Source organism: Streptomyces sp. NPDC090083 (assembly GCF_044747445.1).
In the GTDB taxonomy this organism is placed as follows: domain Bacteria; phylum Actinomycetota; class Actinomycetes; order Streptomycetales; family Streptomycetaceae; genus Streptomyces.
In genome coordinates this window covers 1-461373 of the sequence record NZ_JBIVED010000006.1, presented here as the reverse complement: position 1 = coordinate 461373, position 461373 = coordinate 1, and the positions used below count along the sequence as shown (strand labels likewise).

At 71.0% G+C, this 461373-nt stretch carries 404 protein-coding genes, 17 tRNA genes, 1 rRNA gene, 1 other RNA gene, 1 pseudogene and 2 riboswitches; of the genes and pseudogenes, 208 read left to right on the top strand and 216 right to left on the bottom strand.

The features are described 5' to 3' along the window. The first annotated feature begins 170 nt into the window (after nt 1-170). The 4 genes from ACIPTO_RS24050 to ACIPTO_RS24035 all read left to right on the top strand — a co-directional run bounded on the left by ACIPTO_RS24050 (nt 171) and on the right by ACIPTO_RS24035 (nt 9395). On the top strand, nt 171-5705 hold the full coding sequence (locus ACIPTO_RS24050; protein WP_401195370.1) for a glutamate synthase-related protein: 5535 nt from the start codon (nt 171-173) through the stop codon (nt 5703-5705). A 5-nt stretch (nt 5706-5710) separates the two neighbouring features. Next, nucleotides 5711-7435 carry a sulfite reductase flavoprotein subunit alpha gene (locus ACIPTO_RS24045; RefSeq protein ID WP_401195498.1) on the top strand — a complete coding sequence of 575 codons (1725 nt, stop codon included), beginning with the start codon at nt 5711-5713 and terminating at the stop codon, nt 7433-7435. A 2-nt stretch (nt 7436-7437) separates the two neighbouring features. Continuing rightward, nucleotides 7438-8370: a hypothetical protein gene (locus tag ACIPTO_RS24040; RefSeq protein ID WP_401195368.1), complete on the top strand. Its 933-nt coding sequence runs from the start codon at nt 7438-7440 to the stop codon at nt 8368-8370. 173 nt (nt 8371-8543) lie between these two features. After that, nucleotides 8544-9395: an alpha/beta fold hydrolase gene (locus ACIPTO_RS24035; protein WP_401195365.1), complete on the top strand. Its 852-nt coding sequence runs from the start codon at nt 8544-8546 to the stop codon at nt 9393-9395. 42 nt (nt 9396-9437) lie between these two features. On the opposite strand, the gene ACIPTO_RS24030 is transcribed toward ACIPTO_RS24035, so the two are convergent. Next, nucleotides 9438-10277, bottom strand: a complete 840-nt coding sequence (locus ACIPTO_RS24030) for an SDR family oxidoreductase (RefSeq protein WP_401195363.1) — start codon at nt 10275-10277, stop codon at nt 9438-9440. Nucleotides 10278-10369: 92 nt separating this feature from the next. Here ACIPTO_RS24030 and ACIPTO_RS24025 point away from each other — a divergent pair, with 92 nt between their 5' ends. Both ACIPTO_RS24025 and ACIPTO_RS24020 read left to right on the top strand, forming a co-directional pair. Then, entirely contained in the window at nt 10370-10744 is a 375-nt protein-coding gene (locus ACIPTO_RS24025; RefSeq protein ID WP_401195360.1) for a winged helix-turn-helix transcriptional regulator, read from the top strand. Between the two features lie 189 nt (nt 10745-10933). Next, nucleotides 10934-12319, top strand: coding sequence for a lipase family protein (locus tag ACIPTO_RS24020; RefSeq protein WP_401195357.1), 1386 nt, complete (start codon nt 10934-10936; stop codon nt 12317-12319). A gap of 46 nt (nt 12320-12365) precedes the next feature. On the opposite strand, the gene ACIPTO_RS24015 is transcribed toward ACIPTO_RS24020, so the two are convergent. The 6 genes from ACIPTO_RS24015 to ACIPTO_RS23990 all read right to left on the bottom strand — a co-directional run bounded on the left by ACIPTO_RS24015 (nt 12366) and on the right by ACIPTO_RS23990 (nt 18242). Next, nucleotides 12366-13565, bottom strand: a complete 1200-nt coding sequence (locus tag ACIPTO_RS24015) for a cytochrome P450 (protein WP_401195354.1) — start codon at nt 13563-13565, stop codon at nt 12366-12368. After that, entirely contained in the window at nt 13562-14323 is a 762-nt protein-coding gene (locus ACIPTO_RS24010; RefSeq protein WP_401195351.1) for a ferredoxin, read from the bottom strand. Before ACIPTO_RS24010 ends, ACIPTO_RS24015 begins: the two co-directional genes overlap by 4 nt. Nucleotides 14324-14386: 63 nt before the next feature. Then, nucleotides 14387-15382, bottom strand: coding sequence for a 3-oxoacyl-ACP synthase III family protein (locus ACIPTO_RS24005; protein WP_401195349.1), 996 nt, complete (start codon nt 15380-15382; stop codon nt 14387-14389). Nucleotides 15383-15487: 105 nt separating this feature from the next. Further along, on the bottom strand, nt 15488-16723 hold the full coding sequence (locus ACIPTO_RS24000) for a beta-ketoacyl-[acyl-carrier-protein] synthase family protein (protein ID WP_401195346.1): 1236 nt from the start codon (nt 16721-16723) through the stop codon (nt 15488-15490). Continuing rightward, nucleotides 16723-16956, bottom strand: a complete 234-nt coding sequence (locus tag ACIPTO_RS23995; protein ID WP_366318481.1) for a phosphopantetheine-binding protein — start codon at nt 16954-16956, stop codon at nt 16723-16725. Before ACIPTO_RS23995 ends, ACIPTO_RS24000 begins: the two co-directional genes overlap by 1 nt. Nucleotides 16957-17150: 194 nt before the next feature. Continuing rightward, entirely contained in the window at nt 17151-18242 is a 1092-nt protein-coding gene (locus tag ACIPTO_RS23990; protein ID WP_401195343.1) for a beta-ketoacyl-ACP synthase 3, read from the bottom strand. A gap of 478 nt (nt 18243-18720) precedes the next feature. Between ACIPTO_RS23990 and ACIPTO_RS23985 the strand changes: the two genes are divergently transcribed. Then, complete coding sequence (locus tag ACIPTO_RS23985; RefSeq protein ID WP_401195340.1) at nt 18721-19104, top strand: antibiotic biosynthesis monooxygenase family protein; 384 nt, start codon at nt 18721-18723, stop codon at nt 19102-19104. 53 nt (nt 19105-19157) lie between these two features. On the opposite strand, the gene ACIPTO_RS23980 is transcribed toward ACIPTO_RS23985, so the two are convergent. Beyond that, complete coding sequence (locus tag ACIPTO_RS23980; protein ID WP_401195338.1) at nt 19158-20702, bottom strand: PH domain-containing protein; 1545 nt, start codon at nt 20700-20702, stop codon at nt 19158-19160. A gap of 150 nt (nt 20703-20852) precedes the next feature. Here ACIPTO_RS23980 and ACIPTO_RS23975 point away from each other — a divergent pair, with 150 nt between their 5' ends. The 3 genes from ACIPTO_RS23975 (at nt 20853) to ACIPTO_RS23965 (ending at nt 25272) form a co-directional block, all read left to right on the top strand. Then, nucleotides 20853-21845: a nitrilase-related carbon-nitrogen hydrolase gene (locus tag ACIPTO_RS23975; protein WP_401195335.1), complete on the top strand. Its 993-nt coding sequence runs from the start codon at nt 20853-20855 to the stop codon at nt 21843-21845. 107 nt (nt 21846-21952) lie between these two features. After that, nucleotides 21953-23086 (top strand): acyltransferase family protein, encoded by a 1134-nt coding sequence (locus ACIPTO_RS23970; RefSeq protein WP_401195332.1) that lies wholly within the window; start codon nt 21953-21955, stop codon nt 23084-23086. Nucleotides 23087-23331: 245 nt separating this feature from the next. Further along, on the top strand, nt 23332-25272 hold the full coding sequence (locus ACIPTO_RS23965) for a YncE family protein (protein ID WP_401195330.1): 1941 nt from the start codon (nt 23332-23334) through the stop codon (nt 25270-25272). A gap of 72 nt (nt 25273-25344) precedes the next feature. On the opposite strand, the gene ACIPTO_RS23960 is transcribed toward ACIPTO_RS23965, so the two are convergent. Continuing rightward, nucleotides 25345-25989, bottom strand: a complete 645-nt coding sequence (locus ACIPTO_RS23960; RefSeq protein ID WP_366318495.1) for a TetR family transcriptional regulator — start codon at nt 25987-25989, stop codon at nt 25345-25347. Between the two features lie 158 nt (nt 25990-26147). Between ACIPTO_RS23960 and ACIPTO_RS23955 the strand changes: the two genes are divergently transcribed. Together ACIPTO_RS23955 and ACIPTO_RS23950 are read left to right on the top strand one after the other, a co-directional pair. Next, a complete protein-coding gene (locus ACIPTO_RS23955; protein WP_401195327.1) occupies nt 26148-27782 on the top strand; it encodes an FAD-dependent monooxygenase in 1635 nt (544 codons plus the stop codon). A 10-nt stretch (nt 27783-27792) separates the two neighbouring features. Further along, nucleotides 27793-28164 (top strand): DUF6479 family protein, encoded by a 372-nt coding sequence (locus ACIPTO_RS23950; protein ID WP_366318499.1) that lies wholly within the window; start codon nt 27793-27795, stop codon nt 28162-28164. Between the two features lie 69 nt (nt 28165-28233). On the opposite strand, the gene ACIPTO_RS23945 is transcribed toward ACIPTO_RS23950, so the two are convergent. The 7 genes from ACIPTO_RS23945 to ACIPTO_RS23915 all read right to left on the bottom strand — a co-directional run bounded on the left by ACIPTO_RS23945 (nt 28234) and on the right by ACIPTO_RS23915 (nt 35514). Next, the gene (locus ACIPTO_RS23945; protein WP_401195324.1) at nt 28234-29346 is read right to left on the bottom strand and encodes a sensor histidine kinase; all 1113 of its coding nucleotides are present in this window, start codon (nt 29344-29346) and stop codon (nt 28234-28236) included. 3 nt (nt 29347-29349) lie between these two features. Continuing rightward, nucleotides 29350-30114 (bottom strand): response regulator transcription factor, encoded by a 765-nt coding sequence (locus ACIPTO_RS23940; protein ID WP_366318503.1) that lies wholly within the window; start codon nt 30112-30114, stop codon nt 29350-29352. A 129-nt stretch (nt 30115-30243) separates the two neighbouring features. Further along, a complete protein-coding gene (locus tag ACIPTO_RS23935) occupies nt 30244-30756 on the bottom strand; it encodes a hypothetical protein (RefSeq protein WP_401195322.1) in 513 nt (170 codons plus the stop codon). Between the two features lie 72 nt (nt 30757-30828). Next, nucleotides 30829-32190 (bottom strand): hypothetical protein, encoded by a 1362-nt coding sequence (locus ACIPTO_RS23930; RefSeq protein ID WP_401195320.1) that lies wholly within the window; start codon nt 32188-32190, stop codon nt 30829-30831. Between the two features lie 47 nt (nt 32191-32237). Beyond that, nucleotides 32238-33593: a dipeptidase gene (locus ACIPTO_RS23925; RefSeq protein WP_401195493.1), complete on the bottom strand. Its 1356-nt coding sequence runs from the start codon at nt 33591-33593 to the stop codon at nt 32238-32240. A 5-nt stretch (nt 33594-33598) separates the two neighbouring features. Beyond that, nucleotides 33599-34036 (bottom strand): hypothetical protein, encoded by a 438-nt coding sequence (locus tag ACIPTO_RS23920; RefSeq protein ID WP_366318509.1) that lies wholly within the window; start codon nt 34034-34036, stop codon nt 33599-33601. Beyond that, on the bottom strand, nt 34033-35514 hold the full coding sequence (locus ACIPTO_RS23915; RefSeq protein ID WP_401195317.1) for an APC family permease: 1482 nt from the start codon (nt 35512-35514) through the stop codon (nt 34033-34035). The genes ACIPTO_RS23920 and ACIPTO_RS23915 overlap by 4 nt, the downstream gene beginning before the upstream one ends. Nucleotides 35515-35696: 182 nt before the next feature. On the opposite strand from ACIPTO_RS23915, the gene ACIPTO_RS23910 reads away from it, so the two are divergent. Continuing rightward, nucleotides 35697-36941 (top strand): threonine/serine exporter family protein, encoded by a 1245-nt coding sequence (locus ACIPTO_RS23910; protein ID WP_366318513.1) that lies wholly within the window; start codon nt 35697-35699, stop codon nt 36939-36941. A gap of 32 nt (nt 36942-36973) precedes the next feature. Here ACIPTO_RS23910 and ACIPTO_RS23905 read toward each other — a convergent pair whose 3' ends face one another. Then, the gene (locus ACIPTO_RS23905; protein WP_401195313.1) at nt 36974-37672 is read right to left on the bottom strand and encodes a DUF6445 family protein; all 699 of its coding nucleotides are present in this window, start codon (nt 37670-37672) and stop codon (nt 36974-36976) included. Nucleotides 37673-37871: 199 nt separating this feature from the next. On the opposite strand from ACIPTO_RS23905, the gene ACIPTO_RS23900 reads away from it, so the two are divergent. Together ACIPTO_RS23900 and ACIPTO_RS23895 are read left to right on the top strand one after the other, a co-directional pair. Next, entirely contained in the window at nt 37872-38345 is a 474-nt protein-coding gene (locus ACIPTO_RS23900) for a carboxymuconolactone decarboxylase family protein (protein WP_366318517.1), read from the top strand. A 259-nt stretch (nt 38346-38604) separates the two neighbouring features. Then, the gene (locus ACIPTO_RS23895; protein ID WP_366319158.1) at nt 38605-39345 is read left to right on the top strand and encodes a DUF4142 domain-containing protein; all 741 of its coding nucleotides are present in this window, start codon (nt 38605-38607) and stop codon (nt 39343-39345) included. 5 nt (nt 39346-39350) lie between these two features. On the opposite strand, the gene ACIPTO_RS23890 is transcribed toward ACIPTO_RS23895, so the two are convergent. Further along, nucleotides 39351-41000, bottom strand: coding sequence for a glycoside hydrolase family 13 protein (locus ACIPTO_RS23890; RefSeq protein ID WP_401195310.1), 1650 nt, complete (start codon nt 40998-41000; stop codon nt 39351-39353). 198 nt (nt 41001-41198) lie between these two features. Here ACIPTO_RS23890 and ACIPTO_RS23885 point away from each other — a divergent pair, with 198 nt between their 5' ends. Next, nucleotides 41199-42134, top strand: coding sequence for an LAETG motif-containing sortase-dependent surface protein (locus tag ACIPTO_RS23885; RefSeq protein ID WP_401195308.1), 936 nt, complete (start codon nt 41199-41201; stop codon nt 42132-42134). Between the two features lie 84 nt (nt 42135-42218). Here the strand turns inward: ACIPTO_RS23885 and ACIPTO_RS23880 are convergent, their stop codons facing one another. The 3 genes from ACIPTO_RS23880 to ACIPTO_RS23870 form a co-directional block, all read right to left on the bottom strand. Continuing rightward, nucleotides 42219-43178, bottom strand: a complete 960-nt coding sequence (locus ACIPTO_RS23880; RefSeq protein WP_366318523.1) for a nucleoside hydrolase — start codon at nt 43176-43178, stop codon at nt 42219-42221. A gap of 112 nt (nt 43179-43290) precedes the next feature. Beyond that, nucleotides 43291-44511 carry a threonine--tRNA ligase gene (gene thrS, locus ACIPTO_RS23875; protein ID WP_401195305.1) on the bottom strand — a complete coding sequence of 407 codons (1221 nt, stop codon included), beginning with the start codon at nt 44509-44511 and terminating at the stop codon, nt 43291-43293. A 347-nt stretch (nt 44512-44858) separates the two neighbouring features. Next, nucleotides 44859-45791, bottom strand: coding sequence for a LysR family transcriptional regulator (locus ACIPTO_RS23870; protein WP_366318527.1), 933 nt, complete (start codon nt 45789-45791; stop codon nt 44859-44861). A 135-nt stretch (nt 45792-45926) separates the two neighbouring features. Between ACIPTO_RS23870 and ACIPTO_RS23865 the strand changes: the two genes are divergently transcribed. Continuing rightward, a complete protein-coding gene (locus tag ACIPTO_RS23865) occupies nt 45927-46742 on the top strand; it encodes a 3'(2'),5'-bisphosphate nucleotidase CysQ (RefSeq protein ID WP_401195302.1) in 816 nt (271 codons plus the stop codon). Nucleotides 46743-46791: 49 nt separating this feature from the next. Next, nucleotides 46792-47388 carry an NAD(P)-binding domain-containing protein gene (locus ACIPTO_RS23860; RefSeq protein WP_366318531.1) on the top strand — a complete coding sequence of 199 codons (597 nt, stop codon included), beginning with the start codon at nt 46792-46794 and terminating at the stop codon, nt 47386-47388. On the opposite strand, the gene ACIPTO_RS23855 is transcribed toward ACIPTO_RS23860, so the two are convergent. Continuing rightward, a complete protein-coding gene (locus ACIPTO_RS23855) occupies nt 47389-47886 on the bottom strand; it encodes a pyridoxamine 5'-phosphate oxidase family protein (RefSeq protein ID WP_401195299.1) in 498 nt (165 codons plus the stop codon). A gap of 156 nt (nt 47887-48042) precedes the next feature. Here ACIPTO_RS23855 and ACIPTO_RS23850 point away from each other — a divergent pair, with 156 nt between their 5' ends. Then, nucleotides 48043-49803 (top strand): RecQ family ATP-dependent DNA helicase, encoded by a 1761-nt coding sequence (locus ACIPTO_RS23850; protein WP_401195297.1) that lies wholly within the window; start codon nt 48043-48045, stop codon nt 49801-49803. A 176-nt stretch (nt 49804-49979) separates the two neighbouring features. Beyond that, a complete protein-coding gene (locus ACIPTO_RS23845) occupies nt 49980-50759 on the top strand; it encodes a hypothetical protein (protein ID WP_401195295.1) in 780 nt (259 codons plus the stop codon). A gap of 54 nt (nt 50760-50813) precedes the next feature. Here the strand turns inward: ACIPTO_RS23845 and ACIPTO_RS23840 are convergent, their stop codons facing one another. From ACIPTO_RS23840 to ACIPTO_RS23830, 3 genes are all read right to left on the bottom strand, one after another. After that, nucleotides 50814-51605, bottom strand: a complete 792-nt coding sequence (locus tag ACIPTO_RS23840; protein WP_401195491.1) for a TIGR03943 family putative permease subunit — start codon at nt 51603-51605, stop codon at nt 50814-50816. Next, complete coding sequence (locus tag ACIPTO_RS23835; protein ID WP_401195488.1) at nt 51602-52603, bottom strand: permease; 1002 nt, start codon at nt 52601-52603, stop codon at nt 51602-51604. Before ACIPTO_RS23835 ends, ACIPTO_RS23840 begins: the two co-directional genes overlap by 4 nt. A 181-nt stretch (nt 52604-52784) precedes the next feature. Continuing rightward, on the bottom strand, nt 52785-54128 hold the full coding sequence (locus ACIPTO_RS23830; protein WP_366318541.1) for a tetratricopeptide repeat protein: 1344 nt from the start codon (nt 54126-54128) through the stop codon (nt 52785-52787). 291 nt (nt 54129-54419) lie between these two features. Between ACIPTO_RS23830 and ACIPTO_RS23825 the strand changes: the two genes are divergently transcribed. Next, the gene (locus ACIPTO_RS23825; RefSeq protein ID WP_366318543.1) at nt 54420-54737 is read left to right on the top strand and encodes a DUF6401 family natural product biosynthesis protein; all 318 of its coding nucleotides are present in this window, start codon (nt 54420-54422) and stop codon (nt 54735-54737) included. 305 nt (nt 54738-55042) lie between these two features. Here ACIPTO_RS23825 and ACIPTO_RS23820 read toward each other — a convergent pair whose 3' ends face one another. Continuing rightward, nucleotides 55043-55867, bottom strand: coding sequence for a mechanosensitive ion channel family protein (locus ACIPTO_RS23820; RefSeq protein ID WP_366318545.1), 825 nt, complete (start codon nt 55865-55867; stop codon nt 55043-55045). A 423-nt stretch (nt 55868-56290) separates the two neighbouring features. Between ACIPTO_RS23820 and ACIPTO_RS23815 the strand changes: the two genes are divergently transcribed. Together ACIPTO_RS23815 and ACIPTO_RS23810 are read left to right on the top strand one after the other, a co-directional pair. Further along, nucleotides 56291-57055, top strand: coding sequence for an NPP1 family protein (locus ACIPTO_RS23815; protein ID WP_401195291.1), 765 nt, complete (start codon nt 56291-56293; stop codon nt 57053-57055). Nucleotides 57056-57114: 59 nt separating this feature from the next. Then, nucleotides 57115-58353: an amidohydrolase gene (locus ACIPTO_RS23810; protein WP_366318549.1), complete on the top strand. Its 1239-nt coding sequence runs from the start codon at nt 57115-57117 to the stop codon at nt 58351-58353. 22 nt (nt 58354-58375) lie between these two features. Here the strand turns inward: ACIPTO_RS23810 and ACIPTO_RS23805 are convergent, their stop codons facing one another. The 6 genes from ACIPTO_RS23805 to ACIPTO_RS23780 all read right to left on the bottom strand — a co-directional run bounded on the left by ACIPTO_RS23805 (nt 58376) and on the right by ACIPTO_RS23780 (nt 66023). After that, nucleotides 58376-59734 (bottom strand): extracellular solute-binding protein, encoded by a 1359-nt coding sequence (locus ACIPTO_RS23805; protein WP_401195289.1) that lies wholly within the window; start codon nt 59732-59734, stop codon nt 58376-58378. After that, the gene (locus tag ACIPTO_RS23800) at nt 59734-62313 is read right to left on the bottom strand and encodes a substrate-binding domain-containing protein (RefSeq protein WP_401195287.1); all 2580 of its coding nucleotides are present in this window, start codon (nt 62311-62313) and stop codon (nt 59734-59736) included. The genes ACIPTO_RS23805 and ACIPTO_RS23800 overlap by 1 nt, the downstream gene beginning before the upstream one ends. Before the next feature lie 4 nt (nt 62314-62317). Continuing rightward, entirely contained in the window at nt 62318-62668 is a 351-nt protein-coding gene (locus ACIPTO_RS23795) for a hypothetical protein (RefSeq protein WP_401195284.1), read from the bottom strand. A gap of 82 nt (nt 62669-62750) precedes the next feature. After that, nucleotides 62751-63887 carry a hypothetical protein gene (locus tag ACIPTO_RS23790; RefSeq protein ID WP_401195282.1) on the bottom strand — a complete coding sequence of 379 codons (1137 nt, stop codon included), beginning with the start codon at nt 63885-63887 and terminating at the stop codon, nt 62751-62753. Nucleotides 63888-63973: 86 nt separating this feature from the next. Then, nucleotides 63974-65170, bottom strand: a complete 1197-nt coding sequence (locus tag ACIPTO_RS23785; RefSeq protein ID WP_401195485.1) for a PP2C family protein-serine/threonine phosphatase — start codon at nt 65168-65170, stop codon at nt 63974-63976. Between the two features lie 37 nt (nt 65171-65207). Continuing rightward, on the bottom strand, nt 65208-66023 hold the full coding sequence (locus ACIPTO_RS23780; RefSeq protein WP_401195280.1) for an NAD(P)-dependent oxidoreductase: 816 nt from the start codon (nt 66021-66023) through the stop codon (nt 65208-65210). A 103-nt stretch (nt 66024-66126) separates the two neighbouring features. Here ACIPTO_RS23780 and ACIPTO_RS23775 point away from each other — a divergent pair, with 103 nt between their 5' ends. Further along, a complete protein-coding gene (locus tag ACIPTO_RS23775; RefSeq protein ID WP_366318561.1) occupies nt 66127-66615 on the top strand; it encodes a hypothetical protein in 489 nt (162 codons plus the stop codon). Between the two features lie 91 nt (nt 66616-66706). On the opposite strand, the gene ACIPTO_RS23770 is transcribed toward ACIPTO_RS23775, so the two are convergent. Further along, nucleotides 66707-67270, bottom strand: a complete 564-nt coding sequence (locus ACIPTO_RS23770) for an SH3 domain-containing protein (protein WP_366318563.1) — start codon at nt 67268-67270, stop codon at nt 66707-66709. 199 nt (nt 67271-67469) lie between these two features. On the opposite strand from ACIPTO_RS23770, the gene ACIPTO_RS23765 reads away from it, so the two are divergent. Next, complete coding sequence (locus tag ACIPTO_RS23765) at nt 67470-68447, top strand: hypothetical protein (RefSeq protein WP_401195277.1); 978 nt, start codon at nt 67470-67472, stop codon at nt 68445-68447. 52 nt (nt 68448-68499) lie between these two features. On the opposite strand, the gene ACIPTO_RS23760 is transcribed toward ACIPTO_RS23765, so the two are convergent. Further along, nucleotides 68500-69825: a PLP-dependent aminotransferase family protein gene (locus ACIPTO_RS23760; RefSeq protein ID WP_401195483.1), complete on the bottom strand. Its 1326-nt coding sequence runs from the start codon at nt 69823-69825 to the stop codon at nt 68500-68502. 80 nt (nt 69826-69905) lie between these two features. Between ACIPTO_RS23760 and ACIPTO_RS23755 the strand changes: the two genes are divergently transcribed. The 6 genes from ACIPTO_RS23755 (at nt 69906) to ACIPTO_RS23730 (ending at nt 78161) form a co-directional block, all read left to right on the top strand. Then, nucleotides 69906-70694, top strand: a complete 789-nt coding sequence (locus ACIPTO_RS23755) for an alpha/beta fold hydrolase (RefSeq protein WP_401195274.1) — start codon at nt 69906-69908, stop codon at nt 70692-70694. Nucleotides 70695-70729: 35 nt separating this feature from the next. Further along, a complete protein-coding gene (locus tag ACIPTO_RS23750; protein ID WP_401195272.1) occupies nt 70730-71728 on the top strand; it encodes an endonuclease/exonuclease/phosphatase family protein in 999 nt (332 codons plus the stop codon). A gap of 26 nt (nt 71729-71754) precedes the next feature. Beyond that, the gene (locus ACIPTO_RS23745) at nt 71755-73758 is read left to right on the top strand and encodes an FUSC family protein (protein WP_401195270.1); all 2004 of its coding nucleotides are present in this window, start codon (nt 71755-71757) and stop codon (nt 73756-73758) included. A 211-nt stretch (nt 73759-73969) separates the two neighbouring features. Then, nucleotides 73970-75619 (top strand): VWA domain-containing protein, encoded by a 1650-nt coding sequence (locus tag ACIPTO_RS23740; protein WP_401195268.1) that lies wholly within the window; start codon nt 73970-73972, stop codon nt 75617-75619. 181 nt (nt 75620-75800) lie between these two features. Beyond that, nucleotides 75801-77525 carry a methionine--tRNA ligase gene (gene metG / locus ACIPTO_RS23735; RefSeq protein ID WP_366318575.1) on the top strand — a complete coding sequence of 575 codons (1725 nt, stop codon included), beginning with the start codon at nt 75801-75803 and terminating at the stop codon, nt 77523-77525. 159 nt (nt 77526-77684) lie between these two features. Next, complete coding sequence (locus ACIPTO_RS23730; RefSeq protein ID WP_366318577.1) at nt 77685-78161, top strand: hypothetical protein; 477 nt, start codon at nt 77685-77687, stop codon at nt 78159-78161. A 7-nt stretch (nt 78162-78168) separates the two neighbouring features. Here the strand turns inward: ACIPTO_RS23730 and ACIPTO_RS23725 are convergent, their stop codons facing one another. From ACIPTO_RS23725 to aspS, 4 genes are all read right to left on the bottom strand, one after another. Continuing rightward, nucleotides 78169-79527 carry a polysaccharide lyase family 1 protein gene (locus ACIPTO_RS23725; RefSeq protein ID WP_401195265.1) on the bottom strand — a complete coding sequence of 453 codons (1359 nt, stop codon included), beginning with the start codon at nt 79525-79527 and terminating at the stop codon, nt 78169-78171. 103 nt (nt 79528-79630) lie between these two features. Continuing rightward, entirely contained in the window at nt 79631-80014 is a 384-nt protein-coding gene (locus ACIPTO_RS23720; RefSeq protein ID WP_401195263.1) for a hypothetical protein, read from the bottom strand. Between the two features lie 171 nt (nt 80015-80185). Next, nucleotides 80186-81172, bottom strand: a complete 987-nt coding sequence (locus tag ACIPTO_RS23715) for an intradiol ring-cleavage dioxygenase (RefSeq protein WP_401195260.1) — start codon at nt 81170-81172, stop codon at nt 80186-80188. A gap of 121 nt (nt 81173-81293) precedes the next feature. After that, entirely contained in the window at nt 81294-83057 is a 1764-nt protein-coding gene (gene aspS, locus ACIPTO_RS23710) for an aspartate--tRNA ligase (RefSeq protein WP_401195257.1), read from the bottom strand. A gap of 165 nt (nt 83058-83222) precedes the next feature. Here aspS and ACIPTO_RS23705 point away from each other — a divergent pair, with 165 nt between their 5' ends. Then, nucleotides 83223-85409, top strand: a complete 2187-nt coding sequence (locus ACIPTO_RS23705; RefSeq protein WP_401195254.1) for a SpoIIE family protein phosphatase — start codon at nt 83223-83225, stop codon at nt 85407-85409. Here ACIPTO_RS23705 and ACIPTO_RS23700 read toward each other — a convergent pair. Next, nucleotides 85337-86425 carry an AI-2E family transporter gene (locus ACIPTO_RS23700; protein WP_366318588.1) on the bottom strand — a complete coding sequence of 363 codons (1089 nt, stop codon included), beginning with the start codon at nt 86423-86425 and terminating at the stop codon, nt 85337-85339. The two genes, ACIPTO_RS23705 and ACIPTO_RS23700, sit on opposite strands and share 73 nt — an antisense overlap. A gap of 117 nt (nt 86426-86542) precedes the next feature. On the opposite strand from ACIPTO_RS23700, the gene ACIPTO_RS23695 reads away from it, so the two are divergent. Together ACIPTO_RS23695 and ACIPTO_RS23690 are read left to right on the top strand one after the other, a co-directional pair. Then, nucleotides 86543-86779: a hypothetical protein gene (locus ACIPTO_RS23695; RefSeq protein WP_366318590.1), complete on the top strand. Its 237-nt coding sequence runs from the start codon at nt 86543-86545 to the stop codon at nt 86777-86779. A gap of 66 nt (nt 86780-86845) precedes the next feature. Continuing rightward, on the top strand, nt 86846-87049 hold the full coding sequence (locus tag ACIPTO_RS23690) for a cold-shock protein (RefSeq protein WP_366318592.1): 204 nt from the start codon (nt 86846-86848) through the stop codon (nt 87047-87049). Nucleotides 87050-87136: 87 nt separating this feature from the next. Here ACIPTO_RS23690 and ACIPTO_RS23685 read toward each other — a convergent pair whose 3' ends face one another. Next, complete coding sequence (locus ACIPTO_RS23685; protein WP_401195250.1) at nt 87137-88108, bottom strand: pirin family protein; 972 nt, start codon at nt 88106-88108, stop codon at nt 87137-87139. Nucleotides 88109-88251: 143 nt separating this feature from the next. Further along, nucleotides 88252-88734, bottom strand: a complete 483-nt coding sequence (locus tag ACIPTO_RS23680) for an SseB family protein (RefSeq protein WP_366318594.1) — start codon at nt 88732-88734, stop codon at nt 88252-88254. A gap of 149 nt (nt 88735-88883) precedes the next feature. Here ACIPTO_RS23680 and ACIPTO_RS23675 point away from each other — a divergent pair, with 149 nt between their 5' ends. The 3 genes from ACIPTO_RS23675 to ACIPTO_RS23665 all read left to right on the top strand — a co-directional run bounded on the left by ACIPTO_RS23675 (nt 88884) and on the right by ACIPTO_RS23665 (nt 92475). Further along, nucleotides 88884-90710 (top strand): acyl-CoA dehydrogenase, encoded by a 1827-nt coding sequence (locus ACIPTO_RS23675; RefSeq protein WP_366318596.1) that lies wholly within the window; start codon nt 88884-88886, stop codon nt 90708-90710. Nucleotides 90711-90829: 119 nt separating this feature from the next. Beyond that, nucleotides 90830-92146 carry a M18 family aminopeptidase gene (locus tag ACIPTO_RS23670; RefSeq protein ID WP_366318598.1) on the top strand — a complete coding sequence of 439 codons (1317 nt, stop codon included), beginning with the start codon at nt 90830-90832 and terminating at the stop codon, nt 92144-92146. Nucleotides 92147-92235: 89 nt separating this feature from the next. Continuing rightward, nucleotides 92236-92475: a DUF6458 family protein gene (locus ACIPTO_RS23665; protein WP_366318600.1), complete on the top strand. Its 240-nt coding sequence runs from the start codon at nt 92236-92238 to the stop codon at nt 92473-92475. A 221-nt stretch (nt 92476-92696) separates the two neighbouring features. Here the strand turns inward: ACIPTO_RS23665 and ACIPTO_RS23660 are convergent, their stop codons facing one another. Continuing rightward, nucleotides 92697-94553, bottom strand: a complete 1857-nt coding sequence (locus ACIPTO_RS23660) for a thioredoxin-like domain-containing protein (RefSeq protein ID WP_401195247.1) — start codon at nt 94551-94553, stop codon at nt 92697-92699. Nucleotides 94554-94582: 29 nt separating this feature from the next. Further along, nucleotides 94583-95002: a cupin domain-containing protein gene (locus tag ACIPTO_RS23655; RefSeq protein ID WP_366318604.1), complete on the bottom strand. Its 420-nt coding sequence runs from the start codon at nt 95000-95002 to the stop codon at nt 94583-94585. A gap of 51 nt (nt 95003-95053) precedes the next feature. On the opposite strand from ACIPTO_RS23655, the gene ACIPTO_RS23650 reads away from it, so the two are divergent. Both ACIPTO_RS23650 and ACIPTO_RS23645 read left to right on the top strand, forming a co-directional pair. Then, nucleotides 95054-96115, top strand: a complete 1062-nt coding sequence (locus ACIPTO_RS23650) for a helix-turn-helix domain-containing protein (protein ID WP_401195244.1) — start codon at nt 95054-95056, stop codon at nt 96113-96115. Then, nucleotides 96112-96603: an LURP-one-related family protein gene (locus ACIPTO_RS23645; protein WP_366318608.1), complete on the top strand. Its 492-nt coding sequence runs from the start codon at nt 96112-96114 to the stop codon at nt 96601-96603. Before ACIPTO_RS23650 ends, ACIPTO_RS23645 begins: the two co-directional genes overlap by 4 nt. A 40-nt stretch (nt 96604-96643) precedes the next feature. Here ACIPTO_RS23645 and ACIPTO_RS23640 read toward each other — a convergent pair whose 3' ends face one another. Further along, nucleotides 96644-97444, bottom strand: a complete 801-nt coding sequence (locus tag ACIPTO_RS23640) for a carbon-nitrogen family hydrolase (RefSeq protein ID WP_401195241.1) — start codon at nt 97442-97444, stop codon at nt 96644-96646. Between the two features lie 226 nt (nt 97445-97670). Here ACIPTO_RS23640 and ACIPTO_RS23635 point away from each other — a divergent pair, with 226 nt between their 5' ends. Both ACIPTO_RS23635 and ACIPTO_RS23630 read left to right on the top strand, forming a co-directional pair. After that, entirely contained in the window at nt 97671-98495 is an 825-nt protein-coding gene (locus ACIPTO_RS23635; RefSeq protein ID WP_366318612.1) for a maleylpyruvate isomerase family mycothiol-dependent enzyme, read from the top strand. Between the two features lie 183 nt (nt 98496-98678). Next, complete coding sequence (locus ACIPTO_RS23630; protein WP_401195480.1) at nt 98679-99476, top strand: SAM-dependent methyltransferase; 798 nt, start codon at nt 98679-98681, stop codon at nt 99474-99476. A gap of 37 nt (nt 99477-99513) precedes the next feature. On the opposite strand, the gene ACIPTO_RS23625 is transcribed toward ACIPTO_RS23630, so the two are convergent. Continuing rightward, nucleotides 99514-100833 carry an MFS transporter gene (locus tag ACIPTO_RS23625; protein WP_366318614.1) on the bottom strand — a complete coding sequence of 440 codons (1320 nt, stop codon included), beginning with the start codon at nt 100831-100833 and terminating at the stop codon, nt 99514-99516. After that, nucleotides 100830-101540: a GntR family transcriptional regulator gene (locus tag ACIPTO_RS23620; RefSeq protein ID WP_401195238.1), complete on the bottom strand. Its 711-nt coding sequence runs from the start codon at nt 101538-101540 to the stop codon at nt 100830-100832. Before ACIPTO_RS23620 ends, ACIPTO_RS23625 begins: the two co-directional genes overlap by 4 nt. Before the next feature lie 316 nt (nt 101541-101856). Here ACIPTO_RS23620 and ACIPTO_RS23615 point away from each other — a divergent pair, with 316 nt between their 5' ends. Then, the gene (locus ACIPTO_RS23615; RefSeq protein WP_366318618.1) at nt 101857-102768 is read left to right on the top strand and encodes a serine hydrolase; all 912 of its coding nucleotides are present in this window, start codon (nt 101857-101859) and stop codon (nt 102766-102768) included. Between the two features lie 89 nt (nt 102769-102857). Here ACIPTO_RS23615 and ACIPTO_RS23610 read toward each other — a convergent pair whose 3' ends face one another. Together ACIPTO_RS23610 and ACIPTO_RS23605 are read right to left on the bottom strand one after the other, a co-directional pair. Beyond that, entirely contained in the window at nt 102858-103052 is a 195-nt protein-coding gene (locus ACIPTO_RS23610; RefSeq protein WP_401195236.1) for a DUF397 domain-containing protein, read from the bottom strand. A 3-nt stretch (nt 103053-103055) separates the two neighbouring features. After that, a complete protein-coding gene (locus ACIPTO_RS23605) occupies nt 103056-103919 on the bottom strand; it encodes a DUF5753 domain-containing protein (protein ID WP_401195477.1) in 864 nt (287 codons plus the stop codon). Nucleotides 103920-104169: 250 nt separating this feature from the next. Here ACIPTO_RS23605 and ACIPTO_RS23600 point away from each other — a divergent pair, with 250 nt between their 5' ends. From ACIPTO_RS23600 to ACIPTO_RS23565, 8 genes are all read left to right on the top strand, one after another. Beyond that, entirely contained in the window at nt 104170-104619 is a 450-nt protein-coding gene (locus tag ACIPTO_RS23600; protein ID WP_401195234.1) for an ATP-binding protein, read from the top strand. Nucleotides 104620-104742: 123 nt separating this feature from the next. Beyond that, nucleotides 104743-105174, top strand: coding sequence for a WXG100 family type VII secretion target (locus ACIPTO_RS23595; RefSeq protein ID WP_401195232.1), 432 nt, complete (start codon nt 104743-104745; stop codon nt 105172-105174). Between the two features lie 96 nt (nt 105175-105270). Then, nucleotides 105271-105585: a WXG100 family type VII secretion target gene (locus ACIPTO_RS23590; RefSeq protein ID WP_401195229.1), complete on the top strand. Its 315-nt coding sequence runs from the start codon at nt 105271-105273 to the stop codon at nt 105583-105585. After that, nucleotides 105585-106700 (top strand): hypothetical protein, encoded by a 1116-nt coding sequence (locus tag ACIPTO_RS23585; RefSeq protein WP_401195226.1) that lies wholly within the window; start codon nt 105585-105587, stop codon nt 106698-106700. The genes ACIPTO_RS23590 and ACIPTO_RS23585 overlap by 1 nt, the downstream gene beginning before the upstream one ends. A 66-nt stretch (nt 106701-106766) precedes the next feature. Next, nucleotides 106767-107279: an RNase A-like domain-containing protein gene (locus ACIPTO_RS23580; protein WP_401195224.1), complete on the top strand. Its 513-nt coding sequence runs from the start codon at nt 106767-106769 to the stop codon at nt 107277-107279. A 175-nt stretch (nt 107280-107454) separates the two neighbouring features. Further along, the gene (locus ACIPTO_RS23575; protein ID WP_401195221.1) at nt 107455-107787 is read left to right on the top strand and encodes a hypothetical protein; all 333 of its coding nucleotides are present in this window, start codon (nt 107455-107457) and stop codon (nt 107785-107787) included. 91 nt (nt 107788-107878) lie between these two features. After that, nucleotides 107879-108178 (top strand): RNase A-like domain-containing protein, encoded by a 300-nt coding sequence (locus ACIPTO_RS23570; RefSeq protein ID WP_366319168.1) that lies wholly within the window; start codon nt 107879-107881, stop codon nt 108176-108178. A 70-nt stretch (nt 108179-108248) separates the two neighbouring features. Next, nucleotides 108249-108938, top strand: a complete 690-nt coding sequence (locus ACIPTO_RS23565) for a contact-dependent growth inhibition system immunity protein (RefSeq protein WP_401195219.1) — start codon at nt 108249-108251, stop codon at nt 108936-108938. Between the two features lie 51 nt (nt 108939-108989). Here ACIPTO_RS23565 and ACIPTO_RS23560 read toward each other — a convergent pair whose 3' ends face one another. From ACIPTO_RS23560 to pdhA (ACIPTO_RS23550), 3 genes are read right to left on the bottom strand one after another with little or no spacing between them, the layout of a single operon-like run. Next, a complete protein-coding gene (locus ACIPTO_RS23560; RefSeq protein ID WP_401195217.1) occupies nt 108990-110396 on the bottom strand; it encodes a dihydrolipoamide acetyltransferase family protein in 1407 nt (468 codons plus the stop codon). Between the two features lie 10 nt (nt 110397-110406). Then, nucleotides 110407-111399, bottom strand: a complete 993-nt coding sequence (locus ACIPTO_RS23555; RefSeq protein WP_366318638.1) for an alpha-ketoacid dehydrogenase subunit beta — start codon at nt 111397-111399, stop codon at nt 110407-110409. 1 nt (nt 111400) lies between these two features. Beyond that, the gene (pdhA, locus tag ACIPTO_RS23550) at nt 111401-112558 is read right to left on the bottom strand and encodes a pyruvate dehydrogenase (acetyl-transferring) E1 component subunit alpha (protein ID WP_366318640.1); all 1158 of its coding nucleotides are present in this window, start codon (nt 112556-112558) and stop codon (nt 111401-111403) included. A gap of 321 nt (nt 112559-112879) precedes the next feature. Here pdhA (ACIPTO_RS23550) and ACIPTO_RS23545 point away from each other — a divergent pair, with 321 nt between their 5' ends. The 3 genes from ACIPTO_RS23545 (at nt 112880) to ACIPTO_RS23535 (ending at nt 115169) form a co-directional block, all read left to right on the top strand. Beyond that, on the top strand, nt 112880-113542 hold the full coding sequence (locus ACIPTO_RS23545) for a response regulator (RefSeq protein WP_401195213.1): 663 nt from the start codon (nt 112880-112882) through the stop codon (nt 113540-113542). Nucleotides 113543-113622: 80 nt separating this feature from the next. Next, nucleotides 113623-114024 (top strand): pyridoxamine 5'-phosphate oxidase family protein, encoded by a 402-nt coding sequence (locus ACIPTO_RS23540; protein WP_366318644.1) that lies wholly within the window; start codon nt 113623-113625, stop codon nt 114022-114024. 86 nt (nt 114025-114110) lie between these two features. Further along, the gene (locus ACIPTO_RS23535) at nt 114111-115169 is read left to right on the top strand and encodes a phosphotransferase (protein ID WP_401195210.1); all 1059 of its coding nucleotides are present in this window, start codon (nt 114111-114113) and stop codon (nt 115167-115169) included. Nucleotides 115170-115190: 21 nt separating this feature from the next. On the opposite strand, the gene ACIPTO_RS23530 is transcribed toward ACIPTO_RS23535, so the two are convergent. Beyond that, a complete protein-coding gene (locus ACIPTO_RS23530) occupies nt 115191-116714 on the bottom strand; it encodes a protein kinase (RefSeq protein ID WP_401195475.1) in 1524 nt (507 codons plus the stop codon). A gap of 372 nt (nt 116715-117086) precedes the next feature. On the opposite strand from ACIPTO_RS23530, the gene ACIPTO_RS23525 reads away from it, so the two are divergent. Beyond that, nucleotides 117087-118709: a protein kinase gene (locus tag ACIPTO_RS23525; protein ID WP_401195208.1), complete on the top strand. Its 1623-nt coding sequence runs from the start codon at nt 117087-117089 to the stop codon at nt 118707-118709. A gap of 63 nt (nt 118710-118772) precedes the next feature. Here the strand turns inward: ACIPTO_RS23525 and ACIPTO_RS23520 are convergent, their stop codons facing one another. Continuing rightward, nucleotides 118773-119312, bottom strand: a complete 540-nt coding sequence (locus tag ACIPTO_RS23520) for a bacterial proteasome activator family protein (protein WP_352179930.1) — start codon at nt 119310-119312, stop codon at nt 118773-118775. Between the two features lie 161 nt (nt 119313-119473). Between ACIPTO_RS23520 and ACIPTO_RS23515 the strand changes: the two genes are divergently transcribed. After that, complete coding sequence (locus tag ACIPTO_RS23515; protein ID WP_401195205.1) at nt 119474-120127, top strand: hypothetical protein; 654 nt, start codon at nt 119474-119476, stop codon at nt 120125-120127. Between the two features lie 50 nt (nt 120128-120177). Here the strand turns inward: ACIPTO_RS23515 and ACIPTO_RS23510 are convergent, their stop codons facing one another. The 7 genes from ACIPTO_RS23510 to pdhA (ACIPTO_RS23480) form a co-directional block, all read right to left on the bottom strand. After that, entirely contained in the window at nt 120178-121158 is a 981-nt protein-coding gene (locus ACIPTO_RS23510; RefSeq protein ID WP_401195202.1) for an NAD(P)H-quinone oxidoreductase, read from the bottom strand. 78 nt (nt 121159-121236) lie between these two features. Continuing rightward, entirely contained in the window at nt 121237-122331 is a 1095-nt protein-coding gene (locus ACIPTO_RS23505; protein WP_366318654.1) for a potassium channel family protein, read from the bottom strand. Continuing rightward, nucleotides 122328-123713: a molybdopterin molybdotransferase MoeA gene (locus tag ACIPTO_RS23500; RefSeq protein WP_401195200.1), complete on the bottom strand. Its 1386-nt coding sequence runs from the start codon at nt 123711-123713 to the stop codon at nt 122328-122330. The genes ACIPTO_RS23505 and ACIPTO_RS23500 overlap by 4 nt, the downstream gene beginning before the upstream one ends. Beyond that, entirely contained in the window at nt 123710-124696 is a 987-nt protein-coding gene (locus tag ACIPTO_RS23495; protein WP_401195197.1) for an NTP transferase domain-containing protein, read from the bottom strand. The genes ACIPTO_RS23500 and ACIPTO_RS23495 overlap by 4 nt, the downstream gene beginning before the upstream one ends. 54 nt (nt 124697-124750) lie before the next feature. Further along, nucleotides 124751-126103, bottom strand: coding sequence for a dihydrolipoamide acetyltransferase family protein (locus ACIPTO_RS23490; RefSeq protein ID WP_401195195.1), 1353 nt, complete (start codon nt 126101-126103; stop codon nt 124751-124753). Next, nucleotides 126103-127107 (bottom strand): alpha-ketoacid dehydrogenase subunit beta, encoded by a 1005-nt coding sequence (locus tag ACIPTO_RS23485; protein ID WP_401195193.1) that lies wholly within the window; start codon nt 127105-127107, stop codon nt 126103-126105. The genes ACIPTO_RS23490 and ACIPTO_RS23485 overlap by 1 nt, the downstream gene beginning before the upstream one ends. Continuing rightward, nucleotides 127107-128240, bottom strand: a complete 1134-nt coding sequence (gene pdhA, locus ACIPTO_RS23480) for a pyruvate dehydrogenase (acetyl-transferring) E1 component subunit alpha (protein WP_401195191.1) — start codon at nt 128238-128240, stop codon at nt 127107-127109. The genes ACIPTO_RS23485 and pdhA (ACIPTO_RS23480) overlap by 1 nt, the downstream gene beginning before the upstream one ends. Nucleotides 128241-128429: 189 nt before the next feature. Here pdhA (ACIPTO_RS23480) and ACIPTO_RS23475 point away from each other — a divergent pair, with 189 nt between their 5' ends. Beyond that, entirely contained in the window at nt 128430-128915 is a 486-nt protein-coding gene (locus ACIPTO_RS23475; protein ID WP_328834312.1) for an Lrp/AsnC family transcriptional regulator, read from the top strand. Between the two features lie 51 nt (nt 128916-128966). Here ACIPTO_RS23475 and ACIPTO_RS23470 read toward each other — a convergent pair whose 3' ends face one another. Together ACIPTO_RS23470 and ACIPTO_RS23465 are read right to left on the bottom strand one after the other, a co-directional pair. Continuing rightward, nucleotides 128967-129563 carry a TetR/AcrR family transcriptional regulator gene (locus ACIPTO_RS23470; RefSeq protein ID WP_401195189.1) on the bottom strand — a complete coding sequence of 199 codons (597 nt, stop codon included), beginning with the start codon at nt 129561-129563 and terminating at the stop codon, nt 128967-128969. Then, entirely contained in the window at nt 129560-131074 is a 1515-nt protein-coding gene (locus ACIPTO_RS23465) for a 3-hydroxyacyl-CoA dehydrogenase (protein WP_366318668.1), read from the bottom strand. Before ACIPTO_RS23465 ends, ACIPTO_RS23470 begins: the two co-directional genes overlap by 4 nt. Before the next feature lie 160 nt (nt 131075-131234). Here ACIPTO_RS23465 and paaN point away from each other — a divergent pair, with 160 nt between their 5' ends. Next, nucleotides 131235-132926, top strand: coding sequence for a phenylacetic acid degradation protein PaaN (gene paaN, locus ACIPTO_RS23460; protein WP_401195186.1), 1692 nt, complete (start codon nt 131235-131237; stop codon nt 132924-132926). Between the two features lie 119 nt (nt 132927-133045). On the opposite strand, the gene ACIPTO_RS23455 is transcribed toward paaN, so the two are convergent. Genes ACIPTO_RS23455 through ACIPTO_RS23445 form a run of 3 tightly spaced genes read right to left on the bottom strand, consistent with a single transcriptional unit; the run spans nt 133046 to nt 136121 of the window. Then, nucleotides 133046-133810, bottom strand: coding sequence for a TrmH family RNA methyltransferase (locus ACIPTO_RS23455; protein ID WP_401195184.1), 765 nt, complete (start codon nt 133808-133810; stop codon nt 133046-133048). Nucleotides 133811-133848: 38 nt separating this feature from the next. Next, the gene (locus ACIPTO_RS23450) at nt 133849-135117 is read right to left on the bottom strand and encodes an HTTM domain-containing protein (RefSeq protein ID WP_401195181.1); all 1269 of its coding nucleotides are present in this window, start codon (nt 135115-135117) and stop codon (nt 133849-133851) included. Then, nucleotides 135114-136121, bottom strand: a complete 1008-nt coding sequence (locus tag ACIPTO_RS23445; RefSeq protein WP_401195179.1) for a DUF5819 family protein — start codon at nt 136119-136121, stop codon at nt 135114-135116. Before ACIPTO_RS23445 ends, ACIPTO_RS23450 begins: the two co-directional genes overlap by 4 nt. 429 nt (nt 136122-136550) lie before the next feature. Here ACIPTO_RS23445 and ACIPTO_RS23440 point away from each other — a divergent pair, with 429 nt between their 5' ends. Continuing rightward, entirely contained in the window at nt 136551-137693 is a 1143-nt protein-coding gene (locus ACIPTO_RS23440; protein WP_366318678.1) for an acyl-CoA dehydrogenase family protein, read from the top strand. Between the two features lie 96 nt (nt 137694-137789). Here the strand turns inward: ACIPTO_RS23440 and ACIPTO_RS23435 are convergent, their stop codons facing one another. From ACIPTO_RS23435 to ACIPTO_RS23420, 4 genes are all read right to left on the bottom strand, one after another. After that, on the bottom strand, nt 137790-138119 hold the full coding sequence (locus tag ACIPTO_RS23435) for a rhodanese-like domain-containing protein (RefSeq protein WP_043675918.1): 330 nt from the start codon (nt 138117-138119) through the stop codon (nt 137790-137792). A gap of 14 nt (nt 138120-138133) precedes the next feature. Then, nucleotides 138134-139246 (bottom strand): J domain-containing protein, encoded by a 1113-nt coding sequence (locus ACIPTO_RS23430; RefSeq protein WP_401195177.1) that lies wholly within the window; start codon nt 139244-139246, stop codon nt 138134-138136. A 113-nt stretch (nt 139247-139359) separates the two neighbouring features. After that, entirely contained in the window at nt 139360-140769 is a 1410-nt protein-coding gene (locus ACIPTO_RS23425) for a DUF2252 domain-containing protein (RefSeq protein WP_401195174.1), read from the bottom strand. 438 nt (nt 140770-141207) lie between these two features. Next, nucleotides 141208-141570 carry a helix-turn-helix domain-containing protein gene (locus ACIPTO_RS23420; protein WP_366318684.1) on the bottom strand — a complete coding sequence of 121 codons (363 nt, stop codon included), beginning with the start codon at nt 141568-141570 and terminating at the stop codon, nt 141208-141210. Between the two features lie 143 nt (nt 141571-141713). On the opposite strand from ACIPTO_RS23420, the gene ACIPTO_RS23415 reads away from it, so the two are divergent. Further along, on the top strand, nt 141714-142367 hold the full coding sequence (locus tag ACIPTO_RS23415) for an NAD(P)H-dependent oxidoreductase (protein ID WP_366318686.1): 654 nt from the start codon (nt 141714-141716) through the stop codon (nt 142365-142367). A gap of 170 nt (nt 142368-142537) precedes the next feature. Here ACIPTO_RS23415 and ACIPTO_RS23410 read toward each other — a convergent pair whose 3' ends face one another. The 5 genes from ACIPTO_RS23410 to ACIPTO_RS23390 form a co-directional block, all read right to left on the bottom strand. Further along, nucleotides 142538-142768 carry a hypothetical protein gene (locus ACIPTO_RS23410; RefSeq protein ID WP_401195171.1) on the bottom strand — a complete coding sequence of 77 codons (231 nt, stop codon included), beginning with the start codon at nt 142766-142768 and terminating at the stop codon, nt 142538-142540. Nucleotides 142769-142775: 7 nt separating this feature from the next. Further along, nucleotides 142776-143240 carry a hypothetical protein gene (locus tag ACIPTO_RS23405; protein ID WP_401195169.1) on the bottom strand — a complete coding sequence of 155 codons (465 nt, stop codon included), beginning with the start codon at nt 143238-143240 and terminating at the stop codon, nt 142776-142778. A 194-nt stretch (nt 143241-143434) separates the two neighbouring features. Next, nucleotides 143435-144184 (bottom strand): hypothetical protein, encoded by a 750-nt coding sequence (locus ACIPTO_RS23400; protein ID WP_401195167.1) that lies wholly within the window; start codon nt 144182-144184, stop codon nt 143435-143437. A 13-nt stretch (nt 144185-144197) separates the two neighbouring features. Continuing rightward, complete coding sequence (locus tag ACIPTO_RS23395; RefSeq protein ID WP_401195165.1) at nt 144198-145082, bottom strand: DNA-processing protein DprA; 885 nt, start codon at nt 145080-145082, stop codon at nt 144198-144200. A gap of 368 nt (nt 145083-145450) precedes the next feature. After that, a tRNA-Leu gene (locus ACIPTO_RS23390) sits at nt 145451-145534 on the bottom strand. A 1062-nt stretch (nt 145535-146596) separates the two neighbouring features. Between ACIPTO_RS23390 and ACIPTO_RS23385 the strand changes: the two genes are divergently transcribed. From ACIPTO_RS23385 to pknB, 6 genes are all read left to right on the top strand, one after another. Then, nucleotides 146597-147442, top strand: coding sequence for a DUF3662 and FHA domain-containing protein (locus ACIPTO_RS23385; RefSeq protein WP_366318690.1), 846 nt, complete (start codon nt 146597-146599; stop codon nt 147440-147442). 10 nt (nt 147443-147452) lie between these two features. Then, nucleotides 147453-147974: an FHA domain-containing protein gene (locus tag ACIPTO_RS23380; RefSeq protein ID WP_366318692.1), complete on the top strand. Its 522-nt coding sequence runs from the start codon at nt 147453-147455 to the stop codon at nt 147972-147974. 90 nt (nt 147975-148064) lie between these two features. Continuing rightward, entirely contained in the window at nt 148065-149597 is a 1533-nt protein-coding gene (locus ACIPTO_RS23375; RefSeq protein ID WP_401195472.1) for a Stp1/IreP family PP2C-type Ser/Thr phosphatase, read from the top strand. Between the two features lie 30 nt (nt 149598-149627). Further along, complete coding sequence (locus tag ACIPTO_RS23370; RefSeq protein ID WP_366318694.1) at nt 149628-151064, top strand: FtsW/RodA/SpoVE family cell cycle protein; 1437 nt, start codon at nt 149628-149630, stop codon at nt 151062-151064. Continuing rightward, complete coding sequence (locus ACIPTO_RS23365; protein WP_401195161.1) at nt 151061-152548, top strand: peptidoglycan D,D-transpeptidase FtsI family protein; 1488 nt, start codon at nt 151061-151063, stop codon at nt 152546-152548. The genes ACIPTO_RS23370 and ACIPTO_RS23365 overlap by 4 nt, the downstream gene beginning before the upstream one ends. A 171-nt stretch (nt 152549-152719) precedes the next feature. Further along, entirely contained in the window at nt 152720-154705 is a 1986-nt protein-coding gene (gene pknB / locus ACIPTO_RS23360) for a Stk1 family PASTA domain-containing Ser/Thr kinase (RefSeq protein WP_366318698.1), read from the top strand. Nucleotides 154706-154814: 109 nt separating this feature from the next. Here the strand turns inward: pknB and ACIPTO_RS23355 are convergent, their stop codons facing one another. The 6 genes from ACIPTO_RS23355 to ACIPTO_RS23330 are packed head-to-tail and all read right to left on the bottom strand — an operon-like array spanning nt 154815 to nt 159019. Then, nucleotides 154815-155564: a class E sortase gene (locus tag ACIPTO_RS23355; protein ID WP_401195159.1), complete on the bottom strand. Its 750-nt coding sequence runs from the start codon at nt 155562-155564 to the stop codon at nt 154815-154817. 12 nt (nt 155565-155576) lie between these two features. Further along, nucleotides 155577-156674 carry a class E sortase gene (locus tag ACIPTO_RS23350; RefSeq protein ID WP_401195157.1) on the bottom strand — a complete coding sequence of 366 codons (1098 nt, stop codon included), beginning with the start codon at nt 156672-156674 and terminating at the stop codon, nt 155577-155579. Continuing rightward, the gene (locus tag ACIPTO_RS23345) at nt 156671-157309 is read right to left on the bottom strand and encodes an aminodeoxychorismate/anthranilate synthase component II (protein WP_366318702.1); all 639 of its coding nucleotides are present in this window, start codon (nt 157307-157309) and stop codon (nt 156671-156673) included. Before ACIPTO_RS23345 ends, ACIPTO_RS23350 begins: the two co-directional genes overlap by 4 nt. Further along, the gene (locus ACIPTO_RS23340) at nt 157306-157503 is read right to left on the bottom strand and encodes a hypothetical protein (RefSeq protein WP_026150117.1); all 198 of its coding nucleotides are present in this window, start codon (nt 157501-157503) and stop codon (nt 157306-157308) included. Before ACIPTO_RS23340 ends, ACIPTO_RS23345 begins: the two co-directional genes overlap by 4 nt. Nucleotides 157504-157519: 16 nt before the next feature. Beyond that, nucleotides 157520-158218: a class E sortase gene (locus ACIPTO_RS23335; protein ID WP_401195155.1), complete on the bottom strand. Its 699-nt coding sequence runs from the start codon at nt 158216-158218 to the stop codon at nt 157520-157522. 21 nt (nt 158219-158239) lie between these two features. Then, nucleotides 158240-159019 (bottom strand): DUF881 domain-containing protein, encoded by a 780-nt coding sequence (locus tag ACIPTO_RS23330; protein WP_401195153.1) that lies wholly within the window; start codon nt 159017-159019, stop codon nt 158240-158242. 142 nt (nt 159020-159161) lie between these two features. On the opposite strand from ACIPTO_RS23330, the gene crgA reads away from it, so the two are divergent. After that, complete coding sequence (gene crgA / locus ACIPTO_RS23325) at nt 159162-159416, top strand: cell division protein CrgA (protein WP_033285718.1); 255 nt, start codon at nt 159162-159164, stop codon at nt 159414-159416. Nucleotides 159417-159723: 307 nt separating this feature from the next. Here the strand turns inward: crgA and ACIPTO_RS23320 are convergent, their stop codons facing one another. Together ACIPTO_RS23320 and ACIPTO_RS23315 are read right to left on the bottom strand one after the other, a co-directional pair. Continuing rightward, the gene (locus tag ACIPTO_RS23320; protein WP_366318707.1) at nt 159724-160635 is read right to left on the bottom strand and encodes a rhomboid family intramembrane serine protease; all 912 of its coding nucleotides are present in this window, start codon (nt 160633-160635) and stop codon (nt 159724-159726) included. Nucleotides 160636-160733: 98 nt separating this feature from the next. Beyond that, nucleotides 160734-161261 carry a peptidylprolyl isomerase gene (locus ACIPTO_RS23315; protein ID WP_366318709.1) on the bottom strand — a complete coding sequence of 176 codons (528 nt, stop codon included), beginning with the start codon at nt 161259-161261 and terminating at the stop codon, nt 160734-160736. Between the two features lie 329 nt (nt 161262-161590). On the opposite strand from ACIPTO_RS23315, the gene ACIPTO_RS23310 reads away from it, so the two are divergent. Beyond that, nucleotides 161591-162292, top strand: coding sequence for a DUF5324 family protein (locus ACIPTO_RS23310; RefSeq protein WP_401195149.1), 702 nt, complete (start codon nt 161591-161593; stop codon nt 162290-162292). A 443-nt stretch (nt 162293-162735) separates the two neighbouring features. On the opposite strand, the gene ACIPTO_RS23305 is transcribed toward ACIPTO_RS23310, so the two are convergent. Beyond that, a tRNA-Ala gene (locus tag ACIPTO_RS23305) sits at nt 162736-162808 on the bottom strand. Between the two features lie 179 nt (nt 162809-162987). Between ACIPTO_RS23305 and ACIPTO_RS23300 the strand changes: the two genes are divergently transcribed. Further along, complete coding sequence (locus tag ACIPTO_RS23300; RefSeq protein ID WP_019055167.1) at nt 162988-163536, top strand: DNA-binding protein; 549 nt, start codon at nt 162988-162990, stop codon at nt 163534-163536. 204 nt (nt 163537-163740) lie between these two features. Beyond that, complete coding sequence (locus ACIPTO_RS23295; RefSeq protein ID WP_401195146.1) at nt 163741-165252, top strand: serine/threonine-protein kinase; 1512 nt, start codon at nt 163741-163743, stop codon at nt 165250-165252. Between the two features lie 71 nt (nt 165253-165323). On the opposite strand, the gene ACIPTO_RS23290 is transcribed toward ACIPTO_RS23295, so the two are convergent. Further along, on the bottom strand, nt 165324-166766 hold the full coding sequence (locus tag ACIPTO_RS23290; RefSeq protein ID WP_401195143.1) for a hypothetical protein: 1443 nt from the start codon (nt 166764-166766) through the stop codon (nt 165324-165326). Between the two features lie 153 nt (nt 166767-166919). Then, nucleotides 166920-167048, bottom strand: coding sequence for a DLW-39 family protein (locus tag ACIPTO_RS23285; RefSeq protein WP_003999697.1), 129 nt, complete (start codon nt 167046-167048; stop codon nt 166920-166922). A 337-nt stretch (nt 167049-167385) separates the two neighbouring features. On the opposite strand from ACIPTO_RS23285, the gene ACIPTO_RS23280 reads away from it, so the two are divergent. Beyond that, complete coding sequence (locus ACIPTO_RS23280; protein WP_366318717.1) at nt 167386-167733, top strand: DUF6344 domain-containing protein; 348 nt, start codon at nt 167386-167388, stop codon at nt 167731-167733. Nucleotides 167734-168220: 487 nt separating this feature from the next. On the opposite strand, the gene ACIPTO_RS23275 is transcribed toward ACIPTO_RS23280, so the two are convergent. From ACIPTO_RS23275 to dnaA, 9 genes are all read right to left on the bottom strand, one after another. After that, nucleotides 168221-168297, bottom strand: a tRNA-Ile gene (locus tag ACIPTO_RS23275). A 123-nt stretch (nt 168298-168420) separates the two neighbouring features. Beyond that, complete coding sequence (locus tag ACIPTO_RS23270) at nt 168421-169239, bottom strand: DUF3566 domain-containing protein (RefSeq protein ID WP_401195140.1); 819 nt, start codon at nt 169237-169239, stop codon at nt 168421-168423. 18 nt (nt 169240-169257) lie between these two features. Further along, a complete protein-coding gene (gene gyrA, locus ACIPTO_RS23265; protein ID WP_366318721.1) occupies nt 169258-171852 on the bottom strand; it encodes a DNA gyrase subunit A in 2595 nt (864 codons plus the stop codon). A gap of 42 nt (nt 171853-171894) precedes the next feature. Next, nucleotides 171895-173955 carry a DNA topoisomerase (ATP-hydrolyzing) subunit B gene (gene gyrB, locus ACIPTO_RS23260; RefSeq protein ID WP_366318723.1) on the bottom strand — a complete coding sequence of 687 codons (2061 nt, stop codon included), beginning with the start codon at nt 173953-173955 and terminating at the stop codon, nt 171895-171897. Nucleotides 173956-174308: 353 nt separating this feature from the next. Next, on the bottom strand, nt 174309-174863 hold the full coding sequence (locus ACIPTO_RS23255; RefSeq protein ID WP_401195137.1) for a DUF721 domain-containing protein: 555 nt from the start codon (nt 174861-174863) through the stop codon (nt 174309-174311). After that, nucleotides 174860-175981 carry a DNA replication/repair protein RecF gene (gene recF, locus ACIPTO_RS23250; RefSeq protein WP_401195134.1) on the bottom strand — a complete coding sequence of 374 codons (1122 nt, stop codon included), beginning with the start codon at nt 175979-175981 and terminating at the stop codon, nt 174860-174862. Before recF ends, ACIPTO_RS23255 begins: the two co-directional genes overlap by 4 nt. Before the next feature lie 87 nt (nt 175982-176068). Then, the gene (gnd, locus tag ACIPTO_RS23245) at nt 176069-176944 is read right to left on the bottom strand and encodes a phosphogluconate dehydrogenase (NAD(+)-dependent, decarboxylating) (RefSeq protein ID WP_401195131.1); all 876 of its coding nucleotides are present in this window, start codon (nt 176942-176944) and stop codon (nt 176069-176071) included. 149 nt (nt 176945-177093) lie between these two features. Then, entirely contained in the window at nt 177094-178224 is a 1131-nt protein-coding gene (dnaN, locus tag ACIPTO_RS23240; RefSeq protein WP_366318731.1) for a DNA polymerase III subunit beta, read from the bottom strand. Between the two features lie 1008 nt (nt 178225-179232). Beyond that, on the bottom strand, nt 179233-181245 hold the full coding sequence (gene dnaA, locus ACIPTO_RS23235) for a chromosomal replication initiator protein DnaA (protein WP_401195128.1): 2013 nt from the start codon (nt 181243-181245) through the stop codon (nt 179233-179235). Nucleotides 181246-181644: 399 nt separating this feature from the next. Between dnaA and rpmH the strand changes: the two genes are divergently transcribed. The 9 genes from rpmH to ACIPTO_RS23190 all read left to right on the top strand — a co-directional run bounded on the left by rpmH (nt 181645) and on the right by ACIPTO_RS23190 (nt 188677). Beyond that, nucleotides 181645-181782 (top strand): 50S ribosomal protein L34, encoded by a 138-nt coding sequence (rpmH, locus tag ACIPTO_RS23230; RefSeq protein ID WP_006381191.1) that lies wholly within the window; start codon nt 181645-181647, stop codon nt 181780-181782. 21 nt (nt 181783-181803) lie between these two features. Beyond that, nucleotides 181804-182175: a ribonuclease P protein component gene (gene rnpA, locus ACIPTO_RS23225; RefSeq protein WP_366318735.1), complete on the top strand. Its 372-nt coding sequence runs from the start codon at nt 181804-181806 to the stop codon at nt 182173-182175. Continuing rightward, a complete protein-coding gene (yidD, locus tag ACIPTO_RS23220; protein ID WP_019073355.1) occupies nt 182172-182525 on the top strand; it encodes a membrane protein insertion efficiency factor YidD in 354 nt (117 codons plus the stop codon). The genes rnpA and yidD overlap by 4 nt, the downstream gene beginning before the upstream one ends. 3 nt (nt 182526-182528) lie before the next feature. After that, a complete protein-coding gene (gene yidC / locus ACIPTO_RS23215) occupies nt 182529-183824 on the top strand; it encodes a membrane protein insertase YidC (RefSeq protein ID WP_401195124.1) in 1296 nt (431 codons plus the stop codon). A gap of 15 nt (nt 183825-183839) precedes the next feature. Next, nucleotides 183840-184352 carry a R3H domain-containing nucleic acid-binding protein gene (locus tag ACIPTO_RS23210; protein ID WP_366318740.1) on the top strand — a complete coding sequence of 171 codons (513 nt, stop codon included), beginning with the start codon at nt 183840-183842 and terminating at the stop codon, nt 184350-184352. 135 nt (nt 184353-184487) lie between these two features. Next, a complete protein-coding gene (gene rsmG / locus ACIPTO_RS23205; RefSeq protein WP_401195121.1) occupies nt 184488-185204 on the top strand; it encodes a 16S rRNA (guanine(527)-N(7))-methyltransferase RsmG in 717 nt (238 codons plus the stop codon). Between the two features lie 364 nt (nt 185205-185568). After that, nucleotides 185569-186642 carry a ParA family protein gene (locus tag ACIPTO_RS23200; protein WP_366319175.1) on the top strand — a complete coding sequence of 358 codons (1074 nt, stop codon included), beginning with the start codon at nt 185569-185571 and terminating at the stop codon, nt 186640-186642. Then, nucleotides 186639-187730, top strand: a complete 1092-nt coding sequence (locus ACIPTO_RS23195; protein WP_366318744.1) for a ParB/RepB/Spo0J family partition protein — start codon at nt 186639-186641, stop codon at nt 187728-187730. Before ACIPTO_RS23200 ends, ACIPTO_RS23195 begins: the two co-directional genes overlap by 4 nt. 329 nt (nt 187731-188059) lie before the next feature. After that, a complete protein-coding gene (locus tag ACIPTO_RS23190; RefSeq protein WP_366318746.1) occupies nt 188060-188677 on the top strand; it encodes a GNAT family N-acetyltransferase in 618 nt (205 codons plus the stop codon). A gap of 71 nt (nt 188678-188748) precedes the next feature. On the opposite strand, the gene trxA is transcribed toward ACIPTO_RS23190, so the two are convergent. The 7 genes from trxA to ACIPTO_RS23155 all read right to left on the bottom strand — a co-directional run bounded on the left by trxA (nt 188749) and on the right by ACIPTO_RS23155 (nt 198561). Continuing rightward, nucleotides 188749-189081, bottom strand: a complete 333-nt coding sequence (gene trxA / locus ACIPTO_RS23185) for a thioredoxin (protein WP_266770431.1) — start codon at nt 189079-189081, stop codon at nt 188749-188751. A 42-nt stretch (nt 189082-189123) separates the two neighbouring features. After that, nucleotides 189124-190092, bottom strand: coding sequence for a thioredoxin-disulfide reductase (gene trxB, locus ACIPTO_RS23180; protein ID WP_366318748.1), 969 nt, complete (start codon nt 190090-190092; stop codon nt 189124-189126). 183 nt (nt 190093-190275) lie between these two features. Beyond that, nucleotides 190276-191286, bottom strand: a complete 1011-nt coding sequence (locus ACIPTO_RS23175; RefSeq protein WP_401195117.1) for an anti-sigma factor family protein — start codon at nt 191284-191286, stop codon at nt 190276-190278. Further along, nucleotides 191283-192008, bottom strand: coding sequence for an RNA polymerase sigma factor SigM (gene sigM, locus ACIPTO_RS23170; protein ID WP_401195116.1), 726 nt, complete (start codon nt 192006-192008; stop codon nt 191283-191285). Before sigM ends, ACIPTO_RS23175 begins: the two co-directional genes overlap by 4 nt. A gap of 26 nt (nt 192009-192034) precedes the next feature. Then, the gene (locus ACIPTO_RS23165; protein WP_366318754.1) at nt 192035-193750 is read right to left on the bottom strand and encodes a protein kinase family protein; all 1716 of its coding nucleotides are present in this window, start codon (nt 193748-193750) and stop codon (nt 192035-192037) included. Nucleotides 193751-193868: 118 nt separating this feature from the next. Beyond that, nucleotides 193869-196112, bottom strand: a complete 2244-nt coding sequence (gene murJ, locus ACIPTO_RS23160; RefSeq protein WP_401195115.1) for a murein biosynthesis integral membrane protein MurJ — start codon at nt 196110-196112, stop codon at nt 193869-193871. 46 nt (nt 196113-196158) lie between these two features. Further along, entirely contained in the window at nt 196159-198561 is a 2403-nt protein-coding gene (locus ACIPTO_RS23155) for a DUF6049 family protein (protein WP_401195114.1), read from the bottom strand. 258 nt (nt 198562-198819) lie between these two features. On the opposite strand from ACIPTO_RS23155, the gene ACIPTO_RS23150 reads away from it, so the two are divergent. Continuing rightward, nucleotides 198820-200286 (top strand): CCA tRNA nucleotidyltransferase, encoded by a 1467-nt coding sequence (locus ACIPTO_RS23150; protein ID WP_401195112.1) that lies wholly within the window; start codon nt 198820-198822, stop codon nt 200284-200286. Between the two features lie 95 nt (nt 200287-200381). Here the strand turns inward: ACIPTO_RS23150 and ACIPTO_RS23145 are convergent, their stop codons facing one another. The 4 genes from ACIPTO_RS23145 to ACIPTO_RS23130 all read right to left on the bottom strand — a co-directional run bounded on the left by ACIPTO_RS23145 (nt 200382) and on the right by ACIPTO_RS23130 (nt 204242). Further along, nucleotides 200382-200942: a hypothetical protein gene (locus ACIPTO_RS23145; protein ID WP_401195110.1), complete on the bottom strand. Its 561-nt coding sequence runs from the start codon at nt 200940-200942 to the stop codon at nt 200382-200384. 131 nt (nt 200943-201073) lie between these two features. After that, complete coding sequence (locus tag ACIPTO_RS23140; RefSeq protein ID WP_401195107.1) at nt 201074-202351, bottom strand: MFS transporter; 1278 nt, start codon at nt 202349-202351, stop codon at nt 201074-201076. Nucleotides 202352-202428: 77 nt separating this feature from the next. After that, a complete protein-coding gene (locus ACIPTO_RS23135) occupies nt 202429-203511 on the bottom strand; it encodes an inositol-3-phosphate synthase (RefSeq protein WP_366318766.1) in 1083 nt (360 codons plus the stop codon). 44 nt (nt 203512-203555) lie between these two features. Then, on the bottom strand, nt 203556-204242 hold the full coding sequence (locus tag ACIPTO_RS23130) for a helix-turn-helix transcriptional regulator (protein WP_401195105.1): 687 nt from the start codon (nt 204240-204242) through the stop codon (nt 203556-203558). Nucleotides 204243-204977: 735 nt separating this feature from the next. Here ACIPTO_RS23130 and ACIPTO_RS23125 point away from each other — a divergent pair. Further along, complete coding sequence (locus ACIPTO_RS23125) at nt 204978-207221, top strand: transglycosylase domain-containing protein (RefSeq protein ID WP_366318769.1); 2244 nt, start codon at nt 204978-204980, stop codon at nt 207219-207221. Between the two features lie 135 nt (nt 207222-207356). Beyond that, on the top strand, nt 207357-208856 hold the full coding sequence (locus tag ACIPTO_RS23120) for a glycosyltransferase 87 family protein (protein ID WP_366318771.1): 1500 nt from the start codon (nt 207357-207359) through the stop codon (nt 208854-208856). A gap of 133 nt (nt 208857-208989) precedes the next feature. Here ACIPTO_RS23120 and ACIPTO_RS23115 read toward each other — a convergent pair whose 3' ends face one another. The 3 genes from ACIPTO_RS23115 to ACIPTO_RS23105 form a co-directional block, all read right to left on the bottom strand. Further along, nucleotides 208990-210021 (bottom strand): alanine racemase, encoded by a 1032-nt coding sequence (locus ACIPTO_RS23115; protein WP_366318773.1) that lies wholly within the window; start codon nt 210019-210021, stop codon nt 208990-208992. An 83-nt stretch (nt 210022-210104) separates the two neighbouring features. After that, entirely contained in the window at nt 210105-211226 is a 1122-nt protein-coding gene (gene femX, locus ACIPTO_RS23110) for a peptidoglycan bridge formation glycyltransferase FemX (protein WP_366318775.1), read from the bottom strand. 179 nt (nt 211227-211405) lie between these two features. After that, on the bottom strand, nt 211406-211720 hold the full coding sequence (locus tag ACIPTO_RS23105) for a hypothetical protein (RefSeq protein WP_366318777.1): 315 nt from the start codon (nt 211718-211720) through the stop codon (nt 211406-211408). Between the two features lie 276 nt (nt 211721-211996). Here ACIPTO_RS23105 and rpsF point away from each other — a divergent pair, with 276 nt between their 5' ends. The 4 genes from rpsF (at nt 211997) to rplI (ending at nt 213732) form a co-directional block, all read left to right on the top strand. Further along, nucleotides 211997-212287: a 30S ribosomal protein S6 gene (gene rpsF / locus ACIPTO_RS23100; protein WP_006604399.1), complete on the top strand. Its 291-nt coding sequence runs from the start codon at nt 211997-211999 to the stop codon at nt 212285-212287. Nucleotides 212288-212365: 78 nt separating this feature from the next. Then, nucleotides 212366-212974 carry a single-stranded DNA-binding protein gene (locus ACIPTO_RS23095; RefSeq protein WP_366318779.1) on the top strand — a complete coding sequence of 203 codons (609 nt, stop codon included), beginning with the start codon at nt 212366-212368 and terminating at the stop codon, nt 212972-212974. Between the two features lie 56 nt (nt 212975-213030). After that, complete coding sequence (gene rpsR / locus ACIPTO_RS23090) at nt 213031-213267, top strand: 30S ribosomal protein S18 (RefSeq protein ID WP_006381652.1); 237 nt, start codon at nt 213031-213033, stop codon at nt 213265-213267. A gap of 18 nt (nt 213268-213285) precedes the next feature. Beyond that, nucleotides 213286-213732, top strand: a complete 447-nt coding sequence (gene rplI, locus ACIPTO_RS23085) for a 50S ribosomal protein L9 (protein ID WP_019055128.1) — start codon at nt 213286-213288, stop codon at nt 213730-213732. Between the two features lie 177 nt (nt 213733-213909). Here the strand turns inward: rplI and ACIPTO_RS23080 are convergent, their stop codons facing one another. Continuing rightward, a complete protein-coding gene (locus ACIPTO_RS23080) occupies nt 213910-215247 on the bottom strand; it encodes an MATE family efflux transporter (protein WP_401195098.1) in 1338 nt (445 codons plus the stop codon). A 460-nt stretch (nt 215248-215707) separates the two neighbouring features. Between ACIPTO_RS23080 and dnaB the strand changes: the two genes are divergently transcribed. Next, complete coding sequence (gene dnaB, locus ACIPTO_RS23075) at nt 215708-217186, top strand: replicative DNA helicase (RefSeq protein WP_366318784.1); 1479 nt, start codon at nt 215708-215710, stop codon at nt 217184-217186. A gap of 53 nt (nt 217187-217239) precedes the next feature. Here the strand turns inward: dnaB and ACIPTO_RS23070 are convergent, their stop codons facing one another. The 4 genes from ACIPTO_RS23070 to ACIPTO_RS23055 form a co-directional block, all read right to left on the bottom strand. Next, complete coding sequence (locus ACIPTO_RS23070; RefSeq protein ID WP_401195094.1) at nt 217240-217884, bottom strand: response regulator; 645 nt, start codon at nt 217882-217884, stop codon at nt 217240-217242. A gap of 4 nt (nt 217885-217888) precedes the next feature. Beyond that, nucleotides 217889-219322: a sensor histidine kinase gene (locus tag ACIPTO_RS23065; RefSeq protein ID WP_401195092.1), complete on the bottom strand. Its 1434-nt coding sequence runs from the start codon at nt 219320-219322 to the stop codon at nt 217889-217891. 189 nt (nt 219323-219511) lie between these two features. Further along, nucleotides 219512-220771, bottom strand: a complete 1260-nt coding sequence (locus ACIPTO_RS23060) for a hypothetical protein (RefSeq protein ID WP_401195089.1) — start codon at nt 220769-220771, stop codon at nt 219512-219514. A 140-nt stretch (nt 220772-220911) separates the two neighbouring features. Then, the gene (locus tag ACIPTO_RS23055) at nt 220912-221484 is read right to left on the bottom strand and encodes a dihydrofolate reductase family protein (protein ID WP_401195086.1); all 573 of its coding nucleotides are present in this window, start codon (nt 221482-221484) and stop codon (nt 220912-220914) included. Between the two features lie 149 nt (nt 221485-221633). On the opposite strand from ACIPTO_RS23055, the gene ACIPTO_RS23050 reads away from it, so the two are divergent. Further along, nucleotides 221634-223019 (top strand): serine hydrolase domain-containing protein, encoded by a 1386-nt coding sequence (locus ACIPTO_RS23050; protein WP_401195084.1) that lies wholly within the window; start codon nt 221634-221636, stop codon nt 223017-223019. Between the two features lie 123 nt (nt 223020-223142). Here the strand turns inward: ACIPTO_RS23050 and ACIPTO_RS23045 are convergent, their stop codons facing one another. Together ACIPTO_RS23045 and ACIPTO_RS23040 are read right to left on the bottom strand one after the other, a co-directional pair. Next, nucleotides 223143-223595: a GNAT family N-acetyltransferase gene (locus tag ACIPTO_RS23045; protein WP_401195081.1), complete on the bottom strand. Its 453-nt coding sequence runs from the start codon at nt 223593-223595 to the stop codon at nt 223143-223145. A 43-nt stretch (nt 223596-223638) separates the two neighbouring features. Then, a complete protein-coding gene (locus ACIPTO_RS23040) occupies nt 223639-224097 on the bottom strand; it encodes a MarR family winged helix-turn-helix transcriptional regulator (protein WP_401195078.1) in 459 nt (152 codons plus the stop codon). Between the two features lie 141 nt (nt 224098-224238). Between ACIPTO_RS23040 and ACIPTO_RS23035 the strand changes: the two genes are divergently transcribed. Beyond that, nucleotides 224239-225447 (top strand): MFS transporter, encoded by a 1209-nt coding sequence (locus ACIPTO_RS23035; protein ID WP_366318800.1) that lies wholly within the window; start codon nt 224239-224241, stop codon nt 225445-225447. Nucleotides 225448-225556: 109 nt separating this feature from the next. Then, entirely contained in the window at nt 225557-225991 is a 435-nt protein-coding gene (locus ACIPTO_RS23030) for a heme-binding protein (RefSeq protein WP_366318802.1), read from the top strand. A gap of 71 nt (nt 225992-226062) precedes the next feature. On the opposite strand, the gene ACIPTO_RS23025 is transcribed toward ACIPTO_RS23030, so the two are convergent. Beyond that, the gene (locus tag ACIPTO_RS23025; protein ID WP_401195074.1) at nt 226063-226929 is read right to left on the bottom strand and encodes a GNAT family N-acetyltransferase; all 867 of its coding nucleotides are present in this window, start codon (nt 226927-226929) and stop codon (nt 226063-226065) included. Nucleotides 226930-227124: 195 nt separating this feature from the next. On the opposite strand from ACIPTO_RS23025, the gene ACIPTO_RS23020 reads away from it, so the two are divergent. Then, complete coding sequence (locus tag ACIPTO_RS23020) at nt 227125-227760, top strand: haloacid dehalogenase-like hydrolase (protein ID WP_366318806.1); 636 nt, start codon at nt 227125-227127, stop codon at nt 227758-227760. A gap of 305 nt (nt 227761-228065) precedes the next feature. Next, a complete protein-coding gene (locus ACIPTO_RS23015) occupies nt 228066-229652 on the top strand; it encodes a globin domain-containing protein (protein ID WP_401195071.1) in 1587 nt (528 codons plus the stop codon). A 20-nt stretch (nt 229653-229672) separates the two neighbouring features. Here the strand turns inward: ACIPTO_RS23015 and ACIPTO_RS23010 are convergent, their stop codons facing one another. The 5 genes from ACIPTO_RS23010 to ACIPTO_RS22990 form a co-directional block, all read right to left on the bottom strand. Then, entirely contained in the window at nt 229673-230155 is a 483-nt protein-coding gene (locus ACIPTO_RS23010) for an NUDIX domain-containing protein (RefSeq protein WP_401195069.1), read from the bottom strand. 122 nt (nt 230156-230277) lie between these two features. Continuing rightward, nucleotides 230278-231189 carry a LysR family transcriptional regulator gene (locus ACIPTO_RS23005; protein ID WP_401195067.1) on the bottom strand — a complete coding sequence of 304 codons (912 nt, stop codon included), beginning with the start codon at nt 231187-231189 and terminating at the stop codon, nt 230278-230280. Nucleotides 231190-231417: 228 nt separating this feature from the next. After that, nucleotides 231418-232575, bottom strand: coding sequence for a cystathionine gamma-lyase (locus ACIPTO_RS23000; RefSeq protein WP_401195065.1), 1158 nt, complete (start codon nt 232573-232575; stop codon nt 231418-231420). Next, nucleotides 232572-233063, bottom strand: coding sequence for a low molecular weight protein-tyrosine-phosphatase (locus ACIPTO_RS22995; protein ID WP_401195062.1), 492 nt, complete (start codon nt 233061-233063; stop codon nt 232572-232574). The genes ACIPTO_RS23000 and ACIPTO_RS22995 overlap by 4 nt, the downstream gene beginning before the upstream one ends. Before the next feature lie 7 nt (nt 233064-233070). Beyond that, the gene (locus ACIPTO_RS22990) at nt 233071-233448 is read right to left on the bottom strand and encodes a phage holin family protein (protein WP_366318818.1); all 378 of its coding nucleotides are present in this window, start codon (nt 233446-233448) and stop codon (nt 233071-233073) included. A gap of 48 nt (nt 233449-233496) precedes the next feature. On the opposite strand from ACIPTO_RS22990, the gene ACIPTO_RS22985 reads away from it, so the two are divergent. From ACIPTO_RS22985 to ACIPTO_RS22970, 4 genes are all read left to right on the top strand, one after another. Beyond that, nucleotides 233497-233814, top strand: coding sequence for a cupin domain-containing protein (locus ACIPTO_RS22985; RefSeq protein ID WP_366318820.1), 318 nt, complete (start codon nt 233497-233499; stop codon nt 233812-233814). A gap of 177 nt (nt 233815-233991) precedes the next feature. Beyond that, complete coding sequence (locus ACIPTO_RS22980; RefSeq protein WP_366318822.1) at nt 233992-234204, top strand: DUF5326 family protein; 213 nt, start codon at nt 233992-233994, stop codon at nt 234202-234204. Nucleotides 234205-235211: 1007 nt separating this feature from the next. Then, entirely contained in the window at nt 235212-235946 is a 735-nt protein-coding gene (locus ACIPTO_RS22975) for an IclR family transcriptional regulator (protein WP_401195469.1), read from the top strand. Nucleotides 235947-236045: 99 nt separating this feature from the next. Next, the gene (locus tag ACIPTO_RS22970; protein ID WP_401195059.1) at nt 236046-236483 is read left to right on the top strand and encodes an SsgA family sporulation/cell division regulator; all 438 of its coding nucleotides are present in this window, start codon (nt 236046-236048) and stop codon (nt 236481-236483) included. 569 nt (nt 236484-237052) lie between these two features. Here the strand turns inward: ACIPTO_RS22970 and ACIPTO_RS22965 are convergent. Beyond that, nucleotides 237053-238603, bottom strand: a complete 1551-nt coding sequence (locus tag ACIPTO_RS22965) for a YibE/F family protein (RefSeq protein WP_401195057.1) — start codon at nt 238601-238603, stop codon at nt 237053-237055. 71 nt (nt 238604-238674) lie between these two features. After that, a riboswitch (TPP riboswitch) is annotated at nt 238675-238864 on the top strand. Between ACIPTO_RS22965 and thiC the strand changes: the two genes are divergently transcribed. Together thiC and ACIPTO_RS22955 are read left to right on the top strand one after the other, a co-directional pair. Further along, nucleotides 238857-240695, top strand: a complete 1839-nt coding sequence (gene thiC, locus ACIPTO_RS22960; protein ID WP_401195055.1) for a phosphomethylpyrimidine synthase ThiC — start codon at nt 238857-238859, stop codon at nt 240693-240695. It overlaps the preceding riboswitch by 8 nt. 203 nt (nt 240696-240898) lie before the next feature. Beyond that, a complete protein-coding gene (locus tag ACIPTO_RS22955) occupies nt 240899-241906 on the top strand; it encodes a hypothetical protein (RefSeq protein ID WP_401195053.1) in 1008 nt (335 codons plus the stop codon). A gap of 246 nt (nt 241907-242152) precedes the next feature. On the opposite strand, the gene ACIPTO_RS22950 is transcribed toward ACIPTO_RS22955, so the two are convergent. From ACIPTO_RS22950 to ACIPTO_RS22935, 4 genes are all read right to left on the bottom strand, one after another. Further along, nucleotides 242153-243382, bottom strand: coding sequence for a serine hydrolase domain-containing protein (locus ACIPTO_RS22950; RefSeq protein WP_401195050.1), 1230 nt, complete (start codon nt 243380-243382; stop codon nt 242153-242155). Nucleotides 243383-243729: 347 nt separating this feature from the next. After that, nucleotides 243730-244590 (bottom strand): hypothetical protein, encoded by an 861-nt coding sequence (locus ACIPTO_RS22945; RefSeq protein WP_366318834.1) that lies wholly within the window; start codon nt 244588-244590, stop codon nt 243730-243732. Between the two features lie 192 nt (nt 244591-244782). Next, on the bottom strand, nt 244783-245886 hold the full coding sequence (locus ACIPTO_RS22940) for a metallophosphoesterase (RefSeq protein WP_366318836.1): 1104 nt from the start codon (nt 245884-245886) through the stop codon (nt 244783-244785). Nucleotides 245887-246577: 691 nt separating this feature from the next. After that, the gene (locus ACIPTO_RS22935) at nt 246578-247690 is read right to left on the bottom strand and encodes a LacI family DNA-binding transcriptional regulator (RefSeq protein ID WP_366318838.1); all 1113 of its coding nucleotides are present in this window, start codon (nt 247688-247690) and stop codon (nt 246578-246580) included. Between the two features lie 520 nt (nt 247691-248210). Here ACIPTO_RS22935 and hisC point away from each other — a divergent pair. From hisC to ACIPTO_RS22905, 6 genes are all read left to right on the top strand, one after another. Beyond that, nucleotides 248211-249290: a histidinol-phosphate transaminase gene (gene hisC, locus ACIPTO_RS22930; protein ID WP_401195047.1), complete on the top strand. Its 1080-nt coding sequence runs from the start codon at nt 248211-248213 to the stop codon at nt 249288-249290. 288 nt (nt 249291-249578) lie between these two features. Beyond that, complete coding sequence (locus ACIPTO_RS22925; RefSeq protein ID WP_401195045.1) at nt 249579-251087, top strand: cytochrome ubiquinol oxidase subunit I; 1509 nt, start codon at nt 249579-249581, stop codon at nt 251085-251087. 21 nt (nt 251088-251108) lie between these two features. After that, nucleotides 251109-252113, top strand: coding sequence for a cytochrome d ubiquinol oxidase subunit II (gene cydB, locus ACIPTO_RS22920; RefSeq protein ID WP_401195042.1), 1005 nt, complete (start codon nt 251109-251111; stop codon nt 252111-252113). A 103-nt stretch (nt 252114-252216) separates the two neighbouring features. After that, entirely contained in the window at nt 252217-255717 is a 3501-nt protein-coding gene (gene cydD, locus ACIPTO_RS22915; RefSeq protein WP_401195039.1) for a thiol reductant ABC exporter subunit CydD, read from the top strand. A gap of 56 nt (nt 255718-255773) precedes the next feature. Further along, a complete protein-coding gene (locus tag ACIPTO_RS22910) occupies nt 255774-257459 on the top strand; it encodes a GAF domain-containing protein (protein WP_401195036.1) in 1686 nt (561 codons plus the stop codon). A gap of 126 nt (nt 257460-257585) precedes the next feature. After that, a complete protein-coding gene (locus ACIPTO_RS22905; RefSeq protein ID WP_401195034.1) occupies nt 257586-258629 on the top strand; it encodes a peptidoglycan DD-metalloendopeptidase family protein in 1044 nt (347 codons plus the stop codon). 36 nt (nt 258630-258665) lie between these two features. Here ACIPTO_RS22905 and ACIPTO_RS22900 read toward each other — a convergent pair whose 3' ends face one another. From ACIPTO_RS22900 to ACIPTO_RS22870, 7 genes are all read right to left on the bottom strand, one after another. Continuing rightward, nucleotides 258666-259553: a Cof-type HAD-IIB family hydrolase gene (locus ACIPTO_RS22900; protein ID WP_366318852.1), complete on the bottom strand. Its 888-nt coding sequence runs from the start codon at nt 259551-259553 to the stop codon at nt 258666-258668. A gap of 88 nt (nt 259554-259641) precedes the next feature. Beyond that, nucleotides 259642-260544, bottom strand: coding sequence for an LLM class flavin-dependent oxidoreductase (locus ACIPTO_RS22895; protein ID WP_401195032.1), 903 nt, complete (start codon nt 260542-260544; stop codon nt 259642-259644). Nucleotides 260545-260586: 42 nt separating this feature from the next. Beyond that, the gene (locus tag ACIPTO_RS22890) at nt 260587-261033 is read right to left on the bottom strand and encodes a hypothetical protein (RefSeq protein WP_401195029.1); all 447 of its coding nucleotides are present in this window, start codon (nt 261031-261033) and stop codon (nt 260587-260589) included. Nucleotides 261034-261116: 83 nt separating this feature from the next. Continuing rightward, nucleotides 261117-261665: an RNA 2'-phosphotransferase gene (locus ACIPTO_RS22885; protein ID WP_401195027.1), complete on the bottom strand. Its 549-nt coding sequence runs from the start codon at nt 261663-261665 to the stop codon at nt 261117-261119. Between the two features lie 122 nt (nt 261666-261787). Beyond that, nucleotides 261788-262747 (bottom strand): MerR family transcriptional regulator, encoded by a 960-nt coding sequence (locus tag ACIPTO_RS22880; protein WP_401195467.1) that lies wholly within the window; start codon nt 262745-262747, stop codon nt 261788-261790. A 44-nt stretch (nt 262748-262791) separates the two neighbouring features. After that, nucleotides 262792-264549, bottom strand: coding sequence for an SDR family oxidoreductase (locus ACIPTO_RS22875; RefSeq protein ID WP_401195025.1), 1758 nt, complete (start codon nt 264547-264549; stop codon nt 262792-262794). Continuing rightward, a complete protein-coding gene (locus ACIPTO_RS22870; protein ID WP_401195023.1) occupies nt 264546-265388 on the bottom strand; it encodes a M24 family metallopeptidase in 843 nt (280 codons plus the stop codon). Before ACIPTO_RS22870 ends, ACIPTO_RS22875 begins: the two co-directional genes overlap by 4 nt. 246 nt (nt 265389-265634) lie before the next feature. Here ACIPTO_RS22870 and ACIPTO_RS22865 point away from each other — a divergent pair, with 246 nt between their 5' ends. The 5 genes from ACIPTO_RS22865 (at nt 265635) to ACIPTO_RS22845 (ending at nt 269474) form a co-directional block, all read left to right on the top strand. Continuing rightward, on the top strand, nt 265635-266621 hold the full coding sequence (locus tag ACIPTO_RS22865; protein ID WP_401195465.1) for an ABC transporter ATP-binding protein: 987 nt from the start codon (nt 265635-265637) through the stop codon (nt 266619-266621). Continuing rightward, nucleotides 266611-267519, top strand: coding sequence for an ABC transporter permease (locus tag ACIPTO_RS22860; RefSeq protein ID WP_401195021.1), 909 nt, complete (start codon nt 266611-266613; stop codon nt 267517-267519). The genes ACIPTO_RS22865 and ACIPTO_RS22860 overlap by 11 nt, the downstream gene beginning before the upstream one ends. Then, a complete protein-coding gene (locus ACIPTO_RS22855) occupies nt 267516-268427 on the top strand; it encodes an ABC transporter ATP-binding protein (protein WP_366318866.1) in 912 nt (303 codons plus the stop codon). Before ACIPTO_RS22860 ends, ACIPTO_RS22855 begins: the two co-directional genes overlap by 4 nt. 9 nt (nt 268428-268436) lie before the next feature. Further along, a complete protein-coding gene (locus ACIPTO_RS22850) occupies nt 268437-269156 on the top strand; it encodes an ABC transporter permease (protein ID WP_366318868.1) in 720 nt (239 codons plus the stop codon). A 78-nt stretch (nt 269157-269234) separates the two neighbouring features. Beyond that, entirely contained in the window at nt 269235-269474 is a 240-nt protein-coding gene (locus ACIPTO_RS22845) for a hypothetical protein (protein ID WP_366318870.1), read from the top strand. A gap of 366 nt (nt 269475-269840) precedes the next feature. On the opposite strand, the gene ACIPTO_RS22840 is transcribed toward ACIPTO_RS22845, so the two are convergent. The 9 genes from ACIPTO_RS22840 to ACIPTO_RS22800 form a co-directional block, all read right to left on the bottom strand. Next, nucleotides 269841-270644 carry an HAD family hydrolase gene (locus ACIPTO_RS22840; protein ID WP_401195017.1) on the bottom strand — a complete coding sequence of 268 codons (804 nt, stop codon included), beginning with the start codon at nt 270642-270644 and terminating at the stop codon, nt 269841-269843. Beyond that, complete coding sequence (gene serS / locus ACIPTO_RS22835) at nt 270641-271918, bottom strand: serine--tRNA ligase (protein ID WP_401195015.1); 1278 nt, start codon at nt 271916-271918, stop codon at nt 270641-270643. The genes ACIPTO_RS22840 and serS overlap by 4 nt, the downstream gene beginning before the upstream one ends. 561 nt (nt 271919-272479) lie before the next feature. After that, on the bottom strand, nt 272480-273412 hold the full coding sequence (pheA, locus tag ACIPTO_RS22830; protein ID WP_366318876.1) for a prephenate dehydratase: 933 nt from the start codon (nt 273410-273412) through the stop codon (nt 272480-272482). A 72-nt stretch (nt 273413-273484) separates the two neighbouring features. Continuing rightward, on the bottom strand, nt 273485-274783 hold the full coding sequence (efeB, locus tag ACIPTO_RS22825; RefSeq protein WP_401195013.1) for an iron uptake transporter deferrochelatase/peroxidase subunit: 1299 nt from the start codon (nt 274781-274783) through the stop codon (nt 273485-273487). A gap of 8 nt (nt 274784-274791) precedes the next feature. Further along, nucleotides 274792-276819 carry a copper resistance CopC/CopD family protein gene (locus ACIPTO_RS22820; RefSeq protein WP_401195011.1) on the bottom strand — a complete coding sequence of 676 codons (2028 nt, stop codon included), beginning with the start codon at nt 276817-276819 and terminating at the stop codon, nt 274792-274794. Between the two features lie 15 nt (nt 276820-276834). After that, nucleotides 276835-277284 (bottom strand): copper chaperone PCu(A)C, encoded by a 450-nt coding sequence (locus ACIPTO_RS22815; RefSeq protein ID WP_366318882.1) that lies wholly within the window; start codon nt 277282-277284, stop codon nt 276835-276837. After that, nucleotides 277281-277931, bottom strand: a complete 651-nt coding sequence (locus ACIPTO_RS22810; protein WP_366318884.1) for an SCO family protein — start codon at nt 277929-277931, stop codon at nt 277281-277283. Before ACIPTO_RS22810 ends, ACIPTO_RS22815 begins: the two co-directional genes overlap by 4 nt. 92 nt (nt 277932-278023) lie before the next feature. Continuing rightward, nucleotides 278024-278752 carry a YcnI family protein gene (locus ACIPTO_RS22805; RefSeq protein WP_401195007.1) on the bottom strand — a complete coding sequence of 243 codons (729 nt, stop codon included), beginning with the start codon at nt 278750-278752 and terminating at the stop codon, nt 278024-278026. A gap of 176 nt (nt 278753-278928) precedes the next feature. Next, nucleotides 278929-279795 (bottom strand): hypothetical protein, encoded by an 867-nt coding sequence (locus ACIPTO_RS22800; RefSeq protein WP_366318888.1) that lies wholly within the window; start codon nt 279793-279795, stop codon nt 278929-278931. 236 nt (nt 279796-280031) lie between these two features. Here ACIPTO_RS22800 and ACIPTO_RS22795 point away from each other — a divergent pair, with 236 nt between their 5' ends. From ACIPTO_RS22795 to ACIPTO_RS22780, 4 genes are all read left to right on the top strand, one after another. After that, nucleotides 280032-280478: an ATP-binding protein gene (locus ACIPTO_RS22795; protein WP_366318890.1), complete on the top strand. Its 447-nt coding sequence runs from the start codon at nt 280032-280034 to the stop codon at nt 280476-280478. A 55-nt stretch (nt 280479-280533) separates the two neighbouring features. Next, complete coding sequence (locus ACIPTO_RS22790) at nt 280534-281100, top strand: GNAT family N-acetyltransferase (RefSeq protein WP_401195004.1); 567 nt, start codon at nt 280534-280536, stop codon at nt 281098-281100. 179 nt (nt 281101-281279) lie between these two features. Continuing rightward, the gene (locus ACIPTO_RS22785; RefSeq protein WP_401195463.1) at nt 281280-282164 is read left to right on the top strand and encodes an intradiol ring-cleavage dioxygenase; all 885 of its coding nucleotides are present in this window, start codon (nt 281280-281282) and stop codon (nt 282162-282164) included. A gap of 9 nt (nt 282165-282173) precedes the next feature. Then, nucleotides 282174-283007, top strand: coding sequence for a triphosphoribosyl-dephospho-CoA synthase (locus ACIPTO_RS22780; RefSeq protein WP_401195001.1), 834 nt, complete (start codon nt 282174-282176; stop codon nt 283005-283007). On the opposite strand, the gene ACIPTO_RS22775 is transcribed toward ACIPTO_RS22780, so the two are convergent. The 4 genes from ACIPTO_RS22775 to ACIPTO_RS22760 form a co-directional block, all read right to left on the bottom strand. Continuing rightward, nucleotides 282982-284208 (bottom strand): MFS transporter, encoded by a 1227-nt coding sequence (locus ACIPTO_RS22775; protein ID WP_366318898.1) that lies wholly within the window; start codon nt 284206-284208, stop codon nt 282982-282984. The two genes, ACIPTO_RS22780 and ACIPTO_RS22775, sit on opposite strands and share 26 nt — an antisense overlap. A gap of 118 nt (nt 284209-284326) precedes the next feature. Beyond that, complete coding sequence (locus ACIPTO_RS22770; protein WP_401194997.1) at nt 284327-285700, bottom strand: PLP-dependent aminotransferase family protein; 1374 nt, start codon at nt 285698-285700, stop codon at nt 284327-284329. Nucleotides 285701-285829: 129 nt separating this feature from the next. Beyond that, complete coding sequence (locus tag ACIPTO_RS22765; RefSeq protein ID WP_366318902.1) at nt 285830-287296, bottom strand: aminopeptidase P family protein; 1467 nt, start codon at nt 287294-287296, stop codon at nt 285830-285832. Nucleotides 287297-287399: 103 nt separating this feature from the next. After that, nucleotides 287400-288944 carry a PP2C family protein-serine/threonine phosphatase gene (locus ACIPTO_RS22760; RefSeq protein WP_401195461.1) on the bottom strand — a complete coding sequence of 515 codons (1545 nt, stop codon included), beginning with the start codon at nt 288942-288944 and terminating at the stop codon, nt 287400-287402. A gap of 457 nt (nt 288945-289401) precedes the next feature. Between ACIPTO_RS22760 and ACIPTO_RS22755 the strand changes: the two genes are divergently transcribed. Together ACIPTO_RS22755 and ACIPTO_RS22750 are read left to right on the top strand one after the other, a co-directional pair. After that, complete coding sequence (locus ACIPTO_RS22755; RefSeq protein WP_366318904.1) at nt 289402-290067, top strand: bifunctional DNA primase/polymerase; 666 nt, start codon at nt 289402-289404, stop codon at nt 290065-290067. Nucleotides 290068-290123: 56 nt separating this feature from the next. After that, entirely contained in the window at nt 290124-290726 is a 603-nt protein-coding gene (locus ACIPTO_RS22750) for a hypothetical protein (protein ID WP_401194994.1), read from the top strand. 244 nt (nt 290727-290970) lie between these two features. Here the strand turns inward: ACIPTO_RS22750 and ACIPTO_RS22745 are convergent, their stop codons facing one another. From ACIPTO_RS22745 to ACIPTO_RS22735, 3 genes are all read right to left on the bottom strand, one after another. Beyond that, on the bottom strand, nt 290971-291960 hold the full coding sequence (locus ACIPTO_RS22745) for a DUF5926 family protein (protein WP_401194992.1): 990 nt from the start codon (nt 291958-291960) through the stop codon (nt 290971-290973). A 438-nt stretch (nt 291961-292398) separates the two neighbouring features. Continuing rightward, a complete protein-coding gene (locus ACIPTO_RS22740; protein ID WP_401194989.1) occupies nt 292399-292950 on the bottom strand; it encodes an ATP-binding protein in 552 nt (183 codons plus the stop codon). 230 nt (nt 292951-293180) lie between these two features. Beyond that, nucleotides 293181-294023: a glycerophosphodiester phosphodiesterase gene (locus ACIPTO_RS22735; RefSeq protein WP_366318910.1), complete on the bottom strand. Its 843-nt coding sequence runs from the start codon at nt 294021-294023 to the stop codon at nt 293181-293183. Nucleotides 294024-294362: 339 nt separating this feature from the next. Between ACIPTO_RS22735 and ACIPTO_RS22730 the strand changes: the two genes are divergently transcribed. The 3 genes from ACIPTO_RS22730 to ACIPTO_RS22720 all read left to right on the top strand — a co-directional run bounded on the left by ACIPTO_RS22730 (nt 294363) and on the right by ACIPTO_RS22720 (nt 297164). Then, entirely contained in the window at nt 294363-295916 is a 1554-nt protein-coding gene (locus tag ACIPTO_RS22730; RefSeq protein ID WP_401194987.1) for a S1C family serine protease, read from the top strand. A gap of 205 nt (nt 295917-296121) precedes the next feature. Then, complete coding sequence (locus ACIPTO_RS22725; protein ID WP_401194984.1) at nt 296122-296985, top strand: GNAT family N-acetyltransferase; 864 nt, start codon at nt 296122-296124, stop codon at nt 296983-296985. Between the two features lie 92 nt (nt 296986-297077). Beyond that, nucleotides 297078-297164, top strand: a tRNA-Ser gene (locus ACIPTO_RS22720). 75 nt (nt 297165-297239) lie between these two features. Here ACIPTO_RS22720 and ACIPTO_RS22715 read toward each other — a convergent pair. Continuing rightward, on the bottom strand, nt 297240-298115 hold the full coding sequence (locus tag ACIPTO_RS22715) for a bifunctional DNA primase/polymerase (RefSeq protein ID WP_401194977.1): 876 nt from the start codon (nt 298113-298115) through the stop codon (nt 297240-297242). A 357-nt stretch (nt 298116-298472) separates the two neighbouring features. On the opposite strand from ACIPTO_RS22715, the gene ACIPTO_RS22710 reads away from it, so the two are divergent. The 8 genes from ACIPTO_RS22710 to ACIPTO_RS22675 all read left to right on the top strand — a co-directional run bounded on the left by ACIPTO_RS22710 (nt 298473) and on the right by ACIPTO_RS22675 (nt 306984). Beyond that, nucleotides 298473-298784, top strand: a complete 312-nt coding sequence (locus ACIPTO_RS22710) for a hypothetical protein (RefSeq protein WP_033285529.1) — start codon at nt 298473-298475, stop codon at nt 298782-298784. A 242-nt stretch (nt 298785-299026) separates the two neighbouring features. Next, nucleotides 299027-300304, top strand: coding sequence for an acyl-CoA dehydrogenase family protein (locus ACIPTO_RS22705; protein ID WP_401194974.1), 1278 nt, complete (start codon nt 299027-299029; stop codon nt 300302-300304). Continuing rightward, nucleotides 300301-301332, top strand: a complete 1032-nt coding sequence (locus tag ACIPTO_RS22700) for a bifunctional MaoC family dehydratase N-terminal/OB-fold nucleic acid binding domain-containing protein (protein ID WP_401194971.1) — start codon at nt 300301-300303, stop codon at nt 301330-301332. The genes ACIPTO_RS22705 and ACIPTO_RS22700 overlap by 4 nt, the downstream gene beginning before the upstream one ends. Nucleotide 301333: 1 nt before the next feature. Further along, a complete protein-coding gene (locus ACIPTO_RS22695; protein ID WP_401194968.1) occupies nt 301334-302524 on the top strand; it encodes an acyl-CoA dehydrogenase family protein in 1191 nt (396 codons plus the stop codon). 26 nt (nt 302525-302550) lie between these two features. Next, entirely contained in the window at nt 302551-303015 is a 465-nt protein-coding gene (locus ACIPTO_RS22690) for a MaoC family dehydratase (protein WP_366319187.1), read from the top strand. Beyond that, the gene (locus ACIPTO_RS22685; RefSeq protein WP_401194966.1) at nt 303012-304262 is read left to right on the top strand and encodes a lipid-transfer protein; all 1251 of its coding nucleotides are present in this window, start codon (nt 303012-303014) and stop codon (nt 304260-304262) included. The genes ACIPTO_RS22690 and ACIPTO_RS22685 overlap by 4 nt, the downstream gene beginning before the upstream one ends. A gap of 363 nt (nt 304263-304625) precedes the next feature. Next, on the top strand, nt 304626-305129 hold the full coding sequence (locus ACIPTO_RS22680; protein ID WP_401195459.1) for a SigE family RNA polymerase sigma factor: 504 nt from the start codon (nt 304626-304628) through the stop codon (nt 305127-305129). A gap of 178 nt (nt 305130-305307) precedes the next feature. After that, on the top strand, nt 305308-306984 hold the full coding sequence (locus ACIPTO_RS22675) for a long-chain fatty acid--CoA ligase (RefSeq protein ID WP_366318925.1): 1677 nt from the start codon (nt 305308-305310) through the stop codon (nt 306982-306984). A 66-nt stretch (nt 306985-307050) separates the two neighbouring features. Here the strand turns inward: ACIPTO_RS22675 and ACIPTO_RS22670 are convergent, their stop codons facing one another. From ACIPTO_RS22670 to ACIPTO_RS22660, 3 genes are all read right to left on the bottom strand, one after another. Next, entirely contained in the window at nt 307051-308835 is a 1785-nt protein-coding gene (locus ACIPTO_RS22670; RefSeq protein ID WP_401194964.1) for a hypothetical protein, read from the bottom strand. Nucleotides 308836-309055: 220 nt separating this feature from the next. Continuing rightward, on the bottom strand, nt 309056-313474 hold the full coding sequence (locus tag ACIPTO_RS22665) for a PAS domain-containing protein (RefSeq protein WP_401194961.1): 4419 nt from the start codon (nt 313472-313474) through the stop codon (nt 309056-309058). Nucleotides 313475-313649: 175 nt separating this feature from the next. Further along, on the bottom strand, nt 313650-314132 hold the full coding sequence (locus ACIPTO_RS22660; protein ID WP_366318931.1) for an SSI family serine proteinase inhibitor: 483 nt from the start codon (nt 314130-314132) through the stop codon (nt 313650-313652). 169 nt (nt 314133-314301) lie between these two features. On the opposite strand from ACIPTO_RS22660, the gene ACIPTO_RS22655 reads away from it, so the two are divergent. The 3 genes from ACIPTO_RS22655 (at nt 314302) to ACIPTO_RS22645 (ending at nt 315908) form a co-directional block, all read left to right on the top strand. Further along, nucleotides 314302-314392: transfer RNA gene (locus ACIPTO_RS22655), tRNA-Ser, on the top strand. Between the two features lie 205 nt (nt 314393-314597). Beyond that, a tRNA-Arg gene (locus ACIPTO_RS22650) sits at nt 314598-314670 on the top strand. Nucleotides 314671-314888: 218 nt separating this feature from the next. Beyond that, a complete protein-coding gene (locus ACIPTO_RS22645) occupies nt 314889-315908 on the top strand; it encodes a cytochrome c oxidase assembly protein (RefSeq protein WP_401194959.1) in 1020 nt (339 codons plus the stop codon). 45 nt (nt 315909-315953) lie between these two features. Here ACIPTO_RS22645 and ACIPTO_RS22640 read toward each other — a convergent pair whose 3' ends face one another. From ACIPTO_RS22640 to ACIPTO_RS22620, 5 genes are all read right to left on the bottom strand, one after another. Beyond that, on the bottom strand, nt 315954-317756 hold the full coding sequence (locus tag ACIPTO_RS22640) for a copper resistance CopC/CopD family protein (protein ID WP_401195456.1): 1803 nt from the start codon (nt 317754-317756) through the stop codon (nt 315954-315956). Nucleotides 317757-317972: 216 nt separating this feature from the next. Continuing rightward, the gene (locus ACIPTO_RS22635) at nt 317973-318755 is read right to left on the bottom strand and encodes an SDR family NAD(P)-dependent oxidoreductase (RefSeq protein WP_401194957.1); all 783 of its coding nucleotides are present in this window, start codon (nt 318753-318755) and stop codon (nt 317973-317975) included. Further along, nucleotides 318743-319225: a cupin domain-containing protein gene (locus ACIPTO_RS22630; RefSeq protein WP_401194954.1), complete on the bottom strand. Its 483-nt coding sequence runs from the start codon at nt 319223-319225 to the stop codon at nt 318743-318745. The genes ACIPTO_RS22635 and ACIPTO_RS22630 overlap by 13 nt, the downstream gene beginning before the upstream one ends. 9 nt (nt 319226-319234) lie before the next feature. Further along, on the bottom strand, nt 319235-319861 hold the full coding sequence (locus ACIPTO_RS22625; RefSeq protein WP_401194951.1) for a GNAT family N-acetyltransferase: 627 nt from the start codon (nt 319859-319861) through the stop codon (nt 319235-319237). Beyond that, on the bottom strand, nt 319854-321974 hold the full coding sequence (locus ACIPTO_RS22620) for a penicillin acylase family protein (RefSeq protein ID WP_401194948.1): 2121 nt from the start codon (nt 321972-321974) through the stop codon (nt 319854-319856). The genes ACIPTO_RS22625 and ACIPTO_RS22620 overlap by 8 nt, the downstream gene beginning before the upstream one ends. Before the next feature lie 89 nt (nt 321975-322063). Between ACIPTO_RS22620 and ACIPTO_RS22615 the strand changes: the two genes are divergently transcribed. From ACIPTO_RS22615 to ACIPTO_RS22590, 6 genes are all read left to right on the top strand, one after another. Beyond that, nucleotides 322064-322777 carry a siderophore-interacting protein gene (locus ACIPTO_RS22615; RefSeq protein ID WP_401194946.1) on the top strand — a complete coding sequence of 238 codons (714 nt, stop codon included), beginning with the start codon at nt 322064-322066 and terminating at the stop codon, nt 322775-322777. Between the two features lie 55 nt (nt 322778-322832). Beyond that, nucleotides 322833-323186 (top strand): VOC family protein, encoded by a 354-nt coding sequence (locus ACIPTO_RS22610; RefSeq protein WP_401194944.1) that lies wholly within the window; start codon nt 322833-322835, stop codon nt 323184-323186. A gap of 80 nt (nt 323187-323266) precedes the next feature. Next, entirely contained in the window at nt 323267-323872 is a 606-nt protein-coding gene (locus tag ACIPTO_RS22605) for an HhH-GPD-type base excision DNA repair protein (protein ID WP_401194942.1), read from the top strand. A 98-nt stretch (nt 323873-323970) separates the two neighbouring features. Continuing rightward, on the top strand, nt 323971-324636 hold the full coding sequence (locus tag ACIPTO_RS22600) for an HdeD family acid-resistance protein (protein WP_366318981.1): 666 nt from the start codon (nt 323971-323973) through the stop codon (nt 324634-324636). Between the two features lie 78 nt (nt 324637-324714). After that, a complete protein-coding gene (locus ACIPTO_RS22595; RefSeq protein ID WP_401194938.1) occupies nt 324715-325053 on the top strand; it encodes a hypothetical protein in 339 nt (112 codons plus the stop codon). A 51-nt stretch (nt 325054-325104) separates the two neighbouring features. Then, on the top strand, nt 325105-325227 hold the full coding sequence (locus tag ACIPTO_RS22590) for a hypothetical protein (RefSeq protein ID WP_366318977.1): 123 nt from the start codon (nt 325105-325107) through the stop codon (nt 325225-325227). Nucleotides 325228-325250: 23 nt separating this feature from the next. On the opposite strand, the gene ACIPTO_RS22585 is transcribed toward ACIPTO_RS22590, so the two are convergent. Next, on the bottom strand, nt 325251-326780 hold the full coding sequence (locus ACIPTO_RS22585; RefSeq protein ID WP_366318975.1) for a helicase HerA-like domain-containing protein: 1530 nt from the start codon (nt 326778-326780) through the stop codon (nt 325251-325253). Between the two features lie 105 nt (nt 326781-326885). Here ACIPTO_RS22585 and ACIPTO_RS22580 point away from each other — a divergent pair, with 105 nt between their 5' ends. Both ACIPTO_RS22580 and ACIPTO_RS22575 read left to right on the top strand, forming a co-directional pair. After that, nucleotides 326886-327182 carry a type II toxin-antitoxin system VapB family antitoxin gene (locus ACIPTO_RS22580; RefSeq protein WP_003999914.1) on the top strand — a complete coding sequence of 99 codons (297 nt, stop codon included), beginning with the start codon at nt 326886-326888 and terminating at the stop codon, nt 327180-327182. Between the two features lie 145 nt (nt 327183-327327). Further along, complete coding sequence (locus ACIPTO_RS22575; protein WP_366319195.1) at nt 327328-327948, top strand: LytR C-terminal domain-containing protein; 621 nt, start codon at nt 327328-327330, stop codon at nt 327946-327948. A 151-nt stretch (nt 327949-328099) separates the two neighbouring features. On the opposite strand, the gene upp is transcribed toward ACIPTO_RS22575, so the two are convergent. Beyond that, entirely contained in the window at nt 328100-328735 is a 636-nt protein-coding gene (gene upp / locus ACIPTO_RS22570; RefSeq protein ID WP_266770606.1) for a uracil phosphoribosyltransferase, read from the bottom strand. A 128-nt stretch (nt 328736-328863) separates the two neighbouring features. Here upp and ACIPTO_RS22565 point away from each other — a divergent pair, with 128 nt between their 5' ends. The 10 genes from ACIPTO_RS22565 to ACIPTO_RS22520 all read left to right on the top strand — a co-directional run bounded on the left by ACIPTO_RS22565 (nt 328864) and on the right by ACIPTO_RS22520 (nt 334706). After that, nucleotides 328864-329106, top strand: coding sequence for a hypothetical protein (locus tag ACIPTO_RS22565; RefSeq protein WP_366318973.1), 243 nt, complete (start codon nt 328864-328866; stop codon nt 329104-329106). A gap of 243 nt (nt 329107-329349) precedes the next feature. Then, entirely contained in the window at nt 329350-329892 is a 543-nt protein-coding gene (locus ACIPTO_RS22560) for a hypothetical protein (RefSeq protein WP_366319193.1), read from the top strand. 56 nt (nt 329893-329948) lie between these two features. Then, nucleotides 329949-330380, top strand: coding sequence for a tRNA adenosine(34) deaminase TadA (tadA, locus tag ACIPTO_RS22555; protein WP_401194932.1), 432 nt, complete (start codon nt 329949-329951; stop codon nt 330378-330380). Nucleotides 330381-330447: 67 nt separating this feature from the next. Then, a tRNA-Ser gene (locus ACIPTO_RS22550) sits at nt 330448-330532 on the top strand. Nucleotides 330533-330655: 123 nt separating this feature from the next. Beyond that, complete coding sequence (locus ACIPTO_RS22545) at nt 330656-330832, top strand: hypothetical protein (protein ID WP_019054914.1); 177 nt, start codon at nt 330656-330658, stop codon at nt 330830-330832. Between the two features lie 25 nt (nt 330833-330857). Further along, on the top strand, nt 330858-331151 hold the full coding sequence (locus ACIPTO_RS22540; RefSeq protein WP_366318969.1) for a Dabb family protein: 294 nt from the start codon (nt 330858-330860) through the stop codon (nt 331149-331151). A gap of 184 nt (nt 331152-331335) precedes the next feature. Then, on the top strand, nt 331336-332184 hold the full coding sequence (locus ACIPTO_RS22535; RefSeq protein WP_366318967.1) for an RNA polymerase sigma factor SigF: 849 nt from the start codon (nt 331336-331338) through the stop codon (nt 332182-332184). Nucleotides 332185-332470: 286 nt separating this feature from the next. Further along, nucleotides 332471-333361 (top strand): RNA polymerase sigma factor SigF, encoded by an 891-nt coding sequence (locus tag ACIPTO_RS22530; protein WP_019073292.1) that lies wholly within the window; start codon nt 332471-332473, stop codon nt 333359-333361. Nucleotides 333362-333411: 50 nt separating this feature from the next. Further along, entirely contained in the window at nt 333412-334140 is a 729-nt protein-coding gene (locus tag ACIPTO_RS22525; RefSeq protein WP_401194928.1) for a hypothetical protein, read from the top strand. Between the two features lie 86 nt (nt 334141-334226). Then, nucleotides 334227-334706 carry a GNAT family N-acetyltransferase gene (locus ACIPTO_RS22520; protein WP_401194926.1) on the top strand — a complete coding sequence of 160 codons (480 nt, stop codon included), beginning with the start codon at nt 334227-334229 and terminating at the stop codon, nt 334704-334706. Nucleotides 334707-334725: 19 nt separating this feature from the next. Here ACIPTO_RS22520 and ACIPTO_RS22515 read toward each other — a convergent pair whose 3' ends face one another. Further along, nucleotides 334726-334929, bottom strand: a complete 204-nt coding sequence (locus ACIPTO_RS22515) for a hypothetical protein (protein WP_266770592.1) — start codon at nt 334927-334929, stop codon at nt 334726-334728. Nucleotides 334930-335127: 198 nt separating this feature from the next. Between ACIPTO_RS22515 and ACIPTO_RS22510 the strand changes: the two genes are divergently transcribed. From ACIPTO_RS22510 to ACIPTO_RS22495, 4 genes are all read left to right on the top strand, one after another. Beyond that, nucleotides 335128-335652 carry a MarR family winged helix-turn-helix transcriptional regulator gene (locus ACIPTO_RS22510; protein ID WP_401195454.1) on the top strand — a complete coding sequence of 175 codons (525 nt, stop codon included), beginning with the start codon at nt 335128-335130 and terminating at the stop codon, nt 335650-335652. A gap of 21 nt (nt 335653-335673) precedes the next feature. After that, the gene (locus tag ACIPTO_RS22505) at nt 335674-338208 is read left to right on the top strand and encodes an MFS transporter (protein WP_401194923.1); all 2535 of its coding nucleotides are present in this window, start codon (nt 335674-335676) and stop codon (nt 338206-338208) included. Between the two features lie 102 nt (nt 338209-338310). Then, a complete protein-coding gene (locus ACIPTO_RS22500; RefSeq protein WP_401194920.1) occupies nt 338311-339132 on the top strand; it encodes a YceI family protein in 822 nt (273 codons plus the stop codon). A gap of 39 nt (nt 339133-339171) precedes the next feature. Beyond that, nucleotides 339172-339639, top strand: a complete 468-nt coding sequence (locus tag ACIPTO_RS22495) for a PPOX class F420-dependent oxidoreductase (RefSeq protein ID WP_366318957.1) — start codon at nt 339172-339174, stop codon at nt 339637-339639. Between the two features lie 12 nt (nt 339640-339651). On the opposite strand, the gene ACIPTO_RS22490 is transcribed toward ACIPTO_RS22495, so the two are convergent. From ACIPTO_RS22490 to ACIPTO_RS22445, 10 genes are all read right to left on the bottom strand, one after another. Then, a complete protein-coding gene (locus ACIPTO_RS22490; RefSeq protein WP_366318955.1) occupies nt 339652-340422 on the bottom strand; it encodes a TetR/AcrR family transcriptional regulator in 771 nt (256 codons plus the stop codon). A 92-nt stretch (nt 340423-340514) separates the two neighbouring features. Next, complete coding sequence (locus ACIPTO_RS22485) at nt 340515-341984, bottom strand: MFS transporter (protein WP_401194916.1); 1470 nt, start codon at nt 341982-341984, stop codon at nt 340515-340517. 107 nt (nt 341985-342091) lie between these two features. Next, the gene (locus ACIPTO_RS22480; protein ID WP_401194913.1) at nt 342092-344338 is read right to left on the bottom strand and encodes an ArnT family glycosyltransferase; all 2247 of its coding nucleotides are present in this window, start codon (nt 344336-344338) and stop codon (nt 342092-342094) included. After that, on the bottom strand, nt 344335-345837 hold the full coding sequence (locus ACIPTO_RS22475) for a glycosyltransferase (protein ID WP_401194910.1): 1503 nt from the start codon (nt 345835-345837) through the stop codon (nt 344335-344337). Before ACIPTO_RS22475 ends, ACIPTO_RS22480 begins: the two co-directional genes overlap by 4 nt. A 14-nt stretch (nt 345838-345851) precedes the next feature. Next, complete coding sequence (locus ACIPTO_RS22470) at nt 345852-347486, bottom strand: sensor histidine kinase (protein ID WP_401194908.1); 1635 nt, start codon at nt 347484-347486, stop codon at nt 345852-345854. Continuing rightward, nucleotides 347483-348223, bottom strand: coding sequence for a response regulator transcription factor (locus tag ACIPTO_RS22465; protein ID WP_328830306.1), 741 nt, complete (start codon nt 348221-348223; stop codon nt 347483-347485). The genes ACIPTO_RS22470 and ACIPTO_RS22465 overlap by 4 nt, the downstream gene beginning before the upstream one ends. A gap of 209 nt (nt 348224-348432) precedes the next feature. Further along, nucleotides 348433-349311, bottom strand: a complete 879-nt coding sequence (locus ACIPTO_RS22460) for an amidohydrolase family protein (RefSeq protein WP_401194904.1) — start codon at nt 349309-349311, stop codon at nt 348433-348435. After that, complete coding sequence (locus ACIPTO_RS22455; protein ID WP_366318943.1) at nt 349308-349673, bottom strand: antibiotic biosynthesis monooxygenase; 366 nt, start codon at nt 349671-349673, stop codon at nt 349308-349310. Before ACIPTO_RS22455 ends, ACIPTO_RS22460 begins: the two co-directional genes overlap by 4 nt. Before the next feature lie 292 nt (nt 349674-349965). Then, nucleotides 349966-350862, bottom strand: a complete 897-nt coding sequence (locus ACIPTO_RS22450; protein ID WP_401194901.1) for a DUF2797 domain-containing protein — start codon at nt 350860-350862, stop codon at nt 349966-349968. Nucleotides 350863-350898: 36 nt separating this feature from the next. Next, on the bottom strand, nt 350899-351309 hold the full coding sequence (locus ACIPTO_RS22445; protein WP_401194899.1) for an HGxxPAAW family protein: 411 nt from the start codon (nt 351307-351309) through the stop codon (nt 350899-350901). A 79-nt stretch (nt 351310-351388) separates the two neighbouring features. On the opposite strand from ACIPTO_RS22445, the gene ACIPTO_RS22440 reads away from it, so the two are divergent. Both ACIPTO_RS22440 and ACIPTO_RS22435 read left to right on the top strand, forming a co-directional pair. Then, entirely contained in the window at nt 351389-351874 is a 486-nt protein-coding gene (locus ACIPTO_RS22440) for a MarR family transcriptional regulator (protein WP_366318937.1), read from the top strand. A 175-nt stretch (nt 351875-352049) separates the two neighbouring features. Next, nucleotides 352050-352619 carry a hypothetical protein gene (locus ACIPTO_RS22435; RefSeq protein WP_401194896.1) on the top strand — a complete coding sequence of 190 codons (570 nt, stop codon included), beginning with the start codon at nt 352050-352052 and terminating at the stop codon, nt 352617-352619. Between the two features lie 119 nt (nt 352620-352738). On the opposite strand, the gene ACIPTO_RS22430 is transcribed toward ACIPTO_RS22435, so the two are convergent. The 3 genes from ACIPTO_RS22430 to ACIPTO_RS22420 form a co-directional block, all read right to left on the bottom strand. Continuing rightward, nucleotides 352739-352906 carry a hypothetical protein gene (locus ACIPTO_RS22430; RefSeq protein ID WP_401194893.1) on the bottom strand — a complete coding sequence of 56 codons (168 nt, stop codon included), beginning with the start codon at nt 352904-352906 and terminating at the stop codon, nt 352739-352741. Between the two features lie 78 nt (nt 352907-352984). Beyond that, nucleotides 352985-353206 (bottom strand): hypothetical protein, encoded by a 222-nt coding sequence (locus tag ACIPTO_RS22425; RefSeq protein ID WP_026150079.1) that lies wholly within the window; start codon nt 353204-353206, stop codon nt 352985-352987. A gap of 443 nt (nt 353207-353649) precedes the next feature. Next, nucleotides 353650-353737 (bottom strand) — tRNA-Ser (locus tag ACIPTO_RS22420). A 71-nt stretch (nt 353738-353808) separates the two neighbouring features. Between ACIPTO_RS22420 and ffs the strand changes: the two genes are divergently transcribed. The 6 genes from ffs (at nt 353809) to ACIPTO_RS22390 (ending at nt 362767) form a co-directional block, all read left to right on the top strand. Beyond that, nucleotides 353809-353907, top strand: an RNA gene (gene ffs / locus ACIPTO_RS22415) — signal recognition particle sRNA small type. 74 nt (nt 353908-353981) lie between these two features. Next, a complete protein-coding gene (locus tag ACIPTO_RS22410; protein WP_401194890.1) occupies nt 353982-356228 on the top strand; it encodes a DNA polymerase III subunit gamma and tau in 2247 nt (748 codons plus the stop codon). 166 nt (nt 356229-356394) lie between these two features. After that, entirely contained in the window at nt 356395-357651 is a 1257-nt protein-coding gene (purD, locus tag ACIPTO_RS22405; RefSeq protein WP_401194889.1) for a phosphoribosylamine--glycine ligase, read from the top strand. 445 nt (nt 357652-358096) lie between these two features. Then, entirely contained in the window at nt 358097-359959 is a 1863-nt protein-coding gene (locus tag ACIPTO_RS22400) for a hypothetical protein (protein WP_366319199.1), read from the top strand. Between the two features lie 315 nt (nt 359960-360274). Further along, on the top strand, nt 360275-361774 hold the full coding sequence (locus ACIPTO_RS22395; protein ID WP_366319002.1) for a N,N-dimethylformamidase beta subunit family domain-containing protein: 1500 nt from the start codon (nt 360275-360277) through the stop codon (nt 361772-361774). A 93-nt stretch (nt 361775-361867) separates the two neighbouring features. Beyond that, on the top strand, nt 361868-362767 hold the full coding sequence (locus ACIPTO_RS22390; RefSeq protein WP_366319004.1) for a phosphoribosylaminoimidazolesuccinocarboxamide synthase: 900 nt from the start codon (nt 361868-361870) through the stop codon (nt 362765-362767). Between the two features lie 45 nt (nt 362768-362812). On the opposite strand, the gene ACIPTO_RS22385 is transcribed toward ACIPTO_RS22390, so the two are convergent. The 8 genes from ACIPTO_RS22385 to ACIPTO_RS22350 all read right to left on the bottom strand — a co-directional run bounded on the left by ACIPTO_RS22385 (nt 362813) and on the right by ACIPTO_RS22350 (nt 367525). Continuing rightward, a tRNA-Gly gene (locus ACIPTO_RS22385) sits at nt 362813-362885 on the bottom strand. 23 nt (nt 362886-362908) lie between these two features. Continuing rightward, entirely contained in the window at nt 362909-363526 is a 618-nt protein-coding gene (locus tag ACIPTO_RS22380; RefSeq protein WP_366319006.1) for a response regulator transcription factor, read from the bottom strand. Nucleotides 363527-363698: 172 nt separating this feature from the next. Beyond that, nucleotides 363699-364943, bottom strand: a complete 1245-nt coding sequence (locus tag ACIPTO_RS22375) for a sensor histidine kinase (protein ID WP_401194885.1) — start codon at nt 364941-364943, stop codon at nt 363699-363701. A gap of 17 nt (nt 364944-364960) precedes the next feature. Then, nucleotides 364961-365734 (bottom strand): ABC transporter permease, encoded by a 774-nt coding sequence (locus ACIPTO_RS22370; protein WP_366319010.1) that lies wholly within the window; start codon nt 365732-365734, stop codon nt 364961-364963. After that, nucleotides 365731-366669, bottom strand: a complete 939-nt coding sequence (locus tag ACIPTO_RS22365; protein WP_366319012.1) for an ABC transporter ATP-binding protein — start codon at nt 366667-366669, stop codon at nt 365731-365733. Before ACIPTO_RS22365 ends, ACIPTO_RS22370 begins: the two co-directional genes overlap by 4 nt. Before the next feature lie 141 nt (nt 366670-366810). Further along, nucleotides 366811-366886: transfer RNA gene (locus tag ACIPTO_RS22360), tRNA-Gly, on the bottom strand. 83 nt (nt 366887-366969) lie between these two features. Next, nucleotides 366970-367041, bottom strand: a tRNA-Gly gene (locus ACIPTO_RS22355). A 166-nt stretch (nt 367042-367207) separates the two neighbouring features. Further along, on the bottom strand, nt 367208-367525 hold the full coding sequence (locus tag ACIPTO_RS22350) for an Lsr2 family protein (RefSeq protein WP_359610988.1): 318 nt from the start codon (nt 367523-367525) through the stop codon (nt 367208-367210). Between the two features lie 371 nt (nt 367526-367896). Between ACIPTO_RS22350 and purS the strand changes: the two genes are divergently transcribed. The 4 genes from purS to ACIPTO_RS22330 all read left to right on the top strand — a co-directional run bounded on the left by purS (nt 367897) and on the right by ACIPTO_RS22330 (nt 371875). After that, nucleotides 367897-368160 carry a phosphoribosylformylglycinamidine synthase subunit PurS gene (gene purS / locus ACIPTO_RS22345; RefSeq protein WP_366319014.1) on the top strand — a complete coding sequence of 88 codons (264 nt, stop codon included), beginning with the start codon at nt 367897-367899 and terminating at the stop codon, nt 368158-368160. Next, a complete protein-coding gene (purQ, locus tag ACIPTO_RS22340; RefSeq protein WP_366319016.1) occupies nt 368157-368861 on the top strand; it encodes a phosphoribosylformylglycinamidine synthase subunit PurQ in 705 nt (234 codons plus the stop codon). The genes purS and purQ overlap by 4 nt, the downstream gene beginning before the upstream one ends. Beyond that, nucleotides 368858-371116, top strand: a complete 2259-nt coding sequence (gene purL / locus ACIPTO_RS22335; RefSeq protein WP_401194879.1) for a phosphoribosylformylglycinamidine synthase subunit PurL — start codon at nt 368858-368860, stop codon at nt 371114-371116. Before purQ ends, purL begins: the two co-directional genes overlap by 4 nt. 141 nt (nt 371117-371257) lie before the next feature. Then, nucleotides 371258-371875 (top strand): O-methyltransferase, encoded by a 618-nt coding sequence (locus ACIPTO_RS22330; protein ID WP_401194877.1) that lies wholly within the window; start codon nt 371258-371260, stop codon nt 371873-371875. A gap of 76 nt (nt 371876-371951) precedes the next feature. Here ACIPTO_RS22330 and ACIPTO_RS22325 read toward each other — a convergent pair whose 3' ends face one another. Further along, complete coding sequence (locus ACIPTO_RS22325; protein ID WP_401194874.1) at nt 371952-373439, bottom strand: MFS transporter; 1488 nt, start codon at nt 373437-373439, stop codon at nt 371952-371954. Between the two features lie 95 nt (nt 373440-373534). Between ACIPTO_RS22325 and ACIPTO_RS22320 the strand changes: the two genes are divergently transcribed. The 5 genes from ACIPTO_RS22320 (at nt 373535) to purM (ending at nt 378269) form a co-directional block, all read left to right on the top strand. Next, a complete protein-coding gene (locus ACIPTO_RS22320) occupies nt 373535-374179 on the top strand; it encodes a TetR/AcrR family transcriptional regulator (RefSeq protein ID WP_401194872.1) in 645 nt (214 codons plus the stop codon). A 50-nt stretch (nt 374180-374229) separates the two neighbouring features. Continuing rightward, the gene (locus tag ACIPTO_RS22315) at nt 374230-375027 is read left to right on the top strand and encodes a sterol carrier family protein (protein WP_401194870.1); all 798 of its coding nucleotides are present in this window, start codon (nt 374230-374232) and stop codon (nt 375025-375027) included. Nucleotides 375028-375100: 73 nt separating this feature from the next. Continuing rightward, nucleotides 375101-375547, top strand: coding sequence for an META domain-containing protein (locus ACIPTO_RS22310; RefSeq protein WP_401194868.1), 447 nt, complete (start codon nt 375101-375103; stop codon nt 375545-375547). Between the two features lie 61 nt (nt 375548-375608). Beyond that, nucleotides 375609-377135, top strand: coding sequence for an amidophosphoribosyltransferase (gene purF, locus ACIPTO_RS22305; RefSeq protein ID WP_366319030.1), 1527 nt, complete (start codon nt 375609-375611; stop codon nt 377133-377135). Between the two features lie 33 nt (nt 377136-377168). After that, entirely contained in the window at nt 377169-378269 is a 1101-nt protein-coding gene (purM, locus tag ACIPTO_RS22300; RefSeq protein WP_366319032.1) for a phosphoribosylformylglycinamidine cyclo-ligase, read from the top strand. Nucleotides 378270-378400: 131 nt separating this feature from the next. Here the strand turns inward: purM and ACIPTO_RS22295 are convergent, their stop codons facing one another. Next, nucleotides 378401-378658, bottom strand: coding sequence for a DUF3073 domain-containing protein (locus ACIPTO_RS22295; protein ID WP_266770676.1), 258 nt, complete (start codon nt 378656-378658; stop codon nt 378401-378403). A gap of 303 nt (nt 378659-378961) precedes the next feature. Continuing rightward, nucleotides 378962-380056, bottom strand: a complete 1095-nt coding sequence (locus ACIPTO_RS22290) for a Leu/Phe/Val dehydrogenase (protein WP_401194863.1) — start codon at nt 380054-380056, stop codon at nt 378962-378964. 222 nt (nt 380057-380278) lie between these two features. Here ACIPTO_RS22290 and ACIPTO_RS22285 point away from each other — a divergent pair, with 222 nt between their 5' ends. Next, complete coding sequence (locus ACIPTO_RS22285; RefSeq protein ID WP_401194860.1) at nt 380279-381124, top strand: hypothetical protein; 846 nt, start codon at nt 380279-380281, stop codon at nt 381122-381124. Between the two features lie 531 nt (nt 381125-381655). Then, nucleotides 381656-381862: a developmental transcriptional regulator BldC gene (gene bldC / locus ACIPTO_RS22280; RefSeq protein WP_003949541.1), complete on the top strand. Its 207-nt coding sequence runs from the start codon at nt 381656-381658 to the stop codon at nt 381860-381862. A gap of 401 nt (nt 381863-382263) precedes the next feature. On the opposite strand, the gene ACIPTO_RS22275 is transcribed toward bldC, so the two are convergent. The 9 genes from ACIPTO_RS22275 to ACIPTO_RS22235 form a co-directional block, all read right to left on the bottom strand. After that, nucleotides 382264-382440, bottom strand: a complete 177-nt coding sequence (locus tag ACIPTO_RS22275; protein WP_401194857.1) for a DUF6274 family protein — start codon at nt 382438-382440, stop codon at nt 382264-382266. 182 nt (nt 382441-382622) lie between these two features. Next, a tRNA-Asp gene (locus ACIPTO_RS22270) sits at nt 382623-382697 on the bottom strand. Between the two features lie 95 nt (nt 382698-382792). Beyond that, nucleotides 382793-386788 (bottom strand): ATP-dependent RNA helicase HrpA, encoded by a 3996-nt coding sequence (gene hrpA / locus ACIPTO_RS22265; protein WP_401194855.1) that lies wholly within the window; start codon nt 386786-386788, stop codon nt 382793-382795. A gap of 54 nt (nt 386789-386842) precedes the next feature. Further along, nucleotides 386843-387196 carry a hypothetical protein gene (locus ACIPTO_RS22260; protein ID WP_401194852.1) on the bottom strand — a complete coding sequence of 118 codons (354 nt, stop codon included), beginning with the start codon at nt 387194-387196 and terminating at the stop codon, nt 386843-386845. Between the two features lie 69 nt (nt 387197-387265). Beyond that, nucleotides 387266-387339 (bottom strand) — tRNA-Phe (locus ACIPTO_RS22255). Nucleotides 387340-387363: 24 nt separating this feature from the next. Beyond that, nucleotides 387364-387438, bottom strand: a tRNA-Asp gene (locus ACIPTO_RS22250). Between the two features lie 50 nt (nt 387439-387488). Further along, a tRNA-Glu gene (locus ACIPTO_RS22245) sits at nt 387489-387561 on the bottom strand. A gap of 80 nt (nt 387562-387641) precedes the next feature. Next, nucleotides 387642-389288 (bottom strand): metallophosphoesterase, encoded by a 1647-nt coding sequence (locus ACIPTO_RS22240; RefSeq protein ID WP_401194850.1) that lies wholly within the window; start codon nt 389286-389288, stop codon nt 387642-387644. 42 nt (nt 389289-389330) lie between these two features. After that, nucleotides 389331-389681, bottom strand: a complete 351-nt coding sequence (locus ACIPTO_RS22235; RefSeq protein ID WP_266770685.1) for a metallopeptidase family protein — start codon at nt 389679-389681, stop codon at nt 389331-389333. 275 nt (nt 389682-389956) lie between these two features. On the opposite strand from ACIPTO_RS22235, the gene ACIPTO_RS22230 reads away from it, so the two are divergent. From ACIPTO_RS22230 to ACIPTO_RS22215, 4 genes are all read left to right on the top strand, one after another. Continuing rightward, nucleotides 389957-390466: a hypothetical protein gene (locus ACIPTO_RS22230; RefSeq protein ID WP_366319046.1), complete on the top strand. Its 510-nt coding sequence runs from the start codon at nt 389957-389959 to the stop codon at nt 390464-390466. Nucleotides 390467-390691: 225 nt separating this feature from the next. Beyond that, complete coding sequence (locus tag ACIPTO_RS22225) at nt 390692-392881, top strand: DEAD/DEAH box helicase (RefSeq protein WP_401194847.1); 2190 nt, start codon at nt 390692-390694, stop codon at nt 392879-392881. A gap of 141 nt (nt 392882-393022) precedes the next feature. Then, entirely contained in the window at nt 393023-394582 is a 1560-nt protein-coding gene (locus ACIPTO_RS22220; protein ID WP_366319051.1) for an amino acid permease, read from the top strand. Nucleotides 394583-394792: 210 nt separating this feature from the next. Beyond that, nucleotides 394793-394865: transfer RNA gene (locus ACIPTO_RS22215), tRNA-Lys, on the top strand. 154 nt (nt 394866-395019) lie between these two features. On the opposite strand, the gene ACIPTO_RS22210 is transcribed toward ACIPTO_RS22215, so the two are convergent. Then, complete coding sequence (locus tag ACIPTO_RS22210) at nt 395020-395391, bottom strand: hypothetical protein (protein ID WP_401194844.1); 372 nt, start codon at nt 395389-395391, stop codon at nt 395020-395022. Between the two features lie 551 nt (nt 395392-395942). On the opposite strand from ACIPTO_RS22210, the gene ACIPTO_RS22205 reads away from it, so the two are divergent. Then, a complete protein-coding gene (locus ACIPTO_RS22205; protein ID WP_401194842.1) occupies nt 395943-396800 on the top strand; it encodes a hypothetical protein in 858 nt (285 codons plus the stop codon). A 388-nt stretch (nt 396801-397188) separates the two neighbouring features. Here the strand turns inward: ACIPTO_RS22205 and ACIPTO_RS22200 are convergent. Continuing rightward, nucleotides 397189-397377, bottom strand: a pseudogene (locus ACIPTO_RS22200) (site-specific integrase); the annotation flags it as partial. On the opposite strand from ACIPTO_RS22200, the gene ACIPTO_RS22195 reads away from it, so the two are divergent. The 4 genes from ACIPTO_RS22195 (at nt 397357) to ACIPTO_RS22180 (ending at nt 400847) form a co-directional block, all read left to right on the top strand. Further along, nucleotides 397357-397617 carry a hypothetical protein gene (locus tag ACIPTO_RS22195; RefSeq protein WP_401195515.1) on the top strand — a complete coding sequence of 87 codons (261 nt, stop codon included), beginning with the start codon at nt 397357-397359 and terminating at the stop codon, nt 397615-397617. The pseudogene ACIPTO_RS22200 and the gene ACIPTO_RS22195 overlap by 21 nt on opposite strands. A 168-nt stretch (nt 397618-397785) precedes the next feature. Then, nucleotides 397786-398664 carry a lysostaphin resistance A-like protein gene (locus ACIPTO_RS22190; RefSeq protein WP_401194839.1) on the top strand — a complete coding sequence of 293 codons (879 nt, stop codon included), beginning with the start codon at nt 397786-397788 and terminating at the stop codon, nt 398662-398664. 49 nt (nt 398665-398713) lie between these two features. Beyond that, nucleotides 398714-400087, top strand: a complete 1374-nt coding sequence (locus ACIPTO_RS22185) for a sensor histidine kinase (protein ID WP_401194836.1) — start codon at nt 398714-398716, stop codon at nt 400085-400087. Between the two features lie 61 nt (nt 400088-400148). Next, nucleotides 400149-400847 carry a response regulator transcription factor gene (locus ACIPTO_RS22180; protein WP_366319060.1) on the top strand — a complete coding sequence of 233 codons (699 nt, stop codon included), beginning with the start codon at nt 400149-400151 and terminating at the stop codon, nt 400845-400847. A 51-nt stretch (nt 400848-400898) separates the two neighbouring features. On the opposite strand, the gene ACIPTO_RS22175 is transcribed toward ACIPTO_RS22180, so the two are convergent. The 3 genes from ACIPTO_RS22175 to ACIPTO_RS22165 all read right to left on the bottom strand — a co-directional run bounded on the left by ACIPTO_RS22175 (nt 400899) and on the right by ACIPTO_RS22165 (nt 402671). Then, complete coding sequence (locus tag ACIPTO_RS22175; RefSeq protein WP_366319062.1) at nt 400899-401738, bottom strand: RNA polymerase sigma factor SigF; 840 nt, start codon at nt 401736-401738, stop codon at nt 400899-400901. A 198-nt stretch (nt 401739-401936) separates the two neighbouring features. After that, complete coding sequence (locus tag ACIPTO_RS22170) at nt 401937-402290, bottom strand: PRC-barrel domain-containing protein (RefSeq protein WP_366319064.1); 354 nt, start codon at nt 402288-402290, stop codon at nt 401937-401939. 210 nt (nt 402291-402500) lie between these two features. Further along, on the bottom strand, nt 402501-402671 hold the full coding sequence (locus ACIPTO_RS22165; RefSeq protein ID WP_356288335.1) for a hydrophobic protein: 171 nt from the start codon (nt 402669-402671) through the stop codon (nt 402501-402503). 217 nt (nt 402672-402888) lie between these two features. Here ACIPTO_RS22165 and ACIPTO_RS22160 point away from each other — a divergent pair, with 217 nt between their 5' ends. After that, nucleotides 402889-403065, top strand: coding sequence for a CsbD family protein (locus ACIPTO_RS22160; protein WP_366319066.1), 177 nt, complete (start codon nt 402889-402891; stop codon nt 403063-403065). Between the two features lie 120 nt (nt 403066-403185). On the opposite strand, the gene ACIPTO_RS22155 is transcribed toward ACIPTO_RS22160, so the two are convergent. Then, nucleotides 403186-403575 carry an ATP-binding protein gene (locus ACIPTO_RS22155; protein WP_366319068.1) on the bottom strand — a complete coding sequence of 130 codons (390 nt, stop codon included), beginning with the start codon at nt 403573-403575 and terminating at the stop codon, nt 403186-403188. A gap of 234 nt (nt 403576-403809) precedes the next feature. Next, nucleotides 403810-405129: a phosphatidylserine/phosphatidylglycerophosphate/cardiolipin synthase family protein gene (locus tag ACIPTO_RS22150; protein ID WP_401194831.1), complete on the bottom strand. Its 1320-nt coding sequence runs from the start codon at nt 405127-405129 to the stop codon at nt 403810-403812. A gap of 74 nt (nt 405130-405203) precedes the next feature. On the opposite strand from ACIPTO_RS22150, the gene ACIPTO_RS22145 reads away from it, so the two are divergent. Next, the gene (locus ACIPTO_RS22145) at nt 405204-406043 is read left to right on the top strand and encodes a DUF1206 domain-containing protein (protein ID WP_401194829.1); all 840 of its coding nucleotides are present in this window, start codon (nt 405204-405206) and stop codon (nt 406041-406043) included. 86 nt (nt 406044-406129) lie between these two features. Here ACIPTO_RS22145 and ACIPTO_RS22140 read toward each other — a convergent pair whose 3' ends face one another. Further along, nucleotides 406130-407722, bottom strand: a complete 1593-nt coding sequence (locus ACIPTO_RS22140; protein WP_401194826.1) for an MFS transporter — start codon at nt 407720-407722, stop codon at nt 406130-406132. A 166-nt stretch (nt 407723-407888) separates the two neighbouring features. Between ACIPTO_RS22140 and ACIPTO_RS22135 the strand changes: the two genes are divergently transcribed. Further along, the gene (locus tag ACIPTO_RS22135) at nt 407889-408497 is read left to right on the top strand and encodes a helix-turn-helix domain-containing protein (RefSeq protein WP_401194824.1); all 609 of its coding nucleotides are present in this window, start codon (nt 407889-407891) and stop codon (nt 408495-408497) included. 24 nt (nt 408498-408521) lie between these two features. Here ACIPTO_RS22135 and ACIPTO_RS22130 read toward each other — a convergent pair whose 3' ends face one another. Then, nucleotides 408522-409073, bottom strand: a complete 552-nt coding sequence (locus ACIPTO_RS22130; RefSeq protein ID WP_401194821.1) for a TetR/AcrR family transcriptional regulator — start codon at nt 409071-409073, stop codon at nt 408522-408524. Nucleotides 409074-409214: 141 nt separating this feature from the next. Between ACIPTO_RS22130 and ACIPTO_RS22125 the strand changes: the two genes are divergently transcribed. From ACIPTO_RS22125 to ACIPTO_RS22115, 3 genes are all read left to right on the top strand, one after another. Then, nucleotides 409215-410264: an aldo/keto reductase gene (locus ACIPTO_RS22125; protein WP_401194819.1), complete on the top strand. Its 1050-nt coding sequence runs from the start codon at nt 409215-409217 to the stop codon at nt 410262-410264. A gap of 62 nt (nt 410265-410326) precedes the next feature. Further along, nucleotides 410327-410740 carry a VOC family protein gene (locus ACIPTO_RS22120; protein ID WP_401194817.1) on the top strand — a complete coding sequence of 138 codons (414 nt, stop codon included), beginning with the start codon at nt 410327-410329 and terminating at the stop codon, nt 410738-410740. A 15-nt stretch (nt 410741-410755) separates the two neighbouring features. Beyond that, nucleotides 410756-411793 carry an SDR family oxidoreductase gene (locus ACIPTO_RS22115; RefSeq protein ID WP_401194814.1) on the top strand — a complete coding sequence of 346 codons (1038 nt, stop codon included), beginning with the start codon at nt 410756-410758 and terminating at the stop codon, nt 411791-411793. A gap of 85 nt (nt 411794-411878) precedes the next feature. Here the strand turns inward: ACIPTO_RS22115 and ACIPTO_RS22110 are convergent, their stop codons facing one another. The 4 genes from ACIPTO_RS22110 to ACIPTO_RS22095 all read right to left on the bottom strand — a co-directional run bounded on the left by ACIPTO_RS22110 (nt 411879) and on the right by ACIPTO_RS22095 (nt 416646). After that, the gene (locus ACIPTO_RS22110; protein ID WP_401194812.1) at nt 411879-412826 is read right to left on the bottom strand and encodes an SGNH/GDSL hydrolase family protein; all 948 of its coding nucleotides are present in this window, start codon (nt 412824-412826) and stop codon (nt 411879-411881) included. Between the two features lie 162 nt (nt 412827-412988). Further along, nucleotides 412989-415193, bottom strand: a complete 2205-nt coding sequence (locus ACIPTO_RS22105; protein ID WP_401194809.1) for an MMPL family transporter — start codon at nt 415191-415193, stop codon at nt 412989-412991. A 156-nt stretch (nt 415194-415349) separates the two neighbouring features. After that, entirely contained in the window at nt 415350-415991 is a 642-nt protein-coding gene (gene ribA, locus ACIPTO_RS22100; RefSeq protein WP_318017270.1) for a GTP cyclohydrolase II, read from the bottom strand. A gap of 157 nt (nt 415992-416148) precedes the next feature. Next, the gene (locus tag ACIPTO_RS22095) at nt 416149-416646 is read right to left on the bottom strand and encodes a MarR family transcriptional regulator (protein ID WP_352113240.1); all 498 of its coding nucleotides are present in this window, start codon (nt 416644-416646) and stop codon (nt 416149-416151) included. A gap of 74 nt (nt 416647-416720) precedes the next feature. Here ACIPTO_RS22095 and ACIPTO_RS22090 point away from each other — a divergent pair, with 74 nt between their 5' ends. The 6 genes from ACIPTO_RS22090 (at nt 416721) to ACIPTO_RS22065 (ending at nt 423046) form a co-directional block, all read left to right on the top strand. Then, nucleotides 416721-417851: a dihydrofolate reductase family protein gene (locus tag ACIPTO_RS22090; protein WP_401195451.1), complete on the top strand. Its 1131-nt coding sequence runs from the start codon at nt 416721-416723 to the stop codon at nt 417849-417851. A gap of 152 nt (nt 417852-418003) precedes the next feature. Beyond that, complete coding sequence (locus ACIPTO_RS22085; RefSeq protein WP_401194805.1) at nt 418004-419209, top strand: alginate lyase family protein; 1206 nt, start codon at nt 418004-418006, stop codon at nt 419207-419209. 52 nt (nt 419210-419261) lie between these two features. Then, nucleotides 419262-419335 (top strand) — tRNA-Met (locus ACIPTO_RS22080). A gap of 107 nt (nt 419336-419442) precedes the next feature. Further along, complete coding sequence (locus ACIPTO_RS22075; RefSeq protein WP_401194802.1) at nt 419443-420633, top strand: PP2C family protein-serine/threonine phosphatase; 1191 nt, start codon at nt 419443-419445, stop codon at nt 420631-420633. 214 nt (nt 420634-420847) lie between these two features. Then, nucleotides 420848-421004, top strand: a riboswitch (cyclic di-AMP (ydaO/yuaA leader). 11 nt (nt 421005-421015) lie between these two features. After that, nucleotides 421016-422026, top strand: coding sequence for a M23 family metallopeptidase (locus tag ACIPTO_RS22070; RefSeq protein ID WP_366319095.1), 1011 nt, complete (start codon nt 421016-421018; stop codon nt 422024-422026). Nucleotides 422027-422101: 75 nt separating this feature from the next. Continuing rightward, nucleotides 422102-423046 carry an aldo/keto reductase gene (locus ACIPTO_RS22065; RefSeq protein WP_401194800.1) on the top strand — a complete coding sequence of 315 codons (945 nt, stop codon included), beginning with the start codon at nt 422102-422104 and terminating at the stop codon, nt 423044-423046. A 12-nt stretch (nt 423047-423058) separates the two neighbouring features. On the opposite strand, the gene ACIPTO_RS22060 is transcribed toward ACIPTO_RS22065, so the two are convergent. From ACIPTO_RS22060 to ACIPTO_RS22045, 4 genes are all read right to left on the bottom strand, one after another. After that, nucleotides 423059-424351: a PrsW family intramembrane metalloprotease gene (locus tag ACIPTO_RS22060; RefSeq protein WP_401194797.1), complete on the bottom strand. Its 1293-nt coding sequence runs from the start codon at nt 424349-424351 to the stop codon at nt 423059-423061. 49 nt (nt 424352-424400) lie between these two features. Then, nucleotides 424401-425198, bottom strand: a complete 798-nt coding sequence (trmB, locus tag ACIPTO_RS22055; protein WP_401194794.1) for a tRNA (guanosine(46)-N7)-methyltransferase TrmB — start codon at nt 425196-425198, stop codon at nt 424401-424403. Between the two features lie 145 nt (nt 425199-425343). Beyond that, complete coding sequence (gene lhgO / locus ACIPTO_RS22050; protein WP_401194792.1) at nt 425344-426606, bottom strand: L-2-hydroxyglutarate oxidase; 1263 nt, start codon at nt 426604-426606, stop codon at nt 425344-425346. A gap of 161 nt (nt 426607-426767) precedes the next feature. Beyond that, a complete protein-coding gene (locus ACIPTO_RS22045; RefSeq protein ID WP_266770753.1) occupies nt 426768-428192 on the bottom strand; it encodes an MFS transporter in 1425 nt (474 codons plus the stop codon). A 671-nt stretch (nt 428193-428863) separates the two neighbouring features. Between ACIPTO_RS22045 and ACIPTO_RS22040 the strand changes: the two genes are divergently transcribed. After that, nucleotides 428864-430942 carry an asparagine synthase-related protein gene (locus tag ACIPTO_RS22040; protein ID WP_366319102.1) on the top strand — a complete coding sequence of 693 codons (2079 nt, stop codon included), beginning with the start codon at nt 428864-428866 and terminating at the stop codon, nt 430940-430942. Nucleotides 430943-431007: 65 nt separating this feature from the next. On the opposite strand, the gene ACIPTO_RS22035 is transcribed toward ACIPTO_RS22040, so the two are convergent. Beyond that, nucleotides 431008-434859: an amino acid adenylation domain-containing protein gene (locus ACIPTO_RS22035; protein WP_401194789.1), complete on the bottom strand. Its 3852-nt coding sequence runs from the start codon at nt 434857-434859 to the stop codon at nt 431008-431010. 162 nt (nt 434860-435021) lie between these two features. Here ACIPTO_RS22035 and ACIPTO_RS22030 point away from each other — a divergent pair, with 162 nt between their 5' ends. From ACIPTO_RS22030 to ACIPTO_RS21980, 11 genes are all read left to right on the top strand, one after another. Further along, complete coding sequence (locus tag ACIPTO_RS22030; protein WP_401194786.1) at nt 435022-435597, top strand: NADPH-dependent FMN reductase; 576 nt, start codon at nt 435022-435024, stop codon at nt 435595-435597. Beyond that, entirely contained in the window at nt 435594-436250 is a 657-nt protein-coding gene (gene epsC, locus ACIPTO_RS22025) for a serine O-acetyltransferase EpsC (protein ID WP_401194784.1), read from the top strand. Before ACIPTO_RS22030 ends, epsC begins: the two co-directional genes overlap by 4 nt. Nucleotides 436251-436293: 43 nt before the next feature. Next, on the top strand, nt 436294-437238 hold the full coding sequence (locus tag ACIPTO_RS22020; protein ID WP_401194782.1) for a PLP-dependent cysteine synthase family protein: 945 nt from the start codon (nt 436294-436296) through the stop codon (nt 437236-437238). Further along, nucleotides 437235-438506, top strand: a complete 1272-nt coding sequence (locus ACIPTO_RS22015) for an MFS transporter (RefSeq protein WP_366319110.1) — start codon at nt 437235-437237, stop codon at nt 438504-438506. Before ACIPTO_RS22020 ends, ACIPTO_RS22015 begins: the two co-directional genes overlap by 4 nt. Nucleotides 438507-438563: 57 nt before the next feature. Then, complete coding sequence (locus ACIPTO_RS22010) at nt 438564-441059, top strand: ATP-grasp domain-containing protein (protein ID WP_401194779.1); 2496 nt, start codon at nt 438564-438566, stop codon at nt 441057-441059. Beyond that, on the top strand, nt 441056-441796 hold the full coding sequence (locus ACIPTO_RS22005) for a hypothetical protein (protein WP_366319114.1): 741 nt from the start codon (nt 441056-441058) through the stop codon (nt 441794-441796). Before ACIPTO_RS22010 ends, ACIPTO_RS22005 begins: the two co-directional genes overlap by 4 nt. Then, nucleotides 441797-443062 (top strand): hypothetical protein, encoded by a 1266-nt coding sequence (locus tag ACIPTO_RS22000; protein WP_401194777.1) that lies wholly within the window; start codon nt 441797-441799, stop codon nt 443060-443062. It abuts the gene before it with no gap. 27 nt (nt 443063-443089) lie between these two features. Continuing rightward, complete coding sequence (gene cysK, locus ACIPTO_RS21995; protein ID WP_401194775.1) at nt 443090-444058, top strand: cysteine synthase A; 969 nt, start codon at nt 443090-443092, stop codon at nt 444056-444058. A 1-nt stretch (nt 444059) separates the two neighbouring features. Continuing rightward, nucleotides 444060-444275 carry a 4-oxalocrotonate tautomerase family protein gene (locus tag ACIPTO_RS21990; RefSeq protein WP_366319120.1) on the top strand — a complete coding sequence of 72 codons (216 nt, stop codon included), beginning with the start codon at nt 444060-444062 and terminating at the stop codon, nt 444273-444275. Between the two features lie 62 nt (nt 444276-444337). Beyond that, complete coding sequence (locus ACIPTO_RS21985; RefSeq protein ID WP_401194772.1) at nt 444338-445321, top strand: acetyl-CoA carboxylase biotin carboxylase subunit family protein; 984 nt, start codon at nt 444338-444340, stop codon at nt 445319-445321. Then, entirely contained in the window at nt 445294-445446 is a 153-nt protein-coding gene (locus ACIPTO_RS21980; protein ID WP_366319124.1) for a hypothetical protein, read from the top strand. Before ACIPTO_RS21985 ends, ACIPTO_RS21980 begins: the two co-directional genes overlap by 28 nt. 75 nt (nt 445447-445521) lie before the next feature. Here ACIPTO_RS21980 and ACIPTO_RS21975 read toward each other — a convergent pair whose 3' ends face one another. Further along, nucleotides 445522-448533: a BTAD domain-containing putative transcriptional regulator gene (locus ACIPTO_RS21975; protein ID WP_366319125.1), complete on the bottom strand. Its 3012-nt coding sequence runs from the start codon at nt 448531-448533 to the stop codon at nt 445522-445524. 220 nt (nt 448534-448753) lie between these two features. On the opposite strand from ACIPTO_RS21975, the gene ACIPTO_RS21970 reads away from it, so the two are divergent. Beyond that, a complete protein-coding gene (locus ACIPTO_RS21970; RefSeq protein WP_401194768.1) occupies nt 448754-452035 on the top strand; it encodes a BTAD domain-containing putative transcriptional regulator in 3282 nt (1093 codons plus the stop codon). Here the strand turns inward: ACIPTO_RS21970 and ACIPTO_RS21965 are convergent. Further along, nucleotides 452022-454004 carry a sigma-70 family RNA polymerase sigma factor gene (locus ACIPTO_RS21965; protein WP_401194766.1) on the bottom strand — a complete coding sequence of 661 codons (1983 nt, stop codon included), beginning with the start codon at nt 454002-454004 and terminating at the stop codon, nt 452022-452024. The two genes, ACIPTO_RS21970 and ACIPTO_RS21965, sit on opposite strands and share 14 nt — an antisense overlap. A gap of 331 nt (nt 454005-454335) precedes the next feature. Further along, complete coding sequence (locus ACIPTO_RS21960; protein ID WP_366319131.1) at nt 454336-455115, bottom strand: helix-turn-helix domain-containing protein; 780 nt, start codon at nt 455113-455115, stop codon at nt 454336-454338. Between the two features lie 377 nt (nt 455116-455492). Here ACIPTO_RS21960 and ACIPTO_RS21955 point away from each other — a divergent pair, with 377 nt between their 5' ends. Continuing rightward, the gene (locus ACIPTO_RS21955) at nt 455493-456860 is read left to right on the top strand and encodes an NAD(P)/FAD-dependent oxidoreductase (protein ID WP_401194762.1); all 1368 of its coding nucleotides are present in this window, start codon (nt 455493-455495) and stop codon (nt 456858-456860) included. 132 nt (nt 456861-456992) lie between these two features. Continuing rightward, nucleotides 456993-458651, top strand: coding sequence for a SpoIIE family protein phosphatase (locus tag ACIPTO_RS21950; protein ID WP_401194759.1), 1659 nt, complete (start codon nt 456993-456995; stop codon nt 458649-458651). A gap of 1 nt (nt 458652) precedes the next feature. Here the strand turns inward: ACIPTO_RS21950 and ACIPTO_RS21945 are convergent, their stop codons facing one another. Continuing rightward, nucleotides 458653-459951: an MFS transporter gene (locus ACIPTO_RS21945; RefSeq protein WP_366319136.1), complete on the bottom strand. Its 1299-nt coding sequence runs from the start codon at nt 459949-459951 to the stop codon at nt 458653-458655. Nucleotides 459952-460069: 118 nt separating this feature from the next. On the opposite strand from ACIPTO_RS21945, the gene ACIPTO_RS21940 reads away from it, so the two are divergent. Both ACIPTO_RS21940 and ACIPTO_RS21935 read left to right on the top strand, forming a co-directional pair. Further along, entirely contained in the window at nt 460070-460621 is a 552-nt protein-coding gene (locus tag ACIPTO_RS21940) for a MarR family transcriptional regulator (protein WP_366319138.1), read from the top strand. 682 nt (nt 460622-461303) lie between these two features. Beyond that, a 16S ribosomal RNA gene (locus ACIPTO_RS21935) occupies nt 461304-461373 on the top strand; the annotation flags it as partial.

The following is a 461373-nucleotide window of genomic DNA, read 5'->3' as shown; positions in this document are numbered from 1 at the left end:
CATTCAAGTTAGGTAACCCTTACCATTGCTCTTCGCACCATCCAGGGCCCGACCGTCCCCCGGTCCGCCCGCGGCGAGCGCTCCACCGACGCAGCCTGGCCGTCCTCCCCTCGTCCCCCAAGGGCCCGGGAGGTACCCCCAGCCGCACCAGCCGCGTACAGGACGGGCCCGTGACTCACTCCACCTCCGCCGGTCTCCACGACCCTGCCCTCGACCACAGTGACTGCGGCGTCGGCTTCCTCACCCGCCTCGACGGGGTGCCGAGCCACGACGTCATCCTCAAGGGGGACGAGGCGCTGCGCGCCATCCCCCACCGGGGCGGCACGTCCGCCGAGGGCGTCGGCGACGGCGCGGGCGTGAGCGTCGACCTGTCGGTGGAGTTCTTCACCGCGCTCACCGGGGAGCCGCTGCGCGCCGGGCACTTCGGCGTCGCCAACTGCTTCGTCCCGGGCGGCGGTTCAGGCCGTGCCGCGGCCGTCGGCCTGGTCGGCCGCAGCATCGCCGACCAGGGCTTCGACGTGCTGCTCGTGCGGGACGTGCCCGTCGATCACAGCGTCGCCCGCCCGGCCGCCGAACCGCACCAACTCCCCATCGTGCAATGGGTGTTCAAGGCCCCGGCGGACTGGACGCGCCCCGCCGTCGACGCCGCCGCGCACCGCGCCCTGCTCGCGGTCGAGGCCGTCGCCTACGCCGACGACACCTACGCCGGGCTGTACCCGCTGTCGCTGAGCGCCCGCACCCAGGTCCTCAAGGGACGGCTCAACTCCGGTGAGGTCATCGGGTACTTCCGCGACCTGGGCGACCCGCGGCACTCCGTCCGCTCGCTCTACTTCCACACCCGGTTCTCCACCAACACCGAGCCGCATCCCACCATGGCGCAGCCGTTCCGGCTCATGGCGCACAACGGCGAGCTGAACACCGACCGCAAGAACCGGCTCAGCGACGAGGCCCTCGCCCGCGCCCGGACCCGCAGCATCGTGCGCCCGCCCGGCCAGTCCGACTCCAGCCGGCTCGACCAGACCCTGCAGAGCCGGGTGTTCGACGACGGACTCGACCTGGTCGAGGCCGTCGTGACGCTCATGCCGCCCGCCTGGGAGAACGACCGCGCCCTGCCCGCCGCCGTCCGCGACATGCTGGAGTACTTCTCCCTCTACGAGGAGAAGAACGACGGCCCCGCCGCCGTCATCTTCAGCGACGGCGACGTCATCGGCGCCCGCCTCGACCGGCTCGGGCTGCGACCGCTGCGTACCGTCGAGACCGCCGAGTACCTGATGGTGGCCTCCGAGGCCGGTCAAGTCGCCTTCCCCGACAGCGACGTCGTGCACCGCGGCCGGATCGAGGCGGGCGGCATGCTCGTCGTCGACCACCGCACCGGACGCCGCCTGCGCACCCGCGAGGTCCTCGAGGCGCTCGCCGCCCGCCGCCCCTACTCCCGGCTGCTCGACGCGGCCCGGGTGAACCTCGACGACCTGCCCGCCCCCGACTACTACCGCGGCACGACCACGCTCGGCTACGACGGCGACCTCACCCTCGCCGGACGGTACGTGGCGTACTCCCTGAACCAGGAGAGCTTCCGCTTCCTGCTCGACCCGATGCTCGCCAACGGCTCGGAGCGCATCTCCGCGATGGGCTACGGCAACGCCATCAACGCGCTCAGCGACACCGAGGGCGGCATGGCGAAGTACTTCTCGCAGCGCTTCGCCCAGGTCACCAACCCGCCCCTGGACAGCATCCGCGAGGCCGACGGCATGAGCATGCGCGTCGCCCTCGGCCCCAAGCCGGACGGCACGGGCAGCACCGCGGGACGCCAACTGGTCCTCTCCTCGCCCGTGCTGGGCCACCTGGACATGGTCCGCCTGCGCGACCAGCGCATCGTCCCGCTGGAACGCTTCGACATGCTCTACGACCCGGTCACCGGCGACGAGCGGGCCAACGCCGACGCGTTGCGCGCCGCCCTGGACCGACTCTGCGACGGAGTCGAGCAGTTCGCGTCCCGGCAGGGCGGCATCGCCGTCCTCACCGACCGCGCGATCTCCTCCGCCCGCGCCCCGCTCCCCGTCGTCCTCGCCGTCGCCGCCGTGAACCAGCGCCTCATCGAGACCGGGCTGCGGCTGCGCGTCTCGCTCGTCGCGGAGAGCGGACAGCTGCCCTCCTCGCACCACGTGGCGACCGCCCTCGGCTTCGGCGCCTCCGCCGTCTACAGCCTCAGCGCCCGGCTGCGCGCCGAGGAGAAGCACCCCAGCGCGCCCGCGCCCGCGGGTGAGGTCACCGAGACGGACCGGGCGCTGGCCCGCTTCCGCAAGGCGGCCGAGAAGGCGCTCGCCAAGACGATGGGCCGGGTCGGACTGTGCACGGCCGAGAGCTACATCGGCGGCGCGTTCTTCGAACCGAACTACCTCGACACCCGCGACGACGTCTTCGCCCGCGTCTTCCCGCACATGGACGCGCCGGTCGGCGGGGTCGGTTTCGCACGCATCGCGCAGGCCGCGACCGAGTGGCACGAGCGCGCCCGCGCCGTCGAGACCGAGCAACAGGTGCCGCTGCTGGGCCTGTTCAAGGAACGGTCGGACGGCGCCGGGCACTCCTTCGGCGTCTCCGCCGTGCGCGGCTTCGGCGACATGACCGAGGAACGCCCGGAGTTCGGCCGCGACACCGACTCCGAGGCCCTGCGCCTGCTCACCCTCGGCCAGTTGGACGACGCCTTCGGCATCACCGACGCGGCCTACCGCGACACCGGCTACGACCAGCTCAGCGACGACGAGATCGACGCGTTCCGGATCACCCCCGGCTACCGCGCCTTCCTCCGCACCACCCACGAGGAACGCTCCCGCCGCCCGTCCGCCCTGCGCGACGTGCTGGCCCTCCCGGCCGACGTCACCGGCCTGCGCACGGCCGAGGACTTCGCCCGCGAACTGGGCCGCTTCTCCACGGACGGCAACGCGAGCGTGACGGTGCGAGGCGTGACCGCCACGGTCACCGAGCGGTCGGCACACCCGGACACCGTGACCGTCCGCCTCCGGCTCGCCTCCCCCGGAACCGAGGTGCACACCGCCCTCGCCGACGGCCTCGCCCGGGCGCATCCCGGCGAGGTCGAGACGACACTCCCCGCGGACGCCGACGGAGTCACGGTCACCGCCACCGGCACCGCCGCCCGCCTCCTCACCCTCCTCCGCCCCGCCCCGGACAGCCTTCGGCTCCCGGACGTCCAGCCGGCGCACGAGATCACCCGCGCCCTCGCCTCCGGCGCGATGAGCCACGGCGCGCTGGTGGCCACCGCGCACGAGGCCGTGGCGCACGGCACCAACATGGTCGGCGCGATGTCCAACAGCGGTGAGGGCGGCGAACACCGTTCCCGCTACGGCACCATCAGGGGTTCGCGGATCAAGCAGTTCGCGTCCGGCCGCTTCGGGATCTGGGCGGGATATCTCGCCGACCCGATGCTCCAGGAACTGGAGATCAAGATCGGGCAGGGCGCGAAGCCCGGCGAGGGCGGCCAGCTGCCCGCGCCGAAGGTCACCGTCGACATCGCGGCGGCCCGCGGCGGCACCCCCGGCATCGAGCTGATCTCCCCGCCGCCGCACCACGACACCTACTCCATCGAGGACTTGGCCCAGCTCATCCACGACTGCAAGGCCGCACGCGTCCGGGTCGTCGTCAAGCTCGTCTCCTCGGAGGGCATCGGCACGATCGCGGTCGGCGTCGCGAAGGCGGGCGCCGATGTCATCAACGTGGCCGGGAACACCGGCGGAACGGGCGCCGCCGCCGTCACCAGCCTGAAGTACGCGGGCCGTTCGGCGGAGATCGGCGTCGCCGAGGTCCACCAGGCCCTGGTGGCCAACGGGCTGCGGCAGAAGGTCGTGCTGCGCTGCTCCGGCGCCCACCAGACCGGCGGCGACGTGGTCACGTCGGCACTCCTCGGCGGTGACAGCTTCGAGTTCGGCACGACCGCGCTGATGATGCTCGGCTGCGTCATGGCGAAGAACTGCAACGTGAAGTGCCCGGCCGGACTCACCACCAACTCCGAGGCGTTCGAAGGCGATCCGCGCGCACTGGCCCAGTACCTGCTCAACATCGCACACGACGTCCGGCAGATCCTCGCCCGCCTCGGCCTGCGCTCCCTGCGCGAGGCCCGGGGCCGCACGGACCTGCTCCAGCTCCTCGACCACCCGGCGAGCGTCGGCCGCCTCGACGTGCGGCGCCTGCTCGCCCGCGTGCCGGAGAAGGCCGTCGCCGAACCGGAGTACCTGGAGAAGGACTTCACCACCGACGACGCCCTCATCGAACGCGTCCGCACGGCACTCGTCGACCGCGGTGAACCGTCCCTGCTCGTCGAGGGCATCCACCTCCGCAACAGCGACAAGTCGGTCGGCGGACAGCTGTCGATCGACGTGGAGCGCCTGCTGAACCACGCGTCGGAGCCGACCCGGCCGGCGATCACGACCGACGACCGGGGCCGCCGCCGCCTCGTCGACGACGCCGTCCGCATCCGCACCACCGGCTCCGCCGGCCAGTCCTACGGCGTCTTCTGCAACGACGGCATCACCCTCGAACACACCGGCACCGCCAACGACGGCGTCGGCAAGAGCCAGAGCGGCGGCCGGATCGTGGTCCGCGCCCCGGGCGGCGGCAGCGCCGAACGCGGCGGCAACGTCCTCGTCGGGAACTTCGCGCTGTTCGGCGCGACCGGCGGCCGGACCTTCGTCCAGGGCGAGGCCGGTGACCGCTTCGCGGTGCGCAACTCCGGTGCCACGGCGGTGGTCGAGGGCCTCGGCGACTTCGGCTGCGAGTACATGACGGGCGGCACGGTCCTCAACCTCGGCGGTTTCGGCAAGGGCCTCGGCAACGGCATGAGCGGCGGCTTCCTCTACCAGTACGACCCCACGGGCGAGTTGAGCCGCCGGGTGAGCGCCGACTCCCTCCTCGTCTTCTCCGTCACCGACACCGCGCACGGCGCCTTCCACGAGGAGGCCGTACGGCTGCTGCTGGCCTGGCACGCGGAGGCGACCGGCTCCCCGCTCGCGGCCCGGCTGCTGGCGGACTGGGAGGCCGAACGGCGGTACGTGTACTGCGGGATGCCCCGCGCGCTCCTCCTCTACCAGGACGCGGGCGAGATCCTGGCCGCGGCGACCCGCAACGAACTGCTGGACGAACTGGCGACGTCGATCGCGACCGACAAGCTGCGTGCGTTCAAGGTCGACTACCGCGACCGGCGGACCGTTCTCGGCGGCCGGGCACCGGCGTTCGGCGACCAGGGCGGCGACGACATGTTCTCGCTGCTGTCCTCGTACACGGTGCTCGGCGTCGCCCAGGACCTCGCGCTGCAGCGGGTGCCGGGCGCGAGCGGCCCGGACGACCCGCGGGTCACCGAGGCCGTCCGCAACCTCGTCCTCACCGAGGACTTCTTCGTCAAGCAGCGCGTCGTGAAGTACCTGCGCGGCACCCTGGAGCGGTTCGACGACGGGGAGTTGGCGACCCTCATCGCGAGCAAGCGCCTCGACGACTACAAGCGCGCCCTCCGGCAGCGCAACAACCTGAGCGTGGACGCCCCCGGCACCTACGGCTGGATCCTCCACCAGACCACGAAGAACGCCGACCGGGTCCGCGCCGCCCGCTTCGACGAGCTGCTCGCGACGGCCGCGCTCGACGACATCGCCGCGCGCCACACCCAGATCCCGCAGGCCCCGACCGAGACGGTGACCGCGTGACCCTCATGCCCCCGACCGGTGCCCTCATCCCGGCCGACGCACCGTTCTCCGCCCAACAGGAGTCCTGGCTCGCCGGGTTCATCGCCGGTGTCGCCGCCGCCGGACGCCGTGCGCACACGGCCGCCGACGCGCCCACGGCCACGGTCGACGTCCTGTTCGGCACCCAGACCGGCAACGCGGAGTTCCTCGCCGACGAGCTGGTGGCGGCGGCCCGGACCCACGGCCTGACCGGCAGGGCGAGCGCGCTCGACGCCGTGACCCCCGACCGGCTCGCCACGATGACCCACGTGCTGGTGGTCACCTCCACCTACGGCGAAGGCGAACTCCCCGACAACGCGGGCCTGTTCTGGGAAGCCCTCCAGTCCGACACCGCACCCCGGCTCGACGGCGTGCGCTACGCCGTCCTCGGCCTCGGCGACCGCGGCTACGACGACTTCTGCCAGGCCGCGAAACTCATCGACACCCGCCTCGAACAACTCGGCGCGGCCCGCCTCCACGAACGCGTGGACTGCGACGTCGACTTCGAGGACCCGGCGGCGGAATGGACGCAGGCGGTACTGGGCCGGCTGGCGGCGGAGACAGGCGCGACCGGAGACCGGGCCGCACCCGCCCCGAGCCCGACACCGGCACCGGCCCGCTCCCCCTGGAACAGGCGCACCCCCTACCGTTCCCGCCTCGCGGTGAACCGGCTGCTGTCCGCCCCGCACAGCGCGAAGGAGATCCGCCACTACGAGTTCGACCTCGGCGACAGCGGCATCACCTACCGGGCGGGGGACGCGCTGGCCGTCGTACCGAGGAACGACGACGGCCTGGTGGCCGCCCTGCTGGACCACTTCGGCGCGGCCGGAGACGAGGAGACGGCCGAACTCCTGCGCACGGAGCGCGAGATACGCACCCCGTCGAAGGAGCTGATCGCCGACCTGGTGGAGCGCGCGCCGTCCGGCGAACTGGCGACGGTCATGGCGCAGGGCGACCGCTCGGACCTGGACTCCTGGCTCCGGGGCCGGGACATCCTGGACCTCCTCCGGGCCACCGACCGCTCCGCGGCCCCCTCGCTGCCCGAACTCCTGCCCCTGCTGCGGCCGTTGCAGGCCCGCCAGTACTCGATCTCGTCGAGCCCGCTGGCCCACCCGGACCGCGTCCACCTCACGGTCGCGTCGGTGCGGTACGGCAGGCACCTGGGCGTGGCGTCGACGTACCTCGCGGACCGGACGGGCGCCGAGGGGACGACCGTCGGCATCTACGTCCAGCCCAACGCCTCCTTCGGCGTCCCGGCGGACGACGACGCCCCGATGGTCATGATCGGCCCCGGCACCGGCATCGCGCCGTTCCGCGGCTTCCTCCACGAGCGCGCCGCACGAGGCGCCTCCGGCCGCAACTGGCTCTTCTTCGGCGACCGCCACCGCGCGACCGACTTCGTCTACGAGGACGAGCTGACCGAGCTGCGCCGGCGCGGCGTCCTGACCGAACTCGACCTCGCCTTCTCCCGCGACCAGGCCGAGAAGGTCTACGTGCAGACCCGGATGCGGGAGCGCGCACGGGAGTTGTACGGCTGGCTGGAGGACGGCGCGCACGTCTACGTCTGCGGTGACGCCTCCCGGATGGCGAAGGACGTGGAGGCGGCACTGCTGGGTGTCGTGGCGGAACAACGCGGACGCGGTGACGACGACGCGGCGGAGTACCTGGCCGGTCTGCGCCGCTCCAAGCGCTACGTACGGGACGTGTACTGACGATGACGGAGCACGACGACCCGTACCGGCCCTGCGCGTTCGAGGGGTGCTGCGGACGACGGGGCGGCGGAGGCGGCAGCGTGCGGCTGATCGACGCGCGGATGCCGGGGCTGGCGCGCTGCCTCACCCTCTTCCAGTACGTGCAGGCCGTGACGGGCGGCCCGGTCGCGCGCATCGACCAGGCGGGCAGCTACGCCGAACCGACCCTGCTCGGCGGGGCGTTCGCCGTCCGTCCGGGTGCCATCGCGCTGCGGATCGACGCCGCGGGCATCGACACGGCGGTGGTCGCCCGGGACGACGACACGGGCTCGGTCGCGCTGCGGCTGCTCGACGCGGGCGGCCGTACCGTGCACCAGGGCCGGCTGCTGTCCGAGGGCGACCGGCTGCTGGCGGGCCTGGCGCCCACGGTCCACGCGGGAGCGCGGCCCGCCGCACAGGCGCCACCGCCACCGCCGTCCCCCGAGGTCCCGCCGTGGCAGGACGGCGACCAACTCGCCCAACTGGACGCCGTGTTGGCGGACGGAGGCGTGTCCCGCAGATCGTCGTTCCACCGCTACGGCGGTGTGCACCGCCCGGTCGAGGTCGACGTGATCGCGTCCGTCCTCGACCACGTCTGTTCGATCGGACTGCCCATCGGCGTGGGGGTGTTCGCCCCGGCGACCCTCCAGTCGTGCGCGGGCCGCGTCCATGTGACCGACCGGACCGTGGGCGGCCGGGTGTTCGCGGCGCTGGCGGACAGCTCGGTGGAGATCGACCTTGCCGCCGTCCGCGCCTGCCACCTGGTCCGCTCCACGGCGGCCCACGGGCCGACCTCGGCACTTGAACTGGACGACGGGGACGGGCGGTGCGTGGCGGTGATCACGCAGTTCGGGATGGTCGGGGAGGACGTGCACGAGGCCTGGGAGGACCTGGCGGCCTCGTTGCCGGACGCGTAGCGGGTCGGCGGCCGACCGCACCGGCGCGGAACGCACTGCCGTAGCGGCCCTCCCATGGGACGGACGGCTCTCATCGTGAGAGTGAACTTGCATAAAGAGATCCGACCCCCTACCTTCGTGAGAGTCAGCTCTCAGTACGCGAGAACACGAGTACAAGCGACAAGGACCTCACCATGACCACGCCCGCCCCCGCCGCCTCCGCCGCCGCCTCGAATCCGGCCCCCACCCGCACCGTCACCCTCCCCGGCGGACTCCCGGTCACCGTCCAGGAGTTCGGCGAGAACACCGAGGGCACCGGCGTCCTGGTGCTGCACGGCGGCGCCGGCCCGCGCACGGTGGCCGGCCTCTCCGCGGCCCTGTCCGAGCACGTCCACGTCGTGACGCCGACCCACCCCGGATTCGACGGCACGCCCCGCCCGGGCCACTTCGACTCGGTCGCCGACCTGGCCGTCGCCTACCTGGACCTCCTCGACGCGCTGGACATCAAGGACGTCATGGTGATCGGCAACTCGGTCGGCGGCTGGATCGCGGCGGAGATGGCCCTCCGCGACAACAAGGGCCGCATCGGCGCCCTGACCCTCCTGAACGCGGTCGGCATCCACGCCCACATGGTCGAGAACCGCGTCGTCGACCCGCGCACCATGGCCCCGGCCGACATCAGCCAACTCTCCTTCGCCAAGCCGGAGTTCCGCCCCGACTTCGCCTCCTTCACGGACGCCCAGCGCGCCGCGGGCGCCGCCAACCAGCAGACCCTCTCGGTCTACGGCGGCGAGCACTTCACCTTCGACCCGAAGCTCCGCGGTCGGCTCCACCGCGTGACCGTCCCCGTCCTGGTCGTCTGGGGCGAGGAAGACGGCATAGCCCCCCTCAAGTACGGCCGCGGCTACGCCGACGCCTTCCCCGACGGCCACTTCGTCCCCGTCCCGGACGCGGCCCACTTCCCCCAGATCGAGGCGCTGGGCGCGACACTGGGAGCGATCGCCGACTTCGTGGACACGGTGGTGAAGCCGGGGTCGGAGGACTGACCCCGCTGCCGCCCGCGGACAGGGCCCGGACGGGCGACCGTCTCACCGGAACGCCTCGACATGGCGCTCGGCCCACTCCGCGAAGGTGCGCGGCGCCCGCCCCAGGACCCGTTCCACGTCCGGGCTGACGCGGAGTTCGGCCGGGGTCGGGGCGCCGAGGATGGCGAGGGTGTCCTCGGCCAGTTCGGGGGGCATGGCCTGGGACATGGCCGACTTGGCCTCGGCCCGGGTGAGGTCGTGGAAGTGGACCGGGGCACCGAGGGCGGTGGCGATGGCCTCGGTCTGGGCGCGGGGGGTGATGACCTCCGGGCCGGTCAACTCGTAGGTCCTGCCGGTGTGCTGGTCGGTCATGAGGCCGGCCGCCGCCACCTCGGCTATGTCCGTGGGGTCGATGACCGGTACGCCCACGTCGCCGAAGGGTGCCGCCACGACCCGTCGGGCGCGGACGGACTCGGACCACCACAGGGCGTTGGAGGCGAAGCCGCCGGGGCGGAGGACGGTCCACTCCAGGCCGGAGTCCCGCAGCACGTCCTCCAGGCCTCGCATGGCCACGCGGGTCGCGCCGAAGGGCCTGGTCGAGACGCCCTGGGTGGAGAGGAGGACGACACGGCGGACTCCGGCCGCGTCGGCGGCGCGGATGATGTCGGCGGGGCGGGACCCGGGAGCGTGCAGATCGCCGGAGAGCAGGAGGAACAGCGCCTTCGCTCCGGCCAACGCGGGTGCGAGGCCGGCCGGTCGGGCCAGGTCGGCGACCACATGGCGGGCGCCGTCCGGCACCGTCGCCGGATGCCTGGACACCGCCGTCACCTCCTGGCCCGCCGCCACCAACGCCCTTGTCAACGGCCTGCCGATGTTGCCGGTGGCCCCGGTCACCACGATCATGTTCAGCTCCTCGTCGTCCGTACGTCCGTGGACCTCACGCTAGGAGCTGGACTAACTTTCGGTAAGGACATACCCCGAGGTAAGCTCCTCACATGACGGAAGGCTTGCAGCGCAGGCGGGTCGAGCCCGGGGCGCGCTATGAGGTGTTTCACACCGACTGCCTCGCGCGGGACGTGGTCGACCACGTCACCAGCCGGTGGGGGATCTGGGTCCTGATCTCCCTGCGCCGCACCAGCCTCCGGTTCTTCGAACTGCGCGAGAGCATCCAGGGGATCAGCGAGAAGATGCTCGCCCAGACCCTGCGCGCGCTGCTCGAAGACGGACTGGTCTGGCGCGAGGTCGAGCCGACCACCCCGCCCCAAGTCACCTACGGGCTGACCGAGTTCGGGCGCGATGTCGGCGAGCCGCTGTCGGAGCTGTTCGACCGGATCACGCAACGGCTGTCGGAGCGGGACGCGGAGCGGTGACCCGGGGGGCCGGGGGGCCGGGGGGCCGGCCACATTACCGAAACGTAACCTACCGACGGGTATCACGAGTAACTTACCGGTAGGTAAGTTCGAGACGAACCACTTCCCCAGCGGCGCCGGCGCATCCGTGGGACGCGGATGCGCCGGCGTGCCGCCGCTTCCTGCCGGCCGCTTCACAGGAGGTTCGTCATGCCCACCCCACCTGTCATGACCACTACAGCCACACCACCTGCCGGATCCGCACGCCAACGGCGCCTGCTCAGCGCCTCGTTGACCATCGCCGTCTGCCTCACCGCCCAGGCCGTCGCTCTCACGACCGCCACCGCGGCCACCGCCTCGGCCGAGGTCGTGTCCCGGGGCGTCACCATCCCCGAGTTCTACAACCCGCCCGCGACCCTCCCCGCCGCCGACGGCGCCCTCGTCCGCAGCGAGCCGCTCCCCCTCGCACTGAGCCTGCCGGGACTCGACGGCTCCACCCTCCCCGGCACCGCGACCCGCCTGATGTACAAGTCCACGGACTCGAACGGGCAGCCCGTCGCCGTCACCGGCGCCTACATCGAGCCGTCCGCCGACTGGTCCGGCAGCGGCCCGCGCCCCCTCGTCGCGGTCGCCCCGGGCACCCTGGGACAGGGCGACCAGTGCTCCGCGTCGATGGGACTCGAACACCCGCTGTCCCTCACCAGCCAGACCGTGACCGTGGGGTACGAGGATCTGGCGATCTACCGGCTCCTCGCCAAGGGCGTCGCCGTCGTCGTCACCGACTACGTCGGCCTGGGCGCCACCGACCGGCTGCACACGTACGTCAACCGGATCGACGAGGCGCACGCGGTGCTGGACGCGGTGCGTGCCGCGCGTGCGGTCGGCGGGGCCTCGGTCACCGCCCATTCCCCGGTCGGGCTCTACGGCTACAGCCAGGGCGGCGGGGCGACCGCCGCCGCCGCCGAAGTCCAGTCGTCCTACGCCCCCGACGTCACCCTCTCCGGGACCTACGCCGGTGCCCCGCCCGCCGATCTGACCTCCGTCACCCGGGCCATCGACGGCAGCGAGCTCTCGGGCGCGCTCGGCTGGTCGCTCAACGGGTTCCTCCAGTCGGACCCGGCCCTGAAGCCGCTCGCCGAGGCGCATCTCAACGACGCGGGCAAGGCCGCGCTCAGCGATCTGTCGACCATGTGCGTCGGTGACGCGCTGTTCGGCTACGCCTACAAGAAGAGCACCAGTTGGACCACCGACGGGGAGTCCCTCAGCGAGATCATCGCCTCGACTCCCGCCCTCCAGAGCTTCCTTGACAGTCAGCGCATCGGCACGATGAAACCGTCGGGGCCGGTCCGCCTCGCCACCGGCGTCAGCGACAACCTCGTCCCGCACGCCCAGGCCCGCCAACTCGCCCTCGACTGGTGCGCGAAGGGCGCCGACGTCACGTACAAGCCCATCGTCCTGCCCAGTGTCGGCAGCGCGCTCCTCAATCACTTCGCGCCGCTGCTCACCGACCAGGGCGACGCCATCTCCTGGCTCGCCGACCGCCTCGCCGGCAAGCCCACCACGTCCAACTGCTGGACCATGCCGGTCCAGCCCTGACCGCTCGGCCACCCGAGGATCGTCCTCGGCACACCGGTGTCTTCCGCTAGGTCCAGGTGACCGGGAGTTCCCGCAGTCCGTAGACGATGGCGTCCTGGTTGTGGGCGATCCGGTCGGCGGGGACGGCCAGGCGCAGGGCGGGCAGGCGGCGGAGCAGCGTGGTCAGGATGATCTGGAGTTCCACCCGGGCGAGGGTCTGGCCCAGGCACTGGTGGACGCCGTAGCCGAACGCGACATGGCGGCGGGCGTCCCGGGTGAGGTCGAAGCCGGCCTCGCGCGGGAAGAGTCGCTCGTCGCGGTTGGCCGTGGACAGCATGCAGATCACGCCTTCGCCGGCCGGGATCGTCACTTCGCCCACCCGTACGGTCTCGGTCGCGGCCCGGCCGAGACCGAGGTGGATGATCGTGAGGTGGCGCAGGAGTTCCTCCACCGCTCCGGGCATCAACTCCGGCTCGCTGCGCAGGAGTTCCGCCTGGTCGGGACGGCTGAGCAGGGCCAGCACGCTGACGGCGGTCATGTTCGCGGTCGACTCGTGCCCGGTGACCAGGAGCAGGAAGCCGAGCGACGCGGTCTCCTGGTCGGTGAGGTCGTCGCGGGCGGCGAGCCGGCTGAGGATGTCGTCACCGGGCTCGCGCCGCTTGCGCCCGGCCAACTCGGCCAGGTAGCCCATGAGTTCGGCGTGGGCCCGCTCCGCCTCCGGGCGGCCGGTGCGGTTGTCGAGAAGCGTGCGGCTGAGCGACTGGAACAGGTCGTGGTCCTCGTACGGCACCCCGAGCATCAGGCAGATGACCAGCGACGGGACCGGCAGGGCGAAGTCGGCCACCAGGTCGGCCGAGCGGCGCCCCTCGGTCATGCGGTCCACGGCCCGGTCGACGATGTCCTGGATGCCGGGGCGCAGTTCCTCGATCCGTCTGACCAGGAAGTCCTTCGTGACCATGCGGCGCAGCCGGGCGTGCTCGGGGTCGTCCATCCGGATGAAACTCGGCTTGGCGGTGGCCAGTTCGCGCTGTCCGGCGGAGAGGAACGGGAAGCCCGGGGTGCGCGCGTCCGCGCTGAAGCGGGCGTCGGCCAGTACGGCGCGGACCTCGTCGTAGCCGGTGACCAGCCAGCACGCGCTGCCGTCCGGGAGCGTGGCGCGGGAGACGGCGGCCCCGCGGGCGGCGGCGGTGTAGGCGGGTGGCGGGTCGAAGGGACAACTGCCGTACGGGGATGGGAGGTTGAGGGCGGCCAGGCTGGTGGCGGTCATGAGTGGGCGGTCTCCTCGTGGTCGACGAGTGTGAGGGCGCCGCTGGGGCACAGGTCGGCGGCGAAGCGCACCTCGTCGGCGTATCGCGCGTCCGGGTCCTGGACGCGCAGGGTGACCCGGCCGTCCGACTCGTCCTGCTCGAACACCTCGGGCGCCACGCTGACGCACTGGCCCGCGCCGCAGCAGCGGTCCCGGTCCAGCAGCACGGTGAGCGAGGGCTGCCGGTCGGCGGGCGTGCGGAGGGTGTTGAGCGTCGTGCACATGGTGGCGGTCTGGCCGGCCAGGACCAGGAGTTCGACGAGTTGCCCGGGGGTGAGGGAGCGGGCCAGGCGATCCCAGAGACCGCCGGGGACCGGGGAGTTGGCGGCCAGCAGGTCGGCCGCCTCCAGCAGGGCGCGGTCCTCCGGCTGCCAGGGATGGACGGCCAGGTCGGCGGCCGTCGCGTCGATCTCCGCGCCCGTCAGCCCGGCGTCCCCGGCCGGGACGCGGTGCCTCCCGTGGACGTAGGGAGCGTCGAGCCGGTGCGCGACCCGCAGCACGATCAGCTCGCGTCTTCGGTGGCCGAGGGTGCCCTCGTGGGTGAGGACCCTGGCGAGGGAGAGCCAGGCGTGGGCGAGGACGGGGTGGTGGGCGAGCGTGCCGAAGAGGTTCTCCCTGCCGGGGCCGTCCTGGCGCGACTCGGCGAGCAACGACCGCAGGACCGGGGGCCATTGGGCGGGCGGGAGGGGCGGGATGCGCGGGGTGCCGGTCGTGGTCATGGGGGTCTCGCCTTCTTGCGGTGCCGGAGTCCGGGGAGCGGTGGTCGTGGTGGCCGGACAGCCTCACCAGCGGCACACGACCACTCCGGCGCTCGCCCCGCTCGCGAAGCCGAACATGCCCACCAGGTCACCGGGTCGCAGGCGTCCGCTGTCGAGGGCGGCGGCGAGCTGGAGCGGGATGGTGTTGGTCGCCACGTTGCCGTGTGTGGGGAAGGTGGCCAGGACGCGGCCCGGGTCCACGCCGACCCAGTCGCAGACGACCTTGGTGAACGGCACCGACGGCTGGTGCACGCAGACGAGGTCGAGGTCGTCGCCCTGGACGCCCAACTCCCGCAGCGCGTCCCGTACTTTGCCGGGCAGCCCGTCGAAGGAGTCGCGCAGCCGGGCGGAGTCGATACGGAGATGGCCGAGGGTGCGGTGCTGCGCGTACGGGTTGGGGAGGGTCGCCGCGCGCCAGCCCCAGGAGTTGGCGAAGAACCGGGAGCCGAGGATGCCGGGCCGGTCACCCGCCTCCACCAGCAGCGCCGAGCCCATGTCGCCGGTGCTGAGGCTGGGCAGCGCGGTCGGCAGCTCGGCGGGGTCGTCCAGTTGCCAGCGGCTCTGCCGGGTGCTGACCTCGGCGGTGGTCACCAGCACCCGCCGGTACCGGCCGCCGCGGATGAGCGCGTCGGCGACCTCCAGCGCGTTGAGGACGCCGTTGCACGCGTTCTTCAGGTCGAACACCGGGCAGCCCAGGCCGAGTTTGTCGGCGACGACATGGGCGGTGGCCGGCTCCTCCATGTCGGCGAGGATCCCGGCGTAGAGCAGCAGGTCGACGGCGCCCGGTTCGGTGCCGGTGTCCGCGAGCAGGCGGCGGGCCGCGTGCGCGGCCAGGTCGGAGGGCTGCTCCAGGTCGTCGGCCACGGTGCGCTCCTCCAGCCCGTACATGCGCTGGAGGACGCCCCGGGAGAGCGGTACGCCGGGGCTGGCCGCGCTGAATCGGTCCTCCACCGCGGCCACGGTCTGGCGCCCCTCGGGGATGTGGACGGTGGCGTGGACGATCCTGCCGTGAACGGTCATGGGTCCCTCCTCGATGGTGGTCGTCGGTCCTGCTGTCGGCCCCCGGCGATCAGGTCTCGTCGATCGGTCCTCGTCGATCGGTCCTCGTCGATCGGTCCTCGGTGATCAGTCCTCGGCGGTGAAGACGAGCACCACGTTGTGTCCGCCGAAGCCGAAGGAGTGGCTGGCGGCGGCCCGGACGCGCTGGGCCCGGGGGCGGCCCGTGACGCAGTCCAGGTCGAAGGGGAGGGTGTCCGGGGTGAGGTTGGCGATCGGCGGGACCGTGGCGCGGTGCACGGTCAGGGCGGTCAGCGCCGCCTCGATCGCGCCCGCCGCGCCGAGGCTGTGTCCCAGAACTCCCTTGGCCGCGGTGACACTTGGCCGGTGCGGCAGCACCCGCTCGATCAACTCCGCCTCGGTCAGGTCGTTGAGCGGTGTCGAGGTCCCGTGCGCGTTGACGTGATCGACGTCCCCGGGCCCGAGCCCCGCCTCGGCGAGCGCCGCGCGCAGCGCCGCCTCGGCGTGAACTCCGCCCGGTGCGGGGGCCGTCGGGTGATGGGCGTCGGACGTCTGACCGGCGCCGGCGAGACGGGCGTAGCGCCGCTGTCCACGGGCGCGGGCGTCCGCCTCGCGCTCCAGGACGAGGATCGCGGCGCCCTCGGAGACGACGAACCCGTCCCGGTCCGCCGCGAAGGGCCGTGAGGCGGTCTCGGGGTCGTCCACGCGGGACGACAGCGCCCCCATCCGCTGGAAGCCGGAGGTGATCACGGGCGTGACGGCCGCCTCCGTACCGCCCGCCACCGCGATGTCGCACAGCCCGGCCAGCAGCAGCCCCCGCGCCACGGCCAGGGCGCTCGCGCCGGAGGCACACGCGCTCTCGGTCGCGAGGGACGGACCACGGGCGCCGAGGTCCAACAGCACTTCCCCGGCTGCCATGTTGGAGATCAGCATGGGCACCAGGGCGGGCGACACCAGCTCGGGTCCGCCCTGGTGGTGGCGGAGGGTCTGGTCCTCCAGGTGCGCGGCTCCGGCGAGCCCCGAACCGATCACCACGGCGACCCGCGCGCCGTCCCACCCGGCCGGGTCGAGCCCGGCGTCGGCGACGGCCTCGCGCGCCGCGAGCACGGCGAGCTGGCTGAACCGGCCCATGCGCCACGCCTTGCCGCCGCCGATCCGTGCCTGCTCCGGGGTCATCAGCGGGATACGGCACGACAAGTCGACGGCGCAGCCCTTGAGTTCGGGGTCCGTGGCGGCGGTCGACCGGCCGCTCAGGACCCCCTGCCAGGTCTCCTCGCGGCCGACCCCGGCCGGGGTGATGAGCCCCAGGCCGGTGACGGAGACGGCGGTGCGGGAGGTCCGCATCACGCGCGCTTGGCGTTCAGCGTGGCGACCAGCTCGCCCACGGTGCTGTGCCGGGCGGCCTCGTCCTCCGCGACCGGGACCCCCAGCGTCTCCTGGAGCGCCAGGGCGAGTTCGGCGAGCGCGAGCGAGTCCAGGTGGAGGCTCTCCAGCGTGGCCTCGGGACGGATGTGCTCGGGGCTGACCTCGAACTTCTCGGTGAGTACGGCGGTCACGGCGGTCTGGACGGGGGACATGGGGTTCCTTTCGGCGAGTGGGACCGGCGGGCGGACGGGTGAACGGTCGGACGAACGGGCGGAGGAGTGGACGGGTGAACGGGCGGACGAACGGACAGCGGAACAAGGTCGTCCGACCTGTTTCGCGCGTAGCCGGCACCGGGTACCGGGGAGCGGCGGCACGCCCCGGTACCGGCAGGGCTTCGAGCGGTGTCTCAGGCGGTCGAGGCCGTCGACGCGGCGGGCTGATCGAGATCGTCGATCCGGGGCACCGCCGGCAGCTCCGGCCAGACCAGGGCCGCCGAGCCCCAGGTGAGTCCGGCACCGAAGGCGGTGAGCAACACCCGCTCGCCGGGCCGGAGTTCACCTCGCGACCGGGCGTCGGCGAGGGCCAGCGGGATGGAGGCGGCGCCGGTGTTGCCGACCCGCTCGATGTTGGTGACATGCCGTTCGCCGGGGACCGGGATGCGGTCGCCGACGGCGGACAGGATCCGGGCGTTCGCCTGATGGGCGCAGAACCGGTCCACGTCACCGGCCGCCCAGCCCGCGCGCTTGAGCACGGCCTGGGCGGACTGGGTCATACGCGTCACCGCGTGCTGGAACACCTCGCGTCCCCGCATGCGGAAGTGGCGGTCGTCCGGGCCGTAGTCACCCGGGCGGGAGCGTTCCAGCGCGCCGCCGCCGGGCACCTGGATCAGGTCGTCGCCCGAACCGTCGCCGCCGAGGTCGAGGGCGAGGACGGCGCCGGGTTCGTCCCGCTCGCCGCGCCGCAGGACGACCGCCCCGGCGCCGTCCCCGAAGAGGATTCCGGTGGAACGGTCCCGCGGGTCGAGCAGCGTCGAGTACACCTCGGCCGAGACCAGCAGCACACGGTCGGCGCATCCCGAGGTCAGGGCGCCGACGGCGGCGGCGAGGCCGTAGACGAAACCGCTGCACGCGGCGGACACGTCCCAGGCGGCGATCTCGCCGAGGCCGAGGCGGGTGGCGAGGCGGGGGGCCATGGCGGGCATCGGGCGGTCGGGGGTGGAGGTGGTGACGATCACGGCGTCGACCAGCGGGCCGCCGGCGACGGCGAGGGCGCGCGCGGCGGCCGTCAGGGCGAGGTCGCCGGTGGTGACGCCGGGGGCGGCGCGGCGGCGTTCGCCGATGCCCGTGCGCCTGCGGACCCAGGCGTCGTCCACGTCCCACGCGGCGGGCAGGGCGTCGTTCGACACCGTGTCCGGCGGGACGAAACCGGCGAGGCCCTCAAGGACGGCCGTCTGTGGCGTCCTCAAGAGCGGGGCTGCGCTGGGCAGTCGGAAGGTCACACACGCCTCGATGGGAAGTGATCTTGGACGAGCGGGACGACTGTAATTCGGATCACGAGGGGGGCGTGGGCGTGACGCGACGCGAATACGTGCGCAGTTTCGCTCGCTCGTCCGTAAAACCCCAGCTCAGCGACCGGAGTGAGGAAACGTTACGTCTGTTATGTCGTCCCGATATCACCCGAAAGAGGACGGTGTGGGCGTCCGTTCGGCACACAACCGCCCACCGGGTCACGCCAGTTCGCGGCGCCGGGCGTTCGGCGGACCGGCGTCGGCGCGGCGCGGTGCGGAGGCCACCTGCGTCCCCTGGGTCGGCTCCGGGCTCAACAGAGTTGCCACGTGCGGGAGTTGCCCCGGATCGGGCACGGGACCGGCCGGGGCACGGACCGGGTTGCCGCCTGAGGCGTACGGCGGAGGCGTACCGGCGGACGTTCCGGGAGGGTCCGCGGTCCTGGAGACGTGCCTGTTGAAGAATGGGGCCATGAGCATCGTCAAGATCAACGTACTGACCGTCCCCGAGGAGCAGCGCGAGACGCTGGAGAAGCGGTTCGCGAACCGGGCCGGGACGGTGGACGGCTCGGACGGCTTCGAGTGGTTCGAACTTCTCCGCCCCGTCGAGGGCACCGACACCTACCTCGTCTACACGCGCTGGCGCGCCGAGGAGGACTTCCAGAACTGGATGTCCGGCATGGGCCGCGCCGCCCACCGGGGCGCGGCCCAGGAAGGCGGCACCCCGGGTTCGGATCAGGGTTCCGCTGAGGGTTCCCCGGGTTCTCCGCAGGGTGAGCGGCCCCGGCCCGCCGCGACGGACGCGACGCTGTGGACGTTCGAGGTGGTGCAGCAGGCGGGGCCCAGGGAGAGCTGAGAACGGCGGGCGGCCCGGCTCCCGCCGCTCCGGCGCCCTCGCGCGAAGCCCCGCTACGACGGCTCGCGCGCGGCCGGTCCCAGCTCCCGCAGGACGCGCGCCAGGTCGTCCGGTGCAGCGGCGAGCCGCACCGGCCGCCCCCCGTCGTCGAGTTCGGCGATGTGCCAGTCGCCGGGGACGGTGTCGCCGTCGCCGCCGCGGACGCGTCGTACCGTGCGGACGGTGAGGCGTTCCAGGGGGATGCGGCGGGCCGCGAAACGGCCGGGGCCCGGGGTCACCGCGGGCGGGCCGTCGCCGAGGGCGATGTGGGTGCCGAAGCCGTGCGGGTTGTAGTCGGTGTGGTCCAGGAAGCGGGCGCGGAGGAAGACCTCGCCGGACGGGTCCGGCAAGTCCGTTTCCGCGCCCGGGACTTCGGGCTGCCGGGGCGGCCGGACCGTCGTCGCCCGCCAGGCCCGGGCGAGGAGTGCCAGGGTCCCGAGGGTGCCCGCCGTCGCCCATCCGATCGTCGCCGCCGAGGCGAACGGGGTCGTCGGGTGGAGGTAGCACAGCGGGACCAGCCACGCGGCCGTGCCGGCGAGGGCGAACGCGAACGGCAGGGCGGACGGGAGGACTTCGTCGTCGGGGAGGCGGCGGTTGCGCAGGGCGAGCAGGAGCAGGGCGGCGGGGTGGCCGGCGGCGAGAGCGGCGAGGGACGCGACCGCGGCCACGTCTCCGGCAGTCCCGACGTGGTCGTGCCACACGCAGCGGGTGCCGCTGATCGTTCTCACCTCGCCGCGCCAGAAGGTGAGGCGGACCCTGTCACCGGCTCGGAAGCCGTCGGCGGCCTCGACCGGGACCGCGAGGCGCTCGAAGGGCCGGCTGCCGGCGAAGTACACCCAGCTGGTCTTCCTGGGCGTGTTGGGGTCGGTGCGGGCGATCACGGCCGTGGTGCCGGTCAGGCATGCGCGGCGCTCCGCGGCGGGTGTCGCGGCGGTGCACGGCCCGGCCGTCTCCCAGGCCCGCTGGTTCGCCGCCGCGGCGGGCACGAACGCCGCCGCCACGCCCGCGCACACCAGGAGCGCCACGCACCACGCGAGCGCCCCCAGGGGGAAGCGCCCCGCGCTGTGGTCCGTGATGACGGGCACGCGGGACGACTCCGGGACGTCGGTTCCGTAGCGCTGGTGAAGGGCTCGCAGGGCCGTCAACTCGTCGTCGAAACGGGCGAGTCCGGGGACGTGGCCGACCGGGCGGGGCAGGGTCCGGCGGCGGCCGTCGCACAGCAGCACGCTGATGTGACGGCTCTGGCCACCGCGCGAACCGTGCGCGTGACGCAGCCGGATCCGGAACTCGGCGATCTCGCCCCACGGCGCGCTCCAGCGCCGTAGCGGTGTGCGGGAGCGCAGACCGTGGGCGTCGGCGTCCACCCGGGTGCCGAGGACGTGGAGCGTGATGACGGCGAGGAGCGCGAAGGCCGCGCCGCAGGACAGGGGCAGCGGGTCCGGGCCGCGGTACGCCGTCCACACCCCGGCGGCGCCCGCGCCCGCCGCGCCGATCGCGACGCAGGACCACAGGGCGCGGCGCGCCCCGGAACGGCAGGTCACCTCTCGGGGTTCGGTCATACCGGCGACTGTGTCAGCGGGCGGGCGGCGGGCGCTTGTGCGGACCCCGGCAGTGTTCCGGCAGGCCAGGCTGCCTGCACGTGGCGTGGCGGAGCCGGGTGGGGGCGGCCCGGCTGGTCGACGACCGGGTGGATTCCTAGCCTTGCTGCCATGACCGCCCCGACCCCCGCCGCCCCTGCCGCCCCCGCCACCTCTGGCTCGCCTGCTCCCGAGTCCGGCCGTACCGTGACCGTCGCCGTCGTCCAGGCCGCCGCCCCCTTGTTCGACACGCGGGCCGCGCTGACCCGGGCCGAGGAACTCATCCGGGAGGCCGTCACCGAGCGCGGTGCGGAAGTCGTCGTCCTGCCCGAGGCCTTCCTCGGCGGCTATCCCAAGGGACTGGACTTCGGCATCACCGTCGGCAGCCGCACCCCGGCCGGCCGCGAGCTGTTCCGCCGCTACCACGCCGCCGCCGTCGACGTCCCGGGACCCGAGGTCGACACCCTGGCCGCCCTCACCCGGGAACTGGGCTGCCACGCCGTCGTCGGCGCGGTCGAACGGCAGGGCGGCACCCTGTACTGCGTGGCGCTCTTCCTCGGCCCCGACGGCTACCTGGGCCTGCACCGCAAGCTCGTGCCGACCGCCGCCGAACGCTACCTGTGGGGCCAGGGCGACGGCTCCACCCTCCCGGTCGTCGACACCGGCACCGCCCGGCTCGGCGCGGCCATCTGCTGGGAGAACTACATGCCGCTGTTGCGCACCGCCATGTACGCCAAGGGCGTCGACCTGTGGTGCGCTCCGACCGTGGACGACCGCGACGCCTGGCAGGCCACCCTGCGGCACATCGCCCTGGAGGGCCGCTGCTTCGTGCTCGGCGCGAGCCAGTACCTGCGCCGCGACGCCCTGCCCGCCGATCTCCGTCCCGTGCAGGGTGACGAACCCGACACCGTCCTGATCGGCGGCGGCTCCGTCATCGTCTCCCCGCTCGGCGAGATCCTCGCGGGCCCGCTGCGCGACGGCGAGGGCATCCTGACCGCCGTACTCGACCTCGACGACCTCGCACGCGCCCGCTTCGACTTCGACCCCGTCGGCCACTACGCACGCCCCGACGTCTTCACCCTCCATGTCGACGAGTCCGCCCGCGCCACGGTCAACACCGTCTGATGCACGACCGCTTAGTGACGGTTTGTGGCATTTGAGGGCGCCCGCCGCCGACGAGAAAAAGGGCGCGCCGGATGTTTGGATCGGCGAGAAGCGGTCAGGCGAGCCGAATGCCTGCTTCTCCCACCGCCTCCACAGGGGGCTCCGCCTCCGCCGAGACCCTCGGCTCCACCCGGCCGTCCGGCGCACCCGCCGCCGCCCCCTCGGTGGAGCGCGCTCCGGGAAAGCAACGCGACCCGTTCTTCGACAACGCCAAGTACCTGGCGATCGTGCTGGTGGCGATCGGCCACTCCTGGGAGCCGCTGCGGTCGGGCAGCCGTAGCGTCACCGCGTTGTACACGCTGGTGTACGCGGTGCACATGCCGACGTTCATCGTGATCTCCGGGTACTTCTCGCGGAGCTTCCGGGCGACACCGCCGCAGATCCGGCGGCTGCTGGGGGGAGTCGTGGTGCCGTACGTCGTCTTCGAGACGGCGTACACGCTGTACACGCGGTGGACGGACCACCAACCCGACCGCGCCATCAGCCTGTTGGACCCGCTGTATCTGACGTGGTTCCTCGCGGCGCTGTTCGTCTGGCGGCTGACCACGCCGATCTGGAAGCACGTGCGGCAGCCGCTGCCGGTGGCCCTGGTCATCGCGATGCTGGCGACGCTCTCGCCCTCCATCGGCAACGACCTCGATCTGCAGCGGGTGTTGCAGTTCCTGCCGTACTTCGTGCTCGGGCTCTGTCTGAAGCCGGAGCACTTCCAGCTCGTACGGCGGCCCGAGGTACGGCAGTTGGCGGTGCCCGTGGTCCTCGTCGCGCTCGCGGTGGCGTACTGGTCGGTGCCGCGCTTCGACTACTCCTGGTTCTTCCACAACGCGAGCGCCGAGCAACTCGGCGCGCCCGCCTGGGAAGGGCCGCTGATGACGCTGGCCCTGTTCGCCTGCTCGATGCTCCTCGTCGCCTGCTTCCTGGCCTGGGTGCCGCGCCGCCGCACCTGGTTCACCGCGCTGGGCGCGGGCACGCTCTACGGCTATCTCCTGCACGGGTTCCTCGCCCAGGGCGCCAAGTCCTGGGGCTGGTACGACCCTTCGTGGATGCGCGGCCCGCTCGGCGAGATCACCGTGACCGTGGTCGCCGCGGTCGTCGTGACCGCGCTGTGCACCGCGCCGGTGCGGCGGGTGTTCCGGGGCGTGATGGAACCGGAGTTGCGGTGGGCGTTCCGCCGTGACGCGGCCGAACTGGCCCGCACCCCTTAGCGAGGGACACCGGGCCCGCGCCACGCTGACCTGCGCGGACAATCGGAGCCCGCCCGGGGATGCCCCGGGATGCCTCCGCAACAACTCCTTTCCCCACTGTCACAGGCATGTCATACGCTGCTCACAGCAGCCGCGCCCCGCGCGTCACCGCGTCTCTCATCCGCGGTCACGTCCGGGTGCTGCGCGGCGCTCTCAACTCCCGGTCCCCGGACCGGTTTTCCTTGTGGGGGGAACAGCACGTGCGGATGCGCAGCATCTCGACCGCGACAGCGCTCGCGGTCCTTCTCGGTTCGGCGGCGCTCAGCGTCGTGGCGACGGGTACGGCCTCGGCGACGACCGCAGGCGTCACCACTCCCGGCGGGCTCGTCGTGGACGGCGCCCTCAAGCGGGTGTTCGTCGGCGACAGTGCGAGCGGCTGGGTCCTGGGCACCGACTACACGGGCAACGTCGTCGCCTCGGTGAGCGGCATCAGCGGGGTCAGCGCCCTGACCGTGTCCGACGACGGGACCACCGTGTACGCGGCGGCCCAGGGCACGCACGAGATCGTGGCGCTCGACGCGACCACCCTGAACGTGAAGGCCCGCTACCCGGTCACCACCACCAAGGGCCCGCGCCATCTCGCCTTCTCCGCGGGCAAGGTGTGGTTCACCTACGGCGACCAGTGGGGCGGCAACCTCGGTTCGGTCGACCCGGCGACGGACCCGGCGAGCGGCACCGACCCGGTCACGCTCGGACTGCTGCCGGAGGGCGTCTCGATCTACGACCCGGGCTTCCTCGACACCGCCGCGTCCCGGCCGGGCGTGCTGGCCGTCGGCGAGACCGGCATCTCCACCGACTCGATGGCCGTCCTGGACGTCTCGGGCGCCACCCCGCAGAAGATCGCCTACTACAACGGCGACTACACGCTCAACAGCGGCATCTGGGACATCGACCTGGTGCCCGGCGCCGACGAGGTGCTGGTCAACGGCTCGGTGCGGGACGCCTACGCGGGCGGCACGTTCACGCAGGCCGGCACCTACCCGGGCGGGACGCCCGCCGACATCGCCCCGGACGGGACGGTCGCGACGGCGAGCGGCACCTCGATCACGACGTACAGGCCGAACGCCACGAAGCCGATCCGCACGTACGGCGTCGGCTCGTACGGCACGGCCGCCCTGGCCTGGGCCCCGGACAACTCGCGGATCTTCGCGCTCGTCGGGAAGTCCGGCGGCGGCTACACGCTCAAGGCGCTGACCGACCCGGAGAAGAACGTGCCGACCCTCACGGTCAGCGCCCCCTCCTCCGCCGCCCGCGCCAAGAAGCTCACCGTCACCGGCAAGCTCTCGGCGACGGTGGCGCTGCCCGCCGGAGTGAAGCTCCAGGTCACGCGCACCGACCTGGAGTCCACGAAGGGCAAGGCGCTGCCCACCGTCACGGTGAAGGCGAACGGCACCTACTCCTTCACGGACACCCCGCCGGTCGGCGGCACCGTCACGTACAAGGTGAGCTACGCGGGCGACGCCGGGCACGCGGCGGTCAGCGCCTCCGACAAGGTCGCCGTCTCCCGCGCGGCCACGACCCTGAGCCTGAACAACAACGGCAAGGTGTACGGCTACGGCACCGACGTGAAGTTCACCGCGCACCTCGGCACGACCTACAAGAACCGCACGGTCGCGATCTACGCGGACCCCTTCGGCGCCGACAAGCCGAAGAAGCTGGTCAAGACCGGCAAGGTCAACTCCAGCGGCAACCTCACGGTGACCGTGGACATGGCCCGCGACACCGCCGTCTCCGCGGTCTTCGCCGGTGACGCCCGCTACGCGTCCAAGACCGTGAAGGTCACGGCGTACGCCAAGGTCAAGGTGTCGAACGCGATCAGCAGGCACTACAAGACGGCGAAGATCGGCTCGACGTCGTACTACTGGTTCCACAAGAACTCGGCGCCGGTCGTCACGACGACGATGACGTACTACAAGAACCGCGAGGAGCGGCTCGACCTGCAGGTCTACTACAACGGCAGGTGGTACGACTCCGACTCGGAGTACTTCGCCCTGGGCACCAACGGCAAGGTCGCCGTGGACCTCGGCGCCCCCGGCCAGTCCGGCATCAAGGCACGCGTCCGGTCCGCGTACATCAACGGTTCGTCCGGGGACACGGTCAACTCGACGACGTACACCGGGTGGAAGTACCTGTACTTCTCCAACTGACCGTCAGGTCCTGCTCCGACTGGCCGTCCGTTACTGCTTCAGCCGGGCGTCGGGCATTTCTCCCGGCGGGCGTCAGGCGTAGGGCAGCCCGGTCATGAGCTGCCCGTACGCCCGCTCCGCGGCCGTCACGGCATCGGCGTACGCCTCGTCGGCGGTACGCCCTGCCGTGATCGTCCGCCAGTTCTCCTGCCCCAACTCCTGCTGTACGGCGATCAGATGGGTCGCGGCCAGGTGTCTCACGACGGGCGGGGTGCCGCCGGGGTCGTGCGGATCGGCCGGGAGGGCGTCGGCGAGCGCGTCGACGTCCTCGCTGGTGTAGCGCAGACGCATGCCGATGCGGAGGCTGGGCGTGCGGTAGATGAGGTCCTGGAAGGAGAGGATCTCGGGGTGGTCGTTCAGACCCGTGATCGGGTCGCGGGCGGCGAGGCCGGCCAGGAAGTGGTCGCGCAGGGCGGCCGTCGGGGTCACACCGGCGGGGCGCGCCCGCACCACCCGGGCCGCTTCCCCGAGATGGTCGGCGAAGCGGTGCAGGACCAGGTCCTCCTTGGTCGGGAAGTACCGGAACAGCGTGGCCTTGGAGACCTCCGCCGCGGCCGCGACCTCGACCACGGACACCTCGTCGAAGCCCTGCGCACGGAAGAGGCGCAGGGCTTCCTGTGCGATGAGGCTCCGCGTGCGTTCCTTCTTCCGCTCGCGCAGGCCTGCGGGTTCGTCCATGCCGGGCAGTCTACACGAGCGATGAGGCTCGGACTCGAATGATACCGGAGAACTTTTGATACAGGAAAACTTTTAAGACCGAGAAACTTCTGAGACCTGGTTGCATTTTCTCGTCGGTCGATGTTCCATGGAGAACACGACGACGAGAGGGGGCCGCCATGACCGACGGCGTTGCACGGGACGAGGGTGTGCTGATCGTGGGCGCCGGGCCGACCGGGCTCACGCTCGCCATCGAGCTGGCCCGGCGCGGTGCGGGGGTGCGGATCGTGGACGCGGCGCCGGTCCCGCACCGGGAGTCCCGGAGCAAGGGGCTGCAGCCGCGCACGCTGGAGGTCCTGGAGGACATCGGCATCACCGAGCGCGTCCTCGCCGCCGGGACGACCCGGCTGCCGTTCCGCAAGTACTTCGACGGCGCGCATGTGAACGACACGGACCCCTTCGCCGAAGCCCGCCCCACACCGGACGCGCCGTACGAGCGGGGGGTCCTCATCGGGCAGTGGCAGGTGGAGCGGCTCCTGCGCGAGCGGCTCGCGGAGTTCGGGATCGCCGTCGAGTCCGACACGGAGGTCACCGGGTTCGAGCAGGACGAGGACGGAGTCACCGCGTTCCTCGCCGACGGCGGGCACATCAGGGCCGGTCACCTCGTCGGCTGTGACGGCGGGCGCAGCCGGGTGCGCAAGGCGCTCGGGGTGCGCTTCGACGGGACGACGGACGAGACGCAGTCGATGGTCGTCGGCGACGTCGAGGCCGAGGGGATCAGCCGGGACGTCTGGCACCAGTGGTTCGCGTCGGACGGGGCGGGCGTGATGCTCTGCCCGATGCCCGGCACGAACTCCTTCCAGTTCCAGTCGGGACCCGAACTCGACGCGGACGGCGAGCCGTTGCCGCCCTCGTTGGAGAGCTTCCAGCGGATCTTCGAGCGGTACGCGGGCGTGCCCGGTGTCACACTCACCGACCCGACCTGGCTCTCCGTCTGGCGGGTCAACGTCCGCATGGCCGACCGGCTGCGCGTCGGCCGGGTCCTCCTCGCCGGGGACGCGGCCCACATCCACCCGATCGCCGGCGGCCTCGGCATGAACACGGGCATCCAGGACGCCTACAACCTGGGCTGGAAACTCGCCCTCACGACCGCCGGCCGGGCCGATGCCGGACTCCTGGACACCTACGAGGAGGAGCGCCTCCCGGTGGCCGCCTGGACCCTGGGAATCAGCACCGAACTGTACGCCCGGGTGCGGGAGGCGGTCAGAGAACCCGGCACGGGCGTCGAGGCCGCGGCCCCGCCGCCGATGGGCACGGGGTACCGCTGGAGCTCCCTCGCGCGGAGTTCCCTCGCCCACGCGTCGACCTCCGACGCGTCTACCTCCGACGCATCGGCCTCCGACGCCACGACGGTCGGCGACGCCACGACGGTCAGCGCCCCGGCCGTCGGTGACCCGGCCGTCCTGCGCCCCGGCGACCGCGCCCCGGACGCCCCGTGTCTGGACATGGCGGGCGACCCGGTCCGGCTGTTCCAGGTGTACGCGGACCCGCGGTTCACACTGCTCGGTTTCGGTGCCGAAGTCGCGGGCGCGGTGGGCAAGTTGGGGGTCGAGCACGAGGGGCTGGTCCAGGCGTTCGCGATCGACGGCGGCGACCTGCGGGACCACGAGGGACACGCGCGTCGGGCGTACGGCGTGACCGGCCCGGCGCTCGTCCTGGTCCGGCCCGACAACCACATAGCCCTGCTGACCCGGGACCCGGACGAGGTGACGGACTACCTCTCTCGAATCGTGCTAATTACGCCCAAAGAGTGATACTCGGAGTATGAGCATGGCAACGTACGTAGTACTGGCCGCCTCCCACAACACGCTCGACGTGGGCGCCGCTTTTCTCGGTGGCCTGCTGATCGCAGGCGCTCTGGTCTGGGCCATCCATTTCGGCATGAAGGTCCGGGACCAGGAATCACCCCGGCCGCTCCCCGAGGAGCAGCCCCACCTCCCCGCCGGCGGGGCCGTCCGTGAGATGCGCGAGATGCGCGAACCCGACGAGATGCCCGTCGCCACGAAGGAGGGCGAGCGGCTGATGCCGTACCAGCTCCACCCCTCCGGGAGCAGAACGGGAAAGGACCAGAGCCGGTTGCGCTGGCTGCCCGGACGGAGCGGTTCCTTCGGGGGCGGCGGCATAGGCCACGTGTGACGGACCGGCTCACGGTGTGACGCACGGGCACGCGGTGTGAGGCGTCGGCTCACCGGTCGGCCGGTGGGCTCACGCCTCCGCCGCCGGGAGGGTGACCTCGAAGCGGCAGCCGCCCGAGACGTTCCGTACGGCGGCCCGGCCCTGGTGGGCCTCCACGATGCCGCGCACGATCGCGAGGCCCAGACCGGCTCCGGCCGGTGGGGTCCTGGCGTGGGTGCCGCGCCAGCCGGTGTCGAAGACGCGGGGCAGATCGTCCTCGGGGATGCCTCCGCAGCCGTCCGTGACGGAGAGCACGACCCCGTCGGCGGAGCGTTCGGCGGCGATGGCGACGGTGCCGTCGGCCGGGGTCCGGCGGATCGCGTTGACCAGCAGGTTTCCCAGGACGCGGCTCATCTCCTTGCCGTCCACCTCGACGGGCACCGGTGCGATGCGGTCGCCGACCAGCCGGACGCCCAGTTCGCGGGCGAGGGGGTCCGCGCCGGCGAGGGCGTCGCCGATCAGGTCGTAGAGGGACATGCGGGAGCGGGTGAGGGCGAGGGATCCCGCGTGGATGCGGGAGAGTTCGAAGAGGTCGCCGACCATGTCGTTGAGGCGTTCGACCTCGGTGCGGATCTGGCGGAGATAGCGGTCGGGGTCGGCGGCGACACCGTCCTCCAGGGCCTCGGACATCGCGCGCAGGCCGGCCAGCGGGGTGCGCAGGTCGTGGGAGATCCAGGCGACGAGTTCACGGCGGGACGACTCCAACGCCCTTTCGCGGTCGCGGGATTCGGTGAGCTTGGCGCTGGTGGCGGCCAGTTCGCGGCTGAGGTCGGCGAGTTCGGCGGTGGCGGGGCCGGCCGGGGCGGAGAAGTCGCCGCCGTCGCCGAAGTCACGGGCGGCGAGGGCGAGTTCACGGCTGCGGGCGACGACCCAGCGGCCGAGGAGAAGGGCGGTGAGGAGGGAGACGACGGCGGCCATCGCGACCACGGTCGTGACGACGGACAGATCGTGCGAGGAGAGGAACATGGCCTGGGCCACCGCCAGGGTCCCGGCGAGCATCGCGGTCACGGCGACGGCGGCGACCACGGCGACGGACGCGGTCAGCGAGCGCCTGCGCAGCAGCCACAGGGCACCGGCCCCGAGCACTCCGGCGGCGGCGGCCCCGAGGAAGGCGAACAGGGCGATGAGGAGGGCGTCGTACATCGGTCAGCCCTCGCCGGTCTGCTGGGGTTCGAAGCGGTAGCCGACGCCCCACACGGTCTGGATGTGGCGCGGGCGGCCGGGGTCGTCCTCGACCTTGCCGCGCAGCCGCCGTACGTGCACGGTGACGGTCGACAGGTCGCCGAAGTCCCAGCCCCACACCTCGCGCATCAGGTCCTCGCGTCCGTAGACCCGCCCCGGGTGCCGGAGGAAGAAGGTGAGGAGGTCGAACTCACGCTGGGTGAGCGAGAGTTGGACGCCGTCCTTGGTGGCGCGGCGGGCGCCGGGGTCGACCGCCAGGCCGCCGGCGCTCAGCGGGGCGGGCGAGCCGACCGGGGTGCGGGAGCGGCGCAGTACGGAGTCGACGCGCAGGACGAGTTCCCGGGGGCTGAAGGGCTTGGTGACGTAGTCGTCGGCGCCGACCTCCAGGCCCAGGATGCGGTCGTCCTCGTCGCCCCGGGCGGTGAGCATGATGACCGGGACGGGCCCGCGGACCCGCATCCGGCGGCAGACCTCCAGGCCGTCCATGCCCGGCAGCATCAGGTCGAGCACCACCAGGTCGGGCCAGTGGGCGTCGGCGCGGGCCAGGGCCTGGGGGCCGTCCTCGGCCCGTTCGACGGTGTATCCGGCGCGGTCGAGGTATCCGGAGACGACTTCGCCGACGGTCGGGTCGTCGTCGACGACCAGCACACGGGCCCCGCCGGGTCCGCCGGGCTCACCGGTGTCCTCGGCCCGCCCGGCCTTCCCGGGCCTCTCGTACGGCTGCTGCATGCTGCCAGCCTCGCACCCCGCCCGCCACCGGTGCCGCCCCGCACCGGCTCAGGACGCCGGACGTCCGCAATTCGTAAGAACCCCCGGCGCCCCGCACCGGCCTGCCCGGCCGACCGTCTGCCCGGCCGGCTACTGGCGTGCGCCCGTCCGCTCCGGGTTGTACGTCGCCAGGGCCCAGATCACGAACACGTCGACCGCGATCATGATCACCGACCAGATCGGGGCGTACGGGAGGAACATGAACTGGAGGATGCCGCTGAGGCTGGCGAGGACGATGCCGCAGACGCGGGCCCAGCTCATACCGCGGAGGATGCCCCAGCCGGTGACCGCGCCGACGGCGCCGAGGCAGACGAGGATGACGCCCCAGCCGGTGAGGTTGATGCTGTAGACGTACGAGCCGACGCGGGTGTAGACGTCGTCCTTCGCGAGGGCGGATATGCCCTGGAGGATGGCGATGACGCCGTTCATCAGCATCAGGACGCCGGCGAAGACCGCGCCGCCCATCGCGAGGCCGCCGCCGGGCGGGGGCGGGACGTGGCCCCGGGTGCCGGGGGCCTGGCCCGCGTCGTTCCAGACCGGGGGCGTCTCCTGGCCGGGGGACGTCGAGTGCGGCTGCTGCGTCGAATGCGGCTGCTGGGTCATGGCCGTGCCCCACCTCTCTGTGGTGTGTGGTGCTTCGACCATCCGGCCGTGCCACCCCCTCCACCAGGGGGGTTACGCCATTCGGGTGACACCCGGAGCGGTCCCCGCCCCAGGCCCCGTCGCCCCCGGCCCTGGCCCCGGCCCGCCCTCCGGTTCCGCCGCGAGGAACTCCAGCACCGCGAGCGCGAACAGCAGCGCCAGCGCGAGACCGACCACCACCCACCCCGTCGGGTGCGACCACAGCAGATACGCCAGCAGGGCCCCGCCCACCAGCACCCAGCCGATCCACACCCGGTGGCGGCGCGCGAACGGCCCGACCGGTCCCGTGCGCAGCCCCGCCCCGTCGGCCACCGACCGCACCGCGCCGATCCCGGACGTCCACAGGCGTCGTACGAGACCGGCCCGGCGGCCGGGGCCCGTGAGCCAGGCGGCGAGGGCGATCACCAGGCCCAGGGCGACGACGTCGCGGACGGTCGTGTGCAGGAAGCGGGTCAGCGCGTCGTACACCGCGCCGGCCGCGGGCGGGGAGACGCCCGTCGGGAGGGCGTCGAGGTAGACGGTGCGGAAGATCCGCAGCGCCAGGCCGAGCAGGGCGGTCGCGGCGGCCACGCCCAGGGCGCCGGTCACCAGGGCGCGGCGTCGGCGGCCCGCCAGCAGGACGCCCGCGGCGACCAGTGCCAGGGCGATCAACGGGAGCCAGGTACCGGCGAGCTGGAGGAGGCGGAAGTACGTCTTGTACGTGTCGAGGTCGTCGCTCTTGAGGAGGGTGATCGACGTGTGGAGTTCGGGGATCTTCCCGGCGACGGTCATGCCGTCGTCGACCAGCCGCTGTTTCACCTGGTCGACGACCGGGCCCACGTCGAGCGTGACCGCGCCGTCGTCGAGCTTCACCGCCCCGCCGCCGCTGCCGGTCAGGGCCTTGTCGACCGTGCGGTGGATACGGCGGTTGGCCTCCTTCCAGAGGGTGGCGAAGGTGCCGGACGCGGCGACGGACTGGGCCTTGTCATGGACGAAGGCGCGGACCGCGTCCTCCAGCGAGCCGCCCAGCGCGCCCAACGCCTTCTCCAGCAGCGGGCGTTGGTCGGGGGCCGCGCCGGAGAGGAGGGCGGTGAGGTCGAGGTGGTCCATGACGGCGGAGGTGACCCGGTCGGCGACGGCGTGCTGGATGTCGCGGTCGGCGGCGAGCGGCGCGACCGTGGCGACATAGCGGTCCGTGTCGCCCACGGTGTCCGCCGTCCACGCGGCCACCGCCGCGAGCGGGGCGAGCACGCACCCCAGGACCACGAGCACCACGGCGAGCAGGGAGCGTGCCCGGTGCCGCGGGCGCCGTTCCGCCTCCAGTACGGCGACCCGCGCCCGCAGCCGTTCCAGTTCCCCGGCGTCGCTGTCCGTCACCCGCGCCTCCTCTGCCCACGCCGACGCCGGCGCCGACATCGCCACAAGCTCCCGCTCGACCTGGCCGTTCCAGTGGCTTCGGCCGGTCAGCCCGGGGCACGCACCTTCGCGAACTCCTTCAGGAACAGCGCCTCCACGTGCGCCATGTGCTCGATCTCCGTCGGGTCGACGCTCTCGTTCGGGGCGTGGATGAGGCAGCGGGGCTCCTCGACGCCCATGAGGATGATCTCGGCGCGGGGGTAGGTCTCGGCGAGGACGTTGCACAGCGGGATGGAGCCGCCCTGGCCGAGGTAGGCGAGGGGTGTGCCGTAGACCTCCTCCATCGCGGTGCCGAGCGCGGCGTACGCCGGGCCGTCGGTGGCGGCGCGGAAGGGGGAGCCGGTGCCCTCCGTCTCGACGGTCACCCTCGCGCCCCAGGGCGCCGCGGCCGTCAGGTGTGCGGTCAGGGCCTCGCGGGCCGTGTCCGGATTCGTGCCGGGCGGGACGCGCAGGCTGACGCGGGCGCGGGCGGTCGCCGGTACGGCCGCCGCCGAGCCGACCACCGGCGGGCAGTCGATGCCGAGGACGGTGACGGCGGGTCGGGCCCAGAGCCGGTCGGCGACGGTTCCGGTGCCGGTCAGGTGGACGCCGTCCAGGACGCCCGCGTCCGTGCGGAACTGCTGCTCGTCGTAGCCGACGCCGTCCCAAGTGCCCTCGCAGTCCAGGCCGTTGATCACGGTGGCGCCGGTCTCCGGGTCGCGGAGCGAGGCGAGGAGCTGGATCAGGGCGGCCAGCGCGTCGGGGGCCGGGCCGCCGAACATGCCCGAATGGATCTCGCCCGCGAGGGTGTCGACGGTGACGACGACGTTGGCCAGGCCGCGCAGGGTGGTGGTCGCGGTGCCGACGCCGACCGCCGCGTTGCCGGTGTCGCAGACCAGCAGGGCGTCCGCGAGGAACTTCTCCGGGTGCTGGGCGACGTACTGCTCAAGGCCGCCCGTGCCCTGTTCCTCTGAGCCCTCGGCGACGAACTTCAGCCCGACCGGGAGGTCTTCGCCGAGCGCGCGCAGGGCGGTGAGGTGCATGACGATGTTGCCCTTGCAGTCGGCGGTGCCGCGTCCGTACCAGCGGCCGTCGCGCTCGGTGAGCGTGAAGGGCGGGGTCGTCCAGGCCTTGTCGTCGAGCGGGGGCTGGACGTCGTAGTGGCAGTAGAGCAGGACGGTGGGGGCGCCGGGCGGGGGCGGGCGGTGGCCGATCACGGCGTGGCTGCCGTCCGGGGTCTCCGCGAGGTGCACATCGCGCAGGCCCGCCTCGGTGAAGGCGTCGGCGACCCACCGGGCGGCCTTGTGGCACTCCTCGGGCGGGTACTGGCGGGGGTCGGCGACGGACGGGATCGCGACGAGTTCGGTCAGGTCGGCCTGGGCGCGGGGCATCAACGCGGCGATACGGGAAGCGAGTTCGGTCATCGTGGTCACTGCCTCACCGTGGTGTCGGTCTTCAGGTCGTCGATCTTGTCCTGGATCTTGTGCAGCTTGTCGGGGCAGTAGATCTCCAGGATCTTGATCTCGGCCCGCAGCGCGGCCGTGTCGCCGATGACCGGGCGCTGGCCGACGAACGCGGCGCCGTTCGAGACGTTGATCTTCCACAGGGCCGACTTCAGGGCGCTGCCGGGGCTCTTGCAGACGATGCCGCCGTCGGTGCCGAGCGCGCGGGCGATCGTCTTGGTCTCGGGCCGGGGATAGCCGGCCGCCACCGCCGCGTCGGCGAGCTGGTTCGCCTTGTCCGTGGCCTTGTTGGTGGTCTTCACGCTGTCGTACTGGATGACACCGACGACGGCGAGCACGACCAGCAGGACGATGGCACCGACGTAGATCCACCGGTGTTCGGAGGCGAACTTCGTGGGGCTCATGCGGCACCACCGGCCGTCGCGTCCTCCGTGGACGCCTCCGTGCGCCAGCCCGGTTTGCGGAACTTCAGGAACGCCCCGGGGATCAGCAGGCCGAGGATGACGAGCCCGCCGCCGATGATCCCGACGTACGACCAGACGCTGCCGCCGCCGAACTGCGAGGGCGGGACGAAACCGATCGCGAGCGCGGCGATCGACGCCAACAGGCCCACGGTGCAGAGGAGATGGAGGGCGGGGACGCGGTAGCCGCGCGGATGGTCGGGCTGGGTCTTCCGCAGCCGCATGGCCGCGACGAACATCAGCAGGTAGACGATGAGGTACACCTGCGTGGTGATGGTCGAGAAGATCCAGTACACGTTGGAGACGTTGGGGAGCAACGCGTAGCCGAGGGCGATGACCGTGGTCACCACGCCCTGGGTGACGAGGATGTTCTGCTGCACCCCGAACCTGTTCAGCTTCTGCAGGAACGGCGGGAGGTAGCCCTCGCCGCGGGAGATCTCCAGCAGGCCCTTGGACGGTCCGGCGAGCCAGGTGAGCATGCCGCCCAGTGAGGCGGAGACCAGCATCACGGCGGCGATCGGGGTCATCCAGCCGATGTGGAAGTACGAGAAGAACGCGTTGAACGCCTGCATCACACCGGCGGTGAGGCTCGTCTGGTCCGACGGCACCACCCAGCTGATCGCCAGGGCGGGGAGGATGAAGATGAGCAGCACCAGGCCCATCGCCAGGAACATCGACTTGGGGTACTCCTTCGCCGGGTCCTTCAGCGACGAGACGTGGACGGCGTTCATCTCCATGCCGGAGTAGGAGAGGAAGTTGTTGACGATGAGGACGAGGCTGGCGAGGCCCGTCCACTCGGGCAGCAGGTGGCTCGACGTCATCGGGGCGGCCGACGGGTTGCCCTGGGCGAGGAAGACCATGCCGAGGACGACAAGGATGGTGCCCGGTACCAGCGTTCCGATGATCAGGCCCCAACTGGACAGTCCGGCAAGGGCCTTGGTGCCGCGCGAGGACACCCACACCCCGGTCCAGTACAGGACCATGATGACGATCGCGGTGTAGAGGCCGTTCGAGGCGAGGGCCGGGTCGATGACGTACGAGATGGTGCTCGCGACGAAGGCGAGCAGGCTCGGGTAGTAGAAGATCGTCATCGCGAACTGGCACCACACGGCGAGGAACCCGAGCGGTTTCGACAGCCCCTCGCTGACCCAGCGGTAGACGCCGCCGCTCCAGCCCGAGGCGAGTTCCGCGGAGACCAGCGCGGTCGGCAGCAGGAACACGATCGCCGGGACGAGGTAGAGGAACACGCAGGCCAGGCCGTACACGGCCATCGTCGGGGCGGCCCGCAGGCTGGCCACCGACGAGGTCGTCATCAGGGCGAGGGTGACCCAGGTCAGCGTGGGCGCGGGCCGGGTTCTCGCGGCCGTGCGTGCCGACGGCACCGGTTTCGGCAGGTCGGCGGGGACGTCCATCGAGGCCACAGGCCCTCCCTGGGGATGACTTCCGGGTGGTGTGGCCAGGCTCGGCGCAGGCCGCTGCGGGCGCAGTCCGGGTGGGCCGTCCGGGTGAGGTGCGGGTGCCCGGGGTGCCGGTGCGGCGGGAAGCGTCCAGGCTGATCGTGACCGCGGTCTCGGTATCCGCGGGACACCCGAGGGAGGCGGTCGTGGAGCAGCGGCGCACAGCGGCCTCGCTCGACGAACTCACCGTGTTCCTGGCCCGGTTGACCGGGTTGCTGCTGCGGTCGAGCGGTGAGGGCGCCGAGTTGATCGAGGACTCGGTGCGGTCGGCGGCCCGGTCGCTGGGCGGCGGGGCGTCCCTGCTGCTGGTGCCGGACGCGGCGGCGCTGACGGTCACCGCCGGGGGCGGGACGCGGACGGTGACGGTGCGCGGGTTCCCCGAGGTGTTCCGTCTCGACCAGGTCACCGCGCTGAAACCGCTGCTCACGGACGTACGGGAGGGCCGCCTCGGTGTCCTGGAGGCCGACCGGCGGCTGGCCGGGATCGAGAACGCGCCCGCCCCCTACCCCTGGCCGGTGAAGCTGCTCGGCATCGTGCTGTTCGCGCTCGGCTTCGCACCGCTGATGCAGCCCACCTGGTACGAGGTCGGGTCGACGGCCGTACTGGCCACCGTCGCGGCCGTGTTGGCCGTCGCGGCCGACCGGCTCCCGCGTCTGGAGAAGGTGTTGCCGCTCGTCGTCTCGACGGTCGTGTCGGTGGTGGCACTTGAGGTGTTCGCCCGCGAACCCTCGCACGGCGGACCGGTGCTGCTGATGCTGCCCGCCCTCTTCTTCTTCGTCCCCGGCGACTATCTGAGCGCCGCCACCGCCGAGTTGGCCGCGGGACTCATCACCACCGGCGCGATCCGGCTCGTCTACGCCGTGTTCCTGCTGGTGCAGCTGTACCTGGGCGTGATGCTGGGCGTGTTCGCCACCGGCACCTCCACGCACGCGCTCTGGGACATCGCGGCCGACTCCGACATGGCGCGCTGGGCCCTGTTCCTCGGCTGGATCGTGTTCACCTTCGGCACGGTCCTGGCGTTCGCGGTCCCGCGCCGCCTGTTCTGGCCGCTGCTCCTGCTGGTCTACGTCACCGTCGGCGTGCAGTCACTGTTCACGAAGCTGGTGGGGGAGGTCGGCGGCACGTTCGTCGCGGCGGCGGTGCTGGCGGGGGCGGCCACCCTGCTGGCCCGCGCCGAGCACCGCCCGCCCCGCCTGGTCCTGCTGCTGCCCGGCTTCTTCACCCTCACCGTCGGCTCCCTGGGCATGCGCGGGCTGACGACGCTGGCGGGCGGCCATGTCATCGAGGGCTTCCGTGACCTGCTGAAGCTGGTCACGATCGTCACGGCCATCGCGGTGGGGATGGTGTTCGGAGCGGCGCTGACGGAGCGCCGGGGCCGGCGGGTGACGTAGGGATGCGCTGGTCGGTGTCCTCCGGGACGCGGTCAGGCCATCCAGAAGAAGACCGCTGTCATGCGCTTCTCCTCCAGCGTGCTGCCGTGGTAGCCGGTCGCGCTGTGCACGAGGTTGGCGTGGTAGAGCAGCAGGCTGTTGTAGCGGTGCGGCACGCGGACGTCCTCCTCGAAGGCGTCCGGGGCGACGAAGCGGGTGCCCAGGGCCTCGACGAGGTTGTTGTGCGGGGCCTGGACGACGTTGCCGCCGAGGCGTCCGCCGGGCAGGTGCTGGCGGTAGAAGCTGGTGCCGCAGTCCTTGGGCACGGACGGGTTGAGGTACAGGACGGCGGCGTACCGGCACAGGGAGCGGGAGTCGGTGTGCGGGCGGGGCTCGCTCTCGCCCTTCCCGACGACCTGGACGCAGTTGTGGTTGAGGGTGCCGCCGCCGGGCGCCTGCTGCACCCAGAGTTCCTTCGCCCCGGTGGCCTGCTTGACCAGGCGCTCGATCTGCCCCAGCTCGGACGGTTCGAGGCCGGGCATCGTCCGCAGCCCCGGCCAGGTCTCCGACGTGTACGGATACCCCTTGACCCAGTCGTCCTTCGCGAGACACCGCTCCCGTACGGCGTCCACGTCCGGGAGCACGTCGTTCAGCACCCAGTAGTCACGGCCCTTGGTGGGCTTGCGGTACGGGAGGACGGGCAGGGGGGCCTGCTGCCGGGCCCGCTGGGGGTGTGGGGGGAGTGGTGGCATGGGGCCGAACGTATCGCCGGGGTTCGCCAATGCTGTGCCATACACGGGTCAACATTCCGTCAACGAAGGGCAGTTGACCACGGGGTCCGACGGGGCCGCGCGGCGAGAGCCAGGTCACAAATCGGCGCTGTCACATTCGTAGGGGGTCGTTCCGTCAGAGCTGTGTAGGCACGATCACGAAACAACAGAGGAGCCCACCATGAGTGCTCGTTTGAACGCCTTCGCCAGCCCCCTCGCCGGGAAGGCCCTGAAGCACTTCGTCGCGGCGGGCAAGGTCGTCGAGGACTCGCCGCTGCCCGCCGCCACCCAGGAACTGGTGAAGATCCGGGCGAGCCAGATCAACGGCTGCGGATTCTGCACCGACATGCACACCAAGGACGCCGCCGCGGCCGGTGAGACCTCGCTGCGCATCAACCTGGTCGCCGTCTGGCGCGAGGCCACCGTCTTCACCGACGCGGAGCGGGCCGCCCTGGAGCTGACCGAGGAGGGCACCCGGATCGCCGACGCGGCGGGCGGCGTGCCGGATGACGTGTGGGCGAACGCGGCGAAGCACTACGACGAGGAGCAGCTCATGGCGCTCGTCATGCTGATCGCCCTCATCAACAGCTTCAACCGCATGAACGTCATGCTGACGATGCCGGCCGGCGGCTACGAGCCCGGCCAGCACATGTGACCCGGCCCGGCGGTCCCGGCGCCGGTTCCGGCTGAGGGGAGGGTGGCGCCCGGGATGCCCCGTTCCGTCACCCTCGAACCCCCGCAGGAACCGGAGGACCCACCCGTCACTTGTGACGCGCCCCACTCCGGCTTTACCAAAACCAAAGACTTCGCGTGCTTCCCCGATCCGTATCCCTGACTGTCCGTACCGCCGACGGGCGGCCCACGACACAGGAGGCACGGTGCGCTTTTCGCGGAACGCGACAGGAACCATGGTGGTGGGCGGTGCCCTCAGCCTGACCCTCGTCGCACTCGCCTATCCGGCAATGCTCGGCGTCAACACGGTCTCCAGCAACACCTCGCGCGTCATCGCCAACACGCAGTGGGGGCCGCTGACCGAGGCCGACCGCGACTTCGTGGTCAAGGTGCGCGCGGCCGGGCTGTGGGAGTACCCCGTCGGCCAGATGGGCCTGAAGAAGGGCTCCAGCCCCGCCGTGATCACCGCGAGCAAGCACCTGATCGACGGACACGCCGCGCTGGACGCCAGCTGCCGCAAGATCGCTCCCATGCTCAACATCACGATCCCCAACCTGCCCAGCCCGCAGCAGCAGGGATTCATCAACACCCTGAACTCGGACAGCGGCAAGCAGTTCGACACCGACTTCGCCAACATCCTGCGCGTGACGCACGGCTCGATCTTCAACACCATCGCGAAGATCCGCTCCACGACGGAGAACACCCTCGTACGGATCCTCGCCAACCAGGCCAACGCGACGGTCCTGGACCACATCACGGTGATGGAGGAGACCGGCCTGGTCAACTTCAGCCAGGTCCTCTTCCAGGAGACGACCCCGCCGAAGCTGCCCGCCACGGACCTGACCCCGCCGCCCCCGGCCGCCGGACAGCCGGAGGTCGTGCTCACCCCGCCGGTGAACAGCACCACCCAGCCGCCGGTCCTGCCGGGTGAGTCCCCCACGGCCAGTGCCGGCAACCCGAGCCAGACACCGACCGTGGGGTGACCGGCCTACGCCCCGAGCCACACCGTCACGTCAGGTGCCAACTGCCGCTCCCCCGCCGCCGGTTCACTGCTCAGCAGCAGCTCCCCCGGCGGCAGGGCGACCGGCGCGTCCGACAGGTTGGTGACACAGCGCCAGCCGTCGGAGCGGGCGAAGTGCAGCACGCCGGGCGGACTGTCGGCCCAGGTCAGCGCCTCCCCGTCGAGCAGCTTGCGGCGCAGTCGCAGCGCGGTGCGGTACAGCTGAAGGGTCGAGCCCTCGGTCCCGTCCTGCGCCTCGACGGCGTACGCCGCGAAACCCGCCGGCTGCGGCAGCCACGCGGGCCCCGCCCCGAAGCCGTACGACGGCCCGGTCGTCGTCCACGGCAGGGGGACCCGGCAGCCGTCGCGGCCCTTGTGGGTGTGGCCCTGTTGTTCCCAGATGGGGTCCTGGAGGGCCTCGACGGGCAGGTCGGCGACCTCGGGAAGGCCGAGTTCCTCGCCCTGGTAGACGTACGACGAACCGGGCAGTGCCAGCATGAGCAGGGTCGCGGCGCGGGCGCGGCGCAGGCCGGCCGCCGTGTCGACCGGCGGCGTGCGGCCGTTGGACAGCAGCCAGGTGTTCGGGTCGGTGCCGGGCGGCAGCATCAGCCGGGAGGCGTGCCGTACGACGTCGTGGTTGGAGAGCACCCAGGTGGCCGAGGCACCCGCCGCGCGGGCCGTGGCGAGCGAGCCCGTGATCACCTCGCGGAGCTGCTCCGCGTCCCAACCGGCTTCCAGGTACTCGAAGTTGAAGGCCTGGCCGAGTTCGTCCGGGCGGGCGTACAGCGCACGGCGGGCGGCCGGTACCCAGGCCTCGGCGACCGCCATGCGGGGCGGGGTGTAGGTGTCGAGGACGGTACGCCGCCAGTCGCGGTAGATCGCGTGGACCTCGTCCCGGTCGTAGTACGGGTGGCTGCCGGGCGGGATCGAGTCGAGGACGTCCTCGGAGTTCGCCGCGAGGGGGCCCACGTCGCGGAGCGGCTCGGTGAGGTCCTTGGCGAGGGCGTGGGCGACGTCCACGCGGAAGCCGTCGACGCCGCGGTCGGACCAGAAGCGCAGGGTGGTGCGGAAGTCCTCCCGGACCTCCTCTTCGTCCCAGTCGAGGTCGGGCTGTTCGGGGGTGAAGAGGTGCAGGTACCACTGTCCGTCCGGGACTCGGCGCCACGCGCTGCCGCCGAACACCGACGGCCAGTCGGTGGGCGGGAGTTCGCCGTGCTCGCCGCGGCCGTCCCGGAAGACGTAGCGACGGCGGGCGGCGGAACCGGGCGGGGCGGCCAGCGCCTCCTGGAACCACCTGTGCTGCCGCGAGGTGTGGTTGGGCACGATGTCGACCATGACTTTCAGGCCGAGCCGGTGGGCTTCGGCGACCATCGCGTCGAAGTCGTCCAGCGTGCCGAGGCGCGGGTCGACGTCGCGGTAGTCGGCCACGTCGTAGCCGCCGTCGGCGAGTTCGGACGGGTAGAACGGGCTCAGCCAGAGCGCGTCGACGCCGAGCGCGGCGAGATGACCGAGGCGCTGGGTGATGCCCTTGAGGTCCCCGAGTCCGTCGCCGTCGGCGTCGGCGAAACTGCGCGGATAGACCTGGTAGACGACGGCTTGGCGCCACCAGTCCGGGTCACGGGAGGACAGGTCGGTCACGTGGTCTCCTTATGAATTCCCGCTGCGCTTGCGGAAGTTGACAGTCAACTTCCGGTAGACCCACGATGTGCACACGCTGTGGCGCATGTGACCGATGAGCCCGGTGTCGCTGAGCTACCTCACTTCCCCCGCTTCCTCCGTCTCTCCGCCTGCGTGCTCCACCGCCCTCCACTCCTAGCACCGCCAGATGGGATCAGTATGTCCATAGCCAGTCGTGTCACCGTGCGCCGTCTGTTGGGGACGGGCGCCGCCTCCCTCGCCCTCGCCGCCGCCTCCGTCGGCGCCGCGTCCGGCGCCTGGGCCCACGGCGACGGCGGTGACGGCTGGGGCTCCGGCCACTACCGGCCCGGTTCCGGCGCCGGCACGGTCACCGAGACGGAGGGCTGCCAGTTCTCGCTGAACGGAACCGACTTCTTCCCCTCGGTGAAGGTCGACGACCAGAACCTGAAGCCCACCGACGACGGCAAGATCCACATCAAGGTCCGCACCGCCGGCGACGCCTCCACCTGCACCGCCTCGCTCGCCTCGTACACCGCGCACGGCCCGACCTTCGCCACCTCCGGGCAGCAGGTCTTCGTCGACTTCGACACGGCGACCGTGAAGAAGGGCCAGACGGACTCGCTGGACATCGCGGTGCCGGACGAGGGCTGCTTCGCGCAGATCGACCTCTACCGCGGCGCGGTGAAGTTCGACGGCAACCCGGCCGCCGGTGACGGTCTCGTCCACGGCGACCTGCCCAAGGGCCCCGACCACCCGGTCATCAAGGACAAGCTGATCGCGGCCTGGAACGGCGGCACGAAGGACTGCACGACCAAGGAGTCGCCGTCCCCCTCGGCCCCCGCGTCGGTCCCCCCGTCGTCCGCGGAGTCCACCCCGCCCGCCTCCGAGTCCTCGACCCCGACGCCGACCCCGAGCGCGTCCGAGTCGACCCCGGAGTCCACCCCGACCCCGTCCGCCTCGGGTTCGAGCACTGCCCCGGCCGCCGCACCCTCCCCCAACGGCGGCGGCGGTGACCTCGCGGAGACCGGCGGCGGCGGCAACACCGGTGTGCTGGTCGGCGGAGCGGCGGTGCTGCTCGCGGGCGGCGCGGCGATCGTGGTCGCGACGCGGCGCCGGCGGGCCTCGCAGTCGTAACGTGATCTGAACACGCGGGACGCCGGGCCGGGAGACGATCCCGGCCCGGCGTCCGTCCGCCGCCCGGCGTCCGCCGGGCAGGCCCTAGCCCTCGACCGTCTCCAGCCACAGCTTCACGTACCGCTCCACGTCCACGTCCAACCCCACGTCCACCAGGGCCTGTTCGCGCAGGCCGTCGTGGATCTCGGACTCGCCGTGACGGGCGCGCCGGTCGACGATCGTCTGGCCGCGGGACGGCCCCGGGGCGAGGGAGACCTCGACCGGGAGGAGACGGGTGGTGAGGCCGCCCGGGTCGGCGACCGCGCAGACCGCGCCCGCGTCGCCGAGGCCGCCGGTGGGAGTGGGGTCGGCGGTGACGGCCGGGTCGCGGTGGGCGAGGAGGTCACCGGCGAGCCTCAGCCGGGGTTCCGCGCTCTCCCGCAGCCGCCGGATGTCGGCGGCCTGGACCTGCACCCGCTCGAAGACGTCCAGGCCGTACATCGTGATCGGGACCCCGGCGGTGAGCAGGATCGCGGCGGCCTCCGGGTCGTGCCACACGTTGAACTCCGCGACCGGCGTGGCGTTCCCGACCGCGACCGCGCCGCCCATGAACACGATCCGCTCGATGTTGCGGGTGACCTCGGGGAACGTGCGCAGGAGCAGCGCGATGTTCGTCAGGGGTGCCGTCGGGACGAGCGTCACCGGGCTCGGCGAGGCCAGGATCTCGCGGCGCAGCAGCGTCACCGCGTCCACGTCGGCGGGCGTGCGCGCGGAGTCCGGCAGCCCCAGGTCGCCCATGCCGTCCCGGCCGTGGACATGGGCGGCCGAGCGCGCCGGTTCGATCAGCGGCCGGGCCGCGCCGCGCGCGACCGGGATGTCACCGGCGCCCGCGTGGTCGAGGACGACCAGCGTGTTCCGTACGACCTGGTCGACGTCCGTGTTGCCGGCGACGCAGGTGACCGCGCGCAGGTCGAGGCCCGGGTGCCGGACGGCGAACAGCAGTGCCAGGGCGTCGTCGACCCCCGTGTCGCAGTCGATGATCACGGGGATGGGCTGACCGGTCACGGCAGGCTCCTCTCGGTGGCGGTTCGGCGGTTCGGCGGATCAAGGCGGCTCAGAACACTTCAGAGGACTTCAGGGCAGCTCCGGGACGCTCTGGGCACCTCAAAGGGTGACCTTACGCATCCGCCCACAGCGCGGTGCCGCGCGCCTCGACCCGGGCGCCGATCTGGCGCAGCAGCTCGGCGGGCGCCAGCGGCCCGATCCGCCGCCCGTCCCGCAGCCGTACGGCGACCAGACCGTCGGCGGCCTCCCGTTCGCCGATCACCGCCTGGTACGGGGCGAGGCGCGCGGCCCGGACCCGGGCGCCGAGGCTGCCGTCGCCGGGAGCGGCCGACTCCGCGCGGAGCCCGCCCTGTCGAGCCCGCCGGAGCAGCTCGTGGGCCGGCCCCGCCTGCGCCTCCGACACCGGCAGGACGACCAGCTGCACGGGGGCGAGCCAGGCCGGGAACGCCCCGCCGTGTTCTTCCACGAGGTGCGCCACGGCCCGTTCCACGCTCCCGATGACGCTGCGGTGCACCATGACCGGCCGGTGTTTCGCTCCGTCGGCGCCGATGTAGTGCAGGTCGAAGCGTTCGGGCTGGTGGAAGTCGATCTGGACGGTGGAGAGGGTGGCCTCGCGGCCGGCCGCGTCGGTGATCTGGACGTCGATCTTCGGACCGTAGAAGGCGGCCTCGCCCTCGGCGCACTCGTACGGGATGCCGGAGTCGTCGAGGACCTCACGCAGCAACGCGGTGGCCCGCCGCCACAGGGCCGGATCGGCGACGTACTTGCCGCCCTCGCCCGGCAGGGACAGGCGGTGGCGGGAGGCGCGGATGCCGAGGTCGGCGTAGGCGCGGGTGATGAGCGCGAGGGCTTCGCGGGCCTCGTCGACGGCCTGGTCCAGGGTGCAGAAGATGTGGGCGTCGTTGAGCTGGATGGCCCGGACGCGGGTGAGGCCGCCGAGCACGCCGGAGAGTTCGGAGCGGTACATGGCTCCCAACTCGGCCATCCGGAGGGGAAGTTCACGGTAGCTGTGGGAGCGGGAGCGGTAGATGAGGGCGTGGTGGGGACAGAGGCTGGGCCGCAGCACGACCTCTTCCGCGCCCAGTTCCATCGGCGGGAACATGTCGTCGCTGTAGTGGGACCAGTGGCCGGAGATCTCGTACAGCTCGCGCTTGCCGAGGACCGGCGAGTACACGTGCCGGTACCCGGCGGCCCGCTCCAACTCCCTTACGTACTCCTCCAGTTCGTGCCGGACGACGGCACCGTCCGGGAGCCAGTACGGCAGGCCCGCGCCCATCAGGGGGTCGGTGTCGAAGAGGTCGAGTTCACGGCCGAGGCGGCGGTGGTCGTACATGGCGGGGTTCCTCGCTTCGCGACGGGCGGGGCGAGGAGTCCGGCGACGACGAAGCCCCGGGGCACTCGCCCCGGGGCTTCGACATGAGTCAGTGGTCAGCGCGCCGGGACAGGGTCCGGCGTCGTCGTCCAGACGGACGGGAACGGCTTGGCGCGCTTCATGCGGGGACCGTAGCAGGGGGGTGACGGGGTCGGCGACGGATTTTCGGGCGCGGCCGGTGGGGCCGGGCGCGCAGTTCCCCGCGCCCCTAGGGGGTTGCCCTTCTGGTCGGCCTCAGTAGGAACCCCCTGTTTTTGGGGGCGCGGGGAACTGCGCGGCAAGCCCCCACCGGGCCGCACCCGAAACCACTACGGCACGGAACCGGCGCTGTGATCGCGGGCGCCCACCGCCTCGGTGAGGGCGGTTCGGGCCAGGGTGCGCAGCCAGATGTGCGCGGGGTCGGTGTCGTAGCGCTGATGCCATGACAGGTAGACCGGGGCGGGCGGCAGGTCGAGGGGCAGCGGGAGCAGGACCATGCCCAGGTCCGCGGCGGCCGAACGGGCCGTCGCCTCGGGCGCGGTGACGACGAGGTCGGAGCCCCGCACGAACTCGTACGCGGCGCTCTCCGTGGGCGCGGTGACCACCACGCGCCGCGTGAGGTCGAGGCGCGCGAGAGCCTCGTCGAGGACGTTACCGAGCCGGCCGCGCCGCGAGACGTTGATGTGATCGGCCGCGGCGTACCGCGCGGCGGTGACGCTCCTGACGCGGGTGAGCGGATGCCCCTGCCGTACGACGACGACCTGCTGTGTCTCGGCCACCCGGTCGGCGTGTATCTCGGGCGCGGTCGGGCGGCCCGCGTCCGAGGCGAGATCGACCTCGCCCCGGCGCAACTCCGGTGTGTCGACGCTCGATTCGGCGATGAAGCGCAGCCGCACACCGGGAGCCTGCGCGCGCACCGCGGCCAGCAGCGCGGGCCCGCCGAGCGAGACCAGCGCGTCGTGCCAGCGGAGCGTGAACGTGCGGTCCAGCGTCGCGAGGTCGAGTTCCCGGCTCGGCGCCAGCACGCCCCGGACCTGCTGGAGCAGATCGTGCACCTGCTCCCGCACGGCGATGGCGTACGGCGTCGGGGTCATCGTGCGGCCGGTGCGCACCAGGATCTGGTCCCCCGTCGTACGCCGGATCCGGCCGAGGCTGCGGCTCATCGCGGGGGAGGTGACGTGCAGGCGGTCGGCGGCGCCGGCCACGCTGCCCTCCTCCAGCAGCGCGTCGAGCGCGGCGAGCAGATTCAGGTCCAGTTGCATGGGAGTCATCCTAGGCGTGCTTTACATGCACTTGATGTTAACGATGGCCTCTCCTACCGTCGAAGTGCGGGCGCGAACGAACGAGGTTCTCGCCCGGTCGACCTCGATCCCCGCAGTTCAGACAGGAGTACCGCCATGCCCGCAGCGCCCCGGAACCCCGCCGTCACCTCCGACGCCGACCTGCTCGCACAGACCGAGACCGCCGTACGCACGGCGGGCGCGGCGCTGCGGGACCGCTTCGGGGACGTGGTCCCCTACGGGTCCTTCGACGAGCTGATGCGGGCGCTCGCCGCCAACGACGACGCGGTCCTCGACGTCCTCCGCCCGCGCCTCACGGATCTGCGCCCGGACGCCCGCTGGGTGGAGGAGGAGTTGGACGGCGGCGCGCTCCCGGACGGCGAGTGGTGGGTGGTGGACCCGGCCGAGGGCAACGTCAACCATCTGCACGGCCTGTCGGACTGGGCGGTGACCGCGACCCTCGTACGCGACAACCAGCCGGTGCTGACCGTGGTCCACCTGCCGCTGACCGGCGAGACGTACACCGCGCTCGTGGGCGCAGGCGCCCACCTCGACGGCCGGCCACTGCACGTGTCCCGGACCCCGGAACTCGGTCTGGGCATCGTGGCCACGAGCCAGGCCAGGCCGGACGAGGACGAGAAGGTCGTGCGGCGGGTCGGGGCCTCGATCACCGAGATGCTCGTCGACGCCTTGGTGGTGCGGACGTCCGTGCCCGCCACCCTGCACCTGGTGAACGTGGCCGCCGGCCGGATCGAGGCCTTCTGGCAGTTCGCCGGAGCCCGCGCGGACCTGCTTCCCGGGGTCCTGCTCGTCACCGAGGCAGGCGGACGGATCTCCGACGTCGAGGGCCGCCCCTGGACTCCGCAGAGCGAGAGCTTCCTCGCCGCCGCGCCTGCCGTGCACGCCGCCGCGGTCGCCACGCTGTCCCGTTGAACCCGTTGAACCCGTTCACCACCCGAATCGCAGAAGGACCCTGATCGAGATGACTGACATCACCATTCTCGGCGGCGGCCGGGTCGGCGGCGGCCTGGCGACCGCCCTCACCCGGGCCGGACACCAGGTGACCGTGGCACCCCGCTCGCCGGAGGCCACCGCGGACGCCGTACGGACCGCGCGCGTCGTCATAAACGCGACCCCCGGCGCGGGCTCGCTGGAACGGCTCGCCGCGCTGCGCACGGAGCTGCGGGGCAAGATCCTCGTGGATGTCTCCAACGCCACCGTCGACGGACCCGACGGACTGCCCGCCGGCCTGCTCTACCCCGGTTCGAGTCTCGCGGAGCGGCTCCAGGAGGCGCTGCCCGAGACACTCGTCGTCAAGACCCTCAACACGATGCTCCACACGGTGATGACCGAGCCCTCCTCGCTCACCCAGCCGCCCACCGCCTTCCTCTCCGGCGCGGACGCGAAGGCCAAGCAGGTCGTCCGCGGGCTTCTCGTGGACCTCGGCTGGCGGCAGGAGTGGATCACCGACCTCGGCGGGATCGAGACGGCCCGGGCCACCGAGAGCGCCATCCTGTTCGTACCGCATGTCATCCGGTCCAGCGGATTCGCGCCCTTCGCGCTCTCGATCGCCCGCTGATCAGGCGTTCTCGCGCTCGGCGCGCCGCTTCACCAACTCCTCCACCGCGCTGGGCAGGGTCGTCTCGAAGTCGATCAGCTTCACCCAGGTCGGCGTCACCACGATGCGGACCATCCCGTCGTAGAGCGAGCGGACCTCCGCCTCCCACTCGACGCGCTGCTCGGGCGTCATCTCGTACGAGCCGTTCATCTGGAGGTACTCCTCCGGGATGCCGTCCACGGCGTCCAGCTCCGCCCGGCCCCGGATCAGCAGGATCTTGGGCGGATGCACCTCGGTGTCGATCGTCAGCGCGACCGTCGGGTTCTCCCGCAGAGCCGGGAGCTTCGGGGCGTTCTCCGTCGTGCACATGACGATCTCCGTGCCGTTCCAGGTGAACGCGATCGGGACGTTCCGGGGCGTGCCGTCCTTGGCCACGTAGGCCAGCCGGAGCACGTCCCGGGCCAGCAGCTCCCGGCTGATCGGCCGGTCCAGGATCTCGGTGATCTCACTCGCTCGCATGATCGTCCTCCAGGGAAGTCGTCGCCATCCACCCCGAGGACGGAGCCGTCACCGCGATCTCGACACGGGCGGCCCGATCCCTTGAGACGAATATCCCGGCGAACCGGGGTAGCCGCCAGACACACGGCGGTTGGACGCCCCCTCCCGAGGAGAGCCATGTTCGCACTCACGGCCCGTCGACTGCGCACCACCGCCCGCCGGGTCTTCGGCTGGCAGCGGCTGCGTCCGGCCCAGCTGAGCGCGATGAAGGCCGTGATGAAGGGGCGTGACGTCCTCGCCGTCATGCCGACCGGCGCGGGCAAGTCCGCCGTGTACCAGGTGCCGGCGGTCCTGCTCGGCGGTCCGGTCGTGGTCGTCTCCCCGCTGATCGCGCTGCAGCGGGACCAGATGCAGAGCCTGCTCGGATCCGGGGCGCTGCGCACCGCCGCCATCAACTCCGCGCAGCGCCGGAGCGACAACGAGACAGCCTGGGCCCGCATCAGCGCCTCCTCCGTCGACGTGGTCTTCCTCGCCCCCGAGCAGCTCGCCAAGCCGGACGTCACGGACCGGCTCGCCGCCGTCCGTCCCCGGCTCCTGGTGGTGGACGAGGCGCACTGCGTGTCGTCCTGGGGGCACGACTTCCGGCCGGACTACCTGCGGCTGCGGCACGCGCGCGAACGGCTCGGCAACCCGCCGGTGCTCGCCCTGACCGCGAACGCGGCGGCCCCGGTACGCCGGGACATCTCCGAACGGCTCGGCATGCGCGACCCGGTGGAGATAGTGGCCGGCTTCGACCGCCCCAACATCAGCCTGGAGGTGACGACCTTCCAGGACGTGGCCGCCAAGGAACGGTTCGTCGTGGAGCGGGCGGCCGTCGAGGAGAAGCCGGGAATCCTGTACGCGGGGACGCGCAAGGCGGCGGACGGCTACGCCCAGCAGCTGAGCGACCTCGGACTGGCCGCCGCGAGCTACCACGCGGGCCTGTCCGCCGCCGAACGCCGGGCGGCCCAGGACCGGTTCAGCTCCGGTGACCTCGACGTGGTCGTGGCCACCTCGGCGTTCGGCATGGGCATCGACAAGGCGGACGTACGGTTCGTGCTGCACGCGTCCGTCCCCGGCTCGCTCGACGCCTACTACCAGGAGATCGGCCGGGCCGGCCGCGACGGGGCACCGGCCAGGGCGATCCTCGCCTACCGCCCGCAGGATCTGGGCCTGCAACGCTTCTTCGCCACCGGCGCCCCCGACGCCGACGCGCTGCGCCGCATCGCCGAGTTCCTCCGCGGCGAGCCGGCCGCCGTGCGCGCGACCCGGCTCCGGGCCGAGTGCGGGCTCGGGGCGACGGCACTGTCCGCCGCGCTGAACCTGCTGGAGGAGACGGGGGCGGTGCGGACCGGACGGGAGGGCAGCCGGTTCGTCGGCACGACCGGCTCCGACGGCTCCGACGGCTCCGACGGCTCCGACGAGGCTTCCGCGGACGACGACATCGACGCCGTGGTGCGAAGCGCCCTCGCCGTGCACGCGACCCACGTCAAGCTCGAACGCTCCCGGGTCGACATGATGCGCGGGTACGCCGAGACGACCGACTGCCGACGCCGGTTCCTCCTCGGCTACTTCGGCGACTCCGGCCCCGTGCCGTGCGGGGGATGCGACACCTGCACGGGTCCGGCGAGCGAGCCGCGGCGCGAACGGTCCGGCAAGGCGACCGCACGGCAACGCCGGTGGCCCCGGCCCGGCACGCGCCCGGACACCGCGGCGGAGACCGGCGCGGGCGACCACGCCTACCTGCCGGGTGTCCGCGTCAGCCACGACCAGTGGGGCGAGGGCGAGGTCATGAGCGAGGGCGACGGCAAGATCACCGTCCTGTTCGAGTCGGTCGGCTACCGCACCCTGTCCCTGGCCGTGGTGACGGACAAACAACTGCTCGTCGCCCTGCCGTAGTCCTTCCGGGTACGGGCCCGTCGCGGCCGGTCGCGCAGATCCCCGCGTCCCTGGGGGCCCGCAGCCGATCCACACCCGAGGTACCCGCACTCACCCGGACGGCCCGGCGCGCTGGTGGACGGCCCGAGGCGATGGTGCCGTTGAGGCAACGCACCCCGCCCCAGGAGGGACCCCCGATGACCCGCACCCCGGCCCGTGTCCTCCTCACCGCGATACTCGCCACGGGCACCCTCACCACCGCCGGCTGTGCGAACGAGGCCATCCTGCACAAGGTGACGACCGCCCCCTCCCCCTCCGCCGTCCGCACCACCCCCGCGGCCCACGCGTCCCCCGCCGCCGCCCCCGTCCTCACCCCCGCCCAGGCCCAGTCCGCCCTCATCACCGACGCGGACCTCGGCGCCCCCTGGACCCCGACACAGGGCACGGCGACCTGGCGGGACACCTTGCTGAAGGCGAAGACGGACATCCCGGACTGCCAACGCCTCCTGGACGCCCTCTACGCCGACGAACTCCTCGGCACCCCGGCCACCACCCAGGCGGTGACCACCCTGGACGACCCGGACGACGACGCCCAACTCCGTTACCAGGTGGCCGCGTTCCCCCAGGCGGACGTGAACCGCACCCTGAACTGGCTCCGCACCCTCCCCCAGAAGTGCGCCACCTTCACGGCGACGACGACCCGTTCCGGCGTCCAGACGATCCAGGTCACCGAAGCCACCCTCCCCGAGGTGGGCGACGCCCGCGAGGCACTCCGCCTCACCCTCACCGGCACCACCCCCGAGGGCGACCGGTCCACACTCACCCTCGACACGGCCGCCGTCCGCATCGGCGACGACACCATCACCCTGACGAACGGCGGCCTGGGCACCGTCCCCACGGACGCGACCCAACTGGCGATCCAGACCGGCACCCAGCGCCTGACGGATGTGCAGAAGCAGGGACGGGTGCAGGTCTAGGCGCAGGTCGGCGACAAGCGAGCCACCTGAACCGGCGCCTGACCCGCGTCGGCGTCAACGCTTGTCATACGGGTCAGCCGGTTCCTTTACCTGGGTGACCGTCGTCGCCTTCAGTACCGGCGGCCATGCCCCGTCCGTTCCCAGCTTGCCCTTGGGGAGCCAGGTGCCTGTGACCGTGACCCAGGTGTCCGTCTGCGGGGCGCCGTCGGCCTCGTCGCCGCGGATCTCGACCTTGCTGATCGTCGCGTCGGCGGCGCAGCAGGTGACGAGGAGCCGGGTGAGGTACCAGGTGCCGTGGGAGCCGTGGGTGACGAAGCCGGTCATGCGGAGGGTGCGGCCCCTGAGGGAGTGGCCGGTGTCGTAGATCGCGCGGGAGCTGTACTGGGCCACCGAGATGTCCAGCGGGTTCCCGGCGGGCAGCGCCGGGAAGGTGCCGACGCCCTGTGCCGCCCGTTGGGCCTCCTCGCGGGATGCGCTGTACGACCCGAGGGCCGGCGGCGGGAAGAGCAACAGCGCCAGGGCGGGAAGCGTCAGCAGCCAGGCGACGCGCGGGCCGCCGTGCGCGTGGGTGTGGGTGTGGGTGTGGGTGTCGGAGTATGCGTGCGCGTGGCCGTGCTCGACTTCCTCTTGCTCCAACTCCTCACCGCCCTCCTCCCCGTGGGGTCCCTGCCTTGCTCCCCGTACCGCCGCCGCCAGCCCCAGCAGCATCAGCAGCACGCCGGAGATCACCAGGTACGGCCTCAACGCCGGCTGCACGTAGCGCAGGTACAGCTCGCTGAAGAGGGAGATCCGGAGTACCGCGCCGCCGACGAGGAGCAGCAGGACCGCCGAGCCGTAGCGCCTCACAGCAACCACCAGCCCACCAGCGTGCTGCTGACCACCGCCGCCAGCCAGGTCGCCGAGGAGAAGCGGAGGGCGAAGGCGCGGCCGAAGGTGCCTGCCTGGAGGGCGATCAGTTTGAGGTCGACCATCGGGCCCACGACCATGAACGCCAGTTTCGCCGCCGGGGAGAAGCCGCTCAGGGAGGCCGCGACGAACGCGTCCGCCTCGCTGCACACGCACAGCACCACGGCCAGCAGGGCCAGGAGGAGGAGCGACAGCCAGGACGACCCCGTGAAGACGGCCAGGACCGAACGCGGTACGGCGATGTTGAAGGTCGCCGCCGCTGCCGCGCCCAGCACCAGGAATCCGCCCGCGTGCAGGAAGTCGTGCTGCAACCCGGCCACGAAGGCCTTCATGCCCACCGTCGTCCGCGCGGTCCGCGTGCGTTTCGGCAGGCGCAGCCACTCCTCCCTGCCGAATCTCGCCCAGAGCCAGCCCATCACCACCGCCGTCGCCAGCGACGCGACCAGGCGGGCCAGCACCATCGTCGGCTGGTGGGGGAACGCGATCGAGGTCGCGACCAGGACGACCGGGTTGATCGCGGGGGCGGAGAGCAGGAAGGCCAGGGCCGCGGCCGGGGCCACGCCCCGTCTCATCAGGCTGCTCGCCACCGGTACCGACGCGCATTCGCAGCCGGGGAGGACGGCCCCCGCCGCGCCCGCGATCGGGACCGCGAGGGCCTGGTTGCGGGGGAGCAGCCTGGTGAACACCCGCTCCGGTACGAACGCGCCGATCGCCGCCGACACCACCGTGCCGAGGAGCAGGAAGGGTACGCCCTGCACCACGACCGCCGTGAAGACCGTCCACCAGGCCGCCACGGGCGCGGTGTAGAGGTCGAGCGCCAGCATCGGGCCGAGGACCGACACGACGGTCGCGACAGCGAGCAGCGCCGCGCCGCCGAGGACCGCGTAGACCGTGGCGCGTACGGCCAGGCGCAGCCCGTCGGCCACGCTCCGTCCCATCGGGCCGTCGGCCGTGGCCGGGTCAGGCGGGCCGTCGGCCGCGGTCCGGTCATGCGGGACGTCGGCCACGGTCCGTTCGTTCTGCACGCGCACGCGCCTGTCTCATCCCGTTTCACACGACTACGGCTACGACTCGTCCGTCGCACGGTAACCGTCCGGGCTGTGTGGTATCCCCGATTTGTCAAAGAGGAGGCTGTGCGGGGGCCGGACCCAGGGTCGTGGTGCCGGGGGCGGTGCGGTGGCCGAGGCCGGTGCGGTACGCGTCGAGGGCGGCCTCCACCCGGCCGGTGCGGCGGAGCAGGTCGCCGAGCATGCGGCACAGGTCGGCCAGGTCGCCGGCGGCGCCCGCGCGTTCCAGCAGACTGAGGGCGCGGACGTAGTGCTCCTCGGCCGCGTCCGTGTCGCGGGAGTCCTCGGCGATGATGCCGAGGAGGCGGTGCGCGGCGGCGGAGTGCAGGGCGCCGCGTTCGGAACTGAGGTCGTTCAGGACGTCGCGCAGGAGGGCGGCGGCCTCGTCGGACTTGCCGCGCCGGTGGAGTACGTCGGCCAGCTCGACGGCGACCTGGCTGCTGTAGAGCGCCGCGCGCTTCGCCGTCAGCATCGTCAGCGCCTGCCTCAACTCGACCTCGGCACGCTCCAGTTCACCGTCCTGGGCGTAGACGTAGCCGCGCATCCAGTGGCAGTTGGCGAGTTCGGTGCGGAACTGGAGCTGGCGGTACAGGTCGGCGGCCTTGGCCAGGGAGGCGTCCGCCTCCGCCACCTTGCCCTCCGCTATCAGCGTCCGCGCCACCGAGCGGTGCATGCGGGCCAGCAGCGCCGGGTCCGCCACCTGCGGCGCGAGCGCGAGCGCCAACTCCGCCGCCTGGGCCGCCCGCGCGTGCGCACCCATGTCCATGTACGGCCCTATCGCGCTCGCGTAGAGCAGCAGCAGGGCGTCGGGGTCGTGCAGGCCGGCCCGGTTCAGCTCGTCGAGGGTGGACTCCAGCAGGTAGACGGCGTAACGGAGTTCACCGGTGAGGTAGTGCGCCACCGCACGGCCCCGGATGGCCGGGACGCGGGCCGGGAGCGGTTCGTCGGCCAGGCGTCGTTCGGCGCGCTCGAAGTACCGGTGGGCGGCGGCGAGATCACCGGTGTCGAGGCCGCACTCGCCGAGCCCGAGCAGTGCCACGGCCTCCTCGTCGGCCAGTCCGAGCGACTCCGCCTCCTCCAGGAGATCGGCGTACTGCTCGGTGGCCTCCTCCGACTCCCCGGTGGCCAGGGTGCGTTGGGCTTCGGTGAGGCGCAGGCGGAGTTCGGTGGCGAGGTGGGCGGGACGGCCGGTCGCCAGCTCCTCGTAGGCGACGCCGAGTCGCTCCGCGAGGTGGCGCAGCGCGTCGTCGGAGGGGCGGACCCGGCCGGCCTCAAGCGTGGAGATGTACGCGGGTGTGTAGGCGGGCTCGGCCAACTGGCGCTGGGTGAGCCCGCGTTCGTGCCGCAACTGCTGGACCCTGCGCCCGATGACTTCCGGGTCGTCCCGTCTCACCATGCGTTAATCATGCCAGTAAGCCGACTTACGGACTGGCCAGTAACTCAGTTACATGGACAGCGAGTTGATGAAGTCCTCGCAGCGGGTCCGGTTGGCGGCCCAAACGGCACCGTGGGCGTTCCCGGAGTCACGGACCGCGACACGGAGCACCTCGGCGGCGGCCTCGGCGCGCCCACCGGTCGGCGGTCACCTCCGAACGGTTACAGCCTGTCGCCGACAGTAACCGGCCGGACCGCCCCGGGTGACGAGAATCACGAACTCCCCGCGGCGCACCTACCGTACGGTGGAGAAATGTCCCCTTTGGCCAAGATCAGCAGCGCGTACGGACCGCGCTTCGCGGAGTTCGCGTTCGAGCCCGCCTTCGTCGCCGAGGTGGACCAGCACGTGGCTGAACTGCGCGAACGGCTGTCGGCCGGCGGACCCGAGCTGACACTCCCGGCCCCGGACCACGCGGACCTCACGGACTACGCGCTCGGGTTCCTCGACGCGCTCGCGGAGCTGGACTGGCGGGAGCCGGTCGGGCACGACTACGCGGTGTGCAGACTGACCGCCATCAGCTGGCTCGTCCACCGGCACGGACTGCTGCCCGAGCAGCGCCAGGGTGACTGAAAACGGGTTTCCACTGGCTCAACTCCCCCTGGGCCTCTTCCCGTTGCGTACTCCGACCCCCTAAGTTAGGCACGCATTAAGCGTGTTTAATTCGCTACTGTCGCTGCTGTTGCCGTCGCTGTCACTGTCGTTGCGAGGTAGGTATGTCCGCGCGTTACGTCAGAGGATTCTGCGCCGCCGTCATCGCTGTCGCCGCCCTGATCGGAGCGGCGAACGCGAGCCCGGCCAAAGCGGCCGAGCCCGGTCCGGCCCACGAGGCCACGCGGGTTCTGCATCTCCACGAGGCCCCGTAGGGCTGCCCCGACTCACATGCCCGACGACCCGGGCATGTCCCGTCGACCGTCCGTCCCCAGGTCCCTGCCCCTGTCCGTCCCCAGGTCCGTGCGCTCGCGCACCGGCTGGTTGGTCATCGCGTCCTCACGGCCCGACTGGTAGGCCGTGAGGCTGCCCTTCGCGTTCGTCGTCTCGCGCTCCGCCGCCGTCAGCATGCGCTCCATGCGCTGGCGCATCGGGGCGATCATGCCGCCGCCGACGCCGACGATCAGGATGCCTGCGGCGGTCGCGAGGGCGGCGTAGAGGACGGGCTGCGTGACCGTCGTCGCGATGCCCGCCTGGCCCAGTGCGGCGATCACGCCGAGGGCGACGATGCAGGCCCAGACGATGGTGGCGAGCATCCTGCCGTACGACATCGACGAGAGGGCGCTGCCGACGATGCCGCGCACCGCGTTCGCGATGGCCATCGCCACCACGACCAGGACGACCGCGACGATGCCGCGCGGGAGCCAGGCGACGATGCCGTTGATCATCGTGCTGACCGGGTTGGTGCCGAAGACACCGAGCGCGAGCTGGAGGGTGATCAGCATCAGCGCGTAGTACACGATCTTGCAGACGATGCCGGTCATGTCGTACTTGGAGTCCCGCAGCATCCGCGCGGTACCGGCCCGTTCGGAGAGGTTCTCCGAGCCGACCTTGCGGAGCACCCGGTCCAGGACACGGGCGATCATCTTCGACACGAACCAGCCGATGACCAGGATGACCAGGAAGCCGACGAGTTTGGGCACGAACTGGGCGACCTTGGACCAGGCGTCGTTCAGACCCTGGGTGAAGTTGACGGCGAGGGTGGTGGCCATGAGCGGCACTTCCTTCGGTCGGTGCGGGTCGGTACCGGTCGGTGGTGGTCGGTGGTGGTGGGCGCTGGCCGGTGCACGTGGGTACCGGTCGGCGCGAGACCGGTCGGTGCGCGTGGGTGCCGCCGGCCCCTTGTTTCCTTGTCATCAGTGGAGCAGCGCCGCACGGACCCGGCCGGGTGGGCTGAGCCGTACGGGTGAGCCGCGGGGGTGAGGCCTCCAGGGGCCCGTTCCTGCGAGCGTCGTCACGAGTGCTCCTGGGCCCGTTCCTGTGAGCGCGTGCGCCCGCGTTCGGCGAAATGCCTCCCTCCGTTTGATGGAAAGCCCTTTCCCGTCGCGCTTTTTCTGGCAGTCTCGGCCCGCGCCCCCGGCTGTCATGTCCGGGGCGAGCGTGGACCTGGATCTGGATCGTCGACTGGAGCCCCGATGTCCCGTGTCACCCACCGCCGCCTCGGCCGCGCCGCAGCGGTCGTCGGCAGTGCGGTCGCCCTCACCGTCGCGCTGCCGTTCACCGCGTCCGCCGGTGTGCTGCAGAACCTGCCGGAGAACGCGACCGCGTACGAGAAGAACTTCGAGCCGCTGTACGACTACGACACGGACTCCTGCTACCCGGCCGCCGCCATCGACCCCGACGGCAACCTCAACGGCGGGCTGAAGCCGACCGGTTCCGTCACCGGCAGCTGCCGCACCGGCCACCTCGACCACGCCAACACCTACTCGCGCACCAAGTGCGACAACGGCTGGTGCGGCACGATCTACGCCAGCTACTTCGAGAAGGACGAGGCCTCACCGGGCATCGGCCACCGGCACGACTGGGAGTGCATCGTCGTCTGGGTCAAGCAGGGCGACTCCACCCCGTCGTACCTGTCCGCCTCCCAGCACGGCGACTTCGAGACCGAGGCCGTCGCCGACGTGCCGATGAGCAGCCAGCGCGTCCAGGTCGTCTACCACAAGGACGGTCTGAGCACCCACGACTTCCGGTTCGCCAAGTGGGGCGAGACCCCGGAGAACGACGACGGCGCCTGGCACCAGGAGAACCTGCTCACCTGGGAGAACATGGCGTCCAACCTGCGCGACACGCTGAACGCCTCCGACTGGGGCGACGCCAACTTCCCGCTCCAGGACGCGAAGTTCGACGACCACCTCGACAAGGCGAAGCCGAGCGCGATCACCTTCGACGCGTACGCCTGAACCCACCCACCGCGCGAAGGGTCATGTGATCACCCGCGCGACCGCCCTACGCTGGCCGTATGACGTCTGCTGCCGCTCGTACCGCCCTGGACCTCACCGCCGATCTCCCCGTGTCCGGGCTGGAGGACTTCTACCGGGATCTGCATCGGCACCCCGAGCTGTCGGGGGAGGAGCGGCGCACGGCCGGGAAGCTCGTCGAGCGGTTCGCCGAGGCGGGCTTCGAGACCCTGGAGGGGGTCGGCGGGACCGGGGTCACCGGGGTGCTGCGGAACGGGGACGGGCCGACCGTGCTGCTGCGGGCCGACATGGACGCGCTCCCGGTGCCGGAGGAGACCGGGCTGTCGTACGCCTCCTCCGTGGACGGGGTGATGCATGCCTGCGGACATGACATGCATGTGACCTGGCTGGCCGGGGCCGCCGGGGCGCTGGCCGCGGGACGGGACGCCTGGTCGGGGACGCTGGTGCTGGTGGGGCAGCCCGCGGAGGAGACGGGGCGGGGCGCGGCGGCGATGGTGGCCGACGGGCTGTACGAGCGCGTCCCGCGTCCGGACGTGGTGCTGGGCCAGCACGTGGCGCCCGGGCCCGCCGGGTTCTATCCGCACTCGCCCGGCCTGATCATGTCGGCCTCCACGGACCTCGACATCGTCGTGCACGGGCTCGGCGGCCACGGCTCCCGCCCCGAGACGACGGTCGACCCGGTCGTCACGGCCGCCTACCTGGTCACCCGGCTGCAGACGGTCGTCTCCCGCGAGATCGCCGCCCGCGACTCCGCCGTCCTGACCGTGGGCCGGATCGAGGCGGGCACCCGGCACAACATCATCCCGACCAGCGCCCGGATCTCCCTCAACCTGCGCACGCAGTCCGCCGACGTGCGGGAGCGGATGATCGCCGCGATCCGCCGTATCGCGTCCGGCGAGTGCCTCGCCGCGGGCTGCCCGCGCGAGCCCGAGGTCACCGTCGGCACCAGCCTGCCCACGATGGTCAACGACGCCGACACCGACCACCGCGTCGCCGCCGTCCACACCGAGGTCCTCGGCGCGGGCACGGTCTTCGACCCCGGCCCGGCGACGGGCAGCGAGGACTTCCCCCACCTCGTCCCGGACGGGGTGCCGTACTCCTACTGGTTCGTGACGAGCACACCGGCGGCCACCTGGGACGCGGCACCCGGCACCGATCTGATGGAGAAGTTCCACGCGGTCCCCAGCAACCACAGCCCGACCTTCGCGCCGGACCTGGTGACGGTCGCGCCGGGCGTGCGCACCCTGGTGTCGGGCGCCCTGGCGTTCCTCGCCGGCTGAAGGCCGTCCGCGACGGTCCGGATCAGTCGGGGAGTGCCTTCCTCAGCGCGGCGTCCAGGCTCTTCGCCAGCGTCGCGTCGCTCGGCGGGTCGTCCCGGAACAGGGGGCCCAGCTGTGCGGTGAAGGTCTGGGTGAACGCGCCGTAGAGCGGGGTGCGCGGGCGCTGAACCGCCTTGCGCAGTGCGGGAAGCAGGGTGGTGCGGGCGTACGCGGGACGGCCGGCCGGGTCGCGGGGCATGCGGTCGGTGCTCTCGCCGGTGGGGGAGGCGGACGGCGTCGGCGCGCTGCCGACCCCGCAGGTCACGTTGTTGTCCTGGTAGGCGGAGGTGCGGGTGGCAGCGAACCCCGCGTCCAGCAGGCAGCGTTCGCTCTGCTTGCCGGTGAGGTACCTGATCAGCTCGGCCGCCTTGGCCGCCCGCCCGGACGACTCGGTCACCGCGAGGTTCTGCCCGCCGAGCACCGCGCGGCCCGGCAGCGGGGCGACCCCGAGCTGGGTCGGGGCCAGCGACTGGTGGAGGGTGCGGTAGGCGTACGGCCACTGCCGCAGGAACTCCGTCCGGCCGTCCGCGAAGTCGCCCAGCGAGTCGGCCTCGTCGGACTGGAAGGCGGCAGGGAGGGTGTACGACGGGTCGGTGCGGCTGCGGAGTTCGGCGAGCGCGGTCGTCAACTTCCCTACGGAGGAGTCGTAGTGGCCGTGGCTGTCGGTCAACTCGAAGTCCGGGTCCGCCGACGCGAACGCCTCGATCGCGTTGACCGTACGGCCCTCGTAGGCGCCCAGCTGGGTGGTCCAGCCGGCGACGTCGGGGAGCGCCTGTCTGACCGCGCGGCTCAGTTCCTGGAGCCGGGCCCAGCTGATGCCCTGGTTCAGGTCGGGCTGCGAGACCTGGGCGCGCTTCAGGAGATCGGTGCGGTAGTAGAGCAGTCCGACATCGCTGTTGAAGGGCGCCGCGTACACCTTGCCGTCCCAACGGGCCGTGTCCGCCACGGACTTGATGACATCGGCGTCGACCGTGCCGGCGGGCAGCGGCCGGACGAGGTGCGCGGCGGCGAACTCCGGTACCCAGGTCACATCGAGGTTGACCACGTCGTAGTCGGCGCTTCCGGACTGGAGGGCGCCGAGCAGCTGGCTGCGCTGTTCGTCGGCGTTGCCGGGGAGTTCGACCAGCCGGGCCCGGTATCCCGAACCCGCCTTCCGCTGACGTGTGTTCCAGGCGGCGATGAGCTGCTCACGGATGCCGCCCTTGCCGGTGACGTCCCGGCCGCTGGCCACCACGATCTCGCCCGGCCCCTCGTCGGCGGCCGGTCCGGCCGAGGTGTGGCCGCCGGTGCATCCGGCGAGCAGCAGCAGGGCCAGCAGGAGCGGGTAGCGGCGCCGGGCCATCAGTCCTCCCCCGTTCCGGCGCGCGCGACCTCGTCGTGCAGGCCCGCGCCGAGGTCCGTGTCCGCGTCCAGGCAACGGCCGCCGCCGGCAGCGGAGATCCGCTCGTCCGGCTTGCCCCGGTCGCAGCCGCCGCTCACCAGGGACACCATCGTCACCGGCACCTTCACCGACCGCGCCTTCGTCAGTACGGCGTCCAGGTTCCCGCCGGTGAGCCGGTTGTCGTCCTCGTCGTCGGTGACGTACACGATCAGCCGGGGCCCTTCGTCGTCGGCGCCGCGCCCGGCCATGTAGCCGAGGGCGGCGAGCAGCGCGGCATGCGGGTCCGCCTGGGCGTCCTGGACCTTGATGCCGGTGATGGCCTTTTCGGCGACGGAGCGGTCCTGCGGGCCGAAGGGCAGCACCTCCTTGTACGGGGCGTGGCCGTCCAGCCCGGAGACGCCCCACACGCCGTAGGCGTCCTCGGCGCCGAGTCCGCCGAGGGACTGCCTCACCAGGCCGGGGCCGCCGCTCGGCCCGTCCCAGAGGGCGCCCATCGAACCGGAGTCGTCGATGAGGAAGAGCACCCGGCCGGGCCCGTCGGCGTTCCGATAGCCCTTGAGCGCGGTGTCCATGGCCTGCGGCCCGGCGTCACCGGACGGCAGGTTCGCCGGGGTGGGATCGACGCCCGGGCCGGGCGAGCGGGCGTCGAGCAGGCCGCGGTCGCCGCCGGCCGAGCGGAAACCGTCCGCCGCGAACACGGCCCGGCCGCCGCTCCCGGCCAGCCACCGGTGGAAGGCGTCGGCCGCCGCGTCCCGCGCCTCCCGGTCACGGTCGGCGTCCTGCCAGCGGACGCGGACGAAGGCCGGTTGGACACCGGCGGTGTCGTCCGGGTACTCGGCGACCCGGGCCACCCGGGTCGCGCGGTCGCAGCCGACCCCGCTCTTCAGCAGGAACTCGGGGACCAGGGCGGCGGTCCTGCGGTCCACGGCCGGATCGTCGGGCAGCGTGCACAGCAGGTCGGCGGCCGTGGGCGCGGGCGGCCCCGGCGAGCGCACCAGGCCTTCCGCGCTGCCCGGGTCCGAGCGGTGCTGGAGTCCCATGGTCGCGAGCAGGGCCGCGTCGGTGAACTCCGGGTCGGGGCGGCTCACTTCGGCGTCCGGGGTCCGCCCGCGCAACACGGTGATGAGTTCGTTCAGCCGCAGCCCGGTCCCCGAACTCCCCTCGGCCGCACGATCCTTGGGCACGGCGAGCACCAACGGCGAATAGGCGAGCGGAGTGGCGTCCGAGGTCAGCGCGACGACGGAGTCGAGGTCCTGGTGGGCGGTCACCCGTTCGGCGTCGGCGACCGCGGCCGGGATCCAGATGTCCGGCTGCGGGCCGATGTCGCGCTGCGGGTCGGGGCCGTCGGCGCCGGGCTCCTGCCAGGCGTCCGACTGGCGCTGGAGCGCGGTGACGACATCGGCGGAGCCGGCGCTGTAGACGGTGATCCCGCTGCGCCGGCAGCCGTCGCCGGTGGTGTTGGCGGCGGAGGTGAGATACGCGTCGGCGACCGAACGGACGGTGGACTCCAGATCGGGGTCGGCCAGCACCCGCAGTTCGAGCGGCGGACCGCACGAGGGCGTACCGGCGGCGAGGGTGTAGATGCCGTACGAGCCGAGGCCCAGGGCGGCGAGGGCCAGCACCAGGGTGATCCGGGTCGCGGTCCGCGACAGCGCCCCCCACCGCCCCAGCCACCCGGCGACGACACCGCCGCACCTCCGCACCGCGCCGAGCAGGGCCTCTCCCGCGCGCCGCGGCGCGGACGGCCCGCGCTCGGGTCCCGCGGCCCCCAGCACCGGAGGATCGGGCCGCTCCCCCCGCGCCGGCCGGGCCGACAGCAGCACGTCCTCCTCGGGCTCCCACCGCCCGCGCGGCTCCCAGAGGTCACCGCGCAGGGTCCTGAACCCGTCCTGGCGCATCACCTCCCGTAACTGCCGCGAGAGTTCGGCGAACCGCACCTCGCCGTCCCGGTCGAGGAGCCGGACCAGCCGCTCGGTGAACGGCGTCGGTCCGGTGCCGTCGCCCGCGTCGATCCGGTGGTTGGCCTGCACGCTCAGCTGGAGCAGCACGCGCCGTCTGTCGCGGAAGTTCTCCCAGATCCAGCCCGCGTTCCCGGCGAAGCAGCAGTCGAGGACCACCACGATCCGCTCGGCGCGGCCGGCCGCGAGCATGGTCAGCATCGTGGTGACCATCTCCGCGCCGGGGAACACCGCCCGGCCGCCCGCGACCACGGTCGCGTTGCGCATCTGGAGGAAGAGTTCGTCGCCCGCCGCGGTACTCGCGCCGTGCCCGGTGAAGTACACCAGGAGCAGCCCCTCGGCCTCCTGCGCGGCGGTGCGCAGGGCCCGGTCGAAGTCGTCCAGCGTCGGCGACCGCAGCACCCGCACCTCGTGGTCGCCGAACACCCGGCCCCTGGGCAGCACGTCCCGCAGCAGGTTCAGGTTGTGCTTGACGGCCGGGAGATCACCGGGCACACCGAACGGCGGCACGGTGGTGTCGTACTCCGAGACACCCACCAGCAGCGCCCGGTTGACCTTCCCCCGCGGGTCGAAGTCGGACACCGGGCTATCCGTTGCCGTCGGATGACACCACGTCCACGTCCACCTGCGGCGGTTCTCCGTGCTCGACGTCCCGGCGGTTGTCCCGCCAGGCCACGACGGCCCGTCTGATCTCCTGCACCAGCTGGTTGAAGACCGGCGCGGCGGCCGAGGTGACGAGCGCCACCACGATCTCCGAGCCGACGCCCATCGGCGCCCCGGGCTCGATCTCGCTCGACCGCGCCTCGCTGATCCGCAGCCCGCCCGCGCGCACCCGCTCTTCCAGCGGTTCCTCGCGTGCCAGCCACGCCATCAGCGCGCCGACGTCACGCGCGTCCGCGGTCCCGTCCAGCCGTAAGCGAATTCTCTGGTCGGCCACTCCGTCCCCCTCAGCCCTGACGCACCATCATGGCATCGCGGCCGATCCCAGGGGAGGGAGATGCGGGGAGCTCCACGAGTCTTCACGAGGTGAGCGGCTGCGACTCCAACTGCCCCAACTGCTCCAGCTGCTGCCGGACATGGTCCAGGGCGCCCTTCCGCCGCCCCGGCACGCGCCCCCTCAACTCGGCGAGCGCGAGCCCGAGTTCACGGGCGGGAACAGGATCGTGGATCTGCCCCCACTGATGGTGCGCCCGGTCCACGGCGGCCTCGACGGCAACCGCCCCGGGCGCCTGCCCCGCCGCGAGCCGCGCCCCCGCCACCGCGAGCCACGCCTGACAGCTCCGCACCGGGTCCCCCGCCAACATCGCGAGATCCGCCCGCACTTCGGTCCAGTGCAGGGCCTCCTCGGACCCCCGGCCGTGCGCGCGCACGGCGGCCCGCTCGTGCTCGGCGGCGAGCCCGTCGGCGTCGGCGTGACGGCCGGCCTGGACGGCGGCGGTGAGGGCGACGTGCGGGTCGACCGCGTCGCCGGGCCCCCGGCCGCCCTCCCGGCGCCCCGCGCTCTCCGGCCCGGCGCCACCCGCCACCGACCCCGGCGAGGCGAGGAGCACGTCCGCGTACCCCTCCGCCCCCAACCGCTCCACCGCCTGCCGGTGCAACTGCTCGACCGGCGGCCGCCATCCGCTGCGCAGAATCGTCGCCACCGCCTTCATGTACGACGGGACAGCCACCACCCGGCGGGCGGGCGGCGGCGCGACCCGGCCGTAGACGGCGTTCGTCCTGCCCGAGTCGAGCGGATGCTCCCGCAACCACTGCCAGGTCTCCGCGTCGGTGTGCAGGTCGAGGAGCAGGCTCGTCGTGCCCGGCGCCCGCAGCCGCAGCTCCTCCCGCACCCACGCCCACGGAAACGCGGTGTAGCGAACCGTCGCCGGAGTGGTCCGGGCCAGCGCCAGATGCGGAAGGCGCTGTTTCCGGTCGAGTTGAAGCTGCCCGGCGACGAACACGGTCAACGGCCCCGGAGCCGTCGCCGCCGCCCGCAACCGCGTCAGCACGGCCTGCGGCTCCAGCGGATCGGCCAGTTCGACAACGTTGGCGGTGTCGGCACCGGACAGCACCGAGGGCTCGACCGCCGCCAGCACCGGCAGGACGGAGGCCGCGTCCACCAGCCGGCCCTTGCCGACCGGCGCGGCCGCGAGCAGCAACACCGTTCCTGGCATGGCGCCCTCCCCCGAACCATCCGTCGCTCACTTCGTACCGAAGCACCGTAACCTCTGCTCACCCTCTGCTGCCGCAAAGGGCGATGTCAGGACCGCCGTACCGCGAAGATCGTGGTGTCGTCGGCGAGATGTCCGCCGCCGTGCCGCAGCGTGCCGTCCCGGACGAAGGCGACGAGACGCTCCGGTCCCGCGAGCTGCGGATCGGCCCGTACACCGTCCCTGACAAGGGACTTGAGCGGATAGAAGACACCGTCCCCGTTCCGCGCCTCCGTCACCCCGTCCGTCACGACGAGGAGCGTCTCGCCGGGCGCGAGCCTGATCCGGAGCGTCGGCGGCGGCCCGTCCATGTGGGCCAACTCGCCCAGCCCGAGCGGGAGTCCGTGCCCGGGCGGCAGGGACCGTACCCCCTGCGGGCCGACCACCAGCGGGGGTTCGTGACCGAAGTTGACGACCTCGACGAGGTCCGGTTCGCCGGCCGGGAAGCCGAGGAGCACGGCGGTGGCGAACCGGTCGACGTCCTCGCCGGCGCCCAGCGCGGCGAGGTGCAGCCCGTGCCGGTGGATGCGGGTCTCCAGCCGCGCGGCGACGGTCGCCAGCTCCGGCTCGTAAAAGCCCGCCTCCCGGAACGTGCCGAGCAGCGCCGCCGCGGCCTCCACCGCGCCGAGGCCCTTGCCCTGGACGTCACCGACGAGGGCGCGGGTCCCGTGCGGGCCGGGCTGGATGTCGTAGAAGTCGCCGCCGACGCGGGCGAAGGCGTCCGCCGCGAGGTAGACGGCCGCGTGGTCGAGGCCGCCCCAGCCCGGCGGCAGCGGGCGCAGCAGGGTGCGGCGGGTGGTCTCGGCGACATCGCGCATGTGCAGCATCCGGCGCTCGCCGCGGACCCGGACCGCGCAGGCCAGCACGGCGAGGACACCGCCGACGCCGACGAGGATGAAGTCCGGCAGGCCGGTCTGGTACTGGCGCGGCCAGGCGTGGTCGGCGAGCGCGTAGGTGGCCACGCCGAGCGCGGCGAACACGGCCGTGCCCCACACCCCGCAGATCGCGGCGGCGATGCCGGGCACCAGCACGATCCAGGAGACGGTCCGGAACTCGCCGCCGGTGTACCAGTCGACCTGGAGGATGGTGACGAGCACCAGCAGCGGCGGCAGCCAGGCGACGCTGCGCCCGCCCACCCGCAGCGGGTGCTGGCGCCGCAGCGCGTCGGGGTCACCGGCGCGGGGCAGCCGGTCGAGCGGGGAGCGCCCGGAGTCGCCGTGGCGCCAGGGTCCGGTCCCGCGGCGCACCCGTCCGGGCCCGCTGCCCCCTCGGCCGCTCACGGCGTCAGTACGCGACCGACATCCGGGCGCGCGGGTGGGCGTGCTCCTCGAGCTCGTCGACGAAGGCGACCGCGTAGTCCTCGGCGCTGATGGAGCTGCGGCCCTGTTCGTCGGTCATGAGCCGGTCCCCGCCGACCCGGAAGCGGCCGGTGCGGGTGCCCGGGGCGATCTCGGCGGCGGGGGAGACGTACGTCCAGTCGAGGTCGTCGTCGAGGGCACGGTAGTAGGCGAGGACGGCCCGGTGGGCGTGCGCCTCCGGGAGGTAGGCCTCGGGAAAGCCGGGCTGGTCGCTGATCGCCCGGCCGGGGGCGACCTCCAGGCCGCCGGCCCCGCCGACCACCATGAGCCGTCCGGCACCGGCCGCGCGCACGCCCGCCACTAGGTCGTGTCCGCAAAGTCCTGTCTGCCGCGCGACGCCATGCACGTACTCTCGCCGCACCGGGCGAAAGCCCGAGTACGCCCAGTACGAGGGCTTCCGCCCGGCACGCCGAGAGCACGCACCTGACGCCGCGCGGCCCGCCCTCCGGGCGAACGACAGGACTTTACGGACACGACCTAGGGCCTCGTTCAGGGCGAGGAACGGATCACGCGGATCGCTCCCGTCGCGGGGCGGCACGCACGCGGAGGCGACCGCGTCGGCGCCGCGCGCCACCTCGGCCACCCGGTCCGGGTCGGCCGCGTCGGCCGCGGTGGCGGTGACCCCGGGGACCGGCGACTGGCCGGAGCGGCTCACCGCCAGCACCTGGTGACCGCGGGCCGAGGCCTCGGTGGCGATCCGGCTGCCGACCATGCCGGTGGCGCCGAACAGTACGAGCTTCATGCGCCCCAGCGAAACACGGGCCGACCGAGGCCGCACGCCGACTTGCCACCGTCTCCGCCGGGGTGTGCATTGGTAAGTATGGGGGAGAGAGAGGAGTGCTCTCATGGCCCAAGCGGCACCCACGCCCGGCGGAATGAGCGGCCCGAACCGGATGGCCGGCCCGCGCACCACCACCGGCCCACGTGGCTTCACGAGCAATCTGCCCGACATCTTCGACGCCCGCGTCCACCGCGTCGCGAAGATCGCGATCCCGGTCGCCCTCGGCCTCGTCTACGGCTACTGGGCGGCGGCGAACCGGCGCAGCGGCGGCCCCATCACCGGCTGGAACATCCTGTTCGGCTTCGTCACGGCACTCGCGTTCATCGTGCTGTGCCTGGCGGTCGCGCGGTTCGCCCCGCTGCTGAAGCGCGAACTGCACTCGCTGGTGAAGTCCGGCTTCGCGGGCGCCGCGGTCGGCTTCCTGTACAGCCAGACCGGCGAGAGCGTGCTGCGCTCCGCGGCCATCGGGGTCGCGACCACGGCGGGCGTGTTCCTGGTGTTCTTCTACCGCTACTACACGCGTGAGGACGGAGTGGGCAACCGGGTCCGCTGACCCGGCGCGGACAGCAAGCAGGACGTGGGCCCCGGCACCGAGTTGGTGCCGGGGCCCACGTCCCGCTCACGATCCCTTCGCTACGGCCGCCTCAGGGCGCCCAGCTCCAGATGCCGCCGCCGGTCGACGAACCGGAGGCGCTCCAGCTCCATGTGCCCGCGGCGCTCGACCCGGAGGCCGAAGTGCTCCACGAGGACGAGCTGTTGTTGTTGTTCCAGTCGGAACTGTTGCTGTTCCAGCCGGAGTTGCCGCCGCCGTCCTTCCAGCCCGGACAGGGGTCCGAGCAGGAGGGCACGCCCTGGCCGCCGGTGTCGACGAACGCGGCGCTGGCCCAGGCCTGGGCGCCGACGAGCCAGTACCAGTCGGGATTGCCGTTCACGCTCTGTCCGCGGACCACGCACTGGACGCGGTCCTGGCTGCCGGGTGAGAGCGAGTCGACGACGGGTGAGTGGGTGGTGGGCGATTCCCGCACGTTCAGGTCCGTGCGGGAGACGATGGTGCCCCAGATCGGACTGCCGCCACCGCCACCACCGCCATGTCCTTCGGCGTACGTGGTCGGTGCTGCCGACGCCGTGGTGCCCGCCGCCGCGACGGCGAGGGTGCCACCGGTGAGCAGGGCCGCGGCCAGAGTCCGCAGGGCCGGAGTGGTGCGCATGTTCGGCCTCCTTCTCCCCGGTTCCAGGAAACACCCGTTCGGGTGAAGCCTCCACCGGAGAGCGGACCGCCCAGTTCCGCCAAGGGTTCCGAGGGGTTCCGCGACTGGGCCCACCCATTCGGTTTGACATGTGACCCGTATGCAGTCAAAAACGGCCGACCCGCTCGCGTACGGCGCCTCGCGGGCCTGTCCTGGGGAGGTGCCCCCACGTCTCCGGAGCGCCCTGTCGGCCGTCCTCGTCGCCCTCTCCTGCCTCCTCACGCCCTTCGGCGCGCTGGCGGCCTGGGCGGCGTACGGCCTGACCGACTCCGGGCGTTACGTCACGACGCTGGCACCGCTCGCCGCCGACCCCGCCGTCCGGGACGTGATCGCGGACACCGTGGGCGCGGGCATCCTGCGCGAGGTGCGGGTCGGCCGCGCCCGGATCGGCGGGACCAGGGTCGACGGGGTCCGGATGAGCGCGACCCAGGGCGTGATGGCGCCCTTCGTCCACGACGCCATGCACTCCTTCACCAAGACCCGGGCCTTCCGCGTGGCCTGGGACGAGGGCAACCGCGTCACCCACGACGCCGTCCTGCGTGCCCTGGAGGACGAGCGGCAGGACGGCACCGTCACCGTCGACCTGGCCCCCGTCACCGCCAGCGTCAAGAACCAGCTCGCCCACGAGAACCCGCCGTTGGCGAACACCATCCCCGTCCGGCACACCGAGGTCGCGGTCCTGCCCGCCGGTGAACTGGGCCCGCTCCGGAAGGAGTTCCACGTGCTCCAGGTCGCCGGTTTCTGGCTTCCCGTGGCCGCCGCCGTCTTCGCCGTCACCGGCATCGCCGTCGCCGTGCGCCGCCGTCGCGCGATCACCGCGACCGCGCTCGGCACGGCCCTCGGCGGCGCCCTGCTCGGCCTCGCGCTCGTCATCGGCCGCCACTTCACCGTCGCCGACCTGCCGGCGGAGGTCACCGAGGCGGCCGGCGGCGCGATCTACGACGCCCTGACCTCGACCCTGCGCACGGTCGCCTGGCTGCTCCTGGGCGTGGGCCTCACGGTCGCCGCCCTGGCCTGGCTCACCCGCTACGCCCACCAGGCACGGGAGTTCGTCCTCCTGCGTCTCCTGCGCGAACGGCAGGCGTCCGCAGCGCCCGGCGCGGACCAGGCACAACAGCCGACGCAAGCCCAGATCTGACCGGTCACCCGGACCGCCCGGCTCACCCCTTACGCCCACCAGGCACCGGAGTTCACCCTCCCGCGAGCGCGGCGAGCGTCCGCAGCGCCCGGCGCAGATCGGGCACGGCGGCCGACGCGAGCCCGAGTCTGACCGCGTCCGGGGTCCGCTTCGGGTCGACGCCGAACGCGGTCCCCGGCGTGACCGCGATCCCGTGCTCCGCGGCGGCGGCGGTGAAGGTGTCGGCCCGCCACGGCGCGGGCAGCTCCCACCACGCGTAGTAGGTGAGCGGATCGGCCCGTACGGCGAACTCCGCCAACTCCTCGGCGACCAGCCGCTGCCGGGCCGCCGCGTCGACCCGCTTGGCCTCGACCAGCCGTGCCACGGTCCCGTCCGCCGTCCACCGCACCCCGGCCTCCAGCGCGAACCGCCCCGCACTCCACCCGCCCGACCGGATCGCGGCGGCCACCTCGTCGACCCGCTCCTCCGGCACGACGAGGAACCCGACGGTGAGCCCCGGCGCGACCCGCTTCGACAGCCCGTCCACGACATGCGCGAGACCGGGCGCGTGGGCGGCGAGCGGCGCGGGGGAGTCCGGATGGAGGAAGGACCAGATGCGGTCCTCGACGACGGGCAGCCCCGACTCCCGCACCACATCGGCGATGTCCCGCTTCCGGGCCTCACCGGTCGTCACGGAGGTCGGATTGTGGAGGGTCGGCTGCAGATAGAGCGCGGAGAGGGGAGCGGCGCGATGCAGGGCGCGGACCGACTCCGGACGGAGCCCGCCCTCGTCCGCCTCCAGCGCGACCAGGGTGATCCCGAGCCGCCCGGCGATCTCCCTGACCAGCGGATACGTCAGCGGCTCGACCCCGACCCGGCCGCCCGGCCGGACCAGGGAGGCGAGGGCGGCGGCGATAGCCTGGCGGGCGTTGCCGGTGAAGAGGACGCGGTCGGGGGCCGGGCGCCAGGCGGGGGTCGCGAGCAGGTCGGCCACCGCCTCGCGGGCCGCGGCCGTGCCGGTCGCCGGGGCCGGACGCAGCGCCTCGGTGAGGACGTCCGGGCGCAGGAGGGGCGCGAGGGCGGGGGCCAGCAGCTCCGACTGGCCGGGCGCGGAAGGGTAGTTGAGCTCCAGGTTGACCGGGGCCGCCGTGGACGGCTCGATGAGCGCCCGCCCGTACGACCCGGCCGTCGCCGCCGCCCGGACGAACGTGCCGCGCCCGACCTCCCCCACCACCAGTCCCCGGCGCACGAGTTCGGCGTACACCCGCCCCGCCGTGGAGCCCGCGATCCCGCGCCGACGCGCGAACACCCGTTGCGGGGGCAGCTGTTGGCCCGGACGGAGGCGGCCGGAGTTGATGTCGGCGGTGATCCGGTCGGCGATGCGCCGGTAGTCGTCCACCACGTCACCTCTTTCACTCATTGCACCGAGGGCAAAGATTTTATTGCACCGAGCAGTTGAGCGGACCTAGGGTCGGCCGCATGCCACCCCATACTTCCCGACACCTCCCCTTTGCTCCCCTTACTCCCCCTGCCCCTCTCATCCCTCTCGTCCTTCTGCACGGCCACCCCTTCGACCACACCATGTGGACCCCGCAGATCGAGACGTTCTCCCCCGCCCGCCAGGTCGTCGCCCCCGACCTGCGCGGCTACGGCAGGACCCCCGCGACCCCCGCCGTCACCCGGTTCTCCGACTTCGCGGCCGACATCGAGACGCTGCTCGACGAGTCGGGCATCGAGGCGTTCGTCCTGGCCGGGCTGTCGATGGGCGGCCAGATCGCGATGGACTGCTACGGCCGGTTCGGCGAGCGCGTCCGGGGCCTCGTCCTCGCCGACACCTTCCCGTCGGCGGACACCCCGGAGGCCGCCCGCGTCCGCGGCACGACCGCCGACCGGCTCCTCCGCGAGGGCATGCGCGGGTACGCCGACGAGGTGCTGGAGCGGATGGTCGCGCCGTACGCAGACCCGCGGGTCAAGGCGCACGTCCACCGCATGATGACGGGCACCGACCCCGGATCCGCGGCCGCCGCCCTGCGCGCCCGCGCCCAACGCCCCGACTACAGCGACCTGTTGACGAAGGTGACCGTCCCGGCCCTGGTCGTCGTGGGCGCCGACGACACCTACACGCCGGTCGCCGACGCGGAGGCGATGCACGCGGCGCTCCCCGACTCCACGCTCCGGGTGATCGAGGGCGCGGCACATCTGCCGAATCTCGAACGCCCGGCGGAGTTCAACGAGATGCTGGGGGAGTTCCTGACGCAGGTGGGATGATCCGGACATCTGCTCCCCGGACCGGAGGTCATCACGTGGGCACCGCGACGACCGAGTGGCTCGCCTCCGACTTCGTGCCCGAACGCCACCGCGCGCGCCGCTTCCGACGCTGGTGCGCCGGGCTGCTGTTCACCGTCGTGAGCGTGGTCGTCGGCTGCCGTGCGGCGGACACCGACGGCATCACCCCGGTCCCCCAACTCCTGGCGTTCCTGCCCTGGTTGCTCGTGCCGACCGGCCTCGGGATGTTCCTCGCGCTGTTCTCCCGATGGCGGCTCGGCCTGGTGTGGGGAGTCGCGCTGCTGGGGCTGCTGGCCTGGTTCATCGAGCCGTACGGGAAGAGCGGTGACCCGGGCGGGCCCGCGATCGCGGAGTTCCGGGTGCTGACGTCGAACGTCGAGTTCGGGCGGGGGACCGGGTCACTGGTGCCGGTGATCCGGCGGGAGCGGCCCGACGTGGTGTTCGTGGAGGAGTGCGAGTACACCTGCCAGGCCACGCTGCGCCGGGACTTCACCGCCGGGTTCCCCTACCGGCAGGCGGTGGCGGCGGCCGGGTCGCACGGATCGGTCATCCTCAGCCGCTTCCCACTCAAGGGCACCAGGGGCGTCACCGGCACGATGGGCATGCCCGGCGCGGTCGCGGACGTGAGCGGCCACCGCGTCCGGCTCCAACTCGCGCACCCCATGCCGCCGTTGCCGCGCCAGGTCGCCCTGTGGCAGCGCGAACTCGGCAGGCTCCGCGCCTTCGCCGCCGCCGACCCCACCACGCCCACCGTCCTCGCCGGTGACTTCAACTCCTCCCAGGACCACGCGGCCTTCCGCCGCATCCTGGACACCGGTCTGCGCGACGCCGCCCGCATGGCCGGCCACGACCGCACCCCGAGCTGGCCCGAGCGCTGGGCCCCCGCCTTCGGCACCCAGATCGACCACGTCCTGCTGTCCCCGGACTTCTCCACGAACAGCGCCCGCTTCCTCGACCTCGCCCACACCGACCACCGGGCGCTGGTCGTCGACATCACCCTTCACCAGCACGAATAAGCGGAGAGGCCGCCCATAATGGGCGCATGTCCCGCGAGTTCCCCATCGGCCTCACACCCCCCGACTGGCTGGTGAGGAACCTCCAACCCCAGCAGGCCCCCCTCAACCGCCCGGCCGTCGCCCGCGCCGCCGTCGCGATGGCCCTCCCCCTCGCCGTCGGCCTCGCCGTGGGACAGCCCGCCTACGGCGCCCTCGCCTCCATGGGCGCCCTCTCCGGCGTCATCGGCGACACCGCCGACGCGTACCGCATGCGCATCCTCAACATCGCGGTCCCCCAGCTGTTCGGCGCGATCGGCGTCACCCTCGGCTCGGCCGTCTACGGCCACGGCTGGTGGGCGGTCGCCGCGCTCACCGGCATCGCGCTGGTCTCCGGGATGATCTCGACGATCGGCGCGGTGGCCTCCGTATCGGGACTGCTGCTGCTCCTCAACTCGGTGATCGGCGCGGGCCTCCCGCTCCCCGGCGCCTGGTGGGTGGCCCCCGTCCTGCTGTCCGGCGGCGGCCTCCTCGTCCTCCTCCTCGCCCTGCTGGCCTGGCCGTTGCGCTCCGGAGTCCCGGAACGGGCGGCGGTCGCGGACACCTACCGCACGGTCGCCGACCTCCTCGCGACCTGCGGCGACGACCCCACCGCCGGTTACGACGCGGCCCGCCAGGCCGTCACCCGGTCCCTCAACCAGTCCTACGACCTCGTCCTCGCCCGGCGCGCCCGCCACCACGGCCGCAGCCCCGAACTCACCCGCCTGCTGGCCCAGTTGAACGCCATCACCCCGGTGGTCGAAGCCGCCCCAGCCGTCCACCAGTCCGGCCTCCCCCTCCCCCCGCAGATCCGCGACACGGTCCGCCACCTCGCCCACGCCGTGGAGACCGGCTACACCGGACCGATAGGCCTCGACCTCCCCACCCCCACCGGCGAGACGGCCCGCGCGGTCGACCACGCCCTGCGCCACGCGGCCGAGGTGGTGACGGCCCCGGACGTGGACCCGAGAGGCATCGACGACCGCCTCGGCCGCCCCGCCGCCCTCCGCGTCCGCGCCACCCGGGCCGCCCGCAACGTCCTGCTGTCCTCCGGCTCCTGGCGCTACGGCCTCCGCCTCGCCGTCTGCGTAGGCCTCGCCCAGATCCTGGTCTCGACGGTCCCCGTGGCCCGCTCGTACTGGATCGCCCTGACCATCACCTTCGTCATGAAGCCCGACTTCGGCTCGGTCTTCTCCCGCGCCCTGCTGCGCGCCCTCGGCACGGTGGCAGGCCTGGTCATCGCGGCGGCGGTCCTGTCGGCGGTCCCCCGCGGCTGGTGGGACGTCCTGGTCCTGTTCCTCCTGGCCCCGCTGATCCCCGCCCTGACACCCCGGGGCTACGGCTACCAGACGGCCGCGATCACCCCGGTGATCCTCATCCTCTCCGACGTCCTCAACCACCAGGGCACGGCCCTGCTCCTCCCCCGCCTGGTGGACTCCCTGATCGGCTGCGGGATCGCGCTGGTCGCGGGCTATCTGCTCTGGCCGGAGAGCTGGCACACCCGGGTGGGGGACAAGCTGGCGGAGGCGGTGACGGACACGGCGAGATACGTGGAGTCGGCGTTCGGGGACCCGGGGAATCCCGCACCGGAGGATCTCGGGGCGGAGGCGGGGGCCGACCCGGCGGACCGTGCGCGGATGCGGCGCCGCCTCTACCGCGATCTGTCCGTCATCCGCACCGAGTTCCAGCGCGCCCTGACCGAACCCCCGCCCACCGGCCGCCTCGCCGCGGGCTGGCTGCCGCTGGTCGTCGCCGTGGAGCGGATCGTCGACGCGACGACGGCGGCGAGGGTGCGGGTGAAACACGGGGCGCCACCGCCGTCATCGGCCGAGGTGACACAAGTGGCCCGCCAGTTGCGGGAGTTGGCGGAGGGCGTGCGGGAGTCGGAGGTACTGGTGGAGGTCCGTACGGACCTGACGGGTCCGGCGGAGAGCGTGCTGGAGCCGCTGCGGCAGGAGGTGGCGGCGGCCCGGGCGATCGCGTCGCCGCAGGCACCGTGGAGAGGCCGCCCCTGACAGTCCCCCAGAGGTGAGGTGAAGCGCGGGCAAGGGGCCGGAGGCAGGCCGGTGAACGGGTGAGCGAAGTGGCCCTCGGAACAGGCGGTGTTGACGAGACGCGTCTCACGCACCCCGACCCTGCCTAAGATCGCCGTCTGAGGCCGCTAACCTTACGTGTCCGTCCTGGCCAGGGATTGACGGGCTTCAACTCACGCGAAGGGTTGCGCACATGGGCATTCTCACTCTCCTGCGGAACGCATTCGGCAGGTCACGCAAGGAGCGTGCCGCCGAAGCAGAGGGTGCGGAACGCACTCCTTCGCACGAGCCGCCGACCACCACGGAACCGGACGCCAAGGTCCCGTCCCCGTCCCCCGAACCCGACCTCACGTCGACGCCGACGCCCTCACCTGCGGCGACGGTCCCGGAACCCCGGCCGTCCTCCGCGCTGGAGGACGACGACGAACACGACCTCGTGGCAGCGGCCTTCGACAACGTCACCGTCCCGAAGCCGGCGACGTCCGTCGAGGGGGCGGAGGGTAGCGGGGCCGCGGACCCGGTCACTGAGGTCGCCGAGCCGGAGCCGGTGACTGAGGCTGCCGCTGAGCCGGTTGCCGAGCCGGAGGCCGCGGCTGTCGCTGAGCCAGTTGTCGAGCCGGTGACTGAGGCTGCCGCTGAGCCGGCTGCCGAGCCGGAGCCTGCCGCTGAGGCTGTCGCTGAGCCGGTTGCCGAGCCCGCGGCTGAGGTGACGCCGGAAACTGAGGCGGAGCCGGTCGCCGAGGTTGAGGCGGAGCCGGTGACTGAGGCTGCCGAGCCGGAAGGTGCGGCTGAGTCTGCCGCTGAGCCTACGGCTGAGGTGACGCCCGAGGTTGAGGCGGAGCCGGTCGCCGAAGCTGCCGAGCCGGAGCCCGAGGTGGAGCCGGTCGCCGAGGTCGTGGCGGAGCCTGTTGTCGAGGCTGAGGTGACGCCGGAGGTTGAGGCCGCGCCGGTCGCCGAGGCGGAGCCCGAGGTGGAGCCGGTCGTCGAGCCCGTCGTGGAACCCGCTGCTGAATCCGTCGCCGAACCTGTCGCGGAGCCCGTCGTCGAGCCCGTCGCGGAGACCGTCGAGGAGACCGCCCCCGTGCTCGCGCCCGTCGCGGCAGCCGGTGGCGCGGACGCCGACGGCGAGGTCGCCCCACAGGGGCCACCCGCACCCGACGACGAGACCGTCACGGGCGGTGCGGGTGGGGGAACTGTCGAGGCCGAGGGCGTAGCCGAGGCCGTGGGGCGGGATTCCGCCGCCACCGCACTCGCCAAGGCGAACCTCACCGGTACCCAGGCAAAGCTCTACCTCGTCCTCGACCGCTCCGCGAGCATGCGCGCGTACTACAAGGACGGTTCCGCCCAAGCCCTCGCCGACCAGACCCTCGCCCTGGCGACCCACCTGGACCCGGCCCCGACCCCCGAGGTCCACGTCGTGTTCTTCTCCACGGAAGTGGACGGCACCACGGACCTCACCCCCGCCTCCCCCGAGAACGCGATCGACGAGGCCCACGCCGGCCTCGGCCGCATGGGCCGCACCAGCTACCACGCCGCCGTGGAAGCCGTACTCGCGCACTACGACAAGAACGCCACCCCCGGCACCCCCGCCCTCGTCGTCTTCCAGACGGACGGCGCCCCGGACGCGAAGACCCCGGCCACCCAGTCCCTCACGGACGCGGCCAAGTCCCACGCCTCCGTCTTCTTCTCGTTCGTCGCGTTCGGTGATCACGACAACAAGGCCTTCGACTACCTCCGCAAGCTGAAGACCGCGAACACGGCCTTCTTCCACGCGGGCCCGACTCCTCTGGAGCTGACGGACGCGGAGCTCTACGACGGCGTACTGATCGACTGGCGCCCGTAAGCACGACGCGGTACCCCCGCACCATCCCGCAGCACCCCGCCTCGCAGCCGCAGGCCCCCGTGCCGCCCGCTTCCCACCCCGTAAAACGGGAGGCGGGCGGCACACCCATGTCGGCTACGATTTCAAGGTTCGCAAGCACGACCAGAAGCCACACCACAGACCGACCTGGGAGCAGCCCCCGATGGCTCGACACCTCATCACCAGCGCCCTTCCGTACATCAACGGAATCAAGCACCTGGGCAACATGGTGGGGTCCATGCTCCCGGCGGACGTGTACTCCCGCTACCTCCGCCAGCGCGGCCACGAGGTCCTGTACATCTGCGCGACGGACGAGCACGGCACCCCGGCGGAACTGGCCGCGAAGGAGCAGGGTCTTCCCGTGGCGGAGTTCTGCGCGCAGGCGCACGACGCGCAGAAGGCTGTCTACGACGGCTTCGCGCTGGCCTTCGACTACTTCGGCCGCAGCTCCTCCCCGCAGAACCGCGAGATCACCCAGCACTTCGCCCGCCGCCTGAACGAGAACGGCTTCATCGAAGAGCGCGCGATCCGCCAGGTGTACAGCCCGGCCGACGGCCGTTTCCTCCCGGACCGCTATGTCGAGGGCACCTGCCCGCACTGCGGCTACGACAAGGCCCGCGGCGACCAGTGCGAGAACTGCACCCGCGTCCTGGACCCGACCGACCTGATCAACCCGCGCTCGGCGATCTCCGGCTCGACGGACCTGGAGGTGCGGGAGACCAAGCACCTCTTCCTCCTCCAGTCGAAGCTCCAGCACGAGGTCGAGGAGTGGGTCGCGGCCCACGAGGAGGAGTGGCCGCAGCTGGCGTCCTCCATCGCCCGCAAGTGGCTCACCGAGGGCCTGCACGACCGCGCGATCACCCGCGACCTGGACTGGGGCGTCCCGGTACCCGCCGACACCTGGCCGGACCTGGCGGCGGAGGGCAAGGTCTTCTACGTCTGGTTCGACGCCCCGATCGAGTACATCGGCGCGACGAAGGAGTGGGCGGACCTCGACCCGGAGAACCGCGACTGGAAGTCCTGGTGGTACGAGTCCGACCAAGGCGAGAACCCGGTCCGCTACACGGAGTTCATGGCCAAGGACAACGTCCCGTTCCACACGGTGATGTTCCCTGCCACCGAACTCGGCGTCCGCGAGCCCTGGAAGAAGGTCGACTACGTCAAGGCCTTCAACTGGCTGACGTACTACGGCGGCAAGTTCTCCACGTCCCAGAAGCGCGGCGTCTTCACCGACCAGGCCCTGGACATCCTCCCGGCGGACTACTGGCGCTACTTCCTCATCGCCAACGCCCCGGAGTCGGACGACTCGTCCTTCACCTGGGAGCACTTCACCGCGACGGTGAACAAGGACCTGGCGGACACCCTCGGCAACTTCGTGAACCGCGTCCTGTCCTTCTCGAAGAAGCGCTTCGGCGAGGAGGTCCCGGCGGGCGCGGACGCGGGCGAGGCGGAGACGAGGCTCGGCGAGCAGATCGCGGAGCTCCTCGCCGAGTACGAGACCCAGATGGAGGCGCTCCAGTTCCGCAAGGCGGCGGCGGCGCTCCGCGCCCTGTGGTCGGCGGGCAACTCCTACCTGGAGGAGAAGGCCCCCTGGCTGGAGATCAAGACCGACCCCGAGGCCGCGGCCCTCACGCTGCGCACCGCGATGAACCTGATCCACCTCTACGCGGTCGTCTCGGAGCCCTTCATCCCGTCCTCCTCGAAGGCGATGCGCCAGGCGTTCGCCCTGAAGGACGACACCGCGACCTGGGTCTCGCCGGACGAGGCGAGGTCCCTGGCCGCCGTCCCCGCCGGCACCCCGTTCATCGTCCCGCCGGTCCTCTTCGCCAAGCTCACGGACGAGGACCTGGAGACGTACAAGGAGCGCTTCGGCGGCGACCAGGGCTGACCCGGTGACGTAGTACGCCACCACGCCCGGTCCGCTGCGCGACCAGCGGACCGGGCGGGCGTGCGGCCGGCGTCAACTCCCGCCCGGTCCGCCGCACATGTGCGTCCCGGTGACCGACCCCGTCGCAGACAGGTCGGCGCCAACCCGTAGGGTTCCGCCATGGCAGTCCCCGAGGTCATCCCGATCGCCTACGAGTCCAACCAACGCAGCGGTGCCGTCGGCCGCTACGCGGACGGCCAGTTCCTGGCGTCGGTCACCTACGCGTTTCCCCAAGGCTTCCGGCCCGACGACGGCTGGGAAGAGCAGAAACGTCTCTACACGGTGCTCCACACCTTCGATCCCGCGGGCCGGTACCGCGACTCGGAGATCTGGTGCGCCGGCACGTGGGCGCAGCAGCAGAGCGCCCCGGACGGCGACGGTTCGGTCCTCTCGCAGGCCCGTATCCACCTGGCGAAACTGCTCCGCGCCCTTCCCCGCCGCAGCTACACCGACATCGCGGTCCGGCCCTTCCAACGCACCGTCGACGGCGTCCTGTTCGGCCTGCTGATCGAGGAGGACGAGGAGGGCAGCTGGGCGGAGCTGTACCCGGACCGGCACTGTTTCGGCCCACCGTGGGACGGCACGTACGACACCTGAGCGGAGGCTAGGACAGGACGCCGGCGCCGGTCGTGGTGGCGAGTTCCGCCGGGAGGTTCTTCGCGGAGGTCTCCAGGCCCGCGGTGAGGGTCGGGGTCCAGTTCACGGTCGTCCTCAGCTTCTTGGAGCTGGTGGCGTTGTAGGCGGCGACGAGGTCGGTGGCGGTGCCGTTGACGAGGTTTCCGCCACCGGCGATCGACCCGGTGCCGTCCCCGCTGAACAGCTTGCCGGCCTTCTGGCTCGCGGGAGTCCGCCAGTAGTTGTCCTCGGCGACGACCTGCGCCTTGGCGCGCGAGTTGACGCTGTACTGGAGGACGTACCCGTTGAGTTCGGTGGTGTCGTAGAAGTTGTTGTAGATGTGGATCTGCCCGATCCGGGCCAGCGGAGCGCGCTGCACGATCCCCTTCCACACGTTGTGGTGGAGGGAGACGCGCAGCTTGCCGACGCTGTCGGTGTCGCTGGCGCCGATGAGCATCGTCTTGTCGTGGTTGGTGAACTGGTTGCGCTCGACGGTCACCAGGTCCGAGCCCTTGGTGATGTCGAGGTCGCCGTCGTGGATCTGGTACTGGCGGCCGTAGTACGTCGGGTCGGACGAGTCGAGGCCGGGCGCGTCGGTGAACGTGTTGTGGTCCGCCCAGACATGCGTGGCGCCGCGCAGGGTGACGGCGTCGTACTGCGAGTTCCAGTTGCCGCTGCTGCCGTCCGTGGGGTCCCACTGCGGGAAGCAGTCCTGGGTGGCGGCGAAGGTCAGGTTCCGCACGATGACGTTGTCCACGCCCTGGATCTGCAGCATGCCGCCGGTGATCCCGGCCTTCGTGCCGGGCACGCCCACGACGGTCGTGTTGGCCGGCACCCGGAAGACGATGTTCTTCCCCTGCCTGGCCTGCGCGGCGGCCCGCGCCGTCTCCTGCGTGCCGGAGGGCAGCTTGGCGGTGTCGTAGGTGGAGGGGTCGAAGGCCTTGAGGTAGGCGGCCAGCGCGTATCCGGTCCCGGCGGAGTAGTCGGCGCAGCTCAGCTTCTTGCCGGAGTCGTCGGTGTTGGCGTCGATCGTCCCCTTGATCCTGACAATCCGCGGGGTGGTGTCGCCGGTGGACCCCAGCGCCTTCACGAGCTGCGCGCGCGTGCTCACGGTGAAGGTGTGCGCCGCGTCGGCCTTCGCGCCACCGGTCGTCCCGGCCCCGGACGACGCCCAGCCGTCCTTCGCGGGGAGGGTCTGGTGGTACAGGTCGACGGCGGTCGCGGTGGTACTGGCGGCGTTGGCGTTCAGCACGAGAAGGCCCGCGCCGATGCCCGCGGCGGCGGCTGCCGCGGTGACGACGATGCTGCGACGCTTGCGAAGTGACCTGCGGTGAGAGGGCGTTGCCACGGGGGAGTCCTTAACTGCTGTGTGCGGTGAGGGGGTTACGACTCCTCAGTGGCCGTGGAGATCAAGAAGGTTGCCGTCGGCCCGTGGATTTCCTCGTCCGCGTCTACGCCGCCGAGTCCGCCAGCGCCGGTCGGCCCTCCAGTGCCGCCCGCGCCGTGGCGACATGCGCGAGGCCCGCCCTGGCCACCCGGGTCGCCTCCGTGTACTCGGCCGCCGTGTGGGCCTCGGCGAGGAGGGTGCCGGCGGTGCGGTGGCATTCCGCGGCGGCGGTGAGGGCTCGGGTGGCCGTGTCGCCGGCGCCCGACCAGACGCGGGCCTCGGGGACCGAGAGGCTCGCGCCGAGCCGCAGGACCCAGCCGCTGGCCTCGGCCTCCGCGTCCAGGTCGGAGAGGTCGGACCGGTCGCGGGCCCGGTGCGAGCGACGCTGCGCGGCGACGGCGAACATCGCTCCGGCGATCAACAGCAGTGCGAGCACGACGTATCCCATCGCTGCCTCCAGGCCCTTCACGTGGCACACGGGCCGGGCGGTTCCGGCCCCGTACGTCCATGACACGCCCTGCCTCTGTGCGGGCCCATCGAGATTCCTGTGGGTCCGCTGCGAGGTTTCCATGGCGGGGCGGCGGGGCGTCAGGAGGGGCGTACGGGGCCGGTGCGGGCGTCAGTCCGCCGAGGCCGAGGGCGATGCCGTAGGCGAGGTGCCGGGTCCGCCCGGGCCGCCCGGTCCCCCGCCGTCCGACCCGTCGTGCGTCTCGTCGGGCGCCACTCCCAGCGTCAGCCGCGCCCGCACGCCCCGCCCGATCCGCCGCCTGTCGTACCGGAGGTACAGCAGGCCGCCCTCGTGGCCGTTCTGCGGGTAGATGCCGTCCTCGGTGAGGGTCGTGCGGGTCGCCGTGTTGGAGACGTACGGTTCCAGGACCGCCGTGGCGAGGACGGACCTCTCGTCGAAGAAGAGCTGGCCCGTGTGGCAGGTGTGGCCGCCCTCGTAGCCCGCGTCCGTCCAGGTGCCGTCGACGTGGACCTTGACGTGGATGTGGACGCAGCGGCCCTGGTACCAGCCGGGGAAGACCGTCCGGAAGGTGACGCGACCGTGGCGGTCGGTGTGCCAGGTGCCGCGCAGGAAGCGGTCGTCGTCGGTGGGTTCCTGGTGGCCTCCGCCGCCGCCGGGCGGGCCGCCCGTGGGGGTTCCGGTCGGGGTGCCGCTGGGCGGCGGGCCGGTGGGGGCCGGGCCGCCACCGCCGCTGCCCGCCTCGTAGCCGGAGTAGACGCCGGTCGCGTTGCAGTGCCAGATGTCGACGGCCGCGTCGCGCAGCGGTCTGCAGGTGTCGGCGTCGATCACCGTGAGGTCGAGGGTGAGCGGGATGCCCTCCTGGTCCTCGGTGATGTCCCGGCGGATCTTGTCCGCGTCGATGTAGTACGGGCCCTCGACCAGCTCCGAGGTGAGCGTGTAGCAGGTGTCCGCCGTCGGACTCTCGGCGGCCGGGGCGGCCGGGGTGGCGTCCTGCGCGGAGGCGTTCGCCGACAGCGCGCCGGCCACGCCCACCGCGGTCACCGCCACGCCTCCGGCCACCAGGACCGTGCGGCGCGTCACCTGTCCCTTGTCCTCGGGGACTTCAGAATCCATGGGGGGTACTCGGGAATCCGTCATGCCGGGGACGCTAGGGGCGACCAACATGACATGAACATGAGAATGCGCTGTGAATCCCGCGGCATACGAAAGGGGCTCGAAACCGTCGTTCGGTTTCGAGCCCCTCGTCCGGCCGGTGCCGCTACTTCGGCTGCGGCTTCCGCACCGACAGGTGCAGCTCGCGCAGACGCGTCTCGTCCAGCTCGGTGGGCGCGCCCATCATCAGGTCCTGCGCGTTGCCGTTGAGCGGGAACGCGATCGTCTCGCGGATGTTCGGCTCCTCCGCGAGCAGCATGACGATGCGGTCGACGCCGGGGGCGATCCCGCCGTGCGGCGGGGCGCCGAAGCGGAACGCGCGCAGCATGCCGGCGAACTGCTCCTCGACGGTGTCACGGTCGTAGCCCGCGATCTCGAAGGCCTTGAGCATGATGTCGGGTTCGTGGTTCCGGATCGCGCCGGAGGACAGCTCCACACCGTTGCAGACGATGTCGTACTGCCAGCCCAGGATGTCCAGCGGGTCCTGGGTCTCCAGGGCCTCCAGACCGCCCTGCGGCATCGAGAACGGGTTGTGCGAGAAGTCGATCTTCCCGGTCTCCTCGTCCTTCTCGTACATCGGGAAGTCGACGATCCAGCAGAAGCGGAAGACGCCTTCCTCGAAGTGACCCGCGCGCTTGGCGGCCTCGACCCGCACCGCGCCCATGATCTTCGAGACCTCTTCGAACTCGCCCGCGCCGAAGAAGACCGCGTGGCCGGGCGCCAGCGACAGGCGCTTGGTCAGCTCGGCGATGTTCTCCTCGGTGAGGAACTTCGCGATCGGGCCCGTCAGCGAGCCGTCCTCGGCCACGCGGACCCAGGCCAGGCCCTTCGCGCCGAGGGTGACCGCGAAGTCGCCGAGCTGGTCGAAGAACTTGCGGGGCTGCGCCGAGACGTCCGGCACCGGCAGCGCACGCACGTGCTTGCCGGCGAAGGCCTTGAACTCCGAGCCCTCGAACACATCGGTGATGTCGGTGAGTTCGAGCTTGGCGCGCAGGTCCGGCTTGTCGGAGCCGTACTTCAGCATCGACTCGCGGAACGGGATGCGCGGGAACGGCGAGGTGACCTCCTGGCCGCCGCCGAACTCCGTGAACAGCTCCGTCATCAGCTTCTCGATGGGCTGGAAGACGTCTTCCTGCTCCACGAAGCTCATCTCGACGTCGAGCTGGTAGAACTCGCCCGGCGAGCGGTCCGCGCGGGCGTCCTCGTCACGGAAGCAGGGCGCGATCTGGAAGTAGCGGTCGAAGCCGGAGATCATCAGCAGCTGCTTGAACTGCTGCGGTGCCTGCGGAAGGGCGTAGAACTTGCCCGGGTTCAGACGGGACGGGACCACGAAGTCGCGGGCGCCCTCGGGGGAGGTCGCGGACAGGATCGGGGTGGCCATCTCGTTGAAGCCGAGGGCGACCATCTTCGAGCGGATCGAGGCGATCACGGAGGAGCGCAGCATGATGTTGCGGTGCATGCGCTCGCGGCGCAGGTCCAGGAAGCGGTACTCCAGGCGCCGCTCCTCGTTGACCCCGTCCTCGGTGTTGATCGTGAAGGGCAGCGGGGCGGCGGCGCCCAGCAGCTCGACCTCACCGACCTCGACCTCGATCTCACCGGTCGGCAGGTCCGGGTTCACGTTGTCCGCGCCGCGGGAGACGACCTTGCCGTCGACGCGGACCGTCGACTCCTTGGTCACCTTGTCGAGGGCCTCGTACGCGGGGGTGCCGGGGCGGGCGACGAGCTGCGTGATGCCGTAGTGGTCGCGCAGATCGATGAAGAGGATGCCGCCCAGGTCTCGGCGATTGTGCAGCCAGCCGCTCAGCCGGACGTCGGTGCCGACGTCAGAGGCGCGGAGCTCGCCGCAGGTGTGGGACCTGTACCGATGCATCGTCGTTCATCCAGCCTTCGCGGATCGGGGAGTGTTTCACGTGAAACGTCCGGGGCCGGAGCCCGGACCTCCCAAGGGTACCGGCCACCCATGGAGCGCCTCCCCACCATTAACGCAGGGCTCCCTCGGTGGCAGGTTTCGATCCCGTCTTCCTACAGTGGGGCAATGCGCACTGGTGAGCCCCTGCCCGCCGTGGGGGAGGTACTCGCCGCCCTCGCGACCGGTCTGTGGCGGTGGGACACCGCCTCCGACCTGGTCACGGTGGACGCCGAGGCCGCACGGCTGCTCGGGCTGCCCCCCGAACAGACCACCCTCACGGAGGCCCAGACCCGGGCCCGACTCCACCCCGTGGACTGGAACGAGATCACGGGGGTCGTCGGGCTGGCCGTCGCCGAGGGCACCCTCGCCGAGGTCCGCATCCGGATCATGGATGAGCGGGGCCGGATCATCCGCGTCGTCCGCAGCCGCTCCAAACCGTCGTACAACCCCGAGAAACGGTCGTACGAGCTGATCGGCACCCTCCAGGAGGTCACCGAGCCCACGCCGGGCACTCCGGCCGGGCGGACGGCGGTCACCGGTGACTGGCGGCGCTCCCGCGAGGCGTTCCTGCTGGACGCGGGGCGGGCGCTGGCGGAGGCGCGGTCCACGGCGGAGGTGCTGCGGGTCGCGGCGGGCCTGTCGATGCCGGGCTTCTCACCGGACGGGCTCGCCGTCTTCGGCGTCTCGGGCGACCGCCTGACGATCGTCGGCCACCACGGGCACCAGCCGGGCGACGAGGACCCGTTCTCGCACATGCCGATGGTGACGGACTACCCGGCGGCCGAGGTCGTCCGGACGGGCCGTGCCGTCTATCTGTCCACGCCCGAGCAGTACAAGGAGCGCTATCCGGTCACCTGGCCGCTCGCCCAGCACTTCCACCGGCAGTCCTGGGCGTTCCTGCCGCTCACCGTGGCCGGACGGACGATGGGCGCCTGGATGGCCGCCTTCACCTACCCCGTCGCCTTCACCCCCGACGAGCGGTCCGTCCTCACCACGGTCGCCCGCATGCTCGCCCAGGCTCTCTCCCGCGCCGGTGTCGCCGAGTCCGAGCGCGAGCTGACCGACGGACTCCAGCGCTCGATGCTGCCCACCCTGGGCCCGGAGATCCCCGGCATGAGCGTCGCCGCCCGCTACATCCCGACCGGCGGCGGCCTCCAGGTCGGCGGCGACTGGTACGACATGATCCCGCTGCCCGGGGGCACCTCCTCCTGCGGAGGCCGGATCGCCCTCGTCATCGGTGACGTACAGGGCCACGACGTCCGCGCCGCCGGGCTGATGGGCCAGCTCCGCATCGCCCTGCGCGCCTACGCCTCCGAGGGCCACCGGCCCGACGCGGTGCTCTCCCGCGCCTCCCGCTTCCTGCACGGCATCACCAACGGCGACGCGGAGAAGGCCGACCCGCGCTTCGCGACCTGCCTCTACGTGGAGGCCGACCCGGCGACCGGAATCCTGGAGATCGCCCGCGCCGGCCACCCCGACCCGGCGATACGCATGGCGGACGGCACGGTGCTGACACGCCCCACGGCGGGCGGACTGCCGCTCGGCATCGACCCGGACGCCGACTACCCGACGACCACGCTCGCCCTGGAACCCGGCGAGACCATGCTGATCTGCACCGACGGACTGATCGAGACCGGCGGCCACGACCTCGACACCGGCTGGCAGCGCATCCGCACCATCCTGGAGGAGCACAAGGGCGACCTGGAGGAACTCGCCGACGCGCTCGTCCAGGCCGTCCACGGACCCTCCTCGCACCACACCACCGGCCCGCTCGCCGACCGCCGCGAGGACGACATCGCCGTCCTCCTGCTGGCCCGGGAGGGCGAGACCTGCGGCTGCGGCGACACCGTGACCGTCACGCCGAGGATCCGCCGCACGGTCCTCACGGTCGCGCAGGCCGAACCCGAGCGGATCGCGGTGGCCCGGCAGCAGCTGCGCGAACTCCTCCATGACTGGACCGGCGCCGACCAGGTCGACTCGGCGGTCCTCCTCGTCTCCGAGATGCTCACCAACGTCCTCGTGCACACCGACGCCGACGCCCTGCTCACCGTCGAGGTGGCCGGCGAGGTGGGCGAGCGGCGGATGCGGGTCGAGGTCACGGACGCGGGCGACGACCTCCCGCACAAGCGGCAGCCCGGTGAACTGGCGTCCTCCGGGCGCGGGTTGCTGCTGATCGAACTCCTCGCCGAGACCTGGGGCGTCGACCCGAGGGGCGAGGGCAAGAGCATCTGGTTCGAGCTCTACGAGTCCGAGGGCCCGGGCGACGGCGCGGTCGCCGGTGACGTCACGGAGTTCGGTTCCTGGGACGCGTAACGCTCCCGCAGCTCGTGCACGACCCCGAAGACGGCGGCGGTCAGCGGCACCGCGAGCAGCATGCCGAGAATCCCGGCGACGGACGCGCCCGCGGTGATCGCGACCATCACCACCGCCGGATGCATCTGCACGGTCCGGCTCTGGATCAGCGGCTGGAGCACATGCCCTTCGAGGACCTGCACCGCCAGGACGACCCCGAGGGCCCACAGCGCGATCACGACACCCCGGTCGGCGAGCGCGACCAGCACCGCGACCGCGCCGGAGAGGAACGCGCCGAGATAGGGGATGTAGGCGCCCACGAAGACGAGCGCGGCCAGGCCGAACGCGCCCGGCACGTCCAGGACCAGCAGCCCGATGCCGATGCAGAGCGCGTCGATCAGCGCGATGACCGTGGTCCCCCGCATGAACCCCTCGACGCCCTCGAAGGCACGGCGGGCCATGGCCTCGACGACGTCGGCGGTGCCGCGCGGGGCGAGCGAGCGCAGCAGCCCGGCGGCGCCGTCGGAGTCCCGGAGGAAGAAGAAGACCAGCAGCAGCGCCAGGACGGCCATGGCGATGGTCTCGCCGACGACACTGACCCCGCTGATGACGTTCGAGGCGGCCGTCCCGCCGAACTTGGTCAGCAGCTCCTTGGCGTTGGACGCGAGATCGTCCACCGAGGTGCCGGCGGCCCCGAAGTGGTCGGCGAGGGACTTCCCCGCGTCCTTGAGCGAGGACACGATCTGGTCGCCGGTGTCGATCAGCGCGGCGACCACGATGTACACGGCCCCGCCGACCACGGCGACCACCGCGACACAGGTGATCATCGCGGCCACCGACCGGTTCACGTGGGCCTTCACCAGCCGCCGGTACAGCGGCCCGAGCAGCGCGGTGCCCAGCAGCGCCAGCAGCACGGGCGTGACCGCGGTCTTCAGCTCGGCGCAGAGCCGGATCCCGACGTAGCCGACCCCCGCGACGAGCAGGATGACGGCGCACCAGGCGGCGAGCCGTCGTACGGGATCAGGGAGGAGCTGCACACACCCCACCCGATCACGCGCCGGACGGCCGGGCGCCCGGGACGGGCCGCCCGGGTGACGGCGGGCCGGGACGGGCGACGTGGCGTGTCCGCGGACCTGCGCCGTCGTTGCCGGTGCATGAAGAAGATCATGGTGCTGGCCATGCTGCCCGCCGCCGCCCTCGCGTTCGCCGCCCCTGCCGCACACGCCGACAACGACTCGAACTTCGGGGCCGGTGCGAACGCCGCGAACAACTGGAACTTCACCGCGGCGGCCGTGTGCTTCCAGGAACTGGCCGTGGTGCCGGTGGGCGGCGCGTGGGTGGGCGACACCGTGAACCACTGCGTGAACGGCAACGTCCTGGACCACTCCTGACGCGACACTGAGTGCCGGTACAGTTACTTTCCGTTCATCACGTCCAGCTCAAAGGGAAGACATCGCATGGCTGAGGGAACTGTGAAGTGGTTCAACGCCGAGAAGGGGTTCGGCTTCATCGCGCCGGACGACGGCACGCCGGACGTCTTCGTCCACTACTCCGCGATCAACTCGGGCGGCTACCGCAGCCTTGAGGAGAACCAGCGGGTGTCCTTCACGACCACGCAGGGCCCCAAGGGCCCGCAGGCGGACCAGGTCCAGGTCGCCTGACCCGGCGCCCGCGCCGACCCCGGCCGGCACGGCCGAAGCCCCGTCCGGCAGGGACGGGGCTTCGGTCGTTTCCGGCGCGACGGGGTCCTACAGGCCGCCCTCACCCATTCCGTGCACGGCCGGAATGGTGCCCAGCCGACCCTTCTGGAAGTCCTCGAACGCCTGCTGGAGCTCCTCGCGGGTGTTCATGACGAACGGACCGTAGTGCGCCATCGGCTCACGGATCGGCCGGCCACCGAGGATCGCGACCTCCAGGTCCGGGGTGTTGCCGTCCTGCTGCTCGTCCGCGCGGACGGTCAGCGAGGAACCGGCACCGAACACGGCGGTCTGGCCCATGTGGACCGGGCGGCGGTCGGCGCCGGCCGAGCCCTTGCCCGCGAGGACGTAGACGAGGCCGTTGAAGTCCTCGCGCCAGGGGAGCGTCACTTCCGCGCCCGGCGCCACCGTCGCGTGGATCATCGTGATCGGCGTGTGCGTGATGCCCGGGCCCTGGTGGCCGTCCAGTTCACCGGCGATGACGCGGAGCAGCGCGCCGCCGTCCGGGGTCGTCAGCAGCTGCACCTGGCCACCGCGGATGTCCTGGTAGCGCGGGGGCATCATCTTGTCCTTGGCCGGGAGGTTCACCCACAGCTGGAGGCCGTGGAAGAGACCGCCGGACATGACGAGCTGCTCCGGCGGCGCCTCGATGTGCAGCAGGCCCGCACCCGCCGTCATCCACTGGGTGTCGCCGTTGGTGATGGTGCCGCCACCGCCGTTGGAGTCCTGGTGGTCGAAGACGCCGTCGATGATGTAGGTGACGGTCTCGAAGCCGCGGTGGGGGTGCCAGGGGGTGCCCTTGGGCTCGCCCGGCGCGTACTCCACCTCACCCATCTGGTCCATCATGATGAACGGGTCGAGGTGGCGGTAGTTGATCCCGGCGAACGCTCGGCGCACCGGGAAGCCCTCACCCTCGAATCCGCTGGGCGCGGTCGAGACGGCGAGCACGGGACGTGCCACGGCGTCGGCCGGCGCGGCCACGCGGGGCAGGGTCAGCGGGTTCTCTACGGTCACTGCAGGCATGTCGGGACCTCCTTGTGCGTCGAGTTTAGTTGAGCGTTGAACTTTCTGCTACCCCACAACAGAGGAAGCCCGGAGGGCATTCCCTCCGGGCTCACACATCCGGGGTCACACAGGAGGCGGGCCGATCGCCCGCCGCGGCACGGTCAGCCGTACATCCGGCGCATCGCGAACTCCACCATCTGCTCGACCGCCTTGGCGTCGAACACCATCCGGTGCTCGCCCTCCATGTCGACGACGAAGCCGTACCCCGTCGGCAGCAGGTCGATGACCTCGGCGCCGGTGATGACGAAGTACTTGGACTCCTTGCCCGCGTAGCGGCGCAGTTCCTTGAGCGAGGTGAACATCGGGATCACCGGCTGCTGGGTGTTGTGGAGCGCGAGGAAGCCCGGGTTGTCGCCGCGCGGGCAGTACACCTTGGAGGTCGCGAAGACCTGCTGGAAGTCCTCGGCCGCCATCTGCCCGGTGGTGAAGGCGCGCACCGCGTCCGCGAGCGAGGGCGGCGACGGCTCGGGGTAGAGCGGCGGCTGCTGGCCGTAGCCGCCCACGCCACCGGCCATCTGCTGCTGGGGCGGGACGTACCCCTGCTGAGCGGCTCCACTGTCCATGGGCTGGCCGTATCCGTACATGAGGCAAAGACTACTGAGTCACAGATGGACGGCTCGGGGTTGCTTCTTATTACCGGCGGGTAGCATCATCGTAGCTACTGCTCGGTACACAGTTCGACAGGCAGCTCAGTACACATCTCGTTGCACATATCTCTTACGGAGTCGTCGCCATGGGGCACTACAAGTCGAATCTCCGCGACATCGAGTTCAACCTCTTCGAGGTCCTCGGGCGCGACAAGATCTACGGGACCGGTCCGTTCGCGGAGATGGACACGGACACCGCGAAGAGCGTTCTGGCGGAGCTGACACGGCTCTCGGAGAACGAGCTGGCCGAGTCCTTCACGGACGCCGACCGCAACCCTCCCGTCTTCGACCCGGAGACCAACACCGCGCCCGTCCCGGCCTCCTTCAAGAAGTCGTACCAGGCGTTCATGGACTCCGAGTACTGGCGGCTGGGCCTGCCCGAGGAGATCGGCGGCTCCACCGCGCCCCGCTCCCTCATCTGGGCCTACGCGGAACTGGTGCTCGGCGCGAACCCGGCCGTCTGGATGTACTCCTCGGGTCCCGCGTTCGCGGGCATCCTCTTCGAGGAGGGCAACGAGGTCCAGAAACACATCGCGAAGATCGCCGTGGACAAGCAGTGGGGCTCCACCATGGTCCTCACCGAGCCCGACGCGGGCTCGGACGTCGGCGCCGGCCGCACCAAGGCCGTCCAGCAGGACGACGGCTCCTGGCACATCGAGGGCGTGAAGCGCTTCATCACGTCCGGCGAGCACGACATGTCGGAGAACATCCTCCACTACGTCCTCGCCCGCCCCGAGGGCGCCGGACCGGGCACCAAGGGCCTGTCCCTGTTCCTCGTCCCGAAGTACGAGTTCGACTTCGAGACCGGCGAGCTGGGCGCGCGCAACGGCGCCTACGCGACGAACGTCGAGCACAAGATGGGCCTGAAGGCCTCCAACACCTGCGAGATGACCTTCGGCGACCGCCACCCCGCCAAGGGCTGGCTGATCGGCGACAAGCACGACGGCATCCGCCAGATGTTCCGCATCATCGAGTTCGCCCGCATGATGGTCGGCACGAAGGCGATCTCCACCCTGTCGACGGGCTACCTGAACGCGCTGGAGTACGCCAAGGAGCGCGTCCAGGGCCCCGACCTGGCGAACTTCATGGACAAGACCGCGCCCAAGGTCACCATCACGCACCACCCCGACGTACGCCGCTCGCTCATGACGCAGAAGGCCTACGCCGAGGGCATGCGCGCCCTGGTGCTGCACACCGCCGCGATCCAGGACGAGATCCAGGTCAAGGAGGCCTCCGGCGAGGACACCGCCACCCTGGAGGCCCTCAACGACCTCCTCCTGCCGATCGTGAAGGGCTACGGCTCCGAGAAGGGCTACGAGCAGCTCGCGCAGTCGCTCCAGACCTTCGGCGGCTCCGGTTTCCTCCAGGAGTACCCGATCGAGCAGTACATCCGGGACGCCAAGATCGACACCCTGTACGAGGGCACCACCGCCATCCAGGGCCAGGACTTCTTCTTCCGGAAGATCGTCCGCAACCAGGGCGCGGCCCTCAACTCCCTCGCCGAGGACATCAAGAAGTTCCTCGCTCTGGGCACCGGCGGCGAGGACCTGGCCGGCGCGCGCGAGCACCTCGCCAAGGCGGCCGTCGAGCTGGAGGCCATCGTCGGCCTGATGCTGACCGACCTCGCGGCGACCGAGCAGGACGTCAAGAACATCTACAAGGTGGGCCTCAACACCACCCGCCTGCTGCTCGCCTCCGGTGACGTCGTCGTCGGCTACCTGCTCCTCAAGGGTGCCGCGATCGCCGCCGAGAAGCTGGAGACGGCCCCGGCCAAGGACAAGGCCTTCTACACCGGCAAGATCGCGGCGGCGAAGTTCTTCGCGGCCTCGGTTCTGCCCGGCGTGACCCTCGCCCGCAAGGTGGCCGAGGGCGTAGAACTGGACCTGATGGAGCTGGACGAGGCCGCCTTCTAAGCGGCCGCGAACACGTTCCAGGACAACACCGGCACAGCTTCGCGAAACCCCACATCGCCCTTGTGAGGGCCCGCTCCCGGTACCGGGGGCGGGCCCTCGCACGTCGTTAAGGTGAACCCATGAGCGAACCCACCCGCTTCGACCGCGGCCACACCGACGACCTGATGTCCTTCCTGGCGGCGAGTCCCACGCCGTACCACGCCGTGGCGAACAGCGCCGAGCGGCTGGAGAAGGCCGGATTCAGGCAGGTCGCCGAGACGGACGCCTGGGACACCGGGACGCCGTCGGCCGCCGCGGGCGTCGGCGGCAAGTACGTGCTGCGCGGCGGCGCGATCGTCGCCTGGTTCGTCCCGGAGGGCGCCGCACCCCACACGCCCTTCCGGATCGTCGGCGCGCACACCGACTCCCCGAACCTGCGGGTCAAGCCGCGCCCCGACACCGGCGCGCACGGCTTCCGCCAGGTCGCCGTCGAGATCTACGGCGGCCCGCTGCTCAACTCCTGGCTGGACCGCGACCTCGGCCTCGCCGGACGGCTGACCCTGCGCGACGGCTCGACCCGGCTGGTGAACGTGGACCGGCCGCTGCTCAGAGTGCCCCAACTCGCCATCCACCTGGACCGGTCCGTGTCGGCGGACGGCCTCAAGCTCGACAAGCAGCGCCACCTCCAGCCGATCTGGGGCCTCGGCGACGACGTCCGCGACGGCGACCTGATCGCCTTCCTGGAGGAGGAGTCGGGGCTCGCGCCCGGCGAGGTCACCGGCTGGGACCTGATGACCCACTCCGTGGAGGCGCCCGCCTACCTGGGCCGCGACGAGGAGTTCGTCGCCGGTCCGCGCATGGACAACCTGCTGTCCCTGCACGCGGGCATCGCCGCGCTCACCTCCGCCGCCGCCCAGGAGAACCTGCCGTACATCCCCGTGCTGGCCGGCTTCGACCACGAGGAGAACGGCTCGCAGTCCGACACGGGCGCGGACGGGCCGCTGCTCGGCGGGGTCCTGGAGCGCTCGGTGTTCGCGCGCGGCGGCTCCTACGAGGACCGGGCGCGGGCCTTCGCCGGGACGGTCTGCCTGTCCTCCGACACGGGCCACGCGGTGCACCCCAACTACGCGGAGCGGCACGACCCGACGCACCACCCCCGCGTCAACGGCGGCCCGATCCTCAAGGTCAACGTCAACAACCGCTACGCCACGGACGGTTCGGGCCGCGCGGTGTTCGCCGCCGCCTGCGAGAAGGCCGGCGTGCCCTTCCAGACCTTCGTCTCCAACAACTCGATGCCCTGCGGCACGACGATCGGCCCGATCACCGCGGCCCGGCACGGCATCAAGACCGTCGACATCGGCGTGGCGATCCTCTCGATGCACAGCGCCCGCGAACTCTGCGGCGACAGCGACCCGTTCCTGCTGGCCAACTCGCTGGCGGCGTTCCTCCAGGGGTAGTCAACTCCCGCCCGGCGCATGGGTGTTGTTTCCCCGGGTACCCGGTGTCCGACCGGGCCGACCGGACCGGACACAGGGAGGCGACACTCATGGGCCTGGGCGGATGCATCATCCTCATCGCCGTCGGCGCGATCCTCACGTTCGCGACCGACTGGCACATGCAGGGGGTCAATCTCGACCTGGTCGGCGTCATTCTCATGGCCGTCGGGCTGATCGGCGTCGTGACGTTCACCAGCATGGCCCGGCGCCGCCGCGTGGTGATTCCGGGTCAGACGACGGTCGTCGAGGACGACGAGTCGCGCGGCTACCGCGGTGGCTACGGCGCCTGAGCGGACCGTGGCACAGGGGGCGTGAGCCGTGTCGTCCACGGCGGACACGCGGGCGTACCCCGCACTCGGGCCGAGTCGCCCGCACAGGCCCATACCCGGCCAACGGCGCGCAATCCTGACACGGTGCGCACCACGCCGGTGTGTGAACCTCGTGAAGAATTCGTGCGGTCGAGGGTCCGGGGAGAGGCAGCCCCGGGCCCTTATCCGCTGTCCTGGCCGCCTCAGGCGCTCCGGTCGTCCTGGCCGGCCCGCTCGTCCATGCCCGCCAGCACCAGGGGGAGCCGGTCCGCGCCGCCCTCGGTGAGGCGGACCGGAACGCCCCAGTCCTGCTGGTGGACATGGCAGGCCGGGTAGGCGTTCGCCGGGTCGTCGTCGCAGGACGCGGCCATCGCGGAGACGTGCAGCACGCCCTCCGGCACGGCCGGGTCGAGGGTCAGGGTGCGGTTCAGGTCGGTGCCCGCGCCCTCGCCTGCGAGGAGCAGCTCGGGCGGGGTCGCGGAGACCAGGAGCCGGGTCGAGGGGCCGTAGCGCGTGTCGAGTTTCTGGCCGGCCGGGGCCTGGAAGATGACGTCCAGCGTCAGCTCGCCGGGGGCGATCTCGGTGGCCGCGCGCTGGGTGCGGTGGGCGACGGACTCGACCCGCACGGCCTCGTCGGGCAGGCGCAGCCGGGTCAGCCGGTGCCGGGCCGACTCGACCACGAGGATCTCGTCACCGGCGAGCACGGCGTCGCTGGGCTCCCGCAGGTCCGTGGCCAGGGTGGTGACGTCGCCGGTGGCCGGGTCGTAGCGGCGCAGCGCGTGGTTGTACGTGTCGCTGATCGCGACCGAGCCGTCCGGGAGCGCGGTGACACCCAACGGGTGCTGGAGCAGAGCCTGTCCGGCCGGTCCGTCGCGGTGGCCGAAGTCGAAGAGGCCGGTGCCGACGGCGGTGTGGACGGCGCCGTCGACGTCCACCCAGCGCAGTGCGGACGTCTCGGAGTCGGCGAGCCACAGCCGGTCTGCGGTCGCGGCGAGTCCGGAGGGCTGCGCGAACCAGGCCTCGGGTCCGGGTCCGTCGACGAGCCCTTCGTTGGTGGTGCCCGCGGTGACGGCGACGGTGCCGGCGGCGGGGTCGTAGGCCCAGAGCTGATGGACTCCGGCCATGGCGATCCACACCCTGCCTTGCCACCGGGCCACGTCCCAGGGGGACGAGAGGCTGACCTCGCGCGCGGGGCCCGCGGTGGGCTCGCCCTGCATCCACTGGCGGCCCGTCCCCGCGAGGGTGGTGACGGCGCCGGTGGTGAGGTCGAGGCGGCGCAGCGCGTGGTTCACGGTGTCGGCGACGACGACCGAGCCGTCGTCCAGGAGCGTGAGGCCCTGCGGTTCGTTGAACGCGGCCGATTCGGCCGGGCCGTCCTGGAGGCCGCGCGCGCCGGAGCCGATCCGCCGGACGACGCTCTCGCCGTCCGCCGCCAGCTCGACGAGCTGGTGCCGGGTGGTGTCGCTGACCAGGAAGGTGCCGCCGGGGAGGGCGATCGCCTTGCCGGGGAAGCGCAGCACGGTGGGCTCGGGCTCCGGCGGCACGTACGGGCCGTCGCCGCGGCGGAGGGTGCCCTTCGCCGCGTGCTCGGTCTCCAGCTCCGTCACCAGGCGCTCGATGGCGTGCGCGTGGCCCTCGCCCGCGTGCTGGGCGACGACGTAGCCCTCCGGGTCGATGACGACGAGTGTCGGCCAGGCGCGGACGGCGTACTGCTTCCAGGTGGCCAGCTCCGGGTCGTCCAGGACCGGGTGCTCCACGCCGTAGCGCTCGACCGCGTCGGCGACCGCGCGGTGATCGGCCTCGTGCGCGAACTTCGGGGAGTGGACGCCGATGATCACGACCGTGTCCCGGTGCTTCTCCTCCAGCTCACGGAGCTCGTCCAGGACATGCAGGCAGTTGATGCAGCAGAAGGTCCAGAAATCCAGGATGACGATGCGTCCCCGCAGGTCGGCGAGGGTGTACTGCTTCTCGCCCGTGTTCAGCCAGCCGCCCTTGCCGGTCAGCTGGGGCGCGCGGACGCGGGCTCGACGGGGCGTCGGGGCCGGGGTTGCATCGGTCATGGATCAAGAGTGCCACCCGCCACTGACAGTCACGACAGCGCGTGCCCCGTCGTCGCGTCCACGTGGTCCGGTACGGCCTCGTGGCGGTCGCCGACCGTGAGGGTGCCGGTCGGTTCGAGCAGGAGGATCTCGGAGGGGACGGGGGCGTAGGGCCTGTGCTCGGTGCCGCGCGGGACCGTGAAGACGGAGCCCTTGGTGAGGACGACCGTGCGTTCGCCGGAGCCCGCCGGCTCCCGCAGGGCGATGTGCAGTTCGCCCTCCAGGACCAGGAAGAACTCGTCGGTGTGGTCGTGGGTGTGCCAGAGGTGTTCGCCCTCGACCTTGGCGACGCGGACGTCGTAGTCGTTGACGGTGGTGACGATGCGAGGGCTCCAGCGGTCGGTGAAGGACGCGAGGGCGGCGGCGAGGGAGACGGGTTCGGTGGGCTGCGCGGGTTCCGTGGCTGTCATGGGATCAGCCTGCGGGGTGCCGGGCGGCTCCACGAGTGCTAGGAATCGCATATGCCGCAAGGATCCTCTCACCACCCGCTCAGACCATCCCGGCCGACTCGGCCGCCTCATCCATCCCGGTCGCGCCGCCCGCATCGCCCGCATCGCGTCGCCGTCATCGTCGACGAGGGCACCAACCCCTTCGAAGTGGGCGTCGCCACCGAGCTGTTCGGGCTGCCGCGGCCCGAACTCGGGCTGCCCGGACCGCTGTACGAGGTGATGGTGTGCACGCCCGCGCCCGAGGTGCGGATGAACCACGGGTTCTTCATCCTCTCCGGGGCGCACGGTCTCGACGCGGTGGACTCGGCGGACACGCTCGTGGTGCCGGGACGCCCGGACAACGTCGTACCGCGCGGAGCCGCCGTGCTCGACGCCATCCGGCGCACCCACGCGCGCGGGGCCCGGGTCATGAGCCTGTGCACCGGCACCTTCGCGCTGGCCGAGGCGGGACTGCTGGACGGACACCGGGCCACCACCCACTGGATGTGGGCCGAGCTCTTCCGCACCCTGCACCCGCGCGTGCGGCTCGAACCGGACGTTCTCTTCGTGGACGACGGCGACGTCCTCACCGCCTCCGGGAGCGCCGCCGCCCTCGACCTGGGACTGCATGTAGTACGGCGTGACCATGGCGCGGAGATCGCCAACGCGGTGTCCAGGAGGCTCGTGTTCGCCGCCCACCGGGACGGCGGGCAACGGCAGTTCGTGGAACGGCCGCTGCCCGATGTGCCCGACGAGTCCCTCGCACCGCTGCTCGCGTGGGCGCGGGAGCGGCTGGGCGAACCGCTGACGGTGGCCGACCTGGCCTCCCGGGCGGCCGTCTCCCCCGCGACCCTGCACCGGCGGTTCCGGGCGCAGCTCGGGACGACGCCCCTGGCGTGGCTGACCGGGGAGCGGGTGGCGTTCGCGTGCCGGCTGATCGAGCGCGGGGAGGAACGGCTCGACGTGGTCGCCGCGACCTGCGGTCTGGGCACCGGCGCGAACCTGCGGACGCATCTGCGCAGGGAGACCGGATTGAGCCCGTCGGCCTACCGGCGGCGTTTCGGACCCGCGTCCGGGGAAGCCGTAAGGACATGAGATTCCTCGTACGCGATCGGCTCCTCGGCTTCGGTGAGGACTACTGGATCGAGGACCAGAACGGCAACAAGGTGTTCCTGGTCGACGGCAAGGCCATGCGCATCAGGGACACCTTCGAGCTGAAGGACACGCACGGGCGCGTGCTCATCGACTTCCACAAGAAGATGCTCGCCCTGCGCGACACGATGGTCATCGAACGGGACGGAGAGCCCCTCGCGACCATCAAGCACAAGCGGTTCTCCCTGCTGCGCAACCACTACAGGGTGTCCCTGGTCGACGGCACCGAACTCGACGTCAGCGGCAAGATCCTGGACCGCGAGTTCGGCGTCGACTACGACGGCGAACTCCTCGCCCAGATCTCCCGCCGCTGGCTGCACATCCGGGAGACCTACGGCGTCGACATCGTCCGTGAGGACGCGGACGCGCCCCTGCTGATCGCGGTGGCGGTCTGCGTGATCCACCTGGCGGAGAAGGAACGGGAGGACTGACGCGGCACCGGGCGGGACCGGCGCCCTGACGGAACGCTGCTCACCCGGCGCGGTGCGGACGTTCCAGGCCCAGTACCCGGTCCTTGAGGGCCGGGAACTGGTCCCTCGTCACGGCCACCTTCGCCGGGTCGAAGTCCACCGTCAGGACCTGCTCCCCCGCGCCCGCCTCCGCGAGGACCTCGCCCCAGGGATCGACCACGATCGAGTGACCGGCCTGGGGAACTCCGGCGTGGGTGCCGGCCGTTCCGCATGCGAGGACGAACGACTGGTTCTCGACCGCGCGGGCCTGGGCCAGCAGCGTCCAGTGGGACCGGCGGCGCTCGGGCCAGCCCGCGGGGAGGACCAGGGTCTCGGCGCCGGCGTCGACGAGACCGCGGAAGAGTTCGGGGAAGCGGAGGTCGTAGCAGGTGCCCAGACCGATGACCGTCTCGGGCAGACGGACCGTCACCAGTTCGCTGCCCGCGCCCATCAGCACGGCCTCGCCCTTGTCGAAGCCGAAGCGGTGGATCTTGCGGTAGGCGGCGGCCGGTTCACCGGAGGGGGAGAAGACGAGGGACGTGTTGTAGAGGGGGCCGTCAGGGTCCCGCTCGGGGATCGAGCCCGCGTGCAGCCACACGCCCGCGTCGCTCGCCGCCTTGGCCATCGCCTCGTAGGTGGGACCCTCCAGCGGCTCGGCCTCCTCGGCGAACCGCTTGTAGGCGAACGCGCCGGTGGTCCACAGCTCCGGCAGGACCACCAGGTCCGCACCGGCCTGCTCACGCACCAGGGACGCCACCCGAACCCGGCGAGATTCGACCGATTCGCCCTCGTCTACGGCGATCTGGAGGAGAGAGGCGCGCACACTACCACCGTCCTGGCATTCGAGCCGTTCACACGGGCCTACGATCGTCACACGAAAGCACTGCCGGGGTGCCTTACAGCAGCGTAACTTGGGGGTCCTCCCCGATTCGAGCGCAGCCGAGAATTGGGGGAGTCCCAAGACGCCGCCGACAGCCACCTCCCGCTGGCAACGCCGCCCGCCATCCGACCTGTTCCGACTTGTACCGACCGCCGAGGGGTCCCGTTCCGTGAGTCTGCATCCCACTCTCCAGCCCTACGCCGACGCCTGGACCCACTCCATCGAAGCGATATCCGAGCTGGTGACCCCGCTCGCGGAGGGAGAGTGGAACCGGCGAACGCCGTGCCCGGGCTGGTCGGTGCGGGACGTGGTCTCCCATGTCATCGGGCTGGACACCGAGATGCTGGGCGACCCCCGCCCGATCCACACCCTCCCGCGCGACCTCTACCACGTCAGCAACGAACACCAGCGGTACATGGAGATGCAGGTCGACGTCCGGCGCCACCACACGGCACCGGAGATGACGTCGGAGCTGGAGTACACGATCATCCGCCGCAACCGCCAGCTGCGGAACGAGTCACGCGACCCCGGGGCGAAGGTGCGCGGCCATGTCAGCACCGAGGTCACCCTTGAGGAGTCGATGCGGAACCACGCGTTCAACGTGTGGGCGCACGAGCAGGATCTGCGCGCCGCCCTCGGCCGCCCCGGCAACCTGGACTCGCCCGGCGCGCACATCGCCCGTGACGTGCTCCTCGCCGCGCTCCCGAAGGTCGTCGCCGACGACTCGGGAGCACCGCGCAGTTCGGCGGTCGTCTTCGACGTGCACGGCCCGATCGAGTTCCTCCGCACGATCCGCGTCGACATCCAGGGCCGCGGCACCCTGGAGACGTCCCCGGCGCTCGGCCCGGCCGCGACGCTGATCCTCGACTGGGAGACGTACGTCCGGCTGGCCTGCGGTCGGGTCACCCCCGACGCGGTCTCGGACAAGGTCAAGGCGGACGGCGATCCGGAACTGTCGGCTTCGATACTGCGGAACTTCACGGTCACCAAGTAGGGACGGTCGGCGGGCGAACGAGCGAGCGGACGGACCGGGTTCGGAGAGCGGGCGGACGCGGTTCGGAGAAGGGGCGGACGCGGTTCGGAGAACGATCGCGCGTGGACGGCAGGTGTGGCCGGGTGGAAACTCGGTGTTGGCGGGGCGGCATCTGTCGCTAGCCTCCGCCGCATGTCTGACGTGATGTCCACCAGCAGCGAATCCGCCGGCCCTGCCGGGACCGCCGAGTCCGGCGACGGGCCTCCCCGGCTCACCCGGCTCACCTTTCACAACCCCCTCTCCGAGGCGCGGGCCGACGCGATCGTGCGGCGGCTGGCCGGTGCCGGGCCGCGTACGGTGCTCGACATCGGGTGCGGCTGGGGCGAGTTGATGCTCCGGGTGCTGGCCGCCGTACCGGAGGCGCGGGGGGTCGGGGTCGATGTGAACGCGCGGGATCTGGCGCGGGGGCGGCGGGACGCCGAGGCGCGGGGGCTCGGCGGGCGGGCCGAGTTCGTCGAGGAGTCGGCGGTGGGGACGGGCCGCGGGCCCGCCGACCTCGTGCTGTGTCTGGGCGCGAGCCAGGCCCTCAGTGACGCGGAGCCTCCCGAGCACACCACCCTGGCCCTGCGGGAGCTGCGGCGGCTCGTCGCCGACGGAGGGCGCGTGCTGCTCGGTGAGGGGTTCTGGCAACGCCCGCCCACGGAGGCCGAGTTGTCCGGTATGTGGCCGGGCGCGCACGGCGGCGAGCACCATGACCTCGGGACGCTCCTCGATCTCGCCGTGGCGGCCGGGTTCCGGCCCGAGTGGACCGAGACGGCGAACGCGGACGAGTGGGAGGAGTTCGAGTCGGGGTACCAGGCCGACGCGGAGGTGTGGCTCGCCGGGCACGGCGGCCACCCCTTGGCCGCCGCCACCCGCGAACGCCTCGACCGGCACCGGGCCCAGTGGATGAGCTACCGGGGCGTGCTGGGCATGGCCTACCTCACGCTCGCGGCGGCCTGACCCTCACGGCGGGGCTGGTGGGGGTTCGCACCGAGGTTCACGCGGGGACGTGCACCGTCTCCACGCGGCTCGCCACCAGCCGTTCGCGCTCGCGGCGGGCCGCCCGGCCGCGCAGCCGGAGGATCTGGCTGATGCCGAGCGCCTGGAGGACGAAGACCACCGAGAAGGCGATCGTGTAGTTGTCGCCGGTCGCGTCGAGGAGCACACCGACCAGGAACAGGGTCGTCATCGAGGCCACGAAACCACCCATGTTGGTGATTCCGGAGGCGGTGCCCTGACGCTCCGGCGGGTTGGCCGGGCGGGCGAAGTCGAAGCCGAGCATCGAGGCCGGGCCGCAGGAGCCGAGCACCGTGCACAGCACGATCAGCAGCCACATCGGCGCGTGCTCGCCCGGGTAGAGCAGCGTGACCGCCCACACCAGGGCCGTGGCGCCGACCGTGCCGAGCGCGAGCGGCAGCCGCGCGGTGTGGTGCCGGGCGACGATCTGGCCGTAGACCAGGCCGACGACCATGTTGGACAGGACGACGAGGGTGAGGAGTTCGCCCGCGGTGGCGCGGGACAGGCCCTGGGCCTGGACCAGGAAGGGCAGGCCCCACAGGAGCAGGAACACCATCGCCGGGAACTGGGTCGTGAAGTGCACCCAGAGGCCGAGGCGGGTGCCCGGTTCGCGCCAGGAGGCGGCGATCTGACGGCGGACGTAGGCCGCGCCGCGGTGCGGGAACGGCTCCGGCTCGTGCCCGTCCGGGTGGTCCTTCAGGAACAGCAGGAGCAGGACGAGGACCACGACGCCTGCCAGCGCGCTGCCCGCGAAGGCCGCCGTCCAGCCGATGCCGTGCAGCAGGCGGGCGATGACCAGGGTGGAGACGAGGTTTCCGGCCATGCCCGCGAGACCGGCGAGCTGGGCGACCATCGGGCCGCGGCGGGCCGGGAACCAGCGGGTGCCGAGCCGCAGCACGCTGATGAACGTCATCGCGTCGCCGCAGCCGAGCAGGGCGCGGGAGGCGAGCGCGGTGCCGTAGGACGGGGAGAACGCGAAGCCCAGCTGGCCCGCCGTGAACAGCAGGACGCCGATCGTCAGGACCTTCTTGGTGCCGAGGCTGTCCACCAGGAGGCCGACGGGTATCTGCATGCCCGCGTAGACCAGCAGCTGGAGGATCGAGAACGTCGACAGGGCCGAGGCGTTGACGTGGAACCGGTCGGCCGCGTCGAGGCCGGCGACCCCCAGGGACGTGCGGAAGATGACGGCGACGAAGTAGACGGCGACGCCGATGCTCCACACGGCGACGGCGCGGCGGCCCCCGGGCGGATCCCCGGGCAGGGAGAGGGAGGAAGCGGAACTGGGGTTGCTGCTGCTCATCGGACCTCGCCCCGAGCCAGGTGGGAGAACCAGTCGACGTGCTGATGGACGATTCCCGCCGCCGCCTCGGCGTCCCCCGTGCGCAGCGCGTCGAGGATCGCCGCGTGCTCGGTGAGCGTCTTGGCGATGCGGTCGGGGTGCGAGTGCATGATGGCGACGCCCATCCGGAGCTGGCGGTCGCGGAGTTGGTCGTAGAGCCGGGACAGGATCTCGTTGCCGCCGCTGCGGACGATCTCGGCGTGGAAGCAGCGGTCGGTGACGGCGGCGCCCGCCAGGTCTCCCGCGGCGGCCTGTTCCTTCTGCCGGCCGAGGAGTTCTTCGAGCCGGGCGATGAGGGTCGGCGACGCGGGCACGACCTTGCGGACCGCGTGCTGCTCGACCAGCATCCGGGTCTCGACCACGTCCGCGATCTCCTGCGAGGAGACGGGCAGGACCAGGGCGCCCTTCTTCGGGTAGAGCCGGATCAGCCCCTCGACCTCCAGCCGCAGCAGCGCCTCCCGCACGGGCGTCCGCGAGACCCCGACGGCCTCGGCCAGCTCCCCCTCGGTCAGCAGGGTGCCGCCTTCGTAACGCCGGTCCAGGACACCTTGCTTGACGTGCGTGTAGACGCGGTCGGCGGCGGGCGGCTGCTTGACGGCGGACGAGCCCGACGAGGCGGAACCGGGGGCGGCGAGGGGCGGAGCGGGGGACGGGGACGGGGACGGCATGAGGACAGCATAGATACAACACGTACGCATGAGGACCGACGTCCAGGATGCGGACGGAACCGAGGGGGCCCGGGGGCGCGTCTACGACGATGCGCCTCCGCGGCCGGAACGTGATGGAACACGGCGAAACGCGGCGGAACGCGGCCGGAACACGGCGGAACCCAGCCGAACTCCGGTACGTGTCACACATTCGGGGAACCCGGGCCAGCAACCGCACAACCTTCTGTGCTAGTTACGTGTCACACACGTGCGGCCCTCCCATCCCCTCCAACTGGGCCGCTCCTCAGGGGCATTCAACGTATTCGGGGTACATCAGTTGATTACTGCCATTACCGGCATCAAGGGCAGCCGCTTCCGCAGAGCCGCCGCGGTCACCGTGACCGCAGGCGCCGTGCTCGCGACCGGCGCCCTGACCGCGGCACCCGCGCAGGCCGTCACGACGCCGTCGATCGTGGCCAAGGGCGGCTTCCTGATGAACAACGCCAACGGGTCGACGTTGTACAACAAGAAGATGGACACCAAGCTGTCCACCGGCTCGACCACGAAGATCATGACCGCCAAGGTCGTGCTCTCCCAGTCGAACCTGAACCTCGACTCGAAGGTCACCATCCAGAAGGCGTACAGCGACTACGTCGTCTCCAAGAACGCTTCACAGGCCCACCTGATCGTCGGCGACAAGGTCACCGTCCGCCAGCTCCTCTACGGCCTGATGCTGCCGTCCGGCTGCGACGCGGCGTACGCCCTGGCCGACAAGTACGGTTCCGGCTCCACCCGGGCCGCGCGCGTGAAGTCGTTCATCGGCAAGATGAACTCGACGGCGAAGACGCTCGGCCTGAAGAACACGAAGTTCGACTCGTTCGACGGCATCGGCAACGGCAACAACTACTCGACGCCGCGCGACCTGACGAAGCTCGCCAGCAACGTGATGAAGAACTCCACGTTCAAGACGGTCGTCAAGACCAAGTCGTACACCGCCAAGACGGTCACCAAGACCGGCAGCACCCGCACGATGGCTGCCTGGACCAACACCAACACCCTGCTCAACAGCTACAGCGGCACGATCGGCGTGAAGACCGGCTCCGGCCCCGAGGCGAAGTACTGCCTCGTCTTCGCCGCCACCCGCCACGGCAAGACGGTCATCGGCACGGTCCTCGCGTCGACGTCGGTCGCCCAGCGCTCGACGGACGCGACGAAGCTCCTCAACTACGGCTTCGCGCGGCTCGGCTGACACTCGGTCAGCATCTTGACCAACCCGTACGGAGGGGCCTGCCGCATACCAGCGGCGGGTCCCTTTGTCGTACGGCGGGGGCGCGGTGGCTAGACCGGGCGGCGGTCCACCTGGTCCACGTGTGCGGCGAAGGCGGTCCAGGCGGAGGGGGTGAGCCGGACTATCGCGCCGTCCACGTCCTTCGAGTCACGGACGGCGATCGCGCCGGGGATGTTGCGGGCGACCTCGACGCACTCGCCGTTGCCGCTGCTGTACGTGGACTTGGTGAAGTCGAAGAGGGGCACAGCTCAGAGCTCCTTGCGGATGCGTTCGATCAGGGCAGTGGAATCGCGAAGGGCGAGTCCGCTGCGGGCGATCCGCTCGAACGTGGTGTTGTGGCGTGCGGCATCGGCCTCGCTCTCCAGCCACAGGGTAGATGAGGTGGTGTCCATGTAGACCACGTCCATCGCGCCGGGTTCCGCGAAGGACACGACGCTGAAAGCGCTGGTCATGCCGGGGTGGGAACCCGCGAGGAACGGAACCACCTGAAGCCGGACGTTCGGCCGGCGGGCCACCTCCGCCAGCTGCGCCAGTTGTCCCCGCATCACCTCACGACCACCGACGAGTTGACGCAATGCCCCTTCGCCCACCACCGCCCACAGGTTGAGAGGACTCGCGTCCGTCAGCCGTGCCTGTCGCGCGATCTTCGCCTCGACGAAGCGCTCGACGTCGTCCGGGTCGTCCCAGTCGGCGTTGCCGATCGCGAGAGCGCGGGCATAGTCCGGGGTCTGCAACAGGCCCGGGACAAAGGCGCCTTGCCATGTGCGGACCCCGGTCGCGATGTCCTCCAGGGCCACGTACTCCACCAAGGCGCGCAGCTCCGGGTACTGGTTCCACCACCCCTTGGCCTTGCGGCGCTCACGGTCCGTCCTGGCGAGGCTCAGCAGCCGCTCCACGGCCTTCGGGTCGGTCACTCCGTACAGCTCGCACAGGATCCGGATGTCGGGATCCCGGAACGGCACCCACCCGCGCTCCATCTTGGCGACCTTCGCCGCCGTCGCCGACAGGGCCTCGGCGGCCTGCGGTTGGGTGAGCCGCGCGTCGTCACGGAGCCTCAGCAGCTCGCCGCCCAACTTGCGGGCGAGCACGGTCGACACGCGATTCCCACGCATGAACTGGCCTGCGGTCACGTCGGATTACCTCCCGGGTCGCGGCCAGTGTGCAGTTCGCCGAAGCAGCACTGCAAGCAAATTTGGGGACAGATTTCCCCGAGACTGCTTGCACACCCTGCAGAGGACTCGCTACCTTCAGTACTCGATCGCCCACCCAGTGACACCAGTTGGCGGAAGTGCACCGCGCTGCCCTCACACAGCACGGCAGAGCCACCCCACCTGGCCCCGCCCCCCATGGAGGTGCCTCCCGGTGACCGACTCCTGTCCTCCCGGACTCCCCAAGCCCCACGATCGCCGCTACGACCACTACGACGCCGTCACCTACACCCCGTACCCGATCAACATCCCCCGCGCCCGCAGACACGTCGCCCACCTCACCGCAGCCTGGGGACACCCCCACTCCGCCGGCGACGCGGCGCTACTGGCAAGCGAGTTGTGCACGAACGCCTTGCTTCACGGGTGCCTCAGGGACCGCCTGTTCCGCGTGGAGACGTCCCTCACCGGCAACGCCCTGCGCGTGGCGGTCACCGATCCGAGGGGCGAGCGACTCCCGTATCCCCAAACCTCGGCCCCGGAAGACCAGTTCGGCCGCGGCCTGCTCATCGTCCGCACGCTGGCCGCCCGTTGGGCCGTGGAGAGACTCACGGTGGGGAAGACCGTGTGGGCGGAGCTGCACATCGCGGGGCGCCACGAGGCGTAACTCCGTGACACGGCAAGGTCATCCGCCGGCCTGACCGCCTCGCTTCGAGGTCACTGCGAACCGTAGGATTATTGCAACAGCAAGTGACGTGTGATGTCGACGCGACGGGGGCGGAGATACGGCATGGCAGTGCCCGGAACCGGAGCGGGCCAGGACGGCAGCCCTGACCTGCACGTCACATCCGCCGACCTCACCAAGCTCGCCGGTGACCTCGATGACATGCAGGACCACCTCGACCAGCAGGTCGGACGGATGGACGCGGTGGTCGACCGCATCGAGGCCGGCTGGCGCGGGCCGGCGGCGACGGCGTACCGCGAGTTCCACCGCGCGGCGACCGAGGACGCCGTACGCATCCGCGAAGTGATGAAGCTGCTGGAGCAGGCCGTGCGGAGGAGCCGGGACGGTTTCTCCGCGCACGACATCGAGGTGCTGGAGCAGATGCGGAGGATCCAGGTGGACGTCGGCAGCGAGGTCGACAAGCTGTCGACGCCCAACACGGAGGCGGGGCCGGGAGCCGATGCGGCGCCCCCGCGCAGCAGCCTCGACTCCTTCTGACCCCGCTGGCCAGTCCGACCTCGCTGAGCCTTCTGCACGAGGGCCGCCAAGTGCCGACCATCCAGACGTAGTTACCGACAGATGTCCAGGGGGATCATGTCGACCGGGGCTTCCGCCGACGACCACATAACCGTCTCCTTCGCCACGCTCCACGACCTCGCCGCCGAACTGGAGGACATCCTCAAGCAGCTCAACGGCAGACTCGACGACCTCTACGACCGCGCCGAACCGGTCGTCCTGTCGTGGAAGGGCGAGGCCCGCGAGGTCTTCGTCGAAAAGCTCGACGAGTGGGACAGGTCGGCGCAGGACCTGCAGGCCGCGCAGAAGTGGCTGCACGCGTATGTGACGACCGGCCATGCGAACTACGCGGCGGCCCATCGGGCGGTGCTGCGCGGCTGGGGAGCTGCCTGATGGGCACACCGACACAGCCGGGGAACGGGAAGATCGATGTCACTCCGGCCGTCCTGTACGGCGTCTCGACGGGCGTAGCGGGCCAGCAGGACCCTCTTGACCGTGGCATCAAGTCGTTCCTCGACGAACTGGCCCGGTACCCGGACGGCGGCGGGAGGGGTACGGCGATGAAGGACTTCACTTCCGCCTACCTGAAAGTCGCCGAGCGCTTCCTGGAGGTCTGGGCGAAGTCCCTGGTGAGCGTGGGAGGAGCCGCCGTCGGCTTCACGTCCACCGCCAACAATTACGCGGCGGCCGACGCGGCCACACACCCTTCACCCACAGGACAGCCGACGCATCGGCCGAACCCGCATGTCATCGACAAAGCCCCCGCCTACGGCCCGGTCACCGATTTCAAGTGGGGGGACGTCGACGCGGGCCAGGATCTGATGCAGGAGGCCCTCGAAGGCCTGGAAGCCGTGGTCCTGGCTGTCATGCGTCCCCTGCTGGAGCACGAGTGCCGTTGGGGCAAGGCGGCGACGATCCTCCCGTTGCCCCATCATCTGCGCCTGTACTCGATCTCCCAGGCGTGGCGCATGCCGCAGACCACGCTCGGGATGGTGGAGGGAACGCTGACGGGCCTCGTCGGCAGCATCACCGACCAGACCGACCAGGACTGGTACAACGCGATGCGGACGTTCTGCAGCACGCTGTGGGGAACGTCCGCCTGGGGCAAGAACCGCGAAGGCTACGACTGGGCCAACGACGACGCGAGAAAGCGGGGAAGCAGCCATCCCGTCTTCGCCGTTCTCTTCGACACCTGCGATGCCATGGTCGATGCGATCTACAACGTCGCGAAGGCCGCCGAGGACGTCCGGGACGATCTGCACCGGATCTACCGCCAAGCCGTCGTCGACAGCATCAAGCAACTCGATCCCCGGCACTTGGACGTCACGGACGCGAAGAGCCTGGTAAAAGGGCTGTGGCATGCAGGCAAGGGCCTGGTCGCGGACGTCTCGGTCGGGATCGTCCTGAACATCGACGAGGGCGCCCTGAACGACGCCGTGTCAGCCTACGAAAACCGCGTTCATCGACAGGCCACCGAAATCGACGCGTTGCTGCCGGCCCTGGACTAGGCATACCTGAGCGCACCGACCTTCCATGCCGAGACGGCCAGGGCAGAGGCGTTCGGCGCACGGGCGTTGACAGACTTCAAGGGAAATCCTCTGTATACGGTTCCGGGGGACAGCGAAGCCAATCATGCGTACCCGCTCGACCTGGCGAATCAGGAGGGAGTACACGGCAGCCACATCATCGACAAGCACGTGGGAAAGACGGATGAGCAGCTCGCCCAACGACTCAGGGATCAGCCGACGATCGACGCCGCCTCCACTTTCTCGGACCTTCCCGCTGCTCAAAAATACACACAGAACGCGATGGAATATGTCGGACCGCCTGCGAATTCAGGGCAGCAGAACGAAGGCGTGAACAATAAGGAGAAGATCGAGAAGTGGCTTTCCAGGCCACGTTCCGATTCCTCCATTCTGACCCTTGATCAAGTCGAGTATAATTCCGTGACCGGGCGTACGATTACAGCCGGAAACCCTCACGCAAGTGCGGCGCAGGATACACATACCGTGAAGGTCGTACTCAAATACAAGAATGGCCTCCACCCACCCTATGTAGCCTACACATCCATGCCGACGCTTCCATAAGCGAACCCTGGGAGGATCTATGCCGAGGAAGAGTCCGGACCTGCCCGGGTGTCTGCAAGGATATTTCGACGAACGCCAATCCTTCGCTGCAATCAGTTCCCGCAGAGGGGCGGACTGGTACGAGAATGTCGTAGAAATGGTTCACGGAACCCCTGCACTCCGCATCATTGACGGCATGACATTGCGTGACAGCCTTGTGGAAGTTTCACATGAGGGAGCGCTGGATCTGGCCAGACTGATTTCCGCCGGATCCCTTCTGTACGGTCCCAGCGAATCCCTCCGAGCAGTGGACACTGAGCGGGACAACTGCTTGCTTGAAACCTTGGCAGCAGCCGGGAAGAACGCCCGTTTCTTCACCAATCACGGGCACGCGGAAGATGGCGACCAAGCCAATTTTCTGGTGTCGTCGTTCCATGTCAACTCCCTTGCCGACACAACGATCGACGTTTGTCTTGTCGGAGTTTCTGACGAGAATGTCCTGGTCCTCTGGCGTTTCGAGGATGACTAGGCCGTCCAGCCGCCCACGAAACCGAGAAACCACAAGGACTGGGTCGCGATGTGCAGGCCGTGAAGACGTGAAGACTGAGAGCGAGCAACGCATGCGCACCCGCACCGCCACCTACCCAGACCGGGAAACCGCCCAATGGGCCACCCAACAGACCGTCACCGCCAACGAACAGGCCATCCACCGCTGGCTCGCGCAGTCCACCCGCCCCCGCCTGACCATCGAGGCGTCCTGGCCCTCCCGCCCCGACCCGGTCGGACGGGTCCTGCTCCAGGCGATGATGCTGGCCGGACGGGACCCCGTGGACGTCCGCGCGGCCCGGGTGATCCTGCGGCGTGACGCGTCCCGGCCGCACGGGTTCGCCGTGCACGCCACGTTCCCCGTCTACCTGTAGCCCGTAGTCCGTAGCCCGTAGTCCGTAAACGACCCACCCGTAGCGACCCGATCCCTAGAGGCTGATCCCCGTGCCCCTGAGCCCCCTCGAACACGACCGACGCTACGGCGAGTTGGACCAGGTGATCCGCGCCTACGCCGGTCAGCCGGCCGACGACACGCCGGACAGGCCGAGCGGCGCGCTGGTCGCCTACCTGCGTCACACCTGGCACAGCCGGCCGTGGGCCCTCGCCGTCGCGGAGCGGCAGCTGCGGGAGTACGCCGACCATCCGCCGGGCCGACTCCGCCTGCGGCTCGGCGAGTTCTACACGATCCCGGACGTGGGGCTCCCCGAGGCCGAGATCCAGCAATGGCTGTACTGCCTCGCCGACCACATCAAGCACAGCGTCGAGGAGGGCGAGGTCCCGCCCCCGGCAGCCCCCGCCACCCACTGGGAATGGCACGCCCGCTTCCCGGAACTCGGCCAGTTCCTCGGCGGCTGGTTCTCCCAGGACATGCCGGACGAGTTCGACGACCACGACACGGCGGTCGACGACTACCGGTCCTCGACCGACCCGTACCTCGTCGCCCGTCTCACCGGCGAACTGCACGAACTCCTCGCCCTGGACCTCGACGAGCCCGAATACGCGCTCGCCGTCGCGGAGTTGGGCATGGAGGTCGACCCGCCCACGCCGTACTCACCGAGTGGCTGGCTCGCCCTGGTCGCCGACCGGCTCACCGCGCCGCGCGCCGACCACGGGAACCCGCCGGAGCAGAGCTGAGCCGCGCGCCCCCGCTCACGGAGACGCGCGGCCCATGGAGGCAGCAGCCCACTACCCCCAGGTGATCAACCGCTTCGGCTGCTCAAGCACCGCCGCCACGTCCGCCAGCACCTTCGAACCCAACTCCCCGTCCACCAGGCGGTGGTCGAAGGACAACGCCAGCGTCGTGACCTGACGCGGCTTCACCTTGCCCTTGTGGACCCAGGGCTGGAGCTTGATCGCGCCGACCGCGAGGATCGCGGACTCGCCCGGGTTGAGGATCGGCGTGCCGGTGTCGATGCCGAAGACGCCGACGTTGGTGATGGTGAGCGTGCCGCCCTGCATCGCCCCGGGGGACGTCTTGCCCTCGCGGGCCGTGGCGACCAACTCGCCGAGGGACTCCGCCAGTTGCGGCAGGGTCTTGGCGTGGGCGTCCTTGATGTTCGGGACGATCAGGCCGCGCGGGGTGGCCGCCGCGATGCCCAGGTTGACGTAGTGCTTGAGGACGATCTCCTGCGCGGCCTCGTCCCAGGACGCGTTGATGTCCGGGTTGCGCCTGATCGCGACCAGCAGGGCCTTGGCGATCAGCAGGAGCGGGTTGACCCGGAGGCCCGCCATGTCCTTGTCCTGCTTCAGCTCCTCGACCAGCTTCATCGTGCGCGTCACGTCCACCGTCACGAACTCCGTGACATGCGGTGCCGTGAACGCCGAGCCGACCATCGCCGCCGCCGTCGCCTTACGGACGCCCTTCACCGGGATACGGGTCTCCCGGGTGGTGTCGTACGTCGCGGAAGGTGCCGAGGACGCGACCGGCACCGCGGGCGCCACCGGTGCGGCCGGCGCGACCGCCTGCGCGGGAGCCGCCGCCGCGTGCACGTCCTCGCGGGTGATCACGCCGTCCGGGCCCGACGGGGTCACCGTCGCCAGGTCGACGCCCAGGTCCTTCGCGAGCTTCCGCACCGGCGGCTTCGCCAGCGGACGCTGTACCGCGACGGCGGGTGCCGCATGACCGTTCAGCTCCGCCTGTACGGCCGCCACGGCCGCCTGCGCGGTCTCCTGGGCCGGGATCTCCGTCCCCTTGCGCGGGCGGCGCTTGGTGGCGGACGTGGACACTCCGTAGCCCACGAGCACCGGTGTGCGGGCCGCCGGCTTCTCCTCGGTCGCCGGAGCCTCCGGTGCCGAGGCCTCGGGTGCCGGGGCCTCCGCGGGAGCCGCGCCGCCCGACACGTCCACCGCGATGATGGAGGTGCCGACGTCCACCGTCGTCCCCTCGGGGAAGCGGAGTTCGCGGACCACGCCGTCGTACGGGATGGGCAGTTCCACGGCGGCCTTCGCCGTCTCCACCTCGCAGACGACTTGGCCGTCGGTGACGGTGTCGCCGGGCTGGACGTACCACTTGAGGATCTCGGCCTCGGTGAGTCCTTCGCCCACGTCCGGCATCTTGAACTCGCGTACGGACGCTTCTGTCATCGTCGTCACGACCCTCTCCTCAGTACGCCAGAGCGCGGTCGACGGCGTCGAGCACCCGGTCCAGGCTCGGCAGGTACTCCTCCTCCAGGCGGGCCGGCGGGTACGGGGCGTGATAGCCGCCGACCCTGAGCACCGGGGCCTCCAGGTGGTAGAAGCAGCGCTCGGTGATGCGGGCCGCGATCTCGCCGCCGGAGCCGAAGAACACCGGCGCCTCGTGGACCACGACCAGCCGGCGGGTCTTCTCGACCGAGGTCTGGATCGCGTCGAAGTCCAGCGGGGAGACCGAGCGCAGGTCCAGGACCTCCAGGGACCGGCCCTCCTCGGCGGCGGCGTCGGCAACCTCCTGGCAGAGCTTCACCATCGGGCCGTAGGCGGCGAGGGTCAGGTCCGTGCCCTCGCGGACCACGCGGGCCCTGTGCAGCGGGCCGGGGATCGCCTCGGTGTTGACGTCGCCCTTGTCCCAGTAGCGCCGCTTGGGCTCGAAGAAGATCACCGGGTCGTCGCTCTGGATGGCCTGCTGCATCATCCAGTAGGCGTCCGACGAGTTCGACGGGCTGACGATCTTCAGGCCGGGCACGTGCGCGAAGAGCGCCTCGGGGGACTCCGAGTGGTGCTCGACCGCGCCGATGCCGCCGCCGTAGGGGATGCGCACGACGACCGGCAGCTTCACCTTGCCCAGGGAGCGGGCGTGCATCTTGGCGAGCTGGGTGACGATCTGGTCGTAGGCCGGGAAGACGAAGCCGTCGAACTGGATCTCCACGACCGGGCGGTAGCCGCGGAGGGCCAGGCCGATGGCGGTGCCGACGATGCCGGACTCGGCGAGGGGGGTGTCCACCACCCGGCGCTCGCCGAAGTCCTTCTGGAGGCCGTCCGTGACGCGGAAGACGCCGCCGAGTTTGCCGACGTCCTCGCCCATGATGAGGACCTTGGGGTCGGACTCCAGGGCGGCGCGCAGCGATTCGTTGATGGCCTTGGCCAGCGGCAGGTTCTTGAACGTCGTGGTCTCCGCCATGTCACTTACCCCCTTCTGCGTCCGCGAACGACGCCTGGTAGGCGGCGAACTGGGCCCTCTCCTCGTCGACGAGCGCGTGCCCGTCCGCGTACACGTGCTCGAAGATGGCGAACCGGTCCGGGTCCGGCATGGCACGGACCGCCTCGCGCACTCGCCTGCCCAACGCTTCGCTCTCCGTCTCGAGTTCCGCGAAAAATCCCTCATCCGCGTGGTTCGAGGCCTCCAGGTACGTGCGCAGGCGCAGGATCGGGTCCTTCGCCTCCCACGACTCGCGCTCCTCGTCGGCCCGGTACTTCGTCGGGTCGTCCGAGGTGGTGTGCGCGCCCATGCGGTAGGTGTACGCCTCGACGAGCGTCGGGCCCTCGCCGTTGCGGGCCCGCTCCAGCGCCCACTTGGTGACCGCGAGACAGGCCAGGACGTCGTTGCCGTCGACGCGGACGCCCGGGAAGCCGTAGCCCTGCGCGCGCTGGTAGAGCGGGACGCGGGTCTGCTTCTCGGTGGGCTCGGAGATGGCCCACTGGTTGTTCTGGCAGAAGAACACGACCGGCGCGTTGTAGACCGCGGAGAACGTGAACGACTCGGCGACGTCGCCCTGACTGGAGGCGCCGTCCCCGAAGTACGCGATCACGGCGCTGTCGGCGCCGTCCATGGTGACGCCCATGGCGTAGCCCGTGGCGTGCAGCGTCTGGGAGCCGATGACGATCGTGTACAGGTGGAAGTTGTTGGTGTTCGGGTCCCAGCCGCCGTGGTTGACGCCCCGGAACATGCCGAGCAGGTTGGTCGGGTCGACCCCGCGGCACCAGGCGACGCCGTGCTCGCGGTAGGTCGGGAAGACGTAGTCGTCCTCCCGGGTGGCCCGCCCGGAGCCGATCTGGGCGGCCTCCTGGCCGAGCAGCGACGCCCACAGGCCCAGCTCGCCCTGGCGCTGGAGGGCGGTGGCCTCGGCGTCGAAGCGGCGGGTGAGCACCATGTCGCGGTACAGGCCGCGGAGCTCATCGGGGGTGATGCCCGCGACGTACTTGTCGTACGGGGCGGTCTTCGCGTTCTTGACTCGCTTGCCCTCGGGCGTCAGCAGCTGGACGAGGTCCGGGTCGGCGCCCTTGGCCTTGCTTCCGGCGCTGCGTCGCGGCTTGCGCGGGGCAGTGCTCTCCACGGTCACGTGTGCTCCTCCGTCGGTCCGGCTCCCCGGGTTCGCCGGGTGCCAGTGCGGCTCACCTGCGCCCCACGGACGCACAGGGTGGGTGCGGTTCGTCGGGAGCAGGCGTGACAGGTGCCCCGGCGAGCGCCCTGCACCATGCACGTTACCCAGTGCTCCACATTTCTGTGAAACCCCTCCTGACCTGCGATTTTGCTTGGATTTCCAAGTAAATCGGCAAAGTCGGGAACAAGTCCTGGTCACAGCCTTGCAGGGGGCCGGAACAACGGCACGTTATCCCGCCCACCTCGGGCACGGGAAGAGCCCGTGTGTGAGACTTACCGCGTGCCCGGAGACGGAAAAATCAGCGTATTTCTCCTCGATGACCACGAAGTGGTCCGCCGGGGTGTCCACGAACTGCTCTCGGTGGAGGACGACATCGAGGTGGTCGGCGAGGCCGGCACGGCCGCCGACGCGCTGGTGCGGATCCCCGCCACGCACCCCGATGTGGCGATCCTGGACGTACGGCTCCCGGACGGCAGCGGGGTCGAGGTGTGCCGCGAGATCCGCGCCCTGGACGAGTCCGTGAAGTGCCTGATGCTGACCTCCTTCGCGGACGACGAGGCTCTCTTCGACGCGATCATGGCGGGCGCCTCCGGGTACGTCCTGAAGGCCATCCGGGGCAACGAGCTGCTCTCCGCCGTGCGGGACGTGGCGGCCGGCAGGTCGCTGCTGGACCCGGTGGCGACGGCCCGGGTCCTGGAGCGGCTGCGCAACGGCGGATCCCAGCAGGACGACACGCTGGACCGGCTCACCGACCAGGAGCGCAGGATCCTCGACCTGATCGGGGAGGGGCTCACCAACCGGGCGATCGGCGAGCGGCTGCACCTCGCGGAGAAGACCATCAAGAACTACGTGTCGAGCCTGCTGTCCAAGCTCGGCATGGAGCGGCGCTCGCAGGCGGCGGCCTTCGTGGCGCGGAGACAGGCCGAGCAGCAGCGCTCATAGGCCTCCTAGGGACCGATTCGGGGCCAGGTAGGGACCAAAGACCCCTCCCCCGGAGGGGTCGCCCACCCGACAGTAAGTGCATGCCCTCCGACCGACAGCTGGCCGTCGCCCTGCTCGCGCGCACCGATCACGGCCGGATGGCCACCACCCTGGGGGCGCTGCCCTTCCTGACGCCCGCCCGCCACATCGTGGCGGAGGAGCGGCTGCTGCTGCGGATGCCCCGGCGCCACGGCCATCACCACGCGTGCGTGGACCGTGTCGTCGCGTACGGCGCCGACAACCTGGACTCGGCCGGACCGGACGAGGACCTGTGGTCCGTACAGGTGATCGGCACCTGCGAGCCGCACGAGCCGACGGCGGAGCAGGTCGAGCGCTTCGGACCGGCCGGGGACGCGATGGTGTACCTGCGGATCGAACCGCGGCTCAGCGCCCTGCACGCGGCGGACGGCGGCCTGGAACGGCGCTTCGGGCCCGCCCTGTGACCGAAAGCGACCGCCGTCGACCGAGCGGTGACTTTCTGTGACAAACCGCAGGTCAATGGCGACTATCGTGTCCTAGCATCAGCCGCGTGCCACCCTTACGTGTACCACCCCTCGCGCCCCATGCGCCCCCGCTGGGCGCCCTCCTCCGCCAGTACGCCGCCGGCTCCGCCGTCACCTGCGAACCTGTCGACCAGGGCCTCCTGAACCGCGGCTACCGGCTCCGCACGACCCGGGGCCGCTACTTCCTCAAGCACCACTTCGACCCCGAGACCGCGGACCCGGCGGCGATCACCCGCCAGCACACCGCGACCCGCCGCCTGGCCGACCTCGGCGTCCCCGTGGCCCCGCCGCTCCCGGGCCGCGACGGCCGCACGGTCGCCATCGTCGGCGGTCACGCCTACGCCCTGCACCCCTGGATCGACGGACGGCACCGCCACGGCGGCCAGTTGACCACCGACCAGTGCGGACGCCTCGGAGCGCTGCTGGGGGTCGTCCACGCGTGCCTGGAGCGGGTCATGCCGGGGCGCCGGGAGGAGTGCGCGCCGGGAGCCGACCCCGCCGACACCTTCGCCCTCATCGACGACCTCCTCAAGCACGTCCGCCGGCACCGGCCCGCCGACGCCTTCGACGAACTCGCCCGGTACCGGCTGATCGAGCGGCGCGAGCTGCTGGAGCGGCACGCGGACCGACGGCCGCCGCGCGGAGGCCCGGTGGGGTGGGTGCACGGCGACTTCCACCCGTTCAACCTGCTCTACAAGGGCGACGCCCCCGCCGCGATCGTCGACTGGGACCGCCTCGGCGTGCAGCCCCGCGCCGAGGAGGCCGTACGGGCCGCCGCGATCTTCTTCGTACGGCCCGACGGGACCCTGGACCTGCCCAGGGTGCGGGCGTACGCGCACGCGTACCGGCGCACGGCGCGCGCCGGACCCGCCGAACTGGCCGCCGCCGTGCACCGGGTGTGGTGGGAGCGGCTCAACGACTTCTGGATGCTGCGCTGGCACTACGAGCGCGGCGACACCCGCGCGGACCCGCAGTTCCCCGCGGCGTCCGCGCTCGCCGTGTGGTGGACGCGGGAGTACGAAGCGGTGCGCGAGGCGTTCGCCGAGGACACCGCCCCGCGGGACCGCCGGGGAACCAGGCCGTAGGACCGCCCGGGAACCGGGCCGTCAGCCGCCCAGGGCACCGGCGACGGTGTCGCCTGTGCCGCCGTCGTCGCCGCCGCCGTCACCGGTGCCGCCGCTGTCCGTCGGGTCCGACGCCGAGGTCGTCGCGCTCGGGGTGTTCGAGGGCTCCCGGGTGGCCGACGGGGTCGGCGTGTTCGAGGGCTTCTCGGTGGGCGTCTGGGACGGGGTGTACGAGGGCGTGTCCGACGGCGTGTAGTGCGAACCGGACGACGTGCCGCTGTCGTCCGTGTCCGACTCGGACGACGACGCGGTCGCGTCGTCGCTCGGCGACTCCGTGGCCGTGTCGTCGCTCGATGTCTGCGAGGTGGTCGGCGACGGCGAGTTGCCCGAACCGCCGCTGCCGTTGCCGGTGTTGTTCATGGCCAGCGCGACGCCCGCCGCGATGGCGATCACCGCGAGCACCGCGAGGATCCACAGCTTGCCCCGGCCGCTGCCCTGGTTGCCGTGCCCCTCGAAACCGCCGTCGTCGCCGTTGCCGTAGCGGCCGGGCAGGATCGGCTGCGGGATCTGCGTGGTGCCGGAGGCGTCGCCCTGGGGCATCACGGTCGTCCCGGCGAAGCCGCCGGGCGGGGTCCCCTGGCCGTTGGCCACGGTCACCGGGCCGGTGTTCCAGGTGCCGGTGTGGCCGCCCTGGTCGTAGAGCATCTGCAGGCCGTACTGGACGAGCCCGCGCATCTCCTCGGCCGTCTGGAAGCGGTCGTCCGGGTCCTTGGCGAGGGAGCGCATGACGAGGCCGTCGAGCTCCGGCGGGCAGACGCCGTTCGACGTCTGGGACGGCGGGACCGGGATGTCCTGGACGTGCTGGTAGACCACCGACAGCGGCGTCTCGCCGGTGAACGGGGGCCGCAGCGCGAGGAGTTCGTAGAGCAGGCAGCCCGTCGCGTACAGGTCGGAGCGGTGGTCGACGGCCTTGCCGAGCGCCTGCTCCGGGGAGAGGTACTGGGGCGTGCCCATGACCATGCCGGTCTGCGTCATCGTCGTGGACGCCCCGTGCAGGGCGCGCGCGATGCCGAAGTCCATGACCTTGACGGCGCCGTTGTGCGTGATGATCACGTTCGCCGGCTTGATGTCGCGGTGCACGATGCCGTGCTGGTGCGAGTAGGCGAGCGCCTCCAGGACGCCGGAGACGATGATCAGGGCCTGCTCGGGCCCGGGCGCCTCGGCGTTGAGGAGGAGGTCGCGGATCGTCCGTCCCTCGACGATCTCCATCACGATGTACGGCACCGACATGCCGCCCACGTAGTCCTCGCCGGAGTCGTACACGGCGACGATCGCATGGTGGTTGAGGCCGGCCACCGACTGGGCCTCGCGCGTGAAGCGGGCCTTGGACGTCGGGTCCTCGGCCAGGTCGGAACGGAGCAGCTTGACCGCGACCGTGCGTCCGAGCCGTACGTCCTCGGCCGCGAAAACCTCGGCCATACCGCCCCGACCCAGTCTGTGGGTCAGCCGGTACCGGCCGTCTCCGACCAGTCCGCCGTTACCCCACAGCTCCGGTGCGTCCGACATTCCGCCGCCAGCCGTCTCGGGGTCGGACGGGCCCTGAGCGTGCTGCTGTGCCATCAGTCCTCGCCGTCGTTTCTGCCCGCGGTGCGCGCGGTGTTGTCACGGTCTCCGTCGGCCACGCTACAGGCTCGGCGCAAGCCTCCGTTCCGGGATCAGTGCCGGAATCGTCCGGTGACGGACCGGCCATCAAATCGGTATCACGGGCCGTCGTGCAAATTCTGTGTACCGCCGGTACAGCACCTGTAACGCTTCCACGACTCTTCTTTCGCGTACGGTCACGGATCGGGCACCACGCTTGACGTGTCAGTGCCCTCCGGCAGACTTGGCCGGGAATGGCACTCGATCACTGACCGGCGCCGATGGGGGACACGGAAGATGAGCCAGGACGGCGCACAGGGCCGGTACGCGGGGCGCGCGCTCGCGGGCGGCCGCTATCAACTGCGCGACCTGCTCGGCGAGGGCGGCATGGCCTCGGTGCACCTCGCGTACGACTCGGTGCTCGACCGCCAGGTCGCGATCAAGACACTGCACACCGAACTCGGCCGGGAACAGGCCTTCCGCGAGCGCTTCCGCCGCGAGGCCCAGGCCGTGGCCAAGCTCACCCACACCAACATCGTCTCGGTCTTCGACACCGGCGAGGACGCGCTGGACGGCACGACGATGCCGTACATCGTCATGGAGTACGTCGAGGGCCGCCCGCTCGGCTCCGTGCTCGACGAGGACGTACGGCAGTTCGGCGCGATGCCCGCCGACAAGGCGCTGAAGATCACCGCGGACGTCCTCGCGGCGCTCGACATCAGCCACGAGATGGGCCTGGTCCACCGGGACATCAAGCCGGGCAACGTGATGATGACCAAGCGCGGTGTCGTCAAGGTCATGGACTTCGGCATCGCCCGCGCCATGCAGTCCGGTGTCACCTCGATGACCCAGACCGGCATGGTCGTCGGCACCCCGCAGTACCTCTCCCCCGAGCAGGCGCTCGGCCGGGGCGTGGACGCGCGCAGCGACCTGTACTCGGTCGGCATCATGCTGTTCCAACTGGTCACCGGGCGGCTGCCGTTCGACGCGGACTCACCGCTGGCCATCGCGTACGCGCATGTGCAGGAGGAGCCGGTCGCGCCCTCCTCGATCAACCGCTCGCTGCCGCCCGCCGTGGACGCGCTGGTCGCCCGCGCCCTGAAGAAGAACCCGAACGAGCGCTTCCCGAACGCCGAGTCCATGCGCGACGAGGCCCTGCGGGTCGCCTCCTCGCTCCAGGCGGCGTCCCCGAGCATCGTGCCGGGCGCGCCCGCGCAGAGCGGCGCGGGCGTCGGCTCCGCGGTCTTCCCGCCGGTCGACCAGGCGACCCCGGCACCCACCGGCCCGGTCCACACGCCGTACCAGCCGGGTCCCTACGGCGGCACACCCGCGCCGGCCCCGTCCTACGGCTATCCGCAGCAGGCGGGCTACCAGCCGCATCCCTCGGCCGGATTCGGCCAGCAGGGCATCTCGACCCCGCCGCCGTACAACCTGAACCCGCAGCACCCCACCCCGGCCGCCGGAGGCGGCGGCAAGAGCAACAAGCCGGTGATCATCGGCTCGGTGGTCGTCGCCCTGGTCGCGGTCGGCGCGCTGATCGCCGCCCTGTCGATGAACGGCGGCGGGGACGACGCGAAGGGCGGCGGCGACAGCGCGAGCGCGAGCACCTCGGTGACGGCGGTGGAGGGCCACCGCGACGGCGACACGTCCAAGACGATCGCGACGACGGCGTGCACGGAGCCCCAGGAGTCGTACAACGACCCCAGCAAGATCCAGATCCCGAACTTCCAGTTCAAGTACATCAGCTCGGTCAAGTCCTGCCTCCAGGCCGCGGGCTGGAAGGTCAAGATCAAGTCCGAGGACGAGAACACCTACGGCCAGGGCACGGTCATGGACCAGTTCCCCTCGGCCGGCACGGACGTCGACCCCAAGAGCATGCCCCAGATCGAACTGGGCGTCTCGACGGGCAACCCGTCCTGAACCCCTGACACGGAAGGGCCCGGCAGCGAAAGCGGCCGGGCCCTGTCAGCGAGCGGGGAGTCCTTACAGGTACGGGCCGCCCACACGGCCCGCGCCCGGCTGGCCCTCCTCGGCGCCGTCACCGACGCCCGGCGGCAGCGCCCGCCGCATCTGCTCCAACTGGGCCCGCGCGGCCATCTGCTGGGCGAACAGCGTGGTCTGGATCCCGTGGAAAAGACCCTCCAGCCAGCCCACCAACTGCGCCTGCGAGATCCGCAGTTCCGCGTCGCTCGGCGTCACGTCGTCCGTGAACGGCAGTGACAGCCGCTCCAGCTCCTCCACCAGCTCGGGCGCCAGACCGTCCTCCAGCTCCTTCACGGAGCTGCGGTGGATCTCCTTGAGCCGGGCCCGGCTGGCTTCGTCGAGGGGAGCCGCACGCACCTCCTCAAGAAGCTGCTTGATCATGCTGCCGATCCGCATGACCTTGGCCGGCTGCTCCACCATCTCCGTCACCGGGATCTCGCGGGAGTCCTCGTCCCCGGTGCCGCCGAGAGCCATCCCGTCCTGTCCCACGACCAGGATCTGAGGCTTCTCCGGCGACCTTTCGTTCCTCGGCATCTCCATGCGCCCATTCTCTCGCACTCGTCCACCTCGGCACCGTGGCGCCCCCCTCCAAGAGTGATCCACCGTTTCCGCATGGCCGAATCCGGAATGCCGGACAGTCCGCCGGATGTGACGCTTGTTCCGTCGATCTTGCCGCCTCGGCCCGGGAGGGGGTCACGGACGTGACTCCATGGCTGCGTACATGGCCGTCGCTGCGCGCGACGGGGCTGCTGCTCGTGCTGGGCACGGGGGCGGTGGTGAACCCGGCCTGGGGTGTGCCCGGGTACGGGGTGGAGGCGGCGAGCGGTGCGCGCACCGGCGGCGCCGGGGACGGCCGGGCCGCCGGTACCGGGGACGGCAAAGCCACGGCCATGGCCACGGCCTCCGAGACCGCCTCCGCCTCGGCCTCCGCGTCCGCCTCCCCCTCCGCGGTGGGACCTGTCTCCGGCCCCGACCCCGCCCGCGCCTCCGCCGAGCCGTCCCGGGCGGGCAGCGAGGCGGGCGAGGGACGGGAGCGGCCCGGCCGTACGGCGGAACCGAGCGCGGACGAGGACGAGAGCGGGGGCGGCGACGGCGGCGACACGGCCGGTCCCAGGGCCGACGGGGACGATGACGGTGGCGCCTCCGAGAGTCCCGCGCCCGACGACTCCGCGTCCCTCCAACAGGCGGAACCCACGCCCAGTTCGCCGCCGCTCCAGCCCGCGCAGCAGACCGTCACCCGCGCCACCGGCTCCGCCGAGCCCATGCTGCGGATCCTGCCGCTGGGCAGCGGCCTGATCCTCATCGGACTCGGCCTGGGCCTCGCCTTCATCGCCCTCCGGGTGCGCCGGAGCTAGCGCCCGGCGACGCCACGGGACCGTGGGACTGCGCCGCCGGGACTGTGGGACTACGGCGCTACGAGCAGCACCTTTCCGATGTGTCCGCTGTCCTCCAGCACCTGGTGCGCGGTGGCCGCCTCACTCATCGGCAGTTCCCGGTCGACGACCGGCCGGATCTGCCCGGCCTCGATCAGCGGCCACACATGCTCGCGTACGGCGGCGACGATGGCCGCCTTCTCGGCGAGCGGGCGGGCTCGCAGCGAGGTCGCGCTGATCGCGGCCCGCTTGGTGAGGAGCGCGGCGATGTTCAGCTCGGCCTTGATACCGCCCTGCATCCCGATGATCGCGAGCCTGCCGTTGACGGCGAGGGCCTGGACGTTGCGGTCGAGGTACTTGGCGCCCATGTTGTCGAGGATGACGTCGGCACCCGCACCGCCCGTGGCCCGCTCGATCTCCGCGACGAAGTCCTGCTCGCGGTAGTTGATCAGGATGTCGGCGCCCAGCTCGGCGCAGTAGTCGAGCTTGTCCTTGCTGCCGGCGGTGACGGCGACCTTCGCGCCGACGGCCTTGGCGAGCTGGATCGCCATGGTGCCGATACCGCTGGAGCCGCCGTGCACGAGGAGCGTCTCGGCGGGCCGGAGGTGGGCGACCATGAAGACGTTCGACCAGACCGTGCAGACCACCTCGGGCAGCGCGGCGGCCTGCTTCAGGTCGAGACCGGCGGGCACGGGCAGCAGCTGCCCGGCGGGGACGGCGACCTTCTGGGCGTAACCGCCGCCCGCGAGCAGGGCACACACCTCGTCGCCGACCGACCACCCGGAGACCCCGGCGCCGATGCCGACGATCCGGCCGGAGCATTCGAGACCGGGGTAGGAGGACGCGCCGGGCGGCGGGTCGTAGAAGCCCTGGCGCTGCATGATGTCGGCGCGGTTGACCGCGCTGGCCACCACCTCGACCAGGACCTCGCCCTCGCCGGGCACCGGTTCGGGGACCTCGTCCCACACCAGCGCTTCGGGTCCACCAGGTTCGGGAATCGTGATCGCATACATGAGGCCGACGCTACTCCTCGTCCCGCGCGCGACCGCCGAAGGCGGGTCACTGTCCAACAGGCGACCGCCGAAGGCGGGTCACTGAGGCAGCGGGCGGGTGTCCGGCGTGACCTGCGAACCCGGCGAGACCCGCACGATCGTGATGAGCCGGTCGGTCAGCTGGAGGGTTCCGATGGCCGGGTCGTCGTAGCCGAGCACCCGGTGTCCGCGGATGACGCTCACCACCAGGTCGTCCGTCTCGCGCGGGGTCCTGCCCACCTCGGCCTTTATGACCGGGCGTTCGGTCATGTCGAGGCCGCTGCCCTGCTGGATGAGGTCCTCCATGACCATGCCGGCGGCGGGGCTGAGCACGGACAGGCCGAGCAGTCGGCCGGCCGCGCTGGCGCTGGTGATGACGGCGTCGGCTCCGGACTGCTTGAGCAGCGGCGCGTTCTCCTCCTCGCGGACGGCGGCCACGATCTTCGCGGCGCGGTTGAGCTGCCGGGCCGTGAGGGTGACCAGGACGGCCGTGTCGTCACGCTGGGTGGCGATGATGATCTGCCGTGCCTTGTGCACCTCGGCGCGCTTGAGGACGTCGCTGCGGGTGGCGTCCCCGACGACCCCGACGTAGCCCTGGCTGCTCGCCGCCTCGATCGCCTTGCCGCTGGGGTCGACCACGACGACCTGTTCCTTCTTCAGTCCGGTCGCGCACACGGTCTGGATCGCGGACCGCCCCTTCGTCCCGAAGCCGATGACGACGGTGTGATCCCGCAACGTGGACCTCCAGCGGTTGAGACGCCATTCCTCCCGCGTGCGTTCGGTGAGGACTTCGAGGGTGGTGCCGACCAGGACGATCAGGAACAGCACGCGCAGCGGGGTGACGACCAGGATGTTGGTGAGCCGGGCGCCGTCGCTGACCGGGGTGATGTCGCCGTAGCCGGTGGTCGAGAGGGTGACCGTGGCGTAGTAGAGAGCGTCGAGGAAGTCGACCGAGCCGTCCGAGTTGTCGTTGTAGCCCTCATGGTCGGCGTAGACGATCAACGCGGTCGCGATCAGCAGGAACAGCGCGATGGACAGCCGTTTCGCGACCTGCTGGAAGGGGTGCTCGACCACTTTCTTCGGGAGTTCCACCCGATGGGTCACGAGATGCTCGTCCGCCTGGCGGGCAATCGCATCATGGCCCGACTGTTTCACGTGAAACACACCCCGATCCCGGCAACAGCCCAGGGAAGATCGATCAGTTCGGCCCGCTGCCCCTGCCGCGCGCCACCCGGCGGTACGACCGCGAGCGCGTCGGCCGCCGCGATGCCGCGCAGCATGGCCGGGCCGTTGAAGTGCAGCGGCGCGGCCCCCTCACCGCGCAGCACGGCGGGAATGAGCCGGGTGTCGTACGGATGCCCGTGCACCGCGTCCTGGAGGGGCAGCGCGTACGGCTCCGGGGCGGGGCGGGCGGACAGGGTGCGCAGCAGCGGTTCGGCGAGGGTGAGCAGGCCGGAGATCGCGGCGAGAGGGTTGCCGGGCAGGCCGACGAGGTGCTGGTCGTCCTTGATGCGGGCCAGCAGCATGGGGTGGCCGGGGCGCACCTTGACGCCGTCCACGAGGAGCTCGGCGCCCATACGACGCAGGATGGGGTGGACGTGGTCGACCGGGCCGGAGGCGGTGCCGCCGGTGGTGACGATGAGGTCGGCGGTGCTGCCGGTGATGGCCTTGTGCAGCGCCTTCGCGTCGTCCCCGAGCCGGCGGACCGCGGTGACCTCGGCGCCGAGCGCGCGCAGCCAGGACGGCAGCATCGGCCCGAGCGCGTCCCGGATGAGCCCGTCCCGGGGCAGCCCTTCGGTGAGCAGCTCATCGCCCAGGATGAGGACGTCGACCCGGGGGCGGGGGACGACGGTGAGCGTGTCGTACCCGGCCGCCGCGGCGAGGCCGAGCACCGCCGGGGTCACCAGGGTGCCGCCGGGCAGCAACTGGTCGCCGCTGCGGCACTCCTGGCCGCGCGGGCGGATGTCCTGGCCGTGGCCGACGTCCCGGGCCGCGTGGAGACGGCTCTTGTCGTCGGTGCGGCCGTGCTCGCTCCGGATGACGGCGGTGGCGTCCGCGGGGACCCGGGCACCGGTCGCGATCCGTACGGCCTCACCGTCGCTCAGCGGCTCGGCCTGCGCGTGCCCGGCGAGCACTCCGTCCTCGCGTACGGCCCAGGGGCCGGGGCCCGCGACCGCCCAGCCGTCCATCGCGGAGGTGTCGAACGAGGGCAGGTCGCTCAGGGCGACGAGCGGTGCGGCCAGGACGAGGCCGAGGGCGGCGTCGAGGGCCACGGAGACGGGGGCGCGGCGGGTCCCGGAGCGTGCGGCACGGCCGGCGACGGCGCGGGCCTCGGGCCAGGGGGTGGCCTTGTGCGGGGCGGTGTCGGGGTGGCGCGCGGTGGTGTGGGTCTGTGGGGCGCCCTGCGGCTGCGGGGAGGGCACGGCGGGTTCGGCGGGGCCGGTGCTGCCTTCGTTCACGAGGGCGAGTACCTCCTCGACGTCGAGGTCCTCGGCGTCCGGGGCGTGCTCACCGGCGTGCACACCGCGCGCGGTCATCCGGCGACGTCCGGACCCGGTGCGGCCTGCGGGGCATCGGCGTCGGCACCGGGTGCGGTGCCGGGCCCGGCACCTGGCCCGGCCTCGGACGGGGCTTCCGCGGTGTTCTCGTCGGCCCAGCGCAGCGCGAGGGCGGCGGCCTTGCGGGAGGCCTCCGCCACGGCTTCGGGGCCGCCCTTGCCCTGCGCCGCCGCGTAACCGACCAGGAAGGTGGTCAGCGGTGCCGCGGGCCTCGCCACCCCGTGGGCTGCGTCGCGGGCGAGGTCGAGCAGGATGCCGGTGTCGACGTCCAGGTCGATGCCCAGTTCGTCCTTGACTGCGGAAATCCATTCATCCAACACGTGCCCATGCTCCCTGATGCGTGCCCTGGCGGTGACGAGGTCGTCCCAGGTGTCGCAGTCGAAGGACGCGACAGGATCGGGGACGCGGGTGAGTGCGAGCGCGGCGGTCAGCCGGCGCAGGGGAAGCCCGGTGAGGCCGCCCGCGGCGGAGCCGCTGACGGATGCGGCCGGGGCGAGTGCGGCCAGCTCGCGGCGGAGCGCCGAGGCGCGGTAGGCGGCCACGAGCGGCTGGTCGCGGCCGTCGGCGTCGGTGAGCAGCGCCCCGTCGGCTCCGCTGGTCCGCAGCGCGGTCAACAGGCCTCGCACGGTGGCCGGTTCGAGGAACGGCAGGTCGGCCGAGAGAACCACGACGGCCTCGGCAGCGGTGTGGCGCAGGCCTGCGTCGAGCGCGGCGACCGGGCCCGCGCCGGGCGGCTCCTCGCGCGCCCAGCGGACCGGCCGGGCGGTGGGCCTCGGGTCGGCCACGACGACGGTGGTCCCGGCGTCCGCGCAGGCGCCGAGCACCCGGTCGAGCAGCGCCCTGCCGCCCACCCGGAGTCCGGGTTTGTCGGCGCCCCCGAGCCTGCGGGCGGCACCGCCGGCGAGCACGACGGCGTCGTAGGAGGCGTCGTGAGCGGCGTCGGGGGGCTCGTACGCGGTCACCCCCCGAGTATGCGGCCCTCTCTGATCACAGGGAACTCGCCCGCGCCGCCGTGATCACAGGTTGCGCAACAGCACCGCCGGCTGTTCCACGCAGTCCGCCACATACCGCAGGAAACCGCCCGCCGTGCCGCCGTCGCACACCCGGTGGTCGAAGGTGAGCGAGAGCTGCACGACCTGCCGGACCGCCAACTCGCCCTCGTGCACCCAGGGTTTGGCGACGATACGGCCGACGCCGAGCATGGCCGCCTCGGGGTGGTTGATGATCGGCGTGGAACCGTCCACCCCGAACACCCCGTAGTTGTTGAGCGTGAAGGTCCCGCCGGTGAGGTCCCCCGGCGTCAGTGCCCCGGTCCTGGCCGCCTCGGTCAGCCGCGCGAACTCCGCGCTCAGCGCCTCCGCGTCCCTCGCCTGCGCGTCCCGGACGACGGGCACGACCAGCCCGCGCTCGGTCTGCGCGGCGAAGCCGAGGTGGACCCGGTCGAACCGGACGATCTCCCTCGCCTCCGTGTCCACGCTGGAGTTCAGCTCGGGGAACCGGGCCAGCGCGGCCGTGCAGATCCTGGCGAGCAGTGCCAGGACAGAGATCTTGGGGCCGCCCGCGGCGTTCATGGCCGCGCGGGCGCGCATCAGCTCCGTCGCGTCGGCGTCCACCCAGCAGGTCGCGTCGGGGATCTCGCGGCGGCTGCGGGAGAGCTTGTCGGCGACCGCGCCGCGGATGCCTCGGAGGGGGGTGCGGGTGACTCCGTCGGCGGGGAGGGCGGGGGTGGTCCCGGGGGCGGGGGGCGTGGGCCGGGCCGTCGGGTCGGGGAGCGTGGCCGGGGGCAGGAGGGTCGCTTCCTGGGCGATGGCCTCCTGGGCCGCCGCCGCGCGGAGTGCCTGTTCGACGTCCGCCCGGAGGATCAGGCCGTCGCGTCCGGAACCGGTCAACTCCCGCAGTTCCAGGCCGTTCTCGCGCGCGAGGCGCCGAACGAGGGGGGAGATCACGGGGACGGGGCCGTCGTCGCGGCCGGGGGGCTCGGCGGCGGGGACGTCCGCCACCGACGTCACGACGTCCGCCGCCAGTCGGCGTACCCTTCGGCGCCGCGCCGGTGGGGCACCTGTGCCGTAGCCCACCAGCACGTTCCCCGAGCCCTCGTTCCCGGACCCGGCGTCGGACGCGGGTGTGCCGACCGCGACCGTCAACAGCGTTGAGCCGACGGGCAGTTCGGTGCCCTCCTCGCCGAAGCGGGCGGTGACCACGCCGCCGTAGGGGCAGGGGACCTCGACCATCGCCTTGGCCGTCTCGACCTCGACGACCGGCTGGTCGATGGCGACGACGTCGCCGACCTCGACCAGCCAGCGCACGATCTCCGCCTCGGTGAGGCCCTCGCCGAGGTCGGGCAGCTTGAACTCCAGCACCTGTGCCATCAGTTGTCCGCCTCCCACTGGAGCCGGCCCACGGCATCCAGGATCCGGTCGACGCCGGGCAGATGGTGCCGCTCCAGCATCGGCGGCGGATACGGGATGTCGAACCCGGCGACGCGCAGCACCGGCGCCTCCAGGTGGTGGAAGCAGCGCTCGGTGACGCGGGCCGCGATCTCGCCGCCCGGGCCGCCGTAGCCACCGGACTCGTGCACGACGAGGGCGCGGCCGGTGCGCCGTACGGACGCGCAGACCGTCTCGTCGTCGAACGGCACCAGGGAGCGCACGTCGACGACCTCCAGGTCCCAGCCCTCGGCCCGGGCCGCCTCGGCGGCTTCGAGGCAGACGGGCAGGGACGGGCCGTAGGTGATGAGCGTGGCGCTGCGGCCCGGGCGGCGCACGACCGCGCGGCCGATCGGCTCGACGGCGGACGGCTCGTCGGGGTTCCAGGTGTCCTTCGACCAGTACAGGCGCTTGGGCTCCAGGAAGACGACCGGGTCGTCGGAGGCGATGGAGGCGCGCAGCAGGCCGTAGGCGTCGGCGACGGTCGCGGGGGTGACGACATGGAGGCCCGGAGTGGCCATGTAGTACGCCTCGGAGGAGTCGCTGTGGTGCTCGACGCCGCCGATGCCTCCCCCGTAGGGGACGCGGATGGTGATCGGGAGGGGCATGGCGCCGCGGGTGCGGTTGCGCATGCGGGAGACATGGCTGATCAGCTGCTCGAACGCCGGGTAGGCGAAGGCGTCGAACTGCATCTCCACGACCGGGCGCAGGCCGTACATCGCCATGCCGACGGCCGTGCCGAGGATGCCGGCCTCGGCGAGGGGGGTGTCCGTGCAGCGGTCCTCGCCGAACTCCTTGGCGAGACCGTCCGTGACCCGGAAGACACCGCCGAGGGTGCCGACGTCCTCGCCCATGACGTGCACGGTGGAGTCGTCCGTCATGGCGTCGCGCAACGCGCGCGTGAGGGCCTGCGCCATGGTGGCCGGTTTGAGGGCGACGGTGGTCATCAGTGCGTCCCCTCCTGCTCGGCCGCCAGCTCCGCCGCCAGCTGTTCGCGCTGCTCGCGCAGTTGGGGAGTGGGCTCGGCGTACACATCGGCGAACAGGTCCATGGGGTCGAGCACCGGGTCCTGGTTCATGTGCGCGCGCAGCTCGGCCGCCATGGCCTCGGCGGCGTCGCGCGCGGCCTGGATGCCGGCCTCGTCGATGAGTCCGCGCTCGGTGAGCTCGTGCTCCAGGAGGGCGATCGGATCGTGCCCGCGCCAGGTCTCGACCTCGGCGTCACCGCGGTAGCGGGTCGCGTCGTCGGCGTTGGTGTGCGCCTCCATGCGGTACGTGATCGCCTCGACGAGCGTGGGACCGCCGCCCTCGCGCGCGTGCCGTACGGCGTCGGACAGGACCTCGTGCACGGCGACCGCGTCGTTGCCGTCGACCAGGCGGCCGGGCATGCCGTACCCGACCGCCTTGTGGGCCAGGGACGGGGCCGCGGTCTGCTTGGCGAGGGGGACGGAGATCGCGAAGCCGTTGTTCTGGACCAGGAAGACGACCGGGGCCTGCCAGACGGCGGCGAAGTTCAGCGCCTCGTGGAAGTCGCCCTCGCTGGTGCCGCCGTCGCCGACCAGGGCGAGCGCGACCACGTCGTCGCCCTTGAGGCGGGCCGCGTGGGCGAGGCCGACCGCATGGGGGAGCTGGGTGGCGAGAGGCGTGCTCAGGGGGGCGATGCGGTGCTCGCGCGGGTCGTAGCCGGTGTGCCAGTCGCCGCGCAGCAGGGTGAGGGCCTGCACGGGGTCGAGGCCGCGGGCGACCGCGGCGAGCGTGTCGCGGTAACTGGGGAAGAGCCAGTCCTGCTCCTGGAGGACCAGCGCGGCGGCGACCTCGCAGGCCTCCTGGCCGGTGGTGGAGGGGTACACGGCGAGGCGGCCCTGCTTGGTGAGGGCGGTCGCCTGCGCGTTGTACCTGCGGCCGCGCACCAGTTCCTCGTACAGCCGGCGCAGCAGCGCGGGGTCGGCCTGCCCGGCCGCCTCGGTGCCGAGCACGCGATACGGCGAGGCGTCGGGCAGCAGCGGCACGGGGTCCGTGCGCGGCTGCCAGGCGGGCGGCGGTGTGGGCCGGTACGCGCCCCGCTGCTCCATGACCGTCATGACGGCACCTCCTCGGGGGAGTGGCTCGGAGAGGCGCGTCGGACGTGCCACGCCTCCCTACCGATTGTTCGGTCGTCGGCACATTTTGGCTACAGGCACCTCCAGGCTGTGGACAAACGGTTCTCCACAACCTGGAATGAACGCAGTACGTCCATGGTAGGGAGGCGGGGGGACATGGCACCTGAACAAATGGCCGAAGGCCCGGACGACAGCAGCGCCCTGCCGCCGCCGCGCCCGCTCGACGCCATCGATCAGGACATCCTGAAGATGCTCCAGGCGGACGGCCGCGCGTCGATAAGGTCGGTCGCCGAACGGGTGCACGTCTCCCGCGCCAACGCCTACGCGCGGATCAACCGGCTCATCGAGGACGGCGTCATCCGCGGCTTCGGCGCCCGGGTCGACCACGAGCGCGCGGGCCAGGGCACCTCGGCGTACATCACCCTGAAGATCGTGCAGAACTCCTGGCGCACGGTCCGCGACCAGCTCAGAGCACTGCCGGGCGCCTCGCACATCGCGCAGGTGGGGGGCGACTTCGACGTCCTGCTGCTGGTGCACACCCTGGACAACCGGTCGCTGCGCGAGCTGGTCCTCAACCGGCTCCAGGCGATCCCCGAGGTGCTCAGCACGCGGACGCTGCTCGTGTTCGAGGAGGAGGACCTGGAGCCGCAGGGCTGAGTCGGGTGAGTGCCGGGTCGCGTAAGTGCCGGGAGTGCCTCCCGGGGTGCTTCAGGGCCGGCTCTGCGCGCGCAGTCCGGAGAAGACCAACTGGGCCACCGCGTCGGTCATTTCGCGCTCACCCATGCCCCGCGCGTCGGGCCGGTACCACTCCACGATGGAGTTGATCATCCCGAAGACGAGCCGGGTCGCGAGCCGCACCTCGACGTCACCGCGCACATCGCCGTCGGCCGCCGCCGCCTTCAGCAGGTCGGCCACCCGGTGGTCGAAGTCCCGCCGCCGCTCCAGGGCCCACCGCTCGGTGTCGGTGTTGCCGCGCACCCGCAGCAGCAGCGTCACGTACGGCAGCTCGGACGTCAGTACCTCCACCATCCGCCGTACGACGTACTCCAGGCGCTCGACCGCGCGCCCCACGCGTGCGTGCTCCTCGTCGAGGATCCCGAAGAGGCCGTCCAGGGCGCGGCTGACCGCGCGGCGGAGCAGCTCCTCCTTGCCGGTGACGTGGTGGTAGATCGACGACTTGGAGATGCCGGCCGCCTTGGCGAGGTGCTCCATGGAGGTGCCGTCGTAGCCGCGCTCGATGAAGACCTGCACGGCGACGGAGAGCAGGGTCTCCGGGGTGTACGTGTCGCGCTTGGCGGTGGTCATGGGGTGCCCTCCCGCTTCTCGGTGGCGTACGCGTGGCGGTAGAGCGCCAGGGACGGCGCGTACCGTCCCGACGGATCACGCAGGTGCAGGTCGTCCAGGAGGTCGTAGGCCCAGCTGCGGCCCAGCCTGCGGCTCCATTCGAACGGACCCAGAGGGTAGTTGACGCCCAGGCGCATCGCGGTGTCGATGTCCTCCTCGGTGGCGACGCCCTTGGCGACGGCGTCGTGCGCCAGGTCGACGATCCGGGCGACCGTGCGGGCGACGATCATCCCGGGGGCGTCTCCCACGACGCTGACGTCCTTGCCGAGCGCCTGGAAGAGGCCGGTCGCCTCGGTGAGGGTCTGTGAGGCGGTGTCCTGGGAGGCGGACAGGGCGATGCGGCCGGCCTTGCGGTAGTCGAGGGCGAGGTCGAAGTAGACGACGTCACGGAACTCGACGGAGGTCTGCCCGTCGGCGAGCGCGAGCTGTCCGCCGCCGGGGAGCACCATGCGGGTGCCGTGGTCCTCTTCCTCCTCGCGGACGACGATGCCCGCCTCGCGGATCAGCGCGACCAGGTCGGCGGCGGGGCCCAGGTCGCCCTCCACAACGACGTAGGCGGGCGCCTGGGCCGGTTCCGCGGTGTGCGGCTCGGGCCGCTCGGCGTCGTCCCCGTGGTCGTACCAGCCGTGCCCGGTCTTGCGGCCGAGGCGTCCCGACTCGACCAGGCGGCGCTGGGCGAGGGAGGGCGTGAAGCGCACGTCATTGAAGAAGGCCTGCCACACGGAGTGGGTGACGGACTCGTTGACGTCCTGCCCGATGAGGTCGGTCAGCTCGAAGGCGCCCATCCTGAAGCCGCCGGACTCGCGCAGGACGGCGTCGATGGTGGCCGGGTCGGCGGCCTGTGCCTCGTAGACCGCGAAGGCCTCGGCGTAGAACGGCCGCGCGATGCGGTTGACGATGAACCCGGGGGTGTCCGCGCAGGCCACGGGTGTCTTGCCCCAGGCGCGGGCCATCTCGTACGCGCGCGTGGCCGACGTGACGTCGGTGGCGAACCCGGAGACGACCTCGACGAGGGGCAGCAGCGGGGCCGGGTTGAAGAAGTGCAGGCCCACGAAGCGGCCGGGGTTGCGCAGCGCGGCGCCGATGGCCGTCACCGAGAGGGACGAGGTGTTGGTGGCGAGCAGACAGTCCTCGCCGACGACGTCCTCCAGCTCGCGCATCAGCTGCTGTTTGACGTCCAGTCGCTCCAGCACGGCCTCGACGACCAGGGTGCAGTCCGCGAGGTCGGCGAGGTCCTCTGCGGGCAGCAGACGGCCGCCCGCGGCGTCCCGGTCGGCGGCGGTGAGCCGGTCCTTCTCGACGAGCCGGTCGAGCCGGGCGACGATCGCGGCGGCCGCGTCACGGGCCCGTCCGGGGACGGCGTCGTACAGCCGCACGACGTGGCCCGCGGTCAGCGCGACCTGGGCGATCCCCTGGCCCATGGTGCCGGTGCCGACGACGGCCACGGGGCTGCTGAGGTCCAGTGCTGTCATGTGCGCGATCCTCCCCCACAGGGTTTTCCACAGATGCGGCGGACCCCCTTGTCCCGACCGATCGTTCGGTTACTCTAACTCTGACCGCCTGTTTCCGCCCATGGTCCTGCCCAGGTCATGAGCTTGTAGACAAGTTCTTGAGACGAGGAGTTGGTCCCGCATGGCCGCCGAACTGACCACGCCCGAGCTGATCGCCCGGCACCGGCCCACCCTGGACCAGGCGCTGGAATCCATGCACACGCGCGCGTACTGGTCACCGCATCCGGAGCACCCGAAGGCGTACGGCGAGCACGGCAGCCTGGACGCGGCCGCGGGCAAGGCCGCCTTCGACGCTCTCCTGGGCACCCGTCTCGACCTCGGCCAGCCCGGCACCGACGACTGGGTGGGCGGCGAAGTCTCTCCGTACGGCGTCGAGTTGGGCGTGACGTACCCGCACGCGGACCTCGACGTCCTGCTGCCGGCCATGCGCGCCGGGCAGCGCGCGTGGCGGGACGCGGGCGCGGAGGCGCGTGCCGTGGTCTCCATCGAGATCCTCAAGCGGATCAGCGACCGGACGCACGAGTTCGCGCACGCCGTCATGCACACCAGCGGCCAGGCCTTCATGATGGCGTTCCAGGCGGGCGGCCCGCACGCCCAGGACCGCGGCCTGGAGGCGGTGGCCTACGCGTACGCGGAGCAGGTCCGCACGCCGGCCGTCGCGGAGTGGACCAAGCCCCAGGGCAAGCGCGACCCCCTCGTGATGAACAAGCAGTTCACGCCCGTGCCGCGCGGCACGGCCCTGGTCATCGGCTGCAACACCTTCCCCACGTGGAACGGCTATCCGGGCCTGTTCGCCTCCCTCGCCACCGGCAACGCGGTCCTGGTGAAGCCCCACCCGCGCGCGGTGCTGCCGCTCGCGCTCACCGTGCGGATCGCGCGCGAGGTGCTCACCGAGGCGGGCTTCGACCCGAACCTGGTGGCGCTGGCCGCCGAGCGCCCCGGCGAGGGCATCGCCAAGACGCTGGCCACCCGCCCCGAGATCCGGATCATCGACTACACGGGGTCGACCGGCTTCGGCGACTGGCTAGAGGCCAACGCCCGCCAGGCGCAGGTCTACACGGAGAAGGCCGGGGTCAACACGGTCGTCGTGGAGTCGACCGACGACTACAAGGGGATGCTGTCCAACCTGGCGTTCTCGCTGTCCCTGTACAGCGGCCAGATGTGCACGACCCCGCAGAACCTGCTCATCCCCCGCGACGGCATCACCACCGACCAGGGCCCCAAGTCCTACGACGAGGTCGTCGCCGACCTCGCGCGCGCGGTGGACGGTCTCCTGGGCGACGACGCCCGTGCGAACGGGCTGCTGGGCGCGCTGGTCAACCCGGATGTGAAGGCCCGTCTGGAGGCGGCCGCCGGACTGGGTGAGGTCGCCCTCGCCTCACGGGAGATCACCAACCCGGAGTTCCCCGACGCGGTCGTCCGTACGCCGGTGATCGTGAAGCTGGACGGCGCGAAGCCGGACGACGAGGCCGCGTACATGAGCGAGTGCTTCGGACCGGTCTCCTTCGCCGTCGCGGTCGACTCGGCGGCGGACGCCGTGGAGTTGCTGCGGCGGACCGTGCGGGAGAAGGGGGCGATGACCGTCGGGGCGTACACCACGGACGAGGGCGTCGAGCGGGACGTCGAGGAGGTCTGCCTCGAAGAGGCCGCGCAGCTCTCCCTGAACCTGACGGGCGGGGTGTTCGTCAACCAGACCGCCGCGTTCTCCGACTTCCACGGGTCCGGCGGCAACCCCGCCGCCAATGCGGCCCTGTGCGACGGGGCGTTCGTCGCGAACCGGTTCCGGGTCGTCGAGGTTCGTCGGGACGCCTAGGCGCCCGCGGATTCAGGAGCCCGCAGGGGCAGGAGCCCGCAGGGGCAGGAGTTCGCGAGGTCAGGAGTTCGCGAGGTCAGGAGTTCGCGGGGCGCGGTCGCCGTCACAGCTCCGCGCCCCTAGCGGGGCGCCGCGGTGAACGCGCTCCAGTGGTACAAGGTCATCGCCACGCTCGTCGCCAGGTTGTAGCTGGAGACCTGGGGGCGCATCGGCAGGGACACCAAGTGGTCGGTGCGGGCGCGCAGTTCGGGGGACAGGCCGGTGCGTTCGGAGCCGAAGGCGAGGACGGCGTCGTCCGGGAGCTCGGTCCCCCGGATGTCGTCGCCCTCCGGGTCGAGCGCGAACACCGGGCCGGGAGGCAGCTCGTCGACCATCAGGCGCTCCACGGCGGTCGCGTAGTGCAGGCCCGCTCCGGCGCGCACGACCGTGGGGTGCCAGGGGTCGAGAGTCCCTGTGGTGACCACTCCGGTCACCCCGAAACCGGCGGCGAGACGGATCACGGCGCCGGCGTTGCCCAGGTTGCGCGGGTTGTCGAGGACGATCACGGGCGCGGCGCGGTGCGTCCGGGCGAGCTGCCGGAGATTGGCCTCACGCGCGGGGCGTACGGCCAGGGCGGCCACCCCGGTGGGATGCGGGCGGGGCACGAAGGAGCGGTACGTGTCCTCCGGGACCTCCGTCAGCAGCGCGTCCAGGGTGTCCCGTACGTCGGGGGCCAGGTCGTCGGCGAGGGCGAGAGCCGCCCGCCGGTCCGTGGCGACCGCCACCGGGACGTCCGCCCCGAAGCGCAGCGCGTGCTTGAGCGCGTGGAAACCGTCGAGCAGCACGGATGTTCCGACGAGCCGCCGCCAGGCGGCCACAGCGGGGTCGGGGGCGATGGCGGTCATGCCGTGCAGCCTACGGGGGAGGCTGCGGCCTTCCGGACCTACGCGGGCGCGCCGCGGCCCTCGGGGTCCGCGTGGGTGGAGGCCGGGTCGTCCGGACCAGTGTGGGTGTGCGCGGAGTCGCCCGGTGGCGGGGTGGAGTCGCCGCCTTCGGGGAGCGGTTTCGAAGCGCCCGCCGAAAACAGCCGTCCACGCGCGCGTGCCGCCCAGCCGCTCAGCCGGAGCAGGAACGACGTCGGCAGGAAGACCGCGTCCGTCGCGATCATCGCCAGGGAGAAGAACGGCAGCCCCAGGAGGACGGCGATGACGGCGTGCTCGGTCATCATCGCGGCCAGCAGAACGTTCTTGACGCGCCGGTTGAAGAGGGTGAACGGGAAGGCGACCTGGACGATCACGGTCCCGTAGGTCACGAGCATGACCATCGTGCCGTGGCCGGCCAGCAGGTCGGCGAGGCCGGGCCAGGGGGAGAAGTAGTCCAGGTGGAGCGGGTAGTAGACCGCGGTGCCGTCCTGCCAGCGGGAGCCCTGGATCTTGTACCAGCCGGCCGTCGCGTAGATCAGGCACGCCTCGCTCGCGATCACGAACAGGGCACCGTTGTGGACGACGTTCGCCACGACGTCGAGCAGCACCCGGGGCTCGTACGACCGCGCGTACCGCCTGACCGCCCACCACAGTGCCTGCGCCAGCCACACACCCCACAGGAGCGCGGGTACGAACCAGTCGCTGTCGAACCGGCCCCCCGAGGTCACCGCGACGAGCACGGCGCCGAGCACGACCCACAGGGCGGGCCCGACCCGGTCGGGAATCCACTCCCCACGCGCGCGTGCGTCCCGCGTCCGCGCGGCCCTGCGAGCGTCCAGGGACCAGACCTGGCCGCACCGGGTGAACACCAGGTAGATGGACATCAGGTGCAGGACGTTGTCGCCGCCGTCGCCCATGAAGACGCTGCGGTTCTGCAGCGAGAGCACGCCGACCATGAACAGCACGGACATCGTGCGGGTGCGCCAGCCCAGCAGCAGCAGGACGCTCGCCAGCACGGCCAGCGCGTACACCGCCTCGAACCAGAACTGCCCGTCCGACCACATCAGGGCCGTGAACGCGCCGTTGTCCGCGACCAGTTGGTGGGCGAGGTCCCAGCTCCACGGTCCGTCGGGGCCGTAGAGCTCCTGGCGGTGGGGCAGTTCGCGGAGCAGGAACAGCAGCCAGGTGCCGGCGAAACCGATGCGGATCACGGCGCTCTGGTACGGGCCGAGGGCCGACTCGGTGACGCGGGCGATGCCCCGGGAGACCGACAGTGCGAAACCGCTCACCGGACGCCTCCCGCGGCCTCGTCGGCCGGGACCGTCCACCAGGGCAGCAGCCGGTACTGGGGGGTCGTCGACACCTGCTCGTCACTCCACTCGGGCGGGGGCACGTTGGTGGTGCGGGAGCGGACCTGGACGCGCTGGACGGTGCCGCCCTTCCCGGCCGCGTCGTCCCGGTCCAGGCGTAGCACGACGATGCGGCGCAGATACGTCTCGGCGAGGGTGCCGCGCAGGCCGATCGGGCGGTTGGCGCTGTCGTGCGTGGCGGTGAGGAAGTCCCAGGCCCGGCGCAGTTCGTTCTGCTCGGTGTGGCTCGGCAGCAGATTGCCGTCGATGGCCGCGCCGTCCTCGGCCGACAGGTCGTACCAGCCGGTCGTACGGGTCGAGCCGTCCGCGCTCCGGACGTCGGCACGCACCTGGACCTCGATGTTCTGCTGGAGCGGGTTCGGCGCGAAGAGTTTCCAGTTCTGCTCGAACTCCGGGTAGATCCAGTCGTCGATCGCCTTGCCGTGCTGCTTCGTCACCGTGTTCGACGGCGCGACATGCAGGAACACCATCCCGAGATGCACGAGCGCCCCCACCGCGACGACGGCGACGGCGAGCGCGGCGACGACCTGATAGCGGAGGGACAGCGCGGGGACACCGACCCGGGCGTCCGGATACGGACCGACGGAATCGTATGACGACTCCGACTCCGACTCCGACTCCGACTCCGACTCCGGCTCCGGCTCGGGCTCCGGTATCGGTTGCGCCGGCGGCCCGGGCGGCGGCGGGTGAGGGAACTGCTGGGCGGGCACGCGCGGCCATCCGGAGGTGGCGGCGGTGTTCGGGTTCTTGGGGGCGGGGGGCGGAGGCGGGGTCTCCGGGGCAGCTGGAGAGGTGTGCGCCCCCTCGTCGGAGACCGGCTGCTGCTCACCCGCATCGGAGACCGGCTGCTGCTCACCCTCGTCGGAGACGGGCGCGTGATTGCCCCGCTCGGGGGCGTTCGAGCCTCCGTCGTTCGCGTCCATTCCGCCCCGTTTCCGGTTCCCGTCCGTCTTCCGGCCAGCCGCCGCCGTCCACCACACCCGCCCGGCCGGGCGACCCGCGGCGCTACACGCCTACCACGCCCCGGTGTCGCACGGAACGGTACTCAGGCGCACGCCCCGGGCACAGTCCTGTGCCTCACAGGTCACGCAGGTTGTCCACAGCGACTGCCCGCAGGTTATCCACAGCCGTTGACGCCTCTCCTCGGCGGATCCCACCATGGAGTTCCTGGACCGAACGATCGGTCGACGAGTCCGGCCCTGCGGGGAGGCCGCCGGACATGTCGACCGTCAGTACACACCCGGAGGTGCGCCCGTTCCCTTCTTCTAGAACCTGTTCTATCTTGACGCTCCGTCAGATCTGGTCGGACGCCCGGCTGTCGGCCGGTGTGCGCGTGCGGGAGGGCAGGGACCGTGGACTTCACCTTCAGTGAGGAGCAGCAGGCGGCGGCCGAGGCGGCGGCGGGGGTGTTCGCCGACGTCGCGCCGGACGGTGTGCCCAGTCCCGCGGACACCACGGGCGCCGTGGCCGAGGACTTCGACCGCGCGCTGTGGACCAGGCTCGCCGAGGCGGACCTGCTGAGCCTGCTGATCGACGAGGCGTACGGCGGCGCGGGCCTGGACGCGATCGCCCTGTGCCTGGTGCTGCGCGAGTCGGCGAAGGTGCTGGCCAGGGTGCCTCTCCTGGAGAGCAGCGCGGCCGCGGCGACCATACAGGCCTACGGCGGTGAGGAGTTGAGGTCCGCCCTGCTCGCCCGGGCCGGTCGCGGCGACCTCGTGCTGACCGTCGCCGCGAACGGCCGCACCGGCCACGACCCGGCCGAGCTCGCCGTGACGGCCCGGCGGGACGGCGACCGCTGGGTACTGGACGGCGTGCAGACGGCGGTCCCGTGGGCGTACGGCGCGGACCTGGTCGTCGTACCGGCGCACACGGACGCCGACCGGACCGTCCTCGCGCTGGTCGCCCCGGACCGCGAGGGAGTCGTCCTCGCCGAGCAGATCTCGACCACGGGCGAACGGCTCGCCGAACTGCGCCTGGAATCCGTGCCGATCGCCCGGGTCGACGTCATCGACGCCGAGGGTGCCTGGGAATGGCTACGGGACCTGCTGACCGCCGGCACCTGCGCACTGTCCCTAGGCCTCGGCACCGCCGTGCTGCGCATGACCGGCGAATACACCAGCAGGCGCGAGCAGTTCGGGTTCCCCGTCGCGACCTTCCAGGCCGTCGCCGTACAGGCCGCCGACCGCTACATCGACCTACGCGCGATGGAGGCCACCCTGTGGCAGGCGGCCTGGCGGATCGCCTCGGACGCCTCGGACGCACCGGGCGCGCTGCCGGCCGCCGCGGACCTGGCCGTGGCGAAGATCTGGGCGGCGGAGGGGGTACGACGGGTCGTGCAGACCGCGCAGCATCTGCACGGCGGGTTCGGCGCCGACACCGACTATCCCCTGCACCGGTACCACGCCTGGGCCAAGCACCTGGAACTGTCGCTCGGCCCGGCGGCGGCACACGAGGAGGCACTGGGGGACCTGCTGGCGGCCCACCCACTGGGATAGTCCGCGCCGGGACCTACGCCCTTGAACCCCGGCACCCCGGCACCCCGGCACCCCGTCAGCCGCCAGCCGCCAGCCGCCAGCCGCCAGCCACAAGTCCTAGAGCACGAAGCCCGGTTGGCCCTCGTCCGTGACGACCGGGCGGCCCGCGGCGGCCCACACCTGCATGCCGCCGTCGACGTTCACCGCGTCGATGCCCTGCTGGGCCAGGTACATGGTGACCTGCGCCGAACGTCCGCCGGAGCGGCAGATCACATGGACCCGGCCGTCCTGCGGCGCCGCCTCGGTCAACTCGCCGTACCGGGCCACGAATTCACTGATGGGGATGTGCAGCGCCCCCGTGGCGTGACCTGCCTGCCACTCGTCGTCCTCGCGGACGTCCAGCAGGAAGTCGCCGTCCTTGAGGTCCCCGACCTCGACCGTGGGCACACCAGCTCCGAAACTCATGCCCCGACGCTACCCGACGGACCTTCCGCCGTGCCCGGCTCCCCGAGCAGCGCGGCCAACTCGGCCTCCCGCTCGGCGACCTGGCCCAGCAGCTGTTCGGCGATCTCGTCGAGCAGCCGGTCCGGGTCGTCCGGGGCGAGCCGGAGCATGGAGCCGATGGCACCCTCCTCCAGATCGCGGGCGACGAGCGTGAGGAGTTCCTTGCGGTGAGCGAGCCATTCGAGGCGGGCGTAGAGCTCCTCGCTGGGGCTCGGGCCGCGCTCCGCCGGGGCCGGTCCGGCAGCCCACTCCTCGGCCAGCTCGCGCAGCAGCGGCGAGTCACCGCGGCTGTAGGCGGCGTTGACCCGGGTGATGAACTCCTCGCGCCGCTTGCGCTCGTCCTCGTCCTGAGCGAGGTCGGGGTGGGCCTTGCGGGCCAGCTCGCGGTAGAGCTTGCGGGCCTCCTCGCTGGGGCGCACCCGCTGCGGGGGCCGTACCGGCTGGTCCGTGAGCATCGCCGCGGCCTCCGGGAACAGGCCGTCGCCGTCCATCCAGCCGTGGAACAGCTCCTCGACCGCGGGCATCGGCATCACCCGGGCCCGCGCCTCGTCCGCCTTGCGGATGTCCTCGGGGTCGCCGGTGCGCGCGGCCGTGGCCTCGGCGATCCGGGCGTCCAGCTCGTCGAGGCGGGTGTACATCGGGCCGAGTTTCTGGTGGTGCAGCCGGGAGAAGTTCTCGACCTCGATGCGGAAGGTGTCGACCGCGATCTCGTACTCGATCAGCGCCTGCTCGGCGGCACGGACGGCCCGCTCCAGGCGTTCCTCGGGACGAGGGGGCGCGGTGTCCGCGGGGTGGGTGTCCGCGGAGTGGGCCTCGGCCGGGCGGGAGTCGGCCGTGTGGGCGCCGGCCTCGTGCGAGTCGGCCGTTTGCGAGTCGGCCGAGTGGGCGCCGGTCTCATCGGCACCGGTGCCCGGCGCACCCTGGGCGCTCTGCGTTTCCTGGGTGCCCTCGCTCGCGGAACCGTCGCCCGCCACCGCTCCGGCGGCGGACGGCACCTCGGCACCCGTCTGCTTCGGCGCCGGTTCGCCAAGGGGCGCGGACTGGGACTGGTCAGCTTCCGGGGTCGTCACCCGCCCAGCGTAGGCCACGGCCCGACGGGCCATGGGGCATCGGGTGGACCGGAGCCCTGTGGACCTTGGGTGACCTCGGCGCTCGCCCCGCCACTCGCCGCTTCCGCCGCTCCCTACACCCCCATCTCCGCCGGGATCCTCCCCAACCGCACCGCGCTCACCAACTCCGCGTGGTCCGTCTCGGTCCGGTCGGCGTAGGCGACGGCGAACGTGGCTATCGCCTCGTCGAGTTCGTCGTTCTTGCCGCAGTACCCGGCGATCAGGCGAGGGTCGGCGCTGTGGGCGTGGGCGCGGGCCAGGAGGGCGCCGGTCATGCGGCCGTAGTCGTCTATCTGGTCGGCGGCGAGGGCGGCGGGGTCGACGCTGCCCTTGCGGTTGCGGAACTGCCGTACCTGGAACGGCCGTCCGTCGACCGTCGTCCAGCCCAGCAGGATGTCGCTGACGACCTGCATCCGCTTCTGTCCGAGCACCACCCGCCGGCCCTCGTGCGGGACCTGTGGCGCGGCGAACCCGGCGGTCAGCAGATGCGGGACCAGCGCCGACGGGCGGGCCTCCTTCACCTGGAGGACGAGGGGTTCGCCACGGTGGTCGAGCAGCAGCACGACGTACGACCGCGTGCCCACGCTGCCTGTGCCGACGACGCGGAAGGCGACGTCGTGCACCGTGTGCCGCGCGAGGAGCGGGAGGCGGTCCTCGGAGAGGGTGTCCAGGTACTCCTCCAGGGAGGCCGCCACCGCCGCGGCCTCCTCGTCCGGGATCCGGCGCAGCACCGGCGAGGCGTCGACGAAGCGGCGCCCGCCGTCCTCGACGGCCTCGGTCGACTTGGCCGCGAACCGTCCGCTGGTGTTGGCCCGGGCCTTCTCGGAGACCCGCTCCAGCGTGCCGAGCAGGTCACGGGCGTCGGCGTGGGAGACCAACTCCTCGTCCGCGATGGCGTTCCACGCGTCCAGCACCGGGAGCTTGGCCAGCAGGCGCATCGTGCGGCGGTAGGAACCCACCGCGCCGTGCGCCGCATGGCGGCAGGTGTCCTCGTCGGCTCCGGCCTCCCGGCCCGCGAGCACCAGTGAGGCGGCGAGCCGCTTGAGGTCCCACTCCCAGGGGCCGTGCACCGTCTCGTCGAAGTCGTTCAGGTCGATGACCAGGCCGCCGCGGGCGTCGCCGTACAGGCCGAAGTTGGCCGCGTGGGCGTCGCCGCAGATCTGGGCGCCGATCCGGGTCATGGGGGTGCGGGCGAGGTCGTGGGCCATCAGCCCCGCCGAACCGCGCAGGAACGCGAAGGGGGTGGCTGCCATCCTGCCCACGCGTATCGGCGTGAGTCCGGGGATACGGCCGCGGCCGGACTCCTCGACCGCGGTCACCGCGTCCGGGCGGGCGCCGTCCAGGTCGAGAGCGGCGTGCGCGCTGCGCGGGACGATCGCCCGCAGCGCCTTCCCCTCCGCCTTGGGTGATCCCGCCACGGGCCACGTGGCGAAGCCCCGCACCCCCGGCAGCCTGCGCCCCACAACGACACCTGTCTCGGTCATGCGACCGCCTCCCCCGTACCCACACCCACGCTCACACGTGCGCTCGGCCGAACATCAACTCGCGACGACCGTACCGCCGCCGCCGAAAACACGTCAGACCCTGTGGACAACTCCGGGCCTGTGGAAAACGGGGGCTTCGAGGCGGTCGTAGGGCGGATGTCGAGCCGACTGGCCGGACGTCGGGCGGAATGGCCGGACATCGGGCCGTAGGGCGTAGGGCCGGGGACTTCGGGCGGAGTGGCCGAACATCGAGCCGTAAGGCCGGGCATCGGGCCGCAGGACGTAGGGCCGGGGACTTCGGGCTCAGTACGCGGCCGGCCGAGCCGCGCGCCCGTGCCCGGCCGGTCTCGAAACCCACGCCTGACCGGTCTCGACCCTCCCCGCCCGAGCGGTCCCACACCCCACACCCGGCGCCTCTCCGCCCACGCCCGGCGCCCCTCAGCACCCGCCCGACTGCCACCCCTCACGCAGGTGCACCTGCGCCCACGCGCCCAGTTCCCGCAGGGCCGGGCCCAACGCCTTCCCCGCCTCCGTGAGCCGGTACGAGACGCGCAACGGCGGCCCTTCGTCGACCTCGCGGACGAGGAGGCCGGCGGCGCCGAGTTCGGTGAGGCGGTCGGAGAGCATGCGTTCGCTGATGCCCGGGATGGCCCGGCGCAGGTCGGCGAAGTGGACCGGCTGCGCCATCAGGACGGCCACTATCGGCCCGGTCCAGCGCTTTCCGAGCAGCTGGAAGACACGGGTGATGCCGTCGTCGACCTTCTTGCACTGCCCCATGTCGTGACTCTGCTCGACCGCCATGCCCTCAGGGTACTGCCCTCCTGTATGGGGATGAAAAAAAGTAAGCACCTGTGTTATTCATAGTCGAGTACGAAAGCTCAGCTACTGAACAACCCAACGAGATTCCCGCGCCCAGCGCGTGTTCGCTTTCCCTGGAGACCCCCATGGCCACGCTCCTGCACATCGACTCCTCCGTGTTCCCCGCCGGCGCATCCGCCTCCCGCGCCGTCGCCGACGCCTTCCGCGCGTCCTGGGAGGAGCAGCACCCCGAGGGCACGGTGATCCACCGCGACCTCTCCGTGAACCCCGTGCCGCACATCACCGTCGACGCCCACACCGCCGGCTTCGCCGACCCGGCCACGCACACGCCCGCGCAGGCAGCGGCCTTCGCCGAGCGCGTACGGCTCATAGAGGAGCTGGAGCAGGCGGACGCGGTGCTGATCGGCGCCCCGATGTACAACGCGACGATCCCCTCGACCCTGAAGGCCTGGCTGGACAACGTGATCCTCATGGGCCGCACCGCGGGCACCGAGGACTCGAAGCTGAAGGGCATCCCGACGGTCGTGATCGCCAGCCGCGGCGGCGCCTACGGACCGGGCACCCCGCGCGAGGGCTACGACTACGTCCAGAACTACCTGAAGGCGATCCTCGTCGACGCGCTCGGCCTGGACGCCGAGTTCATCGTCCCGGAGCTGACCATGGCCCCGCAGAACCCGGCGATGGCCGACCTGGTCCCCCTCTACGAAGCGTCCCGCGAGCGCGCCCTCGGCGACGCGGCCACCAAGGCGAAGGAACTGGCCGAACGCCTCGCCGCCTGACCTGGCACCCACCCCGGCGTCGGGCCTCCGCCTCAGGTGAGAACAGCGTGTGATTGTCCTCACCTGAGGTTGGCTTCACCAAGGTCTCAGGGAAACCAGCGATCAGACCGTTCCGCGCACTGCCACGACATGGCTGCACCGCATGGCAGCACCACGGGGAACGACCTCACTCACTGCTTCCGCCCTTCTTCCTTCCGCATCCACGTCCGGCAGATCCAGCGCGCGAGCGCTCCCACCAGGACGGCGACGACGATCGCTCCCCAGTCGATGACATGCGGAAGCCCGGGGAAGAAGGCGAAGAAGGCGAGTGCGAGGACAAAGCCGGCCGCAAACGCGGCGATCCCGGCCGACCGCCGTCGGGTCTCCTCGGACTGTTCGGGCCCCTGCTGCTGATCGATCATGAACCGCTCACTTCGTGATGTGGTGGCACTGACTCACCCGCCGCACCCCGTTGACGTAGAGATGCGCACACGCCTTTCCATAACGAGGCAGCGTCTGGGGAGAGTTGTTGCGCATCGGGTCGATCTTGCACTCGGAGTGCGTTCCCCCACGGGACCTCCGATAGGTCCTGTTGTCGGTGTCGACGTACGTGAAGTCGATGCGCCAGTTGCAGAATCCACTGCTCAGCGCGCCGACGAAGGCACAGTCGACGCCCGCGTTCTGATACGTGATCCTTCGCCCGCTGCCCCTGAGGACGTGCGTGAACAGGCAGCCTGTCGGGATCTTCACCGTCATACCCCCGACGCTGTAGTCGAAGGTCCTCACCGGAGTCGTCCCGACAGCACCGGCCTGGGCCACCGAGGCACTCGTCAGCACGAGCGCACACGCGGCGGCCAGACCGGTTAACAACCTGGATCGATGCAGCGCAACCATGAACAATCCCCTTTCGGCAGAGCATCTCTTCCGACCGGAAAGAACTCCGTCGCAGCGATCATGTTCCTGGCCGATGGGATGGTTCACCGACTTGAGTGATCAATCGGTAGTGCGCTGACCTGCTGATTCGTTTCCTCGACGCCGCTCGCCGAGCCGTATTCCGATCCCTCGGTCAGAGGCCCCCTGCTCAGGATTCAGGCGTGGCTCCACGGCCGGATCGCACAGAGTTCCCAACCGAAGCGGCGCAGCCGGGCCTGTTCGACGTACGCAGCCGTATCGCCGTAGCCGATGTTGAGATGCCGCCCAAGGACGACGATGGCCACGCTTCCCGCTCCGGCGACCTTCAGTGCCGCGGACGCGGACTGGGCATGGTTGCCGGTGGTCCAGGTGTCGTCGATGAGCAGCACGTTCTCACCCCAGAGCGCCTGGGACACGTAACGCTCCGCTGAAGCGGAACGGCCGAGCGCCGATGCATCGGGCGTCGGCGTAAGCAGGTCGCGATAGCGGTCACGTGTGACACCGACCACATCGGCGACCATGTCCCGGAGGGGATGGTGTTCACGGCCGCTGGTGCTGGGCACGGTGGTGACGATGTCGAAGCCGGATATCGCGCAGTGGTGCGCAATGCAGTCTTCATGCGCGGCAAGAAAGCGCCACAGGACAGCCGCCAATCCCATGCGGAAATAATGCTGTTGGGGGCCGTTTGCGTTTTTGTAGCGCCACAGCTCGTTGGCGTACTGCTCTCCCTTGAGTGCCAGGCTCAGCGGTACGACAGCGTCGGCAACACCCGCGCCGAGGATGTCTCCGGCCTGGTGACATTGCCAACAGGTGGGGTAGCCGACGTTCGCTGTGCCGCGGCAGACCTGACAGACGCCCGGGCCGGGCAGCAGAGGATGGACGAGGAAGTTGGCATAACGGGCGGACAGCCCGACGACGGTTGCCACCCGGGTCCGCCGGCTACGTCCAGGTGAGCTCGCCCGTGGCGGGGACGAGAGAGTCGAGTTCACCGAAGACGTCGTCAGGGCCGTCGACGACGGTCGTGTTGGGCCTGGTCGCGTACTCCCGTGCCCATTCGTGGGTCATGAGAGAGCGCATGAGGAAGACGCGTCGACCATGCTCCAGAGCAAGGCGGGCCTGCATGCGGGCGCCACTACGGTACGCCGCCTCGACCACGACGGTGGCGAGACTGTAACCACTCATGACGGCGTTACGCATGGGGAACGAGATCTTCGAGGGCGGGGCGTCGGGCCAGAACTGGGAGATCAGCAACCCGCGCTCGGCGATCTCCTGCTGGAGCCGTGCGTTCTGCGCCGGATAGGAACGCCGAAGGCCGGTGCCGATGACGGCGACGGTCCGGCCGCCGACGGCAAGAGCGGTTCCGTGCGCGGCACTGTCGATCCCGGCAGCGAGGCCGCTGACCACCGTCACGCCGCGCTTGGCTAGCCCTCCTGCGATGGCCCGAGCGTGCGTGACGCCCTCTGGGGTGGGCGTGCGGGTGCCGACTACGGCTACTCGGAGATCGTTACTGGCAGGCGTACCGCGCAGAAACAGGAAGGGCGGCCGTTGGTGGACCAGGCGAAGATTCAGCGGATAGTCATCGTCCAGGATCGTCACCAGTCGCATGCCCTCGCGCTCCCAGGCGTCGATCTCGGCGGCGACGGACTCAAGGTCCGGGACAGGTTCGGTGTCGAAGAGGGCGGCCTGCCCAGAGGCGTCGAGCGCGCTCTCGAGCACGTCGCGCGCGCTTCCGACGGCCTCGATCTGGTCAGTGATGTCGGGCCAAGAGCGGTCACCACGTCGCAGGAGTGCGACGAGGGCGGCTCGCTCCAGCTCCTGGTCCATGGCGCAAGTATAGGAAGAGCGTCCGAGCCCGGAAGTGAAACGTGCACGACGGAATCAAGGAACGCCGACGGGGCCCCACCGGCCGCGACCCAAGCCCGGCACAGCCGGAACACCCCGTCGGGATCACGATGATCAGCCGCTGACGAACAATGAGACCGTCCACCCGGAAAGTGAGACACCCCACACTCCAGCCCCCGAAGATCACCACCCCCAGAGCCCACCCCCGCCGACCACCCCGCACCCACCCATGTAATCCCGATCACACCGCGCACGCCCCGGCCCCGACGCCGGACAACACCCGGCCGAAGCCCGCCCACCGCGAACACGAAGAAGCCCCCCAGGTCCGAGACCTGAGGGGCTTCCTTCTGTGCGCGAGGGGGGAGTTGAACCCCCACGCCCTTTCGGGCACTGGAACCTGAATCCAGCGCGTCTGCCTATTCCGCCACCCGCGCATTGGGTGTGTCCTCTGGCCCTTGCCCCTAGGGGGTTGGCGCCTTCCGACATGCAGAAGATTAGCACGGTGCACGGGGTGGATTCACATCCCTTTCCCCTGAGCAGCAGCCCCACGCGAGACCCTGGCGCGACCCCCGACCGAGCCCCGGGCAGAGTCCCCGGCACAACCCTCACGCCGGCCCACCGGCCCTGACGCAGGCACTCACCCAAGCCCTCCACCCAGGCCCTCCGCCGAAGCCCACCGCAGCCCTCCACCCGAGCCCCGCCGCAATCCCCCGCCCCGCCCCGAGCCAGGCCGCATCCACCCCGGCCCCAGGCCCCCGGCCAAGCCCCGCCCACACCCCGCACCCACTCCCATCAGCACCCACGCCCACCCCAACCCCTCCTCACCGCACTCCACCCCGCACCCGAACCCCCGCCGAACCCCTCACCACCACCCCACCGAACACCCGACCCGCCACCCACCGACGCCCATCCGGACAACCGCCCGACACCCGCCCCACACCCCCGCCAGACCCCCGTCGGACCCCCACCGACAACCTCATCCACAGCCCACCCAAAATCCGCCAATCACCCACCCGCCACCCGCCCGGCATCCACCGACCACCGCTCACCACCCACCCGCCACCCACCGCGGCACCCCTCAGCCCCGCCCCGGCATCCCCCACTCCCCACCCAAAACCCCGCCACACCCCCACCAACCCCCACCTCACCCCCGAATAACCCCACCGACCCCACCGTCGAACACCCCCACCCCCCAGCACGTATCAACGTGGACCCCTCCACGTATCAACCTCGTACCGGTAACCGCCATCTCCCCAGGAGGCGGGCAAGGTCCACAGTCAGGTGCGGGACACTTGTCTGCGGCCCCCTCTACGATCCTGGGCAGGAGTAGTGCACAGGTAGTGGTGCAGAAGGAGTTCGACCGGGCCGACAAGGGGGAACCAGCCGATTTACCGGCGCGTGGATACGATCAGTAAGCAGTACCAAGGCAGTCAGCACAGCGGTAAGCACGGCAGTCTGTACGACTACCAGTGCGGCAACGACGGAGGAGGTGCCCCGTGGGAGTCCTGAAGAAGTTCGAGCAGCGCCTCGAAGGTCTGGTCAACGGCACCTTCGCCAAGGTGTTCAAGTCCGAGGTCCAGCCGGTCGAGATCGCCGGCGCGCTCCAGCGTGAGTGCGACAACAACGCGACGATCTGGAACCGCGACCGGACCGTCGTACCCAATGACTTCATCGTGGAGCTGAGCACGCCGGACTTCGAGCGGCTCAGCCCCTACTCCGGCCAGCTCGGTGACGAGCTCGCCGGCATGGTGCGCGACTACGCCAAGCAGCAGCGCTACACGTTCATGGGACCCATCAAGGTCCACCTGGAGAAGGCGGACGACCTCGACACCGGTCTGTACCGGGTGCGCAGCCGTACGCTCGCCTCCTCCACCAACCAGCAGGCTCCCGGCACGTCCGCTCCGGCGGCGCCGCCGGCGGGACGGCCCGGCGGGTACGGCTATCCGCCCTCCGCCGCCCCCGCGAGCGCCCCGCCGCCCATGCCGTCCGCACCGCCGCCCGGCGGCCGCGGATCGGCGCCGTACCTCCAGCCGGCCCCGGCCGCCCCGGCGGCAGGCGCACGCATGCGGTACTGGGTGGAGATCAACGGCGCCCGCCATCAGATCTCCCGCGCGACGTTGGTGATGGGCCGCAGCACCGAAGCCGACGTGCGGATCGACGACCCCGGCGTATCCCGCCGGCACTGTGAGATCCGGACCGGAACGCCCTCGACGATCCAGGATCTCGGGTCCACCAACGGCATCGTGGTGGACGGGCAGCACACCACCCGCGCTACGCTCCGCGACGGCTCGCGGATCGTCGTGGGCAGCACCACCATCATTTACCGGCAAGCCGAAGGGTGAAGCGGGGGCAATGTCAGAGCTGACCCTCACGGTCATGCGGCTGGGTTTCCTGGCCGTACTGTGGCTGTTCGTGATCGTGGCCGTGCAGGTCATCCGCAGCGACCTGTTCGGAACGCGTGTCACACAGCGCGGCGCGCGACGGGAAGCCGGACGACCGCAGCAACAGGCCGCCCGCCAGGCGGCACCTCCGCAGCAGCGCCAGCAGCAGTCGGGCGGGGGCGGCCGGCGCGGCCGTAACGCCCCCAGCAAGCTGGTCGTCAGTGAGGGAATCCTCACGGGAACCACCGTGGCGCTCCAGGGCCAGACCATCACCCTGGGCCGGGCGCACGATTCAACGATCGTGCTGGACGACGACTACGCCTCCAGCCGGCATGCCAGGATCTACCCGGACCGCGACGGCCAGTGGATCGTCGAGGACCTCGGATCCACGAACGGCACGTACCTGGACCGGTCCCGGCTGACGACCCCCACACCGATTCCGCTGGGCGCGCCGATCCGCATCGGCAAGACCGTCATCGAGCTGCGGAAGTAGTACGAAAATGAGCGAGCGGAGCGAGCACGCAGCGGCGGACCGCCTGGCGGACCCCGGCGCGCTCCCGACCGGAGGGTGGGCACCGTGCGGATGTACCCGGAGCCGACGGGCGAGGTGCGCATGAGTCTGTCACTGCGCTTCGCCGCCGGATCGCACAAAGGCATGATCCGCGAGGGCAACGAGGACTCGGGCTACGCCGGTCCACGTCTCCTCGCGATCGCCGACGGGATGGGCGGCCAGGCCGCCGGTGAGGTCGCCTCGTCCGAGGTGATCTCGACCATCGTCTCGCTCGACGACGACGTGCCGGGCTCCGACATCCTCACCTCGCTCGGCACCGCCGTGCAGCGGGCCAACGACCAGTTGCGCATGATGGTCGAGGAGGACCCGCAGCTGGAGGGCATGGGCACCACGCTCACCGCCCTGCTGTGGACCGGGCAGCGGCTCGGCCTGGTCCATGTCGGCGACTCCCGCGCCTACCTGCTGCGCGACGGGGTGCTGACCCAGATCACCCAGGACCACACCTGGGTGCAGCGGCTGGTCGACGAGGGCCGGATCACCGAGGAAGAGGCCACCACCCACCCGCAGCGCGCCCTGCTCATGCGCGCGCTCGGCAGCGGTGACCATGTCGAGCCGGACCTGTCGATCCGTGAAGTCCGGGCCGGCGACCGGTACTTGATCTGTTCCGACGGGCTGTCGGGCGTCGTCTCGCACCAGACGATGGAAGACACCCTCGCCAGCTACCAGGGCCCTCAGGAGACCGTGCAGGAGCTGATCCAGCTCGCCCTGCGCGGCGGCGGCCCCGACAACATCACGGTGATCATCGCCGACGTCCTGGACCTCGACACCGGCGACACCCTCGCCGCGCAGCTGTCGGACACCCCGGTGATCGTCGGCGCGGTCGCCGAGAACCAGCTGCACCAGCACGACAACGGCATCATGCAGACCCCGGCCGGCCGCGCCTCCGGGCTCGGCCGCCAGGTGCCCGGACAGAACGGCGGAGGCGGCGAGTTCGGCCCGCCCGGCTCCGGCGACAGCACCGGCTACACCCCCGAGGGCAGCTTCGGGGACTACACCGACGACGACTTCGTGAAGCCCTCCAAGGGCCGCAGGTGGTTCAAGAGATCCTTCTACACGGTGCTCGCGCTCGCCGTGATCGGCGGCGGCCTGTACGGCGGCTGGCGCTGGACGCAGACGCAGTACTTCGTGGGCGCCAACGGCGAGCACGTCGCGCTGTACCGCGGCATCAGCCAGGACCTCGCGTGGGTCTCGCTGTCGAAGGTCGAGAAGGACCACCCCGACATCGAACTCAAGTACCTCCCGCCCTACCAGCAGAAGCAGGTCAAGGCGACGATCGCCGAGGGCGGTCTGCAGGACGCCGAGAAGAAGATCGACGACCTCGCCGTGCAGGCCTCCGCGTGCAAGAAGGAGGCCGAGCGGGACAGCGCCACCAAGAAGCCCGCCGGCACCACGGGAACCACCAGCACCTCGCTCACGTCCAAAGCCACGCCGAAGCCGACTCCTTCGGCCACGACGTCGACGTCCCCGACCCCGTCTGCGACTCCCAGCCCCGGTCCCAGCCTTTCGGAGGAAGAGCAGCAGGTCGTCTCGCAGTGCAGCAAGTAATAGGCAAGCCGTGAGAGGCCCCGTCACACGATGAGCAGTTCTACCAACACGCCGTCGCACCACACGTCCACGATCGGCTCCATCGGCGCACCGAGCCGGCGCAACACCGAGCTGGCGCTCCTGGTGTTCGCCGTCCTCATCCCGGTGTTCGCCTACGCCAACGTGGGCCTGGCCATCAACGACCAGGTGCCGTCCGGGCTGCTGAGCTACGGCCTGGGCCTCGGCCTGCTGGCCGGCGTCGCGCACCTGGCCGTACGCAAGTTCGCGCCGTACGCGGACCCACTGCTGCTGCCGCTGGCGACGTTGCTGAACGGCATGGGACTCGTCATCATCTGGCGGCTCGACCAGTCGAAGCTGCTGCAGTCGATCAACCAGGCGGGCAACGCGGCGCCGCGGCAGCTGCTGTACACCGCGATGGGCATCGGGCTGTTCGCCGTCGTCCTGATCTTCCTCAAGGACCACCGCGCGCTGCAGCGCTACACGTACATCTCGATGGTCGGCGCGCTCGTCCTGCTGCTGCTGCCGCTGGTGCCGGGCCTCGGCGCCAACATCTACGGCGCGAAGATCTGGATCTCGGTCGGCGGATTCTCCATCCAGCCCGGTGAGTTCGCGAAGATCGTCCTCGCGATCTTCTTCGCCGGCTACCTGATGGTGAAGCGCGACGCGCTCGCGCTGGCCAGCCGCCGCTTCATGGGCCTCTACCTGCCGCGCGGCCGCGACCTCGGCCCGATCCTGGTCGTCTGGTTCATCTCGATCCTGATCCTGGTCTTCGAGACCGACCTCGGAACCTCGCTGCTGTTCTTCGGCATGTTCATCATCATGCTGTACGTCGCCACCGAGCGGACCAGCTGGATCGTCTTCGGTCTGCTGATGTCCGCGGCCGGCGCGGTCGGCGTGGCCACCTTCGAACCGCACGTCCAGCAGCGTGTCCAGGCGTGGCTCAACCCGATGAAGGAGTACACGCTCAGCAAGACCGTCGCCGGGCACTCCGCGCAGTCGATGGAGGCCCTGTGGGCCTTCGGCTCCGGCGGCACCCTCGGCACTGGTCTCGGCCAGGGCCACTCCGACCTCATCCGGTTCGCCGCGAACTCCGACTTCATCCTCGCCACCTTCGGCGAGGAACTGGGCCTCGCCGGCATCATGGCGATCCTGCTCATCTACGGCCTGATCGTGGAGCGCGGCGTGCGCACCGCCCTCGCCGCGCGCGACCCGTTCGGCAAGCTCCTCGCGGTCGGCCTCTCCGGCGGTATGGCCCTTCAGGTCTTCGTCGTCGCGGGCGGCGTGATGGGCCTCATCCCGCTGACCGGTATGACGATGCCCTTCGTGGCGTACGGCGGTTCCTCCGTGATCGCCAACTGGGCCCTCATCGGCATCCTGATCCGGATCAGCGACACCGCCCGCCGGCCGGCCCCCTCGCCCGCCCCCAGTCCCGACGCCGAGATGACCCAGGTGGTCCGCCCGTCATGAACAAGCCCCTGCGCCGGATCGCGCTCTTCTGCGGCCTCCTGGTCCTCACCCTGCTGCTGCGTGACAACTGGCTCCAGTACGTCAAGGCGGACGGCCTCAAGGACGACCCGAACAACCGCCGTGTCACCATCGCGCGCTACTCCACCCCGCGCGGCGACATCATCGTCGACGGCAATCCGATCACCGGCTCCACCGAGACCAGCACGTCCGGGCTGAACGACCTGAAGTACAAGCGGACGTACAAGAACGGCGCGATGTGGGCGCCGGTCACCGGATACGCCTCGCAGGCCTTCGGCGCCAACCAGCTGGAGTCCATCGAGGACGGCATCCTCACCGGCAACGACGACCGGCTCTTCTTCCGCAACACCCTCGACATGATCACCGGCAAGTCGAAGTCGGGCGGCAACGTCGTCACCACCCTCAACGCGGCCGCGCAGAACGCCGCGTGGAAGGGGCTGAAGAAGCAGGGCGGCAAGGGTGCCGTCGTCGCCCTCGACCCGTCCACCGGCAAGATCCTGGCGCTGGCGTCCTACCCGTCGTACGACCCCTCGTCGTTCGCGGGGAACTCGACCTCCACGGACTCCAAGGCCTGGCAGAAGCTGCAGAAGAAGTACGACCCGAACGACCCGATGCTCAACCGCGCGCTGCGCGAGACCTACCCGCCGGGCTCGACCTTCAAGGTGGTCACCGCGTCCGCGGCGCTGCAGAACAACCTGTACTCGTCCGCCGACGAGGCGACCGACTCGCCGCTGCCGTGGACCATGCCGGGCACCACGACCGAGCTGAAGAACGAGGGCAACATCCCCTGCAAGAACGCGACCCTGCGCGTCGCGCTGCAGTACTCGTGCAACACCGTCTTCGGCAAGGTCGGCTCCGACCTCGGCAACGACAAGATGCTGGCCGAGGCGAAGAAGTTCGGCTTCGACGCCGAGCAGTTCACGCCGGTCCGCTCCAGCGCCTCGGTCTTCTCCGACGACATGAACCCGTCGCAGACCGCGCTCTCCTCGATCGGCCAGTACAACACCGCCGCGACCCCGCTGCAGATGGCCATGGTCGCCTCCGCGGTCGCCAACGACGGCAAGCTGATGAAGCCGTACATGGTCGACAAGCTCCAGTCCTCGAACCTCGACACGATCGCGCAGACCGAGCCGGAGGAGCTGAGCCAGCCCCTCTCGTCGACGAACGCGCAGATCCTGCAGTCGATGATGGAGACGGTCGTCGAGAAGGGCACCGGCACCAGCGCGAAGATCCCCGGCGTCACCGTCGGCGGCAAGACCGGCACCGCCCAGCACGGTGTCGACAACAGCGAGAACCCGTACGCCTGGTTCCTCTCCTACGCCAAGAACGCCGACGGCAGTTCGCCGGTGGCCGTGGCCGTAGTCATCGAGGACGACAACGCCAACCGTGACGACATCTCCGGCGGCGGCCTCGCGGCCCCGATCGCGAAGAGCGTTATGGAGGCGGTCATCGACAGCAAGAAGTGACCCCGCTCACGTCCCCTTCACATCGGTGCACGTTGCGATACCGGTCCTGTATCGGGTGACGGGCTTGGCCAGGTCACACAAAGCCAGCCGGGTACGGTAGGCCCGGACGGCTAGCCTCCGACCGCACACCCGTGCGGGTCGGGCACCGACGGAGAGGGCTGGTAGGGAACTATGGAAGAGCCGCGTCGCCTCGGCGGCCGGTACGAGCTGGGCCAAGTGCTCGGCCGTGGTGGCATGGCGGAGGTCTACCTCGCCCATGACACACGCCTCGGCCGCACGGTGGCGGTGAAGACGCTGCGCGTCGACCTTGCGCGCGACCCTTCCTTCCAGGCCCGGTTCCGCCGGGAGGCCCAGTCGGCCGCCTCGCTCAACCATCCCGCGATCGTCGCGGTCTACGACACGGGCGAGGACTACGTCGACGGGGTCTCGATCCCGTACATCGTCATGGAGTACGTCGACGGTTCCACTCTTCGTGAACTGCTCCACAGCGGCCGCAAGCTGCTGCCGGAGCGGACGCTGGAGATGACCATCGGGATCCTCCAGGCCCTGGAGTACTCGCACCGCAGTGGCATCGTGCACCGCGACATCAAGCCGGCCAACGTCATGCTGACGCGCACCGGCCAGGTCAAGGTGATGGACTTCGGCATCGCCCGCGCCATGGGCGACTCCGGCATGACGATGACGCAGACGTCGGCGGTCATCGGCACCGCCCAGTACCTCTCGCCGGAGCAGGCGAAGGGCGAGCAGGTCGACGCCCGTTCGGACCTCTACTCGACGGGTTGCCTCCTCTACGAACTGCTGACGGTACGGCCGCCCTTCGTGGGCGACTCCCCGGTCGCGGTGGCGTACCAGCACGTCCGCGAGGAGCCGCAGCCGCCGTCGGTCTTCGACCCCGAGATCACGCCCGAGATGGACGCCATCGTCCTGAAGGCCCTGGTCAAGGACCCCAACTACCGCTACCAGTCGGCCGACGAGATGCGCATGGACATCGAGGCCTGCCTCGACGGCCAGCCGGTCGCGGCGACGGCGGCACTGGGCTCGGTCGGCTACGGCGGTTACGGCGACGACCAGGCCACCACGGCCCTGCGCTCGGACGCCGGCGCCACCACGATGCTTCCCCCCATGAACCCGGACGACGGCGGCTTCGGCTACGACGACCGTCCCGACCGGCGCCGCCAGCAGAAGAAGTCGAACACCTCGACGATCCTGCTGGTCGTGGCGGCGGTGCTGGTGCTGGTGGGCGCGATCCTGATCGGGAAATGGGCGTTCAGCGGGAACGACGCGTCGAACGACGACGTCAGCACGCCGAACTTCATCGGGCAGACGCAGACCGCCGCGAAAACCATGGCGGACAACATCGGTCTGAAACTGGCGTTCACGTCGAAGACCTGCGAGAACCAGCCCAAGGGAAAGATCTGCTCCCAGGACCCGGCCTCCACCACCTCGGTCAAGAAGGACTCGACGGTCAACCTGGTCGTCTCGACCGGGGCGCCCAAGGTCGTCGTACCGAGTGTCGTGGGCCAGAACGTCGACGACGCGACCTCGACCCTTGAGGGCGACAAGTACAAGTTCGTCGTGAAGACCAAGCAGAAGGTGTCCGGCGAGGACCCGGGAACCGTGCTGGAGCAGGACCCGGCGCTGGGTGCGGAGGTCCAGAAGGGCACCACCATCACCCTGACCGTCGCCAAGGCCCAGGCGAAGGCCACGGTCCCCGACGTCAGCGGCAAGAGCTGTGACGACGCCAAGGCGCAGATGCAGCAGAACGACCTCGTCGGCAACTGCACCGAGGTGACGACCACCGACAACAACCTGAACGGCAAGGTCGTCGCGACCTCGCCGACGGCCGGGACGCAGGTCGACAAGAACTCGTCGGTCAACATCCAGATCGGCAAGGTCTCCCAGACCCAGGTCCCGAACGTCGTCGGCCAGACGGTGAAGAACGCCAAGCAGATCCTTCAGCAGAACGGCTTCACCAACATCCAGTTCGCCGGCAACAGCGACCAGGGCGACAACGCGATCGTGACCCAGCAGGACCCGGGCCAGGGCAACCAGGTCAACGATCCCGGCAGCACCCAGATCACGCTCACCAGCGTGGGCACCGGCAACGGCGGCAACAACAACGGCGGTGGCGGCTTCTTCGGAGGCCTGAACGGCTAGCCCCGGAACGCGAAGAGCCCCGGCACCCTGCGGAGGGTGCCGGGGCTCTCTCGTGTCCAGGGGCCGCCGCGCCCCCGTGTGCGCGGTGCGCCGCGCTACGACCGTGCCGTCAGCGGAGTTCCTTCGGCGGTGTCCGCGCGCTGTCCACCTTGTCGACGCGGACCAGTTCGCCCCAGACCACGTAGCGGTACCGGGACGTGTACACCGGCGTGCAGGTCGTCAGGGTGATGTAGTGGCCGGCCTTCTTCCTGCCGGACTCCACGGGGATCTGGGCGAGCGTCTTGACGTTGTACTTCGAGGTCTCGGGAAGGATGTCGTAGACCTTGTAGACGTACCAGTCGTCCTTCGTCTCGAAGACGATCGGGTCGCCCTTCCTGATCTTGTCGATGTTGTGGAACTTGGCGCCGTGGCCGTCGCGGTGGGCGGCGAGGGTGAAGTTGCCGTTCTTGCCGGTGGTGGGGAGGGCGGCCTTGATCGGGTCCGTGTAGTAGCCGGCGACGCCGTCGTTGAGGACGCTCGTCTCGGTGCCCTTCTCGACCAGCACCTCGCCGTTCTTCATCGCGGGCACGTGCAGGAAGCCGATGCCGTCCTTGGTGTCGAGCGCGCCGGGGCCGCTGTCCTTGTCCTTGGACCAGTTGTCGCGGACCTTGTCGCCCTGTTTGTCGGCCGTGCGGTCGGCGACGACGTTCGTCCACCACAGGGAGTAGACGACGAACAGGCCGAGGATCAGGCCCGCCGTGATGAGGAGTTCACCGAAGACGCTGACGGCCGTCGCGAGGCCGCTGGTGCCGCGGGGGCGGTCCGGCGGGGAGGCGGGCGTGTCGGTCTGCTCTTCGGTGTCGCCGGTGGTCGCTGCCACGTTCAGTTGCCCCTACTCGATGAGCGCATCCGGCTTGCCCTTGCTGCGCGGCCGTTGCTCGACCATCTTGCCCCAGACGATCAGCCGGTACTTGCTGGTGAACTCCGGCGTACAGGTCGTCAGCGTGATGTAGCGGCCGGGCGTGGTGAACCCGGAGCCCTTGGGGATGGGGTCGATGACACTGGTGTTGCTCGGTGACGTCACAGGGAGCGTCTTCGTCATCTTGTAGACGAAGTAGGTGTCCTGGGTCTCCACCACGACCTCGTCGCCCGGCTTGAGCTGGTTGATGTACCGGAACGGTTCGCCATGGGTGTTGCGGTGCGCGGCGAGCGCGAAGTTGCCGGTCTTCGCGTCCGGCATCGCGGTCTTGAGGGCGCCCTCGCTGTAGTGCCCGACCATCCCCTTGTCGAGGACGTTCTTGTTGCTGACGCCCTCGGCGATCGGCGCCACGACGTCCAGCTTGGGAATGTGCAGGATGGCGAAGCCCTGTCCCGGCGAGAACTCCCCGGGCGCGCGCTTGCCGCTGGCCCAGTCGTTCTGCAGCTGGCTCGCCTCGCTGCCGGCCTGCGCGTGCGCCCGGACGTTCGTCCACCACAGCTGGTAGGTGACGAACAGCAGCATCAGGACGCCGGTGGTGATGAACACCTCGCCGATCGCCCGGCTCGCGACGACCCCGGCCCCCGGCTTGTTGGCCCGCTGCCGCCGCCGCGCCTCGACCCGGGAGAGGGGCGCGCCCGCACCGGGCGCGGCCGAGGCCGATGCGCTCGCCGTCGAGGCCTCGGCGGTCTCGTCGGCCGCGCCTCCGGCCCCATGACGCCCGTGCCGCCCCTTGGCGGCCTTCCTGCGGGCCGCGCGGCCCCCGGTGGGGGTGGAAGAGGCGGACGAGGCGGATGTGGCGTCAGACGCCGATATGGACCGGCCGCGGCCCGTCCCCTCCTGCGGGAGGTCCGCTATCCGCAGCGCGACGGTCTCTTCGTCGATCGGACCGTACGGCACCCCGGGCGCACCCTGCGCCTGCGCGCCGTGCCACTGGTCGAACCCGCTCTGCTCCGCGTACGGCTGCTCCCCGTACGCGGCCTCGGACTCGCGCTCGGGGCGCAGCGCGGTCACGCCGTGGCCCTGCCCACCACCGGGGCGAGCCCCGCCGACCTCGCCACGGCACCCTGGTCGCCGCACTCCACCAGCCAGTTGGCCAGCATCCGGTGGCCGTGCTCGGTGAGCACCGACTCCGGGTGGAACTGGACGCCCTCGACGGGCAGTTCGCGGTGGCGCAGGCCCATGATGATGCCGTCGTGCGTCCGGGCAGTGACTTCCAGCTCCGCCGGGACCGTTCCCGGCTCGGCCGCCAGCGAGTGGTAGCGGGTCGCCGTGAAGGGCGAGGGGAGGCCGGCGAAGACGCCCTTGCCCTCGTGCTCGACGAGCGAGGTCTTGCCGTGCAGCAGTTCGGGGGCGCGGTCCACCACACCGCCGTAGGCCACCTGCATCGACTGCATGCCGAGGCAGACGCCGAAGACGGGCACTCCGGTCGAGGCGCAGTGCCGCACCATCTCGATGCAGACGCCGGCCTCCTCGGGGGTGCCGGGGCCGGGCGAGAGGAGGACGCCGTCGAAGTCGTCCTGGGCGTGCGCGGTCGACACCTCGTCGTTGCGCAGCACCTCGCACTCGGCGCCGAGCTGGTACAGGTACTGGACCAGGTTGAAGACGAAGCTGTCGTAGTTGTCGACGACGAGAATCCGTGCGCTCACTGGTTGTCCACCGTCACATCGTTGAAGGGCAGCAGCGGTTCGGCCCACGGGAAGACGTACTGGAACAGGATGTAGACCACGGCCAGGGCCAGGACGAGCGAAATCAGCGCCTTGACCCACACGTTGCCCGGCAGATGCCGCCAGATCCAGCCGTACATGCCGTCCCTTCCGTCGCGCCACGGCACCAGACTCACGCCGTACGTCACCAGACTAACGGCGCAGCGCGGCCGGTTTCCCGGCCTGCACAGGCTGTGTGGAGTCCAGGTGTGCCCAGACGATCAGCCGGTGGCTGTGCCCCCACTCCGGATCGCACGTGGTCAGCGTGAGATAGCGGCCCGAAGCCGTGTACCCGGACTTACGTGGCACAGGATCGATCACCTCAATGTCGGTGGGCACTGTTTTGTAGGGCCCTTTGTCGATCCGATACGTGAACCATGTGGTCCCGTCCGTCAGCACCACCGCGTCACCCGCACGCAGTTCCGGAAAGTTCACGAAGGGGTTGCCGTACGTCCGCCGGTGCCCCGCCACCGCGAAGTTCCCGACCTGCCCCAACCGTGCGGTACCCGCGTAGTGGCCGAGCCCCTTCTTCAGGGTGTCCACGTCGGTGTCCTCCAGGACCGGCTTGTTCCACGTGAAACCAAGCCGCGGGATGTACATGATCGCGAAAGGCCTGCCGTCCTTGTACGCGGCCGGTTTCGCCGGAGCGGGGGAGGCGGCGGGCGCCGGGGCGGGGGACGCCTTCGGGCGCGCGGTCTGCCGCGACCACTGGTTCTGCAGCTGGTGGATCTGGTCGCTCATCGTGTGGTCGGCCTTCACACCGGTCCAGAACAGCACGTAGACCACGAAGAGGACGATCAGCGTGCCGACGGTGATGAAGAGTTCGCTGACGCTCCTGACGATCACGCGCACCGGCAGCTCCCGTACGGACGCCTACTCCACTGGCTTCGCGTAGTGCAGATCCACTGTGCCCGAGTACCCGGGAAGAGTCACCGTCCCGTCGTCGGTCACTTTCCATCCGAGCCCGTAGACATCGACGTACACCATGTAGTTCTGGATCGCCTCGGACGCCGTCAGCGCCGCCCGCAGCTTCCCCGGATCCCCGACCGCCGTGATCTTGTACGGCGGTGAGTAGACCCGGCCCTGGAGGATCAGGGTGTTGCCCACGCAGCGCACGGCACTGGTCGAGATCAGCCGCTGGTCCATGACCTTGATGCCCTTGGCGCCGCCCTGCCAGAGCGCGTTCACCACGGCCTGGAGGTCCTGCTGGTGGATGACCAGGTAGTCGGGCTGCGGCTCGGGATAGCCGGGGAGCTTGGCGGTGGCGTTGGGCGGGGCGTCGTTCAGGGTGACGGTGAGCGCCTTGCCCTTGAGCTGCTGCGCGCCCGCGGTCCGCTCCAGCGAGGTGAGCTTCTTGTCGTCGGCGCCCGTGCCGGTGTCGTCCTCCTTGCGGAGCCCGTCGACCTCGTCGCGCAGGACCCCGTTCGCGTCCTCCAGCCGGCCGTTCTTCTGGCTGCGGGTCTGGATGAGGTCGGACAGCTTCAGCAGGGAGGCGTCCGTGCGGATGTTGGTGCCCTTGGCCGTGTTGAAACTGGTGAAGAAGATGAGCCCCGCGAGGGCGAAGACGGCCACCGTGAGAATCCGCACCGGACGGAAACGGCGGATACGGGCAGGACTGGTACCCGTCCCGGGGGAGTCGGCAGAATTGCTCAACGTACCCTTATCTCCTTCGGCGCCGCGGAAGCACTACGCTAACGGACGCCCGGGGGAGCACTCAGTGTCCCCTTGTACGCTGCCCCGGAGCCCGCCCCAGTTCCCTGCGCGGCCACGCAGCGCATCGACAGGAGAGACCCTCGTGCCGAAGTCACGTATCCGCAAGAAGGCCGACTACACGCCGCCGCCGGCGAAGGCGGCGACCGCCATCAAGTTGAACAGCCGTGCCTGGGTCGCACCGGTCATGCTGGCCATGTTCGTGATCGGGCTGGCCTGGATCGTCGTCTTCTACGTCACTGACGGCTCCATGCCCATCGACAGCCTGGACAACTGGAACATCGTGGTGGGCTTCGGCTTCATCGCCGCGGGGTTCGGCGTCTCCACGCAGTGGAAGTAGCGGCGGGAGCCCTGGGGGAATCGGCGGCGGACGCCGCGGTCACTTCCGGGTGAACTCAGCTCTGCCCACGGCTTTCCGGTGAGTTATCCACAGGCCAGGGAAGTATCCACAGCGGGCCTGGGGAAAAAGAACGACGATCTGTGGATAACCCACTGGGTGTTGACGCTGGTGTGACTGACACACCGGCACCCGTAAACCTGTTCGCCCCCTGCCTGACCTGCGGAAACACGGGTCAGCGACAGGGGGCACAGCTGTTCCCGCACCGTGTGCACAAGATCCGGCACACGCTGTGGACAACGGTTTGATATCAGCTGAGCTGAGCCGTCCTGATCAGCGTCAACACCACGACGACGACCAGTACGACCGCACAGGTGCCGTACTGGATCAGGGCCCGCCGCTCGCGCGGGGCGTGCACCATCGCGTACCCGGTGATCACCCCGGCGACGAGACCGCCGATGTGGGCCTGCCAGGCGATGTTGGCCCAGCCGAAGGTGAAGATCAGGTTGATCACCAGCAGGGCGATGACCGGCCGCATGTCGTACCGGAGCCGCCGCATCAGCACGGCGGTCGCACCGAAGAGCCCGAAGATCGCACCGGAGGCACCCAGGGAGGGCTGGTTCGGGGCGGCGATCAGATACGTGAGCGCACTGCCCGCAAGACCCGAGACGACATAGAGAGCGAGATAGCGGGCACGGCCGAGGGCCGCCTCCAGAGGACCGCCGATCCACCACAGGCTGAGCATGTTGAAGATGATGTGGATCGGGCTGGCATGCAGGAACATCGCGGTCAGCAGCCGGTAGGGCTGGCCTTCGGCAATGCCCTCGACGGAACCGAAGAGCGGGACGTACGCCTGGCCGAGGAGTTCCAGGCGCTCGGTGAAGCGGTCGCCCACCGCCAGCTGCACCAGATACATGGCGACGCAGAGGCCGATCAGGATCTTGGTGACGAGCCGCGGGTCCGCCGCCACCGTGCCGCCGGCGATCGTCCGCGGCTGGCTCGCCGTCGGGGCGTGCCCCGTGCCGGAACCGCCGCGGACGCAGTCGGGGCACTGGAAACCGACCGAGGCGCTGACCATGCACTCGGGACAGATCGGCTTCTCGCAGCGGGTGCAGCGGATGCCGGTCTCCCGATCCGGGTGGCGATAACAGACCGGCAGACTCTGGCCGTCCGGGGGCCGCTGCTCCTCCGGGCCCGTCGGGCTGCCTGGCGCCTGGTCCATGGGGTCCCCTCAATCCTTCGTACGCAATGCACCGCCCCGCCCATCCTTACGGATGAACGGGGCGTTTGGTTCCCGGCGGTGAGGACCGGTGCTCGGTCCTAGCGGGTCTCGACGACGACCGACTCGATGATGACGTCCTTGACCGGACGGTCGGTGCGCGGGTTGGTCTCGGCGGCCGCGATGGCGTCCACGACCTTCTGGCTCGCCGGATCGGTGACCTCGCCGAAGATGGTGTGCTTGCGGGTCAGCCAGGCCGTCGGGGAGACGGTGACGAAGAACTGCGAGCCGTTGGTGCCCGGCCCGGCGTTGGCCATGGCCAGCAGGTAGGGCTTGTCGAAGCGCAGGTCGGGGTGGAACTCGTCCTCGAACTGGTAGCCCGGGCCACCCGTGCCGTTGCCCAGCGGGTCCCCGCCCTGGATCATGAAGCCGCTGATCACCCGGTGGAAGACCGTGCCGTCGTAGAGCTTGTCCGTGGACTTCTCACCCGTGGTGGGGTTGGTCCACTCCCGCTCCCCCTGGGCGAGCTCCACGAAGTTCTGGACCGTCTTGGGCGCGTGGTTCGGCAGCAGCCGTACCTCGATGTCGCCGAGATTGGTCTTCAGGGTGGCGTAAAGCTGCTCGGCCACGGTCTGCCTTCCGTTGTCTTCCTGTGACCCTCAGATCCTCGCACGCTCCACGCATCCCGTCGCCCGACGCCTGTCTCTCGGGGGCATTCCACAGGATCCGCTTGCGGAAATCCGGTCGAGTGGCGCCGGGACAGGGGCACGGCACGAGGATCCGTGGCATTGTCGACGACAAGCTCCCGTTCCCTCGTATTCATCCGGTTCAACCGGTATCGCACGTAATCGTGACCCGGATGCCCGCCCTCTACATGCCCCACGGCCCGTTGGCAGGCATGATCCGTAAATGGGTGGATAGACGAAATTGCGTACCGCCACCGAGGAGGAGGAATCCCGTGACCCGCATCGACAGCGTGCGCTCCGCGACCGGTTCGGCGAAGGACAGCGTGCTGCACGCCGCGGAAGTGGTGGCGCCCTACGCCGACACGGCCAAGGACAAGGCCTCGTACTACGCCCATGAGGCACGTGTACGACTCGCGCCCAAGGTGTCGCTGGCTGCCGACCAGGCCCGCGTCCAGTACGACGCCCACGTCGTGCCGCGCCTGGAACAGGCCCGCACTCATGTACCGCCCAAGGTCGACCAGGCCGCCCAGGAGGCCGCCGTCCGAACCCGCAAGGCAGCCCAGCAGGCCGCCGAGTACTCGCGGCCGAGGATCGAGCAGGCGGTCGCCGCCGCGGGCCCGGTCAAGGACGAGGCCGCCGCGCGCGGTGTGGCGGCGTTCGCCGCGCTGCGCGGTCAGGTCTCGCCCAAGGAGATCCAGAAGCTGGTCCGCAAGCACGAGCGGCGGGCGAGGGCCGGCCGTCTCGCGAAGGGGCTGGCCGTACTGGGCATCCTGGCGGGCGGCGCGTTCGCCGCCTGGAAGTGGTGGGACAAGCAGGCCAACCCCGACTGGCTGGTCGAGCCCCCGGCCGCGACCGAGGTACCCGAGTCGGGTCGGCTCGCCGCGGTGGACGGCAGCCCCGAGGCCGTGCTCGACCCCGAGGTCGAGGCCAAGCAGGCCGAGGACGAGGCCGCGGACAGCGACGACCACCGCTGACGTCCGACGCACTGTCAACATCGCTGTGGGGCAGGAGACTTGAGGGTCTCCTGCCCCACAGCGATGTTTCACGTGGAACAGTCCCCGGTGTTTCACGTGGAACAACCGCCGACGGCCGCCAACTCCCTTGATTTACGCGGGCTGTCCGCGATGACGTTTGCAACGGCCCAGGCGTACAAGCGCCGCACGGACTCCCTTAACGGACCGCACACCCCTGGTTACACGGCCGCATATGCACCAGCTCACACACCTCCCGCACACGCGGGCACATCATCGCCACACCGGCCGGATCGCCGGTGCGACGCTCGCCGCATCCCGACCGGCACGGGCATTTGCGCAAACAACTGCAACGAAGATCCACCCTTTACGTGACGCACGTCACCTCACGGGCCCACAGAAAAACCGGCCGGACGCCACTGAGGGCGACCGGCCGGTGCGGAATGTGGAGCCTAGGGGAGTCGAACCCCTGACATCTGCCATGCAAAGACAGCGCTCTACCAACTGAGCTAAGGCCCCGCTAGAGAAGCGTCCGACGGCAGAACCACACACCGGCGGGCTTCGGGGACCAGCGTACCGGGTCACCCCGGGTATCTCGCAAAAAGTTGGGGCTCCCGGTGAACGACCACTCTCCGTAAGATGCTCGTCGTGGTTCGCTAGAGCGAACCACGGTTTTGGGGAAGCGATGGGGAGACGCAATGGACGCCGCACAGCAGGAAGCCACCGCCAGAGCGCGGGAGCTGCAGCGGAACTGGTACGGGGAGCCTTTGGGGGCGCTCTTCCGTAAGCTCATCGACGATCTTGGGCTCAACCAGGCTCGTCTCGCGGGGGTGTTGGGACTGTCCGCGCCGATGTTGTCCCAGCTGATGAGCGGTCAGCGGGCGAAGATCGGCAATCCCGCGGTGGTTCAGCGGGTGCAGTTGCTGCAGGACTTGGCGGGACAGGTCGCGGACGGCAGCGTGAGCGCGGCCGAGGCCACCGAGCGCATGGACGAGATCAAGAAGTCCCAGGGGGGCTCGGTGCTCAGCAACACCACGACCACGACGAGCAGTTCGGGAGCGCCCACGGTCAAGCGGGTGGTCCGGGAGATCCAGTCGCTGCTGCGCTCGGTGGCCGCCGCAGGCGACATCATCGACGCGGCCGACACCCTCGCCCCGACCCACCCCGAACTGGCAGAGTTCCTCCGGGTCTACGGCGCGGGCCGCACCTCGGACGCGGTCGCGCACTACCAGTCCCACCAGAGCTGAGCCCCACGGCCCGGCAGCCGATCGGGGGTTCGGCAGCCGGGCACGCCGCCGGCAGGCGACACGAGGGGGTCGTGTCGCTCACCGGCAGCACGTGCGGAACCGCCGCGAGGGAGGGCCATGAGGAACTGCCGTCAAGGGGAGTCGTACCGCTCGTCTCGGGGGAAGCAACGGAGGTAGTCGAAGGGGGAGGAGCGACGCACAGCCATGGGTGAGGTCTTCGCCGGCCGGTACGAACTGGTCGACCCGATCGGACGCGGCGGTGTCGGCGCGGTCTGGCGCGCCTGGGACCATCGGCGGCGCCGCTATGTGGCGGCCAAGGTCCTGCAGCAGAGCGACGCGCACTCGCTGCTGCGCTTCGTACGGGAACAGGCCCTGCGGATCGACCATCCCCATGTACTGGCCCCGGCCAGCTGGGCCGCCGACGACGACAAGGTCCTGTTCACCATGGACCTGGTGGCCGGCGGCTCGCTCGTCCATCTCGTCGGGGACTACGGCCCCCTGCCTCCCGCCTTCGTCTGCACACTGCTCGACCAACTCCTCTCCGGCCTCGCCGCGGTGCACGGGGAAGGTGTCGTGCACCGGGACATCAAGCCCGCGAACCTGCTCCTCGAAGCCACCGGCACCGGCCGCCCACGCCTGCGTCTCTCCGACTTCGGCATCGCGATGCGGCTGGGCGAGGCACGCCTGACGGAGACCAACCTCGTGGTGGGCACGCCGGGTTATCTCGCGCCCGAGCAGATGATGGGCGCCGAACCGGACTTCCCCTCCGACCTGTTCGCCGTAGGACTCGTGGCGCTGTATCTGCTGGAGGGGGCCAAGCCGGACTCCAAGGCGCTGGTGCAGTACTTCGCGGAGCACGGGACTCCGGGGGCGCCCAAGGGCATTCCCGAGGCGCTGTGGCAGGTCGTGGCGATGCTGCTGCAGCCCGACCCGCAGGCCCGCTTCCGCACCGCCACGGGGGCGCGCAAGGCGCTTGCCGCCGCCGCGGAGCTGCTGCCCGAGCCCGGCCTCGACGACGAGCTGATCGAGATCTTCGACCAACTGGGGCCGCTCCCTTCGGGGTTCGCACCCGAGGGTCCCCTGAAGCGGGCGTCCGGGGTGGACACGGGGGCGACGACATCGGTGGTGCCGTCCGCGTCCGAGGGCGGGGACGGGCTGGGCAGCGGAGTTGATGTCGGCGGCGGTGCAGGAGAAGGCAACGGCAGCGGTGTCGATGTCGGTGGGAGCGGAGGAGCCAACGGGGGCGCAGGCGTCAGCGGAGAGGCAGGCGAGGGCTTCGAGTCGGCCTGGCCCGGCACGGACTCCGTACCCGTGGATCCCAGGCAGGGCATCGTCTCCCAGCCGACGCCGATACCGGCCCGGACACCGGCTCCGCCTCCATCACCCTCCCCGATGTCGGACACCGGCAGCTTCCATCTGCCGCCCCCGCAGACCTCGTACGGGCACCAGGCCGACCAGGACCCGTGCCGGCCCGCGCATTCCGCCCCGTACTCCTCCCCCCATGGCCTGGCCTCCCCCCAGCCGCGTGCTGAACCCTCTACCGCTGCATACACCGCTCAGGTCCCGCAGGTTCCGCTCTCCGCGCCGCCGGTTCCGCAGCACCGCGGCAGGCGGGCGCGGCGGCGGCCCGGGCCGCCCGCGAAGGTGGCGATCCCGGTCCTGCTGCTCGCGCTGGCCTGCTACGCGGTCGGGTTCTGGGCGCTGACCCGCATCTGAACCGTGCGGGACGGTATGGCGGTGCGGTACGGGCAGTGCCAGCGGTGCGGGGAGACGGGCGGCCGGGCCGGCTAGAGGGCCGCCGTAGAAGCCCGGTCTCGGTCCCGATCCCCGTCCCTGTTCCTGCCCCGGCCTCCGTCGCGCCGCCGGGCGGACACCGTCCACACGCCGAGCGTCGCCAGCAGCACGCTGCCCGCGCCGATGCCGGCCACCGCGAGGACCTTCATCGAACGGTTGCCGCCTCCCCCGGTACCTTCCTCAGCACCGCCCGTCACGGCCGCCGCGCGGTCCTGCGCGGTCACCTCGAAGATGTTCCCTGGCTCGGGCTTCGCCGCGTACCCGGGACCGGCATGCGCGGACCCGGCGACCCGCACCCGCAGGGTCACCGGCAACGGTCCCTCGCCGAAGCTGTCGGCCAGCTCCGTGGAGAGGTGCACGACGAGGTAGTAGGACCCGGCGAAGCGCATCCCGTTGACGTGGTCGACGACGGAGTAGCGGTTGCGGTACTCGACGGGCGGCAGCGGCTCCAGCGCCACCGACCGCTCGTCGCCCCGGTACCCGAGGCCCGCCTCGTCGACGGAGCCGCGCACCGGGTTGTAGAGGGCCAGGTCGAGCGCGCGGGTCACATAGCCGCTGCCGCCGTCCGAACCGCCCAGTTCGGCGGTGACGGACAGCTGCTGGCCCCAGTCGACCGGCACCTTGTAGAAGAGGGTCCCGCCGGGCCGGACGTCGTCCTGCCACACGCCCTGCCCGACGGCGACCGCCCCGGCGAAGCCCGAGCCGCCCGCACGGCGCCGGGCCTCCCCCGTCACCGCCTCGGGCGACGCGGAGTCCCAGACCTGGGGAGCCTCGGTCGTACCGGCCCGGGCCGGCGGAGGCTCCGAGACGGCGGTGAGTTCCAGCCCCCAGGTGTCCGACGACGAACCCGACGCGTCGACCCGCTCGACGACCACGTAGTACGTGCCGCCGCCCTTGCACAGCGCCTTCCCCGCCTCCCGCGCCGCCCAGGCGGCCACGGGGTGAGGACTCCTGCTCGCCCCGAAGGTGGCGCTCCGGTGGGTGCAGGCGGTGCCCGAGGCGTTCTGCATCGACACCCTGATGCCGTCGGTGGCGGCGACCGTGGTACCCGCCGGAGGCACGGCGGTCACGGACACATAGGCGTTCGACGTGGCGTCGAGATCGATGCCGTAGTAGACCTTGGCGCCCTTCGGGAGCGAACTCCGGTACGCCCCACCGGCTTTCAGCGCCACGGCGTCCCCGGTGCCGGCCGCTCCGTCGACGAGCTGGTCGTTCCGGCCGTAGCCGTAGGCCGCCGGCGACCCGGCCGCCGTGGCGGGCCGCCCCGTGAGGGCGACCGTCGCGCACAGCACCGCTGTGAGGACCACGACACGTCGTCGTACGGCCTCACCCCCGGCGACGGGCCTACAGCCGCCCTGTGCCCGCGTCCGCCACCACGCCGTACGCCGCCGCCCCATGACGCGCCACCCCTCACCGTTGCTCCGGACGTGGCCCATCCTGCCCCGCACGCGCGCGTGGCATCCCGGCAATGCGTACGAGCGTCCGAAACAGCGGGGTGCCCGCGGCCGTAGCCGCAGCCGGGCGGGAGCGCAACACAAAGCCCCGACCGCTAGGGCGGCCGGGGCTTGCTCAGAACTGGATCTCGGTACTCACGAACCCGTGGGCACGGAGTCGGTCGCCTCCGTCCACAGATCCTGCTCGGCGCGATCCGCCTGGATCTGGCGGTACACGAGGAGCCCGCCGATGGCGGCCAGTGCGACCAGGAGAAGCTTCTTCACCGCGCGACCTCGTCTTTCCTTGACGTAGGGGACCTCTGGCGCCCGACTATACACACCGACCGATACCGATCGGTGACCTGCGTCCGGGGCCAACTCCCGCCCGGGACAGCGCAGTACGAGCGGACCGAGCCGCTCCGATCGGAGGGTGATCACACCCCCACGGAGGGTTACTTCGCCCTCCTTTCGCGCATATTCGGCGCTTTCACGGCCTCTTGCGCCCATCCGGGTGGTGTTCATCAGAACATCGACGCGCCACGGGCGTCGGTCCACCACTTCGCGAGCCCCATACACATCATGAGGAAAGTACGCAAATCGCCCAACCTGAAAGTGAGGGGCCATGGCCCAGATCAAGGTCATGAAGTTGTGGAACGCCTTCGTCACCGGCTTCCTGGCACTGTGCACGGCGCTCGGACTCATCACGGTCACCGCGGCGGCCGCCGCCGCGACTCCGCGGGTCGAGGCCACGAGCACCAGCGCGGTCGCCGCGACGACGACACCGGCGGTCTCCCCCTGGACCTTCACCAGGTCCCTGCCCCCCACGATGAAGCAGCGCATCCGCGCCGAGGCCCACGGCAAGTCCCCCAGCTGCCGCCACCGCCCGCCGACCGACACGGACGAGATGACGGACCCCGCGGACTCGCTGGACCCGGCCCACGCCGACCAGGCGGCACCGCTCCAGCGCTGACCCGGTCGCGGCCCAGCCCCCTCGGCACAGCGCACCACAGCCCGGCACGAGACACCCCGCCGGCCTCGAAGGAACTGCTCGACCCGCTCGCCCCGCTCGACCTGCTGACCCGCTCGACGAGTCGCCTTGGTCGACTTGCCCCACCCGCAGGACCTGCCCGCCCACCCGCCCTCTCTGACCCAGCGGCGAACTTGCGTACAACGCTCCAGAGACAACACAAAGGACCCCGAAAACCCCTGGCCACCATGGCCGGGGGTCTTCTGGCGTGCCCCCAGGGATCTATCGAAACATTCCGAGGGCTTTTCTCACGCCCACACCTACACCCATGCCTCTGCCTCTGCCTCTGCCTCTGAGCCCCCAACTCGACAAGGGGCACCGCCCATTGCTCCCGGGAGTCGGCCGACGTGACCGCCGGTACTGGATCGGCCAGGCGCCGGGGCTTGAACGCCGAAGACCCCCAACCGGAACCGGCTGGGGGTCTTCGTGCTGGTGGGGCTAACAGGATTTGAACCTGTGGCCTCATCCTTATCAGGGATGCGCTCTAACCAACTGAGCTATAGCCCCGCCGCGCTGTGCGGAGTGTGTCCCGCGCGCTGACTCCTGAAGATTAGCGCACGACACGGGCAGTCCCAAAATCGATAGTCACGGGACCGCCCGGGGAGGTTTCAACCTCCGTTCACCCGGCTCTCACTCGTCCTCGGCGAGCGTCAGCTCGATGCCGCCGACGAAGCCCGCGGAGAGGTTGTAGATGAACGCGCCGAGCGTCGCCAGGGCCGTGGCCAGGACGATGTCGATGACCGCGATGATCCCCGCGAACGTCAGGACGTGCGGAAGCGACAGGAAGGACTGGAGGTCGAAGCCGTTCGACTCGTTCGAGCCGGTCGCCTCGGAGATCGTGCCGCCGACCGTCGAGAAGACGCCCATCGCGTCCATGACCATCCACAGCACCGCGGACGCCACGACCGTGCAGATGCCCAGCGCGATGGAGAGCAGGAAGCTGACCTTCATCACCGACCACGGGTCGGCCTTGGCCACCCGCAGCCGCGCCTTACGGGTGCGGGGCGCGGTGCGCGCACCCGTACGGGGACGGCGTACGGCACCGCTCTGGGCGGCGGCGGGCGACTGCGTGGGGTACGCCTGCGGCGGGTGGTACGGCCCCGCCGGCTGCTGCGGCTGGCGCTCGCCCGGGAGGGGCGAGCCCGGCGGCGGGGACCCCGCGGGCGCGGCCTGTGCGGCCTGCTGGGCCGACGGATGCGCCTGGCCCGGGGCCTTGGCGCCCGGCGCGGCCGGGCCCGCCCCAGCCGACTGGTGCTGGGTCTGCGGACCTCGGGTGTCCGTCACAGTTCCCCCCTGGGATCCATGCGTGCCGGGCGAGTGCGCGTCGCTCTTCTTCACGTCGATCGCCCGCAGTTGGGTCGTGTGCGGATCTGTCGCGTTCGCGGCGGAGCCACGGCCGCCGCCGTCCGTGTCCGTACCGGTCGATCCGGCGCCCGTGGCTCCGCTCACGATGACTCTCTCCTCGTGCTACTCGTCCGAGGGTGCGTCACCCTCGTCCGTGCCGGTGGTCACGGCACCCTCGGTGGTCTCGTCGCCGGCTTCGTCGCCGACGACCTCCTCCGCCTCCGGTCCCGCCTCGGCGTTACGAGCGATACCGACGACGGCATCGCGCTTGCCCAGGTTGATCAGTTGGACGCCCATGGTGTCACGGCCCGTCTCCCTGACCTCGTTGACTCGCGTACGAATCACACCGCCGGACAGCGTGATGGCGAGGATCTCGTCGGTCTCCTCGACCACCAGCGCGCCGACGAGAGAACCGCGGTCCTCGACGATCTTGGCGGCCTTGATACCCAGGCCACCGCGACCCTGGACGCGGTACTCGTCGACGGCGGTGCGCTTCGCGTACCCGCCGTCTGTGGCAGTGAACACGAACGTACCGGGTCGAACAACATTCATCGAGAGAAGCTGGTCGCCCTCGCGGAAACTCATGCCCTTGACACCGGAGGTCGCGCGGCCCATGGGGCGCAACGCGTCGTCCGTGGCGGTGAACCGGATCGACTGCGCCTTCTTGCTGATCAGCAGCAGATCGTCCTCGGACGAGACGAGTTCGGCGCCGATCAGTTCGTCGTCGGAACCGTCCTCCGTCTCACGGAGGTTGATCGCGATGACACCGCCGGAGCGGGGCGAATCGTAATCCTTAAGAGGCGTCTTCTTGACCAGACCACCCTTGGTGGCGAGCACCAGGTAGGGCGCGGCCTCGTAGTCGCGGATCGCGAGGATCTCCGCGATGGCCTCGTCCGGCTGGAAGGCGAGCAGGTTCGCGACGTGCTGCCCGCGCGCGTCCCGGCCGGCGTCCGGGAGTTCGTAGGCCTTCGCGCGGTAGACGCGGCCCTTGTTGGTGAAGAACAGCAGCCAGTGGTGGGTCGTCGACACGAAGAAGTGGTCGACGATGTCGTCTTCCTTGAGCTTCGTGCCGCGGACGCCCTTGCCGCCGCGCTTCTGGGAGCGGTAGTCGTCCGCCTTGGTGCGCTTGACGTAGCCGCCGCGCGAGATGGTGACGACGATGTCCTCTTCGGCGATGAGGTCCTCGATGGACATGTCACCGTCGAAGGGCACGAGCATCGTCTTGCGGTCGTCGCCGTACTTCTCGACGATCGCGGCGAGTTCCTCGCTGACGATGCCGCGCTGGCGGACCGGGGAGGCCAGGATCGCGTTGTACTCGGTGATCTTCGCCTGGAGTTCGTCGTGCTCCTGGATGATCTTCTGGCGCTCCAGGGCGGCCAGTCGGCGGAGCTGCATCTCCAGGATGGCGTTCGCCTGGATCTCGTCGATCGTCAGGAGCTCCATCAGGCCCGTGCGCGCGATCTCGACGGTGTCGCTGCGCCGGATCAGCGCGATGACCTCGTCGATGGCGTCCAGGGCCTTCAGGAGGCCACGCAGGATGTGCGCCCGCTCCTCGGCCTTGCGCAGCCGGAACTTCGTCCGGCGGACGATGACCTCGATCTGGTGCGCCACCCAGTGCCGGATGAACGCGTCCAGGGAGAGCGTGCGCGGCACACCGTCGACCAGGGCCAGCATGTTGGCGCTGAAGTTCGACTGCAGGTCGGTGTGCTTGTAGAGGTTGTTCAGTACGACCTTGGCGACCGCGTCCCTCTTGAGGACGATGACGAGGCGCTGGCCGGTACGGGACGACGTCTCGTCGCGGACGTCCGCGATGCCGCCGACCTTGCCGTCCTTCACCAGGTCGGCGATCTTCTGCGCGAGGTTGTCGGGGTTGGTCTGGTAGGGGAGTTCGGTGACCACCAGGCACTGGCGGTTCTGGATCTCCTCGACCTCGACGACCGCGCGCATGGTGATCGAGCCACGGCCGGTGCGGTACGCCTCCTCGATGCCCTTGCGGCCGACGACGAGCGCGCCGGTCGGGAAGTCCGGGCCCTTGATGCGCTCGATCAGCGCGTCCAGCAGCTCCTCGTGCGAGGCCTCGGGGTTCTCCAGGCACCACTGGGCGCCCGCCGCGACCTCACGGAGGTTGTGCGGCGGGATGTTGGTGGCCATGCCGACCGCGATGCCCGCCGAGCCGTTGATCAGCAGGTTCGGGAAGCGGGCCGGCAGGACGGTCGGCTCCTGGGAGCGGCCGTCGTAGTTGTCCGTGAAGTCGACGGTCTCCTCGTCGATGTCACGGACCATCTCCATGGACAGCGGCGCCAGCTTGCACTCGGTGTAGCGCATGGCGGCGGCGGGGTCGTTGCCCGGGGAGCCGAAGTTGCCGTTCGAGTCCACCAGCGGCATCCGCATCGACCACGGCTGCGCGAGGCGGACCAGCGCGTCGTAGATCGAGGAGTCGCCGTGCGGGTGGTAGTTGCCCATGACGTCGCCGACGACACGGGCGCACTTGTAGAAGCCCTTCTCGGGCCGGTAGCCGCCGTCGTACATGGCGTACAGGACGCGGCGGTGGACGGGCTTGAGGCCGTCGCGGACGTCGGGCAGGGCTCGCGACACGATGACGGACATCGCGTAGTCGAGGTACGAGCGCTGCATCTCCGTCTCGAGCCCGACAGGCTCGACGCGCTGGGCGATGATGGCGCCTTCTTCAGGCGTGCTGGGGGTGTTCTCGTCGGCCATTGCTGGTGGGGATCCTTCCTGGTGCGGTCAGCTGAGACCGACTCAGATGTCGAGGAAGCGGACGTCCTTGGCGTTGCGCTGGATGAACTGGCGGCGCGCCTCGACGTCCTCGCCCATGAGGACCGAGAACAGGTCGTCGGCCTGCGCGGCGTCGTCCAGGGTGACCTGGCCGAGGACGCGGTGCTCCTGGTCCATCGTGGTGACGCGCAGCTCCTCGGCGTTCATCTCGCCGAGACCCTTGAAGCGCTGGATCGAGTCTTCCTTGATGCGCTTGCCGTTCTGCCGGCCCAGCTCGATCAGGGCGTCGCGCTCGCGGTCCGAGTAGGCGTACTCGAAGTCGTCGCGGCCCCACTTGATCTTGTACAGCGGGGGGCGGGACAGGAACACGTGCCCGGCCTCGACCAGCGGCCGCATGAAGCGGAACAGGAAGGTCAGCAGCAGGGTGGAGATGTGCTGGCCGTCGACGTCGGCGTCCGCCATCAGGATGATCTTGTGATAACGGAGCCTGGCGATGTCGAAGTCCTCGTGGACTCCGGTGCCGAAGGCGGAGATCAGTGCCTGGATCTCCTGGTTCTGCAGGATCTTGTCGATCCTGGCCTTCTCGACGTTGAGGATCTTGCCCCGGATCGGGAGGATCGCCTGGTACTGCGGGTTCCGGCCGGACTTGGCCGAGCCGCCGGCGGAGTCACCCTCGACGATGAAGATCTCGCACTTGGTGGGGTCGTTCGACTGGCAGTCGGACAGCTTGCCCGGCAGGGACGCGGTCTCCAGGAGCCCCTTGCGACGGGTGAGGTCGCGGGCCTTGCGGGCCGCCACGCGCGCGGTGGCCGCCTGGATGCCCTTCCGGATGATGTCCGACGCCTCGTTCGGGTTGCGGTCGAGCCAGTCGTTCAGGTGCTCGTAGACCGCCTTCTGCACGAAGGTCTTCGCTTCGGTGTTGCCGAGCTTGGTCTTCGTCTGGCCCTCGAACTGCGGCTCGGCCAGCTTCACCGAGATGATCGCGGTCAGACCCTCGCGGATGTCGTCGCCCGTGAGGTTGTCGTCCTTCTCGCGGAGCAGCTTCTTGTCGCGCGCGTACTTGTTGATCAGCGACGTCAGCGCGGCCCGGAAGCCCTCTTCGTGCGTGCCGCCCTCATGCGTGTGGATGATGTTGGCGAAGGAGTACACGCCCTCGCTGTAACCGCTGTTCCACTGCATCGCGACCTCGAGGGACAGGCTCTTGTCCTTGTCCTCCGCCTCCAGGTCGATGACCGTCGGGTGGATCACGTCTCCCTTGCGGGAGTTGAGGTACGTCACGTAGTCGACGATGCCGCCCTCGTAGTGGTACGTGACGGACTTGACCTCGTCCTTCTCGTCCGCACCCGCCTCGTCGGCACCGGCCGTGGCCTTGGCCAGCTCGCGCTCGTCAGTGAGTTTGATCGTCAAACCCTTGTTGAGGAACGCCATCTCCTGGAAGCGCCGCGAGAGCGTCTCGAAGGAGTACTCGGTCGTCTCGAAGACGTCCGGGTCGGCCCAGAAGGTGACCGAGGTGCCGGTCTCCTCCGTGGCCTCGTGCTGCGCGAGCGGGGCGGTCGGCACGCCCAGCTTGTAGTCCTGCGTCCAGCGGTGGCCGTCGGTCCTGACCTCGACGGCGACCTTGCTGGACAGCGCGTTCACCACGGACACGCCCACGCCGTGCAGACCGCCGGAGACCGCGTAACCGCCGCCCCCGAACTTTCCGCCCGCGTGCAGCACCGTCAGCACGACCTCGACGGCGGGCTTGCCCTCGGAGGGGACGATGCCCACCGGGATGCCTCGGCCGTTGTCGATGACGCGTACGCCGCCGTCGTGCAGGATCGTGACGTCGATCGTGTCCGCGTGGCCGGCCAGCGCCTCGTCGACGGAGTTGTCGACGACTTCCTGCACGAGGTGGTGCAGGCCGCGCTCGCCGGTCGAGCCGATGTACATACCGGGTCGCTTGCGGACCGCGTCCAGACCCTCGAGGACGGTGATGGCGTTGGCGTCGTACGAGGTGGTGACCTCGCCGTTCGAGGCGTGGGCCTCGCCGGTGGCGCCGGCGTCGGTGGACGGGATGTTCTCGTTGGGGTTGCCGGAATCGGCCACGAAGCGCCCTTTCTGGCACAGCACGAGCCAGACACCCGGCTGATGGCCGGAGCGGCTGCGGCGTGTTGCGTTGGTAAGCCTTAGTCAGCGTTGCTCGGTGTGTGTCCCACGAGTGGGGCGGGATTGCTTCCAGTCTACCGGTAGCGCCGACATGGATGGGGGTTTGCCGGTACCTGAGTCCGCATGTGCCGCCCTCAACCGGTCTCTCCCGACTCCCCATATACGGAACGGGGCTCAAAGAGGCTCACGGCGGCACTCAGCGCTTCCGGGTGTCAACCCTTTGCTACTCAGGGGTCAGGTCGGTGTTCGCCACCGCGTCGGGTCACCCGCCGCAGCCCTCGGTGTGATGTCAGTCACCCATAGGTGTCGCCGGGACCCGTGCTGCCGGGAGCGCGCAGGGGACCGTAGCGACGGGGTGGCCCACCAGGGCCGTTCACCTTGAGGAAGCGCACCGTGCCGTGCCCCAGGTCCTCGTTCAGACGGGCGACCAGCTGCGGCGCGAGCAGCCTCAGGTTCGTCGCCCAGGCCGTGGAGTCGCAGCGCACGATCAGGACCCGCTCGTCCTCGTCGTACTTCTCCGGCACGCAGTGGTTGGCCAGGTCCTCGCCGACGATCTGCGGCCAGCGGCCCATCACGCCGCCCACCGCGGCCGGCGTCTCCCAGCCGCGCTCGGTCAGCAGCCGGTTGATCGCGGCGCCGAGCGCCATGGGGTCACGGCCGTCGGCGCGCGCGCCGGAGCGCAGTCCGCCGCGCCGCGCCTGCTTCTTCTGCTGCGCCGCGTCCCCACGCGCGCGTGCCTGCTCCTTCGCGGCGCGCAACGCCACGCGCGCGAGGTCGACGCCCGAAGGCTCGGCACCCTTCTTCGCGGCGGGCGTCTCCGGGCGCTCGGCGGGCTCGTCGGCGCTCATACGCGCTCCACCGTCCCCTCCGCCACGCTGTACCGCGTACCGGCCAGGACGTGCGGTACGTCGTCGTCGACGGCCGCCGTCACCAGCACCTGCTCGCCGGGCGCCACCAGCTCGGCCAGCCGCTCCCGACGGCGCGTGTCCAGCTCCGCGAACACGTCGTCGAGCACCAGCACCGGCTCGTTCCCCTCGGCCCGGAGCAGGTCGTACGACGCGAGCCGCAGCGCCAGCGCGTACGACCAGGACTCACCGTGCGACGCGTACCCCTTGGCGGGCAGCTGACCCAGCTTGAGGATCACGTCGTCCCGATGCGGTCCCACGAGGGTGACGCCTCGCTCGATCTCCTGCTTGCGGGCCTCCGCGATCGCCGCCATCAGCTGCTCGTAGAGATCTTCACGCGTGTGTGCCTCACCGGGCGCCGACGGCTTGTACTCCAGGGCCACCGGGCCGCCGCCGGGCGCCAGTTGCTCGTACGCCTTGTCGGCGAGGGGCTGCACCGCGGCGATCAGATCGAGCCGCTGGGCGAGCAACTCGGCCCCCACGCGCGCGAGATGCTGATCCCACACGTCGAGCGTGGACAGGTCCATCGACCGCCCGCCGTGCCGCCGCGCCAGCGCGGCCGACTTCAGCAGGGTGTTGCGCTGCTTGAGCACCCGCTCGTAGTCGGACCGGACCCCGGCCATCCGCGGCGACCGCGCGGTGATCAGCTCGTCCAGGAACCGCCGCCGCTCCCCGGGGTCCCCCTTCACCAGCGCGAGATCCTCCGGCGCGAACAGCACGGTCCGTACGATGCCCAGCACGTCACGCGGTCTGACCTGCGAGGACCGGTTGATACGGGCGCGGTTGGCGCGGCCGGGGTTCAGCTCCAGCTCGACCAGCTGCTGCCGCTCGCCCTGCCTGACCTGCGCCCGGATGATCGCCCGCTCGGCGCCCATGCGGACGAGGGGGGCGTCGGAGGAGACGCGGTGACTGCCCAGGGTGGCGAGATAGCCGATCGCCTCGACGAGGTTGGTCTTGCCCTGCCCGTTGGGCCCCACGAACGCGGTGACGCCGGGGTCGAGCGGAACGTCGACCCCGGCGTACGAGCGGAAGTCGGCCAGCGACAGATGCGTGACGTGCATGGTCGTTCGCCGACCTCCCCCAGGTTGTGGATCCACCGGCCGAGGCCAGTGGATCTGCGGATCTGTGGATTACTTCGTCCCTGTGGACTACTTCGTCTCTACGGCGTGGCCGCCGAACTGGTTGCGCAGTGCGGCGACCATCTTCATCTGCGGCGAGTCGTCCTGGCGCGAGGCGAACCGGGCGAACAGGGAGGCAGTGATCGCGGGCAGCGGCACGGCGTTGTCGATGGCGGCCTCGACGGTCCAGCGGCCCTCGCCAGAGTCCTCGGCGTAGCCCTTGAGCTTGTCCAGGTGCTCGTCGCCGTCGAGGGCGTTGACGGCCAGGTCCAGCAGCCAGGAACGGATGACCGTGCCCTCCTGCCAGGAGCGGAAGACCTCGCGGACGTCGGTGACGGAGTGGACCTTCTCCAGCAGTTCCCAGCCCTCGGCGTAGGCCTGCATCATGGCGTACTCGATGCCGTTGTGGACCATCTTGGAGAAGTGGCCCGCGCCGACCTTGCCGGCGTGGACGAAGCCGAAGTCGCCCTCGGGCTTGAGGGCGTCGAAGACCGGCTGGACCTTGGCGATGTTCTCGGCGTCGCCGCCGACCATCAGGGCGTAGCCGTTCTTCAGGCCCCAGACGCCGCCCGAGACGCCCGCGTCGACGAACCCGATGCCCTTGGCGCCCAGCTCCTCGGCGTGCTTCTCGTCGTCCGTCCAGCGGGAGTTGCCGCCGTCCACGACGACGTCGCCGGCCTCCAGGAGGCCGGCCAGTTCGTCGACGGTGGCCTGGGTCGGGGCGCCGGCCGGGACCATCACCCACACCACACGCGGGCCCTTGAGCTTGCCCACAAGCTCTTCCAGGCTGTGGACATCGGCGAGGTCCGGGTTGCGGTCATATCCGATGACGGTGTGGCCTGCGCGGCGGATGCGCTCGCGCATGTTGCCGCCCATCTTGCCGAGGCCGACGAGACCGAGCTCCATCAGTTGTTCCTTACGGTGCGACGTGGCATGAAGGCACTTGCGTACCTGTGTCCGAGCCTAGACCCGGACGGTCATGCACACCTGTGGGCATACGCGCTCAGAAGTACCGCGTCGTATGCCCCGACCTGCGGTGTTCTCGTCGGTGTGGATCAGCCGCTCAGGCGGACCGGCATGATCAGGTACTTGTAGGCCTCGTCCGCCTCCGCGTCCAGGGCCGGCTTGCCGCTGAGCAGCGCGGGCTTGGTGGAGGTCGTGAAGGAGAGCTGGGCCACCGGGGAGTCGATGGCGCTCAGGCCGTCCAGCAGGAACGTCGGGTTGAAGGCGATCGACACGTCGTCACCCTCCAGGTTCGCGTCGACGCGCTCCACAGCCTGTGCGTCGTCGCTGGAACCGGCCTCCAGGATCAGCACGCCCTGCTCGAAGCTCAGCCGCACCGGGGTGTTGCGCTCGGCGACCAGGGCCACGCGCTTGACGGCCTCCACGAAGGGGGCGGTCTCGATCACGGCGATGGAGTTGAACTCCGTCGGGAACAGCGAGCGGTACTTCGGGAGGTCACCCTCCAGGAGACGGGTCGTCGTACGGCGGCCGGCGCCCTCGAAGCCGATGAGGCCCTCGCCCGCGCCCGAGCCGGACAGCGCCAGGGTCACGCTGTCGCCGCTCGTGAGGGCCTTGGCGGTGTCCAGGAGCGTCTTGGCGGGCACCAGGGCGACCGCGGACGCCTCAGGGTTCTCCGGCTTCCACAGGAACTCGCGGACCGCGAAGCGGTAGCGGTCGGTGGACGCCAGCGTCACCGTGTCGCCCTCGATCTCGATGCGCACACCGGTGAGGACGGGCAGCGTGTCGTCACGGCCGGCGGCGATGGCCACCTGGGCGGCCGCCGAGGCGAACACCTCACCGGGGACGGTGCCGGTCGCGGTCGGCATCTGCGGCAGTGCCGGGTACTCCTCCACAGGCAGTGTGTGCAGGGTGAAGCGGGAGGAGCCGCAGACCACCGTCGCCCGTACACCGTCTGTGGAAATCTCCACCGGTCGGTTGGGAAGGGCGCGGCAGATGTCGGCGAGGAGTCGGCCGGAGACGAGGACCGTGCCCTCCTCCTCGACCTCCGCGTCGACCGACACGCGCGCGGAGACCTCGTAGTCGAAGCTGGACAGGCTGAGCTGTCCCTCCTCGGACTTCAGCAGGAGGCCGGCGAGGACCGGCGCCGGCGGACGGGCCGGGAGGCTGCGTGCCGCCCAGGCCACGGCTTCCGCGAGTACGTCGCGTTCCACCCGGATCTTCACTGTTGCCGCCTCCTGCTGTTGCCGGCGCTTCTCGGCCTGCCTGGCTTCGTCATCTGTCTCGGTGTCGTCGGTCCCTGTGAGGGGAAGGACAACGGGGAACAGTCTGACGCACAGCACTGACAGTAGGTGCCCGTCGGGGTCAAGTCGTGACGAGCGGCTGTCGGACGACGAAGAGCAAGTTGTGCACAGGCCCCTCTTCGAAACGGATTCCGAGCTCTCTCTAGTTGCTAGTAGTAGTAGGGGCTGTGGATACCGTGGATAACCGCGTTTTCGCAGCTCAGGGCAGGAATTTTGTCCACTGACCCTGTGGGCGACGGTGGTGGACAACCTCGGGTTTCTGTGGAGAACGGAAAGTTCTGCACACCCCATGCACAGCCGAGGGCCACTTCTCCCCAGCGCCGTCCCCAGCTTTACCCGCCTTTCCCACAGCCCAACCCGGCACCTTCGTGTGACGCCTTTCACTCGACACGGTGATGTGGCGCGTTGCGTTGCCGAACAGTGGACAGCGGTGTGGAGAAGCTGAAGATCGCTGGGGACAACCGGCTCCAGCCTGTGGGTTGTCGGTGGACAACTCCGTCCCCAGCCTGTGGATCACGACTCCGTCCCCAGCCTGTGGATATCTTTCGTCCACGGATCCACAACCACCTGACCTGGTCCGATGGTCTCGCACTCACGGAGCCTGTGGACACAGTCTGGACAACTTCGCGGTCCCCAGGATGTGGACGGAAGAAAGTCCCCAAATCTGTGGAGGGCGGCCGTAACCCGGCGGGTAATCGAACAGCTGGGGTTCGGTCCGGGGGTTTGAAACGGTGGACGACGTCCGCCGGAACGGCTCGGGAAGGGCTCCAGAGGGGCTCCGGAGAGGCTTGGGGCGGGTCGGCAAGCCGGTCCGTGAACGGCTGCGGGTCGTCCTGCGACGGCTCCGGCACGACGAAGGGCGCCCCAGGAGAGATCCCGGGGCGCCCTCGATGCCGTGGCGCTGGTGTCGTGGCGTCGGTGCCGTGGCCGTCAGCCGTTCTTGATGCGGTTGGTCAGCTCGGTCACCTGGTTGTAGATCGACCGCCGCTCGGCCATCAGCGCGCGGATCTTGCGGTCGGCGTGCATCACCGTCGTATGGTCCCGGCCGCCGAACTGCGCGCCGATCTTCGGCAGGGAGAGGTCGGTCAGCTCGCGGCACACGTACATGGCGATCTGCCGGGCCGTCACCAACTGCCGGCCGCGTGAACTGCCGCACAGGTCCTCGACGGTGATGCCGAAGTAGTCGGCGGTCGCTCCCATGATGGCCGTCGCGGTGATCTCCGGGGTCGAGTCCTCGCCGCCGGGGATGAGGTCCTTGAGGACGATCTCGGTGAGACCGAGGTCGACCGGCTGCCGGTTGAGCGACGCGAACGCCGTCACCCGGATCAGCGCGCCCTCCAGCTCGCGGATGTTGCGCGAGATGCGGGAGGCGATGAACTCCAGGACCTCCGGCGGGGCGTTGAGCTGCTCCTGCACCGCCTTCTTGCGAAGGATCGCGATACGGGTCTCCAGCTCGGGTGGCTGGACGTCGGTGATCAGACCCCACTCGAAACGGTTCCGCAGCCGGTCCTCCAGAGTGACGAGCTGCTTGGGCGGCCGGTCACTGGAGAGCACGATCTGCTTGTTCGCGTTGTGGAGCGTGTTGAAGGTGTGGAAGAACTCCTCCTGCGTCGACTCCTTGTCCGCGAGGAACTGGATGTCGTCGACAAGAAGGATGTCCATCTCGCGGTACCGCTTGCGGAAGCTGTCGCCCTTGCCGTCGCGGATCGAGTTGATGAACTCGTTGGTGAACTCCTCGGAGCTGACGTACCGCACGCGCGTGCCGGGGTACAGGCTCCGCGCGTAGTGCCCGATCGCGTGCAACAGGTGGGTCTTGCCGAGCCCCGACTCCCCATAGATGAAAAGGGGGTTGTACGCCTTCGCGGGCGCCTCGGCGACGGCCACCGCCGCCGCGTGGGCGAAGCGGTTCGACGCGCCGATGACGAACGTGTCGAAGAGGTACTTCGGGTTCAGGCGCGCGGTCGGCTCCCCCGGACCGGCCGCGGGCGCCGGCTTCGAGCCCAGCGGTCCCGTCGAGCCCGGACCGCCGCGGTGCACATGCCCGGAGCCGACGGGCGCGTGCGAGTCCGACAGATCACGGCGCGCGTCGCGCTGGTTGTACTCCGCGCGGGACTTCTCGTACTCGGCCCGCGACTGCTCGTACTCCGCGCGCTGCTGCTCGTACGACGGACGCTCCATCGGCTGCGGGCGGTACTCCTGCCCCGGCGGCGCGTACTGGTCCTGCTGCGGCTGGTACGAGTCCTGGGGCGACCCGTACTTGTCCGTCGGCTGCGACCCGTACTGGTCCTGCGGCGGTGCCCCGTACTGGTCGCGATCCCGGTCATGGTCCCGGTCACGGGCCTGGGACGGCGAGCCGTACTGGTCCCGGTCCTGCGGCCCGTACTGGTCCTGCGGCGGCGACGCGTACGGGTCCCGCTCGGGGAAACCGAGGCGCTGCTGCTGCCAGCCGTAGTCGTCCTGCGAAGGCCGCGGCCAGGCGCCCGGCTCGGGGCGCTGGTACTCCGAGGGGTAGGCGGGACGCGCGGTGGGCAGCTGGTCGCCGGGACCGCCAGGGAGCGGCTCGGCGCGGTGGCGGCCGTAGCTCTCGTAGGGGTCGCGGCTCTGTTCGGGCTCTTCGTAGCGGCGCTGGGGCGGCGCGGGCGGTGCCGGCGGGCCGGAGGGTTCGCCGGCGGAGTCGTCGACGGTGATCGCGATCCGGATCGGCCGGCCGCACTCGCGGCTCAGCGTCTCGCTGACGATCGGGGCGAGGCGGCCCTCGAGCACGCCTTTCGCAAACTCGTTCGGCACGGCGAGCAGAGCGGTGTCGGCGACGAGTGCCAGGGGCTGGCAGCGCCGGATCCAGTGCTCGTCCTTGGTCTCGACACCCTGCCCACGCCCCTCACCGAGAAGTTGCTCCAGCACGCGTGGCCACACTGCGGCAAGATCGGCAGGTACGTCAGCCACAGGGCACGCTCTCTCACAGGTCCCACGAACGTGTGGTTCGCGGACGGGACGGGATGTAAATCGGGTGGGACGCTGGGGAAAAAGGTGTCGGGGCGGGGGACAAAGGAACGAATCGGAGTCCAGCCACGGTAGTCAGGGCGGCGGGTACGGTTCAAGTTGTTGTCCCCAGCCTGTGGATAGTGTCTCCCTGTGACCGCTGGTTTGACCGGATGGCGTAGCCCCGCGTACCGTGACCAGGTCGAGTTGTCGATGGCTGCTGCCGCCTGCCTCCGATGGGCACAGATCGCATGTGGGTGATCGGTCAGCGGTGCACTCGGGCGTAACTGCGAGCTTCTCGTGGGCGCACGGTGACAGCCAGGACGGCACCCGCAACCACCGATTTATTTCTGGAGCCCCCTCGTGAGCAAGCGCACCTTCCAGCCGAACAACCGTCGTCGGGCCAAGACCCACGGCTTCCGCCTGCGGATGCGTACCCGTGCCGGTCGCGCGATTCTCGCGAACCGTCGTGGCAAGGGTCGCGCCAGCCTGTCCGCCTGATCCCGATCAGGTCATGACGTCGTGCTGCCTACCGAGCATCGGCTGAGGCGGCGCGAAGACTTCGCGACCGCGGTACGACGGGGTCGCCGGGCTGGCCGCCCGCTTCTCGTCGTCCACTTTCGTAGCGGTGCCACGGACCCGCACGCGCCAGGGGAGAGCGCTCCCCCGACGCGTGCGGGTTTCGTCGTCAGCAAGGCGGTGGGCGGCGCCGTGGTACGCAACAAGGTGAAGCGCAGACTTCGCCATCTGATGCGCGAGCGGCTCGCCCTGTTTCCCCCCGGTAGCCTGGTAGTCGTACGAGCGCTGCCCGGAGCGGGCGACGCCGACCATGCACAGCTGGCCCGAGACCTGGATGCCGCCGTTCAGCGGCTGCTGGGAGGGGGCGCGCGATGAAGTACCCGCTACTGGCGCTGATCAAGCTCTATCAGTGGACGATCAGTCCGCTGCTGGGGCCGGTGTGCAAGTACTACCCGTCGTGCTCCCACTACGGCTACACGGCCATAGACCGGCACGGCGCGATCAAGGGCACCGCGCTCACGGCCTGGCGCATTCTGCGGTGCAATCCGTGGTCGCTCGGCGGTGTGGACCATGTCCCGCCGCGCAAGCGTCCGCGGTGGCACGAGATGCTGCGGGGCGCACGGCGCGCAGACAAGGGCGGGACCTCCGCCGCCGAAACGGCCACTGAAGGGCTGAGTCCTTCGAGCCCGGCCGCAGAGACACCGTCCCATGCCCAAGGAGCATGATTAGTGGACACGATTGCCAGTCTTTTCAGCTTCATCACGACACCCGTTTCCTGGGTCATCGTCCAGTTCCACTTGGTGTACGGGAAGGTCTTCGGTCCCGACACGGGCTGGGCCTGGGGCCTGTCCATCGTGTCCCTGGTGATCCTGATCCGCATCTGTCTGATCCCGCTCTTCGTGAAGCAGATCAAGGCGACCCGGGCCATGCAGACCCTGCAGCCCGAGATGAAGAAGATCCAGGAACGCTACAAGAACGACAAGCAGCGTCAGTCCGAAGAGATGATGAAGCTGTACAAGGAGTCGGGTACCAACCCGCTCTCCTCGTGCCTTCCCATCCTGGCGCAGTCCCCGTTCTTCTTCGCCCTGTACCACGTGCTCAACGGCATCGCGACGGGCTCGACGATCGGTGTCATCAACGACTCGCTGCTCGCCAGCGCGCGTAAGGCACACATCTTCGGCGCCCCGCTCGCCGCGAAGTTCACGGACGGCAGCAGCAAGGTTGAGGCGCTCGGCGCCACGCTGACCGACGTCCGGGTCGTCACCGCGATCATGATCGTGATGATGTCGGCGTCGCAGTTCTACACGCAGCGCCAGCTGATGACGAAGAACGTCGACACCACGGTGAAGACCCCGTTCATGCAGCAGCAGAAGATGCTGATGTACGTCTTCCCGGTCATGTTCGCCATCTTCGGCATCAACTTCCCCGTCGGTGTCCTCGTCTACTGGCTGACCACCAACGTGTGGACCATGGGCCAGCAGATGTACGTCATCCGCAACAACCCGACCCCGGGTTCCAAGGCTCAGGCCGCGTACCTGGAGCGCCTCACCAAGCACGTCACGCACCACGAGAAGACCCGCAGCCGTGGCGAGCGCTCCATCGTCAAGGCGATCGTCTCCAAGGGCCGTGACCGCAACGAGTTCGAGCGCAAGTTCATCAACAGCCTGACCAAGGTGGGCCTGGTGGCCCAGGCCGACGGCACCGTGGTGAAGGGCGAGAGCACGGCGGTGGAGACCGAGGACGGTACGCCGACCACGGCCACCCCGAGGCGCCAGCAGCCCAAGCGGCAGACCAAGGCCCAGCGCCAGTCCACCGCCGCGAGGGCCACCGACGACAGTGCCGAGAACACGCCCGACGCCGACGAGTCGAAGACCTCGCTGAGCAAGTCGGACGAGCCCGAGGACGCCAAGCCCGCCACCGCTGCGAAGAAGCCCGCGCCGAAGCCGGCCGGCGGTACCCGCAGCAAGGCCCAGTCCGGACAGCGCAAGGGTCCGCAGCGGCCCAAGTCCCCGTCCAAGAAGTAAGAAGGAGTCCATCCCGTGACGGAAGGCACCACCTCCGCCGCTGCCGAGGGTGCAGACACCCTGTCCCGCCTGGAGCAGGAGGGCGAGATCGCGGCGGACTACCTCGAGGGTCTGCTGGACATCGCTGATCTCGACGGCGACATCGACATGGATGTCGAGGCCGACCGGGCCGCTGTCTCGATCATCAGCGACAGCGGCGGCCGTGACCTGCAGAAGCTCGTCGGCCGTGACGGTGAGGTGCTGGAGGCACTTCAGGAGCTCACGCGCCTGGCCGTGCACCGGGAGACCGGGGACCGCAGCCGGCTGATGCTGGACATCGCGGGCTACCGCGCCAAGAAGCGCACCGAGCTCTCCGAACTGGGCGCCAAGGCCGCGGCCGACGTGAAGAACACCGGCGAGCCGGTGAAGCTGAACCCGATGACCCCGTTCGAGCGCAAGGTCGTGCACGACGCGGTCAAGGCCGCGGGACTGCGCAGCGAGTCGGAGGGCGAGGAGCCGCAGCGCTTCGTCGTCGTGCTTCCCGCCTGATCGGTCCCCGTGTATCACCGGCCCCGTCTGTTGAGCAGACGGGGCCGAACTTTGTCAGCCTGATAGTCCTGTAGTTCTGGTGGTCCTGGTGGTCAGCGCCCAATGCGCTTTTGCGGTACGGAAGGACGGTCCCCCGTGACGGAGGCAGCGGAGCTTCCCCCCGCGCCCGAGCAGGCGCGCGAGGTGTTCGGCGATCGCTTCGAGGATGCGGTCCGGTACGCCGAGTTGCTCGCCGATGCGGGTGTGCAGCGCGGCCTGATCGGCCCACGTGAGGTGCCCCGCCTGTGGGAGCGGCACCTGCTGAACTGCGCGGTCCTCTCGGAGGTCGTGCCCGACGGAGTGACGGTGTGCGACGTCGGCTCCGGCGCCGGCCTCCCGGGCATTCCCCTCGCCCTGGTCCGCGAGGACATCAAGATCACCCTGCTCGAACCGCTGCTCCGCCGCACGAACTTCCTCACCGAGGTCGTCGAACTCCTGGGCCTCGATCACGTCACCGTCGTACGCGGCCGTGCCGAGGAGGTCATGGGCAAGCTGCAGCCGGTCCATGTGGTGACGGCCCGCGCCGTGGCCCCCCTGGAGCGACTGGCCACCTGGGGCATCCCACTGCTGCGTCCCTACGGCGAGATGCTCGCTCTCAAAGGGGACACGGCCGAGGAAGAGCTCAAGAGTGCGGCGACCGTGCTCAGCAAGCTCGGCGCCGTCGAGACGTCCATCCTGCAAGTCGGCGAGGGCGTCGTCGATCCGCTGTCCACGGTGGTCCGTGTCGAGGTCGGGGAGAGCCCCGGCGGGGTCCGTTTCGCGGCCAAGCGGGCCAAGGCGGCTCGTACGGGACGCACGCGTCGGCGTCGTTGAGGACGGCTCGGTTCCTGGGGCGGGTCGGCCTCAGAGCGTGTGGAAGGTGAGTCTCGGGCGTTGAGGCAAGTCGGTCTCGGTGCTGCTCCATGTCGCCGATCCGCCCTGACGACGAGACTTACTCCACACAAGCTGCCAAAACTACGCATGCCGGAGTGTCGCGACAGTTCGGCCTCGGCTGCTGTGCATCGTGTTTCACGTGAAACGTCGCTCACTGCTGCACGGCATCATCGGTCGCACCCGCGCCGCGGCCGAACCCCGCGACCGGAAGCCTCTCGGATCACTCGGAGAGGGCACGGAGTTGTCCACAGAGGTGGAATTCTCCACAGAACCCCAGGCCTCACTGGTTCACGACCCTGAAGACATGGGAGGCTCTGTTCATTGCGAGCCTGAAGTCGAGGAGAGTGAATCCTTGCGGTCCGACGCCAACATCGCGGGACCGATGACCGATCCGGTCCCCGGTCCCCGTACCGAGTCGATGGGGGAGGATGTTTCACGTGAAACACCGCCCCCTATGGACGACACTCCCATCGGTCGTGCTGCCCAACTGGCGGTGGAAGCCCTAGGCCGTGCCGGCGAGGGTCTGCCACGTCCTGAGCAGACCCGCATCATGGTCGTCGCCAACCAAAAGGGTGGGGTGGGCAAGACGACGACGACCGTCAATCTTGCCGCTTCGCTGGCACTGCATGGCGCCCGTGTTCTGGTGGTCGACCTTGACCCACAGGGCAATGCGTCCACGGCGCTGGGGATCGACCACCACGCGGAAGTCCCTTCCATCTATGACGTGTTGGTCGACAGCAGACCTCTCTCCGAGGTCGTGCAGCCGGTCCCCGATGTCGAGGGTCTCTTCTGTGCCCCCGCCACGATCGATCTCGCCGGTGCGGAGATCGAGCTGGTGTCCCTGGTGGCCCGGGAGAGCCGACTCCAGCGGGCGATTCAGGCCTACGAGCAGCCGTTGGACTACATCCTCATCGACTGTCCGCCCTCGCTCGGCCTGCTGACGGTCAACGCGTTGGTCGCCGGTGCGGAGGTTCTCATCCCGATCCAGTGCGAGTACTACGCGCTGGAAGGCCTCGGCCAGTTGCTCCGCAACGTCGACCTGGTCCGGGGGCACCTCAACCCCAACCTGCATGTGTCGACCATCCTGCTCACCATGTACGACGGCCGGACGCGTCTGGCGTCCCAGGTCGCGGACGAGGTGCGCAGTCACTTCGGCGACGAGGTGCTGCGGACGAGCATTCCCCGCTCGGTCCGTATCTCCGAGGCACCGAGTTATGGGCAGACGGTACTGACCTACGATCCCGGATCGAGCGGTGCCCTCTCCTACTTCGAGGCAGCAAGGGAAATCGCGTTGAAGGGTGTGGGCGTCAGCTACGACGCGACCCACGCGCACATCGGCGCTCAGAGCGAGCAGAGCATGGTGGAGGGCATCCAGTGAGCGAGCGACGGAGGGGTTTGGGCCGTGGGCTCGGCGCACTGATCCCCGCAGCCCCGACCGGGGAGAAGACGGCGGCTCCGACCGCCATGGGTTCCGCGTCCCCGACCACGGTTCCGGTCATCCCCGGCGACCGAGGGGTGGCCGCAGCGAAGGTCACCACGCTGCCGCCAGTCTCATACGACGTGGAGGAGCCGTCGACGAACGGCACGGTGGAGATGTTCGCGCCTCCCATCGGTGCCCACTTCGCCGAGCTGCCCCTCGACGCCATCACGCCGAACTCACGCCAGCCGCGTGAGGTCTTCGACGAAGACGCGCTGCAGGAGCTCGTCACCTCCATCAAGGAGGTCGGCCTTCTCCAGCCCGTCGTCGTACGGCAGGTCGGCCCGGCCAGCTACGAACTCATCATGGGCGAGCGGCGCTGGCGGGCGTGCCGTGAGGCGGGCCTGGAAGCGATCCCGGCGATCGTGCGGGCCACGGACGACGAGAAGCTTCTCCTGGACGCCCTCTTGGAGAACCTGCACCGCGCCCAGCTGAACCCGCTCGAAGAGGCGGCCGCGTACGACCAGCTGCTCAAGGACTTCAACTGCACGCACGACCAGCTGGCGGACCGCATCGGTCGTTCCCGCCCGCAGGTCTCCAACACCCTGCGTCTGCTGAAGCTCTCGCCGTCGGTCCAGCGCCGTGTCGCCGCCGGAGTCCTCTCCGCCGGTCACGCCCGGGCCCTGCTCTCCGTCGATGACTCGGAGGAGCAGGACCGGCTCGCTCACCGGATCGTGGCCGAAGGGCTCTCGGTGCGCGCCGTCGAGGAGATCGTGACCCTCATGGGTTCGCGGCCTCAGACGGCTCAGCGCTCCAAGGGACCGCGAGCCGGCGCTCTCGTCTCCCCGGCGCTGTCCGATCTCGCCACGCGTCTCTCCGATCGCTTCGAGACCCGGGTGAAGGTGGACCTGGGCCAGAAGAAGGGCAAGATCACTGTCGAGTTCGCCTCGATGGAGGACCTGGAACGCATCCTCGGTTCGTTGGCTCCGGGCGAGGGACCGGTCCTGCAGCGGAGCCTGCTGGACGACGAGACGGAGGACGAGGCCTGAGCCCTTCTGCCTTCGGGCATGGGTTCTGTCCGTCCGACCAGAAGAGCGGGCCGTGTCCGGTGAGTACCGGAACACGGCCCGCTCTTTGCTTTCTGTCGGTGTCGATGGATTCGCATCATGGATACGATGCGAATCGGGTATGGCGCATCCACCTGGCAGCACCTCTTAGGGGAGGCGGGGGCCATGCGAACGGTGAGCCGCACCGGACTGGTGAGCGCGGGTCTGGGCCTGGGGGCGGTCGGCGGGTTCGTCGGCAGTCTGCTCAGGCAACGTAGCGCTCTGACAGCCGCTCGCGACGCTGCGGGCGAAGGAAGCGAGGATCAGCCTTCATGGGGCGTCGGCTCGTACCGCTCACGCTGGACAACCTCCCGGACATCCCCAACCGCTGCCGGTCGTGCGTCTTCTGGGAGCTGGATCCCGTCAGCGGCCAAGCCGCGGTAAAGGCAGGCACGGCAGCCCTGGAGAAGGAAGGCTGGATCTCCGCCGTCCTCCTCGACTGGGGCTCCTGCGGCCGGGTCGTCTATGTCGATGACGTGCCCGTTGGCTTCGTCCTCTACGCGCCCCCTGCTTACGTCCCCCGCTCGACGGCGTTTCCCACGAGCCCTGTGTCTCCGGACGCCGTGCAGCTGATGACGTCGTTCATCATGCCGGGGTACCAGGGTCAGGGACTGGGGCGCGTCATGGTCCAGACGGTCGCCAAGGACTTGCTGCGACGGGGCTTCAAGGCGATAGAAGCCTTCGGCGATGCCCACGGGAAAGAGGCCGCCTGCGTACTGCCGGCCGACCATCTGCTCGCCGTGGGTTTCAAGACGGTTCGCCAGCACCCCGCCTACCCACGGCTGCGGCTGGAGCTGCGTACGACGCTCTCCTGGAAGGAAGACGTGGAGCTGGCGCTCGACCGGCTGCTGGGGGCCGTACAGAAGGAACCAGCGCTTCGACCGCTCTAAAGCGAATGGGCCGACTCTCCGGAGAGTCGGCCCATTCGTGTTTCACGTGAAACATGGTTTCACGTGAAACATCACTCGGAGATGAAGTCCTCGAGGTCGCGGACGATCGCGGCCTTCGGCTTGGCGCCGACGATGGTCTTGGCGACCTCGCCGCCCTGGTAGACGTTCAGCGTCGGGATGGACATGACGCCGTACCGGGCAGCCGTGGCCGGGTTCTCGTCGATGTTGAGCTTGACGATCTCGATCTTGTCGCCGTGCTCGGCGGCGATGGCTTCGAGGGACGGAGCGATCTGGCGGCACGGGCCGCACCAGGAAGCCCAGAAGTCCACCAGGACGGGCTTGTCGCTCTTGAGGACGTCCTCGTCGAAGGAAGCGTCGGTCACATTCTTCAGAGTGCCGGCCACGGCAGGCTCCTTAACTTGATCGTGCGGTGGGGAGGAAGGGGATCAGACGGTGGTCTTCGCGGGCTCTGCCTTCTCCTCGTCCGCGAGGGCGGAGAGGAAACGCTCGGCGTCCAGAGCGGCGGAGCAGCCCGTGCCGGCGGCGGTGATCGCCTGGCGGTAGGTGTGGTCGACGACGTCACCGGCGCCGAAGACACCGGTCAGGTTGGTGCGGGTCGAGGGTGCCTCGACCTTGAGGTAGCCCTCTCCGTCCAACTCCAGCTGGCCCTTGAAGAGTTCCGTGCGGGGGTCGTGGCCGATCGCGATGAACAGGCCCGTCACCGCCAGGTCGGAGAGTTCCCCGGTCTTCAGGTTGCGCAGCTTGAGGCCGGCGAGCTTCGGGTCGCCCTCGATCTCGGCGACCTCGCTGTCCCAGACGAACTTGATCTTCGGGTCGGCGAAGGCGCGCTCCTGCATCGCCTTGGAGGCACGCAGGCTGTCCCGGCGGTGGACGATCGTCACCGACTTGGCGAAGCGGGAGAGGAAGGTCGCCTCCTCCATCGCCGTGTCGCCACCACCGATGACGGCGATGTCCTGGTCCTTGAAGAAGAACCCGTCACAGGTGGCACACCAGGAGACACCTCGACCGGAGAGCGTGTCCTCGTTCGGCAGGCCCAGCTTGCGGTGCTGCGAGCCGGTGGTCACGATCACGGCCTTCGCCTGGTGCACGGTGCCCGAGGTGTCCGTGACGGTCTTGATCTCACCGGTCAGGTCGACGGAGACCACGTCGTCCGGGATCAGCTCGGCGCCGAAGCGCTCGGCCTGGGCGCGCATGTTGTCCATGAGCTCGGGGCCCATGATGCCGTCCTGGAAGCCCGGGAAGTTCTCGACCTCGGTGGTGTTCATCAGCGCGCCACCAGCGGTGACGGCACCTTCGAACACCAGCGGCTTCAGCGACGCGCGCGCGGTGTAGAGCGCCGCCGTGTAGCCGGCGGGCCCGGAGCCGATGATGATCACGTTTCGGACGTCGCTCACGGCTTGGTTCCTCGTCTCTGGACTGCGTCAGTACGACCGGTGGGAGCCCCTCTCAGAGCCTCCACCCCACCCAACGGATCCTACGGGGCTGGCATTCCCGCTGTGTCCGGGCACACGGAGAGGCCACATTGAGAGGACGTGCGCCCGGAGGTACCAGGCAGACCGGAGATGAGACGGCCGGAATCAGGAACGAGGGTACGACCGTGTCAGGAGGACCTTGCCGGGGGTCGACGTGTGGTGGCTCACGCAGGTCGCGTCCACGACGTACGCCGTGACCCGGCTGCTGTCGGAGGCGTCGGGCAGCACCGCGAGGTAGGCGGCGGAGCCGTTGTAGGTGCCTTCCTTGAAACCGAGGACATCTGTGTTGCCGCGGTCGATGCCTTGCCGGATGCAGTCCGGGACGGGGGCGGAGGGCTCGATCAGGGTCTTCGGAGTCTTGCTGGATGACCCCGTCGAGGACCCCGTGTCGGTACCCGGGTCTGATTCGGCGTTCCAGGGCTTAATGCTGCCCGTGCTTCCGGTGCCCTGGTTCGTGGATGCCTTGGAGGTGAGGAGATCGGACACCACGGTCTCCAGCTTCGCCTTGGAGAAGGTGTCCGCGGAACTGGTCGCGTTTCCCTGAGCCGTGTCCGACGCGTTGTGGTCACCCAGCGACTGGATGAAGAGAGAGCCGGCTCCCAGAACGGCCGCGGTGAACACGGCTCCCAGGACGATCCGCCCACGACGTCCGCCACGGCTCCGGTCCTTGCGGTCCTTGCGTCCGGGACCGGTCGCCGCGCGTGAGTGTCCGGACGGACGGGCTGCCGTCGTTGTGGGCGATGTTTCACGTGAAACATGCGCCCCGGAGTGCTCGGCGTCCTCACCGATTTCGTCCGACCCGTCTCGGGACGCGCCGACCAACGTCGGCGCGGCAGTCGGAGTCAGGGACTCGGGGGCGGTGGCTCCCAGTAGAGCCTCGGCGGCGAGCGCCGCGTCGATCCGGCCCGCGATCTCGGTGGGCATGCGCGGTGGGCCGGGCAAGGCGCCCAGCAGGCCGCGGATCTCCTCCAGCGAGGCGTAGACGTCCGCGCAGAGTTCGCAGGCGTCCAGATGCCGTCGTACCTCTGCCGTCCTGGACGGGGGGAGAAGGCCCTCGGTGAGGTCGGAGATCTCCGAGACGTCCGGGTGCTCGGCCGTGTCTGTCGTGGATGTCACGCTCGCCCACCTCCGCCCTTCACAGCAGCTGAATCGCTCGGCCCTGCATCCTCGGGGCCCGCGTCTCGGGGTCCCGCTGCCGGTGGGACGGATGTCCCCTGCGCCCGGTTCCGTCCTGCGCCCGTTTCCTTGCCGTCATCGGCTCTTTCCGGCCGGAGATGGGTGAGGAGGGGCAGCAGTCTGGCTCTTCCGCGCGCGCAGCGGCTCTTCACCGTGCCGGTCGGCACGTCGAGGATGCGGGCGGCTTCCGCGACGGGGTAGCCCTGCATGTCCACGAGGACGAGGGCGGCGCGCTGATCGGGCGGGAGGGTGCCCAGGGCTTCCAGCAGTTGGCGGTGCAGATCGTTGCGTTCCGCGGGAGCCGAGGCCGACTCGTGCGGTTCCAGGAGCTGTTCTAGGCGCTCGGTGTCGTCGACCGGGGAGGTCTTCCGGGAGGCGGCCTTGCGGGCGCGGTCCAGGCAGGCGTTCACCGTGATCCGGTGCAGCCACGTCGTGACGGCCGACTGGCCGCGGAAGGTGTGGGCGGCCCGGTAGGCGGAGACGAGGGCGTCCTGGACGGCGTCAGCGGCCTCCTCGCGGTCCCCCAGCGTGCGCAGGGCCACGGCCCAGAGCCGGTCCCGGTGCCGCCGGACGATCTCACCGAAGGCGTCCGGGTCGCCATCGACATGGCGGGCGAGCAGATCCTGATCGCTCGTTCCGTCGTACCCGGCGCCTTCCGCCATCGGACCCCCTCCCCCTCCGGTGAGCGTCAGCCCGTGAACTTCACGTCGGTGATGGCCTGCTTGTAGCCGGCGTCGCTGTACTGGTCGCTCGCCGCGTGCGGCAGAGCGGTGAGCCAGACGAGAACGTACCGGCTCTTCACCTGCTTGGTGACCTTCACCGTCGCACTGGTCCCCGTCGTCGTGACGGTGCCGATCTGCGTCATGGAGTCCAGCGAGGAGGGCGACAGCGAGTCGGCCGCGTACAGATTCACCGTGGTGTGATCGCCGCTGTAGTAGAGCCCTATGGTCGCCGTGGAGACGGTCTGGGACGACCCCAGGTCATAGACGATGCCCACGCCAGGCTTGTAGGGCGCGAGCACCGGGCCTCCTATGAAGCTGGAGGTCCGCCAGTACGTCGACGCGTTGCCGTCGTAGGTCTTGTCGACGTCGTTCGGGTGCTGGGCACCGCCCTTGGCCACGAACTCCTGGGCGCCCTGGATCGCGAGCGTCCTGACCGGCTTCGTCTTGTCGCCGGTCTTGTCGTTCCCGTCCGTCGTCTGGGTCTGCTTCGTGTCCTCGGACTTGTTGCCCTGGTCCATGAGCGCGTCGGCGAGCTGCCAACTGCCCAGGCCCAGCGCGGCGATCAGCAGCGCGGACACGGCCCACTTGAGGGCCTTGCCGGTACGGCTCTGCAGCGGGGGCGGCGGGGACGGCACGGGCTGGGGGGCACCGGGATGCGCTGACGGGCGTCCGTACGTGCCCTGTTGGTACGTCGTGTGCTGGTACTCGGGCGGTGCGGCGAACGTGGGCTCCGGCGGGCGGATGCGGGGCATCTCGCCGATCGCCTTCACCAGCTCCTCCGGCGTGGTGCACGCCGCCTCGTGCCGGGAGGCCGTGGCGCCGTCGTTGGCGAGGGCGCGCATGGCGAGCTCCGACAGACCGCGGTGCACACCCGCGCGCACCTGGTCGGGGGCGATCAGACCGACGCCCTTGGGCAGCCCGGAGAGGCCGTAGGCATCGCTCTCGTACGGCCAGCGCTGGGTGAGCGCCGCGTACAACAGGGCGCCGATCGCCTCGGTGTCGGTGCGCTGCGGCGTGTCCGAACTGATGCCTCGCAGCGCGGCGTTGACGGCCAGTCCGCGGATGCGCCACTGACCGGACGAGGTGCGCAGCACGGCGTTCGGGTTCAGCCGGAGATGGGCGAGGCCCTCGCGGTGCGCGGCGGCCATGGCCGAGGCGATCTGGCTGACCATCTGGTAGGCGTCGTGCACCTCCAGCGGCCCCGACGCCAGAAGTGTCGTCAGTTCGATGGCGTCGGGCAGCCATTCGTGGACGACGTAGACGAGGTCGTTCTCCTCCACCGCGTCCAGGACCTGGACGAAGCGGGGGTCGCCCAGCAGCGCCGAGGAACGGGCCGCGGCCAGCACGGAACGGGCTCTCGCGTGGTCCGCGGGCAGGATGTGGACGCCGACGGCACGGCGGAGTTTCTCGTCCACCGCCCGCCAACTGCTGAAGCCGTCCAGACGCGTGACGCACTCTTCGAGGCGATAGCGTCTGGCGAGCTTGTGACCGCTGTGCAGTTCGGGAGGCGAGGCCTTCTCGGTTTCCTCGATCCCGCCGCTCCCCTGTGCCTGGTCGCTTTCCGTGTCCCGCTCCGGGTTCTGGGCCACCCCGTCGGCCGTGGACTGGTCCGCCTTGGCGGTCAGCGGCTTGTCGCCGCTGTTGTCTGCCACGTCGACGGCAGCCGTGCTCCGTTCCGCCACCGTCGCTCCTGCCTCCCCATCCGTTGCACGCTGTTCGACGCCGAAACCAATTGTGCCCACAGTCTGCCGCTATGCACGACACACAGCGGCAGACGATGGTTGTGCGAGTGCCCCCGCCTCACCGTCCCAAGCGCCCGCGCACCATGCCGACGAGGGAGTTGAGCTCCTCGATGCGCATGCGGCGGGCCGCGACGTAGAAGATTCCGAGCAGTACGGCCCCACCCACCACGAGCGCCGCGAACGAACCGACGACGCCTTGGCCGAGCGTATGACCGATCCCGTAGCAGGCCGCACCACTGAGCAGTGCGGCCGGCACGGAGGCGATGCTGAGCCGAGCGTACGTCCGCAGCACGCGGGCGCCGTCCAGGTCGCCGTTCAGCCGCTTGCGCAGCCGGTTCCAGGCGACACCGACGCCGATCGCGTACGCGAGGCCGTACGAGGCGGCCATGCCCACCACGGCCCAGCGGGCCGGGAGGACGAAGTAACAGACCGCCGAGGCGCCCGCGTTGACCGCGGCCACGATGACGGTGTTGTAGAAAGGCGTCCGGGTGTCCTCGTAGGCGTAGAAGGCGCGCAGGACGACGTACTGCACCGAGTACGGGATCAGGCCGAGGGCGAAGGCCATCAGCATGAAGCCCATGTTGGTCGCCGAGTTCGTCCCCGAGGAGCCGAAGATCAGGGTGCACATCGGGATGCCGAGGGCGAGCAGGCCGAAGGCGATCGGCACGATCGCCACGGCGGTCGTGCGCAGTCCCTGGGAGATGTCGTCGCGGACGGCCCCTCCGTCGTCCTCCGCCGCCGAGCGCGAGATGCGCGGCAGCAGTGCGGCCATCAGGGAGACGGTGATGATCGCCTGCGGCAGGCCCCAGATGAGCTGTGCGTTGGCGTAGGCGGCGAAGCCGGTGCCGTCGACGGGCGAGGCCTTGCCCGCGGCGGTGGACAGCTGGGACACGACGATCGCGCCGGCCTGGTTGGCGAGGACGAAGAGGACGGTCCACTTGGCGAGTGTGGCGGCCTTGCCGAGGCCGTGGCCACGCCAGTCGAAGCGCAGCCGCAGCCGGAAGCCGGTCTCCCGCAGGTACGGGATCATCGCGAGCGCCTGGACGACCAGGCCGAGCAGCACACCGATGCCGAGCAGCCGCTGGCCTTCCGGCGGGATGTTCGTGACCTTCATGCCGGAGTTCGCGGAGGTGCCATACACCCAGATGAACATGCCGAGCGTCACGATGATGACGATGTTGTTGAGGACCGGGGTCCACATCATCGCGCCGAACTTGCCGCGGGCGTTCAGGATCTGGCCCATGACGACGTGGACGCCCATGAAGAAGATCGAGGGCAGGAAGTAGCGGACGAAGGTGACGCCGACCTCGTTGGCCGCCGGGTCGCTGGCCACGGAGTCGGACAGCAGGCGGATCAGCAGGGGTGCCGCGAAGACCGCGACCGCGGTCAGCGCGCCCAGCGCCACCATGACGAGGGTCAGCAGCCGGTTGGCGAACGCCTCACCGCCGTCGTCGTCCTCCTTCATGGCGCGCACGAGCTGCGGCACGAAGACGGAGTTCAGACCGCCGCCGACGGTCAGGATGTAGATCATCGTCGGCAGCTGGTAGGCGACCTGGAAGGTGTCGCCGAGCATGCCGACACCCAGCGCCGAGACGATCAGCGCGGAGCGGACGAAGCCGGTCAGGCGGGAGACCATCGTGCCCGCCGCCATCACGGCGCTCGACTTCAGCAGGCCGCCGGCCTTGCCGCCCTTCTTGGGAGCGGCCGCAGGCGCCGGTGCCGTCGGTGTGAGCTGCATCGTGGCGTCCGACATCGCGGGCGGGGGCACCTGACCCGAGGGAGGTGCCGGGGACGGGCCGGGGACCGCGGGGGCATCCGTCTGCGGACGTCCGCCGCCGCCCTGGCCCTGGTCCCGGAAGAGATGAGCGAAGGCGTCCGGCTCGTGGTACTCCTCGCTCGCCCCTGTCACCAGGTCGTCCACGCCCACGAACTGGGTCGTACGGGCGTCGTCGCCGTACGGCAGGTACTGGGTGGGGCCCTCCGGCTCGGGGGCCGGGGTCTGCGCCCACACGCGGGGGTCGGGAGCGTACGGGGACTGGGGCGGCTGGGCGTAGAGCGGGGGCTGCGGCTGGTACGTGCCCGGAGGCGGCGGGGGGTGGGAGGCACGGTCGTAGAGCGCCTCGGCGACCGGGTCCTGGGCGGAGAGGTCCTGCGCCCGGTAGGGGTCCTGGTCGTAGGCGTCCTGGAGGTACATGTCCGCGGGTGGCTGCGGCGGCACCTGGCCGTGTTCGGGCGGCGGGCCCTCGGGGTAGCCCGAGCTGCCCGCGCCCTGACCGCGGTCACCGTCGTACGGCGCGTTCATGGTTACCCCACCTCATCGTCCCCGGGCCCACCGGCCACGACATCGCTCAACGGTCCACTCTCTCACCCGTGCCGGACGGGTCGGCGCTTTCGGGTGCGGTGTCCGGTGTCAGGTCACTCGGGTGCTCCGGGTCGTCGGCCCGGGACGGAGTGCCGGACTCCTCCTGGAGACGGTCCTGGGGGCCTTCGGGGTTCTCCGGGCCGCCGGGTTCCGGGTCCGTGCCCTCGTCGGGCCCGTCGGGACCCTCCTGCTCGGCCTGGCGGGCCACGGCGCGCTTGCGGTGCGTGTACATCCGGAAGCCGGCGAGGACGAGGAGCAGGACACCGCCGCCGATGACCAGCATGACGGTGGCCGTGACCTCGGTGACCTTCACGTCGAACCTGACGGCCTGTCCGTATTCCTGGCCGTCCTCCGTGTACAGCTGGGCGATCACCTCCACCTTGCCGTTGGCGTTGGCCGACGTGGTGAACTTCACCGACTGGCTGTGCCCGCCGTTGACCGTGACCCGCTGCTCCGTGTACGCCTTGCCGCCGATGTTCAGCCGCGTGGGGCTCGTCGAGGTGAGCCGCAGGACCAGGTGCTCGACGCCCTGCACCAGGTTGTTCTGCACGGTCACGGGGATCGTGGCGCTGCGGCCCGAGAGCTTGGTCTCGGACTTGTCGATCAGTTTCACCTGATCGGTGAGGTCGTCGAGATAGCCCAGCACGCCCTGGCGGAAGTTCGACGCCTCGCCCGCCCGACCGCGCCACGACGTGGACATCTCACGGTTCACGGCCCGCCCGAAGGGGGTCACCACCCGCGACTCGTCGGTGAGGATCACCCGGAAGTTGTCCAGCTTGTCCTGGGTGGTCGCGATCTCCTCGAAGGCCGACTTCGGCAGCTCCTGCCTGCGCAGGGAAGAGGGGTACGAGGAGGACGACGGGATCTTCGTGGTGGCGCCCGGGTCGGGCTTGGCCTTGGCCGTGGTGGCGAGGTCCTGCGACTCGCTCCAGTTGCTGCTCTGGAGGGCCGTCAGCGCCTCGGCCATCGTCTGGGCCTGGCTCGCGGACGGCATGCGCTGCGGGGCGACGACGATGCTGCGCTGCTTGTCTGTCTGGAGGCCGAGGGCCAGGCTCTGGGCGAGGAACTGCTGTTCTGCGAGGGTGGCGGCCCCGGCCTTTGTCAGATCGCCCTCGAACGCCGTCGAGAGCCGGGCGTCGGCGACCACCGCCGTTGTGCCGCCGCCGACGGGGCGGGCCGCCGAGGGCGTGTAGGACAGGCCGCCGGTCTCCTGGAGGCTGTCGCTGCGGGCGATCACCTTGTCGGCGCCGGCCGAGGTGGAGACCTTGATGATCGACGGGTCCACCGCGCCGTCCACCGGCCACGCGAAGTCCGTGCTCGGCGTCACGTGCAGCACCGTCTCCACGGTGCTCGCCGCGACGTCGGTGGCGTCCTTGAGGTGGCTCAGCGAGCCGGTGACGCTGGTGCCGTTGTGAGCGAGGGACGCCAGGTCCGGGTCGGCGAAGGGGAGGGCGACGACCTCCTTGTCCGCCACGGCCGACTGCAGCTCCGCGAGCCATGCCTTGGCGATCGCCTGGTGCGTGCCCGGGGTGGTGGTGTCGCCGTCCCCCTGGATCTTGTAGCTACGGGTCATCGCGTCGACCGAGGCCAGCAGGTCCGGGTCGATCACCCAGGTGACGTCGAGATCCTTGCCGAGCGACAGCATCTGGTCGAGACGTCCGCCCGGGGAGATCTCCTTGGCGAGGTCGTCGTTGAGGAAGACCGGCGTCTGCTGCTCGTTGGAACCCGTCTGCGCCGTCATGTGGACACCGGAGATGAGCGGCCACAGATACGTCGTCTTCGTCTTCGTGTCGGCGTCGTCGGGCTGCCACGGCAGGAACGTCCGCTGGATGCCCAGCACCTGCTCCCAGGGCTGAGCCGAGGTCTGGCCGGAGAGCGCGACACCGAGCGGGTAGACGCCGTCGTCATCTAGGTCCAGCTTGTCGACCGGCACGGAGAGGGTGAAGGGCTCGGCGACGCCCGGGGTGAGCTTGGAGAACTTCTCGCTGTACTTGTCGTCGATCTCCGAGCCGTCGACGCCCTGGACGTAGTCGGTGCGTTTGGCGACGGTGTCGATCGCCGAGCGGGTGCTCAGCGCCTGTCCCAGGCGCAGGCCCACATGGGCGTCGGTGACCGTCTGCTTGCTGTTGTTGGTCACCGTCCCGGAGACGGTCAGCGTGTCCCCGTCCGTGGGCACGCTGGGGCTGAGCGTGTCCAGGGAGACGGACACCGACTGCGAGCCGGAGGCCGCCTGTGCGGACGTCTGCTCGGCCGCACCGGCGGGCGCGACGGCGGACAGCTGAAGGAGGCCGGCCAGCAGAGGCGCCCCGGCGAGCAGTGTGCCGGTGCGCCGCAGCCACCGGCGGGCAGGTGAGGGAAACGTCCCCTGGAAGTCTGCCGCCTCGGCCACGCGCTCGCCCGTCCCTCGTCGTCGTCAGTGGTCGTCGCAATGTGCGTCCACGCATGGTAACGATGCTCGCTGAGGGGAAGTGCCGCGGACTGGTCCACAAGATCAGAGAACAGCGGCGGACCGTCCCGTATGTGCCCGTATAAAGAGGAGCACTCTCATACGTCGTGAGGGCGGCGCTTGTGCCGGTATCGGGGGCCGTGTCCGTGGACGTTTGATGGAGGCGCCCGCGGTGGCCGGGGCCACGTAACCTTTTCTGTTGTGCCGAACGCCAACGAAGACAACCTCAGTGCCCTGAGCCAGGTGCAGCATCGCGCGGTGAGCGAGCTGCTGCGGGTGGCTCCCGTCGCCGACGACCTCGCCCGCCGTTTCCAGGAGGCCGGGTTCTCTCTCGCCCTGGTCGGCGGCTCGGTCCGGGACGCGCTGCTCGAGCGGCTCGGCAACGACCTGGACTTCACGACGGACGCGCGTCCCGAGGACGTACTGAAGATCATCCGGCCGTGGGCAGACGCCGTGTGGGAGGTCGGGATCGCCTTCGGCACCGTCGGGGCGCAGAAGGATGCCCGTGTCGGAGACACTGATCGAAGCTTTCAGATCGAGGTCACCACCTACCGGTCCGAGGCGTACGACCGGACCTCGCGCAAGCCCGAGGTGTCGTACGGCGACTCCATCGAGCAGGACCTCGTCCGGCGGGACTTCACGGTGAACGCGATGGCGGTCGCGCTTCCGGAGAAGGTGTTCATCGATCCGCACGGCGGCCTGGAGGACCTCGCGGCCCGCGTGCTGCGGACCCCGGGTACCCCCGAGGCGTCCTTCTCCGACGACCCCCTCCGGATGATGCGGGCGGCACGCTTCGCCGCGCAGCTCGACTTCGAGGTCGCTCCCGAGGTCGTCACGGCGATGACGGAGATGTCCGGGCGGATCGAGATCGTCTCGGCCGAGCGGGTGCGGGACGAGCTGAACAAGCTGATCCTCTCCGCGAACCCCCGCAAGGGCCTGACCCTGCTCGTCGACACCGGGCTCGCCGACCACGTCCTGCCCGAGCTTCCCGCTCTTCGGCTGGAGAGCGACGAGCACCACCGGCACAAGGACGTCTACGAGCACACGCTGATCGTTCTGGAGCAGGCGATCGAGCTGGAGGAGAACGGTCCCGACCTGACTCTCCGCCTGGCTGCTCTGCTGCATGACATCGGCAAGCCGCGCACCCGGCGCTTCGAGAACGACGGCCGGGTCTCGTTCCACCACCACGAGGTGGTCGGCGCGAAGATGACCAAGAAGCGCATGCTGGCTCTGAAGTACTCGAACGATCTGGTGAAGGACGTCTCGCGTCTCGTCGAACTGCACCTGCGTTTCCACGGCTACGGCACCGGCGAGTGGACCGACTCGGCTGTCCGCCGCTATGTCCGTGACGCGGGCCCGCTGCTCGACCGCCTCCACAAGCTGACCCGTTCGGACTGCACCACGCGGAACAAGCGCAGGGCCACCGCGCTGTCCCGCGCGTACGACGGTCTGGAGGAGCGCATTGCCCAGCTGCAGGAGCAGGAGGAGCTGGACTCGATCCGTCCCGACCTCGACGGCAACCAGATCATGGAGATCCTGGGCGTCACACCCGGGCCGGTCATCGGCCGCGCGTACAAGTTCCTGCTGGAACTGCGGCTGGAGAACGGGCCGATGGAACACGAGGCGGCGGTGGCCGCGCTCAAGGAGTGGTGGGCCGCGGAGGGCTGAGGCCGTGAAACGGGGTCATGTTTCACGTGAAACATGACCCCGGACAGCATCAGGGGCGGTGTTTCACGTGAAACACCGCCCCTGATGCGTCATCCCTACTTCGAGTAGTCCGTCAGGCAGAGCAGGAAGGCGCTGCCGTCACCGCTCTCGGTGTACGAGTACTTGAAGTCCTTGGCCGCAGCCGTGCACTTGGCGTCGGCCTCGGTCTCGGAGTACTTGCCGTTGATCTTGGCCAGCACTGTGTACTGGGCCTTCGAGTCGCTGCACTTCACGACCTCAAGGTCCGGGTTGGTGTCGCTGCTGCTGCCGCGGTGCATGCAGTCGCCGACCTTTGCCGTGTTGGCGTCGTCCCGGCTCGATATGTAGCCGAAGATGGCCACGCCGATCCCGACCACGATGACGACGGCGAGCCGGATCATCTTGAAGCTGAATCGACGCCTCGGCGGCTGCGGCGGGACCGGAGCGTACGGACCCGCTCCCTGCGGCGGGAAGCCGGGCTGGCCGGGCTGCTGCGGGTAGCCGCCCTGCGGCGGGTACGGGGCCTGCGGCTGGGACGCGTGCGGCGGGTACGGTGCCGGCGTCTGCGGCTGACCGTAGGGCTGCTGACCCTGACCTTGAGCGTAGGGGTTCGGGCTCTGAGGCGGCGGAGTTGTCACTTGGGTTCCCCCCTGGAACGTGGACGCATGGCACGGCACGACCCATGTCTGACGTGCGGCATGAGGTGAAATAAGACGCCCGTAAGTTACCTGCCGCCACTGACACTGCCGCGACCTCGTTGGACTCCGTGTCAGTGATGTGACACTTCTCGGCGCTCAAACTGGGCCATAGCCACAGCAACCGCGCCGTAGACGACGGCCACGGTGATCACCAGCACCGCCGAGCGGCCATCAGGGGGAAGCATCAGGGCGGCCACCCCGGCGGCGCCGACGAAGGCTATGTTGAACAGCACGTCGTAGACGGAGAAGGTCCGGCCGCGGAAGCCGTCGTCGACCGAGAACTGCACGATCGTGTCCGTGGCGATCTTCGCGCCCTGTGTGGTCAGGCCCAGGACGAAGGCCGCCGCGAGCATGGGGGCGGTGGCGAACGGCAGGCCGAGAGCCGGCTCCAGGAGTGCGGCGCCCGCGGCGCACAGGGCGATCCAGCGGCCGGGGCCGAGCCGCCCCGCGGCCCAGGGCGTCACCACGGCCGCCACGAAGAAGCCGGCGCCGGACACCCCCAACGCCAGCCCCAGCAGGCGTAGTCCGTCGTCCGGGGTCGAGGAGAGGGCGTAGCGGCAGAGCATCAGCAGCAGGACGGTGAGGGCGCCGTAGCAGAAGCGCATCAGCGTCATCGCGGCCAGAGCCCAGAGCGCCTCCCTGCGGCGCGGCGCGGCGAGGTGTCGTACCGCCGCTGTCAGGTCCCGGGCGGTGCCGGCGAGTGCTGTGGCGAGGCGGGGGTAGGTCAGGGCGCGGTCGGGGCCGAGGAGTTCGGGGGCCATGCGCAGGGACGTGAGGGCCGCGCACAGGTACAGGGCGGCGCCCAGCAGGACGACCGCGGCGGCGGTGTCCGCGACCAGCAGCCGTACGAGGAAGGCGAGGCCGCCGCCGAGTGTCGCGGCCAGCGTTCCGGCCGTGGGGGAAAGCGAGTTGGCAACGACCAGCCGGTCGTCGTCGACGACACGGGGGAGGGCGGCGGAGAGACCGGCGAGGACGAAGCGGTTGACGGCGGTGACGCACAGCGCGGAGACGTAGAAGAGCCAGTCCGGGACGTGGCTCAGCATCAGGACGGCGGTGCCCGCGGCCAGCAGGGCGCGCAGCAGGTTGCCGTAGAGGAAGACCTGGCGGCGGCGCCAGCGGTCCAGGAGGACGCCGGCGAAGGGGCCGATGAGGGAGTACGGGAGCAGCAGGACCGCCATCGCGGAGGCGATCGCTCCCGCCGAGGTCTGTTTCTCCGGGGAGAAGACGACGTAGGCGGCGAGTGCGACCTGGTAGACGCCGTCCGCGCCCTGGGAGAGCAGGCGTACGGCGAGCAGGCGCCGGAAACCTTCGAAGCGCAGAAGGATGCGCAGGTCACGGACTACGGCCATGGGCACAGCCTCACATACGAGGAGGGTCCCCGGGCACCATGCCCGGGGACCCTCGACGAACGGGACGGTGGCGCGTCCTAGCGCTCGACCTCGCCCTTGATGAACTTCTCGACGTTGGCGTAGGCCTCGTCGTCGAAGTACTGGACCGGCGGGGACTTCATGAAGTAGCTCGACGCGGAGAGGATCGGGCCGCCGATGCCGCGGTCCTTGGCGATCTTCGCGGCGCGCAGGGCGTCGATGATGACACCCGCGGAGTTCGGGGAGTCCCAGACCTCGAGCTTGTACTCGAGGTTCAGCGGGACGTCGCCGAAGGCGCGGCCTTCGAGGCGGACGTAGGCCCACTTGCGGTCGTCGAGCCACTGGACGTAGTCCGACGGGCCGATGTGGACGTTCTTCTCGCCCAGCTCGCGGTCCGGGATCTGCGAGGTGACGGCCTGCGTCTTCGAGATCTTCTTGGACTCGAGGCGGTCGCGCTCCAGCATGTTCTTGAAGTCCATGTTGCCGCCGACGTTGAGCTGCATGGTGCGCTCAAGACGGACACCGCGGTCCTCGAACAGCTTCGCCATCACGCGGTGCGTGATGGTCGCGCCGACCTGCGACTTGATGTCGTCGCCGACGATCGGGACACCGGCCTCGGTGAACTTGTCGGCCCACTCCTTGGTGCCGGCGATGAAGACCGGGAGGGCGTTGACGAAGGCGACCTTGGCGTCGATGGCGCACTGGGCGTAGAACTTCGCCGCGTCCTCGGAACCGACGGGCAGGTAGCAGATCAGGACGTCGACCTGCTTGTCCTTGAGGACCTGGACGACGTCGACCGGGGTCTCGTCGGACTCCTCGATCGTCATGCGGTAGTACTTGCCCAGGCCGTCGAGGGTGTGACCGCGCTGGACCGTGACGCCCTTGTTCGGGACGTCGCAGATCTTGATGGTGTTGTTCTCACTGGCACCGATGGCGTCCGAGAGGTCGAGGCCGACCTTCTTCGCGTCGACGTCGAACGCGGCGACGAACTCGACGTCACCGACGTGGTAGTCGCCGAACTGGACGTGCATCAGGCCGGGCACCTTGGTCGCCGGATCGGCGTCCTTGTAGTACTCGACGCCCTGAACCAGTGACGCGGCGCAGTTGCCCACGCCGACGATGGCTACGCGAACCGAACCCATTCCGGTTGCTCCCTGTGTGTGCGAGGTGAGGCCCTGACTGGACCTCATGTGGTGGTTTCGTCGGACGGATCCGGCCCGGGGGTGGCGCCCCCGAGCCGGGGCAGGCCGCCCGACTCCCCAGATGTGCTGTCCTGCTGAGCGGAGCCTCCGGAGGCGGGACCCTTCAGGTCCCGTCCGGTTCGCTCGCTCTCGATGAGCTCGTTCAGCCAGCGCACTTCGCGCTCCACGGACTCCATTCCGTGGCGCTGCAGCTCAAGCGTGTAGTCGTCGAGGCGCTCCCGGGTCCGCGCCAGGGAGGCACGCATCTTCTCCAGACGCTCCTCCAGCCGGCTGCGGCGACCCTCCAGTACGCGCATCCGTACGTCGCGTGACGTCTGCCCGAAGAAGGCGAAACGAGCGGCGAAATGTTCGTCCTCGTACGCGTCGGGCCCCGTCTGCGAGAGAAGCTCCTCGAAGTGCTCCTTGCCGTCCGCCGTCAGCCGGTAGACGATCTTGGCGCGACGTCCGGCGAGGGTGGCGGTGAGGGCGTCCTCGGGAGTGCTCCCCGTCTCCTCGATCAACCAGCCGTTGGCGACCAGCGTCTTGAGGCAGGGGTAGAGCGTCCCGTAGCTGAACGCACGGAACACCCCCAGTGACGTGTTGAGTCGTTTGCGCAGCTCATAGCCGTGCATCGGGGATTCGCGGAGCAGGCCGAGGATGGCGAACTCGAGGATGCCGGAGCGTCGGCTCAACGTCGCCTCCTTCCTGTCCGTGGTCCTGCCGTGACGGTCTTTATGCCGGGCTGATGTATCGACTCGATACATCCAGACGATAGAACGGCCTTCCGGATGCGACAAGTGCGGAGATGGTGAGCGGCGTCACATCACCGATTCGTTGGAATCAAGTTGCCTGATTTGGGGTGAACTTCGGGGCTAAGCAGGTTTTGACGGTGCGTAGTCTGTGCGGCATGCACACCACCGGGAACCACGTGACGTGTGGGGGCGTCATCGTCCTCGGTGCGGTACGGGTGAATGCAGAACCGACCACATCCGTACTTCGGGGGGACCGGAAACCAGCCGCCGTTTCCAGGCGCGCACGGATGCGCCTGCCCGAGGAGTAATCGTTCGATGAGCGAGCACCGTCGCAAACCGCCGCAGCCGCAGGGAGGCGGACGTGCCGCGGCCCGACGTGGCCAGTCCGGGCCGACCCCCGGCCGCCGCGCGGCACCGCGAGGCGCCACCACCGGGTCTCCCTCCGACTCCTATGGGTCGAACCCCGCAGAGTCGGGGGGTGAGGAGCGCCAGTACGGCAGCCGCGCCGAAGCACGTCGGGCTGCCCAAAAAGGCGGCGGCCGTCGCAGAGAGCCCGCCGGTCAGGGTCCGGGCGGCCCGAACGGGCCGGGCCGGGGCAGAGGGCGCGCGCCCGCGCCCGGCAAGAAGCGGTTCATCGACTATCCGCGCTTCGACAAGTACGGATGGCGCCGCTGGATGCCCTCCTGGAGGCTTGTCTCCGGCCTGTGCCTGTTCTTCCTCGGCAGCCTCGTGGCCGCGGTCGGCGTCGGCTACGCGATGGTCGGCATTCCCAGCGAGAACACCGCGGCCAAGTCGCAGAACAACGTCTACTACTGGTCCGACGGCACCCAGATGGTCGCCACGGGCACCGGTGCCAACCGGCAGAACGTCACCATCGACCAGATCCCCAAGGCCATGCAGTGGTCGGTGATCTCGGCGGAGAACAAGAGCTTCTACACCGACTCCGGCGTCGACCCCATGGGTATCGCCCGGGCCCTGGCCAACATGGCGCGCGGCGGTCAGACGCAGGGTGGTTCGACGATCACCCAGCAGTTCGTCAAGAACACCTACCTGAGCCAGGAACAGACGGTCACCCGTAAGTTCAAGGAGATGTTCATCTCCATAAAGGTGGGCACGCAGCTCAGCAAGCAGCAGGTCCTCCAGGGCTACCTGAACACGTCGTACTACGGCCGCGGGGCCTACGGCATCCAGGCCGCCGCGCAGACCTACTACGGCGTGGACGCGGTCAAGCTGACGCCGAGCCAGTGCGCCTTCCTGGCAGCACTGCTGAAGGGCCCGACGTACTACGACCCGATCGGCGCCACGAACATCGACCCCTCGGCGGACGCCAAGTCCAACACCGCGCGCTCCAAGGCGCGTTGGAGCTGGATCCTCGAGCAGATGCACAACGACAAGCGCATCACGGACGCCGAGTACCAGACGGCCATCAAGAAGTACCCCATGCCCCAGGGGCTCAAGGCGACCAAGGGCATGACCGGCCAGATCAGCTACCTGGTGGACACCGCCAAGAAGTACGTCCTGAACCACTCGAACATCTCGCAGACCGAGTTCGACCAGGGCGGCTACCAGATCTACACGACCTTCCAGAAGGACAAGGTCAACGAGCTGAGCGCGGCCGTGAAGAAGGTCCAGAAGGATCGCCTCGACCCGAAGAAGCGCGACCTGGACAAGTACGTCCAGTTCGGCGCGGCGTCGGTGGTGCCCAAGGATGGTGCGATCGTCGCCCTCTACGGAGGCGACGGCTACGAGAACGGCCACTTCACCAACAACGCCGACACCTCCGGTGTCCCGGTGGGTTCGACCTGGAAGCCGTTCGTGCTCGCCGCCGCCATGCAGTACGGCACGTACAAGACCGACGGTGTCGGGATCTCACCGCTGAGCAAGTACAACGGCGACGACCATCTCAAGGTCAGAAACCAGGACGGCTCGTACGTCCTGAACAAGGACAACTCGATCTACTACCAGAACAACGAGAGCAACTACCCCTGGGGATACATCTCCCTGCGCAAGGCGATGGAGCAGTCCATCAACACGCCGTTCGTGCAACTCGGCATGGATGTGGGGAACTCGAAGGTGCGGGACGTGGCCAAGGCGTCCGGGATACTGGACGACAGTTTCGCCACGCTCAACGCGTCCTTCGCCATCGGTACGTCGACGCCCAGCGCGATCCGGATGGCCGACGCGTACGCCACGTTCGCCGCTTCGGGCAAGCAGGCGGACCCGTACTCGGTGACCGCCGTCAAGCACGACGGGCAGGCGGTGGCCGGCTTCACCAAGCCGGCCACGAAGCAGGCCATGCCGGAGAACGTGGCGAACAACGTCACGAACACCCTGGAGAACGTCATCCAGAACGGTACGGCCAAGAGCGCGAAGGCCCTGGGCCGTGACGCGGCCGGCAAGACCGGTACCACCGACAGCAACAAGTCGGCCTGGTTCGTCGGCTACACCCAGCAGCTCTCGACGTCGATCGCGATGTTCAGGGAGAACCCCAAGGACGCCGAACTGCTCTCCATGAACGGCACGGCGGGCGTGGCGTCCATCCACGGTGGTGACATCCCGACTGCGGTGTGGACCGAGTACATGGAAGCCGCGCTGAAGGGCAAGTCGGACCCCGGCTTCCCGGACGCGACCAAGATCGACAAGGTGTCGAACGAGGACGGCGCACCGACTCCGACGCCGACGCCGGTGATAACGCCGAGTGAGACGCCCAGCGAGACACCGAGCGAGACGCCCAGCCAGACGCCGAGCGAGACGCCTTCGGCCACCGAGAGCTGCCGGTTCAGCTGGCAGTGCAACGACAACGGTGGCACCGACGGAGGCGCGACGTCGACGCCGACAGATACCGCCACTGCCACGGAGACAAGTGGCACCGACAGAGGCAATCAGAACGGCGGGATCTTCGGAGGCTCGACCGGTTAGCCGCATATCGCTCGGGACGGGTGTTTCACGTGAAACACCCGTCCCGGGGTGTTTCACGTGAAACATGGGCCGCCGTACCGACGAGGTGCGGCGGCCCTCGGCGTACTCCTAGGTGTGTACGGCAGGATGTCCCCCATGCCCAGTGCAGAACTGACGCCCACGAGCGTGCACGAGCCGGATCCGGTACGGCCGACCAGGGATGACGAGGTCGCCGCCGCCGGTAGTGAACTGATCGGTGGCCCCATCGGCCGGCGCGCTCTACTCGGGTCGTCCTGGTGGACTCCCGTACGGGTCGTCGCGCTGGTGGCGATCGGGATGTTCGCCCTCGGCCTCGTCCAGAAGGCGCCCTGCTACACCAGCGGTTGGTTCTTCGGCGCCAGCTCGCAGTACACGCACGCGTGCTACTCGGACATCCCGCACCTCTACCAGGGGCGCGGATTCGCCGATGGGCTCGTGCCGTACTTCGACAAGCTGCCCGGCGACATGCAGTACCTCGAATACCCGGTGCTGACCGGTGTGTTCATGGAAGTGGCCGCCTGGCTCACACCGGGCAGCGGCACCATCCAGCACCAGGAACAGTGGTACTGGATGGTCAACGCCGGGATGCTGATGGTGTGCGCGGCGGTCATCGTCGTCTGCGTCAGCCGTACGCACGCCCGCCGCCCCTGGGACGGCCTGCTGGTCGCCCTGGCACCCGCCTTCGCGCTGACCGCCACCATCAACTGGGACCTCCTGGCGGTCGCTCTGACGGCCGCGGCGATGCTGATGTGGTCCAGGGGCCGCGCCGTCGCGTTCGGCGTCCTGTTGGGCCTTGCAACGGCCGCCAAGCTGTATCCCGTCTTCCTGCTCGGCCCCTTGTTCCTGCTGTGCTGGCGCGCGGGCAAGTGGCGGGACTTCGGGAAGGCGTTCGGAGGCGCGGCCGTCGCCTGGCTGGTGGTCAACCTGCCGGTGATGCTCTTCGCCTTCGACGGCTGGTCGAAGTTCTACACGTTCAGCCAGGAACGCGGCGTGGACTTCGGGTCGTTCTGGCTGATCCTGGCGCAGAACTCGTCCGACCCGCTCAGCACCGACACCGTCAACACCTTCGCCACCCTGCTGGTGCTGCTGTGCTGCGCGGGCATCGCGGTCCTCACACTCACCGCTCCGCGTCGGCCGCGCTTCGCCCAGCTGGCCTTCCTGATCGTGGCGGCGTTCATCCTGACCAACAAGGTCTACTCACCGCAGTACGTGCTGTGGCTGGTCCCCCTGGCGGTGCTGGCCCGGCCGAAGTGGCGGGACTTCCTGATCTGGCAGGCGTGCGAGGTGGCGTACTTCCTGGGGATCTGGATGTACCTCGCGTACACGACCAGCGGAGACGCCCACAAGGGACTGCCGACCGACGGCTACCACTGGGCGATCGGCCTGCATCTGCTGGGCACGCTGTATCTGTGCGCGGTGATCGTGCGCGACATCCTCCTGCCGGAGCGGGACGTGGTGCGCCTGGCGGGCGATGACGACCCGTCGGGCGGGGTGCTCGACCAGGCGGAGGACGTGTTCGTGTTCGGCTCGGCGGCCCACCGGGGACGGCACGCGGCCCCCTTCGAGGGACCGCAGGTGGAGTGGGGCAGCGAGGACCCGGCCGAGCGTTCGCTCTGAGCGAACAGGCGCCGGCGGACTCCGACGGAATGCCAACGGACCGCTCACAGACTGCGGAGAGCCGCGGAGAGGCCACGCGAAAGGCCGTACACGGGAGGTTCCGTGTACGGCCTTTCGGCTGTTCGCGTGAGGCTCAGCGGTCCACGATGCGGTCGAACTGCGTGGTGGTGTGCCGCAGATGGGCCACCAGTTCCTCGCCGACCTTCGGCTCAGCGGCCTCCACCGGCACGAACAGGATCGAGACCTGCATGTGCGGCGGCTCGGCGAACCAGCGCTGCTTGCCGTCCCAGACGAACGGGGAGAGGTTCCGGTTCACCGTGGCGAGACCGGCGCGGGCGACGCCCTTGGCGCGCGGCATGACGCCGTGCAGCGCTTTGGGGGCCTCCAGGCCCACCCCGTGCGACGTACCGCCCGCCACGACCACCAGATAGCCGTCCGAGGCCGCCTTCTGCTGCCGGTAGCCGAAACGGTCGCCCTTGGAGACACGGGTGACGTCCAGGACCGCCCCGCGGTACTCGGTGGCGTCGTGGTCCCCCAGCCACAGCCGGGTGCCGATCCGGGCCCGGAAGTGGGTCTGCGGGAACTGCTGCTGGAGCCGGGCGAGTTCCTCGGCCTTGAGGTGGCTGACGAACATCGTGTGCAGCGGCAGCCGCGCGGCACGCAGCCGGTCCATCCAGCCGATGACCTCCTCGACGGCGTCCGAGCCGTCGGTGCGGTCCAGCGGGAGGTGGATGGCGAAGCCCTCCAGGCGCACGTTCTCTATGGCCGAGTGCAGCTGCGGGAGTTCCTGCTCGCTCACGCCGTGACGCTTCATCGAGGACATCACCTCGATGACCACACGGGCGCCCACGAGGCCGTACACGCCGTCAATGGACGACACCGAGCGGATGACCCGGTCCGGCAGCGGAACGGGCTCCTCGCCGCGGCGGTACGGCGTCAGCACCAGCAGATCACCGCCGAACCAGTCCTTGATCCGGGCGGCCTCGTACGTCGTGCCGACGGCGAGGACGTCCGCGCCCAGCCGCGTCGCCTCCTCCGCCAGCCGCTCGTGCCCGAAGCCGTAGCCGTTGCCCTTGCAGACCGGGACGAGCCCGGGGAACTGCTGGGCTACGCGCATGTGATGCGCCCGCCAGCGCGCGGTGTCGACGGAGAGCGTGAGCGCCATGGCCGGACCTGGAACCTTTCGGGTGGCTGCGGTGTGTCAGAAGTAGGGGAGCTGTCGACGTTATCGAAGCGAGGACCGTGAGGTCAGCGGCGCGACATGTAGATGTCGAGCGCCTTGTGGAGCAGCTTGTTGAGCGGGAAGTCCCACTCGCCGAGGTACTCGGCGGCCTGCCCGCCGGTGCCCACCTTGAACTGGATCAGACCGAAGAGGTGATCGGTCTCGTCCAGCGAGTCGGAGATGCCGCGCAGGTCGTAGACGGTGGCGCCGAGCGCGTAGGCGTCGCGCAGCATCCGCCACTGCATCGCGTTCGAGGGCCGGACCTCACGCCCGATGTTGTCGGAGGCGCCGTAGGAGTACCAGACGTGTCCGCCGACCACCAGCATCGTCGCCGCCGACAGGTTCACCCCGTTGTGCCGGGCGAAGTACAGCCGCATCCGGTTGGGGTCCTCGGTGTTGAGGGCCGTCCACATGCGCTGGAAGTACGACAGCGGGCGCGGCCGGAAGTGGTCGCGCACGGCCGTGATCTCGTACAGCCGCTGCCATTCCTCGAGGTCGTGGTAGCCGCCCTGGACGACCTCGACACCGGCCTTCTCGGCCTTCTTGATGTTGCGGCGCCACAGCTGGTTGAAGTTCTTGTGGACCTCTTCGAGCGAGCGGTTGGCCAGCGGCACCTGGTAGACGTAGCGCGGCTGGACGTCGCCGAAGCCGGCGCCGCCGTCCTCACCCTGCTGCCAGCCCATGCGGCGCAGCTTGTCGGCGACCTCGAAGGCGCGCGGCTCGATGAAGTCGGCCTCGATGTCGCGCAGCCGCTTCACGTCCGGGTTCTGGATGCCGGCCTTGATGGAGGTGGCCTCCCAGCGCCGGATGATGACCGGCGGGCCCATCTTCACCGAGAAGGCGCCCTGGTGCTTGAGGTGGGCCAGCATCGGCTGGAGCCAGTCGTCGAGGTTCGGCGCGTACCAGTTGATGACCGGGCCCTCGGGCAGATACGCCAAGTAGCGCTTGATCTTGGGGAGTTGCCGGTACAGGACCAGACCCGCGCCGACCAGCTCGCCCGTCTTCCCGTCGATCCAGCCGAGGCTCTCGGAGCGCCACTCCGCCTTCACATCAGCCCATGCCGGGACCTGCATGTGGCTCGCCGAGGGCAGGCTCTGGATGAATGCCAGATGCTGCTCACGGCTGATGGTCCTCAGGGTCAGGCTCATTCGGGGCGCTCCTCGGGCTGGGGTGTCCCCATGGGTACAGGGGCTCCGGCTCTCGCGCCGAAGCCTACTGCGCCTCGCGAGCGCCCCGACTGGGCGTATGCAACCTTCGCCTCGGCTTTTGGGCCACCGGGGCGATCCGTGGTGGTTTACACGGTGTTGGGGCTACGGCGTCCGGGCCGTCAGCTGATGACCCCGCCGAACAGACCGCCGTGGGCCATACCGAGGAAGAAACCGACACCCGCGGCACCGAGACCCAGGATCAGGCCGAAGCGCTCCCTCGTCGTCTCGGAGATCCACTGGCCGTAGGCGCCGATCAGGATGCCCACCAGCCCGGTCCAGGAGCTGAGCAGATGCAGGCTGTGGAAGAACCCCGTGACGAACGCGGTCAGGCCGAGCACCAGGGTCACCGCGAGCAGCGTGTCCTGGAGCGGATGGGGCTTGCCGTCAGTGGCGAAGAGAGAGCCGGCGGTGTTGGGTCGCAATGCCTGTGCCATGTGGCACCTCCTGCGGAAGGCGGCGCGTCGTCGCGCCGGACACACCCGATGTGTACAGATTGACGCTCTCCGCCACCGGATTTCAACCGGAAGCCGGTGGGCGGGTACTCTGTACCCTCTGCACTGGTGTCTGCCCATGTCACGACTCGGAATCCCCGCGAGGGGCCCCCGATGTCAGTGGCGGCTGTTTTACTGGCACACACTGTTGCTCACGCATCACAACCCTCCTGCCACGGATCGACCGTGGCCGCTGAGTCCAAAGGAGGTGGGTTCCACATGCGTCACTACGAGGTGATGGTCATCCTCGACCCCGATCTGGAGGAGCGCGCTGTCTCCCCCCTGATCGAGAACTTCCTCTCCGTCGTCCGTGAGGGCAACGGAAAGGTCGAGAAGGTCGACACCTGGGGCCGTCGTCGTCTCTCGTACGAGATCAAGAAGAAGCCCGAGGGCATCTACTCGGTCATCGACCTGCAGGCCGAGCCTGCGGTCGTCAAGGAGCTCGACCGCCAGATGAACCTGAACGAGTCGGTCCTCCGGACCAAGGTCCTCCGCCCCGAGACCCACTGAGCATTCCTGCTCAGCTGATCTCGGGATCCGAGTAGCAGCACCAAGCAGCCAGCAGCAAACCCGCCGAGAGGTTCCCCCATGGCAGGCGAGACCGTCATCACGGTCGTCGGCAATCTTGTCGACGACCCCGAGCTGCGCTTCACCCCGTCCGGTGCGGCGGTCGCGAAGTTCCGTGTCGCGTCCACACCCCGCACCTTCGACCGCCAGACGAACGAGTGGAAGGACGGCGAAAGCCTCTTCCTCACCTGCTCGGTCTGGCGTCAGGCGGCGGAGAACGTCGCGGAATCGCTTCAGCGAGGCATGCGCGTCATCGTGCAGGGCCGGTTGAAGCAGCGGTCCTACGAGGACCGTGAGGGCGTCAAGCGCACGGTCTACGAACTGGACGTCGAGGAAGTCGGCGCCAGCCTGCGCAGTGCCACGGCCAAGGTCACCAAGACCGCCGGTGGCGCTCGCGGTGGCCAGGGCGGCGGCTTCGGCGGCGGCGGTGGTGGCGGCCAGGGTGGCGGCGGCTGGGGTGGAAACTCCGGCGGCGGTCAGTCGGCCGGCGGCGCTCCTGCCGACGACCCGTGGGCCACTAGCGCTCCGGCCGGTGGCAACCAGGGTGGCGGCGGTGGCGGCGGCTGGGGTGGAAACTCCGGCGGCGGCAATGGCGGCGGTGGCGGCTACTCGGACGAGCCCCCCTTCTAGGCCTCTGGGCCAAGGGTGGGCCGTACCCACACTTCTTGATCACACAGGAGATACACATGGCGAAGCCGCCTGTGCGCAAGCCGAAGAAGAAGGTCTGCGCATTCTGCAAGGACAAGGTCCAGTACGTGGACTACAAGGACACGAACATGCTGCGGAAGTTCATTTCCGACCGCGGCAAGATCCGTGCCCGCCGCGTGACCGGCAACTGCACGCAGCACCAGCGTGACGTCGCCACGGCTGTGAAGAACAGCCGTGAGATGGCGCTGCTGCCCTACACCTCCACCGCGCGATAAGGGAAGGGTGACCGACTCATGAAGATCATCCTCACCCACGAGGTCTCCGGCCTCGGTGCCGCGGGCGACGTCGTCGACGTCAAGGACGGTTACGCTCGCAACTACCTGATCCCGCGGAAGTTCGCTATCCGCTGGACCAAGGGTGGCGAGAAGGACGTCGAGCAGATCCGTCGTGCTCGCAAGATCCACGAGATCCAGACCATCGAGCAGGCCAACTCCGTGAAGGCCCAGCTCGAGGGTGTCAAGGTTCGTCTGGCCGTTCGCTCCGGCGACGCCGGTCGTCTCTTCGGTTCCGTCACCCCGGCCGACATCGCTTCCGCGATCAAGGCTTCCGGTGGCCCCGAGGTCGACAAGCGTCGTATCGAGCTGACGTCCCCGATCAAGACCCTGGGCGCCCACGAGACGTCCGTGCGTCTGCACCCCGAGGTTGCCGCCAAGGTCAACATCGAGGTCATCGCAGCCTGATCGCTGCGCTCGGCATAGCTGAGAGAGGGGCCGCATCCGTTGGGGTGCGGCCCCTCTGCTGTGTCCGGAGCAGTGAGATGCGGGGTACCACCTCGCCCGCACGGTGGGTTCGGGCAGGGCGACCGCGCTCATGTTTCACGTGAAACATGGCGGTGCGCGGTGTTTCACGTGAAACGGTCAGCGGGTCGCGCCCGTGACGACCCAGCGGCCCGAGCGGGCGCGCAGCAGGAGCGTCAGCATGCGTACCGCCATCATCAGGGTCATCGCTCCCCAGACCGCGGTCAGTCCGCCGCCGAAGGTCGGAACGAGCAGGGCGGCCGGGACGAAGACCGCGAGGGTCACCAACATCGCACCGGCGAGATACGGCCCGTCTCCCGCGCCCATCAGTACGCCGTCCAGGACGTAGACGACGCCGCAGATCGGCTGGGAGAGCGCCACCATGATCAGGGCGGGCAGAGCTGCGTCCTTGACGGTGGAGTCGCTGGTGAACAGGGGGAGGAAGAGCGGGCGGGAGAGGATCACCAGGAGACCGAGGACCACTCCGACGGCTATGCCCCACTGCACCATGCGACGACAGGCGGCTCGGGCGCCCTGGGGGTCGTCCGCGCCGAGGTAGCGGCCGATGATGGCCTGACCCGCGATCGCGATGGCGTCGAGAGCGAAGGCCAGCAGAGACCACAGGGACAGGATGATCTGGTGCGCGGCGATGTCGGCGTCGCCCAGGCGGGCCGCGACAGCGGTGGCGATCAGGAGGATCGCTCTCAGGGAGAGCGTACGCACGAGGAGCGGTGCGCCTGCCTGGGCCGAGGCTCTGATCCCTGCCGCGTCCGGAGCGAGGGAGGCGCCGTGCCGGCGGGCGCCGCGGACGACCACGACGAGATACACGGCGGCCATGCCCCACTGGGCGATGACGGTGCCCCAGGCGGAGCCGGCGATGCCGAGGTCGGCGCCGTAGACCAGGGCGACGTTGAGGACGCCGTTGGCGACGAAGCCCGAGATGGCGACGTAGAGCGGTGTCTTGGTGTTCTGGAGGCCGCGGAGGACTCCGGTGGCGGCGAGGACGATCAGCATGGCCGGGATGCCGAGGGAGGAGATGCGGAGGTAGGTCGTCGCGTAAGGGGCCGCGGTGTCCGAGGCGCCGAAGACGTTGATGAGGGCGGGAGCGGAGGGGAGGACGACGGCTATGACGGTGGCGCCGATCAGCAGGGCGAGCCAGATGCCGTCCATGCCCTGGCGGATGGCGGCCTGGAGATCGCCTGCGCCGACGCGTCGGGCGACGGCCGCGGTGGTGGCGTAGGCGAGGAAGACGAAGATGCTCACGGCGGTCGTCAGGAGGGCGGATGCCACGCCGAGTCCGGCGAGTTGGGCGGTGCCGAGATGGCCGACGATCGCGCTGTCGGCCATGACGAAGAGGGGCTCGGCGACGAGTGCGCCGAAGGCCGGGACGGCCAGCATGACGATCTCTCGGTCGTGCTGGCGTCGGGTGGCCCTGGTGGCCGCGGGAGCCTGTGTCATGAGCACCAATCTAATCGTCCACAGGTAAGAGATGCAATTGCTGGGTGACCCTTACCTCTGATCTCGCCTCGTGTCCTCTCGCGCACTGTTCGAAGCGATCTTGGTCTGATGTGGAAAGTTTTTCTTCTGCACAGCCGGTGGACGGTAAATGAGCAGGTCAGATGGGTTACGGCGGAAGGGGCGAGGTCTTGTTCACAGGGCTGTCCACCGGGTCGTGCACAGGTTTTGGCGGGTTCTCCACAGCATCGGGGCCGTCGTCCACATGGCCTGTGGATAACCAGATTGGCTGACGGTGCCGGCAGGCCTACGGTGGACCGGCGCCCGCTCCGTCCGTCGGCCCGAGAACCATCACAAAACCGACGCGCCCGTACCGGAGTTGGGCGCCTCATTTGTCAGTGCCGTGCCGTAGAAATGAGGGGCACGGCGAGGTCCGCTCGGCGGACGGGAGGAGGTGGCTCGATTGAGTATTTCCGAGCCCTTGGACGACCCGTGGGCCGACAGCGGTCCGAGTGATCGTCTGCCCGCTTCCCGACGACGAGGTGACGGAGGCCGGGGCCGGGACGAACAGCACGACCGCGGCCAGGAAGGCGGCGCGTGGGAGGGCGCGGGGTCGGCCTTCGAACGCGTTCCGCCGCAGGACCTCGATGCCGAGCAGTCCGTACTCGGCGGCATGCTCCTGTCGAAGGACGCCATCGCCGACGTCGTCGAGGTCCTCAAGGGCCACGACTTCTACAAGCCCGCGCACGAGACGATCTACCAGGCGATCCTCGACGTCTACGCCAAGGGCGAGCCGGCCGACCCGATCACCATCGCCGCCGAACTCACCAAGCGCGGTGAGATCAACAAGGTCGGCGGCGCATCGTATCTGCACACCCTCGTCCAGACCGTGCCCACGGCGGCGAACGCCGAGTATTACGCGGAGATCGTCCACGAGCGCGCCGTCCTCCGCCGTCTGGTCGAGGCCGGCACCCGCATCACCCAGATGGGATACGCGGCCGACGACGACGTCGACGAGATCGTCAACCGGGCGCAGGCCGAGATCTACGCGGTCACCGAGCAGCGGACCAGCGAGGACTACCTCCCGCTCGGCGACATCATGGAGGGCGCGCTCGACGAGATCGAGGCGATCGGCTCACGCAGCGGCGAGATGACGGGTGTGCCCACCGGGTTCACCGACCTCGACTCGCTCACCAACGGCCTGCACCCGGGCCAGATGATCGTCATCGCGGCCCGTCCCGCCATGGGTAAGTCCACCCTCGCGCTCGACTTCGCCCGCGCCGCGTCGATCAAGAACAATCTGCCGAGCGTCATCTTCTCCCTCGAAATGGGGCGCAACGAGATCGCGATGCGCCTGCTGTCCGCCGAGGCCCGGGTCGCCCTGCACCACATGCGCTCCGGCACCATGACCGACGAGGACTGGACGCGGCTGGCGCGACGGATGCCCGAGGTGTCGTCCGCGCCGCTCTACATCGACGACTCTCCGAACCTGTCGATGATGGAGATCCGGGCGAAGTGCCGTCGGCTCAAGCAGCGCAGCGACATCAAGCTGGTCATCATCGACTATCTGCAGCTGATGCAGGCCGGTGGCTCCAAGCGGCAGGAGAGCCGTCAGCAGGAGGTCTCGGACATGTCCCGAAACCTCAAGCTGCTGGCCAAGGAGCTGGAGGTCCCGGTGATCGCGCTCTCGCAGCTGAACCGTGGCCCCGAGCAGCGCACGGACAAGAAGCCGATGGTGTCCGACCTGCGTGAGTCCGGCTCCATCGAGCAGGACGCCGACATGGTCATCCTGCTGCACCGCGAGGACGCGTACGAGAAGGAGTCGCCGCGCGCGGGCGAGGCGGACATCATCGTCGGCAAGCACCGTAACGGCCCGACGGCGACCATCACCGTCGCCTTCCAGGGGCACTACTCGCGCTTCGTGGACATGGCGCAGACGTGAGCCGACGACGGCAGCGTTGCGGGCCGGTGCGGGACCGTGTGGCCTGCCGGACGTCAGTCGAGCAGGCCCGCCTCATGCGCCAGTACCGCCGCCTGGACCCGGTTGATGCAGTCGGTGCGGGTGAGGATGCTGCTGATGTGAGCCTTGACGGTGCCGGTGCTCAGATGGAGCTGCGCGGCGATCTCGGCGTTGGAGAGGCCGGTGCCCAGCAGCCGTAGGACGTCCCGTTCGGCCGGTGTCAGGTCCGCGATCCGACGTGTGGCCGCATCGCTGCCGTGGCCCGACCGGGCCCGGAAGTCGACGAGTTGGCGGGTGACCTGCGGGGCGAGGACCGGTTCTCCGGCCGCGGCGCGGCGTACGGCGTCGATGAGGTCGCGAGGGCCGGTGTCCTTGAGGAGGTAGCCGTGGGCTCCGGTGCGCAGGGCCCTGGTGACGGTCGCCTCCTCGCCGAAGGCCGTCAACATCACCGCTCGGGTGCGGGGCGAGTGCCGGGCGATCTCGGCGACGGCGGTGATGCCGTCCCCGGGCATGCGGATGTCGAGGAGAGCGACGTCGACGGGGTGGGCGCGGCAGGCTTCGACGGCCTCATGGGCGTTCTGTGCCTCGGCCACGATGCGGACCTCGTCGGCGTTCTCCAGGATCAGGCGGATCCCGGTGCGCATCAGCGCCTCGTCGTCGGCGATCAGGACTCGGATCATCGGTTCAGTGTAGAAGCGCCAAGATCAGCAGGACGATGGTGCTGCCGATGGCCGGCAGCATCACCAGCAGCGCCGCGCAGCCGCCGCCCAGGAGGCGGGGCCACGTGAGGACCTCCGTGGACAAGGGGGGCCGGGAGCCCGCCCCGCCGGACAACAGTCCGGCAGATACAGGCCCGCCGGACACCGCCCCGGCCGAAGCGGCGTACACCGGCGAAGCGGCGTACACGGGGGGCACGTTGGGCCGGGCGGGTATGCGGGCGGAGAGTGCGAAGCCGCCCTCCGGACGCGGTCCGGCGTGGAGGGTGCCGCCGAGCAGGCTGATCCTCTCCTGGAGGCCGACGAGTCCGCTGAGGTTCCCGCCACCGGGCGAACAGGGCACCGGCGGGGCGTCGTTGACGACGGCGATCACCACCGTGTCGCCTTCGTCCTGGAACATCACACGGACCGGTGCGCCGGGCGCGTGCTTCAGCGCGTTGGTGAGTCCCTCGCGGGTCACACGGTGGACGGCCTGCCGGGTGCGGGCGTCCGCGTCCGTCGGCCCGGTCGCGTTCCAGTGCAGTTCGGCGTCGGCGCCCGCGTCCCGGGAATCCGCGACCAGCGTGGAGAGATCCTCGCGGGTCCCCCGGTCGGCGCTGTTCTCGCCGGTCTGGTGACGGAGGACGCCTAGGATGCCGCGCAGCTCGTCCATGGCCGTGCCGGCGGTGGTGTGCAGGAGTTCGGCCTGGGAGGCCAGCTGGGGCGCCTGTCGTTCGGCGGCGAGCTGGAGGGCTCCGGCGTGCACCGCGATGAGGCTGATGCGGTGACCGAGTAGATCGTGCATCTCGGCGGCGATGCGTGCCCGTTCCTCCATGCGGGCCGCCTCGTCGGTGAGAAGACGGGTCTGTTCGAGGTAGGCGTTGCGTTCCCGCAGCAACCCGGTCAGCGGGCGGCGACGCCCTATCACCATGCCGGACAACGCGGGCAGCAGGATGAACAGCGTCGCCAAGCCGGCGCCGGCGATCAGGTACGTCGGCGTCGAGTGTTCGCCGAGGGACTGGTCGACGATCGACAGGACCGCGGCGCCGGCACTGCTCGCCCCGATCACTCCCCATGCGCGCCGTACGGGGGTGACGCGACGCACGGCGGACCACACGACGCACGGCACCACCACCATCGCCCACACGTTGTCCCCGGCGATCAACGGCACGCAGCCCAGCACCGTGAACGCCGGGTACATCCGCCGCGCGGGCACGAGCAGCGCCGCCCACACCCCCAGAAGGGCCACTGTCACTGGGTGGGCCGGCGGAATCAGCGGAACCGGCGCCAGCGAGCAGAGCAGGACCAGACCGGCGAGTACGGACTCGGTCACGACCGTCCGCCGGGGCGCGGCGCGCACCGCCTCCCGGATCGCGGCCGCCTCGCGGCGCGCCCGTCCCCACGGTCGCACTGCCGGACTCATGTCTTCTCCTTGTGGGCGCCGTTCTCCACGGCTGCTCTCGGCGTGCACGTCTGTGGAACACCCTGTCTGCGGGACACCCTGCCTGGAGTACGTCCCGTCTGCGGAACACCGGGTCTGCGGAACACCGCAACTCCACGCCACGCGTCCGTAGACCATCGCCCGCATCCTTGGACCACTGCGGAGGACCCGTCAGGACGCCTGTGCCGCTCCGCCCGGGACCCGTAGCTCCGGCTCTGCCCGCAACCCGGCGACATCCGCCCCGCTCGCGGTGAGCACCCGCTCGATCTCCGCCATGGACTCCGCGTCCGTCCCCTTGTCCAGCAGCGCGGCCAGCAGGTGGGTCGTACCGACCGTGGGCGATCCCTGAGCGGAGGCGGTGAACTGGGCGACATGCAGGAGCCGTTGCTCGAAGTCGGCGTGGCCGCGGACCTCCCGGGGCTCCTCCTCCGCGACCCCGGTCGAGGGAAGCAGCACCCGGGTGACAGCATCCTGCCGTACGCCGTGCCGACGCAGGAGCGCCGCCCCCTGGTTCGCGCCCGCCAGTTCCTCCGGCAGTTCACGCCCCGCGACGGTCAACGACCGTTCCAGTGCCAGGATCCCCAGCAGCACATCGACGGGTTCCAGCTCCGGCGCCCCGCGCCGCACCGCCCTCCGTGGTGCCTCCGCACGCACCGCACTCACGACCGCGGAACCGAACCCGGCGCCGCCTCCGAATATCCAGGCGGTGAACTTCCTGGTCAGCGGATTCCCGCTCTTCCCGAACGTCCCCGCCTTGCGCAGGACCAACACCGAGCCGGGCTCAGGTACTTCGTCGCTCCCGCGCAACGCGTCGAGCGCCGCCGAGGCGGCCGGGACGTCCATCTTCCGCAGCACCATGGCTTCACGGGCCCGCGTATCGGGCAGCCCGATCAGCGCGTGCGCCAGATGCCGGACGCGCACGGACACCGCGCCTTCCTCCCGTGCGGCCTCCAGCGCCTTGCGCAGACAGGTCCGCACCGCACCGGTCATCGGCGGGAGTTCAAGACTCCCCTGCCCCTGCCCCTGCCCCTGCCCCCGTGCCTGTCCCTGGTCCTGGCCGTCCTTCTGCTTACGATTCGCCCGCCGCAGCCTCTCGGCCTCCTCCAGCCGGACCTCCCGCCAGAAGGCGTCGATCTCCCGCTCGTCGTCCGGGCTTCCCACCGTGCCGTCACCCGCGTCCTCACTGACCCACACGGATGTCCCCCGGCCTCCGATGGAACCGGCGAGCGAGCCGGAGGCCCTCATCCCGGGTGCGATCGCGGAACCCGCGGCCGAGTCACCCGACAGGAGCGCGTACAGCACGCTTTCCGTACCGAGGTCCTCGCGTGCCTGCTTGTCCACCACGCGCATCGCCTCCAGCAGGAGCGCGACGACGTCCCTCTCGAACTCGGCGGTCAAGCCGGTGCCCCGGTCGGACGTTCGCTGATCCATCGGGCTGCCTTCCTCTCCGTGGTCTCACCTGCGGAGAAGGACGCTAGCCCGCGTTCTCGGGCTCCGCGTCGGCCAACCGTCCAGGCTTCCCGTCCGATCGGCCAGGTTCCGAATGCCGTCCGGACGGCCCGCGCCGGCCCTCAGCGCCTCGTCTCGTACCGGGTCAGGATCAGGCCGCCGGGAAACGTCCGGGTCTCCACCAGGTTCAGGTTCACCCAGCTGTCCAGCGCCGAGAAGAACGGTGTGCCGCCGCCCACCAGGACCGGCGCGGTGGCCAGTACGTACTCGTCGATCAGCCCGGCCCGCATGGCCGCCCCGGCGAGCGTCGCGCCGCCGATGTCCATCGGGCCGCCGTCCTCGGCCTTGAGCCGGGTGATCTCGGCGACCGCGTCGCCGGTGACCAGGCGGGTGTTCCAGTCGACCTTGTCGACCTTGCCGTCCGTCGAGGAGAACACCATCTTCGACATGTCCCGCCAGCGGTGCGCGAACTCGATCTCCGCCGGGGTGGCGCCCGGCAGCTGGTCAGCGGTCGGCCAATGGGAGCTCATCGTCTGCCACAGCTTGCGCCCGTACAGCGTCAGCTCGGTCGCCTGGAGCTGGTCGGACCAGAACTGGAACAGCTCGTCACTCGGCACGCTCCAGCCGATGTCGTCGCCGGGCGCGGCGATGTAGCCGTCCAGGCTCAGGTTCATGCCGTAGATCAGTTTCCGCATGCCGCCAGCCTTCCGTGAATCGGTCTCACGCGTACAGACCGGCGCGACGCGCGAAACTCATCGGTGCGCGATCCGCATCGCCCGGGCGCTTCGCCTCTCCCAGGGAAATGTGCTCGACGTACGACCGTCCCGCCGGATGAACTGGGGGCATGACGACATCTCAGGACGACTTGCTTCCCGGTACCCGCCGGGCGCTGCTGCATCGGATCGCCGTGGCCCAGGCCGAGGGACGGGCGCCGTCGTTGGTCGCGGCGGTGGTACGCGGTGGGCGGGCGGTGTGGCACGGCGCGCGGACCTCGGTGGACGGGCACGGGCCGGACGAGAACGTGCAGTACCGGATCGGCTCGATCACCAAGACGTTCACCGCCGTCCTGGTGCTGCGCCTGCGGGACGAGGGCGTCCTCGATCTCGGCGACCCGCTGGAGAAGTATCTGCCCGGAACCGGCGCGGGGGAGGCGACCATCGCCGAACTCCTGGCGCACACGGGCGGGTTGGCGGCCGAGTCGCCCGCGCCTTGGTGGGAGCGGACACCGGGGTCCCTCCGGCCGGAGCTCCGCGACGTGCTGGGCGAACAGCCGCTGCTGCATCCGGTCGGCCGCAGGTTCCACTATTCGAATCCCGGCTACTCGTTGTTGGGCGCACTCGTCGAGGAGTTGCGCGGCGCCTCCTGGGAGGACGTGCTCCGACGGGAAGTGCTCGAACCCCTGGGCCTCGACCGCACCAGCGCCCAGCCGCAGGCACCGCACGCCGGTGGCTGGGCGGTGCATCCCTGGGCCGACGCGCTGCTGCCGGAACCCTCCGAGGACCTGGGCCGTATGGCCTCGGCAGGGCAACTCTGGTCCACGACCGATGACTTGGCGCGGTTCGCGGTCTTCCTCGCCAACGGCGACGACCGGGTCCTGAGCGCCGAGTCCGTACGGGAGATGCGGACCCCGGCGGCGCCGGCGGAAGCCGCGGATGTTCTGGACGGTTCCGCGTACGGGCTTGGTCTGCAGATCCAGCGCCGTCATGGACGGCTGCTCATCGGTCATTCCGGATCGCTGCCCGGCTTCCTGGCGAACCTCACCATCAGCCTGGACGACGACATCGCGGCGGTGGTCCTGGCCAACTGCACCTCCGGGCCACTGCTGTCATCGGTGGGCGCCGATCTCGTCCGGATCGTCGCGGAGGCCGAGCCGAGGATTCCCGAGCCGTGGCGCCCGATGCCTGAAGTCGACTCCGAGGCGCTGGAGTTGGCGGGCCAGTGGTACTGGGGCACGCACGGCTTCGCCCTCCGGCTGACCGCCGACGGCGGCGCCTCGCTGGAGCCGCTGGCCGGCAGTGGCCGCCGTTCACGTTTCCGGCCCAACGGCGACGGCACCTGGACCGGGCTGGAGGGTTACTACGCCGGAGAGCTCCTACGGCCGGTACGGCGCCCGGACGGATCCCTGACCCACCTGGACCTCGGATCGTTCGTCTTCACGCGGCAGCCGTACGACGAGAGCGGTTCTGTGCCGGGCGGGGTGGACCCGGAGGGGTGGCGGGGGATCCGCTAGCCGGTGCGGCCGGGCAGGCCGAGGAGGTCGGGCAGGCGCCATGTTTCACGTGAAACATGGCGCCTGCTGTTGCGTAGGACCGCCGCGTTCTCTTCCGGAGACACCGGAGGCACCGGAGGGGCTTCAGAGGGGGAGCTTGAAGCCCACGTGTGAGGCGGTGAAGCCGAGCCGCTCGTAGAAGCGGTGGGCGTCGGTGCGGGTGACGTCGGAGGTCAGCTGGACCAACTGGCAGTCCTGGCGCCGCGATTCGTCGATCGCCCACTCGATGAGCTGGGTTCCCAGGCCGCTGCCCCGCTCGTCCGCGTGGATCCGTACGGCCTCGACGATCGAGCGTGTGGCGCCCTTGCGGGACAGCCCGGGAACGATCGTGAGCTGGAGCGTACCGACGACCCTGTCCTCCCGTACGGCGACGACGAGGTGCTGGTTCGGGTCGGCGGCGAGGCGCTCCAACGCGGTCAGGTAAGGCGTCAGGTCGTCCGGCGACTCGCGCTGGGAACCCAGGGGGTCGTCGGCGAGCATGGCGACGATGGCGGGGATGTCCTCGGTGACCGCGGCTCGTATCTCAAGATCTCCCATGGCCCCACCTTAGGCAGAGGTGTGCGGGCGGTGCGGGACGGACCTAGGCGGGCACGTTCATCGACTCCACGACCCGGACCAGGGGCGCCAGTTCGGGGTTCTGGGCCGCCGCGTCGAGTGCCTCGCGCAGGGCGGTGTCGTTGGTGGGGCGCGCCGCTTCGAGCAGGGTGAGACCGGCCTCGGTGACGTTCGTGTAGATGCCCCGGCGGTCGGTCGGGCACAGGTAGCGCGCGAGCAGGCCGCGGTCCTCGAGTCGGGTGACCAGTCGGGTGGTGGCGCTCTGGCTGAGGACGACCGCGTCGGCGACCTGCCTCATCTGTAGATGACCTCCGTCACCGTCGTGCTGCCGACTGAGCACGTCGAGCAGCGAGTACTCGCGCATGCTCAGGTCGTGCCGGGCCTGCAGGGCGCGCTCGATGTGCGCCTCGATCCTCCCGTGCAGCAAGGAGAGGGCGCACCAGCCCTGGGCGAGGGCGGTGAGTGCGGGGTCCGTCGCTGTCATTGGCGTTTCCTCCGTCCCGGAGCGGCTGAACCCAGGATAGAGCACAGATGAAATAGTCCGCGCTTGCATATAGCCCGCGTCTGCAACTATTGTGAACGCACGCAAAGCGCTCCTGCAATCTTCTGGGAAAGGTACATCCCCATGCCTCTCGCGCTTCTGGCCCTCGCGATCGGGGCCTTCGGAATCGGTACGACGGAGTTCGTGATCATGGGCTTGCTGCCCCAGGTCGCGGGAGACTTCGGGGTCTCCATCCCCACCGCCGGACTCCTGGTCACCGGCTACGCGCTGGGTGTGCTGATCGGCGCCCCGCTGATGACCGTGCTCGGCACCAAGGTCCCCCGCAAGCGGATGCTGATGCTGCTGATGGGCCTGTTCATCCTCGGCAACCTGCTCTCCGCCGTCGCCCCCAGCTTCTCCGTGATGCTGATCGGCCGCGTGGTCGCCTCACTCGCCCACGGCGCCTTCTTCGGCATCGGCTCGGTTGTCGCGGCCGAACTGGTGGCCCCGGACAAGAAGGCCGGAGCCATCGCGATGATGTTCACCGGGCTGACCGTCGCCAACGTCGTCGGCGTCCCGCTGGGCACCCTCGTCGGGCAGTCCGTCGGCTGGCGCGTCACCTTCGCCATCGTCGCGGGCCTCGGCGTGATCGGCCTGGCCGGGATCGCCAAGCTCGTGCCCGACCTGCCCAAGCCCGAGGGCGTACAGCTGCGGCACGAACTGGCCGCGTTCAAGAACGCCCAGGTCCTGCTCGCCATGGCGATGACCGTCCTCGGCTTCGGCGGCGTCTTCGCGGCCATCACCTACATCGCGCCGATGATGACCCACGTCGCGGGCTTCGCCGACGGCTCCGTCACCTGGCTGCTCGTCCTCTTCGGCCTCGGCATGGTCGGCGGCAACCTCGTCGGCGGCAAGTTCGCCGACCGCGCCCTGATGCCCATGCTCTACGTGTCGCTGGGCGCCCTGGCCGTCGTGCTCGCGCTCTTCACCGTCACCGCCCACAACAAGATCGCCGCGGCCGTCACCATCGCCCTCATCGGCGCCCTGGGCTTCGCCACCGTGCCGCCGCTGCAGAAGCGCGTCCTCGACCAGGCACACGGTGCCCCGACGCTCGCCTCGGCCGTGAACATCGGCGCCTTCAACCTCGGCAACGCGCTGTCCGCCTGGCTCGGCGGCATCGTCATCGCGGCCGGTCTCGGCTACACCGCCCCGAACTGGGTCGGCGCCGCTCTCGCCACGGCCGCTCTGGTCCTCGCGATCCTGTCCGCCGTACTGGAGCACCGCACGAGCACCCGCCGTGCCGTCGTGGCCACCGGCCTGCCGAGCGAGCGGCGGACCGCCGTCCACCACTGACCCCGCCGGGCCGGAGCGGGGAGACACGGGGCCAGGGCCGTCCCCGTCCGTCCCCGCGCGGCCGACCTCCCGACACCGAAAACAGCAACACCCGCAAGGAGAAACCCTGATGAGCACCACCAGCACTACCAGCACCGCCGTCGCCCCGCTGACCATCCAGGACGCCGAGACGCTCGTCGCCGAGGCCCGTCGGGCCGCGGAGGCCGCCGGGGTCACCGTGAGCATCACCGTGCTGGACGCCGGCGGCCACCTCCTCGCCTTCCGGCGCGACGACCGGGCCGTGCTGATCTCCGGCGAGACCAGCACCCGCAAGGCGTACACCGCGCTCCAGCTCAACGCGCCCACCGCCGACCTCGTCGACGCCGTCCAGCCCGGAGGCCTCTTCCACACCCTGCCCACCGCACTCGACCGGCCGCTGCTGTTCATCGCGGGCGGCATCCCGGTGAGGCGCGAGGGCCGGCTGGTCGGCGCGATCGGCGTCGGTGGCGGCGCCCCGGCGCAGGACCACGGCTTCGCCCAGGCCGCCGTAGAGGCGCTTGCCTGAGGCCCGTGGTGAGAAACGCCGGTTCCCGACGAGGTAGGTCGGGAACCGGCGTTCTGCGTGTCCTGGGCGTGTCAGCCCGCCGCGACCGTCAGGGGAGCGAAGCGCCGGGTCCAGTCACCGGGCAACTCCGGGGTGCCGTACGTCATCACGGAGTTGAAGGCCGAGGAGACGAGTCCGTGCTCCTTCGCCCAGGACAGCAGGGTTTCGTGGCGTACGTCGATGTCGGTGCGCAGCGGACGGTCGGTGCGGGCGGCGAGCGACGCTAGGAGAGTCTGCGCGGTCTCCGTGTCCTGCGCGATCAGCGGGCCCACGACCTGGGTGTCCATGTTGGGCCACGCCGCCGCGTAGCCGATGATCCGGCCGTTCTCCTCCGCGACCCGCAACTGGTCGGCGAAGGCGGGCAGCCTCGTGATGAGGGGCGTGCGATCGGTCCCGAACACCGTCTCGTCGAGGCGCAGAATGCCGGTGAGGTCCTCGGCCGTGGCCGCGCGGGTGGCGATCGGGGACTCCGGCCCGGCCCAGGTGAAGTGGCCGCGTATCGTCTCGGCCCGGCCGGTCGCCTTGAAACCGAGTTCTTCGTAGAGCGGGCGGCCGGACGAGGTCGCGTGCAGGGTCAGTGGGGTGGTGCCCATCAGCGAGACCACATGGCGCATCAGACGGCGTCCCATGCCCTGGCGCGCGTACCGCTCGGCGACGAGGACCATGCCGATGGCCGCGAGATCCGGGCGGTCCTGAGGGCCGTACTCCGTGACGACACAGGCCGCGAGGAGGCCGCCCTCGGGTGCGTCGATGCCGTAGCCCTTCCCGGCGCTGAGGAGGAAGCCCCACTTGTGTTCCTCGCGTGGCCACCCCCGGTCCTCCGACAAGTCGGCGCAGGCGAGGCGATCGCGGAGCGTCAGCCGGCGGATGGGCAGAGCGGAGAGGGAAGGAGTCGGCACGCAGGTCAGGCTGTCGGACGTGCGTTGTCGGCGTCCACCTGTTTCCCATGAGACGTACGTGCTTTTGGCCATGTCATGAGCGGCCGCACAAAGCACCGACAGAAGCCGGATGTTTCACGTGAAACACCGGCGAACGGCGAGCATCCGACAGACCTGCGGAAGGCGGCACAGTTTCGCCGACTAACCTCGTCGGTCATGGCGAGACTTCATCTCTTCGACCTCGACGGCACTCTGATGCACGGAACCAGCGCGCCCATGGAGATCTCCCGTCAGCTCGGTCTGGAGGCCGAGACAGTGGCGCTTGAGCAGGCGATCTCGACCGGGCTGATCGGGCCACCGGAGTATGCGACCGGCGTGTACACGCTCTGGGCGGATCTCACCGAGGCGCACGTGGCGGCGGCTTTCGAAGGCGCGCCCTGGCTGGCGCGGATTCGGGACGTCTGGGCCGAGATCAGAAGCGCCGGCGAATACTGCGCCGTCGTATCGCTCTCGCCTTCTTTCTTTGTGGAACGGCTCACGGGGTGGGGCGCGCACGCGGCCCATGGATCGCTTTTTCCCGCCGTGCCTTTCACCGCGCCGTCCATGGATCTGGGCGGGGTTCTCAACTCCGCGGCCAAAGTGGTGATCGCGGATCGGCTCTGTGAGGAGTTCGGGGTGACGCGGGCGGACTGCGTCGCCTACGGCGACTCGATGTCGGACAAGGACCTGTTCGGTGTCGTGCCGGTGTCCGTCGCGGTCAATGCGGATCAGCATCTGACGGGCCTGGCGACCCACTCCTATGAGGGGCGGGATCTGTGGGATGCCTACGAATTGGTGCGCGGCGCCCGGTAATTGAGGGAATCGATGGTTCGCCCCTCCCTTTGTTCGCGGGGGAACGAGGCGGCGCTTGTCTGCGTGGCGCGGGCCGGTATGGTCGACTCCGGTTCTTGTCCGGGGCCGGACGGCACGTGAGAGTACTGCGGGCAATGTCACACTCTCGCCTTACTTGTCCGTACGCGGTGGGAATGTGAGTTGGATATGGCTGTACCAGCCGCTTGATCGAACGGGGAGAAGCAAGCCGTCCACGCGGAAAGCAGGCAGCTTCCGGATGAGGAAGCGCGCCGAACGACCGAAAGATGTTCGAGGCGAGGCACACCATGGACGCTCCGACCACCACGTCGGCCGACAACGGCACGTCCGGGGGCAGCGGCGGAAGCGGCTGGTTCACTCCGCGCAAGCAGCCGGAGACGCCTCCGGCCGAGGAACGTGAGACGACGGAGGGACGACGTCCCGCCGTACTGCGTCCAGTCCGCAGGTCCGCCAGAGGGAACAACGAGCGCTCGCCCACGGAGAGCGCGACCCCGGCGGCTCCAACGGCCTCACAGGCCCCGCCTGGTGACCCTGCGGTCTCCGATCCCGCCGGGCACGCCGAGCAGCAGAACATGACACCGGGCCAGGAGCGAATACCGTCGGCCGGGACCGCCCCGCAGCCGTCAACTCCCGCCCAGCCCACGGTTCCTGGCACCTTGGCCGTCGCCCCGCCCGCCCGCGCCCACGTGCCCGCCCAGCGCGGTTCAGGGCCCGCCTCCGCGACCGCCCCCACTGTCCCCGTCGCCGCCACCGAGAAGGCATCCCCGGACGCCGTACTCATCCGTCGGACCATGTCCGAAGTCGGGCCCGTGGCCGACAAGGTGACCTCGTACTTCTACGCCCTTCTCTTCGTGCGCCACCCCGAGCTGCGGTCGCTGTTCCCGGCGGCGATGGACACCCAGCGGGACCGGCTGCTCAAGGCGCTGCTCACCGCCGCGGAGCACATCGACAACACCGAGGTGCTCGTCGCCTATCTGCAGAACCTCGGCCGCGGGCACCGCAAGTACGGCACCCGCCCCGAGCACTACCCGGCCGTCGGCGAGTGCCTCATCGGCGCGCTGGACAAGTACGCCTCCGCCGTCTGGGACGCGGAGACGGAGGCGGCCTGGGTGCGGGCGTACACGACGATCTCGCAGGTCATGATCGACGCCGCCGCGGCGGACGAACTGCTGGCCCCGGCCTGGTGGCACGCGGAGGTGGTGACCCATGACCTCAGGACCCGGGACATCGCCGTCGTCACCGTCCGCCCGGACCAGCCGTATCCCTTCCTCGCCGGGCAGTACACGAGCGTCGAGACGCCTTGGTGGCCGCGGATCTGGCGGTACTACTCCTTCGCCTCGGCGCCGCGCTCGGACGGGCTGCTGACCTTCCACGTGAAGGCTGTCCCGGCGGGCTGGGTCTCGAACGCCCTGGTGCACCGCGCCCGCCCCGGCGACGTCATCCGGATGGGACCGCCGGCCGGTTCGATGACCGTGGACCACACGACCGACAGCGGACTGCTCTGCCTCGGCGGCGGCACCGGCATAGCGCCGATCAAGGCACTCGTCGAAGACGTCGCCGAACGCGGCGAACGGCGGCCGGTGGAGGTGTTCTACGGCGCCCGCACGGACCACGACCTGTACGACATCGACACGATGCTCCGGCTCCAGCAGTCCCTTCCGTGGCTCTCCGTCCGGCCGATCGTCGACCAGCAGGCGCATCTCCAACTCCCGGACGCCATCCGCGCGTACGGGCCGTGGAACGAGTTCGACGCCTACGTCTCGGGCCCGCCCGGAATGATCCGCAACGGTGTCCACGCCCTGCGGGACGCCGGTGTCCCGACGGACCGCATACGGCACGACTCGGTCGAGGAACTGGTGGTCACCGGGAACTGACTGACCCGGTGCCGGAGGCGTCAGCCCAGGTCGGGGGCGTGCATCGCAAGGACCCCTTCGATGTTGCCGTCCAGGTAGTGCCGTAGAGACAGGGGCACCAGGTGGACGGACGCGATGCCGACTCTGGTGAACGGGACTCTGACGATCTCGTACTCGCCGAGGGGCTCGTCCACTTCGGGGCCATGGCGCAGGGCCGGGTCCATGGACTCCAGGTGGCAGACGAAGAAGTGCTGCACCTTCACGCCTGTCGAGGCCGCGTCCGCGCCGATGTGCTCGACAGTGTCCACGAAGCAGGGAACCACGTCGGCGATCTTGGCGCCCAGCTCTTCGTACACCTCGCGGTGTAGGGCGTCGACGACGGTGGTGTCCTCGGGTTCGACGCCGCCACCGGGTGTGACCCAGTAGGGATCGACACCGGGCTTGGTGCGCTTGATCAGGATCAGGGCGTCGCCGTCGAGGAGAACAGCACGTGCGGTGCGCTTGACCACGGGTCGGACGGTCATGGGAGAAATGTGGCCCGGCTGGTTCCACGTGAAACATCGCGGAACGTGACCTCGGCAGTTCGGAGCGTGATGTTTCACGTGGAACCAGCGGATGCGCCCCGGAATGGCGGCAAAGTCCCTGGTCAGCCCCAGTGGGTGGCCGCCCGGTGCAGCCACTCGTGGGCGCGGGCGATGTGCGGCATCGCCAGAGTGCCGGTGCGGACCACCAGGAAATATGTCCGCAGCGGCGGAATCGCGGGTTCGTGGAGCGGGACGACCTCGCCGCGCTTCAGCGCCAGCGCGCACAGATAGCGAGGCAGCACCGCGAGCCCGGCGCCCGCGATGGCGCACGCGAGGACCGCGCGGAGGTCCGGCACGATCACGGTGCCCGGAGCGGCCGGACGGGAATCGAAGACGGAAGCCCAGTACCGGGAGACGAAGGGCAGCGACTCATGGACCTCGATCACCGGAAGGTCGTCCAGGACTGGCGCGCCCTTGGTGTCGGGTCCGGGCTGCGCGGAGTCGAGCCGCTCGGCCCGGTGCGGGGCGGCGACCAGGATGTGCTCCTCGTCGCAGAGTGTCGTCGCGGTGAGCAGAGCGCCGCGCGGACGGGCCGTACTGATGGCCAGATCATGGTGTCCGGCGGCCAACCCCTCCAAGGTCTCCTCGGCGTTCCCGAAGGACGCCCGCAACGCGAAGCCCTGGCCGTCGTCGCGGGTCAGCTCGGTGAGCGCGGGCAGGGCCCGCTCGGCGGTGAACTCGGGGGGACCGGCGAGGTGCAGGGTGCGCAGTGAGGCGTCATTGTCAGGGCCCGTCTCGGCAATCTCCACGAGGGCGTCGAGATGAGGGGCGGCCTTGTGCGCGAGTTCGTCGCCCATGGTTGTGGGGGTGACCCCGCGGGCCTGGCGCAGGAACAAGGGGCGGCCCAACTGCCGTTCCAGGGTGCGGATCTGGGACGTCACCGCCGGCTGGGAGAGGCCCAGCAATGCCGCGGCGCGGGTGAAGGAGCCGGCCCGGTGCACAGTGACGAAGGTGCGCAGCAAGGCCAGATCCATGGCTCGCACGCTCCTTTCCTCACCCTTTCTCCGGCCCCGGGCAGGGCCCAACTATAAATAAGTCGATAGGTTTCTGTCGCTACTGTGATTGGACACTGACACAGAGTCAACTAGCCTTGCTTGCGCGGTTCTTCGCGCGCAGAACCGAGGACGGTCCGAGCCACGAGGGGGGAGGCTCGGACCGTCCGTCGTGCGTAGCCGGGCACCGGCCGACGGCACGTAAGGCGCTCACCGCGCCGACTCGTCCAGCGCACGCAGCACATCGGCCACCAGGTCCTCGGGGTCCTCGGCACCGACCGAGAGGCGCACGAAGCCCTCCGGCACCGCGTCCCCGCCCCAGCGCGCCCGCCGCTCGGCGGTGGACCGCACCCCACCGAAGCTCGTCGCGTCGTCCACGAGCCTCAGCGCCTCGAGAAAACGGTCGGCACGCGCGCGCGTGGGCAGCGTGAACGACACCACACACCCGTAGCGCCGCATCTGCTGCGAGGCGATCTTGTACGACGGGTCGTCGGGCAGCCCCGGGTAGCGCAGCCCCGTCACGTCCTCCCGGTCGCGCAGGATCTGCGCGAGGGTCAGCGCGGTGGCGTTCTGCCGGTCGACGCGCAGCTGGAGCGTGGCGATCGAGCGGTGCGCGAGCCAGGCCTCCATGGGCCCGGGGATCGCGCCGACGACCTTGCGCCAGCGGCGCACGGCGGCCATCGCGGTCGCGTCGGTCCCGGCGACGTATCCGAGGAGGACGTCCCCATGGCCGGTGAGCTGCTTGGTGCCGCTCGCCACCGCGAAGTCGGCGCCGAGTTCCAGCGGCTGCTGTCCCAGGGGCGAGGCGAGGGTGTTGTCGACGGCCACGAGGGCGCCACGCGCGTGTGCCGCGTCCGCGAGCCGCCGTATGTCGCACACGTCGAGGCCGGGGTTGGACGGCGTCTCGATCCACAGCAGCTTGGCGCCGTCGAGAAGGTCGAGCTGAGCGTCCCCGCCGGTCGGCGCGGTGCGCATCTCGATGCCGTACGCCTCCAACTGCTCGCGCACCAGGGGCAGCACCTGGTAGCCGTCGTCCGGCAGGACGGCCACGTCGCCCGCGCGCAGCTGGGAGAACAGCACCGACGAGATGGCGGCCATCCCGGAGGCGAACACGAGCGTCTCGACGTCGTCCCGCCCGGGCGCCTCCAGCTCGCCGATGGCGCGCTCCAGGTGGGTCCAGGTCGGGTTCTCGTCCCGGCCGTACTTGTACGGTCCCGTCGCCTCGCCCGGGAGATGGAAGTGCGCGGCGAACACCGGCCCGGGGAGCGTCGGTTCGTACTTCACCGGCTCGGGCAGACCCGCCCGGACCGCGCGCGTGCCGTCCCCCGCGCCGTTCCCGATACCTCCGGTTGTCGCGGAATCACTCATACCGCTCGTCCCTCCACTTCCTCACGCACCGTGGCGAGCAGCCCTCTGCTCGCCGCCTCCACCATCTCAAGACACTCCTCGAAGCCGTCGAGGCCCCCGTAGTACGGATCCGGTACGTCGAGGTCATCGGGGGCGTCGGGGTCGTAGGAGCGGAGCAGGTGGACCTTCGCGGCGTCCTGCTCGGTCGGGGCCAGGCGGCGCAGGATCTTGCGGTGGCCGGAGTCGAGGGCGATGACGAGGTCCAGGCGGGCGAACCAGGAGGCGTGGAAGCGGCGGGCCACGTGGTCGGTGCCGTAGCCGTGCTCCTCCAGGACGGCGACGGCACGCGGGTCGGCGCCGTCGCCCTCGTGCCAGCCGTCCGTGCCCGCGCTGTCGACCTCGACCAGGCCGTCGAGCCCGGCCTCCGCCACCCGCGCGCGGAAGACCGATTCGGCCATCGGCGAACGGCAGATGTTCCCGGTGCAGACGAAGCTGACGCGGTACGTCATCGCGTGCTCAGTCCCCCTCGGGGAGGACGACGTTGAGCGCCCAGGAGACGACCGAGATGATCAGGCCGCCCAGGACGGCGGTCCAGAAGCCCTCGACATGGAAACTCAGGTCGAGCTTGTCGGCCAGCCACGAAGTCAGCAACAGCATCAGCGCGTTGACCACCAGGGTGATCAGGCCGAGCGTCAGGATGAACAGCGGGAAGGTCAGCACCTTGACGATCGGCTTGACCAGGAAGTTCACCAGGCCGAAGACAAGGGCGACCAGGAGCAGTGTCCAGACCTTCTTGAAGGTGCTGTCACCGGTCAGGGTGATCTTGTCGAGGATCCATACGGCGACCGCCAGGGCACCCGCGTTGGCGATCGTCTTGACTAGGAAATTCTTCATGTGTCTGATCGTGACAGAAGAGATCGACTCCGAGCGTGGACGAGGGCGATGAAGGCATTCCGGTTGGACGAACTGGAGGCGGAGCGTGCCGCCAACGACGGTGCGTACCTGCAGTTCCTGCGCGAGAAGAACATGTCGGTCGGCCTGTACGCGCTCGATTCCGGTGAGCACGACCCGCAGCAGCCGCACAACCAGGACGAGGTGTACTTCGTCGTGAGCGGCCGGGCCGCGATCACCGTCGGCATGGAGACCACTCAGGTGGCACGAGGCAGCGTGGTCTATGTGCCGGCCGGCGTGGCCCACAAGTTCCACCACATCAGCGAGGACCTGCGGGTGCTGGTGGTGTTCTCTCCACCGGAAGCCTGAGCCGCGTCTCAGGGTTCCCTAGGGGGACGGTCAGGGGAGGACAAGGGATGCGCGGCCCCCGTTCGGCCTTCGCCCGCCCTAGCATCGAGTGCAGGACATCAGAGATCCGGTGCGGGAGTACCGGACACAGACCGGACCCGGTTCGAGCGACGGGCGGAGAGGTACAGGACGAGGACAATGCGAGAGATCTTCGCGGGACTGCCGTGGTGGGTGAAGTGGGTCGCGGTGCCGGTCATCGCCCTGGTCGTGTTCGGCGGTCTGATAGCGACCGTCGTGGGCTTTGTCATCGGGCTGCTCTTCAAGGCGCTGGTCTTCGTGGCGCTGGTCGGCGGACTGGTCTACATCGTGCGGAAGTTCACGTCGAGTTCCTCCTCGCGCGGCGACTGGTGAGGTCCCGCGGGGCGACCGGTGATCGGTAACAGGAATCACCGGTTCCCTCGGCCGGGGGAAGTTTCCCGGACAGGCCGTCTGCGGACGGCGGCGGGTCGTTAAAGTCCGGAACTCGACGCGGGGACGAACCCCGCGAGCGGCGTACCCCCCGTGTTCCCCGCACGGGCCGCCCCCTCCCGCTCCGGAAGTGACCTTTGGCCACGGTTGACACCGCATCCGTAGAACAGCCCCACGCACCACCCACCCCGCCGGTCCCGCCCACCTGGCCGCGCGCGGTGGCGATCCCTGCGCAGCTACGACCCGTGGCTGTGTCCGCGCAGGCGAATCCCGGGGGAACTTCGGCCCAGGCAGGTCCCGGGGGGCTTCCCGCAGGGCTTCCCACGCGGCTCCGGCCGGTGACGGCCTCTGTGCAGCCCCCTTCCGTGGTGACTCCGGTCCAGCCAGGGCCCGTAGGGGTTCCCGTGCAGATCCGGCCGGTGGTGGATGCCGTGTCGCCTCGACCCGCCGCAGATGCCGTGCCGGTGAATGCCACGGCGGCCCCTGCGCCGATCAGTTCCGTGGCGGGCCCGGCGCAGCTACGACCCGACATGGACGCCGCGCAACCGCATCCCATGGCGGCCTCCGCGCAGCTGCATCCCGTGGCGGCCTCCGCGCAGACTCGTTCCACGGCAACCCCGGCGCACCTAGCCCCCGTTGGGGCTCCCACTCAGCTCCGACCGATGCCGGACGCCCCGCCGCTACGCCCCGCGACAGCCTCCGCGCCGACACGCCCCGCCGCAGGCGCTCCGCCGCAACGACCCGTGACAGCCGCCCCACGATCCCGTCCCGTCGCGGCACCGCCGCAGCAGCGTTCCGCTACGACCGTTGCTGGAGCTGGAGCTGGAGCTGGAGCTGGAGCTGGAGCTGGAGCTGGAGCTGGAGCTGGAGCTGGAGCTGGAGCTGGAGCTGGAGCTAGGGCTGGCGCCGACGCCGGGGTCTCCGGTCCGCAGGCGTCCGCCGCCACGCTCATCGGGTCCGTCCAGCGGGCCATGCGTCTGCTGGAATCCGTTGCTGCGCACGCGCACGGGGCGCCCGCCAAGCAACTGGCCCGGGAGACCGGCCTCGCTCTTCCCACCGCCTACCACCTGCTGCGCACCCTCGTGCACGAGGGCTATCTCCGGCGTGACAAGGGGTTGTTCTTCCTCGGGGAGGCGGCCACGAGGCTGAGCAGCAACGGGGCGCAGGAGAAACGTCGCAGCACGATCGTCGACGCGTTGGCAGGTTGGCGGGATTTGATCGGTGTGCCGGTGTACTACGCGATGTACCGCGATGGCGAGATCGAGGTTCTGTGCGTCTCGGACACCCCCGGCAATCCGGCGGTCCAGGAGTGGGCGGGCTTCCGTGAGACGGGGCACGCGCACGCGGTCGGGCAGTGTCTGCTGGCCCAGCTGGACGACGGCGCGCGCCGCGACCACCTCGACCGGTACCCCGTGCGATCCCTCACCCCGTACACCGTTCGGGACGACCGCGCCCTGCTGCGGCGCCTGGAACGCATGGGGCGGATGGAGCTGGTGGTGGAGCGTCAGGAGTACGCGCTGGGCACGGTCTGCGCGGCGGTCCCGATCACGTTCGGCACCACGGCGGCCACGATGGCCCTGTCCCTGCCCTCGCACCAGGCCGGACGGCTGCTGATCGCGGCCCGCCAGTTGCAGGCCGAGGTCAGCAGGCTGGTGGGGTCGCTCGAGCTCTCTATCAGCATCTGAAAACTTACTCCTTGTGATCTAACGTGTACGTTCAGCAATATTCCTTCAGTGTCACGGGGATCATTCCCGGCCACTCGGCGGCAATTGACGGGATAGGCGATGCACGAGTCTGTACAGGCAGAGGTCATGATGAGCTTCCTCGTCTCCGAGGAGCTGTCCTTTCGCATCCCGGTCGAGCTGGGCTACGCGACGTCCGATCCGTACGCCGTGCGGCTGACCTTCCATTTGCCGGGTGACGCCCCGGTGACCTGGACCTTCGGTCGTGAGCTGCTGATCGACGGGCTGGGCATGGCGTGCGGGGAGGGCGACGTGCGGATCGAGCCCGTCGACGTCGAGACGCTGGGCGAGGTGCTGATCCGACTTCAGGTGGGCAGCGACCAGGCGCTGTTCCGCACGGGAGCAGCACCGCTCGTGGCGTTCCTCGACCGCACCGACCGGCTGGTTCCGCTCGGTCAGGAAGCGGCCCTGGCGGACTTCGACACCCACCTCAGCGAGGCGCTGGAACGCATCCTCGCGGAGGAGCAGAGCGCGGGGTGACGCGTGGGGCGTCGGTGGGAGCGGGAGTTGGCGTAACGCTTCGCCACCCGTGCGGGAGCGCTTGAGCTCTTGGCTGCGCGGGAGGGGCTGGAGGCGCTGTGAGCCTCAGGAGTCCTTCGGGCGCCTCGAACGCCCCGGAGTTCCCCCGGAGGCGCGGAGCTCCGCAGTAACGCTTCTGCGTGGCTTCCTGGGGCGGTTCCCGCCGCATGCGGTGCTTGCCGGTGCCGGTGGCGGTGCTGCCTGTGCCGGCAACGGTGGCGAGGGCGGGGCGAGTGCCGGGGCCGGGGCATGGTCCGGTGGCGAGGCTGGAGTTGGGGCACGGTCCCGTCCTTGCGGCACCCAGCCATTGCCCTCGTCAACCAGGAGCACCACGCCGCCCGCCGCCCGCCGCCCGCCGCGCACCCGGCCTTTCCGGAACCTCAGCCCTTGCGGAACCTCAGTGCTTGGGACGGCCCGAGCGGTTGCGGAGCCTGAAGGCTGACGGCGGCCCAGAGGCTGTGGACAGAGACCGCGGAGCCGGAGTGCCGGCGAGCGCCCAGGGGCTGCGGCGCCTCAGAACCCGGAACGCCTCATCGCTTGCGCCGTCGGCCCTTCCCGCCCCGGGCCGGCGCGGGCTTGGCGCCCGGCGCCGCCGTGGACGCCGTAGCCGAACCGGTCGCACCCGCCGCACCAGCTACGCCCGCGCCACCCGGTACACCCGCTGCCCCGGCAGGAACCGCCTCGCGTCCCGGGCGGTCCGCCGAGACGACCAGGGCCGCGAGGGCCGTCGTGACCGGTACCGAGGCGACCAGGCCGATCGAGCCGACCAGTGTGCGCACGATCTCCTCGGCGACCAACTCGCTGTTGGCGACCGATCCCACGCTGCTCTGGGCGATGGAGAAGAGCAGCAGCAGGGGCAGCGCGGCGCCCGCGTAGGCGAGGACGAGGGTGTTGACGACGGACGCGATGTGGTCGCGGCCGATGCGGATGCCGGCGCGGTACAGCCCGCGCCAGCCCATCGACGGATTGGCTTCGTGCAGCTCCCACACCGCTGAGGTCTGGGTGACCGTCACATCGTCGAGCACACCGAGCGAACCGATGATGACGCCGGCGAGCAGGAGACCGCTCATGTCGATCGACGGGTACAGCCCGTGGATCAGGCCCGTGTTGTCGTCCGTGTTGCCGGTCAGCGCGGCCCAGCCGATGAACACCGAGCCCAGGACGCCGATCAGTACCAGCGACATCAGGGTGCCGAGCACCGCCACGGACGTACGGGCCGACAGGCCGTGGCACATGTACAGGGCGATCAGCATGATGGCGCTCGATCCGACCACCGCGACGATCAGCGGGTTCGAGCCGTGCAGGATCGCGGGCAGGATGAAGAAGTTCAGGATCATGAAGCTGATGGCCAGCGCGATCAGCGCCATGACTCCGCGCAGCCGGCCCACCACCACGACGGCCAGTGCGAAGATCCCGGCGAGCAGCGCCATCGGGAACTTACGGTTCACATCGGTGACGGAGTACTGCAGATCCCTGGGCGCCGAGGGTTCGTACGCGACCACGACCTTCTCGCCCTGATGCAACTGCCGTGACTGGTCGGGCTGGACGATCTCCGTAAACGTACGGCCCTTGTCCTTTCCGGTGGAGACCGTGACCGTGGCCTTCTTGCAGGTGCCGGCCGCTTCCTGCGCCGCGGAGGAGCCCTCGGCGGTGGAGGTGTCCCCGGTCGAACCCCCGCCGGACGCGTTCACCGACGCGCAGCTCACGCTGACGACCTTGGTGACCGTCGCCTGCTGGGTCTGCCGGTCGAAGCCGACGCCGGTGCGCTTGTGCGAGGGGGCGCCGCCGGGCCACAGCACCACCATGCCGACCACGACCGCCACGGTGAACGGGATCAGGATCGCCGCGATGACCTTCCGCAGATGCCGGGAGACGGGGGCGGCGGGGCCGTGGCTGTGCGAATGACCGTGCCCACCGCCGCCACCGGACCCGTGTCCACCGTCCGCACCCGAACCGTGGCCGTCCGAACCGTGCCCGCCCGGTCCGTGGTCGTGCCCCGAACCGTGGTCGTCGCCGGATCCATGGTCGTGGCCATGAGGCGGCCCGGTCGGCGGGTACGGAGGCTGCTGTGTCGTGGTCACCGCCCGATCATCGCAAGAACGCCGGAGGCCCACTGTTCACCGCGCCACTTATGGCGCTAGCGTGGAGGCACCTTTGCACACGCGGGAGCTCGGAGCACCGGGCTGAGAGGGCGCTGACCTTCGTCTCTGCGATGTTTCACGGGAAACGTCACCTGAATCGAGTGATGTTTCACATGAAACATCGGCTGACGGAAGCCGCTGCGTCGACCGCCGAACCTGTTACCGGGTAATGCCGGCGTAGGGAGTAGGTCTCATGACCAACAAGGACGCACGCACGCCTGCCTTCAGCCAGGACGAACAGCCCATTTCGGGCGATGAGTCCGCACGGGCCGAACAGCCCACGGAGGCCGGGAAGTCCATCGGCTGGCACAAGGGGTACGTCGAGGGCTCGCGCCCCGATCTGCGGGTGCCGGTCCGTCAGGTGCACCTCACCAACGGGGAGTCGGTGACGCTGTACGACACCTCGGGCCCGTACACCGATCCGCTCGTCGACACCGATGTCCGCAGGGGACTGGCGCCGCTGCGGGAGAACTGGATCATCGCCCGCGGCGACACCGAGGAGTACGCGGGCCGGCCCGTCCGTCCCGAGGACGACGGGATCAAGCACACCTCACCGCGCGGCGGCCTGCGCAACCTGGACGCGGTCTTCCCGGGCCGCCCCCGTCAGCCGCGCCGAGGCCGTGACGGTACGGCGGTCACGCAACTCGCCTATGCGCGACGGGGCGAGGTCACCCCCGAGATGGAGTTCGTGGCCGTACGCGAGAACGTCGAGGCCGAGGTCGTCCGCGAGGAGATCGCGGCCGGGCGCGCGGTGCTGCCCGCCAACGTCAACCACCCCGAGATCGAGCCGATGATCATCGGCAAGCGGTTCCTGGTGAAGGTCAACGCCAACATCGGTAATTCCGCGGTCACCTCCTCCATCGAGGAGGAGGTCGACAAGATGACCTGGGCGACGCGATGGGGCGCCGACACGGTGATGGACCTGTCCACCGGCCGCAACATCCACACCACGCGCGAGTGGGTGCTGCGCAACTCCCCCGTCCCCATCGGCACGGTCCCGCTCTACCAGGCGCTGGAAAAGGTCGACGGCCGCGCCGAGGAGCTGACCTGGGAGATCTACAAGGACACGGTCGTCGAACAGGCCGAACAGGGCGTGGACTACATGACCGTCCACGCGGGCGTGCGGCTGCCGTTCGTACCGCTGACGGCGAACCGCAAGACGGGCATCGTCTCGCGCGGCGGCTCGATCATGGCGGCGTGGTGCCTCGCGCACCACAAGGAATCGTTTCTGTACGAGAACTTCGAGGAACTGTGCGAGATCCTCGCCGCGTACGACGTCACGTACTCGCTCGGCGACGGCCTGCGGCCCGGCTCGATCGCGGACGCCAACGACGAGGCACAGTTCGCGGAACTGCGGACTCTCGGGGAACTCAACACGATCGCGAAGCGTTTCAATGTTCAGACGATGATCGAGGGCCCGGGACACGTCCCGATGCACAAGATCAAGGAGAACATCGACCTTCAGCAGGAGATCTGTGATGAAGCTCCGTTCTATACGCTCGGCCCGCTGACGACGGACGTCGCGCCTGCGTACGACCACATCACCTCCGGCATCGGTGCCGCGATGATCGCCTGGTGGGGCACGGCCATGCTCTGCTATGTCACGCCCAAGGAGCACTTGGGCCTGCCCAATCGTGACGACGTCAAGACCGGCGTCATCACCTACAAGATCGCCGCCCACGCAGCCGACCTCGCCAAGGGGCACCCCGGTGCACAGGTATGGGACGACGCGCTGTCCGACGCCCGCTTCGAGTTCCGCTGGGAGGACCAGTTCAATCTGGCCCTCGACCCGGACACGGCACGGGAGTTCCACGACGAGACGCTTCCGGCCGAGCCCGCCAAGACCGCTCACTTCTGCTCCATGTGCGGGCCGAAGTTCTGCTCGATGAAGATCAGCCACAGCATCACAGCGCAGTTCGGCGGTACGGCGGCTGCGGGGGCGACGGCCGAGGAGGTCGCCGAGGGGATGCTGCAGAAGTCGAAGGAGTTCGCGGCGAGCGGGAACCGGGTGTATCTGCCGATGGCGGACTGACGTCCGTCGACTGACGTCAGTGGCCTGATGCCAGCGGACTGACGTACGTGCACTGACGTCAGTGGACTGGTGCTGTGCCGGAGGCAGGGTGTGGGGAGGGTGTCTTCGGCACAGCAGCGCCATCGTGCGCACAGGGGCGACGGGTGTTACGGGGATAACGGGGCTAACAGGGACGAAGGGTGTTACGGGGATGAGGGGGAGTCTTGATCGTTCTCAAGGTGACGGCCGAGGCGCAGTCGCTGGTGTGGAACGGCGATGATCTGGTCGATCCGGTGGGTGGCCGCCGCTGGGGTCCTGACGGCGTCGAGCAGCATGCCTCGGTCGTCCACGGGTCTCCCTTCGACCGGTGCGTCGCCTCCCCCTCCGGTCGCTACTCCGTCGTCTATGCCGAGCGCGGTACCGAGGCGTTGCTGCTCGATGGCGACCGGCTCGTCCGTGAGCTGAGTCGCAGCTACGACCACGCGGAGGACTTCGACTACGCGGTGGCACTCGGGACGTTGCGCGGCGGCCGCGAGGTTCTGGTCCACTGCCCGGAGGAGTACAACGTCCTTGAGATCGAGGACGCGGAGTCGGGCGAGCGGCTCACCGTCGGCGAACGACGTCCGAGGGACGTCTTCCACTCGCGGTTGGAGATGAGCCCGGACGGGACACACCTGCTCTCGGCCGGCTGGCTCTGGCATCCGCACGGGATCGCCGAAGTCTTCGACGTGGCCCGCGCGTTGACGGACCCCGCCGTGCTCGATGACCGTGGCGTGCTGCCGTCGGAGCCAGGCGTCGACGATGAGGTCGTCTCGGCCTGTTGGCTCGACGGCGACCGTGTGGCTGTGGCGACCGGGGAGCTGGCTCTCGATGACGAGGGGTTCTCTGTCCTGGGCCCGGGACAGTTGGGAGTGTGGTCACTCTCGGCAGGGCAGTGGACCCATCGCAGCCGGGTCGACTTCTCCGTCGGCACTCTGATCGCGCGGGGCGACACGGTCGTCTCACTTCACGGGCATCCGCGGCTGGTCGATGTCACGACGGGTGCCGTGGTGGCGGAGTGGCCCACCGTGGAGGTGTCGCGAAGAGACGGCAGCTACGGGGCCACCCACATCCCGACGCCCGTTGCCGCCCTCCACCCGGACGGCACCCGCCTGGCCGTGGCCCAGCCGGAGAGCATCGCGATCATCACCCTTCCGGAAAGAGAGGACTCGCGACTGCCTGCTCCGGGCTGAAGCTGTCCTCGATGAAGACCTCCCCCGGGGCACCCACCGTGAGAGACATCGCCGTGAGCACGGCGGAAGCCGTGAGGAGAATCAGGCCGGAGAGAGGAGAACCAGGCGGCCGAGGAGAGGAGAACCAGGCTACGCTCACCGGCGCCGATCAGCCACCGTCGCTTTCCTGGCTCACTGGCGCCGATCAGCCACCGTCGATTTCCTGTTCCCGCGACCTGATCCGCCGGAGAGGCCCCAGCCCTTCGGTCAGCTCGTGGCGGGCTTCAGGCACAGGGCGTGGTCGACGAGGGTTCCCGTCGCGCGGTTGAGGGCGGCGAGGTCCGGCGGTGCGGTGGTGGTCGTGATGGAGACCGTCACCGCGCGCCTGCCGTCGGCGCTCACCGCGGGGCGGGTGTTGACGCCCGGACCGTCGCCCTCGTGCATGTAGGAGAAGCCGCCGCAGGACAGCGGGATCTTGCGGAGGCCGAGGCCGTAGGTGCCCTCGGGCATCTCGGCCAGGTCTTCCGGGTCGTCGTTCCGCGCGACGGTCTGCCGCATCTCGCGCCACTGTTCGGCGGGGAGCAGGCGGCCGTCGGCCAAGGCGCGGAAGAAGGTGTTCAGGTCGGCGGTGGTGCTCACCACACCGGAGTCGGCGGTGTGCTGGTAGCTCTGCTCGGTGACGTCGAGGCGCTTGCCGTCGGCGGTCGTCAGATACGCGTTCACATGCGGGTCAGGAAGGAACGGGTTGAGCCCGGGAACGGAGGTGTTGCGCAGTCCGAGCTTCGCGATGATCCGGTGCTCGACGAGGTCCTGCCAGCTCGCGCCGCCGGCCTTCTCGGCGATCATCCCGGCCAGCAGGTAGTTGGTGTTGGAGTAGGCCCACCGGGTGGCTCCGCCCGGCTGCGGCACGAACAGCGGCCGGTGCTTCATCGCCACCGCGACCAGGTCGGCGGTCGGGGTGTCCTCGTAGCGGTTCTCGTCGAAGTGGTTGATCAGCTGGTCCTGGATCGCCGGATCGTCGACGTAGTCGTACAGCCCGCTGGTCTGGCGGAGCAGGTCGCGGACGGTGATGCGGCTGCCGTCGTTGCCGTTGCCGGAGACGACCGAAGGGAGCCAGTGTTCGACGGTGTCGTCGAGTGACAGCCGTTTCTCCGCGACGAGTTGGAGGACGACGGTCGCGACGAAGGTCTTCGTGGTGCTGGCCACGCGGAAGTGCGCGTTCCAGGGAACCGGGTCCAGGGAACCGGCGGTCCGGGTGCCGATGCGGGCCATGAGCGGCGCGCTGCCCGTTCCGTCGACCCTGGCGAGTACGTTCACATCGCCGCCGCCGGCTTTCCGTACGGCCGCGAGGTCCTGTTGGAGTGTCTTCGCGGTGTAGGAGGGGTTCGGTGCCGGGTGTCCGGTGGTGGCGGCGGTCGCGGCCAGTGGTGTGCCCAGTGCGAGCAGGGCTGCTGCCAGCACGGCGGCGCCGGCCTTCTTCGACGACGGTATCTGCATGGTCGGATCCCCCGGAGATCTGGTTCTCGGTCGGTGACGATCACCAGCCAACCGGATCTCCCGGCGCGGGAGGATGGGACTGTCCTCCGAATGAGGGGTACACCCAGCCCCCGTGCGGACCACGGGTTCACCCCCGCCCGCCCGTTCCCGGCAGGGCGGCATGCCAGGGCCTCATGAGGGGATCCGCGACCCGCTGTCGCGCGAGCGGAGACGAGCGCAGCACTCGCCCACCCTGTGACTCCGCGGCCCCGTGCCGCCGTGCCCTCGTGCCCTATGCCCCGTGCCCTCGCGTCCCGTGGCCGGGCGTTCGGCTTGCGCTCCCCTGGGTGGGGGCGCAAGCCGAGGGGCTACTCCGGCTGGTGTTCGGGCCCCCCGAAGTCCGGGCTGGTGAAGTCCGGGCTGGTGAAGCTCGGGCGGTGACCCGGCTCCGGTCCGTCGTCCGGGCTGGAGAAACCGGGGCGGTCGTAGCCGAGGTGGGGCATGCGACTCGGTCCCGAGGGGGTCGTGCGGCGCAGGGCCGCCGTGCCCGGAGCCGCCAGTGCCTCCTGGAGGAACGGCAGGATGCCGCGTTCCAGAAGGGCGTCGTGCCAGGCCTCCCTGGCGCGGGCGACCTCGCCGCCCGACTCGCCGTAGGGGCCGGTTTCGAGTGTGGGCCGGTTGCGCAGGGCGGTGAGCAGCAGGCCGACGGCGGCGACGAGGATCGCCGCGGCGGTCATGGCCCCGAACACCCAGCCGGCGGTGAGCATGGTCTTGGCGAAGGCGGGCTCGGGGGTGAGCATCTTGAGGATGTACCCCACGAGCAGGAATATCGCCGCGGCCGTGCCTGCCAGGACGGGGGTGAGGACGGCGGCGACGGCGACGGCGCCCGCACCCTCGGCCGCTTCCCCCAGGGTGGTGGCGAGCCCCATCGCGCCCACGCCGCCAGGCTCCGTCGAGCCGGACTCGCGGACGGTCGACGGGGTGGACGACGCCGGCTGGCGCAGTTCCTCGCGGACCTTCACGTAGTGCTGGTACTCGGTCGCCGCGGCCGCCGTGATGAGTGCGGTGGCGTTCAGCGCCATGGTGCGCAGCTGTTCGGGGTTGAGCCGCTTACCGACAGCGGCCAGTTCCGGGCGGGTAGGGGCGGAGCGCAGCGCCTCATCGAGGATCCGCTCGTACTCTTGGCGGTCCTCGCTGTGCAGGTGCTGCGGAACGCTGTTCATGTGCATCCCCCGATGCTCCGTAGGGCTTGGGGCTCGCATGCCAACGAGCCGTCGGGCAGAAACGGAGGGGAGCCTGCTACGGATAAGCCGATGGTAGAGCGGCGACGGCACACGGTGACAGGGGGTTTCCAGAAATTGGCCCCTGGCCAGCGCTGTCGTCCGCCGGTCCTCCGAGGGGGACGCCTGCCCGATAAACGCTCAGATATCCAGGGGAAGTTGCTGGACCAGCAGTTTTCCGGCCATGGTCACGCCGCCGTCCATCGCGATGGCGAGTCCCTCGGCGTAGACGTGCGGTCCCTCGACCACGGGACTCGCGGTGTCCTCGCCGTCCTCGGAGCCCACGTCGCCCAGAAGATAGGGAATCGGGCTGTGTCCGTGAACGATCCGGGTCCCGCCGTACGTATCGAGGAGGGAGCGGACGTGGTCGGCGCCGCCCTCGTCGCGGAAGGAGAAGCGCTTGGTGAACTTGCGGAAGACGTCCCACACCTCGTCGGCGTCGTTGCGCGTGAGGGTCTCGCGGACGTTGTCGTTGACCGCCTCGATCGAGTCGCCGTAGTCGAGGTAGGCGGTGGTGTCGGAGTGTACGAGCAGGTGGCCGTCGACCTCCTCCATGGCGTCGAGCCGGGCCATCCACTGCAGGTGGACGTCCTGGAGGCGGTCCATGTCGGTCTTCTGGCCGCCGTTGAGGAGCCAGGCGGCCTGGAAGGTGGCGGTGCCCGCGCCGGAGTTGACGGGGGTGTCGCCGAACCGCTTCGCGCCGAGCAGCAGCAGCTCGTGGTTGCCCATGAGCGCCTTGCAGTACCCGCCGGCCGCGGCGGCCTCGGCGGACAGCCGCATCACGAGGTCGATCACGCCGATGCCGTCGGGTCCGCGGTCGGTGAAGTCGCCGAGGAACCAGAGCCGCGCGGTGCCGGCACACCAGCTTCCGGCCGCGTCGATCAGGCCCTTCTCCCGCAGGGCGGCGACCAGTTCGTCGAGATATCCGTGCACATCGCCTACGACGAACAGCGGACCGGCGCCCTCCGTCTGCTGCGGGACGGCCACCGACGCGGGGTCCACCGCGACCTGAACCGTGTCACCCCGACGGATGACGGGCAGATCGCGCTGGGTGGGTGTGTACCCCTCCGGATAGGCCTCGTCGAAGGCCTCCTCGTCGGGTCGTACGACCTCGCCCGGCTGCGCGCTGTCGGCGTACGGACCGGTCTCGTGGACGTACGCGGGTACCCGGAAGTCGCGCAGCGTCGCCGTCCGCTCCACCTCGGGTCCCTGACCGGCCCCCTGAGTCATCGACCCCTCCACCATCGCGCCGCAGCTGCACCGCGTCGGACTGCCTGGTCGCAGCGGCCCGCGGTGTCGTGGGCCCATCATAGGAATGCGGATCGCGCCATGTGATGACCCAGGGGTGGTGAATCGGAGCAGGACTCCACTCCACCGCGGCTTTCGCCCCGATTGGCCCGGGCTTCGACCGCTCGTCGTCTCCTTGACGGGGACGGGTTCACGCCGTGAGGGCGGCTGGAAATGGTTGGTGGGGATGCGGGGGGTACGGGGGTGACGCCGGGGGTGGGTGGGGTGCGGGGCCGGGCGCCGGGCCCCGGGTGCTCGTTCCGCGGTGGGGTCCGACGCCCGCGCTGCCCATCCACCTGGACGCCGGTCGCCGACGCTTGTCCTGTGCGGCGACGGTAGCGGTGACGGTGGCCGTGACGGTGACGGCGGCAGTGACGGTCCCTCAACCCGCCCTGTCCGCCTCGGAGTCGGCCTCTGGCGCCCGTTCCGCGCCCTCCGGCGCCGGGTGGGAGTCCCGGCGCCGTTCGGCCCGCCAGGGGCTGTCTGAGGGCGGTCCTGTACGCGTCGCGGGTCGGGGGAGCACCGGCAGCGACTCGGATACCGCGGGGCGGCCGTCGGCACCCACCAACACCCCCGAGGCCGAGTCCCCTCGGCCCCCAGGGCTCCCCCGGAACCCCGGCCCCCGCCCCATCTCCGCCCCGACCCGCCCCTACTTCCCCTCGGGCGACCGGGGCGGACTGACCGTCGTCCTCGGCGGACGCCGCTGGGACGACGTCCGCACGATCAGCTCCGTCGGTATCACCTGCTCGATCGGCATGTCCGACTCGACCCCCTCGATGGCGTCGATGAGCAGCTGCACCACCGCCGTACCGATCCGCCGCGGCTTCAGCGACAGCGTCGTGACGGGCGGCTCGGTGTTGGCGTACACCGTGGACTCGCTGCAGCACACGAGCAGCAGATCCTCCGGCACCCGCATCCCGTACCGCCGCGCGGCCGCCAGCAGATCCGTGCCGTTGGGATCGAAGAGGCCGTAGACCGCGTCGGGCCGGTCGGGCCGGGCGAGCAGCCGATCCGCGGCGACGGCCCCCGCGCACGGATCGTGCGCCGGATACGACTCGTACACCGGATCCTGGCCCACACGCTCGCACCAACGCAGGTATGCGGTGGTCGAGAGATGCGTGTACGTGTCCGTGCTCGTGCCCGTGAGCAGGCCGATCCGGCGGGCGCCGGCGTCGGCCAGGTGGTCCAGGATGTCCAGGACCGCGGCCTCGTGGTCGTTGTCCACCCACGCGGTGACCGGCAGCGAACCGGCCGGCCGGCCGTCGGAGACGACCGGTAAGCCCTGCCGGACCAGTTCGCTGACCACCGGGTCCTGGTCGGACGGGTCGATGACGACCGTGCCGTCCAGGGCGACGTTCGACCACACGTCGTGGCGCGAGGTCGCGGGGAGGATCACGAGGGCGTAGCCGCGGGCGAGCGCGGCCGAGGTGGCGGCCCGCGCCATCTCGGCGAAGTACGCGAACTCGGTGAAGGTGAAAGGTTCATCCCCGTACGTGGTCACGGTCAGACCGATGAGGCCCGACTTGCCGGTACGGAGCGTGCGAGCCGCCGCGGAGGGGCGGTAGCCCAGCCGGTCGGCGACTTCTCGGACATGGCGTCGGGTGGCGTCCGGGAGCCGGCCCTTGCCGTTGAGGGCGTCGGAGACGGTCGTGATGGAGACTCCGGCCGCGGCGGCCACGTCTCTGATTCCCGCCCGGCCCGGCCGGCTTCCTCGACGAGAGGTTTCCGCGCGGCTCACCTGGTGCTTCCCTGCTGCTGTCATGGCGAGCCGATAGTAGGGCTCATGCGGTGGGGTAGTGCGGACGCATATGCACGCGTTGACAGGCACGTTTCTGCAAGGTCAGAACGGGTCAACTGCCTTAGAAACAAAGTCAGTTAAACGATGCAATGGCATTACGTGACTTGTCGGCGCGCATGGGCCTGCCAAGCCCCCCATGTCTCGAAGAGGTCTCAACTCACCTGCACGAGGGATGCGCGCCACGGCGCGTGCCACCGGCGCATAGATATATGTACAGCGCGCCCCCGCTTCGTGCGCCTTCGTACGGTGATGCCCCTGATGCGCAAGTGAGGCGTGAGGCGATACCGGCCAGTCACGGCCGACTCTCCGGCGACCACCGTCGCCCCTCCGGCAACCACCGCTCACACCCGTCCGGCAACCACCGTCCGCACCCTTCCCGAAAGCCCCGTCCGCACCTCCCCGGACCCGACCTGTACGCCTCGCCCCCGAATCCTCATAAGGTGAGCAGTATTCGAAGCCGGTGGTGGTCACAAGGAGGACTGCGGTGAGCGAGACGAGCCCGAAGCTGCGCGCCGAGCTGGAGGGTATCCCCACCTACAAGCCGGGCAAGCCTGCCTCGGCGGACGGTCCGGTGGCCTACAAGCTGTCCTCCAACGAGAACCCCTACCCCCCGCTGCCCGGCGTGATGGAGAGCGTCACCGCCGCGGCCACGTCCTTCAACCGGTACCCGGACATGGCCTGCACCGGCCTGATGAACGAGCTGGCGGAACGGTTCGGCGTCCCGGTCTCGCACCTGGCCACCGGCACCGGTTCGGTCGGCGTCGCCCAGCAGCTGATCCAGGCGACCAGCGGCCCCGGCGACGAGGTCATGTACGCGTGGCGTTCCTTCGAGGCGTACCCGATCATCACGCGCATCAGCGGTGCCACGGCCGTGCAGGTGCCGCTGACTCCGGGTGACGTGCACGACCTGGACGCGATGGCGGACGCGATCACCGACCGCACCCGGCTGATCTTCGTCTGCAACCCCAACAACCCCACGGGCACGGTCGTCCGCCGGGCCGAGCTGGAGCGCTTCCTCGACCGGGTGCCCGGCGATGTCCTCGTCGTGCTCGACGAGGCGTATCGCGAGTTCATCCGCGACATCGAGGTGCCAGACGGCGTCCAGCTCTACCGCGACCGGCCGAACGTCTGCGTCCTGCGCACCTTCTCGAAGGCGTACGGCCTCGCCGGGCTGCGGGTCGGCTTCGCGATCGCCCATGAGCCGGTGGCGGCGGCGCTGCGCAAGACGGCGGTGCCCTTCGGGGTGAGCCAGCTCGCGCAGGAGGCGGCCATCGCCTCGCTGCGCGCCGAGGACGAACTGCTCGGCCGCGTCGGCTCGTTGGTGTCCGAGCGCACCCGCGTGGTCGACGCCCTGCGCGCCCAGGGCTGGACGGTCCCGGAGACCCAGGCCAACTTCGTGTGGCTGCGGCTGGGGGAGCGCACGCTGGACTTCGCGGCGGCCTGCGACCGGGCGGGTGTGGTGGTGCGGCCGTTCGCCGGCGAGGGCGTGCGGGTCACGGTCGGGGAGACCGAGGCCAACGACATCTTCCTGAAGGTGGCGGAGGGTTTCCCCAAGGAGCTCTAGCCGTCGCCTGAGGAGTTCCGGCCGTCGCCCGCGCGTGCCGGCGAGTCGTTCGTCACACCTGCCGATGTGTGGGTTCGTAACGAGTGACGTCAGGGGGGTTGCCATCAGGCGACCCCCCTTCGTACTGGGCTCCGGAACGGGACCCCCCGTGGTCCGTCGAAAATCCGTACGTCATAATAGCTTGTGAATGTGAACGCGTTCACAAGCGTGTCCCGGTTCGTCCCATGATGTGTGCGACAAAAGGGGCAAACTGCCGCTGTACCACGGCGACGTAAGGAGACTGACGACGTGGAATTGGCTCTGGCGCCGGAGACACTGGCGCGATGGCAGTTCGGCATCACCACCGTCTACCACTTCCTGTTCGTCCCGCTGACGATCTCGCTCGCCGCTCTCACGGCCGGGCTGCAGACCGCGTGGGTGCGCACGGAGAAGGAGAAGTACCTCAGGGCCACCAAGTTCTGGGGCAAGCTCTTCCTGATCAACATCGCCATGGGCGTCGTCACGGGCATCGTCCAGGAGTTCCAGTTCGGAATGAACTGGTCCGCCTACTCGCGGTTCGTGGGCGACATCTTCGGTGCCCCGCTCGCCTTCGAGGCGCTGATCGCGTTCTTCTTCGAGTCCACCTTCATCGGGCTGTGGATCTTCGGCTGGGACAAGCTGCCCAAGCGGATCCACCTGGCCTGCATCTGGATGGTCTCGATCGGCACGATCCTCTCGGCGTACTTCATCCTCGCGGCCAACTCGTGGATGCAGCACCCCGTCGGCTACCGGATCAACAAGGCGAAGGGCCGTGCCGAACTCACCGACTTCTGGCATGTGCTGACCCAGAACACCGCCCTCGCGCAGGCCTTCCACACGCTCTCCGCGTCCTTCCTGACCGGCGGCGCGTTCATGGTCGGCATCGCGGCCTTCCACCTGTTCCGCAAGAAGCACATCGCCGTGATGAAGAGCTCGCTGCGGCTGGGCCTGGTCACCGTCGCCATCGCCGGCCTGCTCACCGCCGTCAGCGGTGACACCCTCGGCAAGGTCATGTTCAAGCAGCAGCCCATGAAGATGGCCGCCGCCGAGGCGCTGTGGGACGGTCAGAACTCCGCGCCGTTCTCGATCTTCGCCTACGGCGACGTCAGCAAGGGCCACAACTCCGTCGAGCTGTCGATCCCCGGGATACTGTCCTTCCTCGCCGACGACGACTTCAACTCGTACGTCCCCGGCATCAACGACACCAACAAGGCCGAGCAGGCCAAGTACGGTCCCGGCGACTACCGGCCCATCATCCCCGTCACCTTCTGGGCGTTCCGCTGGATGATCGGCTTCGGGATGGCGTCCTTCGTCATCGGCCTGGCCGGACTCTGGCTGACCCGCAAGAAGTTCATGCTGGCCCCGCACTTGAGGGTCGGCGACGACGAGGTGCCGCACGTGGTCCTTTTCAAGAACAAGGCCCTCGGCCCGAAACTCACCAAGCTCTACTGGCTCGTGTCGATCTGGACCCTCGGCTTCCCGCTGATCGCCAACTCCTGGGGCTGGATCTTCACCGAGATGGGCCGCCAGCCCTGGGTCGTCTACGGCCTCTTCCAGACCCGTGACGCCGTCTCCCCCAGCGTCTCCCAGGGCGAGGTCCTCACCTCGATGATCGTCTTCACCTCGCTCTACGCGATCCTCGCCGTCATCGAGGTCAAGCTGCTCGCGAAGTACGTCAAGGCCGGCCCGCCCGAACTCACCGAGGCCGACCTCAACCCGCCCACGAAGATCGGCGGCGACTCCCAGGACGCCGACAAGCCGATGGCCTTCTCGTACTAGGCCGAGGGAGCTGCAACTGTCATGGAACTGCACGACGTCTGGTTCGTCCTCATCGCCGTCCTGTGGACCGGCTACTTCTTCCTGGAGGGCTTCGACTTCGGGGTCGGCATCCTCACCAAACTGCTCGCCCGCGACCGTGCCGAGAAGCGGGTCCTGATCAACACGATCGGCCCGGTCTGGGACGGCAACGAGGTCTGGCTGCTCACGGCCGGTGGTGCGACCTTCGCCGCCTTCCCCGAGTGGTACGCCACCCTCTTCTCCGGCTTCTACCTCGCCCTGCTGATCATCCTGGTCTGCCTGATCGTCCGGGGTGTCGCCTTCGAGTACCGGGCCAAGCGGCCGGAGGAGAACTGGCAGCGCAACTGGGAGACGGCGATCTTCTGGACCTCGCTGCTCCCCGCGTTCCTGTGGGGCGTGGCCTTCGGCAACATCGTGCGCGGCGTGAAGATCGACAAGAACTTCGAGTACGCCGGCAACTTCTGGGACCTGCTCAACCCGTACTCGATCCTCGGCGGCCTGGTCACGCTGACGCTCTTCACCTTCCACGGCACGGTGTTCACGGCCCTCAAGACGGTCGGGGACATCCGGGCCAGGGCGCGGACGCTGGCCCTCCAAGTCGGGCTCCTCACCGCCCTGCTGGCGCTGGCCTTCCTGATCTGGACCCAGGTCGACAGCGGTGACGGCAAGAGCCTGGTGGCACTGATCGTGGCCGTCGTCTCGCTCGTCGCGGCGCTGGGGGCTATCCAGGTGGGTCGTGAGGGCTGGTCGTTCGCGTTCTCCGGGATCACGATCGTGGCCGCCGTCGCGATGCTCTTCCTGTCGCTCTTCCCGAACGTCATGCCGTCCTCGCTCAACCCGGACTGGAGCCTGACGGTCACCAATGCCTCGTCGAGCCCGTACACCCTGAAGATCATGACCTGGTGCGCGGGGATCGCCACCCCGATCGTCCTGCTCTACCAGAGCTGGACCTACTGGGTGTTCCGCAAGCGGATCGGCACGCACCACATCGCCGAAGCCGCGCACTGAGTGAGAAATGGGGCATGTTTCACGTGAAACATGCCCCGTGGGGACCCGCCGAGACGTCGGGCCCCGCGAAGCAGGGACCTCCTGAGAAGAGGGTGTGTTTCACGTGAAACCGATCGACCCACGTCTGCTCCGCTACGCCCGCGCCACCCGCTTCTTCCTGATGGCGGTCGTCGGCCTGGGTGCCGTCGGGGCGGCGCTGGTCATCGCGCAGGCGATGCTCATCGCGGAGATCGTGGTCGGTGCCTTCCAGCACCGGATGTCCGTCGGTGAACTCGGCACTCCCCTGCTGCTGTTGGCGGCGGTCGCCGTCGGCCGCGCCCTGGTCTCCTGGCTCACCGAACTCGCTGCCCACCGCGCCAGCGCCGCCGTGAAGTCGGAGCTACGGCGCCGGCTGCTCGAACGTTCCGCGGAGCTGGGGCCGGGCTGGCTGAGCGGGCAGCGGACCGGCTCGCTGGTCGCCCTCGCCACCCGGGGCGTCGACGCCCTCGACGACTACTTCTCGCGCTACCTCCCGCAGTTGGGCCTCGCGATCGTCGTCCCGGTGGCGGTGCTGGCCCGGATCGTCACCGAGGACTGGGTGTCGGCGGCGATCATCGTCGGCACGCTCCCGCTCATCCCGCTCTTCATGGTGATGATCGGCTGGGCCACGCAGTCCCGGATGGATCGGCAGTGGCAGCTGCTGTCCCGTCTCTCCGGGCATTTCCTGGACGTGGTCGCCGGACTGCCCACCCTGAAGGTGTTCGGGCGGGCCAAGGCGCAGGCCGAGTCGATCCGCCGGATCACCGGCGAGTACCGCCAGGCGACCATGCGGACCCTGCGGATCGCCTTCGTCTCCTCCTTCGCCCTGGAACTCCTCGCCACCCTCTCCGTCGCCCTGGTCGCCGTGACGATCGGCATGCGCCTCGTCCATGGCGACATGGACCTCTACATCGGTCTCGTCGTCCTCGTCCTGGCCCCCGAGGCATATCTGCCACTGCGTCAGGTCGGCGCGCAGTACCACGCGGCGGCGGAAGGCCTCGCGGCGGCGGAGGAGATCTTCGCCGTACTGGAGACACCGGTCCCGCACCGGGGGAACGTCGACGTCCCGTCCGACGCCCTCGCCTTCGACGGCGTGACGGTCCGCTATCCCGGACGCTCCGTGGACGCCGTGTCGGACGTGTCCTTCACCGTGGACCCCGGGGAGACGGTCGCCCTGGTCGGACCGAGCGGTTCGGGCAAGTCCACTCTGCTGAACGCCCTGTTGGGGTTCGTCCGCCCCGCCGAGGGCCGGGTGCGCGTCGGGGGAGTCGATCTCGCCGACGTGGATCTGGAGCGCTGGCGGGCCCGGATCGCCTGGGTGCCGCAACGGCCGCAGCTGTACGCCGGGACGATCGCCGAGAACGTCCGGCTCGCCCGCCCCGACGCCGATGACACCGCTGTACGGCGGGCGTTGGCGGACGCGGGGGCCCTGGACTTCGTGGACGCGCTGCCCGAGGGCATCGGGAGCGTGCTCGGTGAGGACGGGGCCGGGCTGTCCGCCGGGCAGCGGCAGCGGCTCGCCCTCGCCCGGGCCTTCCTCGCCGACCGGCCCGTTCTGCTCCTCGACGAACCGACCGCCGCACTGGACGGAGCGACCGAGGCCGAAGTGGTCGACGCGGTACGGCGGTTGGCGGTCGGGCGGACCGTCCTGCTCGTGGTGCACCGGCCGGCCCTGCTGGCGGTGGCCGACCGGGTGGTGCGGCTGGCGGAGGGCACGGCCGCGGTGCGGGCGGAAGCCGGGTCTGCGGCTCCTGGGGCGCGGACTGCCCAGGAGATGCCGGGGAGTTCCGTGGCCCCCGACGGACCCGAGCCGCGGATCGGCGCGGACAGGGGCAGCGTCTTCGCCCGGGTCCGTGCCATGTCCGGTGCCCGGCGCGGTCGTCTCGCCCTGGCGCTGCTGCTCGGAAGTCTCGCGCTCGGCAGTGCCGTCGGGCTCATGGGCACCTCGGGGTGGCTGATCTCGCGGGCCTCCCAGCAGCCGCCCGTGCTCTATCTGATGGTGGCCGTGACGGCGACCCGGACCTTCGGGATCGGACGGGCCGTGTTCCGGTACGCGGAGCGGCTCGTGTCGCACGACGCGGTGCTGCGGATGCTGGCCGACACCCGGGTCGCCGTCTACCGGCGCCTCGAACGGCTGGCGCCCGCCGGACTGCGCGACACGCGCCGGGGCGATCTGCTGTCCCGGCTCGTCGCCGACGTGGACGCGCTCCAGGACTACTGGCTGCGCTGGCTGCTGCCCGCCGGGGTCGCGGTCACCGTCTCCGCAGTGACGGTCGGCTTCACGGCCTGGCTGCTGCCCGAGGCGGGTGCCGTCCTCGCGGTCGGCCTCCTCGCGGCCGGTGCCGGAGTCCCCCTCGTGACCGGCGCGGTGGCCCGCCGTGCCGAACGCAGGCTCGCCCCCGCCCGCGGTGCCCTCGCCACCCGGGTCACGGAACTGCTCACCGGCACGGCCGAGTTGACGGTCGCGGGCGCGCTGCCCGCGCGTACGGCCGAGGCCGGACGGGCGGACGGGGTTCTCACCCGGATCGCCTCCCGGGCCGCCACCGCCACCGCGCTCGGCGACGGCCTCACCGCGCTGGTCTCCGGCCTGACCGTCACCGCCACCGCGTTCGTCGCCGCCCAGGCGGTCGCCGCGGGACGGCTCAGCGGTGTCCTGACGGCCGTCGTCGTGCTCACCCCGCTCGCCGCCTTCGAGGCGGTCCTCGGACTGCCCCTCGCCGTGCAGTACCGGCAGCGGGTCCGCAAGAGCGCCGAGCGCGTGTACGAGGTGCTGGACGCCCCCGAGCCCGTACGCGAACCGGAGCGGCCCCGCCAGGCACCCGCGACGCCCTTCCCGCTCGTCGTGCAGGGACTGGCCGCCCGCCACACCGGGCAGGACCGGGACGCCCTCGCCGGGCTCGACCTGACGCTGGAGAAAGGCCGCAGGGTCGCCGTCGTCGGGTCCTCCGGGTCCGGCAAGACGACCCTCGCGCAGGTGCTGCTGCGGTTCCTCGACGCGGACGCCGGCACGTACACGCTGGCCGGGGTGGACGCGTACGCCTTGGACGGCGACGACGTACGACGGCTCGTCGGGCTGTGTGCGCAGGACGCGCATCTCTTCGACAGCTCGGTGCGCGAGAACCTGCTGCTGGCGAGGAGGGACGCGACGGAGGCCGAACTGCGGGCCGTGCTGGCGCGGGCCCGGTTGCTCGACTGGGCCGACGGACTGCCCGACGGCCTCGACACGCTCGTCGGTGAACACGGGGCGCGGCTCTCCGGAGGGCAGCGGCAGCGGCTGGCGCTCGCTCGCGCGCTGCTCGCCGACTTCCCGGTGCTCGTGCTCGACGAGCCCGCCGAACACCTGGACCTGGCGACCGCCGACGCGCTCACCGCCGATCTGCTGGCCGCCACGGAGGGCCGTACGACCCTTCTGATCACGCACCGGCTCGCGGGTCTGGAGGACGTGGACGAGGTGATCGTGCTGGACGAGGGGCGGGTGGTGCAGCGGGGGCCGTTCGCCGGACTGGCGTCGGTGGAGGGGCCGTTGCGGGGGATGGCGGCCCGGGAGGCGGAGTCGGAGTCGCTGGTGGCGGCCGGTCAGGGGTGACCGGCGCCGGGCCGCTCGACTTTCGGTGACAAAGGGGACTAATTAGGCTCGGGGGTATGGAAGCCGCCGCGCGCCCCGGCCCTCCGTCGTCCGTCCCGGGACCGTCGGCCGAACTGGCCGTCCGCGTCCCGCAGTTGCTGGAGGCCATGCGGTCCGTGGGGAGCGGCCTCGGACTGCACTCCACGCTGGAGCGGATCTGCGAGGCCGCCGCCGCGCTGACGGATGCCCGGTACGCGGGGATGGGCGTCGTCGACGAGGACGGCGACGCGCTCGCCGACTTCGTCTTCCACGGTGTCGGCACGGAGACCGCGCGGCGCATCGGACGGCTGCCCGACGGACACACGGGGCTGCTCGGCGCACTCATCCGGGAGCCCGGTCCGGTACGGCTGACGGATGTGACCGACGACCCGCGGTCCTGGGGCTTCCCCGACCACCATCCCCGGATGCGCACGTTCCTCGGCGTCCCGGTCCGCGTCCAGGGCGAGGTCTTCGGGAACCTCTACCTCGGCGAGAAGCGCGGCGGGGCACCCTTCGACGACTACGACGTCAGCATGGTCCGGGTGCTGGCGACCGAGGCCGGAATCGCCATCGGCAACGCCCGGCTGTACGAGGCCGCCAAGCAGCGCGAGCGATGGATCGACGGGTCGGTGGCGGTCACGACCGCCCTGCTGTCCGGCGGGGACGCCGAGGAGGCGCTCCAGGTCGTCGCGGAACGGGCCCGCCGGCTCTCCGGTTCGGCGGCCGGGATCGTGCTGCTGCCCGCCGCTGAGGGCGGTATGGAGATCGTCGCCGTGGCCTCGGAGCAGCCGTCCGACCAGCTCGGCAGGGTCGTCCCGCCGGAGAGCGAGATCATCACGCAACTCCTCGCCGGGAAGCCGGTGTTCGTGGCCGACGCGGCCACCGATCCCCGGATGCTCAGCGCCCTCGCCCACTCCTACGGGCCGATCATGGTGCTGCCCCTGCAGAGCGGCGGGCGGGTCCTGGGGGCTCTGGTCACGCCTCGCGGGCGGGGCGAGCGGCCGTTCACGGAGGCCGAGCGCACCCTCGCCGTCCAGTTCGCCTCCCAGGCCGCGCTCGCGCTGATGATGGCCGAGGCGCAGCGCGACCGGGAGCGGCTCGCGGTGTACGAGGACCGCGACCGCATCGCCCGTGACCTGCACGACCTGGTGATCCAGCGGCTGTTCGCGACCGGGCTGATGCTGGAGAGCGCCCAGCGCGGGGCGCTCGTCCCCGAGGTGCGCCAGGGCGTGGGCAACGCCGTCGATGAACTCGACGTCACCATCCAGGAGATCCGCACCGCGATCTTCGCACTCCAGCAGGGCCCCGCCGAGGCGCCCTCCGGGCTGCGCACGCGAGTGCTGCGGGAGATCAACATGGCGGCCGTGCCGCTCGGCTTCAAGCCCGGACACCGTTTCCTCGGCGCGGTCGACACCACGGTCGGCGACCTCACCGGCAAGAACCTCATCGCGGCGCTGCGCGAGGCCCTCTCCAACGCGTTCCGGCACGCGGCGGCGTCCCGTATCGAGGTCGTCGTCGACGCGACCGTGACCCTCCCCGACGGCCGTCCCGGCGTCCGGCTCACCGTCGCGGACGACGGCGTCGGCATCCCGGCGGGCGGCCGTCGCAGCGGCCTCAAGAACCTCGGACGCCGGGCCGAGTCGCTGGGCGGAGACAGCTGGTACGGGCCGGGCATCGGCGCGGACGGCGGCGGTACGACGGTGGTGTGGCAGGCCCCGCACTAGACCCCGCGCCGAGCCCGCCCGGGACCTGTCCGACACGGCTCCCGCTGAGCCGTTCGCGGCAACGTGTCCCCCATGCGTACGACTTCAACAGGGTCCTCGCCCGGCGCGCGGGTCACGATCGCTGACATGCGCTCATCTCGCCGTCATCCACTGCTTGTTCCGGTACTGCTGTGCGCGCTCGCCGTGCTGGCGGCCAGGCCGGGCGACGGCGACGGGGGTGCTCCCGCCGACGCCAGCGCGCGGGTGGCGCGGCTGTACCAGGACGCGGCCGTCGCGGCCCGGCAGTACGACGCGGGCCGGCAGGAGGCCGACGCGCAACAGGTCCGCGCACAGCGGGTCGAGGGCCGACTGGACCGTGAACGGCGGGAGATCGCACGGTTGCACGAGGAGCTGGGCCGGATCGCCCGCGCCCAGTACCGCGGGGGCGGCGGTGTCCCGATGGCGGCCCGGATCATCCTCGCGGACAGCCCCGAGGAGCTGATGCGCGATCAGCATGTCTTCTCCCAGGCGGACCTGGCCGTCGGCAACGCGATCGGCAGAAGCCACCGGGCGGAGAAGCGGCTCGCGTCGGACCGGGCGAAGGCCGCGTCGGCATGGCGGAACCTGGAGCGGCGGAACGCCGAACTCGCCGACCTGAAACAGGGCATCCAGCGGCGGCTGGAGGAGGCGCGCGGCCAGTTGCAGGGGCAGGCGGACGCCTCGGTCGCGGCGGGCAACTGCCGGGGCGCCGTCCGTCTCGACCAGCCGCCCACCCGTGACACCGCCCCGTGGGTCGCGCCGGTGGAGACGATCCAGCTCTCCGCGGGCTTCGGCAGCGGCGGCTCCCGCTGGGCGAACCGGCACACCGGCCAGGACTTCGCGGTGCCCATCGGCACACCGGTCAGGGCGGCCGGCGCGGGCCGGGTCGTGCGGGTGTCCTGCGGGGGTGCCTTCGGTATCGCGATCGTCGTCGAGCACCCGGGCGGCTACTACACGCAGTACGCCCATCTCGCCGCCGTCGCCGTCGACCAGGGGGACCGTGTCACCACCGGCCAGTGGATCGGCCAGTCCGGTACGACCGGCAACTCCACCGGCCCGCATCTGCACTTCGAGGTGCGGGTCACCCCGGACATGGGATCGGCGGTCGACCCCCTGCCCTGGCTGGCCCAGCGGGGCGTACCGACCGGCTGAGCCTCCGGACGGGCGCGCGCTCCGGGCCTGCGGCCCTTACCGCCGCTCCGCCAGGATGCGCTCGATCACGACCGCCACGCCGTCCTCGTTGTTGTCGACGGTCCGTCCGGAGGCCGCGGCGACCACGGCGGGGTGCGCGTTGCCCATCGCGTACGACTGTCCGGCCCAGGTGAGCATCTCGACGTCGTTCGGCATGTCCCCGAAGGCGACGACTTCCTCGGGCGCGATACCTCGCTCCGCGCAGCACAGGGCGAGGGTGCTGGCCTTGGAGACGCCGGGTCCGCTGATCTCCAGCAGGGCGCTGGGGCTGGAGCGGGTGACGTTGGCGCGGTCGCCGAGGGCGAGGCGGGCGACGTTCAGGAAGACGTCCGGGTCCAGCTCGGGGTGGAACGCCAGGATCTTCAGCACGGGTTCGTCGGCCCCGGGGGCGTCCGGCGCGAGCAGTTCCTCGGCGGTGGCGAGGCTGTCCGGTATCTCCATGTGCAGCTTCGGATACGCCTGCTCCTGGTAGAAGCCGTACGTCAGCTCGATCGCGTACACCGTGCCGGGCGCGGCCTCGCGGACCAGGTGCACGGCGTCGAGGGCGTTCTCCCGGGCCAGTTCGCGGACCTTCACGAAGCGGTGGGTGCCGGGGCCGCCGTGCAGGTCGACCACGGCGGCGCCGTTGCCGCAGATCGCCAGTCCGTGGCCGTGCACGTGGTCGCTGACGACGTCCATCCAGCGGGCCGGACGGCCGGTGACGAAGAAGACCTCGATGCCCGCCTCCTCGGCCGCGGCGAGGGCGGCCACCGTGCGCGGGGACACCGATTTGTCGTCGCGCAGCAGGGTGCCGTCGAGGTCGGTGGCGATCAGCCGTGGCGGGACGGCGGAGGCCTTGGTCTCGGGCTGTCGAGTCGCTGAGGTCACCGGGCCATTCTCCCGCATATGCCCGCACGGTCGTGCGGGGCTGTGCACAGGTGAGTGGTTACCGCCCCCACCAGGGCTGTTGTGCGCCGGAGCGTCGGCTGCCGGCTCAGCGGAGCTGGGCCGGGGCCTCCATGGCGATCTGCTCGAAGGTCTTCTCGTCGGCGGCGAAGTCGGAGTCCGGGATGGGCCAGTGGATCACGATGTCGGTGAAGCCCAGTTCCTGGTGCCGTCCCGCGAAGTCGACGAACGCGTCGACGGACTCCAGCGGGCCGCCGCGGTCCGGGGTGAAACCGGTGAGCAGGATCTTGTCGATCCCGGACGCGTCCCGGCCGATCTCCGCGCAGGCGTCGGCCAGCTTCTCGACCTGGCCGCGAATGGCGTGAACCGACTGCTCGGGGGTGCCGTTCTCGAACAGCTTCGGGTCGCCGGTGGTCACCCAGGCCTGTCCGTGGCGGGCGGCGAGCCGCAGCCCGCGCGGTCCGGTGGCGGCCACCGCGAAGGGCAGCCGGGGCCGCTGCACACAGCCCGGGATGTTCCGCGCCTCGTGCGCCGAGTAGAAGTTGCCCTCGTACGACACCGAGTCCTCGGTGAGCAGCCGGTCCAGCAGCGGCACGAACTCCCCGAACCGGTCGGCCCGCTCCCGCGGGGTCCACGGCTCCTGGCCGAGCGCGGTGGCGTCGAAGCCGGTGCCGCCCGCGCCGATGCCGAGGGTGATCCGTCCGCCGGAGACGTCGTCGAGGGAGATGAGGTCCTTGGCGAGGGTCACCGGGTGCCGGAAGTTCGGCGAGGTGACGAGGGTGCCCAGCCGCATCCGCTCGGTGACGGCCGCGGCGGCGGTCAGCGTGGGGACGGCACCGAACCACGGGCCGTCCCGGAAGGTGCGCCAGGACAGGTGGTCGTAGGTGAAACCGGTGTGGAAGCCGAGTTGCTCCGCGCGCTGCCAGGCCTCGCGGCTCCCCTCGGTCCAGCGGCGGTACGGGAGGATCACGGTGCTCAGACGCAGGCTCATGGGTCCCAGGTTATGCATCTGTCCCTGTTTCACGTGAAACCGTCACTGCATGCGGCTGTTCAGCCACGGCGTGAGGCTGATCATCGAGATCCACTCCTTGTGCGTCCGGTCGCCGGGCAGGGGGACGATCAGGCTGCAACTGGGCGGGAAACGGCGGGACTTGACGTAGGCGCGGCCGTCGAAGACGGAACGGAGGAAGGCGGGGACGTCGTCACGGGCGATGTCGGGGCAGTTGATGCTCTCGACGGTGATCAGCGCGTCGTCCTCGGGGTAAAGGTGCACCGTCACCCGGGGCAGTCCGCCGAACTCGATGAACGCCTCGTGCGGGAGCGAGCCGTCCGGGTCGGTGGTGACGCCGAAGCCCGCGGAGGTACGGCGTGAGGTCTGGTCGGCGCCGATGTCGTGGGTGACCTCGATCTCCCGCGCGTACTCGGACGCGAGGTCCCGGAGGGCGGCGACGGCGGCCTCGGTGCTGTGGAAGTGGTCCATACCACTGATCATGCCGGGGGCGGTGCGGCCGGGGCCAGGCAGGGGCGGCACTTCCCGGCCTCGCGGGAGCGGTGGGCGCGAGGTCAGTGGGAGGCGGGGAACCGCAGGTACCGCACGGGTACCGCCTCCGTGAGCCACACTCCGTTCTCGCTGACCTGGAACACATGGCCGTCCTTGTGCATGGCCCCCGCGTCCACGGAGAGCACGACGGGCCGGCCGCGGCGGGCGCCGACGCGGGTGGCCGTCTCCCGGTCGGCGGAGAGGTGGACGGCGTGGCGGTTCATGGGCCGCAGCCCTTCGGCCCGGATCGCGTCCAGGCTGCGGGCGACCGTGCCGTGGAAGAGGTACGGCGGCGGGGTGGCCGGGGGCAGCCCGAGGTCGACCTCGATGCTGTGGCCCTGGCTGGCGCGGATCCGGGTGCCCTCGATCGCGAAACGGCGCTTGTCGTTCGTGGCCACCACATGGTCGAGTTCCTCGCGGCTGAACCGGAACCCGTTCGCGGCGCAGGCCGCGATCAGCGTGTCGATCTCGACCCAGCCGGCCTCGTCGAGGGTGAGCCCGATCCGCTCGGGCTGGTGGCGCAGATGCTTGGAGAGGTACTTCGACACCTTCACGGTGCGTCTTTCATCCATCAGGTCAGGATGACGCGAGAGACGTGGATCACGCATTTTATTTTGCGACCGATGTTTGATCCACAACCAACTGTAGTTATCCACAGGGGAATTGGCGTTTCTGTGGACAACTCCCTTTCCTGTCAGCCCTCTTCGTCAAGATCAGCTGGGGGCCCACCCCTTGGCATGAGCGCATCCAACGCCCGTGCCCGCACCTCCCGTTCAGCCGCCAACGCGATGAACTCGCCCGCGTGCTCCACCCCAACCAGCGCCTCCACGGCCCGCATTGTCGACTCGGGCACGGCCACGGAACGTGACGAGGAGGCGGTCCCGGACGACTCCGCCGCCCCGAGGTGCTGCCGCAGCGACCTGGTGGCGAACAGCCGCATCGCGCGGGCGAGTTCGGCGTCCATGGTCTGCTGCGCGAGGGGCCGCAGCCGTCGTACGAGCGAGGCCGCTTCGGTGGCGTCCGCGTCGGTCGGGCGGTGCGGGCCGTCGAGGTAGCGGGCGAAGACGTGCTCGGTGGTGAACTCCAGGAAACGGGAGGCGATGTGCTCGACCTGGACCCTCAACTCCCGCAGGTGGGAGGAGATCGCGGGCAGCGGGACCCCGGAGGCGTGCAACTCGACGGCCACCGCCAGCTCTTGGGGGCTCGGCACGAGGAAGGCGTCGGGGTCTCCGGGGACCGGCTCCAGGACGCCGAGTTCGACGGCCTCGGCGACGGCCGCGTCGTCCGGGCTGCCGCCGAAGCGCTGCTCCAGCTCGGCGCGCGAGATCCGTGCCGCCTGCTCGTCCGTCCACGGCCCGTCCACCTCGGCGACCAGCCCGAGGACCCCGCCGAGCCCCCGGCCCGCGTCCCAGGCGTCCAGCAACTCCTTGATGGACGCCAGGCCGTAGCCCCGGTCGAGCAGGTCCGCGATCTGCCGGAGCCGGGCGAGGTGGACGTCGGCGTACACGTTGGCGCGGCCCCGCCGCTCGGGGCGGGGGAGCAGGCCGCGGTCCTGGTAGGCGCGGATGGTCCGCACGGTGGCGCCGCTGAGATGCGCGAGGTCCTCGATGCGGTAGGAGATCTCGTGCGGGCCGGAGTCGGCGCCCGCGCTCACGCGGTCCCCGCGCGGGCCGGTCGCGTGGTGTGCGTGCGCGGAGGTCACAGCGGCGGCTCCAGGCGGGCCATCGCCCGCAACGCGCGCGGTGCGAACCGGGACATGAGATGGGCGCCGCGTGCCTCCGGGGTGACCGGCACCACCGCCTCGTCGCGCACGACCGCCCGCAGGATCGCGGCGGCCACCTTCTCCGGCGGGTAGTTGCGCATCCCGTAGAGCCGCGCCGACTTCTTCTGGCGGCGTTTCTCCTCGTCGGCGTCGACACCGGCGAAGTGCGCGGTGGAGGTGATGTTGGTGTTGACGAGGCCGGGGCAGATCGCCGAGACGCCGATCCCCTGCCCGGACAGCTCCGCGCGCAGGCACTCGCTGAGCATCAGCACGGCCGCCTTGGAGGTGCTGTACGCGGGAAGCGCCTTGGAGGGCTGGAAGGCCGCCGCCGACGCGGTGTTGACGATGTGGCCGCCCTGGCCGCGCTCGGCCATCTGCTTCCCGAAGAGGCGGCAGCCGTGGATCACGCCCCACAGGTTGACGTCGAGGACCTTCTTCCAGTCCTCCGGGGTGGTGTCGAAGAAGGAACCGGAGAGTCCGATTCCCGCGTTGTTGATCAGCACGTCCACCACGCCGTACTCGGCGGCGACCTTCTCGGCGAGCTTCTCCATGGCCTGCTCGTCGGAGACGTCGACCGTCTCCGCCCAGGCCTCGGGTGCGCCGATCAGCCGGGCCAGTTCGGCGGTGCGGGCCGCGCTCTCCGCGTCCCGGTCGACGGCCACCACGCGCGCGCCGGACTCGGCGAACGCGAACGCCGTGGCCCGCCCGATTCCGCTGCCCGCGCCCGTGACCAGCACGAGCTGCCCGCCGAACCGCTCCGCGTACGCACCGGTCGCGGGCGTCGGCCTGGGCCGTCCGCCCTCGTGGGTGGTCACGAACTCCGTGATCCAGGACGCCAGTTGGTCGGGCCGGGTGCGCGGGACCCAGTGCTTGGCCGGCAGGGTGCGGCGCACCAGTTCCGGCGCCCACAGCTCCAGGCCGTCGTAGAGCCGTTCCGACAGGAACGCGTCCCCCAGGGGCGTGACGAGCTGCACGGGCGCGTGCGCGTACGCGTCCGGGCGGGGCCTGCGGAGCCGGGCGCGGACGTTGTCGCGGTACAGCCAGGCGCCGTGGGCCGCGTCCGTGCGGAGCGAGGAGGTCGGGTAGTCGCCGCGGGGCACCTTCTCGACGCGCTCCAGGATCTTCGGCCAGCGGGCGCCCAGGGGGCCGCGCCAGGCGAGTTCGGGCAGCACGGGCGTGTGCAGCAGGTACACGTACCAGGACTTGGCGCCCTGGCCCAGGAGCTGGCCGACGCGGCGCGGAGTGGGCCGGGTCAGGCGCTGGTTGATCCAGTGCCCGAAGTGGTCGAGGGACGGCCCGGACATCGAGGTGAAGGAGGCGACACGGCCCCGGGTCCGCTCGACGGTGACGAACTCCCAGGACTGCACCGAGCCCCAGTCGTGCCCCACGAGGTGCACGGGCCGGTCCGGGCTGACCGCGTCCGCGACCGCCAGGAAGTCGTCCGTGAGCTTCTCCAGGGTGAACCCGCCCCGCAGCGGCTGCGGGGCCGTCGACCGGCCGTGGCCCCGGACGTCGTAGAGCACGACGTGGAAGCGGTCCGCCAGCCGGGAGGCGACCTCGGACCACACCTCCTTGCTGTCGGGATAGCCGTGCACCAGGACGACCGTGGGGTTCGAGGCGTCCCCCAGTTCGGCCACGCACAGCTCGACCCCGCCGGTCCGCACCCGGCGCTCCCGCACACCCTCAAGCGTCACTTGTCCTCCGCCCAGCGCCGCACGTGCGGCAGATCGTCGTCCAGCCAGAAGGCGCTCTGTTCGGGGTCCCTGGAGTCGGTGACCACCAGGATCTCCTCGAACTTGGCGCCGGTGCCCCGGAATCCGAGATGCGGTTCGACCGCCCACAGGCCCGGGTGCGGGGGATGGTCCGAGAAGCGGTACGGCGACCACAGCGGGGACCAGCCGTCGCGGTGGCCGTGCAGCGCGTCGCTCGCGAGGCCCTTCAGGGACTGCGTGCCGAACCCGAACAGCCGCGGCGACCAAGGGCGTTGGGTGACCCGGTCGACCTTGTGCGCGATCACTCCGAAGGGGTACGCGCGGTGCCGGTTGGCATAGCCCTGGCGGACCATGAGGCGGTCCACGTCCTCGTAGATCTCGCGCAGCGGGCGCCGCTCGCGCACCTCCCGCAGAAGCAGCTCGCGGTGCGCCTCCAGGTCGGCCATCAGCCTGGCCTGCACCGGGTTGCCGCCCAGGGAGCCCGAGTAGCCGATGTCGGCCGTGAAGCCCTTGTGCACCGGGGCCATGTCCAGGATGAACGGCATCCCGGGCTGGAGCCGGCGGCCCGTGGGGAAGAACTGCAGCGGCACCCGGAAGTTCGTGAACGCCGTGCGGTCGCCGAACCAGGCGAAGGGCAGATGGAACCAGTCCGTCACCCCCCGCGCGCGCAGCCAGGACCGCTGGAGCCGCGCCGCGTCCCGCTCGGTCATGCCGGGCTCCAGCCGGGCCGCGACGGCCTCGGCGCACTCGTACGCCAGCCGCTGGACCTCTCTGAACCCCCGCAGTTCCCCGGAGAGTTCGCGTGTCACCGCCGTAGTCATGCCACCGCCCCACCTGTCCGCGCCGACTGCGGTACGTGCTCGTAACTTGACACTCGTGAATGTGACAGTTGTTAGAGGCTGCGTCAATAGGCTTGATCCCCGCCTGTGGACAAGTGCGGGGGCGGCGCCGGGTAGCTCTCAGGCAGGGGATCCCCTACGGGCCCGTACGTCTGGAGTCTGACGCGAGGACAGCTCTGCGGGGTGACGACCGGGGTGGCGCGCGTCACTACCTTCGTAGGTGTGACTGTGATCGCGACCGAAAGCCTGAGCAAGCGGTTCCCCCGGGTGACCGCGCTTGACCGGCTCTCCGTGGACGTCGGACCCGGTGTGACGGGGCTCGTCGGTGCCAATGGAGCCGGCAAGTCCACCTTGATCAAGATCCTGCTGGGTCTGTCCCCCGCCTCCGAGGGCCGAGCCGAAGTGCTCGGCCTGGACGTGGCCACCAAGGGCGCCGACATCCGCGAGCGCGTCGGATACATGCCGGAGCACGACTGCCTGCCGCCCGACGTCTCGGCCACCGAGTTCGTCGTCCACATGGCGCGCATGTCCGGACTTCCGCCCACCGCGGCCCGCGAGCGCACCGCGGACACCCTGCGCCATGTCGGTCTGTACGAGGAGCGCTACCGTCCCATCGGCGGCTACTCGACGGGCATGAAGCAGCGCGTCAAGCTCGCGCAGGCCCTCGTCCACGACCCGCAGCTGGTCTTCCTGGACGAGCCGACCAACGGCCTCGACCCGGTCGGCCGCGACGAGATGCTCGGCCTCATCCGCCGCATCCACACGGACTTCGGCATCTCGGTCCTGGTCACCTCGCACCTGCTGGGCGAGCTGGAGCGCACCTGCGACCACGTGATCGTGGTCGACGGCGGCAAGCTCCTGCGCTCCAGCTCCACCACCGACTTCACCCAGACCACGACCACCCTGGCGATCGAGGTCACCGACACCGACGCACACCCGGACGGCACCCGCGCGGTGCGCGACGCGCTCCACGCGCGCGGGGTGGACACTCACGACAGCAGCGGCCTCCCGGGCGCGGGCCACGTCCTCCTCCTGACGGCCACCGGCGAGGAGACGTACGACGTGATCCGCGACACGATCGCCGACCTCGGTCTCGGACTGGTGCGCATGGAACAGCGCAGACACCACATCTCCGAGGTCTTCACCGACGCCGACGCCGACACGGGCACCGGCCACGACGCGGAGCGGAAGGAGGCCGTAGGCCATGGCAATTGACCAGCCCCTGGTCCCCCAGCCGGGCGACCAGACCCGTATCCACAACATCGGCTACCGCAACTACAACGGCCCCCGCCTGGGCCGCGCCTACGCCCGCCGCTCCCTCTACTCGCAGTCCCTGCGCGGCGCCTACGGCCTCGGCCGCTCGGTGAAGTCCAAGGTCCTGCCGATGCTGCTGTTCGTGGTCATGTGCGTGCCCGCGGCCATCATGGTCGCCGTCGCGGTCGCCACGAAGGCGCACGACCTGCCGGTGAGCTACACCCGCTACGCGATCATCATGCAGGCCGTCATCAGCCTGTACGTCGCCTCGCAGGCACCCCAGTCCGTCTCGCGCGACCTGCGCTTCAAGACCGTGCCGCTGTACTTCTCACGGCCGATCGAGAGCGCCGACTACGTGCGGGCCAAGTTCGCGGCCCTGGCCTCGGCCATGTTCATCCTGACCGCCGCGCCGCTGATCGTGCTCTACGTGGGCGCACTGCTCGCCAAGCTGGACTTCGCCGACCAGACCAAGGGCTTCGGCCAGGGACTCGTCTCCGTGACCCTCCTCTCGCTGCTCTTCGCGGGCATCGGCCTGGTCATCGCCGCGGTCACCCCGCGCCGCGGCTTCGGCATCGCCGCCGTCATCGCCGTCCTGACCATCTCCTACGGCGCGGTCTCCACCCTCCAGGCGATCGCGGACGCGCAGAACGCGACCGGCGCCATCCCCTGGATCGGCCTCTTCTCGCCCGTCACGCTCATCGACGGACTCCAGTCGGCGTTCCTGGGCGCCGCCTCGGCCTTCCCCGGAGGCATCGGCCCCACCCACGTCGAAGGCGTGGTCTACGTCCTCGCCGTCCTGGGCCTCATCGCCGCGACCTACGGCCTCCTGATCCGCCGCTACCGGAAGGTGGGCCTGTGACCACGCTCTCCATCGACCACGTCTCCCGCTGGTTCGGCAACGTGGTCGCCGTCAACGACATCACCATGACCGTCGGCCCCGGAGTCACCGGACTGCTCGGTCCCAACGGCGCCGGGAAGTCCACCCTCATCAACATGATGGGCGGCTTCCTCGCCCCCTCCACCGGCACCGTCACCCTCGACGGCCAGCAGGTCTGGCGCAACGAACAGATCTACCGGCACATCGGCATCGTCCCCGAGCGCGAGGCGATGTACGACTTCCTCACGGGACGCGAATTCGTCGTCGCCAACGCCGAGCTGCACGGCCTCGGTGCCAAGGCGGCCCAGAAGGCGCTGGCCACGGTCGAGATGGAGTACGCGCAGGACCGCAAGATCTCGACGTACTCCAAGGGCATGCGCCAGCGCGTGAAGATGGCGTCCGCCCTGGTGCACGACCCGTCGCTGCTCCTGCTCGACGAGCCGTTCAACGGCATGGACCCGCGCCAGCGCATGCAGCTCATGGACCTGCTGCGGCGCATGGGCGACGAGGGCCGCACGGTGCTGTTCTCGTCCCACATCCTCGAAGAGGTCGAGCAACTCGCCTGGCACATCGAGGTGGTGGTCGCCGGACGGCACGCGGCCAGCGGTGACTTCCGCAAGATCCGCCGCCTGATGACCGACCGCCCGCACCGCTACCTGGTCCGCTCCAGCGACGACCGCGCCCTCGCGGCCGCGCTGATCGCCGACCCGTCGACGTCCGGCATCGAGGTCGACCCGGCCGAGGGCGCGCTGCGCGTCGAGGCCGTCGACTTCGCCCGGTTCACGGTCCTGCTGCCCCGGGTGGCCAAGGACCACGGCATCCGGCTGCTCACGGTCTCGCCGTCCGACGAGTCCCTCGAGTCCGTCTTCTCGTATCTCGTCGCGGCGTAGGAGGCCAAGATGTACGACCCCACAGTCGCCCGACTCACCTACCGCGCCCTGCTCGGCAAGCGGCGGGCCCTCATCCTGGGCGCCCTGCCCCTGCTGCTGATCGCGATCTCCGTGGTGGTGCGCGGCCTCGCCGGCGCCGACGACCAGACCGCGGTCGACGTCCTGGGCGGCCTCGGCCTCGCCACGATGGTGCCGATCATCGGCGTCATCGCGGGCACCGGCGCGATCGGCCCGGAGATCGACGACGGCTCGGTGGTGTACCTGCTGTCCAAGCCGCTGAAGCGGCCCACGATCATCTTCACCAAGCTCATCGTGGCCATCGCCGTCACCATGGTGTTCTCCGCGGTCCCCATGCTGATCGCCGGGCTCGTCCTCAACGGCAACGGCCAGCAGATCGCCGTCGCCTACACGGTGGCCGCGCTGGTCGCCTCCATTGCCTACGCGGCGCTCTTCCTGCTGCTCGGCACGGTCTCCCGGCACGCGGTCGTCTTCGGACTCGTCTACGCGCTCGTCTGGGAGGCCCTGTTCGGCTCCCTGGTCGCCGGTGCCCGCACCCTCAGCGTCCAGCAGTGGGCCCTGGCCGTCGCCCAGAAGGTGGCCGGCGGCGACCTGGTCACCTCGGACGTCGGACTGACCACGGCCACGGTGTTCCTCGTCGTCGTCACCGCTGGAGCGACCTGGTTCGCCGGGCAGAAGCTGCGCACGCTGAAGCTCGCGGGCGAGGAATGACAGGTCCTGATCTTGACGGGGGCTTCATCTCTGTCCGGGCACACTGGGCAAACGGGACGTAGGGCTGGGAGGACGGGGATGGCCGGAGAGGCGACGTACGGAGGCGGACAGGCGGAGTCCGGGGACGGCTGGGACAAGCTGGTCCTGGACGACGACTTCATACGCTCCGCAGAGACGGCCGAACCGTCGGCCCGCGCGCGGATGCTCGCCGCGCGCTGGCGGGCGGAGTCTCCCGAGCCGCAGCCGTGGCGCTCCGACGAGCCGCCCGCGGGATGGTTCTTCAGCAAGGCCCGGCGCCGGAAGTGGCGGCGGAAGTGAGCGTCCGCGCCCACGCGGCGGAGCCGCACGGTGTCACGGCCCGGCGCCCCTTCGGGAATCCCGGCTGAGCCCCGCTTAATTCGGTGGCACCCCACCCGGCTTACCGGCACAGTTGTCGTGTCGACGCCGGATCAGCCGGTGCCACTGACCGGGAGAGGAGCCGGACGACGTCGATGCACGACAGGACGTCCGACTCCCTTCAGGGCAGCCCGCGGCGGTCTCCGGAGTAGTTACCCTCCGTCGAGTCGCCCACCACGGGGAGCTGCCCGGGCGGCCGCTTCGAGCACGCGACTCATTATCGCGTGGGCCGCCTTCCCTTTCGCCCTCATGCCAGGGGGCGTCTCACGCTGGGGCGGTTGCCCTCACCTACGCGAGCAACCGCTCCAGCACCACCGCGATCCCGTCCTCCTCGTTGGAGGCCGTCACCTCGTCCGCGACCGCCTTGAGCTCCTCGTGCGCGTTGGCCATCGCCACACCGCGGGACGCCCAGCCGAACATCGCGATGTCGTTGGGCATGTCGCCGAAGGCGATCGTGTCGGCGGCCTTGAGGCCCAGACGGCGGGCCGCGAGCGACAGGCCCGTGGCCTTGGAGAGGCCGAGCGGGAGCAGCTCGACGATGCCCTCGCCGGCCATCGCGACGGACACGAAGCCACCGGCCGACCGCTGGGCGGCCTCGGCGAGCTGGTCGTCCGTGAGGGTGGGGTGCTGGATGTAGATCTTGTTCAGCGGCGCCGCCCACAGCTCGGACACGTCCGAGAGCGGGGTCGACGGCAGCGAGCCCGTGAGCGCGTATCCGTCGCCGACCAGCACATCGCCGTCCAGGCCGTCCCGGCTCGCCGCGAGGTACAGCGGGCCGACCTCCGCCTCGACCTTGGCGAGCGCCACCCCGGCCAGCTGCCGGTCCAGCGTCACCGACGTCAGCAGGCGGTGCTCACCGGCGTCGTAGACCTGGGCGCCCTGGCCGCAGACCGCGAGGCCCTCGTAGCCGAGGTCGTCCAGGATGTGCCGGGTCCACGGGACCGCGCGGCCCGTCACGACGATGTGGGCCGCGCCCGCCGCGGTGGCCGCGGCGAGCGCGTCACGGGTACGCGAGGAGATCGACTCGTCGGAGCGCAGGAGCGTCCCGTCGAGGTCGGTCGCGATCAGCCTGTACGGGAAGCCGGTGCTCACTTGGCGACCGGCTCCAGCAGCTCACGGCCGCCCAGGTACGGACGCAGCACCTCGGGCACGCGCACGGAACCGTCGGGCAGCTGGTGGTTCTCCAGGATCGCCACGATCGTGCGCGGTACGGCGCACAGCGTGCCGTTGAGCGTGGCCAGCGGCTGGACCTTCTTGCCGTCGCGCAGCCGCACCGACAGGCGGCGGGCCTGGAAGCTGTCGCAGTTGGAGGCCGAGGTCAGCTCGCGGTACTTGCCCTGGGTCGGGATCCACGCCTCGCAGTCGAACTTGCGGGACGCCGACGAGCCCAGGTCGCCCGAGGCCACGTCGATGACCTGGAAGGGCAGTTCGAGGGCGGTGAGCCACTGCTTCTCCCAGTCCAGGAGACGCTGGTGCTCGTTCTCCGCATCCTCGGGGAGGACGTACGAGAACATCTCGACCTTGTCGAACTGGTGCACGCGGAAGATGCCCCGCGTGTCCTTGCCGTAGGTGCCGGCCTCGCGGCGGAAGCACGGGGAGAAGCCCGCGTAGCGCAGCGGGAGCTTCTCCGCGTCGAGGATCTCGTCCATGTGGTACGCGGCGAGGGGGACCTCGGAGGTGCCGACGAGATAGAAGTCGTCCTTCTCCAGGTGGTACACGTTCTCCGCGGCCTGGCCGAGGAAGCCGGTGCCCTCCATGGCGCGCGGGCGGACCAGCGCCGGGGTCAGCATCGGGACGAAGCCGGCCTCCGTGGCCTGCGCGATCGCCGCGTTGACGAGCGCCAGCTCCAGGAGGGCGCCGACGCCGGTGAGGTAGTAGAAGCGCGAGCCGGAGACCTTCGCGCCGCGCTCGACGTCGATGGCGCCGAGCGCCTCGCCCAGCTCCAGGTGGTCCTTGGGCTCGAAGCCCTCGGCGGCGAAGTCGCGGATCGTGCCGTGCGTCTCCAGGACGACGAAGTCCTCCTCGCCGCCGACGGGCACCTCCGGGTGCACGAGGTTGCCGAGCTGGAGCGCGAGGCGCTTGGTCTCCTCGTCCGCCTCGTGCTGCTCGGCGTCGGCCGCCTTGACGTCGGCGGCGAGCTGGCCGGTCTTCCTGAGCAGCTCGGCCTTCTCGTCGCCGGAGGCCTTGGGGATGAGCTTGCCGAGCGCCTTCTGCTCGGAACGCAGCTCGTCGAAGCGGACGCCGGACGACCTGCGCCGCTCGTCGGCGGACAGGAGAGCGTCGACGAGCGCGACGTCCTCTCCACGGGCGCGCTGGGACGCGCGCACACGGTCGGGGTCCTCACGGAGCAGGCGAAGGTCAATCACGCGACCAGGCTACCGGTGACGGGTTCCGGCTCACGACCCGGTATTCCGAACTGTTCCTTACCTCCCGTCATGCGGCAATTGCGCAGAGTGCCGGAGTGGGGTGGGGCGGGTCAATGAAAAGGCCGCACGCTCCCTGGAACGGGGCAGGCGCGAGGCGGCCCGTTGACTCGAATCCCTTGTGGGAAACGGGACTTGGGGATGCGGTTGTCCACAGGAATCCACATCCCGGAAGAGTTATCCACAGGGTGTGCGAAAGATCTGTGGACATCGGAAGTGATCATTTCCAAAGGGTTTCGCATCACGGGCAATTCCTGTCCCAAACGCTCCCCGGATCCACTTTCGGGTGGAAATGCGTCGCTCCATAGGATTGCCCGAAGGAAACAGGTGGACGAAGAGTGACCTACGCGCCGGTGGACGGATCGACCCCCTGTAGGGAGATTTGTCGACTGGATCGCACTTCGTTGTCGACTTGTCCCCAGGTCGAGAAGCGGACCTGTGGATAACTTCTGTGGATAACAAAGATACGCAGGTAGTACCGGGGTCCTGCACAGGCCCCACCGGTCAGAAACGGCCGTCCTGGCAGTGCGCGACCCAGTCCGCGGCGGCCAGGAAATCCTCGTCCGAGGTGGCCGGGAACAGCGGCCGGACCCCGTCCACCCCGACGTCCGCGCGCGGGTACGAACCCAGGAAGCGCACCTGCAGACAGATCCGCTTGAGCCCCGCCAGCGCCTCGGCCACCCGGCGGTCGGAGATGTGCCCCTCGGCGTCGATGCAGAAGCAGTAGTTGCCGATGCCGGCACCGGTCGGGCGGGACTGGAGCAGCATCAGGTTGATGCCCCGGGTGGCGAACTCGCCCAGCAGGTCGCGCAGACCGCCGGGATGGTCGTCCCGCTGCCAGATCACCACGGACGTCTTGTCCGCGCCGGTCGGCGCCGCGGGACGGGCGGGCCTGCCCACCAGCACGAACCGGGTCTGCGCGTTCTCCGCGTCGTGGATCCCGGTCTCTAGCGCCTCCAGGCCGTACCGGGCGGCGGCGAACTCACCGGCGAACGCGGCGTCGTAGCGGCCCTCCTGGACCAGGCGGGCGGCGTCCGCGTTCGAGGCCGCCGACTCCCACAGGGCGTCCGGGAGGTTCGCCTTCATCCAGTTGCGGACCTGCGGCTGGGCGGCGGGGTGCGCGGAGACCGTCTTGATGTCGGAGAGCTTCGTGCCCGGCCTGACCAGCAGAGCGAAGGTGATCGACAGCAGCACCTCGCGGTAGATCATCAGCGGCGCGCCCGCGACCAGCTCGTCCAGGGTGGTGGTGATGCCGCCCTCGACGGAGTTCTCGATCGGCACGAACGCGGCCTCGGCCTCGCCGGTGCGGACCGCGTCCAGCGCGGACTGCACGGACACGTACGGGATCAGCTCCCGGGTCGCCGCCTCGGGCAGCGTCCGCAGGGCGACTTCGGTGAAGGTGCCCTCAGGGCCGAGATACGCGTAGCTGGCTGGCATGACCTCACCCTAATGGGCCTTGCGAAACCCGGTGCACGCTTCCTCAGGGGGCCACTCCTTAGGGCGACGGCCTCACCCCTCCAGCAACCGCTGCCCCACGTACTCGCCCTCCGTCGCCCCGCCCGGCACCGCGAACAGGCCGCTCGCCTCGTGGCGGATGTACGTCGACAGGGCGTCTCCGCGGTCGAGTTTGCGCTGCACGGTGACGAAGCCGCGCAGCGGGTCCGCCTGCCAGCACACGAAGAGGAGCCCGGCGTCCGGGGTTCCGTCGGCGGCGATGCCGTCGTGGTACGAGAAGGGGCGCCGGAGCATCGCCGCCCCACCGTTCTGGTCGGGCCGGGCGATCCGGGCGTGCGCGTTGAGGGGGACCACCAGGTCGCCCTTCGCGTCGGTCTTCTCCAGGTCCATCGCGGTCGTCTCACCGCCCCCGGACAGCGCGGCCCCGTTCGACTTCCGGCGCCCGACCACGTTCTCCTGAGCGCCGACCGAGAGCTTCTCCCAGTCGTCGAGGAGCATGCGGATCCGGCGTACGACGGCGTAGGAGCCGTTCGCCATCCACGCCGGGTCGGTCGAACCGGACGCCGGCACGAAGATCCGCCGGTCGAAGTCGGACTCGGACGGCTTGGGGTTGCGGGTGCCGTCGAGCTGGCCCATGAGGTTGCGGGCGGTCATCGTGCGGGACGTGGCGCCCGGGGTCCGGTTGAAGCCGTTCATCTGCCAGCGGACCCTGGCCGCGCTCCCCGCGTCCTTCTGGATCGTGCGCAGGGCGTGGAAGGCGACCAGCGCGTCATTGGCGCCGATCTGCACCCACAGGTCGCCGTTGCTGCGCGCCTTGTCGAGGTGGTCGGAGGAGAAGTCCGGCAGCGGGTCGAGGGAGGCGGGCCGCTGCTTCTCCAGCCCGGTGCGGGAGAAGAAGGAGTTGCCGAACCCGAAGGTGATCGTCAGGGAGGAGGGTCCCGCGTCCCGGGCGACGTCCGTGTCGTCCTGGGCCGCCGCCTCGCCCGCCATCAGCCGCTGGGCGGTCGTCGACCAGCGGCGCAGCAGGGCCGCCGCCTCCTTGCGGCCCGCGCCGGCCGCCAGGTCGAAGGCGACGAGGTGGCCGCGGGCCTGGAGGCCCTCGGTGATGCCGGGCTGATGTTTCCCGTGAAACATCGCCATGTCCTCGCCGAGCGAGGTGAGCGGGGTGGCACCGGCGGGCGCGGACGCGTAGCCCACGGCCCCGCCCGCCGCGCCGAGCACGAGACCGGTGGCACCGGCCGTACCGAGGAGGCGCCGGCGGGAGATGCCCTCCCCAGGGGAGGCGTTTTCGGAAACGGCCTCCCCGGGGGGTGCCTCTACGGTCCGGGTCTGAGGATGGGACTGGTCGGGCATGGCGTGGCTCAGCCGATCTGCGCGTTCTTGTCGACGGTCGTCTGGTCGATGTCGGAGGTCCGCACGGTCACCGAGATCTTCCAGTCGCCCGCCATGGGGATCTGGATTCCGGTCGCTGCCCAGTGCCCGGTGGTGATGTGGTCGGGCGTCACGGGCAGCGGGCCGATCTTCTTCGCGGCGAGGGTGAAGGCGACCTTCACCTCGGGGACGTCGAAGGCCCGGCCGTTGGGGCGCTGCACATAGATGTGCATCTCGTTGCCGCCCACGCGCGCGGGGTCGAGGTCGAGCCGTATGACGCCCTTGCCGTCCGTGCCGCCGGTGTCGAAGGACATGTCCAGGGTCAGGGCGCCGGCGGAGGACGAGGAAGCGGCCGACGAGGAGGAGGCCTTGGCCGCCTTGGCGTCCTCCTCCGTGCGGCCCGGTTCGGTGGTCGTCAGGGCGGTGGTGACGGCCAGCACGGCCACGGCGACGGCGGCCTCGGCGAGCACCGACCGGCGCAGCCCGAACCGGATCGGATCGGCGTCCCGCAGCCGCTTCTGCCGCGTGGAGTCCACGGCGGCCTGCTGCCGGGCGAGTTGAGCGGCCCGCTTGGAACCGCCGGGCGCCTTGGAATCACCACCCTGGGAGGACGAGGACGAGGACGAGGACGACGACGATGAGGACGACGAGGACGCGGCCAGGGCGGAGTCGGCCTCGGCGGACGTCGTGGCGCTGGAGTCGGCGGTCTTCGAAGAGGCGCTGGCATGCGCCTTCTCTTTCTCCCGCTCCCCCTTCTTCTCCCGCTTCTCCCGCTCCTTCTTCTCGCCCGTGTCCGCCAGCCGTCCCGTCCAGCGCCGCGAGATCGACGCGATGCCGACGAGGAGCGCCACCAGCCCGATCTTCACGAGCAGCAACTGGCCGTAGCCGGTGTCGGTGAAGGCCGACCAGGAGCCGAGCTGGCGCCAGGACTGGTAGATGCCGGTCGCGACGAGGGCGAGGACGCTGCCGAAGGCGATGCGGGAGAAGTTCTGGACGGCCGTCCGCCCGACCTGGTTGTCGGCGGGTGCCCGGTAGAGCGCGACGAGGAGGGCGGAGAGGCCGCCGAGCCAGATCGCGACGGCGAGCAGGTGGACGACGTCGACGGGCATCGCGATGCCGGGCTGGAGCCCGGTCGAGGCGTGCTCGGCCAGCGCCCAGCTCGCGGCGAGCCCGGCGGCCACCACACCGCCGCCGATCGCGAGACCGAAGGTGAGGTCCCGCTTCTCCTCGTCCTCGCGCTTGTCGTAGGTGCCGAAGAGCACGGCGATGAACAGCGCGGCGGCGGCGAGCAGCAGCAGCCGGGAGACGAGCGCGGCGCCGGTCTTGGTCTGGAGGACCTGTCCGACGAGGTTCAGGTCGAAGATGTCGCCGAGCTTGCCGGTGGTCGTGTACGAGCCGCGCAGGAGCAGCAGCCAGAGCGTGGCCGCGGTGAGCGAGACCCAGCCGGAGACGACGAGCCGCTGCAGCGCCCGCACCCCGGCGCCCCGCTGCCAGCAGGCCAGGACGAAGGCGGCGCCGCCGACCATGACGATGAAACCGGCGTACGACATGTAGCGCCCGAAGCCGTAGAGCCCGCCGACGAGCCCGCCGCCGACGTCCTGGTCGGAGACGGAGACGGTGGTCTTGGAGGGGGCGCCGACGGAGAAGGTGAAGGCGCCGGCCACGGGGTGGCTGTCGGCCGAGACGACCTGCCAGGCCACGGTGTAGGTGCCGTCGGCCAGGCCGCTGCGGACCTGGATGGCGTAGGTCGTACCGCTGATGTTGGAGGGTTTGCCGACGTCGACGCGTTTGCCCTTCGGGTCGAGGACGCGCAGCGAGTCGTCGTTCGTGGAGACCTTCTCGGAGAAGGTGAGCGAGATCTGCGTCGGAGCCTTGTCGACCACCACCCCCGAACTGGGGTCGCTGCCGGTCAGCGCGGCGTGCGCGGAGGCGGTACCGGCCCCGGCGAAGAGCATGCCGGTGACGGCCAGGAACAGCAGCACCAGATTGCGGACGCGGGGGGTGATGGTCGTGGTCAAGGTGGGGTCCCTCCCTCAGTGCCCGGTCGTGGGGTTGTACGTGGCCGACTTCACCGGCATCTCAACCGTGAGAGGGCCGGACTTGGCAAAGTGCAGCTTCACGGTCACGTGATCGCCCTGCTTGAGCGTGTGCTTCAGCTTGTCGAACATCAGGTGGTTGCCCCCGCTCTTGAACACGAGTTGACCGTGTGCGGGCACATCGAGGGACTTCACCTCCTCCATCGACTGACCGACGGTCTCGTGCACGGAGACCGGGCCGAGGTCGCTGGTGACGGAGGTCAGCTCGTCCTTCGCGTCGCCCTTGTTGGCGATGTCCAGGAAGCCCGCGGCCATCTCCGAGACCGGCTGGGGCATGTAGGCGGAGCTGACGGAGAGCTGGGCCTTGGCGTCGTCCGAGCCGCCGCAGCCCGTGAGGACCAGTGCCCCCGCGAGGACGACGACGGAGGACGCGACCGCGTGTCTCACGGCGTCTCCCCCTTCACGATCTTGGGGAGGTCCTTGGTGTAGTCGTCGACGGTGGTGTCCTCGCCGTAGAGCAGGTACCCGCCGTTGGTCTTCGGGGAGAACGCGACGACCTGGGTGCCGTGGACCGAGACCAGCTTGCCGTTCTTGTCCTTCGAGGTCGGCTCGATGGAGATGCCGATCGAGCGGGCGCCGGCCTGGATGTCGGCGAACTTCCCGGTCAGGCCGACGAACTGGGTGTCGATGCCCTTGAGCCACTTGCCGAGTTCCGAGGGGGTGTCCCGGGCCGGGTCGGTGGTGACGAACACGACGAGCAGCTTGTCCTGTTCGGCCTTGGGCAGCGCCTTCTTGGCGACGGCGATGTTGTTCATCGTCAGCGGGCAGATGTCGGGGCAGTGGGTGTAGCCGAAGTAGATCAGCGTCGGACGGCCCTTGGACTCCGCCCGCAGGTCGTACTTCTTGCCGTGCGTGTCCGTGAGCACCAGGTCCGGCTTCTCGAACGGGGTGTCGAGCACGGTGGCGGCCTGCGTCGCGGTGTCGGCGGAGACCGCGGCGACGGGGCTCTTGCCGTCGTCCCCGCTGCCGCAGGCGGAGAGCGTCAGGGTGGCGGCGGCGAGCAGGACGGCCGCCGCGAACGTCTTCTTGCGCATAGGAAAATGTCCCAGTTGTGAGAGCTCCGGCGCGCACCGGGGTCGTCGCGAGAGTCGCACGGACCCCTGTGCGCGCCATGAGTGAACGGGCCTCAGACGGTCGTACGCCGTCGACCGGCCAGAACGCCGTACGCCACGCCCGCGGCGCCGACGACGATGCCGACCACGCCGAGGACGCGGGCGGTGGTGTCGGAGGAACCGGAGGACGACGACGTGGAGTCGGCGGCGGTGGTCTCGGTCTTCTTCGCGGTGTCGGAGGCGTCCTCGGCGGTCGCGCCGGACGCGGCGGCGGAGGTCAGCTTGAGGGTGGGAGCCGGGTTGTCGGGCTCCTCCTCGCCGTCCTTCTGCACCTCGATCCAGCGCACGACCTCCTTGTTGGAGTACGTCTGCAGCGCCTTGAAGACGAGCTGATCGGCGTCCGTGGGCAGCATGCCGACGGAGACCGGGAACTTCTGGAAGTAGCCGGGCTCGACGCCCTTGCCGGTCGCGGTCCAGGTGACCTTGGTGACGGCCTCGGTGATCGTCTCGCCGTGCATCTCGGCGGGCTGGGCGAGCTTCGACTTGGTGACCTTGACGGTCCAGCCCGCGATCGGCTCCGGCATCACGGAGGCCAGCGGGTGGTCGGTCGGGAAGTTCACTTCCAGCTTGGTGGTCGAGGCGTCGTCACGCTCGTTCGGGACCTTGAAGTCCACGACCGCGTAGCCGCCCTTGACGGCCGCGCCCTCCGGCTGCACGGAGACGTGCGCGAAGGCGGGGGAGGACAGGACGAGCACGGCCGAGCCGGCGACACCGACGGCGGCGGCGATACGAGAAGCCTTCATGAAAGGAGCACTCCACTTCGAGTTCGAGCGAGTTCCGGTGGTGAAGAGGGGCGCGTGGTGTCCCAGGTGCACCGGGGGTTCCCGGCGGAAGAACACGGGCACGCGCGTGTGCCGCACGACGGCGGCCTCTCCACGCACGGAACGGAAGGGAGTGCGAGGTCGGTGGTCGCGTCGCGTCAGGCGGCGAGGGTGTGTGCGGCGGCGGCCGGCGGGCCGCGGCGGATCACCGAGTGCTGGAGCGCGGTGGTGTGCGGCGCGGGCGGCGCGAACAGGGCGCCCCGGCACGGGCGCGGGCCCGCCTCGGGCGCCCCCGGCAGTCCGGCCCGCAGGGCGCGCACCAGGGCGAGGGCCCCGCGCAGGGACCGTACGAGCGCCCCTTCGGCGACTCCGTGCGCCGACAGTTCCATCAGACGCAGCAGCGCCTGGTCCCCGCGCCGCAGCAGCCAGCCCGCGGCGAGCGCCGCGAGGACGTGACCGAGCAGCATCGACAGGGACGGGAACAGCGACATCGAGGAGGAGGCGGCGGACGTGGACATGGCGTCCGCCGAGTGATGCATGGACGCCATCGACCCCATGGCGCTCATCGAGCCCGCCGAGCCGTTCGAGCCCGTGGAGCCCGAAGCCGGCAGCAGGCGCGCGTCGGTGAGGATCTGATGGGCCTGCGCCGGGCTGATCGCCGCCGCGGTGGTTCCGCAGAGCAGATGCGCGGCGCGCGCGACGAGCGTGGCGTCCGACGCCGACAGGGAACCGCCACTGGACGTGCCCGTGCTCTGCCCGAGCCCGAACAGCGTGTGCAGCACGGTCTGTCCGACCGCGAGCGGTATCGCGATCCCCGGCAGCGAGCGCGCCCGCCCGGCGAGCGGCGCGACGACGAGGAAGGTCGCGAGGAAGCCCGCGCCCACGGTCCACAGCGGAACGGTCGCGCAGGAGGCGATCGCGTGACCGGCCGCGGCCAGCACGACACAGACCGCGGCGAACACCGCGGCCCGCAGGACCCGGAGTTCACCTCCGGAGCGCGCCGTACGTGGGTGGGGGGCAGTCATGGCGGGCTCATCATCGCACCGGCTCCGTCGTGGCTATACGGCAGGTCCGCCACATCGGGGCCATAGTGTGTTGTACGTCACAAAGATCACTCTCCGGTGTGGGCTACCTCCGGATACACCAATTACGTTTGGGACACATCCCCCATATGGGCGGCATCACGTCAACTCCGTGCTTACGCAGGGGCACTGGCGGCAATAGGTATCACTATGTCGAGCCGCGGCCGGGAGGCTGGAGCATGAGCATCTGGTGGTCACTCCATCTGAGGCGAGAGGCCGCGAGCGTCCCGCTCGCGCGGCGACTGTTCCTCGGCACGATGGAGACCGCGGGCGTCGACCCGGACATCTCCTACGACCTCTCCGTCGCCCTCACCGAGGCCTGCGCCAACGCCGTCGAGCACGGCGGCGACACCGCGCTCGGCACGTCCTCGGAGGCGTACCGGGTCACCGCGTACCTCGACGGCGAGAAGTGCCGTATCGAGGTCGCCGACTCGGGCCCCGGTTTCGCCCGCACCCAGTCCGTCCGCCCGGCCCCGAGCGAGGCGGAGAACGGTCGCGGACTGTGTCTCATCCAGGAACTCGCCGACCACGTCCACATCGGCAACAAACCGGGCGTGGGCGGCGCGGTGGTGAGCTTCGACAAGATCCTGAAGTGGCGGAAGGACGCCCCGCTGATGGCGGTGTAAGGACGTGCCCGGGGCGGGTGTCCGGAGCGCCGCGCGACGGCGGCAGAATCTGCGGATGGACATCCGACCCGAACACCTGGCCGACGGCGTCACCCTGCGGCTCGTCGAGCAGGCCGACGCCCCGGCGCTGGCCGCCACCCACCTGGAGAACAGGGAGCGGATGCGGCCCTGGGAGCCGTACCGCCCGGAGGACTACTACACCGCCGAAGGACAGCGCGAGCGCGTGACGGCGCAGCTGCGGGAGTTCGAGGCGGGTCGGCTCGTGCCCCTGCTGCTCGTCTCCGACGGGCGGATCGCCGGGGCCTTCACCCTGTCGGGAGTCGCGCTCGGCCCCCTCCGCAGCGCCTCGCTCGGCTACTGGATCGCCGGCGACTTCCAGGGGCGCGGCCTTGCTACCACCGCGGTCGGACGGATGTGTGTGATCGCCCGGGAGAAGGTCGGGCTGCACCGGCTGGAGGCGGGCACCCGGCTCGACAACCTGGGCTCCCAACGCGTCCTGGAGAAGAGCGGGTTCGAGCCGATCGGGATGGCTCCGCGCTTTCTGCACATCGACGGGGAGTGGCGCGACCACCGGCTGTTCCAGCGGATCCTGCACGACGACGATCCGACGCCGGTCTCCTGACGGTCCGAACCCGGCCTCCTGACGACCCGGCGTCAGCTTTCTCAGGATTCTTACCTTGCGCACAGCCCAGGCCCATGACCCTGACGGGTGCCGTCCCTAGCTTCCCGATCATGACGGGAAACCAAGGAAGTCACGGAACCCACAGGGACAAAACGATCAGCCGGCGCCGCGCCCTCGCGGTGACCGGCGGGACGGTCGTCGCCGGCGGACTCGTGGTGGGCGGCCTCCAGTCGGCGTTCGCCGACACGGCCGACACCACCGACGCGGACGCCTCGGCCTCCGCCGGCTCCACCAGCGGTGAGTGCATGACGCTGATGACGAGCGTCACGGAGGGCCCCTACTACCTCGACGGCGCCCTGGTGCGCAAGGACATCACCGAGGGCAAGGCAGGCGTCCCGCTCACCCTGCGCCTGACCGTCGTCGACGCCACCGACGGCTGCACCCCGGTCAAGGGCGCGGCCGTCGAGATCTGGCACTGCGACGCCTGGGGCTACTACTCCGGCTACACCACCGCCAACCCCGGCGGCTCCGCCCCCGCCGAGAGCGAGGAGGGCGACTCGGCCAACGACCAGACGTATCTGCGGGGCTACCAGGTCGCCAACGCCAACGGGGTCGTCAAGTTCGAGACGATCTTCCCGGGCTGGTACACACCCCGCACCTGCCACATCCACGTCAAGGTGCACACCGGCGGCGAGAAGGCGGACGGCACCTACGAGGGCGGCAAGGTCAACTACACCGGCCAGCTGTTCTTCGCCGACGACATCGCCGAGGAGATCTTCACCCTCGACCCGTACGCGAAGCACACAGGCACCTACACCGTCCTCGCCGACGACATGGTCTACGACGGCGGAGGCGCAGCCAGCGGTCTGCTCACCCTCAAGGCCGTGCACAAGAAGGACCCGTCCAAGGGCTACAAGGGCTCCCTGACGCTCGGCGTCGACCCGGACGCGGAGAACACCGGCGCGGGCAGCGGCGGAGGCGGCACACCGCCCAGCGGCGCCCCCACGGGCGCGCCGCCGTCCGACGGCGCAAGCCCCTCCCCCTCGGCCTCCGCCTCCTCGTAAGGTACGACGATGCAGAGCCGCGAGGACGAGGCTTTGGCGCGGGCCGCCGTGGACGCGCTGACCGGGCAACTGGCGCTGGCTCCCAAGCCGGGGCTGCCCGACCCGCGCGACCTGGCCGCCCGGACGACCCGGGTGGACCACCGCGCCCTGCGCTGGTCGGCCAAGGCGCTGGTCCCCGGCCTCGCGGCGATGGCCGCCGCCGCCCGCCGCACCGGCGAGCCCACCCCTCAACTCCGCGCCGAACTGGGCGCGATAGGCCGCTGCGCCGAACATTCCCTGGCCCTCGCGGGCGGCGGCCACCGGGGTGCCCTGTGGGCGCTGGGCCTCCTGGTGGCCGCCGCCGCCCTCGACCCCCGTGCCGGGGCGAAGGACGTCGCCGCGACCGCGAAGCGCATCGCCACCCATCCCGACCGGCGCGCCCCGCGCCGCCCCTCACGCGGTTCGTCGATCTCGGCCACGTACGGCGCGGCCGGTGCGCGCGGCGAGGCCAAGGCCGGATTCCCGCACGTACGGCGGGCGTTGGACACCCTCGGCACGGTCCGCGCGAGCGGCGCCACGGAGACCCAGGCCCGCCTGGACGCGCTCCTCACCGTGATGTCCACCCTCCAGGACACCGAACTCCTGCATACGGCGGGCCCGTTGGGGCTGCGGCACGTCCAGGCGGGCGCCCGCGCGATCCTGGAGACGGGCGGCACGGCCACGGAGGAGGGCGCCCGGGCACTGTCCGCCTTCGACACCGACCTCCACACGCGCGCGTGGAGCCCACGCGGAAGCGCGGGACTCCTGGCGGGCGCGCTGTTCCTGGACTCGCTGCCGGTCAGCTCGTCACCACCGGCTGCCTGACGGCCACTTCACCGCGTTCCGCCGCCCGCCGCACCGCCGGCCCCATCGCGTACGACGCCATGACCGTCGCTCCGCCCAGCAGCAGCCAGCCCGGTGTCCCCCACTCCAGGAGGAGGGACGTGAGCACCAGGGGGCCCATCGTCCGGGCGACCGTGACGCCGGTCCCGAAGAAGCCCTGGTACTCGCCCACCCGGTCGGCCGGGGCCAGGTCGAAGGAGAGCTGCCAGGAACCCGCCGACTGGCCCATCTCGGCGGCCACTTGGAGTACGGCGCCGACCACCAGCGCCGCCACGGCCACCCACGGCGACGCGCCCGCCGACAGTGCGAACACCGCGCAGGCCGTCAGCATGATCCAGCCGGACCGGCGCACCGCGCGCGTGGCCGACGCGAGCCCCGTGATCCCGCGGGCCGTCCGCACCTGGAAGGCCATCACCGCCCCGGTGTTGAGCACGAACAGCGCGGAGACCAGCCAGGTCGGCGCGTCGGTCCGCTCGGCGATCCACAGCGGCAGCCCGAGGCTGAGCAACGGCATCCGGAGCAGCAGCACGGTGTTGAGCAGCGTGACGACGGCGTACGGCCGGTCCCGCAGCACCCCGAGCCCGCCGGCCTTCCGCACCCGCGCGCCGCGCACCGACGGCAGCCGCAGCAGCAGCCCGGCGCACACCAGGAAGCTCACCGCGTCCAGCGCGAACACCCCGAGGTACGCCGACCGCGTCCCCGCCCGCAGCGCGAGCCCGCCGAGTCCCGCGCCGACCGCGAGACCGGCGTTCAGCGTCGACTGGAGGTGCGCCAGCAGCCCGGTCCGCTCCCCGGCGGACACCAGCCCCGCCAGCAGCGCCTGCCGGGCCGCCGCGAGCCCCGACTGCGCGGAGGCGTAGGCGCACGCGGCGATCACGAACGGCACGAAGCCCCGGACGACGAGGAAGGACGCCACCGCGAGCCCCGTGGCCAGCGCCAGCAGCACCGCCGTCCCGCGCGGCCCGCGCCGGTCGGCCAGCCGCCCCAGCGGCACCCCGACCAGCGAACCGACGGCCCACGCGAGGGTGAGCCCGAGCCCCACGCGCGCGGGGGCGAGCCCGACGACGTGGGTGAAGTACAGCGCCGAGGTCACGTAGTAGGCGCCGTCGCCGACCGAGTTGGTCAACTGGGCGAGCGCCAGGGTGCGGTGCGGTCCTGCGGGCGGGACGAGCGAGTTCGTCATGGCTACGACGTTAGAAGCCCAGTGGGCCTGTGAAGAGGCCCAATCACTGCCCCTTTTATTGGCCCAATTGGACCTCGTCAGGCGCTGTCAGACCCCCGCCAGACCCCGTCGGGTCCCGTCAGGTCCCGTCCAGCACCCGGCCCAGCGCCTCCAGCGCGTCCGGATAGACCCGCTCCCTGGGCGTCCCGTATCCGACCACCAGCCCCTGTGGCCGCCCTGCGTCCGGCCCCGGCGAGTGCCAGTGCTCACCCAGCCGCCCCACCGCGAGCCCCTCCTTCTCCGCCCGCGCGAGCGCCGCTTCCTCGTCGGGTACCTCCACCAGGGCGTGCAGCCCCGCCGCGATGCCGTACACGTTCGCCTGCGCCCCCAGCCGGCCGAGGAGCTGGTCGCGGCGGCGCCGGTACCGCAGTCGGCACGCGCGCACGTGCCGGTCGTAGGCATGGCTGTCGATCAGTTCGGCGAGTGCCAGCTGGCCGATGGTCTCGGTGTGGTGGTCGCTGTGCAGCTTGGCGTCGGCGACCGCGTCGACCAGGTGTGGCGGCAGCACCATCCAGCCCAGCCGCAGCGCCGGTCCGAGGGTCTTGGACGCGGTCCCCAGGTACACGACCTGGCCCGGTGCCATCCCCTGGAGCGCGCCCACGGGCTGACGGTCGTAGCGGAACTCCCCGTCGTAGTCGTCCTCGACGATCAGGCCCCCACGCGCGCGTGCCCAGTCGGTGAGCGCGCGTCTGCGTTCGGGGTGCAGGGTGACGCCCGTCGGGTACTGGTGGGCCGGTGTCACCACCACGGCCGCCACGTCCCCCAACTCCTCGGCCCGGGCGCCCCGTTCGTCGACCCCTACGGGCACCACACGGCCGCCGTTGTGCCGGACCACCTCCCGGTGGAAGGGCAGCCCCGGGTCCTCCATGGCCACCCTGGAGCCGTCGAGCACGCGCGTGAGGAGCGCGAGCCCCTGGACGTACCCGGAGGTGATCACGATCCGCTCCGGCGGCGCGATCACCCCGCGCGCCCGCCCCAGGTACCCCGACAGCGCCGTCCGCAGCTCGATCCGGCCGCGCGGGTCCCCGTAGTCGTACGCCAGGGAGGGTGCCGTCGCGATGGCGCGGCGCAGGGAGCGCAGCCAGGCCGCCGCCGGGAACGCGCCGACGTCGGGGCTGCCGGGCCGCAGGTCGAAACGGGGCACACGCGCGCGTGCCGCCGCGCCCGGTGCCTCCGCGTCGACGGAGGGCAGCAGCGCGACCTGGGTGCCGGACCCCTGGCGCGCGGTGAGGTAGCCCTCGGCCACGAGCTGGTCGTAGGCCGCCTTCGCGGTGCCCCTGGAGACGCCGAGTTCGGCCGCGAGACGGCGGGTCGCCGGGAGACGGGTGCCGGGGGCGAGGCGGCCGTCCCGGACGGCGTCCCGGAGGGCGCGTTCGAGACCGGCCCTCCGGCCGCCCTCCGGGTCGGGTTCCACGTGCAGGTCGACGCCGACACCTGACCAGAAGTCGTTCACGAAAAAGCCCTCCCCCTAGGCGCGTTCATGAAAAATGCCCTCCCCGGGGCACACGATCGGCACACCAATGGCCGGACACCGCAGGTGTGCCCGGCCATCAGTCTTGTATCAGGTGCCCGCCGACGACCGTCAGCCCTTGAGGGATGCCATCCAGCTCTCGACCTCGGCCGAGGTCCTGGGCAGGCCGTCCGAGAGGTTCCGGTTGCCGTCCTCGGTCACCAGGATGTCGTCCTCGATGCGGACACCGATGCCCCGGTACTCCTCGGGGACGGTGAGGTCGTCCGCCTGGAAGTACAGGCCGGGCTCCACCGTGAGGACCATGCCGGGCTCCAGGGTGCCCTCGACGTACGTCTCGGTCCGCGCGGCCGCGCAGTCGTGGACGTCCAGGCCGAGCATGTGGCCCGTGCCGTGCAGCGTCCACCGGCGCTGGAGACCCAGCTCCAGGACGCGCTCCACGGGCCCCTCGACCAGGCCCCACTCGACGACCCGCTCGGCCAGCACGCGCTGCGCCGCGTCGTGGAAGTCGCGGTACTTGCCGCCCGGCTGGACCGCCGCGATACCGGCCTCCTGGGCCTCGTAGACGGCGTCGTAGACCTGCTTCTGGATCTCGCTGAAGCGGCCGTTGACCGGCAGGGTGCGGGTGATGTCGGCGGTGTACAGGGTGTGCGTCTCGACGCCGGCGTCCAGGAGGAGCAGGTCGCCGGAGCGGACCGGACCGTCGTTGCGCACCCAGTGCAGGGTGGTGGCGTGCGGGCCTGCGGCGCAGATCGAGCCGTAGCCGACGTCGTTGCCCTCCACACGCGCGCGGAGGAAGAACGTGCCCTCGATGTAGCGCTCGCTGGTGGCCTCGGCCTTGTCGAGCACGCGCACGACGTCCTCGAAGCCGCGGGCCGTCGAGTCGACGGCCTTCTGCAGCTCGGCGACCTCGAACTCGTCCTTGACCAGGCGTGCTTCGGAGAGGAAGACCCGCAGTTCCTCGTCGCGCTCGGCGGTGACCTTGTCGGTCAGCGCGGCCTCGATGCCGGCGTCGTGGCTCCGGACGACCCGGACGGGTCCGGTGGCCTCGCGCAGGGCGTCGGGCAGCTCGCGGACGTCGGAGGCGGGGATGCCGTAGAGCCGCTCGGCCTCGGTGAGGGAGTGGCGGCGGCCGACCCACAGCTCGCCCTGGCCGGAGAGCCAGAACTCGCCGTTCTCGCGGTCGGAGCGCGGCAGGAGGTAGATCGTCGCCTTGTGGCCGTCCGCCGTGGGCTCCAGGACGAGAACGCCGTCCTCGGTGAGGTTGCCCGTCAGGTACGCGTACTCGACCGACGCCCGGAAGGGGTACTCGGTGTCGTTCGAGCGGGTCTTCAGGTTGCCCGCGGGGATCACCAGGCGCTCGCCCGGGAAGCGCGCGGAGAGCGCGGCACGGCGGCGGGCGGTGTGCCCGGCCTGCTCGACGGGCTGCAGGTCGTGCAGCTCGGTGTCGGCCCAGCCGGACTTCATGCTCTCGGCCAACTCGTCGGAGACGCCCGGGTACAGGCCGTTCTTCCGCTTCTTGATGGGCTCCTCAGGCTCCGCTTCCGGGGTCTCCGGATTGAGCTCGTCGGCCACGGTCATCCTCCTAGATACGGCACTGGACCCCGTCCATCGTACGGTCGTACGGAAGGGGGTCCAGGGCCGTATGGCCTGTTACACATGGCGTCCGGACGACTACGGACCCCTACTCGAAACGGGCCGCCAGGAGGACGACGTCCTCGTCGCTGTCGGCCGTGTCGAGGCCGTCCGGCAGGACCGTCCGCAGGACGTGGTCGGCGATCTTGGCCGGGTCGTCGCGCAGCGCCCTGGGGACACCGGCCGCCGCCGCGTGCAGACGGGCGAAGGCACGGTCCATGGGGTCGCCGGTGCGGTGCAGCAGGCCGTCCGTGTAGAGCAGGACCGTCTCGCCGGGCTCCGCCTCCAGCTCCACGCTCGGCGCCTCCCAGCAGGCCAGCATGCCCAGGGGCGCGGACACCGACGTCTCGACGAACTCCGTGCGCCGCTCGCCCACCAGGAGGGGCGGGCTGTGCCCGGCGCCGGCCAGGGTGATCTTGCGCAGCGCGGGCTCGCAGTAGGCGAACAGGGCGGTGGCCGAGCGGGCGGGCTCGGTGAGTCTCAGGAGCAGTTCGAGGTCGGACAGGACCGCGACCGGGTCCTCGCCCTCCATCACCGCGTACGCCCGCAGGGACGCGCGGAGCCGGCCCATCGCGGCGATCGCGCTCGGCCCGGAACCGGTCACCGAGCCGACCGCGAGCCCGAGCGCGGCATCGGGCAGCGGCAGCGCGTCGTACCAGTCACCGCCGCCGCGCGGACCCGTGCGGTGCAGCGCGGCGAGCTGCACCCCGGCCACCCGGGGGAGCCGGGACGGCAGCAGCTCCTCGGCGATGGTCGCCATGCACGCGCGCGTGCGCTCGACCTCGAGGACACGGGCGAGGTGCTCGGTGGCGTAGCGGGCGTACAGGCCGACGAGGTGGCGCTGCCGCTCGACCGGCTCGGCGGGCTCGTCGTACAGCCACACGGCGGCCCCGAGACGCCCGGCCGCGTCGCTCGCCAGCGGCAGCGCGTAACTGGCCGCGTAGCCCAGGCGTACGGCGACCTCGCGGTGGCGCGGGTCGAGGGCGTCCTCGGCGAACAGGTCCGGGTGCGCGATCTCGCCCCCCTCGCCGCCGGGAACGCCGTCGAGGATCTGGCCGTACGACATCGCCCCGCGCGGGACCGTCTCGATGTGGCCGAGGTCGGAGCGGTCGAGGCCGAGGCCGATGGTGGTGCGGGGGCCGAGTCCGTCGCCGGGCTCCAGGACGACGAGTCCGCGCCGGGCGCCCACCAGGGCGGCTCCGGCGCGCAGCAGCTCCTGGAGCGCTTCGTCGAGTGCGTCCGTGCGTGCCAGCCGCTCCGTGAGTTCATGGAGGGTCGTGAGATCGGAGACCCAGCCGGCGAGCCGGTCCTGGAGCAGGGTGCCTGGCGCGTTCGGAGCGGTTTCCTGCGTGTTCTGGGTGTGAGAGGTGGGGCTGGGAGGGGTCCCGGTGGCGGCGGACGCGGGCGCGACAGTGTGTGCGGGCGAGGGAACCGTTGAATCGATTCCGGCCACTTTCGGAGGGTGAGGGGCGTTCATGGCGTCCGGCTTTCCGACCGGTGCGTATTGCTCAAAAGCATCGCAAACCCCCATGTCATTCTGCGCCGCAAGCAGTGTCTCCACATGTACACGCACTCGTGAGGGGATGTCCAGCATTGTCCTGCCGGGATTCCTGGTGTCCATGGGTTTACCGGGTGTATTTCGCTCTCCCCTTGCGGATTGGCAAAGTTGGCTTAAAACTGCATCAGGGGACGGTCCATTGCGGTCGACTGGGCTTGCTCGACGGAGCGTCACAGCGGTCGTGATGGGTACGTACTCGGAGAAGGCCAGGGGTGGCGGGGGCCACCCGGAACCTGGTGAGGGACCCGGGCGTCTTAACCACCGACGATCGTGCCCCATCCTCCCGTGGCGGAGGCGGAGAGAAATACGCGGGACGGCAAACGCCATACTTCGCCACCCCCACGCCACGCCCACGCTTTTCAGCACGTACGGGCTCCCCTTGCCGAAGGCAGGGGTGTGATGCGCCAACAGGTACGCACAGTGAAGTGATCGACACATGGTGTGATGTGGTCCTCGGTGTTGCCAGCGGTGCAACGGAAAGGAACGAGCGCTCATGCGCGAGATCCTCGGAAAGCGACGCAGGCTCCTGTCCAGGCGAGACAACAGGAGGTCTGAGATGCTCAGCGCGGCCCTGACCTTCGCGACGGAATGGCAATGGCCCGTACTTCCGGGCGTGGCACCGGATCCTCAGGGCCGGGCCCGCTGCGGCTGTCCGGACCCCGAGTGCACGGTGCCCGGAGCCCATCCCTTCGACCCGGGCCTCCTCGCGGCCACCACCGACGCCCGCATGGTGCGCTGGTGGTGGGGCAACCGGCCCACGGCCCCGATCGTCCTCGCCACCGGCGACAAGGCCCCCTGCGCGGTCAGCCTGCCCGCACCCGCCGCCGCCCGCGCCCTGGCCGCGCTCGACAGCCAGGGCATGCGCCTCGGCCCGGTCGTCGCCGCGCCCACCCGCTGGTCGCTGCTCGTCAAGCCGTACTCCCTGGAGCAACTGGGCGAACTGCTCTACGCCAAGGACCACGTCCCCGGCTCGCTCCGCTTCCACGGCGAGGGCGGCTACCTCGCCCTGCCCCCCTCCGAGACCGGCCAGGGCCAGATCCACTGGGAGCGCGCACCACTGCCCGGCTCCGCCTCGCCCTGGGTCCCCGACGTCGAGGCCGTGGTGGACGCCGTGGTCGAGGCCCTCACTCGTACGGGTGTGAGCGCCCCCGAGTTGTAGGGGTGTCGGGCGTGCGCGGAACGTGGCGCCCGTAGTTGGTCGTTATCTTCCGACACATGAACCTTCGTCTGCTCGCCCTCGCGGGCGTCGCGGTGTGCGCGGTCGCGCTGCCGCTGGCCGTGGCGTCCGCGGGACCCGTACGCGACGAGGGTCACGCGGTCGTACGCTCCCTGGTCCGCGGCCCGGGCTCCTCGGACACCACCGACGTGTCCCGCTCCTCGGACTCCTCCCGCTCCTCCGGCGGTGACGCCAAGGCGCCGTCCGCCGAGCCCTCGCCGGCCCGCTCCCCGCTGACGCTCGGCCTGGGACTCGCCACGGCGGCCCGCTGCGGGCCCGAACTCTCCTCCCCCGACGGCATCGAGGCGCAGACCTGCGTCATGACACAGGGTGAGGACAGCTGGGCGCGCACCTACTACCGGAACGCGACCGGCGACGACCTGGACGCGGTGCTGAGCCTCATGGGGCCGGGGGACCGCACCGTGCAGATGCACTGCGTCGTGGAGGCCGAGGACGAGCCCGCGCTGTGCGAGACACCCCGGGAGCGGACACGGGGCGAACTGGCGGCCTACACGGCCGTCGCGGAATTCGCCGGGCGGGGCGGTGACGGGCCGCTGTTGCTGCGCTCGGGGAGCAACTCCTCGACCTCTACGACGAGTTGACGGACGGCGTCGTTCCGTAAACAGCGGCCGGGCATGAAAAGACCCGGTTGCTGGCGACGGGGGATGCACCAGCAACCGGGCTACTCGAACGGTAACAAGAGATCGGCGGTTCGCAAATTCGATCTCGGCTATTCGGACACCGACTTCCCTTTCACAACGGGGAGTTGTGACAGGGGTCACCGGAGTGAACAGGCCTGTTCCGACTGAACGGCCGTTCAGTCGAACCCCTGCGCCCTTCCGGGTGTCAGCTCAGCGTGACCTGCCGGTTGGTGAGACCGCCCCGGGCACGACGCTCGTCCGGGGTGAGCGGGACATCCGTGGCCAGAGCGGCGGTGAGGCGCTCGGCGAACTCCGCCGCCGGCTTCTCGATGTCGTCCGCGCCGAGCCCGCTCGGAAGGTCCCACACGGGCACGGTGAGACCGTGAGCACGGAAGGACCCCACGAGACGGGTGCCCTCGCCGAGACTTGAGCGGCCCGCCGCGTGCAGCCGGGCGAGTCCGTCCAGAAGCTGCTCCTCCGGGTACGGCATGACCCAGCGCAGATGGTTCTTGTCCGGGGTCTCGCACCAGTACGCGGCGTCGACGCCCTGGAGCTTCACGGTCGGGATGGCGGCGGCGTTGGCACGCTCCAGGGAGGCGGTCACCTCAGGTGACGCGTTCTCCGCCTCCGGGACCCAGAACTCGAAGCCCGGGTGCACAACTGGCTCGAACGCGCCTTCAGGGTCGAGCAGATCCTGCAGCCGCGGACCGTCGGCCGGGGCGCGTCGCGCCTGCACCGGAGTGCCCGGCTCGGCGGTCAGCGCGCGCTGGAGGGTGTCGGCGAGGTCGCGGCTGATGTCGCCGGAGGCCGTGTCGTTCTGCAGGCCGAGCAGCACCGAGCCGTCGTCCCGGCGCAGGGCCGGCCAGGCCATCGGCAGCACCGTGGCGAGCGTGACCGACGGGACGCCTTCGGGGAGGCCGCCCTTGAGGGGCAGCGCGACCGTGGCCGCGGGGACCAGCTCGCGCAGGGCCACCCAGTCGCCCTCGCCGGGCAGTCCGTCGAAGGGGCGCTGGACCAGCTCGGTCACGGCGTGGGCGGCGGCGCGGCCGTGGCAGGCCTTGTAGCGGCGGCCGCTGCCGCAGGGGCAGGGCTCGCGGGCACCGACGACCGGAAAGTCTCCATCAGCGCCCGCGGCGCGGGCCCCGTCGCTGAGCTGCGGCCGCTTGGCCGTGGTCTGGGGGCGCTTCTTGGCCATCGTGGGTGTCTCCCGGTTACGGCTCGTCTCGTACGGGCGGGAGCCTAGCCGTTCACGCCACGACCGACGGGCGCCTGTGGACAAGCCGGGCGAGTGGGGAACGGCGGGCTGTGGACGACACGCCGGTGGTGCGGGTCGGTGTCGACCGGTGCTGTCGGCATCGACCGGGTGTGGATCGGTGTCGACCGGTGGGTGTCGGCGTCGAGCGGATGCGGATCGGTGTCGACCGCTGGGGACCGGTGGGTACTGGTGCGGGCCGGTGTGACTGGATGCAGACCGATGTGGATCAGCGGCGACCAGTGCGGGCTCGTGCCGACCTGGTGTGGGCCGGGGTGTGCCGGTGCGTTGCGGTCGGTGAGTGCTGGTGCCGACCGGACTGGACCTGCGCGGACCGGACTGGAGCTGTGCGGATCGGGCTGGACCAGTGCGGACCGGTGGTCAGTCCAGGTCGTCGAACGCGTCCGCGAACTCCAGCCGGGGGATCGCGGAGACGGTGGGCGCGGTGACGCGCGTAGCGAAGTCGTCGCGTCGGTGTCCGGCATCCGGATCATGAACGTCGACGTGCACGACCACCCACACCGTGACCTCGCCCCGGGTGTCGTCCCGGACACCCCAGTCGTCCGCCAGTGCCGTGATGATGTTCAGCCCGCGTCCGCCGTGCGCCGTCACCGACGGGGTGGCCGGAGCCGGGCGGGTCGGGCCGCCGCCGTCCGTCACCTCGACCGTGAGCCGCCCGCCGGTCTCCACGCGCCAGGCGCACCGGACGTCACCGTCACCGGCCAGGGCGTCGCCCAGGGGCCGACCGTGCTTGCACGCGTTGCTCAGAAGTTCGGAAAGGATCAGTACGGCATCGTCGATGACCGCTTCCGACACACCGCCCGTGCGCAGCTGGTCGCGCATGCGATGCCTTGCTTCCCCCACGCCCGCAGGGCCATGGGTTACGGCCATGCTCGACGACGTGGGCACCTCCTGTGCCACCACCAACGCCACCCCCGAGACCTCCTTCGCCCCACGCCACGGTGTGGATGCCCCATTGGCCTGAACCGGAAACCGGCCAATCCACGTTCAGTGACGCACTCGCAGCGATCGAACACGGACCGAACGCGCCGGAGCACTCCCTGTGACCGGGTGGCTTGTTTTCGACGGTGTGGCCGAGTTCGGAGGATGGTGCAGGTGAGGTGCCCGGGTCAAGGGGTGTTTGGCGGTCTTTATGAGGTTGTTCAGAGTGTGCGGCCGAGCTGGCTCAGAACAGCCCGCGGCCGGTTGGTGATGATGGCGTCAATGCCCAGGTCAACGCAGAGATCGACGTCCTCGGGCTCGTTGACCGTCCATACATGCACCTGGTTACCGGCGTTTTTCAGCCGCTCGATATACGCAGGGTGATTGCGCACGATGCGGATCGAGGGGCCTGCGATCCGGACACCGGCCGGAAGTCGACCGTCCCTCAGGCGGGGCGAGAGGAACTGCAGCAGGTAGACCGTGGGCAGCGTCGGGGAGGCGGCCCGCACCCGGTGCAGCGAGCGCGCCGAGAAGCTCATGACCCGTACCGGGGAGTCGGCGGCGGTGGCCGGGGCGTCCAGCCCGAAGCGCTTCAGGAGGACCAGCAGCCGTTCCTCGACCTGACCCGCCCAGCGCGTCGGATGCTTCGTCTCGATGGCCAGCTCCACCCGCCGGCCCGCGTCCGCGACGAGTTCGAGCAGCCGCTCCAGGGTGAGGACGGAGGTGTCCTCGCGGTCCTCCGGGAGGTGCTCCCAGTCGGGCTCCTCGTCGCGCGTCTTCCAGGAGTCACGGCTGTCGCGGGCCTTCCAGGACCCGAAGTCGAGGGCGGCCAGGTCGGCGAGCTCCAGGGCCGAGACCGCGCCGCGTCCGTTCGACGTGCGGTTGACGCGGCGGTCGTGGACGCAGACGAGATGGCCGTCGGCAGTCAGCCGTACATCGCATTCGAGGGCGTCCGCACCGTCCTCGATCGCCTTCTTGTAGGCGGCCAGGGTGTGCTCGGGGGCCTCTTCGGAGGCTCCGCGATGGGCGATGACTTGGATCCGGTGCTGCCGTGCGAGGGTCACCGCGTCATGGTGCCACCGCGACGGGGAAGGCGTGGAACCGAAGGGTCGTAGGAGGCCCCGAGCGGGCCTCGGGAACGGCCGCTGGGCGGGCCGCAGGGAGGTCTGCGTGGAGGGCCGTGGGTGGCTCGTAGCGGGTATGTCGTTTTAGTCCGACAGATCCCTTATAAAGGTTCGCCATGAACCCACAGGCACCGCTTATGGTGCTCTGACGGCCGGTGGGAAAAGCTGACGGCATACAAAAGCACATGCACAGCTGTTTCGCGCCGGACCCATCGACAAGCGTGAAGAGTGTGACCGCATGCTTCCGAGAACAACAGCCGTGGACCGAGGAGAAGAGCTGTGAGCACCGAGAACGAGGGCACTGAGGTACCCCCGGCCCCGTCTGCACCTCCTGTGCCGGTGGAATCTCCCGCAGCTTCCCCGCAGGCGGCCGCGCCCGAAGCGGGCGCTCCCACGACGCAGCTCCCGCCGGTGCCTCCGGGCGCCCCGGGAGGCACACCGCACGCCGGCCCCGCGCCGGCGTACGCCGCCACGCCCCCGCAGGGCACGGGATCCGCTCCCGACGCCTCCTGGCCGCCCCCGCCGCCCGCCACCCCGTCGTACGCCGACAGCGGCGCGGGCACGGGCGCGTACGGCGGCGAGGGCGTCGGCGGCTACGGCGGTGACGCGGCCGGCGGCGGGTACGGCGGCTACGGAGGTGACGGCGCCGGAGCCGGCGGCGGCTGGGGCGCGCCGTACCAGCAGCAGCCCGCGCCCAAGAAGGCCGGCGGCGGACGCGGTGGCCTGATCGCCGCGGTGCTGATCGCCGCGCTGGTCGCCGGCGGCCTGGGCGGTGGCCTCGGCTACACCCTGGCCAAGGACCACGACGACAACAGCAACTCCACCACCGTCTCCGCCGACACCGGCAGCAGCGCCTCCGTGAAGCGCGACCCGGGCACGGTGGCGGGCGTCGCCGCCAAGGCGCTGCCCAGCACGGTGACCATCGAGGCCGAGAGCACCAGCGGCGAGGGCGGCACGGGCACGGGCTTCGTGTTCGACACCCAGGGCCACATCGTCACCAACAACCACGTCGTCGCCGACGCGGTCGACGGCGGCAAGCTCACGGCCACCTTCCCTGACGGCAAGAAGTACAACGCCGAGATCGTCGGGCACGCGCAGGGCTACGACGTCGCGGTCATCAAGCTCAAGAACGCCCCCAGCAACCTCAAGCCGCTCGCCCTCGGCGACTCGGACAAGATCGCCGTCGGCGACGAGACGATCGCGATCGGCGCCCCCTTCGGGCTGTCGAACACGGTGACCACGGGCATCATCAGCGCCAAGAACCGCCCGGTGGCCTCCAGCGACGGCAGTTCCACCAGCAAGGCGTCGTACATGAGCGCCCTGCAGACCGACGCCTCGATCAACCCCGGCAACTCGGGCGGCCCGCTGCTCGACGCGCAGGGCTCGGTCATCGGCATCAACTCGGCGATCCAGTCGACCAGCAGCGGCGGCCTCGGCTCCAGCAGCCAGTCCGGTTCGATCGGCCTGGGCTTCGCCATCCCGATCAACCAGGCGAAGTACGTCGCCCAGCAGCTGATCAAGACCGGCAAGCCGGTGTACGCCAAGATCGGCGCCTCCGTCTCCCTGGAGGACAGCACCTCCGGGGCGACGATCACCGCCGAGGGCGTCAGCGGCGCCTCCTCGGTCGAGGCCGGCGGTCCGGCGGCCAAGGCGGGCCTCAAGGCCGGCGACGTCATCACCAAGCTCGACGACTCGGTGATCGACAGCGGCCCGACCCTGATCGGCGAGATCTGGACCCACAAGCCGGGCGACAAGGTGACGATCACCTACAAGCGCGGCGGTTCGGAGCACACGACGGAACTGACCCTGGGATCGAGGGTCGGCGACAGCTGACCTGACGTCACACGTCCAACGGCCGGGCCGGGCAGGGGAATCCTTGCCCGGCCCGGCCGTTTTTCGCCCTCCACGCGTGCGTGCGTCACGACGGCCTCACGCGCGCGTGCACACCGCCGGAAGCCGCAACGGCGTCTCACCGAGGCCCGTCGAGAACCTCACGGCCACCGTCCCGAGGAGCCCGGCGCCCGCGGCATCATGAACCATGCGACCGGACGCCTGGCACCTCACCGAAGACCTGGACGACTTCCTCGCCGGAAGCGGGGAGTTCCTGCGTTCGCGACCCGCCCTGCACACCCAGCAGTTGACGGTGCTGGAGAAGCTGCGCACGCGGGGTCCGGCCGAACACGCCGACCAGGCAACGCTGTTCGGCCGACTGGAGCGGGCGGGAAGGGTCGAGGCCACCTTCTACCGCCTCCCGTCCCGCGGCCTCGCCCCCACCGCCCTCACCCCCGACCAGGCCGACACCCTCGCCGCCCGGCTGGTGGACCGCGGATACACGCTTCCCTACGTCACCGCGGACGAGGACACCGCCACCGTGTTCGCCGAGGCCTGGCGACGGCACACGGGCGTGACGCCGGCCTTCCGTACCAGGCTCCACCTGTACCGCCTCGGCACGCTCACCCCGCAGGAGCCGTTCCCGGAGGGCGCCGGCCGGCTCGCGGGCGAGCAGGACCACGGCCAAGTGGTCCACTGGTGCCGGGAGTTCGCCGCGGCCGTGGACGAGGTCCTCCCCGACTCCTGGGCCGACACCCGCTTCGCGGACAAGCACTTCACCTTCTGGGAGACCCCGGACGGCACCCCGGTGTCCCTCGCGGGCGCGACCGCGAGGATCGGCGGCATGGTCCGCGTGGACCCCGTGTACACCCCGGCCCACCTCCGGGGCCGCGGCTACGCGGGCGCCGTGACGGCCGAGGTGACCCGAGCCGCGCTGGCCACGGGCGCGACGGACGTTGTCCTCTTCACCGACCCGGGCAACCCCACCAGCAACGCGCTCTACCAACGCCTCGGCTACGTCCGCATCACCGACTGGGCCGTCTACGACTTCCCGGCCGCCCCACCCCGCTGACCGCCCCCGCCCACCGAACCCGGACCACGACCCCGCACGCGCCCCGGGCCCGGTACGCTGTACCCGCTCCGTCCCTGGTGGGCGGCTGCACAGGTGGGTTGCCCGAGCGGCCTAAGGGAACGGTCTTGAAAACCGTCGTCGCAGCGATGTGACCGTGGGTTCAAATCCCACACCCACCGCAGTGTTCGTAAGGGGCGTCCTCCATCGAGGACGCCCCTTACGCGTGTCCGCTCCGAGCGCGCCCGGGACCCGTCTCACGGCCGGTGTCGTGTCATCCGGGCCGCCGACGCGATCGTCGCCCGGGCCTCCCGTTCCGTCAGCCCCGTGCGTACGGCCGCCTCGACCAGGGGGTCGACGAGTGCGGGTCCGATGTCGTTCTCGTAGGCGCGGCAGGCCGCCCAGAAGAGGCGGGTGTTGCGTTGGCCTTCGTGGGCCGCGAGGACGAACTGGACGAGCCCCTGGCCGTGCTGGCCGGTCGACGCCGGTGTGGGGTGGTGGGTGCTGCGGGGCGGGGGGAGCAGGAGGCGCAGGAGCGAGGGCGGGCAGGGCGCGGGGGCGAGGTGGGCGGTGGCGGGGGCGGCGCCGTAGAGGCCGTGGTCGGTGCGGGAGCCGGGACCTACGAGGTAGCCGCCCGCGCCGCGGATGTCGATGCCGGGCGCGAGCCGGCCCGCGGAGTTGGGGACGATCACGTCGGGCGGGCCGCTGAGCCAGAGGTGGCGGCCACCGCTGGGGGTCAGCACGACGACGGTCTCGGGGATCGTGAACAGGTGGCGCAGGGCGAGTTCGCGCAGCGCGGCCGAGGAGTCGGTACCGGACTTGGTGTCGAGGTCGATGCCGATCAGGTGGTACGGCGGCAGTCCGCACGCGATGCCGTAGCCGGTGGCCCAGGGCGCGGCGGCGAACAGTTCGCGGATGCGCGCCGGGTCGGTCGAGGCGTCGTACACCCCGTGGCCCATGCGTCCGCACGCGCCGTGGCAGATCGGGCCCGCCGGGTCGGGGTCGTCGCGGTGGGGGGAGCGCAGGGCCGGGAGCTTGGTGCGGGACAGGGGGATCACGGCCAGTCCGCGTTCGGCGGCTGACAGGGCGTGTGCGAGGGCCAGCGTCGTGGCCTGCCGGTCGGTGGTGGCCATGCCTCCATGTTCGTACGCATGTTCGAAAAAGGGAAGAGGGGGCGGTGCCGACGCGCCGGGCCGGGCGGAAAGGCCGGAAATCTGGCGGAACGCTTCGCCTCTTGGGGCGCCTGGGGCGGACTGTCCGTACTGCACTGAACTGCGGCTTCGGGGCGACTGGAGGGGTTTATCGACTTGTCATCACGCTTCAGGGGGAATAACCCCTTCCGCTCTGGTTCGCCGGGGATGCGGTGGGCAACTCTGGTTCCGCGACGTCGTGCACCACACCGAGGCGGTCGGCCAACTGCCCTGGTAGAAGCCGTACTTCATGTGCGTTCGGCTACGAAGCCGGTACGTACCTTGTTCTGGAGGAACAACATGGCAAGCATCCGTACCGCCCGCGTCATCGCCGCCGTCTCCGCCCTCCCGCTGGCAGCCGCCCTCTTCACCGGCGTCGCGGCGGCGGACAACGGCGCCATCGCGGGCAACGGATCGAACGCGGGTGTGGCGACCGTCAGCGGGAGCGGGGTCGGGCACGACAACAAGGGCAACTCGTCCACCACGCAGCAGCAGGCGGTCGGCTCCGGGGCCTCGAACCAGAGCAACACCGCCCAGGTCAACGGGTCCGCGTTCACCGCCATCAACCAGGGAAACTCGAACGTCGCCGTCAACTTCGCCAACTTCTGGTAGCCGAACCCCGCTTCCGCGTGGGGATGCGCGGGGGTGTGTGAGGTGTGCTCTCTGGGGTCGTAACGCGTCTGCGCGGTGGCACTTCGGTGCCGCCGCGCAGGCGTTTTTCGTGTTCCACGCGCGCGTGCCCGTTGACGGGGCGCTCGGCGCGAGCCACCCGCGGGGAACGACCTTGACAGTGCACGGTATCTGACGGACAGTCAGAAACCCTCGTCCGTACGACGCCCCGGAGGTCCGCCGTCGTGCATCTCGCCCCCACCGAACGCCAACGGCGACTGCGCGCGGAACTCCGCACGTACTTCGCCCGGTTGATGCCGGACGGACCACCCGCAGCCGAAGACCTGGAGGGCCAGCGGGCGTTGCTGCGCCGGATCGGCGCCGACGGCTGGCTCGGACTCGGCTGGCCGGTCGAGTACGGCGGTCAAGGGCGTGGCGCGGACGAGCAGTTCGTGTTCTTCGACGAGGCGTACCGCGCGGGCGCGCCCGTGTCGATGGTCACCCTGAACACCGTCGGACCGACCCTCATGAAGTACGGCAGCGAGGAGCAGAAGGCCGCGTTCCTGCCGGGCATCCTGCGCGGCGACATCGTCTTCGCGATCGGCTACAGCGAACCGTCGGCCGGTACCGATCTCGCGTCCCTGCGCACGCGCGCCGTACGGCGACGAGCGGAGACGGAGCCGGAGCCCGAGCCGGAGACGGGAGCGGCAGAGGGAGCGGTAGAGGAGGGAGACCCTGGTGGGGACGCACGGGGAGGCGGCGCGGGCGACTGGCTGATCGACGGGCAGAAGATCTTCACCTCCAACGCCCAGAACGCCGACTGGATCTGGCTCGCCTGCCGCACCGACCCCGAGGCCCCCAAGCACCGCGGCATCTCGATCATCCTCGTCCCGACCGACGCCCCCGGCTTTTCGTGGACCCCGATCGAGACGGTCGGCGGGCAGCGCACGACGGCCACGTACTACGACGGGGTCCGGGTGCCCGCCGGCCATCTCGTCGGCGCGGAGAACGAGGGCTGGTCCCTCATCACCAACCAGCTCAACCACGAGCGGGTCGCCCTCGCCGCGATCGGACTGCAGGCCGAGGAGTTCTACGCCGCCGTCCTCACCGCCGCCCGCACGCCGGACCGGGTGACGGGTCGGCGCCGGGTCGACGAGCCGTGGGTGCGCTCGCAGCTGGCCGAGGCACATGCCCGGCTGGCGGCAACACGCCTGCTCAGCTGGCGTCTGGTGGGTGATGTCGGTGCGGGCCGGCTGGCGCCCGGCGACGCGAGCGGCGTGAAGGTCGTGGGAACCGAATCGACGGTGGCGGTGTACCGCATCTGCCAGCACATCGCCGGGACGGACGGGCCGGCGGGACTGGCGGGGCTGGTGCGTTCGGGCTCGCCGGGCGTGTTCGGGGACGGCGAACTGGAGCGGTTGAACAGGGCGGCACAGATCAACACGTTCGGGGGCGGGGTGAGCGAGGTGCAGCGGGAGATCGTCGCGACGATGCGGCTCGGGATGACGAGGGGGCGGCGATGACGGGCGAGGCGGAGGCGAGCGGTGGCTCGCGGGCGCCAGGGACAGGTGGGCCGGGGGCGCCCGGAGGCCTGGCGGCTGCGGCGAAGGATGAGTTGGGCGCGCGGCTCAAGGCGTACGAGGGGCAGGCGGCGTCCGTCGCGGGCAAGGGGAAGGACCTCGTCAACGAGCCGATGATCCGGCACTGGTGCGAGGCCATGGACGACACCGACCCCGCCTACACGGGCCCGGACGCCATCGCCCCGCCCACCATGCTCCAGGCCTGGACGATGGGCGGACTCTCCGGCCACTCGGGACGGACGGGGGCCTACGACGAACTGTTCGACCTCCTCGACGAGGCGGGCTGTACGTCCGTGGTCGCCACCGACTGCGAGCAGGAGTATCTACGGCCCCTGCGGCCGGGCGACGAGGTCGGCTTCGACACGGTGATCGAGTCGGTGTCGGACCGCAAGACGACGAAGCTGGGCACGGGCTACTTCGTCACGACGCGCACGAACGTCCGGGTGGGCGGGGATCTCGTCGGCACCCACCGCTTCCGCATCCTCAAGTACGCCCCCGCCCGGCAGAAGAAGGAACCGGAGGGACCCCGCGCGCGGCGGCCCCGGCCCGTCGTCAACCGGGACAACGCCGGCTTCTGGGAAGGCGTCGAACGCCACCAACTCCTCATCCAGCGCTGCACGGACTGCGGAACACTCCGTCACCCCTGGCTGCCCGGCTGCAACGCCTGCGGCGGCCCGGACTGGGACACGGTCGAGGCGAGCGGCGAGGGCACGGTCTATTCGTACGTGGTGATGCACCACCCGCCGTTCCCCGCCTTCGACCCGCCCTACGCGGTCGGTCTGATCGAACTGGCCGAGGGGGTGCGGATCGTGAGCAACGTGGTGGGGGTGCCGTACGACAAGGTCCGCATCGGACTGCCGGTGCGGCTCGAATTCCGGCGGTACGACGAACCCGAGGGGGACGCCGAGGGCGGTCCGTCGGTGCTCCCCGTCTTCCGGGTGCTGGAAGGCCGAGCGGGCGGGGAGGGCTGACATGGACTTCACGCCTACGGAGGAGCAGGCGGCGGCACGCGATCTGGCGCTCCGGATCTTCGGCGACCTCGCGACACCGGAGCGGCTGGCGGCGGCCGGTACGGGGAGCGACCCTGAGGCGTGGAAGGCCTTGTGCGCGGCCGGACTGGTCGGCGCCGTCGCGGAGTTGGGGCTGCTGGGGCTCGTACTCCTCCTGGAGGAGCAGGGGCGGACCACGGCCCAGGTGCCCTTCGCGTCGACCTGCGTGTACGGGCTGCTGGCGGTGGCGACGCATGGTTCGCCGGAGCAGCGGGCGCGGTTGCTGCCGGGAATCGAGGACGGGTCGGTGGTGGTGTGCGGGGCGGTCTCGGGACAGGGGGCCGTGCGGGCGAGGGTGAGGTCGAGGGGACGGGCGGCACGGGGTGAGCGCGAAGCAGGTGAGGAGCAACGGCCGGCCGCACGAGGGGAGTTGAGCGGGACGGTCCCTGTGGTGCCCTGGCTGCGGGACGCCACGCATGTGCTCGTCGCCGACGAGCGGCGAGGGCTGTGGCTGGCGCCGGTCACGGATGCCGTGGGGGTCGAGGCGGTGGAGCTGACGGCGCCGTGGGCGGCGGGTCGGCTCACGCTGGACGGGGCGCCGGCGGAACGGCTCGGCCCGGCGGACGCCCACCGCGCTGCCGAGGCCGAGCGCCCCGAACCCGATCCCCACTCCCCCTCCCGCCTCCCAACTCCCTCTCCCTACGCCGACGTTCTGGCCACCGCCCGTACCGCCTTCGCCGGGTTGCAGGCCGGGGTGGGGGCCGGGGCGCTCTCGCGGGCCGTGGCTCATGTGAATGCCCGGGAGCAGTTCGGGCGTCCGTTGGCCACGCGGCAGGCGGTTCAACTCAGGGCGGCCGACGCGCACATGGACATCGAGGCGATGCGCGTGACGGCCTACGAGGCGGCCTGGCGGCGCGACGCGGGGCTGCCGTACGCCACGCACGCGCTGACCGCGGCCTGGTGGGCGTCCGAGGCGGGCCAGCGCGTCGTGCACACGGGTCAGCATCTGCACGGCGGGGCGGGAGCCGACCTGGACCATCCGGTGCATCGGCACTTCCTGTGGGGGCGGCAGTTGGACGCGTATCTCGGTGGTGGGGGTGAAGTGCTGCAGGAACTGGGGGAGTTGATCGTGCGCGAGGAGGAGGAGAAGGAGCGGGAGGTGGGCGAGGGATGACGGCGGAAACGAAGTCGGTGGGGCCCGTGAGGCCGGGGGACGAACTGCCTCCGCTGGAGATCGAGATCACCCGGACCCTGATCGTGGCCGGTGCCATCGCGTCCCGTGACTACCAGGATGTGCACCACGACGCGGAGTTGGCCCGGCGGAAGGGCTCGCCCGACATCTTCATGAACATCCTGACGACGAACGGGCTGGTCGGCCGTTACATCACGGACCACTTCGGACCGGGGGCCACCCTCCGCAAGGTGGCGATACGGCTCGGTGCGCCCAACTACCCCGGCGACACCATGGTGTTGACCGGAAGGGTCGAGGACGTGGACGGCGACACGGCGACGGTGCGGGTGGTCGGGGCGAACGGCATCGGCAGCCATGTGACCGGCACCGTGACGGTGACTGTGCCGGCCGCGACGAGTGCGTTGAGCGCGTCGAGTACGGCGAGCGCGTCGACCACACCCGTCGTGCCCGCGGCGTCGGGGGAGGCGGGATGAGCGTGAGGACGCGGGACGCCCTTGGCGGGCGGGCGGCGATCGTCGGGATCGGGGCGACGGAGTTCTCCAAGGACTCGGGGCGCAGTGAGCTGCGGTTGGCGGTGGAGGCGGTGCGGGCCGCGCTGGACGACGCGGGGCTGACACCGGCCGACGTGGACGGGATGGTGACCTTCACGATGGACACCAACCCGGAGATCACCGTGGCCCAGGCCTGCGGGATCGGCGAGTTGTCGTTCTTCTCGCGGGTGCACTACGGGGGCGGTGCGGCCTGCGCGACGGTGCAGCAGGCGGCGCTGGCGGTGGCGACCGGGGTCGCGGAGGTGGTGGTCTGCTACCGGGCGTTCAACGAGCGGTCGGGACGGCGGTTCGGTTCCGGGGTGACGCACCGGGAGCCGTCGGCGGAGGGCGCGGCGCTCGGGTGGTCGCTGCCGTTCGGGCTGCTGACGCCGGCGTCGTGGGTGGCGATGGCGGCGCAGCGGTATCTGCACCGGTACGGGCTGACGCCGGAGGTGTTCGGGCGGGTGGCGGTGGTGGACCGGAAGTACGCGGCGACGAACCCGGCGGCGTACTTCCACGGCAGACCGATCACGCTCGCCGAGCACGCGGCCTCGCGGTGGATCGTGGAGCCGCTGCGGTTGCTGGACTGCTGCCAGGAGACGGACGGGGCCCAGGCGATCGTCGTCACGTCGGTGGAGCGGGCCCGCGACCTGCCGCGTCCGCCCGCCGTCATCGCGGCGGCGGCGCAGGGCGCGGGTCGGGCGCAGGAGCAGATGACCAGTTTCTACCGGGACGATCTGAGCGGCCTGCCGGAGATGGGCGTGGTCGCGCGGCAGCTGTGGCGGACGGCGGGGTGGGGGCCGGGCGACATGGACGTGGCGATCCTCTACGACCACTTCACGCCGTTCGTGCTGATGCAGCTGGAGGAGTTCGGGTTCTGCGGGAGGGGGGAGGCGGCGGACTTCGTGGGCGAGGAGCGGTTGCCGATCAACACGCACGGGGGGCAGCTCGGGGAGGCGTATCTGCACGGTATGAACGGGATCGCGGAGGGCGTCCGGCAGGTGCGGGGCACTGCCGTGAACCAGACAGCGGGCGCCGCGCGGGTTCTGGTGACTGCGGGGACGGGGGTGCCGACGTCGGGGCTGGTACTCACGGCCCTCGCGGAGCCCGCGGCGCCGGGTCGCTCGGGGGCGGTCCCGGCGACTCTCCCCGACCCCCTCGCCCCCACGTCCCCTCCCTCGGACGGGTGAGCCCCCAGGGGTAAACCCGCAGTAGCTGTCAGCCGCTCGTCCACCTTCAGGAGGTGGAGTCAGCCCCACCCCTACAACCTGAGGCGGAGTCCGCTGCGGGACCTGCGGGCGATCCGCGGGTGTGGGGGTCACTCATAGCGTGGAGCCATGACCACAGCAGTCTGCACCAGCGCGCCGAACGCCTCCGCAAGGGCCGCCGCAGGAGCCACCACCCGGCCTTCCGCCCGGCCTGCCACGCGGCCCGCCGCACGGGTCACGCAGACCCGGGCCGCTCAGCCCCAGGCCCAGCCCGCACAGGCCGCTCAGGCTTCCCAGGCCCAGGGCGTCCAGCCGCACGCGGGGCGGGGTCAGGCGCAGGGGCAGATGCTCGCGTACCCGTCGTTCGCGTCGTACATGAGGGCCAGGCAGCCGGTGCTGCTGCGCACCGCGCGGTCGCTGACGGCGAACCCGTGCGACGCGGAGGACCTGCTGCAGACCGCGCTGACCAAGACGTATGTCGCCTGGGAGCGGATCGAGGACCACCGGGCGCTGGACGGCTATGTGCGCCGGGCGCTGCTGAACACGCGGACCTCGCAGTGGCGCAAGCGCAAGGTGGACGAGTTCGCGTGCGACGAGTTGCCCGAGCCGGAGGCGGTCGGCGGCGCGGAGGACCCGGCCGAGCAGCAGGCGTTGCACGACGCGATGTGGCGGGCCATCGCGAAGTTGCCGGAGCGGCAGCGGGCGATGGTGGTTCTGAGGTACTACGAGGACCTCAGCGAGGTGCAGACGGCCGAGGTGCTCGGGGTGTCCGTGGGCACGGTGAAGTCGGCGGTGTCGCGGGCGCTGGGCAAGCTGCGCGAGGATCCCGAGCTGGGCGTGGTGCGGTAGCGGACGGCCGTTGAGGGCGCCGCCCTCGGCGGGACCCGGCGCTCCCGGTCCGCCCCCCGCCACATCCCCACCAGACCCGCCCCCACCTCGCAACGTGACGTGATCGATCGCCCGGCCCTAGTGACATACCGTGCGGTATGTGCGCAGAATCAGCGCAACCCTTACTACCGCGTAGGCAATGTCGCCCCGGGAGGACGCCGTGCTGAGCACGATGCAGGACGTACCGCTGCTGATCTCCAGGATCCTGACCCACGGGTCCACGGTCCATGGAACATCGCAGGTGATCAGCTGGACGGGTGAGGGGGAGCCGGAGCGCCGTTCCTTCAGGGAGATCGGTGACCGGTCGGCCCAGCTGGCGCACGCCCTCCGGGAGGATCTCGGGGTGGTGGAGGGGGAGCGCACGGCGACGCTCATGTGGAACAACGCCGTCCACGTCGAGGCGTACTTCGCGATCCCGGCCATGGGCGCGGTGCTGCACACCCTCAACCTCCGGCTGCCCGCGGAGCAGCTCGCGTGGATCGTCAACCACGCGGCGGACCGGGTGATCATCGTCAACGGTTCGCTGATCCCGTTGCTCGCGCCGCTGCTGCCCCACCTCAAGACGGTCGAGCACGTCGTCGTGTCCGGCCCCGGCGACCGCACCCCCCTCGACGGCGGCCACGCGCGCGTGCACGAGTACGAGGACCTCATCGCCGGCAAGCCGACGACGTACGACTGGCCCGAGCTGGACGAACGCCAGGCCGCCGCGATGTGTTACACCTCCGGCACCACAGGCGACCCCAAGGGCGTGGTGTTCAGCCACCGGTCGATCTACCTGCACTCCATGCAGGTCAACATGACCCAGTCGATGGGGCTCACGGACCAGGACACCTCCCTGGTCGTCGTGCCCCAGTTCCACGTCAACGCGTGGGGGCTGCCGCACGCCACCTTCATGACCGGCGTGAACATGCTGATGCCGGACCGCTTCCTGCAGCCCGCCCCGCTCGCCGAGATGATCGAGAGCCAGCGCCCCACGCACGCGGCGGCCGTCCCCACCATCTGGCAGGGCCTGCTCGGCGAACTGACCGCCCGGCCCCGCGACGTCTCCTCCCTCACCCAGGTCACCATCGGCGGTTCGGCCTGCCCGCCCGCCCTGATGGCCGCCTTCGACGAGCTCGGCATGCGCGTCTGCCACGCCTGGGGCATGACCGAGACCTCCCCGCTCGGCACGGTCTCGCGCCCGCCGGCCGAGGCGGTCGGCACCGACCGGGAGTGGGAGTACCGGCTGACGCAGGGCCGTTTCCCGGCGAGCGTCGAGGCCAGGCTCTCCGGTCCCGGCGGCGAACGGCTGCCCTGGGACGGTGAGGCGGCGGGCGAGCTGGAGGTGCGCGGACCGTGGATCGCGGGCGCGTACTACAACGGCCCGGACGCCGAACCCCTGCGCCCCGCCGACAAGTTCAGCGAGGACGGCTGGCTCAAGACCGGTGACGTCGGCACCATCTCCCCGGACGGTTTCCTCACCCTCACCGACCGCGCCAAGGACGTCATCAAGTCCGGCGGCGAGTGGATCTCCTCCGTCGACCTGGAGAACGCGCTGATGTCCCACCCGGACGTCACCGAGGCCGCCGTGGTCGCCGTACCGGACGAGAAGTGGGGCGAGCGTCCGCTGGCGACGGTGGTGCTCCGCGAGGGTTCCACCGCCGACTTCACCTCCCTGCGCGCGTTCCTCGCCGAGGAGGGAAAGATCGCCAAGTGGCAGCTCCCCGAGCGCTGGACGGTCATCGAGTCCGTCCCGAAGACCAGCGTCGGCAAGTTCGACAAGAAGGTGCTGCGCAGGCGGTACGCCGACGGTGACCTGGACGTCACGCAGCTCTGACCGCGCCGTCGCGCACACCGGGCGGGGCGTCCCTCGGCACCCCGCCCGCCGCGGGTGCGGACCGGCTCAGGTCAGCAGGCCGAGATCGTGGGCGAGGGTGATCGCCTTGTTGCCGCCCAGCGTCAGTTCGTCCGGCTTGCGGCCGAAGAGATACGGGACCAGCAACGACCGCAGCGCTGCGAACTGCTGGAAGTCGGACTTGCGGACGAAGGCGGGATTGTCCAGGTCGTCGGGCACGTGGTACGGCCGGGTGTACCGCATCATGGTGCCGGTGGACGTGCCGCTGCCGGCGGAGTCGGTGGCGACCAGGCCCGGGTGGCCGACGCCGAGTTCGACGCAGTAGCGCGTGCTGGAACGCTGCCCCGAGGTCGCGGTGGCCGTGTCGGCGCTGAACTCGACGGTCGTCCCGTTGCGCAGCTCGATGCTGTACTTGATCCGGGTGGAGCTGACGGTCAGCGCCACCTCCAGCCGCCAGCTCTCGCCCCATGAGGTCGGCCGCGTCGAGCGCGTCAGCGCGTCGTCCACGATCCGGGCGAACGGATTGTCCGTCATGGTGTCCCGGCACAGCGCCCAGACCCTGGGGCCCTCCGTCTCGGACGCCGGGTTCAGCAGCAGCTGGGTCTGCGCGGACAGCCGGAACCGCTCGTGCTCGAACTCCGCGCTGCGGCCCTTCACCGAGAACAGGAAGGTGCCCGGTGCGTCGCCCTCGCAGTGCCGGCGGCGCAGCCCGATGCCCCGGCTCAGCAGGTCCTTGGCCGCGGTGTCGTAGTAGGTGTCGGTGGTGATCTTGTCGTCGAGCCGCTTCATCTCCAGGATGCCCATGTCCGCGCGGGCGTCCTGGTCGCCCAGCAGCCGGGCCATCGCGGCCAGGGCGCCGGCGTGGGCGTCCTTGCCGACGTCGTACTCGGCCTCCGCCTCGATGCCGGTGGCCATCTCCTCGCCGGGCCGCAGGACGTCGGCGTACTTCACGTAGACCGCGCGGTCCGAGCGCAGCCGCTCGCCCGCGTTCCAGTCGCTGAGCCGGACCCGCTCGGCCGCCTTGAGTTCGCTCTCGGTCAGCGGGCGCAGTTTGACCTTGCCGGAACCGCCCTTGCCCTTGATGCCGCCGCTGAAGTGGTTCGGGGCGTTGGTGCCGCCCTCGGTCTGCGCGGTCAGCCACTCCGCCTTCACGCCGAGCTGCGGGTACTCCGCGATGAACCAGTCCCGCAGCGCCGCGCCCGAACTGCCGGACGGCGGCGTCGCCTTCAGCAGCTGGGCCAGCTGCTCGTAGGTGTAGGCCACCTCGACGTCGCAGACGTTGCCGTTGGTGCCCTTTCCGGGTTCGAGGAGCGTGATGCGGTCGAGGACCGTGTTGTCCTGTATTTCCAGAGTCACCGGGACGAGGTCGTGTGGTGTGGCCATGTGCTCCGGATTGCACAGGATCTGGCAGTGGAGCGTGATTCCGGTTTCCGTGACGACCGGCGGTTCGGTGACGATCTGTGCGAATTTCGAATAGTCGTTCCGTGCCGAATACTGCGGGTCGGAGACTTTCGGCGGGTTGCTCTTCCAGATCCGCAGCCGCTCTTCTTCGAATTCCATACGGAGTCCGCCGGGTGTTTTCTTCGACGTCCGCTCCGACTCCGGGACCTGGGCGTCGGTGGTCAGCACGTGCCCCTTGCGGACGGCGCTCGGCCGGGCGGCCTCCTGGGCGCCTCCGGTGCTGACGGGCGCTGCCACCCTGAGGTTCCAGGACGGGAACCACACGATCTCGCCCTTGGGGTCGAGCTGCCCCTCAAGGCTGTACTGCACCCGCTCCTTGACGAGGCGATGGCCGGTGATCTTCTGCGGTTTCGGCAGCGAGCTGACGTTCACGATCGTCCCCGCCGGTAAAACCAGCGGAGAACCGCCCGATTTGGCGGCAGGATTCTGTGATGCAGATGTGGTCACATTTCCCCCTGTGGTCGGCACCGCAATTCTGGAGCGGCCCGACTCATATTCGGCAGGGGTGCGCCGATCGTCAACCGTCACCGACGGCTGATTACCTCTGGTATCGAACGTCTAGTTCCGGTCCGAAATGTGTGTATGAAACGGCTCAGTTGGTGCCGATCCGGGCCAGCAGGTCGACGATCCGTGCCTGGACCTCCGAACTCGTCGACCGTTCCGCGAGGAAGAGCACGGTCTCCCCCGAGGCGAGCCGCGGCAGATCGGCCTGGTCCACCGCGGCCGTGTACACGACGAGCGGGGTGCGGTTGAGCTGTCCGTTCGCGCGCAGCCAGTCGACGATCCCGGCCCGCCGCTTGTGCACCTGGAGCAGGTCCATCACGACCAGGTTCGGCCTCAACTGCCCTGCCAGCGTGACCGCGTCGGCGTCACTCGCGGCCCGGGCCACCTGCATCCCGCGCCGCTCCAGCGTCGCCGTCAGCGCCAGCGCGATCTCCGCGTGCTCCTCGATCAGCAGCACGCGCGGCGGATGCTGCTCGCTGTCCCGCGGCGCGAGCGCCTTCAGCAGAACGGCGGGATCGGCACCGTAGGCCGCCTCGCGCGTCGCCTGCCCGAGCCCGGCGGTCACGAGCACCGGCACCTCGGCCGCGACGGCCGCCTGCCGCAACGACTGCAACGCCGTCCGCGTGATCGGCCCGGTCAGCGGGTCCACGAACAGCGCCGCCGGGAACGCGGCGATCTGCGCGTCGACCTCCTCGCGCGAGTGCACGATCACGGGCCGGTACCCGCGGTCGCTGAGCGCCTGCGTGGTCGTCACGTCCGGCGCGGGCCACACGAGCAGCCGGCGCGGGTTGTCGAGCGGCTCCGGGGGCAGCTCGTCGTCGAGCGGCTGCGGCCGGGGCGTGTCCGCGATCTCCACGGCCCCACCGGGACCGTCCAGCGGCTCCGGCCCCTCGGCCGCGTTCTCGTCCGGTGCTCCTATGGCGTACGACCGTCCGGCGCCCTCGGTCAGGTGCGCGAGCCGCGACTGCCCGGCCAGGGACGGCTGCGCCTGCTCACCCTGCGGGTGCGTCCGGCCGCCCTGCTCCCCCGTCCCGTGGGCGGGTTCGGGCCGCGTACCCAGCTTCCGTCGCCGTCCGCCCCCACCCGGCTGATGCGGCGGCGGAGTGGCGGTCGGCTGCTGCACCTGGGCCGCCTGCCGTGTGAACGGCACGCCCTGCCCCAGGGTCCGCACGCTGATCGCCCGCCCCTGGGTGGAGTTGGGATCGATGGGCGCGACAGCCTCGGCGGGCAACGGCTGAGCGGCCCGCCCCTGCGCACCTACGGGAACACCCGGAGCAGGAGTGTGCGGAGCCGGGGTATGAGGGTTCCCCTCCACGTCCGGCGCCACGGCCGCCTCGGCACCGTTCGCCGCTCCGGCGGCCGGAGCCGTACCGGGCACCGGCTGCGCGGCCGGAAGCGCCTGCGGTGCCACCGGCTCGGCGGACTGCCCCTGAACGGGGGCGACTTGACCGGGAATGCCGTGCGGGGAGACGGGCTGCCCCTGAGCCGGAAGCCCTTGGGCGGGCACGGCCTGACCGGGAACACCCTGCGGCGGAATCGGCTGACCCGGCGCACCGGGCACACCGGGGGCCACTGCCCCAGGGACACCCTGACCAGGGACGCCCTGCGGGGCGACCGGCTGGCCCTGGATCCCCTGCGGAGCGACCGGCTGGCCGGGATTGCCCTGCGGCGGCACGCCCTGAGCCGGGATGCCCTGCCCGGGGACCGCCTCGGCCGGAAGCGGCAACGCCTGCCCCGGAGCCTGCCCCGGAGCGGCTGGATTCTGCGCGGGAGCGAGTTGCATGGCGCCGCCGGGCTGCCCGGCCGGCTGCCCGACCTGCCCGGCTTCCTGCTGCGCAACGCCCTGGTGCTGCCCCGCACCGACCTGCGCCGGCACCCCCTGCTGCCCCTGCCCGGCCGTACCCTGCGCCGGAACCACCGCACCGGGCCGTCCGTGCGCCTCGGCACCGGCGGCCTGGACCGGGGCCATCGCGGGCACCGACTCCCCTGCCTGCGGCTGCTGTTGAGGCTGCGGCTGGCCGACGGCCCGCCGCCGTCGCCCGGTCGGCGCACTGGCGGGATGCGGCTGCGGCGGAGTGTGGTCCTCGGACTGATCGACCGGAACGGCATCGTGCCGCCCGCCGTCACCGGGATGCCCGGCCGGTCCCTCGGGTCCAGCGGGAACCTGCCCCGGCACCACCGGAACTCCCGGCGCCTGCGCGGCCGTTGCCCCGGAGACGTCCGGCGTCCGGTCGGCGTCGGCCGGCGGCAGCGCGAACACCGTCCGCGCGCCCGCCTCCTGCGCGGCGGCCCGCTCGGCAGCGGCGGCCAACGCCCGCCTACGGCGCCCGGTCGGCTGTCCGTCCCCGTCACCGGACTCGCCGGAGCCCTCGGGGCCACCGGCGTCCTCGGCGGAGCCGCCCGCGGGCAGCGCGGCGGGCAGCGCCTGTCGTTCACCGCCCACCGGCACGCCCCTGGGCGACACCGTGCCGCCCAGCCCCGTACCGGAGGCCGCGGTCCCGGCGGCATGCTCCGCCGCCGTCATCACAGCGCCCTCGGAGACACCCTCGGACCCGCTCTGGTCACCGTCGGCCGCGCGCCCGCGCCGCCGCCCGGTACCGCCGGACGCACCCTCGCCGCCCGCCTCCGCGGCGGCCACCGACTCGTCGCCCGCGCGCCTCCTGCGCCGCCCGGTCGGCACCGCCGCCTCGCCGCCGCCGGAGGAGTCGTCGGGACCCTGCCCCTCGCTCTCCAGGAACGCGTCCACCGAGGACCGCTTGGCCCGCCGCCTGCCGCTGGTGCCGGACGCCTGCTCGGGCAGGGCGAGTTCGGCCCCGCCGGGCGCCGCCGGAGCGGCCACCGCGCCCGCCCCGCCGCCGATCGGAACCTCCAGGACGTACGCGCTGCCGCTCATCCCGGGCACGTCGTGCGTCTGCAGCACCCCGCCGTGCGCCCGTACGATCCCGCGCACGATCGGCTCGTGCACCGGGTCTCCCCCGGCGTACGGCCCGCGCACCTCGATCCGTACGACCTCACCGCGCTGCGCCGCCGCCACGACGACCGTGTTGTCCATGTAACCGCCCGCCGACATGGGCGAGTTGCCGGTCGCGTCGACGCCCGCGACATCCGCGACGAGATGCGCGAGCGCGGTCGCGAGCAGCACCGGGTCGACCTCGGCCTCGATGGGCGGCGCGTGCACGGCGAACTGCACCCGGCCGGGCCCGATCAGCTCCACGGCCCCGTCGACACCGGCCGCGACCACCGCGTCCAGCATCACCTTCGTACGGGCGAGTTCCCCGTCGCCGGTCTCCAGCCGCTGGTAGCCGAGCACGTTGTCGATGAGCTGCGTGATGCGCGAGTAGCCGGCCGAGAGGTGATGGAGAACCTGATTGGCCTCGGGCCACAGCTGCCCGGCGTCGTCGGCGGCCAACGCGGCCAGTTCGCGGCGCAGTTCGTCGAGGGGGCCGCGCAACGACCGGCCGAGCAGCGTGAGGAGTTGGTCGTAGCGTCCGGCCAGCTCCTCGAAGCGGTCCTTCTCGCGCTCGCCGAGGGCGGCGTACCGCTCCTCGTTCGCCGCGAGTTCCTCCCCGTGCCGCTCCTGGAGCTCCTCCACCTCGGTGATGTGCTTCTGGCGCAGCGAGGTCAGCTCGGACGCGTGCTCCTCGTCGAGCCGCTCCAGCTCGTCCCGGTGCAGCTTGTCCGCCGCGTCCTTCTCCTCGGCGAGCGAGTCGTAGGGCCGCCGGTCGGTGAACGTCATCACGGCGCCGACGAGCTGGTCGCCGTCGCGCACGGGCGCGGTGGTGAGGTCGACGGAGACCCGGTCCCCGTTCTTCGCGAACAGCACCTGTCCGCGCACCCGGTGCTTGCGCCCGGACCGCAGGGTGTCGGCGAGCGGCGACTCCGCGTACGGGAACGGCGACCCGTCCGCCCGCGAGTGCAGCACGAGGGTGTGCAGTTCCTTGCCGCCGAGATCGCTGGCGCGATACCCGAGGATCTGCGCGGCGGCCGGATTGACGAGCACGACCCGCCCGTCGGTGTCCGTTCCCACGACGCCCTCGGCGGCCGCGCGCAGGATCATCTCGGTCTGCCGCTGCGAACGGGCCAGCTCGGCCTCGGTGTCCACGGTCCCGGAGAGGTCGCGCACGACGAGCATCAGGAGTTCGTCGGAGGTGTAGCCGTAGCCGTCGTAGGCCTGCTGGCCGTCCTCGAGGTTGGCGCTGGTGACCTCGACGGGGAACGCGGAGCCGTCGGTGCGGCGGGCGGTCATACGGGTGGGCTTGGTCCGGCCGCGCGGGTCCATCGAGTCGGGGCGGCGCATGGACCCGGGGATGAGCCGGGAGTCGAACTCCGGCAGCAGGTCCAGCAGTCCGCGCCCGACGAGCGCGGTGCCCGGCGCCTCGAAGGCCTCCAGCGCGATGGTGTTCGCGTTGACGACGGTTCCGTTGGCGTTGACCAGCACCAACGCGTCCGGGAGTGCGTCGAGTATGGCTGCGAGGCGAGCAGCGCCTCGGGATGGCCTGCTGCTCACGAGACGCTTCCTCCCTGTTACCGCACCTTGCCGACCGCGGAGGCCATCTTGCCAACCTGCCCGCGACGTGTCACGCGAGGGAGTCTAAGGGCAGTCGTTGTGCTCGCGGAGTGAGATGAGAGGGAGGTCGCACGGTGAAATGACGTAGAACGTGTGACCGACCGTCGTCGAGCCCCTACCGACGGAGGTCGGGCAGCAGCGGGACCATCGCGTTCCAGCGGGAGATCGCGCAGCCGTTTCCGCGGTCGTACGTGGTGTCGACCGGGCGGCCGGCCCAGGTGCCGGTGACATGGGCGGTGGCCGGGCCGCCGTAGATCATCGTGCACATGCTGTCCGGGGGGACCGGGGCGAAGGGGTCCTTTCCCCACTGGGTGTTGCGGCCGACGGCCGCGCAGGCGCCGGTCACGTCCGGGTGGGTGCCGCCACCGGGGTGGCAGTACAGGTCGTGCGTGCCGTCGGCCGCGGTGCCCGTGTTCCGGACGGTGACGGTGAGGTGGTCTCCGCCCGAGCGGTCCTCGTCACGGACGGGTGGTGGCGCGAGGACGTGGGGCGCGGCGGGGGCGGTGTGGACGCGGGCGGCGGCGGACGAGGCGGCCGGCGAACCGACGGCGGCGGCGGACGCGGCGGCGATCACGAGGAGACGCTTGACCTGCAACATGACCTGACTAACGGCCGCCGCCCCCGGACGTTGCGGACCCGGCCGCCGGCATCAACGGCTTTGCCCTGCGGGCCGCCTGCCTAGTACCGTAGGACGCGATTGGTGACAGCGCGCTCGTCTGTGTCATCATCTGCACGCACCACTCGCGCTCGCGCGGGAGGTTGATGCTGGAGGCGTCGCCTAGTCCGGTCTATGGCGCCGCACTGCTAATGCGGTTTGGGACGCAAATCCCATCGAGGGTTCAAATCCCTCCGCCTCCGCACCACACCCGAAGCCCCGGTCCACGCGACCGGGGCTTCGGTCGTAGCAGGGGTCGTCCCGGAGCCGCTCCGAGACCGTTTTCGCAGCTCACAACGGGTGCGGCTAACGGATTTCACATGGCGGCGGCAGTCATGTAATGTTCTTCCTGTCGCCGCGAACGGGCCGGAAGGGCCGGGAGCGAGACAGAAAAACAAGAGAAAACAAGCACTCGTAGCTTAACGGATAGAGCATCTGACTACGGATCAGAAGGTTGCAGGTTCGAATCCTGCCGAGTGCACATCGACGAGAGGCCCCGGAGCGATCCGGGGCCTCTCGCGTATGCCCCGACGACGCCTTGATCCCGTTCCGATCGCGACCCGGCCCGCTAGGCCTCCTCGGGTCTCCCTCGTGGGGTCGCGCGGCATAGAGTGCTGCGGCAGATCCGACAGAACCGGCCGAACCCACGGAACCACCCCACCGTCCGGCCGGGCCGACCGCCCGTGGAGGCAGATCGCGATGGAGACCCCGCCGCAGCTCACCGACGGACGGCTGTTCACCTCGTGGCAGGCGGACGTCCCCGCGCTGCTGGTGGTCGTGGTCCTCGGCGGGCTGTACGGCTGGGGCGTCCTGCGTCTGCGGCGGCGCGGCGAGGCCTGGCCGGTGGCGCGGACCGCCGCGTTCGCGGTGCTCGGCCTCGGCACGATCGTCGTGGCGACGATGTCCGCGCTGGCCGTCTACGACCGCGTGCTGTTCTGGCCGGCCGCCGTCCAGAACGTCCTCCTGGACCTCATCGCCCCCCTCGGCCTGGCCCTCGGCGATCCCCTGCGGCTCGCCCTCCGTGCCCTGCCCGAACGCGCCGCGGCCCGCGCGCAGGCCACCCTGACCGGCCGTTTGGTGCGCCTCCTCACATTCCCGCTGGTCAGCACGGCCCTGGTGCTGGCGACCGAGCTGACGATCTACTTCACGCCGTACTTCGAGACCGCTCTGGCCGACGACTGGCTGCACCAGCTGATGTACCTCCACCTGCTGCTCGCCGGAAGCCTGTTCGTCCTCCCGGTGCTCACCCGCGAGGAGGCGCTGCCCGCCTGGTGCACGCATCCGGTGCGGGCGGGTCTGGTGTTCGTGGACGGGATCATCGACGCGGTCCCGGGCATCGTGGTGATGACCCACGGCACGCTCATCGCCGGCTCCTGGTATCTCAGCCACTCCCCGTCCTGGGCCTCCGACGTCCAGCACGACCAGCAGCTCGGCGGCGGCGCGATGGTCGGCATCGCCGAACTCGTCGCCCTCCCCTTCCTTCTCGCGATCCTCGTCCAGTGGGCCCGCACGGAGCGCGCCGAGACGGTGGCGCTGGACCGGCGGCTGGACGCGGAGCTGGAAGTGGTCCGGCCTGCGCCCACGGAGGCGACGGCGGGAGCGGCGGCGGTCGCGGCGGGGGCGGGTGGCCCGGCCGAAGGCCCCGGCCCCGAGCTGGTGCGCCCGTGGTGGGAGACCGAGAACAGCGAGGTCGCCCAGCGCATCCGCGGCCAGCGGTGACCGGGCCGCGACCGTCCGGCCCCGGGTCCGGACCCGGGGTCGGCCCTACCGCACGATCCGCACCTCGCGGGACATGCTCACCTGATCCACGTCCGACGTCCGGACCGTCACCTTCATCGTCCAGTTCCCGGCGATCGGGAGGTTGAGGCTGTTGGTGCCCCAGTAGCCGCCCTCGTCCTTGATGCCGGCGTCGAGCGGGCCGATCTTCTGGGCGGGGAGGGTGAAGGAGAGGCGGAGTTCGGGGACGGTGGCGAAGCCGCCGTCGGGGCCGTAGACGACCGCCTCCACCGAGTTCAGGCCCACGCGGCCGGGGTCGAGGGTGATCTGTACCTTGCCGCCGGCGTCGCCGACGCGGAAGGGGACCATGGTGACGGAGGCGGCCGGGATGCCTGCCGCGGTCGCCGTCTGCTGGGCGTCCGCCGCCGCGCGGCCCGGGAGGGTGTTGGTGAGGAGGGTGGTGACCACCAGTACCGCCACGCCTACGGCGACCTCGACCAGCACCGAGCGGCGCAGGCCGCGCCGGAGACGGTCCTGGGAGTCGTCCGGGCCCGCTTCCGTCGTGCCGTTCCCGCCGTCCCCCGGGGACAGGGGCGCCCCGACCGTCGTGGAGGCAGGTGCCTCGTCCGGTGCGGAAAGAGTCGACCCGTCCGCGCCCGTCCGCACCAACTCCGGTGTCCGGAGCCGGACTTCCGCCCCCGTCAGGCGGCCCGTCCACTGCCGGGACCAGGCCGCCGCCGCGAGCAGCAGCGCGACCGCGCCGAGCTTCACCAGCAGGATGCGGCCGTACGACGTGCCGGTGAGGGCGTTCCAGGAGCCGAGGCCGCGCCAGGACTGGTAGATGCCGGTGACGACCAGGACGGTGACCGAGGTGAAGGCGAGGCGGGAGAAGCGGGCGACGGAGGCCGCGTCGAGGGTCGGTGAGCGGTAGAGGACGGTGAGGAGGGCCGTCAGGCCGCCCAGCCACACCGCCATCGCGAGCAGGTGCAGGACCGCCGAGGTCATCGCCACCGGCACCTGGATCCCGGCGGACGCGTGTTCCGCCGACGCCCAGGTCAGGGCCAGTCCGATCGCCAGGGTGGTGCCGGTCGCCACGGTCGGGCGGCCGAAGCGGGTCCGGCCCCGGAGCCGCAGGAGGAAGACGGCTGTGGCGGCGAGGAGGACGAGTCGGGCCGCGAGGGCTTCGCCGGGGCGGGTCGTGAGGGTCTTGGGGAGGGCGGAGGGTTCGAAGGCCGTGGTGAGGGCGGTGCCCGCTTCGTAGGGGGAGCGGAGCACGAGCAGGGCGAGTGTGGCCGCCAGGAGGGTCCACCAGCCGGTGCGGATCGGCTTGTTGAGGACCGCCGGGTCCGGGGGGCGGCACAGGAGCAGGAAGGTGGCGGTGCCGATGAGGAGGGCCGCGGCTATGTAGGCGACGTAGCGGGCCATGTCGTAGAGGGTGCCGGTGAGGGGGTCCTCGGTGGGGGGCGCGGGGATCGGGGCGGTGGTGGCGGAGGGTTTGCCGATGGAGAAGGTGAAGGCGCCCGAGACCGGGTGGCTGTCGGCGGAGACGACGCGCCAGGCGACCGTGTAGGTGCCGGTGCCGAGCTTCGCCGGCAGGGTGACGCTCGCCGTGTCGCCCGCGCCCTTCGCGTGGCGCGCCGAACTCGTCGACACCCGGCGGTTGTCGGGGTCGTAGACGCGGAAGGAGTCGTCGAGCAGGGCGACGGACTCGGAGAAGGTGAGGGTGACCGTGCGGGGGGCGGACTTGACGACGCTGCCGTCGGCGGGGTCGGTGGATTCGAGGGCCGCGTGCGCGGAGGCGGTGGACGCGGTGCCGAGGAGGAGCAGGAGCAGAAGGGGGGCCAGGAGCAGCACCCGTCGCAGGCCTCGGCGTCCGGGCCTCCGGGGGCCGGGGTTTTCCCGGTCGGTCTGGTCGCGCTGGTTCCGTCGTCGGCTCACGTCACGTCTCCGTCTTCGCTTCCCCGTCTTCGGACCTGCGGGCCCGTCCCGGTCGTGTCAGGTTCCGGGTCCCGTCGGCCCCGGTCACCTCGGGCCTCCCGATAGGTACGGAGGAGCCTCCCGTCCCGCTCACCACGTGGGTCTCGCCGTCACCCCGCCGTCGACCACCAGGTCGTGCCCGGTGATCCAGGAGGCGAGGCGCGAGGCCAGGAACACGCAGGCGTCGGCCACGTCCTCCGGTCGCCCGAGCCTTCCCGTCGGCGCCGCCTCCCGCCATCTCCGCACGCCGTCCGGCCAGGCCGCCGCCAGCCCCTCCCGGTCGATCAGGCCGGGCGAGACGGTGTTGACGCGGATGCCGTACGGGCCGTACTCCAGGGCGGCCGACCGGGCGTGCATGACGACGGCGGCCTTGGACGCGGAGTAGTGGGCGTGCAGCGCGGCGGGGGCGCTCGCCTCGATCGACGCGATGTGCGTCACCGTGCCGCCGCCGTCGCCCTGTTCGCGCATGATCTCGGCCGCCGCCTGGGTGCAGGCGAAGACGCTGGTCAGGTTGGTGTCGACGACCGTCCGCCAGTCGGCCGCGGTCATCGCGGGCAGCGGCTGCGTGGGCTGTACGCCCGCGTTGTTGACCAGGGCCGTCAGCCGCCCGCCGCTCCACTCCGCCGCCTCGCGGACCAGTCGGCGGCAGGCGTCCTCGTCGGTGAGGTCGGCCTGCAGTACGACGGCCCGTGCGCCCGACTCCCGTACGCGCGCGGCGACTTCACCGGCCGCCTCCACCGCCGTACGGCAGTGGACGGCGACCCCCGCCGCGCCCTCCTGCGCGAACCGCAGCGCGATGGCCCGTCCGATGCCGCCGCTCGCGCCGGTGACCAGGGCGAACCGGCCTGCCAGGAGGCCGTTCACGGGCGGCACAGGGCGGTGATGCGGGCGGCCTCGGACGGGTCGTGGGCGTAGCGGGCGGTCAACTCGGCCGCGTCGCCGTGCTCGTAGCCGTCGTAGGTGAAACCGGGGGCCATCGTGCAGCCGAAGAACGTCCATGCGCCGCCCTCCACCACCCGCGCCCCCATCCAGGTGCCGCCGGGGACGGTGAACTGGAGGTGCTGGCCGTGCCGTACGCCGGGGCCGAGGACCGCCGTGCGCAGGGTGCCGTCGGGGGTGAGGAGGAGGAGTTCGAGGGGGTCGCCGAGGTAGAAGTGCCAGATCTCGTCGCCGGGGAGGCGGTGGAGCGCGGAGAAGTCGTCCGCCGTGAGCAGGGCGACGATCGCCGTGCCCGCCGGGCGGCCGTCGGTGCGTTCGGGGCCCGCCCAGGTCTGCCGGAACAGGCCGCCTTCGCGGGGGATCGGTACGAGGCCGTAGTGGGCGACGAGGTCTTCCGGGGTCACTCGGGCAGGCTACGGGAAGACCACCTCACGGGGGAGAAAGGCCAGTTGAGCGTGTTTTTCGGGCAGGAAGACGTCCGGTATGTCCACCTCGGGGAGGACGACCCTCGGCCCCGGCACGAACCCCTGCCGCAGGAACCGCGCGATCGCCTTCTCGTTGCGCACGTCCGGATCGACCACGACCCGGCGCCGGTCGAGTCCGAGCAGGACGTACGACGCGAGAGCGCCCATGAGTGCCGACGACCAGCCGGGCCGTCCGCCGTCCGGTCCCGCGGGAGCGAGGAGGAGGTGGATGCCGATGTCTCCGGGGCGTACGTCGTAGCAGTCGCCGACGCGGTCGGCCGCGGGGTCGTAGGTCTGGAGGAGCGCGACGGGTTCGGCGTCCCGGAGCACGAGGTGGGCGTGGTGGGTGTCGAGGGTGGCCATGTGGGCGTAGATCTCGGTGACTTGGGCCCGGGTGAGGCCGTTCATGCCCCAGAACGCGGCCCGTTCCTCGGTGACCCAGCGGTGGATCGTCCCGGCGTCGGCCCGCGGGTCCAGGGGGAGGACGTGGACGGTGCCGAAGCCGTCGACGTGCTGCGAGTGGAGCGGCCTGCGGGTGTGACCGGGGTGACGGGCGGGGGCGTGCGGCTCAGACATCGGTGTCCCTCACGAGGGGTTCGAGGCGGTTCCAGTCGGTGATCACGGGGGCCATGTCTCCCCCGAGCCACAGGGGCAGTTGGTCGTGGTGGTGCGGTGCGGCGGGATTCCCCGACGCGCCCAGCGGCACCACCCACAGGCTGTCGTCCCGCCGGGCCAGGTCCCAGACGAAGCGGGCCGCCGGACCCCGCGCGCTCAGGTCGGTGAGCCCGGGGACGGAGGACGTGCACAGGACGCAGTCGTGGTCACCGGACAGGCGGGGAGCGGGAGTTGGGGTGGCGGTGTCCGTGAGGGCTCGCCAGGGTGCGAGGCGGTGGCGGTCGCCCCATTCACCGGACGGGGCGACCGCCGCCTCCTCCAGCGCCGCCCGCACGGTCGCCGGCCGGTCGATGCCGTACAACTCCGCTGCCCGCAGCAGGTGTTCGAGCGCGAAGCCGACGCGCGGGAGCAGTGCGAGCCATGGCAGGAACACCTCCGGGTACGCGGGCGGTTCGGCCAGCGCGGCGAACGCCGGGTGGGCCGCGAGCCGTTGGACGACAGCGCCGCGAACGGCCGCGTAGGCGGCGGCGTCGGTGCTGTCGGCGTCCATGCGGCGGTCCCAGGCCAGCAGCCGGTCCCGGAGTGCGGCGGCCTCCGGGGTGAGGCCGGTCAGGGCGGCCAGGTGGTCCAACAGGGGTGCGGCGGAGCCGAGATGGGTGTCGGTGTGGATCGCGGGCATGTCGGCGGCAGACCATTTCTCGCGCTCGCCGAGGAGTGCGGTGATGCGGTCGGCGCGGTGGCCCGGGGCGAACTCGACGCCGAGCGGGGCGGCGGGGCCGCGCTGGTTGGCCATGACCGCGATGCCGTCGGCGGTGAGTCCGGCGCGGGGCGGCGCGTGCCAGCCGTGCCATTCGTGCCCGGGTTCCCAGGCGGGGACGAGCCGGGTGCGGTTGGCCTCGGCGCGCGAGGGCACCTTGCCAGCGACCCGGTGCAGCAGTCCGCCCTCGGTGTCGGCGGCCTGGACGACGTTCACAGGTTCGGCCCAGTCGTCGAACGCCCGGTCCACGTCGGCGACTTGGCGGGCGCGGAGGAGCGGGAGCAGCGCGGTGAAGCCGAGGTCCTCGGTCACGCGGGGCGGGTAGCGGAGGCTCACGGCGAGGGGCGGGGCGGGGGACGAGGTGCCGGGCGGGTCGGCGACGATGCCTCCGTCCAGTCCTTCCGGTCCCCCGATCACGACGGGCCCGCGCCCGGTCTCGATGATCTCGACCTCCACGGACTCCTCGCCGGCCACGTCGACGGTCTCGGTGTGCCGGGCGGTGCGGTGCCACCTGCCGTCGGGGCCGAGGGCCTCGACACCGGCGCCGGTGCGGCGCAGGCGTTCCCGGTAGAGGTCCTGGTAGTCGGCCATGGCGTTGGTGATGGCCCAGGCGACGGTGCCGGCGTGACCGAAGTGGGCGATGCCGGGGACGCCGGGCACGGTGAGGCCGACGACGTCGAACTCCGGGCAGGAGAGGTGGATCTGCTGGTAGACGCCGGGGTCCTCGATGTAGCGGTGCGGGTCACCGGCGAGGACGGCCCGGCCGGTCGTGGTCCGCGCCCCGCTCACCAGCCAGCCGTTGCTGCCGGAGGTGCCGGGCCCGTCGGTGGCGAACAGGCCGACGGCGTCGGGCCCGAGGTGCCGTACGGCCTCCTCGCGCCAGAGTTTGGCCGGGAACCCGGCGAACAGGATGTGCGCGCCGAGCCAGACGGCGAGAGGGGTCCAGGGCTGCCAACGGCCGGGTGTGAGGCCCGCCGTGGCGAACTCGGGTGCTGAACCGCCCGCCGGCAGGCCCTCGTTGACCCCGTCGACGTAGGACCTGACCCAGCGCGCGGTCTCGGGGTCCCGCTTCTCCAGTGCGGTGAAGCAGCGTCTCGCCGTGTCCTCCAGGCGGGCGCGGCGGGCGAAGAGGTCCCAGGACAGGGCGCCGGTGCCGAGGAAGGACGCCGAGGTGCCCCGCGCGCGGTGCCGTTCGACCTCGATCTGCCAGGCGCGGTCGCGGGCGGTGACGCGGCCCTGGGCGCGGGCGAGTTCGTCGGCGCTGTCGGCTCGCAGGTGGGGGATTCCCCAGGCATCGCGGTGGATCTGGGTCGTCACCCTGTGGCCTTTCTGTCGTGCGGCTGTTTTTTAGGTTAGCCTTGCCTAAGTTACTCGTGGGGAAAGCGTACGCGAAAGGTGAAGAGACGATGGCGCAGGGGCGCGGCTGGGAGGGCGCGGTACTGAAGCTGCTGCGCGCCAAGGACTACGAGTTCACGGTGACGAGAGCCGAGGACGTCACCCCGCACTACCGCCGCCTCCGCCTCACCGACGGCGGCATGCTCGCGGCGACCGGCGTCCACCCGACGATGTGGGTCCGGCTCTGGTTCGACAACGCGGGCAGGCCGCACCAGCGGGCGTACACCCTGGTCGACCCCGACCCCGGGGCCGGCACGTTCGGCCTCGAATTCGCCCTGCACGAGGGGCGGGCGAGCGACTGGGCGCGGGACGCGAAGCCCGGCGACACCATCGAGGCGACGGTCCAGGGGACGGGCTTCGAGACACCGGACCCGGCCCCGTCCCACCTCTTCGTGATCGGCGACCCGGCGTCACTGCCCGCCGTCAACTCCCTGTTGGGAGCGGTGGGTTCGACGGTCCCGGCGACGATCTGGTTCGAGGGCGACGGCGAGGGCCTGCCGTTCCGCACCGACCCGGACCGGCACGAGGTCCGCCGGCTCTCCCGGGGCCGCCTCACCGAGCGGGTGAAGGCGGAACTCCCGGACCTGCTGAGGACGAGCGCCGACCCCTACGTCTGGATCACCTGCGACACGACGACCACCCGGGCCCTGTCGTCGTACGTACGAAGGGAGTTGGGCGTCCGCAAGGAGCGGGTGCACGCGCTGGGGTACTGGCGGGCGGGCTGAACAGGGCCGCCGAAACGCCTGTGTGCCGAGGCCGGGGCCGGTCTACGCTCTGCGGATGACCTTGGAATGGGAACAGGTAATCGTCCACGCGGAGGACCCGACGGCCCTGGGCCAGTGGTGGGCCGAGGCGCTCGGGTGGGTCGTGGTGTACTCCGACGCCGACGAGTACGAGATCCGCCCCGCACCGGACCGCCTCCCGGGCCTGGAGTTCGTCCGGCTCGACGAGGCCAGGCAGAGCAAGAGCCGCCTGCACCTGGACTTCCGGCCCGACGACCAGGCCGCCGAGGTGGCCCGCCTGGAGGCGCACGGCGCGCGCCGCGTGGACATCGGCCAGGGCGAGCAGTCGTGGGTGGTCCTGGCGGACCCCGAGGGCAACGAGTTCTGCGTACTGGGTCAACGCCGGCCCTAGGTCGTGTCGGCAAAGTCCTGTCGCCCGCCGACCCGGCGCACCGGCGGGCATCCGCCGCCCGCACGGGCCATCATCGACCCATGGACGTCACCCTTCACCTCGCCCAGGACCCCGACGCCGACGAACTCCTCGGCCGTTCCCCGCTCGCCGCGCTGGTGGGCATGCTGCTCGACCAGCAGGTGCCGATGGAGTGGGCGTTCAAGGGGCCGCGGACGATCGCCGACCGCCTCGGGGCCACCGACCTCGACGCGCACGACATCGCGGCCCGCGACCCCGAGGCCTTCGCCGCCCTGCTCTCCGAGAAACCGGCGGTGCACCGCTACCCGGGTTCCATGGCCAAGCGCGTCCAGCAGCTCTGCCAGTACCTGGTCGAGCACTACGACGGTGACCCGACCGGCATCTGGGAGGGCGTCGGCACGGGCCGCGAACTGCTCGGACGCCTTGAGGAACTGCCCGGCTTCGGCAAGCAGAAGGCCCAGATCTTCCTGGCCCTGCTCGGCAAGCAGCTCGGGGTCCACCCCAAGGGCTGGCGCGAGGCCGCGGGCGCCTACGGCGAAGCCAGGTCCTTCCGCTCCGTCGCCGACATCACCGGCCCGGAGTCCCTGGCCAAGGTCCGCGCCCACAAGCAGGAGATGAAGGCCGCGGCGAAGGCGGCGAAGGCGAGCGGCAGCGGCGGCGGCAAGTAACCGCGCCGGCGTCCCCGGAACCCCCGCGCCGGCCACCCCCGTCAGCCAGGTGGCCCGCCCCGGTGGCGGGCCGCGGGTCCCCGGTCAGAGCATGGATCATGACCGAGGCACCGAGCGGCCCCTGGGGCCCGGAGTACGACGACCGCCGCGCCCACGACACTCGTGCCCCGCGCGGCCCCCGTGACGAGCGGGAACCGGAATTCGAAGGCCCCCTCTTCGCCCTGTCCAAAGCCGCGTGGCAGGTCGTCCTGTTCACCGGCGTCGCGTCCCTGGTCCTGGGCGTGCTGGTCCTGGTGTGGCCCGGCGCGTCCCTCTTCGCGGCCGGCATCCTCTTCGGCCTGTACCTGCTGATCAGCGGCGTCTTCCAGCTGGTCGCCGCGTTCGGCACGCACCGGGCGACCTCGCTGCGCGTCCTCGCGTTCATCAGCGGCGCGCTGTCGATCGTGCTGGGCCTGTTCTGCTTCCGCGGGCCGATGCAGTCGATCCTGCTGCTCGCCCTGTGGATCGGCATCGGCTGGCTGATCCGGGGCATCACCCAGACCCTGGCCGCGATCCACGACCGGACGATGCCCGCCCGCGGCTGGCAGATCTTCCTCGGGATCGTCACCTTCATCGCCGGCATCGTGCTGATCGACTCCCCCTTCCGCTCGGTCGCCGTCCTGACCCTCGTCTGCGGCATCTGGCTGGTCGCGGTCGGCGTCGTGGAGATCGTCACGGCCGTCCGGATGAGGAGTCACGCCAAGAAGGTGCCCCAGGCCCTGTGAGCCTCGCCGGTAGGCCGTGCGGGCGGTTTACGCGCCCGCCGCGATGAACACCGCACGGCCGCTGGGAGATGACCTTCCATGAGCACGAGGGTGCGCCCCGCACACCGCCTCGCCCGCAGCCGCGCCTGGCTGCGGGCCCTCGTGCTGCTCCTCGCCCTGCTGGTGCCCGGCACCCACGCCGAACTCCGTGCGACACCGGCCGCGCCGACCTCCGCGGAGACGACCGTCGAGTATGACGTCCTCGACACGGCGGCGGCCCTGCGGCCCGTCGGCGCCCTCGCCGTCCACCGGCCCACCGCGGCCCCGCGGCCCGCGCCCGCCCCGGCGTCCCGGGCACCCCGGGCGCGGTCCCTGCCCGCGCCGCCCTCGCCGCCGTACCCCCTCCGCGCCCTGCGCACCGTGGTCCTGCGCTGCTGACGGACCGGCCCCGCCCAGGTCAACCGTCACCACGACGCTAGGAACACAGCCATGCCCGTCGACCCGTACGCGGTCCTGCGCGCCCTGCTGCGCGCCGAGGCCGTCCGCAACGCGCCCAAGCCGGAACCCCGCCGACCCGAGCCGCAGCGGCCCCCGGAGGAACGGTCGCGCTGAGCCGTCGTACGGCCCGGCGGGGGCTACCGCTTCCGCCGGGCCGTGCCGAACAGCGAGCGGGTGATCTCACGGCCGATCTGGGTGCCGACCGAACGCGCCAGGGACTTGAACATCCCACTGCCGACCACCTGTTGGACCATCGACTCGTCCTCCTTGGCCGGCCTGGCGGCCTGCTTGGCCGGCCTGGCGTCCTTCGGCGGCTCCGGGACCGCCTGCGCCTGCGCCGCCGTCAGCTTCTCGTACGCCGACTCGCGGTCCACAGCCTGTGCGTAACGGCCGTACAGGGGCGAGGACTTGACCGCGCCGTCCAGGGCCGCCGCGTCGATCGGGCCCATCAGGGACTCGGGGGCGCGGAGACGGGTGACGGCGACCGGCGTCGGGGCGCCGTTCTCGCTGAGGACCGTGACGACCGCCTCCCCCGTGCCCAGGCCCGTCAGGGTCTCCTCCAGGTCGTAGGGGGAGTTCGGGAAGGTCTTCACCGTCGCCTTCAGCGCCTTCTGGTCGTCCGGGGTGAAGGCGCGCAGGGCGTGCTGGACGCGGTTGCCGAGCTGGGCGAGGACGTCGCCGGGCACGTCCTTGGGGGTCTGGGTCACGAAGAAGACGCCGACCCCTTTCGAGCGAATGAGGCGGACGGTCTGCGTGATGGAGTCCAGGAACGCCTTGGAGGCGTCGTTGAAGAGCAGATGCGCCTCGTCGAAGAAGAAGACGAGCTTGGGTTTCTCGGCGTCGCCGACCTCGGGGAGGTCGTGGAAGAGGTCCGCCAGCAGCCACATCAGGAAGGTCGAGAAGAGCTGCGGTCGGTCCTGGACGGCGGGGAGTTCGAGGACGGAGACCACACCCCGGCCGTCCGTCGCCGTGCGCAGCAGCTCGCTCGTGTCGAACTCCGGCTCACCGAAGAAGTCGGCCATGCCCTGCGCCTCGAAGGCGGTGAGGGAGCGCAGGATCACCCCGGCCGTGGCGGTGGACAGGCCGCCGATGTTCTTCAGCTCCGGCTTGCCCTCGTCCGAGGTCAGGAAGGCGACGACGGCCCGCAGGTCCTTGAGGTCGATCAGTTCGAGGCCCTTGGTGTCGGCGTAGTGGAAGATCAGGCCGAGGGACTGCTCCTGGGTCTGGTTGAGCTGGAGGACCTTGGAGAGCAGGACCGGGCCGAACCCGGTGATCGTGGCCCGCACCGGGATGCCGTGGCCGATGCCGCCGAGGGCGTAGAACTCGGCCGGGAACCCGGTCGCCGTCCACTGCTGCCCGACCTCGGCGGCCCGGCCCGCGACCTTGTCGTTCGCCGTGCCGGGCGCCGAGATGCCGGACACATCGCCCTTCACGTCCGCGAGGAACACGGGCACGCCCTGCGCCGAGAGCTGCTCGGCGACGAGCTGGAGGGTCTTGGTCTTGCCGGTGCCGGTGGCGCCCGCGACGAGGCCGTGGCGGTTGAGCATCGGGAGGGGGATGCGGATCTGCGCGTCGGGCAGACAGGCCCCGTCCCACAACAGGGCGCCCAGGTCGAGTGCAGGTCCTGTGAAGGCGTACCCGGCGGCGATCGTCTCGCTGTCACTCATATCAGGCCCCTGTTCCCGTTTTGCCCGGCTTTACGGCATCTTTTCCAGCGTCGCACTCCGTCTCCATGGCTGCGCCCGGAACGTCATGACCGGTAGGCTTTCCGTGTGATCTTCAAGCGCATCGGAAACGGCCGGCCATACCCCGACCACGGCCGGGAGAGCACCCGGCAGTGGGCGGATGTCGCGCCGCGCCCGGTCCGCCTCGATCAGCTCGTGACGACCAAGGGCCAGCTCGACCTGGAAACACTCCTCGCCGAGGACTCGACCTTCTACGGCGACCTCTTCGCGCACGTCGTGAAGTGGCAGGGCGACCTGTACCTGGAGGACGGCCTGCACCGGGCGGTCCGCGCCGCGCTCCAGCAGCGCCAGGTGCTCCACGCCCGCGTCCTGGAGCTGGACTAGGCCCTGCCCCAAGCGCCGGACGGCTGCCTTCCGGTCATCCGTTCGCCCTTTCGGGTTGGTCTCGGCGCTGTCGAATGATCATCTAGTAGGCATCGCCGCCCCGGCGCACTACGCTGCGCTCATGAGCATGCTGACTCCCCCAGGCATGGGCGGCCAGTACCGGATCACGGGGGACAAATACCCGCGCATGCGCCGTCCGCGGCGCCGCGGACGGCTCGTCCTCATGGTGGTCGCCTCCGTCGCCGTACTGGGTGTGGGCGGGTGGGGCACACTGCAGCTCATCGACGTCTTCACCGGTGGCGGCAAGCAGGCGGCGGCAGCCGGTTCCAAGGCCGCGTGCGCCTCCAAGGCGAGCCCCTCGCCCACCACCGACGCCGCCGTGCCGAAGCCGGCCCAGATCACGGTGAACGTCTACAACGCCACGCCCCGCAGCGGCCTCGCCAAGTCGACCGCCGACGAACTCAAGAAGCGCGGCTTCAAGATCGGCGACGTGGGCAACGCGTCCGCGCAGTGGGACAAGAAGGTCAAGGGCACCGGCGTCCTGCTCGGCCCCGCCTCCGCCCTCGACACCTCGCTGCCCGTCCTCGCCACCCAGCTCACCGGCGCCGAGCGCCGCACCGAGGCCACCCGCAAGGGCACCGCGGTCGACCTCGTCATCGGCACCGCCTTCAAGAACCTCACCGCGAAGGACGCCGCCGACAAGGCCCTGGCAGCGCTGACGGACCCCGCCCCGACGCCGAGCGCGTCCCCGAAGGCGTGCTCGTAGCCGCACGGAAACCGCGGTGCGCGAGCGGCCTTGGTACGCCGTAGTACGCGGTCCTACGACAGCACCCGGCACCCGATCCCCGTCCGTCGGGTAAGAGCTTTACGGGAATCGGGGGCCGGGTGTCAGGTGTCAGGTGTCAGGTGGGGCAGGCCTACTCGGCCGCGCCGTAGAGGCGGTCGCCCGCGTCGCCCAGGCCCGGGACGATGTAGCCGTGCTCGTTCAGGCGCTCGTCGACCGAGGCCGTCACGACGGTCACCGGGGTGCCCGCCAGGTCGCGTTCCATGACCTCGACGCCCTCGGGGGCGGCGAGCAGGACCACGGCCGTCACGTCGTCGGCACCGCGCTTGATCAGCTCGCGGATCGCGGCGACCAGGGTGCCGCCGGTGGCCAGCATCGGGTCCAGGACGTACACCTGGCGGCCCGAGAGGTCCTCCGGCATGCGCGTGGCGTACGTGGACGCCTGGAGCGTCTCCTCGTCGCGCACCATGCCCATGAAGCCCACCTCGGCGGTCGGCAGCAGCCGGACCATGCCGTCCAGCATGCCGAGACCGGCCCGCAGGATCGGCACGACCAGCGGGCGCGGGTAGGACAGCTTGACGCCGGTGGTCGGGGAGACCGGCGTGACGATGTCGACCTGTTCGGTGCGCACGTCGCGCGTGGCCTCGTAGGCGAGCAGGGTGACCAGCTCGTCGGCGAGCCTGCGGAAGGTCGCGGAGTCGGTGCGCCGGTCGCGCAGCGTGGTGAGCTTGTGGGCGACCAGGGGGTGGTCGACGACGTGGAGACGCATGTCCACAACAGTAGCCGGGCCCCGCGGCTGCCGCGGTCCGCGCTCCCACCGGCCCCGATCCGGCCCGCGGTGGCATCAAACCGCCCGTCCGGGGGAAAGTGGGAGGGACGGAACGGGGTGGTGAACCGATGCCTGACCGTGAGTCCCGCCGGGACCCGTCGCAGTCGAAGAGCCGGGAGCAGGACCGGGGCACCCGGCTGGGTCCCGACCGGGACACGAGCCGGGAGACCGAGGCCGAGCGCAGGCGGCGCCGGGCCCAGTTCCTGCGCGAGCTGACCGAGGCCCGAGAGCTGCGCGACCGGGTCCAGCCCCGCCGCGCCAAGACCGCGCGACTGCGCCACGCCATGCGTATGCGCACGTTCCGCTGGTAGTTGAGGCCTGTCTCACAGCGACTTGTCAGGCCAACCGAGTGCGTACGCAAGGCGATCGCCGCGTACGATCCCGCTGGTGGTCGATCAAAACGAGCGGACACAGGGAGCCGAAGACGTCCCCTGATCGCCTTGTTTCTGCCACGATTCCGAGTGGGTGGGGCTCGGAGCACGAGCTCTCCCCGCCCGCAGCCTCCGCCGGGGGGACCCCCAACCGGCACACCTATGACCAGTGGGAGAGTCACGGTGTACTTCGCCGCACTGCTCGCGCGCACCGAAGACGGGTGGGAAGCGAGCGACACAGAGCTCGACGATGTCGAGAGCCTGTCGGATCTGGCCGAACTGGCCCGTGAAGCCTCGCCCGAGGACGACACGGTGCTGGTGCTCATCGAGCAGGAGGACGCCTGGTTCGGCGTCGTCCGCATCGACGGCGAGGACGACCCTCGGATCTATGTCTCGGACGCAGCTGCCGCCGCACGCAGCTCGTACGGCGAGATCCTGCTCACCGACGAGCTGCTCGGACGGGATCCGGACGCCGACGACGACGTCGATCTGGACTCGCTCGACCTCGACGGCACCGAGGACGGTGATCCGGAACAGGACGACGGGGACGACGACGAGGACGGCACCTCGGCCGAGGCCGTTCCGCACAGCCCCGTCGGTGACGCGCAGATCCTGGACGATCTGGGCGTCGGCGAGAAGGAGTTGCGGCTCCTCGACGCCGACGACGCGCTCAGCTCCATCGCCGAGGCCCTGGGGGCCTCGGAGGTCCTGGAGACCGTCCGCTGACCACAGCACGCACAGGAGGGCCCTGGGACCCGGTACGCGACCGCTGGCGGGCCGCGATGCGGCTCGCCCTGGACGCGGCCGGAGCCGCCGCCCGGGGCGGTGACGTCCCGGTCGGCGCGGTCGTGCTGTCCCCGGACGGTACGACCGTGCTCGCCACCGGGCACAACGAACGCGAGGCCACCGGCGATCCGACGGCGCACGCCGAGGTCCTCGCGATCAGACGGGCCGCCGCTCTCCTCGGGGAGTGGCGGCTGTCCGGCTGCACCCTCGTGGTCACCCTCGAACCCTGCACGATGTGCGCGGGCGCGCTGGTGCAGTCCCGGGTGGAGCGGGTCGTCTACGGCGCCCGCGACGAGAAGGCGGGCGCGGCCGGCTCGCTCTTCGACGTGGTCCGCGACCGGCGCCTCAACCACCGTCCCGAGGTGATCGGGGACGTCCTCGGGGACGAATGCGCGCTCCTGCTCACGGAGTTCTTCCGCGACCGGTAGGAGGGCCGGCCGCGGGTCCCGGATACCGATTTCAAACCACGCCCCACCTTGTTGTAAGGTCTCTCTCGGTAGCGTGTCCGAGCGGCCGAAGGAGCTCGCCTCGAAAGCGAGTGTGGCGCAAGTCACCGAGGGTTCAAATCCCTCCGCTACCGCTTCTGAAGGGCCCCGTCGAAAGACGGGGCCCTTCGTGCGTTGATCCATTCGAGGGCCGCGAAGGTTACACTCGCCGCCGGCAACAGGGGGCCCACGGGCACGGATTCACAGGGGAGGCCGCGATGGCGGTGAACGCGAAGAAGATCGCCGTCTATTTGCTCGTGGTCTTCGCGCTGTACGTGATCATCACCGACCCGTCCAAGGCGGCCGACTACGTCCAGATAGGCTTCGAGGGCATATCGGACGCCGCGAAGGCCATCGGCGACTTCATGACCTGGCTGGCCGACGGGGCACAGTAGCCAACTACCCAGCGGGAGCGCGCAGATGATCCGCCACCTCGTCCTCTTCAAGCTCAACGAGGGTGTCGGGCGCGACGACCCGCGCGTGGTGGCGGGCGTGGAGGCCTTCCGCCCGCTCGGCGACCTGATCGACGACCTGCGCTTCTGGGAGCTGGGCTGGAACATCAGCGACCGCCCGATCGCGTACGACTTCGCGATCAACTCGGCGGTCGACGACCCCGCCGCCCTGAAGCGGTACATCGAGCACCCCGCGCACCAGGCGGGCGTCGCGCTGTGGCGCGAGTTCGCCACCTGGGTCGTCGCCGACTACGAATTCTGAGCGCTCTCCGGGAGCTTCCGGAAGCTCCCGGAGAGCCGCCTCCCTACAGCCCCTTGCCGTGACGGCAAGGGGCTTTTGTTGCTCAACACGGCATAACACGGTATTAGGCGGTGCTTGCACACAGTGCACATGTCTTGTGATGCTATGACCGCTTTTGACGGATGAGTTGACCTATTGAAGAGGTGTGGCGTTGACCGTGTCGGCCAGTACAGCGCCGCCCCAGGAAGAGGCACCCGCCCAGACCCCGGCGCCGGCCGCTCCGCCCCGCAGTCGGGGCGCCGACACCCGGGCCCTCACCCAGGTGCTCTTCGGCCAGCTCAAGGGACTCCAGCCGGGCACGCCGGAGCACAACCGCGTGCGCGGGGCGCTCATCGAGGCGAATCTCCCGCTCGTGCGCTACGCGGCCGCCCGCTTCCGCTCCCGCAACGAGCCGATGGAGGACGTCGTCCAGGTCGGCACCATCGGTCTGATCAACGCCATCGACCGCTTCGACCCGGACCGGGGCGTGCAGTTCCCGACGTTCGCGATGCCGACCGTCGTCGGCGAGATCAAGCGGTACTTCCGCGACAACGTCCGCACGGTCCATGTCCCGCGCCGGCTCCACGAGTTGTGGGTGCAGGTCAACGCCGCGACCGAGGATCTGACGACCGCCTTCGGGCGCACCCCCACCACCGCCGAGATCGCCGAGCGGCTGCGGATCGGCGAGGACGAGGTGCTGTCCTGCATCGAGGCCGGCCGGTCGTACCACGCGACCTCGCTGGAGGCCGCCCAGGAGGGCGACGGACTGCCCGGGCTGCTCGACCGGCTCGGCTACGAGGACCCGGCCCTGGACGGCGTGGAACACCGCGACCTGGTCCGCCATCTCCTGGTCCAACTCCCCGAGCGGGAACAGCGGATCCTCCTGCTGCGCTACTACAGCAACCTCACCCAGTCGCAGATCAGCGCCGAGCTCGGCGTCTCCCAGATGCACGTCTCCCGGCTCCTCGCACGCAGCTTCCAGCGGCTCCGCTCCGCCAACCGCATCGAGGCTTGACGCCCCCTCGGGCCGCGCTCGAAAGCCCGAGCGAGCTGTCACCGGTACGAACGAATCGCCCAGACGACTATTTCCCGACATTTCTGCGCTGAAAAACCCTCAGACCCCTGTTTTCCAGCGCTGATTCGTCACAGACATGTCGACATGTCACTACAGCGTGTTGCCGACATGTGGCATTCTGCGGGAAGCGCGTTTGCCGTGGCCCCGGCTCCGGTATTCAGGTGAAGGCACCGCTCCCCAGACGGGGGCGATCGCCGCGACCGTCCCGCGACCCAAAGGGGGTGGCATGTCCGCAGACCAGGGCAGCTCGAAGGTGCTCACGCTCACCAAGAGCGAGGCTGAGCCCGCACTCGACGCCGTTACGGTCCTCGAGGCCGTACCCGCCGTACCGGCCCCGGCCCTCCCGACCACGGGAGCCATCGACACCCGCACCCTGTCCCGCTCCCTCTTCCTGCGGCTCGCCGCACTCGACGAGAACAGCCCCGAGCGCGGTTACGTGCGGGACACCCTCATCGAGCTGAACCTCCCGCTGGTCCGGTACGCCGCCGCGCGTTTCCGCTCCCGCAACGAGCCGATGGAGGACATCGTCCAGGTCGGCACCATCGGCCTGATCAAGGCGATCGACCGGTTCGACTGCGAACGCGGGGTGGAGTTCCCGACGTTCGCGATGCCGACCGTCGTGGGCGAGATCAAGCGCTTCTTCCGCGACACGTCCTGGTCGGTGCGCGTCCCGCGCCGCCTCCAGGAGCTGCGGCTGGCCCTCACGAAGGCCAGCGACGAGCTGTCCCAGAAGCTGGACCGTTCGCCGACCGTCCCCGAACTCGCCGCGGTGCTGGGCGTGTCCGAGGAGGACGTCGTCGACGGCCTCGCGGTGGGCAACGCGTACACGGCGTCCTCGCTCGACTCCCCGGCCCCCGAGGACGACGGCGGCGAGGGCTCGCTGGCGGACCGCCTCGGCTACGAGGACACGGCCCTGGAAGGCGTGGAGTACCGCGAGTCGCTGAAGCCGCTGCTCGCCAAGCTGCCGCCCCGTGAGCGCCGGATCATCATGCTGCGCTTCTTCGCCAACATGACCCAGTCGCAGATCGGCGAGGAGGTCGGCATCTCCCAGATGCACGTCTCCCGGCTCCTCACGCGCACCCTGTCCACCCTGCGCGAGGGTCTCATCTCCGACTGAACCCGGTACCGAGGGTTCCTATTTGACGGAGTGTCAGCCACCATGGCGCGATGCTCCGCGCGACCTGGACACGTGGCCGCCGAGGCGCCTCCTGGGGTGCGTCGGCGGCCGTCGCCTGCCTGACCGTCCTCCTCGCGGGCTGCGGAGGCACCAAGGGCGACGGCTACGCGGCGGTTGGCCCGCCCCGGCCCTCCTCGGCCCCGGCGACCCGCCCGACCGGCAGCGTCACGCTGGTCCCACTGGACACCCCGAACTCCTCCGCGACCAACGGCACTTCGGCCCCGGGCTCCACATCCACGCAGGAGTCCACGCAGGAGTCCACCCCGGGGTCCGCTCCGGGGCTCACGCCGCCCTCGTCGCGTTCGTCGCCCCGATCACCGTCGTCGCCGTCGTCGCCCGTCAACTCGGGCCACGGCAGCGCGCATTCACCGTCCTCGGCCCCAACTCCCGCCCCCACGAAGGCACCTCCCACGCCCGCCGCCCTCACCTGGGGCGCCCCCTCCCGCAAGGCCACGGACAAGCGCTGGTGCGAGGACGTCACCCTGGCCTTCCGCAACTCCGGCGGCACGGTGGTGCGTTCGGGCACGGTGACACTGGGGACGCACATCATCGGGGCGCTGGGGATCGACTGGGCCACGATCGAGTCCACGGAGCGACTCCCCGCCCCCATCGCGGCGGACGAGCACAAGAACGGCACCTGGACGGTGTGCGTGGAAGCGTGGCGGGTGCCGCTGGGAATGCACATCGAGACCCGGGACGTGTCGGTGCGGTGGGACTGAAGACCACCGGCGGCGCGGCACGCCCGGCCGAGCGCCCCGCACGCCACGGAACACCCTGCCGGAAGCGCGCTCGATAGGCTCCCGGCATGGACGTTCACGTAGAGGTCGCGCGCGAGGCGACCGACGAACTCGTCGCCGCGTTCGGCCGGTTGGTGCCGCAGCTGTCCTCGACGGCGGAGCCGCTGGACCGGGCGGCGGCCGGGCGGATTCTCGCGTGCGCGGCGAACACCGTGCTGATGGCACGCGCCGAGGGCACGATCGTCGGAACCCTCACCCTGGTGCTGTTCCCGGTGCCGTCCGGACTGCGCGGACGGATCGAGGACGTGGTCGTCGACGGCGCGGCCAGGGGACGGGGGATCGCCGCGCTGCTGACGAACGAGGCCCTGCGCATCGCCGGGGAGGCCGGCGCCCGCACCGTCGACCTCACCTCACGCCCCGACCGCACGGCGGCGAACCGGCTGTACGAACGGCTCGGCTTCCGCCGCCGGGAGTCGACGGTCCACCGGTTCTCCGTGGAGTCCGACCGGCAGACCGTCGCGTCGGGCGAAGCGCCCGGTGTCGCATGAGGGCCAGGCAGGCCCGGTGCTACATGAAGGCCAGGTAGGCCACCGCCGCCACGACGAGCACGGCGACGACGACGCCGACGATCAGGCCGACGCGGGGTCCGGCCGAGGCCGTGGGCGCGGCCTGCTGGCGGCTGCCCTGTGGAGTCTCGTCGACGAAGGCACGGAACATCTGGGTGCTGCCGGCGGGGTCGTAGTTGCCCTCGGGGCCCTGGGTGTTTGCCATGGGCCGAGACACTAGCGAATCCGCCGGTGACACCCAAGTGCGGGGCCTCGGACAGCCTTTGCCACCTGCGGGTTTACGTTCAGAAATGCTTGCCTTTGCCAACTTTTTATGCCACACCCGGCCATTTTATTTGCCTGTAGCAACCAACCTCTCTTACGCTCTTATGGTTGCCCTAAGCAACCGAACATGGGAGGTGTGATGGCCGGGCGGACGCAGTACGAGGAGCTGATGCGTCAGTTCAGTGCCTTCGGCGCCGTACGCAGGGAGTTGGGACGGATCATGCCGTCCGACTGCCCCGCCGGCTCCGCGGCCGTGCTGACCCTGCTCGACCGGCACGGCGACATGCGCATGAGCAAGCTCGCGGAGCTGCTCTCCGTCGACATGTCCGTGACCAGCCGCCATGTCGCGCACGTCGTCGACCGGGGCTGGATCGAACGGTCCCCCGACCCCGCCGACAAGCGCTCCCGCATCCTGCGCCTCACCCCCGGCGGCCGGGCCCAGGTGGACGAACTGGTCGGTCGGACCGCCCAGTTGTTCGCCGACCGGCTGAACGACTGGAGCGACGAGGAGATCGGCCAGCTGATCCGGCTGATGGCCCGGCTGCGGGCGAGTTTCGGCGACTGCCGGACCGCACAGCCCCCGCCCACCCGGCCGCCCGTCGTGGCCGACACCCCCCACTCCCCCCACCACGAACTCGAACACACCACCCGTACACCCGCATAAGCACGGAAGAAAAGGAAGCCCATGGCAACGACCACACCAGCCGGTGTGCGGGCTCACGCCAAGCACGGAGGGGGATCCCCCGCGGCCCCCGACGGCGCACCCATGACACACCGGCAGATCATGGAGGCCCTCTCCGGACTGCTGCTCGGCATGTTCGTGGCGATCCTGTCGTCGACGATCGTCACCAACGCCCTGCCGCACATCATCGGCGACCTGGGCGGCGGCCAGTCCGCCTACACCTGGGTCGTCACGGCCTCGCTGCTGGCCATGACCGCCACCACCCCCCTGTGGGGCAAGCTCTCCGACCTGTACAGCAAGAAGGCGCTCGTACAGATAGCCCTGGTCATCTACGTCCTGGGCTCGGCCGCCGCCGGGCTCTCCCAGAACGCCGGCATGCTGATCGCCTGCCGCGTCTTCCAGGGCATCGGCGTCGGCGGTCTGTCCGCCCTGGCGCAGATCGTCATGGCGGCGATGATCTCCCCGCGCGAGCGCGGCCGGTACTCCGGCTACCTCGGCGCCACCTTCGCCGTCGCCACCGTCGGCGGCCCGCTGCTCGGCGGTGTCATCACCGACACCTCGTGGCTCGGCTGGCGCTGGTGCTTCTACGTCGGTGTGCCGTTCGCGGTCATCGCGCTGATCGTGCTGCAGAAGACCCTGCACCTGCCCACCGTGAAGCGGGACGTGAAGGTCGACTGGGGCGGCGCGTTCTTCATCTCCGCCGCGGTCTCGCTGCTGCTGGTCTGGGTCACCTTCGCCGGTGACAAGTACGACTGGCTGTCGTGGCAGACGTACACCATGGTCGGCGGCTCGATCGCCCTCGGGCTGCTGTTCGTGCTGGTCGAGTCGAAGGCCTCGGAGCCGATCATCCCGCTGCGGCTGTTCCGCAACCGCACGATCACCCTCTCCTCCCTCGCCTCGCTCTTCGTCGGCGTCGCGATGTTCACCGGCACGGTCTTCTTCAGCCAGTACTTCCAGCTGGCCCGCGACAAGTCCCCGACGATGTCGGGCGTGATGACCATCCCGATGATCGGCGGTCTGTTCATCGCGTCGACGGTCTCCGGCCAGTTCATCACCAAGACCGGCAAGTGGAAGATCTGGCTGCTCACCGGCGGTGTACTGCTCACCGCGGGCCTGGGGCTGCTCGGCACGATCCGCTACGACACGCCCTACTGGCACGTCGCGGTCTTCATGGCGCTGCTCGGCCTCGGCGTCGGCATGATGATGCAGAACCTGGTGCTGTCCACGCAGAACCAGGTGGCGCCGTCCGACCTCGGCTCGGCCAGCTCCACGGTGACGTTCTTCCGCTCGCTGGGCGGTGCGGTCGGCGTCTCCGCCCTCGGTGCGGTCATGGCCACGCGGATCACCGACTACGCCAAGGACGGCATCGCCACCCTCGACCCCAAGTACGCGGCGGCGGCGGCCGGTTCGAGCTCCAGCAGCATCCCGGACATGAACAGCCTGCCCGGACCGCTGCGCACGGTGATGGAGAGCGCGTACGGCCACGGCATCGCGGACGTCTTCCTGATCGCCGCGCCGATGGCACTGATCGCCTTCCTCGTCACGCTCTTCATCAAGGAGGTCCCGCTGCGGACCAAGGGAGCGCTGGCGCAGGCGGCGGCGGAGGACCTGCCCGCGCAGGCGTCCGCCCCGGCCGGCGAGAACGTCCCGAGCCCGTCCGACGCTTCCGACCCGCAGACCGGCCACGAGGACACACGGCAGTTCGCCGCCGCAGCCACGACGGCCAGGGAGGAGACCGCACCTGTGACCGCATCCGAGTCCACGCCCGTCTCGGGCGGGATCCCCGTCCGGGGCCACATCCGCGGCGCCGAGAGCGCGCCCGTCCCGCAGGCCGCCGTCACCCTGATCTCACTCGGGGGACGCCAGCTGGGCCGCTCGGTCACGCAGGCGGACGGCTCCTACGCGCTGGACGCGCCGAGCGTCGGCTCGTACGTCCTGATCGCCTCCGCCGACGGCTTCCAGCCGCAGGCGTCCACGGTCGTCGTGAACGGCCACGAGCCGGTCTCCTACGACGTGCTCCTGAGCGGCACCAGCGGTCTGAACGGACTCGTCCGGGCCGCCGGGACGGGCCTGCCCGTCAAGGACGCGATGGTCATCGTGACGGACGTGCGCGGTGACCTGCTCTCCACCGGAACCACCGGTGAGCAGGGCGAGTTCGCCTTCACCGAACTGGTGCCGGGTGCCGTGACCGTCGCGGTGAACGCCGCCGGGTACCGGCCGCGCGCCCTGCCCGTCGAGGTCGGCGGCACCGGCGTCACCCGGGTCGAGATCGACCTCGACTCCGGCGCCCAGGTCCAGGGTGTCGTCCGCGCCCCGCACGGCCCCCTGGCCGACGCCCGCGTGACCCTCGTGGACGCGGCGGGCAACGTGGTCGGCAGCGCCACCACCGGGACGGACGGGGCGTACGCCTTCACCGACCTGAGCGGCGGCGACTACACGGTGATCGCGACGGGCTACCCGCCGGTCGCGACCGCCCTCACGCTGAACGGCGGCGGGGCGGACGGCCACGACATCGAACTCGCGCACCCCGGCGAGTAGGTGACACCCCGGCCCGCGGAACGCGTCCCGAGCGGGGGCGTGTTCCGCGGGCCGGTCTCATTCGTGCCGAATCTCGGCCGTACGGCAAGGAGTTAGAAGGACATGGGACTGACCGCGAAGATCCGCACCCGCGACGGATGGGCCGTGTCGCACGCGGTCGTCACGGTGACCGACATGACCGGCGCGCAGGTGCTGCGGGCCGAGGCGGACGTGGAGGGGGCCGTGCGGGACGTGAATCCGCTGGCGCCCGGGCCGTACACCGTGATCGTGACGGCCGTCGGGTACGCGCCCGCCGCCGCCACCGCGATCGTCACCGCGAGCGGGCGGGCCGAGGTCGGCACGGTGACGCTGGCCCGGCAGGGCGGTACGGAGCTGCCGCCGCCCGGCCCGTGGACCGTCGACCCCGCGCACTCCACGGTCGGCGCGGTCGCCCAGCACCTGGGGATCTCCAGCGTGCGCGGCCGGTTCACCGACTTCGCCGCCACGGTCGAGATCGCGCCGGACGACATCGCCAAGTCCCGTGTGGAGGCGGTCATCCGAGCCGCGTCCATCGACACCGGCAACGGCATGCGCGACGACCACCTGCGCTCGGCGGACTTCCTGGACGTGGCCCGCTTCCCGGAGATCACCTACCGCTCGACGGGTCTCGCCCCGGCCGGTTCCGACCGCTGGACGGTCTCCGGCGAGCTGACCCTCCACGGTGTCGTACGGCCGGTCGCGCTCGACCTCGCCTACCTCGGTACCGGGGCCGATCCCTGGGGCGGCACGCGGGCCGCGTTCCGGGCCACCACGGAGCTGCACCGGGAGGACTTCGCGATGAACTACAACCAGGTCGTGCAGGCGGGGATCGCGGCGATCGGTACGACCCTGAAGGTCGAGCTGGACGTGCAGGCGGTGCAGGGGGAGTCGTTGCCGGAGGCCTGACCGGGCGCCCGGGGGCCGGCTGCGCCTAGGCTGATCCGTATGGCACCGAACATCGCGAGCAACACCTCCGTGTCCCTGGACGATCTGCTCGACTTCGTACGGCCCCGGCACCGGGCGATCCTGCTGACCCGGCGGGCGGACGGGAGCCCGCAGGGGTCACCGCTGACCTGCGGGGTCGACGACTCCGGGCGGATCGTCGTCTCCACGTACCCCGAGCGGGCCAAGACCCGCAACGCGAAGCGTGACCCTCGGGTCAGCCTGATCGTCCTGAGCGACGACTGGAACGGGCCGTGGGTCCAGGTCGACGGCACGGCCGAGGTCATCGACTCCCCCGACTCCGTGGAACCCCTCGTCGAGTACTTCCGGAACATCTCCGGGGAGCATCCGGACTGGGACGAGTACCGCGCGGCGATGCTGAAGCAGGGGAAGTCGATCGTGCGGGTCACTCCCGAGCGGTGGGGGCCCGTGGCCACCGGCGGTTTTCCGGCGCGGCTCGTCGAGGGCTGAGGCGGTGCCGGGCTATTTCTCCCGCTCGACCATCGCCTCGATGCCCGCCACCAGCAGGTCCAGGGCGAAGGTGAAGTCCCGGTCCATCATCTCCGCGACCGTGTCGCCGCCCCGGGCCGCCATGAGCTGACGGGACTCGGCGAGGACCTCGGCGGCGGTGGGGGCCTCGGTCACCGTCGTCATGGCGTGGCGGAAGTAGTCGTCGGGGGTCATGCCGGTGTCGGCCACGCGGGCGAAGAAATGGCCCTCGATCGTGCCGTAGCCGTACACGAACTGGAAGACGGCGACGATCGCACCGGTCAGCCCGTGGTCCGGCAGGCCGGTGCGGCGGACCACCCGCTGGACGACGCGCGAGAACGACAGCGAGTTCGGGCCGATGTTCAGGAACGTCCCGGCCAGCGGCGACAGCCAGGCGTGCCGTACCAGCAGGGCCCGGTACTCCGTCGCCAGCGTGCGCAGTTGCTCCCGCCAGTCCTCGTCCCCGGCCTCCGGTTCGGGCAGCCGCAGCTCTCCGAAGACGGCGTCCAGGGCGAGTTCGAGGAGGTCGTCCTTGCTGTCCACGTACCAGTAGACCGACATCGCCGTCACGTTCAGCTCGGCGGCCAGCCTCCGCATGGAGAACTTGGCCAGGCCCTCCGCGTCCAGCAGCCGCACGGTGACCTCGGTGATCCGCGTGCGGTCGAGCCCCGGCTGCCCCCCGCCCCGGCCGCTTCGAGGCGCCTTGCGGTCCAGCCAGACACTCGTACGACCGGAACGCCCCGACGACGGCGATGTCTTGGCCACAACACACCTTCCTCACCTACGAAATCCCGGCCGGCTGTTCCTGCCCAGGGGCGCGAGGCACTGCGCGACCAGCCACAACGCTCCCGCGGACCCTACTGAGCGACCGCCACCCCCGAGTCTGCCCGCTCCGCCCGCCACAACAACGCCGCCGCGAGCAACCCCCCGGTCAACACTGCGGCGGCCCCGACCAGTTGGCTCAGTTCCAGGCCGGCGGAGAACGAGTCGGTCACCCTCCGCCGTTCCTCCGCCGACGTCGCCGCCGCCAGCCCCACGGGCAGTGACACCGCGGCGAACCGGGAACTCAGCACCGCCCCCAGCACCGCGACCCCCAGACCGTTCCCGAACTCGCCCAGCGTCCCGTTGACCCCGGCCCCCACCCCCGCCTTCTCCGGAGGAATCGCACTCATGATCGCGTGAGCCATCGCCGGATTGGCCAGCGCCGCCCCGGTCCCGATCAGCACCAGCCCCCACAGCGTCCCCGCGTAGCCTCCGGTCGCGAGCACCGCGACGGACACCAGTCCCGCCGACATCAGCACCATGCCCAGCGCGATGGCCGCCGGAGCGCCGAGCCTCGCCGTCCACTTCGCCGCGAGCCCCGAGAAGTTGAGCGCGACGATCGCCAGCGCGAGCGGCGCCGTGCGCACACCCGCCTCCAACGGGCCGTAGCCCAGGACGAACTGCAGGTGCTGGGTGAGGAGGAACAGCGAGCCCGCCATGCCGAAGGTGATCAGCACGACCCCGGTCACCGCGCCGGTGAACCGGCGGTCGCGGAAGAAGTCGAGGTCGAGCATGGGGTACGGGACACGGTTCTCCCAGTACGCGAACGCGGCCAGCACCACGACGGCCACCGCCGCCGTGAGCAGCACCCGGCCCGACGTCCAGCCGTGTGCCGGACCGGAGATGATCGCGTAGACCAGCGCCGCCATGCCGACCGTGGAGAGCAGGGCGCCCAGGAGGTCGGGGCGGTCGCCGCGCGGGTTCCTGGACTCGGGGACCAGGACTGTGGCCGCCACCAGCGCCAGCGCCGCGACCGGCAGGTTGATCAGGAAGATCGCGCCCCACCAGAAGTGGTTCAGCATGAAGCCGCCGAGGAGCGGGCCCGTCGCGAAGCCGAGGGCGTTGACCGCGGCCCAGATGCCGATCGCGCGCGGCTGTTCCTCGGGGGTGAAGATCTGCATCACGACGGCGAGGGTGGTCGTGATGAGCAGCGCCCCGCCGACCCCCATCCCGGCCCGCGCGGCGATCAACTGCCCGGTGGACTGGGCAAGTCCGGCGATCAGCGAGCCCGCGCCGAACAGCACGAGGCCCGCGATCAGCATCTTCTTGCGGCCGTACCGGTCGGCCGCGCTGCCCGCGGTGAGCAGGAGGCCGGACTGCACCAGCGAGTACGCGTTGATCATCCACTGGATGTCCGCGGTGCTCGCGCCGAGTTCGCGGGTGAGCGAGGGGATCGCCACGTTCAGCACGGTGTTGTCGAGCAGCACGGTCAGCTGGGCGAGGCAGATGACCCCGAGGACGATCCAGCGCCGGGAGTGGCCCTGGAGGGTGGGGGAGGTCGACATGCCGTACACCGTAGAACAGTTCTTGTACGGCGTACAACGGAGTTGTGGCGGACAAGGAGAGGGGCGGTGACCGGGTGGTCACCGCCCCTCTCCTTGTCAGGCCGCCGTCAGCTGCTCGTCTTCTGCGTCAGGTCGTAGAAGGTGGCCGAACCGACCGTCACCTTCTTGTAGTTCTTCTCGACCCACGAGGAGATCTGCGAGGACGTGCCGGTGCTGCTGCCGCCCATGCCGGTGCCGCCCGAGATGAAGTAGTGGATCTTTCCGTCCGCCACGTACTTCTTGAACTGGGCCAGCGTCGGCGACGGGTCGGTGCCGTTGAAGCCGCCGATGGCCATCACCGGGTCGCCGGTGGCGAGTTGGTAGCTCGCGGCGTTCTGGGAGCCGATGGACGCGGCGACCCAGGTGTAGTTGTCCGCGTCCGTCTGGAGCAGCTTCTTGGCCGCCGAGGTGACCGTCGCGCCATTGAGCAGGCCGCCGACGCCACCGCCGCCGCCCATGCCGCCCTCGCCGCCCGTCCCGCCGCCGAAGCCGCCGCCCTGCCGCTGGGTGCCGGTACCGCCGCCGGGCATGGTGCCGCCGCCCGTGCCACCGCCGGGCATCGTGCCGCCGCCGGGGAAGCCGCCGCCCTGGTTCTGGGTCGTGCCGCCGCCCTGCTGGCCGGGCATCGTGCCCATGCCGCCGGTGCGGTTGCCACCGCCGAAGCCACCGCGACCGCCGCCACCACCCGGACCGCCGCCCATCATGCTCGCGCCGGCCGGACCGGCCGTCGGAATCGAGCCGGTGTGGGCGGAGTCGACGGTGGACAGCGTGTACGCCGTGGGGCCCGCCAGGCCCGCCACGATGCTCAGGCCGACCGCCGCGAGGGCGAGTTGACGGCCGATCCTCGCCACGAAGATCAGGCCGAGCGCACCGGCGAGCGAGCCGATGAGGACCAGCCACTTCAGCCAGGGCAGGTAGTCGGGGGTGCGGTTGAGGAGGGCGTAGCCCCACACGCCCGCCGCGACCACCGCCGCCGCGAGGGTGATCGACGCCCAGATCTCGCCGCGCTTCTCCCAGAGGGAGCCCGCGCCGATGCCGATCACGGCCGCGATGTAGGGGGCCAGCGCGATCGTGTAGTACTGGTGGAAGATGCCGGCCATGTAGCTGAAGACGACCAGGGTCGTCACCAGCGAGCCGCCCCACACGAGCATCGAACTGCGCCTGACCGACGTGCGGTTGAGCTTGCGCGTGGCCACCAGGCCGGCCACGAGGAGGATCAGCGCGGTGGGCAGCAGCCAGGAGATCTGGCTGCCGATCTCGTCGTTGAACATACGGTTCCAGCCGGTGGCACCCCACATGCCGGTGCCCGTGCCGCCGCCTCCGCCGCCGACGCTGCCGGTCTCGTCGCCGCTGAGCCGGCCGAACCCGTTGTAGCCGAAGGTCAGTTCAAGGAAGCTGTTGTTCTGCGAGCCGCCGATGTACGGGCGCGAGGACGCCGGCCACAGCTCGACGAGCGCCACCCACCAACCGGCCGCCACGACCAACGCGCCGGTGGCCAGGCCCAGTTGGGCGAGCCTCTTCTTCACGCCCACCGGTGCGCACACCGCGTAGACGATGGCCAGCGGCGGCAGGATCAGGAAGGCCTGGAGGGTCTTGGAGAGGAACGCGAAGCCGATCGCCACCCCGGCCCAGACCAGCCACTTCGTCCGGCCGTCCTCCAGGGCCCGGACGACGAGGTAGCAGGCGGTCGCCATCAGCAACGCCAGTGCCGCGTCAGGGTTGTTGAAGCGGAACATCAGCGCGGCGACCGGGGTGAGCGCCAGCACGGCACCCGCGATCAGACCGGCCTGGGGGCTGTGCCGGCGCCGTACCGCCGCGTAGACGACCGCGACCGTCCCGACGCCCATGAGGACCTCGGGGACCAGGATCGACCAGGAGTTGAGGCCGAAGACGCGGACCGAGAGCTCCATCGGCCACAGGAACGCCGAGGGCTTGTCCACGGTGATCGCGTTGCCCGCGTCGAGCGAGCCGAACAGGAACGCCTTCCAGCTCTTGCTGCCGGCCTGGACCGCCGCCGAGTAGAAGGAGTTCGAGTAGCCGGACGCGCTCAGGTTGTAGAGGTAGAGCAGGCCCGTGGCCAGCAGCATGCCCCAGAACGCGGGGCGCGCCCAGCGCGGGTCCTCGGGCCGGCCACGCCACAGGCGGCGGCCGAGCGGCTGCTTCGGCTCACCGGCCCCCGGGGCCGGCGGGTGCGCGCCGGCACCCGGTCCGGTCGCGGCCGGCATTCCGCCGGTGCCGCCGTCACCGGTGGCCGGCCCCCAGGACGAGGGGCTGCCTCCTCCCGGATACGTCGTCTGATCGGTGTCGGTGGTCATCGGGAGTTCCTCGGATCGGTGTCGTGGGGACGCACCGGCTGCAACCGCATCGTCGCGTCCCTCCAGGTGCCGTCCGCGGCTTCACCGGCGCGGAACTGGGTGGTGGAGGCGGTGTCGTACGTCTCCTGCTGGGGCTGGCGCTGCGGCAGCGGGGCGTAGGAACCGGGGTACCGCGGGTGCTGCGGGGACTGCGGTGCCGTCGCGTACGTCGGCGACGAAGGGGAGTCGAGAGCCGCGAGCGGCGGTTCCTCGGTGCTGTCGTCGCGGTCCGGGAACACCCAGGCGCGGAAGAGCAGGAAGCGCAGCACGGTCGCGGCGAGGTTGGCGGCCACCAGGACCGCGAGTTCGGTGGAGTGCGCCGGGTCGCTGCTGGCCGCGTTCAGCGCGGCGAGGGAGCCGCTGGTGAGCGCGAGGCCGATGGCGAAGACGACCAGGCCCTGCGCCTGATGGCGGACGGCCCCGCCCTTGCCCCGGACCCCGAAGGTGAGCCGGCGGTTGGCGGCGGTGTTGGCGACCGCCGACACCAGCAGGGCCAGCGCGTTGGCGACCTGGGAGCCGCCGAACTGCCGGAAGAGGCTGTAGAGGACCAGGTAGAAGAGGGTGGAGAGACCGCCGACCACACAGAACCCGACGAGCTGGCGGGCCAGCCCCTTGGGCACGTCCTGGATGTCGCGGTCGCGCGGGTCGTCGCCGAAGGGACGCGTGACACGGTCGAGCGGCAGCGAACCGGAGGCCAGGGCCTTGCCCACCCGCCACACCCCCTTCAGGTCCTCGGTCGCCGTCCTCACGATGTGGACCGTCGAGTCCGGGTCGTCGACCCAGTCGACCGGCACCTCGTGGATGCGCAGTCCGGCACGCTCGGCCAGCACCAGCATCTCGGTGTCGAAGAACCAGCCGGTGTCCTCGACGAGCGGCAGCAGCGCCTGGGCCACATCACGCCGGATCGCCTTGAACCCGCACTGGGCGTCCGAGAAGCGGGCCTGCAGCGAGCCGCGCAGGATCAGGTTGTAGGTCCGGCTGATGAACTCCCGCTTGGCGCCGCGCACGACCCGCGACGAGCGGGCCAGCCGGGAACCGATCGCCAGGTCGGAGTGACCCGAGATCAGCGGCGCCACCAGAGGCAGCAGCGCGTTGAGGTCGGTGGACAGGTCGACGTCCATGTAGGCGAGGATCGGGGCGTCCGAGGCGGACCAGACGGTGCGCAGCGCCCGGCCGCGCCCCTTCTGCTCCAGCCGGAAGGAGGTCACCTCCGGGATCTCCGACTCCAGCCGCGCCGCCACCTGAGGGGTGGTGTCGACCGACGCGTTGTCCGCGATGGTGATGCGGAACGCGTACGGGAACGTGCGCTTGAGGTGCTCGTGCAGTCTCAGCACACATGGCTGGAGGTCCTTCTCCTCGTTGTAGACGGGGATCACTACGTCCAGGACAGGCGTACCGGCGTCCGCGGCCGGGAGGTGCTCCCGCGCCGGCAAGGTGCCGGGAGAAGTGTCGGTTCGCATGGAACCGACTCTCCTCAAGCGCCCTGTTGCACCCATGTGGTGGCACTGTGGTGTGCCTGTGAGTGCGATTGCCAATTCGTTTCGGGGGCGGGCGTCGGCACGGCCGGCGCGAGCGCGGGCAGATGCACGGTGAACACCGTGCGTCCGGGAACGCTGTCCACGGTGACCGCGCCGCCGTGTGCGGTCGCGACCGCCTGCACGATGGCGAGACCCAGCCCGGTCGATCCCGTCGAGCGGGACCGCGCCGAGTCACCGCGCGCGAACCGCTCGAAGACATGCGGCAGCAGATCGGGCGGGATGCCCTGGCCGTTGTCCTCCACGTCCACGCACATCCACGGCCCGCGCCGCTGCACCCGGGCGGTGATCGTCGTACCGGGCGGGGTGTGCTTGCGGGCGTTGCCCAGCAGGTTGATCAGGACCTGCTGGACACGGGCCGCGTCCGCCGACACGAGAGCCGGTTCGTCGGGCAGGTCGAGCCGCCAGTTGTGGTCCATGCCGGCCGCGCGCGAGTCGCTGACGGTGTCCACGACGAGCGGGATGAGGTCGGTCTGGTCGAACTGGAGCGGCCGCCCCGCGTCGAGGCGGGCGAGCAGCAGCAGGTCCTCCACGAGCAGGGTCATCCGCCCGGCCTCGGACTCGATCCTGCCGAGGGCGTGCTTGGTGTCGGGCCCGGTCTGTTCCCGGCCGCGCCGGGTCAGCTCGGCGTATCCGCGGATCGACGCGAGGGGGGTCCGCAGCTCATGGCTGGCGTCGGCGACGAACTGCCGTACCCGCATCTCGCTCTGCTGGCGGGCGTGCAGGGCGCCGTGGACGTGGTCGAGCATGCGGTTGAGCGCGGCACCGACCTGGCCGACCTCGGTGTGCGGGTCGGTCTCGGACTCGGGGACGCGTTCGTTGAGGGTGACTTCGCCGGTGTGCAGGGGGAGTTCGGAGACCCGGGTGGCGGTGGCGGCCACGCGGCGCAGCGGGCGGGTGGCGACGCCGACGAGCACGTAGCCCGCGATGCCCGCGGCCACCAGGCCGGCGGCGGTGACGCTCAGCTCGACCAGGATCAGGGTGTTGATGGTGTTGTCGACCTCGGAGGTCGGAACGGCGACGTAGTAGTTGCCGCTGTCCCCGCTCTTGTACTCGACGCGGAAGTCGCCCACACCCGGGATGCCCACGGTGTGCTGCTTGCCGTCCTGCGGGACGGAACCGAGCGCGGCGAGCTGGGCGCTGCTGAGCGTCTTCGAGGTCATCTGCAGATCGCTCGCCTGCTTCACCCCGCGACGGGCGTCGGTGATGGAGCCGTTCTCGACCTTGGCGATGATCGTGCCCTGGGGCTGCGGGCCCTTGGTGACGAAGTCCGACAGGGAGGTCGGGTGGACCTGCGTGCCCGTCTGCGCCTTCCCGTCCGGCGCACCGAGGCCGTCCTTCGGCTGCTGGCCTCCGGGCGGCCCGAACGAACCGGACGCACGCGAGGCCGACTCGTTCAGCTGGCCGTCCAGCTGACCGTACAGATGCGAGCGCAGCGCGAGGGTGGTCACGGTGCCGATCACCGCGCACACCACCGCGATCAGCGTCACGGACGCGACGACGAGCCGGGTCCGCAGGGTGCGCGGCTTGCCCGCTCGTTTCTTCTGCGCACGCGGCCGTCGTCGCCCGCTCATGACGCGGCGGGCTTGATCAGGTAACCGGCCCCACGCCGGGTGTGGATCATCGGCTCACGGCCGGCGTCGATCTTGCGCCGCAGATACGAGATGTAGAGCTCGACCACATTGGCCTGCCCACCGAAGTCGTACGACCACACACGGTCGAGGATCTGCGCCTTGCTGAGGACCCGCCGGGGGTTGCGCATGAGGAAGCGCAGCAGCTCGAACTCGGTCGCCGTGAGGTGGATGCCCTCACCGGCCCGCGACACCTCGTGGCTGTCCTCGTCGAGGGTGAGGTCACCCACGACCAGCACGGAGTCCGAGCGCCGGTCGGCCGCACCGGAGCGGCGGATCAGCCCGCGCAGCCGGGCCACGACCTCTTCGAGGCTGAAGGGCTTGGTGACGTAGTCGTCGCCACCGGCGGTGAGTCCGGCGATACGGTCCTCGACGGCGTCCTTCGCCGTCAGGAACAGCACGGGCACATCCGGCAGCTCCCGGCGGAGCCGGCCGAGGACGGTGAGGCCGTCCATGTCGGGCAGCATCATGTCCAGCACGATGGCGTCGGGCCGGAACTCGCGCGCGGTCTGGATCGCGCCGGTCCCGTCACCCGCACTGCGGATCTGCCACCCCTCATAACGAAGGGCCATGGACAGCAGCTCGGTGATCGACAGCTCGTCGTCCACCACAAGCACTCGGACGGGGCTCCCGTCCGGCCTCAGCAGTTCGGTGCGCCCCTGGGGCGAGGTCGTGGTCATAGTGGACACCTTGTCGGGGCCCCCTAAGAACACGCTTTCCGGAGTCTGTGATTTTCCTGAGAAACGCACAGCCACCACTCAGGGAACGCCTTGGAACCGCTTGCCCTGCCCTCATCCAACGGTCACCGACCCGTGCTCTCCCCCGTACCGGCCGGCCGCTCAGGCCACCCTCACAGACCACCCACACAAGCCATCGACACAGGCCGCCCTCACAGGCCGAACAGCCGCGCCGCGTTGTCGTGGCAGACCGCGCGCAGCCAGTCGTCACCGAGGTCCAGCCGCTCCAGGGCGTGCAGTTGGTGCAGGTAGGGATAGGGGATGTTCGGGAAGTCGGTGCCGAGCAGGATCCGGTCGCCGAGCGCGGCCAGCCGGGGGAGTGCGCGGGGAGGGAAGGGCGCGAGCCGTTCGCTGAAGTCCGTGAACGTCATCGTCGTGTCCAGCCGCACCTCGCCGTACCGCTCGGCCAGGTCCAGGAAGTCCTCGTACTCCGGCATCCCCATGTGCGCGAACACCAGCCGCAGCCGGGGGTGCCGGGCCAGCACCCGGGCGATCGGCTCGGGCCCGGTGTGCTTGCCGGGCGCGGGCCCCGACCCGCAGTGGATCACGACGGGCGTCCCGCTCTCGGCGAGCAACCCCCAAGCGGGGTCGAGCAGTTCATCGGCCGGGTCGTACGCCCCCACCTGCACGTGCGCCTTGAAGACCCGCGCCCCGGCGTCGAGTGCCTGCCGCACATAGACCTCGACTCCCGTCTCCGGGAAGAGGGTCGAGGTGTGCAGACAGTCAGGCGTCCGCGCGGCGAACTCCACGGCCCAGCCGTTGAGCCACTGGGCCATGCCGGGCTTGTGCGGATAGAGCATGGCGGTGAAAGCGCGTACCCCGAACTCCCTTATCCGCGCTACCCGTTCGGCCTCCGCGTCCCGGTAGGTGATCGGCCACTCCAGGGCTCCGCCGGTCGCGGGTCCAAGGGCGTCGAAGTAGGCCCAGACCTTCCGCAGAACCTGCTCGGGCATGAAGTGGGTGTGCACGTCGATCAGTCCGGGCAGGCCCAACCCCCGCCAGAACCGGCTCACTTCGACGGCTTCGGTCATACGTCCGCTCCTGTTTCGACGCCCCGCTCGAATCCCCGGCTGTACTCGACCTTGGCGATGTGCAGCGAGTACCGCTCGTACCAGTGTTCCCGCCCGTACTCCTTCGCCGCACGATGCTCCGCGTGCGCACGCCATGCCTCGATCCCGGCGAGGTCCCGGAAGTAGGCCACGGTGATCCCCACCCCGCCCGGCACCCGGGCCGAGTCCTCCCCGAGGAATCCGGGAATCCCCTTCACCAGCTCCCCCATCCGCTCGGCCGTCTCCCCGTATCCGCCATCGCCCTCGGTACGGAGGGAGGTGAAGACGACGGCGTAGTAAGGGGGTTGATGGGCGGGGACAGGTGCAATTCCGTGATCGCTCATGTCATCCACGATCCGTCCCCACCCCGAGCCGAGTCCACCGCCTTGCCGAAAGGGATCCATGGGGGATCCAAGTCTTGACCTTGAGGGGTGGGTGGCGGGTAAGTGGGCGGGCGGGTGGTGGTGGAGCCGCGGCAGCGGTGAGGTGTGGGCAGCGCGGTGTGACGTGCACGCCCCGCAGGCCTCTCTTCCACCTTCTGGCCTCTCCGCCCTCTCCGCCCTCTCCCCCTTTGTCCCCCACCCCCCCTTCCCCACCCCCACCCCCACCCCACGCCCCGCCCCTCCTCCGCCCCCCTCAGAACAACCCCTCCTGCACCCCCGCTCCCTCCGCCTCCCGCCTGAACTCCCGCACCGGCACGGTGAATCCCCCCGTGTCACCTCCGGAGGAACCCGCCGGGATCAGCTCCCACCCCGTCATCAACCGGCTGTCGAGCACGATCACCCCTCGCTCGGTGGCGAGGTGAAGGTCCGGCCCGGCGGCGGCCACCACCTCCCCGCTCACCGTCCCGCCCGCGACGAGCCCGCTCACCTCGCCCACCGGGGCCGGAAGTCCCGGGAGGCCGAACACGTCGGCGTGGTCCACCGGGTGGTACGGCTCACGGCGGAGCGACTCCGGCCAGTCGCGCAGCGCCACCGCGCGGACGTGCAGGTCGGCGATCTCGGCGGCCCGCTCCGCCGCCGACCCCGGCAGCGCGGACCGTACGGCGCGCTTCTCGGCGTAGGGGATCCGGTCCGGGACGCGCAGTGCGGCGCGCAGGAGTTCCTCCGAGCGGCGGGCCGCCATCAGCGGGCCCAGGCCGAGCCAGCTGAAGCAGACGGCACCCTGCTCAAGGAGCCGCGCGGAACCCCGTTCTTCGGCGGTGATGCCGACCTTGAGCAGGCCGGGGCCGAACCAGGCCAGATATACGTGGTACGGCCGCGGGTCGTCCGCGATGGTGTCGGCGGCCACCGAGTGCGCCCGGTCCAGCCGCGCACACTCCTCGCACCGCGCCCCCGTACTCCGCTCCGGCACCGCCGCCCGCAGCGGACAGGCGTGCCCCCGCGCTCCCACACATGTCCGCCCGCCCCCTTCCGCGACCTCGAAGGCCACCCGCTTCCCCCGGGGCAACGGGCTCCCGCGCCCGCCGTCCCACTTCAGCTCGGGACCGTCCGCAGCCCACCGCAGCCCCGAGCACTTCCATGTCCGTGCCATCCCTCACGAGATTAGACGGCACCACTGACAACGCCCTCAGCCCGAGGTTTCACCGACCGGGGCGGGCTCCCGGGCCACGGCCGCGCGCGCCTCGACCGCCGGCCCGCGATCCCGGCCCCGCCCCGCCAGCCGGCACCCCACACACCCGGCGTGCCCCGCCCGCGCCGACGGGTCCCGTACCCGCATCGCCCACTGCTCCCGGCCCCGCCTCCCCGGCGGCTTCCCCCAGCCGGTGAGGTGGAGCGCCCAGGTGACCAGGGCGCTCACCGCCACGATGCCCAGCCCCGCACCGATCAGGAGGGCCGACACCGCGCACACGCCGACCCCGGCGACGGTCGTCCCGACGGTCGCGATGCCGAATCCGGTCCAGCCCGCGACCGTATGCCCCTCGTCATACTGATGAGCGCCCTGGTGTGGGCCTTGATGCGCGCCTTGATGTGCACTCATGCCTCGACCTTCCCTTCGCACTTGTCTCACCATCTAAGAAGTTTAGAGCAGAAACCTCTCACGAGCTAAGGCAATAACGATGCAAGCCAAGCCCCGCCCCGCCGCCACCCCGGCGCAGGCGCTGGACGCGATGGACTCCCTCATCGCCGACGCCCAGCTCGGCCAGCAGGAAATGGCCGAGCGGCTGGGCGTGAACGTCACCGATCTCGTCTGCTTCGGCTGGGTCCTGAAGGCCGGCGAGAACCTCCTCACCGCGGGCGACCTCGCCGAACACGCCCACGTCACGACGGGCGCGGTGACCGGCATCCTCAACCGGCTGGAACGCGCCGGTTTCATCACCCGCGTCCCCGACCCCACCGACCGCCGCCGCGTCCGCGTGGCCTCGGTACCGGCCGCGGTGACCCGACTCACCGCCCTCTACGGCCCCTACTACGACCGTCTCAACGCCCTCTTCGCCGACTACTCCCCCGCCGAGATCGCCGTACTGTCCGACTGGTTCACGCGCGCGTCGGCGCTGACGCACGACTACATCGAGGAACTCCGCGCCGGGGACGAGCAGGTGTGAGCGGGTGCCGCCCCAGCGCGTAGGGGGGTAGACCCGACCCCCTTGGTGGAGCCCGCTGCACCAAGGGTTCGGGAGACCGCTTCATCGTGCGCGGAACCGTACGACGGCATCGTTGAGCCCAGCCGGTCACGAGGGTCGGCACAGGCCGGACGGCCGCCGTACGGAGGGACCTCCCATGAAGTCGCTGCTCTCGCCGAAGCCGGGAAGGGCGACCACGGGGAGGATCGCCGGGGTGTCCGGCGGGAGGCCCAAGGAGACGGGCACGCCTGGGGCGTTGGCGTCGTTCGTCAGGTTCGTGGTGTGCGGCGGCGGGGTCGGGGTGCTGTCCAGCGCGGCGGTGCCGCTGCTCGCCGCGCTGATGCCGTGGGTGGCGGCGAACGCCCTGATCACGATCGCCTCGACCGTCCTCTGCACGGAACTGCACGCGCTGTTCACCTTCGGCACCGGGCGCCGCCCCGGCCTGCGCGAGCACGGGCAGTCGGCGGGTTCCGCCACGGTGGCCTACGCGGCCACGTCCGCGGCGATACTCGTGCTGCACACCGTCCAGCCGTCCCCGGGGATGCTCACCGAGCAGACCGTGTACCTCGGGGCCTCCGCCCTCGCCGGCATCGGCCGCTTCCTGGTGCTCCGCCTGTTCGTCTTCGCCGACAGGGCCCCGCGAGCCGCGGCGATCCAGCTCCCGGTACGGCCGGCACACGTGTCGCCGGTGGCCCCTGTGGCACCCGTGTTCAGCGCGGCGGCGTAAGGCCCCGCGCCCGGAAACCGGCCGTCAGCGGCGTGCGACGCGTCGTTGACTGAGGGGGCTTCGCCGGGCCCGGGCATGCAGGACCGGCCCGTCGGGTTCCGGGGCCCGGCCCGCCGTGACTAGCCCGCCCTGCGGTACGCCTCGTCCAGGTCCGAGAAAGCCGTTTGCCCGTCGTCGAGCAGCAGGGTCTCGTCCTCCCCGAAGTCCGGGGCCTGGAAGGGGTTCGTCGCCGGAGGGGGCGATCCCGCGTTGGGATGGCGGGACGCCCCTTCCGGGGCGGAGAACAACGAGGTCAGGTCGATGAGAGGTCTCCCGTTCGTTACAGGCCGCTGGGACCTGGTGTGCCGTGACCGGGCACGGCGGTCCTACAGCTTGCTCATCTTGGCGTACGGACTCAGGATGCGCTCCTGGACCGACCCGAAGTCGACGAGCACCGCGATGCCGTCCTCGATGCCGATGACCCGGCCGAGGCCGTACATGTCGTGTGTGACCTGGTCGCCCACGGCGAACTGCTTGGGTGCCGCCGCGGCCGGGGCCTTGAAGGGACTGGTGGGCAAATAGCGCTTCGGTGCAGCTGGCTTTGTCATTGACTCCAGTATGGGCCTAGACACGCCGCTCGCTGAGGCCGTCCACATCGCTTGTTCATCACAGATCGGGCACTCGGGAACCACGACGAAGTCTCGGACGTACCCCTCACGCCCCTGACCTGGCGCTTCCCGCACCCGCCCCGGAACCGTCCGAAAACCACCGCCCGCCTTCGAAACAACGGACGCCGGGGCACGACCGGAACGGGACCAGGACGCGGCCGTCGCGGCCCCCGCCCCCGGGACATCCGCGGATCCCGGTGCGGCCCCACCACCATCACGGGGACGCCCCCTGCGGACGACGGTTCGGGGTGGGTGGGCCGGGCGCAGGGGCCGCCCGGCCACGGTCACCAAGACGGCAACCAATACAGAAAGTTGAGACGGCCAACGACGAAGGGCCCCACCGCGAACGGTGGGGCCCTTCGACATCGTGCCCGGTGAGGCACTGGCGGAGGATACGAGATTCGAACTCGTGAGGGGTTGCCCCCAACACGCTTTCCAAGCGTGCGCCCTAGGCCACTAGGCGAATCCTCCGCGGCAAACAATACAAGACGTTGAGGAGTGCTCGCGAACTCGTTCCCCCCGCTCAGATCCTGTAGCCTGTGCGGAGCCCCTCACGCGGCGCTATCTGACTGAACTCCCCCAGGGCCGGAAGGCAGCAAGGGTAGGTTGGCTCTGGCGGGTGCGTGGGGGGCGCTTGCGTTCCCGGGGCGGGGAGTGCCGCCGTGGATCCTGTCGGCGGCCCGCGTTGTCAGTGGGCGCCTATAACCTCGTACGCGTGTCGTCTCTCGCGCTGTACCGCCGTTATCGCCCGGAGTCGTTCGCCGAGGTCATCGGGCAGGAGCATGTGACCGACCCGCTGCAGCAGGCGCTGCGGAACAACCGGGTCAATCACGCGTACCTGTTCAGCGGACCGCGCGGCTGCGGCAAGACCACGAGCGCGCGCATCCTGGCCCGCTGTCTGAACTGCGAGAAGGGCCCCACCCCGACCCCCTGCGGCGAGTGCCTCTCCTGCCGCGACCTCGCGCGCAACGGCCCGGGTTCGATCGACGTCATCGAGATCGACGCCGCGTCTCACGGTGGCGTGGACGACGCCCGTGAGTTGCGCGAGAAGGCGTTCTTCGGACCCGCGAGCAGCCGTTACAAGATCTACATCATCGACGAGGCCCACATGGTCACGTCGGCCGGCTTCAACGCGCTGCTCAAGGTCGTGGAAGAGCCCCCGGAGCACCTCAAGTTCATCTTCGCGACGACCGAGCCCGAGAAGGTCATCGGGACGATCCGGTCGCGGACGCATCACTACCCCTTCCGGCTCGTCCCGCCCGGCACCCTGCGCGACTACCTGGGGCAGGTGTGCGGGCAGGAGGACATCCCCGTGGAGGACGGCGTGCTGCCGCTCGTCGTGCGCGCGGGCGCCGGTTCCGTGCGTGACTCCATGTCCGTCATGGACCAGTTGCTCGCGGGGGCGACCACCGACGGTGTGACGTACGCCATGGCGACCTCCCTCCTCGGCTACACCGACGCCTCGCTCCTGGACTCCGTCGTCGAGGCCTTCGCCACCGGTGACGGCGCCGCCGCCTTCGAGGTCGTCGACCGCATCATCGACGGGGGCAACGACCCGCGCCGTTTCGTCGCCGACCTGCTGGAGCGCCTCCGCGACCTGGTGATCCTCGCCGCCGTCCCGGACGCCGTCGAGAAGGGCCTCATCGACGCCCCGGCCGATGTCCTGGAGCGGATGCAGGCCCAGGCAGGCACCTTCGGCGCCGCCGAGCTCAGCCGCGCCGCCGACCTCGTCAACACCGGCCTCACCGAGATGCGCGGAGCCACCTCCCCGCGCCTCCAACTGGAGCTGATCTGCGCCCGGGTGATGCTCCCCGCCGCCTACGGCGACACACAGTCCGTCATGGCCCGCCTCGACCGACTTGAGCGCGGCGTCAACTTCTCCGGTGCCGCCGCCGCGCCCGCCATGGGCTACGTCCCCGGCCCCGACGCCCACGTCCAGGCGCAGCCCGCTGCCCAGGCCCACGCCCCCGTCCCCCCGGGCGGCGGAGCCGCCGCGGCACGCGCAGCCGTACGAGGCCCGGGCGCCCCCGGCACCCCCCCGCCCGCGATGCCGGCGGAACAGCCCCCCGCACCCGTCGCCTACGCCCAGCCGACCCCACCCACCCCGGAACCCCAACAACCCCAGCCCCAACAGCCCCAACAGCCCCAACCCCAGGCCCAGCCCGCCGCCCCCGCCCCCGGCGCCTGGCCCACCGCCACGGCCGCGGGCAGCGGCAGGCGCCCCGGCGGCTGGCCCACGGCGACCCCGGCGGGCGGCGGCCAACCCGCGGCCCCGGTGCGCAACACCCCCACGCCCACCCCCGCACAGGCCCCCGCACCCCAGACCCAGCCCCAGACCCAAGCGGCTCCGCCCCCGGCGGGCGGCCCCGACCCCCGCACCCTCTGGCCGAACATCCTGGAAGTGGTCAAGAACCGCCGCCGCTTCACCTGGATCCTGCTCAGCCAGAACGCGCAGGTCACCGGCTTCGACGGCACGACCCTCCAGATCGGCTTCGTCAACGCCGGCGCACGGGACAACTTCAACAGCAGCGGCAGCGAGGACGTCCTCAAGCAGGCGCTGTCCGAGCAGTTCAACGTCCAGTGGAAGATCGAGGCGGTCGTCGACCCGTCGGGCGGCGGCACCCCGCCCCCGCAACAGGGCGGTCCCTACGGCGGCGGTGGCGGCGGCACACCCGGCGGCTACGGCGGAGCCCCGACCGGCGGCTACGGCACCCCGGCCCCCGCGGCACCGGCCGCCCCCCGCCCGGCCTCCGCCCAGCCCACCCCCACGCCCTCTTCACCCCAGGCCCAGGCCCCCGCTCAACCCCCCACCCCTCCGGCCCCCGCCCCCCGCACGGTCTCCGCCGAGGACGACACCCCGGAGGACGATGACCCCGACCTCGACGAATCCGCCCTCTCCGGCCACGAACTGATCGTCCGAGAGCTGGGAGCAACGGTGATGGAAGAGTTCACCAACGAATAGCCGCCACCTCTCGGCCCCGCTCACCCCAACCCCCTAAGGGGCGCGGGGAACTGCGCGCCCGCCCCCACCCACGCGCGCCCCGCAGACAACCGAAGCCCCCACCCCGACCCCGGCTCCGATCCGGCCCCCACCCCGCCCCACCCCCACCGTGACCTAGGCTGACCCCGTGAAGGTCCTCGTCATCGGTACCGGTGCCCGCGAACACGCCCTCTGCCGCTCCCTGTCCCTAGACCCCGACGTCACCGCCCTGCACTGTGCCCCCGGCAACGCAGGCATCGCCGAGGTGGCCGAGCTGCACCAGGTAGACCCCCTCGACGGCGCAGCCGTAGCCGAACTGGCGACGACGCTCGGCGCCGAACTCGTGGTGGTCGGCCCGGAGGCCCCCCTCGTCGCCGGCGTGGCCGACGCCGTACGCGAGGCAGGCATCCCGGTCTTCGGCCCCTCCGGTGAAGCCGCGCAGCTGGAAGGCTCCAAGGCGTTCGCCAAGGAAGTGATGGCGGCAGCCGGCGTGCCGACCGCCCGTTCCTACGTCTGCACGACCCCGGCAGAGGTCGACGAGGCCCTCGACGCCTTCGGCGCGCCGTATGTCGTGAAGGACGACGGACTCGCCGCGGGCAAGGGCGTCGTCGTCACCGCCGACCTCGACGCGGCGAAGGCACACGCGAACGCCTGCGAGCGGGTCGTCATCGAGGAGTTCCTCGACGGCCCCGAGGTCTCCCTGTTCGCGATCACGGACGGCGTGACCGTCGTACCCCTCCGGCCCGCGCAGGACTTCAAGCGCGCGCTGGACGGCGACGAGGGCCCGAACACCGGTGGCATGGGCGCGTACTCCCCGCTGCCGTGGGCCGACCCGAAGCTGGTGGACGAGGTCATGCAGACCGTCCTCCAGCCCACCGTCGACGAGATGCGCCGCCGGGGCACCCCCTTCTCGGGTCTCCTCTACGCCGGTCTCGCGATCACGAGCCGCGGTGTGCGGGTCATCGAGTTCAACGCCCGCTTCGGCGACCCGGAGACCCAGGTGGTCCTGGCCCGCCTGAAGACCCCGCTGGCCGGCGTCCTGCTCGCCTCCGCGAACGGCACCCTCGACGACCTCGCCCCCCTGCGCTGGAGCGAGGACGCGGCGGTCACCGTCGTCATCGCCTCGCACAACTACCCCGGCACCCCCCGCACCGGCGACCCGATCACCGGCCTCGACGAGGTGGCCGCCCAGGACGCCCCGCACGCGTACGTGCTGCACGCCGGGACCAGGCAGGACGGCGACGACGTCGTCAGCGCGGGCGGCCGTGTCCTGTCCGTCACGGCGACCGGCACCGACCTCGCCCAGGCCCGCGAGCGCGCGTACGCGGCCGTGGCCCGTGTCCGCCTCGACGGCTCCCAGCACCGTACGGACATCGCGGAGCGGGCGGCGGCGGGCGACGAGTAGGAGGAGGGCGAGGAGGGCGAGGAGGGCGAGGAGGCAGAGGCCGGCCGGCCGACGCGCCCCGGACCTCCCCGCCCGGACCTTCCCGCCCCGACCTTCCCGCCCCGGACTTCCCGCCCCGGACTTCCCCCGCCCCGACCCTCCTCCCCGCCCGGAAAACACCCGGTATCACCGGACTCCGATGAACCCTGCAGGCCCCGAATCCGTCTCACGATTCGGGGCCTGATCCTTGCCCTCTGTCATCCACCTTTCCCCTGAGCCATTCCATCGAGTGACCGATGCCCCAACCGGCTGACGGGGGCCGGGGCCCCAACTATGGTGCGGCGCAAGCGTTCCGGCACTTGGCCCACCGGCATTGCGATGTCAGTGGCGGGTGCCACAGTGGGGGAGTGAGCAACGCCAGCGGAGCGGGACAGCACGGAGGGGGTGAGGTCAGGTCGTGACCGGTATGGGTGTGGAGGCGGGCGCGCAGGCGGCGCGGTCCAGGGCCTTGGCCGTGCTGCGCATCCGCAGCCGGGCGCTGGCCGTCGCCCTGTTGCCCGCGGCCGTCGCGGTGATCCTGCTCGCGGGCGGTGCCACCGGCCATCTCGTGGGCCGGGGCTGGGACGTCTCCCGCTGGGTCGTGGGCGTGGCCGCGATCCTCGTGCTGCTCGCGGCCGGTGCCATCGCGCTGGTCGTCGCCCGGGCCCGCCCCGCGGTCAGTCCCACGGTCGCGATCGCTGAGGAGTCCGCCCCGGACCTGTACCGCATGGTGCGCGACCTGGCCGACCGCCTCGACGTCCCCGCACCCTCCGCGATAGCCCTCACCCCGGACTGCGACAGCTGGCTGGAGGACCGCACCCACCCGGCCCACGGCCTGCCCCCGCAGGAGGACCGCGACGAGATCACGGGCGTACGGGGCCTCGCCCCGGGCCGTTCCCGTCGTACGGCCGCCGCGCCCGTCCTCGTCATCGGCTCGCCGTTCCTGTGGTGGATGCGGGTGGGCGAGCTGCGCGCGGTGCTCGCGCCGGTCGTCGCCGGCACGGGCCCCTCCGCGCACCCGGACATAGCCGCGGCCCGCCGTTTCGTCCGGGGGCTGGACGCGGCGGTGGCCGTGACCTCGGCACCCCGCGGGCCCGTGTTCCGTTCGGTGCTCGCCGGTGTCGGCTGGGTCGCCCGGCTGCTGCTGCGCAGTTGCCGGGGCCACGCGGCCGAGATGGAGCGCGGGGTGGCCGCCGCTGCCGCCGAGCGCGCACAGGCCGTGGACTACGGCCTGCGGATCGTCGCGCAGGAGCAGGTGGGCCTGGCGTACGCGGGCTGGGACCGGCTGCTGACCCGGGTCGCGCTGCCCGCGTGGCGGATGGGCCGCTGGCCGTCCCGGCTGGACGCGGGTGTGGTCGCCGCGCTCACGGAGCTGTCCCGGCGCGACCGGCTGGCCGAGGGCTTCGCCTCCCGGCTCGGTGAGCGTCCGGCCTGTGACCTGCTCGAAGAGCCCGGTTCGATGGACGAGGCGACCTCACTCCTCGCCGCCCGTCTCTTCCACGGCGGCCCCGCCGAGGCCGGTCCCGACTGGGCGCCGGTGGACTGGCAGGAGTATCCGGAGGAGGTCGTCGACCGTAAGTGGCGCACGGACGCGGCCCGTCTCCACCGCGTCCTGGACACCCTCGGCGTCCGCCGCGCCCCCGACCCGGCGACCCCCCACCACGACGCCCCGACCCTGGCCCGGGTGGTGGACCACCTGACGGACCCGACGGCGGAGATCGCGCCGTACGGCGAGACGGAGGGGGAGGAGAGGCGACACGAGCGGGCGGAGGAGGCGGAGGGGGAGATCGCCGGCGCCGTACCGTTCGGCCTGGACGCCCCCTTCCCCGAGCCGGAGCCGTACAAGGCGATGGCGGCCGACGACGACGATGAACTCGGAGAGGGCGGCTCCCCGCACAGCGCGGCCCTCGCCGCGGGTCTCACCGCGGAGCTGGCACGCGAGGAGGCCGCGGCCCCGCCGCCGAGTTCGGCACCGCCGGGGCAGGGCCCGGACACCGGACTCTGGGACGACGGTTCGCTCCCCCTCTTCCCGCTCCAACCACCGCGTACGGGAAGGGAGTTGCTCGCCGATCACGTCACGGCGATGGTGTGCTGCGCCGCGATGGACACGGCGGGCGCGACCCCAGGCCTCGACTGGCTCGACGGCCCGACCCTGCTCGTGAACGGCGAGCGGGCGGCCGATCTCGCCCCGAGAGTCCTCTGTCTCGTCGAGGACGGCGACCCGGCCCCTCTGCGGGCCTGGCTGATCGACCTCGGCATACGCCCGGAGAAGCCGGTCCGCCTCGGTTGACCTCGGCCGCCGCTCCGATCCCGCTCGCCCCCATGCCTCCATACCCCCAGGGGCGCGAGGAACCGCACGGCCGCGGCCAACCCCCACGAGCGCGCACTCCGCACACAACCGAGCCGGCCCACCAGCTACGTCACCGCCTCCCCCCACCCACCCGTACCGGAACCAGACCCTCCACTTTTGGTCAATTAGCGACGACCAGTGACAGGGTGAGTGCTTAATGTGATGTGCTGGGCCCGATCCCGTACGTGGCAAGGGCTCGTGACATACGACAAGTGAACGAAGCACCACCACGGCGCGTGAGGGAGGGGAGCGACCATGGGCTCGGAGCAGATCCGCCGCTGGGAGTCGGGAGCGCTGGCGCACGCCGTCACGGACCCCTTCGGGCAGGGCCCCGTCCCCTGGCTCCGGGGCAGCGAGACCTACTTCGACGACACCGGCCACGTGGTCCCCTGGTACGTGGACCCGGCCCCCGCCCACACCCCCGGCAGGGACACCCCCAGGCTCCCCGCGCCGCGAGGCTCCGGCGGTGCACCCCGCTCCGCCGACGACGTCCGCCGCCAGATCAAGGGGTTCACCTCGGCCGGCGCGGTCGCCCCCGGCGAGGCCCTCGACTTCCATGTCACGGTCGACCCGCCCCAGGAGTTCGCCGTCGACATCTACCGCATCGGCCACTACGGCGGTGACGGCGCCGCGAAGATCACCACCAGCCCGCGCCTCTCGGGCATAGTGCAGCCCCCGCCGCTCACCGCCGACCGTACGGTCTCCTGCCATCACTGGTGGCTGTCCTGGCGTCTGCAGATCCCGAGTTACTGGAGCATCGGCGCGTACGTCGCCGTCCTCACCACCGCCGACGGCTACCGCTCGCACATCCCCTTCACGGTCCGCGACAGCCACCCCGCCGACCTGCTCCTGCTGCTGCCGGACATCACCTGGCAGGCGTACAACCTCTACCCGGAGGACGGCCACACCGGCGCCAGCCTGTACCACGCGTGGGACGGCGACGGCCGTCTCCTCGGCGAGTCCGAGGCCGCGACGACGGTCTCCTTCGACCGCCCGTACGCGGGCGCGGGCCTGCCCCTGCATGTGGGCCACGCCTACGACTTCATCCGCTGGGCCGAGCGCTACGGCTACGACCTCGCCTACGCCGATGCCCGCGACCTGCACTCGGGGCGCGTGGATCCCACCCGTTACCGGGGCCTGGTCTTCCCGGGCCACGACGAGTACTGGTCACTGCCCATGCGCCGTACCGTCGAACTCGCCCGCGAGAGCGGCACGTCCCTCGTCTTCCTCTCCGCCAACACCATGTACTGGCAGGTGGAGTTGGGGCCGTCCCCGTCCGGCGTCCCCGACCGCCTGCTCACCTGCCGGAAGCGCCGGGGCCCGGGCAAACCGGTGCTGTGGCGTGAAGTCGACCGTCCCGAGCAGCAGTTGGTGGGCATCCAGTACGCGGGCCGGGTGCCCGAGCCGCACCCCCTGATCGTGCGCAACGCCGACCACTGGCTGTGGGAGGCGACCGGCGCCGGCGAGGGCGACCCGGTCGAGGGCCTGGTCGCGGGCGAGGCCGACCGGTACTTCCCGCGCACCCAGCTTCCTCCGCACGAGGAGCGCATCCTGCTCGCCCACTCCCCGTACACGGACGGCGAGGGCGTCCTCCGCCACCAGGAGACCTCGCTGTACCGCGCGCCGTCCGGCTCCCTCGTCTTCGCCTCCGGCACCTTCGCCTGGTCCCCGGCCCTGGACCGTCCCGGCCATGTGGACGCCCGCGTCCAGCGGGCCACGGCCAACCTCCTGGACCGCATCTGCAAGCACGACTGACCCCGTGACCAGCGGTCGGCCAACCCCGCGACCAGGGGACGGCCGCGCATACGGGACAATCGAGCCAGTTGGACAGACCCACTGGAGGAACCCGTGTCCGGATTCGTAGAAAAGCCCGAGCCGCTCCAGGTTCCGGGCCTGACGCACCTCCACACCGGCAAGGTGCGCGAGCTGTACCAGAACGAGGCGGGCGAGCTCGTGATGGTCGCCAGCGACCGCATCTCCGCGTTCGACTGGGTGCTGCCCACCGAGATCCCCGACAAGGGCCGGGTCCTCACCCAGCTGTCGCTCTGGTGGTTCGACCAGCTCGCCGATCTGATCCCCCACCATGTGCTCGGCACCGACCTGCCGCCCGGCGCCCCCGCCGACTGGGCGGGCCGCACGCTGATCTGCAAGTCCCTCCAGATGGTCCCGGTCGAGTGCGTGGCCCGCGGCTACCTCACCGGCTCGGGCCTGCTGGAGTACGACGTCTCCCGCACGGTCTGCGGCCTCGCCCTGCCCGAGGGCCTGGTCGACGGCAGCGAACTCCCCTCGCCGATCTTCACCCCGGCGACGAAGGCGGCCGTGGGGGAGCACGACGAGAACGTGTCGTACGAGGAGGTCGCCCGGCAGGTCGGCGCGGACACCGCCGCACGGCTGCGGCAGGCGACCCTCGCGGTGTACGGGCGGGCCCGGGACATCGCGCGGGAACGGGGGATCATCCTCGCGGACACGAAGTTCGAGTTCGGCTACGACGGGGAGACGCTGGTCGCGGGCGACGAGGTCCTCACCCCGGACTCGTCCCGTTTCTGGCCGGCCGAGGAGTGGGAGCCGGGGCGCGCGCAGCCGTCGTACGACAAGCAGTTCGTGCGGGACTGGCTGACCGGTCCTGAGTCCGGCTGGGACCGCAGGAGCGAGCAGCCTCCGCCGCCGCTGCCGCAGCAGGTCGTGGACGCGACCCGTGCCAAGTACGTGGAGGCGTACGAGCGCCTGACCGGCCTGAGCTGGGGCTAGACACACGAGAAGACCCCGGTCCACTGGACCGGGGTCTTCGTCTTGAGCGGACGACCAGGTTCGAACTGGCGACCTCAACCTTGGCAAGGTTGCGCTCTACCAACTGAGCTACGTCCGCGCTGCGCCGTGGCGCGAGAGCAACTATACCCAACCTCGCTCGCGTGCGAGACGCACTGCCGTATGACGGTTCTCGGCACCGAGTTTCGAGGCGGCGGAGGAGAGGTAGTTGCGCACGGTGCCCTGCGAGAGCGCGGCCCGTTCGGCGATCTCCGCGACCGGCGCCCCGTCGGCGGCCAGTTCCAGCACCTCGGCCTCACGGGCGGTCAGCGGGGAGTCCCCGGCGGAGATCGCGTCGGCGGCCAACTCGGGGTCGACGTAACGGTTTCCCGCGTGCACGGTACGGATGATCTCCGCGAGCCGCTGCGCGCTGACGGTCTTCGGCACGAACCCGCGCACCCCGGCCGCGAGCGCCCGCTTCAGATGCCCCGGCCGCCCGTGCCCGGTCACGATCAGCACCCGGCAGCCGGGCAGTTCGGCCCGCAGCGATGTGGCCACCTTCACACCGTCCGCCCCCGGCATCTGGAGATCGAGCACCGCCACATCCGGCTCATGCGCCCGGGCCATGGCCAACGCCTCGGGCCCACTCGCCGCCTCGGCCACCACCACGAGGTCATCCTCCAGCCCGAGCAGCGCGGCGAGCGCACCCCGGATCAGATGCTCGTCGTCGGCGAGCAGAAGTCTTACGACGGGGGCGGTCATGGGGTGCTCCTGGTCGAGGTGGGAAGGGTGCGGGGGTGATCCGCGGGCCGTGCGACGGCGAGGCGCTCTCGCGCACGGCGGGCGGAGGCCGTACGAAGCTTTCGGCCGCCGGGTCCTGGGCCGCCGCCCCGGCCACCTCCGCCGCCCGGCGGGCACGCGGCGCGCACCGGCGTCATGAGACGTCGGCTCCCGGTCCCGCGCCCGTCGCCGAGGGCACCGGCACGGTGGCCGTGACCCGGAAGTGGTCGTCGTCCACCGGGCCCGCCTCCAGTGCGCCGCCGACCGCGCTCAGCCGTTCGCGCAGTCCGATCAGGCCCGCGCCGCTGCCGCCCTCGGGTGCCGTGCCCGCCACCTTCGCGCCGTCGTTCCCGACGGTCAGGACGACCCGGCCCCCGGCCACCCGTACCTCCACCACGCATCGCCTCGCATCCCCGTGCCGGAGCACGTTCGTCGTCGCCTCGCGGACCACCCAGCCGAGCGCCGACTGGACCTCGACCGGCAGCCCCACCGCGTCGCCCGTCACCTCGCACTCGATGCCCGCGGCGCTCAACACGCCCTGCGCGCCCGCCAGTTCGAGCCGGAGATCGGCCTCGCGGTAGCCCCGTACGACATCGCGCACCTCACGCTGGGACTCGCGGGCGATCCGCTGCACCTCGATCATCTGCTCGACGGCCTCGGTCCGTCCCCGGCGGGCCAGCTGCACGGCCAGTTCGCTCTTCAGGGCGATCACCGACAGGTTGCGGCCCATGACGTCGTGGAGGTCGCGGCCGAACCGGAGCCGTTCCTCGGCGACGGCGAGGCGGGCGCGGGTCTCCCGGGCCTCGTCGAGTTCGTAGACGGCGTCGAGCAGCCAGACGGAGAACGCGGCGGTGAAGGCGAGTCCGCCGCCCGCGACGAGGACGGCCAGCGCGGTGCCGAGCGCGGCCGGGGCGGCCACCTCCAGCGGGAGCTGTGCGAGCAGCGTGCCGGCGACCGCGCCCGCCACCATCGTGAGGATCTGCCGCCGCCCGCGCATCCCGAGGGTCAGCGTCCCGGCGCCGAAGGTCAGCACCCCCACGAAGACCGTGCTCGCGGCGGCCCGCGCCTGGTCGTCGGCGGGACCCCGTTCGCGCAGGACCAGCGCGACCAGGGCGATCAGCACGGTCACCGAGCCGAGGAACCACATCAGCCGGACCGGCCGTGGGCGCCGGTCGCGGGTCCAGTCGAGCGCCCGGGACGCGGTCGCCGAGCAGATCAGCGCGTGCACGGCCACGAGGGCCGCGAGCCAGCTCGCCGTGCCCGCCCCGACCTGCGCGAACAGCGGCAGTCCGAGCGAGGTGACCTCGACCAGGGCGAAGAAGTGGAAGGACCACCGGGTGTAGGTCTCGACCTTCCCGGGCGTGCTCTTCCGTCCCCACCAGCCGCCGGATGCCTGCATCACATGGTCCCCGTACCTCAGCGCCGCGGTTCCCAGCGGAACCACCGCCGTACAGCAAACACCGCGAGGACGGTCCAGGCCAGCGCGGTCAGGACGGCGCCGAGCGCGTCGTAGCCGGACAGGTCGCCGTTCCAGCCGCCGCTGATCAGCCGGATCGCGGGGGAGAAGGGCAGGAACCGGCAGACGTCCGCGACCCGGTCGGGCAGCAGCTGGAGCGGGATGATGATCCCGGAGCCGAGCATGGAGGCGAACAGCACCGGCAGCGCGGTCACCTGCGCGCTCTCCGCCGTCCTGGTCACGCTCGCCGTGAGGGCGGCCAGCGCGGCGGCCAGGAAGAGCCCGAACAGCAGCCCCAGGACGAAGAGTTGGGGCATCGCGGGCGTCCCCGCGTCCAGCAGCAGCGCGCAGGCCACCGCGAGCAGCACGGACTGGACGAGCCCGAGGACCACCGACGGCAGCGCGGTCCCGGCGAGGATCTCGGGGTCGCCCAGCTCGCCGGTGCGCAGCCGCTTGAGGACCAGTTCCTCCCGTCGCGTGACGAACGCGCTGACCAGCGACGAGTACACGGCGAACAGCAGCGAGAACCCGACCGCGGCGGTGAGCATCACCGCGCCGACCGACAGCCCCTCGCCCTTGAGGTCCATCTGGTCGACGGCGGGCCGCACGCTGAACGGCAGCGCCAGCGGCACCAACAGGGCCGTGAACATCGCACCCCGGTTCCGCCCGAGCAACGCCAGCTCGGCCCGCCCCAGTGCCCGCAGCCGCCCGGCCGGGGTCGTCGTGGCACTCATGCCGCCACCTTCCGCTCCCGGGCGATCCCGAGGAACGCCTCCTCCAGCGAGGCCGACCGCACCTCTAGCCGCCGCAGCTCGACCCGCCCCCGCTCGGCCCACACCAGCAGCCCGGTCGCCGCCCGCTGCGGTTCGTGCGTCTCCAGCCGTACGACCCGCCCGGCCACTTCGTGCCCGACGATCCCCAGGTCGGCGAGCGGCGGCAGGTCCCCCACGAAGAATCCGGCGGGCAGTTCGAAGGAGATCCGTGACGGCTGCCCGGCCGTCACCTCGGCCGGGGTCCCGGTGACCGCGATCCGCCCCTCCCGCATGATCGCGAGCCGGTCGGCGAGGCCTTCCGCCTCCTCCAGGTAGTGGGTGGTGAGCAGCACGGTCGTCCCGCCGTCCCGCAGCGCCCGCACCAACTCCCAGGTGTCCTGGCGCCCTTCGGCGTCGAGTCCGGTCGTCGGCTCGTCGAGGAACAGCACCTCGGGCGACCCGAGCAGCGCCAGCGCGAGATCGAGCCGCCGCCGCTCACCCCCGGACAACTGCTTCACCCGTACGTCGGCCCGCCGCGCGAGCCCGACCAGGCCGAGCGCCTCCGCCTCGGGCCGCGCCCCGCTCGTGCACCCGGCCCACATCCGCGCGGTCTCGGCGACGGTCAGCTCGGACGGGAACCCGCCCTCCTGGAGCATCACCCCGGTCCGCGGCCGTACGGCGGCCCGCTCGCGGTGGGGATCGTGGCCGAGGACGCGCACCCGGCCGCCGGACGCCGGTGCGAGGCCTTCCAGGAGTTCGACCGTGGAGGTCTTGCCGGCGCCGTTGGTGCCCAGCAGCGCGAAGACCTCCCCGCGGTGCACGGAGAAGCTGATTCCGCGCACGGCCTCGAACCCGCCCCCGTACACACGGCGTAGGTCAGTGACCTCAATCACGTGTTCGTGTTCGTTGGTGTCCATGACATCAGCGTCCCGGCGAACGGGGCGCGGACGCAGTGCGCGGTGTCATCACTCGGCATGACAAATGTCAGACGCGTGGTGGTGGACGTCCGGGCGCCGGGCGCACAAAAAACCCCGGTCCACCCGGACCGGGGTTTTTGCTGGAGCGGACGACCAGGTTCGAACTGGCGACCTCAACCTTGGCAAGGTTGCGCTCTACCAACTGAGCTACGTCCGCATTGCCTCCGACCGGCTCTCACCGATCGGCGCGAGCACTAGCCTACCCGATCCACCGGAGTGGTTCGGACGGTGATGCCGCAGAGCGGGTGACAGGAATTGCACACTGCGCCTTCCCCCTGGAAGGGGGATGTTCTGCTACTGAACTACACCCGCGTGTACTCCGTGAGCTGGGCCTTTCGGCCTTGCCCCTCGGCGTGCTCCGAACTCTAGCTGACCAGGAGGGGTGCAGCGCAAGTCGGTTGTCCCGAGGGGCCGATGACCGGCTGTCGGCTCGGGGCCTGCGGCCCGTGTCCTGCCGCCGGTTCAGGTCCCGCCGCCCCTACTGCGCTGCGGCGAACGCCTCGTAGACCTTCTTGGGGATGCGTCCGCGCGCCGGCACGTCCATCTTGTTCGCCTGGGCCCAGGCCCGGACGGCCGCCGGGTCGGGTGCCACCTCGGTCTGGCGGTAGGCCTTGCCCGACCTCGACCGCTTGCGACCTGCGTCCACGTAGGGCGCGAGCGCCTTACGCAGTTTCTTGGCATTGGTTTGATTCAGGTCGATCTCGTACGACTTGCCGTCGAGCCCGAAGGCGATCGTTTCCGCCGCTTCCGAGCCGTCGATGTCGTCAAAGAGAGTGACCACGACCTTCTGCGCCACGAATATCGGTCCCTTCGTGCGACCCCTCCGACACCTCTCTCCGTGAGGACGTAGGGAGACGTCACGGAGGTGCGGAGATGTCGACTGTCCGCCTGTTAATGGGCAAAGTATCGGCTATTGCCAATTCATTTGTACAGTGCCCGGCAATGCAATGTGAAGCCCGACTAAATCTCCCCGCGTGTCTCCGCGCAATAGGGAACCGGGATCGATCCGGGATCTTTCCCTGAACTTTTCGTGAAGACCCCCGCCCGACACCGGATCGTGATGGTCATCACGTAGATTCCTACAACTCTACCCGCGTAGAAATTTTGTGCAGGTAGTCTGAAGTCACCTGCAGGGACCTGCTCAGCACCACACCACCGGGAGTGCCCGTGGCACGCGTCGTAGTCGACGTCATGCTCAAGCCGGAGATCCTCGACCCCCAGGGCCAGGCGGTGCAGCGCGCACTGCCGCGCCTGGGATTCGACGGGATCTCCGACGTACGTCAGGGAAAGCGATTCGAACTGGAAGTGGACGGACCGGTCGACGAGGCCGCGCTCGCCCGCATCCACGATCTTGCGGAATCCTTCCTCGCGAACACCGTGATCGAGAACTTCACGGTGCGCGTCGATGAAGTCGCGGAGGCCGCGAAGTGACCGCTCGTATTGGCGTCGTCACTTTCCCCGGCAGCCTGGACGACCGCGACACCCAGCGCGCGATCCGTCTCGCCGGTGCCGAACCGGTAGCCCTCTGGCACAAGGACAAGAACCTCCACCAGGTCGACGCCGTCGTCCTCCCGGGCGGTTTTTCCTACGGCGACTATCTGCGCGCGGGCGCCATCTCCCGTTTCTCGCCGGTGATGGAGACGGTCATCGAGCAGGCGAAGTCGGGGCTCCCCGTCCTCGGAATCTGCAACGGCTTCCAGATCCTCACCGAGGCGCACCTCCTCCCCGGCGCGATGCTCGGCAACAACCACCTCCACTTCATCTGCCGTGACCAGAAACTGCGGGTGGAGAACGCGGACACCGCCTGGACCAGCGACTACAGCGCCGGCCAGGAGATCCACATCCCGCTGAAGAACATGGACGGCCGCTACGTCGCCGACGAGCACACGCTCGACGAGCTGGAGGCGGAGGGCCGCGTCGTCTTCCGCTACCTGACCGACGGCGAGGCCGCTCACGGCTACGGCAACCCGAACGGCTCGCTGCGCGACATCGCCGGCATCACGAACGCCGCCGGGAACGTCGTGGGCCTCATGCCGCACCCGGAGCACGCCGTCGAGCCGCTCGTCGGGTCCGGCCGCACCGACGGCCTTCCCTTCTTCACCTCGATCCTCAAGAAGCTGGTCAACGCATGAGCCGGACGCCTCTGGACACGGTCGAGCACGCGGCCGAGACCCCCGACGTCGAGCTGCCCTGGGCCGAACTCGGCCTGAAGAAGGACGAGTACGAGCGCGTGGTCGAGATCCTCGGCCGCCGCCCGACCGGCGCCGAGCTGGCCATGTACTCCGTCATGTGGTCCGAGCACTGCAGCTACAAGTCCTCCAAGGTCCACCTCCGCCAGTTCGGCGAGAAGGCACCTCAGTCGGACGCCCTCCTCGTCGGCATCGGCGAGAACGCGGGCGTCGTCGACGTCGGCCAGGGCTACGCCGTCACCTTCAAGGTGGAGTCGCACAACCACCCCTCCTACGTCGAGCCCTACCAGGGCGCGGCCACGGGCGTCGGCGGCATCGTGCGCGACATCATCGCGATGGGTGCCCGCCCGGTGGCCGTCGTGGACCCGCTGCGCTTCGGCGCGGCCGACCACCCCGACACCAAGCGCGTCCTGCCGGGCGTCGTCGCGGGCATCGGCGGCTACGGCAACTGCCTGGGCCTGCCCAACATCGGCGGCGAGGTCGTCTTCGACGCCTGCTACCAGGGCAACCCGCTGGTCAACGCCGGTGCCATCGGCGTCATGCGGCACGAGGACATCCACCTCGCGAAGGCCTCCGGCGCGGGCAACAAGGTCATCCTCTACGGCGCCCGCACGGGCGGCGACGGCATCGGCGGCGCGTCGATCCTCGCGTCCGAGACCTTCGACGACGCCAAGCCGTCGAAGCGTCCGGCGGTCCAGGTGGGCGACCCCTTCCAGGAGAAGCTGCTCATCGAGTGCACCCTGGAGGCCTTCGCCGAGAAGCTGGTCGTCGGCATCCAGGACCTCGGCGCGGCCGGACTCTCCTGCGCCACCAGCGAGTTGGCGTCCAACGGCTCCGGCGGCATGACGGTCACCCTGGACGACGTCCCCCTCCGTGACTCGACCCTCTCGCCCGAGGAAATCCTCATGAGCGAGTCGCAGGAACGCATGTGCGCGGTCGTCGAGCCGTCCAAGGTCGACCGCTTCCTGGAGATCTGCGAGAAGTGGGACGTCATCGCCACGGTCATCGGTGAGGTGACCGACGGCGACCGGCTGGAGATCTTCTGGCACGGCGGCAAGATCGTGGACGTCGACCCGCGCACGGTCGCGCACGACGGCCCGGTCTACGAGCGCCCGTACGCCCGCCCGTCCTGGCAAGACGCGCTCCAGGCGGACGACGCCAACTCGCTTGCGCGCCCCGGTACTCCGGAGGAGCTCAAGGCCCAGGTCCTGGCGCTGGTGTCGTCCCCGAACCAGGCGTCCAAGAAGTGGATCACCTCGCAGTACGACCACTTCGTGCAGGGCAACACCGTGCTGGCGCAGCCCGAGGACTCGGGCATGATCCGCATCGACGAGGAGTCCGGCCTCGGCGTCGCCATCGCGACGGACGGCAACGGCCGGTACGCGAAGCTCGACCCGTACGCGGGCGCCCAGCTGGCGCTCTCGGAGGCGTACCGGAACGTGGCGACGACGGGTGCGAAGCCCCTCGCGGTCTCCGACTGCCTGAACTTCGGTTCGCCCGAGGACCCGGAGGTGATGTGGCAGTTCGCGGAGGCGATCCGTGGACTGGCCGACGCCTGCCAGCAGTTGGGCACGCCGGTCACCGGCGGCAATGTCTCCCTCTACAACCAGACGGGCGACGTCGCGATCCACCCGACGCCGGTCGTGGCCGTGCTGGGCGTGATCGACGATGTCGCCCGCCGCACCCCGGTCGCGTTCCAGGAAGAGGGCCAGCTCCTTTACCTGCTCGGCGACACCCGTGAGGAGTTCGGCGGCTCGGCCTGGTCCCAGGTCGTCCACGACCACCTCGGCGGGCTGCCCCCGAAGGTCGACCTGGAGCGCGAGCGGCTGCTCGCCGAGATCCTGATCTCCGCCTCCCGCGACGGCATGATCGACTCCGCGCACGACCTGTCCGACGGCGGTCTGATCCAGGCGGTCGTGGAGTCGGCGCTGCTCGGCGAGAAGGGCGCGCGGCTGATCGTGCCCGACGGTCTGGACGCGTTCACCCTCCTCTTCTCGGAGTCGGCGGGCCGCGCGGTCGTCGCCGTCCCGCGCTCGGAGGAGCTGCGCTTCAACGACATGTGCGGCGCGCGGGGTCTGCCCGTCACCCGCATCGGTGTCGTCGACGGTGAATCCGTGGAGGTCCAGGGCGAGTTCACGCTCTCCCTGGCGGAACTCCGCGAGGCGCACGAGGCGACGATCCCGGCGCTGCTGGCGTAGTACCGCCTGGCCGAGGATTACAAGAACGTTCGTGGAACGGTCTGCGTGACCGTTCCACGAACGTTTTTTGCGTACCGGCGCCGACCGGTACCGACCGGCACCGCCGTTGCGCGGCGGGGACGGCGCTTGCATCATCGCCGGATGGACGACACCCCGCGCTGCGCCCCAACCGCCGTTGCGCGCCTGCGTGTTGCGGCTGCCGGGGCGGGCTTCACCAGGTCCTGCGACACACGCACCGGCAGCCTGCTGGCCGCGCTCGCGGCGACCCGCCCGGCCGGGCGGGTCCTCGAACTCGGCACCGGCGCCGGCGAGGGCACCGCCTGGCTGCTGAGCGGGATGGACCCGGCCGCGTATCTGGTCACCGTCGAACGCGACGCCGGTGTCCAGACGATCGCCCGCGAGGAACTGGCCGCCGACCCGAGGGTGACCTTCGTGACGGCGGACGCGGGGCCATGGCTGGAGGAGTACTCCGGTGACCCCTTCGACCTGGTCTTCGCGGACACCTGGCCCGGCAAGTTCACCCACCTGGAACGGGCCCTCGCCCTCGTCGCCCCCGGCGGCACCTACCTCATCGACGACCTGACCCCCCGGCCGGACTGGCCGGAGTCCCACGAGGCCGCCGTGACACGCCTGTTGGCCGACTTGGAGGGCCGTCCGGACTTCCGCTCCGTCCGCCTGGCGTGGTCGAGCGGCCTGGTCATGGCGGTGCGGGGTGCGCCGGGCGGGCGCGAGCAGGCGAGGGCGGGAGCGCGAGGGTGAGCGGGAAGGGTTGGCCGGCGACAGCGGGTCGCTGGACGCCGGGTGTTTTCCCACCGCTGTTCCGTCACCTGAGCGGTCAGAGCTGTCCCCGGCTTCCGGAGGGAACCGGTGCGGGACCGTCGGCCACGATCCCTTCCGCATCCCGGAGAGCGGAGTGCCTCGGCAGCCGCAGGCCCATCAGCACGCAGGCCGCCATCAGCACCGCCCCGCACAGGAACACCGCGTCCATCGCGTCGACGTAGGACCTCACCCCCGCCGCCCGCGCCGCGCCCGTCAGCGCCGTGAGCGGGCCTGGGCCGTCGTACAGCCTGGTGATCACCGTGCCGAAGAGGGCCGCGCCCAGTGCCGTGCCCAGGGTCTGGAAGAAGCGGATGGCGGTGGTCGCCACGCCCAACTGGTGCCGCGGGGCCGCGTCCTGGACCAGCTGGATCAGCTGGCCGAGGAGCAGGCCGAAGCCCATGCCGACGAGGAGCAGGTCACCGCGGAGCAGCCAGAGGGACGTGTCCGTGCCGAGGGTGGACAGCGACAGGAACGCCACCGTGCCGATCGCCGAACCGGCTATCGCGAAGGTCCGCTCGTGCCATCCGCGTTCCGTGAGCCTGGCCGAGAGCACGCCGACCACGGTCATGCCGAGCGCCATGGGCAGCAGGTAGAGGCCGGCCGAGGAACTGGCGATGCCCCGGGCCACCTGGAGATAGACCATGACGTAGTACATGGCGCCCACCAGCGCCGCCCCCATCAGCCCCTGGATCGCGAACCCCCACCGCAGCTCCGGCACCCGGAACAGGGACAGCGGCAGGATCGGCTCGGGCGCGGTGCGCTGGCGCTGCAGGAACAGGGCGAGCGCGGCCACCGCGGCCACGGCCAGCCCGACGATCTGCGGTGACGACCAGGCGTACTGCTTGCCGCCCCACTCCGTCAGCAGCAGCAGCGACGCGGAGAACGCGGCGGCGAGGGCCGCACCGAGGAAGTCGATGCGGTGGCGGTGCGGCTGCCGGGGGAGTTTCAGGACGAGCGCGCCGAGGACCAGGACGGCCAGGCCGAGCGGCAGGTTGACGTAGAAGATCCAGCGCCAGCTCGCGTGGTCCGCGAGGAGGCCGCCGATCCACGGGCCCAGCGCCATGCCGCCGCCGGAGACGATCCCGCCCATGCCCGCGCCCTTGGAGTCCTTCGCGCCGGGGCCTCTCAGCTCGGCGATCACCACCATCGTGACGCTCATCAGCCCGCCCGCGCCGATGCCCTGCACGGCCCGCGCGGCGATCAGCGCGCCTATGGACTGGGCCGCCCCGCACAGCGCCGAGCCGGCGAGGAAGACGCCCACCGCCGTCAGGAAGACGCGCTTGGCGCCGAGGGTGTCGCACAGCTTGCCGTAGAGCGGAAGCACCGCGGCCGACGCCAGCGCGAACGCGCTGACCAGCCACGGGATCTTGTCGATGCCGTGGTCCGGGTCGAGGTCACGGACGATCGGCACGGTCGCCGCGGACACGATCTGCATGTCCAGGACGGCCAGGACGATCGTCACCAGACAGACGAGGAAGCCGATACGGCGTTGGGTCTCGGTCATGCCACAACGATGAAGGAGAGACGTATACCGAGTCAATCTTTTTTTCGGGCTTATTTTTCGTCCCGGATCATAATTCGTCTTGGTACAGTGGAGTCATGGCTGCTGAGGCGATGGGGCTGCGCGAGCGCAAGAAGATCCAGACGGAGCTGCGGATCCACCGCACGGCCGTGGAGCTGTTCCTGGAGAGGAGCTTCGACGCGGTCTCCGTGCAGGAGATCGCCGACGCGGCCGAGGTGTCGAAGATGACCGTCTTCAATTACTTCGGGACCAAGGAGGACCTGGTCTTCCGCCCCATCGAGGACCACTTCTCCGACGCCGCCCGCGCCGTCCGCGACCGCGCCCCCGGCGAGTCCGCGGTGGCCGCCGTGCGCCGGCAGTTCCTGGAGATGATCGAGACCCGCGACCCGTCGATAGGGCTGCACGTCGAGCCGTTCGGCCGCCGGATCCGCCGCCTCATCGTGGAGACCCCGGTCCTGATGGAGCGCGCCTACCTCGCCTCGGAGAAGGGCGCCCGCGAACTGGCCGACCTGCTCGAGGACGAGACCGGCGACCCCGTCCTCGCCCTGATCGCCGCCGCCACCCTCAACGCCGCGCGCACCGCGCTGGTCGAGGACCACCACCGCCGCCTGGACGCGGGCGCGGCCGTCGAGGAGGTCGTCGTGGACGCGGCCGAGCGCGCCCGGCACGCCTTCGACCTGGTGGAGCGCGGCCTCGGGGACTACGCCCGCAGACCCGCCTGACCCCGGAAAACGCCGTGAGCAGCCCCGTCCCGGGGATTAGGCTCACCGCCATGCCCCCGGCCAAGAAGCGCGCGCGTACCTACGACCCGGCCAAGACCCGCCTCGCGGTACAGGCCCAGTTCGGGAACGTACGGAAGGCGGTGGCGACCCTCACCCCCGGCCAACTCGCCCTGCCCACCCGGCTGGGCGACTGGACCGTCCGCGAACTCGTCGCGCACACCGGCATGGCGCTCACCGCGATCCACCGCTCCCTGGACCGCCCCGCCCCGCCCGCGCAGGATGTCGTGCTCCTCGACTGGCCCTTCGCCACGGCGGCCGACTCCGAGGCCATCGACGACTTCACCCGCACCCTCGTCGCGGACCACCCCGACCTCGGCGCCTACCTCGCCGACATCGACCGCAGCTTCGGCGCACTCCTCGACACCCACCCCGGCACCCGGCTGCTGGAGACCAACGCCGGCGCGCTGCCCCTCGCCGACTACCTCGTCACCCGCACCGTCGAACTCGTCGTCCACACCGACGACCTCAACGCCGCCGTCCCCGGCCTCGACATCCCCTACGACCGTCAGGCCCTCGCCGCCTGCACCCGCCTGCTGGCCGACGCGCTCGCCGCGAAGGCCCCCGGCGGTTCGACCGAGGTGCGCATCCCGCCGTACGCCGTCGTGCAGTGCGTCGAGGGGCCCCGGCACACCCGCGGCACCCCGCCCAACGTCGTCGAGACCGACCCCCTGACCTGGCTCCGGCTCGCGACCGGGCGGACCCGCTGGGCGGACGCCGTGGAAGCGGCGAAGGTCAGCGCGAGCGGGGAGCGGGCGGATCTGAGCGCGCTGCTGCCGATCATGGGCTGACCCCGGGCGCCCCGGAAGTCTTCCGCGAGGGCTCGGGAGGGAACCCGTCCTCCGTCCCTCCCGTCCCATCCCCATGGACACACAGCGATTCACCCTCGCCGTCCTGGCCGTCGTCCCGCTCGTGGTCGCGTGCGGCAGTGAGAAGGCGGGCAGCGGCAGCGAATCCGTCGACGCGCAGCGGCCCGTCACCGGGGTCGACTGGCGGGTGCAGGGCATCACCGCGGACGGTGCGACCACACAGGCGCGGGGCAAGCCGTACCTCGCCTTCGACGCGAAGAGCGGCAAGGTCGGCGGCCGGCTCGGCTGCAACGCCGTCAACGCGACGGCCACCGTCCGTCCCGCGCAGATCACGCTCGGCCGACCCTCCACCACCCGAATGATGTGCGACGCCTCACTCATGAGCACCGAACGCGCCCTGCTCGCCCTCTTCGACGGCCGCGTCGACTACCGAGTGGATCACGACACCATCACGCTGACCAGCGAAAACGGCACGATCGTGCACGCCGTCGCCGACGAGTGATCCACTACCGGCGGGTAACCCGAATTCGGACCAGTGGTCGATCTCGCCTACACTCGGTGCCGTGCCACGTGGTGACGGTCGACTCAGTCATGATCTGCTCCCCGGCGAGAAAGGACCCCAGGACGCTTGTGGCGTCTTCGGAGTCTGGGCTCCCGGTGAAGAGGTCGCCAAGCTCACTTACTTCGGGCTCTACGCCCTCCAGCATCGAGGCCAGGAATCCGCGGGTATCGCGGTCAGCAACGGCTCGCAGATCCTCGTCTTCAAGGACATGGGCCTCGTCTCGCAGGTCTTCGACGAGACCTCGCTCGGTTCGCTCCAGGGTCATATCGCGGTCGGTCACGCCCGCTACTCGACCACCGGCGCCTCCGTGTGGGAGAACGCCCAGCCGACGTTCCGCGCCACCGCGCACGGTTCGATCGCGCTCGGCCACAACGGCAACCTGGTCAACACCGCCCAGCTCGCCGAGATGGTCGCCGACCTGCCCAAGCAGGAAGGCCGGACGCCCCGCGTCGCGGCCACCAACGACACCGACCTCCTGACCGCGCTGCTCGCGGCCCAGGTCGACTCCGACGGCAAGCCGCTGACCATCGAGGAAGCCGCCCACGCGGTTCTCCCGCAGGTCAAGGGCGCCTTCTCGCTCGTCTTCATGGACGAGCACACCCTCTACGCGGCCCGCGACCCGCAGGGCATCCGCCCGCTGGTCCTCGGCCGCCTGGAGCGCGGCTGGGTCGTCGCCTCCGAGTCCGCCGCCCTCGACATCTGCGGCGCGGCGTACGTCCGCGAGATCGAGCCGGGCGAGTTCGTCGCCATCGACGAGAACGGCCTGCGCACCTCCCGATTCGCGGAAGCGAAGCCCAAGGGCTGCGTCTTCGAGTACGTCTATCTCGCCCGCCCCGACACCGACATCGCCGGCCGTAACGTGTACCTCTCCCGTGTGGAGATGGGCCGGAAGCTCGCCAAGGAAGCTCCGGTCGAGGCCGATCTGGTCATAGCGACCCCGGAGTCCGGCACCCCGGCCGCGATCGGCTACGCGGAGGCCTCGGGCATCCCGTTCGGTGCGGGTCTGGTGAAGAACGCCTACGTCGGCCGTACGTTCATCCAGCCTTCGCAGACCATCCGGCAGCTCGGCATCCGGCTGAAGCTGAATCCGCTGAAGGAAGTCATCAAGGGCAAGCGCCTGGTCGTCGTCGACGACTCGATCGTGCGCGGCAACACCCAGCGGGCGCTGGTGCGCATGCTCCGCGAGGCCGGGGCCGCCGAGGTCCACATCCGGATCTCGTCCCCGCCCGTGAAGTGGCCCTGCTTCTTCGGCATCGACTTCGCCACCCGCGCGGAACTCATCGCCAACGGCATGACCATCGACGAGATCGGCACCTCGCTCGGCGCCGACTCCCTGTCGTACATCTCCATCGACGGCATGATCGAGGCGACCACCATCGCCAAGCCGAACCTGTGCCGCGCCTGCTTCGACGGCGAGTACCCGATGGAGCTCCCGGACCCCGAACTGCTCGGCAAGCAGCTCCTGGAGACCGAGCTGGCGGCCGGTCCGGCCGCCACGGCAGCGGCCGACGCGATCCGTCGCCCGTAAGCCCCGTATCACCAACCCGAAAGATCCCAGGCAATGTCTGCTGCATCCGATCGGTCGACTCCGTCGGCGGACCCTTCTGCCGGTGCCTCCTACGCGGCGGCCGGTGTCGACATCGACGCCGGCGACCGCGCCGTAGAACTCATGAAGGAGTGGGTGAGGAAGACCCGCCGCCCCGAGGTCCTCGGTGGCATCGGCGGCTTCGCCGGGCTCTTCGACGCCTCCGCCCTCAAGCGGTTCGAGCGCCCCCTGCTCGCCTCCGCCACGGACGGCGTCGGCACGAAGGTCGACATCGCCCGCCAGATGGGTGTCTACGACACGATCGGCCACGACCTGGTCGCCATGGTCATGGACGACATCGTGGTGTGCGGCGCCGAGCCGCTCTTCATGACCGACTACATCTGCGTCGGCAAGGTCCACCCCGAGCGGGTCGCGGCGATCGTCAAGGGCATCGCCGAGGGCTGTGTGCTGGCAGGCTGCGCCCTCGTCGGCGGCGAGACCGCCGAACACCCCGGGCTGCTCGGCCCGGACGACTTCGACGTCGCGGGCGCCGGAACGGGCGTCGTGGAGGCCGACCGGCTGCTCGGCGCCGACCGCATCCGCGAGGGTGACGCGGTCATCGCGATGGCGTCCTCGGGACTTCACTCGAACGGGTACTCGCTCGTCCGGCACGTGCTCCTCGGCCAGGCCGGCCTCGACCTGGAGGCGCGGATCGACGAGCTGGGCCGCACGCTCGGCGAGGAACTCCTCGTTCCGACCCGGATCTACTCGCTGGACTGCCTCGCCCTGACCCGTACGACCGATGTGCACGCCTTCTCGCACGTCACCGGCGGCGGACTCGCCGCGAACCTCGCCCGGGTCGTCCCGGACGGCCTGCACGCGATCGTGGACCGCTCCACGTGGACCCCGGCCCCGATCTTCGACCTCGTCGGCAGGACCGGCCAGGTCGAACGCCTGGAGCTGGAGAAGACCCTCAACATGGGCGTCGGCATGATCGCGATCGTCCCCGAGGAATCGGCGGACGCGGCCCTGGCCACCCTGGCCGACCGCGGGGTCGAGGCGTGGGTCGCGGGCGAGATCACCGAGCGGGGCGATCACGCGACGGGCGCGGAGATGGTCGGCGACCACGCGGCCTGATCAACGACGGCGGCCGTACGGCAGGCAGCACAAAACCCGGTCCGGTGTGAGGTGCCCCGGACCGGGCGAGGTGCAGTCAGCTGACGGGAAGATGTACCGCTGAGCGCGCTGCAAGCGATGACGGCAAGCGATTACGCACCGCGACGATGCGATTGAGGACCGGACTCGTCGTCCTCGTCCTCATCGTCGTCGTTATAGAGATCCGCGTACTGAGCGTACGGGTCGTCTTCTTCCTCGTCGTCGTCCTCGAACGGCTCGCCATTCGGCGGCTGGCTCGAAGTCGAAGCGCCCAGCTCATTGGCCAGACGCGAGAGGTCAGTCCCGCCGCTGCTGTACTTCAGCTGGCGGGCGACCTTCGTCTGCTTGGCCTTTGCCCGGCCGCGCCCCATGGCTCGACCCCCTCGGATACGGGGCTCGGTGGCCCCAGAGTCTTGACACGCGTTCATGATCTGGAACGGACTCTCCGTGGAGAGACCGGTCCGTAGGGCTTCCACGGTACCTGAGCCCGCGCCCATACGGTACGTCGCCCGCAGCACGTGCCGGGCTCCAGGACCCGCGAGGTGCCCTGTACTCGCTGGTCAACCGCGATTTTAACCACTTCTTGGCAGCCGACCCGCCGATGAACGTGAGAGTTCTCTCCAAGTCGTCGCCGACGGGTACCGAAGACGCCTGCCGAGGGGCTTACCGGAACCTCAGCGTCCGCGCACGGCGGCGGCCTCGTGCATCCGCTGCTCGGCGATCCGGTCGGCCGCGGCGGCCGGCGGAATACCGTCTTCCTTCGCACGTGCGAATATGGCCAGCGTGGTGTCGAAGATCTTCGCCGCCTTCGCCTTGCACCGGTCGAAGTCGAACCCGTGCAGCTCGTCGGCGACCTGGATCACGCCACCGGCGTTCACCACGTAGTCCGGCGCGTAGAGGATCCCGCGGTCGGCGAGGTCCTTCTCGACGCCCGGGTGCGCCAGCTGGTTGTTGGCCGCTCCGCACACCACCTTGGCGGTCAGCACGGGCACGGTGTCGTCGTTCAGGGCGCCGCCGAGCGCGCAGGGGGCGTAGACGTCGAGCCCCTCGACCCGGATCAGCGCCTCCGTGTCGGCGACGGCCGTCACGCCCGTCGGGTGCTTGTCGAGGATCCGCCGTACGGACTCCTCGCGCACGTCGGTGATCACGACCTCGGCGCCCTCGTCCCGCAGGTGCTGCACGAGGTGGTGCCCGACCTTGCCGACGCCGGCGACGCCGACCTTGCGGCCGTGCAGCGAGGCGTCGCCCCACAGGTGCCGGGCGCTGGCCCGCATGCCCTGGAAGACGCCGAAGGCGGTGAGGACGGAGGAGTCGCCCGCGCCGCCGTTCTCCGGGGAACGGCCGGTCGTCCAGCGGCATTCGCGCGCCACGACGTCCATGTCGGCGACATACGTGCCGACATCGCACGCGGTGACGTACCGCCCGCCGAGCGAGGCCACGAACCGGCCGTAGGCGAGCAGGAGTTCCTCGGTCTTGTCGCGCTCCGGATCACCGATGATCACGGCTTTCCCGCCGCCGTGGTCGAGACCGGCCATGGCGTTCTTGTACGACATCCCGCGCGCGAGGTTGAGCGCGTCCGCGACGGCCTCCTCCTCGCTGGCGTAGGGGTAGAAGCGCGTACCGCCCAGGGCGGGGCCCAGGGCGGTGTTGTGGAGGGCGATGACGGCCTTGAGGCCGCTGGCCCGGTCCTGGCAGAGCACGACTTGCTCATGACCGCCCTGGTCCGAGTGGAACAGGGTGTGCAGGACGCCGTTGTCTACGTCGGTCACGGTGGTGACTCCTGGGTAAGTGGCGGCGGTTGGAGACAGGCTCCCGTAGGGGTGGCGGGTGCCGTGGCATGAGCGTAGAGCCTGCGTCAGGCCGGCATCCGTGCAGTGTTCAGGATCACCTACCGAAGGGGGTTGTCCGTGCGACGATTTGCATAGTTTTCCCGCGCGTTTGTGAGCGGGTTCCGGAGGTTTTCCTGGCGGACGGCGGGGGAGGGAGCAGGCGTGCCCAAGAAGGTGTCCTCGGTGATCGTTCCGTACGCGACCTATCTACGGGTCTACGAGCCGCTGGCCGCCTTCCCCGAGCCGGAGCGCGGCCACTGGACGCGGTACGCCCGTCGCCCGGACCGGCCGTCGTACCAGGACGAACTGCGCCGCGCGCTGGCCGATCTGCTGCCCACCCCGCCGGTTCCCGTCCCGGTGCACGAGAGCGCGGACGCCTTCGTGGTGGAGGTCGACGGCGTGGTCTGCGTCTGCCCCTGGCGCACCCGGCTGCGCGGCTGGCAGGCCCTGGGCGACCTCGCCGAGGAACTGCCGCCGCCGGTCCTGGACGCCGTGCTCCCGCCGTTCGTACGGGACCAGGCCACCCAGGACTACGAGCGCTGGCTGGCCCGGAACCCGGACGCCCGGCCGTGGATCCGGACGGCGACCTGGCAGGTGCCGCTGAACTGGTTCGTGCTCGTCGGCGACGAGGAGCGGCGCTACGACAAGGCGTCCGGGGACGATCCGCCGATGCTGCGGTACCGGACGCCGATGGTGCAGGCGCGGCGGCGGGTGGCGCGGGCGCTGCGGGCCCTGAAGGACGCGATCGACGACGGCCCGCTGATCGAGGGCCTGGTGGACGTGGGGCGCTGGCTGGAGGAGTTCCACCCGCGGTCCCTGGTCGAGCTGGACTACGGCGGGCTCGTGCACGTCCTGCCGGCCGGCGAGCTGGAGGACGACCACTCGGCGGCCGATGTGGCGGCCGGCATCGAGGCGCTGCGGACCGGGGACGGGGCGGCGGCGGGCGAGGCGTACGGGCGGCTCGTGGAGCGCTGGCGGTCGGTCAGGGACCGGCGCTCGGCGAACTGACTCCGGCAGTCGTCCCGGTCACACATTCGAACGTGGCTGACATCTTCGAACAGATGCGCATAGGATTCTTACGGTTCGTCAACACGGGACGTAGGTCCCGATCCGGGCGATTGTGCCCAAGCGTGACGGACCGCACGTGCAGACGCCTTGCGCCGCTTGCCCCTCCTCGTGCCAAAATAGGACAAGGAGTCCGGGGAGGACTCCATCCGTCATGCTTTGGGCGGAATCTCGGCATTGCGCGCTTTGGGGGGTCTGGATGACTCCTGATCACCCCTGTGACTGATCGTCACAGTGGTGTGACTGTCCGCTATGGCATGGTCCATCGGCTTCCGTCGCTGATGGACACCTGGGAGGGCAATTCCATCGGTTTGGCCTACGCGGTTGGACAGATGGTGTAGTTGTAGTGCCGAGGACAAGCCGTTCGTCCTATAACCGACTCGACTCGCGTCCGCCATTTCGGGCAACGCGGGTCAAGGTGCAGAATTTAGAGGAAAGAACCGAGAAGGTTCGGTTCTCCCGAGGAGGCCGCTCATGACCGCTCGCACCCCTGATGCCGAGCCGCTGCTGACCCCGGCTGAGGTCGCCACGATGTTCCGTGTGGACCCCAAGACGGTCACGCGGTGGGCGAAGGCCGGCAAGCTCACTTCGATTCGCACGCTCGGCGGACACCGCCGTTACCGCGAGGCGGAGGTCCGTGCACTGCTCGCGGGCATCCCGCAGCAGCGCAGCGAAGCCTGACCAACTGAATACGGGCGAATCGGCAGGTCCCCCAACCCGCCTGACGCCCGACAGCACAGCTCCAAGCGACGCGGGTTCTGCCCCAACAGGGCCCACGCCCAACGCTTTTGAAGTAACTGAACAGGGTGCGTCGTAGATCGCGCTGGACTCCGCCGGGTCCAGCGCGATCTTTTTTTGTGCCTGGTCGTGGGTGCGTGCGCGGTGGGCGCGGGGTTCTGTGAGGGACCTTGTCGGAGTCTGGGGAGGGCTGTCGGATCTCCTGTGGACCATCCCTCGTAGGGGTGCAATTGCACATATTAAATTGACTAGTTGTAGGTGGGGTGTAAGTTCCGACGTTTCAAAAACTTATGCGGTGACACCCGTCACATGCCAGACGGCTTGTTGCCTCTGACTTATGTGCGCTAGGAGGTCTGGTCCTGTGGAGCGTCCTCCGGCTCCCGGGGTGGCGGGGCGTCCATCGCCAGCCGCAGGAGGCGGTGGCAGATCGGGCAGTGCCGGGTCGCGTGGCGGTACGAGGTGGCGGCCGCCAGGTGCGCGCGGAGCAGGGCCCGCGTCTCGTGCCTGACCGAAGCCGCCATGCGCCACCTCCGCGGCCTCGCGGGAACGGGGCCTGGTTTCTGGGTACCTGGCGGGTGAAGCGGCGTCAAGGGTGCCGTCCGGGCGCGGAGTGGGCGCGGGCGCCCCTGGGGGCCGCGCCGCGGGACCCCGCGCGCACACGAAGAAACCCACCCCCGGAAGGGGGTGGGTTTCTTCGTTCATGCGGTCCTGACGGGATTTGAACCCGCGGCCTCCACCTTGACAGGGTGGCGAGCACTCCAAACTGCTCCACAGGACCTTGCTCCGCGGCACTTGATGGTGCGTTGTGCTGCGAGACGAGACTGTACAGGAGGGGGGCCCGCCTGGTCGAACTCACTCGGTGTGCGGGCTCCGTTACGGAGCGGCGGCGTCGATCGCCTTGACGATCCGCTTGTCGGAGACCGGGTACGCCGTGCCCAGCGCGTGGGCGAAATAGCTGACCCGGAGCTCCTCGATCATCCAGCGGATGTCCCGTACCGAGGCCGGGACCGGGCGGCCCTGGGGCAGTTGCTCCAGGAGCCACGCGTACTCGTCCTGCATCTCGTGGACCTTCTCCATGCGGGTGGTGTCCCGCTGGACCCCCGTCGGCATCTGCTGGAGGCGGCGGTCGGCGGCCACCAGGTAGCGCATCAGGTCGGGCAGCCGGCGTATCCCCACCGCCGTGACGAAGCCCGGCTTCACGAGGGCGTCCAACTGGGCGCGGACGTCCGCGAGGTTGGGCAGCAGCGCGGGGCTGTGCGCGGCCTTCAGACGGCGCTCACAGGCCTGCCAGGCGGCCAGCACCTGCTGCACCTGGCCCACCGCGCGGACCGTCGTGTCGACGATCTCGGCGCGCACCTTCTCGTAGAGCTTCCGGTACGACTCCTCGTCCCACGCCGGGCCGCCGAAGTCGCCGATGAGCCTGTCGGCCGCCGCGAGCGCGCAGTCGTCGAACAGCGCCTGGATCGAACCGTGCGGATTCGCGGACAGGGCGAGCTTCTGCGCGTTGGTCAGCTTCTCGGACGCGAACTTCGCCGGGTTCACCGGGATGTTGCGCACGATGAGCCGGCGCGTGCCCTTCCACATCGCCTCCGCCTGCTCCTCCTCCGTGTCGAAGAGCCGTACGGAGACGGTGTCTCCGTCGTCGACCAGCGCCGGGTACGCCTTCACCGGCTGGCCGGCCCTGCGGGTCTCGAAGACGCGCCTCAGCGTGCCGATCGACCAGTCGGTGAGGCCCTTGCGCTCCAGGGACTCGCCGCCCTCGCGCTCGGCCGTCGCCGCGGCCGCCTGCGAGATGGCCTGGCGTGCCTTCGGCTTCAGGCGGACCTTCAGCGCCTCCAGGTCCTTGTCCTCGGCGATCTTGCGGCGGCGCTCGTCCACGATCCGGAAGGTGATCAGGAGGTGGTCGGGAACCTTCGACCAGTCGAAGTCCTCGGCGGTGAAGGGGACGCCGACCATGCGCTTCAACTCCCGCGCCATGGTGGTCGTCAGGGGCTCCTGGAGCGGGGCCGCCGTCGCCAGGAAGCGCTGGGCGAAGTTCGGGGCCGGGACGTAGTTGCGGCGGATCGGCTTCGGGAGGGAGCGGATCAGTTCCGTCACGACCTCCTCGCGCAGCCCCGGGATCTGCCAGTCGAAGCCCTCGTCCGTGACCTGGTTGAGGACCTGGAGCGGGATGTGGACCGTGACACCGTCCGCGTCCGCGCCCGGCTCGAACTGGTACGTCACCCGGAACTTGAGCCGTCCCTGGTGCCAGGAGTCCGGATAGTCGGCCTTGCTGATGTCTCCGGCACGCTCGTTGATGAGCATCGAGCGCTCGAAGTCGAGGAGTTCGGGCTCTTCGTGGCGCTTGTGCTTCCACCACGAGTCGAAGTGGGCGCCGGACACGACGTGTTCGGGCACCCGCTGGTCGTAGAAGTCGTAGAGCGTCTCGTCGTCGACGAGGATGTCGCGGCGGCGGGCCCGGTGCTCCAACTCCTCGACCTCGGTGAGGAGTCGGCGGTTGTCGGCGAAGAACTTGTGGTGGGTGCGCCAGTCGCCCTCGACGAGCGCGTTGCGGATGAAGAGCTCGCGGCTCGCCTCGGGGTCGATGCGGCCGTAGTTCACCTTGCGCTGGGCGATGATCGGGACGCCGTAGAGCGTGACCTTCTCGAAGGCCATCACGGCCGCCTGGTCCTTCTCCCAGTGCGGTTCGCTGTACGTCCGCTTGAGGAGGTGGCCGGCGAGCGGCTCGACCCACTCGGGCTCGATCCTGGCGTTGACGCGGGCCCAGAGACGGGACGTCTCCACCAGCTCCGCCGACATGACGAAACGCGGGGTCTTCTTGAAGAGCGCCGAACCGGGGAAGATCGCGAACTTGGCGCTGCGGGCGCCCAGGTACTCGTTCTTCGCGCCGTCCTTCACGTCCTTCATGCCGATGTGCGAGAGCAGGCCGGCGAGGAGGGAGACGTGGACGCTCTGCTCGGCCGCGTCCTCCTCGTTGAAGTGGATGCCCATCTGCTTGGCGACCGTGCGGAGTTGGCTGTAGATGTCCTGCCACTCGCGGATGCGGAGGAAGTTCAGGTACTCCTGCTTGCACATGCGGCGGAACGCGGAGGAACCGCGCTCCTTCTGCTGCTCGCGGATGTACCGCCACATGTTCAGGAACGCCAGGAAGTCGCTCGACTCGTCGCGGAAACGGGCGTGTTGCTGGTCCGCCTGCGTCTGCTTGTCCACCGGGCGCTCGCGCGGGTCCTGGATGGAGAGCGCGGCGGCGATCACCATGACCTCGCGGACACAGCCGTTCTTGTCGGCCTCCAGGACCATGCGGGCCAGGCGCGGGTCCACCGGGAGCTGGGCCAGCTTGCGGCCGGTCTGGGTGAGGCGCTTGCGCGGGTCCTTCTCGTCCGGGTCCAACGCGCCCAGTTCCTGGAGGAGTTGGACGCCGTCACGGATGTTGCGGTGGTCCGGCGGATCGATGAACGGGAACTTCTCGATCTCACCGAGACCGGCCGCCGTCATCTGCAGGATCACGGAGGCGAGGTTCGTCCGCAGGATCTCGGCGTCGGTGAACTCCGGGCGGGCCTCGAAGTCCTCCTCCGAGTACAGCCGGATGCAGATGCCGTCCGACGTACGGCCGCAACGCCCCTTGCGCTGATTGGCACTCGCCTGGCTGACCGCCTCGATGGGCAGGCGCTGCACCTTGGTCCGGTGGCTGTAGCGGCTGATGCGGGCGAAGCCGGGGTCGATGACGTACTTGATGCCCGGCACGGTGAGCGAGGTCTCGGCGACGTTCGTCGCCAGAACGATCCTCCGCCCGGTGTGCTGTTGGAACACCCGGTGCTGCTCGGCGTGCGAGAGGCGGGCGTAGAGCGGCAGCACCTCGGTGCGCTGCCCGTCAGCGCCTCCGGCGCGGTAGTTCTTCTTCGTCAGCGCGTCCGCCGTGTCGCGGATCTCCCGCTCGCCGGAGAGGAAGACGAGGATGTCGCCCTTGCCCTCGCCCTGAAGCTCCTCCACGGCGTCGCAGATCGCGGTGATCTGGTCGCGGTCGGAGTCCTCCGAGTCGTCCTCCAGCAGCGGGCGGTAGCGGACCTCGACCGGGTACGTCCGGCCGCTCACCTCGATGATCGGGGCGTCGCCGAAGTGCCGGGAGAAACGCTCGGGGTCGATGGTCGCCGAGGTGATGACGACCTTCAGGTCCGGGCGCTTGGGCAGCAGTTGGGCGAGGTAGCCGAGCAGGAAGTCGATGTTGAGGGACCGCTCGTGGGCCTCGTCGATGATGATCGTGTCGTAGGCGCGCAGTTCGCGGTCGGTCTGGATCTCGGCGAGCAGGATGCCGTCCGTCATCAGCTTGATGAACGTCGACTCCGGGTTCACCTGGTCGGTGAAGCGGACCTTCCAGCCGACGGCCTCGCCGAGCGGGGTGTCCATCTCCTCCGCCACGCGCTCGGCCACCGTGCGGGCGGCGATGCGGCGGGGCTGGGTGTGGCCGATCATGCCGCGGACACCGCGGCCGAGTTCGAGACAGATCTTGGGGATCTGGGTGGTCTTGCCGGAGCCGGTCTCGCCCGCGACGATCACGACCTGGTGGTCGCGGATCGCGGCCGCGATGTCGGCCTTCTTCTGGCTGACCGGGAGTTGTTCGGGATACGAGACGGCCGGGACCCGGGTGCGCCGCGCGGCCATCCGCTCCTCGCCGCGGGCGACCTCGGTCTCGATCTCGGCGAGGACCGCGGCACGGGCCTCCGGTCTGCGTATCCGGCGCGCGCCTTCGAGCCTGCGGCCGAGGCGGTGCGCGTCGCGCAGGGTCAGCTCGGTCAGGCGGGGGGCGAGGTCACCCAGGGCGGGGGAGCCGGGTGCCGGGGCGCCGGGTGCGGAGGCGGGGTGCGTAGACATACGCCGTCAAGGATCTCACCTCGGCGAAATTCCTGGCGAATGAATTGTCCCGGGTCAGTGGTCCGGGGCGGGCTCCGCCGGCGGGGGCACCGCCGGGCCGACCGGCCGGCCGGTGTCGGCTCCGCTGTCAGCGCCGGTGGCGGTGGCGATGCCGGCGTCCGGCTGTCTGCCGGCCTCCTTCGACATCGACTGCGCCGTGTTCGACACGGCCTTGATGCCCAGGTACGCCGTCGTCAGCCCCGCCATCGCGGTGAACGCCGAGGTCAGGACGCCCACGATCACCGCACGGTCGCCGTTCAGCTGCCATACGCCGAAGATCGCCACCGCGGTGATCGCGAGGTTGCTGCCCACCACCGCGAGCAGTCCGTACCGCGCCCGAATCTTCTCCAGGTCGGTGTCCTGGCTCATCGCGCCCCACCCTGTGTCGTCCGGTCACGACGAAAGCCCCGTCCCGGTGGGACAGGGCTTTCGATCCGGTGGCTGGGGCCGGGGTCGAACCGGCGACCTATCGCTTTTCAGGCGATCGCTCGTACCAACTGAGCTACCCAGCCACGAGGTTCCTTGCGGAACCTCAGCGGTCCTGACGGGATTTGAACCCGCGGCCTCCACCTTGACAGGGTGGCGAGCACTCCAAACTGCTCCACAGGACCAAGCTTTTGTGCGCTGACCGGCAAGAGCCAGTGTCGCACACGGTGTTGCGTGCCCCCAACGGGATTCGAACCCGTGCTACCGCCTTGAAAGGGCGGCGTCCTAGGCCGCTAGACGATGAGGGCTATCGGCCCGCCTGGGCGCTTCTCAGCGCGTCGGGGACGTGAGAAGCATATGGGATGGCGGGAGGTATCGCCAAAACGGTTTACGGGGCCGACGGGGAGGGGCTCGGGGAGGGCGTCCGGGGCGGACTCGGAGACCGGGTGGAGGTCCCGCCCGGGGACGGGGCCGGGGACGAGCTGGGGGACGGATCAGGGGTCGGGCCGGGGGACTGGGGTGCTCCCGGGAGGTTCTCCTTCGGGAGGTGGCGGCTCACCTCCGCCGTCGTCAGGCCGAGGCCGCCGAGTTTGATCTCGTCCCAGGCCTGGAGCCGGCGGGTGTCGCGGTCGACGTAGAGGATCGACGCCTCGATGGGGTCGGGGTACTTGCCCTCGACCGCGCGCAGGCCGCTGCCGCCCGTCGAACCCTCGATGCGCAGGCGGGTGCCGTGCTTCATCACCTCGGTGCCCTCGTGGTGGAGGTGGCCGGCTAGGACGAGGGGGACCTCGCCGTCGGTCTGGCGGGCGGCCGACGGTTCGTGGACGAGCGCGATGTCGACCGGGGTGCCGGCGGCCCGCTGGTCGCGGAGCGCGGAGGCGAGCTGGTCGCCGGCGAGCTCCTCCGAGTTGTCGGCGCCGGTCGCGGTCGAGCGGTCGGGGGTGAACTGGGGGTCGCCGATGCCCGCGAAGCGCACGCCCGCGACCGTCTCCGCGCGGCCCTCGTCCAGGACGTGCGCGTTCTTGATGCGGGCGAGGTAGCGCTGGGTGGCGAGGGAGTCGTGGTTGCCCCTGACCCAGACGTAGGGGACACCGAGGTCGCCGATCGGGTCGAGGAAGCCGTTCTCGGCGGTCGTGCCGTGGTCCATGGTGTCGCCGGTGTCGACGATCACGTCGACCTTGTACTGCTCCACCAGCGAGGCGATGATCTTCCAGCTCGCGGGGTTCAGATGGATGTCGGAGACGTGCAGGATGCGGATCGTGGTCGGGTCCGGCTGGTAGGCGGGAAGCGTCGACGTGACGTCGTAGAGCTTGGTCACGTTGGTCACCAGGCGGGCCAACTCCTGCTGGTAGACGTCGAATTCGGTGACGATGCTGCGGGCGTTGCCGACCAGGGACGGGGCGCTGGAGAGCAGGCCGGAGAACTTCGGTTCGAGGATCGACTTCGGGTTCCAGGTCGCGTACGCCGTCGCTCCGGACGCGGCCAGGAGGGTCAGGGCCAGGCCGCCCGCCGCCAGGGCCCTGCGGGGGCGGCGGTAGACCGCGAGGCCGAGCGTCGTGGCGCCCAGCACCACGGCCGCGCAGGACCGTACGGCCAGGTCGAGGGTGCCGTGTTCCACGTCGCGGGCGACCTCGTCCTGGAGGCCGGAGATGCGCTCGGGGTGGTCGACGAGGGACTGGGAGCGTTCCGGGTCGAGCTGGTCGACGTTGACGTCCAGGCGGACCGGGGCGTGGTGGCTGTCCAGGGACAGGGCGCCGAGCGGGGACACGTTGATCTTCGTGCCGCCGGTGAGGGACGGGCGCAGGGTCATCGTCGTGTTCATCGGGCCGACCTGGGCCCGTACGTCGCCGACGATCAGCAGGCCGAGCCAGGCCCCGGCGGCGACGACCATGACGAGGCCGAGGGCGCGGGTCCAGGGGTGCGGCTGCGGGACGAGTTCGACGGTCGGGCGGGGACGGCGACCGCGGTACCTGCGGATCAGGGCGTGCCGGGTCCGGCGGAGTCGGTTCAGGGCTGCGAGGGGGACGCTGGCCATTGGTCCCGTATGCCCAGGGGTGGGGGCGGGTATGCCGGTGCGTCAGCCCCAGCCCAGTTCGTGCAGGCGCTCGTCCTCGATGCCGAAGTGGTGGGCGACCTCGTGGACGACGGTGACGGCGACCTCGTGGACGACCTCCTCGGTGGTCGCGCAGTGCCGCAGGGTCGGGCCCATGTAGATCGAGATGCGGTCGGGGAGGACGCCGGCGTACCACTCGCCGCGTTCCGTGAGCGGTGTGCCCTCGTAGAGGCCGAGCAGCTCGGGGTCGGACGGGTCGGGTTCGTCCTCGACGAACACCGCCACGTTGTCCATGACCCGCGTCAGCTCCGGCGGGATCCGGTCCAGGGCTTCGCTCACCAGCTCTTCGAACGCCTCGCGTGTCATCTCCAGCACACGCCCATTGTCGGGGACGGACGCCGGTTCGGGGCGGCGGCGGCCGAACGGGCCTGTCCTGTGTGTGCCGGTACGGGATGAAGTGGGGTGCGGGGGTGGGCAGTTGGCGACGCGGGTGGTCGTCGTAGCGGCTGCTTCCGGCCGGTGTCGGGGCGGGAAGGGGTGTTCTCCGGCCAGGAACGGGCGGCGCCGGTCGGACGCGTGTCTTCCGGTGGGCGCCGGGAGTTGAGAGGGGGACTCCCTTTTTCCGCCTCGGAGGTGGCCCCGTGCGCCCCATGTACGTACCCGTCCGTCTGGCCGCCGCGGTCGCCGTCGTCGCCGCTGCCGCCGGCTGCATGAGCGTGGGCGACGACGCGGGCGGCGGTGCCAGGCCCTCGCACTCCGCCGGGCGGCACGCCGGAGAGGCGCCCGACGGCGGTCCGGGGGCGCCGGGCGGCGGGAGCGGGTCCGGCGGGTCCGGGGGTGACGGGAAGCACGGGCACGGGAAGCCCAGGCCCGGGGAGTCCGCCTCGGGTTCGGCCTCGCCGTCGGCGCCCGGCGACGCGGTGAGCCCGACCTCGTCCAAGGCGCCCGGACCCGGTACGAGTCCGAAGCCGGGCGGGCCGACCACGGCCGCGCCGCAGCCGACCCCGACGCGGACCCCGCCGCCCCCGGACCCCACGCCGAGCGCGCAGTCGCCGTCCGCCCAGCCGACGGTGGCGGAGCCCTCGTCCTCCGCGCACGAGGACCCCGTGCCGCAGCTCGTCGACCGGGAACCGGCGCCGGCGGCCGGTTCACCGGCGTAGGAACGGAACGGCTGTGATGTACGTCAATCGAGGCTGGTTTGCCTCGGGGGGTGGTGGGTGCGTATGGTGGTAGATCGTTTGATCCCATTGCCCGGCGCCACTGCAGAGCGCGCCGTGTGGCGCGTACTCTCCCTTGCCGTGGCGGACCGCATTGAGGCGGTCGATAGCGAATCACGGAGTTGACGGGCGCGTGCCGACGGAGACTCCGGAAGGTTTCGCATTCGCATGTCCATTTCCAGTACTGATCACATCGTCATGCCCGAGAACGAGGGCGACGAGACGGCCGTCGAGGCCACCACCGAGGCAGCTCCCGAGGTCACCTTCGCGGACCTCGGTCTCCCCGAGGGCGTCGTCCGCAAGCTCGCGCAGAACGGCGTGACCACCCCCTTCCCGATCCAGGCCGCGACCATCCCGGACGCCCTGGCCGGCAAGGACATCCTCGGCCGCGGCCGCACCGGCTCCGGCAAGACCCTCTCGTTCGGTCTGCCGCTGCTCGCGACGCTGTCCGGCGGCCGCACCGAGAAGAAGCGCCCGCGCGGCATCATCCTCACCCCGACCCGCGAACTGGCGATGCAGGTCGCCGACGCGCTCCAGCCCTACGGCGACGTCCTCGGCCTGAAGATGAAGGTCGTCTGCGGCGGCACGTCCATGGGCAACCAGATCTACGCCCTCGAGCGCGGCGTCGACATCCTCGTCGCCACCCCGGGCCGCCTGCGCGACATCATCAACCGCGGCGCCTGCTCCCTTGAGGACGTGCAGATCGCCATCCTCGACGAGGCCGACCAGATGTCCGACCTGGGCTTCCTGCCCGAGGTCACCGAACTGCTCGACCAGATCCCGGCCGGCGGCCAGCGCATGCTGTTCTCAGCGACGATGGAGAACGAGATCTCCACCCTCGTCAAGCGCTACCTCACCGACGAGGTCACCCACGAGGTCGACAGCGCGCAGGGCAACGTCACGACGATGTCCCACCACATCCTCATCGTGAAGCCCAAGGACAAGGCGCCGGTCACCGCCGCCATCGCCTCCCGCAAGGGCCGCACGATCATCTTCGTCCGCACCCAGCTGGGCGCCGACCGCATCGCCGAGCAGCTGCGCGAGTCCGGCGTGAAGGCCGACGCGCTGCACGGCGGCATGACGCAGGGCGCCCGCACCCGGACGCTGGCCGACTTCAAGGACGGCTACGTCAACGCGCTCGTCGCCACCGACGTCGCCGCCCGCGGCATCCACGTCGACGGCATCGACCTGGTCCTGAACGTGGACCCGGCCGGCGACCACAAGGACTACCTGCACCGCGCCGGCCGCACCGCGCGCGCCGGACGTACGGGCACCGTCGTCTCGCTCTCCCTGCCGCACCAGCGGCGCCAGATCTTCCGGCTGATGGAGGACGCGGGCGTCGACGCCGGGCGGCACATCATCAACACCGGTACGGCCTTCGAGCCCGAGGTCGCTGAGATCACCGGCGCCCGTTCGATGACCGAGGTGCAGGCCCAGTCGGCGGGCGACGCCGCGCAGCAGGCCGAGCGCGAGGTCGCCCAGCTCACCAAGGAGCTGGAGCGGGCCACGCGCCGCGCCGCCGAGCTGCGCGAGGAGTCCGACCGTCTGATCGCCCGTGCCGCGCGCGAGCGGGGCGACGACCCGGAGGCCGCGGTCGCCGAGGCCGCCGCCGTCGTGGAGGCCGCGGCCGAGGCCGTGGTGGCGGAGCAGGCCGAGGCGCCGGTGCGCGAGGAGTCCTCGTCCTACGACCGTCCGCGCCAGCAGCGTGACGACCGGGGCAACTACGAGCGCCGTGACCGCCGTGACGACCGCGGTGGCCGTTCCTTCGACCGTCGTGACGACCGCCCCTCCGGCGGCTTCCGCCGCGACGACCGGCGTGACGACCGTGGCGGCCGTTCCTTCGACCGTCGTGACGACCGTCCCTCGGGCGGCTTCCGTCGCGACGACCGCGGTGGCAGCGACCGCGGCGGTTTCCGTCGCGACGACCGTCCCTCGGGCGGCTTCGGCAGCGACCGGCGTGACGGCGACCGCGGTGGCCGTTCCTTCGACCGTCGTGACGACCGTCCCTCGGGTGGTTTCCGCCGTGACGACCGTGGCGGCAGCGACCGCGGCGGCGACCGTGGCGGCCGTTCCTTCGACCGTCGTGACGACCGTCCCTCGGGTGGCTTCCGCCGTGACGACCGCGGTGGCAGCGACCGCGGCGGCGACCGTGGCGGCTTCCGCCGCGACGACCGTCCCTCGGGCGGTCACCGGGGCAGCGACCGCCCGTTCAACCGCGACCGCCAGGGCGACCGCCCCGGCTTCCGCACCGGCGGTCACGACCGTCCGTACGGCCACCGCGGTACGACCGGCACGGGTACCGGCACCGGTTCCTTCGGCCGCCGTGACGACAAGCCGCGCTGGAAGCGCAACGGCTGACGCCCAGTGAGCTGACGAGGGGCCCGTACGACTCGGTCGTACGGGCCCTTTCGTCGTAGGGGCATTTTTTGGCCACATCGAGTCCTTATCGATTCCTTAAGTGGCGCATGTCACGCCGTCGGTGAGGGAATCGCTGGGGGCATGACAGATGACGCCATAGCGAGTGGGTTGTCTAAGGGAGACGCTCCCGGTCTCTCCGACGAGGAACGGCTTGCCCAGCTCGGCTATACGCAGGTTCTCGCCCGCCGCATGTCGGCGTTCTCCAACTACGCGGTCTCCTTCACGATCATCTCGGTCCTGTCGGGCTGCCTCACGCTGTATCTGTTCGGCATGAACACGGGCGGCCCGGCCGTGATCACCTGGGGCTGGGTGGCCGTAGGCCTGATGACGCTGTTCGTCGGACTGTCGATGGCCGAGATCTGCTCGGCCTACCCGACGTCGGCGGGCCTGTACTTCTGGGCCCACCGCCTGGCGCCCCCGCGCACCGCGGCGGCCTGGGCGTGGTTCACGGGCTGGTTCAACGTCCTCGGCCAGGTCGCCGTGACCGCGGGCATCGACTTCGGGGCGGCCTCGTTCCTGGGCGCGTACCTGAACCTGCAGTTCGACTTCGAGGTGACACCCGGCCGAACGGTCCTCCTGTTCGCGGCGATCCTGATCCTCCATGGCCTGCTGAACACCTTCGGCGTGAAGATCGTCGCCGTCTTCAACAACGTGAGCGTGTGGTGGCACGTGATCGGCGTGGCCGTGATCGTGGGCGCGCTCACCTTCGTCCCGGACCACCACCAGTCGACGACGTTCGTCTTCACGAAGTTCGTGAACAACACCGGCTGGGGCAGCGGGGTCTACGTCGTCCTGCTGGGCCTCCTGATGGCGCAGTACACCTTCACCGGCTACGACGCCTCGGCCCACATGACGGAGGAGACCCACGACGCGTCGACGGCCGGCCCCAAGGGCATCGTCCGCTCCATCTGGACGTCGTGGATCGCCGGCTTCGTCCTCCTCCTCGGCTTCACGTACGCGATCCAGTCGTACGACAAGGAGTTGGGCTCGCCGACCGGCGCACCCCCGGCGCAGATCCTGCTCGACGCCCTCGGAGCGACCGCCGGCAAACTCCTGCTCCTGGTGGTGATCGGCGCGCAGCTGTTCTGCGGGATGGCGTCGGTGACCGCCAACAGCCGCATGATCTACGCCTTCTCGCGCGACGGCGCGCTCCCCTTCTCGAACGTCTGGCACACGGTGAGCCCGCGCACGAGGACACCCGTGGCGGCGGTGTGGCTCGCGGCGACGGGAGCGCTGGTGCTCGGCCTCCCCTACCTGATCAACGTGACGGCGTACGCGGCCGTGACGTCGATCGCGGTGATCGGCCTCTACATCGCCTACGTCATCCCGACGCTGCTGCGGCTGGGGAAGGGCGAGGCGTTCCAGCGGGGGCCGTGGCATCTGGGCCGGTGGTCGAAGCTGATCGGGACGGTGTCGGTGGTGTGGGTGATCGTGATCACCGTGCTGTTCATGCTGCCGCAGGTGTCCCCGGTCACCTGGGAGTCCTTCAACTACGCGCCGGTCGCGGTCCTGGTCGTCCTCGGCTTCGCCACGGTGTGGTGGAAGGCCTCGGCCCAGCACTGGTTCCTGAACCCGGAGCACGCCCGCACGAAGGCGCGGGAGGCGGCACGGGCGGGGGCACCCGAACCGATCGATCCGTAACGGCCATATCCGGTCGACCCGTTGCACTCCGGACCAGTCGGTCGCCTGTTCCGTCTCGGTTCCGTGCCCGTCCCGTGCCTGTGCCGTGCCTGTCCCGTGCCTGCGCGTCCCGTGCTCGCCCCCTGTTTTGCCGTTCGGCGCGGCCGTGTCCCCGATACCCGATCGGAGACACGGCCACCTCCGGCTATGCTCGGGGAGGCAACATCGCCTGGGCCCTTAGCTCAATTGGCAGAGCAGTGGACTTTTAATCCATTGGTTGTGGGTTCGAGTCCCACAGGGCCTACGGTGCGGGTGACGGGGGTATCCCGTCTGACCTGCTGCGCAGCGTCCGGGTCGGCTTCGGTCGGCTCGGGCGCTTCCTCGTTTTCGAGCCATTGCGTGAGCGATGCGTGAGCGGATGTGCCGGGGGCGCTCCACGGGGAGAGCCCCAGATCCGGTCATGCCGTCAGATCGAACTGCTTGAGCCAATCCGGATCGGCGTCGCCAACCGTCGCAACCAGGCCGCCGCAGAGCATCACCATGTACAGGGTGAACATGATCGGGTTGCCCCCGTAGTGCTCGATTCCCTCGTTGAGCGTCAGATTCGGCGCGTCTGGGTGGCCGATGAACCCTGCTGCTTGGACGAGGTCATCGTGCTTGATTCCCAGGCTGTCGGAGACCCACGTGACGGCGTCGCGCGCCTGGTCCTCGGTGATCTGCTCCCGTGCCCCGACAAGCCAGCCCATCAGGATCGCCCAGACTGCAGTGGGATCTGAAGGGTGCTCACCCTCAATGAACGAGGCCCCCGGCCCCTTGGAGGGGTTTTCCATCCACGTTGCTATATCTGCGCGCAGGCGCCTTGCGGTCCGGACGCGGGAGATCTCAGAGAGATCCGGCCTGACATCGCGCCCTGCCTTGGCAGCTCGTGCGCTCCGGCGGCGCTTGCTGTTTCGTCCCATGGACCGAGCATGACGCCCGTGCCCGCAAGAGGGAGTGGAAATGGCCCAGAACGTGGAGATCTGCTAGCGATCAGGCGGGACGCCGAGGCGCGGTTCTCGCTTGCTGTGCGGTCGTGATCACTTCGCCCCTCCGGGCCGATGGCTTGAGCAGATGCCACGCAGGTGGTGTGACTGACCGTCACATTCGACCTCATCTGGCTTTAGCGGAAGGGGAGTTGCGCGGGAGGGCTCCGACTGAGGTAGCCTGCCCGCCATCGACCTTTGTCGACTGGGCGCAGAGGCTCAGGAGCTCCGGCGTGCGGGCCCGGTACTGCAATCGCCGTCTCACGGGTGTTAGTGCACTCACTCTGTGGAAGCGGTGCAGGAAGCATCTTTTTTTGGCGTGCCACTCAAACGCTACCGGGGGCGAGTGAGGTTTTTGCGTGTCAAATTCAGTGAAAAAGCAGGCCGCGCGCTCCCGTATGAAGTACTCGGGTGAGCTGTATAAAGCGGCACTCGCGGGAATCCCCAACGATCGTTCGCACGGCTTGGATTCTTTCGCACCGCAACAGCGTCAGTTAAATGCAATGCTAGCCCTTGGCCTGTTCAATCGAGGCGACGAGGATGCATCGCCTAAGCAATGGACGATCAACACCCTGACGTGGTATACGATTAAGGTTCCGCCGCGTTGGAACCGTTTGATCTTTATCGCGGACGCCCCGATGAACGTTGCGCAGTATCTCGTCCCGGACAGTGAAGATTACCTGCGGGTTCCAGGTATGCGCCTTAGGGGTGGAGTGTTCGGTTCTTGCTACGTGTTGGAGCATGTTCCGACAGGTGGGGAACTGGTAGTCACTGACGATCCAAACGGTAAAGTGGTTGGACAATTGAGCGACACCGATCGTCGAATGCTGTCGCTCGATACCCCCTTGCTGCCGGAGGAGAAGCGTCTCTGCGAGGCACTACCAGTCATGACCGCTGATGCTCAAACCCTGCTGGCCGGCATTGCTGTGAGGATGTCTATGACTGACCCGGGCCGGCGCTGGGCCACGGGTAACTGGTATTGGGACCCGCTGGAGCGTATGGGGCATACAGAGGTTGAGGGGTACGACGACCCCCAGCGGCGACTCTGGGGCGAGGGCGACGAGTGGGCAGCGCAATGGACGGGATATCCCTACGCGCAGGATGTTGCGCTTGCACTGACTGACCCCGTGATCGGGGTGCGCGATGCGAAAATCTCTACCCGGCGGCACGGATATGAGGTAACCCTGAAGGGATCGGTACTCAAGATTCGACGCTGATCGGACCGGATGGCCGAGTCGATCAACCTTCCCGTATGGAGAGTCGTTGAATCATGATTGAGATCCCTCAGAGTGCGATCGAAGGGATGCCGTGGTGGGCATTCCTACTTATCGTTTTTCTCTTCTTCCTGCCGCTGGCTTTGGTACGGCTACTCATGCCAAAGGAATCCCGATATCGCTATCTATGGTGGGTGGCTTGGTGGGAGCATCGGCGGAAGCGCGCCGCTATGAGGGGCAGGCTACGGGAGCGGGACTAAATTCCCTCGTCTCCATAAGGGCCCGATGGACTTCGGCCTGTACGCGGGTGCTGTTTCGACCCGCGTACAGGATGAGCCTCCTCGTGTCGGCGCCCGCAGCCTCAGCCTGCCTTAGCGGGTGTGACTGTGACCTACGCATTACGCGCGACTTGAGCGGCCGAATCATTAGCGGCCGGACGCGACCTGGGGATCAACTTTGCTGCCTTCTCGGCGATCTCACGGTCCAACTCAGGCAGCAGGCTCGTGTACGTGTCCGAGGTCAGCGTGATGGTGGAGTGCCGCAGTGTTTCCTTCACCGTGTGGATGTCGCCTCCACCGCCGGCGCCTACGCCGGCCAGGCCGACGCCGTGGCCTCCTCCCTGCGCTCCGAGGCCAACGCCAAGCGCAACTCCCCGCCCCAGGTCATCGCCGACGCGATCGGCAGGGCCGTCACCGCCCGCCGCCCCAGGACCCGCTACGCCACCGGCTTCGGCGCCCGCCCCCTCATCGCCCTGCGCCGTGTCGTCTCCGACCGGGCCTTCGACACCGTCATCTCCCGCGCCACCGGTCTGCCCCGCTGAACCCGTAGAAGCCGGCCGTCTCCCGGAGTGACGGCGCCGGTGAGGCGCATCCCCCGTGAGAGCTACCCGGACCGTCCCTGCGCGGGTGATTCGTGGATCGCCGTGGATTTCTAGCGTGGTCCTCAGATCGGTCGCCGTCGGAGTGGCCGTTGCCGCAGGGAGGTCACGATGAGCACGCCGTCCGCCGCACACGACGAAGCAGGACCCCGCCCGGACGAGAACGGCGGTGGCCGGGGCGGTCGTCTCGGCCGGATCGTCCGCACCCCGCTCGGCTGGGCGCTGACGGGTCTGGTGGGGGTCGGCCTGGTCTCGGCGCTGACCGCCACCGGCCCCGGCCCGCTGCCGGTGCTGGGCGCGGCCGTGGCGGTCGCCGTGTACTGGCTGGTGATGCACCGGCTCGCGGGGCGTGCCACCCCGGAGATCGCCCGGCAGGGCGCCGGCCGGGAGGCGCTCTACGGCGGCGCGGTCGGCCTGGGCTTCGTCCTCGTCGCGGCTCTGCTGATCACGATGTTCGGGGGCTACTCCTTCTCCTGGGCGGGCAACGGCTTCTTCTCCGTCGTCTGGTCCGCCGCGATGCTGCAGGCCGGTGCCGCGGTCACCGAGGAGCTGATGTTCCGCGGTATCGCCCTCCAGGCGCTGGAGCAGCGCTGGGGCAGCCGGGTCGCCATCGTGGTCACCGGGCTGTTCTTCGGCGTCTCCCACCTGGCCGCTCCGGGAGCCAGCGCGTGGAGCGCGCTCGCCATCGCCCTGGAGGCCGGTGTGATGCTCGGCGTGGCGTTCCTGTGGCGGCGTAGCATCTGGTTCGTCGCGGGCCTGCACTTCACCTGGAACGCCGCCGAACAGCTGCTCGGCATCCCGGTCTCCGGGCACACCCCCGAGGGACTGTTCACGGTCGACACCCACGGCTCCGCCCTGCTGAGCGGCGGCACCTTCGGTCTGGAGGCGTCGATCGTGCCCGTCCTCCTCGGTGTGCTGCTCACCGTCCGGATGGCCGTCCTCGCCCGCCGGAACGGCGGTCCGCGGCCCCGGCGCCTCGTCAAGGGCTGAGGCAGGGCCGCCGTACGGGACACCGGTCGATCGGAGGATGGGACAAGCGATGCTCCCTCAGGACCTTGTGCGGGCACCGTGGTTGCGGGTGCCGCTGGAGCGGTGGAAGGAGCAGGACGCCTTCCTCAAGGACGGTGTCCTCGCCCTGGCGCTCACCCTGCTGGCCTTCGTGCCGACCCTGTCGGTCATCGGGGCGCAGATCGGCGATCTCCCCGAGCGGCCCGCGAGCGCGCTGGGCCTCGGACTGATCCTGGCCCAGACCCTGCCGCTGGCGGCCCGCCGCCGCTGGCCCGCGGGCTGTCTGGCCGTCGTCGCCACCGCGTTCGCCGTGCACCAGGCGCTGGGTTTCGCCACGACGTTCGGCAGCATGGGGCTGTATCTGGCGCTGTACTCGGCCGGCGCCCACCAGGTCCGCTTCCGCCGGGAGTCGGCGGGCGTGGCGAGTGCGGGGTACGTGGTGCTGGCCGTCGAACTGCACCGGCTCGGCTCCCCGCAGGACGCGATGGACTATCTCGCCTTCTATCTGGTGCTGGCCGCGGTCCGGCTGGTCGGGAGCGGTGTGCGCAAGCGGCGCGGCGAGGAGGCGGAACGGCGGCGGCTGGCCGCCGAGTTGGCCACGGCGGCCGAACGGGCGCGGATCGCGCGGGAGTTGCACGACGTGGTCACCCACCATGTGACGGCCATGGTGGTGCAGGCGGACGCGGCACAGTTCCTGATCGCGTCCGCACCGGAACGGGCCACTACGGGCATGGCCTCCGTCAGCGACACCGGCCGCCGTGCCCTGACGGAACTCCGGTATCTGCTGGGGGTGTTGGAGGCGACCGGCGAATCCACGGCCGCCGGATCCACGCCCCGCGGCTCGACGGCCGCCGGATCCACGCCCCGCGGCTCGACGGCCGCCGGGTCCGCGACCGATGCGCCCGGCCGCGAGGACTCCTCGTACGGGAGCCGGGGACCCGCTCTCGGCCAGGTCGGAGACCTCGTCGAGCAGGCCCGCAGGTCGGGCCAGCCGGTGGAGTTCAGCGAGCGGGGCGAGCGGCGGCCACGGAGCGTGGACGTGGAGCTGGCCGCGTATCGGGTGGTGCAGGAAGCGCTCACCAACGCGATGAAGTACGCGACCGGGCGGCCGACACGGGTCCTGGTCCGACACGGCGAGGACGGCGTCGAGATCGAGGTGACCACCGAAGGCCCCGGCCCCGGCGCCCCCGCCCTCCCTGCCGCTTCCGGTCCCGTCCCCGAGCCTGCGGTTGTGCCTGCCACCCGCGAACCGGGACCCAAGGGCGGACGAGGCCTGGCCGGGCTGCGCGTCCGCGTGCGGATGCTCGACGGTGAACTGGAGGCGGGACCCCGGCCCGGTGGCGGGTTCGAGGTCCGTGCCACGATTCCCTCCCAGCCACAGCAACAGCCCGTCTCCCGGCCCTAGTTCCCGTCCCCGCGCCAGTCCCCGCCTCGGCCCGAGCCCGAGCCCCTTCAGGAGTGACCCCTTGAGTGACGCGCCGCCACCGATCCGTGTGCTCGTCTGCGACGACCAGGAGCTGGTGCGCACCGGCTACGTCACCATCTTCTCGGCCCAGCCCGACATGGAGGTCGTCGGCGAGGCGGAGAACGGGCACGCTGCGGTGGAAGCCGCGCGGCGGCTGCGTCCCGACGTGGTCGTGATGGATATCCGGATGCCCCTCCTCGACGGCATCCAGGCGACCTCGCAGCTGGCCGGCCCCGGCGCGGAGGCCGGGTATGCGCCGAAGGTGCTGGTCGTCACCACGTTCAACGTCGACGCCCATGTCTACGACGCGTTACGCGCCGGAGCCAGCGGGTTCCTCCTCAAGGACGCGCCGCCCGCGGAGCTGGTGAACGGCATCCGGACCGTCGCCCGGGGCGAGGCCCTGCTGGCGCCCGCCGTCACCCGCCACCTCATCGGCCACTACGCCGAGCACCTGCGCCCGGCCGAGTCCTCCCGGCCGGCCCGGGAGGACGTCGTACGCGCGCTGACGCCCCGTGAACTGGACGTGTTCCGGCAGATGGCCGAGGGGCTGTCGAACGCGGAGATAGCGGCGGAGCTGTACATCACGCCCGAGACGGTCAAGACCTACGTCTCGCGGATCCTGGCCAAGCTCGCCCTGCGCGACCGGGTCCAGGCGGTCGTCCTCGCCCACCGGGTCGGACTGGCGTCCGGCACACAGTGAAAACCGGCGGGCCGGACCGGTGTCCCGGTCCCACCCGCCGGTCGTGCGGGCTCAGTTCGTGGTGAGCATGCCCGCACGGAGCTTGGTGAGCGTGCGGTTGAGGAGACGGGAGACGTGCATCTGGGAGACGCCGAGGTGTTCGCCGATCTGGGCCTGGGTGAGTTCGTCGACGAAGCGCATGTGGATGATGCGTCGCTCCCGGTCGTCGAGTTCGGCGATCAGGGGGGCCAGGGCGTTGAAGTCCTCGACGAGTTCCAGGGCGTTGTCGTCGAGCCCGATGAAGTCGGCCAGCGCGGCTTCGCCCTCGTCGCCGGAGCTGATGGCGGCGTCCAAGGAGGCGGAGTTGTAGCCGTTGGAGGCGAGACGCGCCTCGTTGACCTCTTCCTCGCTGAGGCACATCAGCTGGGAGAGCTCCTTGACGGTGGGCATACGGCCGAGCCGGCTGCGAAGCTCCTCGTTGGCCTTGGCGAGCTGGACGCGGGCCTCCTGGAGGCGGCGCGGGACGTGCACGGCCCAGGAGGTGTCACGGAAGAAGCGCTTGATCTCGCCGGTGATGTACGGGATCGCGAAGGAGGTGAACTCGACCTCGCGGGTGAGCTCGAAGCGGTCGATGGCCTTGATCAGTCCGATCGTGCCGACCTGGACGATGTCCTCCATCTCGTCCTGGCTGCGGCTGCGGAACCGGGAGGCCGCGTACCGGACGAGGGTGACGTTCATCTCGATGAGGGTGTTGCGCGCGTACTGGTACTCGGGCGTGCCCTCTTCGAGGACGGCGAGCTGGTCCAGGAACAGCCGGGTCAGATTGCGGGCGTCCTTGGGCGCGACCTGCGAAGGGTCCGCGATCTCCGGCAGCACCCGGGTCTGTGCGTCTGCCGTCTTCGTCACCGTCATGTCAGGCCCCTCCCTTGTGATCCAGCCCCCGTGCCGCCGGTTCCTTGTCCACCGACAATGATCGGCCTACCCGGGTTCGGCGAATGCATTCCAGGTGATTTCAGATCGGGTCCGCCGACTGTCGTAGGAGGGGTACGACGAAGGCGGGGCCGGCCGGAGTGTCTCCGGCCGGCCCCGCCCCGCGGGCTGGTGCTCGCGTCAGACGACGCGCTGCGTCTGGTAGTACTCGGCCACCTGCTGGTGGTAGGCGGCGTCGCCGATGTGCTGGTCCTTGTCGAACTCGGGGGACTCCCTGATCTGGTCCCGTGTGAGGCCGACGTAGATCCTGCGCTCCTCGTGGTCGACCGAGTTCACCGTTCCGGCGGGCAGCAGGACGTGCTGACCGAAGATCCACACGCCGGTGTCGACGACGAGGTACGCGGCGGCGACGTCGTCCGAGTGCTTGTCGACCTTGCCGATGCTGCCGTCGGTCGCCTCGACCGTGTAGCCGATCAGGTCGGTGCCCGTGGCGTGGCCGATGGTCGGCTGGTAACCCCAGATGGTGTCGCTCATGGAGAACCGCTCCCTCGTCGAGCTCGTCATTGTGTGTCGCTCCCGCATGCGCGCCGCGAAGCCGTGCGGGAGCCGTTGAATTCGGTGACGTCTCCGCGGAGCTGGTGACGTCTCCGCGGGACTTCAGAAATCCGCTTGCCCCGGACCGCCGGTCCCACACATTCGCATCGGGTCATATCGGGAAGGAATGTGAAGGGAAGGAATTCCGGCCTACCAGCGGTACCAGCGGCCGCGCTTGCCCCCGCTCGCCGTGGGGCGGATCACGAAGCCCAGGACCCACACGACCAGCACGATGACGGCGATCCACCACAGGGCCTTGAGGGCGAAACCGGCGCCGAAGAGGATCAGCGCGAGCAGCAGAACAAGAAGAACAGGAACCATTGTTATCAACCTCCGATCGTCCGAATGCCCTGCGAGGAGATCTTCACTCCTGCGGATTTTCTGTGTTTCTCCGGTGACCTCGAACCGCTGGGAGTTCGCTGCGAGTCCGTTGGAAGTCCGTTCGAAGTCCGTGCGGCAACCGGTCGGTTTGGAGGTGGGATACGCGGTCAGACGGGTGGCGAACCTATTTCGGCGAGACAGGCAGGGGTGAGTGGTCGTGACTGCGGACGAGAAGGCGAAGGCCAAGGCGGAGCAGGCCAAGGGCAAGGTCAAGAAGGTCGTCGGCGGAGCGGTGGGCAACGAGTCCCTCAAGGCCGAGGGGCGCGCCGAGGAGACCAAGGGCGATCTGCGCGCGGCCAAGGAGAAGGCCAAGGACGCCATCAAGCCCAAGTAGGGCATCACTCCTGACCGAACACGAGTCCCGGCAGCCGGTTCGCTGCCGGGACTCGTGCTGTCGCGACGCGTGCTGTGCGGGGTCCCTCCGCGCGACCCGCACCACTTCCCGGCGTCGGAGTCACCGGGCCAGGAAGGCGCTCACGGTCTTGCCGCCGGCCGGCCGGCGGGTCACGGCGGTGGTGTGGGCGAGGCGGTTGACCATGGGCCAGCCGAAGCCTCCCGTACCGCCGTTGAGATCGGGCGTGCGCATGCGCGGCACGTGCGGGCTGTCGTCGTGCACGGTCACCTCGATGCTGTCGCGGTGGGCGGTCAGCTCCAGGGTGCAGCTGCCGCCGCCGTGCCGCAGGGCGTTGGTGACGAGCTCCGAGACGACCAGGGTCACGGTGTCGGCGCCCTCGGCCGCGAGTGGTCGTACGAGACCTTCGAGGAAGTCCCGGGCGCTGTCGCGCGCGCCGGCGACGGATGTCGCGGAGCGGTCGGGCTCGACGTCGAGGCTCATGGTGTTCATCAGGTCTCCCCGGTCTGTGGATCGTCTGTGTCCGGTTCTGCCTGCTGTGTCTGGTTCCCCGGCCTGTGGCCGTTAACCAGGCCCTTGAGCCCTTCCCTGTCCGTCGTCCGTCCCCGTTCGAGGCGGATTACCGCGCCGTCGAACACACGGAGATCCGGCGACGGAGGCCCGCGACCCCCGTCGACGGAGAACACCGCAACCCCGCGCCGCACGACGCCGAGGCCGGACCGCAGGTCAGAGGAAGCGCCGGATCGGCAGGACGGCCGTCTCCTTGGCGCGCTGGAGCAGTGCGCGGCGCTTCCACCGTCCGGCGCTGATGAGTTCGCTGTGCTCCAGGTCCTCCGTGAAGTGGCGGTCCAGCGTCGCGGTGAACGCGGGGTCCAGCACGGCGAGCATGACCTCCTCGTCGTGGTCCAGGGACCGGCGGTTGAAGTTCGTCGAGCCGATGAGCGCCGTGGCCCTGTCGATGGTGACGATCTTGGTGTGGAGCATGGTCGGCTGGTACTGGAAGATCTTCACCCCGCAGGCGGTGAGGTCCTCGTAGTAGTGCTGGCCCGCGAGCTGGCAGACCCTCTTGTCGGTGTGCGGGCCGGGCAGCAGGATCTCCACCTCGACGCCCCGGCGGGCCGCGGCGCACAGCAGCTCGATGAAGAACGCGTCCGGCGCGAAGTAGGCGGTGGCCAGCCGGATGCGTTCCTCCGCCGTCTCGATCATCACGCGGAACAGGGTCTGCATGTCCTGCCAGCCGAAACTGGCCGAGCCGCGGACCACCTGCACCACGGCCTCGCCCCGGGGGGTGTGGTCGGTGAACCGGTCGCGGTCGTCGAAGAGTTCGTCGTGGCACTCGGCCCAGTTCTGCGCGAAGGCGGCGGCCAGCCCGTCCACGGCGGGGCCGGTCACCTGGACGTGGGTGTCGCGCCATTCCGCGGGGCCGCGCGCGTCACCGCACCACTCCTCGGCGATGCCGACGCCGCCGGTGTAGGCCGTCTCCTCGTCGACGACGAGGACCTTGCGGTGGCAGCGGTGGTTCTGCTTCAGCGGGGACAGGTACAGCGGCTTGCGGAACCAGGCCACCTGCACCCCGGCCCGCTCCATCGCCTCCAGCTGGTCCTTCTCGATGAGCCGGCTCCCGAAGCCGTCCAGCAGCAGCCGGACCCGCACGCCGTCGCGGGCCCGCTCCGCGAGCGCGTCGGCGAACTGCCGGGCGATCTCCCCCTTCCAGTACACGAACGTCATCATGTCCACGGTGTGCCGGGCGGCCCGGATCCGGCCCAGCATGGCGCCGAAGATCTCGTCCCCGTTGCGCAACGGGAGCAGCGCGTTGCCTTCCGTGGCCGCGATCCCTATGAGGCGTTCCAGTCGGCGTCTGGTGCGCCGGGCCCGGTCGTCGAGGACGCCGTCGACGTCCTCGGCCCCGCCGCCGGAGTCCCCGTGCTTGACGGCCCCCGTCGTGCCGGCGGATACGACGGATGTGACGGATGCGACGGGTACTGCGTGGATGTCGGTCGCGCCGGACACTCCGTGCGCGTCGGTCGCGTTCCGCGTGTTTGCCATGGCTGCACCTTCCTGGACATCGAGTCGACGACATAACCGGGATGCCCCCGTACTTCGCGGGCATTCGGAACGACATGGCTACTGGATCGGCAACGGCACGCGGACAGGGACAGGCCCGCCGTGCGGCGAACAGCAAGGCGGTCGCGGCGGCGGCCCGTGCGGGCTTCGGCGCCCGCGGTGTCATCTACGTACTGATCGGCGTCCTCTCCCTGCGGATCGCCTTCTTCGGCGGCGGCCAGCAGGCCGACCGGGGCGGCGCGATAGCGGAGATCGCCCAGAAGCCCTTCGGCACCGTGCTGTTGTGGCTGCTGGGCATAGCGCTGGCCGGGATGGCCCTGTGGCGGCTGTCCGAGGCCGCCTTCGGACAGGCGGGCGCCGACGGCGACAAGCCCGGCAAGAGGGCGATGGCGGCGGGCCGTTTCGTCTTCTACGGCTTCGTGTCGTACTCCGTGCTCTCCTACGCGGCCGGGGACAAGGGCAGCGGCAGCGGCAGTTCGGACAAGAACTCCCAGGACGTCACCGCGAAGGCGCTGGACTGGCCCGGCGGGCAGTGGATCGTCGGCATCGCGGGTGCCGCGGTGACCGCGGCCGGTCTGTGGATCGCCGTACGGGCCGTCATGCGCAAGTTCGAGAAGCATCTGAAGATGACGGAGATGTCCCCGAGGACGCGTCAGGTCGTCACGTTCCTGGGCGTGTTCGGCGGTGCGGCCCGCGGTGTCGTCTTCGCCACCGCGGGTGGGTTCGCCATCGCGGCGGCCGTCCAGCACGAGCCCGGCAAGGCCAAGGGCATGGACGACACCCTGCGGACGTTCGCCGACACCCCGGCGGGTCCCTGGCTGCTGACGGTGATAGCCGTCGGCCTCGTCGCCTTCGGCCTCTTCTCCTGGGCCAACGCCCGCTGGCGCAAGGTCTGACGGACGGCACGCCACGACGCCGACGGCGTACCGGTGCCGATCCCGGCGCGGAGCGGATCTTCACCGGCCTTGCGCGGAGCGCCGGTTCACCGGCCGCCGAGGTCGTGGGCGGACTCGACGGGCTCGGCAAGGCCGGCGGAGGCTTTCGGCCCGCGCAGGATGACGAGGACGAACAGGGCGCCCAGGACCGCGACGCCGGTCCACATGGCCTGTTGCCAGCCCTGGATGAAGGACTCCCGGGCCGCGTCGAGCAGGGCCTGCGCGTGCGGGCCGGTGCCGGGAGCGACCTCGACGGCGTTGGCGATGCCCTCCCGCGCGGTGTCCGCGGCGCCGCGGGGAACGCCGTCGAGCCGGTCGTCGATGGCTCCGCGGTACCCGGCGGACAGCAGGGCGCCCAGCAGGGCGACGCCGAGCGCGGTGCCGAACTCGCGGGTGACGTCGTTGAGCGCGGAGGCGACGCCCTGCTTCGCCCGGGGCAGGGAGCCGGTGATGGCCTCGGTGGACGGGGTCATCGACAGGCCCATGCCGACGCCCATGGCCAGCATGCCGGGCAGGATGCTCAGGTAGCCGCCGTCCGCGGAGACGAGCAGTGCCATGAGCGCGAGGCCGGCGGCGGCCAGCGCGACGCCCGCCGCCATGGTCGGGCGGGGGCCGGTCCGCGCGGCCGGCCGGGCGGCCAGGCCGGAGGCCGCCATCATCGCCACGGCCATCGGCATCATCGCCAGCGTGGACAGCAGCCCGGACCAGCCGAGCACGGCCTGGAAGAACGGGAAGAGGACCACGGCGATGCCCGCCTGGACGCCGAAGACCACCAGCAGCGTGAGCGAGCCCCCGGCCAGGCCGCGCTCGCCGAAGAGCCGGACGTCCAGCAGGGCGGCCTCGCGGCGGTGCAGTTCCCAGGCCACGAATCCGGCGGCGCCGACGAGACCGGCGGTGAGGCCGAGCAGTGTCAGGGGCGCGGTCCAGCCGTGTTCCGGGCCCTCCTGGAGGACGAGGATGAGGCCGACGACGGCGACGGCGGAGAGCAGTGCGCCGAGGGTGTCGAAGGGATGGGCGGCCCGCTCGCGGGAGTCGGGCACCGACTTCAGGGTCATGGCCAGGGCCACGACGACCAGGACCACCGGCAGGACGAAGAGCCATCGCCAGTCCGCGACGTCGACGAGCAGGGCGGAGAGGAACATGCCCAGGATGCCGCCGCCTCCGGCCACGCCGGTCCACACGCCGATGGCCCTGCCGCGCTGCTCCGCCGGGAAGGTGGAGGTGATGACGGCCAGGGTGATGGGCATGATCATCGCCGCGCCGACGCCACTGGCCACGCGGACGGCGAGCAGGACCCCGGCGGTCGGGGCCAGGGCCGCCGCGATGTTGGCGGCGCCGAAGACGCCCAGACCGGCGATCAGCATCGGCCTGCGGCCGAGCCGGTCGCCGAGGGCGCCGAGCGGCAGCAGCAGGGCGGCCAGGGTGAGGGTGTAGCTGTTGATGATCCACAGGACCGTGCTCTGCGAGGCGCCGAACTCGACGGCCAGGTGGGTCTGGGCGACGTTCAGTCCGGACACGGATGCCACGACGGCCATCAGCGCGAGGGAGACCGCGATCAGGATCGCGCGCAGCTGACGTGCGTCCGGCGCGCTGTCCGGGGCGCCGGTGACGGCCGCCGACGGGGCCTGGTGGGTGCTCATGGATTCCTGCCTTCCTGGTGGGAGGGCATGCGGAGCCGGCGCCGGGCAGGGCCGGTCGCGTCGGGTCGAGGGGAGGGCTCCGCGTGCTCGGGTGTGGTCCCTGTCGTGCCGGGCCACTCACCGGAACCGTAGGACTGATTTGCCCTTGAGGCATATCGTCTTGCTCATGACGCAAGACAATGGTGAGCTGGACAGCCTCGTACGCAAACGGATCCGCGCGCTGCGGGTGGCACAGGGCTGGTCACTCGAAGAACTGGCCACGCGGGCCAACGTCAGCCAATCCACGCTCTCCCGCATCGAGAACGGTCAGCGCCGCCTCGCGCTGGACCAGCTGGTCGTCCTCGCCCGCGCCCTGGACACGACCCTGGACCAGCTGGTGGAGACCGCCGCCGACGACGTCGTCACCAGCCCGGTCATCGACGGGGCCCACGGGCTGATGCGGTGGGCGGTCAAGGGCAACCCGGGCATGAGCGTCGTACGCCAGCGGATGACCGCACCGCCCCCGGACAGTCCCGCGAAGATGCGGGCCCATCCCGGCCGGGAATGGCTCGTCGTGCTGTCCGGCACCGCGACCCTCGTGCTCGGCCACCGCCGCTACCGCGTCGAGACCAACCAGGCCGCCGAGTTCCCCACCATGCTTCCGCACGCCATCGGCGCCGAGGGCGGCCCCTGCGAGATCCTCGGCATCTTCGACCGCGACGCCCGCCGCGGCCACCAGCGCGACGGCGGTGGCACGGGCGCCGGCGGCGGGACGGCGGACGACTCCTCCGGGTGACGGCCCGCGCAGGGCGGACACGACCTAGGGGCGGAAGCCGTCGATGGCGAGGTCCATGAGGCGGGCCGCCTGGGCGGCGCCCTCCGGGCTGTCCGGCGTACGCCACAGACAGCTGAGCAGCATGATCACGTCGACCGGGTCGATGTCGGGGCGCACGTCGCCCGACGCGACGCAGGCGTCCAGGAGGCGTTGGACGGCGGCGGTGACGGGCGGCCAGGAGGCGCTGACGACCTCCTGGGCGGCGGCCGAGTGCAGCGCTTCGCCCAGCCCGTGCTTGATGCGCACATAGCCGGTGAGGGTGGTGAACCAGCTGCGCAGCGCCTCCAGCGGCGGCTGGGCGGCGAGGACTTCCGCCACGGTCTCGGTGAGCCGGTCGATGCCGTGCTGGTGGACCTCCAGGAGCAGCGCTTCGCGGGTCGGGAAGTGCCGGTAGAGGGTGCCGGGGCCGACGCCCGCGCGCTTGGCGATCGAGTTGAGCGACACGTCGGGGGACTCGGCGAGCGCGTCGTGGGCGACCTGGAGGATCGCCTCCCGGTTCTTGAGCGCGTCGGCGCGCTGCCGTGCGGGCTCGGACATCGGTCCTCCTGTCGTCGGGGCGGCGTCGAGGGGGTGCGGGCGACTGGCTCCGATTGCGATGCGGAGAACTCTCCGGTACGGTCGGAGAGGTCAACCGGAGAACTCTCCGATTGTGTCGCTCCCCATTCTAGGAGATCCCCCGTGCGCTACATCAAGCTCGGCCGCACCGGCCTCGACGTCTCTCCCGTCGCCATCGGCGCCATGACCTACGGCGACCCCGGCCGCGGCCACCCCGTCTGGTCCCTCGACGAGGAGGCCAGCCGGCCTCTGATCAAGCACGCCCTCGAAGCGGGCATCAACTTCTTCGACACCGCGAACATGTACTCCTACGGCTCCAGCGAGGAGATCCTCGGCCGCGCCCTGAAGGACTACGCCCACCGCGACGACGTCGTCATCACCACCAAGGTCCGCCACACCATGCGCCCGGGCCGCCCCAACGGCGGCGGCCTGTCCCGCAAAGCGATCATGTCCGAGATCGACGCCAGCCTCCGGCGTCTCGGCACCGACCACGTCGACGTCTACATGATCCACCGGTTCGACCCCGGGACGCCGCTGGAGGAGACCCTGGAGGCGCTGAACGACGTGGTCAGGGCAGGGAAGGCCCGCTACCTCGGCGCGTCCTCGATGCACGCCTGGCAGTTCGCCAAGGCCCTGCACCTCCAGGAGCGGCACGGCTGGGCGCGCTTCGTGACCATGCAGGACCACTACAACCTCCTGGCCCGCGAGGAGGAGCGCGAGATGCTGCCGCTCTGCGCCGACGAGGGCGTCGCCACCATGGTGTGGAGTCCGCTGGCCCGCGGCCGCCTCGCCCGCCCCTTCGACCAGGCCAACTCCGGTGCGCGCGCCGCCACCGACGGCGGCTTCGCCGACCTGCTCTACAAGGCCAACGCCGACAGCGACCGGGAGATCATCGACGCGGTCGGTGCCGTCGCCGAGGACCGCGGGGTCAGCCGCGCCCATGTCGCCCTCGCCTGGCTGCGCCGCAACCCGGTCGTGGCCGCGCCCCTCGTCGGCGCCCGCACCGTCCAGCAGATCGACGACGCGGTGGCGTCCCTCGACCTCGACCTCACCGACGCCGAGGCGCGGCGGCTCGAAGCGCCGTACACGCCCCGCCACGACTTCCAGGGCGTGTCCGACGAGCGCGAGCTGGAGCGCATCAAGGCCTCGATCCCCGGCTACGCCAGCCTCTGACACCGGACCGGCGCCGGCCCCGCGCCCGGCGCCTCCGCGAGTCCACGACGTGAGGAGCCGACATGACCGAACCCTTGGGCCGGCTGGGATCCGTGGCCCTGGACTGCGACGACCCGCGAGCACTCGCCGCCTTCTGGGCGGCAACCCTCGGCGGTGAGATCACCGTCGAGTCCGACGGCTTCTGCGCGGTGGACCTGGGCGCACTTCTCCTGGTCACCGTCCGCGTCCCCGGCCACCGGCCGCCGCGATGGCCGGAAGGCGGCCCACCGAAGCAGTTCCATCTGGACGTGGCCGTCACCGATCTGGACGCGGCCGAGCACCGCGCGCTCGCCGCCGGTGCGACCAAGGCCGCCGACCAGCCCGCCCCGGACCGCTGGCGGGTCCTGCTGGACCCCGCGGGCCACCCGTTCTGTGTCACCACGCTCATCCCCGCTCGACGCCCGCCCACGACACGCGGGCACTCGTCCCACGCTTGAAGGAGGACCGGAATCATGGCTGAAGTACTGGTGACAGGCGGTACGGGCTACATCGGCAGCTGGTGCGTCCTGACCCTGCTGAACGCGGGACACTCGGTGCGTACGACGGTCCGTGCCCTGGCGCGCGAACCGGAACTGCGGGAGATGCTGCGGCGGGGCGGAGCCGCGGCCGACGCGCCGCTGCGCGTGGTGGCCGCCGATCTGACGAAGGACGCGGGCTGGCCGGAGGCGGTGCGGGGCTGCGACGCCGTCCTGCACGTCGCGTCACCGACCCTGACCGGCGCGCCCCTCACGGACGACGAGATGGTCGGCCCGGCGCGCGACGGCGTCCTGCGCGTCCTGCGGGCATCCCGGGACGCGGGCGTGAAACGCGTGGTCCTGACCTCGGCGATCGGCGCCATCGCCTACGGCCACCCGGACCGGGAGGGTCCGTTCACCGAGGACGACTGGACGGACGTCCACGCGGGCATCGAGCCCTACCAGAAGTCGAAGACCCTCGCGGAACGGGCCGCCTGGGACTTCGTCGGGGAACAGGGTGGCGGTCTCGAACTGGCCACCGTGAACCCCACCGGCGTCCTCGGCCCGGTGCTGGGACCCGACTTCTCCCCGTCGCTCGGACTGATCCAGCGCATGCTGGACGGCTCGATGCCCGTGTCCCTGAAGTTCGCCTCCGGCTATGTGGACGTACGCGACGTGGCCGACCTCCACCTGCGCGCCATGACCGATCCGGCGGCCTCGGGGCAGCGGTTCATCGCCACGTCGGGGCGGAGCCTGTGGGTCCGCGAGGTCGCCGCGATCCTCCACCGGCGCCTCGGGGAGCGGGCCGACCGCGTCCCGACCCGGGAGATGCCGGTCTGGGCGGCCCGCGGCCTCTCCCTGGTCCGCCCCGAACTGCGCCCGCTCCGCGCGCTCCTGGGCAAGAACCTCGACGCCACCTCGGAGAAGGCCCAGCGCGTCCTCGGCTGGACGCCGCGCCCCGTCGAGGACACCATCACCGACACCGCCGAAAGCCTGCTGGCACTCGCCACCGCCGGCACCGCGGCCACCGGTTGACGGCACGGCCGGGGCCCGCGGCTCCGGTCCGGGGCGCAGGGCGTCAACGGGTGTCCTGCGGACGGGAGTGAGCGGACTCCGGCCCCTACAGCGCCGACCTGATCATGCGCAGGACCGCGTCCGCCATGCCCCGCTCGCCCCGTGCGTTCGGGTGCACCGGTGCCGCCGGGTTCTCCGGGACGAGGGGTTCGATCCAGCGGGTGTCCTTCGCCGTGCAGGCGTTGTGGTCCGCGGAGGGGGTGTAGGTGTCGACGTAGCCGACCCCTGCGTCCGAAGCGCGTTGGCGCAGGGTGGAGTTGAGCTGTTGCTCCTTCTCGCGCAGGAAGGCCGCGTCGCCCGGTGCGAGGGACATCCTCCGGCCGCAGCCGGCGCTGTCGGCCGGCAGGATCGCCGGGTACGAGACGACGTAGACCCGGGCCTCGGGGGCGCGTCGCCTGACCTCGGTCAGTACGCGGGTGAGGCGGTCGCCCGCCGTGGTGATCCTCGCCCGGACGGTGTCGGAGCCGCCGTCGGTGTAGCCGCGTGCGCAGGGGGCGTCCTCGCCGACGTACCTGCCGCTGCCGGTCAGCCGGTACAGCGCGCCCATCGCCACGCACCGCTTGATCATCGAGCTGAAGCCGATGTCGTTGCCGCCGATGCCGATGGTGACCAGCCGGGTGTCGGACGAAAGTGCCCTGAGCTGGGGGGAGTTGGTGCCGTCCGCCGTTTTCTGGGCGGAGGTGAGGTCGGTGGTGGTGGCGCCGCTGCAGCTGACGTCATGGAAGTCCCTTGCCTTCAGGCCGAGTTCGGCGGCTACGAGGGCCGGGTAGTTGCCGGCGGAGCGGTCGCAGCCCGCCGGGGTGCCGGTGGGGTCGGTGATCCCGGGGCCCGCCGTGTAGGAGTCGCCGAGCGCCATGTACGGGCCCTTCGCCGGGGCCGCGTAGGCGATGCCGGAGTGGCCGCCGTCGCCGTCGCGGGTGACCAGGACGACCGTGAGCAGGGTGCCGCAGGCGAGGAGTCCGGCCAGCCCGGCCCGCACCGAGGTCTTCATCATGTGCCCTCTCTGGAAGGTGGGTCGTGGGCGTCCGCGGGCCCGGCGACAGGCGGGGGGAGTGCCCCGTCGCCGGGCCCGCGGACGTGCGCCGGTCCCCGTCCCCACGGGATCCGGGCGCCACGGGGCCGCCACCGCTCTCGGCGGCCCCGATCGGAGGGGTCCCTAGGGGACCGGGGTGAGGTGGACGGGGGTGTCGGTCACCGGTGCCGGGACCCGGCGGGTCAGGGCCTCGCCCTCGACGTCCACGCGGGGCAGGATGCGGTCGAGCGGGCGCGGCAGGTACCAGGCCCTGTCGCCCAGCAGGGAGAGGACGGCCGGGACGATCGCCATCCGGACGACGAACGCGTCGAAGAGGACCGCCACGGCCAGCCCGAAGCCGATCATCTTGATCATCGAGGCGCCCGCGCCGATGAAGCCCGAGAACACGGCCGTCATGATCAGCGCGGCGGCCACGACCACCCGTGCGCTGTGCCGGAACCCGGAGACGACCGCCTCGCCGGGCCCGTCCCCGTGGACGTACGCCTCGCGTATCCGGGAGACGAGGAACACCTCGTAGTCCATGGCGAGTCCGAAGACGATGCCCACCAGGAAGATCGGCATCAGGCTCATGATCGGGCCGGTCTGGTCGACGCCCAACAGGCTTGCGAGATGCCCCTGTTGGAAGACGGCGACGACCGCGCCGAGCGCCGCGAGGACCGAGAGGAGGAAGCCGAGGGCCGCCTTCAGGGGGACCAGGAGCGAGCGGAAGACCAGGAGCAGCAGGACGACCGCCAGGCCGACCACCAGCGCCAGGTAGGGGATCAGCGCGTTCTGCACCTTCTGCGCGACGTCGATGTTCAGCGCGGTGGTGCCGGTGACCTCGAAGCTCGCGCCCGCCGTGCCGGACTCGATGCCGGCCCGCTCGTCGCGGATCGTCCGGACGAGCCGTCCGGTCTTCTCGTCGGTGGGGCTGGTGGCGGGGGTCGCGCTGAACACCGCCGTGTCACCGGCCGGGTTGAAGCGGGCGGGAGAGACGGAGACGACGCCGTCCGTGGCGGCGATCTCCTTCGAGACGGTCGCCACGGCGCTCTTCGCGTCGGCGGCCTTCCCGGCGTCCACGACGATGGTCAGGGGGCCGTTGAAGCCGGGGCCGAAGCCCTGGGCGAGGTCGTCGTAGGCGCGGCGTTCGGTGGTGGCGGTGGACCTGGCCTCGTCGCCGGGCATGCCGAGCTGGAGATGGAGGGCGGGGAGGGCCATCGCGCCGAGGCCCACGACGCCGAGCAGCAGGACCGGGACCGGGCGGCGGACCACGAGCCGGGCCCAACGGCTGCCGCCGTTCCGGCCGTTGGCCCGCTGGGCCTTCTTGGTCCGCCGGCGGCGGGAGAGGACGGCGTCCGGCCAGAAGCCCAGGACGGCCGGGACGAGGGTCAGACAGATGAGGACCGACAGGAGGACCGCTCCGGCCGCCGCGAGGCCCATCTTCGTCAGCATCGGGATGCCGACCACGGAGAGACCGGCCAGGGCGATGACCACGGTGAGGCCGGCGAACACCACGGCCGATCCCGCCGTGCCGGCGGCCAGTCCGGCCGCTTCGCGGGGCGCGTGGCCCTTCTCCCGTTCCTCCCGGTAGCGGGAGACGACGAAGAGCGCGTAGTCGATGCCGCAGGCCAGGCCGAGCATCGTGGCGAGGGTGCCGGTGGTCTCGGAGAGGCCGAAGGCGCTGCCCAGGGCGAGGATCGCGGACATGCTGATGCCGACGCCGAGGACGGCGGTGAGCAGGGGCAGTCCGGCCGCCGCCAGTGAGCCGAAGGTGATCAGCAGCACCACGGCGGCCATCGCGATGCCGATCGCCTCGGCGCTGCCGCCGGCCGCGGGCTGCGTGGCGAGGGCGTCGCCGCCGACCTCGACGGTCAGTCCCGTGTCCCGGGCGGTGTCGATGGCCCGTTCCAGATGGGTCTTGGCGGTGCCGGTGAGGTCGTCGGCCTTCACCGTGAAGGTGACGGTGGAGTACGCGGTCGTCGCGTCCTCGCTCACCGCCCGGGCGGTGAACGGGTCGACGGCGGAGGCGACCTGGGAGCCGTCGGCCGCCTCCGTCACCAGCTTCTCGATCGCGGCCCGGTGGTCGGTCGCGGTGACCTTCTCGCCGTTCGGGGCGACGAAGACGATCCGTGCGCTCGCGCCGTCCGCCGCGGTGCCGGGGAAGCGCTGCTCCAGCAGGTCGAAGGCGCGCTGCGACTCGATGCCGGGCATCGTGAAGCCGTCGTCCGGGGCGGCGGGCGCTCTGGTGGCCGCGAAACCGACGGCGCCGAGGACCGCCACCCACAACAGGGTGACGAACCAGCGCCACCGGAAGGCCGTACGGCCCAAGCGGTAAAGGAGAGTTGCCATGGCTGGGGAAGGCCTCCACGTCGGCGGTCGGTCGAGATCCGGTGCGTGGTCTCAAGCCTTCCGGCGACGGGCCCGCCGTACGAGGGAGTGGTCTCCCGGACCGATGGTGCAGCCCGCTACACCGTCGGGGTACCGCTCACTCCCCGCCCGGCCGCGTCACCCGGCGTTCAGCTCGGTCAACTGCCCGAGCGGCAGGGTGTGTTGGGTCTGGAGGACCTTGGCGCGGAGGTAGCGGACGTTGTGCGGTGTGGTGAACACCCCGGTCGGCACCCGGTCGTGCACGTCGATGCCGAGCCCGCGCAACTGGTCGGCCTTGTCGGGGTTGTTGGAGAGCAGGTCCAGGGAGGTGATCCCGAGGGCGGTGAGCATCTGCGCGGCGGCCGTGTAGTCACGGGCGTCCTCGGGCAGGCCCAGCGCGGTGTTCGCGGCGTACGTGTCGAGGCCCTGGTCCTGGAGGGCGTACGCGTCGAGCTTGTTGTAGAGGCCTATGCCGCGGCCCTCCTGGCGCAGGTAGAGCAGGACGCCGCCGCGCTCGGCGATGCGCTCGACGGCCTCGCGCAGCTGGGGTCCGCAGTCGCAGCGGGCGGAGCCGAAGACATCGCCGGTGAGGCACTCGGAGTGCAGCCGGACCAGCGGGGTGGTGCCGGGGGCGGGGTCGCCGAGGACGACCGCCACGTGTTCCTGGCCGTCGGTCAGGCCGTGGAAGGTGACGAGTTCGGCGTCGACGCCGTAGCCGTCCTGGAAGCGCAGCGGTACCCGGACGCGGGCACGCGGGGTGGCGGCGGGGAAGTCGGGCATGCGGGTCTCCGTGGTCCGGCGGCAGGTACGCGGATGTGCGTCGATGAGTGCTTCAGTTTTGAAGCACATCCACGATCACGGAGACTACCTCATGCTTGAAATTTGAAGCAACAGAATTGTGGGGCGGGTCACGCACGCCGTGCGGACCCGACACGACCTACGAGCACGACGGCGTGGAGCGCCGCCGCCACGGCACGTCCTCCGGCTCCTCCAGTGCCCGCGCGATCCCCGCGCTGATCTCCTCCAGCTGCCCGACCTGCTCCGGGGTGAGGTGATCGAAGATCGCGGCCCGTACGGTCTCGACGTGACCCGGCGCCGTACGCTCCAGCACGGCCATCCCCTCGTCGGTCAGGACGGCGGTGCTCCCGCGCTTGTCGGACGGACACCCCTCCCGCCGCACCAGCCCGTCCTTCTCCAGCCGGGTCACGGCGTACGTCAGCCGGCTCCGGGTGATCTTCGACTTCTCGGCGAGGTCGGTCATCCGCAGCCGCCGGTCCGGCACCTCGGAGAGGTTGGCGAGGATGGAGTAGTACAGGTGGGGCATGCCGGCGTCCTGCTGGAGCTGCCGGTCGATCGCGTCCTCCAGGAGGTGCGTCGCGGCGATGTACGCGCGCCAGGCGCGCTGCTCCTCGGCGGTGAGCCAGCGGGTCGTCATACCCCCAGTGTAGTTTTGTTTCAAACTTGAACCAAGCCCCACCGATCCCTCGACCCATGACCGGGAGCGCGTCGATGCCCCACCCGTACGTCCTGCTGTCCGCCGCCGTCTCCCTCGACGGCTACCTCGACGACACCGGCCCCGACCGCCTGCTCCTCTCCAGCCCGGCCGACTTCGACCGCGTGGACGAGGTCAGGGCATCGGTCGACGCGATCCTCGTCGGCGCCGGCACCATCCGCGCGGACAACCCCCGCCTCCTGGTCAACTCCCCGCAGCGCAGGGCGAGCCGGACGGCCGCGGGCAAGCCGGAGTACCCCCTCAAGGTCACCGTCACCGCCTCCGGCGAACTGGACCCGACGGCCAACTTCTGGCACACGGGCGGCGAGAAGCTCGTCTGCACGACGGACAAGGGCGCGGAACGGGCACGCGAACTGGCCCTGGCGGCGGACATCGTCCCCCTCGGCCCCCAGCTCGCCTGGCGCGCCCTCCTCGAACACCTGCACACCGCCAGGGGGGTCGACCGCCTGATGGTCGAGGGCGGCGGCACGATCCACACCCAGCTCCTCCAGCAGGGCCTGGCCGACGAACTCCACCTCGTCCTGTCCCCCCTGTTCGTGGGCGACGAGAAGGCCCCCCGCCTCTTCGGCCCGGGCGCGTACCCGCCCGGCCGCCTCCGCCTGCTGGAGACCCGCCCCATCGAGGACGTCGTGCTCATGCGCTACGAACCCACCGCCCCCGGCACCGGCGACCTCCCCTCGGCCGCCGACCACCACTGGCTCGCCCTCGCCTGCGACCTGGCGGCGGACTGCCCGCCCTCGGAGACGGCGTTCAGCGTCGGCGCGGTGGTGGTGGCGGAGGACGGCACCGAACTGTCCCGGGGCCACTCCCGGGAGGCGGCCGACCCGGTGGTCCACGCGGAGGAAGCGGCCCTGGCGAAGCTGGACCCCGAGGACCCGCGCCTGCCCACGGCCACCGTCTACACCAGCCTCGAACCCTGCACCCACCGCGCCTCCCGCCCCAAGCCCTGCGCGCGGCTCATCCTCGACGCGGGGGTGCGGCGGGTGGTGACGGCCTGGCGCGAGCCGGACACGTTCGTGGCGGGCGCGGACGGAAGCGGGGCGCTGGCCGCGCGCGGGGTGAGCGTGGTCGTACTCCCGGAGTACGCGCAGCGGGCGAAGGCGCCGAACGGCCACCTGCTGGGCTGAACCGGCTGCTCGCCGCGGGCCGGAGTCGTTCAGCCCGCCCGGCAGGTGAGGACGCCCGCCCCCACGACCAATCGGCCCAACAGATCCTGCGCCCCGCCCCGCCCCGCGTCACGCTCGCAGGGAACCGGTGACCAGAGGCGGAGGTAGGACACATGAGGGCAGTCGCGGTGCTGGGCGCGTCCGTAGCCGTAGGACTACTCGCCTCGTGCGGAACGGCGGACACCGGTACCCGGACCATGGCGAGGGCGCTCCCCGCGGGCGCCGCGTTCACCCACCCCGGAATCCTCGTCAGCAAGCCCCAGCTGGACGCCGTACGGAAGAACGTGACCGCCGGGAAACAACCCTGGCTGAAGGCGTACTTCGGGATGCGGGACAGCAAGTACGGCTCGTACAAGTACACGCCGAAGCCGTACGCGGACGTCGACTGCCCCTGGAACGGCAAGGCCGCGCACGGCTGTGTCGAGGAGCGCGAGGACGCGATCGCCGCGTACACGCAGGCCCTCCTCTTCAGCATCACCGGCAAGCAGCACCACGCGCTCAAGGCGCGGGAGATCATGGACGCCTGGTCGGCGAAGATGAAGGAGCACACCTCCGACGACGCCGGGCTCCAGACCGCGTGGGCGGGCTCGACCTGGGCACGGGCCGCGGAGATCGTCCGGTACGCGCCCGGCGCGGGCTGGCCGGCCGACCGGGTCAAGCGGTTCGGGACGATGCTGCGGACCGCCTACGAGCCGGAGGTCACCAAGAACCTGCCGGACTACAACGGCAACTGGGACCTCGCGATGACCGACGCGGCGATCGGCATCGCGGTCTTCCTCGACGACCACAAGGCCTTCGACGCGGCCGTCCAGCGCTTCCGCGACCGCGTGCCCGCGTACTTCTACCTCGCCAAGGACGGCAAGGTGCCGCTCACCCCGGTGGGCTCGAAGGTCACCACCCCGCAGAAGCTGACGACGTACTGGTTCAAGCAGACGACCTTCCGCGACGGCCTGGCCCAGGAGACCTGCCGCAACTTCAAGCACGTCGGCTACTCGCTGGCGGCGACCGCGCACATCGCCGAGACCGCCTGGCACCAGGGCGTCGACCTCTACGACGGCGTCAAGGACCGGCTCAAGGCGGCCCTGGAGTTCCACTCCCGCTACCAGCTCGGCGAGCCCGCGCCCGCGTGGCTGTGCGGCGGCAAGGTCGACCGGAACATGGGCCCCGACCTGGAGGTCGCCGTGAACCACCTGGAGAACCGGCTCGGCATGAAGGTGCCCGCCGCGCACCGGCTCGCCGAGTCCACCCGGCCGGCCGGCAGCGACGACCTCTTCGTCTCCTGGGAGACCCTCACGCACGCCGGTAATCCGGCGGACTGAAACCCGTGTGACATCCGGCCCCGCGAATGGCGTATAGTTGTGAACACAACGGCGCGGGGTGGAGCAGCTCGGTAGCTCGCTGGGCTCATAACCCAGAGGTCGCAGGTTCAAATCCTGTCCCCGCTACTCAGGCCTAGGGCCGGAATCCAGAAATGGGTTCCGGCCCTAGGTGTTTCTCCCCCTGTCGGCCCACCCCGCTCGCCGCCCTCTCCCCACCGGGAAAAACTGGACCCGTGGAGGAGGAGGGACCGTATGTGCGAGCCGGTGGGCGTCTGCCCGGCGATCCCGTGCCCGACCCCGGCCTCGGCAACAGCCCCGCGCCCCGGCCCGAGGGGCGCCGGATCTCGTACACCCGCGCCGTCGTCCGCCGCCTGCCCGTCCTGCTGCTGATCGCCGCCGCGCTCTACGACTACCTCACCCCGGCCGACTTCACCGCGGCCCCGCTCTTCACCGCCGCCCCGCTGATGGCCGCCCCGCTCTACTCCCGGCGCGGCACCGTCCTCATCGGCCTCGCGTCCGTCGCCGTCGTCCTCGCCGTCCACATCCGGCTCGGCATCGTCCACGACACCGACGCGGTGACCGAGACGGCCACCGTGGCGACGGTCGCCGTCCTCGCCGTCCTCATCAACCTCCTGGTCCGCCGCAGCAGCGAACAGCTCGCCTCCGCGCGCGAGATCGCCGAGGCCGCCCAGCGGGCCGTGCTGCCCCAACCGGCCGAGCGGATCGGCGGGTTCGAGATCGCGGCCCGCTACGAGGCGGCGCAGGAGGGCGCGTTCATCGGCGGCGACCTGTACGCGGTGCAGGACACCCCGCACGGCGTACGGCTGGTCGTCGGCGACGTGCGGGGCAAGGGCATGGGCGCGGTCGCCGCCGTCGCCGTGGTCATCGGGGCGTTCCGGGAGGCCGCCGAGCAGGAGGCGACCCTGGAGGCGGTCGCGCAGCGGCTGGAGCGGGCGCTCGCGCGGGAGGGCACCCGGCGCGACGGGCTCGACGCGTTCGAGGGGTTCACCACGGCCATCCTCGCCGAACTCCCGCACGGCGACGGCGTCGTACGGATCGTCGACCGGGGGCACCCGCCGCCGCTGCTCCTCCACGTGGACGGCACCGTCGGCACGTTGCAGGTCCGGGAGCCCGCACTGCCCCTGGGGATGGGCGAGTTGGGGGTGTGGCCCGACCGTGCCGAGGAGTTCGCGTTCCCGGGCGGGGCCACCCTCCTCGTGCACACCGACGGGCTGTCCGAGGCGCGGGACTCCCGAGGGGACTTCTACGACCCGGCGGCACGGCTGGCCGGGCGGACCTTCCGGAGCCCCGAGGCGCTGCTCGGCATCCTCGCCAGGGAGGTGCGGCGGTACTCCGGGGGCTGGATGACGGACGACATGGCGATGATCGCCGTACGGCATCCCCGGTCCCGTCACCAGGTGTGACCGGGCGGGAGCCCTCCGCATAACAACTGACATACCGTCAATAGCTGTGGGAATTCTGAGACTTGGCCAACTCGCCCGTTTTTCGCCGGTGGTGGGCCGTTCGTCCAGCAAGGAAAGGTTAATGATCAAGCCGAACAGCTTGGAAACGGGTGCCCGTGTCTATTAACGTTCGATAACGCAGCGCGGTCGTCCCGGCCGTCACAAGAGACGGCTCCGTGCGCACGCGCCGAATCCCGCAAGGGAACCGGGGAACCACCACTTGGGGTGAATCGCTCGTCGACCGTCGTGGAGACACGTCCGGTTTACGCGCGTAGGAGACCTTCCTGCTCCGAACCCGTCAGCTAACCCGGTAGGCGAGAAGGAAGGAAAGGAGCACGCCCACGTGGCGTCAAACCAGGCTGCCCCTGAAGCCCCTGTCGTCTACGGCGGTTACCGCCCCGACGAGGGCCCCTGGGAGGAGTGGAATCCCAGCGCGGAGACCGTCTCCCCCAACCGCGGCAAGCACCGTGTCGCGAAGCAGCGTGGTGGCGGAGGATTCGCCCGCAGCTCCACCGTCCTGGGCGTCGGTGTCATAGCCGCCGTCAGCGCGGGCGGCATGGCCAGCGCCAACACCGGCAAGCCGCCGGTCTCCATCTCCCTGCCCGACCTGCCCTCGGTGGGCCACCTGCTCGACGACTCGTCCAGCAGCACCCCCAAGGGTTCCGCGACCGCGCTCAGCAGCGTCGGCGTGACCACCACCGAGACCGCCAAGGGCACCTCGGACGCGGGCGAACTGCTCCGCAACCGGATCATGGCCCAGGCCGAGTCGCAGCAGGTGCAGGTCGACGGCCGCTCGCAGGCCGCCGCCGAGGCCGCCGTCGCCAAGCAGAACGTCGACGCCGCGGCCAAGGCCGAGCAGGCCGCCGCCAAGCAGGCCGCCGCGGCGAAGCAGGCCGCGGAGGACGCCGCCGAGAAGAAGGCCGAGGCCGCGAAGCTCGCCGCGCTGGCCAAGCAGTACACGCTGCCGGTCGCCTCGTACACGATCACCGGGACCTTCGGCCAGGCCGGCTCGATGTGGTCCTCCGGGTACCACACGGGTCTCGACTTCGCCGCGCCCACCGGCACGCTGATCAAGGCCATCCACAGTGGCACGATCACCGAGGCGGGCTGGGCCGGGTCCTACGGGTACCGCACGATCCTCACCCTCGACGACGGCACCGAGCTGTGGTTCTGCCACCAGTCCTCGATCAACGTCAGCGTCGGGCAGAAGGTCTCCACCGGCGAGGTCATCGGCCGCGTGGGCGCCACCGGCAACGTCACCGGGCCGCACCTCCACCTGGAGGTGCACGTCAACGGTGCAGCGACCGCGAGCGACCCGGCGCCCTGGCTGCGCAGCAAGGGCCTCAACCCCTGACCGGCCCCTGAATCGACACCGTCCGCCCGCGTCGTGCCGGAATATCCGGTTCCGGCGCGGGCGTTGACGTCGAGCATGACTTCTCTTCGCAAGCTGGGCCGGTCCGACCTGGAGATCTTCCCGCTGAACCTCGGCGGCAACGTGTTCGGCTGGACCGCCGACGAGGCGGCCTCCTTCGCCGTGCTCGACGCCTACACGGCCGCCGGAGGCAACTTCGTCGACACCGCCGACTCGTACACGGCGTGGATCGAGGGCAACAAGGGCGGTGAGTCCGAGACCGTCATCGGCAAGTGGCTCAAGGCCCGCGGCAACCGCTCCGACGTCGTCATCGCCACCAAGGTCAGCCAGCACCCCGAGTACCCGGGCCTGTCCGCCGCCAACATCAAGGCCGCGGCCGACGCCTCGCTGCGCCGCCTGGGCACCGACTACATCGACCTGTACTACCCGCACTTCGACAAGGAGGAGGTGCCGGTCGAGGAGATCGTCGGCGCGCTCGACGACCTGGTGAAGGCGGGCAAGGTGCGGCACATCGCCGCCTCCAACATCTCGCCCGAGCGCCTCCAGGCCGCCCTCGACTTCTCCGACCGCGAGGGCCTGGCACGCTACGTCGCCGTCCAGCCCCACTACAACCTCGTCTCCCGCGACACCTACGAGGGCGAACTCCGGGACGTCGCTGCACGCGGCGGACTGTCGGCCCTCCCGTACTTCTCGCTGGCGGCCGGCTTCCTCACCGGCAAGTACCGGGCCGGTACGACGGTCGACAGCCCGCGGGCCGGACGCGCCGCGCAGTACCTCGCGTCGGAGCGCGGCCAGCAGGTGCTGACCGCCCTCGACGAGGTCGCCCAGGCGCACGACGCCCCGGTCGCCACCGTGGCCCTCGCCTGGCTCGCCGCGCAGCCCACGGTCGCGGCCCCGATCGCCTCCGCCCGCACGGTCGAACAGCTCCCCGCGCTGCTCGGCGCGGCCGAACTGACGCTGACGGAACCGGAGATCGCCCGCCTCACGCAGGCATCGGCGTAACCGCCCCTGGAGCTACGACCGGTACGGGTTGTACAGGGCGGTCCCGTACGACCCGTACACCGGCGGCCACGGCGGTACCAGCACCGGTACCGGGGGCGCCGTGCGGCGGGCCGCGTAGTCCAGGGCGGGACGCGCCACCTCCCGGCGCAGCCACAGCTCGTGCAGCAACTCCCTTTCCCGTACGGCGAAATCGGGGCCGACGCGGCCCCGGCGCGCCCGGTGCCGCAGAAACGCCAGGGTGGTCGCGCGGGCCTCGTACCGGGCCACCGAGCGGGCCGCCTGGCGGCCGAGGTGGTGGTGGGCGTACGCGCGGGCCAGCCGGCGGGCCTTCATCGAGCCGAGCACGAAGGGTTCGGACGGGGGCAGCCAGCCCGCGTGCACATAGACGGGCAACTCCTCGCGCACACTGCGGAGTTCACGCTGCCGGGTCCACACCGCGAGCCAGGTCAGCAGGCCGAACACGGGCACCATGAAGAGGCCGTAGACCTCGAAGAAGCCGTACTGGCCGAACGTCGAGGAGCCGTTCCAGACCGCGTGCATGCCCATCGCGAGGAGGAGGCCGGTCAGCGCGGCCAGCACGCGGCGGACGGGGCGGCGGCCGGGGGAGAGGGCGGCGATGCCGAAGCCGATGCCGGTGAGCACCGTGAACAGGGGGTGCGCGAAGGGGGACATGACGATGCGCACGAAGAAGGTCGCCGCGGTGACGGAGGTGAAGCCGCTGTCGCCGGTGAGCTGGTCGGTGCCGAAGGCGGTGCCCAGGTAGAGGATGTTCTCGGTGAACGCGAAGCCGGTGGCGGTGACCCCGGCGATCACCATCCCGTCGACGATCCCGGTGAAGTCCCGTCTGCGGAACAGGAAGACGAGCAGGACGGCCGCCGCCTTCGCGGACTCCTCCACGATCGGTGCTATCACCGTCGCGCCGAGGGTGTCCGCGCTCGTCGGGTCCGCGGTGTTCGTCGCTATCCATCTGGTCGCGAAGCTGTTGGCGACGATGGCGATGAGCGCCGCGGCGCAGGCGCCCCACGCGAAGGAGAAGAGCAGGGTGCGCCAGGGCCCGGGGTCGACCAGGTCCAGCCAGCGGAAGGCGCCGAGGAGCAGGGGCACGGGCAGTACGGCGAGCCCGAGACCCACCAGGAACCCCTCCGTACCGGTCTGTTGGCGGACCAGCGCCAGGATGACGAGCCCGGAGAGGGTGAGCAGGGTGATCAGCGCGACGTGCCGGACCCAGTTCCGCTGCCACCAGGGGCCGCGCGGCACGGGGGCGGGGCGGCCGGGGTGTGGGGGGAGGGGCACAAACGTGGCCACGGCATCGACCCTAACGAGGTAAGGGCACGGCCCGCGATGGAGCCTGGCGTCAGCGCTGGTCGTCGTGGGGTACGCGACGGAAGACCAGATCGTTCACGACATGTCCCTTGTCCAGTCCCTGGCCCTCGAAACGGGTCAGCGGCCGGAAGTCCGGACGGGGCGCAAAACCGCCGTCGGGTTGGCTGTTCTCGAAGTCCGGGTGCGCGTCGAGCACGTCGAGCATCTGCTCCGCGTACGGCTCCCAGTCCGTCGCGCAGTGCACGGTGGCCCCCGGCTTCAGGCGGGTCGCGGCGAGGGTGAGGAACTCCGGCTGGATCAGGCGGCGCTTGTGGTGGCGCTTCTTGGGCCACGGGTCCGGGAAGTACACGCGCAGGCCGTCGAGGGAGTCCGGGGCGAGCATCTCGCGGAGCAGGATGATCGCGTCGCCGTTCGCGACCCGGATGTTGGTGAGGCCGTGGTGGTCGGCCAGGCCCAGGAGGTTGCCCTGGCCCGGGGTGTGGACGTCGGCGGCGAGGATGTTCGTCGCGGGGGCGTCGGCCGCCATCTGGGCGGTGGCCTCGCCCATGCCGAAGCCGATCTCCAGCATGACCGGGTTGTCGTTTCCGAACAGCTCGGGGAGGTCGAGGGTGCGGTGGCCGTCGATGTCCAGGCCCCACGTGTGCCACAGGCGTTCCAGGGCGTCGGCCTGGCCGGTGGTCACGCGGCTTCTGCGGGGCTGGAAGCTTCGGATGCGTCGCTCGTAGTGGGAGCCGGCGGGGTCCGGCGCGGGGCCGCCGGGGAAACGGGGTTCGCCCTTGGGGCGGGTGCGCGGCGCCGGCTGGGCGGGGGTGTTGGGGGTGTCAGACACAATGCGGTGATTTTACTGGGGTCGCGCGGGGGCGTGTGCGTGGCTGGTGCTGTGGGGCGGGTGCGAGCCTGCCGGGGCTGGTCGCGCAGTTCCTCGCGCCCCTTGGGCGGGTGGTCCGGGCCGGGGGTGGAGGGGCGGAGGGGCTCTAGCCGGGTTGGAGTTCCGGGTGGAGGGCTGCCAGGGCTCGGCGGGCCACCTCTCTGCCGATGGGGAGGGACGCCGTCGCCGCGGGGCTGGGGGCGTTGAGGACGTGGACGGCCCGGGGGGTCTCCTTGATCAGGAAGTCGTCCGCGAGGGTGCCGTCGCGGAGGACCGCCTGGGCGCGGACGCCCGCCGGCGCGGGGGTCAGGTCGGCCGGGGTCATCGCCGGGAGGAGGCGTTGCACCGCTCTCGTGAACGCGGCCTTGGAGAGGGAGCGGTGCAGCTCGCCGGCGCCGTAGCGCCAGTGGGCGCGGGCCATCTTCCACGACCCCGGCCAGGCCGCCGTGGTGGCGAGCTCCCGGGGGCGGACGACTCCCCAGTCGTAGCCCTCGCGGGCCAGCGCCGGGACCGCGTTCGGGCCCAGGTGGACCGTGTCGTCGATGCCGCGGGTGAGGTGGACGCCGAGGAACGGGAAGGCCGGGTCGGGGACCGGGTAGACCAGGCCGCGGACCAGCTCGGGGCGGGTCAGGGTGTAGTACTCGCCGCGGAACGGGACGATCCGCATGCCGGGGTCGTCACCGGTCAGGCGGGCCACCTCGTCGCAGTGCAGGCCCGCGCAGTTCACCAGGACCCGTGCGCGGACCACGTCACCGCCGGACGCGGTCACCGTACGGACGGCGACCCCGCGCTCCGGGCGGCGGTCGATGTGGGCGACCCGCGCGCCGTAGCGGATCTCCGCGCCGGAGGCCTCGGCCAGCCGGCGGGCGACCTCGCCGTAGTCGCAGATCCCCGTGGTGCCGACGTGTATGGCCGCCAGGCCGCGCACCTCCGGCTCGTACTCGGCGATCTGGGCGGCGCCCAGCTCCCGCACCGGAATGCCGTTCTCCCGGCCGCGCTGCACGAGGGCATGCAGCCTGGGCAGCTCGGCCCGCTCCGTGGCCACGATCAGCTTCCCGGTCACGGCGTGGGGCACCCCGTACTCCGCGCAGAACGCCACCATCTCGGCGGCGCCCCGCACCGCGTACCGCGCCTTGAGCGATCCGGGGCGGTAGTAGATCCCGCTGTGGATCACCCCGCTGTTGCGGCCCGTCTGATGCCGGGCGGGCCCTGCCTCCTTCTCCAGCACGGTGACCCGGGTCCCGGGCGCGGCACGCGTGATCGCGTACGCCGTCGACAGCCCGACAATCCCGCCACCCACCACGAGCACGTCACAGTCGAACCCGACCCCAGCCCGCACGTGCACCACCTCCCGGCTTCGATAGTGCACTGCACCACTGACAATGCCTTCAAACCCCGGGAGGACCCGTTGCCCTGAGGGGCGCGGGGCGGTGACAGGCGCGGCTCCGCCGCGTAGGCGCGACAAGCCACGACGGCGCCGCGCTCACAAGACGACACAAGCCGGGCGGATCCTCAGGCGGGCGTCATTCCTCAGGCGGGCGCCATCAGCAGCGGCCGGGCCCGCTCCCGCAGCTCGACCACCCGCGGCTCGTCGCCGTACGGCTCCAGCCGGTGCAGGAGATCCTTCACGTACTCGGTGGTCCGGGCGGACGAGATGCGCCCGGCGACCTCCACCGCCCGCACTCCCTGCTCGCACGCGGCGTCGAGGTTCCCCGACTCCAGCTCGGCCACCGCGGACACCACCAGCCGCAGCCCGTGCGACCGCACGAACTCCTCCGTCGGCTTCGACAGCGCCTGCTCGGTGAAGCGGCGGACCTGCCGGGGCGCCTTGAGGTCCCGGTAGCACTCGGCGGCGTCGGCGGCGAACCGGTCGTAGGAGTAGAAGCCGAGCCAGGACGGGTCGTTGTCGCCGTCCCGTGCCCGCTCCAGCCATCCCTCGGCCGCCTTCAGCGCCGCGCCCGCCGCCTGCGCGTCCCCCGCCTTCGCGTGGGACCTCGCCTCGACCAGCCGGAAGAAGCTCATGGTGCGGGCGGTCGCGAGGCCGCGGTTGCGCTCCAGGGCGGCCTGCGCGAGGTCGACGCCCTCGTCGCCGAAGCCGCGGTAGGTGGCCTGGAGCGACATCGACGCCAGCACATAGCCGCCGAGGGGGACGTCCGCCGCCGCGCGGGCGAGGCGCAGCGCCTGGATGTAGTACCGCTGTGCCGCCTCCTGTTGGCCGGTGTCGAAGGCCATCCACCCGGCGAGGCGGGTGAGTTCGGCGCTCGCGCCGAAGAGGGCTCTGCCGACCTCGTCGGAGTACGAGCCGAGCAGCAGCGGTGCCGCCTCCACCCGGAGGCACTCGGGCACCATCGACGAACGCCAGTCGCCGCCCCCGTACTTGGAGTCCCAGCGTCTGGCGTCCTCCGCGGCCTCCCGCAGTTTCTGCACATCGCTGTGGCCGACTTTGAGCGGTGTCCCGGAGCTTTCCGCGGAGTTCGCCTCGCGGGCCACCGAACTGTCGGCCGGGGTTATGAGCCAGCGTGAGGCGGGCGTTGCGTATGCGCTGACTGCGAACGACCCGGCGAGCGACTGCCAGATGCCGCCGCTCCCCGCACGGCGGCCGGCGAGGTCGAGGCGGTACAACTCCGTTGCCGAACGCACCGCTTGGCCGACGTCCCGGGGGAAGGCGAGGCCCACCTCGGGTGCGGGATCCGCGTCCGCCAGGCCGATCTCGTGGAGCGGCACCGGGCGGCCGAGCTTCTGGCCGATGGCGGCCGCGATGAGGTGCGGGGCGGCGCCCTGGGGCACCATCCCCTTCGACACCCAGCGCGCCACCGACGTCTTGTCGTAGCGAAGTGTCAACCCGCGTTGAGCGCCAAGATCGTTGACGCGACGCGCGAGTCCTGCGTTGCTGATTCCCGCGAGGGCGAGAACGGTGCCGAGTTTTTCGTTCGGCCCGCGTTGCTCCCTGGACATGCGCCACCCCTCGACACAGACGGCTGCCGCGCTGGCATAACCACCCGGCATTCGTAAACCCAGCGTAGTTCGCCGCATCCCAAGCGTTAAGGGGCATTGTTCCGGATGGCGGGATTGTGGTCCGTACGCGAGTGCGGGGTTTGCACGCAGGGTTGCGACGTGCCCCCGTCGTGTGGCCGTGCGCCCGTGTGTGCGCTCTTCTCCGGCCATGGGGGGAGCGGTTCCATGGATCGTGCGTGGGTCGGCCCGCTGTACTGGATCCAGTGGGCTGGGGGACACCGCCGCCTACATCCCCGCGGGCGGCGGACCGGTCCGGGAGGCGAGCTCCGCCTCCCGGACTGTGCGCGGCACGAAGCGGTGCGCACGGCATGTACGGAGCGTGTGCAAGCCTGTCCTTGTCACGCCGATTTGGCCGAAAAACGCCCCTGCCTCCTGAGCTCGAATACCGCTCCCACCATGGGAGTTGAGGGCGCGTTAGATGTTTTGGGGGAGCGTATCGGGGGCGCATTCGCGTCGCGGACGTAGGGTCGTCCTTGTCCGGTTGTCCCTCGTCCAGGGCGTCCTCGCGCGATCTCAAGCGGCTTCTCCGGCCCTCCGGAAGGCGTCCTTCATGGCAGCATGGTGCCCAGTTCGTGCGGTGCACTGGTTGTCCACAGCCTGTGGAGGCGTCGATGCGGTGGTTGGTGGGATGGAGCAGTACCGCCGCTGGCGCCGCCGTGATCGGTTCCGCGGGCGCAACCGGATTCGACGGCGAGACGGTCCACCCGGTGGGGTCCCAACTCCTGTGGGGCGACCCGGATCCGCTGTGGGCGGTCGGTGACTGGCGGCCCGACGAGGTGCGGGTCGTGAAGGTCGACGCCGAGACGCGCATCGCGGTCCTCGGCACCTGCGGCGCCTCCGACGAGGAGCTGCGCCTGAGCCTGTTCTCCGCGCGCGGAGGGGCACTTCGGCATCTGACGGCCTGGTCCGGGAGTTACACGGCGGTGGTCAAGATCGGCCGCCGCACCATGGTCTGCGGCGATCTCGCGGGCGCCAAGCCGGTGTTCTACACCCCGTGGGCCGGCGGTACGGCGTACTCCACGGCCGCGCTCCCGCTCGCCGACCTCATCGAGGCCAACCTCGACTTCGGTCATCTGGCCGCGCTGCTCGCCGCCCCGGACGTCCCGGCCGCGCTGCACGACTCGACGCCCTACGACGGCGTACGGCGCATTCCGCCGGGGCACGCGCTGATTCTGCGCGCCGGGGCGCGCGAGATCGCCGGGTACGAGCCGGTGGCCTCCCTCGCGGTGGCGGCGGCGCCCGTGGATCCGGACAGCGCGGTGGACGCCGTACGCGACGCGCTGGTCGACGCCGTGCGCGTGCGGCTCTCCGCGCCCCGGCACGTTCCCGACATAGACCCCGGTCCGGTCCCCGGCATGGGGCCCGCCGAACGGCGTGCCGCGCGCGGGATGCCCGTCCCCGGCATCGGCGCCGACCTCTCCGGCGGGCCCGCCTCCGGGACCCTCGCCCTGCTCGCCGCCGGGCTGCCGGGCGCGCCGGGCACGGTCCTCGGGCACGGCACCGGCGCGGGCGAGCGGCTCCTCGCCGTCACGTTCAACGACCTCGCCGTCCCCGGCCGCGAGTCCGAGGTGGAGCGCGCGGGCGCCCTCGCGGCCAACCCCCGGCTGCACCACGTGGTGGTGACCGGCGACGAACTCGTCCTGCCCTACGCCGAACTCGACGGCCCCCTCACCGACGAACCCGGCCCCTCCCTGATCACCGCCTCCCGGCACCGCGCCCGGCTCGCCGCGGGCAGCGCCGACCACTTCACCGGGTACGGCGCCCGCCAGGTCCTGGACGCGCACCCGGCCCGCCTCGCCGACCTCCTCATGGACCGCAAACGGCGTCATCTGGTGCGCCCGGTGGCCGCGTTGGCGAAGGCGGACGGTTCGGTGATGGTCCCCGCGCGCGTGTACGGCGCGGCCCGCCGCCTGGCCCGTACGCCCTACGGCGCGGGTCTTGAGGTCCTCGCCGACCGGCTGATGAACCAGCGTTTCGAGGAGCCGGGCGGTGCCGTCGGGGCCTCGCTCGCGGCCCTCACCTGGGCCAGACCGGGGCCCGCCGCCCGCTGGCTGACGGGTGAGGCGCTGGCTGAAGTATCGGTTCGCCTCCAGGGTGGGCCCAGCCGGCAGGCCAGCGGCCCGGGCCAGCGTCCCGGCGACTTCCGCGCCCGCGCCGCCCTCGCCCGCCACGCCTCCGACCTCCGCGTCCTGGAGCAGGCCGCCGAGATCCGCTCCCAGCGCCTGCACACCCCCTTCCTCGACAACCAGGTCGTCCGCGCCTGCCGCTCCCTCCCCGAGGCGCTGCGGGTCCAGCCGGGCGCCCGCGCGGCGATCCTCCGTACGGTCCTGGAGGGCGCCGGCGTGGGCGACCTCCCGCCCGGCTGGGGCGCCCCGTCCCACGCCCCGGCCGCGGCCGCCGCCCGCAAGGGCCTCCGGGTGGCCGCGGACTCCCTGATGGACCTCTTCGCGACGCCGCTGCTCGCACAGGCGGGCCTGGTCGAAGCACGCGTGGTCCGCAAGGCCCTCCGGGCGGCGGCCCAGGGGGAGCCGCTGCCGCTGGACGGCCTCGCGGACCTGGTCTCCCTCGAACTGTGGCTGGGGCGGCTGCTGGCCCGCCGCGGCACGTGCTGGACGGGCACACCGGCCCGCGCGCGTGCGGTGCCGGAGGGGATCCGGCCGCAGCGCGGCGCACTGGCCTCCGGAGCGTGAACGAGGGCGCCGGGGAGGGGATGTGAGCCCACCGCCCCGACACCCGGAGGGTCGCACCGCTCCCCTCAGAGCTCCGTGGCTCCCATGGCCGCCCGCACCGCGGCCACCAGTTCCCCCACCCCCCGCTCCTTCAGCACCCCGTAGTGGTCCCCCTCTAGGTCGATCACGGCCGGCGGCTTCGCGGAGTACCCGGACGCGCCCTCCAGGAACGAGTAGTCGTCGCCCCGGGCCTTGAGGACGGTGATCGGCGCCTCGACCCGCCGCTCCGCCAACTCCCGGAACGTGTAGTCGAATTCGTACGTCGTCGACACGATGCGGGTGATCCGGCGGATCGTCTCCGGGTCGAGCGCCGGGAGCAGCTCGCCGACGCAGGACACGAAGCTGTCCTCGTCCCGGGTGGCCGCGAGGCAGGCGTCCAGGGCCGCGCCCTCGATGGTGCCGGTGAAGACGGAGAAGAGGATCGTCACGTACGCCGGGTTCGTGTACGACGCGTCGCGGCCCCACGTGCGGCCGTCCGTGCGGCGGATCTCCGGGTTGCCGGGGCAGATCAGCAGCAGGCGCTCGACCTTCTCGCCCGCCTGCTCCAGCTGCCAGGCGGCCTCGAAGGCGACCCGGGCCCCGAAGGAGTAGCCCCACAGGGTGTAGGGCCCGCTCGGCTGGACGCGCCGGAGTTCGCGGAGGTCGGCGCTCGCCATCTCGCGGATGGTCGCGTACGGGGTCTCGCCGGCGTTGATGCCGTGCGCCTGGACGCCGAAGAAGGGCCGGTCCAGAGCGACTTGGGCGCCGAGGAGGCGCAGGTTCATCGGGTAGCCGCCGAGGCCGGGCCAGCAGAAGACGGGGGCGAAACCGCCCTCACGATCCAGCGGGATCAGCCGGGAGACCGGCGCGGTGGGAGCCTCGTCGACGCGTGCGGCGAGTTCGCGCAGGGTCGGTGCCTCGAACAGGGCCTGGAGAGGGAGCTTCGTGCCGTACTCCCTGTTGATCCTGTTGACGAGGGCGACCGCGATCAGTGAATTGCCGCCGCTGGCGAAGAAGTTGTCCTCGGTGGAGACGTCGGCCGGGTCCGGGTACTTCAGGGCCGTGCCCCAGGTCACCGCGAGGCGGATCTCCGTGGGGGTCTCCGGTGCGACGTACGGACCCGTCGGGCGGGCGGCGGTGACCTCGGGGGAGGCCGCGAGGGCCTTGGTGTCGATCTTGCCGTTGGCCGTCAGGGGGAGGGCGTCCAGGACGAGGACGCGGCTCGGCAGCATGAAGTCCGGCAGGGACCGGGCGAGTTCGTCGCGGATCATCTCGGCGGGCCCCTTGGTGTGCACGGCGTCCTCGCGCATCCCCTCGCTGGCGACCTGTTCGGCGCTGACCCGGCCGCCGAGGAAGAAGTACGACGCCCCGCCCGGGATGCCGGCGGCGTCGAGGAGGTCGTCCAGGCGGCGGGCGGCGGGCAGCGGGTGCCCGGTCCTGGAGGAGTAGCCCGACGACATGAAGCCGAAGCCCGGGGTGCGCTGGAGGTGGTGCAGCCGGGTGCCGAGCCCGATGTACTCCAGCCAGGGTTCGGCGGCCCTGCTGACCGCGCTGATGCCGAAGCTCGCCCGGTCGTAAACGCCCTGGTTGATGGCGATGACGTGCCGGGGTTCGATCAAGTCGTGGCCCAGCGGCTCCAGTTCGCCGTCGCGGTAGCGGTACTGGCCGCCGTGCAGGCCCTCGACGCGGCCGGGGTGCGCCTGCACGAACAGCTCGGTGGAGTCGCCCTGTGATGCCCCGTCGTCGTCCGGGGTGACCGTGAACGTGCCGAGGTAGTGGTCCTCGTCAGCGACGTCGAGCGACTCCTTCACGGCGGGGAAGTGGCCCAACGGCCGCACGGTGAGGCCGTGTTCGGGCAGCACCTCCTCCAGGACCCCCAGCATGTGGCCGGTCTCGAACTCCAGGACCTCCTGGATGTTGGTCCGGTAGACGGGTTCGATCGCGCGCCGCTTGCCGAGGAAGTGCAGGACGAGCCCGCCGTCCGGGCAGTGGCCGCTGGGCTCGCCCACGCGGACCAGGGTGTGGTCGGCGGGGTGGTGGTAGTACACGCCGGGCGCGAGCCCCGCGATCCCGCCGGACTCCAGGTGCAGCTGGGTGGCGTACAGGGCGCCGGGGGAGGCGTAGGCGTACTTGGGGAGCAGCCGCTCCTCGCTCCGGAAGGGTCCCAGCCAGCGCAGCACCGAGCCGAGTTGCCCGAGGGTGAGGTCGGTGAGCGGGCGCGGGTCGCGGGGAGTGCGGCGGGGGGCGAGCAGGTCGAGGAGGTCGGTGCGGGTGACCGGGCCGCCCTCGTAGAAGCGGTAGGTCTTGCGGGCGAAGGTCTCGCGGCGCTGCCGCGGGGTCGCCTCGCGGCCCGGCAGGGCGACGACGGGGCGGCCCGCCAGCTCGGCCGGCTCGCGCAGGCCCGGGTTGGAGAGCTGGGCCTTGACCTGGAGCTTCGACGCCTTGGACTGGTGGTGGGCGCCGTGCGCGCCCTGGTCCATGACGGCGGCGGTGCGGGGGTTCAGCTCGACGCAGGCGACGAGGGCCTGGTGGCCGGTGCGGGCGTCGTCGGTGACGAGCGTGGCCGCGCGGCGCACCCAGGTGTGCTCCTCGACGCGGGCCGCGACCTCCTCCAGCTCCACCCGGTAGCCGCGCAGTTTGACCTGGTTGTCGGTACGGCCGACGAACTGCAGCGTGCCGTCCGGGTTCCACAGGCACACGTCACCCGTGCGGTACAGCCGCTCGCCCGCGGCGAACGGCGAGTCCACGAACCGTTCCGCGGTCTGCTCCGGGCGCCCGAGGTAGCCGCGCGCCAACTGGATGCCGCCCAGGTGGAGTTCGCCGCTCTCGCCGATGTCCACGGGCGCGCGGTCCGCGTCGAGGACGTAGGCGCTCAGGCCGTCGACGGGGACGCCGATCGGGACGGTCGCGCCGGTGCCGCCGCCGAGGGCGTCCGGGTCGACCTGGTGGGCGGTGGCGTTGATGGTGGTCTCGGTCGGGCCGTACAGGTTGATCAGGGAGACGCCGGGCAGCTCGGCGAGGAGGTCGCGGGCGAGCCGGTGGGTGAGGGCCTCGCCGCCGGAGAAGACCCGCTCCAGCGAGGTGCAGGACGCGAACTCCTCGGTGTCCAGCAGGGCTTGGAGCAGCGTCGGCACGCACTGGAGGGTGGTGACCCGGCCCGCCCGTACCGCCGCCAGGACGGCCTCGGGGTCGCGGTGGATGCCGGGGGCGCCCATCACCACCCGGGCGCCCGTGGCCGGGGCGAGGATCTCCCACTGGGCCGCGTCGAAACTCATCGGCGTCTTCTGCAACACCGTGACCTGCGGCCCGAGATGACCGCAGTCCGCGAGCCAGCGCAGCTGGCTGACGACGGCCCGGTTCTCGATCATCACGCCCTTGGGGCGGCCCGTGCTGCCCGAGGTGTAGATGACGTAGGCCAGGTGCTCCGGCGCCGGCCCGGACGCGACCGGCGGCAGGCCGTCCTCGGCGGGCGCGTCCTGCGGGGTGAGGACCGTCGTACCGCGCGGCGCCAGGGCGGTGACCCGGTCGCGCAGATGGGGCTGGGTGACGACGACCGAGGTTCCCGAGTCCTCCAGCATGTAGCGCAGCCGGTCCTCCGGGTAGTCCGGGGACAGCGGCAGATAGGCGGCACCGGCGGCGAGGATCCCCCATGCGCCGACCATCAGGTCGAGGGACGGCTCCGTGAACAGGCCCACGCAGGTGTCGGGGCCGATCCCGAGTCGGGCGAGCCGCTCGCCCACGTCACGGCTACGGCGGTGGAGTTCGCCGTAGGAGAGCCGGGTGTCGCGGTAGTCGACGGCCGTCGCGTCGGGGCGCAGGGCGGCCTGGTGGGCGAGCAGATCGGGCAGGTGGCTGCCCGTGAGCGGTATGCCGGACGTAGGTGCACTCGCGGTCTTCATTGGCGTGGTTCCCCCTGTTGATCAGCCGTTGATCAGGTTGTGGCCGGGGGCTACCGAAGACTTCCCGTGCCGGTACCGCAGGGCGCGGGAACGGCACGGGACGGGTTCGGGACCGGCGGGGGTCAGGCTCGGAGCCAGCCGAGAACTGAGGGGCAAGCCGCCGTGACCAAGATCGTGCTCATCTCCGGGAGCGTCCGCAGGGACTCGCTCAACGCGTCCGTCCTCGCCACCGTGCGCCGCCTGCTGGCCGGGCGGCCGGACGGGGACGCCTACGAGATCGAGTCGCTGTCCGTGGGCCTGCTCCCGCACTTCGACTGGGACGTCGAGCAGGCGGACGGCTCGCCCGAAGTGCGGGCCGCCAAGCGGCTGGTGGGGGACGCGGACGCGGTCTTCATCAGCACGCCCGCCTACAACGGCGAGATGCCGGGCGTCCTCAAGAACGCCCTCGACTGGCTCTCCCGCCCGAACGGCGAGAGCGCGCTGACCGGCCGGACCGTCGCGCTCACCAGCGCCTCGCCGGGTGCGCGCGGTGCCGTCGACGCGCAGACCGCGCTCGCCCGGGTGCTGGTCAGGTGCGGGGCGCGGGTCGTGGACCACCCGCCGGTCGCCGTCGGCCGGGCCGGCCAACTGCGCACCGCCGAGGGCGACTTCACCGACCCCGCGACGGTCGCGGCCCTCGGCACGCTGATCGACGCGACCCTGGCGGCTGTACGGGAACCGGCGGGGGCGGGCGCATGACGAACCGTACGTCCGGCCGCGCGGCCGACCCGGCCTCCCGCCGACAGCCCGCACCGCAGGGCCTGTTGCGCAGCCTCGGCGAGGACCTCCGGGTGGTCGTCGAGCGCGACCCCTCCATCCGCAGCCGCCGCGAGGCCCTGCTGCACCCGGCGCTGCCCGCCCTGTGGACGCACCGCGTCGCCCACCGCCTGCACCGGCGCGGCCACCGGATGACGGCCCGCCTGCTGGCCTACGGCGCCCGGCGCGCCACCGGCGTGGAGATCCACCCCGGCGCCGAGCTGGGCCGGCGGGTGTTCATCGACCACGGCGCGGCCGTGGTGATCGGGGAGACCGCGCAGGTCGGCGACGACGTGACGATCTACCACCAGGTGACGCTCGGGGCGGTCGGCTGGTGGAGCGACGTGAAGCGGCCCGAGGGCGAACGCCGGCACCCGCGCGTCGGCAACGGCGTCGTGCTCGGCACCAACGCCACCGTGCTCGGCCCGGTCACCATCGCCGACCACGCCGTCATCGGCGCCCAGGCACTGGTCAACAAGGACGTGCCCGCGTACGCCCGGGTCCTCGCGCCGACCGCCGTGATCCGCGCCAAGGGGCACCAACCCCGCCTGATGGAGGACCTGTTCGCGGTGACCGCGTCGGCGGGGTCCTGGTGACCGCCCGCACCGTCCACCGACCGCTTCCCACCGAGGACCGCTCATGTCTCTGGCCGTAGTCGACACCATCGCCGACCTCGTCGGCTCAACTCCGCTGCTGCGGCTGCCCCTTGAGGGTGCGGACGGCAGCGTGCTCGCCAAGCTGGAGTGCGCCAACCCGCTGTCCAGCATCAAGGACCGGGCCGCCCTGTTCATGCTCCGCGCCGCCGAGGAACGCGGCGAACTCCGGCCGGGCGACACCGTGGTGGAGTCGACGTCCGGCAACACCGGGATCGCGCTGGCCGCGCTGGCGGTGGCGCGCGGCTACCGCTGTCTGATCGTGCTGCCCGACAACGCCACCCGGGAACGCGTCCTGACCCTGCGGATGCTGGGCGCCGAGATCGAACTCACCGACCACACCCTCGGGTTCGCGGGCTGTGTGGAGCGCGCCGAGAAGCTGGCGGTCGAGATCCCCGGCTCCTGGTACGCGAGCCAGCACACCAACACCGACAACGTCCGGGCCCACTACACCACCACGGGCCCGGAGATCTGGGCCGCCACCGAGGGCCGGGTCACCCATCTGGTCTGCACGGTGGGCACCGGCGGCACCCTCACCGGCACCGCCCGCTACCTGCGCGAACGCAACCCGCGGCTACGGGTGGTGGCCGTGGAGCCCACCGGTTCGGCGCTGCTGTCGGGCGGCGAGCCCGGCCCGCACCGCATCCCCGGCCTCAACGGCGGCTTCATCAGCCCGGTCACCGACACCGAGCTGATCGACGAGGTGATCGCGGTCTCCGACGAGGACGCGGCGGCGGCCACCCGCGCGATAGCGGCCCGCACCGGACTCCTCGTCGGCATCTCCTCCGGCGCCGCCGCCCACGGCTGCGCCGAGCTGGCCCGCCGCCACGACCTCACCGGCGCGACCGTGGTGACCGTCTTCCCCGACACCGGTGAGCGGTACCTCAGCTGGTGGCCGGCCGAGCCCGCGGACACGGAGGACGGCCGGTGAACCTCAAGGAGCTGCACCCCAACCTTCGGCTGCGCATAGCCGTCGCCTTCGTCCAGCGGTTCTTCGACATCATGCTCGTCCCGCTGATGGTGATCCACTTCGCGAAGCTCTACGGCGCCGCGACCGCCGGTCTGATGACGCTGGTGGTGGCCCTCGCGGCCATCACCTGCAACCTCGTCGGCGGCCACCTCTCCGACACCTACGGCCGCCGCCCGGTCCTCCTCGGCGGCGAACTCGGCGCCTGCCTCGCCTACCTGGGGCTCGCGTTCGTGGCGTCCCCGGCGGGCGGCGGCAACGGCGTCGTCATGTACGTCCTCTACCTCCTCGCCGCCTGCTCGGCGGGCACCGCGCTGCCCGCCAACGACGCGATGCTCGTCGACGTCACCACCGTCGAGTCCCGCACCGCGATCTACACGATCAACTACTGGTCCACGAACATGGCGTTCATGCTGGGCTCGCTGGTCGGCGGCTTCTTCTACTACGGCTACTTCTTCCAGCTCCTCGCCGCCGCCGGACTGTGCCTCGGCGCGGTCTTCACCACCACCTTCCTCGGCATCAAGGAGACGGCCCCCGAGGAAGGCGTGGAGAACCCGCGCGGGGTCAGGTCGGCGCTGACCGGCTACCTGTTCGTGGTCCGCGACCGGGTCTTCCTGCGGCTGATCGTCGCCGCGCTGCTGATCCGCTCCATCGAGGTGCAGATCTCGTCGTCGATCGCGGTACGTCTCGGCGACCACTTCACCACCCAGGACCTCATCGACCTCGGGCCGTGGCACGTGCGCGTGAACGGGGTCAACATGCTCGGCATCATGCGGGCGGTCAACACCCTGCTGGTCGTGTGCTGCGCGCTGTGGGTCGGCAAGGTGCTCGGCAAGGTCGGCGAACGGCGCCGGCTGATGGGCGGCATCGTGGTGTTCACCCTCGGCTACATGGTGTGGGCGGTCAGCGGCGACGCCTGGACCCTGATCGTCGCGACCTTCGTGGTCACGGCGGGCGAGCTGATGAACGCCCCGGTGAAACAGACCCTGCTGGCCAACTCCGTGCCGGACGCCTCCCGCACCAAGTACATGGCCGCCTACGGCCTCCAGGTCCGCCTGGGCCTGCTCGTCGGCTCCCTCTGCGTCACCGTCAGCGCGCTCGTCCCACCCTGGGGCATGGCCGTCGTCTACGCCCTCTTCGGCCTCGCCGCGATGGCCCTCTACCAGTCGCTGTTCCGCGCCCAGGACGCCCGCGCGGCCCGCGTCTCCCCCGCGGTGCCGACCGCGGGCTGAACCAGCGACAGCCGTACCCCGCACACCTCTCGCGCATCCTCCTGAAAGGGCCCAGCAGTGACCGAGAACCACCGGATCCTCATGGTCCAGCCGTACCGCCAGCTGGTGGAGAAGGCCGTGGCCGCCGGCTTCGAGGTCGTCTCGATCTGGGACCCGAGCCTCCAGACGCCGGACTACCTGCGTGACGTGGCCCGCCACTCCGTCGAGTCGGTGTACGCCGACTTCACCGACGAGCCCGCCCTGCGCGCCCTGATCCGCGAGACGGCCCGCGCCCACGACGTCGCCCACGTCCTGCACCTCGGCAAGGAGTCCACCATGCTGCCGGCCGCCGAGGAGGCCGACGCCCTGGGCCTGGCCCTCAACCCGCCCGAGGCCGTCCGCCGCCTCAACGACAAGGCCGCGATGCGCGCGCTCCTCGCCGCCCACGGCCTCTCCCCGATGCGCAGCGCGACCACCGACACCCCCGCCGAAGTCCCCGCCCTGCTGCGCGACTTCGGCTACCCGGCGATCGTCAAGCCCACCCGCCTCCAGGGCAGCGCGGGCGTCCGCCTGGTCCGCACCCCCGACGAACTCCGCACCTGGCAGGAGGAGTTGCGGACCTTCGCCTACGACGGTCCGGTGGTCGTCGAGGAGTTCCTCGACGGCCCCGAGTTCAGCGTCGAGACGCTCAGCGCGGCCGGGGCCCACCAGGTCGTCGGCATCACCGCCAAGCAGGTCACCGACGGCGACCTGTTCGTGGAGACCGGCCAGCTCTTCCCGGCCCCGCTGCCCGCCGAGACCGCGGCTGGGATGGGCGAGCTGGTGACGGCCCTGCTCGACGCGGCCGGTCACCGCTTCGGCCCCGCCCACACCGAGATCATCCTGACCGCCGACGGCCCGCGCATCGTCGAGTCGCAGGCCCGGCTCGGCGGCGACCGCATCCCGCACCTGATCCGCATCGCCACCGGCTTCGACATCGAGGCCGCGATCTTCGAGGCGCTCGCCGGGCGCCCCGTCACCCCGGGTCCCGTCGAGCGCTCGGCCGCGATCTCCTTCTTCCAGCTGACACCGGGCCGCGTCGAGCACGTCCGGGGCCAGGACACCATCGAGGAGCTGGCGTACGTCCACGACCTGCGGTTCCCCTACGGCCCCGGCGACGACCTCCCCGTCACGGTCCACTCGGGAAGCCGCCACGGGTTCGTGATCGTCGAGGGGGCCGACGCCCGGGAGACCGAGCAACGGGCGCGGGCGGCGCAGGAGTTGCTGACGGTGACGTACGCCTCGGCCCGCCTGAACACCGTACGGCCGGGGACCACGCGACCGATGGTTCCCGAGCGCACCCTGCTGCTGCTCGGGCATCTCACCGAGCCGCTGCGGATCGCCAGGTCGCTCGGCCTGAACGTGATCCTGATCCAGCACAAGGACAAGTTCGACCCGGAGCAGGCGCGGCTCGCGGACGTCACGTTCGTCGCCGACTTCACGGACTGGTCCGTGGTGGAACCGCTGGCCAGGGCCGCCCACCAGGTGTGGGACTTCGCCGCCGCGCTCTCCCTGACCGAACCGGGCCTGGAGATCGCGGGCCGGATCAACGACCTGTTCGAACTCGGCGGCACCGGCCACGAGACGGCGCGGCTGCTCCGCGACAAGCTCGCGATGCGCCGCCATCTCGCCCAGGTGGCACCGGAGTTCGCGATCGGCGCCGGACCGCTGACCGACCGCGACAGCCTCGCCGCGTTCGGGCCCGCGCACGGCTACCCGTTCGTCGTGAAGCCCACCGACCTGACCGCCGGGTTCGGCATCTTCAAGGTGTCGGGGCCCGAGGACGTCGACGAGGTGTGGCGGCACATCGAGACGCTGCGCGCCGACGGCGTCGACCGGGGCACCACGCTCTACCAGGTCGGCGGCTACCTCATGGAGGAGTACATCCCGGGACCCGAGTTCAGCATCGAGTCCTTCAGCTTCGGCGGCCGGCACGTGGTCGTCGCGATCACCGAGAAGCTCGTCGACGAGACCCACTTCGCGGAACTGGGCCACGCCATGCCGGCCCGGCTGAGCGCCGGGGACGAACAGCGCGTCGAGGCGGCCGTGGCGGCCTTCCTCGACGCGGTCGGCCTCAAGGACGGCCCCGCGCACACCGAGGTGAGGCTCTCGCCGCGCGGACCCCTCGTCATCGAGGGCCACAACCGCAACGGCGGCGGGCGCATCCAGACCCTCGTCGAGGCGGCCTACGGCATCGACCTCGTGCGGTACGCCCTCGCCTGGCCCTTCGGCCTGGTCGAACCGCTGCCCGCCCGCCCCGAGGCGCGCGCCGCCGGCTGCGTACGCGGACTGCTCGGACGCCCCGGCACGGTCGCCGAGATCACCGGCGCAGAGGAACTCCGCGCCCACCCGGACGTCCTCGCCGTCGACATCGCGGCCCGCGAGGGGACCGTCCTGCGCGCCGCCCGCGACAACTGGGACCGGCTCGGCCTGATCGCCGTCACCGCCCCGGACACCGACAAGGCGGTCCTGCTGTGCGAGGAACTGGTCGCGACCGGGCTCACGGTCCGCATGGAAGGGGAGGACCGGGCATGACGGTCGTCGTACTGCACCGGCGGTCCCTGGGGGATCTGCCGTACGGGACATGGCTCGGCGAGGACGCGATCGTGGTGGACTCCTCCACCACCGCCGCCGACTCGGCCTCCGCCACCGCCGAACTCGCCGTCCTGAGCCTCGCGTCGAACACCCACGTGACCGCCCTGGTCGCCCTGCACCCCGACGACCAGATCCGCGCCGGAGCGCTCCGCGACCGGCTGGGTCTCGCCGGGCAGACCCGGGACGAGGCCGTCGTCGGCGCCGACGCGATCCGGGCGGCCGACCTGCTCGGCGCGGCCGGTGTGCCCGTCGTACGGCGGGCGCCCGCCGCCACCGTCCCCGACCTGTACCGGGCCGCCCACGCCTGGGGATATCCCCTGGTGGTGCGGCGGCGGCGCGGTGCCGAGCGGGCGGTCGTCGCCGGGCTCGCGGACGAGGGCGCGCTGCGTGCCTTCGCCCGGGGCGGTCTCGCCGAGGGCGACACGGCCGCCACCGCGGGGCTCACCGTCGAACCCGCGACGAGCGGACCCCGGCACCACGGCCCCGGCAACCCCGCCACCGACGCGGCCCTCGCGGCGCTGCCGGCCGTGCCGGGCCATCCGTTCGAGGTCGAGGCCGTACAGGACGCGCTCGGCGCCTGGCGCGTCGACACCGTCCGGTACACGGGAGACACCGCCGAGGCCCGCCACCTGGTGTGCGCGCAGGCACGGCGACTGGAAGGCGCGGAGGCGGTCTGAATGAGTGTTCTCGTCCTGCACCAGGTCGGCTCGCTGCACGCGGTCCCCTACGACACCTGGTTCGCCGACCACCACGGAGACGTCCTGCTGCTCGCCTCGCGCGAGAACCTGGACCGGGTGGGCGAGCAACTCCCGCTGTCCGGCGCCGGATACGCCTACACCGAGTCGGTCGACGGCTACGACACGAGCGGGAAGCTGGAGGAGCGCGCCCTCGACCTCGCACGGGAGTACGGCGTCACCCATGTCGTCGCCCCGCACGAACGGGACCTCGAACGGGCCGCCGTACTGCGGGAGATACTCGGCCTGCCCGGTCAACGGACCGGGACCGTGCTGCCGTTCAGGGACAAGGCCCTGATGAAGGAGCTGGCGGCGGCGGCCGGGGTGCGGGTGGCCGCGTACCGGGAGATGGAGACGGCGACCGACATCCTGGCGTTCGCCGACGAGCACGGCTTCCCCGTGGTCCTCAAGCCGCGGGACAGCGCGGGCTCGGTCGGCCTCCACATCCTGCACAGCCGCCAGGAGCTGGACACCTACCTCGCCGAGGACTTCGACCTCTACGGCCCCGACCTGCCGAACCTCATCGCCGAGGAGTACGTCCCCGGCCCGCTCTGCCACGTCGACGGCCTGGTGCTCGACGGCCGGCTCGCGCTGGCCTGGCCCTCGCAGTACCAGTACGCGCTGGCCACCTACGCCACCGACACCGGGCCCCGGATCGACCTCACCCTCGACGTGGACGACCCACTGGCGCACCGGCTGCTCGCGTTCACCGAGCGGCTGCTCACGGCGCTGCCGGGGCCGGAGAACTTCGCCTTCCACGCCGAGGTCTTCCACACGCCCGACGACGAACTGGTGCTCTGCGAGATCGCCTGCCGCACGGGCGGTGCCGCGATCCGCGACATCGTGACGCTGCTGTTCGGCGCGGACCCCACCGAGAGCTGGCTGCGCGCCGAACTGGGCCTGCCGGTGGCCGTGCGGCAACTCCCTTCCGGTGAACGGCCGTTGCCACGCACCATGACCGGTCAGCTGGTGCTGATGAAGCGACCGGGCCGGGTGGCAGCCGTACCGGACGCCGTACCGCAGGAGTTCCCGTGGGTCGAGCGGTTCCGGGTGTTCGTGCGGCCGGGACAGACCCTGGCGGCGGCCCGGACCTCCTCCGACTTCCTGTGCACGGTGCTGGTCTCGGGCCCCGACCGGGCGACCGTGGAGGCGCGGTTGCGGCAGGTCGAGACCTGGTTCCTGGAGCAGCTCGTGCTCGAAGACGTCTGATCCGCTCCCGACCCACGTGAGGACACCGTGCCCCAGCCCATCGCCGACAGCATCGCCGACCTGGTCGGCTCCACTCCCCTGGTCCGGCTGCGGATGGACGAAGCAGCCGACGACGTACGGGTGCTGGCCAAACTGGAGTCCGTCAACCCGCTGTCCAGCATCAAGGACCGGGCCGCCCTGTTCATGCTGCGGGCCGCCGAGGAACGCGGCGAACTCCGGGCCGGCGGAACGGTCGTGGAGGCCACCTCCGGCAACACGGGGATCGCGCTGGCCGCCCTCGCCGCCGCACGCGGCCACCGGTGTGTGATCGTGCTGCCCGACAGCGCCACCGCCGAACGCGTCGCCCTGCTGGGCGCGCTCGGCGCCGAGGTGGTCCGCACCCCGCGCGAGGCGGGCTACCAGGACGCCATCGCCCGGGCCGAGGAGATCCACGCGGCCACGCCCGGCTCCTGGTTCACCCGCCAGCACGAGAACGAGGACAACATCCGCGCCCACTACGAGACGACCGGCCCCGAGATCTGGGCGGACACCGCGGGCGGGGTCGACGTCCTGGTGTGCGGGGTCGGCACCGGCGGCACCCTGACGGGTATCGCCCGGTACCTCAAGGAACAGAACCCGGCCGTCCATGTCGTCGCCGTCGAGCCGGAGAACTCCCCGGTGCTGTCGCGCGGTGCGGCCGGGCAGCACCGTATCCCCGGCCTCAACGGCGGGTTCGTCGCGGCCACCACCGATGTCTCCCTCATCGACGAGGTCGTCACCGTGACCGACGCCGACGCCCTGCACACGGCCCGCGAACTCGCCCGCGGCCAGGGCGTGTTCGTCGGCGTCTCGTCCGGCGCCGCCGTGCACGCTTGCGCCCGGCTCGTCGCCAAGCCCGAGTACGCGGGCCGGACCGTCGTCACCGTGCTGCCCGACACCGGCGAGCGCTACCTCAGCCTGTGGCAGGACGGCACGGACACCACCCCTCCCAACATCCCCTCCAGCAAGGAGCATTGACATGCCGGTGATCACCGTCGACTGGTGGCAGGGCAACGACCGTGCCGCGCGCGCCGAACTCGTGGCCGAACTGACCGCCACCGCCTCCCGTATCGCGAACTGTCCCAAGGAGGCCGTGACCGTCCTCGTCCGGGACGTGCCGCACGACCACTGGGGCAGCGGCGGCACCCTCGCCGACGAACTCGTCGGACTGGACCGGTCACCGGCCGGCACATGAGGTGCGGAGCCGACCGGCGGCTGCTCCTCGTCCGGCCCTGTCACACCTCTGTGGTCAGGGCCGTGGCGGCCGGGTTCCGGGTCTGGTCGGTGCAGGACCCGGCGCTGTGCGCACCGCACTGCCTCGCCGAGACCGAACGGCTCTCCCAGGGCGTGCAGTTGACCGACACCGGCGACCCGGGCGCGCTCGCCGCCCTGCTGGGCAGGACCGCGCGCCGGCACGGCATCGCCCAGGTCCTGCACCTGGACGACCGGCGCCGCCGCCTTGCCGCCCTGGCCGCCTCCGACCCCGCGGAAGAGGCCTCGGCCAGCCCGCAGTCGGTGCGCCGGATCAGCGACCACACCGCGATGCGCCGCCTCCTCAACGAGAACGGCCACTCACCCGTCCGCGCCCGAGTGGCCCGGTCCGTCGCCGAAGTACCGGCGCTCGTGCGGACGTTGGGACTCCCGCTGGTCGTCAAGCGGACCGACGCGGCGGGCACGCACCACGTCACCCGGATCAGCTGCCCCGGCGATCTCGCCGCCTGGACGGCCCGGCGCGCCGCGGACGGATCACCCGGCCCCTACCTGCTGGAGGAGTACCTCGCGGGACCCGCGTTCGGCGTGCACACCCTGACCGTCGACGGCGCCCACCACGTCCTCGCCATCACCGCCCACCACCACCCCCACAGCCCCGTCACCGAGCTGTACCCGGCCCCGCTCGGCGCCCCCGTCCGGGCCGAACTCCGGGCGGCGGCACGCGCGTTGCTCGACCTGGCGGACTACCGCGCCGGACCGGCGTACACCCGTCTCGTGCTCACCGCGGACGGCGCCCGGGTGGTCGCCGCCGAGGCGTCCTTCGCCGGACGCGGACCCGAACCGGCGCGCGCGGGCACCGACGCCGACCCCGAAATGCTGCTGTTCAGGGCCCTGGCCGGACGGCAGGATGACCGACGGTATCCGAGTGGTATCGCTTCGGGATCGCTCGACGACAGCATGAGGGACGTCGAACGACATCACCACCACAGGGGGGAAGAACGATGCGCAGGAAGACGGTCGGGCTCATAGGGATCGTGGCGGCGGTCCTGGCACTGGGCTGGGGGGCCGCGGTGGTTCCGGCGAACAACGGGGGACCCGACACGGTGGTCGCGGGCGCGATGAACAACGGGGGGCCGGACTTCATCGCCGGCTGACGGCCGCCCACGGCACGACCGTGCCCCGCACCCCGACGCACGGGATGCGGGGCACCGTCGTGGGCGACGGCGTGGTCAGCCGATGCCCTCCGGCATGTCCATCGACGCGAACAGGTCGTCCGCGCGGGTGCGGTGCAGACGGGCCGAGGCGCCGTCGCCGAGGGCGGCGGCCGCGTGGGCCATGCCGTCGTGGGCGCGGGCCAGCTCCACCCGGTACTCGATCGCACCGGCCCGGCGCGCGGCGCTGCGGTGCAGCTCCAGCGCCTGGGCGTGGGCGCCGCGCTGGCGGTGCATACGGCCGACGATGTTCTCGACGTCGCAGCAGCGCAGCGCCGTACCGCGCTCCCGCACCAGGTCGAGGGCCTGCTCCGCGTACGCCGACGCGGTGCGCTGGCGGCCCAGGCGCTGCTCGGCGTCGGCCGCGAGGGCGAGGGTGAGCGCCAGGTCCTCGGGGAACGAGGACTCGTCCCCGACGGACATCGCCTGCGCCAGGCAGGTCCGGGCCTGCTCGGGCTCGCCGAGGCCGAGGAGGGCGATCGCCAGGTCGTTCAGGGCCGGGAGCCTGCTGACCTGCTCACCGAGCGCCCGGCGCAGCTCGACCGCCTGCTCGGCGGCGACGGCAGCCTCCGTGTACCGGCCGAGCCACGCGGAGACGGTACTGAGATTGCACAGGGCCATCTCCTTGCGCATCGCGTTCTCGTGCAGCTCGATGCTGCGGACGAGGTTGTCCCGGCCCTCCTTGAGATGACCGAGGCAGCTGTGCAGCAGCCCCAACTGGTCCAGGCTGACGGCCTGTCCGTGGACGTCACCGGCCGCCCGCGCGATCTCCAGGGCCTCCTGGGCCGAGGCCAGGCCGTCACGGAACCTGCCCAGCTTCCAGTGCGAGGACGTCAGGTTGGACAGTCCGGCGCGCAGCGCGGAGGGGTCGCCGAGCCGCCGGGCGGAGGCCACCGCGAGGAGGGCCACGTTCTCGTACTCGTCGAACGACCCGCGCAGGTTCAGATAGAACATGGCGTTGCGGGCGAGCTGCCCGGTCCGCACGTCGAGCCCCTGCTCATGGGCGACCGTCACCGCCGACAGCAGCGCCGAGTGCTCCTGGTCGAACCAGCCGCGCGCCAGCTCCACCTCGTGCAGCGGCGGCAGTTCCGCCACGTCGGCGGGGGTCGGGGTGGCGTGCCGGGCCCGGCGCGGGAACAGCACCGCGCACGCCTGCTCGGAGGCGGCCACGTAGTAGTCGAGGACCCGCTCCAGCGCCGCGTGGTCGGCGGCCCGGGCGCCGTCGGTGCGCAGGCTCTGCGCGAAGCTGCGCACCAGATCGTGCAGCGCGTACTGCCCGAGCGTGTGCTGCTGCACCAGGTGGACGTCGAGCAGCCGCTCCAGGATGTCCTCCGCCGTCCGCCGGTCCGTGCCCAGCAGCGCGGCGCCCGAGTGCACGTCGACCTCGGTCCCCGGATGCAGCCCCAGCAGCCGGAAGGCCCTGCGGTGCTCCTCCTCCATCGCCTGGTACGACAGCTGGATCGTCGCCGCGACACTGCGCTCGCCGGAGCTCAGCTCGCCCAGCCGCCGCGTCTCGTCGCACAGCCGGTCCACCAGGTACTGCACGGTCCAGCGCTGGCGGTTGCGCAGCCGGGCGCTCGCGATGCGCAGGGCCAGCGGCAGGTGGCCGCACAGCTCGGCGAGTTCGGCCACCGCCTCCGGCTCCGCCGCCGCCCGCCGCTCGCCGAGCGTCTCCGCGAGCAGGGTCAGGCTCTCCTCCGGCGGCATCACCCCGAGCGAGATCCACTCGGCGCCGTCCAGGTCCATCAGCCGGGCCCGGCTGGTGACCAGGACCAGGCAGCCGGGGGAGGCCGGCAGCAGTGGCCGTACCTGCGTGGAGTCGCCCGCGTTGTCGAGCAGGAGCAGCACCCTGCGGCCCGCGAGGGTGGCCCGCCACAGGGCCGCCCGGCCGCCCTCGTCCTCGGGGATGCGCTGGTCGGGGACGCCGAGGGTGCGCAGCAGGGCGCCGAGCACGGCGGCCGGCTGCAGGGGTTCCTCGCCGGGGGAGTAGCCCCGCAGATCGAAGCAGAGCCGCCCGTCCGGGTACTGCTCGGCGAGCTGGTGGGCGGCGCGCACCGCGAGGGAGGTCTTGCCGCTGCCGCCCATGCCGTCCACGGCCACGATCCGCGTCCCGTCACAGGGCTCGGCGGCGTGCCGCAGCAGGGTGCGCAGCTCCTCCTCGCGACCGGTGAAGTCCGAGAGGTCGTAGGGCAGCGTGGACAGCGAGAGCGACGGCGCGGTGACGGGGGTCTGCGGGACGGCGGCGGGCTGCTGCGGCTCGGGGCCGGTCAGCTCGTCGCTGTCGCGCAGGATCGCCTCGTACAGCTTGGTCAGCCGGGGGCCGGGGTCGATGCCCAGCTCGGCGACGAGCAGGTCGCGGACCCGGCCGTACTCCTCCAGGGCCTCGGCCGCGCGGCCCGAGCGGTACAGGGCGAGCATCAGCTGGCCGCGCAGCGTCTCGCGCAGCGGATGCTCGACAATCAACTCGCGTAGATCCACGACGAGTTCGCGGCTCTCGCCCTGGTCGAGGCGGAGCTGGAAGAGCTGCTCGGCGGCGGCCAGCCTGCGCTCGTCGAGGGCGGTCGCGGCGGCGGCGAGGGTGGTGCCGCCGGAGCCCGCCAGGACCGGGCCGCGCCACAGCGCGAGCGCCCGGCGCAGCAGGTCGGCGGCCTGCGCGGCGGCCCCGGCGGCGAACTGCTCGCGGGCCTCGCCGGTGAGCCGGGTGAACCGGCTGAGGTCGAGCTGCTCGTCGGCGACGGCCGCGCGGTAGCCGGGCCCGTCGGTGACCAGCAGTCCGGCCCCGCCCGGTATGCGGCGGCGCAGATCGGCGACGGCCTTGCGGATCTGGTGGACGGCCGTCGCGGGCGGTCCCTCGTTCCACGCGGCCTCGATGAGACGTGTCACCGGCACGACACGTCCGGGCTCCAGCAGCAGGGTCACCAGGACCCGTTCCTGGATCGGCCCGCCGAGCCGCAGCCGCTGCTGGTCGGCCCATATCTCCAGCGCGCCCAGGATGTTGAAATGCACCGCCTGCGGTGCTGCTGCGGTCAACGCGTCCCCTGCCCCCAAAGCGTGCCGAAGCCCAGGTGGGGGCTCCGCTGCGCAGCCTAGGCCCAGGTGAAGGCTTTGGCTGTATACGGACATTAACTGTTCACACACAGTCGTTGCACCGATCCAGGAGGTGATGGGCAGCACACCGCAAACCACCCCATCCGCCGCCCCGCCGGGAAACGCCGTGACCCCGGCCCGCGCACCCGGCGACAATGGTCAGGTGCGGTACAGAATCCTGGGCAGTACCCGGGCCGAGGACAGCCGGGGCGCCGCCCTGCCCCTCGGCGGCGCCCGGCTGCGCGCCCTGCTCGCCGCCCTCGCCCTGCACCCGGGCCGGGTCGTGCCACCCGCCACCCTGATCGACGAGGTGTGGGCACAGGAGCCCCCGCAGGACGCCCCGGCCGCCCTCCAGGCCCTCGTCGGCCGCCTCCGCCGCACCCTCGGCAAGGACGCCATCGCCTCCGACCCCGGCGGCTACCGCCTCACGGCCACCCGGGACGACGTCGACCTCTACGTCTTCGAACACCTCGTACGCCAGGGCACGGCCGCCCTCGACCGGGGCGACGCGCCCGCCGCCGCCCGCGACCTCGGCGAGGGGCTCGCCCTGTGGCGCGGCCCCGCCCTCGCCGACCTCCCGGACCGCTCCGCCGCCGCCCGCCCGGACGCCCTGCGCGAGGAGGCGACCCGCGCCCGGATCGCGGCCGACCTGCTGCTCGGCCGGGCCGCCGACGCCCTGCCGGAACTGAAGGAACTCACCGCCGCGCATCCCTACGACGAATCCCTGCACGCCCTCCTCGTCCGCGCCCTGCGCGACGCGGGGCGCGGGGCCGACGCGCTCGCCGCCTACGAGACGGTCCGGCGTGCGCTGGCCGAGGGGCTCGGCACCGACCCGGGGCCCGAACTCCGCTCGCTGCACGCCGAGTTGCTCGTCTCGACCGCGCCCCCGACGACGACACCCGCGACGACGCCCACAGCGCCGGGACGGGCCGAACGCGACGGCAACCTGCGCCCCCGCCTCACCTCCTTCGTGGGCCGGGAACCCGAGATCGCCGCCATCCGCTCCGAACTGCGCGGGGCCCGCCTCGTCACCCTCACCGGACCGGGCGGCTCCGGGAAGACCCGTCTCGCCGAGGAGGCCGCCGCCGGGCTCCCGCAGGCCTGGCTCGTCGAGCTGGCCCGGCTCGACCGTCCGGAGGCGGTGCCGGGCGCCGTGGTCAGCGCCCTCGGTCTGCGCGAGACCGCCCTGCGGACCAGCGAGCTGATCACCGCGCAGGACGACCCGGTCGCCCTGCTCGTGGAGCACTGCGCCCCGCGCGCCCGGCTCCTGATCCTCGACAACTGCGAACACGTCATCGGCGCGGTGGCCGACCTCGCCGAGACCCTCCTGACCCGCTGCCCGCGGCTGACGATCCTCGCCACCAGCCGCGAACCCCTGGGCGTCCCCGGCGAGTCCGTGCGGCCGACCGAGCCCCTCGTCCCCGACCAGGCCCACCGCCTCTTCGCGGAGCGCGCCGCCGCCGTCCGCCCGGACGCGCGGGCCGTGCTCCGGGACACGGACGCCGTCGCCGAGATCTGCCGCCGCCTCGACGGCCTGCCGCTCGCCATCGAACTGGCCGCCGCCCGGCTCCGGTTGCTCACCCCGCGCCAGATCGCCGACCGCCTCGACGACCGCTTCCGCCTCCTCACCTCCGGCAGCCGCACGGTCCTGCCCCGCCAGCAGACCCTGCGGGCCGTCGTCGACTGGTCCTGGGACCTGCTCGACGAACCGGAGCGCACCGCCCTGCGCGAGCTGTCCGTGTTCGCCGGCGGCTGGAACCTCGCGGCGGCGGAGACCGTGTGCACCGGCCCCGCGGCCCACCTCCTGGGTTCCCTCGTCGACAAGTCCCTGATCGTCGCCACCCCGGGCGAGGCCGACGGCGGCATGCGCTACCGCATGCTGGAGACCATCCACGAGTACGCCATGGAACGCGCCGCCGAGACCCCTGACCTGCGCGCCGCGGCCGAGCACAGGCACCGCGGATGGGTGCGCGCCCTCGTCGAGACCGCCGAACCGCTCCTCCGCTCCGGCGACCAACTCCCGTGGATCGCCCGCCTGGAGACCGAGCTCGACAACATCCGGGCGGCTCTCGCGCGCTCCCTCGCCGACCGCGACGAGGCGGAGGCGGGCGCCCTCGTGCTGGCCGTCGGCTGGTTCTGGTGGCTGCGCAACTACCGCCCCGAGGGCGCCGACTGGATCCTCCGCGTCCTCGCCCTCACCACACCGGAGCACCCCGGCCGGGACCCGCACGAGAACCATGCCGACGCCTACATCGAGTCCTACGTCGCCGACCCGGAGGCGGACGCCCGCCACCCCCTGCACGCCCAGCGGATGGACCTCCGGCTGCTGAACCTCTTCCTCCGGGCCGAGTCCGAACTCCTGGGCCGCACGGCGGACGGCCTGCTGGACCAGCGCATGTGGCGGTACATGAGGCTGATCCAGGGCCACTACGCGGCGGGCGGCCCGCACGCGGCCCGGATGCCCGGACTCATCTGGCCGCTCACCGCCTACTTCCTCACCGAGTCCATGGACATCCGCCCCGCCATGGAGGCCGCCGTCGCCAACGTCCGCATCCACGGCGGCGACTGGGAGAACGCGGTCCTGCTGATGTTCCGCACCCACCTCCTCGTCGACTCACCCGGCGGCATGGCGGGCATCGACGACGACCTGGAGACCCTCCAGGTCCTGTGCCGGCGCGTCGGCGACCGCTGGGTCCGCGCCCAGCTCTCCAGCGCGGCCGGCGAGGCCGCCATGGTCCGCGGCCACTTCGACGAGGCGAAGACGGCCTACGAGGAAGCGCTCGAACTGGCCTACGAGGTCGGCGCCTACACCGAGACCCCCTTCCTCATCGCCCGCCTCTCCGAACTCGCCTTCCGCGCGGGCGACCGCGACCGCGCCCTCGCCGGCCTGGACGAGGCCACCGCGGAGGCCGACCGGCACGGCGTACCGGACGCCCGCGCGTTCGTCCTGATGCTGCGCGCCCACATCGCCCTGGAGGACGGGGAGATCACCCGCGCCCGGGAACTGAGCGACCGCGCCTCGGCGGAGAGCGGGCAGGGCACGCCCCCACCGCAGTTCAAGGCCGGCCTGAACGCCGTCTCCGCGCTGATCGCGGCCGCCGAGTCGGGCCCCGGGCACGGGCTGACGATGATGACCGAGACCCTGCGCGAGGCCGCCGAACAGCACTGCGCCGACGCCGTGATCGCCATGCTGGTCGACCAGACGGCCCTGCTCTCCGCCGACCTCGGCGAACTTCCGCGCGCCGCCCGCCTGTTGGCCGCCGGTGACCGCCGACGCGGCCCGCACCCGCGCCCCATGCCGGAACGCGCCCGCGCCGACCGCGCCGAGACGGTCGCCCGCGCCGCGCTGGGCGCCGAGCGCTACGCCGCCGAGCGGGCCCGCGGCGAGACCCTCACGATGGACGAGATCCTGGCGGAACTGCCCCCGCGCCCTACTGACAGCTGAACCTGGACTCCGCCCAGTCCGCCAGCGCCAGCGTGTCGAAGGAGCTGTGCGGTTCGACCACGAGCCGCACGGTCCTGCGCCCGGAGAGGCCCACATGGACCGGCACCGCCCGGTCGCCGCCGGAGATCTCCGCGGACCGCCACAGCCGGACCCCGTCGGCGTACACCGAGAACGAGACCCGGCCGATCCCCAGCGTCATGTCGTCGACGCCGACCGTCGCGTCGTAGGAGACGCACGGGCGGTTGAGGTCGATCGTGACCGAGGAGCGGCCGTGCACGGTCACGCCGTGGGCGTAGCGCGTGCCGCCGATCGAGACGCCGTGGCGCTGCCACACCCAGCTGCTGCCGCCGAGCCGGATCTCCGGGGTGGTGCCGTCGCCGGCGAGGTCGTAGGAGAGCTGGCTGACCTGGAAGATCGTCGGCGCGGGTGGGGGCGTCGGGGTCGGGGTCGGGGTGGGCGTCGGAGTGGGCCTGGGGGTCGGCTCCGGGGTGGGCGTCGGGGTCGGCGTCGGGGTCGGCCGGGGAGTGGGTTTCGGGGTCGGCGTCGGGGCGGGGACCGTCTTCGGGGCGGGCTTCAGCACCGCCGGTTCCGGGGCGGGTTGCTTCTTCGGGGGCGCCGGGGGCGACGGGGGCGTCGACTCGGGCCTGGCGACCGGGGAGGACGAGGGCGCCGGCTTCGCCTCGGGCTTCTGCGCCGGGGTGTGGGTGCTGCCCGCCAGCGCGAGGGCGATGGCCGCCGCTGCCGCCGTGGCCACCACACCGGCCGCGATACCCGCCTTCACCGGGGCACCGAGCCCCTCGGAGGCCGCCGCGCCCCCGGCTCCCGCACCGCCGGACGAACTCCCGCCCGCGGCCGCCGCGGCGCCCGCGGCACCGGCCGCGCCCGCGCTCGCGCCGCCCGCGATGAGCGCGGCGGCCTTCGCGTACCCGGCGGCGCCGAACCAGCCGATGACCGCGACCGGGACGACCGCCGGGATACCGCTGGCGACCTCCTCGATCTGCAGCGCGGCCAGCCGGCACTTCGCGCACTCCTCCAGGTGCTTGCGCAGCCCCCGCTCGGCGCGCGTGCGCAGCCGGCGGCGGGCGTAGGTGCCGAGCTGGTCGGCGTAGCGCGCGCACGCCTCGTCGTCGGTGAGGGTGGTGCTGACATGGGCCTGGAGATAGGCCTGCTTGAGTCCCTCGCGGGCCCGGCTGGCCAGTACGCGCGTGCCGTTGGCGTCGAGCCCGAAGAGCGTGGCGACCTCGCTCGGCGACTCGTCCTCGACCTCGGTGTGCCACAGCACGGCCTGCCACCGCTCCGGCAGCGACCGGAAGGCCCGCATCGCCATCGACTGCTCGGCCTCGTGCATGGCCCGCACATCGGCACCCAGGTCGAGCGTGTCGTCGTCGGAGACCTGGGACACCCGGGTGGACTGCGCGGCGAACACCGCGAAGTCGTCGACGAGTTGCTCCCGCTTCGCCGACTTGGTCCAGTTCGCGGCGACGCGCCGCACGGAGGTCAGCAGATAGGCGCGTACGGCGTGCTCGGGCCCGGAACCGCCGCGCACCGCCTGGAGCATCCGGGCGAAGACCTCGGCGGTCAGGTCGTCGGCGGTGTGCGCGTCCCGGCAGCAGGTCCGGGCGTACCGGCGCACGGCGTCCGCATGGCGCCGGTACAGCTCCTCGTACGCCGTGTCCTCACCGGCGCGCATCCGCTCGATCAGCGAGGCGTCGGCGGCCGGCATCTCCCTCGGCGGCGGAGGCGGCGGCAGGACACTGCCCTCGCGCTGCGACAGAGGCGGCACACGGCCCTCGCGCTGCGGCGGGACGCTGCCCTCGTCCGGGTCGCCGGCGTGCGGGAGGACCCCGCTCGGCCCGCTGTGCGGAACGGAACCGCTCGGGCCGCCCTGGCTCGGCACCTGTGGTGACGTCAGCCCACCGGCCTCCGCGTCACCGTCACCCAGTGACTCGTCACGCCCGTCAACGCTCATCGCGCAAAGCCCCCGCCGCCTGCCCAGCCAGTCCCGAACACCGGGTCAGCGTGCCATATTGGCTTTTGTTCAGGACCCCGTCCCGCGGACCTTCCACTCATCCGTGGGGACTTCCCGCAACGCAGTACTAGCGTTCACCCGTCCGGGGAAGGCTCAACCGCCTTACTGACAAGGCGAGTTGACCCCACCGACCGAATTGCCCGGAACGCTCCGGGCGGCGTGATGAAGCGGGGGCACCAAGGCACCCCCGCCGCACAGTCACCTATTCGAGTCACCGGGCGAACCCGTCGTCAGCCCCGGACTCCGCCCGCCCGGCCGACGCCCGCCGCTCTCAGAGAGGCCGAGACCGCAACCCCTCCAGCAAGATGTCCAGCAGCCGCGCGGACGCCGCCGCCTGCTGCGCCGCGTCCGGCAACGAGGGCGCCGCCGTGGCGATCACCAGCAGCACGTCCGACACGGACACGTCCGCCCGCAACTGCCCCGCGGCCCGGGCCCGGTCGACCAGCTGCCCCACGACCTCCAGCAGCGCGGTCGCCCCGGCGTCGTACTCGGCGGAACCCAGCGACCCCGCCGACTCCCCGGCGACCAGCCGCAGCTCACCCGTGCCCGGCTGCGTCCGCTGCTGCGGAACCCGCGCCTCGTCGAGAAGGGCCGCGCCCTCACCCTCACCCTCGTCGGCGACGCCCACCCGCAGCACCTGCGGCGGCAGCAGCCGCCCGGCGCCCGAGGCCACCGACGTCCGCAGGAAGCGCGACAGCGCCGACCACGGCTCGTCCTCCTGGCCCAGCGCCGACCGCGCCTGGTCGGTCAGCCGGGAGGTCTCCTCCTCGGCTATCCGGCGCACCAGGACGTCCTTGCTCGGGAACCGCCGGTACACGGTCCCGACACCGACCCGCGCGCGCCGCGCCACGTCCTCCATCGGCGCGCCGTACCCCAGCTCGCCGAAGACCTCACGTGCCGCGCGCAGCACGTGCTCCAGATTGCGCTGTGCGTCCACCCGCAACGGGGTCGTCCGCGAGGTGTCCCCGCGTCCGTTCCCCGCCGCTCCGACCGCGCCGCCGCCGGATGCGATGGCTGACGCGGATGTCCAATGAGAATCCTGAATATGCATACACGTTCCCCCGGTTAATGACGTCTCCCCCCGGAGACTCCCCGCCATCGGCAGCCGGAGCATCGTGAGACAAGCCCGGTTCGCGAGCCTCGCTCTTCGCGGACCCGCTGAGCACATCCCCCTTCACCCCGTCGACACACGAACATAGTTGAGAGGGGGTCAATTCAGAAGGGGCAGGTTCCGCACGGAGCGCCCCCCGATCGGAGTACGGGTCGCATAGGTCCCGAATGCACCCCGGGGCACCACCCTGATCACCCCCACTGACCTGCGAACCTGCCCCGACGGACGGCACTTTCGGCACCCCCGTGCACCCTTCGCCGCCGGTCACACAATTTGTCGAGGCTGTGGACAAACTCAAGCGCCGGGTGCGTCATGGGATGGTGAAGGAACGCGCGCGCATTCTCGTTGTCGGTGGCGGCTACGTCGGGATGTACACGGCCCTGCGCCTTCAGAAGAAGTTGAAACGTGAAATCAAGCGCGGGCAGGTCGAGATCACCGTGGTCAGCCCCGACCCTTACATGACGTATCAGCCGTTTCTCCCCGAGGCCGCCGCCGGTTCGATCTCCCCCCGCCACGTCGTCGTCCCGCTGCGCCGCGTCCTCGACCGCTGCCGGATCGTCATCGGCGAAGCCACCGCCATCGACCACGGCAAACGCACCGCGACCCTCACCACCCTCGCCACCGAGGAGGAGGGCACCGGCACCGAGGAACTGGCCTACGACGAACTCGTCCTGGCCCCCGGCTCCATCTCGCGCACCCTCCCGATCCCGGGTCTCGCCGAGCACGGCATCGGCTTCAAGACCGTCGAGGAAGCCATCGGCCTGCGCAACCACGTCATCGAGCAGATGGACATCGCCTCCTCCACCCGCGACCCCGCGATCCGCGACGCGGCCCTCACCTTCGTCTTCGTGGGAGGCGGTTACGCCGGCGTCGAGGCCCTCGGCGAACTGGAGGACATGGCCCGCTACGCCGTGCGCTACTACCACAACATCGACGCCGACGACCTGAAGTGGATCCTCGTGGAGGCCTCGCACCGCATCCTCCCCGAGGTCGGCGAGGAGATGGGCACCTACACGGTCACCCAGCTGCGCCGCCGCAACATCCAGGTCCTCCTGGAGACCCGCCTGGAGTCCTGCGCCGACCGCGTCGCCGTCCTCAGCGACGGCCAGCGGTTCCCGACCCGCACCCTCGTGTGGACGGCCGGCGTCAAACCCCACCCGGTCCTCGCCGCCACCGACCTCCCGCTCAACAGCCGCGGCCGCCTCAGCTGCACCCCGGAGCTGACGGTCGACGGCGCCACGCACGCGTGGGCAGCGGGAGACGCGGCCGCCGTCCCGGACGTCACCGCCGCCGAACCCGGCACCGAGACCGCCCCCAACGCCCAACACGCCGTACGCCAGGCCAAAGTCCTCGGCGACAACATCGCGCACTCCCTGCGTGCCGAGCCCCTGGAGACGTACTCCCACAAGTACGTCGGCTCGGTCGCCTCCCTGGGACTGCACAAAGGCGTCGCGCAGGTCTACGGGCGGAAGCTGAAGGGCTACCCTGCCTGGTTCATGCACCGCGTCTACCACCTGAGCAGGGTCCCCACCTTCAACCGCAAGGCCCGTGTGCTCGCCGAATGGACCCTGGCGGGGCTCTTCAAACGGGAGATCGTCTCCCTCGGATCACTCGAACACCCCCGAGCCGAGTTCGAACTCGCGGCCGGTGGAAAGCCTCCGCACGACCCGAAGGGGTCGAACTGACCGGACCGAGGAACTCCACCGGCCACCCCGGCGTCTGACGAATGTCGGCCCGGTTCGGTCACACTGCCAGACTGGTCCACGACTTCGGGCGCGCCCACGCTCGCCCTTCTCACCCAAGAGGCTTTCCCCACTGTGAACTTCACGCGCTGGAGCGCCCGACTCCCCGGAACGCAGCGCCGCGCCGCAGCCCGGACCGATCACGCGGTCACCCCGGACCGGCGGGGAGAAGGCTCCGTGCCCGCGGCCCGCGCCGAGCAGCTCACCGACGAGCCGCCCCCGGTCCCCGCCGTCGACGACCTGCCCGTCCGCGAGGTCCTCGACCGCGCCCCGGCCCTCGTCGCCCTGGTGCACGGCCCCGACCAGCGCATCGCGTACGTCAACGACGCCTACGCGGCGGCCTTCGGCACCCGCCCCCTCGGCGCCCCGGCCCGCGAGGCCCTTCCCGAACTGGACGAACTGGGCCTGCTCCCGCTCCTCGACCAGGTCCTGCGCAGCGGCAAGCCCCGCACCCTCAAGTCCCGCAAGGCGCCCGGCGGCCGCTCGTACACGTTCACGTGCACACCGGTCGCCGAGAGCGCCGACAGCGCCGAGGGCGGCGTCCTGATCTTCGCCACCGACGTCACCGACCACGCCGAGGCCGCCGAGCGCCTGCGCGCCAGCGAACGCCGCCAGCGCGAGACCGCCGTGGCCCTCCAGCGCTCCCTGCTCCCCCAGGAGCTGGAGGAGCCCGACGACCTGCGCATCGCCGCCACTTACCAGCCCGGCGGCACCGAGGCCGCGGTCGGCGGCGACTGGTACGACGTGATCACCCTCGGCGGCGGCCGCACCGCCCTGGTCATCGGCGACGTCATGGGCCGCGGCGTCCGGGCGGCGGCGGTCATGGGCCAACTCCGCACCGCCGTGCGCGCGTACGCCCGCCTCGACCTGCCCCCGCACGAGATCCTCCAGCTGCTTGACGGCCTCGCCACGGAGATCGACGCCAACCAGATCGCCACCTGCGTGTACGCCATCTTCGACCCGAACGAGGGCCGCCTGGTGTACGCCTCCGCGGGCCACCTCCCGATCCTCGTCCGCGACGAGACGGGCACGGTCCAGCGCGCCGACGAACCCACCGGCCCCCCGCTCGGCACCGGCGGCTGGATCCACGCCTCGGGCTCGATCCCGCTCAGCCCCGGCTCCACGGCGGTCCTCTACACGGACGGCCTGGTGGAACGCAGGGACGAGGACCTGGACGAGGGAATCGCCTCCCTGGAGCGCGCACTGGCCGGCGCGACCGGCACCCCCCAGGTGGTCTGCGACCGCCTGGTCCGCTCGCTCGGCGTCACCGCCGACCACGACGACGACGTGGCCGTCCTGGTCCTCCAGCACCCGGCCCGCACCGGCCCCTCGGGCGACCTCTTCCGCAACGCGGCCCTGGAACTGCTCGGCGGAGTGGAAGCGGCCCCACGCGCGCGTGCCTTCGCCTCCGGGGTCCTCACCAGCTGGCGCTTCCCCACCGAACTCCACGACCTCGGCGTCCTGGCGGCCAGCGAACTGGTCGCCAACAGCCTCCAGCACGGCACCCCGCCCATGCGCCTGAGGCTGCGCCGCACGGACCGCCGCCTCATCGTCGAAGTGACGGACGGCGACGACCACCTCCCGCGCCGCCGCAGAGCGGAACCGGCCGACGAGTCCGGCAGAGGCATCGCCATCGTGGCGACCATCGCCTCGAACTGGGGCTCCCGCCGCACACCGGGCGGCGGCAAGGCCGTCTGGTGCGAGTTCGTCCTCCCCCCAACGGCCCCGGCCTGACCTACGCCTCCACACCCACGGGCTCGACGCTCCCGCGCGCCACCACCAGGCTCCCCTTCGCCCGCCACGGCTGATCCTGCACGACGCTCAACCGCCGCCCCAGCCGCACCGCGAGCACACTGATCCCCAGCGAGAACAGGAAGAACGTCACGACGTACGGCCCCGGCAGCGCGGCCCCGAGCGGCCCGCCCACCGCGGGCCCCACGGCCAGCGCGAGCTGCTTCACCAGGGCGAAGGCCGAGTTGTACTGCCCGGCCATCCCCTCCGGCGCCAGATCGGCCACCAGCGGAGCGACGGTCGGCGACAGCATCGCCTCACCGAGCCCGAACAGCGCGTACGTCGACACGAAGGCTGCCGTGGCCATCTCCTGACTCCCGTGCCCGAGCCCGGCGAACCCGGCCGTCACCCACGCCAGCGCCCAGATCAGCCCCACGGCCGCGATCACGCGCGAGCGCCGGCGCCGCTCGACGAACTTCAGCACCGCGAACTGCGCGACGACGATCATCGCGGTGTTCGCGGCCAGCGCCGTACCGAGCGCGGACGTGGAGATACCGGCGGCCTCGACGCCGTAGGCACTCAGCCCGGACTCGAACTGGCCGTAGCAGGCGAAGAACAGCACGAAGCCGAGCACGCTCAGCTGCACCATGGCCCGGTTGCCGAGAAGCTGCTTCCAGGCGCCCTTGGCCGACTGCGAGGGAGCGTCACCGATCACGGGCGAGTGCGGCATCCGCACGGTCGCGATCACCCCGGCCAGCACCAGGAACATCGCCGACTCGATGCCGAAGAGCAGCGTGAACGAGGACGCGCTGGTCGTGTCGACCAGATGACCGCCGATGAGCCCGCCGACGCCGAGCCCGAGATTCTGCAGGAAGAACTGCATCGCGAAGGCCCGCGAGCGCGTCTCCGCCGTGGAGCAGTCGACGATCATCGTGGCGAGCGCCGGCTGCATCACGGCCTGCCCGGCCCCGAGCGCCGCCGCCGACACCAGCACCGCCGTCGCACCGCCCGCCAGCCCCAGGCTCATCGACCCGACGGCGGCCAGAACCAGGGCGACGATGAGAACCGGCCGCGGGCCACGCCGGACGATGGCCCGCCCGGCGAACGGCAGCACGATCAGCGCGGCCACGGCGAAGACGGCGAGTACGAGACCCGCCGTCATGGCTCCCAGACCCCTCACCTGCGCCACATAGACGTACAGGTAGGGGACCGTGAAGCCGAGCCCGAACGCGCTGAGTGCGTTTCCCACGTGGATCCGGCGCATCGCTGCGCCCATCGCCCTGGTCACGTTCACCTCAATCATGAGAGTTGGTCAGTCTCGGTACTACTTAGTGCCGAAGACTTCGAAGCTAAAGTTAGAAGCTAAACAGTACACCTAGAAGGACTTCAACGCCAAGCAGGCCCGTGCCATACTGGCGCCCATGGGCGACACCCCCGGCACCCTCGGCGAACCGACGCTCGACGAGCAGATCGCGGCCTACCAGCGCGAGTTCCAGGACCTCGACCCCCAGGTCGAGAAGATCGTCTCGGCCCTCGGCCGCCTGAACCGCCGCATGAACGTCGCCTACGGCCGCCAGACCGCGAACCTCGGCATGAGCAACGCCGAGTGGGAGGTCCTCAAGGCCCTCGTCCTGGCCGGCGCCCCCTACCGTCTGGGCCCGAGCGACCTCGCCAAGCGCCTCGGTCTGACCCCGGCCGCGATGACCCACCGGATCGACCGCATGGTCGCCGAGGGTCTGGTCACCAGGGAGCGGGACGAGTCCAACCGCGTTCGCGTCATCGTCGAGCTGACACCCGAGGGCCGCGGCAAGTGGCTGGAGGCGATGCGCATGGCGACGGTCTTCGAGGAGGACCTCCTCCAGGACCTCTCCCAGGACGAGCGCACCGCCCTCGGCGAGGTCCTCACCCGCCTGCTGCGCAGGGTGGAGCACGCCCAGCCGGACGCCGGCGGGCGTCTGACCGACCTGGACTGACCGCCGACACGTTCGGCGTAAAAGATCTTGACAGGGATGGTTGACACACCCCGTCCCGATCCGTAGAGTTCTTCGGGTTGCCGCCGAGCCGTAACGGTTCTCCGGCAGCACCTCCGCCGCGACAGCGGCAACCCAAACCATCCGCACGATCTCCCAACGGGATTGATTTCAGCGTGCCCGAATTCAATTCGATTTGGGCTCGACCGTGTTCGATCAAGCCTCTGGGGCTCGATTGGAACTCGGCCGGGGGAATCGGCTAAGGTTTGAGACGTCGGAACGGCCCAACGGCCGGGAAGGCAGCCCCCTCTGACTGGGAGTCAGGCCCGAAAGGATCTGATAGAGTCGGAACCGCCGGAAAGGGAAACGCGGAAGCGGAAACCTGGAAAGCACCGAGGAAATCGGAACCGGAAACGGTCTGATAGAGTCGGAAACGCAAGACCGAAGGGAAAAGCCCGGAGGAAAGCCCGAGAGGGTGAGTACAAAGGAAGCGTCCGTTCCTTGAGAACTCAACAGCGTGCCAAAAATCAACGCCAGATATGTTGATACCCCGTCTCCGGCTGTCACTCGTGATGGTTGGGGCGAGGTTCCTTTGAAAAAATACAGCGAGGACGCTGTGAACGGTCGGGCTTATTCCGCCTGGCTGTTCCGCTCTCGTGATGTATCACCCGATTACGGGTACACATTCACGGAGAGTTTGATCCTGGCTCAGGACGAACGCTGGCGGCGTGCTTAACACATGCAAGTCGAACGAT

Bases quoted from the DNA above. Each gene is read 5' to 3' on its own strand.
- ACIPTO_RS24045 (WP_401195498.1), top strand. From the start codon at position 5,711: ATGCCCCCGACCGGTGCCCTCATCCCGGCCGACGCACCGTTCTCCGCC.
- ACIPTO_RS24040 (WP_401195368.1), top strand. From the start codon at position 7,438: ATGACGGAGCACGACGACCCGTACCGGCCCTGCGCGTTCGAGGGGTGC.
- ACIPTO_RS24035 (WP_401195365.1), top strand. From the start codon at position 8,544: ATGACCACGCCCGCCCCCGCCGCCTCCGCCGCCGCCTCGAATCCGGCC.
- ACIPTO_RS24030 (WP_401195363.1), bottom strand. From the start codon at position 10,277: ATGATCGTGGTGACCGGGGCCACCGGCAACATCGGCAGGCCGTTGACA.
- ACIPTO_RS24025 (WP_401195360.1), top strand. From the start codon at position 10,370: ATGACGGAAGGCTTGCAGCGCAGGCGGGTCGAGCCCGGGGCGCGCTAT.
- ACIPTO_RS24020 (WP_401195357.1), top strand. From the start codon at position 10,934: ATGCCCACCCCACCTGTCATGACCACTACAGCCACACCACCTGCCGGA.
- ACIPTO_RS24015 (WP_401195354.1), bottom strand. From the start codon at position 13,565: ATGACCGCCACCAGCCTGGCCGCCCTCAACCTCCCATCCCCGTACGGC.
- ACIPTO_RS24010 (WP_401195351.1), bottom strand. From the start codon at position 14,323: ATGACCACGACCGGCACCCCGCGCATCCCGCCCCTCCCGCCCGCCCAA.
- ACIPTO_RS24005 (WP_401195349.1), bottom strand. From the start codon at position 15,382: ATGACCGTTCACGGCAGGATCGTCCACGCCACCGTCCACATCCCCGAG.
- ACIPTO_RS24000 (WP_401195346.1), bottom strand. From the start codon at position 16,723: ATGCGGACCTCCCGCACCGCCGTCTCCGTCACCGGCCTGGGGCTCATC.
- ACIPTO_RS23995 (WP_366318481.1), bottom strand. From the start codon at position 16,956: ATGTCCCCCGTCCAGACCGCCGTGACCGCCGTACTCACCGAGAAGTTC.
- ACIPTO_RS23985 (WP_401195340.1), top strand. From the start codon at position 18,721: ATGAGCATCGTCAAGATCAACGTACTGACCGTCCCCGAGGAGCAGCGC.
- ACIPTO_RS23980 (WP_401195338.1), bottom strand. From the start codon at position 20,702: ATGACCGAACCCCGAGAGGTGACCTGCCGTTCCGGGGCGCGCCGCGCC.
- ACIPTO_RS23975 (WP_401195335.1), top strand. From the start codon at position 20,853: ATGACCGCCCCGACCCCCGCCGCCCCTGCCGCCCCCGCCACCTCTGGC.
- ACIPTO_RS23970 (WP_401195332.1), top strand. From the start codon at position 21,953: ATGCCTGCTTCTCCCACCGCCTCCACAGGGGGCTCCGCCTCCGCCGAG.
- ACIPTO_RS23965 (WP_401195330.1), top strand. From the start codon at position 23,332: ATGCGCAGCATCTCGACCGCGACAGCGCTCGCGGTCCTTCTCGGTTCG.
- ACIPTO_RS23960 (WP_366318495.1), bottom strand. From the start codon at position 25,989: ATGGACGAACCCGCAGGCCTGCGCGAGCGGAAGAAGGAACGCACGCGG.
- ACIPTO_RS23955 (WP_401195327.1), top strand. From the start codon at position 26,148: ATGACCGACGGCGTTGCACGGGACGAGGGTGTGCTGATCGTGGGCGCC.
- ACIPTO_RS23950 (WP_366318499.1), top strand. From the start codon at position 27,793: ATGAGCATGGCAACGTACGTAGTACTGGCCGCCTCCCACAACACGCTC.
- ACIPTO_RS23945 (WP_401195324.1), bottom strand. From the start codon at position 29,346: ATGTACGACGCCCTCCTCATCGCCCTGTTCGCCTTCCTCGGGGCCGCC.
- ACIPTO_RS23940 (WP_366318503.1), bottom strand. From the start codon at position 30,114: ATGCAGCAGCCGTACGAGAGGCCCGGGAAGGCCGGGCGGGCCGAGGAC.
- ACIPTO_RS23935 (WP_401195322.1), bottom strand. From the start codon at position 30,756: ATGACCCAGCAGCCGCATTCGACGCAGCAGCCGCACTCGACGTCCCCC.
- ACIPTO_RS23930 (WP_401195320.1), bottom strand. From the start codon at position 32,190: ATGTCGGCGCCGGCGTCGGCGTGGGCAGAGGAGGCGCGGGTGACGGAC.
- ACIPTO_RS23925 (WP_401195493.1), bottom strand. From the start codon at position 33,593: ATGACCGAACTCGCTTCCCGTATCGCCGCGTTGATGCCCCGCGCCCAG.
- ACIPTO_RS23920 (WP_366318509.1), bottom strand. From the start codon at position 34,036: ATGAGCCCCACGAAGTTCGCCTCCGAACACCGGTGGATCTACGTCGGT.
- ACIPTO_RS23905 (WP_401195313.1), bottom strand. From the start codon at position 37,672: ATGCCACCACTCCCCCCACACCCCCAGCGGGCCCGGCAGCAGGCCCCC.
- ACIPTO_RS23900 (WP_366318517.1), top strand. From the start codon at position 37,872: ATGAGTGCTCGTTTGAACGCCTTCGCCAGCCCCCTCGCCGGGAAGGCC.
- ACIPTO_RS23885 (WP_401195308.1), top strand. From the start codon at position 41,199: ATGTCCATAGCCAGTCGTGTCACCGTGCGCCGTCTGTTGGGGACGGGC.
- thrS (WP_401195305.1), bottom strand. From the start codon at position 44,511: ATGTACGACCACCGCCGCCTCGGCCGTGAACTCGACCTCTTCGACACC.
- ACIPTO_RS23870 (WP_366318527.1), bottom strand. From the start codon at position 45,791: ATGCAACTGGACCTGAATCTGCTCGCCGCGCTCGACGCGCTGCTGGAG.
- ACIPTO_RS23865 (WP_401195302.1), top strand. From the start codon at position 45,927: ATGCCCGCAGCGCCCCGGAACCCCGCCGTCACCTCCGACGCCGACCTG.
- ACIPTO_RS23860 (WP_366318531.1), top strand. From the start codon at position 46,792: ATGACTGACATCACCATTCTCGGCGGCGGCCGGGTCGGCGGCGGCCTG.
- ACIPTO_RS23855 (WP_401195299.1), bottom strand. From the start codon at position 47,886: ATGCGAGCGAGTGAGATCACCGAGATCCTGGACCGGCCGATCAGCCGG.
- ACIPTO_RS23850 (WP_401195297.1), top strand. From the start codon at position 48,043: ATGTTCGCACTCACGGCCCGTCGACTGCGCACCACCGCCCGCCGGGTC.
- ACIPTO_RS23845 (WP_401195295.1), top strand. From the start codon at position 49,980: ATGACCCGCACCCCGGCCCGTGTCCTCCTCACCGCGATACTCGCCACG.
- ACIPTO_RS23835 (WP_401195488.1), bottom strand. From the start codon at position 52,603: ATGGGACGGAGCGTGGCCGACGGGCTGCGCCTGGCCGTACGCGCCACG.
- ACIPTO_RS23830 (WP_366318541.1), bottom strand. From the start codon at position 54,128: ATGGTGAGACGGGACGACCCGGAAGTCATCGGGCGCAGGGTCCAGCAG.
- ACIPTO_RS23825 (WP_366318543.1), top strand. From the start codon at position 54,420: ATGTCCCCTTTGGCCAAGATCAGCAGCGCGTACGGACCGCGCTTCGCG.
- ACIPTO_RS23820 (WP_366318545.1), bottom strand. From the start codon at position 55,867: ATGGCCACCACCCTCGCCGTCAACTTCACCCAGGGTCTGAACGACGCC.
- ACIPTO_RS23815 (WP_401195291.1), top strand. From the start codon at position 56,291: ATGTCCCGTGTCACCCACCGCCGCCTCGGCCGCGCCGCAGCGGTCGTC.
- ACIPTO_RS23810 (WP_366318549.1), top strand. From the start codon at position 57,115: ATGACGTCTGCTGCCGCTCGTACCGCCCTGGACCTCACCGCCGATCTC.
- ACIPTO_RS23805 (WP_401195289.1), bottom strand. From the start codon at position 59,734: ATGGCCCGGCGCCGCTACCCGCTCCTGCTGGCCCTGCTGCTGCTCGCC.
- ACIPTO_RS23790 (WP_401195282.1), bottom strand. From the start codon at position 63,887: ATGCCAGGAACGGTGTTGCTGCTCGCGGCCGCGCCGGTCGGCAAGGGC.
- ACIPTO_RS23780 (WP_401195280.1), bottom strand. From the start codon at position 66,023: ATGAAGCTCGTACTGTTCGGCGCCACCGGCATGGTCGGCAGCCGGATC.
- ACIPTO_RS23775 (WP_366318561.1), top strand. From the start codon at position 66,127: ATGGCCCAAGCGGCACCCACGCCCGGCGGAATGAGCGGCCCGAACCGG.
- ACIPTO_RS23770 (WP_366318563.1), bottom strand. From the start codon at position 67,270: ATGCGCACCACTCCGGCCCTGCGGACTCTGGCCGCGGCCCTGCTCACC.
- ACIPTO_RS23755 (WP_401195274.1), top strand. From the start codon at position 69,906: ATGCCACCCCATACTTCCCGACACCTCCCCTTTGCTCCCCTTACTCCC.
- ACIPTO_RS23745 (WP_401195270.1), top strand. From the start codon at position 71,755: ATGTCCCGCGAGTTCCCCATCGGCCTCACACCCCCCGACTGGCTGGTG.
- ACIPTO_RS23740 (WP_401195268.1), top strand. From the start codon at position 73,970: ATGGGCATTCTCACTCTCCTGCGGAACGCATTCGGCAGGTCACGCAAG.
- metG (WP_366318575.1), top strand. From the start codon at position 75,801: ATGGCTCGACACCTCATCACCAGCGCCCTTCCGTACATCAACGGAATC.
- ACIPTO_RS23730 (WP_366318577.1), top strand. From the start codon at position 77,685: ATGGCAGTCCCCGAGGTCATCCCGATCGCCTACGAGTCCAACCAACGC.
- ACIPTO_RS23720 (WP_401195263.1), bottom strand. From the start codon at position 80,014: ATGGGATACGTCGTGCTCGCACTGCTGTTGATCGCCGGAGCGATGTTC.
- ACIPTO_RS23715 (WP_401195260.1), bottom strand. From the start codon at position 81,172: ATGACGGATTCCCGAGTACCCCCCATGGATTCTGAAGTCCCCGAGGAC.
- aspS (WP_401195257.1), bottom strand. From the start codon at position 83,057: ATGCATCGGTACAGGTCCCACACCTGCGGCGAGCTCCGCGCCTCTGAC.
- ACIPTO_RS23705 (WP_401195254.1), top strand. From the start codon at position 83,223: ATGCGCACTGGTGAGCCCCTGCCCGCCGTGGGGGAGGTACTCGCCGCC.
- ACIPTO_RS23695 (WP_366318590.1), top strand. From the start codon at position 86,543: ATGAAGAAGATCATGGTGCTGGCCATGCTGCCCGCCGCCGCCCTCGCG.
- ACIPTO_RS23690 (WP_366318592.1), top strand. From the start codon at position 86,846: ATGGCTGAGGGAACTGTGAAGTGGTTCAACGCCGAGAAGGGGTTCGGC.
- ACIPTO_RS23685 (WP_401195250.1), bottom strand. From the start codon at position 88,108: ATGCCTGCAGTGACCGTAGAGAACCCGCTGACCCTGCCCCGCGTGGCC.
- ACIPTO_RS23680 (WP_366318594.1), bottom strand. From the start codon at position 88,734: ATGTACGGATACGGCCAGCCCATGGACAGTGGAGCCGCTCAGCAGGGG.
- ACIPTO_RS23675 (WP_366318596.1), top strand. From the start codon at position 88,884: ATGGGGCACTACAAGTCGAATCTCCGCGACATCGAGTTCAACCTCTTC.
- ACIPTO_RS23670 (WP_366318598.1), top strand. From the start codon at position 90,830: ATGAGCGAACCCACCCGCTTCGACCGCGGCCACACCGACGACCTGATG.
- ACIPTO_RS23665 (WP_366318600.1), top strand. From the start codon at position 92,236: ATGGGCCTGGGCGGATGCATCATCCTCATCGCCGTCGGCGCGATCCTC.
- ACIPTO_RS23660 (WP_401195247.1), bottom strand. From the start codon at position 94,553: ATGACCGATGCAACCCCGGCCCCGACGCCCCGTCGAGCCCGCGTCCGC.
- ACIPTO_RS23655 (WP_366318604.1), bottom strand. From the start codon at position 95,002: ATGACAGCCACGGAACCCGCGCAGCCCACCGAACCCGTCTCCCTCGCC.
- ACIPTO_RS23650 (WP_401195244.1), top strand. From the start codon at position 95,054: ATGCCGCAAGGATCCTCTCACCACCCGCTCAGACCATCCCGGCCGACT.
- ACIPTO_RS23645 (WP_366318608.1), top strand. From the start codon at position 96,112: ATGAGATTCCTCGTACGCGATCGGCTCCTCGGCTTCGGTGAGGACTAC.
- ACIPTO_RS23630 (WP_401195480.1), top strand. From the start codon at position 98,679: ATGTCCACCAGCAGCGAATCCGCCGGCCCTGCCGGGACCGCCGAGTCC.
- ACIPTO_RS23625 (WP_366318614.1), bottom strand. From the start codon at position 100,833: ATGAGCAGCAGCAACCCCAGTTCCGCTTCCTCCCTCTCCCTGCCCGGG.
- ACIPTO_RS23620 (WP_401195238.1), bottom strand. From the start codon at position 101,540: ATGCCGTCCCCGTCCCCGTCCCCCGCTCCGCCCCTCGCCGCCCCCGGT.
- ACIPTO_RS23605 (WP_401195477.1), bottom strand. From the start codon at position 103,919: ATGCGTGGGAATCGCGTGTCGACCGTGCTCGCCCGCAAGTTGGGCGGC.
- ACIPTO_RS23595 (WP_401195232.1), top strand. From the start codon at position 104,743: ATGGCAGTGCCCGGAACCGGAGCGGGCCAGGACGGCAGCCCTGACCTG.
- ACIPTO_RS23590 (WP_401195229.1), top strand. From the start codon at position 105,271: ATGTCGACCGGGGCTTCCGCCGACGACCACATAACCGTCTCCTTCGCC.
- ACIPTO_RS23585 (WP_401195226.1), top strand. From the start codon at position 105,585: ATGGGCACACCGACACAGCCGGGGAACGGGAAGATCGATGTCACTCCG.
- ACIPTO_RS23575 (WP_401195221.1), top strand. From the start codon at position 107,455: ATGACATTGCGTGACAGCCTTGTGGAAGTTTCACATGAGGGAGCGCTG.
- ACIPTO_RS23570 (WP_366319168.1), top strand. From the start codon at position 107,879: ATGCGCACCCGCACCGCCACCTACCCAGACCGGGAAACCGCCCAATGG.
- ACIPTO_RS23555 (WP_366318638.1), bottom strand. From the start codon at position 111,399: ATGGCGGAGACCACGACGTTCAAGAACCTGCCGCTGGCCAAGGCCATC.
- ACIPTO_RS23540 (WP_366318644.1), top strand. From the start codon at position 113,623: ATGCCCTCCGACCGACAGCTGGCCGTCGCCCTGCTCGCGCGCACCGAT.
- ACIPTO_RS23530 (WP_401195475.1), bottom strand. From the start codon at position 116,714: ATGTCGGACGCACCGGAGCTGTGGGGTAACGGCGGACTGGTCGGAGAC.
- ACIPTO_RS23525 (WP_401195208.1), top strand. From the start codon at position 117,087: ATGAGCCAGGACGGCGCACAGGGCCGGTACGCGGGGCGCGCGCTCGCG.
- ACIPTO_RS23520 (WP_352179930.1), bottom strand. From the start codon at position 119,312: ATGGAGATGCCGAGGAACGAAAGGTCGCCGGAGAAGCCTCAGATCCTG.
- ACIPTO_RS23510 (WP_401195202.1), bottom strand. From the start codon at position 121,158: ATGTATGCGATCACGATTCCCGAACCTGGTGGACCCGAAGCGCTGGTG.
- ACIPTO_RS23500 (WP_401195200.1), bottom strand. From the start codon at position 123,713: ATGACCGCGCGCGGTGTGCACGCCGGTGAGCACGCCCCGGACGCCGAG.
- ACIPTO_RS23490 (WP_401195195.1), bottom strand. From the start codon at position 126,103: ATGGCACAGGTGCTGGAGTTCAAGCTGCCCGACCTCGGCGAGGGCCTC.
- ACIPTO_RS23485 (WP_401195193.1), bottom strand. From the start codon at position 127,107: ATGACCACCGTCGCCCTCAAACCGGCCACCATGGCGCAGGCCCTCACG.
- pdhA (WP_401195191.1), bottom strand. From the start codon at position 128,240: ATGACGGTCATGGAGCAGCGGGGCGCGTACCGGCCCACACCGCCGCCC.
- ACIPTO_RS23475 (WP_328834312.1), top strand. From the start codon at position 128,430: ATGGCCGAAGGCCCGGACGACAGCAGCGCCCTGCCGCCGCCGCGCCCG.
- ACIPTO_RS23470 (WP_401195189.1), bottom strand. From the start codon at position 129,563: ATGACCACCGCCAAGCGCGACACGTACACCCCGGAGACCCTGCTCTCC.
- ACIPTO_RS23465 (WP_366318668.1), bottom strand. From the start codon at position 131,074: ATGACAGCACTGGACCTCAGCAGCCCCGTGGCCGTCGTCGGCACCGGC.
- paaN (WP_401195186.1), top strand. From the start codon at position 131,235: ATGGCCGCCGAACTGACCACGCCCGAGCTGATCGCCCGGCACCGGCCC.
- ACIPTO_RS23455 (WP_401195184.1), bottom strand. From the start codon at position 133,810: ATGACCGCCATCGCCCCCGACCCCGCTGTGGCCGCCTGGCGGCGGCTC.
- ACIPTO_RS23445 (WP_401195179.1), bottom strand. From the start codon at position 136,121: ATGGACGCGAACGACGGAGGCTCGAACGCCCCCGAGCGGGGCAATCAC.
- ACIPTO_RS23425 (WP_401195174.1), bottom strand. From the start codon at position 140,769: ATGACCGAGACAGGTGTCGTTGTGGGGCGCAGGCTGCCGGGGGTGCGG.
- ACIPTO_RS23420 (WP_366318684.1), bottom strand. From the start codon at position 141,570: ATGGCGGTCGAGCAGAGTCACGACATGGGGCAGTGCAAGAAGGTCGAC.
- ACIPTO_RS23415 (WP_366318686.1), top strand. From the start codon at position 141,714: ATGGCCACGCTCCTGCACATCGACTCCTCCGTGTTCCCCGCCGGCGCA.
- ACIPTO_RS23410 (WP_401195171.1), bottom strand. From the start codon at position 142,768: ATGATCGATCAGCAGCAGGGGCCCGAACAGTCCGAGGAGACCCGACGG.
- ACIPTO_RS23405 (WP_401195169.1), bottom strand. From the start codon at position 143,240: ATGGTTGCGCTGCATCGATCCAGGTTGTTAACCGGTCTGGCCGCCGCG.
- ACIPTO_RS23395 (WP_401195165.1), bottom strand. From the start codon at position 145,082: ATGGACCAGGAGCTGGAGCGAGCCGCCCTCGTCGCACTCCTGCGACGT.
- ACIPTO_RS23380 (WP_366318692.1), top strand. From the start codon at position 147,453: ATGTCAGAGCTGACCCTCACGGTCATGCGGCTGGGTTTCCTGGCCGTA.
- ACIPTO_RS23375 (WP_401195472.1), top strand. From the start codon at position 148,065: ATGTACCCGGAGCCGACGGGCGAGGTGCGCATGAGTCTGTCACTGCGC.
- ACIPTO_RS23370 (WP_366318694.1), top strand. From the start codon at position 149,628: ATGAGCAGTTCTACCAACACGCCGTCGCACCACACGTCCACGATCGGC.
- ACIPTO_RS23365 (WP_401195161.1), top strand. From the start codon at position 151,061: ATGAACAAGCCCCTGCGCCGGATCGCGCTCTTCTGCGGCCTCCTGGTC.
- pknB (WP_366318698.1), top strand. From the start codon at position 152,720: ATGGAAGAGCCGCGTCGCCTCGGCGGCCGGTACGAGCTGGGCCAAGTG.
- ACIPTO_RS23320 (WP_366318707.1), bottom strand. From the start codon at position 160,635: ATGGACCAGGCGCCAGGCAGCCCGACGGGCCCGGAGGAGCAGCGGCCC.
- ACIPTO_RS23300 (WP_019055167.1), top strand. From the start codon at position 162,988: ATGGACGCCGCACAGCAGGAAGCCACCGCCAGAGCGCGGGAGCTGCAG.
- ACIPTO_RS23295 (WP_401195146.1), top strand. From the start codon at position 163,741: ATGGGTGAGGTCTTCGCCGGCCGGTACGAACTGGTCGACCCGATCGGA.
- ACIPTO_RS23290 (WP_401195143.1), bottom strand. From the start codon at position 166,766: ATGGGCCACGTCCGGAGCAACGGTGAGGGGTGGCGCGTCATGGGGCGG.
- ACIPTO_RS23280 (WP_366318717.1), top strand. From the start codon at position 167,386: ATGGCCCAGATCAAGGTCATGAAGTTGTGGAACGCCTTCGTCACCGGC.
- gyrA (WP_366318721.1), bottom strand. From the start codon at position 171,852: ATGGCCGACGAGAACACCCCCAGCACGCCTGAAGAAGGCGCCATCATC.
- ACIPTO_RS23255 (WP_401195137.1), bottom strand. From the start codon at position 174,863: ATGAGCGCCGACGAGCCCGCCGAGCGCCCGGAGACGCCCGCCGCGAAG.
- recF (WP_401195134.1), bottom strand. From the start codon at position 175,981: ATGCACGTCACGCATCTGTCGCTGGCCGACTTCCGCTCGTACGCCGGG.
- gnd (WP_401195131.1), bottom strand. From the start codon at position 176,944: ATGGAGCTCGGTCTCGTCGGCCTCGGCAAGATGGGCGGCAACATGCGC.
- yidD (WP_019073355.1), top strand. From the start codon at position 182,172: ATGAAGTACCCGCTACTGGCGCTGATCAAGCTCTATCAGTGGACGATC.
- ACIPTO_RS23200 (WP_366319175.1), top strand. From the start codon at position 185,569: ATGGGAGGCTCTGTTCATTGCGAGCCTGAAGTCGAGGAGAGTGAATCC.
- ACIPTO_RS23190 (WP_366318746.1), top strand. From the start codon at position 188,060: ATGGGGCGTCGGCTCGTACCGCTCACGCTGGACAACCTCCCGGACATC.
- sigM (WP_401195116.1), bottom strand. From the start codon at position 192,008: ATGGCGGAAGGCGCCGGGTACGACGGAACGAGCGATCAGGATCTGCTC.
- murJ (WP_401195115.1), bottom strand. From the start codon at position 196,112: ATGAACGCGCCGTACGACGGTGACCGCGGTCAGGGCGCGGGCAGCTCG.
- ACIPTO_RS23140 (WP_401195107.1), bottom strand. From the start codon at position 202,351: ATGGCCGTAGTCCGTGACCTGCGCATCCTTCTGCGCTTCGAAGGTTTC.
- ACIPTO_RS23135 (WP_366318766.1), bottom strand. From the start codon at position 203,511: ATGGGTTCGGTTCGCGTAGCCATCGTCGGCGTGGGCAACTGCGCCGCG.
- ACIPTO_RS23125 (WP_366318769.1), top strand. From the start codon at position 204,978: ATGCCCTCCTGGAGGCTTGTCTCCGGCCTGTGCCTGTTCTTCCTCGGC.
- ACIPTO_RS23120 (WP_366318771.1), top strand. From the start codon at position 207,357: ATGCCCAGTGCAGAACTGACGCCCACGAGCGTGCACGAGCCGGATCCG.
- ACIPTO_RS23115 (WP_366318773.1), bottom strand. From the start codon at position 210,021: ATGGCGCTCACGCTCTCCGTCGACACCGCGCGCTGGCGGGCGCATCAC.
- femX (WP_366318775.1), bottom strand. From the start codon at position 211,226: ATGAGCCTGACCCTGAGGACCATCAGCCGTGAGCAGCATCTGGCATTC.
- ACIPTO_RS23105 (WP_366318777.1), bottom strand. From the start codon at position 211,720: ATGGCACAGGCATTGCGACCCAACACCGCCGGCTCTCTCTTCGCCACT.
- rpsF (WP_006604399.1), top strand. From the start codon at position 211,997: ATGCGTCACTACGAGGTGATGGTCATCCTCGACCCCGATCTGGAGGAG.
- ACIPTO_RS23095 (WP_366318779.1), top strand. From the start codon at position 212,366: ATGGCAGGCGAGACCGTCATCACGGTCGTCGGCAATCTTGTCGACGAC.
- rpsR (WP_006381652.1), top strand. From the start codon at position 213,031: ATGGCGAAGCCGCCTGTGCGCAAGCCGAAGAAGAAGGTCTGCGCATTC.
- rplI (WP_019055128.1), top strand. From the start codon at position 213,286: ATGAAGATCATCCTCACCCACGAGGTCTCCGGCCTCGGTGCCGCGGGC.
- ACIPTO_RS23080 (WP_401195098.1), bottom strand. From the start codon at position 215,247: ATGACACAGGCTCCCGCGGCCACCAGGGCCACCCGACGCCAGCACGAC.
- ACIPTO_RS23070 (WP_401195094.1), bottom strand. From the start codon at position 217,884: ATGATCCGAGTCCTGATCGCCGACGACGAGGCGCTGATGCGCACCGGG.
- ACIPTO_RS23065 (WP_401195092.1), bottom strand. From the start codon at position 219,322: ATGAGTCCGGCAGTGCGACCGTGGGGACGGGCGCGCCGCGAGGCGGCC.
- ACIPTO_RS23060 (WP_401195089.1), bottom strand. From the start codon at position 220,771: ATGGATCAGCGAACGTCCGACCGGGGCACCGGCTTGACCGCCGAGTTC.
- ACIPTO_RS23055 (WP_401195086.1), bottom strand. From the start codon at position 221,484: ATGCGGAAACTGATCTACGGCATGAACCTGAGCCTGGACGGCTACATC.
- ACIPTO_RS23050 (WP_401195084.1), top strand. From the start codon at position 221,634: ATGACGACATCTCAGGACGACTTGCTTCCCGGTACCCGCCGGGCGCTG.
- ACIPTO_RS23045 (WP_401195081.1), bottom strand. From the start codon at position 223,595: ATGGGAGATCTTGAGATACGAGCCGCGGTCACCGAGGACATCCCCGCC.
- ACIPTO_RS23040 (WP_401195078.1), bottom strand. From the start codon at position 224,097: ATGACAGCGACGGACCCCGCACTCACCGCCCTCGCCCAGGGCTGGTGC.
- ACIPTO_RS23035 (WP_366318800.1), top strand. From the start codon at position 224,239: ATGCCTCTCGCGCTTCTGGCCCTCGCGATCGGGGCCTTCGGAATCGGT.
- ACIPTO_RS23030 (WP_366318802.1), top strand. From the start codon at position 225,557: ATGAGCACCACCAGCACTACCAGCACCGCCGTCGCCCCGCTGACCATC.
- ACIPTO_RS23020 (WP_366318806.1), top strand. From the start codon at position 227,125: ATGGCGAGACTTCATCTCTTCGACCTCGACGGCACTCTGATGCACGGA.
- ACIPTO_RS23015 (WP_401195071.1), top strand. From the start codon at position 228,066: ATGGACGCTCCGACCACCACGTCGGCCGACAACGGCACGTCCGGGGGC.
- ACIPTO_RS23010 (WP_401195069.1), bottom strand. From the start codon at position 230,155: ATGACCGTCCGACCCGTGGTCAAGCGCACCGCACGTGCTGTTCTCCTC.
- ACIPTO_RS23005 (WP_401195067.1), bottom strand. From the start codon at position 231,189: ATGGATCTGGCCTTGCTGCGCACCTTCGTCACTGTGCACCGGGCCGGC.
- ACIPTO_RS23000 (WP_401195065.1), bottom strand. From the start codon at position 232,575: ATGAGTGATTCCGCGACAACCGGAGGTATCGGGAACGGCGCGGGGGAC.
- ACIPTO_RS22995 (WP_401195062.1), bottom strand. From the start codon at position 233,063: ATGACGTACCGCGTCAGCTTCGTCTGCACCGGGAACATCTGCCGTTCG.
- ACIPTO_RS22990 (WP_366318818.1), bottom strand. From the start codon at position 233,448: ATGAAGAATTTCCTAGTCAAGACGATCGCCAACGCGGGTGCCCTGGCG.
- ACIPTO_RS22985 (WP_366318820.1), top strand. From the start codon at position 233,497: ATGAAGGCATTCCGGTTGGACGAACTGGAGGCGGAGCGTGCCGCCAAC.
- ACIPTO_RS22980 (WP_366318822.1), top strand. From the start codon at position 233,992: ATGCGAGAGATCTTCGCGGGACTGCCGTGGTGGGTGAAGTGGGTCGCG.
- ACIPTO_RS22970 (WP_401195059.1), top strand. From the start codon at position 236,046: ATGCACGAGTCTGTACAGGCAGAGGTCATGATGAGCTTCCTCGTCTCC.
- thiC (WP_401195055.1), top strand. From the start codon at position 238,857: ATGACCAACAAGGACGCACGCACGCCTGCCTTCAGCCAGGACGAACAG.
- ACIPTO_RS22950 (WP_401195050.1), bottom strand. From the start codon at position 243,382: ATGCAGATACCGTCGTCGAAGAAGGCCGGCGCCGCCGTGCTGGCAGCA.
- ACIPTO_RS22945 (WP_366318834.1), bottom strand. From the start codon at position 244,590: ATGCACATGAACAGCGTTCCGCAGCACCTGCACAGCGAGGACCGCCAA.
- ACIPTO_RS22940 (WP_366318836.1), bottom strand. From the start codon at position 245,886: ATGGTGGAGGGGTCGATGACTCAGGGGGCCGGTCAGGGACCCGAGGTG.
- ACIPTO_RS22935 (WP_366318838.1), bottom strand. From the start codon at position 247,690: ATGACAGCAGCAGGGAAGCACCAGGTGAGCCGCGCGGAAACCTCTCGT.
- cydB (WP_401195042.1), top strand. From the start codon at position 251,109: ATGGAACTGCACGACGTCTGGTTCGTCCTCATCGCCGTCCTGTGGACC.
- ACIPTO_RS22910 (WP_401195036.1), top strand. From the start codon at position 255,774: ATGGAAGCCGCCGCGCGCCCCGGCCCTCCGTCGTCCGTCCCGGGACCG.
- ACIPTO_RS22905 (WP_401195034.1), top strand. From the start codon at position 257,586: ATGCGCTCATCTCGCCGTCATCCACTGCTTGTTCCGGTACTGCTGTGC.
- ACIPTO_RS22900 (WP_366318852.1), bottom strand. From the start codon at position 259,553: ATGCGGGAGAATGGCCCGGTGACCTCAGCGACTCGACAGCCCGAGACC.
- ACIPTO_RS22895 (WP_401195032.1), bottom strand. From the start codon at position 260,544: ATGAGCCTGCGTCTGAGCACCGTGATCCTCCCGTACCGCCGCTGGACC.
- ACIPTO_RS22890 (WP_401195029.1), bottom strand. From the start codon at position 261,033: ATGGACCACTTCCACAGCACCGAGGCCGCCGTCGCCGCCCTCCGGGAC.
- ACIPTO_RS22885 (WP_401195027.1), bottom strand. From the start codon at position 261,665: ATGGATGAAAGACGCACCGTGAAGGTGTCGAAGTACCTCTCCAAGCAT.
- ACIPTO_RS22870 (WP_401195023.1), bottom strand. From the start codon at position 265,388: ATGACTACGGCGGTGACACGCGAACTCTCCGGGGAACTGCGGGGGTTC.
- ACIPTO_RS22860 (WP_401195021.1), top strand. From the start codon at position 266,611: ATGGCAATTGACCAGCCCCTGGTCCCCCAGCCGGGCGACCAGACCCGT.
- ACIPTO_RS22850 (WP_366318868.1), top strand. From the start codon at position 268,437: ATGTACGACCCCACAGTCGCCCGACTCACCTACCGCGCCCTGCTCGGC.
- ACIPTO_RS22845 (WP_366318870.1), top strand. From the start codon at position 269,235: ATGGCCGGAGAGGCGACGTACGGAGGCGGACAGGCGGAGTCCGGGGAC.
- pheA (WP_366318876.1), bottom strand. From the start codon at position 273,412: ATGCCAGCCAGCTACGCGTATCTCGGCCCTGAGGGCACCTTCACCGAA.
- efeB (WP_401195013.1), bottom strand. From the start codon at position 274,783: ATGCCCGACCAGTCCCATCCTCAGACCCGGACCGTAGAGGCACCCCCC.
- ACIPTO_RS22810 (WP_366318884.1), bottom strand. From the start codon at position 277,931: ATGCGCAAGAAGACGTTCGCGGCGGCCGTCCTGCTCGCCGCCGCCACC.
- ACIPTO_RS22805 (WP_401195007.1), bottom strand. From the start codon at position 278,752: ATGAAGGCTTCTCGTATCGCCGCCGCCGTCGGTGTCGCCGGCTCGGCC.
- ACIPTO_RS22800 (WP_366318888.1), bottom strand. From the start codon at position 279,795: ATGACTGCCCCCCACCCACGTACGGCGCGCTCCGGAGGTGAACTCCGG.
- ACIPTO_RS22795 (WP_366318890.1), top strand. From the start codon at position 280,032: ATGAGCATCTGGTGGTCACTCCATCTGAGGCGAGAGGCCGCGAGCGTC.
- ACIPTO_RS22790 (WP_401195004.1), top strand. From the start codon at position 280,534: ATGGACATCCGACCCGAACACCTGGCCGACGGCGTCACCCTGCGGCTC.
- ACIPTO_RS22780 (WP_401195001.1), top strand. From the start codon at position 282,174: ATGCAGAGCCGCGAGGACGAGGCTTTGGCGCGGGCCGCCGTGGACGCG.
- ACIPTO_RS22775 (WP_366318898.1), bottom strand. From the start codon at position 284,208: ATGACGAACTCGCTCGTCCCGCCCGCAGGACCGCACCGCACCCTGGCG.
- ACIPTO_RS22765 (WP_366318902.1), bottom strand. From the start codon at position 287,296: ATGACCGTGGCCGACGAGCTCAATCCGGAGACCCCGGAAGCGGAGCCT.
- ACIPTO_RS22760 (WP_401195461.1), bottom strand. From the start codon at position 288,944: ATGCTGGACATCCCCTCACGAGTGCGTGTACATGTGGAGACACTGCTT.
- ACIPTO_RS22755 (WP_366318904.1), top strand. From the start codon at position 289,402: ATGCGCGAGATCCTCGGAAAGCGACGCAGGCTCCTGTCCAGGCGAGAC.
- ACIPTO_RS22750 (WP_401194994.1), top strand. From the start codon at position 290,124: ATGAACCTTCGTCTGCTCGCCCTCGCGGGCGTCGCGGTGTGCGCGGTC.
- ACIPTO_RS22745 (WP_401194992.1), bottom strand. From the start codon at position 291,960: ATGGCCAAGAAGCGCCCCCAGACCACGGCCAAGCGGCCGCAGCTCAGC.
- ACIPTO_RS22725 (WP_401194984.1), top strand. From the start codon at position 296,122: ATGCGACCGGACGCCTGGCACCTCACCGAAGACCTGGACGACTTCCTC.
- ACIPTO_RS22715 (WP_401194977.1), bottom strand. From the start codon at position 298,115: ATGGCCACCACCGACCGGCAGGCCACGACGCTGGCCCTCGCACACGCC.
- ACIPTO_RS22710 (WP_033285529.1), top strand. From the start codon at position 298,473: ATGGCAAGCATCCGTACCGCCCGCGTCATCGCCGCCGTCTCCGCCCTC.
- ACIPTO_RS22700 (WP_401194971.1), top strand. From the start codon at position 300,301: ATGACGGGCGAGGCGGAGGCGAGCGGTGGCTCGCGGGCGCCAGGGACA.
- ACIPTO_RS22695 (WP_401194968.1), top strand. From the start codon at position 301,334: ATGGACTTCACGCCTACGGAGGAGCAGGCGGCGGCACGCGATCTGGCG.
- ACIPTO_RS22685 (WP_401194966.1), top strand. From the start codon at position 303,012: ATGAGCGTGAGGACGCGGGACGCCCTTGGCGGGCGGGCGGCGATCGTC.
- ACIPTO_RS22680 (WP_401195459.1), top strand. From the start codon at position 304,626: ATGCTCGCGTACCCGTCGTTCGCGTCGTACATGAGGGCCAGGCAGCCG.
- ACIPTO_RS22675 (WP_366318925.1), top strand. From the start codon at position 305,308: ATGTCGCCCCGGGAGGACGCCGTGCTGAGCACGATGCAGGACGTACCG.
- ACIPTO_RS22660 (WP_366318931.1), bottom strand. From the start codon at position 314,132: ATGTTGCAGGTCAAGCGTCTCCTCGTGATCGCCGCCGCGTCCGCCGCC.
- ACIPTO_RS22645 (WP_401194959.1), top strand. From the start codon at position 314,889: ATGGAGACCCCGCCGCAGCTCACCGACGGACGGCTGTTCACCTCGTGG.
- ACIPTO_RS22625 (WP_401194951.1), bottom strand. From the start codon at position 319,861: ATGTCTGAGCCGCACGCCCCCGCCCGTCACCCCGGTCACACCCGCAGG.
- ACIPTO_RS22615 (WP_401194946.1), top strand. From the start codon at position 322,064: ATGGCGCAGGGGCGCGGCTGGGAGGGCGCGGTACTGAAGCTGCTGCGC.
- ACIPTO_RS22610 (WP_401194944.1), top strand. From the start codon at position 322,833: ATGACCTTGGAATGGGAACAGGTAATCGTCCACGCGGAGGACCCGACG.
- ACIPTO_RS22605 (WP_401194942.1), top strand. From the start codon at position 323,267: ATGGACGTCACCCTTCACCTCGCCCAGGACCCCGACGCCGACGAACTC.
- ACIPTO_RS22600 (WP_366318981.1), top strand. From the start codon at position 323,971: ATGACCGAGGCACCGAGCGGCCCCTGGGGCCCGGAGTACGACGACCGC.
- ACIPTO_RS22595 (WP_401194938.1), top strand. From the start codon at position 324,715: ATGAGCACGAGGGTGCGCCCCGCACACCGCCTCGCCCGCAGCCGCGCC.
- ACIPTO_RS22590 (WP_366318977.1), top strand. From the start codon at position 325,105: ATGCCCGTCGACCCGTACGCGGTCCTGCGCGCCCTGCTGCGCGCCGAG.
- ACIPTO_RS22585 (WP_366318975.1), bottom strand. From the start codon at position 326,780: ATGAGTGACAGCGAGACGATCGCCGCCGGGTACGCCTTCACAGGACCT.
- ACIPTO_RS22575 (WP_366319195.1), top strand. From the start codon at position 327,328: ATGGGCGGCCAGTACCGGATCACGGGGGACAAATACCCGCGCATGCGC.
- upp (WP_266770606.1), bottom strand. From the start codon at position 328,735: ATGCGTCTCCACGTCGTCGACCACCCCCTGGTCGCCCACAAGCTCACC.
- ACIPTO_RS22565 (WP_366318973.1), top strand. From the start codon at position 328,864: ATGCCTGACCGTGAGTCCCGCCGGGACCCGTCGCAGTCGAAGAGCCGG.
- tadA (WP_401194932.1), top strand. From the start codon at position 329,949: ATGCGGCTCGCCCTGGACGCGGCCGGAGCCGCCGCCCGGGGCGGTGAC.
- ACIPTO_RS22545 (WP_019054914.1), top strand. From the start codon at position 330,656: ATGGCGGTGAACGCGAAGAAGATCGCCGTCTATTTGCTCGTGGTCTTC.
- ACIPTO_RS22540 (WP_366318969.1), top strand. From the start codon at position 330,858: ATGATCCGCCACCTCGTCCTCTTCAAGCTCAACGAGGGTGTCGGGCGC.
- ACIPTO_RS22530 (WP_019073292.1), top strand. From the start codon at position 332,471: ATGTCCGCAGACCAGGGCAGCTCGAAGGTGCTCACGCTCACCAAGAGC.
- ACIPTO_RS22525 (WP_401194928.1), top strand. From the start codon at position 333,412: ATGCTCCGCGCGACCTGGACACGTGGCCGCCGAGGCGCCTCCTGGGGT.
- ACIPTO_RS22520 (WP_401194926.1), top strand. From the start codon at position 334,227: ATGGACGTTCACGTAGAGGTCGCGCGCGAGGCGACCGACGAACTCGTC.
- ACIPTO_RS22515 (WP_266770592.1), bottom strand. From the start codon at position 334,929: ATGGCAAACACCCAGGGCCCCGAGGGCAACTACGACCCCGCCGGCAGC.
- ACIPTO_RS22510 (WP_401195454.1), top strand. From the start codon at position 335,128: ATGGCCGGGCGGACGCAGTACGAGGAGCTGATGCGTCAGTTCAGTGCC.
- ACIPTO_RS22505 (WP_401194923.1), top strand. From the start codon at position 335,674: ATGGCAACGACCACACCAGCCGGTGTGCGGGCTCACGCCAAGCACGGA.
- ACIPTO_RS22500 (WP_401194920.1), top strand. From the start codon at position 338,311: ATGGGACTGACCGCGAAGATCCGCACCCGCGACGGATGGGCCGTGTCG.
- ACIPTO_RS22495 (WP_366318957.1), top strand. From the start codon at position 339,172: ATGGCACCGAACATCGCGAGCAACACCTCCGTGTCCCTGGACGATCTG.
- ACIPTO_RS22485 (WP_401194916.1), bottom strand. From the start codon at position 341,984: ATGTCGACCTCCCCCACCCTCCAGGGCCACTCCCGGCGCTGGATCGTC.
- ACIPTO_RS22480 (WP_401194913.1), bottom strand. From the start codon at position 344,338: ATGACCACCGACACCGATCAGACGACGTATCCGGGAGGAGGCAGCCCC.
- ACIPTO_RS22475 (WP_401194910.1), bottom strand. From the start codon at position 345,837: ATGCGAACCGACACTTCTCCCGGCACCTTGCCGGCGCGGGAGCACCTC.
- ACIPTO_RS22470 (WP_401194908.1), bottom strand. From the start codon at position 347,486: ATGAGCGGGCGACGACGGCCGCGTGCGCAGAAGAAACGAGCGGGCAAG.
- ACIPTO_RS22465 (WP_328830306.1), bottom strand. From the start codon at position 348,223: ATGACCACGACCTCGCCCCAGGGGCGCACCGAACTGCTGAGGCCGGAC.
- ACIPTO_RS22460 (WP_401194904.1), bottom strand. From the start codon at position 349,311: ATGACCGAAGCCGTCGAAGTGAGCCGGTTCTGGCGGGGGTTGGGCCTG.
- ACIPTO_RS22455 (WP_366318943.1), bottom strand. From the start codon at position 349,673: ATGAGCGATCACGGAATTGCACCTGTCCCCGCCCATCAACCCCCTTAC.
- ACIPTO_RS22450 (WP_401194901.1), bottom strand. From the start codon at position 350,862: ATGGCACGGACATGGAAGTGCTCGGGGCTGCGGTGGGCTGCGGACGGT.
- ACIPTO_RS22445 (WP_401194899.1), bottom strand. From the start codon at position 351,309: ATGAGTGCACATCAAGGCGCGCATCAAGGCCCACACCAGGGCGCTCAT.
- ACIPTO_RS22440 (WP_366318937.1), top strand. From the start codon at position 351,389: ATGCAAGCCAAGCCCCGCCCCGCCGCCACCCCGGCGCAGGCGCTGGAC.
- ACIPTO_RS22435 (WP_401194896.1), top strand. From the start codon at position 352,050: ATGAAGTCGCTGCTCTCGCCGAAGCCGGGAAGGGCGACCACGGGGAGG.
- ACIPTO_RS22425 (WP_026150079.1), bottom strand. From the start codon at position 353,206: ATGACAAAGCCAGCTGCACCGAAGCGCTATTTGCCCACCAGTCCCTTC.
- ACIPTO_RS22400 (WP_366319199.1), top strand. From the start codon at position 358,097: ATGGGTGTGGAGGCGGGCGCGCAGGCGGCGCGGTCCAGGGCCTTGGCC.
- ACIPTO_RS22395 (WP_366319002.1), top strand. From the start codon at position 360,275: ATGGGCTCGGAGCAGATCCGCCGCTGGGAGTCGGGAGCGCTGGCGCAC.
- ACIPTO_RS22380 (WP_366319006.1), bottom strand. From the start codon at position 363,526: ATGACCGCCCCCGTCGTAAGACTTCTGCTCGCCGACGACGAGCATCTG.
- ACIPTO_RS22375 (WP_401194885.1), bottom strand. From the start codon at position 364,943: ATGCAGGCATCCGGCGGCTGGTGGGGACGGAAGAGCACGCCCGGGAAG.
- ACIPTO_RS22370 (WP_366319010.1), bottom strand. From the start codon at position 365,734: ATGAGTGCCACGACGACCCCGGCCGGGCGGCTGCGGGCACTGGGGCGG.
- ACIPTO_RS22365 (WP_366319012.1), bottom strand. From the start codon at position 366,669: ATGGACACCAACGAACACGAACACGTGATTGAGGTCACTGACCTACGC.
- purL (WP_401194879.1), top strand. From the start codon at position 368,858: ATGAGCCGGACGCCTCTGGACACGGTCGAGCACGCGGCCGAGACCCCC.
- ACIPTO_RS22330 (WP_401194877.1), top strand. From the start codon at position 371,258: ATGGACGACACCCCGCGCTGCGCCCCAACCGCCGTTGCGCGCCTGCGT.
- ACIPTO_RS22325 (WP_401194874.1), bottom strand. From the start codon at position 373,439: ATGACCGAGACCCAACGCCGTATCGGCTTCCTCGTCTGTCTGGTGACG.
- ACIPTO_RS22320 (WP_401194872.1), top strand. From the start codon at position 373,535: ATGGCTGCTGAGGCGATGGGGCTGCGCGAGCGCAAGAAGATCCAGACG.
- ACIPTO_RS22315 (WP_401194870.1), top strand. From the start codon at position 374,230: ATGCCCCCGGCCAAGAAGCGCGCGCGTACCTACGACCCGGCCAAGACC.
- ACIPTO_RS22310 (WP_401194868.1), top strand. From the start codon at position 375,101: ATGGACACACAGCGATTCACCCTCGCCGTCCTGGCCGTCGTCCCGCTC.
- purM (WP_366319032.1), top strand. From the start codon at position 377,169: ATGTCTGCTGCATCCGATCGGTCGACTCCGTCGGCGGACCCTTCTGCC.
- ACIPTO_RS22295 (WP_266770676.1), bottom strand. From the start codon at position 378,658: ATGGGGCGCGGCCGGGCAAAGGCCAAGCAGACGAAGGTCGCCCGCCAG.
- bldC (WP_003949541.1), top strand. From the start codon at position 381,656: ATGACCGCTCGCACCCCTGATGCCGAGCCGCTGCTGACCCCGGCTGAG.
- ACIPTO_RS22275 (WP_401194857.1), bottom strand. From the start codon at position 382,440: ATGGCGGCTTCGGTCAGGCACGAGACGCGGGCCCTGCTCCGCGCGCAC.
- hrpA (WP_401194855.1), bottom strand. From the start codon at position 386,788: ATGTCTACGCACCCCGCCTCCGCACCCGGCGCCCCGGCACCCGGCTCC.
- ACIPTO_RS22260 (WP_401194852.1), bottom strand. From the start codon at position 387,196: ATGAGCCAGGACACCGACCTGGAGAAGATTCGGGCGCGGTACGGACTG.
- ACIPTO_RS22240 (WP_401194850.1), bottom strand. From the start codon at position 389,288: ATGGCCAGCGTCCCCCTCGCAGCCCTGAACCGACTCCGCCGGACCCGG.
- ACIPTO_RS22230 (WP_366319046.1), top strand. From the start codon at position 389,957: ATGTACGTACCCGTCCGTCTGGCCGCCGCGGTCGCCGTCGTCGCCGCT.
- ACIPTO_RS22225 (WP_401194847.1), top strand. From the start codon at position 390,692: ATGTCCATTTCCAGTACTGATCACATCGTCATGCCCGAGAACGAGGGC.
- ACIPTO_RS22220 (WP_366319051.1), top strand. From the start codon at position 393,023: ATGACAGATGACGCCATAGCGAGTGGGTTGTCTAAGGGAGACGCTCCC.
- ACIPTO_RS22210 (WP_401194844.1), bottom strand. From the start codon at position 395,391: ATGGAAAACCCCTCCAAGGGGCCGGGGGCCTCGTTCATTGAGGGTGAG.
- ACIPTO_RS22190 (WP_401194839.1), top strand. From the start codon at position 397,786: ATGAGCACGCCGTCCGCCGCACACGACGAAGCAGGACCCCGCCCGGAC.
- ACIPTO_RS22185 (WP_401194836.1), top strand. From the start codon at position 398,714: ATGCTCCCTCAGGACCTTGTGCGGGCACCGTGGTTGCGGGTGCCGCTG.
- ACIPTO_RS22175 (WP_366319062.1), bottom strand. From the start codon at position 401,738: ATGACGGTGACGAAGACGGCAGACGCACAGACCCGGGTGCTGCCGGAG.
- ACIPTO_RS22170 (WP_366319064.1), bottom strand. From the start codon at position 402,290: ATGAGCGACACCATCTGGGGTTACCAGCCGACCATCGGCCACGCCACG.
- ACIPTO_RS22165 (WP_356288335.1), bottom strand. From the start codon at position 402,671: ATGGTTCCTGTTCTTCTTGTTCTGCTGCTCGCGCTGATCCTCTTCGGC.
- ACIPTO_RS22155 (WP_366319068.1), bottom strand. From the start codon at position 403,575: ATGAACACCATGAGCCTCGACGTCGAGCCCGACCGCTCCGCGACATCC.
- ACIPTO_RS22150 (WP_401194831.1), bottom strand. From the start codon at position 405,129: ATGGCAAACACGCGGAACGCGACCGACGCGCACGGAGTGTCCGGCGCG.
- ACIPTO_RS22145 (WP_401194829.1), top strand. From the start codon at position 405,204: ATGGCTACTGGATCGGCAACGGCACGCGGACAGGGACAGGCCCGCCGT.
- ACIPTO_RS22140 (WP_401194826.1), bottom strand. From the start codon at position 407,722: ATGAGCACCCACCAGGCCCCGTCGGCGGCCGTCACCGGCGCCCCGGAC.
- ACIPTO_RS22135 (WP_401194824.1), top strand. From the start codon at position 407,889: ATGACGCAAGACAATGGTGAGCTGGACAGCCTCGTACGCAAACGGATC.
- ACIPTO_RS22130 (WP_401194821.1), bottom strand. From the start codon at position 409,073: ATGTCCGAGCCCGCACGGCAGCGCGCCGACGCGCTCAAGAACCGGGAG.
- ACIPTO_RS22120 (WP_401194817.1), top strand. From the start codon at position 410,327: ATGACCGAACCCTTGGGCCGGCTGGGATCCGTGGCCCTGGACTGCGAC.
- ACIPTO_RS22115 (WP_401194814.1), top strand. From the start codon at position 410,756: ATGGCTGAAGTACTGGTGACAGGCGGTACGGGCTACATCGGCAGCTGG.
- ACIPTO_RS22110 (WP_401194812.1), bottom strand. From the start codon at position 412,826: ATGATGAAGACCTCGGTGCGGGCCGGGCTGGCCGGACTCCTCGCCTGC.
- ACIPTO_RS22105 (WP_401194809.1), bottom strand. From the start codon at position 415,193: ATGGCAACTCTCCTTTACCGCTTGGGCCGTACGGCCTTCCGGTGGCGC.
- ribA (WP_318017270.1), bottom strand. From the start codon at position 415,991: ATGCCCGACTTCCCCGCCGCCACCCCGCGTGCCCGCGTCCGGGTACCG.
- ACIPTO_RS22095 (WP_352113240.1), bottom strand. From the start codon at position 416,646: ATGACGACCCGCTGGCTCACCGCCGAGGAGCAGCGCGCCTGGCGCGCG.
- ACIPTO_RS22090 (WP_401195451.1), top strand. From the start codon at position 416,721: ATGCCCCACCCGTACGTCCTGCTGTCCGCCGCCGTCTCCCTCGACGGC.
- ACIPTO_RS22085 (WP_401194805.1), top strand. From the start codon at position 418,004: ATGAGGGCAGTCGCGGTGCTGGGCGCGTCCGTAGCCGTAGGACTACTC.
- ACIPTO_RS22065 (WP_401194800.1), top strand. From the start codon at position 422,102: ATGACTTCTCTTCGCAAGCTGGGCCGGTCCGACCTGGAGATCTTCCCG.
- ACIPTO_RS22045 (WP_266770753.1), bottom strand. From the start codon at position 428,192: ATGTCCAGGGAGCAACGCGGGCCGAACGAAAAACTCGGCACCGTTCTC.
- ACIPTO_RS22040 (WP_366319102.1), top strand. From the start codon at position 428,864: ATGCGGTGGTTGGTGGGATGGAGCAGTACCGCCGCTGGCGCCGCCGTG.
- ACIPTO_RS22035 (WP_401194789.1), bottom strand. From the start codon at position 434,859: ATGAAGACCGCGAGTGCACCTACGTCCGGCATACCGCTCACGGGCAGC.
- epsC (WP_401194784.1), top strand. From the start codon at position 435,594: ATGACGAACCGTACGTCCGGCCGCGCGGCCGACCCGGCCTCCCGCCGA.
- ACIPTO_RS22020 (WP_401194782.1), top strand. From the start codon at position 436,294: ATGTCTCTGGCCGTAGTCGACACCATCGCCGACCTCGTCGGCTCAACT.
- ACIPTO_RS22005 (WP_366319114.1), top strand. From the start codon at position 441,056: ATGACGGTCGTCGTACTGCACCGGCGGTCCCTGGGGGATCTGCCGTAC.
- ACIPTO_RS22000 (WP_401194777.1), top strand. From the start codon at position 441,797: ATGAGTGTTCTCGTCCTGCACCAGGTCGGCTCGCTGCACGCGGTCCCC.
- ACIPTO_RS21990 (WP_366319120.1), top strand. From the start codon at position 444,060: ATGCCGGTGATCACCGTCGACTGGTGGCAGGGCAACGACCGTGCCGCG.
- ACIPTO_RS21980 (WP_366319124.1), top strand. From the start codon at position 445,294: ATGCGCAGGAAGACGGTCGGGCTCATAGGGATCGTGGCGGCGGTCCTG.
- ACIPTO_RS21965 (WP_401194766.1), bottom strand. From the start codon at position 454,004: ATGAGCGTTGACGGGCGTGACGAGTCACTGGGTGACGGTGACGCGGAG.
- ACIPTO_RS21960 (WP_366319131.1), bottom strand. From the start codon at position 455,115: ATGCATATTCAGGATTCTCATTGGACATCCGCGTCAGCCATCGCATCC.
- ACIPTO_RS21955 (WP_401194762.1), top strand. From the start codon at position 455,493: ATGGTGAAGGAACGCGCGCGCATTCTCGTTGTCGGTGGCGGCTACGTC.
- ACIPTO_RS21945 (WP_366319136.1), bottom strand. From the start codon at position 459,951: ATGATTGAGGTGAACGTGACCAGGGCGATGGGCGCAGCGATGCGCCGG.
- ACIPTO_RS21940 (WP_366319138.1), top strand. From the start codon at position 460,070: ATGGGCGACACCCCCGGCACCCTCGGCGAACCGACGCTCGACGAGCAG.